Below are 461373 nucleotides of genomic sequence, written 5' to 3'. Positions count from 1 at the left end.
AAACCATCGAAAAGTGAACTTGGTTCTACAATGAGGGTTATGTCAGAAAGAGTCATACCCCTCATTGATGAGCGCCAAAGAAAAATCGACAGCCATGTTCCGGCCATCCCGGAACAACTGTTGACGCCGAATGGCCTTCTCGCCGACACCCGTGGGCGACGTCTTCATGATTTAAGAATTTCAGTCACCGATCGCTGTAACTTTCGGTGCACTTATTGCATGCCCAAAGAGGTCTTCGATAAAGATTACCCCTATTTATCTCATGGGGATCTTTTAAGCTTTGAAGAGATCGTTCGTTTGGCAAAAATCTACATTGAGCACGGTGTAGAAAAAATCCGCTTAACTGGTGGCGAACCCCTGCTTCGCAAACACGTTGAAAAACTGATTGAGATGTTGGCTTCACTGAAAACTTTGAGTGGTCAACCATTGGATTTAACGCTGACCACCAACGGCAGCTTGTTGCGAAAAAAAGCCCAGGCTTTGAAAGATGCAGGCTTGACCAGAATGACCATCAGTTTGGATGGTTTGGACGATGCAACTTTTCAGCAGATGAATGATGTTGGCTTTCCAGTGGGTGATGTCTTGGATGGCATCGAGGCAGCCAGAGAAGTTGGTTTTAAAAATATCAAAGTCAACATGGTTGTTAAAAAGGGAACCAATGATCACGAGATCATTCCAATGGCCAAATATTTCAAAGGCAGCGATGTGATTTTGCGCTTCATTGAATTCATGGATGTGGGCGCATCAAATGGTTGGAACATGACAGAAGTTCTACCTTCTGCTGCTGTGATTGCCAAAATTCATGAAACTTTCCCCTTAACAAATATTGACCCGAACTACCCTGGTGAAGTCGCTGAACGTTGGCGCTATGTTGATGGATCCGGCGAAGTTGGCGTGATTTCAAGTGTGACTCAGGCTTTTTGCAAAGATTGTTCAAGAGCTCGTTTATCCACTGAAGGAAAAATGTATTTGTGTTTGTTTGCCACCGAAGGTCATGATTTAAAAGCCTTGCTGCGTGCCGGCAAATCAGACTTAGAGATCAGCAATGCCATTGCGCAAGTTTGGTCTCACCGCACCGATCGATATTCTGAACTGCGCGGCTCTCCAGAAATGGAAGGCAAGCGCAAAGTTGAAATGTCTTATATCGGTGGATAAACATTTTCATCAGCTAAAACAAGAGATGTCTAGATGAGTTCACTACCCACACTTAATTCAGTAGTCACTTGCATGTCTGACTATGATCCAGAATCATTGCGAGTTGAGATCGCAAGCAAAGTTGTTGATGAATTTGTTCGACCAGCATCATTAGCCCTTGAAACAGAAACAGTTTCGATCTACGACTCACTGGGACGTGTTCTAGCCAGCGACATCATCTCCCCCATCAATGTTCCCTCTGCAGATAACTCAGCCATGGATGGCTATGCCTTCAGTGGAGCATCAATTATTAAAGATGGCGTGACCTCTTTAACCATGATTGGCAAAGGTTTTGCTGGTAATGCTTTTGATGGCAAGGTAAGTCATGGTCAATGCGTTCGCATCATGACAGGTGCTGTGATGCCCGCTGGTTGTGACACCACCATCCCTCAAGAATTAGTCAAAGTTGATGGTGACCAGATTCAGTTTCAATCATCTGTGATCAAAGCAGGTGATAACCGTCGCTTGAAAGGTGAAGATCTCTCGATTGGTCAAGCAGCCCTATCTGCTGGCAAGATCATCAGACCATCTGATTTAGGTTTGATTGCATCTCTAGGCATGGGTTCTGTGACAGTCAAGCGCCGTCTCAAGGTTGGATTTTTCTCAACTGGCGATGAACTTCGTTCGATTGGACAGCCCCTAGATGATGGCTGTGTGTACGACAGCAATCGCTACACCTTATTTGGAATGTTGAGTCGTTTGAATGTTGAGCTTCACGATTTTGGTGTTGTGAAAGATGATCCAGATGCGATGCGTGCCACCTTCAGTCAAGCAGCAGCGACTTGTGATGCAGTCATCACTTCTGGCGGCGTCTCGGTTGGAGAGGCTGACTACACCAAGCAAATCATGCGCGAACTCGGGGATGTGAGCTTTTGGAAAATTGCCATGCGCCCTGGAAGACCAATGGCTTTCGGTTCAATTCAAGGCGATCAACATCGCGCAGTTTTATTTGGTTTACCAGGCAACCCTGTGGCTGTGATGGTGACTTTTTATCAATTTGTCAGAAATGCTCTCTTGGCCATGAGTGGCGCTACTCAAGTTGCTCCACCGATGATGCAAGCCAAGACTGTTGAAGCAATCCGTAAACGACCAGGTCGGACTGAATTCCAACGCGGCATCTTGTCCACTGATGCCACAGGCAACAGAACAGTGCGCATCACAGGCGCCCAGGGATCAGGCGTTCTGCGCTCCATGAGTGAAGCAGATTGCTTCATAGTTTTGGCGCATGATCAAGAAAACATCCAGGCGGGCGATACCGTTGGGGTGGTTTTATTCGAGGGTTTGGTTTAAAGAAGCCCTACAGCAAAGGCTTTAAAGGATAAAAGCCTTATTGCAATGCAACATTATTCTGGGATTTAGTATAGAATTGATGGCATATCAATCAACACTTACTTTTTCAACAAAGAATAAAAATGCCAAGCACCAAATACACCAAGAGAGAAATTGTGTATGTCGACCCTCTTCATACGGCCAAGACATTGGTATTGGTGTATCTGAGTTTTTCAGTGCCAATTGTTTTATTGGCTCTCTTCGTTGCTTTTGTAAGAGATGGTGAATTGCCTGGTTTCACAGTGATTTCAGCATTGATTCTGAATGCTTTGGTCGGCTTTGGTTTGCTCTGGTTAGCCTGCAAAGTTTATAACTGGGTTGCTGATAGATTTGGTGGCATCGAGGTGGCTGTTAAAGAAACCACCATCAATGACACCAAAACACCTGCTGCTCAAGATTAATTTCTAGCTTCAAGCTTTCAATAAATTTGGTGGCGTCTGACCATTCAAACCAGCCAAACAATTTTTGATCGCTAACTGAATCATCGCTCTTCTGGTTTTTTCTGTGGCACTTGCCATGTGCGGTGCTAACACCACATTCTTCAGCGCCAATAATTCTGGAATCACTTTTGGCTCACCCTCAAACACATCCAAACCTGCGCCAAAAATTTTGTTTTCTTTGAGCGCCTTAGCTAAAGCCAACTCATCAACAATGCCACCACGCGCAATATTCACAAGGGTTGCAGTCGGTTTCATTAGATTCAATTCTTTTTCACCAAAGAGATGGTGATTTTCTGGGGTGTAAGGCATGACCAAAATAATGTGATCAGATTGCTTGAGTAAAGTTTCACGGTCAACATATGTAGCACCGCATTCTTTCTCCAAATCTTCAGACAAGCGTGAACGATTGAAGTAAGTCACTTTCATATTAAAGCCGCGCGCACGCTTGGCAATTGCCTGACCAATACGACCCATGCCCATGATGCCCAAAGTAGAGTGATGAATATCCATGGATAGTGGGGCGTCACAAATTGAGAACTTACCCCAATGCCCCGCTCTTAACCAATGCTCGCTCTCGGTCAAGCGACGCGCTGTCGCCATCATCAAGGTGAATCCAAAATCAGCTGTGGTATCCGTCAACACATCAGGCGTGTTGGTGGCCATCACATTGGCAGCCTTAAAAGCTGGCATGTCTAAATTGTTGTAACCCACAGCAATATTTGAAACAATTTTTAACTGTGGGGAAGCTTTGAGCATATCGGCATCAATGCGCTCACTTCCAGTGATGATTGCTGCATCTTTATCAGCCAAAGCTGCTTTCAAATCAACCGCATTCCATAGATGATCATCTTGATTTGATTGAACAATGGCAACTTTTTCTAACTCAGCCAAAAGATCTGGGAAGACAGATCGTGCAAGCAAAATCTTCGGTTTTTGGGCAGTTTGCGACATATTTGTCTCCTATTTTTGTTTGTTTTATTGATTTTTCTTTATTGTATGTCATTGATTTAAATCACATAGAAATGCTGATGCCACGCCTAAGAATAAGGCTATCTGCAATTTAGAGGCCCGTCTAAGATAAAATATCTTTTTTTCATCCTCTTTGAGATTGATGCCATGACTTATGTTGTAACTGAAGCCTGTATTCGTTGTAAGTACACCGATTGCGTTGATGTTTGCCCAGTGGATTGTTTCCGCGAAGGTCCTAACTTTTTGGTCATTGACCCAGATGAGTGCATTGATTGCGCTGTTTGCGTTCCAGAATGTCCAGTCAATGCTATTTATGCTGAAGATGATGTGCCAGGTGATCAACAGGCTTACATCAAACTCAACGTTGAGCTTGCAGCCAAATGGCCTTCCATCACAAAATCAAAAGAAGGTTTGGCTGATGCAGACGACTGGAAAGATGTTAAAAATAAATTGGGCGAGTTAGTTCGCTAAAGTATCTTTCAGAAAGATCCTGTGGCAGAAAAACAAGCACCCATTGAAACAGATGCAATTGTTATCGGCGCAGGACCGGTAGGTCTCTATCAAGTTTTTCAACTCGGCTTATTGGGCATCAAAGCACATTTGATTGATGCCCTGCCTCAGGCTGGTGGTCAATGCGTTGAACTCTATGCAGATAAACCCATTTACGATATTCCCGGTATTCCTTTTTGCACCGGTCAAGAATTAATTGATCGCTTGCAAGCACAAATCAAAGTTTTACAAACGCCCTTCCATTTCAATCAAGAAGTGACGTTGATTCAAAAACGTGCTGATGGTCGCTTTGATGTGGAAACATCACAAGAAACATTCATCAGTAAAGTGATCGTTGTATCAGCGGGAGTTGGGGCGTTCAAGCCCCGAAAATTGTCATTGTCTGGCATTGACTCTTATGAAGGCAAACAAGTCTTTTATAAATTCAGCCAAGCCAAACAATACGCCAACCAAGATATCGTCATCAACGGTGGGGAAACTGCTGCCCTAGAGGCCGCGGTTGCATTGGCTGGCATTGCCAAAAGTATCACCTTGGTTCATAGACGCGACGTTTTTAAAGCCGAAGAGTCTTTGATTCAACGTTTTCAAGGCTTATGTGCCGAAAACGTGATCAAGGTTCAACTCGGACAAGTTACTAACTTCAAAGCAACTGCTGAAAAACTAAGCAGCCTAGAAGTCACAGACTTTGATGGGCAAACGCATGATCTGACCCCAGATACATTACTTCCATTACTTGGCATATCACCGAAGCTTGGGCCAATATCTGACTGGGGCATCGATTTAGAAAATAAGCAGGTGTTGGTAGACACCGAAAAATTTCAAAGTAGCACTGCTGGTATTTTTGCGGTGGGCGATATCAACACCTACCCTGGCAAAAAGAAATTAATCGTGTGTGGTTTTCATGAAGCGACGTTAGCAGCTTATGGATGCGCTACTCATATTTATCCAGGGCAAGCCATCCATCTGCAATACACAACTACTTCACCCAAACTTCATGAGATTCTTGGCGTCACGCCAAAAGCTTAGTCTTTAGACATTGCTCTTGATAGGATGATCACTGGCAGAAGACCTGCCAACACAATCGTCAATGCTGGCCAAGCTGCTTCAGCCAAACGCTCATCAGACGCCAGCTGATATGTCACAACTGCCAAGGTGTCAAAGTTAAACGGTCGAAGCACCAAGGTTGCCGGTAACTCTTTCATAACATCTACAAAGACAAGCAAGCCAGCCGTTAATAAACTGCGGCGCAAAAGTGGCAAATGAATTTTTCTCAATAGTTCCCAGCGACCAGATCCTAAACTCATGGCGCTCGCATCCATGCTTGGTGTGATCTTGCTCAAACCCGCTTCAACTGTTTGCAAACTAGAAGATAAAAAGCGAGTCAGATACGCATAAACCAAAACCACCACTGAACCAGAAATCAACCACGCAATATCAAGCTGGCCCAATAAGACCAAAATACCCACCGCTAAAACAGCTCCTGGCACGGCATAACCCAAGCTGACCATGCGATTCACTATTTGTTGCAATCCACCCTTGGCAAGTCTTGCGCTATAGGCCAACCAAACGGCAATGACAACTGCACAAATTGCAGTGAGCGTCGATAAGGTGATGGTGTTACCTAACCAACTCCAATAACGCTCATTCAAACTTTCACCGCTTGAAATGGCCAAATATGCCATGATGATGACGGGCAAGATAAAACCAAATAGCAAAGGCAATAAGCAAGCTAAGCTGGCCCAAAAGGCTTTTCTTCCCTGCAGTCGCCAAGGTTTGATTTGTCTGAAACGCTGACCTGAAGTAGCAAAACGCATTTTTCGACGACTGGCATGTTCTAAAAGTAGCAGTAAAAAAATCACGCCCAACAAGGCTGCAGATAATTGCACGGCCGCCATGCGATCACCCATGCTCAACCATGCTCTGTAAATACCAGTGGTCATGGTTTGCACCCCGAAATAAGACATTGCACCGTAATCTGCCACAGCTTCCATCAATGCCAAAGCAACGCCTGCCATCGTGGCTGGTCTTGCCATGGGTAAAGCGACTTGCCAAAAAGCTCCCCAAGGACCGGCTCCAAGTGTTCTTGCTGCTTCAATTAATCGAGGACTGCGCTCTAAAAAAGCTGTGCGGCACAAGAGATAAACATATGGGTACAAGGCCAGGCTCAATACACAAATAGCGCCCCACAGTGATCTTGGTTCAGGGAACCAAGGCAAACGATCAACGCCCAACAAGTCTCTTAAAAAAGTTTGGATAGGCCCTGAGAATTGAAAAAAATCGGTATAGGCATAAGCCATCACATAGGTTGGCATAGCCAAAGGTAGGATCAAAGCCCATTCGAACACCCGTTTACCAGGAAACTCGCAAGTGGCCACCAACCATGCGGTGATGATGCCCATGCTGGCAACCCCAATCGTCACTCCCAAAGCCAAGACCAAGGTGGTCCAGGCGTACCCTGGTAATACCGTGTTTATAAGGTGCAAAAGCACACCACCACTGCTGGATTGAGGGTTCAGGAGTGCGGCAAAAATCCCCAATATTGGCAAAGCCAATACCAAAGATAGGAGTATGGGTGTTATTCGTGGTCGCAAGATGGGATAATTATAAGAATGATTATCGATACGCAACCAATTCATTTAAATATTGAGGGCATTGATGTGGGTTATCCAGGCGAAAAGTCTGGTAGCTGGAACCATGTCGTTCAAGGCCTGAGCATGCATTTAGACCATGGCAAGATCGGCTGCTTGCTGGGGCCTTCGGGGTGCGGTAAATCAACTGTTTTGCGTGCAATTTGTGGTTTTGAGCCCATCCAAAATGGCACCATCACCCTTGATAAGCAAATTGTTAGTTCAAAAGACTTCTCAATTGCCCCAGAAAAAAGACGTGTTGGTGTGGTTTTCCAAGACTATGCTTTATTCCCCCATTTAACCAATGCTGAGAACGTGGCTTTTGGCCTAAGAGAGTTAAGCCAAAAAGAAGCTTTGCAAAAGGCTGAAGAATGGCTTGAACGTGTGGGCCTTAATAACGTTGGGGCTCGCTATCCGCACGAACTCTCAGGTGGCCAACAGCAACGTGTGGCCTTGGCCCGTGCCATGGCACCAGAACCAGAACTGCTGCTCTTAGATGAGCCATTCTCAAACTTGGATGTGGATTTGCGTGAGCGCTTGGCTGGCGAGGTCAGAGATATTTTGAAGGCCAATGGCACAACCGCCTTATTGGTCACACATGATCAATTTGAAGCATTTGCTATTGCTGATGATGTAGGTGTGATGGTGGATGGTCGCTTGGTTCAATGGGACAGCGCCTATAACCTCTACCACCGTCCTGCCACTCGCTTTGTGGCTGACTTTGTGGGTTACGGTGTGTTTGTGCCTGGAGTCACCAAACCAGGCCCATCAGTGGAAATTGAATTAGGCTCATTACCCCTGCCTCAATCAAGTTATGGCTTGCCCAATGAAGCAGTCGATGTTCTTTTGCGAGCCGACGATATTGTTCATGATGATGACAGCCCTCTTCAAGCAGAGGTCATCACCAAAGCCTTCCGTGGCGGGGACTTTTTATACACCGTTGAACTTGACTCTGGTCAACGCTTGCTGACCATGGTGCCTAGTCACCATAATCATGCGATCGGTGAAAAAATTGGCATCAAATTAGTGGCCGATCACGTGGTTACTTTTAGCAAGTAGTAGAATTCTGATATGCAGCAATATCTAGATCTCATGAGCCATGTTTTGGCCAAAGGAACCCACAAATCAGACCGCACTGGCACGGGCACTGTTTCAGTATTCGGCCATCAAATGCGCTTTGATTTACAAGAGGGCTTTCCGGTTGTCACCACCAAAAAATTACACCTCAAATCAATCATCATTGAATTGCTTTGGTTTTTGCAAGGCAGCACCAATAACAATTGGTTAAAAGAACGTGGTGTGAGCATTTGGGATGAGTGGGCCAAAGAAGACGGTGAGCTCGGTCCAATTTATGGTTACCAGTGGCGCTCATGGCCAGCCCCTAATGGCGAACACGTTGATCAAATTAGTCAGTTGATGGATCAGATTAAAAATAATCCTGATTCACGTCGTTTAATTGTTTCAGCTTGGAACGTTGCTGAAATTCCACGCATGGCTTTACCACCGTGCCACGCTTTCTTTCAGTTTTATGTTGCTGATGGCAAATTATCTTGCCAACTCTATCAACGCAGTGCTGATATTTTCTTAGGTGTGCCTTTTAATATTGCGAGCTATGCGCTATTGACGCACATGATTGCTCAGCAAGCTGGCTTAACCCCTGGTGAATTTATTTGGACAGGCGGAGATTGCCACTTGTACTCTAATCACATGGAGCAAGTGAAACTTCAGTTATCACGTCAACCGTTGCCTTTGCCAAAATTAAACATTCGTCGCAAACCAGCATCTATTTTTGACTACGCATACGAAGACTTTGAGCTCATTGGTTATCAGCATCACGACCCAATCAAAGCTCCTGTAGCCATTTAATCAAAGGATTGCTGTGGAATTAGCCATCATTGTTGCGCGTGCTAAAAATGGCGTGATCGGTGTGAACAACACACTGCCTTGGCATTTACCAGAAGATCTCAAACACTTTAAAAATACCACCTTGGGTTGTCCTATCATCATGGGTCGCAACACTTGGGTATCTTTGGGTCGCCCACTGCCTGGTAGACGTAACATCGTGGTGAGCCGCAATCCAGAATTCAAAGCTGAAGGTGCAGAGACCTTCACATCTCTAGAGGATGCGATTGATGCTTGCTCAGGTGTTGAAAAAGCTTTCATCATCGGTGGTGCCCAAATCTATGATGAGGCTTTGATGTATGTCGATAAACTCATCATCACTGAAGTGGATATCGAAATCGATGGCGATGCATTTTTCCCTGATGTCGACGACATGCTCTGGGAAGAAGTTTCAAGAGAAGAGCATCACAATGGCACCTTGGCTTACGCTTTTGTGACCTACACCAGCAAACTTTAATCAGTTAGCGTAATTAATTAAATGCAGCGACTAGTTGTTGCTGCATTAACGCCCACCCACCGTCATATTCTCAATCAGTATTGAGCCAGTCTCTTTCGTGCCACGCATCAAAGTGTCTGCCCCGATGGCCACAATTTGCTTGAACATCTCTTTTAAGTTACCTGCAATGGTGATTTCTTCAACGGGATGAACGATCACTCCATTCTCAACCCAATATCCAAAAGCGCCGCGTGAATAATCACCGTTCACATAGTTAACACCTTGACCCATGAGATCAGTGACCAATAAACCTGTACCCATTTTTCTCAACATGGCCGGCAAATCATCAGATGGTTTTGTTAAGCGGCTTTTGAATTGCAGTTGATGAGAGCCACCTGCGTTGCCAGTGGATTGCATGCCCAACTTTCTGGCAGAGTAAGTAGATAAGAAGTATCCCTGCACAACACCTGCATCGATCACTTTGCGCGAACGTGTTTTCACACCTTCTTCATCAAATGGTGCGCTGCCAGTTAAGCGAGGTATGTGCGGCTCTTCCAATAAATCAATGTGCTTAGGGAAAATGGTTTTACCCAAACTGTCTTGCAAGAAGCTGGACTTTCTGTACAAAGCTCCACCTGAGGTTGCTTGCACATAAGCGCCCACCAAGCCTACTGCCAATGGGGCTTCGAATAAAACCGGGCAATGTCTGGTGGAAATAGATCGCGCACCCAATCTTGCCAAAGCTCTTTTAGCTGCATAAGCACCAACGTCCCCTGGCCTGGCCAAGTCCTCTGGTGCGCGAGCAGTTGTGTGCCAATCATCACGCTGCATGGCAGCGCCTTTTTTACTTGTTGCACTTGCGATAGGAGTGCAGGCAATGTAGTGGCGAGAGATCGCATAACCGCCCATGAAACCATTGCTCGTACCCAACATGAAATGTGATTGCTGTGCAGATACGGTTGCACCATCACTGTTGGTGATATTTTTACTCACAGCAAAAGCACCCCGCTCAGCATCTCTGGCAATTTCTACAGCTTCGGCAGTATTGATGTTCCAAGGATGGTACAGATCTAAATCTTTGGGATTTTTTTCTAGTAGATCGGCTTCAGCCAATCCAGCACAATCATCTTCAGCGGTGTGCTGCGCGATGTGAAAAGCTGCTCGAACACTGGCCTTGAGAGATTCTTTTGAAAAATCACTGGTTCCCGCATTGCCACGTCTCTGGCCGATGAACACCGTCACGCCAGCTTGCTTGTCAAGATTTTGCTCGATGGTTTCGATATTGCCTTTGCGAACCGAGACCGATAAGCCACTGCCCTCCGAAAGCTCAGCGGCGGCATCTGTAGCCCCCAAAGCCTTGGCTTCAGCCAATAAATAAGAGACTAATTCTTGTAATTGTGTGGGTGAATGTGAAAACATTCCGCAATCATAGCTAGAATTGACGTATGAGTGCAAAAAATACCAATACTAAAAACACAAAACGCCAACATCCAGATGAAATTTGGATTGGCTTGATTTCAATTTCAGACCGTGCCAGCAGCGGGGTTTATCAAGATGAAGGCATTCCGGCTCTCGAATCTTGGTTTGCCAAAGCCTTGACCTCCCCTTGGCACATGGAATCTCGCTTGATTCCTGATGAAAAAGAATTGATTTCTAAGACCATTCAGGAACTGGTGGATGAGGTTGGTTGCGACTTGGTTTTAACCACCGGAGGCACAGGGCCCTCTAGAAGAGATGTGACGCCCGAGGCAACGTTGGCTGTTGCCAGTAGAGAGATGCCAGGCTTTGCTGAGCAAATGCGCCAAATCAGCCTTAAATTCGTTCCTACGGCCATTTTGTCTAGACAGGTTGCTGCTCTTCGAGAAATCGATAACCATGCAGCCTTGATCATCAATCTACCAGGGCAACCCAAAGCCATTCAAGAAACCTTGGAAGGTTTGAAGGATGCTGATGGCAAATCAATAGTTCCGGGTATTTTTGCAGCTGTGCCCTACTGCATTGATTTGATTGGCGGCCCTTATGTAGAGACCAATGAAACTGTGATCAAAGCATTCCGCCCTAAATCAGCGATCAGAGCCAAATAACTTGAGGCTTGAGGCTGAAGACTTCAGATTTTTAAAACTTAAGAATTTGAGCTGCTTATCTCAAGCCAAGGTACAAGCCGATAGGCACGAAGATCATCGCAGATAAGTTGCCAAGTAGAACAATCGAGGCAACCAGTTCAGGATCTTGTTTGTTGCGATCGGCCACCAGGAAGTTTAAAACTGCTGGTGGCAAACTAGCAAATACAAATAAAAGACCTTTTTGAAGATCGGTCATCTCAACAAATGGTGCGATGATCATAGCAACCGTCAAGCCCACAATTGGGCAAATCGCAGCGCCTAAAAATCCTTCACGCCAATGTTTCAAATTGGCATCTTTCATGCGGACACCCAAAGAGAACAACATCAAAGGCACTGTCGCATCGCCTAATAATTTGATTGATTGATACAAAGGCTCAGGCAAGGTGTAAAGATGTTTGGTGCTTGATAGGAAGATGCCCAATATGGTCGCAATCACCATCGGATTCGCAAAGACCCCTTTGACTGATGCTCTGGGGTTCACCAACTTGACTCCTAAAGTGAAGTGCATCAAATTAGAAATCGCAAACAATGCCACAGCAGGAGCAAGGCCAGCAGTACCAAAAGCAAACACTGCCAAGGGCAAACCCATGTTGCCGCAGTTATTGAACATCATGGGGGGCACAAATGTTTTGGGATCCATGCCAGATATCTTGGCAATCGGCCAAGCCAAAATACCCGAGCCCAAAACCACAGCAACGCCACAGAGCAATAAGCTCCACTGGTCAAGCAATTCAAAATCTTTACTCACAAACGCAGAAACAACCAACAATGGCGCAATCACATCCAGCGTTGCACGATTGATGCCCGACATATCGGGGTGAGCTTTACGACCATATAACCAACCCACCAAAATGATCAACACCACTGGCGTGATGATGGCGGCGATTCTTAAAAACATATTGGCGTCTTGAGAAAGCATATTTATCTTTTGATTAAATTATTTCTTGATTGCTTATCAATGAATTTATTTAGTTACCTTCAACGATGGGCTCATCGCCAATGGTTGGAATGAATAGTTTTTCTCTGTAATAACGCAACTCATCTACTGATTCAATGATGTCAGCCAAAGCAGTATGTGCCTGCTGCTTTGAGAAGCCTTTAGCGATTTCAGGTTGCCAGCGTTTGCATAATTCTTTGATGGTTGAGACATCAATATTTCGATAATGGAAATAAGCTTCTAATTTCGGCATATAGCGATTCATGAATCGGCGATCCTGATGAATGGTATTACCGCACATCGGAGAAATACTTGATTTCACATGTTGCTTTAAAAATGCCAAGCACTCTGCCTCAACCTCTGCTTCAGTCAAAGTAGATGCCTTCACTTTGTCTATCAAACCAGATTTACCGTGAGTGCCTTTATTCCAAGCATCCATGCGATCCAGCACAGCATCTTCTTGGTGCACCACCAAAACAGGTCCTTCAGCAACGATGTTCAAATCTCCATCTGTCACGATCATGGCAATTTCTAAAATACGGTCTGTTTCTGGCTGAAGACCCGACATCTCCATATCTACCCACACCAAGCGATCGTTTTTTCTGGTTGTGCTCATTTGTCTTAACTGATTCCTGTTATTTGTACTGCTAATCATTGTTGTCAATCATTTGATTTTATTGAGTTTCGTGAGATTCCATGCAAAACAAGTGTTTCCCTCAATAAAACAGCATTTTGGTGATTATTACACCTGCGGTGTAATTGTCCTATTTTAAAAATCTATAGATTCACAGAGTCAAAAATACGGGTCATTCACCACTGAGCTAATGGTGAATTTCATTCGCTATGCTTTAATTTGCCCAATCAAATCACAATTAATTTCATGAAAATAACTTACTTCAAAGCTGTATGTCTTTTTATAGTCGCCAGTGTTTCAGGGGTCATTCATGCTCAAACTCAAATCAGCACCAACCCAATTGCCCCGATCGCCAATGAGTGGAAATTTTCTCTAACACCTTATTTATGGTTGCCTGGAATAAGTACTGAAGCTCCACTTCCAGAGACAAACTCATCATCTGATGTGACAGCCGGAGACGTTCTCAAGCATCTTTCTGGAGTTGCGATGCTCTCTGGACAGGCTCGTTATGGAAAGTGGGGCTTGCTTGCAGATGCCGCGCACGCTGAGTTCACTGATGAACATGTTCGAGGTGGCAATGTAATTTCAACTTCATCAACAGCCACCATTAAGCTGACAACCTTCACGGGCGGGGTTTCTTATAACGTTTTCCATGAGCCCCAATTATCTATAGATACATTGGTTAGCCTTAGAACAGTGAATGTCAAAGCGAATTGGCGCATTGATTTCAATCATTTTGATGACTTATCACTCTCCAAAAGAGCCAGAGCAACAGATCCTGTCATCGGCATAAAAGGTCGTTCAAGAATTTCATCAACGGATTGGTTCATGCCCTTCTATTTCGATATGGGAGGTCAAGGGAGTAAGACTGATATGACATGGCAAGCAATGGTTGGTATTGGCAAAGCCTACCGATGGGGAGATATGATGCTGGGTTATCGCACCCTCTATTACGATATGAAAGCAGGCGAACCTTTACAAAAAACAAAACTCGGCGGCCTCAGCTTTGGCATGGGCTTTAATTTCTAAACAACAGTGAGCGAGTTGTTCGAAGTTAAAATACCTCAATAAAAGTATCACTGATAGTTCTTAAAATAATGACCTTGCGCCTTCACAGCACAATCCTCGCTAGCTTAAAAGCCCTCATCATTTATGGGGCAACTCACACCTGCTTAGCGAGCGCACAAACAGCTCTGAGTTTCACAGAGGACCTGCAGAAAAAAGCCAACTCAATGATGTTGATCATGGGCTACTCTTTGACGCCTGACGTCACCACGGGCTCTCTGTCCATCACCGATAAATCCACCAACAATCCTGCTTTAAAAATGATTTCTTTTGGAGGCGGTGACAGAATCAGTGAACAAGTACCGCTTTACCTCGAAGGGACTGTGGCAATTAATCGATACGACCCATCTTTTAACGCAGGAACGGCTGATTCATCAACCCTCCTACCCGTTCGCTGGAACAGTATTTCTGGAACTGGTGGCATTGGCTGGGACTTTAATGTCACCAAAGAATTTCGTTTTCGCCCCATATTCAACGTCACACTCGGCCACCTTGAAAGTGATGCCTCCATCTTTAATCGAGCACTTGAAGATCGCACGGGTAAAAATCTTGATTTTTTGAATCGAGGTCGCTTAAATGTGTACGGTGCTGGCGGCTCACTGATGCTGGATTATGAAAACTACAAACCTGAGCGAGAAATTGATTTTGAAGCTCGCTTCACCTATATTCCATTGAACAGCTTTGACAGCTCAGCCGCGGTCAGAGGACATTCAGATTCTCAAAGCTTCAGTTTATGGTCTCGCAGTCGAACGCCGACATCCATGAGATTTTTTGATATCCCGATTCGCCATGTACTTGAATTGGCTCATACCCAATTTTTAGGTGATATGCGGGGATCTCTTGGCTTTAATTCTCTGACATCCGTTGGCACAGGGATTGAATTGGACCGCAGAGAATCAGACCCGATTCTGACCAGAATTCGCTTGATGTTCAGGTTTCAATTTGGTCAAAATGTCCAAGGTACTTCAATTGGTATAGCTGCGAGTTTCTAATGCCTGCTATGCAGGCAGGCCCTTTATTACCCGATGTCATAGTTGTGTAAAAATAGCTTCATTATTTAGAATCTTCCATCAGGTTCTCAACATTTTTAGCGAACTCATGACATTCACTTTGATCTTTCTTTTGGGCTTAGCCCTCAGCGTTGCCACCCGTTACTACTTGGCCTCTCGACATATGCGGCACATTGCATTGCATCGCGATCAGGTTCCAGCAGAATTTGCCAGCAAAGTAACCATCACCGATCACCACAAAGCAGCCGACTACACCATGACCAAATTACGTCTTGGTTTATTTGAGATCGCATTATCAGTCGCTATTTTGATTGGCTTTACCCTGCTGGGCGGACTACAACTGATGCATGACTTCACCTTGGATTTAATGGGGCCAGGCATTCCTCAGCAAATAGCATTGTTGGTTTCCATCAGCTTGATCACGGGCATCATTGATTTGCCATTTTCATGGCACCGTCAGTTCGGCATCGAAGAAAAATTTGGCTTCAATCGAATGACACCAACCTTGTTTTTTGTTGATATGTTCAAAGGTATTTTGTTGGGTCTTGCCATCGGCCTCCCACTCTTGTGGGTTGTTCTGACGCTGATGACTGAAGCTGGTCAGTATTGGTGGGTCTGGACGTGGTTTGTGTGGGTGGCATTCAATGCATTGTTACTGTGGTTATTTCCGACCTTCATTGCCCCCTTGTTCAATAAATTTAAACCGCTCGAAGATGGCCCATTGAAAGATCGCATTGAAGACTTACTCAAGCGTTGTGACTTCACCAGTCAAGGTCTTTTCATCATGGATGGCAGCAAGCGCAGCGCTCATGGCAATGCTTATTTCACGGGCATGGGCAAAGCAAAACGAATTGTGTTTTTTGATACTTTGATTGAGCGTTTGAATCCACAAGAAATTGAAGCGGTCTTGGCTCATGAATTAGGCCACTTCAAGCGCCAACATATCCGTAAACGTTTGATTCAGTCATTTGCTTTGAGCTTTTTGGTGCTGGCTTTATTGGGATGGATTTCAACCAAAGCATGGTTCTACTTGAGCCTTGGAATCACTCCAGACATGAACGGTTATAACGCTGGTTTGGCCTTGGCATTGTTCAGCTTGGTCTTGCCTGTATTCGGTTTCTTTTTGACTCCAATCAACAGTATGGGCTCTCGCAAACATGAATATGAGGCAGATGCTTTTGCTGCAGAAAAATCTTCAGCCAGTGATCTGATCACTGCTTTGGTTAAGTTGTATCAAGACAATGCAGCAACGCTCACACCTGATCCGCTTTATTCAAAGTTTTACGATTCCCACCCACCGGCTCCTCTGCGCATTGCTCATTTACAAAGTATGGCAGTAAGATAGTTTGATGAAATCATTCAAAGCCCTCCTAGTTGCATCCTATGGCCGACATTATTTGGCCAGAGCAATTGAGGGCCAAGCAGATATCAGCCCACAAGCTCTGTATCAAGTCACCTCCCGCGGAAAACAACATTTGGGTGCAGTTGGAGACATCTTGGAAGTTCAAGAGACTGGACCTGAGCAAGCGGTCATTGAAAAAATTGTTGAACGTAAAAATCTTTTGTACCGCTCAGATGCTTATAAAAGCAAATCAATTGCTAGTAATGTTGATCAGATCTTGATCGTACTTGCCACTGAGCCAGGCTTTTCTCCAGACCTTTTAGGTCGCGCAGTGATCGCCGCTGAGACTGCCGGCATCATCCCTAGAATCATTCTCAATAAATGCGATCTTCCTAATAAATTGCCGGCTGCACGCAAGATGCTCGAGCCATATATTGCGATGGGATATCCTGTTCACGAAATGTCTGTGAAACATGATCCTGCATCAGTAGAAGCTCTACTACCGCATGTTCAGGGTCGTGTATCAGTATTGGTTGGCCAATCAGGCATGGGTAAATCTACCCTCTTGAATGCTTTAATACCTGATGCCGCAGCGCAAACTCAAGAACATTCCAAGAAGTTAGACAGCGGCAAACACACCACCACTGCTTGTCGTTATTACGATTTACCACCCGCTAAAGAAAGTACTTCTGCCGAAACCACCTCCACCAACTCTTTTGCTGGCGCACTGATTGATTCACCAGGGTTTCAAGAATTTGGTTTAGCTCACCTCTCAGAGAGCGAGCTACAACATGCTTTTATTGAGTTCAGGCCCTTGCTGGGCAAATGCAAGTTTCATAACTGCAGCCATGGTGATGAACCTGGCTGCGTTGTTAGATCAGCTGTAGATGCAGGGACGATCTCAGCACAGCGTGTGGAATTATTTCGTCAGTTGCGACACGAATCCCACAACGCAGATACTATCCAAGCCAAACTGAAATAGTCATCAAAGCAATCAGCGTTAACCAAAGAATCACTGCGCGCCAAACCAGGCCAACCGCAGAGCGCAAACTGCGCAAAGAAGCTTCAATACCTAAATCGTAAATCGGTGGCTCTCCTGATTCAGCCATACGCAAGGCCTCATCGCTGTCTGGTTCAGGCAATGGCGCACCTAAGCGAACACCCAATGCACCGGCGCCCGCAGCCAAAATGATGGCCTCAAGTTCATTGCTCCATTTACGCAAATGAAAGCGCCAGCCGTAAATCGCATCTTCAAAATTACCCACGATGGCAAAACCAATCGCAGTTAATCTCACAGGTATCCAATCAATCACCTGGAACAAACTTCGGGCCGCACTGGCCAAAGAACTGCTTGCCTGAGAAGGCCAACGTTGCGCAGCTGTTTCACTCAAGCGATATAAAACCACCCCAGCAGGACCAAACGGCAACATGAACCAAAAGATTGGTCCAAATACATGTCGGTGAGCGCCAATGATGGCTTGCTCAAGAGTTAAACGAATCACCTCAGATTCACTCATGGTTTCAGTGTTAATACCTGCGCCCTGCCACTCAGCAAGTAGCTTTCGCGCTGTATCTAGATCACGCTCAAGCAAGGCTTCATGAATGGCCGTGAATGGATGACTGAATTGTCTGAATCCTAAAAATAAATAAACAATCAGCACGTTCCAAATGAACGCCAACATCGGTTGAGTGGCAAGCAAAACAATGTGGATGGCCAAGACCAGAACGACTGGAGGAATCAAGGCAGCCAAACAAGCTAATCGACCACTGCGCTCTGCGCCAGTGTCGATATTTTTGACAATGAAATCTAACCAGCCATGGGTGATGCGATGAATCCAGTGATTTTTTTCAACTGGCTTGTATTGCTCAGCAATCAGAGCGAAGAGAATTGAGAAAAATGTCATGCTTTTAAAAAATGATAAAGATTCCGTAGCATACCCGCAGTTGCTCCCCAAATGAACTTATTTTCATAAGGCATGGCATAAAAACGACGATAACCCTGTGGGCTTTGCCACATTCTTTGTTCATGATGATGGGGGTTCATCAAATAAGCCATCGGCACTTCAAAGATATCGGCCACCTCAAATTCATCGGGATGATAAGAATGTCCTGCATTCACCAGACTCACCACAGGGGTCACTTGATATCCCGTGATAGTCAAGTAATGGGGCAATGAACCGAGCACTTCAACTCTGTTAGCTGGCAGTCCAATCTCCTCTTCTGCTTCGCGCAATGCCGTATCGATGGCTGAAGTGTCTTCTGGGTCGGAGCGACCTCCAGGAAAACTGATTTGGCCTGGATGATCATGCAAATGAGCTGTTCTTTGTGTGAGGAGGATTTTTAATTCATTCTGATACATGATCAAAGGAATCAATACCGCAGCAGGCGTCAGCTCATTACCGCGACCCGCTTTGACCGACCCTTCTCTGGCCAAAGCCGCCCGGTTTTCATCAGTGACTTCGGCCTGCCACTGCTTCTCCTGAGTGAATCTGAGACGCAATCCATCAGGCGTCAACAAACTCTGTTCAACAGCAGGCATATGACTATCGCGCGACACGATCGGCACTTCTCTTGGGTCAAAAATAGACTGAGAAGCACTCGAAGCTTTAAGCAAATGATCGGTTGAACGTGACATGATTTCTAGTTTATCTGAAGCTTGGTATTTCTTGAGAGCCTAAAAAGCACAAAGGCAGCCAAGGCTGCCTTTGTATAAAGAATTGCAACTGATTACTCAGCCACAACTTCTTTTGTACGAGCTTGTAGCTTCTCTTTGATACGTGCTGATTTACCAGAACGATCACGCAAGTAGTACAACTTAGCACGACGTACATCACCGCGACGCTTAACTTCTACGCTAGCGATCAATGGTGAGTAAGTTTGGAATGTACGCTCAATACCTTCGCCAGATGAAATCTTACGAACGATGAAGCTTGAGTTCAAACCACGATTGCGTTTAGCAATCACAACACCTTCGTAAGCCTGCACACGTTTACGAGTACCTTCAACCACGTTAACGTTTACAACAACTGTATCGCCAGGTGCAAACGCAGGTAGCGTTTTATTGGCTGTTAGGCGAGCAATCTCTTCTTGCTCAATTGATTCAATAATGTTCATTACAACTCCTATAGCATCGTACCAACGTTGTATTCCGAATAAACGGACTTGGTAGAGGATGCGGTTTAAAACCCTGTTTTATTTTTGCAAAGAGGCTAAAAAAGCTTCATCTGCAGAACTCAACAAGCCTTGCTGACGTGCCTGAATAATTAAATCAGGTCGTCGCTTTAACGTCAGCTCCAAAGATTGTTTCCGACGGTAATCCGCTATTTTAGCGTGATGTCCGCCTAAAAGCACGTCCGGAACCAATAAATTTTCATAATTTTCGGGCCTGGTGTAGTGAAAACAGTCCAAAAGCCCCTCCATAAAGCTATCTTGGGCCACAGAATCAGCATCTCCAAGGGCTCCAGGGATCAAACGGATCACGGCATCCATCACCGCCATGGCGGGTATTTCACCCCCAGAAACCACAAAATCGCCCAAACTCAGCTCTTCATCCACGCGGCGCTCAACCAAACGCTGATCAATGGCCTCATAACGCCCGCACAAGAGGGTCACAACTCCTAAATCCTTAATATATTGAGCTTTTTTTTGATTGAATCGTTCACCCTGAGGAGATAACAAAATCACTGGACCTTTTTTGGCCGATTTTTCTTGATCTTTTGCTACAGCATCCAGGGTGTCCTCCAGGGGCTTTGCCATCATGACCATGCCAGGGCCACCACCATAGGCGCGGTCATCAACAGTTCGTCTAGCGTCTTGCGTGAAGTCTCTTGGGTTCCATGTGTGGATGCTGGCCAAACCCTGCTCAAAAGCTCTGCCCGTGATCCCCCAAGAGGTCAATGCAGAGAACATTTCAGGGAAGATGGTTACAAGGTCAAAACGCATGGCTTCATCATAAAGAAATCACCAGTCCAACTGCCAATCCACAACGATTTGACGTTCTGGATCATTGGCATCTTTGTTGACTGATTTGATGACAGATTCAATGAATGGGATCAATCGATCTTCTTTTTGTCCTTCAAGCCGCACACACAAAATAGATTGTGCGCCGTTGTCCATCAGATCAACAACCAAGCCCAATGTTTGGCCTTGCTCATTGATCACAGACAAACCAATCAGGTCTACCCAATAGAAACTATCGTCTTCCTCTTCAGGAAAGTCGGCACGACTCACGTAAACCGCCATGCCTTTGATAGCAAGGGCTTGATCGCGATCATTGATGTCTTCTAAACCGAGAAGGATTTGCCCACTGTGTTCTTTGGCAGTTTTAACAACCATAGGTCGAGCCAAGTCCGCCAAGGCTGGGGGCTTAGATAACCAAACAAGCGGCGCTGAGAATAAAGCTAAGGGCTCTTTTGAATAAGGCTTGATTTTCACCAAACCTCTGATCCCTTGAGCGTCGAGCACATGCCCGACAAGAACTAGGTCAGATGGAGAACTCGTTGCAGTACTTTTCATTGCAGTACTCATGAGAGCCTCCATCAACCAAGACTTACTTAGGCCTTAGGAGCACCCTTGAGTAAACGTGCTACTGTTGGTGACAACTGAGCACCAACGCCTTGCCAATAAGTCAAACGGTCCTGAGCAACGCGGAAACCTTGTTCAGTTTCTACTGCGCCAGGATTGTAATAGCCGATGCGCTCGATAAAGTTCGAGTCACGGCGATTGCGTTTGTCTGTAGCTACGATGCTAAAGAATGGACGGTTTTTAGAACCGCCACGTGCGAGTCGAATGACGACCATGTGATTTCCTTACAATGCTGAAATAAACCACGTATTCTATCGCAGAATTGCTCAGAAGACTAAAATTTAAAGGTAAGCATGACTAATTTAAGACCATCGACCCTATTTTTGATACTTCTGGCCAGTTCCAGCCTATTTCTGGGTGCCTGTACCCAAGTCATGCCGCCCTGTAATGCCGTAAATGCCCCAGCCATCCTAGATGTACAAGCCAGCCAATGGACCTTGATCAGGTGGCATTACACGAGCCCCAATGATGGAAAAACCCGCCAAAGATCAATTCCATATGGTGAAAATAAGACTTCTTTGAGCTTAAACTTTTCACCTGATGGCAAATCTGTCAGTGGCTACTCAGGCTGCAATCTTTACACCGCTCAAGTTCAAGTTGGGGATAAAGGCTTTGTCATAGAAAAAATAGCCAGCACCCGCAAAGCTTGCGATCCTGCCGCAAGCGACCTGGAATATAAATTTTTGAGTCATTTAGGTAACTATCGAAGCATGGTGCGCGATGGTGATCGACTTTTGATCATGACCCGTGACAATGAAGTATTGAGTTTTTCACTCAAAAACTGAAGGCTTTAATAAAGTGGTTTTAACGCTGTCTCATTAAATCAATACAATCAGTCCATGCATAAAAATAAATTTCTCTTTTGCGCTTTGGGTCTTTTTTTTCCGGGCACTGGTTTCAATGTCTTTTACCTAAAAGGTCTAGGTAGTCCATGGGCTTGGTTGCAAATGGTCAGTTTATTTGCAGGTATTTTGGGATGGAAGTTATTGGCTGCCAGTGATATGTCCTCTGCCCTCGGTTGGATTTTGGCAGCTGCTGGATTCATTGCCCTTGAAGCTAGCTGGTTAACCACGATTGTGTTTGGTTTGAGACCTGATGAGAAATGGGATGCTCAATTCAACGCTAACAGCGGACAGAAAAGTGCCTCAGGCTGGTTAGTGATTTTGTGCGTCATCGCTTCTTTGATGATTGGTGCGGCAATCTTAATGATTGGATTAGCGATTGCGTTCGAGCAACACTTCCTCAGTCAATTTGAAGCCGCCAAAAAAATATCTCAGTGATAATTAAAACTGATCAGCCCTTAATTGGTTGACTGAACGCCCGCCATTAATGACAGCAGAAGCCATACCTGGAACTTGGCTTAAAAGATGTTCAGCATAAAAATAAGCAGTGCCAATTTTTGCAGAGTAGAAATCAGGATCCTCAGACAATCTATCCTCAGAAACCAATAAAGCCCTTGCCATTTGCCAGCCTGACAATAAAGTTCCAGCCAATTTTAAATAGGTTGTTGCTCCAGCGAAAACATCTTTTATCTCAGATTTAAAATTAGCCACAATATGAGCAACAACAGATTCATATGAAATTCTGGCAGCATTTAAATGCTTCAGCATTGCTGCTGCCTCTATAGATCCGCTAGCTTTCAGTTGATTTTCAGTTTCCTGAATCAATGATGCAATTGATTGAGCAACCTGCCCACCATCTCGGTAAGTTTTACGGCCAATCAAATCATTCGCTTGAATGGCTGTAGTACCCTCATAAATCGGTAAGATACGCGCATCTCGATAATGTTGAGCAGCGCCGGTCTCTTCAATGAAACCCATACCGCCATGCACTTGAATACCTAGACTGGTTACCTCAACAGACATTTCAGTTGAAAACCCCTTAATGATCGGCACCAAGTATTCATAAAAGGCTGCATTTTTTTGTCGGATATTTTGATCAGTGGAATGATGAGCTTGATCACTGGCTGCTGCAGCCACATAAGCTATCGCTCGAGCACCTTCAGTATAGGCACGCATAGTCATCAACATGCGCTTAACGTCAGGGTGATGAATGATCGTGACTGGCTCTGCTGACCCAGTTAAGTCTTTTGACTGAGCTCGATCATTGGCATACCAAACTGCCTGCTGATATGCCCGATCTGCAATAGCAACTCCTTGCATACCAACCGCAAAACGTGCCGCATTCATCATGATGAACATGTACTCTAGACCGCGGTTTTCCTCACCAACAAGATAACCAACTGCACCGCCATGATCTCCAAATTGAAGAACAGCTGTAGGACTGGCCTTAATTCCTAATTTATGTTCAATAGATACACATTGAACATCATTACGCTCTCCTAATGATCCATCTTCATGAACCATGAACTTTGGCACCACAAACAATGAAATTCCTTTAACACCCTCAGGAGCTCCTGGGCAACGAGCTAGCACTAAATGGATGATGTTCTCAGCCATATCATGTTCACCGTATGTGATGTAAATTTTTGTCCCAAAAATTTTATAACTTCCATCACCTTGTAACTCAGCCTTGGTCCTAACGGCGGCCAAATCAGAACCGGCTTGGGGCTCTGTTAGATTCATGGTACCAGTCCACTCTCCAAGAATCATTTTAGGAATATAACGTTCCTTCAATTCTGAGCTGGCTGCAGTTAATAAAGCTTCTATCGCACCATCCGTCAACATAGGGCAAAGTGCAAACGACATATTTGCAGCATGTAACATTTCTGCGCATGGTGTTGCAATTGCTTTAGGAAATCCTTGACCGCCAAATTCAACGGGGTGGATGACCCCTTGCCAACCAGCTTCACCAAATTGCTGAAAAGCTTCTTTAAAACCTGGCGTTGTTATAACCTCACCATTCAGTAAGTGACTCGGGTTTTGATCACCAGTCCAATTCAATGGTGCCAAAACTTCACCACAAAACTTTCCAGACTCCTCAAGAACTGCAGAGGCAGTTTCTAAATCATAATCTTCAAAACCAGGTAGCTGGTTAATCTTATCAATCTCAGAAATATTCTCAAGAACAAACAGCATGTCTTTTACTGGTGCTTTATAACTCATTATCTGCCTCTAAAAATCAACTAGCCTAATTCGGAAATAAGTTCAGGAATAGCAGTGAATAAATCGGCCACCAACCCATAATCTGCAACACCAAATATAGGCGCGTCAGCATCTTTGTTAATAGCAACTATGATCTTTGAATCCTTCATGCCAGCCAAATGCTGAATTGCCCCTGAAATGCCAACAGCAATATAAAGTTGAGGAGCCACAATTTTTCCGGTTTGACCTACTTGATAATCATTTGGTACATAACCAGCGTCAACCGCTGCCCTGGATGCGCCCAAAGCAGCACCCAACTTATCAGCCAAAGGCTCCAGTAATTCATGATACTTTTCTGCAGAGCCCAAACCTCGACCACCAGATACCACCACTTTGGCAGCAGACAATTCTGGACGATCAGATTGATTAATTTCTTTGGAAATAAATGCAGAAATTGCTGAATCAGCGACCGCAGAGATTTTTTCAATCACAGCATTACCGCCCGCATTAGCCACCGGATCAAATCCAGTTGTGCGCACAGTGATTACCTTAATAGGATCACCAGATTGAACAGTGGCTATTGCGTTACCTGCATAGATAGGTCTCTCAAAAGTATCAGCACTGAGCACCTTCATGATGTCGGACACTTGAGCCACGTCTAATTTCGCGGCCACTCTTGGCAGGGTATTTTTACCAATCGCTGTGGCTGGCGCCAACACATGAGAATAAGCAGAACCTGCAGTCAAAGCCAAGATTTGCTCCGCCAAGTTTTCACCTAATTGATATTGCAAATGTGGTGCATCTGCATGAATGACTTTGGAAACCCCGGGAATTTGAGATGCAGCTTGAGCGACAGCATCTGCTTGATATCCAGCAATCAAAATATGCACATCACCACCACACAAAAGAGCTGCTGCAACAGTATTAAGAGTAGCGGCCTTCAAAGAAAGATTGTCGTGTTCTGCTATTACTAAAATAGTCATTTAGATTACCTTTGCTTCATTTTTAAGTTTATCAACCAGCGCTTTAACATCTGCAACCATCACCCCAGCACTGCGTGTCGGAGGCTCGGCGACTTTAATGGTTGTGATGCGCGGCGCAACATCAACCGACAAATCCTCTGGTTTTAAAATATCCAATGGTTTCTTTTTGGCTTTCATGATGTTAGGCAACGTGACGTAGCGTGGCTCATTCAAGCGCAAATCAGTGGTAATAACAGCAGGTAAATTAATTGAAATAGTCTCTAGGCCGCCATCAACTTCACGCGTAACAATCGCTTTACCATCAGCAAGTTGAACCTTTGAGGCAAAAGTTGCTTGAGAGACATTCAATAAAGCCGCCAACATTTGGCCAGTTTGATTGCTGTCATCATCAATTGCTTGCTTACCCAAGATAATTAAATCAGGCTGCTCCTTACCAACAATTGCTTTTAATAATTTAGCAACAGCCAAAGGCTGTAACTCAGCCTCTGTCTCAACCAGAATACCTCTATCAGCACCAATCGCCATGGCTGTACGAATTGTTTCTTGAGATTGAGTCGACCCACAAGAAACTGCAATGATTTCAGAAACAAGGCCTGCCTCTTTGAGACGCACAGCTTCTTCAACTGCAATTTCATCAAAGGGATTCATGCTCATTTTTACGTTTGCAATATCAACGCCTGATTGATCAGATTTGACACGCACTTTTACGTTGTAATCCACAACACGCTTAACAGCTACTAAAATTTTCATAACGACTCTTGTTCTTTATTGTTAAAAGATTTAATCAGACCAATGAATTCAAATGACTTTGAAGTTGCCAAGTCGATTTGCGTAATAGCATTTCTAACCTTGCAATTTTAATACACCTAAAAAAATTCTGACATCACAAAGTGCGACTTCTGATAAAAAAATAATTGCTGATAAAGTCCTACTGCATAAGCGTTTTCAAGCTCAAACGTCCATCTTAGGTTAAGTATGAAAATCTATCAGGAAAGTACTGCTTGATTAGAGTCATCAAATGCTGTTTAAATGACAATCATGACGTCAAACACAATAATGCAATACAAATTTCATTCACCCCTTCACAATGTTTTAAATTTGATTAACACCACGCCCCTCGTAAACAGATTATTCAAAATGATGGCCGGCAGTCTTTTTGCCATCCTCTTATCATCCTGTGCGAATTTAAATCATAGTGACCCCATTTCATCAAATGGATCAAACCAAAATGTCATTTCAGCGAAAGTCATGACGGATTCAGAATCAATCAACTCAGATTCATTGCAAAGTTTTTTAGAAAAAGTATCAAAAAATCATCAAATTCCTTTGAATGATCTAAAGCTAGCTTTTGAAGATACGAAAGCGATCCCATCTATTAAAAAATTGGTCATGCCTCCACCCCCAGGCTTTCAAAAGAATTGGAATGTCTATCGCAGCAGATTTGTTGAACCCAGGCGTCTAGCTGCAGGTCAGAAGTTTTGGGTGACCCATCGCTCCTTCATCGAAAAAACTGAAAAAGAAACTGGTGTTCCAGCAGAAATCATCGTATCAATCATTGGCGTCGAAACTATCTATGGTCGCCACATGGGGGGATTCTCTGTTCGCGATACCCTCAGCACCCTTGGATTTGACTATCCCAACACTCCTAACAAGATAGCCAGAGAAACTCTTTTCAAGAATCAGTTAGAAGATTTAATCTTACTTTGTTGGGCAGAGAACCGCCAAGCAAAGCCATTCAAAACTTGTTTGAACCAAACTGGATCCTATGCAGGAGCCATCGGCTTACCTCAGTTCATGCCTGGCAGCATCAGGCGCTTTGCCGTAGATGGCAATAAAGATGGCAAGATTGATTTAAGAAATTCACCAGAAGATGCGATTGCCAGCGTGGCCAACTTCTTAAAAGTACATGGTTGGGTTCAGGATGAATCCATTTACCTTGATATTGAAAGTGGCCAGTCCGCTCAAGACAATGCCGCACGTTTGGCGGATGGAGAACCAAAGGCAAAGCTTCAATTGGGTGAACTGATCAACCAAGGTCTATTGAAACAAAGCTCATTACCCGCCAATACACCAAGCTTGATTGTTGACCTACCAAGTCCTGGTAATAACGGTGGCACAGATGTTCGTTATGTGATTGGCCTACGCAACTTCTTAGCCATTTGTGATTACAACCGCAGCTTTTTTTACGCCCAATCAGTCGCGGAGTTTGCCGAAGCTTTAAATGATGTGAGACCGACTGGGGATGTGGCTAAAAAAGCGACGAAAAAGCCTAAAAACAACAAAAAGGCTGCCAAAAAAAAGTAACTCTTCTGGTTCATCAAGCAGTAAAGCAACAGCCAACAAGTCAGCCAGCCAATAAGCTCAATATTCTTAAAATAAATACGCTTAGTTAAGCTGGGAAAACACCGGTTGATAGATAGCGGTCGCCGCGATCACAGACAATGAACACGATCGTGGCATTTTCAATTCTTTCGGCCACTCTCAAAGCCACAACCAAAGCACCCGCTGCTGAGATGCCGCAAAAAATACCCTCTTCCCTTGCTAATCGACGAGCCATGTCTTCTGCCGCAGCCTGACTAACGTATTCGATACGATCTACCTTAGCATCTGCATAGATTTTAGGAATGTATTCAGGAGACCATTTACGAATACCCGGTATTTGCGAACCATCCTCTGGCTGCGCTCCGATAATTTGAATGTTTGCGTTCTTTTCTTTTAAGTAGACCGATACACCCGTGATTGTTCCAGTTGTACCCATCGCAGAAATAAAGTGCGTCACCTGACCTTGAGTGTCTTCCCAAATCTCAGGGCCTGTTGATTCAATATGAGCCTTGGGATTATCTTTATTGCCAAACTGATCGAGGATTTTCCCTTTGCCATCCTTTTGTAATTGCTCTGCATAATCTCTTGCGTACTCCATACCACCCGTGGCCGGAGTCAAGATTAACTCAGCGCCATAGGCTGACATACTTTGGCGACGCTCAATACTCTGATTCTCAGGCATCACCAAAATCATTTTATAACCCAAGATGGCTGCAACCATGGCCAAAGCTATTCCAGTGTTGCCACTGGTTGCTTCAATCAGGGTATCGCCAGGACTGATATCGCCTCGCTCTTCGGCGCGCATGAACATCGATAAAGCTGGTCGATCCTTGACCGAGCCAGCTGGATTATTACCTTCTAACTTGCCCAAAATAACGTTATTACGCTCTACATTGCCAGCTCCAGGTATGCGCTGTAAACGCACCAATGGGGTATGGCCAACAGTTTGGGCAATGGTCGGGTAGTTTGGACGTGAAGTAGACATATGACCCCTATCTTAATGTATTTTGAACAAGGTCATATGCCAATTATTTATAAGCTTATAGGCTTAGGAAGCTTCTCTACCTTTCTGATTATTTTGCCCACCTTCTTTTGTGTCTTCCTTAGCTTTTCTACTTTGCTTGGCTGTTTTTTCTGAACTGGCTTTTTCTGACTTCTCTTTTTGGGCAGCTTCTTTTTCTTTATCTGCGGTTCTTTTAGATGAAGTTTCTTTGGTCTTGGTTGTCGACTTGTCCTTGACTGGCCCTGCAACAGTTTTATTATTAATGGTTAAACCATTTTGCATCAAGCGTTCCACAGTTTTTTCTCCAATACCTTTGACTCTGGTATGAAGGTCAGTCGAATCTTTGAATGGTCCATTCTTTTTTCGTTCAAGCAAAATAGCTTTTGCTTTAGATGGCCCCAGGCCGCGCACGGACTCTAATGCCGCCTGATCAGCAGAGTTGATTTCTACTTTAGCGAAGGCGTGACCGCTCAATAAAAAAAGTCCCACAAACGCTGCCATGATGAAATTGATGATTGGTTGAAATACTTTTAAAAACATTCAGACTCCTTTAATGAAAAAGCTCCATCGATTGATGGAGCCTCTTCTTAACGAGTCGCCCACTGGGTGGTTGACGTTTTTTTACTGCTTACATGGGCTGTGCAAGAAAATCAGAATTTTCTGACAACCACGTCATGTATTTGCTGACACCCTGCTCAACCGTGAGGAAGTCTTCTTGATACCCTGCAGATCTCAAATTTGTTAAATCAGCTTGAGTGAATGACTGGTACTTACCTTTCAGGGCCTCCGGGAATGGCACGTACTCAAGCAATCTCTCATCCACCAAATCAGATAAGGACATTTCAGCATGGCCATGTATTTTTCTCAAAGAGTTGATCACTGATTTGGCTACATCATTGAATGGTTGTGCGCGCCCAGTACCCAAATTAAATATGCCACTTTTTTTGGGGTGATCGTGGAAAAATAAATTCACCTTGACCACATCTTCGACAGAAACAAAATCTCTCTTTTGCTCACCTTCTTTGTAGCCATCATATTCACCAAACAATTTAACCAAATTGGCTTCCATGAATTGATGGTAATGATGGAAAGCAACTGAAGCCATCCGACCTTTGTGTGATTCTCTAGGCCCATAAACGTTAAAGTACCTGAATCCAACCACTTGAGCAGTGTTGGCTTCATCTTGCAATCGCTGGCGCACCACTTGATCAAATAAGAATTTTGAGTAGCCATAAACGTTCAATGGCTTCTCAAACTGGCGATCTTCCTTGAACACATCAGAACCACCATATGTGGCCGCAGATGAGGCATACAAAAAAGGTACGTGATGTTCTGTGCAAATATTTAATAAATCAATCGAATAACGGTAGTTATTCGCCATCATGTACTGGCCATCTGTTTCCATGGTGTCTGAACAGGCGCCTTCATGAAAAACTGCCGTGGCTTTACCGAAGTGCCCTTTAGAAAAAGCTGTCAAGAATTCAGACTTATCCAAATAATCAGCAATCTCTAAATCCGCTAAATTACGATATTTATCAGCTGGGTTTAATTCATCGACTGCGATGATATTTTTGATGCCTCGGGCATTCAAACCCTGAATAATATTTGCGCCAATGAATCCTGCTGCGCCAGTCACAATGTAAGTCATTGCAATTCCTCTAATGAAACAGTTGCTGTGCCCAATTTACCCACCACGATACCACCCGCCTTATTGGCCAAATTCATCGCCTTACCAGGCGCCCAACCAGCAGCCAAGGCAACAGCCATGGCGGCAATCACTGTGTCACCTGCACCTGAGACATCAAACACTTCTCTGGCTTGAGCCTTGACGTGCTCCACACCCTTGGCCGTGAATAAACTCATGCCCTCTTCGGACCGGGTCAAAAGCAAGGCATCCAGTTTCAATGTTTCTCTTAATGCTTGTGCTTTTTTTGTCAAATCTGCTTCATCCTTCCAACGCCCAACGACCTCACGAAGTTCTGCCCGATTAGGCGTGATCATGGAAGCTGATTGGTACTTACTGTAATCATCTCCCTTGGGGTCTACCAGAACAAACTTGCCAGCTGCTTTTGCAGCCGCAATCATTTGTGTGACATGAGTCAAACCGCCCTTGCCATAGTCAGAGAAAACAACTGCATCAACGTCGTTTAATAAAGATTGGAATTGCTCCAATTTATTCAATAGAGCTTCATGTGTTGGAGCTTTTTCAAAATCCAAACGAATCAGTTGTTGTTGACGGGCAACAACCCTTAATTTAACTGTGGTTTTTAGATTTGGGTCGCGTTGCAAATAACTTTTAACGCCTTGCTCTTGCAACAAGCGCTCAATTATTTTTCCAGACTCATCATCACCTACCACGCCCAAAATTGAAATTTGCGCGCCCACACTGGCAGCATTTCTGGCAACGTTTGCAGCACCACCCAAGCGCTCATCTTCCTTGCTCACCAAAACAACTGGTACCGGAGCTTCTGGAGAAATTCTTTCGGTATCACCAAACCAATAACGATCCAACATAACATCGCCCACAATCAATAAGCGAGCTTTTTTAAATGCTTGAATATCGGATGAAGAAAGTTGAATGTCCATGGCGATTAATTTTCTTTTAAATATTTTGGATGTTTTTTATGTTTTGGATCATTTAGCTATTTATATTGACTCAATATAGCAGGCTTACATGGATGGACCCGAAGGAGCAGATCCTTCACCGCGTCTTGGAGAATAAGCTTCCCAATGATTGCACCCTGGGCACTGCCAATAAAAACGCTTGGCTCTGAATCCGCAATTACCGCAAGTGTAGCGAGCCAGAGTATTGGTTCTTTGTTTCAATAAATCCAAGGATGCTTTGAATTCTTGAGCGGCTTTGGTGTCCTTAGCCACCTCAGCCATGGTCAAGCGAGCCTGAGCTCTCAGAGCCATGGCGCTTAAGCTAGGTGTATGGCGCATCACTTCGGTCATCAAAGATTCAGCCTGAGGCACTCCGCGCAGAGCCATCACATGTTTAAAAGTGATATCAAGAAGCTCTCCACCAGCTTGGGTTTCTAATGTATCTATAAGCACTTGCAGGCCTTCTTCAACCTTACCAAGAACTTGATGGACATTGATCCAACGATTGGCCAATAAATGTAGGTAAGCCGGGTGATTCTTGGCAATCAGCGACCAAACCTCAATAGCTTGAGTGAGTTGATTCTGCGCCACCAAACAATCACCTTGCAAAATGATTGCGCGCGGATGATTGGGTGAACTTTGCATAGCCAATTCAACATGCTTTGTGGCAGCAGCAAGATCCTTGCGGCGCAAAGCTTCATCAGCCAACTCACAATGAAAATGAGCGATTTCCTTTTCACGCCCCTTATTTTGCAATGCCTCTAGCTCTTGAGATGCCACAATGGCTTTGGCCCAGTCTTTTTCAACTTGGTACATCTCAAGAAGACTTTCTTTAGCAGGAATACCAAATTTGCTCTGAGGGCTGACGCGATTCAAAGAAGTCTCTGCGCGATCCAATAAACCAGCTCTTAAAAAGTCGCGGCCTAATTCGTAAGCAGCATGATCACGATGTCTTGATGGCAAATCATCTCTGTTTGCTAAGTGTTGATGAACACGAATGGCGCGCTCAGTTTCACCGCGCCTTCTAAACAGACTACCCAACGCAAAATGTAATTCAGTGGTTTCGGGGTCTAGTTGAGCAATTTGAACAAGCGCATCAATGGCTTTATCTGGCTCCTCGTTGAGCAAAAGATTCAAACCTTTGAAAGTTGACTTCTGCTGAGCCAAACGCTCAATTTCATTTTCACGCTTCTCTAAACGCATGTCCCAGCGAGCACCCACCCAACCCAAAGCAAAAATAATTGGGAGGGCAAATAACCACCAGGTTTCTATCTGCAACACGATTTATCTACGATCTTGTTGTGAACGGCGAATCGTCAAACCACTGAGCAAAGTCAGCAAGATGCCCGCTATGAATGCGATGAATAAGACAAGAATCAATGGAATGTCCCAATTGATGCCTGGAATAAGATGAAAATTAACTTGATGTGTATTGCCAAGTGCCAGCAATACTAAAAATATGAAAATAAGGATTCTTCCAATGATCCGCAATGCTCTGAATGCGGCATTCAGAAAAGCGGTCATTCTTTAGAGTCGTCTTTCTTTGGGAAATCAACCCTCTCACGCAACTCTTTGCCCGGTTTGAAGTGCGGTACATGCTTAGCAGGAACCATCACGGCTTCACCAGATTTAGGGTTTCGTCCTTGACGTGGTGGACGGTGGTGCATCACAAAACTGCCAAAGCCACGTAACTCGATCCGTTTGCCTTCGGCCAATGCTTGTGACATGGTGTCGAGCAATGTTTTAACGGCCAACTCTACATCCCGCGGCAATAGCTGTGGGAATGCCTGAGCCAATCGCTCTACCAATTCTGATCGGGTGATTGTGGATGAATCACTGCGTTCTAAATCGTCCATAACTCAACAATATTCTTTTTAATTGGTTTTGAGAATCCCCACCCTTAAAAAGAGCGGGGATTTTCCATTACATTACACCAAAGTAGTTATTAGCTACCCTGATTGTCCATCTTAGCTTTTAGCAATGCACCAAGATTAGTGGTACCTGCACTAGCTTCGTTCTGCAACTTACTCATGGTCTGTTGCTGATCGGCGCTGTCTTTAGCTTTAATAGACAAATTGATACTGCGTGACTTGCGGTCAATATTGATGATCATTGCATTCACAGCGTCACCTTCTTTTAGCAAGTTACGGGCATCTTCAACGCGATCTGTTGAGATTTCAGAAGCGCGCAAATAGCCTTCAACTTCGTCCGCCAACAAAATCACAGCACCCTTAGCATCAACACTCTTCACAGTACCGTCAACGATGCTGCCTTTGTCGCTGGTTGATGTGTAGTTATTGAATGGGTCGCCAGACATCTGTTTGATGCCCAATGAGATACGCTCTTTTTCAACGTCGATAGCCAAAACAACTGTCTCAACTTCGTCACCTTTTTTGTACTTGCGAACAGCTTCTTCGCCAGTCTCTTGCCATGACAAATCTGATAAGTGAACTAGACCATCGATACCGCCTGGCAAGCCAATGAACACGCCAAAGTCAGTGATTGACTTGATCGCGCCAGTTAACTTCTCACCTTTTTGGTGTGCACGAGCAAATTCATCCCATGGATTTGGTTTGCATTGCTTCATACCCAAGCTGATACGACGCTTGTCTTCATCAATATCAAGAACCATTACTTCAACTTCAACGCCCAACTGAACAACTTTGCTTGGCGCAACATTCTTGTTTGTCCAATCCATTTCAGAAACGTGTACCAAACCTTCGATACCAGTTTCAATCTCAACGAATGAACCGTAGTCAGTCAAGTTAGTGACCTTACCGAACAAACGTGTGTTTGGTGGGTAACGACGTGCGATACCTACCCATGGATCATCGCCCAATTGCTTGATACCCAATGACACACGGTTTTTATCTTGATCGTACTTAAGAATTTTTGCTGTTACTTCTTGACCAACAGTCAACATCTCGCTCGGGTGACGAACACGACGCCATGCCAAGTCAGTGATGTGTAACAAGCCGTCAACACCACCAAGATCCACGAACGCGCCGTAGTCAGTGATGTTCTTAACGATACCTTGAACCACAGTACCTTCTTTAAGATTTTGAAGCAATTTAGCGCGCTCTTCACCTTGGCTAGCTTCAACCACTGCGCGACGAGACAACACCACGTTATTACGCTTGCGATCAAGCTTAATAACTTTGAATTCCATTGTTTTGCCTTCGTATGGAGATGTGTCCTTGATAGGACGTGTATCCAACAAAGAACCTGGCAAGAAGGCACGAATACCATTCACCATCACAGTCAAACCACCTTTTACCTTGCCTGTTACAGCACCAGTAACGAGTTCGCCTTGTTCCAAGGCCTTCTCTAGGTTCAACCAAGAAGCTAAACGCTTCGCTTTGTCACGTGACAACACTGTGTCGCCGTAACCGTTTTCTAGAGCGTCAATCGCTACAGAAACGAAATCGCCTGGTTGAACTTCAACTTCACCTTGATCGTTAAGGAATTCCTCAACAGAGATAAAAGCTTCAGATTTCAAACCGGCATTTACCACCACGAAGTTATGATCAATACGCACAACTTCAGCGGAAATAACTTGACCAGCCTTCATATTAGAGCGGGCTAGGGATTCTTCAAATAGAGCTGCAAAAGATTCAGACATGAGTTTTCACTATAAAGCCGTCAAAAGACTCGACGGGTTAGATTGCACATACCAGCACTCGCGTGGCAAGGACTGGCTCCTTGTTTTCCTCAGTGACCTCGAGCTTTTTTAAGAAGCTTGATGCCACTTCAGAACTTGATTCACTGCCTCTTCGATCGTCATTGACGTGGTGTCGAGGTGATGAGCCCCTTCAACAGCCTTTAGTGGCGAATTGCTGCGATTTGCATCGCGTGCATCCCGTTCACGTAAATCCTGCAAAAGGACCTGAATATTAGCAGAAAAGCCCTTAGCTATCAATTGTTTATAGCGTCTATCAGCCCTTGCCTCAGCACTGGCGGTTAAAAAGACTTTGGTGGCAGCATCGGTAAAAATCACGCTCGCCATGTCTCTACCATCTGCCACCAAACCAGGTTTTTGCCTAAAAGCTCGCTGTCTTGAAACCAAAGCATTTCTGACGCCGGTATGAACAGCGACCTCTGAAGCGCGCTTCCCCATCTCTTCTTGGCGTATTTGATCCGTGACATCCTCACCCGCAAGAAATACTCTATCCCCTTGAAAATTAACATTTAAATTTTCAGCAATGGGGATTAAATCAGGCTCAGAGGCTGTTGAAACACCCACCTTGGAGCTGGCCAAACCAACCAGTCGATAAAGAGCACCACTGTCTAAATAGTGATATCCCAAGCGCTCAGCCACTAACTGAGCAACTGTTCCCTTACCAGAGGCAGTGGGTCCATCAATGGCTATCACGGGGATCAAAGTGTTGGAATTTTGGGTCATTTTTGATGATTTTTAGGTTTTTAAGCCTGGATGAAGGCTTTTTTAAAGTATAAATATTTCTTAATGTGAAATGATCAATGCTGTAATTTAGCCACAAAATCAGCCATTGATAGACAAGAAGTGAGCCCCGGAGATTCCATACCAAGCAAATTAATCAATCCAGGCACCCCATGATCATTCTCGGTTTGAATCAAAAAGTCAGCCGATGGATCTTGAGGGCCGCTGATTTTTGGACGAATTCCGGTATACGAAGGGTTCACTTCCTTGTTTAGCACGGCTGGGTAATAGCGAGCGACTGCATCAATGAAACGTTGGCGACGAGAATCATCAAAGGCGTAGTCAACAGAATCGATCCATTCAATGTCAGGTCCGAATCTAACTTGACCACCCATATCCAAAGTGACATGAACACCCAGGTAACCATGACCCGCCACTGGATAAATCAAATGCTTGAATGGACTCTTGCCACTCATCGTGAAGTAATGGCCAATGGCATAGTACGGTTTAGGAATCGCCGATTCCCGAATCCCTTCAATGGATCGCGCAACATCACAAGCATATAAACCTGCGGCATTGATCACCGTTTTTGCCAGTATCAAACTTTGATCGGCATCGCCCAATTGAATTTGAATGCCATTCGACACAGAACGCCCAGAAACCACGGGTGAATTAACAATGAAATTTCCGCCAGCGTTTTCAAAATCACCCAACAGTGAGAGCATCAAAGCATGACTGTCGATGATCCCTGAGCTTGGCGAGAAAACAGCGCCAAACGCTTGCACTTCGGGTTCCAATTCTTTCAACTCTGCCTGACTGATTCTTCTTAAATCATCAACACCATTGGCTCGAGCAGATTCAATGTATGCATCTAATTTATTTAACTCGTCTTCTTGACTGGCCACAATGAGCTTGCCAATTTGTTGATGAGGAATTGATCTTTCTTTTGCGTAGGCATACAACATCTGCTTGCCTTGGACGCAATGAAACGCTTTAAGAGAACCTGCCGGATAGTAGATACCTGCGTGGATTACCTCAGAGTTTCTAGAACTCGTTTCCATACCAAAGGCATCATTTCTCTCTAAAAGAATGACTTCACGACCTTCGAGTTGAAGTTTTCTGGCCACAGCCAGACCGATCACTCCCGCACCAATAACGATGACATCGCATTCAAAGTCATGTGCGGTTTTCATGATCGAGTCAATTAGATTGATTTTGCAATTTGAGAAAACTCTTTGAAATACTCTGGGAATGTTTTTGCCACACAAGCAGGATCATTGATCCTGATCCGCAAAGGTCCAAGAGCGGCCAAAGAAAAACACATCGCCATGCGATGATCATCATACGTATCAATGCCTTGGACTGGAGACTGCCAATGTTTTGGCGGTGTGATCTGAATGTAGTCATCACCTGAATCAACCATCGCACCAACTTTTCTTAACTCATTGGCCATCGCAGCAATTCGATCTGTCTCTTTGACTTTCCAACTTGCAATACCTGTTAGCTTGGTAGATCCTTCAGCAAACAAAGCTGCCACAGCCAAGGTCATTGCCGCATCAGGTATTGCCAAACAATTGAGCTCAATGCCTTGCAACTTCCCGCTGGGCGTATCGACACCTCTGACCTCAATCCAATCATCGCCCGCCATCACATTGGCGCCCATTTGATTGAGCGCCTCGGCAAAAGCTACATCGCCTTGAATACTGTTTCTACCAACGCCAGTGACTCTCACAGGGCCTTGAGAAATAGCGCCGGCCGCCAAAAAATAAGAAGCAGATGAAGCATCACCTTCAACATAGAGTGTGCCTGGACTGCTGTACGGTTGACCACCATTGGCTGGAATATAGAATTTCTGCCAGTTGTCATTGCGCACATCAACACCAAATCGTTTCATTAACTTCAAGGTGATAGCAATGTACGGTTTTGAGATCAGCTCACCAATCACCTCGATACAAATTTCATTTTTAGCAACGAGAGGTAATGACATCAACAAAGCTGTTAAGAACTGGCTAGAGACATCCCCGCGCACTTTGATCAATTCATTGGTGCGAATTTGCCCTTGAGAGATTTTCAGTGGCGGATAACCCTCTTGTTGCTCATAAGCCACTTGAGCGCCCACCATTCGCAAGCCATCGACCAAATCACCAATGGGTCTTTCATGCATCCGTGGCACGCCATGCAAACGATAGTCACCGCCTAAAATAGCTAAAGCAGCTGTCAAAGGACGTATGGCTGTGCCTGCATTCCCCATGAATAAATCTGCTTGTTGATTGGGCAGGCGGCCAGCGCAACCCTGAACCACGCAATCCCCATCAGTCTCATCAATCTTGATACCCAAGGTTTTGAGTGCGGCACGCATCACTTGCGTGTCATCGGCATCCAACAATCCTTTTAAGCGAGTTGCTCCTGAAGCCAGGGCTGACAGAAGTAAGACTCGATTAGAAATACTTTTTGAACCGGGTAAAGCAACTGTTCCTTCAGCTTTGATGCATGGCCCTAATTCAATAAACTCAATCACACCAGAACTCATCAACGACCTTCCCACTTTTGGCGTTCAGCACTGGCGCGCGTAAAAGCTTTCAATAAAGCATCGCCATCTTCCTTGGCAATCATGTCTCTCAGTTGCTTGGTTAAGTTGAGGTATTGATCCATCTCTTTTAATAGCGCTGTTTTATTGGCCAAACTGATGTCGCGCCACATCTCAGGACTTGAAGCTGCAATCCTTGTGAAATCTCTGAAGCCAGCCCCTGCATGACCCAATTTGACATTGGCGTCCTCTGCATTTGCCACCTGCAACATCAAGGCAAAAGATAAAACATGAGGTAAATGCGAAATCGCAGCGAACACAGCGTCATGCTGTAAAGCAGACATGCGATGAGTGTTGGCGCCCATGCCCAACCAAAATTTATTGATGGCCTCTACAGCCGCTGGTGCATTTTCTTGCAAAGGACAAATGATCACTTCTTTACCTTGGTACAAATCTGCTTTGGCAGCACTCGCGCCATGTTGTGCCCCACCGGCGATTGGATGCGCCGGAATAAATTGCGCTACTTTGTCACCCAAAGCAGTTTTAGCCGCCATGATCACATCCGTCTTAGTACTACCTGCATCAGTGATCAAAGCATTTTGTTTTAGGTGTGGCTCAATCGCATGAAGGATGCTGAAAGTTTGCGCAACAGGCACGCACACCACGATCACATCTGATTCTTTAGCGCACTGCTCAAGACTCACCACTTGATCAATCGCCCCAAGCTTGATAGCCTCATTTAAATTCGCTTCTGAACGACCAACACCCAAAACCTTATCAAAGGTTTTGGCTTTTTTATGCGCCAAACCAATAGAAGCGCCAATCAAACCAACACCAACAATACCCAAAGTCAAAGGTTTTACTGCTGAAGTATTTTGGGTCATGGTCATCGCCCAAGTATTTTCTTAAGGGCATCGATGAAGATCTGATTCTCTTCAGGTAAACCAATAGAGATGCGTAACCATTGGGGTAAACCGTAATTGCCGACCGGACGAACAATCACACCCGCTTTTAAAAGTTCTAAATTAACTTTAGCGCCGGCATTGGGCTCTTCGCCCACTTTCACCAAAACAAAATTGCCTGATGATGGAATGTATGACAAACCCATCAAGTCAAAGGCTTTGGTCAACTGCGCATAGCCTGCACAATTGAGGTCATAGCATTTCTTTAAAAAAGCACTGTCAGCCAATGCGGCAATCGCAGCGGCCTGAGCCAAACTATTGACGTTGAACGGCTGACGAATTCGATTCAATAAATCAGTGATATTATTTTGCGCAATGCCATAGCCAATTCTCAAACCAGCCAAACCATAGGCCTTTGAAAAGCTTCTTGAAACAATCACATTCGGGTATCTTCTGACCCAAGCAATCGCGTCGTATTGCTGTTCTGGCGTTAAAAATTCGTTATAAGCCTCATCGATCACAACCACCACATGCTCTGGCACTTTTTGTAAAAAGGCTTCGATCTCTGATGCTTTTAAAAATGTTCCGGTGGGATTATTAGGATTAGCAACGAACACCAAACGTGTTTTAGCTGTGATGGCTTTTAACATCGCCGGCAAGTCATGGCCAAAATCAGCCGTTGCAGCAACTTCAATCGCTTTTGCACCAACCGCTTGAGTGGCTAATGGATAAACAGCAAAAGCATGCTTTGAGAAAACAACCTCATCACCTTCTTGCGCAACAGCTCTGGCAGTCAACTCCAAGATGTCATTACTGCCATTACCCAGAGTGATCCACTCAACAGGCACATTGAGTTTTGTTGCCAAGGCATTCTTTAATTCAAAACCATTGGAATCTGGGTAACGACCCAAATCTTCAGCTGCTTTTGCCATGGCTTTTTTAGCAGATTCAGGCATGCCCAATGGGTTTTCATTGGAGGCCAATTTAACAATCTTGCTTTCATCAAGGCCAAATTCGCGAGCAACTTCACTGATGGGTTTACCACCAACATAAGGAGCAATGTCTCTTACGTGCTTAAGTCCAATCAATTGCTCGGCGCTTTGTCTAACGTCCTTGGCCATGATCAATCCCTCTTAATTAATGACTGCGTGGGTATGACCCTAGGTTTTTGAAAAACGCTGCTTCAGCCTGTAACTCAGACAATGCTGCAGCAACCTTTGGGTCATTGGCATGACCATCCATATCAATATAGAAGAAGTACTCCCAAGTGCCGCGTCTTGCTGGACGTGACTCAAGGCGATTCATTGAAACACCATGCTTTGCCATAGGTGCCAATAACTGATGAACGGCGCCAGGTTTATTGTTAACGGAAAGAATCACAGAGGTTTGATCATTCCCCGAAGGCTGACATGAACCATGGCTCACGATCACAAAACGCGTACGGTTATGTGGATCATCCTGAATCTGACTTTGCACAGCTTGCAAGCCATACTGTTGTTGCGCTGAATCTCCAGCAATGGCAGCCACCGTTGCATCTTGAGATGCCAACTTTGCAGCCTCGCCATTACTGCTCATCGCTTGATGATCTAATTTAGGCACATTGCTTGATAACCAACGCTGACATTGAGCCAAAGCTTGGGGGTGAGCCATCACACGCGTCACACCATCTAATGTTCCTGATTTGGTCAACAAATGATGTTTGATGACCAAAGCCACTTCACCAGTGATCTTCAAATCAGTGTCTAGCAATAAATCCAATGTTCTTGAAATTGCACCCTCTGATGAATTTTCAACGGGCGCAACGCCGAAATCAGCTGCGCCAGCATCCACTGCACGAAACACCTCATCGATGCTTGAACAAGGGACTTTGCTGATCGACTGTCCAAATTGAGCAAACGCAGCTTGCTCTGAAAATGTGCCAGCTGGCCCTAGATAAGCCACCCTCACTGGTGCTTCTAAAGCACGGCAAGCAGACATGATTTCTCGCCAAATATAGGTGATGCCATCAGCCGCCAAAGGACTTTTGTTTTTTGCAATCAAACCGTCAATCACTTGACGCTCACGCTCTGGACGGAAAACTGGTGCATTCACATCATGCTTGATTTTGCCGACTGCTTGAGCAGCTTCGGCACGAGCTGCCAGTAACTCTAAAAGTTGCTGATCAATGGAGTCAATCCGAGCACGCAAAGGAGCTAAATCTTTATCATCAGCAGCCACGTTCAAACTCCTTCATGTACTCAACCAATGCTTGTACACCTGCCATTGGCATAGCGTTATAGATACTGGCGCGCATTCCGCCAACACTCTTGTGACCTTTGATATTCATCAAGCCTTGCTTAGCAGCACCTTCTACAAAAGCCTCATTCAACTTCTCATCCTTGAGATAAAAAGTCACGTTCATGCGTGAGCGACAGCTTTCATCAACCTTAGATGCAAATAAGCCACTTGAATCAATCGTACTGTAGAGCAAATTTGATTTTGCAATATTTTGCTTTTCCATGGCAGCAACACCGCCTTGGCGTTTTAACCATTTAAACACCAAACCTGCTAAATAAATACTGTAAGTGGGTGGCGTGTTGAGCATTGAATCACTCTCAGCCTGCTTCGCCCAATCCCACACCATTGGCGTGATAGGCATTGCATGACCCAATAAATCTTTGCGCACAATCACGATGCTCAATCCAGCTGGGCCAATATTTTTTTGTGCGCCACCAAACAAAACACCGAAATCATTGATATCAAAAACTCTGGACAAAATATTGCTAGAAACATCGGCGACCAAAGGCTTGCTCACCTTAGGAACTTGTTGAAACTCAACACCACCAACAGTTTCGTTAGAACAAATGTGCACATAGGCAGCATCATCCGACAGCTGCCAATTCTTTTGATCAGGAATGCTTGTAAAGCCGGTATTGGCACTTGAAGCCGCAACGTGAGCTTGACCATACTTGGCCGCTTCTTTGACAGATTTCTCTCCCCAGATACCAGTCACAACGAAATCTGCCTTAGGACCATTTTTAGCCAATGGCATCAAGTTCATTGGAATCGCTGCATTCTCACCGATAGCGCCACCTTGTAAAAACAAAACGGCATAGCTATCAGGGATGTTCATTAACTCGCGAAGATCGGACAAAGTCTCTTCGTAACAAGCCATGAAAGGCTTGCCACGATGACTGACTTCCATCACGCCCATGCCCAAACCATTCCAGTTGAGCATTTCATCAGCGGCCTGTTTTAAAACTTCTTCAGGAAGCGTTGCTGGCCCTGGTGCGAAGTTAAAAACGCGGCGATCAAACATTCTCCGGCTCCCCGCCCTCATCTTCTTGCGTCGCTACACCATCAACTGCATCATCCGCTGATTCATCATCACCTTCATCATCATCGCTTTCAGCAATGCGCTGTAAACCTGATAATTGAGTTCCCTCATCAACGTTAATCAAAGTCACGCCTTGAGTGGCACGGCCCATTTCACGAATCTCAGCAACACGCGTACGAACCAACACACCACCTGTTGTGATCAACATGATTTGATCTTGCTCTGATACCAAAACGGCAGCAACTACTTTACCGTTACGCTCACTTGTTTGGATCGCAATCATGCCTTTTGTGCCACGACCATGGCGAGTGTATTCAGCGATCGGTGTGCGCTTACCATATCCGTTAGCAGTGGCAGTTAGAACACTGCCTGCTAATGGCGCACCATTTTCATCAACAGCATTTGTTTGGCCTTCAACTTCAGCAGGCGCTACCAACATGGCAATCACTTCATGTGTTGTATCCAAGTTCATACCGCGAACACCGCGAGCTGTTCGACCCATTGGACGCACATCGTTTTCATCAAAACGAACTGCCTTACCAGCGTCGGAGAACAACATCACATCGTGACGACCGTCCGTAATGGCTGCACCCACCAAATGATCACCCTCATCCAAATCAACCGCGATGATGCCGGCTTTACGTGGATTAGAGAAATCTGATAAACGTGATTTCTTCACCACACCTTTGCGAGTTGACATGAACACATACTTGTCATCTTCGTAGGCTTTGATTGGAAGAATCACTGTGATTTTTTCACCCTCAACCAATGGGAAGATGTTCACAATTGGTTTGCCGCGCGATGCACGACCACCTTGTGGAACTTCCCATACCTTCAGCCAATACATGCGGCCGCGGTCTGAGAAACACAAAATCGTGTCATGGGTATTGGCAACGAACAAGGTATCAATCCAATCTTCGTCTTTTGTGGCTGCAGCTTGCTTGCCACGACCACCACGTTTTTGGGCACGGTACTCAGACAAAGGTTGGCTCTTCATATAGCCGCCATGTGACAAAGTCACAACCAAATCTTGTGGGGTGATCAAATCTTCTGTGAACAACTCAGTCGCGTTCATCTCAATGCGTGAACGACGACCTGAGTCATTACCCGCTTGACCAAATTCAGCCTGAACAGCTTGAAGCTCTTCTGTGATGATGACGGTGATGCGCTCCGGCTTGGCCAAGATGTCTAATAAATTAGCAATCTCAAGCATCACTTCTTTGTACTCACCAACAATCTTATCTTGCTCAAGACCTGTTAAGCGCTGTAAGCGCATTTGTAGAATCTCTTGAGCCTGACCTTCTGATAAACGATACAAACCATCTGCTTGCATACCAGCAGCAAGATCCAAATCTTCAGGACGGAATGAATTACGGCCACCAGGCGCATCTTTTTCTGCACGCGCCAACATCTCACGCACAACTTCAGAGTCCCAAGACTTCAATAGCAATTCACGCTTCGCCTCTGGAGGCGTTGGTGCCGCCTTGATGATTTTGATGAATTCATCAATATTGGCAAGAGCCACAGCCAAACCTTCAAGTACGTGACCACGTTCACGCGCTTTGCGAAGTTCGAAAACAGTTCGACGAGTGACCACTTCTCTGCGGTGCGACAAGAAGCAATCCAACATTTGCTTCAAGTTCAACAAACGTGGCTGGTTATCCACCAAGGCCACCATGTTCATACCGAATGTGTCTTGCAACTGTGTGTACTTATACAAGTTGTTCAGCACCACCTCAGGCACTTCGCCACGCTTTAGCTCAATCACAACGCGCATACCGGATTTATCAGATTCATCACGAATGTCTGAAATACCCTCGACTTTTTTCTCAGTGATGAGTTCGGCGATGCGCTCAAGCAAAGTCTTCTTATTGACTTGGTACGGTAATTCGTCAACGATGATCGCCTGACGTGAACCACGCTCCATATCTTCAAAGTGAGTCTTGGCACGCATGACCACGCGACCACGACCAGTTCGGTAACCATCTTTAACACCTTGGATGCCGTAGATGATTCCAGCTGTCGGGAAATCAGGGGCTGGAATGATCTCCATCAAATCATCAATCGTGCACTCTGGATGATTGAGTAAATGCAAACAAGCAGAAACAACCTCATCCAAGTTGTGCGGAGGAATATTGGTGGCCATACCCACAGCAATACCTGATGATCCGTTGATCAACAAATTAGGTATTTTTGCCGGAAGGATTAATGGTTCTTTTTCGCTACCGTCATAGTTCGGTCCGAAATCAACAGTTTCTTTATCTAAATCGTCTAATAGCTGATGGGCTATCTTCGCCAAACGAATTTCGGTGTAACGCATCGCCGCAGCGTTATCGCCGTCCACGGAACCGAAGTTACCTTGACCATCAACCAACATGTAACGCAAGGAGAAATCCTGCGCCATACGAACGATGGTGTCGTAAACGGCGGAGTCACCGTGCGGATGGTACTTACCGATCACGTCACCGACGATACGGGCAGACTTCTTGTACGCCCTGTTCCAGTCGTTATTGAGCTCATGCATCGCGAACAAAACACGACGGTGAACGGGCTTTAAACCATCCCTCACATCAGGCAAAGCTCGGCCCACAATGACGCTCATGGCATAGTCCAAATAGGACCGACGCATCTCGTCTTCTAGGGATATTGGGAGTGTCTCTTTAGCAGCGTTATTTTGTGTAATTTCCATCAGGCGATTTTATCACTCACAGGCTGTTATTTATATGATTTCTAGTGCTAAAATATGAGTTATCCAATTTGGATCAGCCTCCACACAGATAATTTGAGGAATAAAAATGAAAAAACTACTACAACTACTTGCTATCGCTGGTATCGCTATCAGCTCAAGCGCTTTTGCTCAAAAATCAGTTGATAACTGGGTAAACAGCACAGGCATCGTTTGGAAGAACGGTACAAATGAACTTTGCTGGCGCAATGCCAACTGGACTCCAGCGACTGCTGCTCCAGGCTGTGACGGCGCTATCGCTGCAGCCCCCGCTGCATCTCCAATCGCAGCCGCAAAAGTTACTTTGAACGCTGATGCATTGTTTGATTTTGATAAATCAGTACTGAAGCCTGCTGCTCAAGCAAGCTTGGACAGCTTGGCTGGCAAAGTAAAGAGCTTGACTCTTGAAGTGATCGTTGCTGTTGGTCACACAGATTCAATCGGTACAGATGCTTACAACCAAAAATTATCTATCCGTCGCGCTGAAGCAGTTAAGAAATACTTGGTAAGCCAAGGTATTGAAGCTAAGCGTATCTACGTTGAAGGCAAAGGCGAGTCACAGCCAGTTGCTGATAACAAGACAGCTGAAGGTCGTGCTAAGAACCGTCGCGTTCAGATCGAAGCCATCGGTACACGTAAGAACTAATTTAGTTTAGTTTTACTAAAAAAACCCGGTTCTGCCGGGTTTTTTTACGCCCACATTTTCTCGATAACCCCTCATTGGGTCTGCTACCCCGAGCTTTCAACAAACTTCTATTCACTTGATTAGAATAGAGCCATGAATGCAGATCAAACCGAATTAGATAAATTCAGCGCTTTAGCTCATCGCTGGTGGGATCCCACCAGCGAATTCAAGCCCTTACACGCCATCAACCCCCTCCGCTTGGATTGGATCAATCAGCACATCGGCCTAGAAGGTAAGCGAGTTCTTGATGTTGGTTGCGGCGGAGGAATTTTGGCTGAATCGATGGCCAAAATGGGTGCCAAGACCAAGGGTATTGATCTTTCTAAAAAAGCTTTGCAAGTGGCCGAGCTTCACAGCCTAGAAACCTCTGTTCCGGTTGACTATGAATTGATCAGCGCCGAAGATTTAGCCCAAAGAGAAGCTGGCCAATATGATGTTGTCACATGCATGGAAATGCTTGAGCACGTGCCAGACCCAATGAGCATCATTCAAGCTTGCTCAACCCTGGTGAAGCCCGGCGGGCACATTTTCTTCAGCACCTTGAATCGAAACCCCAAATCCTATTTATTCGCCATCATTGGTGCTGAATATGTACTTCGTTTGTTACCTAAAGGTACTCACGATTACAAAAAATTCATCAAACCTTCAGAACTCAGTCAATTTATTCGACAAGCTGGTTTACAAATGAATGAGCTGATGGGTATGACCTACAACCCATTCACTGAAGTTTATTCACTGGGTCGCGATACCGACGTTAACTACATGATCGCAACCTCTAAAAATACCTAATGTCGAATTCAGATTCAGGGTCTTCATCCAAAGCAAGAAAGACGCCTCTTTATGAGGGAGTCTTTTTTGACTTGGATGGCACCTTGGCTGACACAGCACCCGACTTGGTGGCCGCAGCCAATCTTCTGCGCATCAAAAGAAATCTCGACCCTTTGCCATACGAAGTCCTGCGTCCGCGCGCATCCACTGGAGCTCGGGGCTTAATTTTCGGTGCGTTCGGATATGACAAAGATCATCCAGAATTTGAAGAACTTCGTCTTGAGTTTTTAGCAAACTACGAAAAAGATATTTGCGTTCACACCAAGCTATTTGATGGCGTTTCAGACATATTGGATGATCTTGAAACTCACTCCATCACTTGGGGCATTGTGACCAATAAGTCTGAGCGCCTGACCCATCCACTATTGAACTTGATGAATTTGGCCAAACGCAGTCAAGCCATCATCGGTGGAGACACCACCCCATTTGCAAAACCACACCCTGCCCCAATCCTTAAAGCAGCAGAAATTTGTTCAGTGAACCCACTCAATTGCATCTATGTGGGCGATGACCTCAGAGACATTGAAGCTGGTAAAGCAGCTGGTATGAAAACAGTGGCTGCAGCTTATGGCTATTGTGGATGCGATGAGCACTTCAGTGAATGGGGTGCAGATCACATCATCCACCACCCATCAGAATTAAGCGCCCTTTTATTGGCCAATTGATTGAGTATGCATTCACCTGAATCAACTCAAGATCAGTCATCAAACAATCAAGCTGTTTCCGCTTCCACTTTAATTTCTACTCCCAGCCTAAAAGAGGCTTTTTGGTTTTGGCTCAAACTCGGCTTCATCAGTTTTGGTGGGCCGGCCGGTCAAGTGGCCACCATGCATCAAGAATTGGTCGAGAGAAAGAAATGGATTTCCGAAGATAACTTTCTTCATGCACTCAACTATTGCATGCTCTTGCCTGGACCCGAGGCCCAGCAATTGGCGACCTATTTAGGTTGGTTGATGCATCGCACCTGGGGCGGGATCATCGCTGGCGTTTTATTCATTTTGCCGTCTTTGCTTTTATTCATTGGCTTGTCTTGGGTCTATTTGATTTATGGTCAGCAAGCATGGCTTGTCACTGTATTTGACACAATCAAACCAGCCGTGATCGCCATCATCTTTTTTGCCGCCTACAAGATGGGTAAGAAAACACTCACCAACGTTTCATTAACAACAGTTTGTTTGATTACTTTTATAGCTTTGCTTGTATTCAACATTCCATTTCCACTGGTGATATTCGGCGCAATCTTAGCCGGATTATTTCATCACAAAGTAAAACAAAGTAAGGCGGTTGAAGCTGAAATTAAATTTACAGCAGCAAATCAAACCAAATTAAGCGCCCAACACTTTTTCAAAATTGGCTTGTCCGGCCTACTGCTTTGGTTAATACCCTTTGGATTGCTGATCAGCACATTTGGCTGGGTCAATACCTACAGTCAAATGTCATGGTTTTTCACTAAAGCAGCTTTCTTGACCTTTGGTGGCGCTTACGCCGTATTGCCCTATGTTCATCAAGCAAGTGTTGAACAGTTTCAATGGCTCACATCAACACAAATTCTGGATGGCTTGGCTTTGGGTGAAATCACACCTGGTCCATTGATCATGATTGTGGCATTCGTAGGATTCTTGGGCTCCTTCAAACAAGAGTTGCTCGGCATTGAAAATCTATTTTGGGCTGGCTCCCTGGGTGCGATTGTTGCCACATGGTTCACATTCTTACCATCGTTCATGTTCATCCTGCTCGGCGCACCTCTGGTAGAGATGAGCAAACAATACGGCAGGCTCAATCAAATCTTGAAATTCATCACGGCAGCAGTTGTTGGGATGATTCTTCATTTGGGCAGCTTTTTCATGATTCATGTTTATTGGCCCAAGGGCTTTACACAAAGTCCTGAATTACTTTCAATTGGCATCACACTGATCTCGCTTTACCTCTTATTGATGAGACGCTGGTCCATCATTCAAATCATCGGGATTTGCCTTTTATTTGCAAGCATCAGACTATTTGTTTTGTAAATAAATCAATAATTTAAGAATGTTGGTCAATACCATGGGAAAATTGAGCCCATTCAATTGTCTTAAGTACTTTGTAACCCCATGAAATCCTCTATAACCGCCGACATCCTTGAGCGCTCAAGCTTCGATGAAATCATCGATGTGCGCACACCCGCGGAATATGCAGAGGATCATATTCCCGGCGCCATCAACTGTCCCGTACTTTCAAATGAGGAACGCGTCATTGTTGGAACCATGTACAAACAAGCATCCCCATTTGACGCAAAAAAAGTTGGCGCAGCATTGATTGCAAAAAAAATTGCTTCTTACATTGAAACCGAATTCAAAGATAAATCCAAAAATTGGAATCCATTGATTTACTGTTGGCGTGGCGGCAAACGCAGCGGCTCAATGACGCACATTCTTCGACAAATAGGTTGGAATGCTCAAATCTTGGATGGCGGGTACAAGTCATACCGCAAAGAAGTTGTGACCAAACTCAACACCTTGCCTCAACAATTCAACTACATGGTGATCACTGGCCAAACTGGCAGTGCTAAGAGCCGCGTTCTAGAAAAACTAAATCAATTAGGCGCACAGGTTTTAGATTTAGAGCAACTGGCCATTCATAAAGGCTCGGTTCTTGGAAATATTCCAAATATCCCACAACCTAGTCAAAAAATGTTTGAGACAAAGCTCATTCAAGCTTTGGAAAAATTTGATGCAAACAAAATTGTTTTTGTCGAAGCTGAAAGCCGAAAAATTGGCAGCCTGCACGTGCCCGATGTTTTATTAGAAACCATGCGCAAAAGTCCTTGCATCAAGATTGAAGCCAGCATTGAAGCCAGGGTTGAATTCTTGATTTCAGACTACGATTACTTCATTCAAGATCCGCAGCATTTGATCAGCACCATCGATTACCTGAAAGATCTGCACAGCAAAGAAACCTTGGCTCGCTGGAAATCACTCGCTCAAGAGGGTCAGTGGCCAACACTGGTGAGTGAATTACTTGAACAGCACTATGATGCCCTTTACCGTCGCTCACAGAATTCCAATTATGTGAATTACGAAACCGCCACAAGCTTTAACACCGCAGACTTATCTGCCAAAGGAATTGATATCTTAGCCAAGCAAATATTGATGGGACCCCATCATGTATAAAAATCTTTCTCACGAAACCGCTCATCCACCCATCAGCTGGGATGAAGGTGAAACCACACACTCTTGTCGTTGGCGCTCCGAAAAAGGTTTGCCACCGCCTAAAAAATTGATCATTGCAGATGACACTCTCACAGCTGACGAAGCCTACCGTGTTGCCTGCGAAGGGACTGGCATCATCTGGCGAGGCGACTTTCAAAACGCCAAACAATTACTGCAAGCGATGTCACGACGTGCTGACAAACCTTCTAAGAAAAGCATTCGCAATAAAAAGTCTGCAAAGAATAAACAAGAAGGTGTTATTCCTCTTGCTGTGCCGATGTCAGAAATTTTTCACAAACACCGCCTCACCCAATCACAAAGAAGCCGAACGCTGGGCATGCTGTTGATACAAGTAGAACCAGATCACACCATTGCACTCAGAAGAGCGCCGGATGTGAGCCAAGCTTGCTTGGCAGTCTACGGAGCTGTTACTGAGCCCTACGTGATGTCTTTAAGAGATTTACTGGGATTCATTGGCTCATTGGAGTGGCGCAAAAATGGCATGGCGCTAGATGCCCTTAAAGACCTCGGTGATGGCCGCATTCATCCTCATTACGGGGTATTTGCGCCTGTTCGTTCTGAATACATTGGCTTATTAGAAAAAGCCCCTTTCCCAGCATCTATCAATAAGCAATCATTGGCTTTTGATATCGGTACCGGAACAGGCGTTCTAGCAGCCGTTTTGGCTAAACGTGGGATTCAAAAGATTGTCGCAACAGACCAAGATGAACGCGCTATTGAATGTGCGGCAGAGAACATTGAAGGTTTAGGTATTGGTAAGCAAGTCAAACTGTTGCAAACCAATCTTTTCCCTGAAGGCCAGGCTCCCTTGATTATTTGTAACCCACCTTGGGTTCCAGCAAGACCAAGCTCACCGATTGAATATGCGGTTTACGATCCAGACAGTCAAATGCTCAAAGGATTTTTAGCTGGCTTAAAAGATCACCTCACTACTGATGGTGAAGGATGGTTAATTTTGTCAGATTTTGCAGAACACTTAGGTTTGAGAACCCGCGCAGAATTGTTGTCATGGATTGAAGCTGCGGGACTAAAAGTATTGGGTCGCAATGATGTCAGACCAACTCATATCAAAGCGCTAGATACTCAAGACCCTTTGTATCGTGCAAGAGCCGCTGAAGTGACTTCTCTATGGAGATTGGGCGCTTAGGTGCTTAGTTGCTTAACTTTAGTCAATCACTAAAAAGGTTCAAATCCAAAGAAGTAGGGGATGGCGCGGTTCTTGACTAAGAAACCGCCCTCCTCTGGACTCAATCCAAACTGATGAAGCTGCTCTGCTGAAAGTATTTGCATGCGCTGAAAGTGACGCGAACGACTGAAAACGCCATTGCGCCAGTTATAGATATTCTGGATTTTTTCGTTGTAAAGATAATGATGCTCGTTGTCATTATAAAAATCATCGAACGAGGCTCTGCCCATATAAATAGAATTAGATCCTTCATAGCCGTCTTTTTCTGAAGAGTCTTTATCTGTATTCACAAAGTAAACCCAATCACCCGGGATGAAATTCATGGGGGCAACCTGGGTTTGAATTTTTAACAGCTTGCCTAAACGCTTTTGCTCATCTAGATTGATTGGCTTTTGAAAAGACCACATGGCACCAGGCTCAATGCCCACCAACACATCATCGTCTGATTTAAGCCTTTTAATGATCGCATCGGCCATCGCATCATCTTTTTTTACTCTTCGAAAATAATCCAAGATTCCCTGAATAATCACAATCTTCGTGGCGGTATAGCATCCCAAAGAACATTTATCAGGATTAATAAAAAAATCTCTCATGGCCTCATCCAGTGAAGCTTTTGGTTTTAAATTACCCTGATCCCAATAGCGTTGATTCCATTGAGCAGACTCACCATCAGGAAAACTCCAATGAAGATGCTCAGACCAAGCCACAATCATTTGTCTAATTTGTATATGTTCTTTAAGGGCATCAATATGACAAGCGTCTCCCTTGAAAATAGTCTCTCGACCCTCATGCATCAGAGCCAGCAGGATTTCTCTTTGGGACACCGTTTCAACCTCAAGCAATCCTTCTTTACCTGGTAAAGAAATACTTTCTTCAGTGATGCCGTATTGAGGATTCCAACGTAAGTACAAAGTTCCATAAACTGATGGGTCTTTTAGACTCACACGCAGACGACTCTCACCCTGATAGACCTTATAAACCGACGCATCAATACCCAACTCTTGTTGATAGGTATTCAATTGACCGTTCAAATGAGTAAGTTTGTCTGGGCCACACTCAAAAATCACACCACCATTGGCCTCAGCAGCCAAAGAATGGGCTTGGGTCAAAATAAATAAAGAGAAGATGAATGATCTTAAATTCATAAAAAATGGGTTCGTAATGAATTGATTGTGACACCAATGGCAGTTAATTTAAAGATGCCAACTGTGGCGTTAAATAGAAAAAAGCCCCATCCGAAGATGAGGCTTTTAATTGGTGGAGCCGGCGGGGATCGAACCCGCGTCCGCAAATCCTCCACATAGAGTTCTACATACTTAGTTGTGTCATTTAATTTAACCAGTCTGGCACGGACCAACACGTTTCAAACTAGCGATTCACTAAATTTTCGAGTTACACATCGTGACATTATGTAACCTTATCTCTTGTAAATGACCCTGATCTAACTTGCGTTAGCTGACCCAAGAGAGAATCAGTTCAGGGGCAACCGCAATTAAGCGGCTAGTGCGAAACGTTCGTCGTTTGCAGTTGTTGCATTCCCATTGTTTTACGAGATGACGGGTCCTCGGTATGCCCTCAATGCTTTGCAATCCACGTCGAAACCATGTCGGCCCCGATATACGCATATCAGTATGTCTATTTTATTCCTTTTACCTAAAAACTGCTCGTTTATTCCAAAAGACTTAACTCCCTTCCCTTGACCCCCTCCAGCAGCTCTTCCCAGGCCCCTGTATCTGCAGGCGCGGCTTTTGCAGACAAAGCAATTGATGCTAAGAGAAAGCCTTCTTTATCAAACATCTCAATTAGAAACGGGCTTTCTTGATGATTGATACAAATTTTAGGCATTAGGGTCAATTGCAAATGACAATTGAATTGTTGATTAATGAGATGCAACCAATGATTGTGATCCCGAACTTCATCCAACACCCCATCGTGAGATTGACTTACCCCATTACTTTGAACAGTGATGACCAAGGGCAATTTGAGATCTACAGTTGAGCGCAATAAAAATTGAATCACATCGGCGTCAATGATCTCTTTTTGACCAACGTGTCGCTCATCGATGATTGATGCATTCGCACCCCTCTTTATTTGTTCATCAGACTCTAATTTTTCTTGAACAAGGATTCCTGGCTCCTGATTTGAATCAGCCCACCTTTTAGCAAGGTCATCAAAGTACCAGTGATGGCTGTGTGGCAAGAGAAAGATCTTATGAACTGGCATCCCAAATTCATCAAAGAATTGAATACTGCGTTGTAAAGCATGGGCTTTGCATTCTTCAAAGAGATATCCAAACTCCCATTTCTCATACATCAAACGTATCGCCAATTCCTCAGATAGCACCATCCCAACATCATCCAGTGATGATGCATGTTTATAAAAAGATAAGTTTTCATGAACAGCATGAGTATTTCTTGTCAGACTCATGACCTCACCAAAACCTTGAATGTCTTGGATGATGCTTGGCCATGATGGCTTTAATCTGATGGCTCTCGCCAGATTGGGAAACGACTTGATTGATTCTAATTTTGTGACGCCCACATGTGAGTCTATTAATTCAACTTCTGTGACGTTTAGAAACGATGCAATCTCTCGATGTCGTTGTTTATTTTCAACTCTTAACGAAGCAAAGCTTTTACGAATATCTTGAAACGTACTGCACATAAGCCCTCCTATAAAAATAGGCACTGGCTTGCTAAAGGGAGAGAACCGCTGGCTTGTGCGAAATGAGTGAACTACAAGCACCATCTTACATGAGAATCATTCTCAACAATGAGAATGGGGTAAATGATCAATCAACCCAATGTGGATCTTTCATGTGTATGGCCATCAAAGTCTTGATGAAAAGACCAACAATCAAAATTGTTGTAAAAATCAGAGCGATATAAGCAACATACATGGCGGCTGGCACAAATAAAGCATAGTTAAATGCCGCAACAGTGAATGATGCTGATGGGAATGAATAAGCCCACCAAGACATGAAGAATGGTAATTGAGTAAACTTTTTAAATTGTGTGATCAAAAACAGGACGAAGAAGAATCCAATCGCAATCAAGATGTGCGCAAAAGGATCAAGGCCCTGCTCTACCGTTCTTTGAGTTAACAAGAGCCATGATGAAAAAGCCACTGTTGGTGGCGCTAAAAATATCGCCATCGTGGGCTTGAGGCGATCAGGCAAAGGTGGTTGAACAAACATCAAACGATGCATCACCAAAGATAAGAGCACAACCCAAAAGATCAGCCCAACGCCAAAGAAGAACCATGAGATTTCAAAATAACCTAATTTCACACCAGCTAAAGGAATGACCACATTACCCACCGCTGGGATGAACCAAACTGGACAAGCATGAGCCGCTTGCAAACTTTCACGATGAACCCATGCATTAACAACTGCCAACAAGGCAATCAGATGTAAGCCAGCGCCAAAGATCCAAACAATTTCGGCCAGTTGAGCTGAATAAGGAACAATCACTGCAGCCAATAAACAAACGCCCACTGAAATAGCCCCGAAGAATGAGGACTTCACCGGATGGTTCCATTCTTCTATTAATTTTTCAGGGGTCTGTAATTGCTTACGAACCAAGCCGGCAGTAAGCACTAAAAATACAACGGTGGCCAATAATCCAAATACCAAAGAAATATCTTGGGCTAACTGAAATTGAGACACATGAGAAAACTTTGACCAAGTCAAAGATAAGCCAGACAAACCCATCACCATGGCAAAGGCTGAAACAGGAGGAGCGGCTAAAAATGTTCTCATGGCTACCAGTTATATTGATTAATCAATGGATTGATATTCTTATTACATACAAATTTATCATTTCTGCTAGAAATAACTTGCGTACGCAATCATAATGGGAATATGACCATAAATGTGTTGAGCTACATCAGCTTATTGATTTACCTAAGCCTTGTTTTGCTCCCCCTCGGTATTTCCATGGGGATCAACCTTCCCAATAGACCATGGCTTGACGAACTTTCCTCAAGCTTGGCCATGATTGGCTTCAACATTGTTCTCATTGAGTTTTGGTTATCCGGCCGAGTGAAATTGTTATCCAAGGTCTTGGGCATTGATTGGGTTTTACAGGTGCATCAGCTATTTGCCAGAACCGCTTTGGTTTTTTTATTGGTTCACCCTTTCATTTACACCTTACCAAGTCAACCGGTCTGGATGATGGGCGCATCCCATCAAAACTTTCTTGGCTTGACCCTCACGTCTGGTTTAACTGGCATGTTGAGTTTGTTTGCCTTGATTTTTCTGATCGGCTTAGCACTCACTCGAAAAAGTTCTGAAATCAGCTACGAAGCCTGGAGATTGAGTCACATGTTTTTGGCGCTCATCATCGCGATAGTTGGCTTTTTTCACACCATTGATGCCGGCAGGTATGCCCAAGAAGGTTGGATGAGATCTTATTGGATGTTAATGTTAGGACTTGCCCTGTTAAGCCTTGCCTGGACTTACATCATCAAACCCCTCATACAAAATAAAAACGCATGTGAAGTGATATCGATCAAACAAGCGTCCATGGGCATTTGGGAGCTTGTCCTAAAGCAACCCATAGCAAAGAACATGGGCTTTCTAGCGGGTCAATTTGCATGGTTAAAAATTGGTCGCAGCTCTCCTCTACCGGAGAACCCATTTTCAATTGCCTCTTGCTCTAATAAAAACTCTTCTGACATCAGCTTCCTGATCAAAGATGTGGGGGACTTCACCCATCAAATCAGTCAACTGCAAGTTGGCCAAAAGGTATTCATAGATGGCCCCTATGGCAATTTTGGTGTTGAAGCATTTTCAGCAAAGAATGATCAATTGATCATGATTGCAGGTGGGGTTGGTATAGCGCCCATGATCAGTATCTTAAGTCAAATGGAACGCGATCAAGATGCAAACTTGATGAACAAAAAGATCTTATTGATTTACGGTAATCGAGTGGCAGAGCAAGCAGTGAATTTCAAAGACATGGTAAAGCTTGAGTCATTCAAGCATTTAGAGGTGATTCAACTGGTTTCTGAGCCAACAAGCGATTGGCAAGGTCTAACAGGGGTACTAGACACCACAATACTTGAAAAAATATTGCGCTCTCACCAAATCAATGTGAAGACTGCGCAATTTTTGATTTGTGGCCCCGCAGAGATGATCGATTCTGTAGAAACAAGCCTTGATCAATTCGGCGCCCCTTTAGCCAACGTTGCATCAGAAAAGTTTCAATACGATTTTGGAAAAAGAAATCCTAAAAACAAGCGCAGTGTGATCAGTGCAATTTTAGGAAGCGCCACACTTCTTGCAGCAGCAATTTATGCAGCACTTCACTGACACGTTAATCGCCAAGAACTTAAACGCCTTAAGAACTTGAGCGCTCCAAAAGATTTTCCCAGCGCGTCATCAATGTACTTAACTTTGCCTCAATGATTTTCAGATTTTCTTGCAAAGTAATCACATCGGCTGGTCTGTTTTTATAAATCTCCGGATCGCCCAAGCTCTCACTGATACTCGCCTGCTCTTTTTCAAGATCATCGATTTGCAATGGAATGGCCTCAAGCTCTGCACGTTCCTTGCCATTTAACTTTTGCACCGCTGACTTTTGGGGCTTCGATATTTCTTGACCTGATATGGCTTTAACCGGCTCTGATACCGGAGACTTTGACTTAGTAGGTTCAGCGCTTCCAGATTGATTGCTTCGATATTCTTCTGATCTCTTTTTCTGAATCTTCCAATCTTCGTAGCCACCCTCGTATTCACGCCAGAAGCCATCACCCTCGTAAGCGATGATTGAGGTGACCACATTGTCCAAAAACGCTCTGTCGTGGCTGACCAAGAAAACAGTGCCTTTGTAATCTTGCAGCAGCTGCTCTAACAATTCCAAGGTATCTATATCCAAATCGTTGGTCGGCTCATCAAGAACCAAGACGTTGGCAGGTCTGGCAAATAATCGGGCCAGCAAGAGTCGATTGCGCTCGCCACCCGATAAAGTACTCACGGGTGAATTTGCCCTCTCTGGAGAGAATAAGAAATCATTCAGATAACTTTTAACGTGCTTGCGCGCGCCATTGATTTCAATCCATTCACTGCCAGGGCTGATGTAATCCTCAAGCGTTGCATTCAGATCAAGGCCTTCGCGCATTTGGTCAAAATAAGCCACATCTATTTGAGAGCCCATCATGGCAGTACCACTGTCAGGCTGAATCGATCCAAGGATCAATTTAAGCAATGTTGTTTTGCCAGCTCCGTTAGGACCCAACAAGCCAACCTTATCGCCCCGCAAGATGGTGGCAGTGAAGTCTTTGACAATCGGTCGATCATAAGATTTGCTGACATTTTCTAAATCAGCGACGATCTTTCCACTGCGATTGCCAGAAGCAACCGATAACTTGATCTGACCCATCGCATCTCTTCGTGCAGCTCGTATTTCTCTGAGTTTTTCAAGACGTGCAATGCGACCAACACTTCGGGTTCTGCGAGCCTCAACCCCTTTACGGATCCAAACCTCTTCTTGTGCCAATAGTTTGTCAGCACGGGCATTGGCCAATGCTTCAGAAGCGATCTCCTGCTCTTTTAAAGTCTCATACGCTGTGAAGTTACCTGGATAGCTTCTCAAGATACCGCGATCGAGTTCAACAATCTGAGTGCTCACAGTATCTAAGAAAGCACGATCATGGGTGATCAAAACCACAGAACCCTTGAATGCTTTTAGTAACTCTTCCAACCAAGTGATTGAATCCAGATCCAAGTGGTTGGTCGGCTCATCTAAGAAGAGAACACCGGGAACTGCCACCAATGCTTGCGCCAAAGCCACTCGCTTGCGATTACCTCCCGACAAAGCACCGATCGCAATATCTGGATCCAAATGCAAACGATCGAGGGTTTCATGAACCCGCTGCTCCCAATTCCAACCACTCATCGACTCTAATTGAGATTGAATTTCATCCAAACGATGATGAGAGTCATCGTTCCATTCAGCCACACTGAGCTCTTCATATTCTTCCCTGAGCGCTTTGACCTCAGCAACTCCTTGAGAAACGGCATGAAACACTGTCTCAACAGGATCAAAGATCGGCTCTTGAGCAACATAGGCCATCCGCAAGCCCTGCTGATATTGCAGACTGCCATCATCCAGTTTTTCTAAACCCGCTAAAATCTTGAGCAAGGATGACTTGCCGGTGCCGTTTCGGCCAATTAAGCCAATGCGCTCACCGGATTCAAGTGAAAATTGGGTACCAGCCAGCAGGTCAACGTGGCCAAAAGCCAGTTTTGCATCATTTAAAACAATTAAAGCCATAATCACATTATCGCGGTTAAATTCAAAAAGAGACTAAACATATGCATGGAGTAGATTTCATCAAGGACTTGGCGGTCATCATGCTGACTGCCGGCGTAGTCACGGTGATCTTCCATTACCTAAAACAACCAGTTGTCTTGGGTTACATCATTGCGGGCCTCATTATCGGGCCATATACCACCGCTGTTCCATTTATTTCTGACGAAAAGACCATTAAAACCCTTGGAGAACTCGGGGTTGTCTTCTTGATGTTTGGCTTAGGCCTTGAATTTAGCTTAAGAAAGCTCGCTAAAGTGGGTGCAACAGCATTTGTCGCAGCCATCACCCAAATTGTTTTATTGATTTGGGTTGGCTATGAAATTGGCCGCTTCTTTAGCTGGTCGCCAATGGATTCCATTTTCTTGGGCGCGATGATGGCCATCTCCTCAACCACCATCACCGTCAAAGCTCTCGAAGAGCTTGGCTTAAAAAAAGAAAAATTTGCCCACCTCATTTATGGCATTTTGATTGTGGAAGATATTCTTGCCATCAGTTTGATTGTGATGCTCACGGGTATCGCCACAACCGGTCAATTAGCCGCCGTTGATGCAGCCATGACCATTGGCGAGTTGATTTTATTCATGACCATTTCTTTAGCCGCCGGCATCTTATTGATCCCACGACTTTTGAATGTGGTGGCAAAGTTTCATCGCAAAGAAATGCTGTTGGTCACGGTCTTAGGTCTTTGCTTTGGTTTTTGCCTCTTAGTGATCAAGATGGAGTACAGCGTTGCTTTGGGTGCGTTTTTAATTGGCGCCATCATGGCTGAGTCTCGTCACATCCACTCGATTGAGAAATTAATTGAACCTGTCAAAGACATGTTCATTGCCATCTTCTTTGTGACCATTGGTCTTCTACTAGATCCTGGCGTCATCTGGAAATATGCTATTCCGATTGCACTCATCAGCTTCACCGTGATAGCCATCAAAGTTGTTTCTTGCAGTATGGGTACATTTATCACTGGCCATGATGGCAGAACGTCGATGCGCGTTGGCATGGGTAAAGCGCAAATCGGTGAGTTCTCATTCATCATTGCATCGCTTGGTTTAACACTGAACGTGACCAGCGACTTCTTGTATCCAATCGTGGTGGCTGTTTCCACCATCACCACCCTTTTCACACCCTACTTGATCAAGGGGTCTGATCCAATGAGTGATTGGATGGGCAAGCGCATTCCAAATCCAATTAAAAATGTATTCGTCCAATATTCAGAATGGCTTGGCCAAATTCGCTCGGATGATCAAATGCGTTCAGATATCAGGCCTTTTGTTAGAAGAATCACATTCCACGTTTTTGTGAATGCCTGTGTGGTCATCACCCTTTTCCTATCTGCAACCAAAGTATTCACCTTCATCAATGGCTATGTCGACACAGGTCACTTAGTTTGGTTCACCGAGATTTATCAGCAAGCCTTCATGTGGGCAACAAGCTTGCTGCTGTCAGCGCCATTTTTGTTTGCGATTTATAAAAAACTAGAAGCGCTTGGCATGCTATTGGCTGATGCAAGACTTCACTCAAATCACCATTCGTCTGAAGACACCATCGCCACTCAAATGCTCTTCACCCAATTGATGCCAGTTTTGGCGATTGTTTCTTTGATGATTTTGGTGTCAGCCTTAAGCTCCAGCATCTTCCCTCCGGTGGGTATGCTCTTCATCCTAGCTATATTGATGGGCACAGTCATTTATTTACTGCGCAAGCAACTCATGAAGATTCATACCAAACTTCAAGTGGCGTTAACCGAATCATTCAAAGAGAATAGTCAAACTCCGCAGCCTTAATGGTCAGCCTGACATCAACCATTTTGGCTAGTACACAGTAAGTAAGCGATAATCACGTCTGTGGAAAAAGTACGCATTTCAAAACTAATGTCTGAGCAAGGAATTTGCTCAAGGCGCGAAGCTGACAACTATATCGAGCAGGGCTTGGTATTGGTTGATGGCGAAGTTGTCAGTGAATTAGGCGCAAGAGCTTTTCCCAATCAAAAAATTGAATTAAAGAAAGCGGCGATTGCACAACAAGCTCGTCGCTACACCATCATCCTCAATAAACCAGTTGGCTATATTTCTCACTTTGATGAAGATCGAGAGTACAAACCTGCTGCCTCTCTGATCACGCCAGAAAATCAATTTGTGCACCAGTTGTCAGCAAATCTACCTGGTAAATTCAATACCCGAGGTCTAGCACCTGCTGGTCGCTTGGATATCGACTCAAGCGGCTTACTGGTGTTAACTCAAGATGGTCGTATTGCGAAACTCTTGATTGGTGAAAACAGTCCGATTGAAAAAGAGTACTTGGTGCGTGTTGAAGGCACTTTGACTGCAGAAGGTTTGCGACTTCTCAATCATGGCTTAAAGCTCGATGATGAAGCTTTGAAGCCAGCCAAAGTGAGTTGGCAAAATACCGATCAATTGCGCTTTGTTTTGCGAGAAGGTAAAAAACGTCAAATCCGCCGCATGTGCGAATTGGTTGGCTTAAAAGTGATTGGTTTAAAACGTATTCGTATTGGGCAAATCCCTCTGGGTAATCTCCCTGTTGGTCAATGGCGCCATCTGGGGCCGAATGAGCGTTTCTAGAGCGCTTCTAGACAGCGCACAAAGCAATCAATTTCATTTGCGCCCTTCTGTTCTAGGGACATTTCTCTCAATTAAGAGCTTTTTTGCTCACAATCTGAAATACCCCTAGGTAAAAGATAGGCTTAACGGGCAAAAAGCCCTGAAAACGCCTAAAATACGGGCTATGAAAACACCTGAACTTTTAGCCCCTGCTGGTAGCCTGACCATGCTCAACACCGCCTTCGACTTTGGTGCGACGGCCGTTTATGCTGGACAGCCAAGATACTCATTGCGTGTTCGCAATAATGACTTTGGCAATATTGAAGTTTTGCGCGAAGGCATTGAGACGGCCCATGCTCAAGGTAAGAACTTTTACCTGGTATCAAACATCTTCCCTCATGGCGCAAAAACTCGCACCTACGTCAAAGACATGGAGCCTGTGATTGCGCTTAAACCAGATGCATTGATCATGTCAGACCCTGGTTTGATCATGTTGGTCAGAGAAAATTGGCCAGACATGCCGATTCATTTATCAGTACAAGCCAACACAGTGAATGGCCATGCTGCGAAGTTTTGGCGTTCAGTAGGCGTTAGCCGAGTGATTCTTTCAAGAGAACTATCTCTTGATGAAATCGAAGCAGTTCGTCAAGACTGTCCAGAAATGGAAGTCGAAGTATTCATTCACGGTGCCTTGTGCATTGCTTACTCTGGCCGCTGCTTGTTGTCTGGTTACTTCAACCATCGCGACCCTAATCAAGGCACATGCACCAATTCATGCCGCTGGGACTACAAAGTGGCTAAAGCTGATGAAGACGCCACTGGTGACATCTACCTTCTAGAAGAAGGTAATCGACCTGGCGAATGGATGCCGATCGAAGAAGACATGCACGGCACATACATCTTGAACTCAAAAGATTTGCGCGCGATTGAACACGTTCAGCGCCTCACCGAAATGGGCATTGATTCCTTCAAGATTGAAGGCAGAACTAAATCCCCTTACTACGTGGCAAGAACAGCACAAGCCTACCGCTCTGCGATTGACGATGCAGTGGCTGGTCGTCCATTCAACCCAGTGTTGATGGGTCATCTAGAAGGTTTGGCTAATCGCGGCTACACCGATGGTTTCTATGTTCGTCACCCAGACAAAGATCAGCAAAATTACTTGCGTGGTTTCTCCCTCTCGGGTCGCAGTCTTTATGTTGGCAATGTGATTGATGTTGATAACGAAAAACAATTGGTCAAGATTGAAGTGAAGAACCGCTTTTCTGTTGGCGATAAATTAGAAATTATTCAGCCAAGTGGCAATACTGATTTCGTCATTGAAGAAATTTTCAGTCAAAAAGGTGAGCCGATGCGCGTTGTGCCTGGTGCAGGTTATACAGTTTGGGCAAAACTTCCAATGAACAGCAATGGTGCATTCATTGCACGTTATGTTGAGCAAGAAAATGCCTCCAAGATTGAGCAAATTCCAATCATGGAAGCTTGATCATCCATTCACTGGTATTCTGATAGGGCTTAAAAGGGCTTAACTCTTTTAAGCCCTTTTTTATTAATTTCACTGACCTTGGCACAAGACTTGCATTGATAATTGAATGAACATGAAAGTATCTCTAAAGCACGTCACCCACTATCAATACAGCCAAGCAGTTCAATTGGGACCTCAATTGATCAAACTGAGGCCTGCCCCTCATTGCAGGACACCGATCAGCTCTTATCAATTGAATATCAAGCCATCGACTTATTTCATTAATTGGCAACAAGATCCTTTTTCCAATCACGTGGCCAGATTGGTCTTTACTGAAAAAACCAATTTCTTTGAAATCAATGTCGAGTTAACAGCAGAACTAAAAACCATCAACCCTTTTGACTTTTTTGTTGAGCCATCAGCTGAGCACCACCCATTCACATATGAGCCCAATCTGATTGCTGGATTGTCGCCATACTTAGAAACTGAAATATGTGGGCCATTGTTTCAAGCATTCATCAAAACAGTTCCTCAAGAGAAAAGACACACGATTGAGTACATTGTTTACCTCAATCAACTCGTTTTCAATAAAGTGCGCTACATGGTCAGACACGAACCTGGAGTTCAATCGACCGAAGAGACACTTCAATTAAATTCCGGATCTTGCAGAGACTCAAGCTGGTTATTGGTGCAATTGTGTCGCCACATGGGCATTGCTGCACGTTTTGTTTCAGGCTATTTGATCGAAGCGAACACAGATTGGCACAATTTAAATAGCCCCGCTGAAAGCCAAGAGAATGTGGCTGAGCTTCATGCTTGGTGCGAGGTCTTTATTCCGGGGGCTGGCTGGGTGGGCATCGATCCAACTTCAGGCTTGCTAGCCACGGAAGGACACATCCCTTTAGCAGCTGCCCCGGACCCGAGCAATGCCATGCCTATTTATGGAGAGTTGGATGTGTGCGAGGTAGAAATGTCGCACAAGATCACAACCCTCATGCACAAAGCTTAAATCTAAAACCTCAGAACTTAAGACTTGTGTGCCAATGTGAAATGCTCAACGTTGGGCAGACTCAAGAAGAATGGGCCCACATGACTTCTCCAACGAGCAAATGCTTCTGACTCTCTGAAATCAACTGTGTGATTTTCAAGCGTGGTCCAGTAAATCATCAAAATATAACGGCCTGGCTTTTCTACACCTGCATTTAGTTTGTAGCCACAAAAGCCTTTTGCTGGAGCGATCGCATCAGCAATACCGGCTGCCACTGCTTTTTCAAAATCAGCTTTTTTAGCTGGGTCAATACTGATATCAACAATTTCTAAAATCATTCTTTTGTCCTTAGAGTTTTATAAAAATAATTATTTACTTCAGCCATTGGTAGCTAGCAATGCCCAAAATGGTCAAAGCCAAGGAGCCCAAAAGATGAAGAGCAACGGTTGCAAATGCACGAACATAGGCTCCTGATTGCAAAATAGCCACAACTTCAGCACTGAAGGTTGAAAAGGTGGTCAAGCCACCCAAAAAACCTGTGATCAAAAACAATTTCCATTCGGCCGACATTCCTGCATGAGCCTCCAAGAGACTCATCAAGAATCCAACAAGATAGGCACCTATTAAGTTAGCCGCTAAAGTGCCCAAGGGCATGGTTGCCCAAACAGCGTTCAAGCCCAAACTCAATAGCCAGCGCAAGACCGCTCCCAATGAAGCTCCTGCGCTAATGGCCAATATGGATGAAAGCATCTATTACCTTTGAATATGTGCGGACTGAGTCCTTTAATACCTAAATCTTACTCTGAGACACCCCTATATTCAAAATGGTGTTCGAAGTGGATTATGCTTGAGGCATGAAGAAAAACATTTGTGTATTTTGTGGCTCACGCGACGGTAATAATTTAGACATGATTGCTAAATCTGCAGAAATCGGCAGAGAACTCAGTTATGCAGGATTTGGCATAGTCTTTGGTGGTGGTCGTTTGGGCCTGATGGGTGCGGTGGCCAAAGCGGCCATTGAAGCGAATGGCTCAGTGATTGGAATCATCCCTAAAGGTCTAACCTCACGAGAGCCGATTCAACAGCAATTGACTGAACTCTTTGTGGTGGATGACATCATCGAAAGAAAACGTTTGATGATAGAGAAATCAGATGCTTTTTTAATTTTGCCCGGCGGCTTTGGAACTCTTGATGAATTATTCGAAGTTTGGACAGGCATTCAGGTTGGAGCCCACAAGAAACCAATCATCATCGCCAACTGGGGTAATTATTACGACCAACTACTGTCTTTCTTAAGGCAGGCAGATGAACATGGATTTTTAAATGGTGATCACCTAAAAGGCGCTGCTGTGATCAATGATGTTGATGCAATCGTAACAACTCTCAAGAAATCATTGAGCCATTAAATTAAAAGATCTTAGGAAAATAATGCACATCAAGTTTTTTGGAGCAGCAGGAGAAGTCACTGGATCTCGTCATTACCTTGAAGGTGAAATCAAAGGTAAGAAGTTTTGCTTCATGATTGATTACGGTATGTTTCAAGGTGGCAGAGATGCAGATGAAAAGAACCTAGAGGAGCTTCCATTTAACCCTGCAGATCTAGACTTTGTGATTTTGACTCACGCCCACATTGATCACAGCGGCCTACTGCCTCGCCTATGTGCACAAGGATTCAAAGGTACGATTTATTGCACCAAAGCCACCAAAGCCTTATTAAATATTCTTTTACTCGATAGTGCTCATATTCAAGAAAGTGATTTTTCACGAGCTGAAAGAAAACAAAAATTAGGTAAATGGCACGGAGATTTGCCTCAGGTTTTATACAGCGTGAAACAAGCCAATGAGTGCCTTTCTCAACTAAAAGCTTATGACTATGGGCAAGTCTTTGAACCAATCGATGGCATTCAAGCTCACTTCAGAAATGCAGGTCACATTTTGGGATCAGCCATCGCAGTGATTGATGTTGAACAAGAGGATAAAAAGAAACGTGTTGTGGCTTCAGGTGATTTGGGCATGTTTGGCCAACCGTTGATGCCCGATCCTGATTTGATTGAGTCGGCCGATATCTTATTGGTTGAATCAACCTATGGCGATCGACTGCACCGCACCCTCGATGACACCAAAGATGAATTGGTGACAGTCATCTCAGAAACAATGAAGCATGGTGGCAATATTGTGATGCCTGCTTTTGCTGTGGGTCGCGCCCAAGAAATACTCTTGATGTTAATTGAGCTGGTTCGCCAAAAACGCTTACCTCACCTCAATATATGGCTTGACTCCCCAATGGCCACAGCAGCTACCCATCTCACGGAAAATTATTTTGATGAATTAGACGAACAAGCTCAAGACACCTTGGAGTGGTTTTCAAAAAATCATCAAGCCGTTGATCTTAAATTTGTGGCCGACGTGGAAGAGTCAAAAGCCTTGAACCGAATCAAAGGTGGCGCCATCATTATTTCCGCAAGCGGTATGTGTGAGGCAGGCAGAGTGGTCCACCATTTGAATTGGAATTTGCCGCACAGTCAAAATGCCATCATCATCACGGGCTTTCAGGCGATGGGCACCTTGGGTAGACGTTTGGTCGATAAAGTAAATCCTGTGAAAGTGCTTGGCAAAGAAGTGTTTGTTAAAGCCTCCGTGCACACCATCGGTGGCTTATCAGCTCACGCCGATCAGGCAGGCTTGTTGAGATGGCTCAAAGGATTTAAATCTGCCCCATCTAAAGTGTTTGTGATTCATGGTGAATCTCATGCAAGCTCAAATTTTGCAGCAGTGATCAAGCAAGAATTACATTGGGAAAATGTGATCATTCCCCAAAAAGGCGATCTATTTCCTTGCTAGTGAATGCGCGCACACAAAGCCACTGGCCCAAGCCCATTGAAAATTGTGTCCACCCAAATGACCGGTCACATCCACACATTCGCCAATGAAGTACAAACCAGGATTGTCTTTGGACATCATGGTTTGACCATCTAGGGCTTTTGTATCAACACCCCCCAACATCACTTCGGCTTTCTTCCAACCCAAAGTGCCAGCAGGCTTAACTGCCCAGTTAGTCAAAAAATCTTTCAAAGCTTGGCGATCTTTCTTGCCAACTTCAGCCCACTTGCGCCCCATTAAATTCTTTTGCTCGGCAAATGCTTTGGCCAAGCGTTGTGGCAAAACAGCTCCCAAAATATTTTCAGTGAGTTTCAAACGGTTGGCATCATCGTCAAACAGTTCATCAATATCAACATCATTGAACCAGTTGATGTGAATCGCTTCTCCCTCATGCCAATAACTACTGCCCTGAAGAATCGCAGGGCCAGAGAGTCCCTTGTGCGTGAGTAATAAATCCTCATCAAACTGACATGTTCCATAACGCTGAGACTTTGTTCCAGACTTTACTTTCACAGGAACACTCAAGCCCGATAATTCACTTAAGTTGGCAAACTCATCAGAAGTGAAAGACAAAGGAACCAAAGCAGGTCTGACATTGACCACAGGCATGTTGAATTGCTTGGCCACATCAAGGGCATAGTCAGTGGCCCCAATGGCCGGCACAGGCAGCCCACCGGTGGCCATCACAATAGCCTTGGCTTTCTCAATCCCAGTTGATGTCTCGACTGACCATGGATAGCTTGCTTGATTTGCATCTTCTTGGTTGATCTTTTTAATGCCAGTCACCGTCACTGGGTTTTTAATGACCACACCACCCTTTTTACATTCTTCAAATAAAAGATCGATGATTTGCTTGGCAGAGACGTCACAAAATAATTGCCCTTTGTGCTTTTCATGAAAGGGAATGTTGTAGCTTTTGACCAGCTCTATGAAGTCACTTGCCTTGTATCGAGATAAAGCACTTTTGACAAAATTAGGGTTCATTGAAAGAAAGTTGGCTGGCGTGCTATTCATGTTCGTGAAATTACATCTGCCACCACCACTGATCCTGATTTTTTCACCCAACACTTCAGCATGATCCAAGACCAGGATTTTTTGACCCAATTGACCAGCCACGCCTGCACAAAATAAACCAGCCGCACCACCACCAATAACAATAGCATCCCAATTATTCGCTTGCTCGACTGACATTCATTTCTTTCTGTTTTATATGGCTAATCTTGATTAATACACTCAACTTTACCCTGTATTTTGAAGGCTTTATCCCTTTAACGTGAGTTCGGTCTGGAAAAAAGGCAAAATAGCGGTTTACACACAAAATTGCTAAAAATTAGCCCTTGGAGATACTGTATGTCAGAGCAAAAAAAGCCTAAGCGCATGAATGAGCGCTCAAGAATGATCACTGAAGGTGTTGCACGTGCGCCTAACCGTTCTATGTATTACGCGATGGGCTACAAAGATTCTGATTTTGATAACAAGCCTATGATTGGCGTGGCCAATGGTCACTCAACCATTACTCCATGTAACAGTGGTTTACAACGCATCGCTGATGCTGCTGTAGCAGCCATTGAAGCTGGTGGCGGTAACTCTCAGATTTTCGGTACGCCTACGATTTCTGACGGTATGGGTATGGGTACCGAAGGTATGAAGTACTCATTGGTGTCTCGTGAAGTGATTGCGGATTCAATCGAAACTTGCGTGAACGGCCTTTGGCAAGATGGCGTTGTTGTGGTCGGTGGTTGCGACAAGAATATGCCAGGCGGCATGATGGCCATGGCCCGCACCAATGTCCCAAGTATTTATGTGTATGGCGGCACAATCAAAGCCGGCCACTACAAAGGTAAAGAATTGAACATCGTTTCAGCATTTGAAGCTGTGGGCGAATTCACAGCAGGCCGTTTAAATGAAGAAGATTTCAAAGGCGTTGAGCAAAACGCTTGCCCAGGTAGCGGCTCATGCGGCGGTATGTACACAGCCAACACCATGAGCTCTTCTTTTGAAGCTTTGGGTATGAGCTTGCCATATTCATCAACCATGTCAAACGTGGACCAAGAAAAAGTTGATAGCGCAGCCGAATCTGCACGCGTGCTGATTGAAGCTATTAGAAATGATTTAAAACCACGTGACATCATCACGAAGAAATCGATTGAAAACGCTGTGAGCGTGATCATGGCGGTTGGTGGCTCAACCAATGCGGTGTTGCACTTCTTAGCGATTGCCAGTGCAGCTGAAGTGGACTGGACCATTGATGACTTTGAGCGTGTGCGTCGCCGCGTTCCAGTGATTGCTGATATGAAACCATCTGGCAAGTATTTGGCCACTGATTTGCACCAAGCTGGCGGCATTCCACAAATCATGAAGATCTTGTTAGACGGCGGTTTATTGCACGGTGACTGCATGACCATTACTGGCAAAACAATTGCTGGGACATTGAAAGATATTCCTTCAGTACCTCGCGCTGATCAAGACGTGATCAAGACTCTAGCCAATCCGATTTACGCTCAAGGTCACCTTGCCATCCTAAAAGGTAATATTTCTCCTGAAGGTTGCGTGGCTAAGATCACTGGTCTTAAAAACCCAAGCATCACAGGCCCAGCCAAAGTATTTGATTCTGAAGATGATGCCATGGCAGCCATCATGGCCAATAAGATCAAAGCTGGAGATGTGATGGTGATTCGTTACGAGGGCCCTAAAGGCGGTCCTGGTATGCGCGAAATGCTAGCTCCCACCTCAGCCCTAGTGGGTCAAGGTTTAGGTGAATCAGTTGGTCTTATCACGGATGGTCGCTTCTCAGGTGGCACTTGGGGCATGGTGGTTGGTCACGTCGCTCCTGAAGCTTACGTGGGCGGCACAATTGCTCTAATCCAAGAAGGTGACTCAATCACGATTGATGCACACACACAATTGATTCAATTGAATGTGAGCGAGGAAGAGATTGCTAAACGTCGCGCTGCTTGGAAGCAACCTAAGCCACGCTACACACGCGGTGTTTTAGCCAAGTATGCACGCCTTGCCAGTTCTGCAAGCAAAGGTGCTGTCACTGATCGAAACTTAGATTAAGCACTGATCAATCATTCTCTCAAGAACTGAGGGTAAGAAAAAGGCCGCACTGTGTGCGGCCTTTTTACTGGGCACAAAATCAATCAATGATGTTTTGAGTGATCATGTCCTGGTTCGCCATGTGCTGGGAAACCACCCACTTTAAACTTAACCTCAACCTCACCTGCTTTTTCAAACTTAAGTTTGACCGGTACAGATAGACCAGGCTTCAACTGACTCTTTAGATCAATGAACATCAAGTGCAAACCACCCGGTTTTAATTCAACTGTGCCATTTGCAGGAATATCAATCGCTTTGACTTCGCGCATTTTCATGACATTGCCATCCATTGTCATGGTGTGAAGTTCCATGGTTTTAGACGCAGGGGAGGATGCAGACAATAACTTGTCAGCACCACCCTTGTTTTCAATCTTCAGAAAACCACCGCTCATTTTTTGAGCAGGCACAGTCGCTCTTGCTTGAGGGTTCTCAATCTTCAAGTTACCCACCTTCACTTCGTTACCACTTGCGAACACAGTTGTTGCAATAAAAGCTGATGCAAGCAATACAGATCCAATTACTTTTTTCATGCATATCTCCTAAATTAATTCAAATTCTTTAATCAAGTGCAATCGTTGCTTTTAACCAAGCAGTTCGGCCAGGTTCGTTAACGCGAGTGGTTTGAGTATAACCAGCCACGTTAGCTCCTGCTCGACTAATAAACTCAGCATAAGTTTTATCAAAAACGTTATCCACGCCAGCTGCAATCAAGGTCTTTTTATTGGGCTTATATCCGGCATTTAGAGAGAAAATTCCAAACCCACCAGATTTAGCAACGTCCTGCCCGGAGATATTGCCTTGACCTACAGCCACCTCATCCTTCGGAGCAACCAATCTTAGCAATGCACCATATGAATATTTCTTATCATCATAGGCAAGCGCCAACCTACCTTCTAAGGGTGCCAATTGAGCCAATGGCAGACCATCAGTTTCATTTTTACCTTCTACATAAGCAATGCTTGAATTAAATTTAACAACATTGGTTAAAGCATAGCTTGAAGTAATTTCAGCGCCATATGTGTGAGCATCCACATTTCTAGAAGACGGTGTTCCATACATACCGTATGCGTAACCGCTTCTAGCATCCACCAAAACAAAATCATTGATTTTGTTATAGAAGGCTGATGCGCTCAAATCAAATGGGCCTGATTTGTGCAATAAACCCAAATCCAATTGATTGGTTTTTTCAGTTTTAGTGCTCATCAAAGCGCTGGCTCCTGATGAATTCTGCTTATTAGAAATCAATTCCCAATAGTCAGGCATGCGCTCAGATCTTCCGAAACCGACAAATGCTGTTGAGTTTGGCATTGAATCTAACGCTTTTTCAACTCGAGCAAAAGCACTGTTTGTGAATTCTTTACGAGTTTGACCAGAAGTGGTTGATGCCATACCAGATCGCTTATCGGCAACTTCCCAAGACTCTCCTCTATATCCCGCAATTAACTTATTGTTTTTACTTAATTGCTCTGTGACTTCTGCAAAAAGAGCAGCATTTTTAAATTCAGAATCATCAGAAATAGTAAGAGCACCCATTCCTGGCATATTGCCTCCATGGGTTGATTGAGAGAAATCAAGCCCAACCTTGGCTTTTGTTGTGGCCCTTAAATTTAAATCTGAAGTTAGCCGCGCCGCATTCGTATCATGCGTTACATCCATATAGCTGGATGGATTACCCCTCATAGACTCAGACATAGTATGAAAAATAGTATTTCTTGAAATCTGAAATTCAACTTTTTCAACCAAGTCAGAAACATTCTTAATTTGACCTTTGGCAGCAACGTTTTCTCTTAAGAATTTAGTGCCATCCATCGTTCTATCAGCGTAAGCCGCATAACCATTGCTTCTGCCTGCAGATAACTCAAAACGCTTATTGTTGTCAGGTGTTACACCGACCGAAGATGAGGCACTATAGCGATGGTATTTGGAATGCACTTCAGTTCCATTACCGTCTTTGTAGTTATCTGATTTTGAATTTGAACCTGTAAATGTGGCGAAGTAATCTTTGTTACCAAGATTAGCATCGACCACTTCGTCATGACGACCAAAGCTACCCACTAAACCTGATGCGTGAACATCGTAACCTGGCTTGTCATAGGTCTTTTGCTCTTTTTCAAAACGAACAGTGGCGGCTGAACCATGCCCTGGATAAAGAACTGTTTGAGGACCTTTCACAATTGTTACTTTGTCGTAAATCTCAGGAAAAATATAGGCTGTTGGCGCATCCATGCGCTGACCACATCCACCAAAGATATTTTGATCATCAGCCAAGATATTCACGCGTGAACCACCCATACCGCGGAAGTTTGGCTCACCATCTGTACCAGCTTTACGCATGATGCTAAATCCCGGGGCTGATTTCAAAAAGTCAGCGCCATCATGTGCTGGCAAAGGTTGACGAGGAACCTTTGGATCTAATTCAATGGTGGTAGGTGTTGTCATTTGAGCTGCCGTCACAACAACATCTTCAAGAATTGTTACATTTTGATTTGCATAAGCGCAATTGCCTGCAATCATCATCGCAACTGCTAAAGCGATTGGTTTTGGTGATAAATAATTTCTTTTCATTTTTTACTCGCATGGAATCTGTTTTGAATGCGCGTGCGCATTCCAATACGGAGCAACTAAAGATAGTTGCCGACCTTAAGAATCAAACGAGTGAGGGAGGTGCTCTGGAGGGCAGCGCAACCCAAGCAAATAAAGGCTTAGATGACTGGTAGAAAAGCTGAGGATATATATTACTGTTCACAGGCTTTGCAAATGAAAGCTCGTGATTTAATGGAAGTACGAAGTTGCCATGAACCACACACAAAGGGCAATGGCCATTTGCCCGAGCTGGCTCATCAGCATCGCTGGCATCAATGACCTGGGTCATTTGGATGCCTGTGGTGGTACATACTTCAATGGATATGCCCTGACCATTCTGAGCCAATGACACCGCTTGGGAAACTGTAGGCGCAACAGAACTCATTAAAACCGCAAGTATTGCGATCCAATGTGAAAAGTGGCGTTTAAACGAATTTCTCATAAGGAGTGATTTTATACGAATTCAATTCTTTTTGATAAATTGCAACTAAAACCTTAATTTATGGCTGAAAATGTAGGTGTTTAATACTCGCCAATCAAAATGTCTAATAACCACAAGATTGCTCTTTTTGCAGATATTCATAGCAACCTAGAAGCTTTTGAAGCATGTCTAGAGCATGCCAATGAATGTGGCGTAGATGAATATATATTTTTAGGTGACTTGGTTGGGTACAACGCTGACCCAGTTGCAATCATTGAAAAAATTGCCGAATTAATTGATAAAGGAAAAGCAAAAGCCGTATTAGGTAATCACGATCAGGCAATTTTTATGGATCATTCAAAGTTCATGAATTCTGATGCTTGGCAAGCCATTCAATGGACCAGAGAACAACTCAACGATGATCATGTCAATTTTTTAAAAAACTTACCTCTGATGCATCAAACTGATGATGTTTCATACGTTCATGCATCAGCAGCAAACCCTCAGAGCTGGAGCTATATACAAGATAGTTTGGCAGCATGGCGTTGCAGCGAAGCCTCTGGCACTAACTACACATTTGTTGGCCATGTTCATGAACCCGCCCTTTACTATCAAAGCTCTTCAGGAAAGTTACTTCACTTTAAACCCTTGCCGGGTAATCCAATTCCAATTTCTAAACATAGAAAATGGGTGAGTATCACAGGGTCTTTAGGGCAACCAAGAGATGGTAATCCTGCGGCCAATTACGCCCTATTTGAACTAGATCAAGAAATAATTACTTTTAATCGCATAGACTATGACCATCACAAAGCCGCCACCAAAGTCGAACAGGCTGGTCTCCCACTAAAACTGGCCCTGCGCCTTCTCAATGCAAAGTAATAGATAGAAATGGTGTTATACAAAAATCTAGACTCCATCAAAGATATTTTTCAAGAGGGCAACGATATTGATGGTTTTTTGATTGGCGAGCCAATTCACAAAGGCGGCATGGCAGTCTTATACCAAGCCACTAAAGTTGGGATTGACCATCCAATTCTGATAAAAGTCCCTCGTATTGGACGAGATCAACCTGTTGAAAGCCTAATCGGTTTTGAAACCGAGTTAAATATCATGAGTGCCATTAACAGTCCTTTTGTCCCAAGAGTCTTTGGAACAGGTGACATGGCCACCAAACCATATATAGCTATGGAGCATTTAAATGGCACGCCACTAGATAAAATTATTGAGGCAGAGGGTGGCAGGCTAAATGACATAGAAAAAGTTATTGAAATTGTTTCAAATATTGCTGCAGCCATAGGGTCACTCCACGCACAAGATGTCATTCACCTAGACATCAAACCAGAAAATATCTTGGTTCAACCTAATAGCAAAATAGCTTTGATTGATTTTGGGTTAGCACACCACGCGCGTTTCCCTGATTTACTTCTTGAGGCGATGATCAAAGGTATTGGGTCTGCCCCTTATATTTCGCCAGAGCAAATCATGGGCATCAGAAATGATTGGCGCAGTGATATTTTCTCTATTGGCGTCCTGCTTTATGAAATGCTAACTGGAGAACATCCATTTGGCGCTCCCAGCTCTATTAATGGCCTCAGAAAAAGAATGTGGAGTGAACCACTACCTCCAAGAGCTCTCAGAAAAGAAATACCTCCTTGGCTCCAAGAAGTTGTTCTTCGTTGTTTGGAGCCTCTAGCCGATCAACGGTATCAAAGCGCAAAACGGTTGGGTCATCTTCTTAAAAATCCCCAAAGCATTCAACTAACCGAACGCTCAGAAAAGATTTTTCCGAATAGTCCATGGGCAAATTTCAAACGATGGATCAAAGCGGCCGGCTATCAGCCCTCTGAATGCCCTAGACCAAGTAATGCAATAGATACTGCGCCAGTACTGATCGTAGCTATTGATACCAGGCAACATGACGAGGTATTGCGCTCCAAAATGCAAAATGCGGCGCAACATTTATTGCAAGGCTATCCAGAGAGTCGGATTATTTGCTTGAGTACTATATTTAGCACACCAACATTTGAGGGTAATGAAGAAACACAAACTGCCTCAGGCATTGTTCGCAATCACTTGGCACAGTTAATGGAGTGGGCACAGCCCTTGAACATGCCAACTGAAAGAGTTTCTTTTCATGTACTTGAGGCGATTGACCCTGCTACCCGCATCATTGAGTTTGCGAACGATAACCACGCTTCGATGATCATGATTGGCGCCTCACACAAGATTCCAAATAAGGTGGCGCCTTGGCGAAGCTCAATGACTAAAATTGTTGAGGAAGCATCTTGCAGCGTTCATATCGTAAGAAGTTAATTAAATTTATAACGAAGAAAATGTTAAGTTATTTGTTAACTTGCTTTTTTCTAAGCTTCACTTCTTCGTATCCAGCGCGTGAATGAGCGTGACCTCTGATTTTTCTAATCAGCTCACTCACCGCACTGCGCTTAATCAAGCTGGGTGACATGGCCAAGAAATAAGTCTCATCGCCCAAGGGGATAAAGTTCAGCCCATACTCAATAGCAACGCTTTTAAGCCCTACCCCCACATCCGCAGTGCCAGCCAAAATAGCTGTTGCAATGGCGCTGTGAGTGAACTCTTCTCGCTGATACCCTTTGATTTTTTGTGCAGCAAGGCCATGGGCATCCAAGAGCTTATCTAGCATTAATCGGGTGCCTGCACCTCGTTGACGATTGATAAAGCGAATCTCAGGTCGTGCCAGATCCTTTAATTGTTTGATACCCAGAGGATTACCTTTAGCAACGATCAATCCTTGGCTGCGCCTCATCACTGGATATGCCTGAATGCCTTCAGCAGATAAGCGCTTACGAACTGCAGAAATACTGTCATCGTCTGGCACATGGAAACCGGCCAAATCAGCATCACCTGATAACAATCGCTCAAGAGCTTGGCCTGAACCCATGGTTCGCAGTTCAAAAGCATTAATTCCTTGGGCGGAGTCTTCAAGGATGGGATCATTACTTGCACAAAGTAACCATTTCTTATGGTCATCATTGTTTAAGTTCTCCAGGTGAAGCTGCAATCTTTTTTCTTGCTCCTTACTCACCTCAGAAAACTCTTTTTCCACCTCATCAACAATGGCCAATAGGGTTTTGGCAGCTTCGGTCAAAGTTGAGCCATGCCCCTTCACACTCATCAAAAGACGGCAATCCAACTCCTTTTCTGCTGCTTTTAAACGATTCCAAAGGGTTCTATAAGACATCTCCATGATTTCAGCAGCTGACTGCAAAGATCGGCCATCTTGAACACCTCTCAGCAGTCCAGCTACCCAGCTCAAATCGACTGGTTCAGTATGAACTTTATGTTTTTTATGAATAAAAACACTGGGCTTAATCTTAATTTGCATATGAAATCAATTACATATTGATATTGTTTAAATGATTGTTGATGATATAGCCATATTTATAAAGGAGACAAGATGAATCGACGTAATATTTTAAAAATCAGCGCTTTAGCTGTATTGGCTTTTTCTACTATTGGGATGAGCCACGCTCAAAAGAGCATTGTGGTGTCATCAACAACTTCAACTGAGCAATCAGGACTTTTTAAGCACCTGCTCCCTGTCTTTGAGAAAAAAACAGGCATTCAGGTCAAGGTAGTTGCTGTTGGCACTGGTCAAGCCCTGGACATTGGTCGTCGTGGTGATGCAGACGTGGTTTTTGTGCACGATAAAGTTGCTGAAGAGAAGTTTGTGGCTGAAGGTTTTGCTGAAAAACGCATTGAAGTCATGTACAACGATTTCGTTTTGATTGGCCCTAAAGCTGACCCAGCAAAGACCAAGGGCAATGATATCCAAGCTGCTCTTCAAAAAATTTCAAATGCTAAATCCACCTTTATTTCTCGTGGCGATAAAAGCGGCACCCATGCTGCAGAACTTCGCTATTGGAAAGGTGCTGGCGTAGAAGTTTCAGCCACGCAGCCTTGGTACAAAGAAACAGGTTCAGGCATGGGCCCAGCTTTGAATACAGCATCAGGCATGAATGGTTACATTCTTTCAGATCGTGCCACTTGGCTCACATTTAAAAATAGAGGCGACTTGGCCATTGTTGTTGAAGGCGACCCAAAGCTTTTCAATCAATATGGTGTGATGTTGGTTAACCCAAGCAAGCATCCTCACGTTAAAAAGGCTGAGGGCCAGGCATTCATTGACTGGATCATCTCTAGCGAAGGACAACAAACCATCGCCAGCTATAAGGTCGAAGGCCAACAAAGCTTTTTCCCTAACGCTAAAAAATAAGGTTTATTAGCAGCTCTGAATAAACTTCATCTGACATAGTCATATCTTTCGGCCTCGTTTCAACACGAGGTCGAAAAAACCATTAAGCTATCGCCATGTTATCGGCCTTCCATGATGCTTTTTCCCTCTTAGAAACACTCGATTCCAATTTATTGGAAATTGTGATTGTTTCTTTGCATGTCAGCATCTCAGCCCTTGTCATTGGTTGCGTCTTAGGCATGCCTCTTGGCGCCCTCGTTGCAATTCAAAATTTTCCAGGTCGGCAGATTGTCATCGTTATCTTAAATAGCCTCATGGGCGTGCCCACTGTCATTGTGGGTGTCGCTATTTACTTACTTCTTTCTAGAACTGGCCCATTAGGGGAATTAAATTGGCTGTTCACTCCCAAAGGCATGATCTTGGCCCAGTCCGTTTTGACCACCCCACTGATTGCTGCTCTCACCCGCCAAATCATTGAGGATGGCTGGCGTATTCATGGTGAAACCATGTCTGCCTTGCGACTCCCCATCGCTGCAAAGCTTAAATGGTTGGTCTGGGACTGTCGCTTCTCTTTATCTATTGCTCTGCTTGCTGGTTTTGCTAGAGCCATCTCTGAGGTAGGCGCTGTGATGATTGTTGGTGGAAATATTGACCGAGTAACACGCACCATGACCACCGCAATCGCATTAGAAACCAGCAAAGGTGACTTACCCCTTGCTCTTGCCTTAGGCATGGTTCTATTGGGAATAGTGTTATTGGCGAATTTATTGACCTCCGTCATCAAATCTTTTGCTGAGCGCCGCTATGGATAAAGACTTGATGATTGACTTAAAAGATATTGTGATTCATCGTGATGAACGCAAGATTCTCTCTATTTCAACCCAAATACCAAGACAAGGCATCACTGCCGTGATTGGTCCTAATGGTTCGGGTAAAACAACCCTGCTAAAACTTTTACATGGCGCAATCGAGGCAGATTCAGGTATTTATCAACCTGGCTGGGTAGAGCTTCAATCAGCTTTGGTACTTCATCACACACCCCTTATCAAGGCCAGCGTTAGAACCAACATGGCCATTGTTAAAGACAGTATTGGCAAACACAAAATCACCGAAAGTGATATTGATGAAGCATTGGCTTTGGTAGGACTCACGCATCTTCAAAATCAATCAGCTTTAAAGCTTTCTGCTGGCGAGAGACAACGCTTGAGTTTGGCCAGAGCCAAGTGTCAACGCCCCAAGATGATTCTTTTGGATGAACCAACCGCCAATCTAGACCCGAGCACCACAGAACAAGTAGAGACCATTATTCAACAGATGGCAGATGATGGCTGTGGCGTCATTTTTACTTCGCATCACCTAGGTCAAGTACAAGCACTGGCAGATCAAGTTGTTTTCTTAAATGAAGGTGTATGCCTTGAAGCCTGCGGTACAGAAGATTTTTTTGTGCGCCCGCAAACAGAGCAAGCCAAAAAATTCATTGCCAGAGAATTGGGTTGGAAGTAGGTTGGAAGTAAGCTGGAAATGATCAAACTAAATTAAGTAGATGTAAAAAATGCCGCATCAGCGGCATTTTTTACATCTAACTGTATATCTGGCTTTTGTAGCCAAATATCATTCCTTAGACCAAATCTTCAATCAATGAAGCCAAAGTTTCAGGAGGCAAAGATTCAACGTGAGATGGGTACTCTTTATGATCACAACCCACCTTCAATTGAGCCCCAGCTTTCAAAGATTTGATCATGTCTTGAGTTAATTCAAATCTCAAGAAATGAACAGATGAAGTTTTTTCAGCAGTTGTGCGGTCCAAATCTTCATTAGCAATCGCGTAAACACGAGGCTGACCTTCAACTTCAACAAAAACACGGTGCTCAATACCAATCAACTTGGCCAAAGCAACCTTACGATCCGCCTCATTCACATACTCTAGCTTCATGGTCACTTTGAAGTTGGTGCCATCAGGAACTAACGCATTGTATGTTTCCATCTCATCTTGAATACCTTCATCTTCGAAGATTTTCTCAACGCGAAGCATTTCTTGAATTTGGTATTGCATCAAATACTTGTTCTCAAAAATCATATTGAGATGCTCGCCCAAAATCACCGTTCTCTTTTTACGCTCGGCAATTGCCTTAAGACGCATTTCAGGGCGTGCTTTGTAATATGCCTCTAAGGACAATAAATCTTCACGCTTGATCTTACCCATGGTCATCTCCATCTAACTACTCCTAACGATTCAATTAAAGGCCGTATGCCTTAGCTAAAAGAGAAATTGGATGAGCCATTTGTGACTTCTTCATCCCGCCCTCTTCCATGCCTTGTTCAATGTGGTGTCCAGCTAGCTGGCAGTCTGAGCTGATGAAATCAGGTTCAGTGCTGGCCATATTTTTAAATACTGGCTTACCAATCTTCATAGCAGTCTTGTGGAACTCTTTCTTCACACCCCAAGTACCAGCATGACCTGAGCAACGCTCAACCACATTCACTTCTGTACCAGGAATCATTTGTAGAGTTTCTAGTGTTTTCTTACCAACGTTTTGTACACGCAAGTGACAAGGTACGTGGTAACTCACTTTACCCAACTCAACTTTGAAATCATTCTTCAACAAACTATCTTTGTTACGCGCCACGAGGTACTCAAACGGATCCCACATGGCTTCCTTGACCAACTGAACATCAGCTTCATCAGGGAACATCAACGGTAACTCTTGCTTGAACATCAATGTGCATGATGGGATTGGAGTCACAATCGCATAACCCTCTTTGGCCAATTTAGCCAATTGAGGAATATTGATGTCTTTGTTCTTGGCAACAGACTCTAAGTCACCCATCTCTAACTTTGGCATACCGCAACAAGCATCTTTTTCAACTAATTTGTAAGGGATCTCGTTGTGAGCCAATATCTTTAATAAATCTTGGCCAATGCCTGGTTCGTTGTAATTGATAAAGCATGTTGAATACACCGCAACCTTACCTGGGGTCTTCTCGCCAGCTTTAACAGGCCATGCTGCAGATTCTTTAGCCACTTGCTTGAATGTTTGCGGAGCATATTCAGGAATCCATGCATCTTTATCAACACCCAACGTTGTTTCCATCACAGAGCGCATCACTTTTGTACTATTCACTGCATTAACAGCTTTTGTCACAATTGGAATACCAGCAAAGCTACCCATCTTGTCAGTTGATGACAACAGGTTGTCACGGAAGCTTGTTTCACCATTCTTGTGTTTGATCGCTTTTGCACGCAACATCAAGTGAGGGAAATCAAGGTTCCAAACGTGTGGTGGCGTGTATGGGCACTTGGTCATGTAGCAAAGATCACACAAGTAGCACTGATCAACGACTTTGTCGTAATCTTTCTTGTCCACGCCATGAACTTCACCATCTTCAGTGGCATCGACCAAATCAAATAATGTTGGGAATGAACCGCACAAACTCACGCAGCGGCGGCAGCCATGGCAAATATCAAATACACGCTCTAACTCGGTATTAAGAGACTCTTCATTGTAGAAATCAGGATTTTTCCAATCAAGAGCGTGTCTTGTTGGCGCTTCTAAGTTACCTTCTCTCTGACTCATGACCATTCACCTTCTGTATTTTTAAATTTGTATGTTTTGCTATTTATTTAACTTACTTAGCTTAAGACTCTTTATGAGATTCCCGAGATTTACATCCCAGGAATCCTAAAAAAGCCTTCAGTACATCAGCGAATTACGCGCCTAATGTATCCAAAGCCTTCTGGTAACGGTTAGCGTGTGAACGCTCAGCCTTTGCCAAAGTTTCGAACCAATCAGCGATCTCGTCGAATCCTTCGTCACGGGCTGTCTTAGCCATACCAGGGTACATATCTGTGTACTCGTGTGTTTCACCATGAACAGCAGCTTCTAGAGCTTCTTTTGGTGTGCGGCCTGGAAGACCTGTACCTGGCTCGCCTGCACCGCCTTCGATCAAGAACTCCATATGACCGTGGGCGTGACCAGTTTCACCTTCAGCTGTTGAACGGAACAATGCTGCTGTGTCGTTCTCACCAGCGATATCGCACATGTTCGCGAAATACAAGTAACGGCGGTTGGCCATTGACTCACCAGCAAAAGCTTCTTTCAAGCTCTGTTCTGTTTTGCTACCTTTTAATGTTGGCATTTTTTTACTCCTATCGATAGATTTAACTTCCAAGTCGGTTACGATAGCTATATGGCTTTGGTCATCCAAATACACACAGCAATCTAACTAGACAGACGTAGTTTATGTCTAAAACAACTCGATAGTTAAATTGTATTTATTAATTTTTCTAATAGCTTTTAACTAAAATAGAATTAATCGACTAACCTATTGTTTTTAAATGGATTTAAATTACTTTTTCCTGGCAACCAGCATTGTTGCCCTCGCTGAAATTGGCGATAAAACACAGCTTTTATCCCTCATGCTGTCTGCAAGATACAAAGATCATCATTGGGCCATCATTGGAGGAATTTTCATTGCCACCCTCCTCAATCATGCTTTAGCAGCTTTCTTAGGGAGCGCCATTTCTACATGGATCAGCCCAGAAGTCATGAAATGGATCTTAGGTGGTGGTTTTATAGCCCTAGGTTTATGGCTTTTAATACCCGACAAACTCGATGGCGATGAAGAAGCCCCTCCAACAAGCAGTTCTTGGAAAGTCTTCACGATCACTACTTCATTATTTTTTATTGCTGAAATGGGCGATAAAACCCAAGTTGCCACTGTGGCTTTAGGTGCACGCTATGATGATTTATTGGCTGTGGTGATGGGCACAACCGTTGGCATGATGCTCGCGAATGCTCCTGCAGTTTGGCTTGGGAAAAAATTCACGAAAGCTCTACCGATCAAATGGGTGCATGGCATTGCCGCAATCATCTTCATTGGTATTGGTGTAGCAACATTATTTGTGAAGTTTTAAACAACATAAATAATAATTAAATTGCTTTAACTATTTAATCAAAGATCATCTAAGAGACATTGAATGGCACGCACAGAAAATTCCATCACCTTCCTAAGAAGTGAATACAAGGCACCGGCTTTTACTATTCAAACAGTCGACTTAGATATTGCCCTAAACCCATCCAAGACAATGGTCGTGAATCGAATGATGATTCAACGAGCAGCAGGTCAAATAGGTCAATCTCTGGTTCTGCATGGTGAAGAGCAAGAACTCATCAGCGTGAGGGTCAATGGTGAAATTGTGCGTGGCTATGAATTAACACCACACTCACTGACCATCCATAATTTGCCTGATCAATTTGAATTAAGCATCACCAGCGCCAATATCCCTGAAAAAAATACATCCCTGATGGGGCTGTATGTTTCTAACGGTAACTTCTTCACTCAATGTGAGGCTGAAGGCTTCAGAAAAATCACTTACTTCTTGGATAGACCAGATGTCATGGCCACTTACCAAGTGACCTTGCGTGCCATCAAAAAAGATTTTCCTGTTCTGTTATCCAATGGCAATCTGATCAAAGAAGAAGAATTACCCAATGGTTGGCACAGCGCAGTTTGGCAAGACCCATTTCCAAAACCATCTTATTTATTTGCATTGGTGGCTGGCAAATTACAGTCCATTGAACGCACCATCAAAAGCCAATCTGGCAAAGACAAGCTTTTACAAGTCTGGGTGGAAGCCAAGGATCTTGATAAAACAGAACATGCGATGGATTCATTGATTGCATCCATCAAATGGGATGAACAGCGCTTTGGACTTGAACTGGATCTTGATCGATTCATGATTGTGGCCGTTGGCGACTTCAATATGGGTGCCATGGAAAACAAGGGTTTGAATATTTTCAACACAAAATTTGTTTTAGCCAATCCAGAAACTGCCAGTGATGTTGACTACAGCAACATTGAAAGCGTTGTGGCGCACGAGTACTTCCATAATTGGACTGGCAACCGAGTTACTTGCAGAGATTGGTTTCAGCTTTCACTCAAAGAGGGTTTGACTGTGTTCAGAGATCAAGAATTCTCAGCTGACCAAATGGGCAGCGCTTCTGGCAAAGCAGTTAAGCGAATTGAAGATGTGCGCCTACTTCGTCAAGTGCAATTCCCAGAAGATGCTGGCCCAATGGCTCACCCCATCAGACCAGATAGCTATCAAGAAATCAACAACTTCTACACCGTCACTGTGTATGAAAAAGGTGCAGAAATCATCCGCATGCAACAAACCCTTTTGGGACGCGAAGGTTTTCGCAAAGGCATGGACTTGTATTTCAAACGTCATGATGGCCAAGCGGTTACTTGTGATGATTTTGTTTCCGCAATGTCCGATGCCAATCAAAAAGATTTAACCGAATTCAAGCGCTGGTACAGTCAAGCAGGAACACCTCGGGTAAAAGTTGAAGAAAGCTTTGCCGGTAATACTTACCAAGTCAAACTCACACAATCTTGTCCGGCCACGCCAGGACAAGATACAAAAGAGCCGTTTCACATTCCATTGCTCTACAAAATACTTGGGACAGAGTCATCTTCAGATTCAAGCAAAGCATCCAACGAACAATTGTTTGAGCTCACTCAAACATCACAGACCATCACGGTTGAAGGATTGAAGCAAAAGCCCACCCTGTCAATCAACAGAAATTTTTCAGCCCCGATTGTGTTGGACTTTGAGCAGTCAGAATCTGATCTCTTGACCCTTCTTCGTCAAGATGAAGATGCGTTCAACCGTTGGGAGGCTGCGCAAAAGCTATTCATGAGAAGCATTCTGAATGGTGCGACTCTCACATCAGACCTGCTCAACACCCTGAAAGAAATTCTCTTAGATGGTCAGTTGGATCCTGCTTTCAAAGATCTGATATTCACACTGCCAGCTGAGAGTTACCTGTATGAACAAGTCAAGGTCATTGATCCACAGGCCATTCATCAATCACGCCGCAAATTACGCCATCAACTAGCCCATCATTTACAAGAAGCTTGGCTATGGGCTTACGAGCACCATCAAACACCTGGCAAATTCAACCCAGATGCCATGAGCGCAGGCAAACGATCACTCAAAAACTTAGCGCTTCACATGCTGTCAGAATCTGGCCATGCTGGTGCGGGTGATTTCGCTCTCAAGCAATATGAAAATGCTAACAACATGACTGAAAGATATGGTGCATTGGCAGTAATGGTTAACTTTGCATCAGCTCATGCCGCCAAGTGCCTGCAACATTTCCACCAAACATTCCAATCAGATGCCTTGGTGATTGATAAATGGTTTGCCTTACAGGCAACAAGACAATCAGATTTAAGCAATCCTCGGTCAGTATTGAAGGATGTGCTGGCTTTGCGTCAACATCCAGATTTCAGCCTTAAAAACCCAAATAGAGCTAGAAGTTTGATTCATGCCTTTTGCATGAATAATCCGGGAGCTTTTCATCAGCCTGAGGCAGCAAGCTATGAATTTTGGGCCAAGCACGTGATTGAACTTAACCAAATCAACCCTCAAGTGGCCGCAAGATTGGCCAGAGGACTTGATCGTTGGAAACAATTTGCCCCGAATTATCAAGTTCACATGAAATCAGCACTAGAATTGATAGCTAAGCAAGATAACTTGTCCTCAGACGTGGCTGAAGTCATTGAAAAGGCGCTTAATAGTTAATCAGGAAAAACATATGTCGCAAGGCACCACATTTACCAAATACATCACGGAGCTTGGCTCTAAGAACCCCCAGATTCCAGCATCACTGTTGATATCTGTTGCCAATGCTTGTAAATTAATTGCCAAACAAGTCGAGCAAGGTGCACTAGCTGGCATCATTGGCTCTGCTGGCAGTGGCAACGTTCAAGGTGAAACCCAGCAAAAACTAGACATCATTTCTAACGACATATTGTTAGAGGCTTGTGGATTAGATCAAACATTGGCGGGCATGGCTTCCGAAGAAATGGAAAACATTTTCCCAGCCAATAAAAATGGTAATTTTCTACTATTGTTTGACCCACTGGATGGCTCATCCAATATTGATGTGAACGTTTCGATTGGTACCATTTTCTCCATCCTTAAAAAACAATCCACTGGAGAATTAACTGAAAAAGATTTTCTTCAAGCTGGGTGCGATCAGGTTGCTTCAGGTTATGTGGTCTACGGCCCACAAACCACTTTGGTCTACACCACCGGTCAAGGTGTTCACATGTTCACGCTCGATCATGAAACAAATGAGTTTTTACTCATCAAAGAAAATATCACCATTTCACCTGACACCAAAGAATTTGCCATCAATATGTCGAACATGCGTCACTGGGATCAACCCGTGAAACGCTATGTTGATGAGTGTCTTGCAGGCACTGAAGGCGCTCGTAAAAAAGACTTCAATATGCGTTGGATTGCCTCAATGGTGGCCGATGTGCATCGCATCCTGTGCCGAGGTGGTGTGTTCATGTACCCATGGGATAAACGCGACCCAAGCAAGCCAGGCAAGTTACGCTTGATGTATGAAGCAAACCCCATGAGCTTTTTGATTGAGCAAGCGGGTGGTGCCTCAGTCAACGGCAAAGACCGCATCATGACTTTGCCTGCTGAAAAATTACACCAACGCGTGTCTGTTGTGCTTGGCTCAAAAAACGAAGTGGATTTAATACAGAAATATCATCAAGGATCCTAGTTAGTTCCAAAAACTCTTATCCAGTAAAAAAGCCTCTGATCCATCTCGATCAGAGGCTTTTTTCTTAGGGCACTATGATCAATGCATCATCGTTGTAGGATCCATGTAATCAAGCCCATGGGCACAGGCAACAGCTTTGCATGTGATGTGACCTTGATAAACATTCAAGCCATTCATCAAATGAGGATTTTCAATCAATGCCTGCTGAGCCCCCTTGTTTGCAATCTGCATCACAAATGGTGCCGTTGCATTGGTCAAAGCCATTGTTGAAGTTCTAGCAACCGCCCCAGGCATGTTGGCAACACAATAATGAATCACATCATCGATTTGATAAGTGGGTTCTTGGTGCGTGGTTGCATGTGATGTCTCAAAACAACCGCCCTGATCAATCGCCACATCCACAATCACCGATCCAGACTTCATGGCAGACACCATTTTTCTAGTCACCAACTTTGGAGCAGCGCCACCTGGCACCAGCACACTACCAATCACCACATCGGCACTTAATACCGATCTCTCAATATTGGCTGTGCTTGAATACAAGGTGTGAATACTGTTGCCGTATAAAGCATCCAATTCTCTTAAGCGATCAAGATTTTTATCAATGATGGTCACACGAGATCCCATGCCAACCGCCATTTGCAAAGCAGCACTGCCCACAACGCCAGCACCCAAAATCACCACATCAGCTGCCGGAACACCTGGCACACCCGCCAATAGCAATGCTCGACCACCATTGGCCTTTTCTAAATGATGCGCCGCTGCTTGGATCGACATTCTGCCGGCCACCTCACTCATGGGAGCCAACAAAGGTAACCGACCGTTAGCACTGGTCACCGTCTCATAAGCAATACAAATTGCATTTGATTGAACTAAGGCTTGGGTTTGGTGTAAATCCGGAGCCAAATGCAAGTATGTGAACAGTACCTGCCCTGAGCGAAGCATCTTGCACTCTTCAGGCTGTGGCTCTTTGACCTTAACAATCATCTCAGCTTCGGCAAATATGTCACTTGGGCAATCCACCATCTGGGCCCCAGCCATGACATAGTGCTCATCCATAAACCCAATGGCTTCACCCGCATTTTTTTGAACCAGTACCTGATGACCCCAGAGTCTTAATTCTGTCACTTGATCGGGCGTTAAGCCAACTCGATACTCGTGATTTTTAACTTCCTTAGGTACGCCAACAATCATGATGCACTCCTTTCTTTCTTATGTAGACCAAAAATAAAATACAACAATGTCAATCCAATCAAAATTGGAGGACCAACATAAAACGCCATACGTGTTGATTCTGAATAAGCCATTAAGCCAATCACAAACATCACAAAGAAGATCGCAAACCATGAGCCGTATGGCCACAGAATTGCACGGTATGGCAACTCATCTCTTTGAGCTTGAGTTAATGATTTCCTGAATTGAATTTGCGTGAATAAGATGGCGATCCAAACCAATAAGCCAATCAAAGTCACTGCTGCTGTGATCCACTGAAATGCCTTCTCTGGAACAAAATAGTTCAAGGCAACTCCCAAAGTTGGCAACAGAATCGTCATCAAAATGGCTTTCATAGGCACACCAGATTTAGATACTTCGCCCAATGCTTGAGGAGCATTACCTATTTTGGATAAACCCAAGAGCAATCGACCACCACTGAATATGCCTGCATTACAAGAAGAAAGTGCCGCAGTGATCACCACAAAATTGATGATGCCGGCTGCTTCTCTCAAGCCAATGCTCTCAAACATGGCGACGAATGGACTGCCTTGCTGACCAACTTGATGCCAAGGGAAGATCGCCAAAATAACAAACAAGGCTCCGACGTAAAAAATCAATATGCGCCAGGCCAATGAATCAATGGCCATAGGAATGGTCTTTGTTGGATTTTCAGCTTCACCTGCCGATAAGCCAATCATTTCAATACCAACGTAGGCAAATAAAACCATTTGAAGTGATAACAAGAAACCACTCACCCCATTAGGAAAAAATCCACCATGCTGCCAAAGGTTGGCGATACCAATTGGCTCACCACCAACACCAAGGCCAAAGAAAATCATTCCGCAGCCCATCGCAATCATTGTCACAATCGCGACCACTTTGATGAGGGAGAACCAAAACTCAAATTCGCCAAAAACCTTCACAGCAACAAAGTTGATACCACCCATGGCCAGCAATGAGGACAATGCCCACACCCATTGAGGGACGTCCGGGAACCACATCATCATGTAGATACCAACAGCCGTCACCTCAGCCAAGCCCACCACAATCCAGTAAGTCCAATACCCCCAACCAACAAGATAGCCCGCTAGAGGACCAATGTATTTGCCGGCGTAATGAGCAAAGGATCCTGCCACCGGCTCATGCACAGCCATCTCACCCAAAGCTCTAAGAACAATGAATGCCACCAAACCAGCCAAGACATACCCCAACATGATGGATGGCCCTGCCAGTTGAATAGCTGTGGCTGATCCTAAAAATAAACCAACACCAATTGTTGATCCCAAAGCCATAAGACGAATATGTCGTGGCTGAAGACTTCTTTTTAATCCATGATTGTCATGAACCATTTCTCACCTCTACTGTGTCATTCAAAAATTTGAACAGGCAGAATAGGAGGCAATCAATCGCTTGTATATGGTCTAGAAATGCATGAAATATTTAATTTAAGAAAAGTGACAATGCAAAATTTCTTACACCCAATAAACATGGGATCGCGAGATTAATCTCAGAATTTTTCTTACAAGAAAATAAGAAGTTTCCTACAAAGGAATCAGAAGATTCCTACAAGGAAGTAATCCAAATATTTGAGGAATTTAAGTGTAACTTGAGAGAAATTTTTAAAATTTAACTAATTAGAAAAATTTAAATCTGATGTGGATGGACGAACATAGCGCGGAGACTCTCTCGATGCATCGATACAACCGCCGTCTTTATAAACGCCTTGAGGATCTCTGTAACACATCATTCGATCAATGATCATCTGGTACTTTGATGGATTTGCCAATGATTGCTTGACGCAAGATTCAACAATCTCTTCATCCATATGTAATTCACCATCATCGCCAACAAACGCGCCGTCTCGCCAGTGGTATACCTCTACACATTTTGTTTCCAAACTGAATGGCTGATCTCTTTTCCAAAAATTGGTGAATAAGTTATGCCCCAAATAGATGACCCAAGAACCCTCATACCCCGAAATATCTGAAGAGCGATCATCAGGATTGCGAAACCAGACACGATCCCCGGGCACGTAATACTTCATGGGGAATGGATGATCTAAAGTGCCATACTCTTTGAGAAAAATCTCATGAAACTCGCCCGAACGAATAGCGCTTCGCTCAGAACGTAATTCCAACTTTTTTAATAAATCAGGATTCACATTTTTCAGCTCTTGAGCAATGCTGAGCAGGATCACATATTCTGTTGCTCGATAACAAGAAAAGGAATAAGCATCCTTAGAGCTGGTAGGTTGAGTGGCCTTGATCAAACCATCAATGATTGACTGGCCCTTGTTCAACAAAAACCCTTCTTCTTCGTCATAATGCCAATAGTCAGCTGGCCTCTCAATGGCCCTTGTATCAAAATTCAACGCTGCCTTATAACCAGCTTTAACAACATAATGTCGAATTCTGATCGCTGACACTAACTCATCAAAATTAGGAAAAGTGAATGGGATTGTTGCGATTAACATCGCGACCAAGATTTCTTTCTCTAAATCTTCGGTATTTTTTTGACCATCAATACCCATGGTGGCGTATAAACGAGTGGTATCCCAAGCTGGCGCCCACTGCTCTCGGGCACTCTCCTTGAGCCTGTAAATGCAATGATGAGCGCCATTGTGATTGGATAAAACTGAATCAACATGCGGCCACAATTGCAAGCCCTCAAAGTACTTGCGCATACTGGCCCGCAGGGCACTTAAGTCTTCTGCGGTCTTAACAACAAACTCAATCCCACGAGACTCAAAGTGAATATTGGTTTGATTTGCTGTCATTGTTTTTTATAAGAATCTGTCCAACAATCTTCGACTGTGTTTATCCAATAACTGAATATTCTCTATCAAGTATTGAACACCATGATTATCAGAAATCAAATAAGTATCTTTACTTATACGGCGAATATCTTCCTCGCCCTTTAAAACGAACTGGGTCGCACCCCTACTGGTCTCAACCGTCCATGTGCTGGGGGTTGCAAATGAAGAAACCTCAGATATCTTCATCAAAACTGGCATGAACTCCCTATTGGCGAGTTCTTCTTTGATGATGATCAGATTATCAGCACTGACTTGATTTAAGTCGTCTAACCAAACTAATTCTTGACCATCTCGGTCAACAATCGCAATACATTCGCCTGGAAGACTGATAGGGAAAGCTCTGACTGGAAGAACTTGTTCATAGAATTGTCCGGCTTCAGTCTTTAGGCACAACTGACCAAAAGCATTTCTTGATAAAGTGAAATTCTTCATAGGATTACTCATGCTTCACCACCAACTCAACATCAACTGCATCCATGGCTTGTCTAGCTTGAGTGTCATACATCCGGCGGTAAACACCCCCCAAAGCCATCAATTGATCGTGCCCACCCTGTTCAATGATTTGCCCTCTATCTAATACTATTAAACGATCTGCTTTGCGCAGCGTTGATAAACGGTGCGCAATAGCGATCGTGGTTCGACCTTTGACCAAATTATCCAAAGCTTTTTGAATCTCTTTTTCGGTCGTACTATCCACTGATGAGGTTGCCTCATCGAGTATCAAGATCTGCGGATCAATTAACAAAGCTCTTGCAATCGAAATACGCTGTCTTTCGCCACCAGACAAAGACTGGCCTCTCTCACCGACCAATGAGTCATATCCATGCGGTAGTCTTAAGATAAATTCATGGGCATGAGCTGCTCTTGCGGCCGAAATGATTTCTGCCCGAGTGGCATTTGGTTTGCCATAGGCAATGTTTTCAGCAATCGTACCGAAGAATAAAAATGGCTCTTGAAGAACTAGGCCAATGTGCCTGCGATAGTCAGCCACAGCGATCGAACGGATATCAACGCCATCCAAGCGAATCGTGCCTTCGGCTGCATCATAAAAACGACAAATCAAATTCACCAAAGTACTTTTACCTGATCCACTGTGACCAACCAAACCGATCATTTCACCGGGAGCAATCTTTAGATTAATTCCTCGTGTCACAGAACGATTACCGTACCTGAAGCCCACATTATTTAACTCTATGAGACCTTCTACTTTTGTTAGCTTGATTGGCTGACTTGGTTCTGGAACGCTCGACACATGATCCAAAATATCAAAGATACGTTTAGATGCCGTGGCCGCCTGCTGAGTGAAAGCAACAATGCGGCTCATAGAGTCTAGACGTGTGTAGAAACGTCCAATGTATGCCAAGCAAGCCGTCAACATACCAACGGTGATGGCATCGTGTGAAATTTGCCAAATACCAAAAGCCCACACCACCAATAATCCAATCTCTGTTAACAAAGTAATGGTGGGCGAGAACAAGGCCCAGACTCTATTGACTCGATCGTTCACAGCCAAATTATGTTCATTGGCCAACCTAAAACGGTCAGACTCACGCTCTTCTTGTGCGAAGGCTTTCACCACACGCACACCAGGGATCGTGTCAGCCAATACGCTGGTGACCTCTGACCAAATGCGGTCTATTTTCTCAAAGCCATAACGCAATTTATCTCGCACCACATGAATGGCCCATCCAATAAATGGCAAAGGTATCAATGTCACCAAAGCCAACCATGGATCGATTGAGATCAAGATGGCAGCTGTCATCAAAATCATCAAGACATCAGTTGCAAAGTCTAAAAGATGTAATGACAAGAACAAGCAAATACGATCTGACTCTGAGCCAATGCGGGCCATCAAATCACCCGTTCTTTTGCCTCCAAAATATTCCAATGACAACTTCATCAAATGTTGGTAAGTGGTGGTTCGAAGATCAGCACCAATCCGCTCACTCACCAAAGCCAAAATATATGTTTTAGCCCAACCCAACGCCCATGCCAATAATGCTGCAGCAAGCAAGGCGCCCAAATAAAACAACGTTAAATTGATATCAATGGCTTGACCATTTTGATAAGGCAATAAAATATCATCCATCAACGGCATGGTCAGATAAGGTGGCACTAAGGTTGCCGCAGTAGAGGCAAGTGTTAAGGCAAAGCCTGCAAATAATTGGCCTTTATAAGGTTTAGCAAAACGCCATAACCTCAACAACGTCCAAGTTGATGGTGGCGTTAAGTTTTCTGAACTACAAGCTGGGCACTCGTCTTGATCAGGTGGTAGTGGGACCCAACAAGTTGGACAAAGTGGCTGCGTGGCTTCAGCAAGCTCAGCATTAAATTTTCCTAAGGACTTGGCCAACTCAACCTGAAAATGTTGGACCAGACGATTGGCCACAGGATTTTGCGCCAGCGTGAATCGCCATCTGGCCAATCTGCCTGTTTGGTTGAGCAATTCTAAATTTGCCACTCCAGCATGATCGTGTAATTGCAATTTCAAGTCTTCAGAAAAAGACCATCTCGACCATGACAACAAGTCTTCTTTGCTCGCAATCAAACCTTGATTGGTTAAGCAAACCAAGCCTTTTGCAAAATGCAACTGCTCATTGAGATCTAGCTCCAAAACAGCAATCACTGACTCGTTGTCATTCAAGGTCCGAGCAACAGATCGTCGCCACTCATTTGGCAAACGTTCTAAAGGATCCGTGGGGCTATGGATAGCGATGGGGGTGGTATTGATAGTAGAGGTCAAGGATGTCTTTATATCTTTATTTGTCGGCAATTATCGCAAATTTGCCATTCAAAATATTTACCTTTTTATGTCAACCAAAGATTGCCCAAATCGTTAAACGACAACGTACAATTAGGTATTTTTGGCACTTTAGCCCCACATGACTAAAAAAACTATAGAAATCATAGATATAAAGGTTCTTAAAGGACCCAGCATGTGGACCTATCGCCCGGTTTTAGAAGCCTGGGTCGATATACATGATCTAGAAGATTGCCCCTCAAACACCTTGCCAGGCTTTACTGATAGGTTGGTGGCTTGGCTTCCCAGCTTAATTGAGCATCGTTGCTCCTACGAAGAGCGAGGCGGCTTTATCAAGAGACTCGAAGAAGGCACCTGGCCAGCCCACATCCTTGAGCACGTTACCCTCGAACTACAGAATCTTGCAGGTATGCCAGGAGGCTTTGGCAAGGCTCGCGAGACCAATAAGCGCGGTGTTTATAAAGTGGTGGTTCGCGCTTGGCATGAAAAGATCACTGAAAAAGCCCTCTATCACGCACGTGACTTGGTGATGGCCGCCATTGAAGATCGCCCATTTGATGTGCCAGCCGCCATCAAAGAAATTGAAGACATGGTGGATAGCCTTTATTTGGGCCCCAGCACCGCTTGCATCGTTGATGCGGCCAGAGAAAAGAAGATTCCAGCCACCAGATTATCTGAAGGCAATTTGGTGCAATTGGGCTATGGCAATAAACAACGCAGAATTTGGACAGCAGAAACCGATTTGACCAGCGCGATTGCTGAAGGCATTTCAAAAGACAAAGACTTAACCAAATCCCTCTTGGCTTCTTGTGGCGTTCAAGTTCCTGAGGGTCGCATGGTTGATAGTGCTGAAGATGCCTGGGCTGCTGCTCAAGACATCGATGGCTCTGTGGTGGTTAAACCTTATGACGGCAATCATGCCAGAGGTGTATTCACCAACTTATCAGATCAGGCACAGATTAAAAAAGCTTATGACGATGCCTTAAAAGAAGGTAGTGGCGTGATTGTTGAGCGCTACATTCCAGGCAACGAACATCGCTTATTGGTGGTTGGCAAAAAAGTGGTTGCTGCTGCCAAAGGCGAATCAGCGTGGGCCAAGGGTGATGGCAAAAGAAGTATTCGCGAACTGATTGAACAAGAGATCAACACCGACCCTCGCAGAGGCGATGCAGAGATACTACCTTTGAGCCCTGTTGTATTTGATACAAAATTAGAACTAGAGCTAGCGCGTCAAAACTTCACCTTGGACTCAATCCCTACAATGGGTCACGATGTTTTAGTTCAAGCTTCAGGCAACATGGCTTTTGAAGTCACTCATTTAGTTCACCCTTCAGTTGCTGAACAAGCTGCTTTGGCCGCACGAGTGATTGGTCTTGATATTGCTGGTGTTGATATCGTGGCTGAAGATATTTCGAAGCCACTTGAAGATCAAGGTGGCGCCATTGTTGAAGTTAATGCCGGCCCAGGTTTGATCATGCATCTCAAGCCTGCTGTTGGGGAACCTCAACCAGTCGGGGCCGCAATCGTTGATCACCTCTTCCCGAATAATGCGGATGGACGCATTCCAATTGTTGGCATCACAGGATCTCGCGGTAAGACCATGGTGGCACAACTCACCACCCACCTCATGCAATTAACCGGCAAGAAAGTCGGCCTAGCATGTAGCAAGGGAGCCTTCTTCAATCATCGACTTCAAACTCAAGGCAATTGCGCTAACTGGATCAGCGCAAACCGAATCTTATTGAACCGTCAGGTTGAGGCTGCAGTATTTGAAAATGACAGCCGCACAATTTTGAATGAAGGTTTGGCATACGATCGCTGCACTGTTGGTGTGGTGACCAATCTTGATCCTCTAGACACAGTACCCGAGTGCTCAATCACTGAACCAGAGCATATTTACAATGTCTTACGAACCCAAGTGGATGTTGTGTTGCCTAATGGGTGCTCAGTTCTAAACGCGGATGATGAAGCTGTTGTAAAAATGGCAGAGCTATCAGATGGCGAAGTTATTTTCTTCAGCAAATATGGCCCTAATGAGCACACCAAAAAGCATCTTCAAAAAGGTGGTCGTGCCTTATTCACCGAAAACAACATGATCATCTTGGCCACAGGCAATGATCAATACCCTCTCATCAGCACCGCTAACATTCCCCTCTTACAAGCCAGCAGCAAAACAAATACCCTAGAAAGTATTCTGGCTGCCGTCGCTGCAGCGTGGTCTTTGAATACACCCAAAGACATCATTGCTGCAGGCCTCCAAACTTACCAATAGCCAATCATGGAATTAATTCGCATACGCGCTCTCAGAGGTCCTAATTTTTGGGGCAAACACACTTCTCTAGAGGCATTAGTCAAGTGCGAAGAAAATGAAAAAATCATCACCAATATTTCTGGTTTTGAAACTCGCTTGCGTGAACGCTTCCCACAGCTTGGCCCATTGCGCCCACACACACAAAATGAAACCGTCTCTTTGGCTCATGCATTAGAGGTGTGCTCAAGAGATTTACAAGCTCAAGCAGGATGCCCGATCACTTTCAGTAGAACCATGTCAACACCAGATGAAGGTGTGTACATTGTTGTGGTTGAATACACCGAAGAAAAAGTCGGCCGCCTGGCACTTGATTTGGCCATGCAGTTATGTCGTTCAGCTCTAATTGATAACGGCTCACACCTCGATGAGTACCTCAAGCAACTAAGAGATTTGGATGAAGATATTCGTCTGGGGCCAAGTACAGGATCAATCGTTGAAGCTGCCATTGCGCGTGGCATCCCCTATCGTCGTTTAACTGAAGGCAGCATGGTTCAGTTAGGCTGGGGCAGTAAACAACGCCGCATCCAAGCTGCTGAAACAAGCTCTACGAGTGCGATTGCTGAATCAATTGCCCAAGATAAGCAGCTAACCAAAGACTTACTCCATGCTGCTGGCGTGCCAGTACCCATGGGAAAAATCGTGACCACTGCCGAAGAAGCATGGGAAGCTTATTTAGAAATCAAGTCTCCTGTAGCAGTTAAGCCACGTGACGGTAATCAAGGCAAAGGTGTGGCTGTCAATATTGATAACCGCGAACAAATAGAGATTGCCTTTAAAGCAGCTTCAGCCATTTCTTCTGAAGTGATTGTTGAACGTTACATGCCAGGACATGATCATCGTCTTTTAATCATCGGCGGTCAGTTAGTAGCAGCCGCTCGTCGTGAACCACCCTACGTGATTGGTAATAATAAAAATACCGTTCGCGAATTGGTTGAAGAAGTGAACAAAGACCCTTTGAGAGGTGATGGTCACGCCACTTCACTGAGCAAGATCCGAATTGATGAAATCGCCATTGCTACTCTTAAGAATCAGCAACTCACTCCAGACTCGATTCCTCCTAAAGGGTTGCGCGTCACCTTGCGCAACAATGCGAACTTAAGCACTGGTGGTACTGCCACTGATGTGACTGATGACGTGCATCCTGATCTTGCTGTTTCAGCCATTGCGGCAGCACAAATGGTTGGCCTGGATATTTGTGGCGTAGACGTGGTTTGTGACAACGTTTACAGACCACTGGAAGAACAAGGCGGTGGCATTGTTGAAGTCAACGCTGCTCCAGGATTGCGCATGCACTTGCACCCTTCTTACGGCAAAGGTCGACCAGTTGGTGAAGCCATCATTTCAACGATGTTTGGCAAAGAAGATGATGGCCGAATTCCAGTGGTGGCAGTCACTGGCACGAATGGCAAAACAACCACCGTCAAGTTGATGAGTCACCTGTTTGAGCAACAGGGTTTGCGTGTTGGACACACAGGCACTGATGGCGTCTATGTGAATGGCAAAAGAATCGACACAGGGGACTGCAGCGGCCCTAAGAGCGCACGCAACGTCTTGATGCACCCAGACGTTGATGCGGCTGTTTTAGAGACGGCACGGGGCGGCATTTTGCGTGAAGGCCTGGGCTTTGATCGTTGCCAAGTGGCGATTGTGACTAATTTGGGCGAAGGCGATCACCTTGGCATGAATTACATCAACACGACCTCAGAGTTAGCCACTGTTAAACGTGTGATTGTTCAAAATGTGGCCAGCAATGGCATGGCTGTTCTTAATGCAGCAGATCCAATGGTTGCCAAGATGGCCAAGTCATGTCCTGGCCAAGTCACCTTCTTTGCAAGAGATATACAGCACCCAGTGATGGCAAAACATCGCGCACAAGGTCAGCGCGTGGTTTTTGTTGATAACAACAAGATCGTTGCAAGCGAAGGTAAAAAAGAATTCCACATTGATTTGAACCAAGTGCCTGTCACGGTCAATGGCAGCATCAGCTTTCAGGTTGAAAATGTCCTAGCAGCAGTTGGTGCCGCATGGGCCTTGAATATTCCTTGGGAAACGATTGCTGAAGCATTGGCCACCTTTGTGAGTGACTCAGAAACAGTACCTGGTCGCTTTAATATATTCAAGCATCAGAGTGCCACTGTGATTGCTGACTATGGTCATAATCCTGATGCAATCAAGGCCCTATCAGAAACCATCATCAACATGCCTGCCAAGAAACGCATGGTTGTGATCAGTGGAGCCGGTGATCGTCGTGATGAAGACTTGCGACGCCAAACAGAAATCCTTGGTCAATACTTTGACCATGTCATTCTCTATGAGGACCAATGCCAACGTGGCCGCGCAGACGGCGAAGTGATTGGCATCATGAGAGAAGGTCTGATGTCCTCAAAACAAGTGAAGAAAATTCAAGAATTCCATGGCGAGTTTTTAGCCATAGATCAAGCTTTGTCTCAAATTGAAGCAGGCGACGTTTGCCTTATTTTGGTTGATCAGGTTGAAGAGTCTTTGGCTCACATCGCCAAAAACGTTCGCTGACCAAAGCTCTAGGGGTCATGGCTTTTGCAGAAGTTTTAATACTTCAGCAGCCGCAACAAATCCAAAGGTGGCCGTGACAGTCACAGCAGAGCCATAACCTGCGCAAGACAACCCTCCACTGGCCACACCTTGCCTTGGCTCATCCGAGTAAATCGCAGTAACACCTAACTTCTTTTTAGGATCATTGCTAAAGCCATACTCTTTGCGCAATGAGTATCTAATTTTTGACAACACTGGATCCTGGGTTGTTTTAGCTAAATCGGCTGCCTTGATACGACTTGGATCTAGCTTGCCACCAGCACCACCGCAAATGATCAACGGAATTGTTAAAGACTTTTTATTGCTCTGCTTTGTTCTTTCTTGTTCTTTTTGCTCAGACAGCCTGGCTCTACCAAGCTCATCCCTGCCCTCACAATAGGCCGCTAAGACAATCTTCATCTTGACATCATCTGTGGCATCAAGCACTGCAAAATACGGGTTCTCAGCGTTCTTATGCAAATGAGCATCCAAATTGTCTGGCGTTAAAAACTCGTCGATGATATTGAGCTTGATCAGTGGGTTGATCTGCCTGACTCGCTCGGCCATGGCTTCTGATTTTGATTTCCCGAAGTTATCTTCAATCGCATGTAACTGCCGATTCACATTGCTGACAGCAATGTGATCAAAATCCATCAATGTCAGCTCACCAATGCCACTCCTGGCCAGAGCTTCGACTGCCCAAGAGCCTACGCCACCCAATCCAGCAACGAGCACGTGCGCTTTCTCAAAGGTCTGTAAACCACTCTCGCCATATAAACGAGCGACCCCCGCAAAGCGTCTAATTTGATTTGTATCCTGATTTGCATCCATAGCCATGACTATATAAGAAAAAACCCGCCTGGAGAGGCGGGTTTTAATGTGAGCCCCGAAGGGCTTCACCAATGTTTCATCAATTAAGAATCAACTGATTACTTCAAAGTTGGGTAACGTACGTGGTCAATCAAGTCTTGAACTTCTTTATTTGGAGCTGGAGTAATCAAGCTAACCAAGATAACCAAGGCAAAACCAACTGGCACACCGAACACACCTGCTGAAATTGGTGCAATACCGTACCAAAGTTCAATTGGTGATGTCACGCCGAATACACCGCGCATCCATGGCTGAGTTGTAACCATGTAGTAAATGGTTATACCAAGACCACCGATCATACCGGCAACTGCGCCCCACTTAGAAGCACGCTTCCAGAAGATACCCAATACTAAAACTGGGAAGAAAGCAGCAGCAGCGAATGAGAACGCAGCACCAACCAAGAACAAGATGTCAGCTGGTTTCTGAGCAGCTACATAAGCAGCAGCTAGAGCAACCACCAACAACAATGCCTTAGAAATTGCCACACGACGACCTGTTGAAGCATTTGGATCGATCATCTTGTAGTACAAGTCATGAGACAAAGCGTTAGCAATCGTCAACAACAAGCCGTCAGCTGTAGACAACGCAGCAGCCAAACCACCCGCAGCAACCATGCCTGAAATAACGTATGGCAAGCCACCGATTTCTGGAGTTGCTAACACGATGATGTCGCCACCGATTCTCATCTCACCCAATTGGAAGATACCGTCTTTGTTAACGTCAGCTACTGTCAACAAAGTTGGATCAACCGCTGCCCAGCTTGAAATCCATGCTGGTAGCTTATCGAATGGCGTGCCAACGAGAACGTTGAACACTTCATACTTAACAAGCACTGCTAACGCAGGAGCTGTGAAGTACAACAAGAAGATGAAGAACAATGACCATGACACAGATTCACGAGCTTCTTTCACAGATGGTGTTGTGTAGAAACGCATCAAAATGTGTGGCAATGCAGCTGTACCAACCATCAAACAGAAAATCAAAGCCAAGAAATTACGACGTGATGTGTCATAAGCAGTCTTTGCTTTTTCATCGCCATTTGGATCACCAGCGTACTGTGCCGCGTGACGAGGCATGCCAGCCAAAGGCTTAGCTCTTGCTTCGTTTGCAGCCTTACCTTTAGTCCAAGCGTCTTTAGCAGCAGCTGCGTCTTTTGGAACAGCAGCCAATGCTTTCTCAGCAGCAGCTAATTCAGCAGCAGGAGCGTTAGCAGCTTTTAGATCAGCCACTTTCTTCTCAGCAGCAGCTTTATCAGCAGCTAGAGCTGTTGGGATATCTTTAAGTTTTTCACCTAAAGCATCTGCACGCTCTTTGAAAATTGCAATAACTTCTAGCTCTTTTGGATCCTTGATCAACTCTGCTTCACGAGCTGTCACTTTTTCAAGCTGGTAGCCGTAAACGATTTGTGGGATTGGGAAACCAGTTTGTTTCACTGACAACCACACCACAGGAATCAAGTAAGCAATGATCAAGATGATGTACTGAGCCACTTGAGTCCAAGTAACGGCTTTCATACCACCCAAGAATGAGCAAACCAAAATACCGCCCAAGCCCAAGAAAATGCCCATCTCAAATGAAACGCCTGTCAAACGTGTTGTGATCAAACCTACACCGTAGATCTGGGCAACAACGTAAACAAACGAACACAAGATCGCAGCAACTACACCTAGGAAACGCGGCAAGTTACCATCATAACGAGCACCCAAGAAGTCAGGAATTGTGAACTGACCAAACTTACGTAGATATGGTGCAAGGAACAAGGCCACCAAACAGTAACCGCCTGTCCAACCCATGATGAAGGCAAGACCGCTGTAACCTGTCAAGTAAAGAGTACCAGCCATACCGATAAAGGAAGCTGCAGACATCCAGTCAGCACCTGTCGCCATACCGTTATACATAGCAGGAACACGTCGACCAGCCACATAGTACTCAGCAGCATCGTTTGTACGACTCATAAAACCGATACCAGCATAGAGGAATACTGTTGCTGCTAGGAAGGCGTAACCAATGTAGTTACGTGTTAATCCCATTTGCTCGGCGATTCCAAGAATCGCTACAAATAGAATAAATCCACCAACGTACCAGGCATAAACCTTATTAAGTTGTTTTTTAAAAGCAGCGTTCGAACCGCCACCAGTAAACGCGCTACCACCGCTATCAGGAGACATTCCAGCCATGATTATTCCTCCCCTTCTTCAGCACAACCGTGCTCTTTGTCTAAATTGTTCATGTAATGAGCATAGTAGACAATGATTAATACGTAAGCGATCAATGATCCTTGCGCTCCCATCCAGAAGCTGAAAGGCCAGCCAAAGAATGTAAAGCTTAGGTCACGAGCCATGTAAGCGACCACGTAAGTGACAACAAACCAAAGACCCAACAAAATGGCCGTGATTCTTAGGTTTTTTGCCCAATACTGGCGATGCGATTCCGTTAATTGCATAACAGTTTCTCCTCGTTATTACTCTAAAACCAGGTTTCCCCGGAACCTTTTGCGATTCTCCAGAATTTCACTTCTGGCTTGCAACCGAATCGCGATTTGTCAAGAAGCTTTCACTTCAAGCCCAGTTTCCCGCTCTAATTGAGCGGCAAATTTAGGCTCAAACCCTTTGAGATGGCGAATGATCTTCACCGCCTCTTCAGGTTCCTGACGATCCACATGAACCCGCGCTAATTGATACCAAGCGTAAGGGCTCATAGGCTGCAATTGGGTGTTGCGCTTAAGGGCTTTAATTGCCTCTTCAAAGCGCTGCTGTTGAATCAAAGTCAGACCCAAGCCGTACCAGGCCTGATCTAATTTCTCGTTTAATTCAAGAGCACGACGGAAACTGAACTCAGCATCAGCAATCTGCTTTGTTTCTTCCTGAAGGTAACCGAGGTTGTACCAAGCAAATGCAGGAGCATCTGGCTTGGCCACTAATTTTTTATACATATTGATGGAGGCCTGCTTGTCATCCGCTTCTGCATAAAGATGAGCCAAGCTACCCAATGCATAAGCATCGTTCGGATAGTCAGCCAACATATCTTCCAATGTTTCAATCGCCCAAGCCCTGCGACCAAGCACAATGAATGTGATTGCTCGCCACTTGTGCAAATGCCATTTAAGATCAATTTTCATCATCTGCAACCAACCATCCCTATCGATACGCAGTGCTCAATTTTTGCCAGAGTCACTGCGATATACAAAACTGAAACAACACAAAAAGCCACCACCGGAATATGTCGCTCTGCAACCATTTTTGGAGAAATTAACTTGGCAATCGATGTCCAAGGTTTATTCAAGACCACAAACAATTGATAAAACATATTGGTTTCTCTCTTGTTACCAACGATTGCATAAAGAATTGCTTGACCCACTAAAGCCAAACCACCGATATACAAAACCAACTGCAACACATTTAAAAACTGAATCAAATTCTTACCTCTAGGTTTAAACCCCAAACTTGGAGATTTCTTACAACACCCGAACTATGAATTTTTTTGGGTAATTCGAGAATAAGTACTTACCCTATTTATTTATCTATATAAATCATATAGTTATCGAAATATTTCCCCCAAACAAAATAAGGAATATATTCTCAATTTCGAGGTAACCAACGCGACTCTCGGGCCAATTTTTCCAGCAAATCTACCCTTGGTGCTAATGGCTTTAGTCTTGGCCAAATTTGTAAAATTAATTCAGCCGTAGCAAAGGTATCTGCAGCTGCTTGATGACGCACTGCACACTCAATCCCTAAATGTCCCATCCATTGATCCAAGGATCTGGCCTTGACTTCAGGATAAGAAGCTGACACCAGTGGCTCAACGTCAATCCAAACATTTTTAAGCTTATATCCAAGTTGGTATTGATAGGCTCTTTGAATCATGGATTCATCAAAAGCTGCATGAAAAGCCAATAAAGGAGCATCCCCCACCCATTGCTCGAAATTTCGCAATACCTGTTGAGGGTCCTCCCCCATCATCTGCGCCTGAGCACCAATGCCATGCAACAAAATATTGTCTTTATCTGAAGCTAAATCTTGTTTCAGGACAGCCTCAAAACTATCAAAAATATCTATTTTTAAGCTTTGATCCTTGTTCACATGAATGCACACAGCGGCAATCGCCAATAAGCGATCTTGCCTTGGGTCTAAACCGCTGGTTTCAACGTCTAAAACAACCCAGCGATTTTGATTAATGACAGGAGCCTGCCCAAATAAGCGTTTTAACCAAAACATCTTAACGGCCGTAATCTAATTCAATGCGCTGCTGCAAATCTCTGGTAGCTCTCAGAGACTCCTTGAGAATTCTGCGATCAATGTTGTTCAAGCTGCTCAACTCAAGTGCATTGAAATTTCCACCAATCGCATGCGAATCAATTTGCACCGATAAACGCAACATTTGCAAAAACTCAAAAGCAGATACCCAAGCCAAATATTCACGCTCTGGAATGTCAAGGGCAAGACCCACTGCAATCAATCGATCTCTGGTGTTGGTATCTCCAATGCCATGGGCTAAGGAGTAGATGCGTGCAGCATCAACCAAAATAGCAGTGCCATGAAGCTTTAAATCAATGCACTCCTTGTCTTCGAGCTTGATGGTGTCAATGCCGCCATGCCAACTGATGGGCACTCTCATGTTCAATGAGTTTTCAGCCAGCAACTTGATGAATCTCGGAATGGCTTTGGCTTTTTGCATCACGGTGTTTTTCATTGCCACCAGCAAATCAGGATTGCCGGCTACCAAGCGGAAATCAAAATAGATACTTGCATTTAACAGATCTTCAGGTGTGCCGTGCTCAATCCATTGTGAGAATCGCTCCAACCATTCAGTCTCACTCAAGCAAATCTTTGGATTGCTTGCCATCACATTGCCTTTACACAAAGGATAGCCACAAGCATCCAGGGCTTGATTCACATCCAAGGCGAATTTCAAATACTTATCTCTGACTGCATCGCTGGCTTGCCCAGAAAACACCAAAGCATTGTCTTGATCAGTGGCAATGGTTTGCTCAGAGCGTCCCTCGGACCCTAAAGCAATCCAGGCAAACTCTTTCAAATCCAAGCCATGCTTTTTGGCATTGAGCTCAACCAATCTTTCACAAACAACATCATTCAAATAACTGATCAAGGTCGTCAGCTGTCTTGCTTGAACACCTTGGCCAATCAAATTTTTCGCAAACTTTCTGATGTCTTTAGCACATACAATCATGTCCGATAAATCTGAGGCTGATCGTATAGAGGTACTGATATTTTTCAAGGACAGACGTTGGGTAGCAAACAGATCTCGCTCAGAGATGATGTTCACAATCTCCTTACCATCGACAACAGGCACATGACGAATACCGAACTTGGACATCATCAAGGCAGCGTCTTGCGCTGTATGAGTGATGGTCAGAGCTTTAACGCCCATGGTCATGACATCTTTGATCGGCGTATCAAGACTCATTTGAGGGATGGTCACACGTCCCAAAATATCGTAGCGCGTCAAAATACCCAATAAGCCATCCTGTTGATTACTCACCAAAATTGAACCAACGCGACGTTCATGCATTTGAGTCAAAGCATCTTTAATCGAAGTCTCCGGCGAAACAAACAAAGGCTTCTTCCTTGGTAATTGCCCAAGAGGGGTCTCCAAGGATTGTTCGGAAAAAATTTGTGAGGCATACGTTCTTTGAAGAACTTGTCGAGACTGCTCAAGGAATTTCAAGATACGCAGACTCAGATAATCTGCAAACGGACTCGATAAATTAGCTAACTCCTTCATGGTCTCGACTGAAATTCTCAGACAAAAACAATCGCCCGAAGCTGCATAGGTGGCAGTCACAGATCGGCCAGCAACCGCCGCACTGACGGGGAATAATTCACCCGCCTCAATCTCATGCGCTCCACCCGCCTCATTCGCCATACCTCGTCTTGAAATAACGCTGCCCTGACGAATAAAAAATAACTGTTTCACTTCTCCATGAGCAGGCTCAAGAATGACTTCCTCTGGAGCAAAATAATGTTCTTTGGCTGACTTGATGAAAAAATCAACGTGCTCAGGCTTCATCTCAGAAAAGGGGATCACTTGCATCAACTGCTGACGCAAATTCATGACCAAGCTTCTTGATGGGGTCACCTCTTTTGGCACTTCAATCGTCATCAATCGATTCCTTTTTATTCAAAGCTAATCAAGCAGAGCCACTCAAGACTATATATACTTCTGTTATGACAAAGCTAGCTGATCTCAGAAAATCCTACATGAAAGGCAGCCTCTCTGAAGAGGATGTTCAAGCCAACCCCGTTGATCAATTCAAGATTTGGTTTGATCAAGCTCAACATGCAGAATTACCTGAACCCAATGCTATGACAGTAGCATCGGTTGATGAAAATGGCAAACCCAGTGCGCGCGTGGTTTTAATCAAAGAAGTGACTCAAGAAGGCTTTGTTTTTTTCACCAATTATGAGAGTCGCAAAGGCCAAGCTTTATTGGCTAATCCTCACGCAGCCCTTTTGTTCTTTTGGCCAGAGCTAGAAAGACAGATTCGAATTGAAGGCAGCGTTGAAAAGATTTCTGAAAAAGAAAGTGATGAGTACTTTCACTCAAGACCATTGGACTCAAGAATTGGCGCCTGGGCTTCACCACAAAGCAAAGTGATTTCTGGAAGAGGTGAATTGGTTGCCAAAGCGGCAGAGTACGCTCTTAAGTTTGCTCTTAATCCACCTCGCCCACCACACTGGGGAGGCTTTCGGGTCAAGCCTGAGGCTGCAGAGTTTTGGCAAGGCAGACCTTCACGCTTACATGACAGAATTCGTTACACACTTGAGCAAAACGTCTGGAAAATTGATCGTCTTGCTCCGTAATCACTTCAGTTGATTTACATCAAAAGATCTTTGAATTGATCTCTGAATTTAGACACTTTAGGGCTGACCACAAAAGCGCAATAACCCTGATCAGGATGTAAGTTGAAATAATTCTGGTGATACTCTTCCGCCGGATAGTAGTTTGGCAAATCTGAAATTTCAGTGACAATCTTATTGCCAAAAATTCCAGATTCATCTAATTGCTTGACCAATTCCATAGCAGCGGTCTTTTGACTCTCATCATGAGTAAAAATCACTGAGCGATATTGTGAGCCCACATCATTACCCTGGCGATTAAGCGTCGTTGGATCATGAATAGCATAAAAAATCTCCAGCAATTGCTTGAAACTGATCACAGAAGAATCAAATTCCAAACGAACCACTTCTGCATGATCGGTTCTTCCACTGCAGACAGCATCGTAGTTGGCATCAGAAGCCTTACCACCGGCATAACCAGACTCAACACGATGTACCCCCTTCACATGTTGATAAACGGCTTCCAGACACCAAAAACACCCACCACCCAATGTCGCTTGTTGATTCATGATGCTCATCCCCTATATCAATGATGTCATCTTAATCCTCTGAGCATTAATCTGCTTAGAGCAAGGGCATTCAGCTAGCCCGTATTAGTCAAATCCCTGATTCTTTGTTCCAGCAATTCCCCATATACTTCTGCTATTCACTTTTCTCCACTACCAAATGAACGCCCTCCAATTACAACTTGAAGATTTGCAGCAAGCCTTTGCGCATGAACCATCACCCAGCTTTGCTGAACGCAAAGAAAGAATTGAGCGCGTGGTGGCAATGATTGATAAATATGAAGACAACTTGTGCAAAGTGGTTCATGCTGACTTTGGCAATCGCCACTCAGTTGAAACGCGCTTAACTGAATTGGCCATGGTGCGTCAGGCAGCGAAATACGCGATCAAACATCTCAAGTCTTGGATGAAAATGCGCGACATTTCTATGCCAATGCACCTAAAACCATCAAAAGCCTGGATTCAAGCCCAGCCCAAAGGAGTGGTTGGCATCATCAGCCCTTGGAATTACCCGATTCAACTGGCTTTGATTCCTGCCATCTCAGCCATAGCAGCTGGTAACAGAGTTTGGCTAAAGCTTTCAGAGCGCTCCCCTAGGACATCCGGCTATCTCGCCACCATCATCGGAGAATTCTTTCACCCCCTAGAACTTTGCGTCACAACAGGTGGAGAAGATGTTGCTCGTGACTTTTCAGAATTAGCCTTTGATCATTTGTTTTTCACAGGCTCAACTGCCACTGGTAAGCGAGTGATGAGAGCAGCAGCAGACAACCTCACACCGCTGACTCTGGAACTGGGTGGCAAATCACCAGTGGTCATCAATGATGATGCCAACTTAGAAGATGCCGCCACAAGAATCATTTTTGGTAAATTGATCAATGGCGGACAAACCTGTGTTGCTCCCGATTACATTTTGATCAAGCATGAGTTAATTCCAGAACTAAAGGATGCCTTAGTTCAAGCTGCTGGGAGCTTATTCAAAGATCCATCCGAGCTGACTCATTCAATCGATCAAGAACAACTATCGCGTTGGCAACAACTGGTTTCTGATGCCAGAAGTAAAGGCGCCCGAGTCACCCCTCTTCTTCCTGAGTCAGAAAATCATCCTTTCACCCCATTGATACTGACTCAAGTTACACCTCACAGCCTGGTGATGCAAGAAGAAATTTTTGGTCCTATCTTGCCAATCATCGGCGTGTCATCCCAAGAAGACGCGATTGAATTCATCAATTCAAAAGATCGCCCATTGAGCATCTATTGGTTTGGTAAAGATAAAAAAGCATTGAGGCATTTAATCTCAAAAACTCATTCAGGCAGCGTGACTGCCAATGACACACTCATACAAGCTGGAATTGAACAAATACCTTTTGGTGGTATTGGTGCTAGTGGAATGGGTGCTTATCACGGTCAAGCTGGCTTTGATACGTTCAGCCACCTCAAACCAATCCTTCAGGTTCGTGGCTTGCTCGGCATTAAAGCTTGGATGGGTAGCAAATTAGCCCACCCCCCTTACAATAAAACCACTGAACGATTATTGCGCTGGCTTAGATAATTAATCTAGCCAGACTACTCAGCTAGATTGCCTTAGTTAACTGAATATATCTGAGCAGCTAGCTGATAGTGAGTCGCAGCTTCAAGAGGCTCTTCCAAAGCTTCATGCAATTTGGCCATATTCATGTGCGCACTGGCCTTTATCAAAGGTTTTGTTTTTGGATCTTTGATCACGCCTTGCAAACTTGATTTAGCTTTGCCCCATAACTTTTGAGCCAAACAAACTTTGGCCAAGGCCAAAGAAAGAGATGGTTCACTGGGGTATTTCATCATCCAAGCTTCAATCTTCTGAACCAAGCTCAAAGTGGTCGATCCTGATGGCAAGCAATCTGGATAAATGGCAATCAATGACTCATCCCATTGCTCATCCAAAGATTCTTCAATGAACCCACGAGCAATATCTTGCTGACCAACCGCCAACAAACCTTTGGCCATCACCAAAGCAACCCTAGAGACCTTTCGATCAGCCTTTGGCAAATTCTTCCAAATAGCTAAAAGTGCTTGATGGTCGGTTGATTTTTCTTGAACTAGCTTAGCAACAGCCTCTTGCACTGTTTTTTGAGCCAGTACCGGATGAATGGCATCACGCTTACTCAAGCTATGACTTAATTTTAAGACCTCATCCCAACGCTTGAGTTGCTGATTGGCTTTGAGTGCAATGCGCTGAACAAACAACTGTCTCGCGCCACCCTTTTGTAATTGCTCAATGGTGTCAAGCGCACCAGCTGGATCATTTGAATCCATCTGCATATCAGCCGTGGCCACGAGGCGAGCTTGCTGCTTATTGGCCGACTGTATTTTTGATAACCATTGATCTCTCAAATCATAGCGGTTCAATCGGTGCGCTGCCCTGGCTGCTAACAAAGCAGCCGTTTCTGATAATGCTTGATTAACGCTGGCTGCTTCTGCTGCTTTTAAAGCTTTTGAAAAGCGCCCCGCAAAAATATCTTCAACTGCCTCAGACAGCAAAACAATCGCACGAGCCTCACGCTGCTTACGTCGATACAAGGCGGCTTGCTTTGGCAAATCCAACACCGCGGCAAAAGTTCGCCAAGCTAAAAATCCGACAATCAAGACTCCTAAAATCACCACAATGAAAAGATTAAGACTGGTATCCAAGCGATAGGGTGGGAAGTAAATGGTGATATGACCAGCGTTACCACTGGCAAACAAAGCCAGCAAGACTGCTGCTGCAAATAAGAAAGCCAACCACAATGCGCCGCGCATCATCACTGACCCTTGTTCACTGGAATTGATTTAGATACTTCAGCACGAAGCTCGCTGATGTTTTTTTGAATCTGCACGACTGAGCTTGCTTGTGCTTGAAAATGTTTTGCAATCAACTGCTCTGCTTGCATCAAATCATCTCTACTGGCCTGCGGCAATTGAGATAACCAGGCAAGCCTTGCGCTTAAAAAATGCAACCTTAATTGCTGACGAATCAAATCTTGGGCCGCTGGGGTCATCGCCACATCCTTGACATCACCCACGACCTGAATGCGCATCAACTGATCACCCAAACTCTGAATTGCCGCCATTACTTTTTGAATAACCGTTTGGGCACCTGCATGACTTGCAACCGTTGGAGCCCCTGTCACTGGAAGAGCGTTCATAGGCAACTGTGCTACCTGAGTTAATAATTGATTCAGTCGATTGGCAACAGGCGCAAGATTTTTTTGATTTTCCAAAGAGCTTTTTAAGGCCAAATTGATTTCAGCTTCGTGAGTCAATACTTTGCTCAATTGAGTTTCTAATTCGACAACTCTGGCATCAAGTTGAGCTGGGCGATGGTAAAGACGAAAACCCCCTTCGATCACCAACCAAAGAAGGCAAACAGCAATGGCAATCCATAAAGCTCTCCACAAGCCCTTACCTAAAGCTTCTGACTGCACTTGTTTAGCAGTTTTGGTGTTTACTTGATCAAGATCTGTAGCCATTTCAATTCCTAATTTTATTGACGTACCACTGATCAATTTTGACAAGCAATTGATCATCGCCTGGAGCGCACTGATCGATATTTTTAAATCCAAGTTCAGTACATACCTGAGTGATTCGCTCATGCGTACACAACATCATAGCTTCATTTAACCAAGACATTGCCCATGATGAATTTTCTTTTAAAAATTGAGCAAAGTGTCTTGCCGCCTCAGAAGAAGTCATCAGGCAAATAGAATCACTCGGGATAGATTTTTTCAAACCAAGCCATGCTGGAGAATCATCAACCAAGGGAACTCTTTTATAAGTCAACACTGAGTGTATTTCAGCCCCTTGCAATAAAAATTGCTCACCAAGCCAAGCTCTTCCACCCATGCCTTTTAAAAAGAGAATTTTCTTACCCGCCCAAGACGCTTGGGATTGATTCAAAATCTTCCACAACCCCTCTGAATCCCATTCGCTTGGATTACTGGGTGAGTAGATGGTGTAGTCATGCTGAGCAGTGATGCCATGATGACTCAATGTCTCTAAGCTACCGCCCCCCACCACTGCTACTGGAATATTTTTTGGCCACTCCTCCTGTAACAAACGCATTGAACACTCAATGGCATTAGGGCTCACAAAAACTGCCAAATCAGTTGTCAGCAACAGTTCTTTTAAACGCTTGGCATCTACAGGGTTTTCATTGGGCACAATCGATAACAAAGGCAATTGAATTTGTTCGAGCATCGGAAACTTCCGATGTAATAACTCTCCCAATCTTAGAGACTGTCCTAGTGGGCGAGTCAGAACAATGGTGGGCATGAGTTTTAACCTGGATTATCTTGGAGGTAATAAATCTTTAGCGCCCTGAGCAATCAACTCATCAGCGACTTGTAAACCCATCCTGTCTGCATGGTCCATGCTGGCAACCGATAACTTCTTTTCAGATCGGCAAATACTTTGCCCATCCGTGCTGGCCACAAAGGAACGAAGATACAAAGAATCTGAACCTTCCCAAATGGCATAAGCCGCCAAGGGAACATCGCAAGAACCACCAAGCGCTCTAGAAACAGCTCTTTCTGCTGTCACCGCCATCGCTGAAGGAGCATGATTCAAAGGAGCTAGCCAATCCTTCAGATCAGGTCTTCCCGCTCTGATTTCAATACCCAAAGCACCTTGGCCAGCAGCTGGCAAACTGTCTTCGGGAGCCAATAAGCTGCGGATACGTTGAGCCATCCCCAAACGCTTAAGACCAGCAGCTGCCAAAATAATGGCGGCGTACTCGCCTTTGTCTAATTTACCCAAACGAGTGTCCAAATTGCCTCGTAGAGGCTGGATATTCAGATGGGGATAGCGTGAGCGCAATGAAGCCTCACGACGCAAACTAGCAGTTCCTACAACGGCCCCAGCGGGTAAATCCGCCAAAGTTGCATAGTCATTCGAAACAAAAGCATCCCTGGCATCTTCACGCTCCATGATGCAAGACAATTCAAAACCAACCGGTAGCTGCATCGGTACATCCTTGAGGGAATGAACCGCCAAATCTGCCCGCCCTTCCTCCAAAGCCACTTCTAATTCTTTGACAAAAAGCCCTTTACCACCAACCTTGGAGAGGGTTCTGTCCAAAATTTGATCACCCCGGGTGGTCATGCCCAAAATACTGACATCACAGCCTGGATAGAGCTTTTTCAAGCAATCACGAACATATTCAGCCTGCCACATGGCCAAACGGCTCTCTCGGGAGGCAATTACCAGCTTTTTAGGATAAGAAATTTGTGTCATAACCATAAGGATAAGGCCTTTGAGGCAATATACTTATATTTATGGCAGATTTAGATAAAAACAAGAATTCCTTGGACAACAAAGACCAAGCATGGTCGGCTCGCTTTGCAGAGCCTGTGGCGGAACTCGTGCAGCGATACACCGCTTCTGTTGATTTTGATAAACGCATGGCCTTGGTTGATATCCAGGGCTCATTGGCTCACGCCGAAATGTTGACCGCACAGAAGATCATCAGTGCGGAAGATTTCGCCGCGATCCAAAAAGGCATGGCAGAGATACGCTCTGAAATCGAAGCAGGTTCATTTGTTTGGGAACTCGCTCTTGAAGACGTTCATCTGAACATCGAAGCACGCCTGACCAAACTCATTGGTGATGCTGGTAAACGTCTTCACACGGGTCGCTCAAGAAACGATCAAGTGGCAACAGATATTCGCTTATGGTTGCGTGGTGCCATTGATGAGATTCAGGCAGAGCTCACTGCCCTGCGTTCAGGTTTACTTGGTCTAGCTGAGAAGCATGCTGAAACGATCATGCCTGGCTTCACTCATTTACAAGTAGCCCAACCGATCACCTTTGGTCACCATGTGATGGCCTACGCGGAAATGTTTGCGCGTGATGCTGAGCGTTTGGCTGATTGCCGCAAGCGCGTCAATCGTTTACCTCTTGGTGCTGCAGCTCTTGCCGGCACGAGCTATCCGATTGATCGTGAACGTGTTGCTAAGACCTTGGGTTTTGATGGTGTTTGCCAGAACTCCTTAGATGCAGTTTCAGATAGAGACTTTGCGATTGAGTTTTGTGCCACAGCATCATTGGTGATGACGCACATCTCACGTTTATCAGAAGAGCTGATCATTTGGATGAGCCCAAGAGTTGGCTTTGTAGATCTGCCAGATCGTTTTTGCACAGGCAGCTCGATCATGCCGCAAAAGAAAAATCCGGATGTACCAGAATTGGCAAGAGGCAAAACCGGTCGTGTGAACGGCAACCTCATTTCTTTGTTGACGTTGATGAAAGGCCAACCTTTGGCCTACAACAAAGACAATCAAGAAGACAAAGAGCCATTATTCGATTCAGCAGATACATTGCGCGACACTTTGCGTATTTTTGCTGACATGGTGCCTCATATCCAAGTTAAAGCAGATGTGATGAGAGCCGCAGCACTGCAAGGTTTTGCAACTGCCACTGATTTAGCCGATTACTTGGTTAAAAAAGGTTTGGCTTTCCGTGATGCGCATGAAGCTGTTGCGCATGCTGTGAAGGCATGCTCTAACAAAGGCTGCGACTTAGCAGACTTATCTTTGGCCGACTTAAGAGCGGCGTGTGACCTTGGAGATAAAGCTGATCTTATCGGTGAAGATGCGTTCAAAGTATTGACTCTTGAAGGATCCATCAACAGTCGCAATCACGTGGGCGGCACTGCTCCAGAGCAGGTAAAGAAAGCCATTGCAGCTTATCGCAAAAATATGAAGTAAGCAGTAATAGAGTTTCTGCAAACCAAATAAAAATGGCTCACTAAAAAGTGAGCCATTTTTTTGACTAAGAAGAATTAGTTTTTAAATCAATCCAAAATCAATCTTTCACGCAGTCAACGTAATACTCTTTGCGACCATTCAAATCACCTTTGACCAAACCGTGAACATCGGTTTCAAAGCCAGGGAACTGTTCGTTAAAGTCTCGAGTGAAGCGCAAGTAATCAACGATGCGCTTATTGAAACGCTCACCTGGAATCAAAAGCGGAATACCTGGTGGGTAAGGCGTTACCAACATCGCTGTGACACGGCCCTCTAAGTCATCAATGACCACACGCTCAATGTCACGGTGCGCCATTTTTGCCCATGCATCAGATGGCTTCATCGCAGGAATCATGTCTGACAAATACATCTCTGTGGTCATGCGAGCCACATCGTGCTTTTTGTAAACTTGATGGATTTGCTGGCACAGATCTTTCAAACCAATGCGCTCGTAGCGCGGATACTTAGCAACAAACTCTGGAAGAACCCGCCACAAAGGCTGATTCTTATCGAAGTCATCCTTGAATTGTTGCAAGGTTGTGACCATGGTATTCCAACGGCCCTTCGTGATACCGATGGTGAACATGATGAAGAAAGAATAAAGGCCTGTCTTCTCAACAATCACACCGTGCTCAGATAAATACTTGGTCACAATGCTGGCTGGAATACCGGTATCTGCAAAGCTACCATCCATCTCCAAGCCTGGGGTGATGATGGTTGCCTTGATTGGATCGAGCATATTGAAGCCCGCAGCCAACTTGCCAAAATCATGCCAACGCTCATCGGCCTGAAGTACCCAATCATCTCTTTCACCTATGCCCTCTTCGGCAAGGTACTCTGGGCCCCAAACTTTGAACCACCAGTCAGCGCCCCACTCCTCATCCACCTTGCGCATGGCGCGACGGAAGTCCAAAGACTCGGCGATTGATTCATGAACCAAAGCTGTACCACCCGGAGGCTCCATCATCGCCGCTGCTACGTCAAGTGATGCAATGATGGCGTACTGCGGACTAGTGGATGTGTGCATCAAATAGGCTTCATTAAAGCAATCGTTATCCAACTTATTGGACTCTGAGTCTTGTACCAAAATTTGCGATGCCTGCGATAGACCCGCTAACAACTTGTGCGTTGATTGCGTAGAGAAAACCATGCTCTCTTTTGAGCGTGGACGATCTTTACCAATCGCGTGCATGTCTTTGTAGAAGTCATGGAAAGTCGCGTGCGGCAACCATGCCTCATCAAAATGCAAAGTATCGACTTTGCCATCCAACATCTCTTTGATTGTTTCTACGTTATACAAAACACCATCGTAGGTACTTTGTGTAATTGTTAAAACGCGGGGTTTAGCCTTTTTATCCAAAATGAAAGGATTGTTATCAATCTTCTTCTGAATGGTCTTCCAGTCAAATTCTTCTTTAGGAATCGGACCAATGATGCCGTAGTGATTACGCGTTGGCATCAAGAAAACAGGCACAGCACCTGTCATCATGATGGCGTGCAAAATTGATTTATGGCAATTGCGATCCACAATCACGATGTCGCCTGGAGCCACTGTTGAGTGCCAAACGATTTTGTTTGATGTTGAAGTACCGTTGGTCACAAAGAACAAATGGTCTGCATTAAAAATACGCGCAGCATTGCGCTCACTAGCGGCCACAGGGCCCGTGTGATCCAGCAACTGACCTAATTCATCAACAGCATTACAAACGTCTGCACGCAGCATGTTCTCACCAAAGAATTGATGGAACATTTGACCTACTGGACTCTTCAAGAACGCCACGCCACCTGAGTGACCTGGGCAATGCCATGAATAAGAGCCATCAGAAGCATAGTGCGTCAATGCTTTAAAGAATGGTGGCGCTAAGGCGTCCAAATAAACTTTTGATTCACGAATAATCGTGCGTGCTACGAATTCTGGCGTATCTTCATTCATATGAATAAAGCCATGTAATTCGCGCAACACATCATTAGGAATATGTCTTGAAGTTCTCGTTTCACCGTACAAGAAAATTGGGATTTCTTCGTTACGTTTACGGACCTCTGCAACAAAAGCTCTTAAACCTTGAAGTGCCGTATCGATTTCAGCAGGTGATCCAGCGCCGAACTCTTCGTCGTCAATCGATAAAATGAAGCATGAAGCTCTAGCCGCCTGTTGAGCAAAAGAAGTTAGATCTCCGTAACTGGTCAAGCCCAGAACTTCCATGCCTTCTTTTTCAATCGCTTCAGCCAGGGCGCGCGCACCCGAACCTGAAATATTTTCAGTACGGAAATCCTCATCAATGATGACCACAGGAAAACGAAATTTCATAGCAACTCCCTACCTAGCAACCCCTCAAAAACAATGGGGTTTTTTCTTAAAAACGTGACTATATCGATAAAACGAATATTTCGCTGAATTTATTTCAACAAAAATAAGCCCCAGAGGGTTAGTGTAGTCATTCAACCCTTGAATGGACAGAAAAATCAATTAAAAAAGCACCTATTTAGGTGCTTTGAGTACTGCTCATACTAAATAAGCCTCTGCAGGCTTTTAGGCGCTTTATGTGGCTTGTTTAGGTTTTTGGTAAGGTAACGCCGACTTGACCTTGGTATTTGCCACCACGGTCTTTGTAAGACACTTCACAAATCTCATCGCTCTCAAAGAACAAGACCTGAGCACATCCTTCGCCTGCGTAAATCTTTGCTGGCAATGGTGTTGTATTTGAGAACTCCAATGTCACATAACCTTCCCACTCTGGCTCAAAAGGAGTGACGTTCACAATGATGCCGCAACGAGCGTAGGTGCTCTTGCCCAAACAAACAGTTAAGACACTTCTTGGAATCTTGAAATACTCAACCGTGCGCGCCAAGGCGAATGAGTTGGGAGGAATGATGCAAACATCGCCCTTAAAATCAACAAAGGATTTATCGTCAAAATTCTTTGGATCAACGATGGTGCTATTGATATTGGTGAAAATCTTAAATTCGTTTGCACAACGAATGTCATAGCCATAACTTGATGTGCCATAACTCACGATTTTTTGACCCTCAGGAGACTGGCGGACTTGGCCTGGCTCAAATGGGGAAATCATATCGTGCTCTTCGCACATACGGCGGATCCAGCGGTCAGATTTAATAGTCATAAACTCTATTTTGACATATCTGGGTAGGATTGCATGTTTTCAGGTGCCCCGCCCAGTTCTTTATGAGACACCGCCTCTAACGCTTCGCTTAATAGGTAAAAACGGTGGTATTTGAATTAGTAGCAAGGTCAATCATGGTCACCATCCCAATCACCTCAGTCACTCCTTCAACCAAGTCACCAAGCTCTAATTGTCTATCTCTTAAAGCAGTGCTGCAAACCTTGATCTTTACACCTGTTCGAATAGCATCCTCAACAAAAGCAGATAAAGGACGATTGGATGGCGTAACGATTTGCTGATTCTTGGGGTTGGCTTTGATGAATAAGTCGACACTCGCGCCAATCGCATGGATTTCAACGTCGAAGTTGATTGCAGCTGCAGTGGAAGCCATTAAAAATGGTGTTACTGCAAGATTTGGCTGATCAGCGCTGGTGCGCCAAAGCTGCAAAATTAATCGCTTCAATGCTTAACCTTGCAGTGCCCGTAGCTCTTCCACGGTATTCACATTGGCAAAAGCAGCAACATCATCGAATACCACGTAGTTTGTTTTCATACTTTCAAACCACTTATCAATCTTGCGTCCGCCCCCAGATAAAAATGGCAGCAGAGAATCAGTGACAGAAGACTTCATTAAAGCAAATACTGGGTGAGTTCTTAACTCACCATTTTCCATGGTGGCAGCATAGGCCAAATCTAAATCCTGAATGATTAATGCTTCTGATAGTTTCTCAACCAAATCCATCGGGAATCTTGGAGAATCACAAGGCACTGTCACCAAGTATGGATGCTCGCAGTTTTCCAAGCCAGCCTGGAAACCTGCTAGAGGGCCTGCAAAATCACCAATCACATCCGGCAAAACAGAAACTCCAAGTGATTCGTAAGCTGCCAAATTGCGATTAGCATTTATTTTCACAACATCTACTTGAGGCTCTAAACGCATGATGGTGTGCATCGCCATGGGTGCACCCTTGAACGGCTGCAAGCCCTTATCAGTGCCGCCCATACGACGACCTTGACCGCCAGACAGCACCAGACCAGAAATCACATCACGCGGTATGAACATTTACTTCCTTTGTATTTACTCGATTAACGCCACTGTATATTAAATAATGCTGACCACTACAACGCCCGAACAATGTCATGTTGACCTTGTTTGCCATCTCTAAACCCATCGCTGTTACGCCTGAGCGTGACAATAAAAATGGGATGCCCATTTGCGCACCCTTGATCACCATCTCGGAAGTTAATCTGCCAGTTGTGTAAAAAATTAAATCTTCACCAGATTGTTCATCAAGCCACATCAACCCAGCGATTGAATCAACGGCATTATGACGACCCACGTCTTCAATGAAATGCAATAACTCAACGCTTTGCCCATTATTTTTAAACACGGCGCAAGCATGAACAGAGCCTGCTTGCTTGTATATCGATGACCTGGTTCTAATATGGTCAATGATTTCATAAATTGCCGGCTTTGTTATTTCTGCTTTAATTGGTAACTGAATAGAATCAATGTCATCCATGATTCCGCCAAAGATAGTTCCCTGACCGCAACCGGTTGTCACAACTCTGCGACTGGTTTTTTCTTCAATATCAACTGTGTTTCCCTTGGTGGTCACGGCAGCTGACTCTGTGTCCCAATCCACCTGAATACTCTCGATGTAATCAATGGAGGGTACTAAGCGTTGATTGCGCAAGTAACCCAAAATCAACGCCTCTGGCGCTCCCCCAAGTGTCATGAGGGTGACCAATTCTTTTTTATCTAAATAAATAGTGAGCGGTCGCTCACCAGGGACATGAATAAGTTTCTCACGACCCTGCTCATCCACTACTTTGACTTCATGAATCAAGGGCGCGACGGCTTTGGATAATTTAACCACTTTATGCTCTTTAAAATAAAAAATCAGTAACTAAGATAACTTAGTTACTGATTAGGTTTTTAAAGCTAATTACTTTTTAGCCGCTGGTGCAGCAGCTGGAGCTGGAGCCGGAGCTGGTGCTGGTGCAGGAGCTGCTGTAGGAGCAACAAATGGGCCAGGGTTCACACAAGCAGCAGGTGCAGGAGCACCAGCTTTTTTGTACTTGTTAGCCACTTCATTTTGTGACTTGCAAAGTTGATATGCGCCAACTTTGTCACCGTGTGCAGTTCTTGCTTTGGCCAAGTCAGCAGCAGCGGCAGCTTCCGGTGTTGGAGCTGGTAACTTAGCAAAAACGAAACCAGAGCTTAATAATGTGACTAATAGTAGTGAAAGTTTTTTCATAATTGTCTCTTTTCTTGGATCTATGATTTTATTTTTCCAGATTTCATATCGTCATACCAAAGTTCATGGTGCTCTTTGCCCCAAGCTTCGTCAACGTAACCAGTCTTCATGCCTTGCAATGCACCTTCCATGCCGATTGAACCGACATAGATGTGACCCATGGCCATGACAGTCATGATGATTGCGGCAACAGCATGAACAATGTGAGCTAACTGCATAGTGCCACGCCAGTATTCAATACCAGGGATTGGCACAATCATGTCTAACACCCAGCCTGAAGCTGAAACAATTAAACCAAGAACTGTTACACCACCCCAGAACCAAATCTTTTCACCAGCATTGAAGCGGTGAGATGGGATGTGCTTACCTGACAATAATCCGCCAAATGAAGCGATCCAAGTTAAGTCGCCTTTATTCGGAATATTGTCTTTAACGTACAAGACGAAGAATAAAAGGATACTTGCTGTGAACAAAGGACCAGTGAAGTTATGGATATTCTTCATCACCAACAAGAATGCGCCGTAAGCAGCACCACCCATGATTGGTAACAAGAAGAACTTGCCCCATAGAATAAAGATACCTGTAAATGCAAGCGCCAAGAAGCTGAACGCCATTAACCAGTGTGAAAATCTTTCTAGACTTGTAAAGCGCTTTAACAACCTTCCAGTCTTTGGCTCATGCAACTTAATCTGACCTTTGATCACAAACACTGTTGTAATCAAACCAGCCATGAGCACCAATAACCAACCGCCCCATACAGTGATCACACCGTTACGGATAAGGCGCCATTGCTGACCAGACTTCTGAATAAGTACACCCATTTCCTTGTTAGGAAAGTTAACTGTGTGAGCTACATCAGAGTTAGCATTTTTCCAGATTGGTTGATTGCTACCAGGTTTGTTTTCGCCGGCCTCTCGTTGGGCTTGAACATCTTTACTTACTTCCAAAATATTCACAGACTCAACTTGTGGCTTTGCGGCAGGAGCTGCCCCCTGCGCAAATGCCACTGAAGCTGTTACAGAAAGTACAACGCTGGCGAGTAAGTTTCTTATTGTAATTCTCATACTATCTCCTAAATTACTCGAGTAACTTACTTAGCTTTAACGTAATCGTCTTGACCTTGACTGCGAGTCTTAAGTTGCTTTTCCCAAGTAACCTGATCGCCCGAAGTCCAACCTTTTTCAACATACTTGTTGTCAGCAGCTACATAGGCTTTTTCATCACCTTTTTTAGCTGCAACAACAGTCTGAGGGACTTCAGAACATGCCCCAAGCGTGAATGTTGTTGCGATCAAAGCTGCAGTTAAAGAAATTCTTTTAATCATGATTTTTTTCCTGGAGCTTGTTGTGGTTTACCGTAAGCAGTACCCCAACCAAATACGTTGGCGCCAGCTGCTTTACCATTTGATTGACGCTTAACAACACGATTGCGGAAAATATCTGCAACCACATCGCCATCACCACCAATCAAAGCTTTGGTAGAACACATCTCAGCACAGGCTGGTAACTTACCTTCTGATAGGCGGTTACGTCCGTACTTCTCAAACTCTGCTTGAGTACCGTTCTTCTCAGGACCACCAGCACAGAATGTGCACTTGTCCATTTTTCCACGTAGGCCAAATGTGCCAGCGCTTGGGAACTGTGGCGCGCCGAATGGGCATGCATATGAACAGTAGCCGCAACCGATACAGATATCTTTATCGTGAAGCACTACACCTTCATCAGTTCTGTAGAAGCAATCTACTGGACATACAGCCATACATGGTGCATCTGAACAATGCATACATGCTACTGAGATTGATTTTTCTGCGCCAATCACACCATCGTTAATTGTTACAACACGACGGCGATTAACGCCCCAAGGTACCTCATGCTCATTCTTACACGCTGTTACACAACCATTACACTCAATGCAGCGCTCTGAATCGCAGATAAATTTCATTCTTGCCATTATCGTCTCCTAAATTCCGCCGCTATTAAGCGAACTTCTCAATCTGACAAATTGTTGTCTTGGTTTCCTGCATCATGGTCACAATGTCGTAACCATATGTTGTTGCAGTGTTAACAGCTTCACCACGTACGATCGGTGCAGCACCTTTTGGATAAGCATCCAATATATCTTTACCTTGCCACCATCCAGAGAAGTGGAACGGTATGAATGCCGTATCTGCAGCAACACGCTCTGTCACCAAAGCTTTCACCTTGATCTTCGCGCCGGTTGGAGATTTAACCCAAACATACTCACCGTTACGAATACCGCGCTTGTTAGCAGCTGCCGGATTGATCTCTACAAAGTTATCTTGTTGCAATTCAGCCAACCATGGGTTTGCACGAGTCTCTTCACCACCACCCTCGTACTCCACCAAACGACCAGAGGTAAGGATGATTGGGAACTTCTCATGCATCTTGTCAGCAATATTCTTCTCTTGAACAGACTTGTAAAGAATTGGAAGACGCCATGCAGTCTTTCTATCATCATGCGTTGGGTACTTCGCCATCAAGTCAGGACGTGTGCCATACAAAGGCTCACGGTGCTGTGGAATTGGATCAGGGAAGTTCCAAACAACTGCACGAGCCTTCGCGTTACCAAATGGATGGCAACCGTGGTTCTTCATGATCACACGTATCAAACCACCAGAAACGTCAGTCTTCCAGTTCTTACCTTCAGCAGCTTTTTTCTCTGCATCAGTCAACTCATCCCACCAGCCAAGTTTCTTCACAAGTGCATGATCAAACTCTGGGTAACCAGTTTTGATGTCAGCGCCCTTGGAGTGAGAACCGTTTTCAGCCAATAGTGTCTTACCGTCTCTTTCAACACCAAAGTTTGCACGGAAGTTACCGCCACCATCCATCACGTGCTTGCTGGTGTCATAAAGATTTGGACTACCTGGGTGCTTCATCTCAGGTGTACCGTAGCAAGGCCATGGCAAACCGAAATAATCACCAGTTGTATCGTAACCAGTCACTGGATCTTTACCACCCTTAGACTTCAATGTCTTCACATCAAACACGTGCATCATGCGCATGTGAGCTTTTAGACGCTCTGGTGAGTGCCCTGTGTAACCAATTGTCCATACTGCCTTGTTGATTTCACGCAAGATGGATTCAACTTCTGGTTCTTTCCACTCTTTACCAGCGTACTTGCTCTTCAACATCTTGTAGTTCTTAGACAACTCATTGCCAAATCCAAGCTTGTCAGCCATCGCTTGCATGATCACGTGGTCAGGCACTGACTCCCATAACGGATCAATCACTTTTTCACGCCATTGGACTGAACGGTTAGACGCAGTTGCTGAACCAACAGTTTCAAACTGTGTGCAAGCAGGTAACAAATAAACTGCACGGTCTTTGTTAACCTGAGCACCGTCTACTTGCATTGCAGCCATCGCAGCAGTTGCACTTGGATATGGATCAACCACAACCAACAACTCTAACTTGTCCATGGCTTTCTTCATGTCAAGACCGCGAGTTTGTGAGTTCGGAGCATGGCCCCAGAAGAACACACCCTTCACGTTATTGTCTTGATCGATGAGTTCATTCTTCTCAAGCACAGCATCCACCCAACGTGAAACTGTTGTACCTGATTTCTCCATCATGTTTGGAGAAAACTGAGATTTGATCCACTCGTAGTCAACATCCCAAACGCCAGCGTAATGTTTCCATGAACCTGCTGCTAAACCATAGTAGCCTGGCAATGAATCTGGGTTAGGACCTACGTCAGTAGCACCTTGAACGTTATCGTGACCGCGGAAAATGTTTGTACCGCCGCCCGTCTTACCTACGTTACCTAATGCCAATTGCAAGATACATGAGGCACGAACCATCGCGTTACCGATGGTGTGCTGAGTTTGACCCATACACCAAACGATTGTTCCTGGACGGTTCTCATGTAGCGTCTTAGCAACTTGGAATACTTGAGCTTCAGTTGCACCGCAAGCTTCTTCAACTTTTGCTGGTGTCCACTTTTCAAGCACATCCTTCTTAACATCTTCCATGCCGTAAACACGGTCGTTAAGATATTTCTTATCTTCCCAACCATTTTTGAAGATGTGATGAAGCACACCAAACAAGAATGGAATGTCTGAACCAGAACGAATGCGCACGTATTGATCAGCTTTAGCAGCAGTACGTGTGTAACGTGGATCAACCACAATCATTTTGCAACCAGCTTCCTTAGCGTGCAACATGTGCAACATAGAAACTGGGTGAGCTTCAGCAGCATTTGAACCAATGTAGATAGCAGCTTTAGAGTTCTGCATATCGTTATAGCTGTTGGTCATCGCGCCATAACCCCAAGTATTCGCTACACCAGCCACTGTTGTTGAGTGACAGATACGCGCTTGGTGGTCAGTGTTGTTTGTACCAAAGAAAGAAACAAACTTACGTAGCAAGTAGGCTTGCTCGTTGTTGTACTTTGATGAACCGATGAAGAACAATGAATCTGGACCTGAAGTCTTCTTCAAACTCTTCATTTTTGCTGTGATTTCGTCAAGCGCTTGATCCCAGCTGATTTTCTCGTACTTGCCATTCACAAGCTTCATTGGGTACTTCAAGCGGAACTCACCGTGACCGTGTTCACGAATCGCCGCACCCTTGGCGCAGTGTGCGCCCAAGTTGATCGGTGAATCAAACACTGGCTCTTGACGAGTCCAAACGCCGTTTTCAACTACTGCATCAATGGCACAGCCAACTGAACAGTGTGTACACACAGTACGTTTAACTTCAATCTTGCCCTTGCCGTCTAGCTTTGCTGCTGCAGAAGCTTTGGCTTTTTGCACCAAGGTTAGTTGTGATGCGGCTAGACCCACACCTACACCAACGCCTGAGCGCTTAAGGAATGTACGACGATCCATCATTGGGATCGCGGATTGCAAACTGCGCGCTAAGCTACCGACCATTTGGGCGGAGTGACGTGAAGCAGCAACTGCTTGTTGTGATGTTTTACGAATCAGACTCATGGATAGACCCTCAAAGATTCAAGAGAAATAAAAAAACACTCGTTTAAAAATTAAACGAGTGTAGTTTTGTAATATTTACGGACATGATCAGAAAGCTTGTAACCCTTGCTATCTTCAATCATGGTAGAGGCTTGTTCAGCGATGGCTGTTCCCAATGGTGTTTGAGACACAACAGCTACTGCGCCTGCAGTAACACCTGCTGTAACAAAGAATTTTCTGCGCGAATCTTTGTGTTTGTTTTCACTCATAACTATCTCCTATTAATTCTTAACAATCTGCCACTAAATTACAAAAGTAACACTTGCATTTATGGTCTAACTATAAACGTTTATTATTTTTTTTGCACACGACAAACCAAATACTTGACTAGGGGTTTCCCTAACTCAAAAGGCTTGCTGATTCTTAATCGGCAAGCCTTTTTCCAATAATGCTTAGGTAAAAAGTAGATTGATTTTTTATAGCGTTATTCGACCATGTCCATGGCATAAGCCTCGACCTCAAAAAAGGCTTTAGCCAACATGGCAACTGACTTGTAATGATTGGCCATGGGGTGTACTTCTGTTGCATCGCACAATTCCTGCACCCAAGAACGCAAATGTTCATCAAAAAACTTTTTCTGTTGCGTCAAGTTAGCAATTGCCAAATCATCACCGGCGATCAAATAGCGCATCACCTCACACAAGGAGGCAATGTGATCTTCACTCTCCGTGATATTTTCAGCAGCTTCCAAGCCTAACTCTTTAAGAGAGTCACGCAAGCGTACCAATGGTTTTTCATTCAAAAAGCCTGATTGGTAATAAGAACCGTATAAAAAGACTTCAGGTTTACCGATACCAATAAAGAGCTCTTGATATTCATCTGCCCATTCTTGAGCAGTCGAGGATGAAGCAACTCTGACCAATTCATCCCAGGCTTGAGTCAAGGCTGCGCTGTCAGGCGCCTCGGATCCAGTGCCATAGGCAGCAGATGCGGCAATACGGTGCAATAAGTCATCGTCTGGTGCTTGATAAAAAAGTGTTGCCAACAGGCCATAAAGGTCTGCGCGAGCAACGTCTTCCTCTAATCCATCTGCACTTAAAGCAGTGACTTCTTCATCTAATTTTTTTTCCATATCACTCATCAGACCACATCGTTATCGTTAGGTTTATTCATCATGTCAACCACTCGGCAGTCACTGCACATCTTGAGACGCTCAGTGGCAGCGCCCGAGAAGGCTGCGTGCAAAGACAACTTACCAACCATCAATTCAACCATCTTCAAAGTACCAAATGCTTTGCCACAACTGACGCAGTGGAAAGGTTTTGTTTCATTGAGAACCACTGTTTTTTTTCTGATCTCAGTGGTTTGCAAACGCGGCGCTAATGTCAAAGCATTTTCTGGACACGTTTGAACACACAAACCGCATTGCACGCAGTTGCGCTCAATCATCGATAACTGAGGCGCATCTGGGTTATCTCGCAAAGCACTTTCAGGGCAGGCGCCCACACAAGACATGCACAAAGTACAAGCATCTTTATTGACAAGCACACCACCAATTGGAGAGCCTGTTGCTAGAGTCAGAGGCTTCTCAGCAGTGACCTTGATAGAACCGTGCAACATCAAATGCTCTAAAGCAGCTTCTAATGTTTCACGCTTCTCATTGGCAAAAGCAAAAGTTGCTGCTGGACATAACGCTGCTTTTGCTGGCAAGGCCACAAATTGTTTTTCCAATGCTTGAGCACTGTCAGCTTGCAAGAGAACAATGCTGTCTTTGGCGTAACCCAAACCTTCAAGCATGGATTGCGCAACAGTCACCTGTGTTGTTAATGCTTGCTGATATTCAGGCGCTTCTTCACCGCTCAATAAAATAGCCACTTGAGCAAAACCATGAGCCAAACTACCCAACCACAAGTCCATACCAGTTGATGCACTGTGATGCAAACCAAATGGAATTAAATGCGCGGGCATGCCCTTGAAATTAGCTTTATCAGTGGCTGCAAGTCGACCCAAAGACTGAATCAACTCTTGACCCTTACCATTGCTGTGCAATAACAAGCTAGGCGCAAGTTTTGCACCAGCAGCTTGATAAGCCTTGGCCATCACTTTGACCTGCTGACCTTGATAAGGAACGCTTGGATAGTTATAACGCATCGCACCAGATGGGCACACCGTCGCACAAGCTCCGCAACCCATACAAAGATTTGGATTGACCTTGACCGTGCCCTTACCATCTCTAAATTGAGATTCAATAGCCTTGGTCGAGCAAACATCCACGCAAGCAGAACAACCAACCTTACCGTTGCGACCATGAGCACATACTTTGTCGTTGTAGGCAAAAAACTTCGGCTTTTCAAATTCACCCACCATGCCCATCAATTCAGATGCAGCAATGGCTTGATCCAATGGATCTGATTTTGGAGCGTAATAACCTTGTGGTGGTTGACTCATCTTCAAGATTGGATCTTTTGATAAATCAAAAATCAAATCCCAAGAGTCCGTGCGACTTGTGTCAACACGATCAAAATTGATTGCACCAATTGCAGAGCATGCTTTCACGCAAGAGCGATGGCTCTTACATTTGTTCAAGTCAATTTGATAGCTAAGATCAATTGCATCTTCTGGGCAAGCATCCACACAAGCGCCGCACCGAGTACATAACTCTAGATCGATCGGGTTCTCTTGAGTCCACTCAACCGAAAATGCGCCAAGATAACCCTTGAGGTTTTTGATCTTGCCGCTGTAAACAGGAAAGTCACGAAGCTGCGGCAAAGAACCTTTTTCTGTGCACAGCACGCCAACGCTCATGTTTTTTGATAAACGTTCTGCCCATTGAATCGCTGCATCTCCTGGGCCAATCAGCAATACACGACCACCACTTTGATAGCTGACTGTATTCACTGAATCTGGCTCAGGCAAAGATGCCATTGCTAACAAGGCCGCGATCTTTGGCATGGCATTTTTCGCATCGGCAGACCAACCACCAGTCTCACGGATATTCACAAACTTGATTGGGGCAATCAGTGGCTTTTCTTGCTCACTGGCGACTTCATCAAACAAGCGCTTTTCTTGAGTACAAGCGAGCACAATCTCGTCCGACCCCTGAGAGGCAGCAATAAAAGTACCCACCTCTTGGCGGCACAAAGCGTTATTGAGTGAAATGTTTTTGCTGTCGACCCCCATCCCCTTAGCTATCTGAACGATATCTATGGGCATGGTTTGATTACAGCTACAAACGAGCGTCTTCTTTGTCATCCTCTGCCTTCAGCCATTTAATCAATACACCTGGCTTTTTATATTCAACAACCAGGCCTAGGCCTGGTTCGATTAACTAATTATGTTTTTGTTTGAGTCTTTACTTCTGCTTTAACCACTGGAACTTCTGTTGATTCTTGAGAATCAGTCAATTCTGGTGATTTTGCCGAATTTTCAGCATTTATAGCACTAGGGCTTACATCAGTCTCTGAATTTGCATCAGCAAGAGCTTTCTCATCTGCAGCCTCTTTGTCCTCCAAAACTTTCAAACGCTCGTAATAATCGGCTCTTTCAATTCGCTCAGCCTCTTCATCCGCCAGTTTTTCTTCATCTGTTTTAAATAAACCAAGCATTTTTGATTGATTCATTCTCTTGAGCATCTCTAGAGGAATTGGGTCAGGCTTTGAATAATCATCAATGTAAATATCTAAGCCATCCATGATGTTGTAGCGCGGATCTGAAAAGAGCTTTTGCATGGCCGCCTTTTGTACTTCAGGATCAATGCCTGGCTTGACGTATGCAGAGAAATCAGAATCTTTGGTGAGTTTAAGAACATCTTCAAGCGTTGGCGCAGCTTCCTGCGCTTGAGCCGCGGCGGCCACTGGCTCTATATTTTTTTCGGATGACTGCTCGCCCGATACTGAGTCTTTTGCATCTTTGGCAGACGTATCAGCTGATTTTTTTAATTGGGCAGGTAATTGCTTCTCAGCCAATTCTGAAGGCGATAACTCAGGCTCTGCACCTAATTTCTTTTTGGACCAACGATTTAAAAAACCAGCCATTAGCTTGCCTCATCTTTTGGTCTATGCGCACCCTTGAATGAAACGGGGCGAGCACGTTTCTTAGGCTCAGGCTTGTAGTTTTCTGTAACAAAATCAGCCAACCAAGCAGAAGTATCAGGATCCAAAGGAACATTCTCAACCGTTTCACCACCATCAAGCAAACGTCCCGCTTCGTAGTAACTGATGCTCAAGAAATGAGGGACAGCGATTGGATCGCCACCATCTGGATGATCCTCAAGACGCCACATCACAAACCATGCTGGCTTTGTCGATGTTGAATTTAAGTAATAACCTTCTGCCTCATCCTTGTATAACTGAATTTCAAAACCTGTGTAAAGCCATCGTTCGGTTTTCTCATCGCTTCGCATGCACATCGCAGGACGATCAGAAAGAATGTGATCAGGTGTTTTGTGTGCGAACTGGCCGACGTCATAAACAACTTCATCCAAAACCCAACGATAAGACTGCCATGGGTTATCCAAGAAGTCTTTGCGCATCACGACGGCAAGTTTTAGCTTCATGATTTAGGTGTTCTGCACAACAATGCTAGGGAACTTACTACTCATATCCTTAGACATCTCAGCCACTTGAATCGCGATCTTGCGCGCGATTCCTTTGTAGATGGCGCTGATGGCGCCATCAGGATCAGCCACCACCGTTGGACGACCAGAATCAGCTTGTTCACGGATCGACAAGTTCAAAGGCAAACTGCCTAAGAAATCAACGCCGTAGTCCGTACACATTTTTTGACCACCGCCTTGACCAAAAATATGTTCTTGATGATCACAGTTAGGGCAGACATAAATGCTCATGTTTTCAACGATGCCAATGATCGGAATGCCGACCTTCTCAAACATCTTGAGACCCTTGCGCGCATCCAACAAAGCGATATCTTGAGGCGTTGTCACAATCACAGCCCCAGTGACTGGCACTTTTTGAGACAAGGTCAATTGAATGTCGCCTGTGCCTGGTGGCATGTCAACAATCAAATAATCCACATCACGCCAATTGGTTTGACGAAGTAACTGCTCAAGCGCCGATGTGACCATCGGACCACGCCAAACCATCGGACTATCTGGATCAATCAAAAAGCCAATCGAACTTGCTTGTAAGCCATGGCCTTCCATCGGTTCAATGGTGTTCTCAGCAATTGATTCAGGGCGGCCAGTGATACCTAACATCATTGGCTGACTTGGGCCATAGATGTCAGCGTCCAAAATACCCACTGTGGCGCCCTCTGCAGCCAAGGCCAGCGCTAAGTTAACAGCCGTGGTGGATTTACCCACACCACCCTTACCGCTTGATACTGCGATGATATTTTTTACATTCGGAAGCAACTTAACGCCGCGCTGAACGGTGTGAGCCACAATGCTCATGGTCACATTGGTGCTGACGTTTTTAACCCCAGGAACCTCGCGCAAGGCGGTAATAACCAACTTTCTTATAAGGTCAATCTGACTCTTGGCTGGATAGGCCAAAACCACATCCAAACTCACATCTGAGCCATCAACCTTGATATTTTTAGCAGATTTAGAAGAAATCAAATCTTTGCCAGTATTAGGATCTATAACGCTTTTAAGCGCATTTTGTATGTTTTCTACCGTTACCGTCACTCTTATCTCCTAGTGCTTTTTTTGTTTTTTCAACTCTCAACTATATCCGCAGACTAAAATCCATGCCTATGCGCCAAATTTTAGTCACTTCAGCCCTCCCTTATGCCAATGGTCAAATTCATATTGGTCACTTGGTGGAATACATTCAAACCGATATTTGGGTGCGCTTCCAAAGAATGCGTGGACACGAAGTTCACTACGTAGGCGCAGATGATACGCATGGTACTCCGATCATGTTGCGCGCCGAGAAAGAAGGCATCACGCCCAAAGAGCTGATTGCCAATGTTTGGAAAGAACATAAAAGAGATTTTGATAATTTCTTGGTCTCTTTTGATAACTACTACTCAACAGACAGCGCCGAAAACAAAATACTTTCAGAAGAAATCTATATCAAGCTGCGTGATGCTGGTTTGATTGAGAAGCGCGCCATTGAGCAAGCCTATGATCCCGTCAAAGAAATGTTCTTGCCAGATCGCTTCATCAAAGGTGAGTGCCCCAAGTGTGGCGCCAAAGATCAATATGGTGATTCTTGCGAAAAGTGTGGCGCGACTTACGCCCCTACAGATTTAAAGAACCCATTCTCAGTTGTGAGCGGTGCAACACCGATTCGCAAAGTATCCGATCACTATTTCTTCAAGTTATCTGACCCGCGTTGCGAAAAGTTTTTAAGAGATTGGACTCAAGTAAAAACCCCTTTGCAAGCTGAAGCTCGCAACAAAATGAAAGAATGGGTAGGTGAGCCAGGTGAGAGCCAATTAGGTGATTGGGATATTTCTAGAGATGCCCCCTACTTTGGCTTTGAGATTCCAGATGCCCCAGGCAAGTATTTCTATGTGTGGCTAGATGCACCGATTGGCTACTACGCGAGCTTTTTGAATCTCTGCCAACAAAAAGGTCTGGACTTTAACGAATGGACCAAACCAGACACGACCACTGAACAGTATCACTTCATTGGTAAAGATATTTTGTACTTCCATACTTTGTTCTGGCCAGCGACTTTGCATTTCTCTGGCTACCGCACACCTACCAATGTTTTTGCTCATGGCTTCTTAACGGTTGATGGCGAAAAGATGAGCAAGTCACGCGGCACTTTCATCACCGCCCACAGCGTGATTGAATGTGGCTTAAATCCTGAGTGGTTGCGCTATTACTTTGCAGCTAAGTTGAATGCCAGCATGGAAGATTTGGACTTGAATTTACAAGACTTCACTGCGCGCGTGAACAGTGACTTATTAGGCAAATACATCAACATCGCCAGTCGCAGCGCAGGCTTCTTGGTCAAACGCTTTGGTGGCATCGTTGATGATGCAGCCATGAGCCATCCATTACTGGGTCAGTTGGCCGATGCCAAAGATGAAATCGCAGATTTGTACGAAACTCGTGAATACGCAAAAGCTTTGCGTCGCGTGATGGAATTGGCTGACTTAGTCAACGGATTTGTTGACAGTAACAAGCCATGGGAAATCGCTAAAGATCCTAGCAAAGAACAAGAACTACAAACCATCTGCAGCATCACATTGGAAGCGTTCAGACGCTTGACCTTGTACCTCAAACCCGTGGTTCCCAATGTGGCTGCGGGTGTTGAGAAATTCTTCAACATATCACCAATGTCTTGGGAAGATGTGAACAAATCTCTATCCTCTAAGCAAGCGATCAATCCTTATCAGCACTTGATGACTCGCATTGATCCCGTGATGATAGAAAAACTCATAGAAGCCAATCAACAATAATGAACTTAGCGCGTTTTCGACCCAAAATCGTCAACGCCGCTAAAGGCTACAACAGCCAAATATTTATCAGCGATTTAAGCAGTGGCATCACGGTTGGTGTCATTGCCCTCCCCTTAGCGATTGCATTTGCGATTGCATCCGGACTCAAACCTGAGGCCGGCTTGATCTCTGCGGTCATTGGTGGCTTTTTAATTTCAGTCTTTGGTGGCAGCAAAGTTCAAATTGGTGGCCCTGCAGGCGCCTTTGTTGTGATTGTTTACGCGATCGTTGAACGCTATGGCGTAGCCAACTTGATAGTTTCGACATTCTTTGCCGGAGTTTTGTTGTTCACCATGGGCTTGTTTCGGGTGGGTAATTTAATTCGCTTCATACCTGTGGCGATCATCATTGGCTTCACCAGCGGGATTGCAGTATTAATCGGTCTATCTCAAATCAAAGATGCGCTTGGTTTACAAATTGAGAAATTACCTGCTGATTTTTTCTCTCAAATTCATGCGTTTTATCAATACGCCAACACCGCCAACCTGTTCGCGTTTCTGATTGCTTTGAGCACTCTGGCTTTGATCATTCTGTGGCCCAAAGTCAGCGGCTTAGTGGCCCGCGTTTGGCAACCTATCAGCTTTGTTCCGGGCATCATCGTCGCTCTGCTGCTGATCACCATCATGGTTTACCTATTGGATATACCTGTGGAAACCATTGGTAGTCGCTTTGGTGAATTGCCCAATCAAATACCCAGCCCCAAGATGCCAGCCTTGAATTGGGAAACAGCCAAACAACTTTTTGCACCTACGCTCACCATTGCCATTCTTGGCGCAATTGAATCTTTACTCTGTGCACGAGTTGGAGATACCTTGAGTGATGATAAGCATGACCCCAATCAAGAATTGATGGGGCAAGGCATTGCGAACATGGTGGTGCCATTCTTTGGCGGACTTCCGGTCACAGGAACCATTGCCAGAACTGCGACAAACGCCAAGGCAGGTGCAAAAACACCGGTGTCTGGCGTGATTCATGCGGTGGTGATTTTATTGATCATGATCATTGCGGCACCCTTTGCAAGCCATATTCCTATGCCCTGCTTGGCAAGCATCTTGATTTACATTGCCTGGAACATGTTTGATCGCACTGAGTTCAAGCGCTTAAAACAATTTCAGATCACCTACCAATTGATTTTGTTAGGTACATTTTTCCTAACGATTATTTTTGATCTGACTGTGGCTGTGCAAGCTGGCCTGGTTTTAGCGTGCATTTTCTTCATCTACAGAATTTCATCACTGACTCGCATTGAAAAACTAGAACTCCCAGAATCATTCACTCATAAAGATGATTTGCCAGTGAATGACTCAGTTGATTTAAAAAACACTGTTGAGGCTTATGGCATTTATGGCTCATTGTTTTTTGGGGCCATCGATAAAGTTGAAGATTTATTCAATCCTCAAGATCCAAATCGATTAAAACCAAAAGTGATCATTTTGGAAATGCATCAATTGATCAATATCGATACCAGCGGGATTGATGCATTAAAAGCACTGAATAAGTCCCTCAACAAGCATGGCGGTCAACTATTGGTCTGCTGTGCCAATAGCCAACCATCATCATTGATGATGCGCAGTGGCTTCATTGATGAGATTGGTCCAGAGAACAGTCTAGAAACCCTGGAATTGGCCTTTGAGCGAGCCAAAAAGCTGAGTGCTGAGGCCTGTAAGGTAAATGTAGGCAGTTGATTCAGCTAAATCGCTACAATTGACAAACTATGGCCCAATACAAATCAAATATCACTCATTTTTTGGAAGAGCTAAAAGCTCAAAACCCTCAGCTAGAGCAGGCTCAGCAAGAGGGGCGCGCTCTTTTATGGGATAAATCCCCCATCAGTCCTGAAGAGCAAGAACGCCAAAAAGCCGCTCGTGTGAAGCAAAAAGCGTACGTTTACCAATGAGCGATTTAATTACTGCCATTCCTGATGTCACTGATGGCATGTCAGAGTCTTTCGCCAGACTCTATGGGGAGCCTTTATTTCAGCTACCCTCTGATTTATATATTCCGCCCGATGCCTTAGAGGTTTTCTTAGAGGCTTTTGAGGGTCCGCTGGATCTTTTGCTTTATTTGATCCGCAAACAGAATTTCAACGTTTTAGACATTCCAATGGCCGAGGTAACCAAGCAGTACCTTGGCTATATTGAACAAATTCGTCATACCAACTTAGAACTTGCTGCAGAGTATTTGTTGATGGCTGCCATGTTGATTGAAATCAAATCACGCATGCTCTTGCCAATGAAAAAAGCAGACAGTGATGAAGAGGTAGAAGATCCTCGCGCAGAATTGGTCAGACGCTTACTCGAATACGAGCGCATGAAATTAGCAGCTCAAGAACTCGACAAGATGCCAGTGCTGGGTCGTGATTTTTATAAAGCCAGCGGCCACGTTGATACTACTGTGGCGGTCACCTGGCCTGACATCAACCCAAATGACATCCAAGCAGCCTGGAAGGATGTTCTATATCGCGCCAAACTCAATCAACATCACACCATCACCCGCGAACAATTATCCGTGCGTGATTTTATGACGCGTATTTTGCGACGATTGCAAGGTGAGCGCTTTATTGAATTCACCGACCTATTTGAAGATGCGATCGCCACCGGTCAAGGTGCGCCAATGGTAGTGGTTAATTTCATTGCGATGCTAGAGCTCTCTCGAGAGGCTTTGATTGAAATCACTCAAGCAGAACCATATGCTCCAATTTATGTACGTTTGGCATATTCGCCTAACTAACATCGCCCTCTAAAGAAAAAATACCCCATGAAGATCATCAGCGACATTCAAGACTTGCGTGATCAATTGCGCGGACAAAATCGAGCGGTATTTGTTCCAACCATGGGCAATCTCCATGAAGGCCATCTTTCTTTGATGCGCTTAGCCAGACAGCACGGCGACCCAGTGATTGCGAGTATTTTTGTGAATCGTCTGCAATTTGGGCCAAATGAGGATTTTGATAAATACCCACGCACCTTTGAAGCAGACGTTGAGAAGTTAGAAAAAGAAGGTGTGTATGTACTGTTCGCGCCCACCGAAAAAGATTTGTACCCAGAGCCTCAAGAGTATCGCGTTGAACCCCCTCAGAATCTAGGCAAGATCCTTGAAGGAGAATTCCGTCCAGGCTTTTTCCAAGGGGTGTGCACGGTTGTTTTAAAACTATTCTCTTGCGTTCAACCGAAGGTTGCAGTGTTTGGTAAGAAAGACTATCAGCAGTTGATGGTGATTCGTCAAATGTGTCGCCAATTAGCACTCCCAGTGGACATTGTTCCGGCAGAGACAGTTCGTGCCGATGATGGTTTGGCTCTTTCTTCAAGAAATGGTTACCTATCGACCGAAGAACGTCAAGAAGCTGTGCAATTGATTCAGACGCTCAAAGAAATCCAAGAAAAAGTATTGCAAGGCAAATTGACTTCCGCAGATGTCTTAAAGATCGAACAAGATGCTTGCGCCAAGTTAAGTACTAGAGGATGGGTTCCTGATTACATCTCTGTGCGCAAACGCAATGACTTGTTAAGCGCTAGTGATGCCGACCTTTCTAGCAATCAACCATTGGTTGTTTTGGCTGCAGCCAAATTAGGTAAAACTCGCCTCATCGACAATCTAGAAATCTGATCAAGATGCGCTCACCAGGGTTTTCAATAGCATTGATTGCCTCTCAAATACTATTTGGCATCTCACTCAGTTTTAGCACTAACGAGATTTTTGCCAAACAAGATAGACACACCCAACCTTACCCCCAGCGCATCATCACTCTCGCCCCACACTTGAGTGAGCTTGTAGATTCAGCCGGAGGCTCTGACCGCCTCGTGGGCGTGAGCGCTTTTAGCAACTTCCCAACTTCAGTCAAACAATTACCCATCACCAGTGATGCGAGATCGATTGATCTTGAAAAAATGAAATCTCTTGGCCCAGATTTGATCATTTATTGGCGCGGCGGAACATCTGAATCTCAGATTCAGTCGATCAAAAAGACATTCACTAAAGATGTGCAATTCATTGCTGTGGAGCCTAAAAAGCTATTGGATATTGCTACTGATATTGAAACAATTGGCAAAGCCTTAGGCACTGACCTGGTTGCCAAAAAAAATGCTGATGTTCTGAGACTCAAAATAACAGAGCTAAGGAATAAGGAAAATAATCAAAACAAGCAAAAAAATATCAGTCAAAGAAAAGTCAGGGTGTTTTATCAAGTCTGGGCACAACCCCTGATGACACTCAATCAAGATCACATCATCAGTGACATCATTCAACTGTGTGGCGGCGAACAATTATTTGCGAATGAAAAGGTTCTGGTCCCAACGGTCAGCAGAGAGGCTGTCATCAAAGCCAACCCAGAAATTATTTTTACCGCAGTGGACAATCAAAAAATGACCAGTGATTGGTCAATGTGGACTTCCTTCTCACAGCTTGCTGCGACGAAAAACAAAGCATTTGTTGATCTTGATGGTGACATCATCAGCAGACCATCACCTCGGATCATGCAAGGCGCCCAAAAGATCTGCACTGAAATCAATCAACTTCGCTAAGCTAGCAAGAAGATAAAAGACTAAATCGTTAAGCTGGCACGTAAATAACTTGACCCTCAACTGTTTGAGCGGTTGCAATTGGGTGGCCCAATGATTTTTCCAAATTAACCGGATTAATCACTTCAGATAAAGACCCAGCCAAATAAGAGCCATCATTCATGAGCAAGAGTGCATGAGTGAAGCCTCGATGAATCAAGCCAATCTCATGCAAGCTTGCGATGATGGTTTGGTGGCATGACTGACTTCTTTCGGTCAATGTTTTTAATAGACTCACTTGATGACCAATATCCAAATGAGATGTAGGCTCATCCAAAAGAATGGCCTGGGTATTTTGCGCAAAACACGCTGCCAAAGAAACTCTTTGACGCTCACCTCCTGAAAGTGTTTGCCATTGAGCATGCTCTAGATGAGCAACATCACAGGCACGCAATGCAGCTTGGGCTTGATCATTCTCTTTTGCATAATCAAGGTGCCACGGCCATTGGGCCGCTAAGACCATATCAATGGCTCTTAAGCCCACACCCCCTAGCGGAAACTGTTCTGCATAGGCCCGAATCTTTGCAAACTCTTCTGGCTTGTAACTGAGCAAGGCTTGACCCAACCAATTGATTTCACCAGCAGAAGTATTGGCTTGAACACCAGCAATGATTCTCAGTAAGGTTGATTTACCCGCGCCATTGCGACCAATCAAACACCAACGCTCCCCTTTTTTCACTTGCCAATTCAAATCTTTGATCAAGCTTCGCCCTGGAACATCAACATTCAACTGTTTTGTTTCTAGAACGATGTTGGCATCTTCAACAGAATGAGTAGTCATCATGTATTCCAATGCCTAAAACGCGACAAGATCCACAAGAAACTTGGCACCCCGATCAATGCAGTGATGATGCCCACCGGTAATTGAGAAGGCGCAATGATGGTTCTGGCAAACATATCAGCCAACACCAAAAAAGTACCACCCAATAAAGCAGATGCGGGTAATAAGAACTTTTGGTCAGGGCCATGTTTTTTAATGATGCATGCTCGCAGAAGATGTGGCACTAGTAATCCAACAAATCCGATGGATCCGGCGATCGACACAGCTGCAGCCGCAGATAAAGCAGATAACAAAACCATCATCCATTGGACATAAGACACATCAACACCCAATGTCAAAGCCTTATCAGTGCCCAATTGAAGCAAATGAATTTTTGGCGAAAGCCTCCACACCAAAATCAACACAGATAGCCAAACGCCTAATATGCCACCCACTGCTTCAAGACTAATCACAGAGTCTAGATCACCCATCAGCCAATGAATCATGCCGGGCATGGCCACATTGGAAGCGAATGTGATCATGAGAGTACTGATAGCGCCACAAGCAGTGGCAATCATGACCCCAGCCAACAACATCCGTGATGGATGCGCGGAGTAACCACCAACCAGCAACCACAATAGGAGCATCACAACAATCGCTCCTACCCAAGCACCACCAGCAACCCAAATAGTTCCAGCACCACCCATCATCAAGACAGCCAATGCACCCACCGACGCTCCACCAGAAACGCCTAAGACAGAAGGTTCAGCCAAAGGATTGCGAGTCAAGATTTGCAAAAGGCTGCCTGACATGGCCAATAAACCACCCACAGCAAATGCTGCCAACACTCTGGGTAAGCGCAATTGGTAAATGATGGCGGCATCTGCATTCGAGACGCTGCCAATAGAAAGAGCCAAAGCCACCGATGCCAGTGATGCAATCACGAGCAAAATAAAAAGAGTGGTTTTGGATGAGGTCATTTAATTACTTTGGTTGGTAACGAAGACCTAAGAAGAACATTTGTGGCGCAGCGTTATATCCATGAATTTGATAGTACTCTTTGTCGGTTAAATTCTCCGCGGAGAACCTTACTGTCCATTCCTTGTCATAACGATAAGCCATATAGGCACTATAAGTACTATAACCACCTGTTTTCGTCGTTGCTCCACTGTATGCATCAGGTGTATATCTGTAACCAGAGGCAACTAACTTTCCGCCAACTTCTAAAGCACCTATAGGATACGAGTACTCTACAGCACCAAATTCTTTGGCGCGATTCAATAACATAGTCCCAGTAATATCATCTTGTGGGTTCTGGCGAGTGTAAGAAAGCCTCAATGTACCAAGCGGTAAATTAGATCTCCAGGACAATTCCAAACCATCATTGCTGGCATTAGATGTATTAACCAAATATCTTCCACAATCAGAAAATGGACAAGGTGAAACTCGAACGTTGCCCGGAGTAATTAAATCCTGATAGTCGACTTTGAAATAAACCAGCTTAGCTAGATTATTAATATTTTGATACTGCAAGCCGGATTCAAATGACTTACTTTTCTCTGGCCTTAAATTTACATTACCGCCCTGAGATATATCTGCTAATTGCCCTCCCGTTGGAGCATTGAAAGCGGTAGAGTAGGTGGAAGTTATTTTCCAGTTCCGATCTAAGGCATAACCCAAACCAGCTAACCAGGTGGTCTTTGACTCACCATCTTGAATATCGTCATAACGCAAATTCACTTGAGTAGTGAGAGCGCCATAGGAGCCCGTGTGTCCAGCATACATACTAGATATATCTCTAACCGTGTTAACTGAACCAGCCCAAGATACACGACTTTGCCCTAGCAATCTCTGCTGATCATAACCAAATAGTAATTTATTGTTGGAATTAACGTCATAGTTATTTAACCAAGAAATTTTTTTGTGAGAGTCCTTACTGTCACTATTCGAAAAACTTGGTCTAAGAGTCCCAACATAATTCCAGTTAGTATCGTATGGGGTGTACTGGTTATAGAAAGTCTGCCCCTTGTTATCAGACTCAGAATAAATAAACTGACTTAACCAGCGATCATTGACTGCATATTTCACATAAGCTGAATTAGCTTTTAACTGCCTATTTGAATAGTCTGCATCTATTGACGATGAGGTTCCATCAAGCGACGTCCATGAATCATTGGCCAAAGAACTAATCCCAAACGTCAGCCCCTCCCCCAAGTTTTGAATAACTGATAATCTGTATGATTGGCTTCTAAAGCCATTGGGCGACTGATTAACATCTTGGAAAGACTTGGGATTGATGCTATTAAAACCATCCGTTAACTGAGTATTTCCCGAGATTGAAAATTTGGTATTACCTACCTCGCCCGCATAACCTAAATAAGCATTTCTAGAATTATTTGATCCGTACGAAATCGAAGCCTCTGGTCTAGGCTTTCCACCGCCTTGTTTAGTCACAATATTTATCACACCACCCACCGCACCAGAACCATAAACAGCCGATGCATTACCGCGCAGTATTTCAATTCTTTCAATTTGTGAAACCGGAATCATCTCAATTGATGAAATGGCTCCTGATGCCGCCTCCCCTGAAAATGGCACCCCATCTAAAAGCATGAGTGTTTGATTACTGTTACCGCCACGCAAATAGATCGATGTGGCACTACCCACGGCACCAGTTCTATTAATTTCCAAGCCTGGTTGGCTATTGAGGATATTGACTACATCTTGAGATTGCGTTTTCTCAATATCCGCTCTGGTAATGACTGAAACTGATGACAAAACTTCACTCATATTCTGAGCGGAACGAGTGGCCGATATAACTACAGGATTCAATTCTGAATCTATTTGCGCTTGCGCTGTTGAGATGGTTGCAAAAATACCTGCGCAGGCAAGCGCAACCTTGGTTGGTCTAAAAAACATAGGATTAACTTTCAAAAAAACAATGGTTGCTGGCTTGTTCCCCCGCAAGCACGGAACCTTCATAACCGAGCAACGTCCCCGTAGCTCAATTAACCATTCCAGGCCGGTATCCGGGCTCATGAAACTAACTCAATGACCTTCCCAGCCTGAGCCAGTGGTATATCGATTGAGCAAGCACTTGCGTGCGTTCACTTACCGTTGCGGGGGCAGCACAGGTTATCCTTTAGTTTTAGACTAATGAGACCCCTGTTTCCCGTTTAACTTTGGTAGATTGTTATCTTCCAAGAGCACCTAAGAACGAGAGTAGTATATACAATATGCCTATGTCAGAACTTACAAACAATTCATATAGCCGTTTGCAAGACAGTCTAGAGCGCCTAGAGGGTAAAACCAAGGCTTTACTAGAAGCTGTGGAGCAATCCCATAAAGAACGCTTGGCCCTTGAGAATAAGATTGAAGATGCTCAAGGACGAATTCAGCAGATCTTGGAAAAATTACCGAGCCAAGCTGATACTGGCCAACTAGACTTACTTTCTGTCCACCCTAAGGATATGCAATGAGCCAACACCGCATTGAACTTACTTTGGCAGGTCAGAAATTTGCGTTTTCCACAACGCCAGAACATGAAACCAGCCTCAGAGCTGCTGCTGCCCTCGTTGACGAACAACTAGAAGCAGCGTTATCTGCTGGTAATCGCAGCATTGAACGTGCCGCCATCATGACCGCTATTAAATTAGCAGGCGACCTTCAAGCAGCCAAAATGAATCTCAGCAACACAGAAAATCCTGGTGCCAGCCTTGATCAAATGACTGCCTTACAGGGCAAAGTTGATCAAATTGAAGCATCCGTTGATTCTGCGCTGAAAATGCTTTCCCTACCTGGTGCGCCAAGGCCAATAGTTCCTTGAACCGATGCGCAAGCATCAGGCGTGGGCCATATAGTGTGGGCGCGAGCGTCTCGTTACTCATAGACTTTGACTTCGGGTCAGACTCTCCCTGAAAGACTTGATGCACCCAAAACATTATTGCCATGCCAACTTGAACCTACTGGGTTCAGGATGACGGCCTAGCGGCCAAGGTGGGGAATCTTTTAAAAAGCCTTTAGAAGGGAATTGGGATGTTTAAGAAATCTATCTTCGCAGCAAGTCTTTTAATTGCATCAACCACCATTGCATCACCAGCATTCTCAGCGGATGTGAACAATGGCAAAACTCTTCATCAAGCCAAGTGCTATCAATGCCATGCACAAAAATCTGGTCTTGGTAACGGTGACATCATCTACACCAGGGCTGACCGTAAAGTTAAAGATCCTGCACGCCTCAAGTTCATGGTGAGCATGTGCAACACAGAAATGCGTTTGGACTTATTTCCAGAAGACGAAGCCGATTTAGTCGCTTACCTCAATCAACAATTCTATAAATTCAAATAAAGAGTAATCAATGACCCTTATTCAAATCGGTGCACTGGCAGTTCTTGGAAGTTTCACAGGCTTTGCAGCTGGTTTATTAGGGATTGGTGGGGGCATGATCATGGTGCCCTTCCTGACCTTCTTATTCACACTGTATGGCTTTCCTCTTGAAGTGGTGGTTCACATAGCCATTGCTACATCGATGGCCACCATCATCTTCACGTCGTTGTCCTCTGTGAGAGCTCATCACAAACGTGGCGCCGTGCGCTGGGACATCGTCATTCTTCTAGTGCCCGGCATCTTGATTGGCGCTCTGTTAGGCGGCGGTAAATTATTTGCCCTACTTAAAACATCTTGGCTATCTCTAATTTTTGCTTTATTTGTTGGTTTTTCTGGCTACCAAATGTTGGCCAACAAAAAACCTAAACCAAGTCGCACGCTGCCTGGCAAAGTTGGCATGTTTGGTGCCGGTAGTTTCATTGGATTTTTATCAAGCCTGGTCGGGGCTGGTGGTGGCTTCATATCAGTTCCCTTCATGACCTGGTGCAACGTCACGATGCACCATGCCGTTGCTACCTCTGCAGCTCTGGGATTCCCAATTGCTCTAGCCAGCGCGATAGCTTATATCTTCAGTGGCTACGGCAACCCCAACCTCCCCAGCGGCTCTGTTGGTTACATCTATGTGCCAGCCCTTGTTTGTATTGCACTGGCCAGTGTGGTCACCGCTCCACTTGGGGCCAAAGTTGCCCACCAACTCAATGTGGCACAACTGAAAAAAGTCTTTGCCTTGGTGCTGTTCGTACTGTCAGCCTACATGCTCAACAAAGGTCTGATCACCTTAGGTCTTTATTAAAAGATTTTAGAAAATCGTTCATAAAAGTAAAAGGCCTTCTCACGAAGGCCTTTTACTTAGTACCTAACCTTATGACCATTAATTCCTGGTCATAGCCCTAAAGCTCATGCATAGGTTTGGCGCAGAACATTTTTCTGCACTTTACCCATCGCGTTTCTCGGTAACTCAGAAACAATGATGACTTTCTTTGGAACCTTGAAGTTAGCAATCTTGCCTTTGAGATCAGCAATCATTGCATCTGAATTGAGTTTAGCCCCTGGCTTAGCAACCACAACCGCCACCACCGCCTCACCAAAGTCAGGATGAGGTACACCAATCACAGCACTCTCATCAACTCCATTCATGTCATCAATAAAACTCTCAATCTCTTTTGGATACACGTTGTAACCACCAGAAATGATCAAATCTTTACTTCTGCCAACGATGCAAAGATAGTTATCAGGCACCTTGCCAGCACTGGTCTCACCGCCCCAACGCCCAACATCACCTGTTTTGAACCAACCGTCTTTGGTGAACTCTTCTTTGGTTTTTTCAGGCATGCGCCAGTAACCTTTGAATACGTTCGGACCCTTGACTTCAACACTGCCAATTTGATTAACGCCACAAAGCTTGCCGTCGTCCGTCGTGATGCGAACCTGGGTCTTAGGCAAAGGCACGCCCACAGAGCCGCCTACACGAGCACCCTCATAGGGATTAGAAACCAACATCACTGTTTCACTCATGCCATAACGCTCAAGAATTGTGTGACCTGTTCTTTCTTTGAAAAGATTGAAGGTCTCAGTCAACAACGGAGCAGAACCAGAAACAAATAAACGCATGTTTTTAACAGTTTGCTTACTGAATTCTTTATCTAGCAATAGGCGCACATAAAAAGTTGGCACACCCATCATCACTGTTGATCTTGGCATGTGCTTGATCAACTCTTTGGTATCCAAACGTGGCAACCAAATCATCTTGCTACCATTGAGCAAAGCTCCATGGGAAGCAACGAATAAGCCATGCACGTGGAAAATTGGCAAAGCATGTAATAAAACATCGCCTTTTTTCCAAGCCCAGAACTTCTTCAGCACTTCAGCATTGCTACCCAAGTTACCGTGGGTCAACATCGCACCCTTGCTTCTACCGGTTGTGCCTGAGGTGTAAAGAATGGCCGCCAAATCGTCATCATCACGCTTGACCGTTTTGAACTTATCAGATTGCGTCGCCGCACGATCCAAAAGTGTGCCCGTGCGATCTTCACCCAAGGTGAAGACATGCTTCGTGCCAGCCTTGAAAGCAACTTTAGACACCCATGAGAAATTCTTAGGACTGCAAACCATCACCGCTGGTTCAGCGTTGCCAATAAAGTACTCAATCTCAGCAGCTTGATAAGCCGTATTCAATGGCAAATACACCAAACCTGCTTTGAGTGTTGCCAAATATAAAAAGAGTGCTTCAGGTGATTTCTCAACCTGAACTGCAACTCTGGATCCCTGAGGTAAGCGCAAGCTTGCCAACAGGTTGGCCATTTTTGATGTGGCCTTTTCTAAATCATCCCAGCTATAAAACAAACCATCATGCGTTTCAATCGCGCATGATGGTTTATCTTTTGGAAAGCCGGATTCTAGTAACTGATATAAATTCATCTGAATCTCAACTTAAATTGTTAAACGCTAATTACATCTTGGCGCCAGAGGCTTTCACAACTTGGTTCCAACGCTTGATTTCAGCATTAACGAACTTACCAAATGCATCACCAGTCAAAGTAGGAGTTTCTGAACCATTGTTAAGCCAAATTGTTTTTAGCTCAGGTGTGTTCATCGCTCTTGTTACTTCAGCTGTCATCTTGTCGATGATTGGTTGTGGTGTGCCTTTTGGTGCCCACAAGGCGTACCAGCTACTGACTTCATAACCAGGCAAACCTGCTTCTGTTGCAGTTGGAATATTTGGGAATGCAGGATTGCGTTTGTTTGAAGCAACTGCAATCGCCTTGATCTTGCCGCTTCTGATGTGCTGAGCAGATGAACCTAGACCATCAAACATGATGTCTACTTGACCAGCCATCAAATCAACCAATGCTGGACCAGCGCCACGGTAAGGAATGTGCGTGATAAATGTCTTGCTCATATCTTTGAACTGCTCACCAGCCAAATGGTGTGATGTGCCATTACCAGCGCTGCTGAAATTCAACTTACCAGGATTCTTTTTGGCGTAATCAATCAAACCTTTTAAATCATTCACTGGCAATTTTGGGCTTGCCACGATGATTTGTGGAGGAGCAGCCACCAAAGCCACTGGCACGAAGCTCTTCTCAATATCATAGTCTAGCTTTGGGTACATAGATGGAGCAATCGCATGGTGAACCGCACCCATGAAGAATGTGTAACCATCAGGAGCTGCTTTAGCGGCAACGCCGGCACCCAAAGTACCACCTGCACCACCCTTGTAATCCAAAATGAATTGTTTGTTCATCAATTTATTCATCATGGTTGATAAAGGACGTGCGAAGGCATCAGTACCGCCACCTGCTGGGAATGGCACGATGATCGTGACTGGCTTATTAGGCCAATTAGGATCAGCCATCACCGCTGTTGATCCCATTGATAAGCTCACAGCAGCAACGGCTGCTATTGCACCTGCTACGGAGGTCAATCGACCCACTACATTTACTGATTTTTTCATTTTTATCTCCTCGTACTTTAATTAGAGTATTTCAAACAACCATTGCTTTCAAAATCAAATTGAAACTCATACCAACTGCGAAACTGCTCTTGAATAAATCACTTCACCATTCACAAAACGCTCATGATTATCTTCAACCTTATCAAGGTCATAAAGGTAATTCACCATCAAACCTGCGGACTGCTTGATAGCTTTTTTAGATAAGTCTCCAGACCAATTGATTCGATGTAATTTTGCGCCATTTCCAAGATGAAACTTGGCCACAGAATTACCACCTCTTCGTGGTGAGTAATATAGCAAGTAAATGGCGCACAAAGCCATCAAGGCCTCCTTTTCCTTCAAGGATGAAAGGTCTGGATGCCATCCATTTTGCAAGCGGTCATGCCAAGATTTGTCTTTTAAATTAAAGACTTTAATGGCCTCCTGGTACTTCTCAAGAGCCGCAGGTTTTAAATGATCTAGGGGTAAGTCCGCATGCGAGCTCAACCACTCCATCAAGCCTGGGATCGGCGATAAAGTACAAAAAGTCTTGAGCGCTGGAAACTCTTTCTTCAAACTCTCAGCCACTCGCTTGATTAAGAAGTTCCCCATAGAAACTCCGCGCAAACCAGGTTGACAGTTACTGATTGAATAAAAAATAGCGCACTTGTATTGATTACTCTCCAACGCTGGAGATTTCTTATCCACCAATGGCGCAATGGACTCAGGAATATCTGGCAAGAGTGCCACTTCCACAAAGATCAATGGCTCATCCGGTAACTGAGGATGAAAGAAAGAAAAACAACGACGATCTGGCTGCAAGCGTCGACGCAAATCATCCCAACCATCAATCTCATGAACAGCCTCATGCTGAATGATCTTTTCTAAAATATGGGCTGGCGACTTCCAATCCACTTGATGCATTTTCAAGAACCCTGGATTAAACCAAGAATTCAACAAATGTTGCATGTCTGCATCAACGGCTTTCAACTCCGGCTTCTTTGGCAGTAACTTGAGTACCTGATGGCGCATATTGATGATCGTGTGCGTACCACCTGGAGCGCGATTTAAGCGACGCAAGAGTTCTTGTCTTGGTGACTCAGATACTTTCATGAGCCAAACAAAATTATCTGCAGTGGGTTCTTGAGAGTACAACTCGGCCGCACTCAACACATCAGCCGGACTTGGATTAAATTTTTCTGCCAAATGCACAAAATACTCAGACTTTTGTTCATCATCCAGCGTTTTGAAGTTTTCAATCAAATCACTGGCCATGCTGGCAGCATTTGACTCTCCGCGTTCAGATAGCAATTTTTTTGTGGCACTGATGGTTTTAGTCATGTGCCTGGCTCTGAGCATATTATCCAAAATCATGCTGTTAACCTCTGCTCAAACTTCAAGTGTCTCAATGCTTCGCGTTGATTTTGGATGTGATCTTTCATCAAGGTTTCAGCCTTCTTAGCATCTCTTGCTTTCAGCGCTTCAAATACCGCTAAATGCTCTTTGCAAGACTCTTCAATTCTGCCGCGCTGATGCAAACTGCGATGACGCGATAGATTCAAGATTCTTCTCAAATCATGAACCATTTGAGTTAACCACTCATTGCCAGCCAGATGTTGAATCGCTAGATGTATTTCTCTGTTGGTTGCATAGTAGCGATCGATGTCTTTATCTTCGGCACATGCTTTGAGTTTTTTATGCAAGATCTCTAAAGCATCTAAATCTTGCTTATTTGCTTTGGATGCTGCTTCAAATACACAACGTCCTTCCAGCATCGCCATCAAAGGAAAGATTTCATCTAAATCTTTTTCCGTCAATTCCGTGACATAGCAACCACGGCGCGGTTCTATTCTTAGCAAACCTTCTGATGCCAGAATCCTGATGGCCTCTCTGAAGGGGGTTCTAGAGACCCCTAATTGCTCCGCTAATTTTTGCTCGTCAATCCAAGTTCCCGGAGATAAAACACCACCAGCAATCATCGAGCGCAATTGCTCAGTGACTTCTATATAAAGGGCTGTTTTAACTACTTTTAATGACATGCATTCAATATATTTTGTATACATTATTGAATACATTGGTAAATACCCTTGCAAAGGGAAATTACCTAGGATGACACGAGATACCTGTTGAGTTTATTGAGTCTTGCGACTGAGCAAGTAAATGCCAAAAGCAATCATTGGTAAAGACAGCCATTGCCCCATCGAGAGCCCTAGGCTCAAAAGTCCCAAGAAGCTATCTGGTTCACGGGCAAACTCTGCTAAAAATCTAAAGGTGCCATAGCCCAAAAGGAATAAGCCAGATACTTGACCAATCCCCCGAGCTTTACTGGCATACCACCAAAGCACCACTCCCAAAATCATGCCTTCGCCCATGAATTGATATAGCTGTGATGGGTGCCTTGCCAACATATCGCCAGCTTGCGGAAAAATCATGCCCCACGACACATCTGTGGGTCTTCCCCACAACTCACCATTGATGAAATTACCCAAACGTCCAAATGCAAGTCCAAACGGAATCAAAGGGGCAATCAAATCTGTTACTTCAAAGAATCTCTGCTTGTTTCTTTTAGCAGCCCAAAGCATGGCAACAAGCACACCCAAGAAGCCACCATGAAATGACATGCCACCCTCCCAAACTTTGAGAGCATCTAATGGGTGACTCAAATAGTGAGCCGGCATGTAAAAAATCACATAACCCAGACGTCCACCCAAAATCACACCGATCACACCTGCAAATAAAAGGTCTTCAATGTATTTGTAACTGAGGTGCTGATAGTGAGCTTGCTGGGTGCGTAACTTACCCAAGAGTAAAAATTGAGCGAACGCCAATAAGTACATCAAGCCATACCAATGAACCGCAATAGGCCCTAGGCTGATAGCAATTGGATCAAATTGAGGGTGCATCAAAGCCATGTGAATGTTCTTAAAGTGTCAGGTGTTGAATGATTGAAGATATACAGCTAAATAAGTTATTGACCTGTTTGATCAAAGTTATGCAGTTCATGACCTTGATCGCGATAAGCTTTATAACGCTCACGACCAGCCTGACGATCAGCTTCATCGGTAGAAACAATTTCAACAATGCGTGGAAATCTTTGTGCAAGCGCTTCTACTGAAACAGGTAAATTCTGGCCCACATGAATCAAAACATCCCCATGCGGCAAATGATCTAATTCTGGTGATTCAAAACTTTCAACAAAGACAATTGGCGTTTCATTGGCAACATCATCTTTACCCCATGCATGCGGCAAAAATTCTGTTGAACTGAAAGACCAAAGTTGCTGATCAAGCTCTTTTAAAAAACTTGAAGAACCAACCACCACGATATTTCTCATGGGCAATTCTTCATGCTTGCTTAACATGATCTTTCTGATCAAGCGACAACTGTACAGAGGCTTGTTGTTAACTTGACTGTGGAAATCGATTCTGGCCATGACTTATTTTGTCAAAAGATAGTTCACCAACAAAGGCACCGGTCGACCTGTAGAACCTTTGGCCGCACCACTCTTCCAGGCTGTACCTGCAATATCCAAATGCGCCCATGAGTATTTCTCGGTGTATCTGGCCAAGAAGCAAGCTGCTGTCACGCTGCCTGCAGGACGCCCACCAATGTTGGCCATATCAGCAAAGTTAGATTTGAGTTGTTCTTGATACGCGCTATCAAGAGGCATTCTCCAAACAGTGTCTTGTGATGTGCGACCAGCACTGAGCAAACTCTCAGCCAAGGCATCATCATCTGAGAACAAGCCAGAGTGAACTGCACCCAATGCAATCACACAAGCACCCGTCAAGGTTGCGATATCAATCACCGCTGCAGGTTTAAATCTCTCCACATAGGTCAAGGCATCACACAAAATGAGGCGACCTTCTGCATCGGTATTCAAGATCTCAATCGTTTGACCAGACATGCTGGTGACAATGTCACCAGGACGAGTGGCTTGACCTGAAGGCATGTTTTCGCATGTTGGAATAACACCGATCACATTCTTCTTTAACTTAAGTTCGGCGACTGCTCGCATCGTGCCTATCACTGATGCAGCGCCACACATGTCGTACTTCATTTCATCCATGCCTTCACCAGGCTTTAATGAAATACCACCTGTATCAAACGTGATGCCCTTGCCCACCAACACAACTGGTGCATCAGTGGCGCGACCACCTTGATGACGGATCACAATGAACTGAGGAGGAGTCACAGCGCCTTGAGTGACAGCTAAAAAAGCACCCATCTTCAAAGCTTCAATTTCTTTACGGCCAAAAACCTCAACCTTCAAGCCAAGTTCTTTGCCCAATTTTTTAGCACTTGTGGACAAATATGTTGGATTACAAATATTAGGAGGTAAGTTACCAAGGTCTTTGGCATGATCCATACCGTTGGCAATCGCACGACCTTCTGCAACCGCCTCAGCCACGGCTTTGTTATTTTTCGCAATGCTGGCAATGACTAGCTTCTTGAGGGATGGAGATTTTTCAACAGGCTTGGTTTTAAATTGAGGATGACGCGCACCAAATTTATACACTTGCTCACGGGCCAATTGAACCAAGAGGCGCACTTGAGTCAGACCATCTTTGGCTGAAAAATCATCGAACACCCAAACAGCATCCTTGGCTGTGGTGGCCAGTAAAGACTTTAAGCCGGCAGAAATCCACTTAGAACAAGTGTTACCACCCTGCTTTGGCTTGGTCTTTAGCTCTTCACCGCAACAAACCAATAACAATCTATCAGCTTTAAGACCTAATTTAGTCCATGCATCTGTAGCATTCAGCAAAAGAGTACTTCCAGCCGTTGTATCAAGATCTTTACTCTCAAGCGCTCTTGCAATCGCCCCATGGGTGGCTGTATTCAAGGCTGCCAAGCCACCAGATAACTTCTTGGCATTCTTGATATGGCTGCCAGGAAAGGCCCATACCAAGCAACCAGTGACAGTAGACATTTGAGCCTTTATTCCTAAAGAGCCCTCTCCAAATACTTTCGTGCTACATTCCATGTGGATTTCCTTTGCTTTCACTTAGCTCACGGGAAGTTTCTAATAACAATCATTATCGCCCAGCTTCGCTTTTTATGATCTTTAAAAGAGCCCTTCGACAAGAACTCAATTTCACCACAGGTGTGGTGTTCATGGTTTTGGTCACGCTCGTTTTAACCAATTTAATGATCAGGGTTTTAGGAAACGCTGCCAGCGGCACCGCCAACCCAAAAGATGCCCTGGTTTTAATTGGTCTTGGCATGATCAATTACCTGCCAATCTTATTAACCGCTTCGGTTTTTGTGGCGATCTTGATGGTCTTGACCCGTTGGTACAAAGACTCGGAAATGGTCATTTGGCAATCTGCAGGCATTAGCTTATTGAAAATTCTGCGCCCCATCTTAAATTTCACAGCACCCATTGCAGTGGCGATTGCTGTGCTTTCTATTTTTGCCTCTCCTTGGGCCAGCGAAAAATCAGCCACCATCAAACAGCGCTTTCAGCAACGTGATGATATTTCAATGTTAGCCCCTGGCCAATTTCGAGAATCCTCTGGCAATAATCGTGTGTTTTTTATTGAGAGCATGAATCCAGAAACAGATGTGATCAAAAATGTTTTTGTGACTGACTTTGGTAAAGAACGTCAATTAGTGGCTGTGGCCAAAGAGGGTTTTATTCAAAATCTGACCAGTGGCGAAAAGCAACTGGTCCTCGAAACTGGCAGACGCTATGAAGGAACTCCTGGCAACACTGATTTTAGAATCACCGAATTTGATAAATACACTGTCAAGCTCGAAGACAAAGTGGTCGACCCCATCATCAATGGCCCAAGAACTTTGCCTGCATGGGTTTTGATTCAGGATCTTAATAAAGCACACCTTGGTGAAATTCTTTGGCGCATTGGCTTACCGTTGATGGTCTTTGTATTTGCAATCATTGCCATTCCGCTGTCATACATGGATCCCCGCAGAGGCCGATACACAGCCCTGATCATGGCTGTTTTGTTGTATTTCACTTATTCCAATTTACTCAAATTAATGCAGGCATGGGTCAGCACAGGCAAGCTTTCATTCTCTATCGGATGGTGGCTCCTTCATGTGGTGATCGCATTGATTGGCCTCACTCTGATTATCTATCGCCAAAATAGATCGATCACATTATTTGGTCGCTATAAAAAATGGACTCTTAGTAAAAGCTCCCCTAAACAAAATGGGGGGCAATAAATATGTGGCATAAGCTCTTTCCACTCGTTTACGAACGTTATTTAGCAAAACAAATTTATTTGGCGTTTGTTTTTATTTTGTTTGCTTTGATTTCATTGTTCATATTTTTTGATTTCATTGCTGAGATGGGTGACACCACCAATACCTACACAGTGTTGCTCGCATTCATCACAGTTCTTCTCAGAGTGCCAAGTCGCCTGGTTGAAATCATGCCAATTGCAGGATTGATAGCTGGCATCTATGTCATGGCTAATATGGCCGCACAATCTGAATACACCATCTTGCGCATTGCGGGTCTTGACACCAAAAAAGCTTTGGTCACTTTGATGAAAATTGCAATACCAATTGCTTTCTTGATCTTATTGATGAGCGAAGTTCTAGGACCCATGAGTGAAGGCTTTTCAAAGAATGTGCGCTTAAGCGCTCTTAATCAGGGCAAAGAAGTTTTGGAGTTTCGTTCAGGGGCTTGGATCAAAGACAAGCTCAGGGGCGACGATGGTAGAGGCCAAGTTCAAAAAGGAATTCGTTACATCAATGTGGGCTCTTTAGAAACCAATGAAATCATTCGTGGCTTTCGAATGTATGAGTTTGACGGCGAATACCGCCTACTATTGAGTCGTACTGCTGAAACAGTTCAGTTTGTTGGCAGCGGTGTCTGGCGTTTAAACAAAGTTACTGAAACACGTTTCACTGAAATCAATTCATCCAATCGCTTAGATCCAAGCTTCTCAACCACCATCAAGCGTGCTGATTCTTTGGACATTGAAACAGAAGTCAGCCCAGCATTATTGGGCGCTTTATTGATCAAGCCTGATCGCCTATCCATCATCAATTTATTCAGCTACATCAACCACCTTCAAGAGAATAAGCAAGACTATCAACGCTATGCGATTTCTTTCTGGAAAAAAGTCATTTATCCATTCACAATTTTGGTGATGCTGGCATTGGCTTTGCCATTTGCCTACCTACAAACCCGATCTGGTGGTATTGGCTATAAAGTCTTCGGCGGCATCATGCTGGGTATCAGTTTCCAGTTGTTTAATAGCTTGTTCTCACACGCCGGCTTACTGGGAGCCTGGCCACCATTCTTGAGCGCTGTCATTCCCGCTCTGATTTACTTCATCTTGGCGATTGCCGGCATTCGATGGGTATCTAAGGTTTAAAAAGTCCCGCCAGTACAAATAAAGTACCTTCAACAGAAGAAGTAGCTCACATACCCCTTAATTTCTAAAAAGCATATAGAATGTATTTAATATACGATTAAATACATATAAGGGCATCCGGCCATGAATCTACATCAATTCAAATTTGTCAGAGAAGCTGTCCGTCAGAATTTCAACCTGACTGAAGCGGCCAAAACCTTGTTCACATCTCAACCCGGCGTATCCAAAGCGATTTTGGAGCTTGAGGACGAGTTAGGCGTTGATATTTTTCGCCGCCACGGCAAAAGGATTAGAAATCTTACCGAGCCAGGTAAGCGGATACTAACTTCAATTGAAAGAATCCTGGTTGAAGTTGAGAGCTTGAAGAGAGTCGGCAAAGATTTTGCTGCTCAAGACCAGGGCAACTTTGTGATTGCAACGACGCATACCCAAGCAAGGTATGCCTTACCCAAGGTGTTAACGGAATTCACCAAGCGCTTCCCCAAAGTCAGGGTCAGCATCCAACAAGGAAGTCCTCAACAAATTGCAGACATGTTGCTCCATGATCAAGCCGACATCGCGATCGCTACAGAAGGTGTATCCGATGTTGAGGGATTGCTCACGCTGCCTGGTTATCAATGGCAACACGTGATCGCCGTTCAATCCGAACATCCCCTGCTCTCAAAAAAGAACATCTCACTCGAAGACTTGGCGGAATACCCCATCATCACCTATGACAAAGCATTCGCTGGTCGCTCAAAAATAGACAAAGCTTTTGACAGCAAACACTTAAAACCAGATGTGGTTTTAGAAGCGATTGACGCTGATGTGATCAAAACTTATGTTGAAACAGGTATGGGCATTGGCATTGTGGCGGGCGTTGCCTACGATGCAGAACGCGATAAAAATTTAAGAGCTATTCCAGCAGGACACTTGTTTGGTAACAATGTGACAAAAATTGCACTAAAGCAAAATGCTTATTTGCGCTCGTTTGTTTACACATTCATTGAATTATTTTCGCCAAGCCTGACACGTAAATTAGTGGATCAGGCCATGTTAGGTGAAAGCGTCGATTACCAGATCTAAAGCTGCACAAACATTTAGCTATGAAAGCTCGTAATGAGCGCCATCGAATTGTGCCAAAGCATCTACCAAATAAGGTAGGATGTTTTCAAGTTTTTCTTTTAACACCCACGGTGGATTGATCACACACAAACCACTGCCCAACATGCCAAAGCCTCTTTCATCAGGCTCTTGCACAGTGATTGAAACATTCAAGGTTTTTTCTGAAAGCGCTCTCATCGACTCTACCAGTGGAATGTGATCTCCTCTGGTCAGTATCGGATACCAAACCACATAAACCCCTTCAGCAAAGCGACTTAAGCCATCTTCAAGCGCGGTGATCACCTTGGCATAATCGCTCTTAATCTCATAAGGCGGGTCCATAAAAATAAGTCCGCGCTTGGTTGGTGGTGGCAATAAAGCCTTGAGCGCGGCAAAGCCATCGCTCTTGAATATTTTTGCTTGGCGATCACGATCAAAGTGTTCAGCAAGTAAATCATGATCGGTTGGATGTAGCTCAAATAAGCGCATCCGATCTTCTGCTCTGATGGTGCGACGAATGATTTCAGGAGAACCGGGATATAAAGTCCACTCACCCTTGTTGTTGCATACCTTCACCAAATCCAAATAATCTTGCAATATCGGCGGCAAATCATCGCGACCCTGCAAACGAGCCACACCGTTGTGATATTCACCTTTGGTATTGGCGTACTCTGATTCAAGTGAATACATGCCCGCTCCTGCATGAGTATCGATGACCCAATAAGGTTTATCTTTTTGATTCATGTAGAGCAAAATTTGCTGAAGCACGCAGTGCTTTAAAACATCAGCATGGTTACCAGCATGGAAGGCGTGACGGTATGCAAGCATTAAATATTTTTACTTAAGACAAATAAATCGATTGCTTATTTAGAAGCAGCGAAAATATCAGAGAGTTCAGAGTATCTCTTCCAGCCCAACTTAGTCAAATCAAGATATTTTGTGCGGGAATCTGTTGCAGGAATTTGCACAATCAAATTTTTAACAATCAAACGTTTCATGGCAGCATGCAAAGTGGCAGGAGAAGCTATTTGCTTAAGGGCTAGTAAACCTGAGACTGTCAAACTACTCTCTGCCAAAAGAGCACCTGCAATCTCGTTTAATAATTTAATCTCGATATTATCAAGATTGTATTTAGCGTCTAAATCATCGCACTGCTTTAAATAAAGCAAATATTGGCGAATTTTCTGATTGACATTCATGGCTAATCATTCTATACCTCCAAGAAGGTAATTCAAAGAAAATATCCAACTCATAACAGACAAACTTGGTGTTAGTATTTGTTTTTCAATTTATATAAAATATAAATCAGTGGGCGAGATGGAAGATTTTTATACAAAAGCTGAGCGTCTTCTGGACTTGATTAGTCGGGTATCAGACCAATTGCCTGACAATGGCGAAGAATTACCTCTTAAATTTCGCGATGATGGTGAAATTGAATTTCATGATCAATTGCACGCCGAATTATCAAAGCCCGAAAATGTCGACTTAAAAGATTGGGCAGTGGCGAACGCCAAAAAACTATTTGAGTAAATTAAGACTTGAGTGATTTGACTGACTTGAGATTACCAACCTAAGTAACTTAAGTTTGGTGCCGCGGGACGGACTCGAACCGTCACACCTTTTGGGCGGGAGATTTTGAGTCTCCTGTGTCTACCAATTTCACCACCGCGGCATGTGTGTTGCTGCTCATCATTTTTCAATGAATTGCAAACAAGACCGCTATTATGCCTCAAGAACCTTCAGAAGTGAAGAAGTGTCATCGTAACCCCACCCAGACGCCATCAGTTTCTCTAACTGCACAGCCACTGTTTGTAAGGCTGGCATGTCTAAATGGCTTTTTGTAGAAGCATCTTTTACCAAGAAAAAATCCTTGGCATGAAGCCTTGCCTCAATGCCCGCTTTAAAGTCTCTGGACACCATCTTAGGCCCCATCAAATCAAGCATTCGACTACCGGCCATACCACCAGAAATCGCCTCAAATACTTTTTGTAAGTCAGCGCCATTAGCTTGGGCAAAACGTAAAGATTCGGCAACCCCCTGGATATTGATCACCTGAGCAATCTGATTGCATAACTTTGCTACCTGCCCATGACCCACGCCACCAATGTGCGTGATGGTCTTGGCATAGTTCTTCACAATTTCTTTTACTTTGGCCACATCCTGATCAGAGCCACCCATCATCATCACCAAAGTGCCCTCTGTGGCCGCTTTAACCCCACCACTCACCGGCGCATCAACATAAGCCACACCTTTGCTGGCCATCACTGCAGCGATGTCTTTGGCGCCCTGAGGATCGATGGTGCTGTGATCAATACAAATGGCTCCAGACTTTGCTGTTTTAATGGCAGCCTCACTACCCGCATGCAAGACCTCAGCCACATCCTGCGTGCCCATCACATTGGTGATGATGAAATCAGCACCTTGCGCCGCTTCTGCAGGAGATGAACAAGCAATAGCACCGGCTTCGATCAAATGTTTTGCTTCATTTTGAAAAACCTCAGGACGTCTGGCGTAAATACGCAGTTGATGACCCGCTTTTAATAAAAAGCCAGCCATAGGACGTCCCATATTTCCTAATCCAATAAATGCAATCGTGCTCATTTGATTTAAAACCTTTGTTGATGGATGAAGTTATTTTTATCGAGGCAAAAAGATCGTTGATCCTGTGGTTTTACGATCTTCCAAATCACGATGAGCTTGAGCTGCATCTTGCAATTGATAGCGCTGATTGATTTCAATTTTGATTTTGCCGCTCATCACCTTATCGAACAACTCAGCAGACATCGGCTCTAACAAACTTCGATCGTGGGCATAAGTCATCACGGTTGGACGCGTTAATTTCAATGAACCTTTAACACCCAAAATGCCCACATCAATCGGTGGCACAGGACCAGAGGCATTGCCGTAGGTCACCATCATGCCGCGTGGCTTGATGCAGTCCAAAGATTGCATGAATGTGTCTTTACCAATGGAGTCATACACAACATTCACGCCTTTGCCGTTGGTCAACTCTTTGGTACGCGCCACAAAATCTTCTTTGGTGTACAAAATTGTGTGATCACAACCATATGATTTTGCTAAGGCTGCTTTTTCTTCTGAGCCCACTGTACCAATCACTGTGGCACCCAATAATTTCAACCACTGCATCGCAATCAAGCCAACGCCACCAGCAGCAGCGTGGAATAAAACTGTATCGCCTGCTTGCACTTTGTAGCTATCAGTCAACAAGTAATTAACCGTCAAACCCTGCAACATCATGGCAGCGCCCATTTCAAAAGAAATGGCATCCGGTAACTTCACCACGATTTCGGCTGGCATCACACGCACTTGAGAATAGGCACCCGCTGGTTTACCTGCGTAGGCCACACGATCACCAGCTTTGACATGTTTCACATTGGAGCCAACCGATTCAATCACGCCAGAAGCTTCCATGCCTAGCCAACCAGGCAATGGTTGTGGGTAAACGCCTTTGCGGAAATACACATCAATGAAGTTCAGGCCAATGGCTTCATGCACCACCCTGACTTCATCCGGGCCTGGGGCGGCAACCTCGATATCAACCCACTGCAAAACCTCTGGACCACCCACTTGCATCATTTTGATGGCCTTTGACTGAATCACACTCATGACTGTCTCCTATTTTTATTTGGTAGTTTTTTGTTTAATTTTTGAGTTTTTTGGCTAATCAGGCGCTAATTTGCCTAAAATTACAATCTTAGCTAAATATATAGCAATTCTTCAATAAAAGTTATTCAGGGAGTCTTTATGGCCGGTCATTCCAAATGGGCCAATATTCAGCATCGCAAAGGACGCCAAGACGAGAAGCGCGGCAAAATTTGGACTAAATTGATCCGTGAAATCACTGTGGCTGCAAAAATGGGTGGCGGTGACATTGCAACCAACCCTCGCTTGCGCTTGGCGATTGACAAAGCCAAAGACTCCAATATGCCCAACGATAACGTGCAGCGCGCTGTTCAACGCGGCACAGGATCATTAGAAGGTGTTAACTACGAGGAAATTCGTTACGAAGGCTATGGCCTCAATGGTGCTGCCGTGATCGTGGATGCCTTGACTGATAACCGAACCAGAACAGTGGCTGAAGTTCGTCACGCTTTCACCAAACATGGCGGTAATTTAGGCAGTGATGGCTCAGTTGCTTTTTTATTCAAGCATTGCGGTCGCATGTTCTTTGCACCAGGTACATCTGAAGATGCTTTGATGGAAGCTGCTCTAGAAGCGGGCGCAGACGATGTGATTCCTCAAGAAGATGGCTCGATTGAAGTTGTGACGCCTCCTTATGAATTCGCACAAATCAAGGATGCTTTGATTGCCAAAGGTTTTTCTCCAGAACTTGGCGAAGTGACCATGCGACCTGATGCCGAAAGTGATTTATCCGGAGATGATGCAATCAAAATGCAAAAACTGTTGGATGCTCTTGAGTCACTGGATGATGTGCAAGAAGTTTTCACCAACGCATCCATGGAATAGCAATAACAAACAACAATTCTTCAGCTTGATCGAGTAAATAATTAAATAGGTTTTGAAAGTTTTTTATGAAAATTTTAGTGATTGGTTCTGGTGGTCGTGAACATGCTCTTGCATGGAAGTTGGCTCAGTCTCCAAAAGTACAAAAAGTATTTGTGGCTCCTGGCAATGGTGGAACAGCAACAGCCACTGCCAAGAATATGGGTATTGAGAACCTCAACATCACTGATCTAAATGCTTTGGCAGCTTTTGCCAAGGATGAGCAAATACATTTGACCGTGGTTGGTCCAGAGGCCCCATTGGCTGGCGGCATTGTGGATATTTTCAGAGGTCAAAGTTTGCGTATTTTTGGACCCACTCAAAAAGCTGCCCAACTGGAGTCTTCAAAAGATTTTGCAAAAGCGTTCATGAAACGCCATCAAATCCCAACGGCGGAGTATCAAACTTTTTCAAACATCCAAGAAGCCCATGCTTACATTGATGCCAAAGGTGCGCCCATTGTGATTAAGGCAGATGGCTTGGCTGCAGGTAAAGGCGTGGTCGTTGCCATGAGCCTTGAAGAAGCTCATGGTGCGATTGACATGATGTTGTCTGATAACAAATTGGGTGATGCTGGCGCGAGAGTGGTGATTGAAGAATTTTTACAAGGTGAAGAAGCCAGCTTCATCGTGATGGTCGACGGTAAAAATGTTTTGACCTTGGCAACCAGCCAAGACCACAAGCGTTTACTGGATGCCGATCAAGGCCCCAACACTGGTGGCATGGGTGCATATTCACCAGCACCGGTGGTGACTCCAGAAATACATGCCCGCGCCTTAAGAGAAATCATCATGCCAACCGTTAAAGGTATGGCAGCTGATGGCATTCCATTCACAGGCTTCTTGTATGCTGGATTGATGATTGATGGCAAAGGCCAAGTTAAAACATTGGAATTTAATTGCCGCATGGGTGACCCTGAAACACAACCGATCATGGCTCGCCTCAAGAGCGACTTCTTGATTGCTTTGGATGCCGCAGTAGACGGCAAACTCGATCAAGTGGAATTAGATTGGGATGCCAGAATCGCTTTAGGCGTGGTGATGGCTGCTTATAACTATCCAGAGACTCCGCGCAAAGGTGATGTCATCACAGGTATTCCTGCAGACGATATAGATCATGTGACATTCCATGCTGGCACCACCATGGATAACGGCGTGCTCAAAACATCGGGTGGTCGAGTTTTGTGCGTGGTGGGTTTAGACCACACCACAAAAGGTGCTCAACAAAAAGCTTATGCGCACTTAGATCACATTCAATTTGATGGCGCGCAGTTCCGTCGCGACATCGGTTATCGCGCACTTTAATTAATTAATTCTATGTCAAACACAAGCATCAACGTCGATCAAATTCGTCAATACTTTTTAGGTTTACAAGAACGCATCACCGCAGGCATGAGTGAGGTTGATGGCAAAACTTTTGCCACAGACTCCTGGACAAAACCAGCCGATGCCAAACTCAAGGGCGATGGTCGCTCGATGATTCTTGAAGAAGGCAATATCTTGGAGCGTGGTGGTGTTGGTTTTTCTCACGTGCGTGGTGATTCAATGCCACCATCAGCAACAGCTCACCGACCAGAGCTTGCCGGTAGAGCCTTTGAAGCGATGGGTGTATCACTGGTATTTCATCCTCGCAATCCGCACATTCCAACCGTTCACTTGAACGTTCGCTGCTTTATTGCTCAAGCAGAAGGCAAGGATCCTGTTTGGTGGTTTGGTGGCGGCATGGACTTAACTCCTTACTATGGAGATGAAGCTGATTGCAAACATTTTCATCAAACTTGTAAAAACGCATTAGATTCATACGATCCAGAACTACACCCGCGCTTTAAAAAGTGGTGTGACGAATACTTTTACCTCAAGCACCGTGATGAACCACGCGGCATTGGCGGTATTTTTTATGACGATTTCAGCGAATTAGGCTTTGAGCAAAGTTTCGCCATGACTCGCTCAGTCGGAGACGCTTTCTTAGAAGCCTACTTACCAATCGTTAAGAAACATCAACACGACCCATACACAGAAAGCCAAAGAGAATTCCAAGCCTTCCGTCGAGGCCGCTACGTTGAATTCAATTTGGTCTTTGATAGAGGCACTTTGTTTGGCCTTCAATCGGGTGGACGCACAGAATCAATCTTGATGTCTATGCCGCCGATTGTTCGCTGGGGCTATGACTGGAAACCAGCTCCCAACAGTCCAGAGGCTCTGCTCTACACCAACTTCTTAAAACCGATTGATTGGATTGCTCGTTGATGGATAACATGGCCAGCAAGAAACGTTTATCCGTCGGCATCTTGGGTGGCACCTTTGATCCGCCTCACTGGGGTCACTTGCGTCTGGCTGAGCATTTTTCAAGAGTGCTACAACTCGATCACATCATCTGGATGCCTGCTGGCCAACCTTGGCAAAAAGGCAATGACATCACTTCCGCCAAGCATCGCTTGGCCATGAGCGAATATGCGATTGAGACCTTGCATGATTTATTTGTGGATCACCACATATATACAAAAATTGACATCAGTACCTTAGAAATGGCCAGAGAAGGCCCAAGTTACGCAATTGATACCGCCAAAGAGCTGCGCGCTCTTTATGGCGAACAGACATCAATCACCTGGATCATGGGTGCCGATAGCTGGGAAAACATCAAAACTTGGCATCAGTGGCCAGAATTGCCGAACTACGTGCACATCGCGGTTGCCAGCCGTCCTAAGACCGCTAATCTGGTAGATCAAAGCCCAATTGGCAGCGTTTTTTCAGATAAACAGACGCAAGACCCTCAGTTGTTACAATTGAGCCCACAGGGACATGTTTTGTTTGATCAAAGCCTGCAGATTAATCTTGCCTCCAATGAACTTCGTGATGGGTTTTACAACCAGGCATCATGGGATGAATTGGCTGATGCAATACCACCCTTGGTACTCGAATACATCGAAGCCAAAGGTCTTTATAGAAATAAATAATGGATATTCCAAAATTACAACGCGTGATCATTGATGCTCTTGAAGATGTCAAGGCAGAAGACATTCGTGTTTTTGATACAACTAAAATCAGCGATCTATTTGATCGAGTGATCATCGCAACTGGTAACAGCAACCGTCAAACAAAATCTTTAGCGATGTCCGTCAAGGAATCTGTCAAAGAAAAAGGTGGTGATGTTATTTCTGTTGAAGGCATGGAAACTGGTGAATGGGTCTTGGTCGATTGTGGCGACATCATCGTTCACATCTTGCAACCGATGCTGCGCTCTTACTACCAACTCGAAGGCATTTGGGGTGATAAACCTGTGCGCGTCAAATTGGGTAGCAAGGCTAACAAGTCAAAACGTTTCGCCAGCGAACCTGAGGATGATGAGGACGACTAAACCTCAGGTTTAAGACTCCTTTTTCAATCATGAAACTTTGGGTCATTGCAGTGGGTCACAAGATGCCTGCATGGGCTGAAACTGCAACCCAAGATTATCTGAAACGCATGCCAGCAGATTGCGCGATTCAGATCAAAGAACTCAAGCCAGACATTAGCCCCGCCAAAGAAGCGATCAAAATACGTGAAGCCCTGCCTAAGGGTGTTCACATCATTGCTTTGGATGAGCGCGGCAAAGACCTTTCCACTCAAGACCTAGCAAATCAACTCAGTGCCTGGCGCCAAGATGGTAAAGATATTGCGTTATTGATTGGTGGTGCAGACGGTTTAGATGCGGAGCTTAAAAAAGAAGCCGCATCAATGATTCGCCTATCCAGCATGACCCTTCCACATGCCATGGCCAGAGTTTTATTGGTCGAACAACTTTACCGCGCCTGGACCATCTTGCAAGGCCACCCCTATCATCGCGTTTAAGAGCGCCTCATTAAAAAGTAAGTGTGATGCACTCATTGATTTACCTGGCCTCTCAAAGCCCTCGCCGTCAAGAACTTCTCACGCAAATAGGCGTTAAGTTTGAATTGCTCCTGGCAGACCCAAGCGAAGATGCCGAATCATTAGAGACTCAATTGCCCAATGAACTAGCATTGGTTTATGTGAAGCGCGTTACATTAGCAAAGCTAGCAGCTGCCAAACAACGACTTCATGCCAGAGGATTAGATTTGGCACCCATCTTGTGCGCTGACACGACGGTAGCGCTCTTGTTGGAAGATGTTAATCAAGGTCATCAAAATAACTCTAGCAAAGAAGTCATTTTAGGTAAGCCCACCGACCACCAAGATGCCAAAAGAATCTTGCAACTTTTGAGCGGCAAAACTCATCAAGTCCACACAGCAGTGGCTGTGTTGAGCAACCCTCACATCAATGACGATCAACCGAAGATTCTTGTTTCAAGCTCACAAGTGACATTTAAGTCACTCACTGATGAAGAGATCAACGCTTACATATTGACCAATGAGCCCATGGGCAAAGCGGGTGCTTATGGCATACAAGGGATTGGTGGTTGCTTGATCAGCAACATCTCAGGCAGTTATAGCGGCATCATGGGCTTGCCTCTTTTTGAGACCTCCCTACTTTTAAATGAAACTGGTGTACAGTTTTCTCTCAAGCCTTAAAACTGTCTCAAATATTGATAAATTCGAATCATGACTGAAGAAATCCTCGTTAACATCACCCCACAAGAAACCCGAGTAGCCATCATCGCTCAGGGAGTGGTGCAAGAGCTTCATATTGAAAGAAGCCAAAGTCGAGGCATTGTTGGTAACGTCTACTTGGGCAAAGTAACACGCGTGCTTCCAGGCATGCAATCTGCATTTGTGGATATTGGTTTAGATAAGGCGGCATTTCTTCACGTAGCTGACTTATGGATGCCAAAAAACTCCAAGCCGGATAACACCCCTATTGAAAAACTGGTGTTCGATGGGCAAACCATTTTGGTTCAAGTTCTAAAAGATCCACTGGGCACCAAAGGGGCTCGCTTGAGCACGCACATCAGCATTGCTGGTCGCAATTTGGTTTTCTTGCCACAAGAAGACAATGGCCAACAAGTGGCCATCTCTCAAAAAATTGAAAACCTTGAAGACCGTGATGCTTTAAAGAAAAGATTTCAAGGTTTACTGCCTGGATACCAAAACGAGTCCGGCAGTTATATCCTGAGAACCAGCGCCGAAGATGCAGATGATCAAGAGTTATCCAATGATTTGAGGTACCTGAGCGCCACTTGGAAAAAAATTCAGGATGGCAGCAAGCAAATACCGGCCCCATGCTTGCTTCATCAAGACTTAAGTCTTGCAGAACGAGTATTAAGAGATTTAGCGTCGGATGCTATTGGACAAATACGCATTGATTCTGCCGAGAACTTTGAAAAGCTCAAGACCTTTGCCAAAGACTTCATGCCCAATCAAGAATCCAAGTTGATTCTTTATCGTGGCGAACGCCCTCTATTTGATCTGTACGATACAGAATCAGAAATCAATCGCGCCTTGGGTCGTCGTGTTGACCTTAAATCAGGCGGCTACTTGATGATTGATCAAACAGAATCAATGACCACCATTGATGTCAACACTGGCAGTTATGTGGGTGCCAGAACATTTGATGACACCATTTACAAAACAAATTTAGAGGCCGCTCAAACCATTGCGCGCCAATTGCGCTTACGCAATCTTGGTGGAATCATCATCATTGATTTTATCGACATGCACAGCAAAGAACATCAAGATGCAGTGCTAGAAGAACTCAATAAAAATTTAGCCAGAGACAAAATCAGAACTTCCGCCAATCCCTTTTCTTCATTGGGCTTGGTAGAAATGACTCGCAAGAGAACTCGAGAGTCATTGGCACACCTTTTATGCGAACCTTGTGAAGTTTGTCAGGGCAAAGGTCAAGTTAAAACTGCCCAAAGTATTTGCTATGAGATTTTGCGCGAAGTATTGCGTGAGCATCGCCAGTTCAATCCGAAGGAATTCAGAATCATTGCCAGCGCGGATGTGATTGATCGCTTCCTAGAAGAAGAAAGCACGCACCTTGCACAGCTAATTGAATTCATCGGCAAACCGATTCGCCTTCAGGCTGAATCAAGCTTTAACCAAGAGCAATACGATATCGTCTTAAGTTAACGACACTGTCTTAAGTAAATCCTTAAGCGTGCGAGAACTGTAAGCGGTGCAAACTGGCATACAGGCCATTTTGAGCAATCAGCTCAGCGTGCGATCCATTTTCAACGATTCTTCCATGATCCAACACCACAATGCGATCAGCATTTTCTATGGTCGATAGACGGTGGGCAATGACCAAGGTGGTTTTACCTTCCATGAGTTTCTCAAGGGCCTCTTGAACCTGGCGCTCTGACTCAGAATCCAAAGCAGAAGTGGCTTCATCCAAAATCAAAATGGGTGCATCTTTATAAATCGCTCTGGCAATTGCCAAACGCTGTCTCTGACCACCAGATAATCGATTACCGTTATCACCAACTTGAGCGTCAATGCCTTCAGGCAACTCTTTGATCAACTCAGTCAAGTTGGCGGCTTGAAGCGCTTCATGAACCCTGCCACGATCAATTTCTTCAGAACTTGCGGCACCATAAGCCACGTTCGCAGCAATGGTGTCATTGAATAAAACCACGTCCTGGCTCACAAAAGCCATTTGACGGCGCAGATCTTTCAAATCAATGTCCTGAATATTTAATCCGTCCAAATGAATCGCACCACTGGTTGGATTAAAAAAGCGTGGCAATAAATTCACCAAAGTGGATTTACCGCTGCCAGATGGTCCTACAAAAGCAACCACCTCGCCAGCTGGAATCTTTAAATCAATCTCTTTTAAAACTTCTTTGACGCCATGCTCATTTTCAGAGCCCAAAGCCATTACTCCAGAGTAGCCAAAGCCTACTTTTTTGAACTCAAGCTCACCACGGGCTTTGGCTAACTTAACTGCATCATCTCTGCGCACTGAATCTTCTTCAATCGGCTGATCCATTAATTTAAAAATCATGTCTGCCGCAGCAATGCCTCGCTGCAAAGGTTGATTGATATCAGCCAAATGCTTCAAAGGAGAAATGATCAAAATCAAAGCTGTGACAAAAGCCACAAAACCACCCACAGTCACTTCTGCCATGGATGATTGGAACAAGGCCACCAACAACACTCCTGACAAAGCAATCGAGGCCACAAATTGAGTCATGGGCTGATTCAGACCACCTGCTACAGCAATCTTCATCGAATAACGTCTGAGCTTATTAGCAATCAAAGCGAAGCGCTGTTTTTCATAGGCCTGGCCGCCGTGCAACTTCACAACCTTATAGCCGCCAACGCTCTCCTCAACAACATAGGAGAGTTCATTGGTCATATCTTGACTGACCTTGTGCAATTTACGCAGACGCGTATTGATCAACTTCACCATAAAACCAATGATTGGGAAGATGATCAAAATTAAAAGTGTTAGACGCCAGTTGAGATAGAACAAATAAGCCATCAGACCAATAACCGTCAAACTGTCTCTGACCAAGTTCATCGCAATGCTGGTGATCACTTGAAGAACTGCATTGACCTCGAACACCACGGCATTGATCAGAGATGCTGATGAGCGATTTTGGAATAAATCAGCGGGAGCTTGTAACAAGCGATTGAACATTTGTTCACGTAATTTGAACAAAACAGAATTGGTGATGTGGCTCAAGGCGTAATTGGAGCCAAATTGAGCAAAACCTCGGATAAATGCCAAACCAACTAAAAAGGCTGGCACATGCCACAACTTATCATCCAACTTACCGCTGAAGCCACGATCCAATAAAGGCTTTAGAAGCGCTGGAATGGCCGTTTCAGTGGCAGCAACAATCGCCAAACCCAGCAATGCCAAAACAACAGCCACCTTATGAGGCAAGGCATACTTTAAAATGCGGGTTAGCGCAGTTTGCGTCTTAATTTCAATGCTATTTGAATCCATAACCTCAATCGTAACCTACACCGGTGCTAACATCGCTCTATGAGCCTATCAGTCATCTTAATTACTAAAAATGAAGAAGCCAACCTCAAGGACTGCCTTGAGAGTGTTTCTTTTGCAGATGAGATTATCGTTGTAGACAGTCAAAGTAGCGATAAAACTCAAGAAATTGCTCGATCTTTCGGTGCAAAGCTTGAAATCACCTCAGATTGGCCTGGATTTGGTCCACAAAAGAATCGTGCCCTCAATTTGGCCACGCAAGATTGGGTTTTATCGATCGATGCTGATGAAAGGGTCACACCTGAACTAAAACAAGAAATTTTGACCGCTATAGCATCACCCAATGCCGCAGATTGTTATGCCATTCCCCGCTCTTCTTGGTACTGTGGCCGCTTCATGAAGCACTCAGGATGGTACCCAGATTACGTTGATCGCTTATTCAAACGAGGCAGTGCAAAATTTTCTGATCACTTGGTGCATGAACGTTTGCTTCCCACTGGATCGAGTGGAAAACTAAATAATCACTTTTTACATTACAGCTATAGAGACTTTTCTCAAGTGTTAAAGAAAGTTGATGTCTATTCAAGTGCAGCAGCACAACAAGCATTCAAGCAAGGTAAAAAAGGTGGGCTTGGAGAGGCTTTGATCCATGGATTTTGGGCTTTTTTCAGAACCTATGTTTTAAGACGTGGTTTTTTAGACGGAAAACATGGCTTGGCACTGGCAATCTCAAACGCAGCAACGTCTTATTACAAGTATCTTAAATTGTGGCAACTACAGAATAAAAAAGATATCTATTAAAAGGTTGACGTGTCAGACAAAGCATTACAAATTATTCAAATTGTCAGAAACTGGGGCCCTGTTGGTGGCATGGAATCATATGTCTGGCAACTCAGCCATGAACTAGCCAAAAAGAATTGTCTCGTCACCGTTATTTGCGAACAATCTTGTTATGCGCCAGATCACTCAAACATCAAGATCATTGAAATAGGTCAGCTCAAACAAAAACCAAGATGGCTGATGTACAGACGATTTGCCAAAAAAGTAGATGACGTTATTCAAGAACTGGGTGTGCAAAACTTTGTGATTCACAGTCACGAAAGAAGTATCTCTCACGACATCACCACTTTTCACTCCATGCCATTTGCAACAGTCAAAGACAAGGGCTGGTGGAAAAGATTATCGATCAGGGCTTGGTCTTACTTAAGAATGGAAGCACAAGAATTAGGCATTGATGTAACCACTGGGCGAACAAAAGATTTAAAAATCATTCCCGTATCAAGCGTCATTGCAACAGCGATTAAAAAATACTACCCCCAAGCTCAATCGAACATTCAAACACCCATTACCCCAGGCGTTTCACAAACCCCAAAGAGGCTGAGCAAGCAAGTTTCCCATGATGGAGGAACGATTGGTTTCATTGGTAAAGAATGGGCCAGAAAAGGCTTTGAGCAATTCATGAGGATTGCTCAGCAATTAAAGGCTTCACGTCCAAATCTCAAACTCTTGGTACTTGGTCCTGAAAAAGAGCAGGTGATGCATTTGTGCGCCAACTATCCTGGAGAGATTTCATTTTTAGGTTGGCAAGCCAGCGCTAATTACTACCAAGAGTTAGATCTGCTGATTCATCCAGCGTCCAGTGAAGCGTATGGCATGGTGATCAGCGAAGCGATGGCGTCAAGCGTACCAGTATTGGTTTCAAGTGCCTGCGGAGCGGCCAGTGATGTCAGCCCTCAACATGGCAGCGTATTAGACTTACAGGATTCTCTAAATAATTGGGTGGGTCAAGGAAACCATTGGCTTGCTCATGCCAGTGAAGTACCAGGATATGAACGCCCTTGGTCTCAAGTGGCCAATGAGTATTTAACTCAATATGAATTAATTGCTAAAAACAAATAGGTCTGCTTGATCAAGCGTACTTGACTTCAACCATTCCTTGACCGCCTGACTTATTCAAAGCCACGCTCAAGTTTCTGATACTTTCATCATCAGGATAAATCTTCCAAGTATCAGGGAACTGAACCAAGCAGGCAGTTCCATTTGAAATAACATCCGCCGTCATCATCAAACCTTGTTGATTTTTACCTGCAAAGGTACTGACCTGCTGCTTGAATCCAGAAAGATCAATGCCCTGCTGAAGCTGTACATGCAAACTTCTCGCAAACTTTAAACGTGCCGTAGTCACATCCATGATTGACTCGGCAACAACCCTCATGCCTCCTGAAAATTTATCAGGCGTGACACTGACCTTGGCGATGATCAATTCATCTTCTTTCAACCAATGTCTATTGGGTTCAAATAGTTCGCTATATATAGTCATCTCTATTTGAGCTGAACCATCATCAATCGTTGCAATCATCAACTTGCCGCGTGGACCCATCATGCTTCTGGTAGAAGTCATGATGCCTGCAATCAAGCGATCCTTGCCTTCGGTCAATTGATTTAACTTGGTTCTCACAAAATGACTGACTTCATCACGATAAGCATCAAACAAATGGCCAGTTAAATATAAACCTAAGGCGGCTTTTTCTTCTTGCAAGCGACGCTTCTCGAACCAAGCATCTTCATTGATCAACTCTGGCTTATGCTCATCTGAAGAGCCCGCCATATCAAACAAGCTCACCTGCTGCGCAGAAGCATCTGCTTGATCAGCTGCTTCCATCGCTCTTGGTAAAGATGCTAAAAGTGTTGCTCGAGAATCAAAACCGCCATACAAAGAATCAAAAGCTCCCGCACGAATCAAGGCTTCCATCGTGCGACGGTTGACCACGCGACGATCTAATCTAGAGCAGAAATCAAACAGGTCTTTGAAGGGACCATCAGCTCTTGCCTGAATAATTTGCTCAATCGCACCCTCTCCTGAACCTCTGATAGCACCCAAGCCATAACGGATCATGGTGGCTGCCTGCTCTTTATCTTGAGGATCTTCACGCAATGGCATGAAGCGGTAAACACTGGTGTTCACATCTGGAGGAAGAATCTTGATCTTATTGGCCAATGCATCTTCGTAAAGTATTTTTACTTTATCGGTGTCATCCATGGCCAATGACATGTTGGCTGCAATAAATTCAGCTGGGTAGTGCGCCTTCAACCAAGCCGTGTGATAAGCCAACAAAGCATAGGCTGCGGCATGTGATTTATTAAAACCGTAGCCCGCAAACTTTTCCATCAAGTCAAAAGTTTCATCAGCCTTATCAGCCTTCAGTCCACTTTTGCCAGCACCATCTCTGAACAATTGACGATGCTCAGCCATCTCTTCAGGCTTTTTCTTACCCATGGCACGACGCAATAAGTCAGCGCCACCCAGTGAGTAACCACCAATGATCTGCGCCATCTGCATCACCTGCTCTTGATAAACCATGATGCCGTAGGTTTCTCTTAGAACCGGTTCAACACGTGGATCTGGGTAATGCACTTGTTCTTTGCCGTGTTTACGCGCAATAAATGACGGGATCAAATCCATCGGACCCGGACGATACAAAGCCACCAAGGCAATGATGTCCTCAAAGCGGTCAGGCTTTGCCTCACGCAACATGCCTTGCATGCCACGACTTTCTAATTGGAACACCGCGACTGTATTAGCATTTTTTAAAATTTCAAATGCAGCAGGATCATCGAGTGGCACTTGACCAACGCGCCAATCTTTCTTCTCTGGGTATAGCTGATGAATATATCTTTCAGCCCAATCTAAGATCGTGAGAGTTGTGAGTCCCAAGAAGTCAAACTTGACCAAGCCGACCGCTTCAACATCATCCTTGTCAAACTGGCTGACCACCCCAGAATCTGAACCTTCTTTGCCATCTTTACTACCTTGGGTATACAAAGGACAAAAATCTGTGAGCTTGCCTGGAGCAATCAATACGCCACCAGCATGCATGCCAACGTTTCGGGTCATGCCCTCTAACTGTTGAGCCAAACCCAACAATTGTTTAACTTCTTCCTCGCGAGACTCGCGCTCAGCCAAAAGCTTTTCTTCTTTCTTGGCTTGCTCAATCGTGACTTGCTGACCGGGCTTATTAGGAATCAGTTTAGAAATGCCATCCACAAATCCGTATGGCTGCTCAAGCACACGTCCCACATCTCGAATCGCCGCACGCGCTGCCATCGTGCCAAATGTGGCAATTTGACTGACCGCATCTTTGCCGTATTTTTCTTTTACATAGGCAATCACGCGGTCGCGACCGTGCTGACAGAAATCAATATCAAAGTCAGGCATGGAGACGCGCTCAGGATTTAAGAATCGCTCAAAGAGCAAGTTATATCTCAATGGATCTAGATCCGTAATGCCCAAAGAGTAAGCAACCAATGAACCAGCTCCAGAACCTCGACCAGGACCGACTGGCACACCATTAGTTTTTGCCCAGTTAATAAAATCAGCAACGATCAAAAAGTAACCCGGGAAACCCATTTGAGAAATGGTTCTTGCCTCAAACTTTAAACGCACCTCATAACTGGGTCGCTGCTTTTCTCTTTCAGCCTCATCAGGATACAAATGCAATAAATGTTTGGATAAGCCTTCCATGGCTTTTTCCATCAAATAATCATCCAATGTCATACCTTTAGGCACTGGAAAATCTGGCAACTGAGGCTTACCCAAAGTCAACGATAAATTACAACGCTTGGCAATTTCCACGCTGTTCGTGATGGCTGCTGGCAAATCTGCAAAAAGCGTTTGCATCTCTGTTTGAGTTTTAAAGTACTGCTCAGGCGTGAATTTTTTTGCACGCTTAGGATTACCGAGCACTTCTCCTTCAGCAATACACACTCGCGCCTCATGTGCTCTGAAGTCAGAGGGCTTCATGAACTGAATTGAATGCGTTGCCACCACCGGTAATTGAAGTTCATTGGCCAAATGAACGGCTTCATGAAGGTGCGCTTCATCTTGAGGATGACCGGCACGCTGAACCTCAATATAAAAAGAATCTTTAAAGTAATTTGCCCACTTTTTGGCACAGACCAAAGCTTCAGCATGCTGACCTGCCAACAAATGCTGTCCAACATCACCCAATCTTGCACCGGATAATGCAATCAAACCTTCGGCATGCTGCTTGAACCAAGTTTCATCAATTTCAGATCTGCCTTTGAATTGATTGGTCAGCGATGCCTTGGTTAATAGCTCGCATAAATTCAAATAACCCTGATGATTTTTTACCAACAACTGCAATCTGAATGGTTTATCTCTATCTTCAGCATTGGTGATCCAAACATCACTACCAATAATAGGTTTAATACCTTCTTTGCGTGCAGCTTGATAGAATTTAACCAAACCAAACACATTGCTCAAATCGGTCAGAGCCAATGCCCCCATTTGATCTTTAACCACGGCAGTAATGGCATCATCTATGCGCACAGCCCCATCCACAATCGAATATTCGGAGTGAAGACGCAAATGAACAAAGTTGGTATTTAAAGACATGAGATGATTTTAGCTATGTTCAAGACTGAATACCGCGGTCGCTTCGCACCCTCACCCACAGGAGCTCTCCACGCCGGGTCGCTCGCAACTGCCCTAGGCAGTTGGCTCAACGCCCGAGCACATCAAGGAAAGTGGCTTTTACGGATCGAGGACCTTGATTTACCAAGGTGCGTTCCAGGCGCCGACAAAATCATCATTCAACAACTGCACAATTGCGGTTTACATTGGGATGAAGAGATTGAATACCAATCAAAACGAAGCCATTTCTACGAATCAGCATTGAATCAATTGTTGCAAGAAAAAAAGACTTACGGTTGTCGATGCACGCGCAAACAAATCGAAGATCAATTACTGCGTTTGGGCAAAAAGAAAGATCGGCATGGTGAATTAGTCTACCCAAGAAGCTGCCGAAATTTAAAAGATGTCACTGAACCGTGCGCTTGGCGTTTATTGGTCACAGACCCTGAGATTGAATCATCCGTGGGTGATTTTGTCTTAAGGCGCTCAGACAGAGTGTTCACCTATCAGCTGGCTGTTGTCGTGGATGACTACTTACAAGGAATCACACACATCGTCAGAGGTGAGGATTTATTGGACAACACCGCAAGACAAATTTATTTACAAAAACAACTGAACTACCCTCAACCTCATTATCTTCACCTGCCTTTGGTGCGAGATGGCAACAATGAAAAGCTCAGCAAACAAACCAATGCAACTGCGATTGCTTGCAATACCCCTGGTGAAGCATTAGAAGCTCTTCAGGCCGCCGCAAAGCATTTGGGATTAGATGAGCCTGAACTTTTTAAAAATAGGGCTAACAGCACTCAAGCCAGTGAATCAACAATCAATGAATCAACGATCACACAGTGGTTAGAAACCGCTGTTGAGCATTACCGAAAAACCCGTTTGTCAATTTAAATGTGGCTTTAACTGCAGCTTTAACCACAGCTTTAACTGCAGCTTATTTTTTAAAGCCGCCCAATAGAGCAGCTCTTGGCTTGCCGCCAGGCTGAATAGATGGCTTACTAGCTACCTGAGCAGAAGCTTGAGCTCCTGCCTGAGCACTTGGTTCAGCTTGACCAAGTGTTGATTGTTTTTCTTCTTTTGCAGCGGATGCTTGATAAGGCATATAGAAGAATGGATCTCCAGCCGGACCACTAGCAGGATCCGGCACTGGTAAACGCAAAAGCTTGCGGTTCATTAACTTCTCAATATCAGCCAACAGTCTTTCTTCAGAAGCATCGACCAATGCAATCGCATCACCCTGCGCACCTGCACGACCAGTACGACCGATGCGATGCACATAATCCTCAGCATTGAATGGCAACTCATGATTGATCACGCAAGGCATGTCTGCAATATCAAGGCCTCGTGCTGCCACATCAGTGGCCACCAAAACATCCATCGTGCCTTTTTTGAAAGACTCTAAGATTTGCATGCGTTCAATCTGACTCTTGTCTCCATGAATCGCACCAGCTTTGATACCGCTGCGCTCTAAGGCACTGGCCAATTTACCGCAACCAATGCGGCTATTAGTAAACACGATGGCTTGACGAGTCAAACCTTGCTGAATACGCGCTTTTAAAACTTTGATGACCGCATCTTTCTTTTGCTCAGATGGCACCATGTGTATCACTTGGCGAACCGTATCTGCAGCAGCATTTTGTCTTGCGACCTCAATGGTCACTGGATCACGCAAATAGCTTTGCGCTAATTTTTTAATCTCTGGTGAAAAAGTGGCCGAGAACAAAAGTGTCTGACGTTTTGCAGGGATCAAGCCAATGATGCGTTGAAGGTCTGGCAAGAAGCCCATATCCAACATGCGATCCGCTTCATCCAAAATCAAAAATTGCACTTGAGATAAATTCGCAGTTTTTTGACCAATGTGATCCAGCAAGCGACCTGGTGTTGCAATCAATAGCTCAACACCCGAGCGCAATAAACTTATTTGAGCAGACATATCAACACCACCAAACACCACAGCCGTTCTGATATCGGTGTACTTGGCGTACTTGAATGCGTTATCAGCCACCTGATCTGCCAACTCACGGGTTGGAGTTAAAACCAAAGCACGTATCGGATGTCTGGCAGGAGATGCACTACTGCTCGCTAAAGGCAAAATGTTTTGCAAAATCGGCAAAACAAATGCGGCAGTTTTGCCGGTACCAGTTTGCGCAGCACCCATCACATCTTGACCCTTCAAGACATGCGGCATCGCTTGCGCTTGAATCGGTGTGGGCGTTGTGTAGCCCTGCTCTAAAACAGCGCGCAGGATGGGTTCGGAAAATCCGAAATCTGTAAAACTTGGGGGGGTATTGGTTTGTTCTGTACTCACAGGGCTCTATTATGAGGCCTGTGAGTATTTAGCATTGATTTATTGCTTAAAGAGCTGCGATACCAGCTTTGGCAATTTCAGCGTCTTCATTTGATTTAACACCTGAAACACCAATAGCACCAATCGTTTGGCCGTCGACCACGATATTCACACCACCCTCAAGAGTTCCCTGAAGAACAGCTGTGGCATTTAAAAATGAGTAACGTCCGCCATTGATCACGTCTTCATAGATTTTGCTTTCACGGCGCCCTAAGGCTGATGCACGGCCTTTTTCTTGAGCAATATAGGTCGACACAGGCGGGCAATTATCACGACGTGTAAAGCCCAATAAATGGCCGCCATCATCAACCACTGCAATCGATACTGCCCAGTTGTTTTTCTCAGCATGAGCATTGGCTGCGGCCAATATTTTTTGCACATCTAATTGATTTAAATAAGCTTTTTGACCTGGCATGCTGTTCTCCTATGAAGATTTATGTTTTTTAAGACTTTGTACGATACCTTAAATTGGTCTTTTCGTCCGCCAATAGCGGTCGCATTTAGCCAAGAAGCCAATAAGAACATGATCAAACCAAGCTCAATTGATCTCAATCAATAGTTAATATTAATATATAATGTAAATAATTAATTAATCAATTGGTGAACTTGATGGATGCAAAAGAAAAACTGTCAATAAATGAGAGCATGCAATTTGACATTGCTGCCATGAGAGATAACGCAGATAAAGCCTGTCGCATGATGAAAACATTGGCCAATCGTGACCGCTTGATGTTGTTATGCCAATTAAGCCAAGGCGAAAAGCGCGTTGGAGAGTTAGAAGAGGTCACCAATATTCAACAACCCACTTTGTCGCAACAATTGGCCGTGCTTCGTGACGAAGGCGTTGTATCAACTCGCCGTGATGGCAAACATATTTATTACAAGATTTCGAGCCCCATCGCTATATCTGTGATGGAATTGTTGTACGCCAGCTACTGTGGCAAATAAGGAGAAGTCTATGCAATGCAATGTCGCCGGAATTGACCGCACTTTACGTATCGCAATTGGCGCACTCTTGGTTGTTTTGGCAATCATTGGTGTGATTGGTAACTGGGGATGGATTGGTTTATTGCCGATCGCAACGGGTGTGTTTCGTTTTTGCCCAGCCTACCCATTATTGGGCATCAAAACTTGTAAGAATGATTGATTCTTATTTGTTGATTTAAAGTTCTGTGCGGTTGGTGATCAACCCAAAAAGTTCATCACCAATCCGTACAACACCAAACCAAATGTTCCCACCAGCAATGCTGGAATCATGCGCTCACCTGGCTTTGAATACATGATGATGAGCGCCACAATGCTCACCCCCAAACGAACAGAAATCGGCACCGTGGCAAGCAAGCCCACCGGCAACAAAATGATGCGAACTGTTAAAGCTGCCACCATCGCATAAGTGACTGCTGACAACCATTTAAATAATTCGCTGTCTTGGTTTATTTTTCCAGAAAAATAAACGCCGAAGCCCCGCCAAAAATAAGTTCCCACACAAGCAGCAATCAAAGCAGCCCACATACCGGCATCATTGAACATGGTGCTTAGTTCTGATGACTCAAGCATGTTGTCTATTCCTAAAATATTTATCAACCATGTAAGCAATCGTGCCGCCAAACAGTCCTGCGATCAATAAAGAGTAATCAGGGAACCAAAGATAAGAGAGCAAACCAAGCGGTGCGCCCAATAAGATCGCAATTCGATTCCCTCTTGGCTTAACTTCAGTGAAAGTTAATAAGAAAAAGAGTGGGTTGATAAACACCAAACCCAAATTGATATAACTTGGCACTTGTCCCGCCACCATGTAACCCAAGACTGTCGCTGGCGTTGATACAGCCCAACATACAAAAGCAAATCCCGTGAAATAAGAAAGACGATCCTCAGGTTTCATTTTTGGAAAATCTCTCATGGACACAGCCCATGCTGTCATCGCCACAAAATGAACCACCAAATAATAGAAAGAACTGCGTTGCTTTTCCGGGAACTGTGGAAAGAGTGTTAAACACATCGTGAAGAATCGTGTGGCCGTGAGCGTGACAGCGATCGCAATCGTGACACCCGAGGCACTCAAGACGAGCATCTCAACAAGCACCACCTGACCAGGCAATGCGAACATGAAGAAACTCGTGGCACTGGTTAGCCAAATATCTAAACCATTGGCCTGCCCCATCGCCCCAAAACCTAACATGCCTGCAAACAAAATAGCCGCAGGAGCACCAAATGCGTCTTTGACGCCCTTTAAAACAATGTCTCTATTCAAACTCATGGGATGCAGTTTATTGGTTTTTTTATTTTTAGTTATTTGATCTATTTAGATACTTTACTTGTCTGCATCAAAGCCCACTCAATGTGCTCTTTCAGCATGTCACTGGCATTGGGTAAGACTTGCTTTAAACCACCAATGATTTTTTCTCTGACACCGTCATCAAGAGTCTCTGATCTGAGGGCATTGCCCATGCCCACGGCAAGATTACGCCGCCAAGCTTCATACCCAATTCTGCGGATTGGACTGCCTTCGTGCTTAGACAAAAAGTCCTCTTCTGACCATGACCATAAATTCAATAAGTCAGCATGCTCCAAACCATGCCTTGGTAAAAAATCAGGCACTGAACTTAGTTGAGCAAATTTGTTCCAAGGACAAACCAACTGACAATCATCGCAACCATAGACTCGGTTGCCCATCAAGGGCCTGAGTTCTTCAGGAATAGATCCTTGATGCTCAATCGTTAAATATGAAATGCAACGACGTGCATCTAATTGGTAAGGCGCTGTGATGGCTTGAGTTGGACAAATATTGATACAAGCAGAACATTCGCCACAATGACTGGTGATTGGTTCATCAACCGGGAACGGCACATCCACCAGGATTTCACCCAAGAAAAACATCGACCCTGCTTCACGATTGAGTAATAAGGTGTGCTTGCCTCGCCAACCCAAACCCGACTTATTCGCCATCTCAACTTCCATGACTGGGCCAGAGTCAACAAATACCCGATAACCAAAAGGACCTATTTTTTTCTCAATCACATCAGCCAAAGATTGCAAGCGCTGGCGCAACACCTTGTGATAGTCACGACCTCGGGCATACATGGCCACCACCGCCTGAGAAGGCTCATCCCATCGGGCGATCTCTTTATTTCGCCAATCAACTGCTTGGCGCATTTCAGAGGTATCCGGCAAGTAATCCATCCGAACCGTCAAAACCCGAACCGTGCCCGGCTGCAATTCTTGAGGATTGAGTCGCAAATGAGCGCGCTCCCTCATATAATTCATGTCACCGTGACGCCCAGCATCCAACCACTCTTTCAATCTTGGTCCTGCCACACTCAAATCTGTGTCAGAAACTCTGATATCGCCAAATCCCAAATCGATAGCCTCGCGCCTCAACCAAGAAATATCTTGGATGAAATGATCTTTGGTTGTTTGGGTTTGAGTCACGATTTTTGCTCCATGATGAGATTGTAGGTCCCAATGACAAAAGATACTCATCTGATGATCACATCCAGAACTCTTTCTTCTGAGCAAGACACAGAGGCATTTGCTTTAAAGCTTGCTCAACAGATTAAAAAGCTTTTTCAAGAAAAAAATAATCACTTAGATAAAGCCCTGCACTTTTCTTTGGTGGGCGATCTGGGTGTTGGCAAAACCACCCTGACAAGGTACATCCTTCGCTCATTAGGACACATGGGCAAAGTCAAAAGCCCTACCTACGGTTTGTGCGAACCCTACCAAGTGAATCTCAATCTAAAAAACAACACAAATGAAATAGCCGAAACAAACCTGCCCTTTCATCACTTTGATTTGTACCGCATGAGTTATGCCAAAGAATGGATGGATGCCGGATTCAGAGATGTGTTCAGCGAACCAGGCATTTGTATGGTTGAGTGGCCAGAAAAAGCAGAAGGTACATTGCCTCAAGCCGATTGGATCATCTCCTTAACCACCAATGATGATGACACTCGATCACTCACGATCACCAGTCAAACAGATATTGGCGATGAGCTGATCAAAGGGTTTTAAGAAACATGAAATTCATTGGCGGCAATCGAGCAAATAGATTGAAACGACGCGAGCTTCTCAAAAGAATTGCTCAAGCCAGCGCGCTCATTTTTTTAGGTCCCAGTCAAATTGCTTGGGGCGCAAAACTGATGGCGGTTCGTATCTGGCCTGCAGAAGACTACACACGTGTGACCTTGGAGTCCGACCAAGTGCTCAAGGTAAGCCATCAACTCTTGACCAACCCCCATCGTTTGGTTGTAGACGTTGAAGGACTCGAACTCAACAACACCATCAAAGAATTGGTGGCAAAAGTTAATAGCAATGATCCATACATTGCTCAAGTTCGTGTTGGTCAATTTCAGCCAAAAGTTGTGCGCTTGGTGTTCGATCTCAAAGAAAGTATTCAGCCCCAATTATTTACTTTGGACCCAGTGGGCAGCTATCAAAATCGCTTGGTGTTTGATTTATACCCAACGGTTGCGAATGATCCCTTGATGGAATTGGTGCGCCAAAGTGCAAAAAAAGAAGCGGCTTTGGATGCTGATGATCCGATTGCTGCAATTGCTCGAAGAGAGGCGCAAAAAGCAGAAGCTAATAAATCTATTAAACCCAATGAAATCGCCAAATCGGATAAAAAGTCAGATAGCAAATCAGGAAAATCAAGTCATCGCAGACTTTTGACCATTGCAATTGACCCTGGGCATGGTGGCGAAGATCCTGGCGCCATTGGTAAGAGAGGCTCCCGAGAAAAAGACATTGTTCTGTCCATTTCACACAGACTGAAGCAAAAAATTGAAGCTGAGCCTGATATGCGTTCCTACTTGACCCGCGATGGTGATTACTTCGTACCACTGCATGTACGGGTCAATAAAGCGCGACGTGTTCAGGCTGATCTATTTGTATCGATTCATGCAGACGCTTTTGTCAAACCTCATGCACGAGGCGCATCAGTGTTTGCTCTTTCACAACAAGGAGCAACCAGTACTGCGGCCAGATGGTTGGCCAACAAGGAAAACAGTGCTGACTTGATTGGTGGCTTGAATATCAAAACTCAAGACAAGCAAGTTGCACAATTACTGCTTGATATGTCAACAACTGCTCAAATCAAAGACAGTCTAAAGTTAGGCGATGCTGTTCTAAAACAAATTGGTGGCTTTGCAAAACTACATAAACCACAAGTTGAGCAAGCCAGCTTTGCGGTTCTCAAGGCACCTGATGTCCCATCGATTTTGATTGAGACTGCATTCATCAGCAACCCTGAAGAAGAGGCTCGCTTAAATGATCATGAGTACCAAGAACAGATTGCCCAAGCCATTCTGAGAGGCATTCGCAGCTACTTTGCTAAGAACCCACCCGTGGCCAAAAGTAGGCAAATCTAGCTCTAATTTAAAAAGTCCGCTATAATCTTTTTTTTGCAAGATTGGGTCGGTAGCTCAGTCGGTAGAGCAGCGGACTTTTAATCCGTTGGTCGCGAGTTCGAATCTCGCCCGACCCACCAAAGATAGTAGTGGCGAGTGATTAGCGTCGACAAATGAAATCCAACAGTCCGTTGGTAACTTATTTGGAGAACTAATCATGTCAACACAAAGTAACACAGCAACACCCCCAGTGACTCGGGGAGAAATGTTCACCTTATCAGCTCTCGCTGATACCTTCATGGCCTGCTATCAAGGTCGCGATCCTTCCTTCACTAGTCGTTTAAGTTTCTTTACCCAACACTTGGGAGAGAAAGTTGCGTCCGAAATTGATGCGGACGATATTGATGATGTTCTAGAGGCATTAAAACAGCGTGGACGCCTTTTTAATGTTGGAGGTAATAAACGAGGTGGCTCTGTCATTTCAACGCATAAAACGCTTGCGGACGCGACTATCAATCGCTATCGATGCACCCTCCAATCCGTTCTCACATGGGCAAGAAAACGTCGATTAATGCCCAAGACTTGGGTTAATCCTGTTGTAGAAACTCAACGCCTTCCAGAAGACAACGCAAGGACTCGCTACTTGTCAGAGCCTGAGTACGAAAAATTAATTAAAGTATCTAGATTGGCTAGCTGGAACAAACTTACCCTTCTCATTATGTTAGCGGTAACTACTGGCGCTAGACGAGGTACTCTTTTAGGGCTTAGATGGAAAGATGTTGACCTAAATTCAGGACGAGCCTTCTGTGAAAGAACCAAAAATGGCGATCCTTTCGTTCTAGTGCTTATGCCAGATGTTATTCAAGAATTCCAAAGAATTTCCACAAAAACAAATCCAGAAGATTTAGTATTTTGTGGAAGGTATCCAACAAAACCCATGAATTTCAACAAACCTTGGGAGCAAGCTTTGAAAGATGCACAAATTGAAGGGGTCGTATTCCACAGCCTGCGACATACCCATGCCTCGTGGCTTGCTAAGCGTGGTGCTCCACTACTCGCCATTGCCGATAGCCTTGGTCACAAATCATTAGCCATGACCAAGAGATATGCACACCTATGTGTAGATACACGCGCTGAGATGTTGAGTCGCGTTTTCAATAACCAAGGAGCTTGAAATGAGTGCGAAAGTGGATGTGATTGAAAAATACCTTGTGGAAGAAACACTAACTGAAGAACAAAAGAATGAGCTTAAGGAAGTGTTCTCGGAACTTCAAGAATTTTTCCCTAATTACGAAAGCGCTCTATACGCATTAGCCAAGTTAGCAACGCTTACCACTTTCCGCCCCGACGCTCCCAAAGATGCCATTGACATTGAAACTAGATTTTTCGAAGTCTTATTCCAAGCTAACAACTGGAGTAAAAGTACCAAATTGGGGTTAAGTAAATTTATGAGACCCAATAGCCGAATAGCAAAAATTGTTGAGTACTCGATTTCTATGCAAGCAAGTGCTGCAAAAGAAAGAGGGATACCAAATAGAACAGCCAATGACCAAAGAAAATATGAAGAAGCGAAAAAACTATACACAAAAAATTTAAAAGACTTTGCTCGCTACACGAATGAAGTTGCTGCTGACTCCCTAAAAGAAAACTACCCTGAAAAGAAGTTCTCAAAACGACGTCTTCAAACACTAATCCGAATCTGGAAGAGTGAATTTGAAAAGGAAAATTTGTAGTTTTACAGTAAAATTACAAATAAAATCAATAACTTAGCTTCAAACTCAATACAACTCCTGTCAAAATGTCTGTGTCGCGCTTGTCACGCGTCACTACTATTTTTTATAAGGAGTTGTATGGAATACACAGTAGAAAAACTAAAGAATCTTGAGTCCTTCAAAGACTTCCTAGATTCCCCAGAAGGTCACAGATTATTTAAGAATAAATACTCTGGCGACTGGTTCATACGCACACACGCACAAGAATTAATCGCTGCAGGTGTGCTCGTCAAGCTAATGGGCAGATTCCACATTGTCCAACCTGACTTCGTCCCCACCTTAATTGAATTGCTTCAAGAAAAAACCAAACGGTCTTTTTCTGTAAAGCATTAATCAATATCCAATTAACCGCAAAGGAATAATCATGTCTACTAAAGAAACAAATAACGATGAACTACGAACTCCGTCTTGGCTTAAAGATGCCATGCTCCCTTCCAACTTTTCAAACACTATTGGTGGAATAAAACTACCAACCAAGCCATCGTTTGGGAAATTAAATAAACACCGCTTCTCTAGAGTTCATCCAAGTACGGATTACAAATTCCCCGCATTAATTGTTGAGGATAAAGATGCCGGCGAGGAATATATCGCTACGTACAGTATGGCTAGTCATTTAGGCAACAATGCAACCCCCAAACTGCTACGACTTGCTGTTGACAATTATGGTGTCCCCAAAATTATTGCTGAGCCAATTCCTGATTTAGGTGGGCGTCCCAATTTATGGAATGCCTCAATGATTCAAGCAATAGCGCTAGCAGAAGAAAGCTGGATCCGGATTGAGTCAGATATGGCTGCCCAGCAGTACAGAATCATTATTGCTGCAAACGAACTAGGTGAACCAGAGTGGCCGAAACAATCCATGGCCGAATTGATTGCTGACGTATTCAATAACAAGGTAATTTCAAGTGAGGAACACCCTTACATCAAGCAATTGGCAGGGAGAATTTGAGATGAGCAGATTAACAACCTCACAGGAATTCATCTTAATCGACTTTGAATTTAAGCCCAAAGATGGGGTTGAGGGTAACCCCTTAGAAGTGATTTGCATGGTTTCAAAAAATCTAACAACTGGCGAATACCTAAGACTATGGGCTGATGATTTATATGCTATGGAAACTCACCCTTTTTCAAACATCCGAAATCAAACGCTTGTCGCTTATTACGCAAGTGCTGAATTAAATTGTTTCAACGCGCTTGGCTGGGAATGGGAAGGTGAAATTCTCGACTTGTATACGGAATTTAGAAACTTTTCAAATGGCGTAACTCATCCATTTGGCAGGTCGATTATTGGGGCCTTGAAATATTTTGGACTTCCCAGCATTGAAAGTGCACACAAAGATGAAATGCGGGCATTAGCCATGCGCGGTGGGCCCTTTACAGATAACGAAAAGAAATCCCTGCTCGAGTACTGCCAGAGCGACGTTGACTCCCTAGAGCCTCTATTAGCGGCTCTGTTTCCATCACTTGAGATGCCTAGAGCCCTGATGAGGGGCAAGTACAACATCCCTATTTCGATAATGGAGACTAGAGGCACACCCATTGACTACGAACTTTACCAAGACCTTTGCAATTATTGGGACAAAATTAAAGACCAATTAATTAAACAAGTCGATAAAGATTTTGGTGTTTATATCAATAGCACATTCAAAGAAGAGTTATTTGGAGCGTATCTCAGTAAAAATAATATTAGATGGGAAAGGCTTCCCTCGGGACGTTTAAAGCTGGATGAAGAAACATTCAAAGCAATGTCAAAGATTTACCCAGAGATTATTCCGCTACGCCACCTGAGGGACAGCTTGGCTAAATTACGATTAAATGCATTACAGGTCGGTAGTGATGGCCGTAATAGATGCCTACTATCGCCGTTTAGTTCAATCACAGGTAGAAACCAACCTTCTACGACAAAGTTTATATTTGGACTTTCTAAATGGGCAAGGGGTTTGATTCAACCAAAACCCGGGATGGCCCTCGCCTACATTGATTGGTCTCAACAAGAATTTGGTATTGCAGCAGCCCTATCCGGCGATCAAAACATGAAAGATGCCTATACCAGCGGTGACCCATACCTAGCTTTTGCAAAACAAGCTCATGCAGTCCCACAGGACGCAACTAAACAAAGTCACACAAGTGAAAGAGACCAATACAAACAATGTGTACTTGCTACGCAATACGGGATGGGCGCTGACGCTTTAGCTGTTAGATTGAAACAACCCGTTATAAGGGCCAGACAGCTTTTGACAATGCACAGGAAGGTATACAGAAAATTCTGGGACTGGTCAGATAATACTTTCAACGTCACAGTCCAAGCCAACAAAATTAGTACCCTATGTGGCTGGAATCTAAACGTCGAGGCTGACCTCAACCCGAGAAGTCTCAGAAATTTTCCTATGCAAGCGAATGCAGCAGAACTATTAAGAGTTGCATGCATATTGATGGCTGATAGAAAAATTCAACTATGTGCCCCTATACATGATGCCGTTCTAATCGAAGCCCCCGAGGACAAAATCGAAGAGAAAGTGAAAGAAGCGCAAGCCTGCATGGAAGAAGCTAGTCAGTTCATATTGTCAGGCTTCAAATTATCAAGTGAAGCTGAGATTTTTCGCTACCCGGACAGATTTTTAGACGATAGCGCTAAAAAATTCTGGGAACAAGTAATGGCGATACTAAAACAAGTTAAGCAATAGAACTTAACACCTACCTGTTAAGCAGCATAACACCCGTCCATTCTTATCTTTTATCTAATTCAATAATTAAATATGATCAAAACTGACAAGCTATTTATCAAAGGACCCATTCCCTTCGATTGGTTAATGATGGCAAATAATATTGGTGGTAAAGCAGGAGTGGTCGGGAATGCTTTATGGCTATATGTTGGCCTTAAGAAGTCATTAACCTTCAAGATTGATGGGAAGCTAGACTTGCTGTGTGGCATTAGCCGCCAAGCACGTCAATTAAACCTTAAAAAACTAGAGGCCTACGGTCTAATTAAATTTACAACACCAAAGGGTAGCTTTCCTCAAGTTGAAATCCTAAAACCTCCACCCTCAATAGAAACTTAATTATTAATGGCCTTTAATAAAAGCAAGCTCGGGGTGAATTTTTCACACAACCTATTTCCAAAAAGAGGGGTATTCCCATGAACCAATCAAGAAGCAAATCAGTTGCAGTAACTCCAAGTTGCAATTTATCAATAGAAATTAAACCAATTCCGCTGGCTCATTGGGTAAGCGACCCCAACACATGGGATAAATACCAATTTATTCAGGAAGCTTCTGATTTCATATGGAATGCCTATGGCCACAGCACTGACCAAGATAAGCACTCATTAGCGATGCTAGCTGAGATGTTAGAAACCTTTGTGATTTGCTGCAAAGATATTTCCAAAAATGGTTTAGTTGTGACTCACCATAATGGGGTGACAGGTAAAAATCATCATGTAGATATTAGGGACAAAGCGGTTACTAAAGCAGTTCTGCTAATGAATGAACTTGGCTTAACACCTAAGGGTAGATTTCCCTTTAAACCCAAACCTGACCCTGAGTTCGAAAAATTCATGAAAGGCCCACAATGGAATGGCATCCCAAAAGAACCAATTAGCGTTGAAGATATATTAAAAAATATAAAATAATTTATAAATTTGGTAATGCAATATTGAGCAACGCCTTGATCTTATGATGAAACTATAAAATAAGGCGGACGCTATCTCCGAACATAATTAACAATCATGCCCTTAGGCACAAACTTGCTGTAAAAGTTTTAAGCTCATACAGCAAGTTTATTTGCAAATATAAACTCAATCGAATGCATATCTAACTGAAAATACCTTTTCCTTAATTCTCACCACAACTATTGCTTTTGTGCCAGCAACCACTCCAAGATCACCTGAATATTGAAAATAATCTGATGCATTTTTCAACTCATACTCTTTGCTAGCTCCGCTTTTTAATAAGGTAACCTTAGCAGTCCCACCTTTTATATCTAACGGCTTGCCATGATCCCGCAAAAAGACCTTCATATCTTCTTTTTTTAAGACAAATTCGATGTCTATATCTTTTGTAGTAGTTACTTTGCCGCCTTGCATAGGATTGACATCGTGATTCTTAGACGCAAAGGCTGCAGATGACACGCACAAAAACAAACCCATTAACAATTTAATTAATTTCATGATTAGTAAACCTCTCCTTTATTTAAATTTAACTTCAACTTATCCACTTCACTTCTTCCGTACAACCAAAATATCGCAGGGGTCAAAAAAGTATCCAACAATGTTGAACTTATTAATCCCGAGAAAATAACAACCGCAACGGGATGTAAAACCTCTGTGCCTGGACGCTCTGCCTCAAATAACAATGGCGCAAGAGCAAAAGCCGTTACAAGAGCTGTCATTAAAACTGGAGATAAGCGCTCGAGGGAACCTCTTACTATCATTTCTTTTGTGAAGCCCTCGCCTTCAGATCTCATTAAATTCAAATAGTGGCTAATTTTTAGAATTCCATTTCTTACCGAAACGCCTGCAAGGGTAATAAACCCGATTAAAGCCGCAATCGACAAGGGTTGTCCTGATAACCATAATCCAACCACCCCACCAATCAAAGCCAGAGGGATATTAAACATGATCATTAGCGATAGCTTTGTAGATTGGTATTTACTAAAAAGAACTACAAACATCATCAATAGCGAGCCAATAGATAACAGTGCAATCAAACGTGATGCTTTCTCTTGAGCAATAAACTGGCCCCCAATCGTAACAAAGTATCCCGTTGGCAAATTCATATCGTTTATAGAAGATCTAATATCTTCAACAACAGATGAAAGAGGTCTTCCAGAGGCATTGGCAGAGATAACGATACGGCGCTTTCCATCATCACGGCTTATTTGATTAGGCCCGTCACTATCCTCAATTGTGGCTACTCTTGATAAAGGAATTTTTCCGTTCGGTGTATCAATCAATATACCTGCTAAACCATCAACGCTTCGTGAAGATTCTGGCAACTTCATGACCAGGGCAAATCTTCTATTACCCTCAACAACTTGTGAAATATTTTCACCCTCGATCAAGGACTGTAATGATTTCATTAATTGAGCTGTTGAAACCCCGTACTGCGAAGCCAAATTGTAATTAATGTTAACTTTGAATTGAGGTGCTAGAACTTGCTTTTCAATTTCTAAATCAGCAAGACCTTCTACTCCAGCAATCTTGTCCCTCAACGTGTTTGCTTGGCTCCTTAAAACATCCAAGTCATCCCCAAAGATCTTTATAGCTATTTGAGAGCGAACACCAGACAACATGTGATCAATTCGGTGTGAAATTGGTTGCCCTATCGCAATAGCTGCCGGAATATTGACTAACCGACTTCTGATATCGTTTTGAATGTCAACCATTGATCTGGTTAACTCTTTTGAAGGCTTTATTCCAACATCAAGCTCACTGACATGAACTCCCTCTGCATGCTCATCAAGCTCAGCGCGCCCACTTCTACGTCCAACATATGTAACTTCAGGAACCTGGCTAACTAAAAGTTCGGATTGTTGAGCAATCAATGATGATTCAGTCAAAGATGCACCAGGGTTTAATCTCATACCTATTAATAAGGTACCTTCATTAAACGGAGGAAGAAACGAAGTTGGCATTAATCCAATCCCGACAATTGAAAGAAAGACAGCTACTAGCGATAATCTAATTGCTTTTTTAGGAGCATCTAAAAACCTATTTAGGTGAAACTCGTATTTGGTCTTTAGCCACTGAAGAACTTTTGTGTCACCATGACCTAAATTTTTCATTGCTGGCAACAAGTAATAACTCATCACAGGTGTTACGGACACGGAAACGATCAATGAGGCTAAAGTTGAAACAATGAATGCAATTCCCAAGGGAGTAAAGAGCTTCCCCTCAATACCAGATAATGCAAATAATGGAATAAAGACTAAAATAATGATTCCCGTTGCATAAATGATTCCTGTCCGTACCTCAAGAGATGCCAGTCGAACCACATCTATCAGTTTCAACCTTTCAGATTCAGGCTTTTCAGAGTTCAACCTTAAACGTCGAATAATGTTTTCAACGTCAACTACCGCATCATCTACAAGCCCACCAATAGCAATGGCTAAACCACCCAATGTCATAGTATTAATTGACAATCCAAAATACTTAAAGACCAAAGCAGTTATTAATATTGAGATCGGTATTGCTGTTAACGATATAAGAACGGGTCTAAAAGTTCCAAGAAAGAAATAAAGAATTACCGCAACAAAAAATGAAGCTCCAATTAATTTGACCTCTAGGGTATTAATTGATGACTCAATAAATGTCGCTTGGCGAAAAGTGATTCGAGGCTCATCCATCCCAGTAGGTAGGCTAGCTTTTAGCTCAAATAATGCAGATTCAATATTTTTAGTTAAGGAGACTGTATCTGCAGATGGCTGCTTTTGAATACCCAAGATAACAGCAGGTTTACCCTTGTATCCAGCATCGCCCCTTTTTACTGCAGGAGCAAAAGTTACATCCGCTATCTGCCTAAGCAAGATTGATTGATTATTTTTTACAGCAACAGATAAATTCTTTAGGTCTTCTAAGCTTGTTGTTCTACCCAAATTTCGAATCAAGTATTCTTTATTATTTGATTCAATAAATCCACCTGAAGTATTAGATGAATGTCCATTTAGTGCATTTTCTAGCTGTTCCAATGAAATCCCCAGCTCAGCCATTGAACGAGTATTGGGCTGAACTTGAAATTGTCGAACTTGGCCGCCAATTGGAATAACCTGAGCTACACCAGGAATAGCCATAATTCTTGGCCTTAAAACCCAATCGGCATATTCCCTTACCTGCATTGAAGAAATTTTTTCTTCCTCGACAGGTATAGCTATCTGCATAATTTCACCCATGATTGAGCTAATTGGCCCCATACGCGGGACCAGCCCAGTAGGTAAAGCACTTTCCATCGATCCAAGACGCTCCCCGACAAGCTGCCTCGCCAAATATATATTGGTTGACCAGTCGAAAGTGATATAGATGAAAGATAATCCAGCACTTGAAACAGACCTAACTGATTCAACCCCCGGCAATCCATTCATCACCGTTTCTAATGGGTAAGTGATTAATTGCTCCACCTCCTCAGAGGCCATACCGCCAGCCTCAGTCATTACTGTGACCGTTGGCTTATTGAGGTCTGGAAAGACATCAACAGATGACTGTTTTAGGGTAAATGCGCCATAAACAACCATTATCAAACTAACTAGTAGAACAATAATTCTGTTTTTAAGGCTGAAATTTAATAACCAGGTAAACATGAGCAGCCTCTAGCGAATTTGATTAAGTAAAGTGGTTGATTTAGTCACTACTCGATCTTTATCCGAAACTCCAGAGATAACAACGAAGTGCTTTCCATCTAAAGGCTCATAAAAGACAGGCTTTGGCTCAAATAATTCTGGTGATTTTTTTATCCAAATAATATTTTGATTTGAAGAATTTTTTACCAGAGCAGAAGCAGAAATTTTCCAGCCTTTTACTTGATTTTTTGTATTGACCAATACCCTTAGAGATTGCCCCACTGGCACCCCTGAAATTTCCTCGCTGCTAACCGAGAACATAATCGGCAATGCTTGCTCACGAAGAGCTTGACCACCACCAAGATATTCAAGTTGAATAGTCTTGTCATTAACAGTAACTGTTCCACCAGCTATGTCATTAACTAGTCCAGCGTCATAAGCAAGTGCTTCAATTAAAAGTTTCTTTGGATTAACAACTTCAAAAATTAATTGGCGAGCATCTACAACTTGACCAGAAACAATACCCATTGTGGAGATTATTCCACTGACTGGGGCTCTTAATTCTTCATTCGCAATAGCAGCTTCAGCCTCCTCAATCATTTTCTTAGGCACAGTATCGGAAAGCTCACGAAGTCTTTTTAAACGACTCTCCGCTAAAGATCTTGAACCATTTGGTCCTGACTCTGGCGTTACATATGCAAGAATCTCGCCTTTCTTCACTTTTTGACCTGGTAAAGGAAATCCTTTAGGTCCGGGAGTTACTCGCCCAGCAACTATGGCTTGAACCTTGCCGCCATAATTGGGATCCATGATCACCTTACCTGCCAAGTCATAAGTTTTAGAAAAGCTTCCTGATTCTATTTGCTCAGTTTCAATAAAAAGCTGACGCTGGGCCTGTTTTGGCAAAAATACATCACCATTTACTTGCCTCTTAGGACCATCAAAATGCTCAACAGCTGCTGGTGAATCACCATGGTCATGTCCTGGACCAGCATAGGATGGAAAAGAAATTGAAATAAAAAACGATAAAAATCCGATGCGCGCGACTTGTGCTCCCTTTTTCATTTCCGCTCCTTAATGAAGTTAATTAGCTTTTTATAAGCAGTGATCAATCTTTGCTTTTCTCTAAAGCCGATAAAAAGCATTGCGATAAGAGTCATCGAGGATATTAGCCAAAGAGACCAATACCACCATCTAAAAATCTTTAAAACATCGTGATCTGTCGGGTCATATGTGGTGATCAAAATGTCATCAACATCCTTATCTTTTACAGATAAAGTTATAGATAGAGATTTTTTTCCTACCGGACTGGAAAGATTTCCTTGATATGTGTCATTCACAGCTTTAACCAATTTAATGGCTTGATCATCGACGTTAAGTGTTAATTCGGCTTCTGAAACTTTTCTGTTTGTCAGATAGTCGTCAATAAAAATGACAATATTCTTTCCATCAATGGTGCCGACAACCTCATATAACTCAGATTCCATATAAAATTTTGGTTTCTTAATGGTTGAGTGAACTGCGGTTTTTTCCTCCCCATGATCATGCCCTGGACCCGCATAAGCTAGTGATCCAACAGTAAAAAAGAGCAGTGATGAACAGAGTCGTATTAAGTTTTTAGTAATGATATTCATGATCGAGCCTTTACTCTGGTAGCAGGCCAAGCGCCTGCCTTAAATTTGAAACAGAAATGGCGTAATTGATTTTGGCAATCACCGCTTGTTTGTTAGCATCAACAGCTTCCAATTCAATTCTCAATCTAGTTGGCAAATCAGTCTCCCCATATCGAAATGATTTATCAAAAAATTGACGTGTTTCATTTGCAAGAGTTGATCTTTTATTGGCCGCATCAAGCTTTATCTGTGCTGATTTAACCAAGGTTACGTTTGACTCCACATTACTTAATGCAGACTCCCTTTCGTATGCAAGCTTAATTTCTGAGTCAACCATTTCAGCAGTTGCAGATGCCAATCGATCTGCATTTACAGCAGAAGATCCAAACGGGATTTTTATTCCGACAGTGATTGATTGTTGATATGGAGAACCATAAACCTCTCGACCTTTTGAGCTCAAAATTTGCAACTCAGGAGATGTGCGTGTTTTTGATTGAACCAATTCGACCGCTCTTTTCGCCACATCCAATTGATCAATAAGGGCTATAACAATTGGCAAACTAGCATCTAAACTGGAAAAGTTTTCCGGAACCTTGGGGAGTGGCTCCGTATTTTTTAAAACAATATCCAATTTAATTTTTTGAAACTTTTCGGTACCAAGTAGTGTTTTTATCCTTTGTTCAGCATTAATTAAATTAGCCGTTGCTTCCTCTAAATTTAACTCTGCAGTTGCCAATGCCCCATTTGCCTGATGCAAGTCTGCCCTGGCTAAATCCCCAGCTTTAAATCTTTTTTCCACATCAATTGCTAAAGTTTTTGTGTTTTCAAATCTACTATGAGCCAAATCATTCTCTAATTTGGTTTTTTGATAACTCCAATACGCATCTCTTACTTCAGCAGCAACTTTTAATTGACTTAAATAATATTGAGACATCAATTTTTTATATTCAGCGTTTGCCAAATTAACTGAGCTTGATCTCTCATTCCACAACCAAAGGGGAAATCCTAGGCCAATAACAGTTTCACTCATGCCTAAATTATTATTTGCTTTGTCGGTTTTTTGAGAAAATTCAATTGAAGCTGGACTTGCCAAAAAACTACTGGCAACTTTCTGCTTCGCGATTGCTGAATCAATCTTGTATTGAAAAGTTTTGAATTCTGGCTGGCGCTCCCAGGCAGAATTGTAGAATGCTTTTAGGTCAAAACGATTTAATCCACCCACATCTGCATAAGCAAACGCTGAGATTTGTGAAAAAAATAGACCGGCTATTAAATACGCGCAACTTCTAAATACGCTTGAGTACTCTCGCAACATAAAAACTCCATTTGATTATTCAAAATAGAGTTAGCGAGGCCTTAAAAGATAAGATTTACCCTCGCTAACTTAGGCGAGGGTTAACCAATTTGGTTTTTCAGGAGGGTCGAGTGAAATAGCTCTTAAGTAGCTAGAGCGATATTCTGGATAGATAAACTCAGGCACATTAATTACATAATCAGCTGTGTGCGGTATTAAAAATGAATGCGCAAGATGGCAAACATTGCAGTCTGAGTCAGTTGATTTACTTAAGTTTGAAGTTTCCTTACTCTTGCTGTCATGATCATAGTGCGCAAGTTGAGTGCCAGTTACTGGTTCTTGATGACAGTAACTGGTAATTGCTGCAAACGATGTCTGAGTTGACAACGCTAGCACGACTAGCGATATCGCAATGTTTCTCATAACGTAATTAAAACATATTTCTAGTTTTTTTGTTCGAAGCATTCCCACATATCTAAAATGGCTTTAATTTCAGAAATCTTCACCTTTAAAGGCTCGGGTCTAAAAGCCTTATTAATCTCTGTTAAGAAATGTGTAACAGATTAGCACTTCTTTAAAGAGTTCAAATCTTTAAAAATCGGCTGAAAGTGGTTTTGATATTTTGATGGCCTGGGGCGGCATCGAACCACCGACACAAGGATTTTCAAATATCCTCCGATAGACCGCTTTCGCTTTGATTTCAAGGGCTTGAGTCACCAGTCTCGACTTGTCTAAAAATTGTGCGTCCTTGTGCCGGTCAAATTTAGCAATGAAATCAGAATCTTGCGAGGGGCAATTTTTCTGTGTGTATAGATTGTGTTGCCACACCCCTCCAGTCAACCACCATAGTGTCTTGTAATGTCGTTTTAAACGACGTTTCAGTAAGCGTCTATTTAATCGATACTAAGCCAGAGTCTTGGATATCAATCTACCTGTAGGACTGATAGACAGAATGCTCGCCATTCAGCCCAATTAATAGAACATCGTATGGATCCTTCTTGCCTTTGTACTCTGGACCATCCATGCCAGGAGATCCCAAAGGCATTGCTGGAACCGCTAAACCCAATACCTTTGGCTTTTCTGCTAGCAGGCGCTTAATTTCTCGGACAGGAACATGTCCTTCAATGACATAACCATTGATTTGGGCAGTATGGCATGAGCCAAACTGAACTGGCATCCCCAGCTTTTGGCGCATTTCAGTATTGCCGATATCAATTGCCTTTACATGAAAGCCATTTTTTTCTAAGTACGCCGCCCAATCTTTACAGCATCCACAAGTTGGGCTTTTCCACATTGTAATTAAGGGCTTCTCTATCACGGCAAAACTCAATGTAGGTAATAAAACTAAGCCAAATGAAATAAGTCTTCTTTGCTGATTTACTAATCTAACAGTATTCATCACTTCATCTTTAATTAAATTCAATTAGGCCTCCTACGGAATTTTTCTAAGCTGCTTTGCGAATAGTTTTGTTCCCTTTTGCTCAGCTACAAATTCAACTTGATCTCCAGGGTTAACTCCCTTTAAAACTTCTGTAGTCTCAACATTAAAAACCATGGACATCGGCGCCATATCAAGACTTTTAATTTCCTCATGCTTGATGGTGACTTTCTTATTTTCAGCATCAACACGACGAATTTCGCCCTTAGTCCACTCGGTAGCTCCAACAGCAAAACTTACTAAACACATCATTAAGGTTATTATTTTTTTCATTGCTGTACCTCAATCTTTCCAACCATTCCAGCCTGATAGTGCCCGGTAATCAAGCAAGCAAAATCAAAACTTCCAGCACGATTAAATTTCCAAATAATTTCACCTTTTTTACCAGGTGAGATATGTGCCATGTAGGGTTCATCATGCTCCATATTGGGATGCTTTACCATCATCTCGGCATGCTTATCAAGCACTTGCTTTGTGCCAATTACCATTTCGTGTAACAGCTTTCCGTTATTTTTAATTTCAAAGCGTATAGTTTCACCAGCCTTGATATTGATTTTTTCTGGCTTAAATTTCATATCATCGCCCATTGATATAGCAATAGTTCGATTCACTTCATTCTTTGTGCCGCCAATACCCCACTCCTCTTGTTGAAAGGATGCCTGTTGATTCATTTTTTTATGCTGATCCCCATGAGCAAAGCTAAGCTGAGATATTGCTAAACCAATCATTAAATAAATTATTTTCATTTTTTGCTCCTAGTGTTTGTGATTATTAGTACCTGGCTTTTTAACCTGTACTTCTACCTCGGGTTTGGGTTGAACGCGATTCATCGCTGATTCGCCAGCATTATTACTGCGCTTGGCTGCGGGCATGGCGCCCTTCCACTCATACGCCCTAGTGCCTGCTGGCTGTTTAAACCAACCAGAATTTTTATAGTCGTTAGGCGCTTGATCTTTCCGAACCTTTAATACAGTAAACATGCCACCCATTTCAAGCGAGCCATAAGGGCCATCACCCGTCATCATTGGAATGGTATTAACAGGTAATGGCATCTCCATCTCAGTCATGTCAGCCATACCTCGCTCACCCATAGCCATGTAGTCTGGAATAATTTTTTTTATCTTTCCAGCTAATCCGCGGTGATCAACCCCAATTAAATTTGCCATATCGTGACCCATCGCATTCATAGTGTGATGGCTTTTATGGCAATGAAATGCCCAATCTCCCTCTTCATCTGCTAAGAATTCAATTTGGCGCATCTGCCCTACAGCAACATCAGCCGTAACTTCATACCAACGACTTGCTTTTGGAGTCGGCCCACCATCTGTGCCCGTAATTTGAAATTCATGGCCATGAAGATGTATTGGATGGTTTGTCATTGTCAAATTACCAACACGAATCCGAACCTTGTCATTTAATCGAACATTCAATGTATCTATTCCAGGAAAGACTCTGCTATTCCATGACCAGATATTAAAGTCGAGCATGGTTGCTGGTTTTGGGGTGAAGCTTCCTGGATCGATATCGTAAGCGCTTAACAGAAAACAAAAATCACGATTAACTTCATCAATGTCGGGATTCTTGACTTTTGGATGCGTTACCCAAAAACCCATCATGCCCATCGCCATTTGAGTCATCTCATCGGCATGCGGGTGGTACATAAACGTCCCAGGACGCCGAGCGGTAAATTCATAAACGAAAGTTTTGCCTGATGGAATGGCTGGCTGATTTAAACCAGCTACACCATCCATGCCATTTGGCAAACGCTGGCCGTGCCAATGAACTGATGTGTGCTCTGGTAGCTTATTAGTAACAAATATTCTTACCTTATCGCCTTCAACAACCTCAATTGTTGGGCCAGGCGACTGTCCGTTATATCCCCATAAATGTGCTTTAAACCCTGGCGCCATTTCTCGCACTACAGGCTCAGCAACAAGATGGAATTCTTTAACGCCATTCTTCATTCTCCATGGCAAGGTCCATCCATTTAAAGTCACAACTGGGTTGTAGTCTCGGCCACTATTAGGTATCAATGGTTTCTGTGTATTTGGGCTATTTTGGATTACTGGCTCAGGCAAACCCGCTAAAGCATGACGACTTACACCAGCCGCAGCCATTGTCACTGCCGCCCCAGTTAAAAATTTTCTACGTGTGTTCATTGATTACCTCACATTAATATTTGAGAAATCCATCTGGACATCCATTAGATCTTTGTCTAATCGAGCAGACTGAATTAAAAAAGCTGTATTCACATCGATATAGTCCATCACAGTTTTACTTTGAGTTTCTACATCTTCTAGCAAATGAAACACATCAATGAGCATGCCGTTGTATCTCAGTAAATTCTCTTCAGAAATTTTCTTCTGAGTTGGTAAGATTTCTTCTTTATATGATTTAACGCCCTGATATTTTTCTAAATAGCCTTCGTAAGAGAGGCGCGCTGTTGAGCGAGTTTTTACTGACTCTGGATTATTGATGTCCCCTAGTCCAATGGCTTTTAACTCTTTAGCGCTTAACTTTCTTTGCTCTTTGGGCGGTTCTGGTAAGCGAGCATCAACATCCACTCTGACATCGCGACTATCAAAGTTCATGCGCTGAATTAAACGCTCCTTTGCTTCTAGATATTTGCCCTGTAATGCTTTGTATTCAAGCCTTTTTTTGTATAAAGCCTTGTTCTGCTTTAAAAGCGCCAGCTCATTAATATTCCCAACCTTGTACATACGAGCACTGAGCTCAGACGCCGCCTCTACAGCATCAAGAACATCTTCCATATGTATCAGCTTTTCTTTGAGCGCTACCAGCTCATAATATGACTTGGTCGTCTCGTAAATAATTGACGAACGCTTTTGTAACGCTGAGCGTTGCGCAGGCGTTAAGAGATAGTAGTCAGATGTTGACTCGGAGCCACGAAGATAATTAGTCCAATCAAGCTGTTGATTTAATGCTCTCTCAATTGCCTGGTTCAAAGTAAATACATTTTGATTGGCAGGGCTCTCGCGTGAGACCTGATCCTTTGAGTAAACCCTCCAACCTCCTATCTCACCAACAAGTTTGTTTTGCTCAATCCATGAAGATGGATTAGCAAATGCCTGAGATATAGCAAGACTCAGTACAGCAATAACAATTTTTTTCAATTTAACTCTCCAATAAGAATCAAGCCCAAATTTTGGGCGGACTTATGCTAGAAGAGTTAAAGGATGGGTGGTTTGATTAGAGCGGAGACATCACGACTAGCAAAACTAGTCTTACCGGAATTAAAAAACGCAGTAAATGTGATTTGATTGAAGCTGGAATGAGTGGGGATGAAGCCAAATCCAACACAAAGTGCGCAGGAGTTACAACCATTACCCTCGGACTGAGCGCTTAGTTTGACACCCTCCTCATTTGAAGCTGAGGCTTGATGGCAATTATGAGAAATTTCTTGTGCCGCCACACCAGTCATATTAGTTTGATGTTTAAATGACATGTCTAATCCCGCCCATGCCTGGACTGGCAAAAGCGATACCATCAAAATTAAAAATATCTTTCTCAACATATTTATCACTGTAGCACCATTTTTAACTTAATGCTTAGGCAATACATATTGCTTATTAAATATTAATTTTCGCCATTATTTACTCTAAATCATTAAGGGGCCATTATGGCTTGGATCATCACCAAATACTTACTAACAGCAGGAATGGTTGTGCTCATCTCTGAGGTTGCCAAACGCAGTGATAAGTTGGGCGGGTTTATTGCCGCACTTCCTTTGATAACATTACTCACGCTGACTTGGCTCTACATTGAAAATCAGCCAGAAGAAAAGATAGCTAATCACGCTTATTACACCTTCTGGTATGTGATTTCCACCCTACCAATGTTTTTACTATTTCCACACTTGCTTCCAAAGTTAGGCTTTTGGATGACCATGAGTTCTTGCGTAGTGGCAACAGTTATCTGCTTTGGACTGTTTGCCCAATTCATGAAAAACTTCGGAGTTCAATTGTTGTAATGTTTTGTCGTTTAAAACGACAGCGGTAGGCAAAGTCCGAAAGCCTCTAATGCCGTGAATGAAGAGTGAAAACAAAAACAGCCGCCGAAAGGCGACTGTTTGAATTCTTGGTGGCCCGGGGCGGAATCGACCAGGGCCGAGGATGTCTTGCTCTATTTCAACCTTAGTATCCGAATTGCCCCACTTAATACTAGGAAACCAATAGCTAAACCAATAATCCAATCGGGAATCGGACTGTTAAGCCAAGCTACTAATACGCCAGCAATAATTACACCTAAATTAGCTAGAACATCATTAGCGGAGAAGATATAGCTTGCCCGCATATGAACGCCATCATTTTTGCGTTTAGATATTAGATATAGACAGGTGACATTAACCGCCAAAGCAAGTAACGAAATCCAAATCATGGCATTTGCCTGAGGCATTGCCCCAATGTAAATTTGATAACCTGTACGCCAAAAAGCAAGAGTGGCCAAAAGTAATTCAACAACACCAGCCAACTTAGCGGCTTTGAGCTTGTGCTGTGCGGCTTTACCAACGGCATATAAAGCTACCATATAGACTGCGGCATCAGCAAACATATCTAAAGCATCAGCGATAAGTCCTGCTGATTGAGCAATCCAGCCCACAATGATCTCAACGAAGAACATTAATCCGTTTAATGCTAAGAGCCAAATTAGGACTTTTCGCTCTTGAGCATCTTTGGCGGCATCTAATTGAGCTAGCTTAATTTCAAAGTCTTCTAACGCTTGGCTGCTTTCAATCTTTGCCCCAAAACCCAAGGGAACTAATTTATCGAGAACTACATTAGGCTCTTCGCTATGACAAATGATTAATTTGCGATTGGGAATATCAAAATCCATGGCGTGTATCGCCAAAGAACCCAATGCCATACGAATCATCTGCTCTTCCGATGGACAATCCATAGCAGGCACGATGAATATGGTTTTAGTTACAGAAGATTTTTGATGGGTTTCCATGTATTTACAAATGTAACTGAAAGTGGGCTTGTCGCTTAAAACAATTTACCAGCAAAACAGCACAAATGAAAAAACCACCCGAAGGTGGTTTATAGAATCTTGGTGGCCCGGGGCGGAATCGAACCACCGACACAAGGATTTTCAATCCTGGCAGCTTTTTTGTCGCGCCAGGAGTCCAAAAGCCATTCGCCCAGAAGTTTTGGTAACGATTTTGGTAAAAAGGGCCAGAGATCACCTCTAGCCCTTTTAATACCTATTGACTTGGCGGAAGCTGTGAGATGTATATAACTGTGTTAAATTGGGTTTGTCGGCGTTAAAAATGCTCTTTTAATCCGTTGGTCGCGAGTTCGAATCTCGCCCGACCCACCAGAATACAAAAAGCCTCATCATTTTGATGGGGCTTTTTCATTACTGATACTAGGCAGAAGGATAGCGTTTTTTAACGAATCTCAAAAGGCATGGACCCAATAAAGAAGAAATGCCATGCCGATACTTAGCAAAGAACCAGTAGCTAGGCTTTAGGATGGGCATCATCCAAGATCTTGTAAAAATCCAAGCCAATATTTTCAAATCAGCCCTTCGATATGCTTCACCAAAAACAGCCACGCCATTGATCGGCGCTTCTCCTTCTACTTGGCCATACATCTTGGCCAAAGCTTCTTTGCAAGACACACCCACCGTTTGGGGATCATAGTTTGCAGAATTGATATCCACAAAACTCAACAAACCAGCTTGATTGCGCGACTTTAGAAAAGTGATTTCTGCCAAACACAAAGGGCAAACACCATCATAAAAAAGCGTGAATGGCTTCAGTGAATCAATGGGTGAATTGGTCGATGAGTGGGATGATGAGCTCATATCAATCAGTGTAATCTTTATTAAGTGGTTTTGCTTTTAGGGACTTTAGTGAGCAATCACACAAACAAAAGAAAACCAATACACTGGTGTCATTGTTAATACATTGATTGAATTTCATGACACTAAAGCAAGCTCATAATCACGCATCCCAAGAGGTCACCCTCAATGTGTTTGGTGAACCCATCGTTCCCTGCTCATTTGATCCACTCACAGGATTTTTTAGGGATGGCTGCTGCAAAACAGATGCTCAAGATAAAGGCAGTCATTTGGTTTGCGCGGTTGTTTCAAATGAGTTTTTGCAATTCAGCCTTCAAAGAGGCAATGACTTGATCACCCCTCGACCAGAATGGGCATTTCCAGGCCTCGTGGCTGGTGATCAATGGTGCTTGTGTTTGAATCGATGGAGAGAAGCTCTTGAAGCCAACTGTGCACCGCTGATACAACTAGAAAGCACGCACATCAATGCCCTTGAATTCGTTGACCTTGAAACTCTCAAGCAATATGCAGCCAAAGATGCACTGATTTAATCAAGTTTTTCACCACAAGAAGCTTCCAAAAGAATCAGTCAAATCAAAATCAAATCTTTTGATTAGATTGAATAAATATGGCTTAATATTAAATATTAGAAATGTTAATAAAATAACTAAAGGAGATTCAATGAAAGTTCTTGTATCGATTGACGGCTCAAAACACAGCATCAAAGCAATTGATTATTTGATTCAAAATGCATCAATGTTTTCAGGCAAAGGATCTGGCTTGATCGTTTTGCATGTTGAACCAAATGTCATTCCACCTGAAGTTACGCAATATATTTCTAAAAAATCAATCGCTGACTGGTACGCCGATCAGAGCAAAGCTGCGATCAAAGCAGCCACCGCTAAATTAGACAAGGCAAAAGTGCCTTACAAATTAGTTCAAAAAATTGGTCACGTTGCTGACACTATCCTCGCTGAAACCAAAACAGCCAAAGCAGAAATGATCGTGATGGGCTCTCATGGTCGCAGCTCTTTGATGAGTCTTGTGATGGGCTCAGTGACATCACAAGTATTGGCTCAATCTAAGCAACCAGTTTTGATCATTAAATAATTAAAATCAAAACAGCTGAACCAAAGCTAGTTAACAAAAAGCCACTTAGTCAACTAAGTGGCTTTTTTAATGCATTGTTAATTGTTACTACTTCTTCTTACCCAAACGACCCTCAGTGCCATTCAGTAAATTTTTAATGTTTGAGCGATGACGCCAAATCAATAAAGCACTCATCAACAAAATAGCCATGGCCATTGGCTGAATGCCAAATAAGAAAACAAAATAAACTGGAGCAAACAAAGCAGAGATCAAAGCTGCCAAAGATGAGTATCTTAAGAAAACTGCCACGATCAACCAAGTTGATAGAGTTGTGAGTCCCAATACCCAATTAATGGCCAGAAGAATACCCAAGGCTGTGGCAACACCCTTGCCACCTTTGAATCCATGAAACACTGGAAATAGATGGCCTATAAATGCTGCCACGGCGACCGCTGGCAACACCCAAGAATCAATATCCACACCCACCAAAGCTCTTGCAAGAATTACTGCAAGATATCCTTTGGCAGCATCCCCCAAAAGAGTTAGAACGGCAGCAGCCTTGCTACCTGTTCTCAATACATTGGTGGCTCCCGGATTACCTGAGCCATAACTGTGCGGATCAGGCAAACCCATGAGCTTGCTAACGACCACTGCAAAAGAAATAGAACCAATCAAATACGCCATTAAAATCACTAAACCACTGAACATGAATTGGTTCATATGCTTGCCCTTGGATGATGCTGTTGATGAATACTTTTTAAACGTTCACGTGCCACGTGAGTGTATATCTGTGTCGTTGAAATATCTGCATGACCTAATAATAATTGCACCACCCTCAAATCAGCGCCATGATTCAATAAATGAGTGGCAAAGGCATGGCGCAGCGTGTGGGGTGACAAGGGCACATTGATATTAGCAATCGTGGCATAGCGCTTGATGATGTGCCAAAAAGCTTGGCGAGTCATGCCATCGCCCGTATGACGTGCCAGAAACAAATACTGACTTGAAGAGTTTTGTTTGGATGCGCTGAGAAGCTGAGGTCTTGATTCATCAAGGTAACTCTTTAACCATGTGGCAGCTTCCATGCCAAAAGGCACTAACCTTTCCTTGCCGCCTTTGCCGCTGACCACGCGCACGACACCTTCATTCAAACCAACTTCAATGGTTTTCAAAGAAACGATTTCTGAAACACGCAAACCACTGGCATACATCAACTCGAGCATGGTTCTGTCACGAACCCCCAGGGCTGTATTTAAATCAGGTGCGGCCAGTAAAGATTCCACCTGAGACTCACTGAGTGTTTTCGGAAAACGTGGCGCTTGTTTTGCTGCTCTTAAATTAAGACAGGGATCCGCCTTGATTAAATTTTTACGAATACCCAAACGATAAAAACGTCTTAAGACAGTCAAACGACGATTAGCGGTGGTTGCTTTGTCTGATCGCCTATGTGCGATGTAGGCCATCACATCAGCAGCATTGGCATCGTAAATAAACTTTTGGCGATCAGCATCCAACCACTTGGAAAAAATATTCAAATCTTGTCGGTAAGCGCTCAATGTATTTTTAGATAAGCCATCTTCAAGCCAACAAGCATCACAGAAGATATCAACAGCCTCCATGCTTCTGATCAAGACTTTACTCAAAGGAGCGTCCTCCTGATATTGCTCTCCAATATCAGTTTTTCTGCCAGAAGTTGTTTTTTTGACTACCATTGAGCTTTTATTCTAAAAGAGACACTGTGAATCCTGCATTTTTACTGCTCCCAGACTTCATGCTCATTTTGCTGGGTTTCTTGCTGGTGCGCTACACAGTTTTAGACAAAACAGTCTGGGAGAGTGTTGAAAAGCTCGTTTATTACGTGCTCTTCCCCGCCCTTTTGTTCCACTCCATCAATCAAACCTATTTTGATTGGGGTGGCACCAGCAATATGTTGTTGGTTGCTGCTGTGGCTTTCTTCAGCGCCATGGGCCTTAGCTTTGCCGCCAAATGGATTTTCAAACCATCTTCTGTGAGTTGGTCATCAGGTTTTCAAACAGCGTTTCGTTTTAACTCTTACATCGCCTTTGCTGCCGCTGGTCGCTTAGCGGGTGAGGAAGGTGTGGCATTGATGGCGATCACCACTGGATGTTTTGTTCCAGTGGCAAATGGTTTTGCCGTTTGGGCCTTGGCGAAAAATTCTGAATCCCATATTTTCAAAGAACTTTTAAAAAATCCCTTGATTATCGCAACCACCTTAGGATTGATCAGTAACGTTCTCGGCTTAAAACTACCTGAACCCATCGCTCTTGGCATGTCACGCTTAGGGGCCGCATCGATTGGCTTAGGACTACTCACGGTTGGATCTGGCTTGATGTGGATCCAGAGTAAAAAAGATGGCGCTCTGATTGCCTATTGGAGTGCGATTAAATTATTGGCCATGCCAGCTGTGGCACTTATTTTGGGTCGCTACATGGGCCTATCTCAAGCGCAGTTCAATAGTGTGGTGCTGTTTGCCGCTATGCCAACTGCCACAACAGCTTATGTTTTAGCCAATCGCATGGGTGGTGATGGAGCTTTGGTGGCTGTGTGCATTTCAATCATGACGATTGCCGCTGCAGTCACCCTACCGCTGTGGCTACTACTGCTTTAATCATCAAAAGCTTTTTCTGATTAATAGATTTCTTAATCTAGCACTTAGTAATAAGATCTTAGATCATTGATAAATGATCGGCTCAATCGTTAAAGAAACACCAAATGTTTCTTTGACTTTTTGTTTGATTGCATCAGCCAAGCCGAGCAATTCAAGACCTGTGCCAGCGCCATGATTGACCAAGACCAAAGCTTGTTTTTCATAAACACCCACGTGGCCCTGACGCTGACCTTTGAAGCCACACTGATCAATCAGCCAACCTGCAGCTAACTTCCAGTCGCCTTCAAGATTACTTGCATCAGTTGGATAGCTCACCAACAATGGGAATTGCTTCTTCAATTCAAGATGCTGCTGATAACCCACAACCGGGTTATGAAAAAAACTACCTGCGTTACCAATCACTTGAGGATCTGGCAACTTCGCTTGACGAATCGAGCAAACTTTTTCAAAGATGTCTTTGGCTGAAACTTTTTCTTGCCCTTGAAAAGCCTTATTCAACTCCGCATAAGAAAGATTGGCTTTCCATTCTTTGGAGAGCGCAAAACAAACTGAAACAACCACATAACGTCCTGGCTGCTTTTTAAAAACACTGTTTCTGTATGAAAAATCACATTGCTCTTTAGATAGCTTGATGAACTTATTGCTCAAAGTATCAAAAGCGCAAAGACTGTCAAACACTTGAGCCAACTCCAAACCATAAGCGCCAATATTTTGAATAGGTGCTGCGCCCACCGTCCCTGGAATCAGGGCTAAATTCTCAAGCCCGTCGTAGTTATTTTCCAAAGACCAACGCACCAGCTCATGCCACGATTCACCAGCCATCGCTTCAATATAAAAATGCGTGGCAGATTCTTTTAACAGTTGGCGCCCTTTGATTTCCATCAAACCGGTATAGCCAGCCAAGTCTTTGGCGAGCACCAAATTACTGCCGCCCCCAAAGATTTGCCAAGGGACATTGTCTTTTTGGGCTTTTTGAATCAATTCAGGCACATCCACAACTTCGGTCAAATGAACCAAATATTGGGCAGACACATCAAAACCAAAGGTGTTGTGTTCGCGTAATGTGGCATTTAATTCAATCTTCATGCCACAATCTTAACTGTGATTAACTTTTCAATTGATTTTTAGGTGACCCATGCCCTCATTTGACGTTGTATGTGAACCAGACATGATTGAAGTAAAAAATGCTCTGGAACAAGCCAATAAAGAAATTTCTACGCGTTTTGACTTCAAAGGCTCTGATGCCAGAATTGAGCACAAAGGTGAAGAACTCACTCTATTTGGTGATGATGACTTTAAGTTACGACAAGTGCGTGATGTACTGTTGGCCAAATTAGCCAAGCGCAATGTGGATGTGCGCTTTCTAAAAGACGGCAAGCTTGAAAAGATTTCAGGCGATAAGCTCAAACAAATTGTTGAAATCCAAAAAGGCATCAGCACTGAACTTGCTAAGAAGATTGTTCGCATCATCAAAGACAGCAAGATCAAAGTGCAAGCAAGCATTCAAGGTGATGCTGTGCGCGTCACAGGCGCTAAGAGAGATGATCTTCAAACAACCATGGCGATGCTTCGCAAGGATGTAGAGGAAGCTCCGCTGAACTTTAACAACTTCAGAGACTAATTTAGAAAAAAATCAGAAATAAAAAAACCTCTTGGTCTATTCAACCAAGAGGTTTTTTGTTTGAAGCTAACTCGAATTAAGAGTTCGGAACTAAAGACTTAAACCTTAAGCAAAGTTCTTTGCTACGAAGTCCCAGTTAACCAAGTTCCAGAATGCCTCAACGTATTTTGGACGGGCATTGCGGTAGTCAACGTAGTAAGCGTGCTCCCAAACATCACATGTCAACAAAGGCTTGGCATCTGTTGTCAAAGGTGTTGCAGCGTTGCTGGTTGAAACCAAATCAAGAGTACCGTCTGACTTCTTCACCAACCAAGCCCAACCTGAACCAAATGTACCAACAGCACACTTTGTGAACTCTTCTTTGAATTTGTCAAAAGAACCAAACTTTGCATTGATGGCATCAGCCAATGCACCTGTTGGTGCACCGCCACCGTTTGGCTTCAAACCCATCCAGTAAAAAGTGTGGTTCCAAACCTGAGCAGAATTATTGAACACGCCACCTGAAGATTTTTTCACGATATCTTCTAAGCTCATTGATTCAAATTCTGTGCCCTTGATCAAGTTATTCAAGTTGGTAGCATAGGTTTGATGATGCTTACCGTAATGGAATTCCAAAGTTTCTTTAGAAATGTGTGGTGCCAATGCATCTAGTGCATAAGGTAACTGCGGCAATGTGTGTTCCATAAAATCTCCTATTGATTCTTGAGTGGTGTGACTGAACTAAAACGCTATTCTATTCTTTTGAAATTATCTTTGCCGAAAGGCTCACTTTTGATATTTCAATCTGAGCACTGCCCAAGGCCAAATGAACGTCCACTTGATCACCTTGATTAATGCTGTTTGGATCCCGCAAAGCTTGGCCCTTCTGATTCAAAAGAACGGCATACCCTCTGTCCAAGGTTCTTTGAGGGCTCAAAAGCTCAAGATGACTAGCCCAACTGCGGTGTTTTTCTGAATAAGCATTGATCCTCACCTGCCAGGATTGATCCAAGCGCATCGTTAATTGCTCAATCTTTTCTTTCATGCGATCAGCATTGGGCAAGGCATGAGAAAGTCTCAATGACAGTTGATCTAAACGTTGTGCTTCCTTTTCAATTCTTTGACTGACCCGCGTCGACATTTTTTGACCAAGCGAACTCAAGTCTTGCAACAATGCTTGTCGATCAGGGGTGACTAACTCTGCCGCACCAGTTGGTGTCGGGGCACGTAAATCAGCCACAAAATCTGCGATGGTGAAATCTGTCTCATGCCCGACCCCAGAAACCAAAGGAACAGGCGATTGGGCAATCACTCGGGCCAAGCCCTCATCATTGAAGGCCCATAAATCTTCAATACTGCCACCACCTCTGACCAAAAGAATGACATCAATTTCATCCGCTTTAGCGACCGCATAAGCAGCCTCCAAGGCTTTGATCAGGGCTGGGGGTGCATCAACCCCTTGGACCAAACTTGGAAAGATTGTGACGGGTATATGAGGGGCTCTCCTGGCCAAGGTACTGAGAACATCTTTCAAGGCGGCTGCTTGCGGTGATGTGATCACTGCAATGCGTCTAGGGTGCTTGGGCAGTGAACGCTTGGCATCCTCATCAAACAGACCCTCTTTACTCAACTTCTCTTTGAGCTTCAAGAAAGCCTCATACAAACCGCCCTGACCGGCCCTGCGCATCATGCCAACGTTTAACTGAATGTCCCCGCGTGGAACATACATAGAAATGTTAGCGGCCACTTCAACCAAATCGCCCTCTTTTGGCAAAAAGCCTACTTGGCTATTCCTACCGCGGAACATCACGCAGCGAATTTGACCCTCGGCATCCTTCAATGAGAAATACCAATGCCCGCTGTCATAAGCCTTGAAGTTAGAAACCTCCCCTCGAACCCAGACGTTACCAATGCCCTCTTCCAAAACACTGGCAATAGCGCGGTTTAGATCTCCAACACCGATAATTTCTTTTGATATTTCCGTCATTTGTCCAAGTCAAATAAGTAACTACATGGCTTCGCGGTTAATAACTATCCACAGGGCCAATTAAAAACTGGGGTGTTTTGCTTAAACTCCGATCAGAATCAATCACCATCATGCAAGTTATTGATTTTAATATAAATATTCAATTTATAATTTTTGAAAATTTGAGCTTACAACCAAGAATCAAGGGCTTAGCACGCATCTTAAAGAAAGTTTTTCACATAGTTATCCACAAGCTTGATGCTTTTTCCCACAGACCTTTGAGCCACACACAACTCCATCGTTTAAAGTATAGGGTATGTACACAATTCTTATTGCCGCCGGCTGGCCAGTTTGGCCCTTATTAATCACATCCATCCTCGCCTTGGCGATTCTTTTAGAAAGAATCTGGTTTTTACAGGCCAAGCGGATCACACCACCCCAGTTATTGGAAGGTGCCATCCAATTAGCCAGTTCTGGAGCTCTAAAACAGCCTAAAACCGGTCAGGATGCAACAAAAGCATTGGCAGATGCCGCTCCCCTTGGGCAGATTTTGGCAGCAGCCTTGGTAGAAAAAGCAAACGGTGGTTCAGAAGAAAAAATCATTGCAGCAATGCAAGATGCCGCCGAGTCAATCACTGTTTTGTTGGAACGCTATCTAGGTGCCTTGGCAACGATTGCAACCATTGCGCCTCTTTTAGGTTTATTTGGAACAGTTGTTGGCATGATTGAAATTTTTGGCAGCCAACAAGGTGTTGGTGCCAATCCTCAACAATTGGCTAACGGTATTTCAATTGCTTTGTATAACACCGCCTTTGGCTTGTTAATTGCCATTCCTGCGTATGCAGGTTGGAGAGGTCTCAAAGCAATGGCTGAAAAGCGCCAGCGTGAGTGTGATGTGGCAGCAAAAAAATTACTCGCTCACTTGAACAGCAATTAATTGAGCCGCCATGCTTTTTCGCCAAAATAATCGCAGCTTTTTCTCCTCAGAGAAATCAAGCGCCTCCAGCAGTCAGCAGCAAGCTCCAGAAATTAACTTAATTGCCTTCATCGATGTTCTGTTGGTGATTTTGATTTTCTTGATGATTTCCACAACCTTCACACGCTATCAAGAACTGTCCATCACCTTGCCAGCTGCTGAAGGTGCAGCATCAAAAAGTAAACCAAAAGATATCTCTGTCGCAATTTCTTCAGATGGTCGAGTGGCCGTTGACGGTAAACGCGTAGCAATTGAACAACTGACACAAAGCTTGAGTCAATCAGCAAAAAACACTGGTGGCGACAATGGCCCAGTGGTGATCATTGCCGCCGATGGCAAGGCACCTCATCAAGCCGTGATGCAAGTGATGGAAGCTGCACGCAATGCCAATTTACCGAACATCGTCTTTGCCACTCAATCAAAGTCAAAGTAGCATTGGCAACATGAGCCAACAAAAAATTACTCAAAACACACAGCATCTACAAGCACCAGCCTTTTGGGAAAAAAGAGGCTTAAAAGCGCTTTTACTGTGGCCTGCTTCTCTTATTTTTTCTTGGCTCACAGGTCTCAGAAAAGCTCTGTATGCCATGGGCATACTAAGAAGCGAGTCAATCTCTGTGCCCCTGGTGATCGTTGGAAACATTCGCGTTGGCGGTACTGGAAAAACACCGACCGTTTTAGCCATTGCCAAAGCTTTGCATCTGCATGGTTTTAAGCCAGGCATCATTTCTCGTGGCTATCAAAGCAATTCATCAAATGCTCAGTCAGACCCACAAGAAGTCACTCCAGAATCTTCACCAATCGAACACGGTGATGAGCCTTGCTATATGGCCCAAGAATTAGCCGATCAAAAAACTCCAGTGATGGTTCACAGCCATCGCGTGACAGCTGCGAAAGCATTGATGATCAAACATCCCGATGTGAATGTGATCATCAGCGATGACGGCCTTCAGCATTACACACTCAAACGTTGGCCTGCTCGAGAAGGTGGCAGAGACATTGAACTGGTCGTTCGTGATGCCAGAGAAGAAGGTAACCAATGGTTAATGCCTGCCGGACCACTTCGAGAAAAACCTGATCGTGCGCGTGACTTCACTTTGAATATTGTTGGTACTGAAGCCACAACAATCAAAGCTTTGCCACCCTACTTTCAGGATGCGCCTAATTTTTCACTGCCCGTTAAGATTGATCATCTGTATCAACTCGCAACACCCAGTCGTCGGATGGCCCTGAATGCAATCACTCAACTGCTCGATCCAAACGAAGATTCTGAGAAACAATTATTGGCTGCTGCAGGCTTGGGCAATCCCAAGAAATTCTTTGATTTATTAAGATCAACCGGTTTGAAGTTTCAAGAAATGGCGCTTCCAGATCATTTTGACTTTGCCACCAATCCATTCAAAGAAAATACTGCAAAAGTGATACTCATCACCGAGAAGGATGCCGTAAAATGCAAACAATTCAACGACTATAAGGATGATGAGCGTATCTGGGTTTTGCCTATCACGGTGGATTTGCCAAAAGACTTTGTTTCACAAATGGTTGAGATATTAAAAAGACCTCAACCTTGACACAAACACTTAAAGCATTAGATTCATTCACCGCTTACTAAGCTGATCCAGTAACTCTTTAGCTGACACATCATGGATAAACGTTTACTTGATATTTTGGTCTGCCCAATTTGCAAATCTCCTTTACATCACGATGGCCAGACCAATGAATTGATTTGCAAAGCAGATCAACTGGCCTTCCCAATTCGCGACGACATCCCGGTCATGCTGGTGAATGAAGCGCGCGAACTGAATGCTTCTAAATAAAACCAAATAAGCAAAAACTCAATGAAGCCCAACACCCCATTCTTGGTTGTGATTCCGGCGCGTTTAGCCTCGACTCGCTTACCCAACAAACCATTGGCTGACATTGCTGGCAAGCCCATGGTGGTCAGAGTAGCAGAGCGCGCACTGATGTCTGGGGCCTCACGCGTGGTGATTGCGGTGGACGATCAAAGTATTTTTGATGCCTGTAAAGCACATGGCTTGGATGTGATGCTCACCAGCAAAGATCATCCAACAGGCACTGATCGCTTGAGCGAAGTGGTCAGCAAACTCAATTTGCAAGATGATGAAATCATTGTCAACGTGCAAGGTGATGAACCATTAATACCCCCTGACTTGATCACTGATGTTGCACAAACACTCTCGCAACATCCTCAAGCATCGATTGCGACCACAGCCTTAGCGATTCATGATCTTGCCGAAGTGAACAATCCTAATGTGGTGAAAGTGGTCATGAACCAGTCTCATCAGGCACTTTATTTTTCCCGCTCCGCCATTCCATTTAGTCGCAATCCTGAGCAACACCAAGCGCAGTGCTATCGGCATATTGGGATGTACGCTTATCGAGCCAGCTTTTTAAAGAAATTCTCTCAGCTTCCTCCAGCCCCCATTGAGGAAGCTGAAGCTTTAGAACAGCTCAGAGCCCTCTGGCATGGTCACGCTATACAAGTTTTACTAACTGATGAGGCTCCGCCCCCCGGCGTTGATACAACTGAGGATTTAGAGCGGGTTCGCCAAGTTTTTAATGCCCTGGGTAAATCCTAGGCTTAAAAATTAGCCATCAAAGGCAAATAATGGGAAAATCTCCCAGATATTAGAAAGAGTCAGCAAGCTGTCAAACAATCAGCCTACTCTTATACTTTTTTAAATTTTGCATTACCTGATTCAATAATAAAAGGGAGTTAACCATGCGATTGATCCTATTGGGCGCACCAGGCGCTGGAAAAGGCACGCAGGCTAAATTTATATGTGAGAAGTTTGGCATTCCCCAAATTTCTACTGGTGACATGCTCCGTGCAGCCGTCAAAGCAGGTACACCGCTGGGCATTGAAGCTAAAAAAGTCATGGATTCTGGTGGTTTGGTTTCTGATGAAATCATCATTGGTCTTGTTAAAGACCGCCTAACTCAAGCCGATTGTGCCAAAGGCTATCTCTTTGATGGTTTCCCACGCACCATTCCTCAAGCTCAAGCGATGAAAGATGCGGGCGTGCCAATTGATTACGTTCTTGAAATTGACGTGCCTTTTAGCGCCATCATTGATCGCATGAGTGGTCGTCGCGTGCACGTTGCTTCAGGCCGCACTTACCATGTCACATTCAACCCGCCAAAAGTGGCTGGCAAGGATGATGAAACAGGTGAAGACTTGATTCAGCGCGAAGATGACAAAGAAGAAACTGTTAAAAAGCGTTTAGATGTTTATGACGCTCAAACCCGACCATTGGTTGAGTACTACTCTGGCTGGTCTAAGAATGGTGATCCGGCAGCCAAAGTTTCAGCTCCTGCCTATCGCAAAATTGAAGGTACTGGTTCAGTCGATGCCATCACAGCGAGCGTTTTTGCTGCATTGAAGTAAATTAAAAAGCCTTAATAAAAAAGCCGGTGAAGCATTAGCTTGACCGGCTTTTTCTTTTTACTTTTTACATTCTGTTTTATTTCTATATTTCGCTCTACTGTCCCAATCTTCACAAGTAGTGAGTAGGGTCCGGAATGCCCGCCGATTGAAAACCTTCTTTGCGAAGGCGACATGATTCACATTGACCGCAAGCCAAGCCCTCAGCATTCGCCTGATAACAAGACACCGTTTGCGAAAAATCCACACCCAATGACATGCCCGCTTGAATGATTTGCGCCTTGCTCATCTGAATGATGGGGGCGTGAACTCTGAAGCGCGTGGACTCTTGATGAGACTCAACACCCACCTTGGTGGCCAAATTGGCCGTTGCTTCAAAAGACTTCACGTAATCAGGGCGACAATCTGGGTAGCCAGAGTAATCAACCGCATTAGCGCCAAAGAAAATATCTAAACCACCCAAAGCTTCAGCCCAACCCAAGGCCACTGAGAGCATGATGGTGTTGCGCGCAGGAACATAGGTGATAGGTATTTCATTGTTGGCTCCCGGACTGGTTGGAACATCGTAGGCATCATCTGTCAAAGCAGAACCACCCACAAAGCGGCGCAGATCTAAATCGATGATTTGATGCTCAACTGCGCCCAAAGACTTTGCCACTCTTGTCGCAGCATCCAACTCAGAAGAATGTCTCTGACCGTAACGAAATGACAGGGCGTGAACAGCGTAACCAAGTTTTTTTGCAATCGCTAAAACCGTTGCCGAATCCAATCCACCTGATAACAAAACAACGGCGGGAGCATTCGGCTTCCTGGCATGCATCATCTCAAAATTAACGGGCATACGATCTTCGATTACTTCAAGCGCTTGAGTGCCTGCTTCGCCAAATCAGCAGCCTCAGCATCTGGATGCTTGGCAATTAAGTTTTCTAAGGTCTTTTTGCCGGCAGGTTTCTGACCAGCCTCAATCTGACTATTGGCCAAAGTTAACAATGCATCAGGCACACGTCCATGCAAAGGATAGCGCTTCACCATTGATTGGAGCGTTGCAATCGCTGACTTATAGTCTTTTTGTGCGTACTCAGAATTACCCAACCAGAATTGAGCCAATGGCCAATAGGGGCTGTTTGGGTATTTTTTAACAAAAGCCTGAAAACCTGTATCAGCTTTCTTCAAATTACCATCCTGAAAAGCCTTCAAAGCGGCGTCATAGGCTTCTTTTTCACCAGGCTGAACTTTGCCCTGAACACCCTCAATCTCGATCTCTTGAGGCTCAAATTTTCGCATCCGCTCATTCAGATCTTGATAAAAAGTTTTTTGTTGCGCAGTTAACTCTTCAACTTGCTTTTCCAAGACCTCTGAACGACCACGTAACTTAGCAGTCTCTTGATTCAGCTCATCAAGAAGACCCTGAAGCTCCACCTGGGCTTTCTGACTGGCCGAAAGTTGTGTTCTTAAATCTAAAATTGCTCGTCTCGCTTCACCATCCTCTAAGAAAGCAAAGCTAGATGGAGAAACAAAAGATAAGCTAACAAAAACAACAGCGGCCAAAGCCGCTGTTGAATTGTGCAGAAAACTAAAGCACTTTGATTGCTGCATGAGTATTCTTTTCTTAAATCAATTTAAATCGATTAATAAGCGATGTCAGCACGGCGATTTTCTTGCCAAGCTGCCTCATTGCTACCCTGTGCCTTTGGCTTTTCTTTACCAAAGCTCACCGCTTCCATCTGTGAATCAGGCACACCTAGCAATGACAATGATTTACGCACAGCCTCTGAACGACGTTGACCCAAAGCCAAGTTGTACTCAGTTGTACCGCGCTCATCAGTATTACCTTCAATTTTGATCTTGCGATCTTTGTTGGCTTTCAAATAATTAGCGTGCGCTTGCAAGGTTGCTTGATATTCAGCTTTAACAGCGTAGCTATCAAAGTCAAAATAAACGCTGCGCTTGAATAATGGGCTCTTAGGATCGTTCCATGGTTGTGAGCTGTAATCTGTGCCGCCCTTACCATCAACGTCATCTAACTTCACGCCAGATGCGCAAGCTGTTAACAAAGCTACTGACAACAACAATGTTGCACGACGAGCCATTGAAAATTGTTTCATGATTTTCTCCAAAATAAATGTTGATTAATCTGTGTGTCTTTTTGTTTTATGTATTTAAATTTTGTTTATTCATTTTCATCAAAAAAGGCTTAATTCAATGAATTAAGCTCCTATCGTACCAAATTAAGATGAATTCAGTGCTTTTTGGAGCATTAATCCATGAATGGGCCCCAAGCAGGCTCTCGAATATCAGCGCCCGGCAAACTCAAGGTTTGCTTGTTTTTACCGTCAATAGATACGGCCATCAACACTGGCTTACCTGCTGCGCGAGTGGCAAACAGAATGTAACGTCCATTGGCAGCAAATGTGGGAGTTTCATCTCTGGTGCCATCACTCAAAGGTGTGACCTCTCCAGTAGCCAAATCTTGAAGATGCAACCGATAAGCACCAGACACACGAGCGACATAAGCTAAATATTTACCATCTGGCGATAAACGCGGGCTTGTCACAAAAGAATGTTTAAAAGTCACTCTTTGCGCAGTGCCAGATGATTCGCCAGCAGTCGACATTCTATAAATCTGAGGGCTACCACCACGATCACTCGTGAAATAAATAGACTTACCATCTGGTGACCACTGTGGCTCGGTGTCAATGGATGAACCTCTGGTCAAACGTTGCAAGCCAGTGCCATTGGCATTGATTTTATAAACCTGGGTATTGCCATCTTTTGATAGGGCCATCGCTAATTGACTGCCATCCACTGACCAAGAAGGCGCACTGTTATTGCCCTTCTGATTAGAAAGAATCGTACGGCGCCCGGTTGCTAACTCATGCACGTAAATCACTGGCTTGCGCGCTTCAAAAGAAACGTAGGCCACTTTTTTGCCATCGGGTGACCAGTTAGGCGAAATGATGGGCTCATTACTTGCTAATGCCGGCTTGGCGTTTTCACCATCAGAGTCAGAGATCACCAGGCGATGACTCTTACCAGAGCGAATCACATACGATAAGCGTGTTGAAAAAATACCGCGCTCACCCAAAATCTTCTGAATGATGTCATCCGCAATCTTGTGACCTGCCAAACGCAAATCTTCAACGCCCACTGTGACAACCAGACCACCCAAGCTTTCGCCTTTGCGAATATCAAATAAACGGTAACGAATCTCAAATCGACCATCTGATAACTTTGTGACATTACCAACCGCTAAGGCATCAGCACCACGCGCAGACCATGATTTATAGTCAGGGTTGATGTCCCAACCCAACTCAGCAGAACCACTCTCGACATTTCGAATCGCTCCACTGCGAGTCAAATTAGAACGAACCACATCTGTTACTTTGACTGGCAATTGATTTTCACCAACAAAGCGCATCACAGCAACTGGAAATAGTGACTGACCCACACCCGTGATTTCAATATTCATTTGCGCTTTGACACCAACTGAAAATGCCATCAAAGCAAATATCATCAAAAAGTTCTTGGTCAGAGTTGTCTTCATCATTGCTTCACCAATCTCATCAATCTATTTAATCTTTAGGTTTAAAGGTCAATCGTATTTGTTTAGGCACTTTGCCATCATCATCTTTAGGCAAGGTTTGAGCATCATCAACAGCTCTTAAAACAGCGCGATCCCAAGCAGCATCACCGCTGCTTTTTAAAACTTTTCTATTCATGATTGTGCCATCAGGCGCCAACTCTACGCCAACCTCTACCGCTGGATTGCCCGCCACCAAAGATGGATTGAACACAATCAAAGGCAAGATCTTTTTACGTACTTTATCTGCATAGCCAGGCTTGGCATTACCGCCACCACCCACACCATCACCAACCACACCGCCTCGACCACCCGCAGCGCCTTCTTTGCCAGCAGCAGATCTCAAGCGAGCCAATTGATCAGAGCGCGCTTTTTCTTGTGCCAAAGCCTCTTTGCGCTCAGCATCAGCTTTGGCCTTTGCTTTGGCTTGCTCTTGTTTTTGTTTGGCTAATTTTTCTTGTTCAGCTTTTTGTTTTTGTAGCTCTTTTGGATCAACTTTTTTAGCCGCCTTGACCTCTTCTTTAGGCTCAGGCTTTCTCACTGCTTCTTTTTTCTTTTTTAAAGCAATGTCGGCTTTTTCATCAGCATCGATCTTTGGATCAATATTTGCTGGAGCACTTTTGATGACTGGAACATTGTCCCAAATCTCTGCCTCAAGACCAGCCGGCGTTTGACTTTTCCAACTCAAACCAAAGGTTAAAAATCCAAACAATAAAAGATGCATCCCCAAAGCCCAGACAAAAGCTTTGCCGGTTCCAGGTTCTGCCTGAATTCGGTTTCTAAATTGATTCATTGGAAATGCTGCTGCGCTCAATTCATCTCTCAGTGATGTCTCAGTTGCTCTTAACTGCCAACCCTACGCGCTTGATACCGTTCTCTTTTAAGCGCGCCATCACGTCCATCACAATCTCATATTTAATGGATTTATCGGCAGCAATCACCATTGGTTGATCAGGTGTTAATTCAGCGCGCTCACGAGCAAACGCACCAAGCTCAGCTCTTGTGACGGTTTTATCTGTCTTGCCTTCACTCTTGATCAAAATAACTTCTTCAGCAGAAATATTGATCAAGACCGGTGGCATTGGTTGCACTTGTGCACCACCCACTGTTGGCAAACTGACAATGCCTGGATTGACCATTGGAGTTGTGACCATGAAGATCACCAATAACACCAACATCACATCAATGTATGGCACCACGTTGATGTCAGCCATTGCGCGCCGACGTCTACCAGAATTTCTAGAGATACTAGCCATGAATGAGCAATCTCCGTTTAACGAACTTGCTGTTGACGCTGCAAAATATTTGAAAACTCTTCAATGAAAGTTTCAAAACGAATCGATAAGCGATCAATATCAGCAGCGTTGCGGTTGTAGGCGACCACCGCAGGAATCGCCGCAAATAAACCAATTGCAGTGGCAACCAGTGCTTCAGCAATACCAGGAGCAACGCTGGCCAAAGTGGCTTGTTGCACATTGGCCAAACCCCGGAATGAGTTCATGATGCCCCACACAGTTCCGAACAAACCAATGTAGGGTGATACAGAACCAACCGAGGCTAAGAAAGGCAAGTTAGCCTCCAAGGTATCCATCTCACGCTGGTAAGCAGCTTTCATGGCGCGTCGCGCTCCATCAATCTCTTTACACTTTAAAAACTCTTGCATACCGCTTTCAAAGATGCGCTCAAGACTGGCTGATTGGTCTTTATTGCGCATAGCACCTTGAAGCAAAGTATTCAAATCACCACCCGACCAAAAGTCTCTTTCGAAACGTTCCGTTTCTTGACGAACCGCTTTAAGAGCCATACCTTTTCTAAAAATAATTGTCCATGAGGCCACTGACAGACCGACCAATAACAACATGACCAATTGCACCAAAATACTGGCGTTCAGAATCAAGGACAGAATTGATAAATCTTGAGTGGCTTGCATGAGCGTTAATTTCCGTAGGGTTGAGCTTAGGGTTAAATGTAGTGATCCGTTTAATTACTTGCGATGAACAGCCAAAGGACCAGAGGCTTGACACGCTGGCATCATTTCAATGACGTTGATGTTCACATGCGCTGGCAATGTTGATGCCCAATAAACTGATTCAGCGATATCAGTCGCGGTCAAAGCTTGGACGCCGTCATAGACTTTTGATGCTTTTTCATCATCGCCTTTGAAACGCACGTTTGAAAACTCTGTGCCGGAACATAATCCTGGTGATACATCCGTCACGCGCACAGGTGTACCCAATAAATCAGACTTGAGATTCAAGCTAAATTGGCGCACAAATGCTTTTGTGCCACCGTAAACGTTGCCACCTGGATAAGGGTAACGACCAGCAATCGAGCCCAAATTGAACACATGGCCAGCACCACGCTCGACCATGCCTGGCAAAAATGCGCGTGTCATGTACATCAAACCTTTGATATTGGTATCAACCATCTGCTCCCAGTCATCTAAATCAACTCGTTGAGCCGGCTCTAAACCAAGAGCTAAACCAGCGTTATTCACCAAAACATTCACCCCTGCAAAGTCTTTTGGTAGTTTTGCGGGCAATGCAAAAACCATGTCTTTATTGGTCACATCCAAAATTTCAGTGTGTAAACGGGCTTGCTGATCGGCTGGCAAAGATTTTTTTAAGGCTTCTAGGCGGTCTGCGCGACGCCCTGCCGCCACTACTTTATGGCCTTCAGCCAAATAACGCTTGGCGATCGCTTGGCCAAAGCCTGCGGTGGCACCTGTCACTAATACTGTCAACTTAGTCATTTTTGGTCTCCTTACTGGTTTTTTTGTATCATTTAGGTCTGCAGAGTTTAGCGTATGCTAGCTACAAATTACTTGATCCTCATAGAAAGCCCTCATCATGTTCCAACGCAGTCAAACATTGGCCAAAACTGATCCCGCATTGTGGGATGCCATCCAAGCGGAAAACAAGCGTCAAGAAGACCATATCGAACTGATTGCCTCAGAAAATTACACCTCTCCAGCGGTTTTAGAGGCTCAAGGCTCTCAATTAACCAATAAGTATGCTGAAGGCTACCCTGGCAAGCGTTATTACGGTGGCTGCGAGTATGTAGACGTTGCCGAACAATTGGCGATTGATCGTTTGAAACAGATTTATGGCGCTGAAGCAGCCAACGTTCAACCTCACTGTGGCGCATCTGCCAACGAAGCGGTGTTTTTGGCATTTTTGAAGCCTGGTGACACGATTCTAGGTATGAGCTTGGCCGAAGGTGGTCACTTAACTCACGGCATGGCTCTTAATATGAGTGGCAAGTGGTTCAATGCCATTTCTTATGGCTTGAATGCCCGTGAAGAAATCGACTACGACGCAATGGAGCGTTTGGCGCGTGAGCACAAACCAAAATTAATCATTGCTGGTGCATCTGCCTACTCACTGCATATCGACTTTGAGCGTTTTGCCAAAGTTGCTAAAGAAGTGGGCGCGATTTTCTTGGTGGATATGGCGCACTACTCTGGATTGATTGCTGCGGGCGTTTATCCAAACCCAGTGCCTCACGCAGACATCGTGACATCTACAACGCACAAGAGTTTGCGCGGTCCTCGTGGCGGCATCATTTTGATGAAAGCCGAGCACGAGAAAGCCATTAACTCAGCCATCTTCCCTGGCTTACAAGGTGGTCCATTGATGCACGTGATTGCTGCTAAAGCAGTCGCTTTCAAAGAAGCTTTAGAGCCAAGCTTTAAAGAGTACCAAAAGCAAGTATTAGTGAACGCCAATGCAATGGCACAAACATTGATCAAGCGCGGCTTGCGCATCGTTTCTTCAGGAACACAATCACACGTGATGTTGGTGGATCTTCGTGCTAAGAAAATCACTGGCAAAGAAGCTGAACGTGTTTTAGGCGAAGCGCACATCACATGTAACAAAAATGCGATCCCTAACGATCCTGAAAAACCATTTGTGACAAGCGGTATTCGTTTGGGCTCACCAGCAATGACAACCCGTGGCTTCAAAGAAGCTGAAGCGATGCAAGTGGCGAACTGGATTGCCGATGTTCTAGATAATCCTAACGACGCTGCCAACATTGCCAAAGTTCGTGAGCAGGTATCAGCTCTCACCAAACGCTTCCCTGTTTACAGCAACTGATCCAGGGAATAAAAGAAGCTCATGCATTGTCCTTTTTGCAAACACTCAGATACACAAGTTCTAGACACTCGCGTATCAGAGGAAGGCGACGTCATTAAACGACGTCGTCGTTGCGAAAAGTGCGATAAACGTTTTACAACGTATGAGCGTCCTGAATTGGCACTCCCAGCCATTGTTAAAAAGAATGCCAGTCGCGTTGAATACAATCGCAGCAAGATTGTTGACTCGATGGGCATTGCACTGCGTAAGCGCCCTGTTTCCGCAGAAGCCGTTGAAGAAGCGATCAGAAATATCGAAGAGCGCTTACTAGCTACCGGCGAAAAAGAAATTGCCAGCGATCGAGTTGGTGAACTGGTGATGCGCGAACTCAAGCGCCTTGATAAAGTCGCCTACATCCGCTTTGCCTCTGTCTACAAGAGCTTTGCAGACATCGAATCTTTTGAAAGCGCGCTCAAAGAGCTTAAATAATTAAGCCCACTTAAGATTTAATTTTCGATTAGACGTAGCACAATCTCTGAGGTACAAATTAATCAAGCTCTGATAAGGTATTCCAACTTCTTCAGAGATTCCCTTGAAGTATGAAATTGAGTCCTCATCAAGTCGAATAGTTATTTGTTTTTTAAGCGCAGCTGCATAACTATTTTTCTTAGCCCCAGAGAAGTCGTAGTTCTTACGCATATATTCACCTTTATGGATAAAAGTTTGCTTCCGAAGTTGTTGCCTTTCTAGCGGAAATGATCCTAATCACACTATCGTACGATCTATAGCAGTGGCACACGATAATTAATCTGGCAATTTTGCTCAATCCCAACAAAATATATCTTCGCTCTCGTTCAGAGTGATCAGGATCACTCATCAGCCTGGCCCAGTCATCATAAAAAGCAGACTTAGCCTCTTCAAACGAAACCTTATGTTTTTTAAGATTCAACAAAGCTTTCTTCTCATCCCACTCAAAGGTTATGTTTTTCATAACTATATTGTAGTTATTTTTTAATTATATACAAGAAAAAAACATGTGGCGACACAAAAAATATTTTCAGAAATTTCTTACAAGCCAATCATCCGTAGCTGATTTTCAAGAAGATTCTGCCTTGGCATCATTGATTGATGTCATCCACCACATCTTTCAATCCACTCGGATTCACCTTTATTGAAATTTTGATTGCGCTCAGCCTATTGAGTGGCTCTTACTTTGTCATTTTTTCCACACAACAATTTCTTGCCAGTCACTCTCTTAAATTGGAGACCCAATTTCTAGAAATTCTGCGAGCGAGTGATGATCACGAATTAGAAATCGCTCTGATGGATGAGGACCATCAATGAATCTCCTAGAGATATTGATCAGCAGCCTCGCGGGCAGCTTGATCCTGATGAACTTGACTCAATCAGGACATCAAATCTATGCATCACTGGATCAGCAAGCAGCTAAAGTAACACTTCAAAGTGAAGCTCTGCAAGCCCTACAAATGATGGGGGAAGCCATTCAGATGGCCAGCACTCCGAAAGGATCGAAGATCCCAAGATTGATGATCAAAGACAGTGCCTCGATGAGCAATGCTCAAGCAGGTCAATTTCAGATCAGGAAAGGCTCAGCCAGCATGGACAGCTCTGATGCGTTCTTCACCACCAACAAAGAAGAAGAGATGAACTACAGAGCTTTTTTTGTGCAAATGCAAGGGCACCATCAGCAACGCGATGGCGTGCTGTATTTACAAACCAAAAATAAAAAATCTCAACTACAGAACGATGCCCTGATTGGTCATGTTCAATCAATGCAAATACAAGCAGGCTTCAAACAGAATGGTTCGATTCAGTGGTACGAGCCCTATCAAATCAGCGAGCGCGCAAGCAAAAACAATCCTCACTGGAAAGCAGTCAAAGCAATAAAAATTCATTTAAAACTTCAGAAAGGACGTCACTCACTTGAACTTGAAAAGATCTACGCCTTGCGTCACCCATCCACCAATCCATAAGTACATCGATAACTCTAGCGGCTTCATATTGATCAGCGTGCTGAGCTTTGTTCTGCTGACCACCCTATCCATAGCAGCCATCCTCAATATGACTGTCACTCAGATCAGAATACTGGGTAGTGAAAAATCATATTTAGCAAATTTCAGACTAACGGAGCAAAAGTTAATCAGTGCCGAAAAATTGATGGCTCAAGGGCTGGATGTCAATCACCTGGTTGAAACAGAGACCTTCCGACCAAAGAACTTCAGAAGCAAAGCTGGGATCAATAGTCAACATTTCAAATTAACAGCCACCACCCAAGATCAGCACAGTCGGACTGATAGTAAAACAACAATCCAAAGCATCATCAGAGTGGATGTTCCAAAAGAAACTTCTTCAAGTTCCAAGAAAGCATCTGCAACACCCAGAAAAAATGAGAGAACTGTGCAACGCCTTGAATGGAAAAAGCCTTGACTGCCTTAGCTGTTTTTACTCGATTCGCGAATCTTTCAACTAAAGGCTTTACATTGATCGAGGTATTGATCTGTCTAGGAATGATGGCAGCCATGTCAGCGATTGCTGCACATTTATTCAGCGAACAAATTGCGCTCTTACAACTGGACGAAGTCAGTTATGCATTCATGCAAGATGCGCAATTAGCCAGGCAACTATCAAGACAAACTAATCAAACTGTGACACTCAAACCACTGGGTAATGCTGAATTCAGAGACTGGTCCTATGGTTGGGAAATCACCCAAGATGTATTTTCTTCAGAAGAAGCATTTAAAACTCTCAAGCAATATTCTTTGCATGGTGGCCATTTAAAAGGTCGGATTCAGGTGGCTCAAAATTCATTGAAAGACAGTCAGCAATTCACCGACATGAGCGCACCGCATAAAGCTCGGCACATCAGCTTTCAATCAGGAAATGTAGCACTGCTTCGTAATGGCGGTTTTGTGGCCAACCGCATCATTTGGCAGCACCGACAGTATCCCCATCTACAAATGCATGTCATCTTGGGTCCTGGTGGACGTTGGCGAAGCTGCAATCCCAATAGGGATAATCAAAAATGTCTGTAAAGTATTTGAATCACCTCTAAAATAAAGCATCCCATAAGCTTTCAATGAAAATTATTTATGTACACCCCCAGTGATCATGACTTCATGACCATGGCCTTGGCAGAGGCCAAGAAATCCATGTTCGTGAGTAACCCAAATCCTCGGGTTGGGTGTGTCATTGTTAAAAATAACGAAATACTGGGAGTAGGTCATACACAAGTGGTTGGCTCAGACCATGCAGAAATCAATGCGCTCAAAGATGCCAAAGCCAAAGGTAAAGATGTCACAGGTGCAACGGTGTACGTCACCTTAGAGCCTTGCTGTCATCATGGGCGCACACCTCCTTGCACTGATAGCTTGATCGCTGCCAAAGTGTCGACTGTGATTGCCGCCATGACAGATCCCAATCCTTTGGTAGCAGGACAAGGATTAGAAACACTCAGAGCCTCAGGCATTGAAGTGCGTTACGGTCTTCTTGAAAAAGAAGCCATGGAACTTAATCTCGGCTTTATCAAACGCATGACGCGAAAGAAGCCCTGGGTGCGCATGAAAATTGCTGCGAGTCTCGATGGTAAAACCGCTCTTCACAATGGCGTGAGCCAATGGATCACCAGTGCAGAGGCCAGACATGATGGTCATTTGTGGCGTGCCAGAGCTTGCTGCATTCTCACAGGCATCGGCACCGTCAAAGAAGATGACCCTCAATTGAATGTCAGAGACGTTCATCCAAAAGATATTTCCGTAAGACAACCAATGCGAATCTTGATTGATTCATTTTTGGAAGTTCCGCTCAATGCAAAAATTTTGGATGAGACCATCGGCGGTCACACGATGGTTGTTTGCGGACAAGTGGATGACGCTCACTTTAGCAAAATGGAAACTGCTTTAAAAGCCAAGAATGTCACTTTGATAAAAATGGCTGACACATCCAATTCAAAAGGCAAAGTTGATTTATCTGCTTTATTCACTTACTTGGCAGAAAAGTGTCACGTCAATGAAGTACACGTTGAAGCAGGCTTCAAACTCAACGGCTCACTGCTTCGCGAAAATTGTGTCGATGAGCTATTGATCTACATGGCACCAAAACTTTTAGGCGATGCTCAAGGCATGGCCAATCTACCTGCCCTCACAAGCCTTGATGGCGTTGATGCTTGGGATATGATCGATCATCAAACCATTGGCCATGATTTGCGCTTGCGTCTCATAAAAAAGTAACTTATAAAGAAAACCTATGTTCACTGGAATCATTCAAGCAATCGGACACATCGACACCGTTGAAAAACTCGGTGATGGCTTTCGTTTACACATCAACGCCGGAAAATTAGACATGGGTGATGTTCAATTGGGCGACAGCATTGCGCTTCAAGGTGCATGCATGACTGTGGTCTCGATGACTGACTCACATTTTGCGATTGATATCTCAGCAGAGTCTTTGGATAAAACCACGGGCTTGGATAAACCTGGTCACATCAATCTTGAAAAAGCATTGCGCTTCAATGATCGCTTGGGCGGTCACTTGGTCAGCGGACACGTCGATGGCATGGGCACGGTGACACTTTTTGAACAAGTCGAACAAATTAAAACGAATGAATCTCAAAACAATGAAGGTTCATGGCATTTGGTCATCAAAGCGCCTCTGTCTTTAGCCAAGTATTTGGCCTACAAAGGTTCAATCGTTGTTAATGGCACATCATTGACCGTCAACAAAGTTGAGGACCTGAAAGATGGCTGCCTGATGCACATCAACCTCATCCCTCACACACTTCAAAATACCACCCTTCAGTACCTCAAGGCTGGTTCTTTGGTGAATCTAGAGGTTGATTTGATTGCGCGCTATGTCGAGCGCATGTTGGCGCCCAATTAATTAACGTCCAATTGACATCTTGATGGGCCCTTTTGCTGGCCCTTTCCTCAAGGATGTAAGGAACTTTAGGGTGCGAAAAGGCTGATACATCCGTAAAAACTCGGCCTTAGCTCAAAAAAGCTTTAAAATCACGGGTCTATGCCAAGCACAACCTATTCCCTAGCCTCCACTGAAGAAATCATCGCTGACATGCGTGCCGGCAAGATGGTCGTTTTAGTCGATGAAGAAGATCGTGAAAACGAAGGTGACTTGGTGCTGGCTGCTGATCATGTCACGCCTGAAGCGATTAACTTCATGGCCAAGCATGGTCGAGGCTTGATTTGCTTGACCCTGACTCGCGAACGGTGCGAGCAACTGAATTTGCCTTTGATGGTGCGTGATAACACCGCAGCTCTTGGCACTAATTTCACGGTATCGATTGAAGCAGCTGAAGGTGTTACCACCGGTATTTCTGCTGCTGATCGCTCCCACACAGTCAAAGTGGCGGTTGCTCCAACAGCCAAACCCCGCGACATCGTGATGCCTGGTCATATTTTTCCACTCATGGCGCAAGCGGGTGGCGTTTTGGTTCGCTCTGGTCACACTGAAGCAGGTTGTGACTTAGCTGAGCTTGCAGGGTGCAGTCCAGCCGCTGTGATTTGTGAAATCATGAAAGACGATGGCGAGATGGCTCGCTTGCCTGACTTGGTTGAATTTGCCAAAGCGCATCAATTAAAAATTGGCACCATCGTTGATTTGATTCATTACCGCAGTCGCAATGAAAGCATCATCAGCCGTCAAGGCACTCGCGTATTCAATACCCCATGGGGACCTTTACAAGGCATTGCTTATAAAGACAGTCCAACGGGTTGTGCGCACTTGGCCTTGATCAAAGGTCAACCAAATCCAAACCAAGAAACCTTGGTGCGTGTACATGAACCCGCCACCATTCTTGATTTACTTGAAACAGAATCTGCCAGTCATTCATGGCCTGTGACTCAAGCGATTAAAACCATTGCTGAAAGTGAAACTGGTGCGATCGTCTTATTGAATTGCGCTGGCACAGCTGCCGTGAACACAGATGCTTGGTTCAACCAATTGGGTAAATTGGATGGCATTGCCCCAATGAACCCTCAAAGAAAAACTGATTTCCGCACCTACGGTATCGGAGCGCAAATTTTGAAGGATTTGGGCATCCGTAAAATGAAGTTATTGGCCAAGCCAGGTAAGTTACCAACGATGGCCGGCTACGACTTAGAGGTCACCGGACATTTGCCATATCAAGCAACATAATTAGTTTTAGCGATTTTTAGTTTTATCACCGCCACACACAAAGGTTCACATGCCACTAACTAACATTGATCGAATTGAAGCAGACTTAAACGGTCAAGACCTTTGCATCGGTATTGTCCAAGCGCGTTTTAATGCCCCTATCTGTGAGGCTTTAACAGAGGCTTGCGTGAAAGAATTATTGGCTCTTGGTGTTGCTGAGCCTGATATTGTGATCACAACTGTTCCAGGCGCTTTAGAAATTCCTCTAGCACTTCAAAAACTCACTGAGAGTGGCGAGTTTGATGCGCTGATTGCTTTGGGTGCCGTGATTCGTGGTGAAACTTATCACTTTGAACTTGTTTCAAATGAATCAGGTGCTGGCATCTCACGCGTTGGTCTTGATTACGGTATTCCGATTGCTAACGGTGTTCTTACTTGTGAAACAGATGAACAAGCTCAAGCACGTGTTCTTGAAAAAGGTCGTGATTGTGCTCGCACTGCTGTTGAAATGGCCAACCTATCCATTGGCTTAACACCTGATGATGAAGTTGAAGAAGACTAGTCAATACTCAATAAAAAAATATTTAGCAGCTTATGAACTTTGATCCCCAACAACTCAATAAACCGATTTCATCTGTCACGGTGAAACGGTCTTTGACGCCACGTCGTCGCGCACGCGAATACGCATTGCAAGGTGTCTATCAATGGTTGGTGATCAAAGCAGCTGGTGGTTTTTCAGACTACGCCACGATTGCCAAGCAACTCGGTGAAGACCCTGGTTTTAAAAAAGCTCAAAAAGAATTATTTGATCATTTATTTTCTGGGGTGGTGAACCACTATGACACCCTTGAAAACCACATCAAGCAGCACATCGATCGCCCAATGGAAGAGTTGTCACCCGTTGAATATGGTGCCTTACTCATTGCTGCATTTGAATTAGCTCAAGATATCAGCGTACCGTTCAAGGTGGCCATTAATGAGGCTGTGGAACTTGCTAAGGTATTTGGTGGCACGGATGGCCACAAGTATGTGAATGGTGTTCTGGATAAGTTGGCCCAACAACTTAGACCACATGAGATGCCGCGCTGAGCTACAGCTCTGAACTGAACTTCAATTGTTGTAAATTAATAAAGACTCTGGCCCAAACTAGCTACTCTCAAAGCAGCAGCCTGTCTTAAACGATCTCTTTCAGCCAAAACCTTTTCGCCGTAACCACCATCACTGATGAAGATGGATGAGGCACCAACATACAAACGCAATCCTGCGTTCAAAGAACCACCTTTGGCGATGTATTCACGAAGAATCAAAGAACCCACACGCATATTGGCATCTGGATCTAAGGCTGCTTCATGTCCGCCAAATAGCTGGAATTTTTCGACGTGAACCCGAGTCATGACCTGCATCAGACCCTGCGCACCCTTTTTGCTCTCAGCCAAAGGGTTAAAACTTGACTCAACAGCGGTAACAGCCAAAATCAAGGTTGGGTCCAGACCCACCTCTCGACTCACTGTCATGGCTTTATCAACAAAGTCTAGGCTGGCTGAGTGAGCAATCTTGTATTTACTGGATATGTATGAAGCAACCGCTTGACGCTCTGCTCCAGACTTAAGAATTTTAGGATCTACTGCATTTGTGTCTACCAAGCTGGTTGGAATCTTGGCAGCCTGAGGAGCCACAGAAGGAACAGTCTCAAAACCGTTCTGGAATATTTGGTATGCCCCAGTTGGAATCAGCCAAGAGGCTAATTCAACGCGCAAAGGCTGGTTCATCCACATGGCCAGCACCATGAACGAAGCTAGAACGCCCAGGGAGCTCATCACGCCCTTGAACTTTGCTTTGGCAATAGAAAGCAAGTCAACGGGCGCAGAGCTAGCTCTGTCCTGTATGCCTGTGATAACCATCTTCAAAGTGTTTGTATTCATTTCTACCTTCTTAAAAAGTGTTTCGTTCACTGATTCAAAGTAAAGCATCCAACTGAAGCATTGAAATTTGTGCACTGCAACATCTCTTTGAGTTGATGCATATTAGGAAAGGTTATATACACTGTCAAGCATATAGAAAATTATTTACACTATTTTTAGTTATTAAAAGACTGTATAAAGAATCATACCCCCTGTGGATAAGGTGGGTGACTCATTGACGTATAAGGGTAAATTTTATGTTAGTGACCACTAATTTTATATTCTGAAAAAACTATATTTAGTGATTTTTTTTGATTAAAAACCATAGATTGATTCAGCATTCTGCAAATATTAGGGTTTTAACTTATCCTCTCCAACGGCAGTCAACAAGAAAACTCATTGCCGAATCAAAGCTTCAGAATCAAACAAAGATTAAGCAAATAAGGAGGCACTTGATAAATTAGGGCAAAATCAAACCCTATGACAAAACAATTCTTCGATGTAAACAATCCAGCCAATCAACAAATCATTGCTCAAGTCCCTAATATGACCGCAGCAGATGCTTTGCGTGCAGTTGATCAGGCGCACGCAGCACTGCCCGCCTGGAAAGCAAGAACTGGTAAAGACAGAGCACAGCTATTAAGACGCTGGTTTGACCTCATGAACCGCGATGCTGATCGCCTGGCCCGCTTAATGACTGAAGAACAAGGCAAAGCATTGATGGAAGCCAAAGGTGAGGTCAACTACGCAGCCTCTTTCATTGAGTGGTTTGCCGAGGAAGCCAAGCGCGTGATGGGCGCCATTCCTGCCAGCCCTTGGTCGGATAAACGCATGATGGTCCTCAAGCAAGCAATTGGGGTGTGTGTCTCTATCACCCCATGGAACTTCCCTTTGGCCATGATCACCCGCAAAGTTGCTCCAGCCATTGCTGCTGGTTGTACGATCGTGATCAAACCTGCTGAACAAACACCCCTGTCAGCTCTGGCACTGGTAGAACTAGCTAAAGAAGCCGGCATCCCGGATGGCGTGATCAATCTCGTAACAGCCGATGGGAAGAACTCCATCGAGATTGGTAAAGCACTTTGCGACTCTCCATTGGTTCGCCACCTTTCTTTCACCGGCTCAACCCCGGTGGGCAGAATTCTGATGGAGCAATGCGCCCCAACCATTAAAAAGGTGGCGCTTGAACTGGGTGGCCATGCCCCCTTCATTGTGTTTGAAGACGCTGACTTAGATGCAGCCGTCAGTGGCGCTATGCAGTCCAAATACCGCAATGCCGGCCAAACCTGCGTTTGCACCAACCGTTTTTACGTTCACGAAAGCTTGCATGATGCATTCGTCGAAAAACTCACTCAAGCCAGCAAGGGCTTGGTCATTGGCCCAGGATTAGATAAAGGCGTTCAATTAGGGCCTTTGATTGATCAGCAAGCCATTGATAAAGTTGAACAACACGTTCAAGATGCGGTTGCCAAAGGCGCCCGACTGATGACTGGTGGCAAGCGCCATGCTTTGGGTAGCACTTTTTATGAACCGACTGTTTTAGCGGGTGTTAAAAAAGGCATGTTGATCACAGAAGAGGAAACCTTTGGCCCAGTGGCCGCAGTGATTCCCTTCACTTTAGAGTCTGAAGTGATTCAAATGGCCAATGACAGCGAATTCGGCTTGGCCTCTTATTTCTATAGCAAAGACATCAGTCGCATTTGGAGAGTTGCTGAAGCTTTAGAATTTGGCATGGTCGGCGTGAACACCGGCACAATCTCAAGTGAAGTGGGGCCTTTTGGAGGTGTCAAACAATCAGGCCTTGGCAGAGAAGGCAGTGTCTGGGGAATGGATGAGTACTTAGAAATGAAATACGTTTGCTTGGGGCTCTAGATCAAGCGCAAGCTCAGCAAACAATTAGAAAGAATATTTTTATACTCTCTTGAACACCAAATCCCAAACCCCGTGCCCAAGACGAATCCCTCGATTCTCAAACTTGGTCACTGGGCGGTAAGTCGGACGTTCCGCATACCCACCTGCTAAGACACCCGTATTTACCAAAGTAGGCTCTGCAGATAACACTTCCATCATCTGCTCAGCATATTCTTGCCAATCGGTGGCCAAGTGCCAATAGCCACCTGGTTTAATTCGACTACTTAATAGTGATACAAATTCTGCTTGGATCAAACGGCGCTTGTTGTGGCGTTTTTTATGCCACGGGTCCGGAAAGTAAACATGAACACCATCTAAAAAAGATGCTGGGATCATATTTTCAACAACCTCTACGGCATCATGGCGCATCAACCTTAAATTAGTTAGCCCTTGCTCACCTATTAACTTAAGTAATGCCCCCACTCCTGGCTCATGAACCTCAATGGCTAAAAAATCATCGGCTGGCCTGGCTGCAGCAATCTTGGCGGTGGTCTCCCCCATGCCAAAACCTATTTCAAGAATTTTTGGTCTTGGCGTCTCATTTGAATCAGCAGGATTAGATTTAAAACTTTTACCCCAATCAATTGCTTGAGCTGTGAAGGGTAGTAAAAATTCAGGGCCCAGGATTTCAATGGCACGAGCTTGGCCAGGGGTCAAACGTCCTGTGCGCAAAACAAAAGACTTGATGCGATGCAAGTAATGCTCAGAGTCCTTAGACTCTTTAGCAAAAGCTTCTTTGGCTTGATCAAAAGATTGATGTAAACGCGGAGATTCTGAATTCTTTTCTGACATGCGCTTATTTTAATCTCCTGAGCCACATCGCCTTTCATCCTCACTCTAAGACCGATCTCATTCCCCATAGAGCTAATGATTTATACTTATGACAATTATTAGAGATTTGTCATATTTTGTTTAAAAAGAAAAAACCGCGCGCTGAAGGAATGGAGAGCTTTGATACCTTGGTGGGTAAAAGCTCAGTGATCCATGGTCGTATGACTGTGCACGACAGCCTGCGCATCGACGGCAAAGTATTCGGCAACCTAGAGCCAGCAGACAAATACCCTTGCTCCATTGCTGTTGGTCCAAGCGGAGTTGTCACTGGCAACATTCACTGCAACAAAGCTTATATCGCTGGCAAAGTGATTGGTAATATTTTTGCCAAAGAATTAATCTTCTTATCTGATTGTGCCGTGGTTCACGGAGATATCAGCGCTGAAGCATTCACCATCGCCACTGGTGCAGTGATTGAAGGCACGATGCTTCAAGCCAATCGTAAAGTTAGAAACCCACAATCAAATCAGCTTCGCTCTAGTACTAGCGCAAGCAGCATGACCTCGGTTTAAAACTAATGTGACCACTGGACGACGCCCGTCCAAGCAGTTAACAAAACTAAAACTCCAAAAATAATTCGGTACCAAGCAAAGATCCTGAAGTCATGGGTGGCCACATAACGGATCAACCAACGGATACACACAAAGGCAGACACGAAAGAGACTGCGAAGCCAATGCCCAAGGTTGGACCAAAAGTACTCCATGAAGCATCGCCTAAAACATGACGCAGCTTGATTAATTCATAGAGTGTTGCGCCTGCAATGACTGGGATGGCCAAGAAGAAAGAAAACTCTGTGGCAACTTTTCTTGGCAAACCAAACAACATGCCACCAATGATGGTTGCACCAGAACGAGAAGTTCCAGGAATCAAAGCAGCGCATTGCGCTAAACCAATCTTCAATGCATCACGCCAATTGAGATCATCCACACCGTTAATGTCTCGAGAAATCAACACACCATCACCCGCATCAGACTCTAACTTCTTTTGACGAGCCTCCGCCCAAAAAATAATGAAGCCGCCCACAATGAATGCTGTGGCCACAGGAATCGGAGAAAACAAAGCACTTTTAATGTATTTGCCAAATAACAAGGCCAAGACAATCGCTGGAATCGTGGCGATGATGACATTCACGGCAAAACGTTGTGATGCTCTTCTTGAAGCAATCCCAGTGACCACGCTGATGAGTTTTTGTCGGTACTCCCAACAAACTGCCAAGATCGCACCAAACTGAATGATGACCTCAAAAGCTTTGCCTTTGTCGTCATTGAAATCCAATAGGTCACCCACCAAAATCAAATGACCCGTTGATGAAATCGGCAAAAACTCAGTAAAACCCTCTACCAAGCCCAAGATGACTGCTTTAAGAATTAAATAGATATCCATGGCGTGATAATAAACAATTAATTTGTCACAAAGATCTTTGATTAGCCGACTTTTTTAAAGCACTTTTTAAAATAGTCGCGACTATTTTAAAAAGTGCTTTACTTTAGTCGGATCGCCGCCCATCACGATCGATGATATTTCAAAGACTTACTCATACCTCAAGGCTTGTATTGGCTGCATCGATGAAGCTTTACGAGCCGGGTAGTAGCCAAAGAAAATACCAATCACCGCAGAAAAGCCCACTGCCAAAACAATCGACAAAACAGAAAGTTGCACTGGCCATTCAGCCAACTCAGCAACGAGCCAAGTTCCCAGACCTCCTAATAGGATCCCAAGCACACCACCAATGGTTGACAGTGTGATGGCCTCCACCAAGAATTGCGACAAAATATCTTTGCCTCTGGCACCAACAGCTAAACGCAAACCGATTTCTCGAGTTCTTTCTGTGACCGAAACCAGCATGATGTTCATGATGCCAATACCACCCACCAGCAAACTAACAGATGCAACCGCTGCCAATAGGATGGCCATGACTTTACTAGCAGCTTCTTGAGCTTGAAGTATTTCTGTCAAATTACGCAAAGAAAAATCGTCGGGTGTATTACCGGTTAATCGATGGCGTTGGCGCAAAAGTTCTCTGACTTTCTCTTCAGCCTCTTTCATATCAGCACCATCTTTGGATTTGATAAAAATAGAACTGACTCGTCCAATGCGGCCCTGTAAAGCGCCAAAAATTTTATTGCGTGCGGTTGTTAAAGGAATGATGACGATGTCATCTTGATCCTGCCCCATCATGCTTTGACCTTTGCGCTCCAGTAAACCAATCACCGTGAAAGGCACACCGCGCACGCGGATGATTTGATCCACTGGGTCACTGTCACCAAATAATTCTCTGGCCACTGTTTGGCCAATGATGGCCACCTTACCTGCACCAGACATTTCACCAGCTTCAAATAAACGACCGCTGATAAGCGCCCAATCACGCGCCTCAAAATACTCTGGCGTGGCTCCAACAATGGCAGCCAACCAGTTGGAGTTGCCCCACACAATTTGTCCACTGCCACGTTGCGTAGGCGCTGCCACTTGTATTTCTGATATTTCTCGCATGACAGCCCAAGCATCTTCTTCAACCAAAGTTTGTGCTGTACCCGTGCCACCACGCACCCCGGCAGTTGTCACTGAGCCTGCCCAAAGAATCATCAAGTTAGAACCCAAACCTGCAATTTGTTCTTTCACTCGTGCTTGCGCACCACTTCCTACTGCAATCATCACAATCACTGCAGCCACACCGATGATGATGCCCAGCATCGTGAGACCCGAGCGTAGCTTATTGACCTTGAGGGCTTGAAGAGCGATGGATAAATTCAAGAGAGTCCTCCAAGAGAACTAACTTTTTTGTTAGGACTGTCATCAATGACCTTGCCATCCTTGAATGTAATCGTGCGCGATGCATAAGCGGCCACATCAGACTCATGAGTGACCACCACAACGGTCATTCCTTGTTGATTGAGTTGCGTCAAGAGCGCCATCACCTCAGCACTGGTTTTAGAATCCAATGCCCCGGTAGGCTCGTCCGCCAAAATTAAATCAGGATCATTGACCAAAGCTCTGGCAATGGCCACACGCTGCTGTTGACCACCAGAAAGTTGTGCAGGTGTATTGAGTAAACGTTCACCCAAACCCACCTGCTCTAAGCGTTGCTTGGCATGTTCGTAACGTTGCTCTTTACTCAATTCTGCAAGAGGACCGACTCTGGCATACAACAAAGGCAAGGCAACGTTTTCAATGGCTGAAGTTCTGGCCAAGAGGTTGAATTGCTGAAAAATAAAACCAATGCGCCGATTGCGTAAATCTGCCAACTCATCGCTGGACATATTAGCGACATCTTCACCGCCCAAATCATAAGAACCACTGCTTGGCTGATCCAAACACCCAATCATGTTCATAAAAGTTGATTTACCCGATCCAGATGCACCAACAATTGCAACAAATTCGCCTTGCTCAATGGTGAGCGACACATCATCCAAAGCGTGAACTATTTGCTCACCCACGCCATAGGTTTTCACCAAATGATGGGTTTTGATCAATGTCATGCTCTTGGTCTTTGTCAGTCTTTAGAAAAGTCGCGGACCCGATGGGCGACTTGCACCTGCTTTGCCTGCACCACCAGAAACGCCGATGATGACCAAATCACCAATCTGCAGGGTTGCTGCTGCATCTTCGCCTGGCAATACCTCGCTGGCATTACCATCACTCAAACCCACACGAATGGTTTTTTGAACAGGCTTGTCTTTTAAGCCTGATTTTTCTAACACCCAAACTTTACGCGTGGTCACTTTGACATCTCTGATGGCCGAAGGCTTACCCATCATTGGCGCAGATGCTGGTGAAGATCCTGTCGCACCTGAACCTCTAGATGGATTGGCTGATTCATTCTTTGCCACGCCACTGGTATTGGGCATCTTGAATCGCAAAGCAGCATTCGAGATACGTAGAACTTTTTCTTTTTGCTCTGTGATGATCGAAGTATTGGCGGTCATTCCTGGCAACAATTTCAGATCAGTATTTTGAGCACTGAGTAAAACGGTATAAGTAATCACGTTTTGCACATTGATGGGTGCCTTACGCACTTGCTTGACCTGACTTTGAAACACCTTGCTAGGAAATGCATCGACTGTGAATGTGGCGGCCATACCTTCCACAATGCGACCCACATCTGATTCATCAATGGCGGTTTCAACTTGCATATCCGCCAAGTTTTGAGCAATGATGAACAACTCTGGCGCCTGCAAACTGGCCGCTACTGTTTGACCTCGCTCGACACTGCGCTTAACAACCACACCATCCACTGGCGAACGAATCACTGTGTCATCCAACGCTTTCTTGGCCATGGTCAAAGATGCTTTGGCACTTTTATAAGCACTGAGGGTTTGATCAAAAGCTGACGGAGAAATGAATTTTTTCTCAATCAGCTTGATATTATTATCGTGATTGCGTTTAGCCAAAATGTAATTGGCTTCAGCTTGCTCAAATCGAGCTTGCCACTCACGTGGGTCAATCCGCGCAATGACTTGGTCTTTTTTCACCACATCATTGAAGTCGACATAAATCTCTTGAACCATGCCAGATACTTGCGTACCCACTTGCACTGATTTCACAGGATTCAATGTGCCACTGGCACTGATCGTTACAGCCAAAGGACCCTCTTCAATGCGAGCAGTTTTGTATTCTGGATCACTCCAACCAAAGACTGAACTCAATATCTTCCAAAGTACCCAAAATACCAAAACGACTAGAGTGAAATAAACCCCTCGGCGAAACCATGCATGGGTTTGCAAAAAGGCTTTGAATTGTTCTAGCCTTGCTTTCAATTGACTGCCAAGGCGACTCAGTAGAATCTTCATATTAGCAAGTATAGGGTTTTATAAGAAAATCCATGTGACAAAGGTCAAATTTGGCACAAGGATGGGGTTTTTCAACTGCAAATAGCTCATTTTTGATGCAAAATGATAGGATGAAATCAAATACTCTTTGCCTTCCTCAGCACTTTGCACAGAAAAAGTTGGCAATGATGCTTGCATTAGCTTTCGCAGGATCAGTGGCCAGTCTTTCAGTCTTGGCTCAAGGCTCAGTTTCTACTGTGCCACCAAGCACGGTAACCACAAGCAATCCAGCCACCCAAGTCAAACAAAATAACCCCAACACTGAAGTGTTGGATTTGCTCAGCTTGTATCGTGAAGCTGCTTTCAATGATCCTACGTTCAATGCCGCTAAATATGGCTTTATAGCTGGTAAAGAAAAACGTTGGCAAGGTCTATCAGTGCTATTGCCGCAAGTTGTTGGAACTGGTAATGAAACTAAAAATGATATTTACAACCAACGAACTGGCAATCGTCGCAATGACTTGATGTCTCGAGGTTGGAACGTCAAGCTCACTCAACCTCTATTTAATTGGGACAAGTTTGAGCAAGCTCGTCAAGGTGATCTCAATGCAACCATTGCAGAAGCCCAATACGCTGCTGCTGAACAAGATTTGGTGATACGCGTCACCGAAGCTTATTTCAATGTGTTAAATGCTGAAGATTCTTTAAATCTGTTCAGAAATAAAAAAGCATTGATTGCTGAACAATTAGAACAGGCTAAGCGTAATTTTGAAGTAGGTACATCGACCATTACTGATACCCATGAAGCACAATCTCGTTATGACTTAGTGGTAGCCCAAGAATTGGCTGCAGAAGCTGATTTAACAATCAAACGTGGCGCACTAGAACAAATCACTGGCAAACAAATCACCCAAGTCAAATCATTGAGTAATACTGCCAAAATTGATGTGGTGGCTAAAGATAGAAAAGTCAAACTTAAAAAAGGTGAAAAACCAAGCAAGGTCAATGTTGAAAGCGCCCTAACTGTAACTCCTGGCCAAACAATGCAAGACTGGGTCAACCAGGCCAGCGACGTGAGCTACAACATCATCGCAAGCAAACTTTCTTATGATGTCGCAACCAAAGATACCAAGCGAGCGTACGCTGGCCATGCGCCATCGGTCGACTTAGTGGTGCAACGAGGTTACGCTGATAGTGAAAGTACTCTTCCACAGGATGGAACTGCGTTCTCATCTAAAAGCTATTCGAACCAAGCCATCATTCAATTGACGGTCCCAATTTTCTCAGGTGGATACAACCAATCAGTGGTGCGAGAAAAATCAGCATTAGCCAATAAAGCATTGGCTGACTTAGAAAACACCCGCCGCTCTGTGGCTCAAACCACACGTCAAGCCTACTTAGGATTTAACAATGGTTTGGCTCAAGTAAAAGCTTACGAGGCCGCTGAGATTTCAGCATTGAGCGCTTTGGAATCCAATAAGCTTGGTTACGAAGTGGGTGTGCGCATCAACATCGACGTACTAAATGCCCAAGATACCTTGTTCACGACTCGCAGAGATCTGGCTAAGGCCCGTTATGACACCATCTTGAATGGTCTCAAGCTCAAAGCTCAAGCAGCAGTACTCAGCGATGAGGACCTACAAGCAGTGAATGCTTTGTTGAAATAAGTTATCTTGCATTATGGTGCAATTTTTTCATTCTGAAATTGCACCATAGTACAAAATCACCTATCTAAATCTGAATAATCCCTGCGAGTTCTACTAGAAAATATTCAAGCTATTCTTTTCATTAATTTACGGCTGTTACTCATAACGTAAATCTGTAGCTTATCTATAAAACTTTGGCTCTTAGGGTCCTTGGCATTGCAACTTAAAATGGCCTTTTCTAATGAATCTGGCAATTTTTCAAATAAATCCTCAGCAATCTTGATCACATAACCTCGCTGAAGATTCAGATCTTCACAAAAACCCGAGATCTCTTTAGCGCCAATCTGACCAGCTTCATATTGACCATTAACTGACATGGCCAAATTTGAAGAAATTCCTTTGTAGACCTGAGTTGACATTAAGTCATAGAAGGGTGACAAATAAAACTTACCATCAATCTTATTAATGGATAGGTTCTTGGCGTGACCATCATGATTGCCCACCATCAAATTAAAAAACAACCACTGCACCAATGACTTCATGTCATTAGCAGCATCAAAGCTATGTTTCTTAATTAGGCTTGCACAATCCACAAGACCGGGGCCCCCATCTTGCTGATACTTTCTATCAGATGTCTTGCCAAATAATTGACAAAAATCGTACTGAACCACTCTTTTAAGATTTTCTTTTTTCACTTCACCATCAAAAAATCTATCAAATCTTTTAACAACACATGATTCAGTGAATGGCTCATAAAACGTCTCTGCAACTATTAAGCCACACAAAGATGCAGTCTTCATGATGATGGCTTCATTCAAAGCTGAACGCCAAATATTTTCAAACTTAATGATTTCTGGTTTAACAATATGTGTTGATGGTGACACTCCCAATGGAAGCATCACTTGATTGTCATTGAATATTGCAATTGAAAATTTGCGCTGAGCTCCTGCAATTGAGATGCGACTTGCTTCAAGCAATCCACCGGCATTATGAATGCCGTCTTTTTGAATTTTTTTAGCTAGCTTTTCCCAAGTGGTTTTCTCGTAAGCCAGTGGTTCAACAACAGTTCCGGACGGAGTCATAACGAAACCACCCACTGTGTCACCAGCAAATTTCCACAGCAAACCAAACAAACTTCCCACCTTGTGCTGTGAAGTTAAATACTCTCTTAACTCTGCCTCAGGTAATAAGTTTTCAAAAAATGAAGTGATCATTGGACCACTTTGTACTCCAACCATTTTGGGAATACCCAATAGAGCAAAGTGATCTTTCTTTGATAACCACTCTGAGTCATACTCAAAAGACAGCGGCGATCCATCGACTATATGGCCAATCAAATCACCCTCCCAGTAAATATCTAAGGAATCCTGAGGCATCAAAGATCACCCGATGTTTTTTCTCTGATCACCATTTCCAAACCCAAAAGGTTGAGTGTGTCCAAAGTTTTTTGGAACTGAACCGTTGGTTTACCAGCCTCCAATTCAACAATGAATCGGTTACCACTATTCCCAACGCCAGCCATGTCTAATTGAGTCAGGCCCAAAGCCTTTCTTTGGGCACGCAGCAATTCACCCAAGGTTTTGGTATCAGTGATCTTAAGGCTAACTATATTACTTAACGGTAATTTTTTATGATATTTTCGCATAATCTAATATTTAGTTACTTAAAGGTAATTAAATATTATTATATACCTTGATTCTAAATATTGTTACCGAAAAGTAATAATATTTAGAATCAGTCATAAGGCCTTCTTCTTGGAATGCTTTTTAGCTGAGGCTCAGAACCACCTAAAGCCACTAAACGTCTAGCGCTTACTTTTTGTTTCAATTTAACTATCAGTGCCTTTGATAACAATAGGTAAGTCTTTAACTTATTCAATATCGATGCCATCACAAACTCTATTTCACTCACTTCAATTACCGTGGAAGAATAGAACCACACTCAAACAAAGACCGACTTGAATAAACAACAAGCCCGCCATCCACTTGATCAAATCATTTTTCATTTCATCTTGAGATTGCAGAACCCTTATCTCAAAAAGATGTAAATCTGCTTTTGTAGCTAAATGCTCAAAAGAATCTATTGCAGCTACTGTCATGGAAAAATGATGAGAAGTTATTGAGTGCAAATCTTACAACACTCAATAACCTTCTTATAAAAACTAGTATTAGTTTTTTGCCTTCAACTTAGCAAACGCCTCAGCAAAAGCAGTATTCCCTACTGGTGCAGACGAAGTCTGCTGTCTTTGACTCGAGGGTTTTAAGGAAGTCTTCGCTCCATTGTTATTGACTCTTTCGCCAGCTTGTGAACGAACCGCAGTATTCGACGGCGCAGAATCATTCAACTTCATCGTTAAGCCAATGCGTCGACGCTTCACATCCACTTCAAGCACCTTTACTTTGACCACTTGACCAGCTTTAACCACCTCATGAGGATCTTTAACAAACTTATCTGCCAACGCAGAGACGTGCACCAAACCATCTTGATGAACACCAATGTCTATGAAAGCACCAAAGGCTGCCACGTTGGTCACAACACCTTCCAAAATCATGCCCGGAATCAATTGATTGATATCTTCAACGCCATCTTCGAAGGTCGCTGTTTTAAATTCTGGTCGTGGATCACGACCAGGCTTTTCTAATTCAATCAAAATATCTTTGATGGTGACAACACCAAATTTGTCATCCACCAGTTTTTGAATCACATCATTGGCGGCAACCTTTTTGAGTAATTCTTTATTACCAATCACTTCAGTCACTGGTTGACCCAATTGTTTCAACATCTTCTCAACCAGCGGATAAGACTCGGGATGAACAGAAGATTGATCCAGTGGATTATCACCACCGCTGATGCGCAAAAATCCTGCGGCTTGCTCAAAGGCTTTATCACCTAAACGCGGCACTTCCTTCAAAGCCTCACGATTATTGAAGCGTCCCTTGCTATCCCTAAAAGCAACAATGTTTCTGGCTAAGCCAGCATTTAGACCAGATACTTTGGATAGCAATGGCACTGATGCTGTATTCAGATCAACACCCACGGCATTCACGCAATCCTCTACAACAGCATCCAAAGTTCTAGAAAGCTGGAATTGATTCACATCATGCTGATACTGACCCACACCAATGGCCTTGGGCTCAATCTTCACCAATTCCGCCAATGGATCTTGCAAACGACGTGCAATCGATACAGCACCACGAAGTGATACATCTAGTTCCGGAAACTCCAGAGCGGCTAATTCAGAAGCTGAATAAACCGAGGCGCCAGCCTCAGACACCACAATCTTCTGTAAAGTATTTTGATCACTTTTCTTTGCCGATAAAAGTTTCATCAAGTCTTTCACCAAGCGATCAGTCTCACGACTGGCAGTGCCATTACCAATGGCTACCAAAGACACCTGGTGTTTCACACACAAAGCTCCTAAGACTGCCAAAGAACCATCCCAGTCTTTGCGTGGCTCATGTGGATAAATCGTGGAAGTTTCTAGTAACTTACCTGTGGCATCAACGACCGCGACTTTACAACCCGTTCTAATTCCTGGGTCAACCCCCATCACCACTTTCGGACCAGCGGGAGCGGCTAATAAAAGTTCGTGGAGGTTGCGTGCAAAAACTTTGATCGCCTCTGTCTCAGCAGCTTCGCGCAATTGTGTGAACAATGCCATTTCTAGCGACAAAGACGTTTTTACACGCCATGTCCAACGGCACACCTCTGCTAACCACTTATCTGCTGAACGGCCCAATGACTCAATGCCTACATGCTTGGCGATCATTACTTCGCAAGGGTGAGGCACCAAAGCTTCTTGAGATTCTTCCAAACTCAACTTCAACTGCAATACCCCTAACTGACGTCCTCTAAAAAGAGCCAAGGCACGGTGTGAAGGTACCAAACGAACCGGTTCAGAGTAAGCATAGTAATCACGGAATTTTTCCTCTTCTGCCATCTCTTTGCCATCAGCAACTTTGGATGTCATTAAACCTTGTGACCACAAGAAGTCACGAAGCTTGGCTAGCAAAGGCGCCATCTCAGAAAACTCTTCAGCCAAGATATCCCTGGCACCATCCAAAGCTGTTTTAACATCAGGCACCAATGGCACACCGCCATTCACACTTTCATCACCAGCTTGAGACTTCTTAATATCTTCAGCACTGAGAGCTACATAGGCAGCTGGATCAATATTGATATATTTAACAGCTTCAACTTGAGGGTCGAGAGTAGGGTCAGCCATCAAGGCTCGAGCCAAAGGCTCTAATCCTGCTTCACGAGCGATCATAGCTTTGGTACGGCGACGAGGCTTATAAGGCAAATAAAGATCTTCCAAAGCCTGCTTGGTATCGGCAGCCCCAATAGATGCCATCAAAGCATCAGTCAACTTGCCTTGCTCATGAATTGATTTCAGAATCGCCACGCGACGCTCTTCAAGCTCACGCAAATACAGCAAGCGTTCTTCTATATTGCGCAGCTGTGTGTCATCCAAGCCACCCGTGACTTCTTTGCGATAACGCGCAATGAAGGGAACTGTGGACCCCTCATCCATCAAACCAACAGCCACCCCAATTTGCTGAGGCCGCACTTTCATTTCTGTGGCGATTTGGTTATTAATGCGCAAAGCAATCTGCTCTGCCGAAGGCAAATTTAAATCCATGGGCTTACTCAAATGATTGGGATTAATTAAAAGATGATTTAAGAGAAGTGCGACTGAATGATATTGATCACTTCTTGGGTAGTCGGTGGCTCACCCTTATCACCCAAGTTATGAATATTTGAAGACCAATAGCCTTCAGTCTTCCAGCGAGGAGAATCACAATACAACTCAATTGTTGGCATACCTAAAATGGCAGATAAATGGGTCAAGCCTGTATCAACACCAATGGTCATCTTGGCACCTGCCACTAAGCCAAAGGCATCAGCAATTGAAAACGCATTTGGCACAATTGCTTTAGAACCCACCAAACCAGACAATGTGTACTGACCCGCCATTTTCTTCGCCAATTGCTGACTGACTTCTTTTTCTTTGTCATTGCCCCACGGCAAAACCACTTGTATACCGCGCCCGATCAGCTCTTTACCAACGGCCACCCAGGCATCGTCTGACCAACGCTTAGATTTACCAGCCGTCGCATGAAAACACATCACATAGGGTTTAGAAACATCAAAACCTAAATCGACTCGGGTGGATGCAAAACCCAACTTAGCAGCATCGACCAAAGACTGAACATAAGCTTGAGGATAAAACTGTGGAGGTGACGCCACACGATCAGGCACAGATACATCAAGTGCTGAGGCAGTCACCCAACGCGAGCGATCAACTGCATGACAATGAAACGGCACTTGTACCGCGTCAGTATAAAAACGACGAGCCCAAGGCTCGTAACCAGAAAACTCGGTCTGATTGGCCAAACCAAAGACTGAAGCAGTCTTATTGGGATTGACCAAGTGCGTCACCCAAGCAGACTTGAGCAAACCTTGGGTTTCAATGATCAGATCATAGTCAGCAAATACCCCAGACTTAAATTGCTCTTTAAAGACAATGTATTCCTGAATGCTGCGGATGAACTCACCGCGCTTCAATGCCTTTTTCCAACGACGAAACGCTAAAGGAATGATGTTGTTGATACCAGCAATAGAATCACCCGCTGGTGAAGTCAGACTCTTCAGAGGCTCCAAAAGCCCCACATAGCCCTCTTCAACGACCCAATCAATTTGGGCCTCTGGATACTTGGCACGCAGATCCCAAACGATGGGCAAATTGTGCAAAACATCACCCAAAGAGGACAATTTAACAATCAAAATCTTCATGGGCTCTATTTTCGCTTAAATACCAAAGGACTTAGGTTTTTCAGTGCGGAGACTTTAAAAGATCCATGTCGGCTTATGAGTGTAATGAAGCTTACCTTATGAGAAAGAGTAGAGAGCTTTGCTCATTTTTAAGCTCAATAAGGGAATTTAATCTTTTACTCAAACCCATTTGGATTTTGAGATTGCCAGCGCCAGCTGTCCTCGCACATTCGATTTAGATCGTACTCAACGCTCCAATCAAGCTTGTCTTTTGCCAAAGTGGGGTCAGCATAAAAAGCAGCGATGTCTCCAGCTCGACGATCAACAATCTTATAAGGTATCTTCTTATTTGAAGCTTTCTCAAAAGCCTTCACAAGATCAAGCACACTGTACCCCTTACCAGCACCTAGATTAGCGGTTATTGAACCTTTACCCGATAGCAAATAGTTTAGGGCCTTAACATGTCCTCGCGCCAAATCTACCACGTGAATATAGTCACGAACCCCAGTGCCATCTGCAGTCGGCCAGTCTCCACCGTAAACTGATAAATGGTCACGTTGACCAACTGCGACCTGGGTGACGTAAGGCATCAAATTATTAGGTACGCCACGGGGATCTTCACCAATTAATCCACTGGCATGAGCGCCCACTGGATTGAAATACCTTAAATAAGCGACTGAAAAATCATGATTAGCAATTTCAATATCACGCAATATTTGTTCACTCATATACTTACTCCATCCATAAGGGCTGGTCGACCCCAAAGGCATATTTTCTTGATATGGTATTGGATTATTAGGGTGATAAACAGTTGCAGAAGAACTAAAGACAAAATGAGTACATTTGTGCTCTTGCATCACTTCAGCCAACATCAGCAAGCCAGATAAGTTATTTTGATAATACTGAAGAGGTTTTTGTACAGACTCTCCCACTGCTTTTAATGCAGCAAAATGAATAACCGCCTTAACATTGTGAGTCTGAAATATTTTGTTTAGCGGCGCACGATCTCTGACATCACCAGAGTAAAAAACTGGCTCTTGACCACTAATTTGCTTAATTCGATTCAATACTTTGGGATTTGAATTCGAGAAATTGTCAATTCCTACCACTTGATGACCAGCTAAAAGTAACTCTACCCAGGTATGGGAGCCTATGTACCCGGTTGCGCCAGTTAAGAGAATCATTTATTTAAAAAAGAGTGCTTAATATGATTAACAAATATTTCTGGCTCTGAAATTAAGTGTTTTCTATAACCAGATAATTCGTCATTAATTTGATCAAATGAATTAAAAATTTCAATAACGAGTGCTTCAAAAACCCGATGAAAACTATCCGATAGTGTATCCAACTTAAACTTCTCTGGCAGAGGTACATCGGTTGAGTAAGCTGCAGAACCCTTTCTACTAACTATAACGCATGCACCAAGCATAGCAGCCTCTCTCGGCATCCTATCTCTCCCGGGGTGATTACCAAAATCTATATAAATCTTGGCTGACTTCATTTTTTCAACCAATTGCTCTCTTGTAAAACCTTTCAAAGGTAAAAACTTAAAGTTTGGAAATGAAGCTATTAGCTTATTTGTGATTTTTAAGCCTTTGGCTGGGTTATAAAGAATGATATTTTCCCTAGGCGAATCAATACTCTCATCAGGAGGAGTTAAGAACTTTGAATTAATGGGCTCAAATAGTAAATTTGATTTGATACCTCTTTTTGAAAGGTATGAGGCTACGTACTGACTTTGAGAAAAATGAATAGCTTTTTTAAGACCGCGGACCCCCAAGAAAGGCCTTGACCCTTTGAATGACAGCCTTAGATACCTTAATTTTTCCCGAAAGAAATTATCATTCTTACGCTGATTTTTTACCAAAAAATTATCTAACGATAGCCACCATATTGCTACTTTTGAAAACCTTACCCTGCTTAATTGCTCAGTATAAGTTTCAGGAAAAATAATTAAGTTATCCGAATCATCAATATATTGAGTTTGATCAACTTGATAGCCTTTATAAGGCTCAGGAATTTCATGGCGCTCGTTAAAAGGGTAATAGCATATGTAAGCAGGTAAGCCAAGAATTCTCATCTCATGCACGAGGTGATGGAGAGCTTCAGGGCCTCCCGTAATTAAATTTGAAGGACTTACCACTAATATTTTTTTAAACAATCCAACCCCTAATTACTTATCTAAAATTTTATTAACTAAAGCTAGAGAAGAACCCACCACTTGATCCATATTGTAATAACGATACTGAGCCAGTCTACCAACAAAGTAAACATTCTTTTCAAGCTCAGCCTTGGCTAAATATTTCTGATAAAGACTTTCATTAATGGGGTTGGGCACAGGATAGTATGGATCGCCAGAACTTTGAGAATATTCTTTTACTATTGATGTCCCAGAAACTACTTGACCCGTAATGTGTTTAAACTCGGTGATCCTAGTGAAGTCTTGCTCATTAGGATAATTCACTGTACCAACAGACTGGAATTGATCAACAGCAAAATGCTCATGCTCAAATCTCAGACTTCTATAAGGAAGTTTTCCAAAACAATTTTCATAATATGCGTCAATAGGTCCAGTAAAGATTAATTTATCAAAATTAATCTCTTTTCTATTTAAAAGATAATCAAAACTCAGTCTCACTTCGATATTTTTAGAATCAAGGATTCTTTCAAACATCGCTGTATACCCATGAGAGGGCATCATTTGGAATGTATCCGAAAAATATCGATCATCATCATTTGTTCTTGTTGGAATTCTTGCAGCGACACCAGCAGCCAGCTCTGATAAATCTAAATCCCACTGTTTTCTTGTATATCCCCTAAAAAACATTTCGCATAACTCATGACCAACGCTATTTAAAACAACATCTTCACTGGTCTTGATTTCAGTTTTTTTGACTCTCTTGGTATCGAGAAAACCTTCGACCTCTTCTTCAGATAAATTTAAATTAAAAACCTTGTTTATTGTTATACGATTAATGGGGATTGGATAGTAAGCATCTTTTTCTTTAGCAAGCACTCTATGCTCATAAAATCTCCATTCCGTAAAGCGCGAAAGGTACTCAAATATTTTTCTAGAGTTGGTGTGAAAGATATGAGGTCCATAAGGATGTATCAAAACCCCGTTTTCGTCTAAGGTATCAAAGGCATTACCTCCAATATGATTTCTTTTATCAACTACCAAGACCTTATGGCCAGCATCTGCTAGCTCACGTGCGGCTACAGCACCAGCATAACCAGCTCCAACAATCAAAAAATCGTATTTCATATTATTTCCCTTAGAATTACATAATTCTCTCACGTTAGGCCTCTATTATGACCATTACATTTGAAACAAAAGTCTGGGAAAACGACTGGGAACTTGTCCTAAAAACATCACGATTAGAGGATTTGGTGAGGCGTTGCAATCATCAATTTAACAACCGTATTTTATATATTAATAATGTAAAAAATCCTTTGGAAGTCGAAGGTTATGCCCAGCGATTGATTGACAAAGGTGTTATTGATCAATTTGTGCATGTTCACGAATATGCAGATGCAGCTTTAGCCTTTTTTAACTTGAGCAAAGAAAAACTCGGTAAAGGTTATTACTACTCAATTGCTGAACTAGTATCTATATACCTAACTGAGACAACATATCTACTTCACTTCTCAAGTGACACCATACCCGAAAAGAACATCTCATCTAATTGGCTAGATCAAGGCATTCAGGTTCTTGAAGAAAACACTCAAGTGAAAGTTTTCAATCTCACATGGGATAAAAAGTATAAAGAGGCCCAGTCAGAATCCTTTGATCAAAATCCCAATTCTTACCTAGGTTATGGATTTTCGGATCAAATGTACCTGGTTCGAACATCAGACTTTAGAGGAGCCATATATGAAGAAATCAATGCTGCATCAGAAAGATATCCTTCTTATGGCGGGGAGTTGTTTGAAAAAAGAGTTGATTCGTGGATGCGTAATCATCAATTCCTTAGGGCTACCTATAAACATGGCAGCTATCTTCATCAAAATTTCACTAAAAATCCGCTAGCAAAGAGAATTGCAATAGCTATTAACTATCCAACTTTCCTAAGTAAATAACTCTCAAATTTTTCCTGATTTTTAACTAAGTATTCAGGAAATTGCTGATCTAAACATTGAACTTTATAGGCTCTATCAGGAAACAGGACATCTCTTCCTGAATGAATGAGTTCTTTAATTTTTTCTGGTTTCTTAAATTCAGGCCTATTAAATTCTTGGTGAGCAAAGCTCTCAAGCTTCTGAATAATCTTTTCTACACCAGCCATCCATGTAAAGTGCCAACCACCATTGTTTATTTTCTGTATGAGAAATTTCTTGAAAAAGGCTCTGCGGATACCTCTGAGGACACCAGGAATCTTATAACCCCTCAAATACTCCATGCTTCCGTTAAAAAATCCTAATAGATTTTTATAAGTTGTGATCTTGGAACCTACCCAAATGACAGGCTCACCAGCAGTCTCCCATCGGTTATTTAAATAGTAGGCATACATGTATTGTTGAAAATCACCGCGGCGACCAATAGCAGGGTTGTAATTTTTAATTGTTTCTGGCCGTGGAATCTCATCGACATCAGACAAAAGAATCCAATCATCTGGATTTGCATCAAAAAGGCCGTTAATTAAGTAATCTCGCTGCCATCGCTCATTGCGCCATGCATCACAGGTATCAAATGGATAGTCTCTAACAACCAAGTGTCGGATTTTACTTTTGTATTTTTGAAACTTTTCCAGGTCAAAATAAAGAGGCTTCGGTAAGCCTGAAATAGTTAAAACTGATTCGCAAACAACAAAATAATCAACCTTATCCCACAAGGTCTCTAAACGAAGTTCTAACAAAAGATCTTCATTAAAGTAACAAAAGCAATCGTAGACTTTGGGGGGCAGTGTAATTACTTGATTATTCATATATAAATTATAATCTTCAAATGATTAAGAATATTACCCAATTCTCGTCTCTGGAGATTTTTGACCTTCTTATAAAAGCAATACTGCTTGCATCCCCTGTATTTTTAATGACGACCAAGGGGTGGACTAATGGCTTGTTGTTTTTGCTGTTCACTCTTACATCGATTGGCTTAATAAGGTCCAAATCTCTAATTCCAAAAGTCTTTGATCAAAGCCAAAAAAAATCTGTCAAATTAATCATTGCATCTTTAGCTGCTGGTTTTTTAGCAATTCTTATCACTCAAGGATTGCGTGGCGAACTCCTCCTGAAAGCATTTGATGCGCCCCTGAGAATGCTTCTTTGCATTCCCATCTTTCTTTATTTGTGCCATAAACCACTCAATTTAGTAAAAGCTTCACCATATGTATTGTCATTATCATTCTTAGCAACTTTTATTTATTTACTCCAACACCCTGAAGTTCCAGCTTTTTGGGGCGGCCGATTTGCTACCAAGCCTGTTGACCCAAATGCTTTTGGTGTCTACTCCACACTAACATTATCCTTACTGCTCTTCTCTATAAGCTTGAATAATCCTCTGAATCAAAAATTAAGATTATGTATTGCCACTCTTGGATTAGCGCTTGGAACATACCTAGTTATTGGCTCTGGAACTAGAGGGGCTTGGCTTGCCATACCTTTTTTGTTAATAGCCTGGGGAGCAATAAATGTTAAAAATAATCTGAAGTTAACTCTCTTACTAAGCGGATTATTGTTGGTAACTACCTGGATTGGTTACTCAGCTTTCACCAACTTTCAGGCACGAATTGACTCAGGATTTCATGAAATTCATTCTTGGCTTTTCACAACAGCTAAAGATACCAGCGCAGGCATTAGACTTAGCATGTGGCAAGTCACTTGGGAGCTTCTCCAAAAAAACCCCTTTCTAGGTTACGGAGATTCAGGTTATCAACATTTGTTAAATGATCAAAATCTCACTGGAAACTACAGTCCGATTGTTCTTGAAACAATTGCAAAAGCAGGTCCACATAACGAGTATATTGCCAATGCACTCAGATCTGGCGTCTTTGGTGGCTTAGCAATTGTTGTCACTCTTTTTGTTCCTTTTTATGTTTACTTAAAATCCCTCTCTCGATCACCAGGAACTAGTATTAAAACCTTTAATAGCAATCACCTTGGTCTAGCACTATTTGTATGCTTAACAATTTCATCTATGAGTGTTGAAATTTTCAATTTGAAGTACACAAGTAGTTTTTATGGTTTACTCATCGCTATGATTTACTCACAAACTATTGCGGAGAAGTCTTCTAATTCATGAATAAAAATAAATACTCTCTGACCTTTGCTTGCTACAACTCGGTTGAATACACCAAGCTATGTGTTGATAGCATGATTGCTCATGGCACCCCTTTGGATCGCTTGGTCGTTGTTGACAACGGCTCTAAAGATGAAACCCGTGACTACCTCAGCACCCTCCCCTTGGGCGGAAGAATATTCAATAACCAAAATTTAGGATGTGGCGTAGCCTGGAACCAAGGCGCCTTGCATTTACAGTCCGAGTGGACCATTGTGATGAACAACGATGTATTGGTCTCACCCAACTGGATTGAAAACCTCATCGGCGCTGCAGAAAGTCAAAACCTAAAAATTGTCTCTCCAGCACTTATCGAAGGTAAGCTGGATTATGACTTTACTTCTTTCGAAAAAGAAGCTCAAGCCAAAATGAAAAACGAGCACCGCATCGGTGCTCGTCATGCTGTATGTTTGGCCATTCATGAATCAGTCTGGATGGATATTGGATACTTTCAACCTGTGCCGAAGCTACTGGGTTATGAAGATACCATGTTCTTCCATGAAGCCAAGAAGGCTAACCTAAAAATGGCGATGACAGGAGCCTCATGGTTACACCACTATGGCTCAATCACTCAAACCGCTATGAAACTAGAGCGTGGTTTAAAAGAAAATCAGAACCTGCCTTACAGATATAACTACCGTCTTCTCAACCAATCTTGGTTAGAGCGCAAGATGACAAAAATCAGACGAAAACGTCAAGAAAGAACTTGGCGCGATGAAGAGGTCGCCAAGTACGGCATTTCGATGCATGGCATTCGAGAAAATACCAACTTTAGGTGGCTGTAAAGATTAGCAGATGTTTAACCATCTGCATTATCAAAGCGCCACTAGATATCCTAACGACGTTGATTGATAATTAGCCAGGCCGGAACCTTAAACAGAACTAAACGTCTATAAAGCAATATGTATGAGACTAAAAATAATAGCGTAAAAGCACGTAAAGCCCAAACATTATCCCAAAATAAAACTGCTGGAATTACCGCTAAGGAAGTTAAAACCCAGAGATATGGCGCAGTCAAAGAATTCCTAATAACAATATCTCTGGAATCATTTGATGAAACCTCCCATCTCACAATCCGTTTATAAATCATCTGATGTAAATGAGCAGCATCTGGCATTCCTGGATGGGTTCGTTGAATGATAATTCTGCGATAAATTGTAAATAAAGTTTCAACAATTGGATATGCGCACAACAACAATGGAAACCATTTAGAAACTTCGGAATGACGAGCAGTTAATAAAATTGACAGCTCTGCAATCCAAAATCCAATTAAGTAAGCACCACCATCTCCCAGAAAAATCAACCCTCTGGGATAGTTGAAAATCAAAAAACCAAGAATTGCACCCATCAACGCAAGGGCTGCGATCATTATTGAAAAATCACCCAGCTGAAATGCAACATAAAAAATTCCACCAAGAATAATAAATCCAACCATACTGGATAGACCGTTATAACCATCTATGATGTTAAAAGCATTTGAAACACCTGCCACTGCAAAGCACGTAATTAAAATTGAAACCATTGGGTACGCGAGAATTAGGTTATCAATTCCAAAAATTTGTAAGCTTAATAACCAAGATTCCAAAAAATATCCAGCCATCAAGGCTGAAAAAATAACTGCTAACAATCTAATTTTTATACCAATACGTTTAGTCAAATCCTCAAGCAATCCAAATAAAAATGCTGGCATTGCAGACATCAGCAATAAAAAGCAGAAGTTTGCAACATCCGGATCTTTTAAATAACGCACAAAAAAGGCCCCAGTAAGGCCAAAAACTAATGCAACGCCTCCTATACGGGGCACTGGATTAGCATGAAATTTTTGCACTCCATTCAAGTCATAATCTGCACTGAATGAATTATGCAAAAAGCTATATCTCACCAGAAAGAGAGTAAATAGAAGGCTTAAAAGGAAGGCGAACGCTAGCGCTGACATTCTTTGATTATCTCAGATTGCTTAAACAAGAACGTGAACGTAAACACTGTCTGACATAATGAATAATTAATCATGAAATTCACTTCTTGGGCAATGAAAATGAGTGTTTATAAAAATAACGAAAAAGACTAAAGAGATGCCAATATAAATGATTGGGCTTATATCGACTAGCTCTTTGCGCTTCATGGACCACGTAAGCCGATGGTTTTCCAATTACTTTAGAACCAATTTTCCATATTCTTGTACAAATATCTGCATCTTCACAGTACATAAAATATCGCTCATCAAACCCCTTCACCAAGTCATAAGTCTCAGAATTAAATAACATGAACATTCCCGCAACCCAGTCAGGTTTTATATCAGAGTCTTGATGAGAAATTGAATATGTAGCACGGTTTAATCCAATCACTCTTTTGATCAATCCTAATGGAGTTAAGAAAAAACGCATACTATCTTCAGGGGAAGAATTTGGTTGCACCACCAGCGGAGCAACAAGCCCAATATCTTTATCCTCGAGTACTTTAAGTAAGTCAGGGAAAGGATTATTATGAAACGTAATATCTGGGTTTAAAACGCAAAATTTAGTAGATTTAAGTTTATTAAATGCTTGATTATGATTAGCTCCAAACCCCATAGGCCTGTCATTTTTAATCAATACAACACGTGAATCTGCAAATTTTGGAGTACTTTCTGGAATATTCAGGGTTAATATAAGCCTATCAACCTCAGGAAAAGTCAGAATTTGCCTAATCAAGCCTATAACCATGTCGCCATGACCGTGACTGACAATTGATACAACTAACATTAAAGCTTACCCAATTTTCCAGCCCAGCCATCCAAGATAGCCATAACGAATAGATTTCTATTTTTTTCACTAAAACGCTTATCTGTTCTTAACCATATAGCAACTCCAACACAGCTTGCCCATATCAATGCCAATAATGGCCATGAGCAATAGTTTCGCATTGTGATGAGACGATTTCTTACATTATAAAAATGCTTTTGAGAAAACTCTCCGTGTCGCAATCTTGAACCCTGAGGTCGCAAATGATCAATCTTACTACCTGGAACCAGCTTTAAACGCCAACCATTTCTTTGGATACGGAGTGAATATTCGGTATCGTCATACGCCAAGAAATAATCTGTATTTGGCAAGCCAATTGTTTTAGGAACAATAGACCTCACGAAAAATCCCACAAACGAACCTGTTTGAATCTCAACATCAGCCTTATATGCGGATACTGGCAAACTCGACTCAAATCCAAAAAGAAAATTTATATTTCTACGATGAGCTGTTGCAATTGCATCATATTCATAAACGCAGCCACATAATGCTCCAATATTTTCTTCTGAAGTTTTTGTAGCATCAATTAATTTTTCTAAAGCATCAACTCTTGGAATGGCATCATCATCCATCAGCCATATCCAATCGGTATCGAGTTTTAATGCCTCATAGATACCTTGTGAAAACCCACCTGCCCCCCCAGTGTTTTCACTTAAACGAATAATTTTTAGATTTGGATGAGGGGCTAGCACATCTATAGCCGGTAAGGGACCAGCATTATCAATCACTATGATCGTGTTGGGCTTCACTGTTTGATCTAACAAGGCCTGAACAACCAACTTTAACTCTTTGGGACGATTGAATGTCACAACAACTGCAGCTACTTTATTCATGGATATTCCTATTTGGCTTGCTTACATCAAGGGCATTGAAAGGAAGTACCATTAAACTGCCCTAAATTAAAAAATATTCTTAAAAAAGAGTGGTTGACGAAGATACAAAAACCAACACATTGCAACTGTAATCACTAATTCTGTCAACAAAACACTGATGGCAGTACCTTGTGCACCCATTAAAAACGACATCGGTATAGCCAGCCCTATATTCAACACCCCCGAAATCAGTAGAATTTTCTTGAATGCTTGATTGTACCCAAGAGACACCATTCCCTGAATTCCAAAAATATTAGATAGCCCGGTTAAAAAAATTAAAGGGGACAGCCAAAGAATAACTGAAGTAGCAGTTTCTGAATCTTCACCAATTAGCAACAGCATAATTTGAGGGCCAAAAATAAATAAGCTAACGGAAGCAACTAATGTTAATGATCCCTGCCAGAGTAGTAGAAATCGAAATATGGCAATTCCATCATCCAAATCTTTACTAAATGCATGACTTATCTTTGGGAAAAAGACTTGTGAAACCGGTTGATAAATTCCCTGCAAGGCCCTGATGATCAACATTGCGCTAGAAAATATCCCAACAGTCGTTGGATTCACCATAAGCCCAAGAATTACAATATTACTATTTGTATAAAGACTAACTGAGGCCGTTGAAATAAATAAAGGCCAGCTATCTTTTAATGTATAAAAAATATTAATTTTTTCAAGAACTGGAAAATCTATTCGATTCAGCCTTAAAAGATAAACAAAAATAGATAGTGAAGCTAAAAAATTAAATATTCCATAAATTGATATGGCTAGAGTTAAATGATCAGGGTCATTTACAGTTAGCCACACTACAGGAACTGTCAAAAACTTAATAAGTGTATTTATTAAGGCAACCCTGCCTAATTGCTCCTGACCTTGGAAAAAAAATATCGGGGAAATTGCTGATGCGCAAACTGCTAAAAATGCCCATCGATATACATTTGGCGATATATCAAAAAGCAAACATCCCAACTCTAAAATGATGTAAGAAATTCCACATAAAAACGACCGGGTAAAAATTGTTGTCCAAAATACTTGCGAAACAATCTCGCGATCATGGCGATGCAAAGACACTTGTCTGGTGGCATAGAGAATAAACCCCCAATCAGTCAAAAGAATAAAATACTGAATTACTGCATAGATAAAGGAAAAAGTTCCATATCCAGAAATGCCAAGCGAACTAATAAGTATTGGTAGCAGAGCAATGGGGACCAAGAAGTTGCCCGCCTGCAAAAAAAATGCACCCGATAAATTACTCAGATTAACGTACCTTTTACTCATAACGTCTCCAAGCAAATTTATAGTAATTCTTTCTAAAAAATTAATAGGATATTGAATATTTGCTATATGGTTTAATCGTCACACGTTGAAAGGAATTAAAACTTTGGCGCATCATTCCAGGTTAAACCAGCCGCATCCTTTGGATTAAGTACTGGCCGCATTCCAAGATTAGGCCATTGGATATTCAAAGTTTCATCATTCCAAACAATACACTTTTCGCTCCCTGCATGCCAGTAATCAGTTGTTTTGTACAAAAACTCAGCGGTCTCAGACAGCACCAAAAATCCATGAGCAAACCCCGGAGGCACCCATAATTGTTTTTTGTTCTCTGCTGATAGCTCGACACCCATCCATTTACCAAACGTTAGAGATGACCTTCTAAGATCAACAGCTATATCGAACACAGCACCATGACATACCCGAACTAACTTACCCTGCGTTTGTTCCATTTGGTAATGAAGACCACGCAACACACCCTTTTTAGAGGATGAATGATTATCTTGAACAAAACTAACTGATTTACCTACTGCAGCAGAAAAGTCTTTTTCGTTAAATGATTCAAAAAACCAACCGCGATCATCGCCAAAAACTGTTGGCTCAATCACTAAAACATCAGGTATTGAAGTAGGGGTCGCAGTTATAGGCATTAGTTGTTCTTCACTTTAATTTACTTTAATTTTTACTGAATGGATGAAACTCTTGGCTATTCTAAACACAAGCTTGAATACAAAAAGTTAAGACAATCGCTCAGTCAACATTTTCTCTAAATACTGACCATAAGCATTTTTCTTCAGTGGCGCAGCCAATTTAAGCACATGCTCAGCGCTGATCCAGCCTTGGCGATATGCAATCTCTTCTGGGCAAGCCACCATCAAACCTTGACGCTTCTGAAGTGTTGCAATAAAGCCTGCTGCATCTAATAAAGAATCATGTGTGCCCGTGTCCAACCAGGCAAAACCACGACCCATGATCTCAACTTGAAGTTGATTCATTTTTAAGTATGCCTCATTCACAGCTGTGATTTCTAATTCACCACGAGCACTTGGCTTGATAGATTTAGCAATGTCGCACACTTGCTGATCATAGAAATACAAACCAGTGACAGCATAGTTACTCTTTGGCTTCACAGGCTTTTCTTCAATCGATAAAGCCTTAAAAGAATCATCAAATTCAACAACCCCATAACGCTCAGGATCGTTCACGTGATAGGCAAATACTGTGGCACCTGAAGTTCGTTGATTGGCAGAATGTAATTGATTGACTAATTCATGGCCATAAAAAATGTTGTCACCCAACACTAAAGCTGAAGGGTTATTACCCACAAATTCTTTACCGATGATGAATGCTTGCGCCAAACCATCAGGAGAAGGCTGTACAGCGTACCGAATATTCAAACCCCATTGAGAACCGTCACCCAATAACTCAGTAAAACGAGGCGTATCTTGCGGTGTTGAAATTAATAAAATATCTTTGATACCAGCCAACATCAATGTTGTAAGTGGGTAATACACCATCGGCTTGTCATACACCGGCATCAACTGCTTAGAAACGGCTTGAGTCACTGGATACAAACGTGTACCAGAGCCACCAGCAAGGATGATGCCTTTACGATTATTCAATGAATGTTTGCTCATTGTTGTACTTTCTCAATATTTTTTATATTTTCTTATATTAATAGTGAACTAGCTTTTTAAAGAGTTTGACACATATTCTTTAACATATGCTTCTACTTGTTTTTGCCAATGTGGATATTGACCAGTAAAAGCCATCTCAGAGAGAGCCTTCTTTAACTTAGCACTACTTAATCGGGAGTTATAAGGTCTTTTTGCAGGCACAGGATAATCACTCGCGGGTATTGGCAAGATATTCTCAGACCTCACTTCAATGCCTTCACCACAACTGGCTGCAGTTTCTATCGCAAATACAGCTAGACCGTGCCATGAAGCTTCACCATCAGGTACTGCATGATAGATTCCTGATTCAACTCGAGACCCAGCCATTTGAACACCTATCTCGGCCAACCATTGGGCTGATGTCGGAGCACCTACTTGATCAGCCACCACTTTCAATTGATCTCGCTCAGCAGCCAAACGCAATATCGTGCGAATAAAGTTACCACCATCGCCATACACCCACGATGTTCTCAAAATGAAATATCTTGCAAACTTATCAGCGTAACTTGTGTGACCAGAGTTATGGGCTAAGTTGAATACCTCTTCAATCGCCCGTTCGCCTGCCAACTTACTCTGGCCGTAGATATTTAAATTCTCAACGGGCCCAACTGGATCAGTTTCAAAGTAAGCATCTTTTTTGGTATCTGCAAAGACGTAATCGGTTGAATAATGAACCAAAATGCCATGAGCTACATTGGCAATGTAACTAGCCATCACAGCGGGTGCCCTGGCATTGATAGCAAAAGCATGGTCTCGTTCACCTAAATTCTCAGCCTTATCAACAGCTGTATAAGCAGCCGCATTGATGATTACTTGGGGCTGATAACGATTTAATACCTTAACAATAGAAGACTCACTCGTTAAATCACAATCAGCACGACCCAAGAAAACAGCGGGTACCTTCAGATCTTTTAAACAAACTTGCAAAGCTCTACCTACCTGTCCATTTCGTCCAAATACCAAAACAGGTCGGCTGTGATCTAGAAGTTCAAAGGATGAGTAAGACATATAAGGGTCAGCAATTAGCTATTAATTATTAGTCATTAGAATGAACAACCAGCAATCAATCATCATTGATCAGTTGGATTGCTGTATTGTTTTTGCACCCAATCACGATAAGAGCCACTGAGAACTCCATTAGTCCACCCTTGGTTATCAAGATACCACTGCACTGTTTTACGTATACCCGTCTCGAACGTTTCAGCGGGTTTCCAGCCTAATTCACGCTCAAGTTTAGTGGCATCAATCGCATAGCGACGATCATGGCCCGGGCGATCTTTGACATAAGTAATTTGTGATGCGTAAGAAGTCCCATCAGCCTTTGGACGTAAGCTATCCAAAATCGAGCAAATTGTATGAACAACGTCTAGGTTTGGTTTTTCATTCCAACTACCCACGTTATAGGTCTCACCTAACTTACCTGCTTCTAATACACGACGAATAGCTGAGCAATGATCCTTCACATAGAGCCAATCACGGATTTGCTGACCGTCGCCATAAATAGGCAAAGGTTTACCAGCGAGGGCATTCAGAATCACTAGAGGAATCAATTTCTCTGGAAAGTGATAAGGGCCGTAATTATTAGAGCAATTGGTAGTTAAGACTGGCAAGCCATAGGTATGGTGCCAAGCACGCACCAAATGATCAGATGCTGCCTTAGATGCAGAGTATGGACTGTTCGGTTCATACGGATTAGTTTCTGAGAAAGCAGGGTCCGCTGGAGACAAAGATCCATAAACTTCATCAGTCGACACGTGTAAGAAACGAAAGGATTTTTTTTCTGATTCTGGCAAATCTGACCAATAAGCACGAACTGCTTCCAACAAATTAAATGTACCCACCACATTGGTCTGAATAAAGTCACCAGGGCCATGAATCGAGCGATCCACATGGGACTCAGCAGCAAAGTTCACAACTGCGCGAATGGAATGCTTTTTAAGTAAAGACAGAACTAACTCGTAATTACTAATATCACCATGCGCAAACACGTGACGAGTATCAGAAGACAAAGACTGTAGAGTGGTCAAATTACCTGCATAGGTTAATTTATCAAGATTAACCACACCTTCAGCTGAAGGATTGCCCAACCAATCCAACACAAAATTGCCGCCGATAAACCCTGCACCGCCTGTGACTAGGATCATAATTTACTTACTTAAATGAATAATCATGATTTTCTCACAGGAAGGTACTATTTGAATATTTTTCAAAGCTTGAAATGAAGAGATCGTTGACAACAGTAAATCACCTAGTTCAGCGATATATAAATGCTTCTTCTGTTTACGACACACATGTTTTTAACAAATAAGTCGCCGAATTAAATCATGCCAAACCATTGATTCTTATTTAGAAAATAGTTATTTCATTTCACTAATTTCCTGGATTCTTTTGAGGCGCGCGCAACTACCTTCATAACTTGATGTACCTGATTTTTACTGAACTCGATAAAACCATCTTAGAGAGATCGGTAGCTATTCAACTCTTAGCTTACCGTGCCATCCTGATAATCGTTATCTTTTCTACTAATGCTATCGAAATAAATACCGAATTGTTTTCCAAAGCCTAATACGAGGACGCAACTCATCATAGTTAATTATGTATATATTTGTCTAAAAATTGATTAATCCGTATTTTTTGGCGCTCATAGACCCCAAGATTTTGCAGCTAATCGGATTTCTCTGGGACTTTTTGTAACACATCCATGGCAACTAAATCCTCACTTTAGATCACTTTAGCTTTGATGAGTCGATAGTAAAGAATCGGGTCTGGAGCAGTTTGACGGCCACTAGCGATATAGATGCAATTGAAAAAATGCTTCACTTGCGCCCACCAGAAAATAGCTGTCTGCCAAGTAAAGCATTCCACTGCCTGGCCATGGGATATCTATAAAAGTGACAGGAAGTCAATTGAGATAGTTTTCTTGAGAAACATAGAAATCAACCTCTTGAAATAAAAGAAGTCCGATGGCAACGACTCTCTAAGCTCTAGCTCTAGGATACCCATCATTTTTATTATTAGGGCTTCCCAGTCTAAAACAAGCGCTGTAATGGAATATTTAGAAGGAACTCATGAAATTGAATCTGATGATAAAGACAACTTTATCTCCCAATGATTAGGATATTGAAAATCTTCACAAGACACAAAATTAAGATATAAACTCGAGCGGAATTGACATTGGAAGTAAAGTATTTGCATCGACATACGCATAAGTCATTAAGGCACGAAGAATTAATCTATTACCGTCTCCAACTGAAAATACTTCATGTGAGATTGTAATTTTTGCGTTTTTAATCTTGAGAATTGCAGTTTTAACCATTAACTCAGAGCGCAAACGGGCTGGCCCAATAAAATTTACATCCATAGTATGCACCACAAGCATGGCTCCATATCTATTATTCAAGCTCTGAAGGTCCATCCCAAGACGCTCCGCCAAGTCTTCTCGTGCCGCAGTCAATATTTCAAGATATTTGGGATGAAAAACTAAACCTGTTGCATCTGTATCCCTCATTGAAACTGTATACAAGAATTCATGCCAAGTATTTAACTTCAATAATTGCATTTACTTAACGAAGAATCCTAACAAAATCACCTATATCTGAATCAAGAATCATTCCAGTCTTTACTAATTCCCTAATCACGACGTAAGAATCATTAATGACGACATCACGCTCTATTTTTACCTCTTTAGTAATTCTGCAATTTCCATGAATATAGACATTGTTTCCAATAACAACCCCTTGCTCTAAAATTACATTGGGGCCGATAAAACAGTGATTGCCAATTTTTACCTCATGTTCAATCATGACATTAGGAGCAACAATACTATTAAAACCTATCGATACATTACTATCAATTAATACGTTTGAATATATAACTGAGGCCATTCCAATCTTCACGCCAGGCGAACAAAGAGCCTTCGAACAGATCAAAGGTTTCAATCTAACTCCACACTCCATCAGTTTGGCGAATAGCGTTAATCGAGCTTGATTACTAAAATTTCCATTAGAAATCAAATAATTATCATCCTCCCCTGAAAATGCAATTTGAGACAAATCAAAATTAAAGCCATCATCAGACTTTAACTCAATAATTTTTCCATTAGATTGCTCAATGTCATCAAGGAAAGCTGGCAATAAATAGGGATTTGAAATTAAATAATTCTTCATTTTTTTTGACCAAGTTTTTTTAAGCCGTAAAAGCTTTTTTCATGAGCACCATAATAATAATTTTTTGGCTTTTGTTTTACCTCAGATATTGATTCAACTGCATCCCAATCTTCATTTAATACCTTTGACGCCCCCTTAAGCGTTTCAGTCAAAAAACTAATTCGGTTAGATGCGGGAAGTAAAGATGAGGAAACCCAAAATGTATAAATTATTACTTCAGTTTTACTTACAGGAATATAAGATTCATACGAAAAGGTATTGCCGCTATTCGGAGTTAAAAAATGCAGGAAAGGAAAAATATGCCCATTTACGTATCCCGACAGAGGAAAATTTCCACCTTCAGCGTTGTTCATATCCTGATTTTTTTGACTACCTATTTGTTCAATGTTTGCCTTAACAAAATCTTCTACCCCATCCACAGAAAAATCTTTAGGGTAATCTTTAAAATTAATGTCAAAATTTTTGTTTAGTGAATTTTTATGTAAAAAAGTTGGATGAACACGGTCATAAAGATTTTCAAAAATTAGCTTCCAGTTAAATTTTTTTTTATTTACTGTTAATGAGAAGGGTGGGCTTGAATACTGATTGAATAATTTCAATTGCTCAGAAACCTCAGAGGCGGGATAAAGTGCATTTTGAGAATCGTTCTTACCAAAATAACCCCAAACACATCCATCCTGCACCCTAATTTCACAAAATTTTTCTAAAGATACCTCATCCTTATTTAGGTGATAGCATTTATCATTCCAAGGAATGTTTTTTAAGGCAAGATCTCCGCCATAAAGCCATCCATGATATTGACATCTTGTTTCGGAGTTACCTATTGGATCTAAAAAAAGTTTATGCCCACGATGCATACAAACGTTATTAAAACTAACGATTTGATTATCTGAGACCCTTTTTAAAACAATCTCTTTTTCAAAGCCTTTGAATACGAAATAATCATTCTCTTTTTTTAAAATGCTCTCAGGGCACAAAAAAATCCAATACTTATTTAAAATATTACTTAGCTCTTCATTAAAATAATCTTCATCAAAATAGTCATTTGGATTTACTTGATAGCCAACCTGATTATTCAAAATAAACCTCATCTCGCATATAAATTTGCTGCTCCATGATGTAATTCTCGTAATCGCCGTGAGCGAAATGCTCTTCAGACATTTTCGCCTCCATACTTTTTTGCAACCTATCAAGAACTATCTCATCCTCTCTAATTACATTGCGCTCAATCTCCAAAAGATTACAAAGCAAATCTTTTGATTCAAATTTTTCCAAGATTTCTGGAAAAGAGACATTTAGTCGATACAGGAACTTATTTGGAGACATAGGTAGATACTGCTGAACCACATAATGAGTACCGCTTACGGAGTACATATTTACATTTGGAAATAAAAATATATTTTGGAAACAGTTATCAGGTTGAGTAATTTTTATAAATTTAGTCCACCATCTTTGAGATGCCGATACTGAGAATTCACCTCTTTGGATAAATGACAACTCTTTCAAAGTGGTTTTTTTATAAAATTCTCCCGGCACTTTATCGGACTTCTTCATTAAGATGGTTGCCGCCTGCTCAAAACCCAATAGAGGCTTAAAACTTTGCTCGTGAACATAGTAAGGGTGAAGAAAATCCTTCACATTTTCCATATTCAATTTCCAGTTGAAATTTGCTTCAAATTCTGAAGTTATTGATGCACTTAACTCCTCGTAACTACTTAAAGTTTCAATAACCTCCTTAGAAAATTGCAAATCAATAGGTATTGGGTTGCAACCAATGAATATAAATATGAATGGTCCAATTGTTGTTAAAGGGTAAGTCTTTAAAGATTTTCCACATGAATCTTTTTCGCCGCCATTATTAAACCATTCAATATTTGATACCCCCGTTAAATCGCCACCATCGCGAAACGACCAACCGTGGTACTTACATACAGGCGCACCATTTCCAAATTTCTCAACAACTAGAGGACCTCCTCGGTGAGGACATACGTTTAAGTAAGCCCTTAGTTTTCCAGCGATATTATGGACAACTATTTCCTGATTAAAAATTTGTAGAGTAAAGAAGTCACCCGGGCTTTTAACTGAATTAGTAAAACCACTGAGATTCCAAACCCTGTTAAAAAGATTTTCTTTTTCCTTATAAAAATATGATGCTTCCGTATACCATTCCGGCCTGAATATTGCTGACTTCATTTTGGTTGCCTATTAGCTATCATTTAATTATGCGGGCAGGATTTCCTAAAACTGTTGCACCATCCGGAACATTTCTAAGAACCACAGAGCCAAGCCCTATGGTGACGTTATTTCCAATTTTTATATCGCTAGCTATAAGTGCGCCAGCATGAATAATAACTTCGGAGCCAATAATTGCTCTACCACCAACAAATACTCCACGCCCTATGTGCGAATAATCACCTACTGTAACATGGTGACCAATAGCACAATTTGTATCTAGATATACATGGTCACCAATTTTTACAAAAGCAGAAATAGATGCGTTAAGCTGAATAACGGTCGACCCAAAAATAGACCCTTCACCAATGTTACATTTAGTTACTATTGGAATAAATCTACATCCCCTGGCAATAAGAGCAGAAACCAACTGCTTCTTAAGAACCATATCGCCAATAGCACTACAATAAATTGCTTTGCCATGGATAGGAGCATCCTCTACCCCCCCAATTACTGGGACCCCCCCAATTAACATGCCTTTTTTTTCAACTCTTGAATCTATAAAACCAGCAATTGACCACTCTTTTTGATAGGCTGAATCTTTTTTTAGGAGATCCAACACTTCCACACCAAGGCCGCCTGCTCCAACAATATATAAGTAATCCATGTCAACTATGCCAGGGGCATCCACCCGTCATTAAAAGATCAGTGCCGGTAATATACTTTGACTGATCCGACATAAAGAAGGCGCAGGCTGCCGCCACATCATCCACCTCACCTAAGCCAAGTGGATAACCTTTTTCAACTTCGTTCAGCCACTCTTGTTCGGAATCCAAAAAAATAGGTGTTCTAACCATCGCAGGAGAAATTGCATTAATCCTAATTTGACGCTTAGATAGTTCTCTTCCTAAAACCCTGACGCTTGATGATATTGCTGCTTTGGAGGCTGAATACGGGACCAACCCCTCGATCCCAATATGCGCCGAAACCGAGGATATAGCCACTATTGAAGATCCTGTGTCGATTTTTTTATTTCTAATCATCTCTTTAATGAAATTCAAAAAACCCATTAAATTTGTATCAAAGACTTCATTAACTTGCTTGTTAGTTATGGTATTGATTGGGCTTTTCCCACGCATGCCTGCAGAATAGATAAAGCCCGAATAGGGTATCTCGACACCTTTGATAAAATTTCCTATAGCAGTGGGGTCTGTTGCATCCAAGCTCACCTGCATTACTGAAGGTAGATTAGAAAGTTCATCAGCAGAACCCCTTCGCGATAAAGCGTGAACATTTGCACCCAACTCAGCCAAACCCTGCACAATCCCCTTGCCAATTCCAGAAGAGGCGCCAACAACTAAAAAATATTTGCCGCTCAAATCAATAAAGCTCTTCATAGTAAAGCCGTCTTCTTTAAATTGAGTCCTGAATCAGAAAGCAGTGTAGTTCCTGACATCCACTTAGATGCAGCACTTAATAAGTAAAGGACACCCCCAGAAACATCTTCTGGATAGGGGACACCCAGAGGGGCAAGAGCCTTGATGGTATCGGGCACGTTGTTAGTTTTTAGTAGCTCAGTTTCAACATACCCAAAGGCTATAAAATTTACTCGGATATTTCTACGAGCCACATCGGCACCTACACTTCTAAAAGCAGCTTGCATTGCCCCCTTTGAACCACAATATGAACTAGATGCAGCAGTGTCATAAAATACACCACTGGCGGTATTCACTACAACTGAAGCTCCAGCCTTTACTTTTCTTTGCTTATAAAGATCTTGGAAAAGAAAAAATGGGGAGAAAAAATTAAGCTCAAATAATTGCTTCATTTCATCTTCGTTAACTAAGTTAAATGGCTTAATTTTTCCAGATGCTCCCGCATTTAAAAAGATGCCGTCAAAAGAATCTGGTGAATTTTCTAGGATCAGCCCCCTAGACTCTGACGAAGATAAGTCAGCAATAATTGGATGGAAGTTTGCATTCAAGCAAAGGGATTCATCAAAACTCGTCCTAGCAACACCCCAAACTTCAGCACCATGGCTTAGTAAGGCTTTAACAACAGCCTCCCCAATACCGCGGGAGCTTCCAGTTACCAAATACTTCTTGGCATTGAAATCAAACAGCTCTTTCATTTTTTATTTAATCTCAATAGGAGGAGGACAGAAAATCTTATCAGTTTCGAAGTAGAGAGTTCCCCAACTGAGTCCGATTCCAAAACCACATGTTAGCCACTTTACCTTACCTTCAGAGGTTTCTTTTGAAAGATTTCCAGTGATTGTCATGGGGATAGATGTGGAGCTAGTATTGCCATAATTTTCAAGCGAAAGTGGCCATTGTTCTGGTACACCACCCACCTTAAATTTAATAGTGTCATTGATCATTTTATTTGCTTGATGCATAACAAAATAATCAATATCTGCCACATTTTTTCCTAATGAAGCCAGTACGCGGTTGATTGATTCGGGGGCCTTGTTAACAGAAAAGTTCATAATGGCTGGGCCGTCCAATTTGACATCCATGGGGGAGCGTGTAATACCATCCTCTCCTGTTATGGGCTGTAAGCTGTCAGCTCCAAAAGGATGACGACGACCACCATGGGGAATAATAATCTTGTCATAGCCGGAACCATCAGTATTGCCCTCAAAGTACATATCTGAGGCACCTTCTTCAAACTCTAATGCTGTAGCCGAGCAAGAATCGCCAAACAAAACTTCCCAACCATTATCTGCAGAGCCATCAGAGCCGGATTGATCTCCAATAATGGCAATGACTCGCTTAAAGCGTTTTTTGCCAATCATTGATGCGCAAGTAAAGAGCCCATAGGTATACCCAGAGCAACCTAAGTTAATATCAAATGCCGAGACTGAAGTTGGCAATCCAAGTCTATCCTGCAAAATACAGGATGTTGCGGGTATTGTGTACTCTGGCGACTGGGTTACTAAAATTAAAGCATCAATCGAGTCACCTTCCCAACCAAGGCCATCCAACAAATACTCAACACTTTTTTGAGCTAGATCAGAAAAAATCATTCCATTACGACATATATGTCTGTAGCGAATTCCAATGTGCTTAATTAAACGTTGACGTTGTCTTAATTGATCCTCGGGCACATCTAAATTATCAATATACGCCTCTGGCACAACCGTGACGATGCCTCTGACTGCTACATTTTCGATTATGGATATAGTCATTATTGCTTGGTTGCAAATTTATGCAATCCACCCATAGTGCTCAAACGCATTACATCATCACCAGATGCCGTAATGCCAAACTGCGTCTCCAGCATAACAATCACACCCAACATTGCTAGTGAATCAAAATCTGGGATTTTATCCAATTCGGTATCTTCGGCCAAAACAGGCTCTTCAATAAAGTCACATGCTATTAAAAACTCTTGTTTAAATTCTTCGAAATCCAATGCCGTTTCTCCCTAAAAATACAAAAAACCTAAAAATTTATCTGTTTTGATTATAACAACTATAAACTTACAAACAAGATACAAGTAAGATCAATCTAGCTAGACCTAATAAGTGAGGGCCTATTTTCACACCCAAGTCTTATGGAAATCTTATAATAATCTTACGGCAGCAGAATAAAGCTGTATAAATCCCAAGACCAAACAGTCTTTTCCAATTCATCCGCAAGTCAATTTGCAACTCAAGTTTGGACTTATAACTACTCAAAAGTACTTTGTTTAGAGGATCAACCTCCTGCTTGATCAGCTGGGAGAGCACCTCTATTGTTTTTTCCGCCTGAATCTTCGAGGGCTGACCAGACCAAACGCCAGCAGAGTGAATTCTATAAGCCATAGCATCATGCGGCAAATAAACACCGGCACCCTTAGACAAAAGAGAGAGGATCAGTGGGTAGTCACCAAGCGAGAGTCCAAAATAGGGCTCTGGAATTTTTGGGTAGTAAATTCGATGATAAACAATAGTTCCCATTTGAATAAAGTTACCCAATGCCAAATGCCAGTAACGAAGTACTTTATTAGACTTTGTGTTTAATTTTTGCAAACGATTTAACCCGGCTTCACTTAAATGTAAATAATTTGCTGCCGTAAAAATGCAGTCAGGATGACTCTCTAAATACTGCACACTTTTTGCCAAGTGCTCCAGATTCAGCCAATAATCATCCCCCTCCAATATGGCAATATATTTACCAGATGCGCGAGTCAATAATTTATTTATATTTTTAAGCCCGCCCTCATTAGAGGCCCATTTATATAAATGAATACGAGGATCAATCTGAGCTAACTTCTGTACTATTTCAGAAGTTCGATCCATTGAACAATCATCACCCACCAAAATTTCGATATCAAAGTCAAATTTTTGATTGGAGACACTATCTACACATGCCTGTATAAATTCTTCCTGCTGAAATGTAGGAATAAGGATACTTACCAATAATTGGCTAGACATCATTGAGTATTTGAAAAATCTTATCAACCGAACAAAAATCTATACCCCGATAAAAAGGGATACCTAAAGTTACCGAAGCAAGTTTAAGAGTGTTGCTTAAAGAGCCCATAGATTTGTAACTCTTAAAAGCGGGCTGCAAATGACAGCCACTCTCCCACCAATCTCTTGTGGAAATATTTTGGGTCAAAAGTTGACTCTTCTTATGTCTTTTTAAATTTTCATCAGAAAATCTAATAACGCAGCTAGATGAAATCCAATTTGAACCCCACCCATTTTGGAATTGGAAGGTATCGCTATCTGTTTTATTATTTAAGTACTGCGTGGCCTGCACAAAATATCCGCTTCTAGTCTCCGCCCACAAATCTAGCGCGGCAAGTCCTATTGCGGCATGAAACTCAGACAATTTCCCATTAACACCTAACGTCCTAGACTCTCGACCACCCATAAAGCCAAAATTACTATAAGCCCTAGCATTAGCAATTAACTCTTCATCCAAACCAAGAAGTGCTCCCCCCTCACCAATGCCAAAACTTTTAGTTGCATGCATTGATATCACCGTTGGAAACTGAATCTGCTGAACCGCATCAAATCCCGCAGCACAATCACAAAGAACCTTCATGCCAAAATGTTCTGAGAGTTCTTTAAAGCCACTTAAATTGAGTGGCGCACCAAATGGAGAAACAATTAATACTACAGATGTTTTTTTAAGTATTTCTTCAGAAACCGAATGTAAGATTTCTGCGTTTAATTGCATTGTAGTTTCATCAACATCAACAAAGATTGGTATCAATCCCGCAGCAACTACTGCCTGAGCAGAGGCAGAAAAAGTCCAAGATGGTAAAAGACAATAAGGGCGCTGAGCAATTTTTAAGCTATGCAATGCAGCAACCAGGGCCATAGTGCCATTTGAGAATAACTCTATTTGACTTGGCTGAAGAAGAAAATAGTCAGACAGCCTTTTCGAAAAAAGATCATGGAGGGGTCCAAAATTGGAATACATCTGATTGGACTCTACCATCTCCAGATATGGCAAATAGGCAGACAGTGGAGGCACAGAAGGGCGGAAAAGACTTATAGACATAAATAATTCTAAACTTCGTAAAGCCTACAGAAAAACCAGAATCTTTTTTCGCAAATTCATTAATAATAAATAAAGTGCAGCCAAAAAAGTTAGGGATGAACCCAAGCCCCACCAAAAGAGATGGTGGTCAAAGGATTGGGGTGAAAAAATCAGAGAAATGAGCTCAAAGAAAATATAAAAGGGATTGGCCATAAAGATATAAACTAGGTCTGACTTGATCATGTGGACCGAATACAGGATGGGCGAGATCCAAAAAAGCATTTGGAAAATGATGCCCAGAATTCGGCCAAAATCTTCTAGGATCGAAGAAACCACCAAAAGACAGTTGGTTACAGCTAAGGTATACAAAGCTAATAATAAGGATAAAAGAATGAGCAGCGCGCTCTTTTCAAAAGAAATATTAAAAGCGAGCGCTAAAACCAAAAAAGAAACAATAAAGGATGCGTATTGCAGCAAGCTCTCACTAATCATTACCGTTGCTGGGTGTAAATACGAGCTCTTAATAATCGTACCGTAATTTTTTAAGGCTTCGGTTGATTGCAAAATAGCATTACTAAAGAAAATAAAAAAGATCGCATTTATGCCCTTCATGCCATCAGCATGGACTTCACCACCAATAATCTTGCCAATAAAAAGCTCAATTGAAAAAGCTGTCACCAACATCGGCACTAAGCTAATTGCAAAACCGAGTATGGTGTTTTTCTTCTGAAGCGACAAAAGTAAAAGCGTAAAACTCTTAATTTGCTTGGAATTAAATTCTTGTGCCATATTTAAAAAATATATATATATTTTCATTCATGAAATCAATCAACATATCTCAATTGTCCTCGCATCTTTAATTCGAATAATTTTCGAGCAGTTATCTTCCAACACCTTACGATCATGAGAAACGATGACTGCACATCCTAGTGTCTTGAGTTTTTCCTTGATCTTAGAGGTAGATTGCTCGCGAAATTGAGCATCTCCAACAGAAAATACCTCATCCAATAACAAAATATCAGCCTTGTCTCTCATTGCCAATTCAAATGCAAGACGTGACTTCATGCCGGAAGATAAAGCGCGCAGCAAGGTGGTCTTGCCAATACTTAAGCCAGCCTTTTCAATTACATCCTCGACAAACTTAGAGCTCAGATCAAATTGAGAATTAAAACTAGTATCCCAGAGCTGCACATTTTTTTCTATATCTAAATCACCGTGAAAAACGTGCCCTAAACCCAATAAGGGCAGGCATTTACCGCGTACCTCACGGATTCCTGAAGAAATCGGGAGAATACCTGCAATCGCTGAAAGTAAAGTAGTTTTTCCAACCCCATTGGACCCCTCTATACCCAAAATATCGCCTTCATAAATATCTAAGGAGATGTCGCTTAAAATAGAAACCGTCTCCGGTAAAAATTGTTGCGTCATTAATAATTTTTTAAAAGAAAAATTATCAGATGAATTCTTGTACAGAGTAACTGCAATATTTGAAAGGTGGACTAAGGGTTGTTTCACTAGGGATGCAATCGATGAGTTTTAGAAATAAGTTAAATTTTACCAAATGACACAGCAAGATAAAAAGCCATATTCTCACTTGTGCACTGACGATGAATTCCCAATTTCTTCAAACCCCACAATCGCACGATGAACGGAGCCCGTCTTAGCTGACAAAACTGTTTAAACGTGAACTGATTTTCGGGTGTTAATAGATTTGCAATTGAGTCAAGCGCTACATTTCTACCCTCAATCCATTTTTGTAGATTACCTGATAAAAGGGAGTTGAAGCGTGAAAAATTTCTTAAAAAACCTTTTTTTTCGCCAATGATATTGGCTTTGTGTTGACGATATAAAGTTGTTGGAACTGGGTCATAAATAAACTTACCGCCCATCCCGGTGACGACCAAATAGGCCCACCAATCATGACTGACTATTTCGTATCGCGAATCTATCGAAATCACTTTCTTAGCTGCACCGTTAAAGACCATTGTGTTACCTCCTGCAATACTTTGCACTAAGGCATTTTTAAAGGAGGGGGTTAAAGGAAAAATTGGGGAATAACCCAGTAATGCATTCTCCTCATCAATTAACACAGTCCTTGCTCCGTAAACAGCAGGTATATTAGTGGAAATACCCCTCAAAACATCAATCGCCCTTGTCAACTTTTCTGGCAACCACACATCATCTTGATCGCAAAATGCAAAAAAATCAGCTGATATGCTTTCATCTGATGTTAAATATTGAAAATTTCTACAAAAGCCCTTTTGCGGACCATTTCTGATGGTCAATTTTCCAGCAGGCCAATTGGCTTGATATTTTTGTAGTATTTCTAAAGTTTGATCAGTAGAACCATCATCACTTGCAATAACTACCCAGTTTCGATGAGTTTGATAACTTATGGAGTCTAATTGCTCAGCTAAAAAACGCGCCCCGTTATAAGTACACAAAAAAATCGCTACTAAGGGGTCATTTTCAGTGGCAGTGGCAGTGGCAGTGGCAGTGGCATTAGCATAAATAGATACTGCACCACTATTATTTTCAATAGAATCATTCACTTATTATAACTTTCACCTAATTTTCAACCGATTTACACACAGCAAAAGCAACTCGAAACAATTTTTAGGTTTAGATTGAATAACTCTCTACTACACCTGCATGTTTATGTATTCGTTGTTCAATTATACTTATAGAAATTATATGTCTGGATAATATTTCACAAAGAAAGTCCAAAAGCTTAAATCATTTAGAACTATCAACATATCCACCTAAGGCTAAATGAAATCACAATGATTTGTCTTGAATGATTTTAGGTATCTGATTCACCACCCAAAGAAGCTTTTCCTTTGGGAATGGGCTCAAGTCCTCCGTATCGAATCATCGAGTTACCATCATAAACCAGACTCAGTCACAAAACATTTATTAGGTCATGGTTGTGCTGCACTTAAACGCCATCAGTAGCTTGATGATGCACCCTTGGCTTTTGATGACGTTTGAAGATCTAAGTTAACCACATCAACTGATGAGCGCTTTGCAGCAATTTTAAAAATGGTAGGGAAAAGATAGAGCACTCAAAGAAATAGTTTAAAAACATTCTTACCGCACTGCGATGGAACTTTTTTAATTTCCTGTAAGAAATTTCCTACAACAAAATCCGAAGTAGCCGACATACAAACCCTCAATAACTTGTTACGCTCTTTCTTCTAATTAACCAACAGAAAGAGGAGTCATTATGGGTATTCGTATGAAGTATTTCCCAAGAGATACAGGTGTTAATCATGAGCAAATAGCTGCGATGAATGCAGCCTTGGTTTCTGAATTAGAGCATGATGAAAAACCTGCTTCAATGATTGCCGCAAAGAACCGCACCTACGAGTTCTTCATTCAAAAAGCCAAACTGAAGAATCTTAATGCCATAACTTGCATGGGTAGCCTAGGCCTGAACTCTCAAAAATCAATGCAGTTTTTTAATGGCGATCACAAGCATGTTGAATTTTTAAGATTACTGCATGCCATCACCAAGATTGGGTATGAAGTAAAAATATCATTTCAACCATCAGACTTTCCGTTTGGCACGATCAAAATTGATCCTTGCTAATTGCCTCGCTGATTTCATTGTCTTAATAACCTCATTAACGAAAAAGCCAGTTCAAAAATTTGAACTGGCTTTTTTAATCTCAGCTTAATTGTTTCTATCGATGTTTTTATCGATATTTTCATTAACGTTCTTATTAAGGAATCTAATTCCCCGCCACAATCGACATCACAGCCATGCGCACTGCAATACCAAACGTCACTTGCTTGAGGATCACCGCTTGCGGGCCATCGGCCACTTCACTGGCAATCTCTACCTCACGGTTCATTGGGCCTGGGTGCATCACAATCGCATCAGGCTTTGCTAACTGAAGTCTTTCTTTAGTTAGACCCCACTGCTTGAAGAAGGCATCACCCTCAGGCACTTGGCCTGCTTCCATGCGCTCTTTTTGAATTCGGAGGGTCATCACTACATCAACATCTTTTAAACCTTCTTCGATGTTATTGAAGATTTTGACGCCCATCATGTTCAGGTCTTTAGGTAATAAACTTTCAGGACCAATCGCTCTGATCTCTGGGCAACCCAAAGTTGTCAGTGCATGAATATTTGATTTGGCCACACGACTATGAACAATGTCACCAATGATGGCTACTTTGATCTTTGTGAAGTCTTGCTTGTAATGCCGCATGGTGTACATATCAAGTAGACCTTGCGTAGGGTGCTGATTGGTACCATCACCTGCATTGATCACATGCACATGCGGTGGTAAATGTTGAGCAACCTCCACAGCAGCACCCGTGGTCTTGTGACGCACCACAAAAATGTCAGCCTGCATCGCCACCAAGTTATCAATGGTATCGAGCAGAGTCTCACCTTTGGCTGTTGAGGATGTTTGAATATCCAAGTTAACCACATCAGCTGATAAGCGCTTGGCAGCGATTTCAAAAGTGGTTCTGGTACGGGTAGAGTTTTCAAAGAAGAGATTGAAAACATTCTTACCGCGCAGCAAGGGAACTTTTTTAACTTCTCGATCTGAGTCGCTCACAGCCACAAATTGTTGTGCTGTATCGAGGATATGAAGAATATGTTCTTTAGATAAACCTTCTAAGGTCAACAAATGAGTGAGCTCGCCTTGATTATTGAGCTGTAGTTGGCTGGCAGTCTTAGAGGTTTTTGGCATCTTAGGTCAGTATTTTAATCTTTTATGTTGGTTCTTATGTTGGCTTTTTTTGTTTATTTACTGAATTTTTATTGATTCTGCTTAACTATTGTTTAACTCTTTATTGAGCCTCAGCGCTAAAGCTAAAGCGCCCATCATCCAATTGCTCTAAAACCAAAATCTGCTCATCAGCCACTTTGACCTTAGCCCCCTTGAAAGTGGCATCAACTGGTAACTGTCTTCTATGACGATCTGCAAGAACAGCCAAATCAACCTTGGCTGGACGCCCATAGTCAAATAACTCATTGAGAGCTGCTCGAACGGTTCTGCCAGTATCTAAAACATCATCGACCAAGATGATGTGAGCACCCTCTACCTCGAAAGGTAATTTGGTAGACATACCTTCAGAGCTATTGAGAGCCTTGATGCCTTTTTCAGCATAGTCATCACGATGGAATGACACATTGATCACGCCATGAGCAGATAAACCCAAATCTTTCGCCAAGCGCTCCGCCACCCAAGCGCCACCACTGGCCAAACCAGCCAATTGAAAATCAGGACTGATCTTCTTTTGTTCTTTTAATTGATTTAAAAGAGTTTGATAAAGGTCTTCTGCGTTAGGAATGGATGACATGACTATCTCACTGTGTGCGTATTGTTTTGATATTACTCTTTTGTTGCTTGATGTGACTGAAACAAATCTTGCCAAGACTGAAAGTGAATACCTGAACGAGTCAATGATTCATCACCACCATAAATCAAAACAGGCGCCATGGCGTCTAGACCTGCAAATTGATTTGATTTTTTACCTTGCTTCACAAAGTCAGTAGTAATCGTTGAACCTGATTTAATTTCAATGGTTTGTAACTTTTGTACTATTTGACCATCTTCCTGTACCGGGACTTCGTATACCAAATCAGCTTCCACGCCATTACTGTCTCGCCAAAAATAAATATCAGCAGGCAATCCTTGGTTGTATCGATGTTTGACATGTTCCATCACCACATACGTCTCAAATAAAGCACCACGCATAGGATGCAGATTTAGCATCGCCTCATCCCGAATACCCAATAACCAGGCCGCCAAACCTGTATCAACAAAATACAACTTGGGAGACTTCACTAAACGCTTGCCGAAGTTACGGTGATAAGGTCTCAGTAAATACACCAGATCACTGCTTTCCAATACAGATAGCCATGACCTTGTAGTTGTCTCATTGACACCGGCTTCATTGGCCAGTGATGCCACATTCAGCAGCTGTCCTGTTCTTGCTGCACACAACTGAATAAAACGTTGAAATACTCCCAAGTCCTGAACATTGATGAGTTGTCTTACATCTCTCTCAATGTATGTAAGCACATAACTGGCAAACCAATCTTGTGATGCATGAGGTAATTCAGGAGAGTTTTGGTGCGTGGTATGAATAGCTGGATATGAGCCAACATAAAGACGTTGATCTAATTTGCTTTGATGATCTCGAGCCAACTCTAATCCTTGCAATGGTAATAAACGAGTCATGCCAATACGTCCAGCCAAGGATTGAGTAATACCAGCAAGCAAACTGAACTGCTGAGATCCCGTGACAATGAACCGACCAGGTACACGGTCTTGATCCACCATGCCTTGTAAGTGAGAAAACAAATCTGGCCATCTTTGAGCCTCATCAAAGATGGCACCTTTTTCAAATCTCTTTAAAAATCCTTTAGGGTCTTCTTCTGCAAATGCTCTCTCTTGAGGATCTTCAAGAGACACATAAGGCTTATCTTTAAACAACTCTCTGACGAGTGTGGTCTTGCCAGATTGACGCGGACCAGTGACTCCTAAAACTGGAAAAGTTTTAGATAGTCTTAATAATGTAGAGGCCATTAAACGAGGAATCATGGCTTATTATAAGCTTATTTTTATGTAAATACACTTTTTAAAAGAGGATTTACATAAAATAGATGAAAAATATCTATATAAATCAATAAAACTGAAAACTATAACCCCAATTTATAGTGGAAATTCAGCTTATGTCTGATCCAGATACTGCTGCAAGATCAATTGGGCTGCCAAGGCATCATTACCATCTTGAACAGAAACAGAGGTATAGCGCTCATCCACCCAAACCACTTCTTTTTGGAAACGTCCATGCAGTTGATTGCCAAAGCGTTTAGCTTTTAGAGTCATCTCATGTTCTGCACCATCCGGATGGGTGGGTAAACCCACCACCAGTAACTGTGGCTGCCATTCTTGGATAAGTGCCTCTATTGCTTTAAATTTTTCGTCTTGATTTTTCTCTTGAATGATCTTCAAGTCTTCAGCAGTTTTGGTGATGGTGTTACCAACAGCCACACCAATTCGCTTTTCTCCAAAATCAAAGGCCAAGATAATCTTTGTCATCAGGCATGACCCGCATCACTTGAAAGAAAACCAATATCAATGCCCAATAGGCCTAAAACATTTTGATACTTGTATTCATCAGGCGTATCAAAAATGATGTGGGCCATTTCTTCTGTCGGCGCTGGAACATTCAGCCAACCATTGCGAGCGATTTCATCTTCGAGCTGGCCCGCACTCCAACCCGCATAACCCAAGGTCATTAAAAAACGTGAGGGTCCATGACCAGCAGCCACTTCTTCTAAAACATCTTTAGAAGTGGTCATGGCTAAGCCACCTGGAATTCTCAATGAAGAGTTGTAATGCGTGGTGTGCTCACCCTGCTTTTGTTCATGCAATACAAAGCCACGATCGGTTTGCACAGGACCACCAAAATAAACAGGCTCAGTGGCTTTGGTTTGAATTTCTAACTTGAGATCGACCTTGTCAAAAACAGTGGCCAAATCAACATCAGTAGGCTTATTAATGACCAAGCCCATGGCACCAGTAGAGGAGTGATCACAGAGGTAAATAACAGATCCAGCAAAGTTCTCATCCACCATGCCAGGCATAGCAATTAAGAACTGATTGGCGAGATGCTGAACATCCCCTGTTTTTTGGGTCATAGGTAAATTTTATATGAATAGTCCAAAACAAACTAAGGCAATAATTGGCTTAAATTTATTTATGAGGAAACAATAAAAGAGATTGATTCTCAATGATTTTTCTAAAATCATCCGATATCTCTGACCAAAGCACCAAATCAACTTTATATGGTAAATCTGAGCTTGAAAATTCTTCAGATAACAAAGCAAGTTTTTCTAAATTAAAACTATTGCTATCTTTAATCATCAAATCCAAATCTGAAAACTTTTTGGGCTGACCCTTGACTCGAGAACCAAAAGCAAAAACTTCATCAATATCAAAATTTCTATTGAGAATATCGCTAATAATTTCCCACTGCTCAGGAGTTACTAAAAGATCATTTGGCTTCAATTATTCTCTCGCTAATAGCGCTATTGAGGAATTGGGCTTCTTTTAAGAACTGCGGAATGATAGTCAAAACTTTTTCAGCCACCTCTTGATCATACGTGTGACTAGTTCTAGCCCTCTGATCCCTGTATGTTCTCCAAATAGGCCAGTCACTTAAAAGCAAGCCTTGTTCATTAGCAGTTCTGATTAAATTCTGAAAATCCATTTGATCAATTTCATCAGGATTGGGGCTACTCATCTCAAGATATCTTTTTAACATCTTGTGTGATAGCTCATAGGTAAACTCAAACCGCTGGATTAAACCATCTCTTAATTGATCATCGCCAATATTGAGGTTGTATCTAGCAAGGCCTTCATCAAGCTTTGAGATGGCTTTTTTTAGTGAGCTTAGGTCAAGAATGGTCATGATTCACAGATCAGTGAGTTAATGCTTGATTGTGACATATTTTAAATAGTGTCATGCGCCTTTTTCTAAAGATGGCTATCATTCAAAGATGAATCAAACATTGACCATTTCAAACCAATCTTATGCCATCTAATACAGGCCTGGTCTGGCTTCGCCGTGACTTAAGACTTCATGACCACCATGCCATGCGCATGGCTTTGAAAGCTTGCAAGCAAGTTTGGGTGGTGTTTGTATTTGATACGGACATTTTGTCTCACCTCTTAGATCGAGGCCTTAAAAAAGATCGTCGCATTGATTTCATTTGGCAATCATTACAAGAAATCAACACTGAACTACAAAGCAAAGGTGGCGGACTTATCGTGCGTCATGGCAAAGCAGTCGACATCATTCCACAGCTTGCCACCGAATTAGGTGTTCAAGCGGTTTACACCAATAAAGATTACGAGCCTGCAGCCATAGAGCGAGATCGTTTAATTTCACTCGCACTTGAAGTAAAAGATATTGCTTTTCATGGCTACAAAGATCAAGTGATCTTTGAGCATCAACAAGTACTCACAGGACAAGGCGGAGTGTTCTCTGTATTCACACCATTTAAAAATGCCTGGCTTAAAAAACTTCAAGCCTCTGATCTTGATGCGTATGCTGTTGATTTAGATAGTGGCCAATTTGCAGCAATACCAAAAGCATTAAATCTTCCTTTCCCATCACTAGAATCGATGGGCTTTGAACCTACCGGGATTGAATCATATTTACCCACTGGTATGTCGGGTGCATCCGAACTGTTTGAGCAGTTCTTAGATCGCATGGATCAATACCACGCCACCCGTGACTTTCCAGCGGTCAAAGGACCCAGCTATTTATCAGTTCACTCTCGCTTTGGCACAATTTCTATTCGAGCACTGGTGCGCGAAGCGCACCATAGAATGTTGGCTGGCAGCATGGGTGCGACGATCTGGTTATCAGAGCTGATTTGGCGTGACTTCTATTTCATGATTCTGAGCAATCACCCAAGGCTCGCTCCAGCCTTGGGCAAGAAATCACTGATTCACGGTACAGCTGGTCACCAATCATTCAAACCTGATTACGACAAGATTGTTTGGGAAAGCGGCGCTAAAGCTCAAAAGTTATTCAAAGCGTGGTGTGAAGGTAAAACTGGTTACCCTTTGGTTGATGCAGCCATGCATCAACTCAATCAAAGTGGCTACATGCACAATCGTTTGCGCATGGTCGTGGCTTGCTTCTTGATCAAAGATTTAGGTATTGATTGGCGCTGGGGTGAACAATACTTCGCAGACCACCTCAATGACTTTGACTTTGCCGCCAACAATGGTGGTTGGCAGTGGGCCTCTTCTAGCGGTTGTGATGCACAACCCTACTTCCGCATCTTTAATCCCATCACCCAATCTGAAAAATTTGATGCAGAAGGTAAATTCATTAAAAAGTATTTACCGCAGTTATCTAAACTATCCAAGAAAGCGATTCATGCCCCTTGGTTAGCGGGTGATATTGAATTGGATCTCGCAGGCGTTCGTTTGGGCCGAGATTATCCGCCACCAATCGTGCAGCATGACGAGGCTAGAAAAAATACCTTGATCAGGTATGCGGTGGTTAAGAAAGAAACCGCATAAGGTAAAAAAACCAAATTTTCGGTAAATAAAGCGCTTTTATCCGCAATAAATGCGGTGAATAGCTGACTTATTGCCAATATGAGTTATAATCACCGCATGAATAGCGGAGATAAAAAATACATTTGGCAAGATTCTCGATGGCCTCATTGGGAATACGACATCAAGCAACTCAACAGTTTGCTGACCCAAGTCTATAAAGCCCAAGGTCAACTATTGGGGCGATTACATCATGTAGGTATTCCTTTACGAGATCATGAATCTTTGAGGGTATTTACAGAAGATGTTCTAAAAACCAGCGAGATTGAGGGGGAAAAACTAGACCCAAACTCAGTGCGCTCATCGATTGCTCAACGTTTAGGTATTGATATCGGAGCTGTAACTCCCACAGATCGTCACATTGATGGTGTGGTTGATATGGTTTTAGATGCCACCCAAAATCATCAGAATCATTTGACGCAAGAAAGACTTTTTGCTTGGCATGCAGCTCTCTTTCCAACCGGTTATAGCGGCTTATCTAAAATATTGGTTGGTACATGGCGTGACGATGCCAAAGGATCGATGCAAGTTGTTTCAGGTCCAGTCAATCGGCAAAAAATCCACTTTGAAGCACCACCCGCATCAAGCTTGCAAATAGAAATGCTGGATTTTTTACTTTGGTTCAATGTCGATCAACAACACGACCCGATCATCAAGGCAGGTTTGGCTCATCTTTGGTTTGTGACACTGCATCCCTTTGACGATGGTAACGGTCGAATCGCAAGAGCTATTGGAGATATGGCATTAGCTCGAGCTGATGGATCCACGCAGCGCTTTTATAGTCTATCTGCACAAATTGGACGCGATCGTAAAAATTACTATGACCTTTTAGAGAATACTCAAAAAGGTGAAATGGATGTGACTCAGTGGCTCAGTTGGTTTTTGAGCAGTTTGCTATCAGCCATTCAAGTTGCAGAAGCAGATCTTTCTGTCACTTTGTTTAAAGCTAATTTTTGGCAGCGTTGTTCTGGAATACCGATGAACGAACGACAAATAAAACTACTGAATAAATTACTTGATGGTTTTGATGGAAAACTCACCAGTAGCAAGTGGGCCATCATTGCAAAATGTTCCTCAGACACCGCACTGCGAGACATCGCCAATTTATTAGAGCGAGGCGTTTTAGTGAAATCAGATTCTGGTGGAAGAAGTACCAGTTATGAATTAAATAAACCGTGATTCAAATGAACTTTGATAGTCATTTAGTTTGACTTATCTAAGATAAGTGCATTTCTATACTCGAATCTTTTTCGAATCTATCAGAGCCCAACGGGTCTTTTTAATCCAGGCAACTGAATAAACTGAGGCCTCTTACCCAAGGACATGGCAGTCAGCTGACCACCCCAAACACAGCCAGTATCTAAGCCGACCACATTTTTTTTCTTGAGTAGTCCCAAAGTAGACCAATGACCAAAAACAATTTTGGCATCTTGAGTTTTTCTGTTCGGAACCTCAAACCAAGGCATATAACCTTTGGGTGCATCACCAGCACCTTCTTTACTCTCAAACTCCATCACACCTCTGGCAGTACAAAAGCGCAAGCGTGTGAATGAATTAATGATGACTCTTAAGCGCTCTGCACCTTTGAGTTTGTCATTCCATTGATTAGGTGTATTGCCATACATTTCAATCAAGGACTTGGCATAATTTTTATGTCGCAAGACTTTTTCTAATTCATGGGCCAACTCAAGAGTTTTAGTGACACTCCACTGCGGCAAAATCCCTGCGTGCACAAAAAGAGTATTTAAGTTTTCTTTGCCGCTGTACAAAGCCATCGGGCGATGTCTTAACCAATCAATCAATTCTTTTCGATCGGGTGCTTTAAGGATGTCATCCAAGGTATCCAATGATTTGGGGCCGCGTATTCCTGCATCTCTGGCCAGCAAATGTAAGTCATGATTACCCAAGATGCATTCTGCTTGTCCCACCTCCTGCAATGCCTTAAGAGTTCGCAAAGCACCTAAAGAGTCTGGGCCACGATTCACCAAATCACCCACACAAATGATTTTTGAGTCTTTGGGTAATTTTTTGATGAGTTGCTTCAGCTGCTGATTGCAGCCTTGAACATCTCCTATGGCAAATATATCGTTCATATACCCCTTAGTTTAATGGGTGATGATTTTGTTGATTTGTTTTTCTATTATAAAAAGCATAAGATGCTATTCCGATAACCAAGCAAATCTTCAATGAAATTCAATTCTTTACTCTTTGCAGACTCCCTTGAACAAAAAGGTTTTTCTGTAGAACAAGCAAAAGGTATCGCTCCGGGTACTTATTTTTCTTGTGGCGCCTTTGAGTGCTTTGATATAGAAAAACTAGCAACAAAAGATGAAATAAAGCATCTAACTACAAAAGAAGATCTCGCAAGATCTATCCACACTTTGTTCATGCAACTATTGGGTGTCATCATTGGAGTGCAAACAGTGATGATTGGCCTGATGTTTTTCTTACATCGATAAAAAATATCATGAGATTTAACTCTCACCAAGACCTAGCCACAACGAAAGACATGACTCAAATAGAAGACAACATTGATTTAATGCTCATTAAACTGAATCAAAAAATTGATTCAGTCGGAATTCGTCTTGAAAAATCAATCGCCGATCTTGGCACTAAATTATCCATCCTTATTTGTGCGAGCTCATTCTCTATGATGACAATCTTGCTCGCTTTTATGATGTTCTTACATAGCGGCAAATGATTTTTCTGCTGCTTTGAACATTTCATCTAGAACTGCATCATCGTGCGCAATTGATAAGAAACCCGCCTCATAAGCAGATGGTGCTAAATACACACCATTGTCTAGCATCAAGTGGAAGAATTTCTTGAAAGCTTCAATATCACTAGCAGTCACTGCAGCATACGAAGTTGGCACCTCTTTAGAGAAATACAAACCAAACATACCGCCCACGCTATCGACTGAGAATGGAACTCCTGCCTGATTGGCCCTTTCTTGCATACCGTTCACAAACTTTTTAGTTTGAGTGGTCAGGCAATCAAAAAAACCAGATCTAGTGATAATGTCTAAATTGGCCAACCCAGCAGCTACTGCCAATGGATTGCCAGACAAAGTACCGGCTTGATAAACATTGCCTAAGGGGGCTAATTTATTCATGATGTCAGTACGACCACCAAAGGCAGCCATTGGCATACCACCGCCCATGACTTTACCTAAGCAAGTTAAATCTGGTTTAACGCCATGCAAACTTTGTGCGCCACCCAAAGCCACTCTAAAGCCCGTCATCACTTCGTCATAAATCAGCACAGCACCTTCTTTGGTAGTGAGATCACGCATTGCTTTAACAAAGGCAGAGCTTGGCTGAATCAAATTCATATTGCCCGCGATTGGTTCAACAATCAACGCTGCAATCTTGCCAGCATTTTGTTTGAATGCAACCCCAAGCGCTTCTACATCATTGAATGGCAGCACCAATGTATGCTTCACTAGATCTTGTGGGACCCCACCTGATGATGGTGCATTTTGCGTGCTATCAGCGAAGGTCAACATGCCTGACCCAGCTTTGACCAATAAGCTATCAGCATGACCGTGATAGCAACCCTCAAATTTAATGATCAGATCACGGCCAGTAAAACCCCGCGCCAAACGCAAAGCGCTCATCGTGGCTTCTGTACCGCTGGAAACCAAACGTACTTGCTCAATACTAGGAACCAATTGACAGATACGCTCTGCCATCACAATTTCACCTTCAGTTGGAGCGCCATAACTAAAACTATGAACCGCAGCCTCTTGCAGAGCCTTTACAACTTCAGGATGAGCATGACCGACAATCATCGGACCCCATGAGCCAATACAGTCGATATATCTCTTATCGTCTGCATCCCAGAAATAAGCGCCTTGCGCACGCTTGATAAAGCGTGGCACACCACCCACCTGACGAAATGCTCTGACTGGAGAGTTAACGCCACCAGGTGTGGTTTTTTGGGCTCGGAGGAATAGTTCTTCGTTTTTGCTCATGATTCAATCTTTAATTATTTTTAACTTCCAACACTATAACGAATTTGGCCATTTTCTTGATTCATATGTGCTTTTGAGTAATAGCATCTCTAGTCATACTGAATTATTTAATGTTTTTAAATACTTTCTTTACAGATTCCTCGTCTGCATAGTCCTCATTTCAAGATTCAGCAATACCCTCTAGGATTTGTTTCTGACGCCACAATTCTAAATCTGAAGATTGGACTGAGGAATTGATATCAATTTTTACACCCGACTCATGATTGGACATATAAACCTTTGAATAAGATCGTCAAAATAATTAAAAAGCCACTTTTAAAAAGTGGCTCTGTGATGCTATATCTAGAACAATGTAGCTTGATTACTTAAATCACTGTCATCTCGAAATCTTCTTTGCGTGCACCACACTCTGGACACGTCCAGTTCATTGGAACGTCTTTCCACAATGTACCAGGAGCAATACCCTCATCAGGTAAGCCAGCCTCTTCATCGTAGACCCAGCCACAAATCAAACACATATAAGTTTTAAATTCCATAATCTCTTTCCTATTTTGTTTATTTTACTAGTGCTTTGTACCAACGTGTTTTCTTAACCAAGGCTCAATATGATCGTAATCAAACATTTGATGATCAAACATCTTCATCATTTCTTTATAAATTTTGTTATTTTCAGCGACTAATTGACAATTATTTATTCGAAGAAACACATCGACAACTGCAAACGCCACCCTTTTATTACCATCTAAGAATGGATGATTGATTGCTAAACTCTCCATGAGAGCTGCTGCTTGAGCAATGATGTCAGGGTAATATCCAGTTTGAGGTCTGAATAATGCAGACTCCAAGGCACCGAGATCCCTTATTCCTGATGCCCCACCATATTTTTTAATCATGATGGCATGAATTGCCATCACCTCAATGGTGCTTAAATAATCAATTTTTGCCATGCGTTACTTGGCTAACTTTTCGTACAGACTGTCGAACTCTTGAATACTTAATCCAAGTTGCTCCATGACGTGTTGACGAGGCTTATTGGCGCTTCTGCGCTCCAAAAACTCTCTCATTGCCTCATCCAATAAAGCTTGAAATTGCTTACCCTCCTCCTCAGCCATTTGTCTCATGGCTGCCAAAAGCTCGGGAGAAGCTTGGGACGCAAACTTTTCTTTTAATGGTTTTGATTTCATAAAGACAATTTTATCATGATATTTCTTGACGTATCAAGAAATTTTACCCATGCCGAAATTCATGAATTTCCTAATGAAGCATCCGGCTTTTTCATATCAAACCTGAACAAGCGACACTCTAATGGACCATTGAATAAGGGCGTGCGCTTAGACTCTTTCATGCGCACTTGACCTGGTAAACCCATATCGGCTGTTAAAACATCCACTTGCCAACCTTGAAAGTTATCTTTGAGATGCTTACCGAACTGATTTAAAAACTCCATGAACTCTGGTGAGTTATTGTTCTTTGGCAAAGCATCACGCGCGCCACGACCTTTGACACGCTCACTGCCATCACGACCACCCTTGATCTCTAAACGCTCGCCATATGGAGGATTAAAGAGCATCACGCCTGGCTCTGCAAACGGTGACTTAGCCACCAAAGCATCAATTTGGCGAACATTCGACAAAACACCTGATTGCGCAGGCAAGCCAGCACGCTTCCAATTGTTTTTAACAATTGCGATCATGTTCTCATTAATGTCACAAGCAGCCATCTTGAGCTTATTAGCATTGGCCAAACCTTGCTCAATATTTTTCTTGGCAACGATACACAAACCATCCCACTGCTTTTTTAAATCAGGCGTATTGAATGGCTTTAATCTCTGAAACCCAAACCCTTGATCAGCACCCACCAAATCAACACGCGTTGGGCGATAACGGGTAAATTTAGAAGGCTCAGATTTATCTACAGACTTCACAGCTTGGTTATGATCCTGCGCCGATTGTGATGCATCTTGTTGAGGGTTCATCAACCCAGCACGTATCGAGCCCGATGGAATACCTAAACCTCTATAAGCGGCTTCAATTAAAAAAGTACCACTACCGCACATAGGATCAAACAAAGGTTGCTCCGGCTTCCATCCTGTCAAAGCCAAAATACCAGCGGCTAAATTTTCTTTGAGAGGGGCTGCACCTTTGTCATCACGCCAACCGCGCTTAAATAAAGACTGACCGCTGGTATCCAAATAAACCGTGGCATGAGTCGCAGTTAAATGGGCCTGCACTCGAACGTCGGGCAATTCAGTATCGATATTGGGACGCGCACCTTTGACTTCTCTTAAACGATCGCACACCGCATCTTTGATTCTGAGAGTGACAAAGTTCAAGCTTGTGAGTGGTGAGCGATGCGCGGTTAAATCAACCCGCATGGTTTGATCAGGAGTGATCCAATCTTCCCAAGACAAAGAGCGAGCTGCTTTGTAAATATCATCTTCTTTGCGATATGCCACATGCGTCATTTGTAACAAACAACGGCTGGCGATTCGAGAATGCAAATTAATCGCCAAAGCCACTGACATTGGACCCGCAACACCTAAACCACCGGTGTTATTTAATGGCGGAGGATCAATGACCCATGCGCCTAGAGCTTTGACTTCAGAGCGCTCAGAAATTTCCTTTAGCTCTTCTGCCAAAGGAATCTCAAGCCCACGTGGACACACAATAAAAAACTTCATTGATTAACCTTGAATATTTTGATGATTGATTTTGAAAACGGTGGATTCACTCTTTTTAGCCAGTCGCTTAAAAAGGTTTCACCACCACCAAAATACTCACGATCAAGAAAATAATCACAGGCACCTCGTTGAACCAACGGTACCAAACGTGAGAGCGTTTGTTAATGCCTGCTTTGAATTTTTTATAAATGGAACCACAAGCGTGGTGATAACCCAACAAGATAAATACCAAGAATAGCTTGGCATGCATCCAACCAGAGCCAGGGCCTTTACCCACGCCGTAATACAACCAAAGTATCAAACCTAGAATAACTGCAGGGACCATCAAGATGGTCATAAAGCGATACAAGCGATAAGACATGCCTAAAAGGCGCTCTAAAACTTGAGGATTGGTTTCTTGGGCCATGTTCACATAAATGCGCGGCAAATAAAACAAGCCCGCAAACCAAGCAGCCACAAACAATATGTGAAATGCTTTCACATACAAATACGCACTGCCCATCACCACATTCACTGAATCACTCATCTCAACCATCCCTTTAGGTTTACATTTCTGATATTAATTTTTACTACCGTTACTACTTTGACTATCTAGCTCTAACTCAGGTTCTGATTTCACCCTGTCCAAACACGATGTATTTCATTGAGGTCAAACCCTCTAGACCAACTGGTCCTCTGGCGTGTAACTTGTCATTTGAAATACCAATCTCAGCACCCAAGCCATACTCAAAGCCATCTGCAAAACGAGAGCTGGCATTGATCATCACACTGGCACTATCCACTTCTCTTAAAAAACGCATACCCGCTGAATAGTCTTCAGTGATGATGCAATCAGTGTGGTGGCTACCATATTGATTGATGTGCTCCATCGCCTCATCCATATTGCTGACAGTTTTAATAGATAGGATTGGTGCCAAATACTCTGTAGACCAATCTTCTTCAGTGGCATCGATTAAATTTTTCACACCAGCGGCTTCAAGAGCTTGTTTGGTCTTTTTACAAACACGCAACTCAACACCTTTGTCTTGATAAATCTTGCACAAAGGTAATAAAGAATCTTTGATCGCAGCCTCATGCACCAACAATGTTTCCATGGTGTTGCATGGTGCATAGCGTTGGGTTTTAGCGTTATCACACACCTTGATGGCTTTGGCAGGATCAGCCAAGACATCGATATAGGTATGACAAATACCATCCAAGTGCTTGATCATCGGCACTCTGGCATCAGCCATTAAACGCTCGATCAAACTCTTGCCACCACGTGGCACGATCACATCAATGTATTCATTCATGGTGATCATGGCGCCCACGGCAGCACGATCGGTTGTTTCAACCACTTGCACTGCGTCTGATGGTAAACCTGCCAAAGACAAACTCTCTTGAATCAACTTGGCCAATGCCGTGTTTGAATCAATCGCTTCTGAGCCACCACGCAAAATAGTTGCATTACCTGACTTCAAGCACAGGGCTGCAGCATCAATCGTCACATTAGGACGAGACTCATAAATGATGCCAATCACGCCCAAAGGTACACGCATTTGCCCCACCTGAATACCTGATGGCATTTTTCGAATATTGCTCATCTCACCAATTGGGTCTGACAACTTGGCAATTTGCTCCAAACCTTCAGCCATGGTGGCGATAGTTTTATCCGTGAGTGTCAAACGATCAATGAAAGCAGCATCTTGGCCATTGGCTTTTGCACGCTCAACATCTTTGGCATTCACCACTTTCAAAGCTTCTGCATTTTTTCTAACCAAAGCTGCCAATTGAATCAAAGCTTCATTTTTTGAAGCTGTGCTGGCGCGAGCCATCGCACGCGAAGCTGCACGGGCTTTTTGACCAATGCCCTTCATCAGGGTCACTGCGTCTGAATGTGTGTTGTTTTGAGTGCTCATAGCCATTACTTTAACTGAAATCAGGGGTTTGAACGAATTCTTGAGGATTTTCAAGGAGATAGATTAATCTTGAACACCATATAAAATGTGTAGTATACTACACATAATTGGAGGGGTTATGAACATCGCTGAAATCGGACAAAAGGTTGCACAACAAAGAGTTGCTCTTGGCATAAGCCAAGAGAGGTTGGCTAAATTGAGTGACTTATCCAGATCAACCATTCATCATTTAGAACATGGCACCCTTCATGAAATTGGAGCCGCAAAGCTTTTTAAACTATTAAGTCTTTTAGATATTCAGTTGAAAACTGAAAGTGAGGTTACCAAGCCTCACGCTCTGGAAATGGCTAGTCGATCTGCAAGTGTCAGCTACAAAACAACAATTTCACCCCAGGAATTAGAGGAATCACTCATCACTGGAAAAATTGAGCCAAGAACAATATCGCATTTAGCAACCTTAATTGACGAGCTACCTTTATCGCTGATCGTATTGGTTGTAAAAGAAATTTCTCAGCGCCACAAGATTCCACCTAAAAAAATTTGGTCTCATATTTATTCATGGGCAAATCAATTTAAATCACCAAGATTGGCATGGCAATGAATTCGTTAAATAAAAAAGCATTGCCAAGTGGGGTCTGGGAAGAGCTACTACCACATGCACTAAAAGTCATCGAAGATATAAAAACTCATGGCATTAAAAATCCATTCTGGACGTTTGGTGGCGGCACAGTATTGATGTTGAGGTATCAACACAGAATCAGTAAAGACATAGATATTTTTGTGCCAGATCCACAGTACCTTGGATTTGCCACGCCACGACTAAGCGATGTAGCTGCAGAAATCAGTGATGACTATATTGAGGAATCAAGCTCCTATGTCAAATTAATCAGACCAGAGGGTGAAATAGATTTTGTTGCATCCCCCAACTTAACAAGTCCAGGATTTGAAGAATGGCATTTAAAAAATAATTTAATTAAAGTTGAAACAGGCACTGAAATAGTGGCCAAAAAACTTTGGCACAGAGGCGACCGAGCTACAGCAAGAGATTTATTTGATTTAGCCTTAGTGATAGAAAAAGAGGGGGATGCACTAAGACAAGCCCACCATTTCCTTCTAAAAAATGCAGATCAATTTATTGAACAACTAAATAGTCGAAGAGAAATCCTTACTGTTCAATTTAACAATATTGAGACTCTTAACTACAACCCAACCTATGATGAAGCATTAGGAATCGCCACTAAATTCTTAAACACTCTTAAATCGAAGAAATAAATGGGTGTAATTGGGTGTAAAAATGGGTGAAAGTCGATTAAATGGGTGGAAATGGGTGTCTCAATAAGAACATTTTTTCAATTTAGTCAATTTGTCTAAATTGATTTATGAACCACTAAACAAACAAGCGCCCCAACATCCTCAAACCATCCCATGGATCACTTGGGAGTTTTTCTAAAATCGGGCCTGCCCCTTTGCGGATTTGCAAACCCTTGGATTGTTGATCGAGACCACTCGCCACCATCAAGGCTTTTTGTAAACGATCAGTGCTGAGCCTTTGCAAAGCCTGAGGAATCAAACGCTCTTTATTACCCCAAACACGATTCATCTTCATCAGCATTTGCAAATTATCACCACGATCAACGGCTTGACGCAGTCGATTGAGTAGGCGCACTTCTTCAGTGACTGTCCAAAGAATCAAGACCAAAGGTTCACCCTCACCTTCTAAGCCATCAACCATGCGATTAAAGCGTGCCAAATCTCCAGCCAACAATGATTCTGTCAATTGAAAAACATCATATCTGGCAACATTCAAAACAGCGTCACGGATATTCTCTTCTGTGAGCGTTCCTTCTGGATACAACAAACCCAACTTCTGAACTTCTTGGTGAGCTGCAATCAAATTGCCTTCGATCTGATTGGCCATGAACTGCAAAGCACGCTGTCCAGCTTCACCAGCCTCAACTTGTTGCTTCTGCTGCTTCAAACGACCAGCAATCCAGTTAGGTAAGTGAGTTCTATCGATAGGATCTATACGCACAGCAATTGCAGATTCATCCAAGGCAGTGAACCAAGCGGATTTCTGTGTCTGAAAATCCACCCTTGGTAAAAAGATACAGGTCACTGTATCAACCGGACTTTTCTCTTTTACTTGGGCATCTATTTGGGCACAAAACTGCTTGATGGCATCAGAGCCGTCACGACCAGGCTTGCCTGTGGGTATGCGTAACTCAACATAACGCTTGTCCCCGAACAAAGACATGGTTTGACCTGCGTTCATGAGCGCAGACCAATCAAAACCTTTTTCATGCATCAACACTTCACGCTCAGTATGACCATGAGCGATCACCATGGCACGCAATTGGTCTTGTAACTCCATCACAAGCAAAGGCTCATCACCACACAACACATACAGAGGATGTGGCCCTGTTTTTTTAGCTTGAGCTAAATGTGCGCCAAAAGCATCTGCCTTTTGCATGCTTAGCGACTCTTTGGCTGTGACTCCGAGGGAGTTTGCTGTGTAGGTAGTTTCTTAATTGATGCAAAGCGACGCATCAACTGACTCACAATATCCATGCGCATCGTTTTTACAAAATCAGCCACCTGTTGATCAAACGCTTGAATATTGGACTGATTGAAATCTATATCACGAGTGAGATAAATATCAGCCTCGGGGATTAACTCAATGCCATTAGGATCAAAGGCTCTAAAAACAACCCTGGAAATAATCCTGTAAGCAGTGATTTGACCAGCACCGTTATAAGACAGAACTTGACGAGCATTTTGTTCAGAAATAATCTCAAGCACTAATTCTGCCTTTTGAACATTTTGAACAATCTGAATGTCATTGACACGGAACATCATGTCCAAATCATCACGCAACTCTTGAGTCAAATTACCGCTGATCAGAATATTTTTATAAGGCAAATCAATTTTGCCGCGCAAGCGCCATCCACAAGCACTAAGTGCACTGATAGCTAAAATTGATAAACCACCGCCTAAGAGCTGACGTCGCCCGATTGAATAAATGGTGGTGGTTTTTTTCATGATGTGCTTATTGTGCTCTATTTCAAGATCAAGGTCTGGCAATCTTCTTTAAATAACAATATTGACCAATCGGCCAGGCACGATGATGACCTTTTTAGCAGGTGCACCATCCATCGCCTTGATGGCCGCTTCACTGGCCAAAGCCATTGCTTCAATACTTGCCTTATCAGCATCAGTTGGCACCAAGACTTGGCCTCTTAACTTACCATTGACCTGAATCATCAAAGTGATTTCATTTTGCACCAAGGCTGATTCATCAACCTCTGGCCATGGGGCATCCAATAAATCACCCCACTGCTGAGGATACCCAGCGGCATTCCAAAGTGTGAATGTGATGTGCGGCACCACAGGGTATAAAACTCTCAACAAAATACCCAGTGTTTCACGACGCACTTCAGGGCTGATCGTCTTAGCTTGCTCCAAAGCATTGAGCATTTTCATGGTGGCAGACACCACCGTGTTGTACTGCTTGCGCTGATAGTCAAAATTCGCTTGCTTGAGAACACTGTGGATTTCAAGACGCAAAGCTTGATCTGCCTCAGTCAAGTTTGCAGGTAATTTATCACTGGTCTGATGAACAGTTGCTGCATGAGCAGCACCATAAGACCATAAACGACGCAAGAAGCGAGAAGCTCCCTCAACGCCAGAACTTGACCACTCCAATTGCTGCTCAGGAGGAGCGGCAAACATCGTGAACAAGCGAGCAGTATCTGCACCGTATTGATCAATCAATGACTGAGGATCAATACCGTTATTTTTACTCTTGGCCATCTTCTCAACGCCGCCAATGTTCACGGCTTTGCCAGATGTTTTATGTTTGGCTGATACCGGACGACCTTTGTCATCTGTTTCAACCAACGCATCATCCGGATTGACCCAAGTTTTACGACCATTCGGCTCATCGATGTAATACGTGTCATTCAAGACCATGCCTTGGGTGAGCAAATTGCTGAATGGCTCATCGAACTTCACCAAACCTAAATCACGCATCACTTTGGTCCAGAAGCGCGCATAGAGCAAATGAAGAATCGCATGCTCAATACCACCAATGTATTGATCCATCGGCATCCAGTAATCATTGCGCTCATCCACCATGGCATTCGCGCCTGGTGATGTATAGCGCATGAAATACCAGCTTGAATCAACAAACGTATCCATGGTATCGGTTTCACGACGCGCCGGCTTGCCGCACTTAGGACAAGTGCACTTTAAAAAGTCTTCACGCTTATTGAGCGGATTACCTGATCCATCAGGAACACAATCCTCAGGCAAAACCACAGGCAAATCTTTTTCTGGCACAGGCACTTCACCGCATGATTCACAATGAATGATTGGAATCGGTGTGCCCCAATAGCGTTGACGAGAAATACCCCAATCGCGCAAGCGATACGTGGTTTTCAATTCCCCCAAATTCAAGGCAGCCAAATCTTTGGCCACGGCGTGCACTGCATCGGAGTGACTCAAGCCATCATATTTGCCACTGTTAACAGCCTTAACAGTTTCTTTATCGGCATACCAATCTTGCCAAGCACTGGCATTGAATGTTTGACCATCGATGGCCATGACTGGTTTGATGGCAATCTTGTACTTTAAAGCGAATGCAAAGTCACGTTCATCATGAGCTGGTACACCCATCACGGCGCCATCACCATAGCTCATCAAAACATAATTACCCACCCAAACATCAACCTCTTCACCAGTTAAAGGATGAGTGACTTTCAAACCAGTGGGCATACCCTCTTTTTCTTGAGTCGCCAAATCCGCTTCAATCACACTGCCTTGTTTACACTTCTCAATGAAGGCGGCTAATGCAGGATTACTTTTTGAAGCGTGCAAAGCCAAAGGATGCTCAGCAGCCACTGCACAGAAAGTCACACCCATCACCGTATCAGCACGGGTAGTGAAAACAAACATTTTTCCATCTTGAATCAATTGACCAGCGTCATCTTTGATTTGATGGTTGAAGGCAAAACGCACACCAAAACTCTTACCAATCCAGTTTTGCTGCATCAACTTCACGCGCTCAGGCCAACCCAAGCCTTCCAAGCCAGTCAACAACTCTTCAGCATAAGCTGTGATGTTCAAGTAGTAGCCAGGGATTTCTCGTTTTTCAACCAAAGCACCTGAACGCCAACCACGACCATCAATCACTTGTTCGTTGGCCAAGACTGTTTGATCAATCGGGTCCCAGTTCACAACCTGAGTCTTGCGATACGCAACACCCTTTTCCAACATCTTCAAAAAGAGCCATTGATTCCAGCGATAGTAATCAGGTTTGCAAGTGGTGATTTCTCTGGACCAATCAATCGCCAAACCCATCGCATCCATCTGCTTTTTCATATAAGCGATGTTGTCGTAGGTCCAAGCAGCGGGTGGCACATTGTTATTGAGTGCGGCATTTTCAGCTGGCATACCAAAGGCATCCCAACCCATCGGCATCAACACGTTATAGCCTTGCATGCGCAACTGACGAGTCATCACATCATTGATGGTGTAGTTACGCACATGGCCCATGTGCAACTTACCAGATGGATAAGGCAACATTGAGCAAGCGTAGTATTTTTTCTTGGGCTGGCCTTTTTTATCTTTGGCCTGCTCATCCACACGATAAACATCGCCAGATTTCCATTGCGCGTTGGCCGCAGCTTCAATGGCACGGTGATCGTAATCTTTACTCACTGCTGTTACATCTGAACTCAAAACAAGACCTTTGTATTTTTTAAGAATGATGATTGTCTAAACTACCAATGCCTGCAAAAGACTGCTAAAAATAGATTGAATGAAAAATTAAATCTATTTCTCGAGCAATCCATTAAATTTTGATTTGCTTAAGCCCCAAGACATCTTGCATGTCAAAAAGACCCTTAGATTGATTGGCTAAAAAACGTCCTGCTCGCACAGAACCTTGTGCGTAAGACATTCTGGTGGAAGATTTGTGTGTGACTTCAATGCGCTCACCATCACCACAAAACATGACCGTGTGATCACCCACAATATCACCGCCACGAATGGTGGCAAAACCAATCGTGCCTTCTTCACGCTCACCCGTGTGACCTTCTCTGGCGTAAACAGCACAATCTTTCAGATCTTTACCCAAAGCCTTCGCGATCACCTCACCCATTCCAATCGCCGTGCCTGATGGGGCATCCACTTTATGTTTGTGATGAGCTTCCACGATCTCTATGTCGTAACCTGAGTTCAGAATCTTGGCTGCCACCTCTAACAATTTAAATGTGGCATTAACGCCCACACTCATGTTTGGAGCGAAAACGATGGCAATTTTTTCACTGGCTTTTTTAAGCGTTGCTTTTTGCACATCATTAAAACCAGTGGTGCCGATGATCATCTTCACGCCCATTGTTTGAGCCACCTCAAGATGAGCCAAGGTGCCTTCAGGTCTTGTGAAATCAATTAAAAAATCAGCGTCTTTCAAACCTTCTTTGATATCTGAAGTGATTTTTATTCCTGAAGTTTTTCCTAAAAAAGCCACAGGATCTTGGCTTAAATGCGGACTTCCCGGAATATCTAAAGCCCCCACCAATTGAGCATCAGGTGTGTTCAAAACTGTTTCAATCAACATGCGCCCCATACGCCCAGAAGCACCTGCAATGGCAAATTTCAAAGTTGTCATTTTTTATCTCTATTTGTTCTTTTTAGCTTTTGGTATGAGTTAATTACTCTCTAATTCTGATTAATTTCGTGTGTCGCCACGAGGTACACCAATACCTTGCGTTGGGTTTGGTATGGTTTCAACTGTGGGCGCAGGATGGTGACTTTCCAATTCCTGGGCCACAGCTTTGCGCTGCGGTCTGCGTGAGGATTTAATACCATCAATCTCAGCAATTAATTCATATTCCGTCGGCAAATCATCAGCATTTACTTTTATCAATAACTCTTTTTCAAAAATCAAAGTCACTTGACGCTGCTCCACCAACTGAGTGTCGCCTCGTTTAAACGCAAAAACGTAATCCCAACGGTTAGGATGCATCACACTGGTGATCAATGGCGTACCCAAAACAACTTTGACTTCTTCTCGGTCCATGCCAAGTTTGACCTTTTCCAATTGCTCTTTAGAAATAAAGTTACCTTGAACCATGTCAGGACGATAAGGTTTCAAAACTTTCCCTAATTTGCTTTTGGAGTCCTCAGACAAATTAGTCAAATTTTGACATGCGGTCAAACCCACTAAGGCGCAAGCCATTAAGACCCACTTTCCTAGAGTAAAAGTAACGCTTGGTGTAGTTCTGTTGTTTGATTGCATTTGCATAGTAAGCCGTGTCTTGTAGAAAGTTGATTTTACCGCTTTGAGGAGTACATTACCCTAAATAATTTAAGAGTTTGTGCTTAGCTTAAAAGCTTTGGAACCTTTGCGCTTGATTTTTGGATTTAATACCTTTTTTGGCCATCTAGAGCCCTATTGACACAAAGATTTTCTCTTACACCAAGCACCTTTTTTAAAAGGATCTCCACTCTTCTAGGGGCAAGCCCTTACTTTTCGTTATTTCATTGCATTTTGTTACATATTCTTGATACAAGACATGCCAAGAAATTTGATTTGGTTTTCCCTCAGATTTTTTGATATCGCTCGTAACTTCTGAACATTCTTTCAATTTAAGCCTCCAATTAACTTGATTGATTACTTTGTTCCATCTTGATAAATTATTATACTTTTCATAAGCAAACTGATCACTTTTACCCAAACTTCATTGATTTAGCAAAGTATTTATAAGCTAAGTCCATGATTTATATATTTTATTAATTCACTTTAACAACACCACATCTTATTAAAGTATACTTTAATAAGAAATTATTTATTAAAGAAAGCTTTAATATGGCTAGAGTTAGCGGTCACTTTGTAGAAACAACCACCTTAGGTGAATCAGTTCAATCATTTGTTCCTGAATCTCTACCTCCACAAAATCCACCGGTGGATCAGAGTTGCTATGTAAAACAAAACTTGATGGCCGAACACTCTCTTGCTCAACTATCAGGGGTAACCGCACTTGCTCCATCAATTGATTGGTTACTTTACGGTGCAATCAGAAAAGAAGCCCTATTGACGTCTTTGATTGAAGGTACTCAAGCCACTCTTACTGATTTATTCAATGAAGAAGCTGGCTTAGACATCACCAACAACGAAGACATTGAAGAAGTTACAAATTACATGAAAGCGTTCAAATATGTTCGAGAGAACTTAAAAAGCGTTAGTGGCTTACCGATTAGCATTCGCTTGCTTTGTGATTCACATCAATTGTTACTGAATGGAGTTAGAGGGGCTGGTAAACAGCCTGGTGAATTAAGAAAATCACAAAACTGGATTGGCGGCACCAAGCCAAAAAATGCAGTCTTCGTTCCACCTCCCCCAGAAAAAATTACTGAATTACTAGGACAGTTAGAAAAGTTTATTCACAGTAACGATAGTCAATTACCGCCTTTGGTAAAAATCGCACTGATACATGCTCAATTCGAAACTATTCATCCATTCTTAGACGGCAATGGACGTATTGGTCGTTTGCTAATTGCAGCGCTCATGGAACACTACGAGTTGTTACCAGAACCACTACTTTATCTGAGCGCTCACTTAAAAGAACATCAATCAGAATATTACAGATTACTCAACGGAGTTCGAGCTGAAGGTAACTGGGAAGCGTGGATTAGTTTCTTTTTAGAAGGGGTTGTCGATGCCGCAAATAAAGCAAAACAAAACATCATCGATATAGCTGAACAAATTGCTAAAGATAAAAAAATATTACTTCATTACGAAGGAGTAAATTCGAGCTGTATTCGATTATTTGAGATACTTCCAATTATGCCGAGATTCACAATTGAACGAGTAAAAACAGAATTAGGTGTTTCATTTCCAACGGCGAACGCTGCCGTAAAGTCATTGAATGAATTAGGCATCATCAAAGAGATGAGCGGTCGAACTAGAAATAGAAGCTTTAGTTACGAAGCTTATATTCAACTGATTTCACAATAAAAAAGCCCTTTAAAAAGGGCTTTTTTACTCATTGAAATTAAATGATTAACATCAATTACTTCGCAGCCATCAATGCCTTGGTGGCATTCAACATCTGGCAGCTATAACCCCATTCGTTGTCATACCAAGAAAGGATTTTGACGAGCTTGCCATCTTTGGACACACGCGTTTGCGTGCTATCGAAGATACTTGGGCGTGGATCATGATTGAAATCAATAGAAACTAAAGGCAAGGTGTTGTAACCCAAGATGCCTTTCAATGGACCGCTTTCGCTGGCCTTTTTGATGAGCTCATTCACTTCTTCCACTGTTGTGGCTTTGCTTGGTGTGAATGTCAAATCAACCACTGAAACGTTGATTGTTGGTACACGCATCGCGAAACCATCAAACTTACCTTGTAACTCTGGCAACACCAAACCAACTGCTTTTGCAGCGCCTGTCTTTGTTGGAATCATGCTCATCGTGGCTGAACGGGCGCGACGCATGTCCTTGTGATACACATCTGTTAACACTTGGTCATTGGTATAGGCATGAATCGTGGTCATCAAACCTGATTCAATACCGATTGAGTCCAACAATGGTTTTACTACTGGCGCCAAACAATTGGTTGTACAACTAGCATTTGAAACCACTTGATCGCTGGCTTTAAGCACTTGATGGTTCACGCCATAAACAATCGTGGCATCCACGTCTTTTTCACCAGGAGCAGAAATAAGAACCTTCTTAGCACCTTGCTGAATGTGCACCATGGCTTTTTCTTTTGAAGTAAAAGCACCTGAACACTCTAAAACAACATCAACACCCAAATCACCCCAAGTGGTTTCTAAAGGATTGCGCGTTGAAAAAATCTTGATGCGGTCACCATTGATCACCATGTGATCACCATCCACTGTCACAGTGCCCGGAAAACGACCATGGGCTGAGTCATATTGGGTCAAGTGAGCATTGATATCAATACCACCCAAACCATTGATCGCCACGACCTTGATGTCATCGCGCTTCTCTTCATAAATCGCGCGCACTACCATGCGACCAATACGACCATAACCATTGATTGCGACTTTAATCGTCATAACAACTCCCTTTATCTAAATTCTTTTAAATACATTGACGCACTGTTTTAGCCACAGACTCAGCCGTCAAACCAAAATGCTTGTAAAGCACGCCTGCTGGAGCTGATTCACCAAATGTATCAACACCATGCACTGCAGCGCAGGCATACTTCCACCAGTAGTCAGTCACACCCGCTTCAATCGCAATGCGTGGCAAACCTGCTGGTAATACTGAATCTTTATAAGCTTTGCTTTGACGATCAAACACGGTGGTTGATGGCATTGACACAATGCGCACCACAATACCTTCTTGTTTTAAGAGTTCCGCTGTTTCTAAGGCAATTGCAATTTCAGAGCCTGTTGCCATCAAGACTGCTTGAGCATTCTTGGCATCACGCATCACATAAGCACCCTTCTGGATTGCTTCAGTTTGCTTCGCATCACGCTTCACAAACGGACAGTTTTGACGACTGAAAATTAAACTGGATGGACCATTCTTACGCTTGACTGCAAACGCCCAAGCCACAGCACTTTCAGTGGTGTCACAAGGACGCCACACATCCATGTTCGGGATCAAACGCAAACTGGCCACATGCTCAACTGATTGATGCGTTGGACCGTCTTCACCCAAACCAATCGAGTCGTGTGTGAACACAAAAATACTGCGTAACTTCATCAAAGCTGCCATGCGCAAAGCATTGCGGCTGTAATCTGAGAAGGTCAAGAAAGTTGCGCCGAATGGAATGTAACCACCATGCAATGCAATACCGTTCATGATCGCGCTCATACCGAATTCACGAACACCGTAATTGATGTGATTGCCCCACTGGTCTGCACGAACAGCTTTGCAAGTTGACCAGTTGGTTAAATTTGAACCTGTTAAGTCAGCCGAGCCACCCATGAATTCTGGTAAGACTGGAGCCAAAGCTTCAATTGCATTTTGACTGGCTTTGCGCGTGGCAATCGTTTCAGCTTTTTGCGCACAAGTCTCTAAATAAGCGCTGACAGTTTTATCAAAGTCACCAGGCAACTCACCTGACATGCGGCGCACAAACTCTTGCGCCTCTGTTGGGTATTTGGCGCGATAAGCACCAAACTTGCTGTTCCATTCTGTTTCTAAATTGGCGCCTTTGATTTTTGCATCCCATGCTGCATAAACATCAGCAGGTATTTCAAAGGGACCGTGATTCCAACCAATTGCAGCACGTGTTGCAGCGATCTCTGCGGCGCCCAATGGTGCACCGTGAACTTTGTCAGTGCCTGCCAAATTCGGAGAACCTTGACCAATCGAAGTTTTGCAACAAATGAAGGTTGGCTTGTCACTATTTTTAGCTTTGGCAATCGCAGCAGCCACTGCATCAGCATCGTGACCATTGATGTTGCGAATCACATTCCAGCCATAAGCTTCAAAACGCTTAGGTGTGTCTTCAGCAAACCAATTAACGACCTTGCCATCAATCGAAATACCGTTGTCATCCCACAAAGCAATCAATTTATTGAGTTTTAAAGTGCCCGCCAATGAACATGCTTCATGACTGATACCTTCCATCAAGCAACCATCACCTAAAAACACATAGGTGTGATGATCAACAATATCCAAACCAGGACGATTGAATTCTTCTGCCAATAGCTTTTCAGCAAGAGCCATACCAACGGCATTTGTAATACCTTGGCCTAAAGGACCTGTCGTTGTTTCTACACCTGGTGTGATGCCGTACTCAGGATGACCCGCTGTTTTGCTATGCAATTGACGGAAGTTTTTTAACTCCTGCATAGGCAAGTCATAACCAGTTAAATGCAACAAGGCGTACAACAACATCGAGCCGTGACCATTGGATAAAACAAAACGGTCGCGATTCATCCACAGTGGGTTTTTAGGGTTGTGCTTGAGATGCTGCCCCCACAGACCTACCGCAATTTCTGCCATGCCCATCGGCATACCTGGGTGTCCAGAATTGGCTTGTTGAACTGCATCCATTGCTAATGCACGGATTGCATTGGCCATATTTTTTTGCTGTGACGACATGTTTTTCCCTGCGGCTTGTTTTAGATGAAAGCCATTTTTCTGCCAAAAACACAGAAAAAGTCTCTATCCCTCAAAACTCAGCATTTTATCATTGGCGCCTCATCGCTTATGATTGTTTTATGTCTCATTTTTATCTTCCTGGCCCTTGGCCAAAACCTGGCGTCGACATCAGCGATGAAATGATCCTAGATGTCAAATTAGCCCATCATTTGCGGGTCCGCAGAATTGACTCAGGCGAAACATTCCAAGTCTTTGATGGCAAAGGTTTAACCGCCAATGCTTGCTTAGTGGCCATGGATAAAAAGACCGCGGTTGTGCGTCTTTCTGAGATTTCAGAAAATCTCCGCACCGAGACAAAATCCCCCATCACCCTGGCCCAAGGCATGGCCAGTAGCGACAAAATGGACTGGTTGATTGAAAAGTCAGTCGAACTGGGGATTTCTTCTGTGATCCCTTTGCACACCGAACGCTCAGTGGTGAGACTCGATGGCGAACGTGCTGCCAAAAAAGGCATCCACTGGGAAGGCATTCTGGTGGCCGCCTCTGAGCAATCGGGCAGAACGGTGATTCCCCAACTGGCACCAGTAAAAAATTTACCCCTTTGGTTGGCCAGCCTTAATCCACACGACCAAGCTTTGCGGATCATGCTGTCACCTCGTGCTGATCAAGCGATGCTCAGTGTTTTAAAGCGTTGCACCCCTCAAGCTTTAACCTTATTGATTGGCCCTGAAGGCGGTTTGAGTGAATCAGAAGAAGAGCAAGCCAAGCGTGCAGGATTTATTCCAGTATCAATGGGGCAACGCATTCTGAGAACTGAGACTGCAGGCATTGTGGCCTTGGCAGCAATACACACCATTTGGAATCAGTTTTAAAAAATACAGATACAAAAAAAGCCGCTAAGCTATTAGCGGCTTTTTTATTTGATTTAATTGGTTAATTTGTTCTGATTTAGCTCTAAATTGAGATCACGCAAACGAGTAAAAAACTCTGCAAGATACGCGACGATCCGCCCAGAACTCAACAGCGTCTCTGAAAACATCTAAAAGAGTTTCACGCGCTTCTTTGTCAAACTTGTGTGTGCATGGCAAACCTTCAAGAACGATCACGAAACCAGGTTGTGGTCCAGAACGATCAATTAAAGTTGTCAATGAATCCAATAAGTTGTCAAAATTTTTCGCCTGCTGTCTTGGGAAATAAAAACCCTTAGCGATTCGGTCCAAAACTTCTGACTTGGTGATGGCCTCAGTTGCATTGGCATAAACAAAATGATTGCCCAATTCTTCCGCTGCTTCCATCAAGTCAGCCGTTCTAAATGCACGAATCGATTGAACAATATTGGTGCGTACGGCGCGTAAAGCGGCTGTAGGGCCTGCTTCGCGTGCGGCAAGGGCAGTGCGCCAAGTAGGCGCAGTTTTTGGCCCTATGGCCTGTGTATTCGCAACAGACGAGCTCAGATTGGCCAAAGCAGGCTGACCGTAAAGATTGTTTTCTGAAATATTCATCGTCATGATGGGGAGTAGAGTACCCTTTTTAACCCCCGAAAACAAGTGACGCAATGGCTTATTTTTAATAAGTCATTGTTTTTTATACTAAAATAAATATGTGAGCATTCGCTCACATATAGGATTTAAGAGTTATTTCTGCTGCGCCGCCTCTACAACTGCCAAGGTTGTCATGTTCACAATTCGGCGTGGCGTGGCAGATGGCGTCAAAATATGCACCGGTTTTGCCGCACCTAGCAAAATTGGGCCAATCGCAATACCGTTACCTGCCGCAGTTTTTAACAAGTTATAAGAAATATTGGCAGCATCGATGTTTGGCAAGACCAATAAATTGGCATCGCCCATCAACGTTGAATCAGGCATGATTGATTTGCGGAGTGATTCATCCAATGCACAATCACCGTGCATTTCACCATCTACTTTTAGTTCAGGTGCTTTTTCACGCAAAATCGCCAAGGTCTCGCGCATCTTGATGGCCGATGGCGCATCACTCGAACCAAAATTAGAGTGTGACAACAAAGCTACTTTGGGTTCAATACCTAAAGCACGCAATTCTTTAGCCGCCAAAATAGTCAACTCTGCCAATTGTTCAGCACTTGGATCAATGTTGATGTGCGTATCGACCAAGAAAACTTGGCGGCCTGGCAATACTAAGGCATTCATGGCACCGTAAGTCTTGGCACCTGCCTCATGACCAATCACTTGATCGATGTAATGCAAGTGCGCACCTGTTTGTCCAATCGTGCCGCAGATCAATCCATCTGCCTCACCTTTTTGAACCATCAAAGAACCAATTAATGTATTGCGACGACGCACTTCTAAACGAGCGTATGACTCTGTCACACCTTTGCGCTCAGTCATGCGGTGATAGCTTTGCCAGTAATCGCGATAACGATCATCATCTTCAGGATTACAAATCTCAATATCAACCCCAGGCGTCATCCTCAAACCAAAACGCTCAATGCGACGCTCAATCACTCCTGGACGACCAATCAAAATTGGATTGGCAATCTTTTCGTCGACCAAAACTTGAACAGCTCTCAATACGCGCTCATCTTCACCTTCACAGAAAACAATGCGCTTGTTACCCATTGGAACTTTTTTGGCAACAGAGAACAAAGGCTTCATGATCGTGCCAGAGTGGTACACGAACTGCTGTAACTGATCTTTGTAGGCTGCGAAATCTTTGATTGGGCGAGTGGCCACACCAGAATCCATCGCAGCTTTTGCTACCGCTGGAGCAATGATGGCAATCAAACGAGGATCAAATGGTTTTGGAATCAAATACTCAGGGCCAAACGATAAATTGCTTGCGCCATAAGCAGAAGCAACCACATCGCTTTGCTCTACTTGAGCCAACTCAGCAACAGCAGTCACTGCAGCAATTTCCATTTCACGGGTGATGGTTGTTGCACCAACATCTAAAGCGCCACGGAAAATAAACGGGAAGCACAAAACGTTATTCACTTGATTCGGATAGTCCGTACGACCAGTTGCGATGATTGCATCATCACGCACAGCCTTCACTTCTTCCGGCAAAATTTCAGGCGTTGGATTGGCCAAAGCAAAAACCAAAGGCTTTGCTGCCATCTTTGCCACCATCTCAGGCTTTAGAACACCGCCTGCAGACAAACCTAAAAACACGTCGGCTTTTTCAATCACTTCAGACAAAGTGCGCTGATTGGTTTCTTTCGCAAATGGGTCTTTATCTGGGTCCATCAACTCTTTGCGGCCTTTGTAAACCACACCCGCCAAGTCAGTCACCCAAATATTTTCGATGGGCATACCCAAGTCAACCAACAAATCCAAACATGCCAAGGCCGCAGCTCCAGCACCTGAAGTCACCAACTTCACTTTTTTAATGTCTTTACCAACGACTTTTAAGCCGTTCATGATCGCAGCACCCACAACGATCGCTGTACCGTGTTGGTCATCATGGAAGACTGGAATCTTCATGCGCTCGCGCAACTTGCGCTCAATGTAGAAACAATCTGGAGCTTTGATGTCCTCTAGATTGATACCACCAAAAGTTGGCTCCATCGAGGCAATGATTTCAATCAACTTGTCAGGATCTTTTTCATTGATTTCAATATCAAACACATCAATGCCGGCGAACTTCTTAAAGAGCACGCCCTTACCTTCCATCACAGGCTTACTGGCCAAAGGACCAATATCACCCAAACCTAAAACAGCTGTACCGTTGGTCACTACACCCACGAGATTGCCACGGGATGTGTAGCGAAAAGCATTGCTAGGATCTTTGACGATTTCTTCACAAGCCGCAGCAACACCTGGTGAGTAGGCCAAAGCCAAGTCACGTTGATTGGTCAACTGTTTGGTGGGGGTGACGGCAATCTTGCCTGGCGTTGGAAACTCGTGGTACTCGAGAGCGGCTTTGCGAAGCGCTTCTTTTTGTTGATCACTAGAACTTTTTTTATTGTCAGCGGTTGTCATTGAATAATTCTTTCAATCCCAAACAAAGTGGGTATGTTGAGTTTTATTTTGAATGTTTGTCTCTTACTTTTATCTCTTGCTCTTTTTATTTATTACTTTTATGTGTTGCTATTTTTGCTACTTTTTTAGTTATTAACTAGATTCTAGTCCTGTTCTAGAAAAACCGTCCAATCCATTCGATTCTCACCCTTATTTAATTGGGGAAAGATCTCTTTTAAGCAATGGTCATACAATGAATACATGGTCCATGAACACACTTCCCCATCTGGCAGGCCCGGAGAGTTTGATTTGATCGAACGCTTTTTTAAACAGCGCGCTGTCAAACATCCAAACTCAGGGATTGCATTGGGCATTGGCGATGATTGTGCATTGATCAACCCCAGCAACCATCAACAAATCGCGATCAGTACGGATATGTTGGTTGAGGGCCGTCATTTCTTAGTAGGCGCTGACCCCTATTTGCTTGGGCGCAAATGTTTGGCAGTTAACTTATCCGATCTTGCAGCCATGGGTGCAAGCCCCCTTGGATTTACCCTGGCGATTGCCATGCCAGAAGTCAAAGTTGACTGGCTAGAGACTTTTTCTAATGGCCTGTGGGATATGGCCAATGAACATAATTGCCAATTGATTGGTGGTGACACCACCGCAGGACCACTCACCATCAGCATCACGATTTTTGGTCAAGTGTCGCAAGACAAAGCTCTGGGCCGAAATAAGGCTCAAGTCGGCGACGATATATGGGTCTCCCATGAAGTGGGTGATGCTAGATTAAGTCTTGGCGCTTTGCGCCAAGAGTGGGCTTTATCTATTGAAGAGTTTGCAAAAGTCAGCCAGCGCATGCACAACCCAACCCCAAGAACAGAGCTGGGGCAGCACCTGATTGGTCTTGCTCATGCAGCGATTGATATTTCTGATGGATTACTGGGTGATTTAAGTCACATCTTGCGTCAATCATCGGTCAGCGCAGATATTTTGATTGACCAGGTACCAGGCTCAAAGATCCTCAACAGCAAATCCATTGAACTACAACGTTTATGTAAATTGACGGGTGGCGATGACTATGAATTGTGTTTCACGGCAGCCAAAGAAAAGTCTTCACAGATAGAAGAATTAGCTTCACGCCTAGGTCTTGCATTGACCAAGATTGGATCGATCACCGAGCGAACTGAAAAATTGATTCGACTGATCGATGGTAATAATCAAGAACTCTCGAGTTCGCTGAGCGAGCAATACTTAAAGTCTTTTGATCACTTTAAGTAATTGCTGCACTCAACTTAATTTAGTTCAAACTAAGAACAGAATCAGAACTTACTTCATCCAACCTTTTTTGCGGAAGTAAATCAAAGGAATGGCTGATGAAATCAACATCACGATGATGGCCATTGGATAACCAATGGTCGAACGCAATTCAGGCATGTGTTCGAAGTTCATGCCCCAAATGCTGGCCAACAGGGTTGGCGGCATCAAAGCAACAGATACCACGGAGAAGATCTTGATGATCTTATTCTGATTGATGTTAATAAAACCAACTGTGGCATCCATCAAGAAGTTGATCTTGTCGAACAAGAAAGCCGTGTGGTTTTCTAATGAGTCGATGTCTCGCAAAATCTGACGAGCTTCTTCTTGTTGTTCATCAGATAACAACTTACTGCGCATCAAGAAAGACAAGGCGCGACGCGTGTCCATCACATTGCGACGAATACGACCATTCAAATCTTCTTCTTTGGCAATGGTTTCCAAAACACCAGCAGCATCACTGTCGGTCACGTCATGAGTCAAGACGCGCTTACCTGCCTCTTCAAGGTTTTCATAAACCTCTTCCAAAGCATCCGCAGAATATTCAGCATCCGTTGAATACAAATCCAATAAAACATCCTTAGCGTTTCTCACTGAGCCCGGGCGCAAACGAGCGCGCAAGCGAACCAAGCGGAACACAGGTAAATCTTGTTCATGAATTGAGAACAAAATATTGTCAGTGAGAACGAAAGCAACTCGCACGTTGCGTGGATTTTCATCATCATCCAAAATGAAATCCGTGCGAATGTGCAAATGGCCATCTTCCGCCTCGAAATAACGAGCGGATGCTTCTAAATCGCCTAGATCTTCTAGTTCGGGCAGGGAGACGCCAAAGGCTTCTTTGATCCACTGAAGTTCTTCCTCTTCAGGGTCAACAACATCAATCCAAATAGGGTTATGGTGCTTTAGCAGTTCTTGACGGTCATCCACCTGCTCCTGGGCTAGGCGACCTTTTTGTAATACGAATAGGTTGATCATGCCGGGGCTCCGATCTTGTTTTTCAACTATTTATGTGAGGAGTTAGCCACAGGGGTTCGCGGAGTTTATCCTATAGTCTGAGAAAACTAAAGCATCACATTCAATTCTTTAGAGATTTTCATGAGATATTAATGTGATTAGATGAAAGATTGATGAAATAGCCATGAAAAACCGCCCTTTATTCACCGAACAACTGGCCCGTGCTTGGTCTGACCAAGACAGCATGCTGTGCGTTGGACTCGACCCAGATCCAAAACAGTTCCCTGCTTCAATCAAGGGCAAAGGCGGTGCTATTTTGGCTTTCTGTCGAGAAATCGTTGATGCCACTGCCGATTTGGTTTGCGCATTCAAGCCCCAAATCGCTTACTTTGCAGCCCATGGAGCGGAAGATCAACTAGAACAACTGATCGATCACATTCATCGTCAACACCCACAAGTGCCCGTGATTCTTGATTCCAAGCGCGGCGACATTGGTAGCACGGCTCAGCAATATGCCATCGAAGCATTCGATCGCTATCAAGCAGATGCTGTGACAGTGAACCCTTATATGGGCTTTGATTCAGTAGAGCCCTATTTGAAATACGCCAACAAGGGTGTGATTGTTTTGTGTCGCACCTCTAATCCAGGTGGCTCAGATTTGCAGTTTTTAGAAGTGAATGAAAAAGGTCAAACTGATAAAGAGTTGCTCTACCAACGGGTGGCTCGCTTGGCCAGCAGTCAGTGGAATAAAACAGGTCAATTGGGTTTGGTCGTCGGAGCCACCTTCCCCGAAGAAATTGCCAAGGTACGTGAGATTGTTGGTGAGATGCCGCTTCTTATTCCAGGCATCGGTGCTCAAGGTGGCGATATCCCTGCAACGGTTCAAGCAGGCACGGTCGCGAACGCTCCGGGCACAGGGATGATCATCAACTCATCGAGAGCCATTCTGTATGCGAGTCAAGATGGAAATTTTGCAGATGCTGCAAGACAGGCTGCGATGGCCACGCGAAATGCATTGCGTGCAGCTAAGAAATGAAGATTCAACCGCAACGCACTTGGATATGGTCTAGGCCAGAGCGTGCCCTGGCTTTTGGATTTGGCTCGGGTCTCTCGTTCAGAGCCCCGGGAACAGTCGGCACTCTCTACGCCTGGGCCTTCTACCTCTTATTTGAAATTCTTTTTTCCACTCACACGATTGCTTGGATCATTGCTGTTGGTGCGATTGCCGGCATCTGGATTTGCGGCAAGGTCGGCGAAGAATTAGGTGTGCCTGATCACGGCGGCATTGTTTGGGATGAGTTCATTGCCTTTTGGTTGATTCTGTTCATGATCATGCCAACAGATATCTGGGGTCAAGTAGGCGCATTTTTATTATTTCGATTTTTTGATGCGGTCAAACCAGGCCCGATCAAAACGATTGATCGTTATTTCAAAACCTGGCAACCCAAGGTTGAACGCTTAGATCAACCTAAAAAAATACCATCTTGGGTAGTGCGTGGTTTTGGCGTGATGATTGATGACATCGCGGCAGCCATCGCCACACTGTTGGTGATTGCCATTTGGGTCAGAGTATTTTGAATACCCCACAGAACATTGATCTTCATGAGATCACTCATGATTTAGCAAGGGTGCTCATAAAAAATAACTGGCATCTCAGCACTGCTGAATCTTGTACAGGCGGGATGGTGGCTGCCAGCATCACTGAGCTCGCAGGATCCAGTGAGTGGTTTGAGCGTGGCTATGTCACTTATAGCAATCAATCCAAATCTGAAGACATTGATGTGTCACAAAACTTGATCGAGCAGCATGGCGCAGTCAGTGATCAAGTAGCGCGCGCCATGGCTCTTGGTGCCAAACAAAACAGTGGCTCCGATCTCTCTCTTTCCATCACAGGGATTGCAGGCCCCACCGGTGGCAGTCCAGAAAAACCAATCGGCACCGTTTGTTTTGCATGGGCTTTGGCCAATGATCAAATAGTCAGCGAAACAAAACACTTTGAAGGTAATCGTCAGCAGATACGTCAGCAAGCGTGCGATTTTTCCTTGAGAAAGTTACTCGACTTGTTACGAATTTAACAATCTGTCAGCAAGCTCAAGATCATGCTCTTTAAATATTTTTTTAAAAAAATGATAAATCTGATCAACGCCAACCTGCACATCAACAGCCAGCAAACCCTCATCGTCACGATCCAAAGGTATCTTGCCTGTTAAAACAGCACGGTAGTACTCAAGGTCATTACTCACTAAATATTTATTTAGATGATTCAACAATGACTCCAAGGCATAGCCCTGGGTATCCATTAAAGCCATCAAATCGTACAAATCTCTTGAACGTACTCTATTTTTCAACACAAGACTTTTAGCAAGCTCCAAACCTTCGACACCCATTAATGGGAAAGCCCAGAGATCCATTAACTTTGGCGTGCTCTTATAAAACTGTCTTTGCTCTTCGTTTTCGCCCAATGTAAAAAATGTCACCTTTACATCATTAATACTGAAATCTCTTACATAGTCCAATAAATTAAGACCCGTTTGAATCTTAAATTTTGATATTTGCGCAACAGCATTGAGCTCTTTAACATCATGCTTGATTTTTAATGCAGATAAAAATTGATCGATGGCATGATTGGGTAGCTTCTTATCAAAGCACGCTAAATCAAGATCATTGCTTCTTCGATGATTGATTTGTAATGCCAAAGCTGTCCCACCAACCAAACAAAGATTTTGATCTAACTTTAAATCTTTGATTAATTTTGCATGATCATTGAGACTCTCAAATAGCTTGAGAGTCTCAATAGGCAGAGTGCTCAGATAAAGCTTATTTTTCTTTGCTAGATTCTTCTTTTGCTTCATATCAAGCTATTTTTCTAGCATAAGCTTCATGAATGGTTTCCATGATTTCCTCCAAATCTTCACGCACATCTTCATAGAAGTCTGACTTGATTTCTTCATCAATTCGCTCAACACCAAATCGTTTACATAAACGAACAATATCTGCAAATCTCAGTCTTTTTAAAACTTTCATGATCAGAACATCATCTGGCAAATGACCCGGATTTGACCAGTCATATGGATAATCAAATTTATCTGAGACCTCATAAATTTGCGCCTCTTCTCTGATTGATTGAGGATAGGAAGTAACTGCTTTTTGATTACTGTTAGAGGTCAACAAATCAAAACCAACCTCTAAGTGCTCCATCACCTTGATCAGTAAATGGCTACCAACGTTTTTGCCCACCTCTAAATCAGCCAATGTTTGCCGGCGCACCTCAACCTGCTGAGCAAGCTCATCTTGGGTTAAACCCATTGATTTGCGTTTTTCACGCAATAGACTGCCTATTTGTTCGGCTTTTTGTAGACTTTGACTCATAATGTTCTATTTATAGAACATTTATGGAGATATTTCAAGGTAATATTTTAAATATCCGGCATTTATGTTAGATATAATTAACATTAATGACCAATTTTTACTTATTCATTCTTTCCAAAATGAAATCGATCCTTGCTGGAAAATTCACTCTGGCTTTGCTGCAATATTTCACCTTGTCATAACACTTAGGCGCTGGCAAGGCTGATGCCAATGATGCCGCCTCCTCAATACTGAGTTGATGAGGCTTTACCGCAAAATAATGTTGTGAGGCGGATGCGACACCAAACACTCCCTCACCCCACTCAACACTGTTGAGATAAATCTCAAAAATACGATCTTTGGATAAAACCAATTCCAACATGCCCGTGATGATGAACTCTTGCCCTTTGCGGACATAACTTTTCTCACCAGACAAGAACAAGTTTTTTGCCAGCTGCTGCGTGATGGTTGAACCACCTCTTAAATGTTTGTTATTTTTTTGATTTCTATCCCAAGCGTCTTTCATTGCTTGCGGCTCAAAACCAGGATGACGATAAAAATCACTGTCTTCACTGATGGTGATCGCACGTTTCAAATGCTTCGGTATTTTTTCAAACTCAATCCATTCGCGCTTAATTCCACATGGATGGATATAAGGAATACTCCAACCACACAAACGATGACGTTCGGCCAATTGGAATGCAGTGACACTGGGATTGAACCATTGCCAAGCAACTATCTGTAAAAAGAAAAAGGCTTGTAAAGCAAGGATGCTAGCAATGAAAACAATGATGAAATAACGCAAATATTTCATTGAATTAATAACTGGCTCTCACAGTGGTAATTGCGCCATTGATATCCAAGGGAGTCTTCTCTAGATCTAATTGACGCCAAGTTTCAAAAGCAAGCGCCGCTTGCTCAACCAACATGCCCAAGCCATCGACTGCCTGAATGCCCAGAGCTTTGGCATCTAGCATGAAACAGGTTTCTTTACCGTAGACCATGTCATAAGCCAAAGTATCAGGATGAATGATGGCTCGCAAAATATCTTTGGCAATTGGTGACTCATTGCTCAAGCCAGTAGCAGTTGCATTGATGATCAAATCATATGAGCCATTCTTAAGCTCAGACAAAGGTAGCGCCTTCAAATGAACTTTGGCTTTAGTTGCCAACCCTGTGAATTGCTTGACCAGCGCTTCCGCTTTTTCATGGGTGCGATTAAACACGGTGATGCTGGCAACACCAGCCCCCATCAAAGGTTCTATCACCCCTTGAGCCGCACCACCAGCACCTAAAATTAAAACATTGATGCCACTCAAGGCAGCTCCAGAGCGCTGCTTTAACAAGCGACGCAAGTCTCGCGTCAAGCCTTCGCCATCAGAGTTATCGCACCACAGTTGTCCATTGTCTACCCACAACATGTTCGCCGCTTGTGCAGACTGGGCACGGGGCGTTTTATGTTGAGCTAGCTCATAGGCTTGTAACTTGAATGGGATGGTGACATTCAAACCCTTACCACCGCGCTCAAAAAATTCTTGAGTCGTTTTTTTGAAATCATCAAGCTCTGAATAAATTCGACCGTAATGGATGGCTTGCTGAGTTTGCTTTGCAAAAATCTCATGGATCAAAGGTGACTTACTGTGAGCAATAGGATTCCCAATCACCGCGTAGGCATCTTTGCCTGGGTAGTCTTGGGGGTTCACTTGATCAGTCATTGCTTGGCTCATGGCGTTCATCTGTTTAAGTCAGTGTATCAATTTTTTACATCTAGTTTTAGTTCACCGCCATCTCTGGTGAAGTCAAAGGTTGATACCCAATCTAAAACATCAATTTGCTGCCTCATGGCATCTGTGAATCGCCCAAAAGGGGCTGCCGAACGAATGATGGCAATCGCTTGGCGATCCAACTCCTGATTACCAGAGGACTTCATCACTGTGACGCCCTCTTTACTGAGTCTGCCACGTTGATCAACACTGACCATCAAGACCAAACTACCGTACAAAGCTTTGCCGCCAACTCTTGGAAAGTGAATCGTGCCGTGGGCCTCAATTTGACGACGCATGGCATCGTGATATTGTGCAAACACCACTGATTTGGCGCTGGTAGCAGTCACCGTGGCACGTCTTGGTTGCTGACCTTGTTTTTGTAAACGCTTGGCTAACTCTGCTTCAAGTGGGTTTGCCTCTGATGTTGCTAAATTACTTTTACCTTGCAAAGTGCTGGCTTGGTTTTCTCGTCCGGCCTGAACCTGTGAAAGCAATCTCTTTTGATCAGCCTGTATTTTTTCTAATTGTTCCGCTAATTTAGGATCAGCCCGACGCAGGGCACTTGCTTGCCCTTCTGTTAACTCACCACCACCATTCAAATTAACTTGAGCCAATCGCTTTGGATTGACGGGTGCCGTTGGACTGCTGGCATTGACCAACACAACACTCAGTGGTGTTTTTAAGCGTCGCTCTTGCTCCGATTCAGCGTGCCACTTGAACGCCAATAGGATTGCATGCAATACAAATGAAGCAAGCAGTGCATAAACAATTGGCTTTTTCCAATTTTGCCAATCGATGTTAAAAAACTTATTCAGTGGTACTTGGCTTGACATCATTTTCAGGAACCACTTTTAAAGAATCAGCATCTTGAAGATTCTTTTCATCCTCTAACTCATCAAATTCATCTAACTCATTATTTTCAATTGCATCAGATTGAATTAAACCCAAATAACGCACGCTCGCGACAAGAGCCAAGAAATCAATGTCCACCACTTCAATTTCAGCCCTGGCTCCCCTGGCTTGCTCAGCCAATTCTGGAACACTCAAACGCAACGGAATTTCTTCGACTCGAGCCTGCCCTTCCTTGAGATGTCTCACAACACCTCTCCACGGCAAACCCTTTTGTTTTAAATACTGCAAACACCAATAGTTTTCCATTTGATTTTGATGATCACCATAAGCAGCATAGGTACCATCAAAATCTGCTGCAATGGCCATCAAATCAGCATCCTTGGGCTTAAAAGGTGCCACTAACTTAGCGGTCACACCATGCTGCGCCATGGCAATCAATTGCCATTGATTGACTAAATCAACATAACGTCTCAATGGTGAAGTGCACCAAGCGTAGTTCTCAACTCCCAAACCTTCATGCGGCCCAGGCATTGTTTGCATGCGCGTGCGATGTGGGCCCCAGCCTTTTTGCGCACGATAAATTCCGGGAACACTGTGGCTCGCCAATTGATTGCCCCACGTGCTATTGCAGTAGATCATCCATTCAGCAACGATTGAGTCGAGCACCGAACCTCGCCCACGAGGTGTGATTTCAACCACGCCCTCTGTCACCTTGAAATTAAAGTCGCGTGGCAATGCAGTCGGATCTGGTAAGCCCAAGGCTTCTTCTCTCAATCCATTGGCGACACGTTGCTCTTGCCGCTTGGCATGCAATTGTTTTGCGGATTGCCACAAAATATTCAGCTCGCCTTGATAAGGAATCGCTGATGCATTTTTTGCATCTATCAAAGATTCTTCTGTGACCAAGTGCTCTAAATCATCCAAACGCAGATTCGATGCCATCGGCACTCTTTCAACCTTGGTCACAGGGGCATGCTCACCCTCTAAGATTGGAAGACCCTCAGGATTCAAGGTCACATACAAAGACACCGCGGGTCTTAAAGGTAAATCACTTGCGGCAGATTGCCCTGCGTGTAAAGAAAACACATCAATCACTTCGTCTGGCAGCATGGTGATCTTGCCACTCGGGAAATAGACCGTTGATAATCTTTTTCTACCAACTTCATCCAAAGCACCACCTCGATGAATGGCCAAAGCGGGTGCCGCAATATGAACACCCACACGGTGAGACTGGCCCACACCTGCAACATCAAGAGTGCTCACAGAAAAAGCATCATCAATTTCAGTGGTGCTGGCGTCATCAATTGAAAAAGCTTTGACATCAGCCACAGGTAGCTTCTGAAGTGCTTCTTCCCAAGCTGATTGCTCATTGGCTTGGAGCTGAACCTGAAAACCAATCCCTTTGGGGAAATGTTCCTTTAAAAATTTACCTTCGTGATAAGCCAAGGCAGAACTCAAAACTCCACAAGTTAAAAATAACTCAGGTATCCCACCCTTTAAAGTCTGCGCTGCATTTGCAACAGCTTTATACGCTGTTGAATTTTTATCAGGATTGAATAAAAGAGTATTGACCAGCGGCGCAATCTCTTCCGGTAACTGACCCAGCTTTAGTTGAGCTTCCCATGACTCTTGTTTGATCAACTCCGCTTTTTTTCTTTCAACTGCTAAGAGTGCCGCTTTGAGCTGATCTTCTGGGGCACGCATGAACTGACCGCGACCCTTGCGTCGGAAATAAATAGGGGCGCTGTGCAAGGCCACTGCCAAACTGATTTTTTGAATGGCACTGGATGTTTCACCAAAATACTCTTTGGCCAAATCAGTAAAAATGAATTCTTCAGGTCCAGCGCATTCCCACAAAAAATCCAAATCAATGTCTTCGGCTTGCTTTTTAGCTGATGCCAATAACTCTTCTGGCTTTGAATCTTCAAAACGCAACCAAACATCTTTGGCTTTTAGCTTGCCCCGTTTACCGCCCAAACTTTCAACGGCCAATGCTTCACCCTCTGAGGCTTGCGCCATCAGGGTGGCAATTTTTATATCGCCGCCATCTTCATACAACAAATGCATTAAAGAGATATCCCGCCGCTGGCCTCTAGGGCGATGCCATTGATGTAACTGGATTCATCACTGGCCAAAAATGCGTACACATTGGCCAACTCTTCGGGCTTACCTAGACGGCGTAACCATGAACGATCTTTCATGCCTTTCAAAACATCTTCAGGCATAGACGCCAAAATATTTGTTTCCACAAATCCAGGACAAACAGCATTCACACGGATGCCTTTAGGGCCTAACTCTCTGGCCCAAGTGGTTGTAAAACCAATCACACCATATTTGGTGGCCGCATAGTTTGTTTGACCAAAGTTGCCATACAAACCAACCACACTTGAGGCACTCACAATCGAACCACACCCTGCTTGCAACATGTACGGCACAACCGCCTGCGTACAATTGAACACACCCTTGAGATTCACATCAATCACTGCATCAAATTGCTCTTCAGTCATATTGACCAAACGAGCATCTTTGGTGATACCAGCGTTATTGATGAGAACATCAATGCGGCCGTAACGCTCGATCACTGCTGCCACAACCTCATCAATATTTTTACGATTCGTGACATTCATGACAAAGCCATCAGCCTGGCCACCTGCTGATTTGAGTTGATCAACCGCCGCTTGAACTTGTGCATCATTCATGTCACAAATGATTGAAATACCACCTTCATCACAAAACTTTTGTGCGGTGGCAAAACCAATGCCATTGGCACTGCCAGTGATGATGCAAACTTTATTCTCTAAACGCTTGGCCATATTTTTTGTCATTTTTTACCTTCTTAAGTTCAGTCATCAAAGAATGAATCTCTACCAAAGAATTAATTTCTATCAAAGAATAATTTTTTATTTCAACAACTCTAAAAGCTTGCGGTGCACACCACCAAAACCACCATTGCTCATCACCAAAATATGATCGCCAGGCTTTGCTGCTTGCTTCACCGCTGCCATGAGAAGATTTAAATCATCAAACGCTTGAGCTTTTGAACCGAGCGGCGCCAAAGACTCTTTCAAGTCCCAGCCCAATGCATCTTTGCCAGTGGCTGAACCGTAACCAAACACCAAATCAGCGTCTTGCAAACTATCAGGTAACTGGCTTTTCATCACGCCCAACTTCATCGTGTTTGAACGTGGCTCTAGTACGGCCAAGATACGTGTATTGGCATCACGCCCCACTCGACGTCTTAAGCCATCTACTGTGGTGGTGATTGCTGTTGGATGGTGCGCAAAATCATCATAGATGGTGATGCCATTGACTCGCCCAATCACTTCCATGCGACGCTTCACATTCTTGAATGTGCCTAAAGCTTTAGCCGCATTTTTTACAGAAATACCCACATGATGCGCAGCCGCGATGGCCGCTAAAGCATTCAATTGATTGTGTCGACCCGTGACAGACGCATCCTCATCCCAACAAACCTCTGCCACTTCTTGGCCCTGATAAATGACTTTGAAGCCATCTTTTGCTGTATCAATCAAAGACCACTCTTGAGTCTTGATTGATTGCTCAGGCAAAGCGAATCGCTCAAGACTTGACCAACATCCGCGTTGTACCACTCGCTCCAAACTTTGTTCAGCGCCATTCACAATCAAACGACCCGCACTTGGAACAGTTCTGACCAAATGATGAAATTGAGTTTCGATGGCAGTGATATCAGCAAAGATATCCGCGTGATCAAACTCTAAGTTATTCAAAATAGCCGTTCGTGGTCTGTAATGAACGAATTTGCTGCGCTTATCAAAAAACGCCGTGTCATATTCATCAGCCTCAATCACAAAGTAATGAGGAGCATCCGCTTGATCACCTGTTTTTTTACCCAAGCGCGCCGATACGTCGAAATTATTTGGTACACCGCCAATCAAATACCCAGGCTCCAAGCCATTCGCTTGCAAAATCCAGGTGAGCATCGCAGTTGTGGTGGTTTTTCCATGAGTGCCAGCAACAGCCAAAACATGTTTTCCTTGCAAGACCTGTTCGCCCAACCATTGAGGTCCAGATTGGTAAGGAAGACCTTGATCCAAAATAGCTTCCATCAATGGATTGCCACGAGAAACCACATTACCAATGATGAATAAGTCAGGTTTTAAAGAGATTTGTTCTGGAGAAAATCCCTCGATCAGTTCAATACCCTGAGCCTCGAGTTGAGTGCTCATTGGTGGGTAAACATTGGCGTCACAACCAGTCACTCGATGACCTGCCTGACGTGCGATGGCGGCAATACCGCCCATAAAAGTACCGCAAATACCTAGAATATGAAGATGCATGCCAAGATTTTATCCAAACATCCGTGCAAAATAAGGTAATTCATTGAAAAACGGAAAGAAAAACATGAATAAACGCCAATGGGGTTTGATCTTGATCGCTGGAGCACTGGCTGCAGTTTTAGGCATGGGCTTGTCGAGCTACAAATACAGAACTGAAAAAGCCAGCGATACCGCTATCGAAGAATTACTCACCAGAGAATTGCGCTCCCCAGACGGAAAAATTCATCAAACATCCGATTGGCGTGGAAAAATCCTGATCATCAATTACTGGGCCTCTTGGTGCCCACCATGCGTTGAAGAAATGCCTGAATTGGTGCGATCACAGACCAAATATGCAGCTAAAAATGTACTATTTGTCGGCATCGGTGTTGATTCACCATCTAACATACGCGAATTTCTAGAAAAAACACCAGTGAACTATCCCATTGTTTTAGGTGGCTTGGATGGGGCTACTTGGGCTAAAAATATGGGAAATCCCAGCTCAGGCCTGCCTTTTACAGTGATGGTTGACCGCAAAGGAGCCATTGTTAAGACGAAACTAGGCAAAATAAGCGAAGATGAGCTCAGTTCATGGATAGATAACGCTATAATCACTTCTCAGTAAAAATTTACAGGAAGGGCATCATGGATTTACGAAAACTCAAAACTTTGATCGATTTAGTAGCCGAATCTGGCGTTTCAGAATTAGAAGTAACAGAAGGTGAAGACAAAGTCCGAATCGTTAAAAATCCAGCCCCTATCGCAGCACCTCTTCAGCAAGTTTATGCCGCAGCTCCAGCAGCGGCTCCAGCAGCACCGGCCGCCGCAGCTGCACCAGCAGCAGAAGCAGCACCAGCAGAACCAACTGGTCATGCCGTGAAATCTCCAATGGTCGGCACTTTCTATCGCTCTCCAACACCAGGCGCTGATTCTTTTGTGAAAATTGGCGACACTGTCAAAGAAGGTCAAACACTTTGCATCATTGAAGCGATGAAGTTATTGAACGAGATTGAATCTGATAAATCAGGTGTTGTTAAAGAAATTTTGTGTGAGAACGGCCAAGGCGTTGAATTCGGTCAGGCTCTTTTCATTATTGGCTAATTCAAGCTAAAGCTCACAAAGGTTAACCAATGTTTGAAAAGATTCTTATCGCCAATCGCGGCGAAATCGCACTTCGTATTCAAAGAGCCTGTCGCGAGATGGGCATCAAAACTGTGGTCGTGTTCTCAGAGGCTGACCGTGACGCCAAGTATGTCAAATTAGCTGATGAAGCTGTTTGTATCGGTCCAGCACCATCAGCTCTGAGCTATCTCAACATGCCAGCGATCATTTCTGCTGCAGAAGTAACAGATGCTCAAGCGATTCACCCGGGTTACGGCTTCTTGTCAGAAAACGCTGACTTTGCTGAGCGCGTTGAACAGTCTGGTTTTGTGTTCATCGGCCCAACAGCAGAATCGATTCGCTTGATGGGCGACAAAGTATCTGCCAAGCAGGCCATGATTCGCTCAGGCGTGCCGTGTGTTCCAGGTTCTGAAGGCGCTTTGCCTGACAACCCAAAAGAAATTTTGGCCACAGCTAAAAAAGTTGGTTACCCAGTCATCATCAAAGCTGCCGGTGGTGGTGGTGGTCGAGGTATGCGTGTAGTTCACACCGAGGCGCACTTGATCAATGCAGTCAATATGACTCGTGAAGAAGCTGGTCGTGCTTTCGGTAATCCAGAAGTCTATATGGAGAAGTTCTTAGAGAACCCTCGCCACGTAGAAATTCAAATTCTGGCTGATACCCATAAAAATGCCGTGTACTTGGGTGAGCGTGATTGCTCCATGCAACGTCGTCACCAAAAAGTGATTGAAGAAGCTCCAGCACCTGGCATTGACCGACGTCTAATCGCCAAAATTGGTGAGCGTTGCGCCGAAGCCTGTAGAAAAATTGGTTATCGCGGTGCAGGTACTTTTGAGTTTTTATATGAAAACGACGAGTTCTACTTCATCGAGATGAACACCCGTATTCAGGTTGAGCATCCAGTGACTGAATTGATCACTGGCATTGACTTGGTTCAACAACAAATTCACATTGCGGCTGGCGAAAAGTTACCTTTCCGTCAAAAAGACATTGAATTCAGAGGTCACGCCATTGAATGCCGTATCAATGCTGAAGATCCTGTGAAATTCATGCCAAGTCCAGGTCGTATTCAATCTTGGCACATGCCAGGTGGCCCCGGCATTCGCGTTGACTCACATGCTTACGCTGGTTACTTTGTGCCACCGACCTACGACTCAATGATTGGCAAATTGATTGCCTACGGCGCAACCCGTGAACAAGCGATTCGCCGCATGCGCATCGCTTTGTCTGAAGTTGCGATCGACGGCATTTTGACCAACATTCCATTGCATCGTGAATTGATGTTAGATCCAAAGTTTGAACAAGGTGGTACAAGCATTCACTACCTAGAGCACAAGCTTGAGGAGCAAGCAGCATCAAAACGTGGCAACACCAAGTAATTCAGCCATCAGCTACTTAGTCCTCCATGGCCTTTCGTGAACTTGTATTTACCGTCTCCGAAGATCTTGCAGAAGATCTCGGAGATGCTCTCATGGAATTGGGTGCCCTATCGATTTCGGTCAGTGATGCAGCTGCTGACACTGATTCTGAAAAACCCTTGTATGGAGAACCGGGCCTAACGCCTGATCGACAAGCTTGGGAACAATCTCAAGTCATCGCCCTTTTTGATGAACAAGGTTTGAGTGCTGCAGAAATTTCTTTGGCTTTGTCTGAAGCAGGTTTTCAAATCAATGCTCCACAAGAAAGAAGTGTTGAAGAACAAGACTGGGTGCGTCTCACACAATCACAATTTGAACCCATTCAAGTAGGTCAACGTTTGTGGGTGGTGCCATCTTGGCATGATGCCCCCAACGATCCCAACGCGGTTTGCTTGGCGGTTGATCCTGGACTGGCTTTTGGTACAGGCAGTCATCCAACCACGAAGTTGTGCATGCAGTGGTTAGAAGAGCATCCTGATTTAGCCAGTAAAACACTCTTAGATTACGGTTGTGGCTCAGGGATTTTAGCAATTGCTGCCAAACGTTTGGGTTGCGGTGATGCGTTCGGCGTTGACATTGATCCACAAGCCGTCATTTCTGCCAAAGATAATGCAGAGCGCAATGAAGTAGCGGTTGACTTTAGATTGCCAGAAGAAGATATCACTCATAGCCAGCACGATGTGGTGGTTGCGAATATCTTGGCCAATCCACTCCAAGTTCTTGCCCCAGCACTTTGCCAACGCATTGCGCCAAATGGCCACATTGTTTTATCAGGCATTCTTGAGCGCCAAGCTGAAGAAGTTATCGCAACTTATCAACCATGGATTCAACTGCACGTTTGGCGTGAGTGTGATGGTTGGGTGTGCTTAACTGGTCAATTAGCTTCAGTTGAAACAAACCAAGCTACTGACAATCAAAAAAAAACAGTAAAAACTAGCGAAAATTTAAGCAAGTCGGCTAACTCGTCAAAAAAGAATCAGTTTCTTACTTCATTTGGCTGGATCAGCTTAGCTGTATTAATGGTGGTGATTGTTTTACAGCTTTTGCACCTTGGCAGACATGCGATTGCATTACAAATCTCCAAAGCGCCTGCTGGCATTCAAGAACCCTTATTTAAAGCATTCAAATCTATCGATGCTTCACTTTGCAAACAGTTTGCTTGCCAAGACATCCCCTTAAGAGACTTTTCTGCTTGGGCCATTGAGTTAGCTAATCTAAAAATCAATCCTGGCAATAATCAAACTGCCACCGGAATACTCGAACTACAAATCCGCAACAAATTACCTTTGGTCATCACTTGGCCACATGTCTTACTCTCCATCACCGATGCCAATGATGCGGTGATCTCAGAGAAACTTCTCAGTCCTCAAGATTGGTTGCCAGAAGATGATGCTAAAGTTACTCCAAACGGCTCACAAGGGCTTCAGGAAGTCTCTAGCAATATTTTCTTGAGCCTACCCCAACAAGCTGCCGGATTCAGAGTGCGCCTGCTCTATGTTGATGACAGGCCAACAGAGACACCATCCCAATAATCCGAACATTTCATTCATTTAAACCAATTCACCCACCCAAGGAACTTTATGTCTAGCTTAATTTGTGGCTCTATCGCCTACGACACCATCATGAATTTTGAAGGTCGCTTTCAAGATCAAATCTTGGCAGACCAAATTCATATCTTGAACGTTGCTTTTTTAGTTCCAAGCATGCGTCGAGAATTTGGTGGATGTGCCGGCAATATTGCTTACAACCACAAACTATTGGGTGGAGAGCCCATCATCATGGCGACTGTTGGCGGCGATGCTGGCTCTTACTTTGATCAATTGGCCAAATACAACATCAGCGCTGATCATATTCGTGAATTACCGGAAGCTTTCACCGCTCAAGCCATGATCACAACAGACCGTGATAACAATCAAATCACCGCTTTTCATCCTGGTGCCATGGGTGAATCACACCTCAACACAGTGGCAGAGGTGATCAATCATCGCGAAAAGAAACAGCTCGAGTTACCAAAAATTGCGATTGTCGCTCCAGATGGCAGACAAGGCATGGTTGAACATTGCCAGCAATTGGCAGATGCAAAGATTCCATTCATTTTTGATCCAGGCCAGGGTTTACCTATGTTTGACGGTCAAGAACTCTTGGCTTTTATTGAGCAAGCAACCTATGTGGCCGTGAATGACTATGAAGGAGAAATGCTGGCTCAAAGAACTGGCTTATCTTTAGAAAAAATCGCAGAACGGGTCGCAGCTTTGATTGTCACCAAAGGTGCGCAAGGCGCAGAAATACATGCCCAAGGTAAAAAAATTGAAATTCCGGTGGTACCTGTCGGAAAAGCCATTGATCCAACTGGTTGCGGGGATGCTTTCAGGGGTGGATTGCTCTACGGTATCGAACAAGGATTTGATTGGGAAGTGACCGGTCGCTTAGCAAGCTTGATGGGTTCCATCAAAATTGCCAGCCAAGGCCCTCAAAATCATTGCCCACCTCAGGAATCCATTCAAATGCAGTTCAAGCAAGCATTTGGCTACAGCTATTAATTCCTAAACTACCAACTCATTCAGTCTTACCAAAGAAAAAACCCGCTAAGGCGTTAAGCTATAGCGGGTTTGATTCCCTCTGGGAACCAGTCCCTAATAAATTAAGGACGAGAACCCGTTGGAAAAGGCCAAGCAGCAGCCGGATTTAAAACTGTCTTTGCTGTTGAAGCAGGAGCAGCTTTAGCAGCCGGCTTTTTTGCAGCAGGCTTACTTACTTTTTTTTTACTACTTTTTTAGCAGCTTTTTTTGCAGCAGGCTTCTTAGCAGCAGCTTTTTTAGCAGCAGGCTTCTTAGCAGCTACTTTTTTCTTAGCAGCAGGCTTTTTAGCAGCAGCTTTTTTAGCAGCAGGCTTCTTAGCAGCTACTTTTTTCTTAGCAGCAGGCTTCTTAGCAGCAGCTTTTTTAGCAGCAGGCTTCTTAGCAGCTACTTTTTTAGCAGCTGGTTTCTTTGCAGCTACTTTTTTAGCAGCTGGTTTCTTTGCAGCAGGTTTTTTCTTGGCAGTTGCCATATTAAACTCCTTCACGTGAGAGTGATTTACAAATACTACTGATTAAAGAAACCCGACCACACCAACTTCGTGTGAGCGAGCCATTCATCGGCGCGCCACTCACTACACGTCGCACGCTAATGAATCTTGGAAAAAAAGCCGTGACCTCTGCAGGTGACGGCTTTTTAAATAAGTTAGAAGAACGTTTAGAACTATCAAAAGAAATAGATGACAACGCACTCTGATGGTTCAGAGTTTTCGGTTTTAACCCGTGTTGTTGGCGACTACCTATCAACAGTTTTTTCTCCTAGAGTTTTGCAACTTTCGTGATAGTACAACTTAAGAGATGCGTTGTCATTAATTATTTTAAAAAAAATTTACTCCCAGTTCAACGCACCACCAGTTTGATATTCAATAACGCGAGTTTCAAAGAAGTTTCTTTCCTTCTTCAAGTCGATCATTTCACTCATCCATGGGAATGGATTTTCTTCGTTCGGGAACATTGCCTCAAGTCCAATTTGCATGCAACGGCGATTGCAAATGTAGCGCAAGTAACCTTTGAACATTGGCGCGTTCAAGCCCAGAACCCCTCTAGGCATGGTGTCTTCGGCGTAACGGTACTCCAACTCAACCGCTTTTTCAAACAAACCGCGCAACTCTTCTTTGAACTCTGACGTCCACAAATGTGGGTTTTCTAACTTGATCTGGTTGATCATGTCGATGCCAAAGTTGCAATGCAATGACTCATCACGCAAGATGTACTGATACTGCTCTGCAGCACCGGTCATCTTATTTTGACGACCCATCGCTAAAATTTGCGTAAAACCAACATAGAAGAACAAACCTTCCATGATGCAAGCGAACACAATTAAAGAGCGCAATAGCTTCTGATCGTTCTCTGGAGTACCTGTTTCGAATGATGGATCAGTCAAAACGTCGATGAATGGGATCAAAAACTCATCTTTGTCACGAATTGACTTCACTTCATGATACGCATTGAAGATTTCAGCCTGGTCTAAGCCCAAAGATTCGACAATGTATTGGTAGGCATGGGTGTGAATCGCCTCTTCAAAAGCCTGACGCAATAAATATTGACGACATTCTGGGGCAGTGATCTGGCGATAAGTGCCCAAAACAATGTTATTGGCCGCCAATGAGTCAGCCGTCACAAAGAATCCTAGATTACGCATGATGATGCGGCGCTCATCTTCAGTCAGACCATTAGGATCTTTCCAAAGAGCGATGTCACGAGTCATATTGATCTCTTGAGGCATCCAGTGGTTTGCGCAACCAGCCAAATACTTCTCCCAAGCCCATTTGTATTTAAATGGCACCAATTGGTTCACATCTGTTGAACCATTGATGATGCGCTTATCAGCCACGTTCACACGACGAGCAGCAGCATCTTCTGGGTCAACTGTTGCTGAAGGAGCTGATGCAGATGACATTGGCATCGGCATTGGACGGTTTGGCAAGGGGCTGTTTTCCGCAGTAACAGATGGGTTCATTACTGGCGCTGCTTTCGCAACCGGTGTTGCGGCCGTCTCTTCTTCCCAATTCAACATAATATGTTCTCCAAATTCTTTTTAAATTGCATTTTTATAATCATCAACTATACGACTTATTGGCAAGCTTCGCATTCGTCAAAGCCAGCATCGCCTGGGCGCATCGTACAAACAGGACCGTCTGCTTCAGCAGCTGCAGCAGCAGCCGCTGCCAAAGTTGGGTCGCCATTTGATACTGAGTTCAAAGCGCCACCTTTGACCGTTGATTTCTCAACGTGAGTAGCTGAAATCGTGCGCAAGTAATATGTTGTTTTTAAACCACGCAACCAAGCAAGCTTGTAGGTGTCATCCAACTTCTTACCAGATGCGCCAGCCATATAAATATTCAATGACTGAGCTTGATCGATCCATTTTTGACGACGGGATGCAGCTTCAACCAACCACAGAGGCTCAACTTCAAAAGCTGTTGCGTACAAATCACGCAAATCTTGAGGAATGCGATCGATTTTTGACAATGAGCCATCAAAGTACTTCAAGTCAGCAATCATGACTTCGTCCCACAAACCGCGGGCCTTTAGATCACGAACCAAATAATCGTTCACCACGGTGAATTCACCTGAAAGGTTAGATTTCACAAAAAGGTTCTGATAAGTTGGCTCGATACAGGCTGAAACACCAATGATGTTAGAAATTGTGGCTGTTGGTGCAATCGCCACACAGTTTGAATTGCGCATACCGAACTGCTTGATACGGTTACGCACTGGTGTCCAATCCATCTTAGAAGACATATCAACTTCAACATAGCCACCGCGCTGTTCAGCCAATAATTTCACTGAATCCTGTGGCAAGATGCCACGATCCCACAAAGAACCCTTGTAAGTCTCGTAAGTGCCACGCTCTTCGGCCAACTCTGTTGAGGCCAAGTAAGCGTAGTAGCAAACAGCTTCCATGGATTCATCAGCAAATTGAACGGCTGCATCACTGGCGTAAGGAATACGCAACATGTGCAAGCAATCCTGGAAGCCCATGATGCCCATACCAACTGGACGATGCTTCATGTTTGAGTTGCGGGCTTTAGCCACCGCGTAATAGTTGATATCAATCACGTTATCCAACATGCGCATCGCTGTGCGGATGGTTTTTTGGAGTTTTTCGTGATCAAGCACCAACTTGCCGCTGGCATCTGCCTTCAAATGAACAGCCAAGTTCACTGAACCCAAGTTACAAACAGCGATTTCTGTTTCATTGGTGTTCAAAGTGATTTCTGTACACAAGTTTGATGAGTGAACCACACCAACGTGCTGCTGAGGGCTGCGAACGTTACATGGGTCTTTGAAAGTGATCCATGGGTGGCCTGTTTCAAACAACATACCCAACATCTTGCGCCACATATCTAAGGCATTGACCTTCTTGAATGGCTTGATTTCACCATTGGCAGCTTTTTGCTCATAAGCCAAATAAGCTTTTTCGAACTCCAAACCAAACTTGTCATGCAAATCTGGGCAAGTTGATGGTGTGAACAATGTCCAATCACCTTTTTCCATCACACGCTTCATGAACAAGTCTGGAATCCAGTTAGCCGTGTTCATGTCATGCGTACGGCGGCGATCATCACCCGTGTTCTTACGCAACTCTAAGAATTCTTCTACGTCTAAGTGCCAAGTCTCTAAGTATGCGCAAACTGCGCCCTTGCGCTTACCGCCTTGGTTCACTGCAACTGCTGTGTCATTCACTACCTTCAAGAACGGCACAACACCTTGAGATTTACCATTAGTACCTTTGATATGACTGCCCAAAGAACGTACATTCGTCCAGTCATTACCCAAACCACCTGCAAACTTAGATAACAAAGCGTTTTCTTTCAAACCTTCGTAAATACCATCCAAGTCATCTGGAATCGTTGTGAGGTAGCAGCTAGACAACTGTGAGCGCAATGTGGCTGAGTTGAACAGTGTTGGTGTGCTGGACATGAAATCAAATGTTGACAAGATTTCATAGAATTCAATCGCACGATCTTCACGATTCACTTCATTCAATGCCAAGCCCATCGCCACGCGCATGAAGAATGCCTGAGGCATTTCGATGCGGTGATCTTCAATGTGTAAGAAATAACGGTCATACAAAGTCTGCAAGCCCAAATAATTGAACTGCAAATCACGATCGGCTTTCAAAGCGGCGCCCAACTTGACCAAGTCATAAGTCAACAAACGCTTGTCTAGTAACTCTGCATCCACACCTTGCTTGATGAATTGTGGGAAGTAGCTGATGTATTCAGCAGCCATGGCACCTTGTGGTACTTCACGGCCTAAGATTTCTTTACGGATGGTGTGCATCAAAATACGTGCAGTCACCTGGCTGTAGGCTGGATCGTTTTCAATCCATGTGCGTGACGCCAAAATAGCTGAGTCATACACCTGAGCCATTGGAACGCCCTCATACAAACCTTTGATGGTTTCTTTGATGATTGGCTCTGCATTCACTGCATTACCTAAACCTTCACAAGCAGCCTGAATCACCATTTGTAATGCAACCATATCCAATGGCTTGATCACACCATTGTCACTCACGTTAATTCCTGGGTGATCTACGATTGGAGCTACAGGATGAGCTGCCACCTGTGCTGCGCGCTCTTGATTGCGTTTCTCACGATAAAGCACATAAGCACGGGCCACATTGTGCTCACCACTGCGCATCAAGGCCAATTCAACTTGATCTTGAATATCTTCAATGTGGAAAGTTCCGCCATTTGGACGGCTGCGCAATAAAGCGCGTACAACCACTTGTGTCAATTGCTCTACTTGCTCACGCACTCGTGCAGATGCTGCACCTTGACCACCATTAACCGCTAAAAATGCTTTTGTAACAGCGATGGCAATTTTTGATGGCTCGAACGCTACAACTGAACCATTGCGACGAATGATTTTGTAATCAGTTAATTGTGTTGCTTGAGCACCACCGACACCACCGGCCACAAATCCCTCTGAAGGGCTTTGACTAACTTGACCAGTTGATTGGCCAGAAAATGGATTGGATGTTTGGCCAGAAACTTGTGGGTCTGCGTAGGTCATTCGAACTCCTGTATCTATATATATGTATTAATTGGGTAAAAAGTCTATTTTTTTGATTTTTTTCAACGGCTATTCGCTATAAAGAACACTACATTTAGTGTTTTTTCTGCGACAACGGTACTAAGTATAGGGTATTTATGATTATTTTGATAAGGATTTTTTGTCAAAAATACCTATCGAAATCCCTAATCTGAACCTCTTTTTATTGATTTTTTGGCACCGTTGTAGGGCTTTTTTGAATAACCATTTAGATGGTTAGTTCTTACTAACCCAACGAGTCAAGACTTATTTGAAAAGACTAACTTCTATTTTCAAGACCGTAGGGAAGTTGTCTGGTCGGGATATTGGCGTCTTGAGCAAATCTCTGCCATTCAAAGTGAATCCCTGGATCAGTTTTTCGACCAGGAGCCACATCACTGTGACCAGCATAGGCAGAAATTGGATGAAATTTTTGTAAAGCGGCGACCAATTCTTTGAGTGCCGTGTACTGAGCTGGACCAAAAGGCACATCATCGCTACCTTCCAATTCAATACCAATTGAAAAGTCATTGCAGCGCTGGCGCCCAAAGTAATCAGAAACCCCTGCATGCCAAGCACGATTCAAAGTTGATACAAACTGCTGAACATGACCATCACGCCGAATTAAAAAATGACTCGACACTTGTCGATCGGCAATTTCCGCGAAATAAGGATGAACTTTGGGATCTAATTGATTTTGAAAGAAATCAGCAATGTGATTTCCACCAAATTGCCCTGGCGGCAAACTGATGTGATGCATCAACACCAACTCAACAGGCAAGCCTTCAGGTCTTGCATCATAGTTTGGTGATTTGATCCACTCTGCTTCACCCCACCAACCTTTTGGATCAATGCTGGAACGATGCTCACGTGAGCAATATGCGCCGACTCCCTCGCCTTGCGGAAATCTCAAACCACAATGAGGACACTGCGCCATGCTTTTAGGCTCAACTGGTTTGGCTGATGTGGCTTTGGATGCGGCCTTTGGTGATGGCTTGGCACTTGATCGATTGTTTTGAGAGATTTGCGCATAACGCCACCAAATAATCAAACCCGTCAGAATCAGGGTGAACAGTAACCACTTCATCGTTGGATCAACACCTCTAAAACAAAGCGACTACCCACATAGGCCATCAACAAAACTGCAAAAGATCCTAGCACCCAACGAACTGCCGTCAAGCCTCGCAAGCCAACACGCCAACGCGCGATCAACAATCCAGCAAACATCACCCAGGATAAGAAGCCAAAGATTGTTTTGTGATCCCAAAATAAAGCACGACCAAACAGTGCTTGGCTAAAAAACAATCCGGAGAACACAGTCAAAGTTAACAAAGCAAACCCAACCGTGATGATTCTGAAAAGAATACTTTCCATGCTCATCAATGGTGGTAGACGATTACCCCACTTGGCAAAAAAACTATTGGCCTTGTCATGTGTTGGCATGTGCAAGTGACGATCTTGCCAATGCATCAAAATGGCATGTAACGCTGCCAAACTCAGAAGGCCATAAGCCGCATTCGCGACGATGAAGTGAGCTCGGAACCATGGGTCATCAATGGAGCGAGCTGACAGTACTGATCCAGAAAAAATAATCGGCAAAATCGCTGTGACACATGCCGCTAACAAAATGATGGCTCTCAAGCCTTTGATGGGCAGATACCAACTTTCAAACCAAAAAAATGTGACTCCTATCCATGCCATGGTTGATAAGGCTTGGGCAAAACCAAAAATGAAGCCTTGCTGAGTAAAGATAGACTCATGCAAAGAGACTCCGTGCAGAACCAAAATCGGCAATAAAAGCCATTGAGAAAGACTCGACACGATTGGAGAGTCTTGATTCTTTTCAGAATTTTGCGAGTAAACCCTGATTTCTCGTAAAAAAAACAAGAAATATAAAGCGCTGGGTATCCATGCGAAGCTGGGGTGACCTAAAATGTTCATATCTACAGTTTAATGCTCATATGTTTCAAAATCTAACAGATCGTTTAAGTCGTGTGGTTAAAACCATGCGAGGTCAAGCCAGACTGACCGAAGAAAATACCGCCGAAATGCTTCGCGAGGTACGTTTAGCCCTATTAGAGGCTGACGTTGCACTTCCTGTTGTCAAAGAGCTCATCAATAATATTAAACAAAAAGCTCTTGGTGTTGAGGTTCTCGACAGTTTAAGCCCCGGCCAAGCTTTGGTAGGAGTTGTTCAAAAAGAACTCACCGCCATCATGGGGAACCCAAGCGCTGGTAGCCTCAACTTGGCAGCTCAACCACCGGCCATTATTTTGATGGCAGGTCTTCAAGGTGCCGGTAAAACAACTTCTGCTGGCAAATTAGCCAAATGGCTAAAAGACACACAAAAGAAAAAAGTATTGACCGTGTCTTGCGACGTTTACCGTCCAGCCGCTATCAAACAATTGCAAATGGTCAGCGAACAAGCTGGCGCAGATTTCTTTCCTAGCGATGAAAACCAAAAACCCAAAGACATTGCGCGCGACGCTTTGGACTGGGCCAAACGCCACTATCACGATGTCTTGATTGTTGATACTGCCGGTCGCTTAGGTATTGATGAAATGATGATGCAGGAGATCAGTGCCTTGCATCAAATCTTGAACCCGATCGAAACACTCTTTGTGGTCGACGCGATGTTGGGTCAAGATGCTGTGAACACCGCCAAAGCATTCAATGAAGCACTGCCATTAACGGGCGTGATTCTGACCAAGCTAGATGGTGATGCACGCGGTGGTGCGGCACTCTCAGTTCAACACATCACCGGCGTTCCAATCAAGTTTGCGGGTGTGGCTGAAAAACTGGATGGTCTTGAACCATTTGATGCTGACCGAATGGCTAGCCGCATTTTGGGCATGGGCGACATCCTCGCATTGGTTGAACAAGCACAAAAGAATGTTGACTTTGACCAAGCTCAAAAATTAGCTGACAAAGTTAAAAAGGGTGGCTTTGATTTAAATGATTTCCGCATGCAAATCACTCAAATGCGCCAAATGGGTGGTTTAGGCAGCATGATTGATAAATTACCTGCAAAGTTTGCGCAAGCAGCCGCCAAGCAAGACATGAGTGTTGCTGATAAACAAGTTGCACGCACACAAGGCATCATCGACAGCATGACGCCAGCAGAAAGAAGGAAGCCTGAACTTCTTAAAGCCAGCAGAAAACGTCGCATTGCTGCTGGTGCAGGAGTGCAAGTACAAGAAGTGAATCGTGTCTTGGCTCAATTTGAACAAATGCAATCCATGATGAAACAATTCAAAGGCGGCAAGATGGCCAAGATGCTGGGTGGCATGGCAGCCAAGGGCATGGGGAATATGTTCAAGCGTTAATTCATAACAATATTCTTTGATTAAAACTCTTGAGACAAATAAAAAGCCAGATCATTGATCTGGCTTTTTTATGGGTCTTACTTTTGATTTGAACGAATCATCAAGATGCCAATTGAGCTTTCACTAAATCAGTCACTTTTTTAGCCACATCACCCACTGGTATCACTGATGCTTCAGCATCGGTGCGAGCTTGAAACTCCAACTGACCTTCCTTCAAACCACGCTCACCAATCACCACACGGTATGGCACGCCGATCAATTCCCAATCCGCGAACATCGCTCCAGGACGCTCACCGCGATCATCCAAAATCACTTCGATGCCTGCAGACATTAAGTCTTGGTAAAGTTTGTCAGAGGCTTCTCGAACCATGTCAGAACGGTCATAACCCATTGGGCATAACACCACTTGGAACGGTGCAATCGTTACTGGCCACATGATGCCGCGATCATCAAAACGTTGTTCAATCGCAGCGCCCAATAAGCGAGTCACGCCAATGCCATAACAACCCATCACCATTGGTTGAGACTGACCTTTTTCATCCAAGTAAACGGCATTCATCGACTCTGAATAACGGGTACCTAACTGAAACACATGACCCACTTCAATACCACGGCAAATTTCTAGAACACCCTTACCGTCTGGTGATGCATCACCAGCAATCACGTTGCGCAAATCAGCGACGATTGGTTCAGGCAAATCACGCGCCCAATTCACACCAGTTAAATGATGGCCTTCTTGATTGGCACCGCAAATGAAATCATTCATATTGGCAACCGTTCTATCGGCCACAATCGTCAAAGGCTTGTTTGTTTTCACTGGGCCTAAATAGCCAGGAGGAGTACCAAAATACTCAATGATTTCTGCTTCAGTTGCAAAACGGAAATCTGTCAAACCTGGTACTTTGCTTGCTTTGATTTCGTTTAATTCATGATCACCACGGATCAACAATAAAAATAGCTTTGCGCCCCCTTCTTGATCAACCGCCAAGACAATTGACTTGACTGTTTTTTCAATCGAACACTTCAAGAATTGCGCCACCTCTTCACACTTCACCTGCCCAGGCGTCGGAGTTAAGGCCATCGCTTCAGAAGCAGCACCTCTGCTTGCAATCAATGAAAGTGCTTCCGCAGTTTCAATATTTGCTGCATAGTCAGAACTTGGGCAGTATGCAATGGCATCCTCTCCCGTATCTGCGATCACGTGGAACTCTTGACTACCCGTTCCCCCAATGGCACCGTTATCTGCATTAACGGCTCTGAAGTTAAGACCTAAGCGCTGGAAAATACGGGTGTAGGCATCAAACATTTTGGCGTAAGACACTTTCATGCCTTCGACATCTCGGTCAAAAGAATAAGCGTCTTTCATGCTGAACTCACGACCGCGCATGATGCCAAAGCGTGGGCGACGCTCATCTCGGAATTTCGTTTGAATTTGATAAAAATTGACGGGTAATTGCTTGTAACTCTTGATTTCATGACGGGCAATGTCAGTCACCACTTCTTCAGACGTTGGCTGGATCAAAAAGTCGCGGTCATGGCGATCTTTGATTCTCAATAACTCTGGGCCCATCTTGTCCCAACGACCTGTTTCTTGCCATAGTTCGGCTGGCTGAACGACTGGCATTAAAAGCTCAACGGCTCCAGCCTTATCCATCTCTTCACGGATGATGCCTTCGACCTTGCGAATAACCTTAAGACCCATGGGCATATAGTTGTAGATGCCGGCGCCCAGCTTTCGAATCAAGCCAGCACGCATCATGAGCTTGTGGGAAACGATTTCCGCATCGGCTGGGGCTTCTTTTAAGGTACGGATAAAAAATTGGCTGGCTTTCATGGTTCACTTTATAAAATAATGGTTTGGCTATATAGCTATAATCAATTTATTGATTTTAAAGGATTAAAGGATTAAGGCACGAATATGCTCGACAGAGAAGGGTACAGACCCAACGTCGGCATCGTTCTACTCAATCAACGCAACGAGGTATTTTGGGGGAAACGTGTTGGCCAGCACTCTTGGCAATTCCCGCAAGGTGGTATCCAACACGGTGAAAACCCAGAACAAGCAATGTATCGCGAGTTGCATGAGGAGATCGGTCTAGAGCCGCAACATGTCCAGATCATTGGACGAACCCGTGAATGGCTACGTTATGACGTGCCACAGGAGTTCTTGCGCCGCCCATCTGCAGCAAATGCAGCTCGTCGTTCAACTCGTCAAGCTTATCGCGGCCAAAAGCAAATTTGGTTCTTATTGCGCATGGTGGGCCGTGATAGCGATGTGTGTTTGCGCGCCACAGACCACCCAGAATTTGATGCTTGGCGTTGGAGCCCCTATTGGATTCCATTGGATGTGGTGATTGATTTCAAACGCGAAGTATATGAATTAGCTTTATCGGAGTTGGCCAGATATATCTCGCGAGGACCTCGCATGATGATGATGCCTTGGGGTTCACCACTGGATCTTTACAAGTCAACATTGCACGACCCCAAACAAGATTCGGAGCCCTCTTGATTCAACATTCAATCTTTAAGCATATTTTTAAAATTCTTTTGAGCTTATTAGCAACGATGAGCATCACCGCTCATGCTCAATATAAAACCCTCGACCCAAACGATCAAAATGATCCAGACGCTCCTCGCTTTTGGGAGGAAGCCGAAGTCAAGATTCCGACAGCACCTCCATCCAAAGATCTCAAACCTTTTTATGTTTCAGCCATCACTCAACTGAAGTTTGCTTTAGATGCGCCTTCGATTACCTTTGGCAAAGATGAAGTGATTCGCTATGTACTTGTGATCACTACCCCCAGCGGTGGACAACAAGTCAGCTATGAAGGCATTCGTTGTGAAAAATATGAATGGCGCCTATATGCCACTATGCAAAAAGATGGTGAATGGCATAAATCTGTTAACAGCCGCTGGCAATTAATTCGAGGCGCAGGTCACAACTCATATCACGCAGCTTTGGTCAAAGATGCATTTTGTGACAACTCAATCCCGCGCAGAAGCGCCAAGGAAATTATTCCTTTGCTGAAACCTTAAGTCTTAAATTTATTGAGACGTGCTCACTTCTTTGCTGTGAGTTGAGAGCCAATGGATTCGCCTTGAGCCAAACGAACCAAGACATTTTCTTCAAGACCAGAGGCGATCACAGTATCAGCGCCTGACTGAGCAGCGACTTTTGCTGCCAATACCTTGGTGAGCATGCCACCTTTGCCAATATCACTGCCAGCACCACCCGCCATTTTTTCTAAAGCAGGGTCCCCTGCTTGCGCTTCTTGAATCAAATGCGCATTTGCATCGCTGCGTGGATCAGCGCTGAACAAGCCACCTTGATCAGTCAAAATAATCAAGGCATCAGCCTCAATCAGATTGGTGACTAAAGCACCCAAAGTATCGTTGTCTCCAAATTTGATCTCATCTGTGACCACTGTGTCGTTTTCATTGATGATAGGCACCACACCATGCTTTAGAAGAGTCAGTAAAGTCATGCGTGCATTCTGATTTCTTTGCTCATCTGCCAAGTCAGCATTGGTGAGCAAGACTTGTGCCGTTCTAATTCCGTATTGAGCAAAACAAGTTTCATAAACTTGTACCAAGCCCATTTGACCAACAGCCGCTGCAGCTTGTAATTCATGAATATCAGTAGGACGCTTGGTCCAATTCAAACGCTGCATACCTTCAGCAATCGCTCCCGAACTGACCATCACCACTTGCTTACCCATCTTGCGCAACTCAGCCATTTGAGCAGCCCAACGACCAATTGCTGCATGATCAAGTCCCTGACCACGATTGGTCACCAGTGTTGAACCCACTTTGATCACGATGCATTCGGCATCTTGTATTGCTTTGCTCACCAAGCACTCCTTGAATACATGTATTTTTTAGTCGTTAACTTTTAATCATTAACTTTTTAGTCATTAACTTCGTCGTCGTCCAAGTCTTTGTTCTGAAAACGTGGATCAGCATCATGCTCTTCAGCTTCATCGCGCTGCGCTTTTTTCGCATCAAGATCCGTCTGAATCGCATAACAAAGTTGCTGGCAACCTTCTCCAGTCAAAGCTGAAATTTCAAACACAGGACCTTTCCAACCATAAGCTTTGACGAAAGCCTTGATTTTGGCGGCACGTTCCTCAGCAGGAATCATGTCGACCTTGTTCAATACCAACCAACGAGGTTTGTCATACAAAGACTCATCGTATTTCTTCAGCTCATTCACAATCGCTTTGGCTTCTCCAACAATATCTACATTGTCATCAAATGGCGCCATATCGACCAAATGCAATAACAAATTGGTGCGCTGTAAATGTCGTAAGAAACGATGTCCAAGGCCAGCACCTTCTGCTGCACCTTCAATCAATCCTGGAATATCTGCAATCACAAAGCTTCGCTCAGCGCCCACTCTCACCACACCTAAATTAGGGTGCAAAGTTGTGAAGGGATAGTCTGCAATCTTAGGTCGTGCGTTAGAGACTGCTGTGATCAATGTTGACTTACCAGCGTTAGGCATGCCCAACAAACCAACATCGGCCAACACCTTGAGTTCTAATCTGAGTTTATATTCTTCACCAGGCAAACCACTGGTCTTTTGTCTTGGCGCACGATTGGTACTGCTCTTGAAATGTAAATTTCCCCAACCACCAGCACCACCTTTGGCCAAACACAATCTTTGACCGTGATAGGTCAAATCGGCGATGATTTCATTGGTATCCATGTCATGAATGATGGTGCCCACTGGCATGCGCAATTCAATATCTTCACCTGCGCGACCATAACAATCAGCACCTCTGCCTGGCTCACCATTTTGCGCTAAATGTTTTTTTGCAAAACGATAATCCACCAAGGTATTGATGTTTCTATCAGCGATGGCGTATACGCTACCGCCTCGACCGCCATCACCACCATCTGGTCCGCCAAATTCAATAAATTTTTCGCGACGCATCGAAGCGCTTCCAGAGCCGCCATGGCCTGCCACTACTTCAATACGAGCTTCGTCGATAAATTTCATAAGATCCAATAAAAAAGGCCTCGCTATTTGGCGAGGCCTTATGCTGAGTTCTGAATGTTCTTCGTTATCTCAGTTAAGGCTAATTAAGCTGTCGGAAGTACAGAAACGAATGATTTCTTATCTGTACCTTTAACGCCAAATTGAACATGACCATCTACCAATGCGAACAATGTGTGATCTTTGCCACAACCAACGTTCACACCAGGGTGAACGCGTGTACCGCGTTGACGAATAATGATGCCGCCTGCGTTGATGGCTTGACCGCCATAAACTTTAACGCCTAATCGTTTTGACTCTGAGTCACGGCCGTTACGTGTGGAACCGCCGCCTTTTTTCTGTGCCATTTTCTACTCCGCCTCTGCCTATTAGGCCTTGATCGTGTTAATCAAAATCTCAGTAAAGTTCTGACGATGTCCTTGACGCTTTTGATAGTGCTTGCGTCGACGCATCTTAAAAATCTTCACTTTGTCATGACGACCCTGAGAAATAACAGTGGCTTTAACAGTTGCACCACTCACCAATGGCTCACCAAACTTCAATGATTCGCCTTCGCCTACGGCGAGAACTTGGTCAATAGTGATTTCACTGCCTACATCCGCTGGTATCTGTTCTATTTTCAATTTTTCACCAGCAGCAACCTTGTATTGTTTGCCACCGGTTTTTATGACCGCGTACATATTGAAATCTTTCTATAAATATCCACACGACCCCGTGCCGTGTAGAGCCCTAAATTATAGCTCTAGCTATATTTCTAGTCAAAAAGTAAAATTCAGGTAAATGTAAGAGACATTCTCATGTTTTTTATAATAAAACTTAACTAATTCAATGAGTTAAACTAATAAGAGTTAAAAACAGGGAAGTATAAATAGTTAATGAGCACTAACTTACAGACAATTTTAAGTCCTATTTCAGCCGATATGCAGTCGTTGAATGAAGTTATTCGCTCACGCTTAGGCTCTGAAGTTGCCCTGATCAATCAAATTTCCGCCTATATCATTGAAGCTGGCGGCAAAAGAATACGTCCGGCACTCCTACTTTTAACCAGTCAGGCCATCTCAAATGGCACTCCTTTGAAGCATCATCTGGACATGGCAGCCGTGGTTGAATTCATCCACACCGCTACTTTGTTGCATGACGATGTGGTGGATGAGTCTCATTTGCGTCGCGGCAGAGCAACAGCCAATGCTGCATTCGGAAATGCTGCCAGTGTTTTGGTGGGTGATTTTTTATATTCACGAGCATTTCAAATGATGGTGGCGCCCAACGACATCAGAATCATGGAAATACTCGCTGATGCCACGAATACGATTGCTGAAGGCGAAGTGTTGCAGTTGATGAACATGCACGATCCGGATGTCAATGAAGCACGCTACATGCAAGTGATTCACTTTAAAACCGGCAAGTTGTTTGAAGCTTCTTCTGCTCTTGGCGCCCTTTTGGCAAAAGCCACTCCAGAACAATATGCTGCCGCGCAGGCTTACGGCAAGCACATTGGCGCCACATTCCAATTGGTTGATGACATTCTTGATTACACCGCCAGCGCGGAACAGATGGGTAAAAATGCAGGCGATGATTTGCGGGAGGGAAAGCCAACCTTGCCATTGATTTATCTTCTCGATCACGGTACTTCAGAACAAAAATCTTTGATCAGATCAGCCATTGAACAAGCGGAAGAATTACCTGAAGATCTCTTTCAGCAGGTTTATCAGGCGATCATGAATTCTGATGCGATTCAATACACAGAAGCTGCCGCTTTGCGTGAAGCTCAGTTAGCCAGAGATTCTTTGAAATGCTTTCCGCAAAATGCCGCAACCCAAAGCTTGATGGATCTTTGCGACTATTCACTAAAGCGCTCAAGCTAAAGAATCAGTGAGTTTTTCCCTGTCAGAAAGTTCTGACAACAGAATCGGAATGTCACACCTCTATTTGTAAGGCTTTAACAATACAAATCAAGCTTAGTTTGCTATAGTCACCCTCATGTTCTTTGCTTAAGAAAGCATTCATGGATTCGTGGCTCAATGATTGGCCTTGGTGGGCGCAAGTTGGTTTAGTGGTTTTACTATTAGCTATTTCTGCTTTTTTCTCAATCACTGAGACCAGCATGATGGCAGCCAACCGTCACAGAATTCGGCACTTAGCTAACCGCGGGAATCGCGGAGCAAAAAACACACAAACGCTTCTTTCAAAAACAGAGGAACTGTTATCAGTCATTTTGATTGGTAACAACATTGTTAATACAGTCGTGCCTGTTTTATTGACTGGCATTGCATTGCATGCGTTTGGAAATAATGCCTCCGTTCTTTCAATCAGCACTGGTGTTGCCGCTGTATTGATCATTATTTTTTGTGAGATCACCCCCAAGGTGATCGGCGCAACTTATCCAGAAAGATTCGCCATTATCACAAGCTGGGTGATCAGACCTTTGATTGTGATCCTAAAGCCCGTCATGTGGCTGATCAATGTGTTTGTTTCTCTCCTGCTTAAATTGCTCAGAGTGAATACAAAAGCAAATCAAAACACTCAAATGACGCCAGAAGAATTGCGCTCAGTGGTTCTTGAGTCAACTCATTTCATTCCAAATAAACACAGAAGCATCTTGGTCAATTTATTCAACCTTGAAAGCATCAAGGTGGATGATGTGATGACACCAAGATCACGCATGGAAGTTCTGGATTTATCAAAACCAATTGAAGATGTGATTCATCAACTAGAGACCTGTTATCACAACAAGTTACCGGTTTGCGATGAAGACTCTGATCGAGTGATTGGTATCCTGGCCGTCAGAAAAGCTCTGAGCTTATTGGGTGATGAAGATCTACAGCACGATAACTTCAAAGAATTATTGAGCGAGCCTTATTTCATTCCAAGCGGCACGCCCGTCTTGCAACAACTTCAATTCTTCCAAGAATACCAAGAACGCATTGGTCTTGTGGTCGATGAGTACGGGATTGTGCAAGGACTTGTGACGATTGAAGATATCTTGGAAGAGTTGATTGGCGAATTCACAACCTCTCTGCCAGACCTTGCCATCAAAACAAAATGGTCTGATGACGATACCTACATTGCAGATGGCACTGCCAGCTTGCGTGATTTGAATCGTCTTTTAAATCTCGATCTTCCTACCGATGGCCCCAAAACGCTGAATGGTTTATTGATCGAAACCTTAGAAGATATTCCAGACAATAACGTCAGCATCAAAATAGGCGGCGTGGTCATGGAAATCATCCAGGTGGATGAACAGATCATTAAGACGGTGCGCATTTATCAGCCGAATGATTGAAGAAGATGATGTCATCATTCATTTCTGGCAAGACATTGTTGATCAAGCACTCCTGGCAAAAGCCAGCGACATTCACATTGAGCCAGAAAACGGAGTAAGCCATGTGCGCTTGCGCGTTGATGGCTGCCTGAGTCACTTAAGCAGTTCCCCTGCGCATTGGCATGACCGAGTATCTAGTCGGGTCAAAATTTTGGCACGCTTGGATATTTCAGAAAAGCGCCTGCCCCAAGACGGTCAAATGTTATTGAGTAGTGGCGAGATCAACAACATTGATTGCCGTGTCTCAACCTTGCCCACCCTGCATGGTGAAAAAATTGTTTTAAGGGTTCTGAGCAAACAAGAGGATGATCTTGATATCAACAAGATCGGTCTTGATCAAACTCAAAAGCAAGATTTACTCTACTGCCTTGATCAGGCTCAAGGAATGATCTTGGTCACCGGACCAACGGGTAGTGGTAAAACTCAAACTCTATATAGTTGCTTAAAGTATTTGATGGATGGCAGTCGAAACATCACCAGCATTGAAGATCCAGTTGAGATTCAACTTCAAGGGATTAATCAAGTGCCGATCAATGAGAAAGCAGGCTTGCGCTTTGATGTGGCATTGAGAGCATTGATGAGACAAGATCCTGATGTCATCATGGTCGGTGAAATCAGAGATGCTGTCACAGCAAAAATTGCATTACAAGCTGCCGAAACAGGTCATTTGGTTTTAACCACTTTGCACGCCAACGATGCGCCCAGCGCAATCTTCAGATTAAAACAATTGGGGTGCTTACACGGTGATATTGCGAACAATGTCAGTTGCATCACAGCTCAAAGATTGGTGCGCATTTTCTGCACGGCTTGCTCAAGCAATCAGACACAAAAACCACCTGAATTTTGTACGTTCTGCAGCGGCAGTGGCTTTAATGGTCGAAGGGCCGTTCATCAGGTGATGCGCCTATCCGACCAACTCAGACAACTCATTGAAAGCGAAGCCCCCTTAAGCGCCATCCAAACTCAATGTCACACTGAAAAAATATCGACTCTGAAAGAGTCTGCGCAAACACTTATTGCATCAGGGCTGACCTCTGAAAATGAAATCAGGCGCCACATCGGATGAAAGAAGCTGCTCAACTTCACTTAATCAGACAACTACATTCGCTCTTAAAGTCTGGCTTGTCTTTGTTAGATACCGTTCAAATGATGGGGCTTACCAATATCCAAAAATCTTTGGCCAATGGCAACAGCCTTTCTTATTCTTTATCGAGAATGGGGTTTCATTCATTTTGTGTCAGCTTGATTCAAACAGGAGAAACCACTGGCAATCTTTTAGATAGCTTGTCGCAAGCATCCACATATCTTGCAAAACAAATCAAACTACAACAGAAAATTAAAAAAGCACTGAGTTACCCATGCATCGTTCTCTTTGTCTCAGGCTTTGTTTTGCTGGCCATGTTTCAATGGGTGATACCCAGCTTTGAAAGTATGTTTGCTAACTTTCAGGCGGAGCTTCCTTGGCCAACAAGATTTTTGATTCATAGCTCTCACTGGGTGCAAACTTATTCCCTGATGGTGGCCATTGGACTCGTTAGTCTCATGGGGCTATTTCATTTCATTTGGACACGCCACACTCAAACACAACAGGTGGTTGATCACCTGTTACTAAGACTTCCTATTGTTGGCTCGATTCGAAGAAGCTCTTTACTGATTCAGTGGAGTCGTAACATTTCATTATTAACTGCTAAAGGGGTGCCAATCCTGGAAGCCTTAAAACAAACAGCCCTTCATTCAAATGACTGGATCAGTTTTAATTTTTGCGCACAGATCAATGTTTCATTGGCACAAGGTTGGTCACTGTCAGAATCTATCAAACAAATATCCGGAAAATCTCTGTTAACTCAAAAAGAGCAACTTCAATTGATCAAAGTGGGTGAAGTTTCAGGGGATTTACCTCAAATGCTTGCCAATATCGCCAATCAAGAAGAAGATCACTTAGACCACATGATTGATCAATTGGCTCAAAGTATTGAGCCATGTCTGATGATTATCATGGGGCTTCTCATTGCTTGCTTGGTCATTTCTTTGTATTTACCAATTTTTGAAATGGGACAGATTCTTTGATTGAAATTTTCTCCGCGATCATCGTCATTGGTGCTCTATTGATATTGTCTTGGATAGACTTCAAGACTTTTATCTTGCCTGATTACCTGACCTATGGATTAATCGCTTACGGGCTTATCGCAAATATTTTCTTGGGACTTGACTGGGCCAGCACTGAATCATCCATGCTGGGAGCTCTATTTGGCTTTGTGAGCCTATACGCACTGAACCAGATGTATCTAAAAATCAGAGGACATCACGGCATTGGTATGGGTGATGCAAAGTTACTGGCTGGCCTTGGCGCCTGCTTAGGCATTCAAAGCTTGCCTTACATACTTTTGATTGCCTCAGCTTCTGGCCTGATCGGTGGTTATGTTTGGCTAAGAATTCATCAACAAGATCACAGCCACGCATTTCCTTTTGGACCTTTTATTGCATTTGGTGGCATCATTGTTTTGTTATGGCAGATTTAAAAAAGAAGTCTTCGAATAACCCCACTCATCCACCTCATCTTCTGAGGGTTGGATTGACCGGAGGTATTGGCAGCGGAAAAAGTGCCGTTGCAACAGAGCTAGAGAAATGTGGTGCGGCCATCATCGACACCGACCTCATTGCTCATGACATCACAAAAGCCAATGGTTTGGCCATGAGCGCCATTGAGCAAGCTTTTGGTCCTGAATTTTTACTCGAAGATGGCTCTTTAAACAGACAAAAGATGAGAGAGCTTGTTTTCGCTGACCCCAAAGCCAAGGAAAAGCTTGAAAAAATCACCCACCCATTGATTTATCAAGAGACTCAACGCTTAAGCAAACTTAGCCAAGCCAAGAACCCTGCTTACCTTGTTTATATGGTGCCCTTGTTGGCGGAATCCAGCTTTTGGATCAACCAATCACCCCAGGCCTTGGATTGTATTGTGGTGGTTGATTGCCCAGAAAACCTACAAATTGCTAGGGTTCAAGAGAGAAATGGTCTTGAAGTGGGCATGATTCAAAAGATCATTGCCAGTCAGGCCAGCCGTCATGACAGACTGGTGATTGCTGATTTTGTGATTGAAAATAATCAAGGTATTGAGGATCTTAAAATTGAGGCTCAACGACTACATCAGATACTTTTGAGGCATAAAAGTACTTAAAAAGGCTTCTTTTTTGCCAAAAATCACATATTTTCAGTCTAGAATATGTATCTGTGATTATTTACGAATACCCCTTCAACGAACTGGTACGCAGTCTTTTAAGACTGGAGTACCTCTTTGATCGTTTTGAATACTTCGTAGAAAAAGATGATGCGAGAGATCAACACCAAGCCATCTCAATATTATTTGATTTAGGTGAGATCACCGCGCGTGCAGATTTGAAATCAAGTCTTATGAAAGAACTTGATCGTCAAAAAAATAGTTTGTTATCTCTAAAAAACTCCAGCAACATTGATCAAGATGCTTTACTCAATACGCTTGAAGAAATGAACATCATTTGGAGCAAGATCAACCAAACAGGTAAGACCAACGTGCAAATCTTAGAAAACGAATGGTTGAATTTGATTCGTTCACGTTTGAGCATCCCAGGTGGAACAAGCCCAGTAGATCTACCAGCCTATTACGCATGGCAATTCACTGACGCAAATATTCGTCGTGCGAATTTAAAAAAATTCGTTGAGCCTTTGATGTCATGGAAATATGCCAGCCAATTGTTTTTAAAGTTACTAAGAGGCTCAGGTAAATCAGCTGAGATGCTTGCACCTAAAGGCTCATTTCAGCAAATGCTTTCTGGAAAAACCTACCAACTGATGCGCGTTGGCATTCATCAACCTCATTTGATTCCTGAAATCAGCGCCAACAAGTACATGCTTTGGACTCGCTTCATGACTTGTGATGGTGAAGCCAAGCCACGTGCTTTTGCAGAAGATGTTCCTTTCGAACTATCTCTATGCAACTTCTAAAAAACTTCTAAATTCTTTAGCTTTTCTAAAATAGGTAGTGTGGCTGGTAAGACAGGATCAAATCCTGCGATGCTAAGTCGATCAATATCTTTGATGTTCAACCACCCCAGCGCTTGATTTTCCAATCCACGGGGCTGACCCTGCCAAGACTTCACCAAACAAATATGCAAGCGCACATATGCATGAGGGTAGTCATGTTCTAAAACCATGAACTCCTCTGCTTGATCAATACACACATCAATTTCTTCTTGAAGCTCTCGAGAAAGCGCTGCGAAGAGAGTTTCACCAAACTCTACTTTTCCACCAGGAAACTCCCAGTAACCAGCATAAGGTTTGCCATCTGGGCGTTGGCCAAGCAATACTGCTCCAGCACCATTGATTAAAACGCCTACGGCAACCTCCACAACTGGCCTGGGTGATGTCGGCTCTTGATCAGCAGCCAATGCCATCAATCCTGTTGTCCAGCCCAATGGCGTGCGAACTGCCAAGCCACCCGTCCTGATCTTGAACCTCTTTCTAAAGCCCAAATTAAAGCTTCTGGTTTTGCTGCAGCAATTTTTTCTGTGCTCAAGCCAAAATGTTTGAGCCAGTGCGCCACAATATCAAGGTACTCATCTTGTTTTGGAGGGTAAAAAGAAATCCACAAACCAAATCTCTCAGATAAAGAGATTTTTTCTTCAACCACTTCACCAGGATGCAACTCTCCATCGGCATCATGTCGGTATGACTCATTGTCAGACATGTACTCAGGCAACAAATGACGACGATTAGAAGTGGCGTAAATCAAAATATTATCGACCTGCGCAGAAATAGAACCATCTAAGGCAGACTTCAAAGATTTATAGCCTGACTCTCCATCTTCAAACGATAGGTCATCACAAAAGATGATGAATTTTTCAGGTCGTCCAGCCAATAAATCAGTGATATCGCCAAGATCTGTTAAATGTTCTTTATCCACCTCGACCAAACGCAAGCCTTGAGCAGCAAATTCATTCAAAGAGGCTTTGATCAAAGATGACTTACCAGTTCCTCTAGCGCCCGTTAACAACACATTATTAGCAGGCTTACCTTCTACAAAGTGCTTGGTGTTCTTAAAAATAAGATCCGTTTGACGCTCAATGTGCTGCAGGTCCTTGAATGTGATTCCAGAGATATGATGGACTGGCTGAAGATATCCTAACTTACCCAAGAGCGTATCTTTACGGCGCCACCTAAAAGCAACCGCAGACGTCCAATCTTTTTCTGTCAAAGATTTTGGCATCCACTCATCGAGTCTTTGCAATAGATTATCTAAACGGTCAAACTTATCAGACATGACTTTCCTATGATCTTTGTGAATTCAGCGGGATCGCTTTAAGAACGATAGTCCGCATTGATAGAAACATATTCATGAGATAGATCGCAGGTCCAGACAGTCTGAGTAGCTTGACCTCGACCTAAATTAGCGCGAACCATGATTTCTGCTTGTTTCATCACGCGCTGTCCATCTGCTTCTTGATAATCAGGATGACGGCCACCATCTTTGGCAACCCAAACATCATCTAACCATAACTGCACGCGACCAACATCAAGATCTGTGATGCCCGCATAACCAATGGCTGCCAAGATACGACCTAAATTAGGATCACTGGCAAAAAAAGCAGTTTTCACCAAGGGTGAATGAGCAATGGCTTCAGCCACCAATTTACATTCAGCATCGGTCTTACCGCCTTCAATCTGAATCGTGATGAACTTGGTGGCACCCTCGCCATCTCGCACAATCATTTGAGCTAATTTTTGACAGACTTCAATCAATGCTTGGCGGAAGATGTCATGTGCTTGACCTGACGCTGGAATCTCAACTTGGCTTGCGCCACTGGCCATGACAATGAATGAATCATTGGTGGATGTATCACCATCAATCGTGATGGCATTGAAAGACAAATCGGCCGCCGCTGCGGTCAATTGCTGCAACAAAGCCGGTGATACTTTTGCATCGGTTGCCACATAACCCAACATGGTGGCCATGTTCGGATGAATCATGCCAGCACCCTTACTGATACCCGTCAAGGTGATGGTTTGACCATTGATTTCAACCTGCTTTGAATAAGCTTTTGCCTGAGTATCAGTGGTCATGATCGCATGAGCGGCATTGAACCAGTTATCAGTATTTAAATTACCAATCGCCTGAGGCATGCCAGCGATGACTTTTTCAACTGGTAAAGGCTCAAGAATCACTCCGGTTGAAAAAGGCAAGATTTGCTCTTTTTTCAAACCCATCAACTTTGCCAACTCTTCACACGTGCGCATCGCATTTTTATAACCAGGCTCACCTGTACCTGCATTGGCGTTACCTGTGTTGATGATCAAGGCCCGAATATTCGCACCACTGTTTGCCGATGCCTGCAAATGCTCTCTACAAATTTGTACTGGTGCCGCACAAAAGCGATTTTTTGTAAAAACACCAGCAACACTTGAAGCTTCATTGAGTTCAATGATCAAAACATCTTTGCGACCAGGTCTTTTAATGCCAGCTTCTGCATGCCCCAAACGGACACCATTCACAGGACTTAATTCACTGGCAATCGGTAATGGGGAATTCACTGGCATGGTGTTTTATCTCTAAAAAATGAATCAATGATTCAAATAAACATTTGATTAACCGAGCTGCCCATGGCAGTGCTTGTATTTTTTACCATTACCACAAGGACAAGGATCGTTACGACCTACCTTAGGACCAGCCTGAACTGGTTGAGAGGCAGCGGCACGTGGAGAAGGCTCATCATCTGATTGATCAGCGCTGGCATGTTGATACTGGACACCCTTCACATCCGCCAAATCTTCTTGAATAGACTCTGAAGCACGCTCTAACTCTTCAGCAGTTTCAATTCTGACCACCATGATCGTGCGAGTCACTTCTAACTTCACTGTGTCTAGCAAACGAGCAAATAATTCAAATGCTTCACGACGATATTCTTGCTTAGGATCTTTTTGAGCATAGCCACGCAAATGAATACCCTGACGCAAATGATCCAAAGCTGCTAAATGCTCTCTCCATGAAGTATCCAGAGCATACAAAATCACTGAACATTCAAATTTAGCAAAAGATTCTCTGCCAACTAATTCAACTTTTGCATCGTACAAACTCTTCGCAGCTTCTAAAACTTTAACAAGAAGATCTTCTGGTTCGATCGTATCGGTCGCATCGATGATGGCTTGCAAATCAACTGATAAACCCCAGTCGTTGGATAACACTTGCTGTAATCCAACAACATCCCACTGCTCAATCACTGATTCAGCAGGAATATGGTCATGGAACAAGTCTGTGAAATATGCCTCACGCAAGTTGGCAACTAAATCGCCAACATCTTTTGACTCAAGAACTTCATTACGCAAGCGATAAACTTCTTTGCGCTGGTCGTTGGCCACATCGTCGTATTGCAATAATTGCTTACGGATATCAAAGTTTCTAGCTTCTACTTTGCGCTGTGCAGACTCAATCGAGCGAGTCACCATACTAGCTTCAATTGGCTCACCCTCAGGCATGCGCAATCGGTCCATGATTGACTTTAAGCGCTCACCTGCAAAGATGCGCAACAAAGCATCGTCCAAAGACAAATAGAATCTTGATGAACCTGGGTCACCCTGACGCGCAGCACGACCTCTTAATTGGTTATCAACACGGCGGCTTTCATGACGCTCGGTACCAATGATGTGCAAACCACCCGCACTTACTACATGATCATGCAAACCTTGCCATTCATCGTGCAACTGTTTGATGCGCGCAGCTTTATCTTGTGCAGAAACCGCAGCATCTTGCTCAATCAAGCCAGCTTGCTTTTCAACATTACCACCCAAAACAATGTCTGTGCCTCGACCTGCCATGTTTGTTGCAATGGTGATCATTTTTGGACGACCCGCTTGCGCAATGATTTCAGCTTCTTTGGCGTGTTGTTTTGCGTTCAATACTTGATGAGGCAACTTTGCCTTATCCAATAATGATGAAATCAATTCGGAGTTTTCAATCGATGTGGTACCAACCAAAACTGGTTGACCGCGCTCGTAACAATCTTGGATATCTTTGATAACAGCGTTGTAACGCTCCATCGATGAGCGATAGATTTGATCTTGCCTATCAATTCTGGCATTGATGCGATTAGGCGGAACAATCACTGTCTCTAAGCCGTAGATCTCTTGGAACTCATAGGCTTCGGTATCAGCTGTACCCGTCATGCCGGCAAGCTTGCTGTACATACGGAAATAATTTTGGAAGGTGATTGTCGCCAATGTACGATTTTCGTGCTGAATCGCCACGCCCTCTTTTGCCTCAACCGCTTGATGCAAACCATCTGACCAGCGACGTCCTTGCATGAGTCGACCGGTGAATTCATCAACAATCACAACTTCACCGTTTTGCACAACATAATGCTGATCTTTGTTGAACAGAGTATGCGCTCTCAAAGCAGCATACACATGGTGCATCAATGTGATATTTTGAGGAGCATACAAAGACTCCCCTTCTTTGATCAAACCAATTTGAGCCAAAGCAATTTCAGCTTTTTCGTGACCCACTTCAGTCAAAAATACTTGGTGTGATTTTTCATCAACGATGTAATCACCCGGAGTAATAACACCTGAACCGTCTGCTTTTTCTTCGCCGTACTGACGAGTTAAATATTGTGGCAAGGCATTCATCGCCACATAAATTTCTGTGTGGTCTTCAGCTTGACCAGAGATGATCAAAGGCGTGCGTGCCTCGTCGATCAAAATTGAGTCAACTTCGTCAACGATGGCGTATGCCAAACCACGCTGCACACGCTGATCCAATTCTTGAATCATGTTGTCGCGCAAATAGTCAAAACCAAATTCGTTATTTGTTCCGTAAGTGATGTCTGAGCCGTAAGCCTTTTTCTTGGCTTCATGATCCATTTGTGACAAATTAATGCCCACACTCAGACCCAAGAAGTTATAAAGCTTTGCCATCCATTCAGCATCACGCTCTGCCAAGTAATCGTTGACAGTGACAACGTGAACGCCATTTCCTGTTAAGGCATTCAGATATACCGGTAGCGTAGCGGTCAAGGTTTTACCTTCACCAGTTCTCATTTCAGAGATTTTTCCTTGATGAAGAGCCAAGCCACCAATCATCTGAACATCAAAATGGCGCATGTTCATGACACGCTTGCTGGCCTCACGAACAACCGCAAAGGCCTCAGGCAAGATTTCATCGATTGTTTGGCCTGCGGCCAGTTTTGACTTGAATTCAGCCGTCTTTGCTTGCAATGCAGCATCATCAAGCGAGGCAATGCCCTGCTCCAGACTATTAATCTGAGCGACAATGCGCTTATATTGTTTTAAGAGTCGATCATTTCGACTGCCAAATATTTTCTTAAGAAGACCAGTAACCATGACTTTTGCGAGGAAATTTAAGCCTCAAAGTTTAGCACCCAGACGGACATCTGCGAATGCCCGTGATGCATTAGCTTGCATTGAAAAAAATACCCCTCTGGGAGACCTGCTACAAAGGGCAGAAAACAATCTTTTAATTCAGCAAGCGATTGACCTGAGCCTCAATCAAAATGGGCTTCAGAAGGCGGTTGGATTGGTCAAATCAGGTGGCTTTTCAGAAGAAACTGGGCAATTGACCCTGTTGGTATCAAATGCGGCGATTGCAACTCGCATCAGCCAAAAATTACCCTCAATCCTCTTAAAACTTCAGGAACAAGGTTATTCAGCGAGATCTTTAGCGATTAAACAGGCTCCCGGGGGCTTAGGAATACCAGCTCCAAACAAGGTTAAAAGCACTGAAAAACCACCCGTTTTTCCCTCAAGCGCAGAAAAATCCTGGTCTCAATTGATGAATCAGCTCGATGAAAGTTCTCCGCTGAGGGGCGCGGTTGAAAAACTCTTGAAAAATCGGAAAAAAGGCTGATTTGCCTATTTTTTAGGCAAATAAGGGCTTATTTTTTAATTGATAAGCTTTGGGAGCATCAGACTCATCAAAACTCTTTATTTCATAACTTGTTGGGTCTGCAAATAAAGCTCTGAGCAATGCATTGTTCAAGGCATGACCTGATTTCTCAGCAACATAAGCACCCACGATTGGGTGGCCTGCTAAATACAAATCACCAATAGCATCCAGAATCTTATGACGGACAAATTCATCGTCATAACGCAATTCTTCATTATTTAAAATGCGGTGCTCATCCAACACAATTGCGTTATCTAAACTTCCGCCGCGCGCCAAACCCATTTCTCGTAAGGCTTCTACTTCGTGAGCAAAACCAAACGTTCTGGCTCTTCCAATTTCTCTGGCATAAGTGCTGTCTGCAAAATCAATCACATGTCTTTGGCCAGTTTTGTCGACCGCAGGGTGTTTGAAATCAATCGTGAAATCTAACTTGAATCCGTCAAACGGTTCTAAGCGGGCTAATTTACCCACCTCTTTAATTTCAACAGGCTTTTTAATCACAATGAACTGACGTGGAGCATCTTGTTCTTGAAGACCCGCCGATTCAATTAAAAATAAAAATGAAGCTGCGCTACCATCCATGATGGGCACTTCTTCACAATCTAATTCAATGATCAAGTTATCGATGCCAAGACCTGCGCATCCAGATAACAAATGTTCTACAGTGGAAACTCGGGTGTCACCGTTTTGTAGCACCGTGGCCAAACGTGTATCAGTCACCAAGTGAGCGTCAGCCTTGATGCCAGGCGCATTGGGCAAATCTACACGATGAAAAATAATGCCTGTATTGATTGGTGCAGGTATTAATTTAAGCGTCACCTTGCGGCCCGTGTGTAACCCAATACCAACGGTTTTTACAGGGGCTGCAATGGTGCGCTGTTTCAACATAACTTCTTAAGAGTCAATCAAAGTGCTTTTAGTGCAGAAGCTGCATCACTCACTTCAAACTTACCAGCTGCTTCAACAGCCAAATGCTTGACCACACCATTATCAACAATCATCAAATAACGTTGTGAGCGAACACCCATGCCGCGAGCTGTTAAGTCAAATTCCAAACCAAGTTTTTTGGTCAACTCTGCAGCACCATCAGCCATCATGCGAACTTTGCCGTTCACTTTTTGGTCTTTACCCCAGGCACCCATCACAAATGCATCATTCACTGATAAGCACCAAATCTCATCAACACCCTTGGCTTTGATCGCATCGCACTGAGCAACATAACCTGGAACGTGCTGTGCTGAACATGTTGGTGTGAATGCACCTGGCAAGCCAAAAATAACAATCTTTTTACCTGCTGTTAATTTGCTCACTTCAAAAGCGTTTGGTCCTACAGAGCAACCCTCTGTAGCAACTTCTAAAAATTCATGAATTGTGGCGTTTGGTAATTGTTGTCCTACTGCAATCATTGTCTTCTCCGTTAAATAAGGATATTTAAATTTGCTGTTTCAAATAGTCATTTTTATTGATAACTATTGGCATTAATTTTTGCCAGAACACCGATGGTATCGCATGCGTCGTCATTTCGCAGGAGGCGCGTTACCACCGGCATCTGTATGCCATTGTTTTTTATAGCAATTTCTAATTACAACAAATTCTTAATCAGCTTGCTTGCGTAAAAAAGCTGGAATATCGTAGTAATCAGCACCCTTATCCATCATGGCTTGCGCTTCTGGTGAACTATTTGCGCCCAAACGCGGCTCATTTGATTCACGATTGCTGCGAAACACCTTTGGCACATCATATTTTGCGTAATCACTGGCTGATCCCACAGGCATCGCTGGCGCAGTCGCGTTCGAAGCACTGACATTGCTAGCTGTGTTTGCCATGGCAACAGTTGCGGTTGCACTTTGCGGAGCAAAAGAACTTAAATTGGCCATCATTGGAGCGCCATCATAAGTTCCAGTTGCTTGTGTATTACGCCAAATAACTTCAGGCTGCTTTTCTTTGCGCTTGCCACCATTTAAACCAGTAGCAACAACTGTGACACGCAAGGCATCACCCAAGCTTTCATCGTAAACCGTACCAAAGATCACTGTGGCATCTTCAGCAGCATAGCCACGAATAGCACCCATCACTTCACGAGTTTCTGACAACTTCAATGAACGGCTGGCTGTGATATTCACCAAGACGCCACGCGCTCCTGATAAATCAACACCTTCAAGCAATGGTGAGGCAACAGCAGCTTCAGCAGCTAAGCGAGCACGATCCATACCAGAAACAGTGGCTGTTCCCATCATGGCTTTGCCTTGCTCACTCATCACTGTTTTAACGTCTTCAAAGTCAACGTTGATCAAACCTTGCTCATTGATGATTTCAGCGATGCCAGCAACTGCGTTGTGCAACACATCATCTGCACAACCAAAGGCCTTGTCCATCTCAGCATCTTCACCCATGACTTCAAATAGTTTTTCATTAAGAACAACAATCAATGAATCTACGTAGCTTTCAATTTCATGAGCACCAGCTTCAGCCACTTTGCCACGCTTGGCACCTTCAAAATCAAATGGCTTGCTGATCACGCCAACAGTCAAGATGCCCATTTCTTTGGCAACTTGAGCAACCACTGGACCTGCACCTGTGCCGGTACCACCACCCATGCCCGCTGTGATAAAGACCATGTGCGCACCTTGCAATGCATCAGCAATGCGTGCCTTGGCTTCAATCGCAGAAGATGCGCCTACTTCAGGTTTGGCACCAGCACCTAAACCTGTTGCGCCTAACTGAATATTGACGCTTGCTTTAGAACGTTGAAGTGCACCTGCATCTGTGTTCATGCAAATGAACTCAACACCTTGTACACCGCGACGAATCATGTGCTGCACAGCGTTACCGCCTGCACCGCCCACACCGACCACTTTAATAATGGTCTTACCCGCCGGTTCTGCATCTAACATTTCAAATTCCATACTACCTCCTTATAACTACGGTTGACGACGACAAAAATAAAACTAAAAATCTTTTAATACTTCTAAATTCTTAAAAATTTCCCATGAACCATTCGCGCATGCGCGCCACAATGTTTTGCACTGTTCCTGATTGAGCAATTCGGCGACCACGCACCAATTGCACACGCCCCTCCATCAACAATCCCAAGCCTGTTGAATAACGTGGACTTCTTAAAATTTCACTCAAATGCCCTTTGTACTCAGGGAAACCAACGCGCGCTGGCTTAGCAAAAACTTCTTCTGCCAATTCAACGACACCCGGCATCAAGGCCGTACCGCCAGTTAAAACAACACCTGAGGAAACCAAATCTTCCATGCCTGATTCGCGCACCACTTGACGAACCAAACTCAATAACTCTTCAACACGTGGCTCAATCACAGCAGCCAAAGCTTGGCGTGACATCGAGCGGGCTTCGCGATCACCAACACCCGGAACCTCAATGGTTTCATTTGGATTAGCCATGCTCTGACGTGCAATACCAAAATGAATTTTGAGATCTTCTGCATCGATGGTTGGCGTGCGCAAAGCCATGGCAATGTCATTGGTGATTTGATCACCAGCAATTGGAATCACTGCGGTGTGACGAATCGCTCCTTGGCTGAAGATCGCAATATCTGTTGTGCCGCCTCCGATATCAACCAACACCACACCCAATTCTTTTTCATCTTCCGTCAAGACCGCAACACTTGAAGCCAAAGGCTGCAAAATCAGATCATTCACTTCTAGACCACAACGGCGCACACACTTCACAATGTTTTGCGCGGCACTGACAGCCCCCGTCACAATGTGTACTTTGACTTCGAGACGAATACCGCTCATACCAATTGGTTCACGCACATCCTCTTGTCCATCAATGATGAATTCTTGAGTCAGGATGTGAAGGATTTGTTGATCCGTTGGAATGTTGATGGCTTTAGCTGTTTCAATCACACGCTCAACATCACCTGCAGACACTTCTTTGTCACGGATTGCCACCATGCCAGTCGAATTAAAACTATGGATGTGGTTTCCAGCGATGCCAGTGAACACTTGCGCAATGCGACGATCAGCCATCACCTCAGCTTCTTCAAGTGCTTTTTGAATCGACTGAACCGTGGCCTCAATATTGACGACCACGCCTTTTTTCAACCCCTTAGAACTCACCTGGCCAAGACCCACGACATTGAATTGGCCATCTGGATTTAATTCGGCCACCAAAGCAACTACTTTGGATGTGCCGATATCCAAGCCAACGATTAAATCTTTCGTGTCTTTACTGATAACGCTCACAGTTTTTTTCCTATATTGATGGCATAGCCATTGGCATAACGAAGGTCAATTGAATCCACTCGTTGACCCCATTTCTCTTGAACCTGTGGCCAACTTTTAATCAAACGATCAACACTTAATTGAATTTGCTTTGAATCGCGCTCATCCAGCTCTCGGCCCAATTCAATGTTCAAGTTATTACTTAACTTCACTCTCCAGGCATAACGAGAAGAAAGCTCAATGCTTTTTACAGTGGCTTGCCATGGCTCAAACCAAAGGTTCAGTTGCTGGTATTTTCTAAAGACATCTTTGTTGCTGCCCTCAGGGCCACTGAATTTCAACAATGAAGCACTGTCCTCTGCTTCTGCCATGTTTGCGATAAATACTTCACCATAGGTATTGATCAATCTCGGTGTCTCACCAACCCACACCCCCAAAGCTTGATGCTCTTCGATCGCCACCACAATCCCGTTCGGCCATTCACGACGCACACTGGCTCGACGCACCCATGGCATGGTCTCAAAGGCTTGCCTAGCTTGATCTAAACGTATCGTGAAAAAATTGCCCTTCACTTGATCTAAAGCGCGGGTTTTAATCGTTGGCAAATTCACATGCTTGAGTTCACGGCCATCCAATGATTCAACCGTCAAATGATTCAAAGTGAACGCTGGTTTCTGCCCCAACCAAAATAGAAGCCATCCGCTTGAAACCAACAAAGCAATCAACAACAACAAATTAGCCATCGCACGCATCATCTTGGCGTGATTCCAGATCGGGCCAAACACCGTGGCACTCATAGAACCTAAAAAGCCGAAGAAGATGCGCAAGAATTTCATGAATGAATACCTGCCTTACTTAATAGCCACAACACCAAATCAGCGTACTCAACGCCGGCTGCTTTAGCGGCCATTGGCACCAATGAATGACCCGTCATACCAGGCGCGGTGTTCATTTCCAATAGATAAGGTTGATTGGTCTTTTGATCAATCATCACGTCCGCACGACCCCAACCTTTACAACCCAAAGCACGGTATGCACTCAAAGCAAGTTCTTGAACTTTTGCTTCAAGCGCCAAATCCAAACCGGTTGGACACAAGTACTTGGTGTCATCTGAAAAATATTTATTGTGATAATCGTAATTAGAGTCTGGGGCCACAATTCTGATGACAGGCAAGGCTCGCGCATTCTCGCCATCACCCACGATTGGACAAGTTAACTCTTCACCAATGATGCATTGCTCAGCCATCACATCACGATCAAGCTTGGCTGCCAATGCATACGCTGCCGGTAAATCTTCTGCTTTCGTAACTTTGCTCAAGCCAAGTGATGAACCCTCTCTGGCTGGCTTAACAATGATGGGCAAACCAAGATCTTGCGCAATTTTTTGCCAATCACTATTGGCATTCAACATAGCAAACCGAGGGGTGGCTAAATTAAAGCTAGACCATAAACGCTTGGTGGCTTGTTTATCAATTGCAAGAGCAGAAGCCAACACACCACTGCCCGTATAAGGTAGGTTCATTTGCTCCAGAAAACCTTGCATCGTGCCGTCTTCACCATAACGACCATGCAGCGCAATGAAGACTCGATCAAATTTCTGAACCGCTAACTCTGTGATGGCTTGCTGGCCTGGATCAAAGGCATGAGCATTCACACCCTTTGAAATCAAAGCATCTAAAACACCTTTACCTGACATCAAAGAAATATCTCTTTCGCCAGATTTACCACCAAGCAACACTCCAACCTTGCCCAAGGTAGCAACATTCACTTGTGACAAATCTTTTTGTACTTCTTCGTTCCAATTCATGAGATTAGGCATTTGCGCCTCCTGCTAACTTTCCTGGAACCGCAGAGATCGATCCTGCACCCATGGTAATGATCACATCACCATCGCGCGCCATGCTCATCACCAAATTCGGCAATTCATTCACATCTTTTATAAATTTGGTATTAGCAACATCTAATGAGCGACCTTCTTCTTTGGCCTTTGCCAAAGCTTTGATCAAAGCCTCTCCATCAGCACCGGAAATTCGAGCTTCACCCGCTGGATAAACTTCTGTCAAAGCCAAAGCATCCACACTTTGAAGAACTTTCACAAAATCACCAAAGCAATCACGTGTTCTGGTGAAACGATGTGGCTGGAATGCCAGCAATAATCGACGGCCCGGGAACGCCCCTCTGGTTGCAGAAAGTGTTGCTGCCATTTCCACAGGATGATGACCATAATCATCAATCACCGTGCATGTGCCACCCTGAGGTAACTTCACTTCTCCATAACGCTGGAAACGACGGCCAACGCCGTGGAACTCTTTCAAAGCTTTAGCAATGGCTGTATCACTCACACCCAACTCAGTGGCAATGGCAATGGCTGCGAGCGCGTTACGCACATTGTGTAAGCCCGGTAAATTCAATGTGACTTTCAATGGCCCTGGTGTGTCACCATGACGACGCACCGTGTGTCGCAAGGCTGTGAAATGCATCTGAGGACCATCTGCAACAACATCAATCGCCCGCACATCTGCATCCTCAGATAAGCCATACCCAAGAATAGGTTGTGACACAAACGGCAAAATATCGCGCACATTTTGATCATCAACACACAGCACAGCAACACCATAGAACGGCATGCGTTGCGTGAACTGCACGAAGGCTTGTTTTAACTTCGCCATGTCGTGCTGATAAGTGTCCATGTGATCAGCATCGATGTTGGTGATCACTTCAATCACTGGTAATAAGTTCAAAAATGATGCATCTGATTCATCAGCTTCAGCCACAATAAAATCACCCGTGCCTAAGCGTGCATTGGCACCAGCAGAAGTTAATTTGCCACCAATCACAAACGTTGGATCCAAACCACCCTCAGCCAAAACTGAAGCCAACAAACTGGTCGTGGTGGTTTTACCGTGAGTGCCTGCAATCGCAATCCCCTGCTTTAAGCGCATCAACTCACCCAACATCACAGCTCTTGGCACAATTGGAATGCGAGCTGCACGCGCAGCTAAAACTTCTGGGTTATCGCCAGTAACAGCTGTTGAAATAACAACTGCTTCTGCGCTACCCACATTCTTAGCATGATGACCAATGGTGATTTCAGCACCACACTCACGCAAACGTTTGGTGGTTGCACTTTCAGCCATGTCAGAGCCACTCACCTTGTAACCAAGATTGAGCAAGACTTCAGCAATGCCGCTCATGCCTGCACCACCAATGCCTACAAAATGAATTTGATGAAGAATGTGCTTCATGACTGAACCGCTCTCTTAGATAACATTTGACATATTTCTGCAACATCTTTGGTTGCATTTGGCTTGGCCTGACTCAATGCACGTTCAGCCATTTTTAATAACTCTGTGCGATCAACTGTTTGCAAATAAGCAGCCAATGAAGTTGCTGTCATATCAACTTGTTGCATCAACACGGCAGCACCAGTGTCGGATAGAAATTTTGCATTGAAAGTTTGATGATCATCAACGGCATATGGGAAAGGCACCAAATACGAAGCCACGCCCACTGCTGAAATTTCTGCCACAGTCATCGCACCTGCTCGGCAAATCACCAAATCTGCTTTGGCATAAGCTGTGACCATGTCATCAATGAATGGCACAACTTCTGCTTCGACATTCAAGCTCGCGTATTTTTGGCGCAATTGATCAAGGTGCTTCTCACCCGCTTGATGGATCACCGACGGTCTAGATTCAGCTGGAATTTTTGCAAGAGCTTCCGGGACCACTTCATTCAAAGCAGCAGCACCCAAACTACCGCCGACCACCAAAATCTGCAAACGACCAGATCTTGCGGAGTAACGAACTTGCGGAGATTCAATTTGACTCATGCCAGCACGCAATGGATTACCCAACCAAATTGCACCAGGCAATGCATTGGGAAATGCGCACAAGGTTTTGTCTGCAACTTTGGCCAATACTTTATTGGCTAAACCAGCGATTGAATTTTGCTCATGCAAAACCAATGGCTTACCCAATAAAACACTCATCATTCCAGCTGGGAATGTGACATAACCACCCATGCCCAACACCACATCAGGTTTTACTCGACGTAACACCTGAATGCTTTGCCAAAATGCTCGTAATAAATTAAATGGCAGCAACAACAATGTTTTGATTCCTTTGCCTCTTAAACCACCAAATTGAATGGATTCAAAAGCAAAACCTCGAGGTGGTACCAAGCGGTATTCCATGCCCTTGGCGTTACCCAACCAAGAAACATTCCAGCCATGTTCACGCAAATACTCGGCCACAGCCAAGCCTGGGAAAATATGCCCACCTGTGCCACCAGCCATGACCAATAGAGTTGGTGAGTGCGTCATAACTTGCCACCTCTCATCAACACTCTATTCTCTACGTCAATCTTCAATAAGATGGCAATGGCCACAGCATTCATCATCAAACCTGAACCGCCAAAACTAACAAACGGCAAGGTCAAGCCCTTGGTCGGCAAGATGCCCAAGTTAACGCCCATATTGATGAATGCCTGCCAACCAATCCAAATAGCAATGCCTTTAGCAACCAAACCAGCAAAACTTCGATCCAATTGCAAAGCGGTTCGACCAATTAAGAATGCGCGACGAATGATCCAATAGAAGATTCCAATGACAACAGCCACACCAAAGAATCCCAACTCTTCGCCAATCACTGCCAAAATAAAATCTGTATGAGCCTCCGGTAAGTAATGGAGTTTTTCAATACTGCCCCCCAAACCAACCCCAAACCATTCACCTCGACCAAATGCCATCAATGAATGCGTCAATTGATAGGCTTTACCAGCGGCAAACTCTTCATTCCAAGGATCAAGGTAAGCAAAAATACGTTGTCTTCTAAATTCAGAAAAGATGATGATGGATGCAAAACTGCCAATCGCTAAAGCAGTGAGCGCCCCAAATAATTTGGCATTGATACCGCCTAAAAATAATAGGCCCATCGCAATCACGGCAATCACCATGAAGGCACCCATGTCAGGTTGCAATAAAAGCAATACACCCACGGCAATCACCGCAGCTCCCATCGGTAACAAACCTTTGACCAAGGTGTGTAAATATTCTTGACGCTGGACGGTGTACCAAGCCGCAAACAAAACAACCGCTAGCTTCATCAATTCTGATGGCTGGAAATTTGTGATGCCCAATGGTATCCAGCGCTTAGCGCCATTCACACCCTTACCAACCCCTGGAATCAAAACAAAGATCAGCATGATGAATGCCAAAGCAAAAATGGCAGGGGCTAAACGATCCCAAACTTTGAGAGGTACCTTGAATGCAAAAACACCAATTGTGAAAGCAATTGCAATCGAGATGCCATGTCTGATCAAAAAGTGACTGCTGCTGTATTTGGCATATTTAGGACCATCTGGCAAAGCAATCGATGCCGAATAAACCATCACAAGACCCAATGTCACAAGAATCAAAACAGCCCATAACAAAGGTTGGTCGTACTCCATCATGCGTGAACGAGTTGGACGAACCACGGTTGTGGCGTCACGCAATCCCAAACGAAAATCTTCGAATCCTTCTTTGATGCCACCTTTGACACCACTGATGCCATTAGCACTGAAACGTTTGAAGAATTGAATCATGCGCTCACCTGACCTTTCAAGCTAGCCAACTCACTCACCGCATCAATAAAGACTTGAGCGCGGTGCGCGTAATCTTTGAACATGTCAAAACTTGCACAAGCGGGTGATAACAAGACCAAGTCGCCTGACTCCGCCATCTCAGCGGCGGACTCAACTGCTCGCTCCAAAGTATCAGCATCACGGATGGTGACACCTGATGATTCGATGGCACTTCTGATCAAAGGTGCATCTCTACCAATCAAAATAATGGCTTTTGCATGACGCGCAAGCACTTGGCTCAATGGAGAGAAATCTTGACCTTTACCCTCACCACCAGCGATCAAAATGATTTTTGCGCGAGCACTTGATACTGAGCCCGAGCCTGAATGACCTAAACCATTCAAGGCAGCCAAGGTAGCACCCACATTGGTGCCTTTACTATCATCGATGTATTCAACGCCTTCAACGATAGCAACCGTTTGCATGCGATGCGGCTCACCCTTGTACTCACGCAAGCCATGAAGCAATGGACCCATCGGAACATCAATCGCAGTACACAAAGCCAAAGCAGCTAAAGCATTACTGGCGTTATGTCTTCCTTTGATGCGCAAAGCATCTACCGGCATCAAGCGCTTCAACCTCAAAGGCTCATCATCCAAATCTGCTTTTTTACGGCGACGCTTTGCTTTTAGCTCGAGAGCTTCTGCATCAGGCTCAGCCCACACCAACCAATCGATACCACCCGCAGCTGTGTCATGGAAAACACCAAATGCATCTTCTTCAGTAGGCGCTTCAACTCCAAAGGTGATCGTACGAACCACATCCATATCGGACTGCATATCCATCACGATGTCGTCATCGCGATTCAATACAGCGATCGTATTGGTGCTGAAAATTCTGGCCTTGGCTGCCGCATATTGTTCAAAATCACCATGCCAATCCAAATGATCTTGGGTCACATTCAAAACAGTCGCCGCATCGGCATGAAGACTGTAAGTGTGCTGAAGCTGGAAGCTAGACAGCTCCAAAACCCAAACATCTGGCAATTCTTCGATATCCAATAACTTATCCAAAGCAGCTGGGCTGATATTGCCTGCGACTGCCACAGACTTACCCGCTCTTTCACAGAGTAAGCCTGTTAATGCAGTGGTCGTTGTTTTGCCATTCGTGCCAGTGATGGCAATCACTTTGACAGCGTAGTTTTGTTCGTCTTTTAATGCTTGAATCGCTTGCGCAAAAAATTCAATCTCACTCCACACTGGAATTTCTTTTTCTGCAGCAAGCGCTAAAAATGATTGAACCGGCTCTTGCAATGGCGATAGACCTGGACTGATTGCAATAACGTCTGTGTTATTCAACAACTCTGCAGACAATCCACCAAAATGAATATCTTTGATACCCAAATCTTTGACTGCTTGATGATATTTTTTTGCCCCATCAGATAACTCTTCAAGAGATCTGGTATCAGCCACAGAAACTTTAGCGCCCTGAGCAACACACCAACGCACCATGGCAGCACCTGACTCTCCCAAGCCAAGCACCAAGACCCTCATTGTCTGAGGGCGCTCTTGGCCAAATGGATGCTGTAATTGAATCACTCTTTTCCCTATCGCAACTTCAAGCTAGATAAACCAATCAACACCAACAAAATAGTGATGATCCAAAAGCGCACCACCACTTGCGTTTCTTTCCAACCGCTCAATTCAAAGTGGTGATGCAGTGGTGCCATCTTGAAAATTCGTCGACCTTCGCCGTACATCTTTTTGGTGAACTTGAACCAAACCACTTGCATGATCACTGACACTGTTTCAGCCACAAAAATTCCGCCCATCACGAACAAAACAATTTCTTGTCTCACGATCACGGCCACAGTACCCAAAGCACCCCCAAGTGCAAGAGCGCCAACATCACCCATGAAGACTTGCGCGGGATGCGTGTTAAACCATAAAAATGCCAAACCAGCACCACTCATCGCGCCACAGAAAATCATCAACTCACCAGCACCAGGGATGTATGGGAATAAAAGATATTTGGTGTAAATCGCATTACCCATCACATAAGCAAACACGCCCAATGCTGCTCCAACCAAAATCACCGGCATGATCACCAAACCATCTAACCCGTCCGTTAGGTTGACGGCATTGGAACTTCCAACAATCACCAAATACGTTAGAACGATGAACCCAAGCACACCGAGTGGATAGCTGATCTCTTTAAAGAAAGGCACATATAAATTTGATTTGGCTGGTAAATCAATGGAGAAACCGCTCTGCACCCAATTAATGAAAAGTTCTAATACTTTCAGGTTGTTCACTTCTGATACAGAGAAGGCCAAGTAAATAGCAGCAAATAATCCAATCAATGACTGCCAAAAATATTTCTCTTTCGAGGCCATGCCTTTGGGATCGCGATAAACAACTTTGCGATAGTCATCAACCCAACCAATGGCACCAAAACCCAAAGTCACGATCAACACAATCCAAATGAAACGATTGGATAGGTCAGCCCAAAGCAATGTTGAAATCGCAATACCAATCAAAATCAACACACCACCCATGGTAGGTGTGCCAGTCTTCACCAAATGAGTTTGCGGACCATCGGAGCGAACTGCTTGACCCACTTTCATCGCTGTTAAACGGCGAATGACCCAAGGGCCGAAAAATAATCCAATCAATCCGGCCGTCAAGGTCGCCATCACAGCTCTGAGTGTGATGTAGTTGATGACTCGTAAAAAACCAAAGTCATCTTGTAGTAGTTGTGCAAGCCATAACAACATCAGTGCATCTCCTCTGCGAGAGCTTTAACGACTCTTTCCATGCGCATAAAGCGCGATCCCTTAACCAAAAGCGTCACTTCTTCATGATTTTTTCTTGCGTGCAATGATTTATTCAACTCTGTGCAAAGCTCTGCAACATCAGCAAAGTGCTGCGCCATATTTCCCTGAGTGGCAGAGGCTTGATAAGCAAGAACAGCTTCTTTACTCAAGTCACCCAAAGCAAATAATTTTTGAATGCCTTTTTCGCCAGCGTAATGACCAACTTCGCGATGGAATTCTGGTCCTTGATTACCCACTTCACCCATATCACCTAAAACAAGCCAAGCGGCTGTTTTGATATTGGATAAAACATCAATGGCCGCTCGAACAGAATCAGGATTGGCGTTGTAACTATCATCAATGACAGTGATGTCATTGTTCAGTGAATGCTTTTGCATTCTTCCATTCACAGGCTGGAATGATTCCAATCCTGCTTGAATCATTACTGGAGATATCCCCGTCGCAATTGCCACGGCAGATGCAGCAACAGCATTGCAAGCGTTGTGATCTCCCATAATCTTTAACATCACTTTGATGTCACCTTGTGGCGTATGAATCGCCATCTGACCAGTGGCTTGATTAAGCCACTCACCCCAAACAGTGGCTGTTTGATTGAATGCAAAATCGATCACTGCTCGTTGCTTGGCGATTTTTTTCCAAAACGTACTGTATTCAGAATCAGCTGGATAAACAGCCACCCCATTTTCAGGTAAAGCCTCGATTGCCAAAGCATGCTCTTTCGCAACAGCATCGACGGTTTCCATGAACTCTTGATGTTCACGTTGAGCATTGTTAATGAGTGCAATTGTTGGTTTTGCAATATTTGCTAATAAGGCCGTTTCACCAGGATGGTTCATACCAAGCTCAATGACTGCCAACTCATGATTCAAATCAAGGCGCAAAAGCGTCAAAGGTAGGCCAATCTCATTATTGAAGTTACCCTGTGTTGCAAGCGCTTTATCAACACTAACGGCTGCCTCAAAAATACTTTGGATCATGCCCTTCACCGTTGTTTTGCCATTACTGCCTGTCACAATCACCACTTGCTTTAAGTTGTGCTGGCTGCAGTATTGCTTCCATCTGCTTGATAAGATTTGTAAAGCTTCTTGAGTGTCTTTGACCACAACCGCTGGAAAGTCTTGAGGTAATTTCTCAACTGAACTCACCAAGCAAGCCAGCGCTCCTTTGGTTTGCACGTCACTTAAAAAGTCGTGTGCATCGAATTTCTCACCGCGCAAAGCAATGAATACATCGCCAGCTACGACTTGACGACTATCACTGATGAATCGTTTGATAGCTTGATCAGACGATGGCATGTTCAACAACTGAGCATCTGGCAAAAACTCTGAAATCATCGATAAAGGCATATGTTGCATATTGAGGCTCATCAGGCAACACCTCCCATGGCCAATTGCACATGCACTCGATCAGAGAATGGATGTTTTTTACCGGCGATCTCTTGAGTTTCTTCGTGACCTTTGCCCGCAATTAAAATCACGTCTTCTGGCTTGGCTTGTCTGATTGTTTGCAAGATGGCCGTGGCACGATCAGCATTCACTTGCGCCTTCTCTGGCACCTCGAAACCACTCAAGATATCAGCCATGATTTTTTCTGGCACTTCGCTGCGAGGATTGTCACTCGTCACCATCACATGATCAGCGATGCTTTCTGCAATCCGACCCATGATTGGTCGCTTCAGTGGATCACGATCACCGCCACAACCAAACACACACCAAAGCTGACCAGCTCTTTGCTCTGCAATATCGCGCAATGTTTTAAGCACTTGCTCTAGAGCATCAGGGGTATGCGCAAAATCAATCACTGCCATGGGCTGCTGAGCAGTTGCTCGAGAAACTAATTCCATGCGCCCCTGGACAGCTTGCAATGCCTCGATAGAATTTTTAGCACTCTTGATAGTTTTTCCGCCAGCCAATAAACAGGCAAATACCGCCAAAGCATTGCTGACATTAAAAGCACCCACCATGCGAGTTTGCATCAAACCCGCATCCTCACCATCCACGATGAGCTGAAACTTCATGCCTTGATCATTCATCTGAAGATCAGTGGCAAGTAGTTTTCTAAATGATTGTTTTGCAAAACACGGCAAAGATAATAAATTTTCTGATTTTTTGGCATAAGCCCAAACGGTGATATCAGCATCACCCATCTTTTTTGCCAAATACTGCAAGCACTCTTGGCCAAAAGAATCATCAGCATTCACCACGACATGCTTAACTCCTGGCAAATCCAATATCCTCTTTTTAGCAGCCGCATACTCTTTCATATCACCGTGGTAATCCAGGTGATCTTGACTCAAGTTGGTGATCACAACAGTATCAAAGCAAGTGCCATTCACACGGCCTTGATCTAAAGCATGTGAAGACACTTCCACAGCCACGCTGTGCGCACCGCGCCCTTGAATTTCTTTTAGCAAACCTTGAATGCGTGCGGCATCAGGTGTTGTAAAACCAGTCATGGTCAAATCATTCACAAGCCCAGCACCCAGAGTACCAATCACACCAGATGGGTGATCAGCACTGTGCAATGCTTGTGATAACCACTGACTGACCGTTGTTTTGCCATTGGTGCCAGTAATACCAATCACTCTCATTGATTGACTAGCATGACCATACCAATTCGCTGCAATTTCTCCAGCCTGCTCAGCCAAATCATTCACGGCAACGCAACGTTTATCTTTGCATACTATTTTTAATTCTTCAGTCAGGTCACTGGGCTCATACAACACCAATGCAGCACCCAAACTCAATGCTTGCGCAATGTGAACACGGTTATCTGTTAACTGCCGACTATTCCCCACTGGATAAGCCAACATCACATCTCCAGCCTTCAATGCTCTTGTGTCTGATGTCATATGAGCACCAGGCTTTACATGCTCACTGAGCAATGATTCAAGAGGGATGGAGTTGATTGGTAACATGGCGTTCATCTGCTCAATGACACCTTTTGCGTTGAACCATTTGGTCCAAGCTGTAATTCTTTATCGACCATTTGCTTGACTGCTGCATCAGGTAAAACATTCATGGTACGCAAGGTACCTGCAACAATGTTTGCAAATGCAGGTGCTGCCACAACACCACCGTAATAACCACCGGCGCTTGGCTCATCAACCATCACAGCCACCACAATTCTTGGAGCGCTCATCGGAGCCATGCCCACAAAAAAGCCTCGGTATTTATTACTTGCGTAACCTTTACCTTCAACCTTGTGAGCAGTACCAGTTTTACCACCCACCCGGTAACCCATGGTTTGAGCATTGGTTGCGGTACCACCCGTCTGAGTGACAAGCTCTAACATCTCTCTCATTTGTATGGCTGTCTTAGCAGAGATCACTTGCGTGCCTTTTGGAACACCACTCGTCTTATAAATGGTGGCGGGTACAAGCTCACCATCTCGCGCAAAAATACTGTAGGCACGAGCCATTTGGAATAAGGAAGCAGATAAGCCATAGCCGTAGGACATTGTGGCTTGCTCAATGGGCACCCAATTTTTATATGGTCTTAATCTTCCAGCAACTGCCCCTGGGAAACCCAAATTAGGTGCTTGGCCTAAGCCAATCGCTTGGAACATTTCCCACATTTCTTGGGGCTGCAACTGCATGGCCATTTTCACGGTGCCAATGTTGCTCGACTTTTGCACAACTTCTGAAACAGTTAACACTGGATAAGGGTGCGTGTCAGTGATGGCTTTTTTACCAATCACCATCGATTTACCAATAGGCATAGAAGTATTTGGTTGAACCAAACCTTTTTCTAGGGCCAAGGAAATCGCAAAAGGCTTCATGGTTGAGCCAGGCTCAAATGTATCGGTGAGCACTCGATTTCTTAATTGCTCACCACTCAAATTAGTTCTTGAATTTGGGTTGTATGTTGGCCAGTTAGCCAATGCTAAAACTTCACCAGTCTGGACATCCAACACAACGGCACCAGCTGCTTTGGCACGGTGCTTTTCTGCAATGGCTTTCAATTCATTAAAAGCTAAAAACTGAACTTTACTGTCTATCGATAACTGCAAGTCAGCGCCATCTTTAGGTGGACTAATAATTCCCAAACCCTCAACGTAACGCCCTAATCGATCTTGAATCACACGACGACGACCAGGTTGGCCAGCCAACTCTTTTTCTTTTGCCAGCTCCATGCCCTCTTGACCACGATCTTCAACGTTCGTGAAACCAACGATGTGAGCCATGGCTTCACCCTCTGGATACAAGCGCTTGTATTCATTGTTTTGTGCAATACCAGGAATACCTAATTCTTTAATTTGCTTTGCCACATCTAAATCAACTTGGCGCTTTAAGAAAACTTGGTTTCTTTCAGAAGCAAATTTTTTACGCAACTCTGATTCACTGATTTCTAGCAATTTAGCCAGTTGTGAAATTTTCTCTTTAGACAAATCTTCAGGAATCGCATCAGGGAATGCAATGATGGCTTTGGCCAACAAGCTTGTTGCCAAAACCTCACCATGACGATCTAAAATTTTTCCGCGGCTTGCAGGCATTTCAATAGAACGCAAAGTTGCCTTATTACCTTTTTCTTCATAAAAGGAATTACCAAAGCCCTGCACCCAGACTGCACGCACCACCAATGCAATAAAACCAATGAAGATTAAAAACAAAATGAGTCTTGAGCGCCACATAGGCAAGCGCAAGACCAAATTAGGCGTGGAAGAAAAAGATACCTGCGCCATTAATCAACCACCACATATTGCGTGCGACCAGGATTGATCGCTTGCATCTTCAATTGCTTGCGAGCGATGTCTGTGATCCGAGAAGACTTGGATAAATTTCTTTGCTCATATTCCAAGCGAAGCCATTCTTGATTCAAACGTCGCTCTTCAGTTTGAGCTCTTTCAAGAGCCACATACAGTGACCTGGTTTTTTGTTGAGCGGCCACCAAAGACAATGAGCACAGCATCAAAATAATCAGAAGAATGATGGTGGAGCGATTCACGAAATAGCTCCCTCTGGAACACTCTTTATTTTTCGCATCACTCTCAAAATCGCTGATCGCGCGCGTGGATTTTCTTTAACCTCTTCCTCGCTTGGTTTGATGCGCCCTAATAATTCTGCCAATGGCTTTGGCATTTGTTTTTCAGTCAAAGGTAAACCTCTTGGCACTGACACCTTAGATAAACCTTGCATGAACTGCTTCACGATTCGATCTTCTAAAGAATGAAAGCTGATGACGGCCAATAGGCCGCCTGGCTTGAGACAGTGAAAAGCTGCTCTCAACCCACCCTCCAAGTCGGTGAGTTCTTGGTTGATATAAATCCGTATAGCTTGAAAGGTGCGCGTGGCCGGATCTTGGCCCGCTTCGCGGGTGCGGACGACACCAGCCACGAGCGACGCGAGCTCTCCTGTCCTAGTGAGGGAATCGCCTTGCTCTCTGCGAGCAACAATCGCCTTTGCAATCTGTAAAGCAAACCGTTCTTCCCCATACTCTTTAATGACCCTCGCTATGTCTTTTTGTTCTGCCACTGCTAACCATTCCGCAGCACTCTGTCCACGAGTGGTGTCCATCCGCATATCCAATGGACCATCGCCTCGAAATGAAAAACCACGACTCGGATCGTCGATTTGTGGAGAGCTGATTCCCAGATCCAAGAGCACGCCATCGATAGAGTCGCTTGGAACTTGCTCTGCCATTGATGCAAAGCTCTCGTGAATGATTTGAAAGCGTGGATCTTGAATTGTTTTTGCTTCTGCAATCGCTTGAAGATCTTTGTCGAATGCAATCAACTTTGAATGTTGATTGAGATGCTTGAGTATTTCTCGGCTGTGACCACCGCGACCAAATGTTCCATCGATGATGGTGATTGATTGTTGTTCCGATGATGTCGTTTCTCCCAATACCGAGGTGACTGCCTCGGCCAGTAATACTGGGCGATGGGTAAATGTCATGGTCGGCCAACATCAGAAGGAAAATTGCTTGAGAGCATCTGGCATGCCTTGTGCAATTGCAACTTGCTCTTTTTGTGCATACGTTGCGGCATCCCATAATTCGAAGTGACTGCCCATTCCTAAGAGCATCACATCTCGCTCAACATTTGCGGCTGCTCTTAATTCTGGTGTCACCAAAATTCGACCGGATCCATCCATCTCGATGTCAGAAGCATTACCTAAAAATATGCGGCGCCACCAATGTGCGTCCATTGGCAATTGTGCGATGCGCGCTCTGAATGCTTCCCACTCTGATCGAGGGAAAAGTAACAAGCAACCATCGGGGTGTTTTGTGAGTGTGACTCTGCCTTCGCCCTGTAATTGCAAGGCGTCACGATGCTTCGCAGGAATCGACATGCGACCCTTGGCATCGAGAGTTAATGCAGAAGCTCCTTGAAACACGAATATTTCCCCACTTTTTCACACTTTTCCCCACTTTAGAGGATGCGTAATTCATGGTCAAGTGTTTTGGGTACTTTTTTTGTAATTTCTTTATTTAGAACAAGCACTTAGACGCGCATGTTGATACTATTTTAAGAGTAAAAATTCAATAAAAACATGGGGGTGGAAAATACTCTTAAGAAGTTAGCTTAGGGTTAAATGCGATAAGCTGTGACGGTCATTACTTTGGCCATTGTTTTCATGACCTCTTGAACAGCGCTTGGTAATTCAACACCACCCTCTTGAATCGCCATTTGTCCATGTGCAATTTCATCAGCACGCATTTGAGCAACAATCGCGCGCGAGCGATGATCATTGCTTGGCAATTCTTTTAAGTGATCATCCAGATGATGCTCCACTTGTTTTTCTGTTTCAGCAACAAAACCTAAACTGATTTTGTCGCCAGCCAAACCAGCGATTGAACCAAGCACAAATGATCCCGCATACCACACAGGATTGAGTAAACTTGGATGAGAATCTAGTTCTTCCAATCGCCTCTCGCACCAAGCCAGGTGGTCTTCTTCCTCAATGGCTGCATGCTCTAATTTATTTTTTAAGTCATCACTTTTAGCGTGTAACTTTTGTGATTGATACAAGGCTTGCGCACAAACTTCACCAACATGATTCACGCGCATCAAACCCGCAGCATGTTTTTTTTCTTCAGCGCTTAATTCAGATTCATTCATCGTTGACGACTCTGGAACAGATCGTCGCATTGGAGTTGCACCAACGATTGATCTCAAAGCACGATCAAATTCGATGATGAAACCATCAATGGGATGTTGGGATGATTTTGCAAACTGACTCATGTGGACATCTTAAACGCTCAGACAATTATTGGTTTTGACAAAAATCAGGGCTTTTTGTTGCTTTATTACAACATTTAATCAATAAATAACCTTAATTTTAATGGTTAACTTGGTTTATTAATAACTTTATTGTTATCTTTGAAATAGGTTCTTATGTAGAACCTGTAAAAAAACACGTCGTTTGTTGTTTTTTTACATCATTACATTTACGGAGAAACAATGAAGAAATCGCTCATCAGCGTAGCGGTGATGTCCCTTATGGCTTCACCACTGGTCATCAAAAGTGTCCAGGCTCAATCCAATGTCACCATCTACGGCACAGTTGATGCTGGCATGAGAGTTCAAAATCATGCAGGCAAAGATCAGCTGGGCAACAGCAAAGACTATCAGTTGAGCGCCAATTCAGGAGGTTTATCAGCACCTCACCTTGGCTTTAAAGGAGAAGAAAATTTAGGTGGTGGTAATAAAACTTTTTTCAAACTAGAAACTGGCTTTGACATGAACACGGGTGATAACAATTCATCCAGCGACACATCAGTTCATGGAAAAAAATCAGACAACAAAAGTTTCTTTGGACGCCAAGCGCATCTAGGCATCAGCAACCAATCTTTAGGTCAACTAACCCTGGGTCGTCAGAACACTGTTGGATACGATGCAATCAAAGACTTTGATCCAACGAATAACTTGAATCAAAAAGGTTTGATTCATTATTTGAGTGGCTACAGAGATTTGAAAAATAATCACAATCGCTCTGATGGCACTATCAAGTATCAATATCAGCTTAACCGTGTGACGTTTTTAGCGAGCTATCAAAGTGGCAGTCAAGTTGGTTCAGTGAAGCATGGCAGCAGCACCGCAGTCGGCTTGAAATATCGTGACGCCAACTGGTCTGTGGGTGGATCGTTCACTGAAATTGATATTGCTAAATCAGCAGGTACTGCTGCTAAATCATCACAATCATTGGGCTCAACAAAGATCATCAACATTGGTGGTGAATATCGCTTTCATCGCTGGACATTAAAAACCGGCATGTCTCACTCAAAGCTACCTGCGATGCAACGCGGCAGCATCTCACAGAGCAGTCATCATGCATCTCCGGAACGAGATCAGTTGGCATCTGATGTGTTTGTGAGTGCTTGGGGCATGCAATATCAATTGAGCCCTAGGATGGATTTGGGCATTGCTCACTATACAAAATTACACCACGATCACAAGAGTCGTCATCTGGTCGACAAAGATAAAAGCTTGGTCTTAACCAGCGTTTATAAACTCTCAAAACAAACGGATGTCTATGGATTCTTGGATCAACACCGCAATTCAAATGGTGTTGCTAATGGCAATCGCCAAAGAAGTCAGTATGGTGTGACCGCTGGATTAAGACACAAGTTTTAATCCAGCGAATAGGTTGGGCTGGGCTGGGTTTAGCTTAGTTAAGCTTAAACAAGCACTTCAGTTTTACAAGCTGTTTTAGTTTTTAAACCTAGTTCGGCCAATAGCTCACGATCGGCGTCTGCCTCGGGATTGTCGGTTGTGAGCAATTTATCACCGTAGAAAATTGAGTTAGCACCCGCCATGAAACACATCGCTTGTACTGGTCGACCCAATTCTTGACGGCCTGCAGATAAACGCACTCTTGCTGTTGGCATGGTGATACGTGCAATCGCAATCGTTCTCACAAACTCCAAAGGATCAACACCTTTTTGATCTTCTAATGGAGTGCCAGGAACTGGCACCAAATGATTGATAGGCACTGATTCAGGATATGGATTTAAGTTCGCTAGCTTGGCAATCAATCCAGCACGTTGACGACGAGTTTCGCCCATACCAATGATGCCGCCACAACACACAGACATGCCTGCACTGCGCACACTTTGTAATGTATCTAAACGATCTTGATACTGACGCGTGTTAATCACAGAACCATAGAAATCTTCACTTGTATCAAGATTGTGGTTGTAATAGTCAAGACCAGCATCACCCAAAGCTTTTGCTTGTTCAGGAGCCAACATGCCCAAGGTGGCGCACGTTTCTAAACCAAGATCCTTAACACCCTTGATCATGGCAACAACTTTTTCGATGTCGCGATCTTTTGGTTCGCGCCAAGCAGCGCCCATACAAAAACGATTAGAACCTGCATCTTTGGCGGCTTTAGCGGCAGCCAAAACTTCTTCAACATCCATCAATTTAGTGGCTTTGACGTCCGTGTGATATCTGGCTGCCTGTGGACAATAGCCGCAATCCTCAGGACATCCGCCGGTTTTGATTGACAACAATGTTGCTAATTCAATATCACCCTCTGGAAAGTTTTTTTGATGGACTTGCGCTGCGCGAGCCATCAATTCATTCATGGGTAATTCGTAGAGCTCTAAGACTTGCTCAACGGAAATGGACGAGTAATTTTTAGGGTCATTCATAGTCATAATTGCCAATGATACAGGTCAAAGTGTTCAAATAGAGGTATGCGTTATTTCGTAACTTTTATTTCTTTAAGTATTCTGACCTTTACCTCTTATGCAGAAAAGCCTTGGCCAAACCGCATCTCAGAGCCAGTCAAAATCATTGTCACTTTTACACCAGGTGGAGCACCTGATATTTTGGCTAGAATTTTAGCTGAACATTGGCAAAAAGACCTTAATAATCAGGTAATTGTTGAAAACAAACCAGGAGCTGGAGGCAACATTGGCACGGAGTTGACGGCCAAAGCTCAGCCCAATGGTCATACGCTGGTGATTGGAACCGTTGGGACTCTGACCATCAATCCTTTTTTATATAAAAATCTTAACTATGATCCTCGCAAAGATTTGGAGTCGATCACTTTTTTAGCCAGCACCCCCAATGTCTTGGTATTGAATAAACAAGTTCCCGCAACAGATGCCAAAAGTTTGATTGCTTTGGCCAAATCAAAGCCTCATGATTTGAGCTATTCATCTTCCGGCATCGGAACATCGATTCATTTATCGGGCGAACTATTTCAACAATTGACGAACACAAAAATCAAACACATCCCATACAAAGGACGAGCTCAAGCGATGCCCGATTTATTGGGTGGGCGAGTTCACATGAGTTTTGATAATTTGGCTTCTGCATTGCCTTTGATTAGATCAGGCGACTTAAAAGCCATCGGGGTCACCAGCATGCAGCGCTCGATACACGCACCAGACATTCCAACTTTGAGTGAGTCTGGCGTACCTGGCTTGAAAAACTTTCAAGTCACCTCTTGGTTCTCTTTGATGGGGCCTGCAGGAATGAATAAAGCCGATGTGCAAAAAATTGCGCAAGAGACAAAACGCATTCTGAATCTTCCTGAAGTGAAAGAACGACTTTCAGCCATCGGCTTGGAAGCAAATCCTCAAGGGCCAGAAGCATTGAACCAATTGATTCAGCAAGACTCCAAACGTTGGTCCAAGTTGATCGAGGACACAGGTATCAAAGCCGAATGAATCCTAAAACCTCTTCACTCTCCCAAGATCTTGTAGAGCGCAGCTTGGCCTCTGTGTGGCACCCCTGCACTCAAATGAAACACCACGAGCAATTTCCTTTGGTGGCGATCTCTCATGGCAAAGGAGCTTGGTTGTATGACCATGATGGTCAGCGCTACTTGGACGCTATCAGCTCTTGGTGGGTCAATTTATTTGGTCATGCCAACCCATCGATCAATCAGGCACTAAAAGATCAACTCGATTCTTTAGAGCACGTGATGTTAGCGGGTTTCACACACAAACCTGTGGTGGAATTATCAGAGCGCCTAAGCAGACTGACGCAACATCAACTGGGTCATACCTTTTATGCATCTGATGGCGCATCTGCCATCGAGATGGCGTTGAAGATGAGCTTTCATTATTGGCAGAACAAAGGCTTGCTAGATAAAAAAGAATTCATCTGCCTTAAAAATAGTTATCACGGTGAAACGCTGGGTGCCTTGGCTGTGACGGACATTGCGATCTTTAAAGAAACGTATGGTCCATTGACTCATCCAGCTCACATTGTTGCAAACCCCGATGCTCGACTTGCAACAGGCAATCAATCTGCCAAAGACATCGCAACCAGCGCTTTAACGAATTTAGAAGCGCTCTTAAAAACTCAATCAAAAAAAATAGCAGCATTGATTGTTGAACCTTTGGTTCAATGCGCCTCAGGCATGGTCATGCATGACCCTTCTTATCTTCAAGGCATCAGAAAACTGTGTGATCAATATCAAATCCATTTGATCGCTGATGAAATCGCTGTGGGTTGTGGCAGAACAGGTACTTTCTTTGCTGTTGAACAAGCCGGCATCTGGCCTGACTTTTTAGCCTTGTCCAAAGGTATCAGCGGTGGCTATTTACCCCTCTCGCTGGTGATGACGACTGATGAGATTTATCAAGCGTTCTACCACCAAGACGCGCGCAAGGGATTTTTGCACTCCCACTCATACACAGGCAATCCTTTGGCTTGTAGAGCGGCCTTAGCGACATTGGATATTTTTGAAAAAGAAAATGTCTTAGAAAAAAATAAGGTTCTTGCCAAGAAGTTATCCGATGCATTCACTTGGGCAAAAGAAGATGCACGCATCATCCACTTTAGACAGACGGGCATGATTCTGGCTTTTGATATCAAACCAGAGCACCTCTGCGAGAATTTCTCAAAAGAATTTTTTGTTCACGCTTTAAATCAAGGCATCTTGGTTCGCCCCATAGGCTCAACGATTTACATCATGCCGCCATACATCATCGTTGATGATGAAATCACTCACTTATCAAAGGGCATTCAAGCAAGCTTGAACGCCACTTTGAGTGGCAATCATTAGAACCGCCACAGGTAAAGTATGACTCTCAGATACATCAACCACTTCAATCATTTACTTGATGACTTGGAGCAGCACTCACTCAAAAGAACCCTGAAAATTTGTGACAGTGCCAGCGCACCCATCATGACAATCGATGGTCAAGCCATGCTGACTTTTTGCAGCAATGATTATCTGGGCTTAGCGAATCACCCTGAGTTAGCAAAAGCAATTTCTGAAGGTCTGCTACTCTTTGGATCAGGCAGTGGCGCATCACACATGATCAGCGGCCACCACCGTCCGCACGATGATCTAGAAAAAGCTTTGGCAAAAACTCAAGCCTCGTTCATTCCAGAAGTTCGTGCATTGTTTTTTAGCACCGGCTACATGGCCAATCTTGCAGCTATCACCGCTATCACTAGCAGCCTTGGATCCAATCAAGTGATGAGCATCTACTCTGAAGAACTCAATCATGCATCACTGATTGATGGCGTTCGTTTGGCCAGCAAACAAAATCAAGCCAATGTTCAAGTATTTCCTCACCAAGACTTGCAAGCTCTTGAGCAATTATTAGCCAAAGACACCAATGAATTTAAATTGATTGTCACTGATGGCGTCTTCAGCATGGATGGTGATCTTGCACAAGTCACCGCATTACTCAAACTAGCTCATCAGTACGATGCTCTTATTTTGGTCGATGATGCTCATGGCTTTGGCGTTCTTGGTCAACACGGTTTTGGCATCCTTGAACATGCGGGTATTCAAAACACCAATGAAGCAGCTGCAAGAATCATTTATATCGGCACATTGGGTAAAGCAGCTGGCATCAGCGGCGCGTTTGTTGCAGGGCATAAAACATTGGTGGAGTGGATCTTGCAAAAAGGTCGCCCTTACATTTACACCACCGCATCTCCACCTGCGATTGCTCACGGCTTACTCAAAAGCTTAGAACTGATCTCTGATGATTCTTATCGAACATCGCTGAATCACAATATTCAGTATTGGAAAAAAACACTGCGCCTAAAAAAATGGGGGTTGATGCCATCCGATACAGCGATTCAACCAATCATGATTGGCAGAACCGAAGACGCCTTGCAAGTGGCTCAACAACTTTACAAAAAGAATATCTGGGTACCCGCGATCAGACCGCCAACTGTGCCAGCCAATACCGCTAGATTGCGCATCACATTCTCAGCAAATCACACGACAGAACAGATTGATCAATTAATTCATGCGCTGATGGAGATTGAAGATGGTCTTTAAATCTAATAATCCTGGCGAACTTAGCAAAGCTGGTTTTTTCGTGACCGGTACGGACACAGAAGTTGGTAAGACATTAATTTCTGGTGCTTTGATCACCCACTTAAAAAAACAACACGCTATGGTTGCCGCTTTTAAACCCGTGGTTGCTGGCATGGATTTGATTGCTGGAAAAATGTGCAATGAAGATATCTTGGCACTATCCAGAGTCATGACTTACAAAGCACGAGAAGATAATTTGGATATTTGCCCATATCAACTCGCAACCCCAGCAGCTCCTCATTTGGTTGCAAAAGCGTCTGGCATACATCTCGATTATTCAGTGATGCTCAATGCCTTCAACGCAATTCGAGATAAATCAGATGCGATCGTGGTTGAAGGGGTAGGTGGTTTCAAAGTGCCGTTTCATGATGACAAAACAAGCGCTGACTTTGCCCAAGATATTGGTCTACCCATCGTCCTCGTGGTTGGCATGAGATTGGGTTGTATCAATCATGCCTTGCTCACCGTAGAAGCGATTCAGGCAAGAGGTTTGCGCTTGGCTGGATGGGTGGCTAACACTGTAGGACCCATGACGCTGCTTCAAGAGAACATTGCGACACTCGAACACCTGATACCAGCGCCACTGATGGGAGTTATTCCAGAGCTATCCAAAGAGTTCGCCCAAGTGCCGTACAACATCAGCGCCATGGAAAAAGCTGCCAGCTATTTAAAGATATAAAGTAAAAAATACAAAAAACTTTTCTTACGCTTACGTATCCAGAAGAAATCTCTTAGTTGTCTCTTAGTTGTCTCTTAGTTCTCGGCGCAAAATCTTTCCAACAGTTGATTTTGGTAATTCAGTTCTAAATTCAACGAACTTTGGTCGCTTGTAATTGGTTAATTGTGTTTTGCAATACTCAAGCACCTGACTTTCAGTCAAACCAATATCTTTTTTGACGATGAACACTTTCACAGCTTCGCCAGCTGGACCATCTTTCACCCCGACGGCTGCGCACTCTAAGACTTCGGGCATCATCGTCAAGACTTCTTCAATCTCATTGGGGTAAACATTGAACCCTGACACCACGATGGTGTCTTTTTTGCGATCAATGATTTTGACGTAACCATCTGTGGTCATATAAGCAATATCGCCTGTTTTAAAAAAACCTTGCGCTGTCATTGATTGCTTTGTTTCAGCATCACGATTCCAGTAACCAGACATTAACTGCGGGCCTTTGATACAAATCTCTCCGGGCTCACCGAGCGCGACCGAGCGCTCCTCGTTATCCAGAATCAAAACATCAGTCCCTGGCAAAGGTAAACCAATCGTTCCTGTAAAACCATCAATCAATGGTGTATTACAACAAACCACCGGTGAAGTTTCAGAAAGCCCATAACCTTCAGCAATTGGTTTTCCGGTTAATTGTTGCCAACGATCTGCCACTGACTTTTGTACGGCCATGCCACCACCAATACTCACCAACAATGACGAAAAATCAATGCTTGAAAATTTTGGATGATTCATCAAGGCATTGAACAAGGTATTGACTGCAGGAAATACGTGGAATTCTTTTAAGCCTTTCAATAACTTCACAAAGCCCGCAATATCTCTTGGATTGGTCACCAAAATATTCAAGCCACCGGCCTTGATTCCGAACAAACAACACGCCGTCAAAGCAAAGATGTGATACATCGGCAACGCACACACAAACACCATTTGCTCGATGCGCAAGCCTCTGATACCCGGCTCAAGCCAAGCATCAATTTGCGCAATATTGGCCAAAATATTTCGGTGCAATAAAACAGCTCCTTTGGCAACACCCGTTGTGCCTCCGGTATATTGTAAGAAAGCAATGTCATCACTCTTCATAGACACTGGCACAAACAAAGACCTGGTATTTTTTCCTTTTTGCAGCGCTTCCTGAAAACTACTCACGCCATTCAATGACCAGCTTGGCACCGCTTTTTTGACATTCCTGATGATCCAGTTGATCAAATGTCCCTTAAGACCCATCAGTTCACCAACATTGGTGACCAGCACATGCTTGATCGACACCTGATCTTGAATGCCCTGGAAAACATGCGCAAAGTTTTCTAAAATCACCAAGGCATCTGCGCCGGAATCATTCAACTGATAAGCCAGTTCACGAGCGGTATACATTGGATTGACGTTCACGACCACGCAACCCGCCCTCAAAGATCCTAATAAAGCGATCGGATACTGCAGCAAATTGGGCATCATCAAAGCAATGCGATCGCCTTTTTTCAAGCCTTGCGACTGTAAATAAGCGGCAAATTGCCAAGACAATTCATCCAATTCTTTGTAAGTGATTTTTTTGCCCATGCAATCAAAGGCAAACCTTGAGCCATATTGAGCAAATGATTGAGCGAATAAATCATTCAATGACTCAAATTGGGCCCCATCTACTTGATGTGGCACCCCATCCGGATAACTGTTCAACCAAGGTTTGTCTTGATTCAAGGGATTTCCTTTAAAAAATCACGTGTGATTGACTGCGTCAGAAACACTGTACCAAACTTGGGTAATTCTGAGGTATTTAGCATCCCTGCTATATAAGAGCTATGATTAGGGTTAAGTCACTCATCAATGAAGATCATGAAATTATTACCAGAAATCCTAGAGTCTGCCCAAGTCATTCAAGCGATTCGCCGCGATATTCATGCACACCCTGAGTTGTGCTTTGAAGAAAAACGCACATCTGATGTGGTGGCTCAACAATTAGAATCTTGGGGCATCAAGATTCATCGTGGCTTAGGTAAAACTGGTGTTGTCGGAATCATCGAAGGATCCTTAGGCAAAGGTCGCAGCATTGGCTTGCGCGCCGACATGGATGCATTACCACTCCAAGAACACAATCATTTTGAACACGCTTCCCAGCACCCTGGAAAAATGCACGCTTGCGGTCATGATGGCCACGTGGCGATGTTATTGGGTGCTGCACACTATCTGGCGCAACACCGAGAATTCAAAGGCACGGTTTATTTCATTTTTCAACCGGCTGAAGAAGGCGGTGGCGGTGCCAGAGAAATGATTCGTGATGGCCTGTTTGATTTATTCCCTTGTGATGCCGTGTTTGGTATGCACAATTGGCCTGGTATTCCAGTGGGTGACTTTGGCGTGACCCCGGGTCCGATGATGGCTTCCAGCAATGAATTCCAGATCACTGTCAAAGGTAAAGGCGGTCACGCTGCATTGCCTCATAACAGCGCAGATCCAGTGTTTGCTGCCAGTCAAATGATTGGCTCACTTCAAGCCATCATCACACGCAACAAACGCCCGGTTGATGCGGCTGTTCTATCGATCACCCAATTTCATGCTGGAGATGCCAGCAACATCATTCCTGACAGCGCTTGGATTGGTGGCACGGTCAGAACGTTCACGCACGAAGTGCTTGATTTGATTGAATCAAGATTGCATCAAATTGCCAGCGCCACGGCGCAAGCATTTGACTGCTCAGCAGAAGTGACCTTCTCTAGAAATTACCCACCCACCATCAATCATGAAAAAGAAACTGCGTTTGCGGTAGATGTCATGAAAGAATTGGTTGGCGAACATCACGTTAACTCAAGAATTGATCCAACCATGGGCGCAGAAGATTTTGCCTTCATGCTTCAAGAAAAGCCGGGTTGCTACGTGTTCATCGGCAATGGTGATGGTGATCATCGCTCACAAGGTCATGGCCTTGGACCTTGCCAACTGCACAACCCTTGCTATGACTTCAATGATCAATTATTGCCACTGGGAAGCACGTACTGGGTTCGTTTGGTAGAGCGTTACTTAGAGTCAAACAAATAATCAAACTGAAGAGCTTCAAAGAAACAATGCAAAGACTCAAGGCCTAACGACCCTGGGTCTTTATTTTTTTGCTGCCACTTTCTTTAATTCAATATCACCGTAAATCGCATTGACTTTGCTCTTGGTGTTATCTGAATCAGTCAGCAAACCCAAACCAATCACTTTCCCAGGCATTTCATTGAAAGCCTTCTGATAGTCTTTTGATAAATCTCGCTGATGCTTTTGCCACTGACCCAAACGATCGCTGCCACTGTTGACAACAATCATCTTGATTCTGGATGTTCTGGGGCTTGGAATGACTGTTTCTAGTGGGCTCCCAGAGGACCACACATACATCAGGCTGGCATAAGGCATGTCGTGGCCACTGATGATTTTTGCCATTTCAAAAATCATCTGATCTTTCAGAGGTAATTTTGTTTTATCGCCATCAAATGCCACCACGATTCTCAAAGGTGCATCATCTTTGCTCGACTCCTGATTATCTGCATCAGCAATCAAGTTCATGGCCTTCCATTCCCACGATAAAACTTGTTGAGCAGCCGGCCGTGGTTTCAGCGGTAAAACTAAACCAGAAGCAGCCACGTCTGCACTGGCATGCAAAACCGTGCGGCCTTGATAATTTTTCAAGGTGTATTGGGTTTTATTTTTCTGAGGAGTGACTCGCCAAATTTGCCAAGCCTTAGGCAACTTACCGCCCTCATTCAAATTGGAAAACTTTTCAACATTTTCTGGTGGCGGCACATTCTTTTCAGCCACATCAATGGTGGCGCAGGAACTTAAGAAAAAAACTCCTAAGAAAATAAATCCGAGTTGCTTGAATGATTTCAAAAGAAGTCTTTTTAAAAAAATATTAAATTCTGAAAATTTATTGATGCTTGAATTTTGCAGGTCGCTTCTCTAGAAAAGCTTTCATGCCTTCTTTTTGATCTTCTGTGGCAAAGGCCGCATGAAACATTCGACGCTCAAAACGAATGCCTTCACTCAAAGAAGACTCGTAAGATGCGTTGATACTTTCTTTCACCATCATCACAATCGGCAAAGACATCTCTGCAATGGTTTTTGCTGCGCCCATGGCCTCTTCCATCAAGCGCTCTGCTGGCACAACTCTTGAAACCAAGCCAGCTCTTTCAGCTTCTTGCGCATCCATCATGCGGGCTGTTAAACACATGTCCATGGCTTTTGATTTTGAAACTGCCTTAGGCAAACGCTGTGTGCCACCAGCTCCAGGCAGGATGCCCAATTTGATTTCAGGCTGACCAAACTTGGCGTTATCGGCGGCAATAATAAAGTCGCACATCATCGCTAACTCACAACCACCGCCCAAAGCAAACCCAGACACAGCAGCAATCACAGGCTTGCGAATGCGACGAATAGTTTCCCAATTCTTGGTGATGTAATCGCCTTGATAAACATCATTGAAACTAAAGTTGGCCATGCCACCAATGTCTGCACCAGCAGCAAAGGCTTTTTCACTGCCAGTGATGACCATGCAAGAAATTTGATCATCTGCGTCAAACTTTAAAAGAGCGGCGCCCAATTCGTTCATCAATTGATCATTCAAAGCATTCAGCGCTTTAGGTCGATTAAGCGTGATCAAGGCCACTCGATCGGTTACCGACGTCAAAATCATTTCATCACTCATCACAACCTCTTTTTAAGTAAACGCCCTAATAGTAATGCTCAAATAGTAATACTTTAGCGCGGTAAAAATACCCACATCCGTCCCTGCTGCTTCATTCTGCCAGCATATTCGCCAGCTTGGTCACCAGTACCCCAATAAAAATCTGCTCGTACCGCGCCAATGATGGCGCTTCCCGTGTCCTGCGCCATCATCAAACGACGCAAAGGTTTTTCACTCAAAGGGTATGTGCTCGTCAAATAAACAGGCGCCCCCAGAGGCAGTGCCTTGGGATCAATCGCAATACTTCGCTCCGCTGTCAATGGCACGCCCAATGCTCCAATGGGACCCACATTGACATCAGCCACTGCCGGCATTTCTCTGAAAAACACATAACGAGGGTTGGCATTCAGCATTTCTTGAACTCGTCCTGGTGAATTTTTCTTTGACCATGCTTGAATCCCTTGCATGGTAGCTGTTGAGTGATTGATCTCTTTGCGATCGAGCAACCATTGGGCAAAAGATTTGAACTTGTGATCATTGGTGCCAGCGAAACCTAAACGAATCACCTTGCCATCACTCATCCTCACGCGACCAGATCCCTGAACTTGCATGAACGCTGCAGCCACTGGATCGTCCACCCAAAGAATTTCTTGTCCTTTTAACTGACCACTGGACAGTAATTCAGCACGACTTGGCAATTCAGCTGGTTTGCGTTTTTTCCAGGCATCGGGGTATTGATGAATCGGCGTCTGATAAACCCCACCTCTTTGACGAGAGCCATTCAAATACGGTTCGTAATAACCAGTGACCAAGCCTTGCGAACTTCCGGCTCTTGGTCCATCTTGATGCCTGACCTCCATCACTTTCATGTGAGTTTCAAAAAACTCACGAATCGATGGGTTGCTTGATGCATTGACGCGATTGGCAGAATGACAAACTGACTTCCAATCCAGTCCACTGGGATTTCGCCTGACCAAACCCTCACAGCTTCTTTTCCAGGCTGGCCATGCGGCGGTTAAATCATCGTCATACCAACCCGGTAAATCATTCCATGAAGCATTGATCAATTTAGCCACTGAGGATGAATACTCGCTTGAACTTGCAGAGCTGCTCTTGGCCACTGGTTTTGGTTTGTACTCAGGTGCACTGGCACAAGAAATCAATGCCAATGCAAGAGCCATCAAAAGTCCGTATGATAAAAACTTCTTCATACCGATGCCTGAACAACTAACATCAGACTCAAGCAAAAGGAGCTGTCCATTGAGTGATTTATTTGACCAATATCCCATGTTGTTATTTATGATTGAAGCAGGTGTTGCCCTGGTATTGTTTGTGATCATTGTGGTGTGGACCATGATGGGTCGTAAAGACAAATGATAACGCTCTAGAACTCGAATCAGTGGAGTGTGCGGGGCATGACCAAGGCAAATTCTGGAATCGGCGTTTGAAAAAACTGCGCATCTTCGCTGACACAGAAAAAATCCCCTCTCATGGTCCCCATCGGGGTCGGTAAAGTCGCCCAACTGGTGTATTCAAACTGTTCCCCTGGTCGCAACAATGGCTGCTGACCAACCACTCCCAAACCCTTGACCTCTTCAACCTCTTCATCACCATCGGTGATGATCCAGTGCCTAGCAATCAATTGGGCGGGGATTTGACCGGTATTTTTAATGGTGATGGTGTAAGCGAAGGCAAATTGCCGATTTTCGGCATCTGATTCGTCTGGTAAGTAGGTCACTTTGACCTGAACACTGAATTGATGTTGATCCATATTCATGATTCTCCGCTATAGAACACGCTACTGCAAGCCAGTCCACGATAGAATGACAGTATGGCTAATTTAAATACCCCAAATTCTTACTTAATTGCCCCCTCTATTCTGTCTGCGGACTTTGCTCGCCTGGGCGAAGAAGTTAGCAATGTCTTGGCTGCTGGGGCAGATTGGATCCACTTTGACGTGATGGACAACCATTACGTGCCTAATTTAACGATTGGCCCTTTGGTATGTGAGGCTATTCGCTCTCACGCTGTTAAAAACGGCCAGCCAGCCTGTATTGATGTGCACTTGATGGTGCAACCCGTTGACCGCATCGTTCCTGACTTTGCTAAGGCAGGCGCCAACATGATCAGTTTTCACCCAGAAGCCAGCTCTCATGTCGACAGAACCTTGGGCCTTATCAAAGACAGCGGCTGCCAAGCTGGCTTGGTGTTTAACCCAGCAACCCCTTTATTTCATTTAGATCATGTTCTAGATAAGATCGACTTGGTCTTATTGATGTCGGTTAATCCAGGATTTGGTGGTCAATCATTCATCCCTAGCACTTTGGATAAATTACGTGAAACCAAAGCCAAGCTGCAAGCTTATGAGGCCAAATCAGGTCGCAAGATTCGTTTGGAAGTTGATGGCGGTGTGAAAGTCGACAACATCCGTGAAATTGCCGCAGCTGGTGCCGATACTTTTGTTGCTGGCTCTGCCATTTTTGGCAAACCTGATTACAAAGCCATCATCGACAAGATGCGTGAGGAATTAGGGAAAGTCTGATGCAACGACAAGACTTTGATGCCCTGGCAAAACAGGGCTATAACCGTGTTGCCTTGGTTTCACAAGCTTTAGCAGACTTAGAGACTCCTCTCTCTTTATATTTAAAGCTCACACAAGAAAATGGCACCAAAAATACCTTCCTACTAGAGTCTGTCGTTGGTGGCGAGCGTTTTGGTCGCTACTCGATCATTGGCTTACCAAGCAAAACTCTCATCAAGGTCACTGGTGGCCCCAACAACACAATCACTCAAGTCATCACCGACGGCCAAGTGACTGAAACCGATCACGGTAACCCTTTAGACTTTATCGCTAGTTACCATGCCCGCTTCAAAGTATTCCTCCAAGATGGACTACCTAGATTTTGCGGCGGCTTGGCAGGTTACTTTGGTTACGACACCATTCGTTATATCGAACCTCGCTTAGCCAAAAATTCTCTACCGGATGAAATCAATACTCCTGACATTCAACTGATGCTGACAGAAGAGTTGGCTGTAATTGATAACTTGGCAGGAAAGTTGTATTTGATTGTGTATGCCAATCCTCAAGAGCCGGCATCTTATGACGCTGCTCAAAAGCGATTAAAAGAATTACTGGCCAGCCTTGATGCACCGATTAAAAAACCAAGCAACAGCGCTTCTTCAAAAACCGAAGCGATTCGTCGTTTTGGCAAAGCCGATTTCATGGATGCAGTGAAACGCACCAAAGAATATGTTTTGGCTGGAGACTGTATGCAAGTGGTGATTGGCCAAAGAATCAGCCAGCCCTACAATGACTCTCCTTTGTCTTTGTACCGCGCCTTGCGGTCCTTGAATCCATCGCCCTACATGTATTTGTATGATTTTGGAGATCACCAAATTGTTGGATCTTCTCCAGAAATCCTCGTGCGTCAAGAAAAGAGACAGATCGATGGCCAAGAAAAACGTTTTGTGATTGTGCGCCCGATTGCCGGAACAAGGCCTCGTGGTAGCAATCCAGAGCAAGATGCAGCTTTAGCTAAAGAACTTTTGGCAGATCCAAAAGAAATCGCTGAACACGTGATGCTGATTGATTTGGCTCGCAATGATGTCGGCAGAATTGCTAAAAATGGCACTGTTAAAGTCACAGATCGCATGGTGATTGAAAAGTATTCTCATGTTCAACACATCGTGAGCTCTGTAGAAGGTGAACTTTTGAATGACGCGAGCAACATGGATGTCTTGAAAGCCACCTTCCCTGCGGGAACATTATCAGGCGCACCAAAAATTCGTGCGATGGAAATCATCGATGAAATGGAAATCGTCAAACGTGGCGTTTATGGTGGTGCGGCTGGTTACTTATCCTTCTCAGGTGACATGGATGTGGCGATTGTGATTCGCACAGGAGTGATCAAGGATGGCATGGTGCATGCTCAAGCAGGCGCGGGCGTGGTGGCTGACTCTGATCCTGAATCAGAATGGAAAGAAACAGAAGCAAAAGCTCGAGCAGTCATGCGCGCGGTAGAAATGGTTCAAGGAGGTCTAGATGCTGGTAATGATTGATAACTACGACTCCTTCACCTACAACTTGGTTCAATACTTTGGTGAATTGGGTGCAGAAGTGAAAGTGTTTCGCAATGACGAAATCACCATTGCCAACATTGAAGCTCTGAAGCCTGATCACATTTGTATTTCTCCAGGCCCATGCAGCCCTAAAGAAGCTGGCATCTCAGTGGCCGCCTTGCAACACTTTGCTGGCAAGGTGCCACTCTTGGGTGTGTGCTTAGGGCACCAAGCGATTGGCGAAGCCTTTGGTGGCAAAGTGATTAGAGCCAAACGAGTGATGCACGGTAAAACAGACACGGTTCACACACACCAAACCGGTGTGTTCAAAGATTTACCAAAAGACTTCACCGTGACGCGTTACCACTCCTTGGCAATCGAAAAAGAAAGTTTGCCCGCTGATTTAGAAATCACCGCATGGACGGATGATGGCGAAATCATGGGCGTGCGTCATAAAAAATTTGCCGTTGAAGGTGTTCAATTCCACCCAGAATCTATTTTGTCTGAGTATGGTCATGAATTATTGAATAACTTTCTTAAAACCACAAAAGCAACAGTCTCGTAAAAAATCGCCTAAACAATCCAACTAGATTAAACCTATGGCCATTACCCCACAAGAAGTATTGCTCAGCTGCATTGAGCATCAAGAAATCAAGCACGATGACATGATGCACATCATGCGCTCGATCATGTCTGGTGAGTTATCACCAATGCTCACTGCTGCCATCTTGACGGGCTTACGCACCAAAAAAGAAACGATTGGTGAAATCACGGCTGCTGCCATGGTGATGCGCGAATTCGCGACCAAGGTATCTGTGGCGGACAACAGTCATTTTGTGGATATTGTGGGCACGGGTGGTGACGGTGCAAACACTTTCAATATCTCTACCACGGCCATGTTTGTTGCAGCTGGTGCTGGAGCAAAAGTAGCCAAGCACGGCAATCGCAGTGTGAGCAGCAAATCAGGCGCGGCCGATGTTCTTGAAGCACTGGGCGCACAAATCACATTGCAAGCTCCTCAGGTCGCTCAATCATTGAACAGCTGTGGCATTGGTTTTATGTTCGCACCAAACCATCACCCAGCCATGAAAAACGTGGCCCCTGTTCGCAAAGAAATGGGTGTTCGCACCATTTTTAATATTTTGGGGCCCCTCACCAACCCAGCCAATGCCGCGCACATGTTGATGGGTGTTTTCCATCCAGATTTGGTGGGCGTACAAATCAGAGTTCTTCAACAACTGGGCATGAAACATGCTTTGGTGGTGTATGGCAAAGACGGACTGGACGAAATATCTTTAGAAGCCCCCACCATGGTTGGAGAGCTCAAAGATGGTCAAATCAAAGAATATGAGATCAAACCTCAAGACTTTGGTTTAACGGTTTGCAAAACAAGTACCTTCCAAGTAAGCGATGCAGCAGAATCTAAAAAAATTCTATTGGGTGTGTTAGCCAATGAACCTGGACCTGCGCAAGACATCGTTTGTTTGAATGCCGGCGCTGCCCTCTACGCTGCAGACATTGCGAAAGACATTGGTCATGGCTTGGAGCTTGCCAGACAATCGATTGCTTCTGGCAAAGCAAAAGCCAAATTAGAAGAATTCATCAAAACCACGCAATCATTAGCGTGAGCTACCCTACTGAAATGTTAGTCACCCAACTGAAATGTTAATCACATTAGCGTAAGCTACACACTTAACCACCTATAAAGTATTTATGAGCGATATTCTGAAACGTATTCTGGCGACCAAATTTGACGAAGTGGCCAAAGCCTCTTCTCAAGTAGCCATGCATGTGCTAAGAGCCGATGCAGAAGCCAGTATTCAAGAGGTAGGCTTAAAGCCCAGAGGCTTTGCTGCCAGCATTGAAGAAAAAATTTCTCAAGGTCACGCTGGAGTCATCACAGAAATTAAAAAAGCCAGCCCCAGCAAGGGCGTGTTTCGAGAAGACTTTCATCCAGGTCAAATTGCTCAGTCCTACGAAAAAAATGGGGCTGCTTGTTTATCAGTTTTAACGGATAAAGAATATTTTCAAGGATCCGCTCAATACTTGCGTGAAGCTCGTCATGCTTGCAGCATCCCAGTATTGCGTAAAGACTTCTTGGTAGATCCTTATCAAGTCTATGAAGCCCGTGCCATGGGTGCCGATGCCATTCTATTGATTGCCGCCGCTTTAGATGATGCGCAAATGAAAGACTTTGAAACCATTGCTCATGAGCTACAAATGGATGTTCTGGTTGAAGTTCACGATGCCTACGAGCTAGAGCGCGCTTTGGTACTAAAGACACCATTGCTAGGAATCAATAATCGTAATTTACGCACATTTGAAGTCAGCTTAGAAACTACCCTGTCTTTACTGAAATACATTCCTAAAGAAAAGCGCGTTGTCACAGAAAGTGGCATCCTGACAAAAGCTGATGTTGCTTTGATGCGCGCAGCAAAAGTCGATGCATTTTTAGTGGGTGAAGCCTTCATGCGCCAAGATGACCCTGGGGCAGGTCTCAAAGAATTATTTTTTTAGCAAAACCAATATCTTTACTTTGATTCACCAGCCAATGCTCGCGCTTTAATTTCATTGGCACGCATCAAGCTGGCAGATTGGCCACCAATGGCCCAGTATTGAGCTGGAATCGGCCAACAACCACCGCGCACCCAAGATCTATCGACTTTCAAGAGCTCAACCACAAGATCAGTAAAGCCTTCCAACAGCTGATGGCATTGCTCGATAGGCCTTCCCTCTAGAACAAGAAAATGGAAATACGGTGCTTCCACCCCTCCATCGCTCAACAATTCACCAGCAACAGCCATGTGCTTCTTTTGATAAAAATTAACAAACACTCGAACACGATCCAAAGGGCAAGCTAAAACTTTGGCATATAAATGACTTGATGACACCAGCAACTCTTTTATCTGTGAATCTGAGTAGCAATTGTCGGCCAGATGATATTCTAGGATAGGCATGGTTTCACTTTCAAAAAAATATTTTTCATAATAGCCTTAAATTAGTGCAAACGCTCATGTAAAAAATGATACCGTTTGGTATCATTGTGGTCATATATAACTATTTCAATATTTAATGACCACTTGCCTCCCTTTAAAAGAAAGGGTCTTATCTTCTGCATCAGAACTTTTTTATAACCATGGTATTCGTGCTGTTGGTGTAGATGAAGTTGCTAAACATGCGTCAACGACTAAAGCAGGTATCTATAGAAATTTTGAATCAAAAGATCACCTTGTAGCAGAATGGCTTCAACAACAAAATGATCAACACCGTGATTGGTGGTTAAGTATTTATATCAAATACCCCAATGATCCACTGACACAACTCAAAGAAATTATTCGTGGTGTTGGTCAGGCACTACTCCATAGCACACGTGGGTGCCCTTTAACTAACTCATCTGTAGAGTTAACCGATGACGATCATATTGCTAGATCTGTTGTTCTTGAACATAAAGCTTGGATCAGGCATGAATTAAAGTCTTTATGTAAGCAAGCCAAACTTCCGTCGCCTGCTGCCTTATCAGAAATGCTTTTTCTTTTGATGGAAGGCGCAAAAATCAGCACCAACTCATTTGAATCAAAATGTCCTGCAAAGAATTTAGCCAGTTCAGCGAATGCGTTGATAGAAGCCTATCAACAATCTCAAAAATAAAACCACATCATCAGATTTTTATATAAGGAAATGCATGAAACATTCTCACTTCAAAAAATTAGCCCTTAGCCAACTGGCCATTTATTTATTGGCGGCCTCAAGCATTGCTACGGCTCAACCCAAGGTCGATGGCGCCACCAATACAGATGGCCCATTTCTTTTGGCAGATACCTCTGCAGGTAAAGCGATTAAAGAAGCTACTGGCGCTACAGTATTTGGCTTAATGCAAGCTGGCTACTCTATGAACGATGTCACGTCATCAGCTGATAAGAAAAAATCACGTTCCAATACGATTCCAGGTCCATCGGATGAAGGCCCTCAATTCAATGGCATGATTCTGGCCATTGAGAAATTGCCAGAAGCCAATTTCATCCCAAGAATTACACCCTTGCCAGGCCCTATGTCAGAAAAGTATTCATGGGGATTTAGAGCAGACTTGCATTACGGTCGTGATGGCCTGATGTCTGCCGCCAATGGCATTGAAAATACCTGGAACCGCAATCAAGGAGCTCCCGGACTTCCTCCTAATGCCAATCACATGAATTACTTATCATTCCCAATGGTTTATGTTCAAGCGTATGCACCCATTGGTCTTGGAACAGCGGTCACTGCTGGTCGCTTTGGGGTGAATTTGGGTTATGAAATCCCGCCTTCATGGCGTCAAGCCCCTAACTTCTTCTACTCAAGAACTTATGCCTTGGTTTCTCAAATTGACCAAATCATTGGTTCTCAAATTTCAACAAATTTAGTCCGTAATCAATACGGCATGTTGCTTGGTGAATTTGGTTTCGGCAAAGGCTATCAGATCGGACGTGATAACAACAACAGCAATAACGTTTTTGGTGTTTTGCGCTGGAGAAGCAACGACATGTCAAAGTTCATTTCGTATAGCTACATAGCGGGTGATGAACAAACCGATTCATCTCGTTCAAGCGAGGCGATGACTTGGTACCCTAATCACCCTATCGTGGCATCCACAGGTCAAAGAAGAGAGCAGCATTCACTTGTGGCTGGATTTTCACCGAATGCCCAATGGAAAGTGGCTGGTGAAATCATGCATGGCAAACAAGAAGGATCTGGTGATGCCTGCTATATCCTCAATCCGGATGCATGCGTACCATTTACTGGTGCCACTTATAAAGGTTTCAACGGTCACCTGACTTATAAAGCATCAGAAACAATTCGTTATGGCCTGCGCTATGAAATCTTTAAAGACCCTCAAGGCTTTGCTTTGACACCTTTGGGCACGCCTGGGGCCACTGTACAAGCAGTGACGCTTGGCGCCAATATTGATCTCAATAAAAATTTGGTTTTAAGACCAGAGCTCAGACATGATTGGGCAAAAACAACTCAAGGCGGTGTAAAATTCTTTGGCAATGTACCTCATGCAGGTCCACCTACTGCAACAGATAATCAACAAACAACTATCTCAGCAGATTTATTGTTTTACTTCTAATTTAGTTTTTATTTGAATTAAACCGGTTTTAGCAATAGCTAACACCGGTTTTTTATTTCTTCTCGATATCCAGTGGATAGCCACGGCCAGCATAATCGAAGCCCCCGATTTTATGCTCGACCACTCCCGGATGAGTGGGGCTTGCATAGTAAGCTCTGATCTCTTGAATCTTGCCATCAGGCGTGAATTGATACCACTCATCACCTCGCAACACTTGACCAATCTTTTTCTTGAAGTGGGTCCACTCAATCACAGCCTTACCAGTTTGCGGATCACCCACAAAATTATCAACTGTCCAAAAAGAACCAATCTCAGCCACACACTTGGCCCAACAATCGCCAATAGCAACAGACCCCTTCAAAACGCCAAAGGGACTGCCCTCTGGAAAGTAATGAGTGCCATCTTCAGTGAAGTAAGCTTGAACAGCTTCTGAGCTTCCTGTATTGCAAGCATCAAAATAGTCTCGAATGGTTTTTTCCATTAAATCTTTGGTGAGCATTTTGTTTTCTTTGTTGAATTTAAACCACGTTAAAAAGACTTTACTTCAACCACAATCACTTAAGAAAAATATGCTTTCACATATCCTAGACCACCAAATTCAGCCAAGAATGTTTGCTGGGATTTGGCTGGATGAGCTTTGGTTAAACCACCAGTCATGATGATTGATCCGGCTGGAATACTTAACTCTTGTTGAGCCAAGAAATTAGCCAACCATGCAATCGATGCCAAAGGATCACCCATCGAATTGGCGCCAATACCTGTATCTAAAGTGTGGCCTTCAGACCACAATAAAACACCGCTCAAACGAAGATCATCCACTTGCGCTAATTTCTTTGGAGCTCCTAAAACCACCCGGGCTCCAGAGCTATTATCAGAAATGTTATCAGCCAAAGAAAACTTATACTCTTTGTAGCGTGTATCAACGACTTCTAAAGCTGGCATCACCGCCTCAACATGACTCTCAATGGTGTGGCGAGTGTGCCCCGCCCCTGAGATCTCTTGATTAATCAGGATCGCTATTTCTGGCTCAACCAGAGGATGAATTAATTCACCAAAAGGAATATACCCATCTAAAGCACCTTCTTGATGATCTAGTAAATGATCTTTGGTAAGAACACCGTAATTGGGTTGGGCGATATTCATTTGCGCTCGCATAGCAGCGCTGGTGTAACCTAACTTAAAGCCGACCGCACTGCTCGAGCGACGACGCAAAGTCGCCGCCTGTATTGCATACGCATCTTCAATGGTGAGATGAGGGTGAACAGATGTCAAAGTCTCAATGGGCGTTTGAGTTTGCTCAGCCAGCCAAAGGCTGGCTGACAATGATTCAATTAAATCTGAAGATGCCATCACTGTTCTCTCATCATCAAGTTTTGGAAAAATAGCTTATGAAGCGGCTTTGGCTCTGGCCTCTATCTCAGCTTTACGCAAGATAGCTGCAGCAACACCACCAATACCCCAATTATCAGGCTTGCAATTAGCGATGTGAACACGGATACGATTTTTATCAGTTCCTAAGTGCTGAGCTAATGCATTGGTCACACCTTCAATCACCTGATGGTGTTGTTCAGGAGAGCGCCCCTCCATCAACACCATTTCCACATATGGCATTTCAACTTGGCCACGCGGTTTGACTTTCAAAACCTCACTGGCTGGCTGGCCCTCTATGCCCCAAAGATCAGGATCTATTTCAGTGACCCAAACCTCAAGCCGATCCTTGGGTGCAGATAAAACATCAACGATGACTTGAGAAACATCACGAATAACATTCTTCAATGTCTCTTTAGAATGCCCCTGCAAAATATTGATATGAGCTACTGGCATAATTATTCCTTATAGTGATTATCTAATTTTTAAAATTAAGGTAAACCTCGACGACGCCCTGAATCCAACATCAGTGATGATCCTGCCATGGCATCGGCCTCAGGAGCTAATAACAGGCAAATACCCCAAGCCACTTGCTGCGGAGTTGTGAAGGCATGAATCGCAGATTCTTCTTTCAATTCATCAAACACTTCTTCAACTGAAATGCCACGTTGGGCAGCACGGGTATTGGCCACATTGCGTAAACGTTCAGTATCTGCCGGTCCTGGGGCCACCAGATGGGCAGTGATGCCTCGAGCACCTAAAGCCCAACTGAACTGACGCATCAAATTAGTCAATCCCGCATTGGCCACACCTGCTGTAGCAGCATAGGCCGTGGGCTCAAAACCATAATGTCCACCCACTGCCACCAAACGTGAACCACGCACCAAATGTGAATCCACAGCACGCTGTAAACGCATCATGCCGCCAGCTTTGATATTGATTGCCTGTGACAGCGCCAAGGGATTCGCCTCAAGAACACCACCCGCCACTGGAACACCCGCCGCATGAACCACCATGCGCACCGTGCGGTTCATTTTAGTGACAACCGCTTTGATTTTTTCAATGGCAGAATCATCACCAATATCAGCAATGCAATAACTCATGTGCTCTGAGCTATTCACTAATTTTTTCAAATCATCTTCTGAGCGACCGACTGCTAACAAATGCAATCCAGATTCAACTAAGCGTCGAGCAACTGTTTCACCTAATGCACCGGTGGCGCCAACCATGACGACCAATTCACGCTCTTGATTGGATGTTGTCATTTAAAACCTTTAAAAAAAATGGTCACTCAGTAAAACACCAAGTGACCGATCTGACTATTAAATAAACAAGATTTAACTAACGATGGTCAAGAATGACTCATGCAATTTACCTGTTGTATGGTCTAAACCATAACCAAACTCATCAAACGTCCACTTGATTGGCTCCCAATCTGGGTATGGCTCATAGCTGCCACAGAATGTTTCAAAGCGGTTACCCGATGGATCCCAGGCATAGATTGTTGTGCCGCGAGTCACACCGTGACGTGTTGGACTGATGTCTACAGGCACCTTGTTCATGCCAATGATGTCAGCAGCACGCAGCACTCGCTCCCATGACTCTAAGCGATAAGAAATATGATGCAATTTACCTGGCTCTGGATGCTCTACAAAAGCAATATCATGAGCCTTATGAGAACAACTCATGAAGAAAGCCGCTGTGTGTTCGCCATCTGGTGCCATGACATACTCAACCACCCTAAAACCCAATACTTTTGTGAACAAGTCTTTATTAGCCTGAATATTAGGACCATAAAGTAAGCAGTGATCCATGCGAATCGGTGCAATGCCATGTTCAGCTGTCTTAGGATTCCATGGAGCAGGATTCACTAAACCAGAACCATTGCCAACGTGGGTTTTCTCTGCGTACAACTCAAAGAAGTGACCTGTAGGCGCTTGGAAACGCACACGCTCACCTGTTTCTAATAATTCACCCGCTGGAATACGCTCAGTTTTAACACCGTAAGCATTTAAATCTTTTTCTAATTGATTCAGTGTTGCTACATCCAAAACTCTAAAGCCAAAGAAATCAATACCGGCACGGTCCGCTTGACGAATGATCACACTGTGATGATCGCGCTCATCCCAACCTTTGAAGTAATGACGACCAGTAGCATCTTTACCTGTTTCCACCAAACCTAAAACATTTCTATAAAAATGTAATGCCTCTTCCAAATCCAATACGCGAATTTGTGCGTGACCTGGTCTTAATACGCCTGTCATTGCCATCTTAATTCTCCTCATTATTTTCTTAAAAAAAGATATTTTTAAGAACCAATTAACACATATGTTTAGCCTTCTGATTGTGATACTTATACACCCTTAAATCAATCAGAATTTCCCCTAAACACAGAGATATATATTGCCTGAAAACCCTGTACCCACAATGTCATCTGAGTGACTAACTAAATCAGATTTTCAACAAGTCAGCCCCTGAATTACCAAACCCAATAAAAAAGGGTCACCATGAAGTGACCCTTTTTTGAGAGCTGTAAAAAATCAGAGATTTGATGGTACTGAAGGTAATCCAGACAATGCCATTGCTAACTCTTTTTCATCGTATTGCTCATCGGTTAACTCGCCAGCAAAGTATTTCTGGTAAGCCACCATGTCAAAGTGACCATGACCACATAGATTGAAGACAATGGTTTCACTGCGACCTTCTCTCTTGCAGCGAAGTGCTTCTTCAATTGCTCCCTTAACAGCGTGATTGGCCTCTGGTGCAGGCACAATGCCTTCTGCACGAGCAAATAAAACGCCTGCAGCAAAACACTCACCTTGCGTGTATGAAGTTGCTTCGATCAAACCCAACTCCTTCACATGAGAAACCAATGGTGCCATGCCGTGATAACGCAAACCACCGGCATGGAAACCTGGTGGCGTAAAGGTTGAACCCAAGGTATGCATTTTTGTTAGTGGTGTCAAATGAGCTGTATCACCAAAGTCATAGGCATACTTACCACGCGTTAATGATGGACAAGCTGCTGGCTCAACAGCCACAATTCTTGGCATCTTGCCACCACGCAAACCTTGACCGATGAATGGGAAAGCAATACCCGCAAAGTTTGAGCCGCCGCCCGTACAACCCACCACCACATCCGCTTGAACATCGGCCATCTCTAACTGCTGAATCGTTTCAATACCTGTGACCGTCTGATGCAAAAGAACGTGATTCAAGACTGATCCGAGAGCGTATTTGGTGTCATCTCTTTGAGCTGCCAATTCAACCGCTTCAGAAATAGCAATCCCTAAACTGCCAGGATGATCAGGTCTTTCTGCCAGCACTTGACGTCCATAAACAGTTTCTTGAGATGGGGACGCCACGCAACGTGCGCCATAAGTTTCCATCACGGCACGACGATATGGCTTTTGATCGTAAGAAACACGCACTTGAAACACCAAAACTTCCAGACCAAAAATATTGCCGGCAAAAGAAATTGAAGTGCCCCATTGGCCCGCTCCAGTTTCAGTGGTTAACTTCTTAACCCCTTCTTGCGCATTGTAAAAAGCTTGTGGCACTGCCGTATTAGGTTTGTGGCTACCAGCAGGACTCACGCCCTCGTACTTATAGAAAATTTTTGCTGGTGTGCCCAAAGCTTTTTCTAAGCGATGTGCGCGGTACATCGGCGCTGGTCGCCACAGCTTATAAATATCTTGAACCGGTTGAGGAATTTCGATGTCTCTTTCGGTACTCACTTCTTGGAGAATTAACTCCATCGGAAATAAAGGCGCTAAATCATCCGGCCCTACGGGTTGCATGGTTCCAGGATGTAACACAGGAGGCAATGCCTTGGGTAAATCAGCCTGGATGTTGTACCAGGATTTAGGCATTTGGGATTCATCGAGTAAATATTTGGTTCTTTCAGACATCTCAGGCAATTCCTATGTTAATTTTCAGCAAAACTCCATTAAAACAGGATTTTAGCGCCTCTGAAATAGGCATTTCCCTGAGTCCTTTATGCCAATAATCAATTCATCGTGGTTAATAAAAAAGGCGCTTACAGCGCCTTTTTTATCTATTGCAATTCAAGTTCTTAGAAACAAATTCCAAATAAACCATCTAGTCCAGGTGTTTGAAAACGCAAACAATCTTTATGGCCAATACCATTTTCAGCCAATGATTTATCGTAGTCTGGTTGAAATGGCTTATTGCCATTTAACCAAGTCACTTTCGACCAATCGATCTTAGCGAAATCCGGATGTGCACCGTAGTACTGCGCTAAAGGGCCTGCGAATAAATCACTGAACTTCATTGCTGGTGGCAATGGAAAAGCAGCTGTGCCGTAAAACATCAAATGCTTATCCCAACCAACGTACAACAATTGATTGCCATGGAATTTATCCATCGAATCTCTTGAGGAGAATTTATATTCTGAAATTGCTGCTACTGCCATAAATCCTCCTATTAGTTTTTGGTTGTTTGATCACGCCACTGCGCGAAGTTCTTCTGATCTTCAGATCCAACGAATGGCCCGTTTTCACGTCCCCAATCGATGTCATAGTAGTCAGCCACCGCTTTGATTGGATTGAAACCTTCAACCGTTGGGTCGGTTCCCTCTAGGAAGTTATTACCTTGGAAAATCTGATGTACTGGCAACCAAGCTTGAACATACTTCTCTGGCTCATCATCAAAAATCTTATGGCAATGCTTTGAACAGAACTGGAACTTCTCACCCATGTAGGTACCTTCCTCATGAGCCAATTCTGTTGGATTATCTGGCTCTGTATAGAACACAGGAATCTGACAAACTTGGCAAAGAAGTGGTAAACCTGCTGTCAAGAATGGCTTACCTTCATCTTCCAACTTCTGGAAGTACTCAAAACGTGGGCGGTAGTATTTAGCAAAAGTATCAGGATACTTCGCCTCCAACCAATCCAACTCTTCCTTACTTGGAATCCAAGTGTGGAAGTTAGTCAAGAAGTTAGCGCTGTTGAATGTCAACCATGCTTGGTGAGTGATGTGTTCTTTTTCTTTACGAACTTGCTCTACATACTCTGGCACCTTGATACCGTAACGAGCCAAGTCGTTGAACAAGGCCATACCGTTACCTTCAAAATAAATCTCCCAAGCTTCTTTCCAGCTCATCACACGCTTAGGCAACATGTAATCTTGCATCATGCCAACAAGCGTTAAGAGACGCACACCTCTCCAGCACCACTTATCGATCCACTTCTGAACGATAGGCACGTTTTGTGGATCTTGCTCTAACATGAACTTGATCACTTCAAGACCTAAAGTCATGTGGCGTGATTCATCAGATTGAGCTGAGAAACCAAATGTCATCGCAGCCATGTCACCGTTGTATGCAGCACCTGATACAAACGGTACAAATAACAAGTTTGTTAATACATACTCAAATGAGAATGAAATCGCTGTGATGAACTCAAATGGACCTGCTGATAGTGCATCTTCAAAGAATGACTTTGGCACTGAGTAGTACCACATGCGGTCAGCTTTATGGTGCCAGTCATCTAAACCGTTATAGAAGCGGTTGTAGTTAGACATCGCGTGAATCTGTGTCTGAGCGTGACGTAGTTCATCAATTGATTGCATCTGGCAAGCAACTGATGCGCCAACACCTTTGAATTCACGACCCAAACGACAGTAACCTTTGTGTGCTTCATATTCCAATGGCGTAATACCGTTTAACCATAATTTCAACGCATTCACATAACGCGCATCTGTTACCGTTAAGTGGCCGTTATTTTGTGAGAATGCATCAATGATCGCGTAAAGCTTGCGCTCTTTTTCAGCTTGGTATTTCCAGTAAGCATCCACTGTCAAACGGAATGGATCTTCCCATTTATCCCAGTCATGAATCTTGATACCTTCATAAGCCAACTGTGGATAAATCTCTTCTTCTTTTTGGTAAGTTGCGTCCCAAGCTAGGTCGCGCGTCATCAAATGGTAGCGCTCTTTTAATCCTAACTTCTTTTTAACGTTCATATCCATGATTTATATCTCCGTCTCTAAATATTAGAAATTCAATTCAATACCAATTTTCTTGGCACGTTCTTGTAACGCAAAAGAAACGTCCGCCAAAGCAGCATCCGCCTCCACACCTAAAGCAATTTTCGAAACCGGTACCAAAGCAGCTTTGGCTTTCTTCGCCCAAGCACTTGCCCATTCACTTAATAAAGCTTTGTTCTCTGGTGATTCAGCAGCCGCGGCTTTAAGAACAGCATCCACCCATTTCGCTGTTTCAGCTTGCCAATCCGCCATGAACACAGTCATCATGCCAATGGTTGGACCTGATTTAACAGCCCAAACACCATCCACGGCTTCTTTGTATACCAATGGGTATAGCAAACCATCCAAAGCAAAGTTCTGGGCCACGAACAATTCCATCACATCACGGGTCACCAATGTCTCTTCAACGAATTGACGGAGTGGCTGCCACTCAGCATCTTTCTCCCATGAAGCTTTGCCAGCTTTGAGGGCATCTACATCACCCAAAGCCAAACCTAGACGTGTCAAATATTGAGCAATACCTAAATGGTCAAAACTGGCATAAGTACAAGCCTGGTTAAGTGCTGCACCATAAGCATAGGCAGCCATCATGTTGTTATTCATGTTTGCACCCCAAGCCACATGACGCAAAGGCATCAATGTCTTAAGTGCAATCGCCTTGACTTCAGCGTTCAAAGAGTTCTCTAAGCCACGCTCTTCAATAAAGTCAAAACTTTTTTCAATCGCATCTTGCTGACGAGCACGTGCTTGAGTGTAAGCACCGTAGTAAAACTGACGTGGATCTTTCAGTACGTACCAATCCTTTAAAACAATCTTCGTGCGACGCACGTCATGGATCTCGCGCTCAGGATCCCAAGTTGGTTTGTAATGAAAATTATCAGTTGGTTGAAGGTCATAAGTGGCCTCTTGGTAACGAGAAGCCACTTTGTCGCCAAAACGCTTTTCAATGTGCTTGAATGTGTTTCTAAGCGGTTTTAAGGCAATGGTCTGTAAATCAACTTGCATGTCTGTTGCTCCATAAAGGTGAAGTCTTGCACTAAAATATCATTCTTACGCAGGGATTAATGCAAACATCGTGCCAATATTGATGTATTTCAATATATATAAGGCTTACAGGCCACTCATTCAGGGAAAACCACTAAGACCACCGCCACCCCAAAAGTTACAAATTTGTAAGGCTTGTAACGCCTACGTTACAAATTTGTAATACGCATGTCATGTTTCTCATTGTGCGCTTATTTTTAGCACTTGCCGAGCACTACTTCTGATCTTCTTTTTCGAGGCGGTAGGCCACTTGTCGCCTTGTAACACCTAACAAATCAGCGGCCTTGGTAATGTTTCCTCCAGTTTTCTTGACGGCCGCTTCCATCAGCATTAACTCACAATTTTCTAAAGAAATGCCATCTCTGATCATGGCGTCTATCAGCACATCAATTGATTTTAAATTTTGAGAACCCACTCGCCCTTGAGGACTTAACTCTACTTCGTTAGAAAAGATATCTGCCACGCCAGCAAAAAGATGTTTTAACTCTATTGACTCATCAGAAGCAGTGAGCAAAACACCTCGCTCCATCATATTCTCTAGCTCACGAATATTTCCTGGCCAGTCGTAACTCATGAGCATGCGCATCGCTTTATCTGTAACTCCCACCACCCTCTTGTTATGAAGCAATGCATATTTCTTGATAAAGGCTTCAACCAACAAAGGGATGTCTGCTTTTCTATCGCGCAATGGCGGAATATTCACTGGGTAGGCATTCAAACGATAGTACAAGTCGGCTCTGAATTTGCCATCTTTAACCGCTTGCTGCAAATTCACATTGGTTGCAGCAACTAAACGAACATTCACTTTGCGCGTTTTAATATCACCCAAACGCTCTAACTCACCACTTTCAAGAACACGCAACAATTTCACTTGAGCGGCTGGGGTTAAATCGCCAACCTCATCTAAAAACAGCGTGCCGCCATCGGCTCTTTCAAAACGACCCGGCCTTGATTGTTGCGCACCTGTAAAAGCTCCTTTTTCAACACCAAATAATTCTGATTCCAATAAATCATTGGGGATTGCTGCGCAATTCAATGCCACAAATGGCTGTGCTGTTCGATCGCTGTTGTCATGGATCCAATGCGCAAACACTTCTTTACCAACCCCCGTCTCGCCTAACAATAAAACGGTGATAGGTTTCGCTGCGGCTGTTGATGCTAGATCCAGTGCAGATTTGAAAGATTCAGACTCACCGATGATGTTGTCTGGTAAAGCTTTTTTATTGAGCGACGCTCTTAAACTCACCACTTCTTCTTGCAAGTCAATCAAACGACCCGCGATATTCTCAGGCTTGTAATACTTTAAGTAATCCTCAGAATCATCCCAATGCTCTAGAAGACGTGCCTCAATATAGCAATGATGATCACCCTTACAAACGCATTTAGTTTCTTTAAAAATGACGGGGCGACCTACACAGGTTGATACATAACCAGACGCATAACCGACCTGCGTCCAGCATTCTGCATCTTGACCAATGCCAAACTGCTGAAGATGAGTTTGCGCTTCCCATGAATTTTCCCAAATGAACTCACCCGCAAATTTTCCATTGGGAATGTCCATTTCTAACTTACGCTTTTCAACACGAACCATGCCTTTAAAAGAATGCAGCATAGGGCCCAACATGATGCCTGCTTCAGGCGAATCATTGCTAGGCAGGTCTTTCGCTAACTCAGCATCACGCACACCTGAAGCGTAACCAAGACGCACTAATAGACCTCTGGCACGCTCCAATCCCAAAGACTGAATAATCTCATTACGAAATGCACCCATCGCAGCCACGTGCATGAGCATCATGCGATTTTCCCCCAACCAAATCTCACCAGTTTCAAATGAGAATTTTAGTTTTGAGCGTAAATCAACGAGTTCTGGTTCCAGAACTTTTTTCACGAATAGCTCCAGTTATTTAATTTTGTTAACTTAAGCTATTTTCTTCTATTTTTACAATTTTGTAACAAGAAAAAACCCTTAAGAACCGAAGCTCTTAAGGGTCTGAATATTAAGGTTGGTTACCCAACCAAAATTCACACAGAAACTAGATTAGTCACCGCCGCGCATATATTGAACTTGGAACATGCGTGGTGGGTTCAACTTAGGATCAATTTGACCTTTGAATTGACCTGTTGTGCAATGCTTGGCTTGCAAGTCAACCATTGAGAAAGAGTCGTCAATTGGAATACCTGAACCCTTATTGATAGGCAAATGTGAGTCAGGATGTGACTTACCAATTGTGAATGTCTTCCAGATTTCACCCTTCTTATCGTAGATCACGCTGCGGTTGATCGTATTAGCTTGAGTGTCAATGTAAATTAGACGCTTGCTGATTGGGCTTGGATCAACTGGTGAACCTTCCACAACGAACACCTTGCGTAACTGCCAAGTGATATTTTGGAAACACTTACCTTGACCACCAAAATCAACAAACTTATAACCGTCTTTTTCAGCAGGCATATCTTCTGCCAACTTCAATTGGTTATGGTAGTAGAAAGGCATCAACACGTTTCTTGTTTCTAAATACTTCCATTTATATGCTGACAAACGGTCGTTATAGCCCTCAAAGTCTTGAATCATCAAGTCTGCACCCAAGAATGAGTCAGTTACTTGACCAGTTGCCAAACGACGTACACGACGTTGGAAACCTAGATACAAATAAGCATCGTCTGCCTTTGTGTCATCTTCATAACGTTGAATCAATAACTGAGTACCCTTCAAATCTTGTGGCTCCAAAATATTCATGTAAATACCACGGAACAACTTAGATGGGTTTGGTGTTACCTCAGGCTTAGGCTCATGCTCAATACGATGAGTAAAGTTCAAGAAATGAAGGTTTAACTTCAAAGTCTTCTCAAGTTGACCAGTCGTCATGTTGCGATATTTCCAGTAGAAAGGATAAATCGCAGCATTGTCACCCCAGTTCACACCGTATTTGTAGTTCCACATGATTTTTTCACCGGCACGTGGATCTGCAGCTGATGGCTCCTCCAAAAATGGACGGCCCGCAACAAAGCCTTCGATTTCACCTGGTTTAGCACCAAGCTTGGTCTTGTTCATGTTGGCGCGAGAAGCTTCAACATAAGCCTTGTTCATATCGAAAGAAGTTGTTTTAGAAACAGGCACTTCTAACCAACCGCGTTTGATCATGTCAAACAAAGCTGGGTCGATCACATCCTTGAACTGATCAACGTTCTTGGCACTAATAACAGTACCTTCAGTTAAACCAGCAAAAGTTGGAACACCATTCTTATATGGGAAGAATGATTTTTCTAAGTCTGCTTCTGTTGCTGCTGTTGCCATACCAACCGCACCAGCGGTTAGTAGAGCAACAAAAAGTGCGGAAAATTTTGTTTTCATTATCAATTAACTCCTAAATTAAAACTTGTAACGCATTGTTGCGAAGATCTCGTTCTGGCCAAACGCTGTACCGATTGGACCAGCGCGGAAGCGACCTAGAGGCTCCATGCCACCTAAACCAGAATCCCATTGCTGCGCTGGATTAGATCCACCATGAACAGCTGTGCCAGTAAATGGTGCCAAAGCATTTGCTGCATGGGCTGAGCTCCACTGCCAGTTATTTTGCTCAGTACCAAACTTCACGTTTGCACCAAACTTGAACTTCAAGTTATCTGTTGCTGACCACTCAACAGCAGGAGCAATCACGTTTGCTTTTGCTTGGAAGTCACGAGCAAAGATTACTTCTGGGCTCAAACGGTCATTCATCAAGAAAGCCTTCATCAATAATGTACCGATGACGTTATTTTCCCAATCAGGCATACCACTCATACCCCATGGACGCGCTTCTTTTTCATGATTGAAGATGTGTTGATAGAACAACTGACCTGAGAACAACACGGTACGCTCTGTACTGATGAACGGTACAAATGTTGGACGGTCAAAACCAATCACAGAACGCCATACGTTGTTCTTAGAGTACAACTCTGGACGCAATGTATTTGCAAACTCTTCACCACTTGTGTATGCACCCTCTAAACGCATCGCTGCACCAAGAGATTCAACTTGGAAGTCCATAGAACCACCAACCAAGTTAACACGTGGGTAAACAAGCTCAAATAACGGAAGATAAGCACCATTCATAGTTGCACCAGTTAAAAACTGAGTGTTTTGGCCTGTAAATGGATTGTTTGATCCTTGAGTTTGCATGCCACGTAATGATGGTAACTGCGAACGATAAGTTAAAGCGTTGAGTGAGAAACTCAATCCTTCTTGAGTTACACCCTCAAATTTCACACCTAACTGAGTGTTATCGAGGCTCCAATTTGGCAAATCAACTCTATTAATACCAATTTGCCCTGGTCCAAAGTTTGTTGATAAACCACCGTTGGCACCAGCAACACCAAAGTTACCAACTGTACAACCGTTGTCCCAACAGTTAGACATAGCACGGAAGAAATTGCCCGCGTCCAAAATGCTGTTTGGTGTACCGCCTTGGCCTAAGTTATTAGGACGGAAACGGTCAAAGTTCCACACAACAGACAAGTTACGATCCTGCATTGTTTCGCTACCACCCATGCGGTACTCAGCTTGTGCGATCCACATTGGAATACGAATATCTTGCAACTCGTCATAGATGTTGTTGCGTGAGTAATCAACTGGGTTGATTACATCAAGAACACGGAACAAATCTGTACGACCCCAAACAACCTGTTGTTTACCAACTTTCAAGAAAGTACTCTTACCTTCATCCATACCAAATGTCTTAGTGACATAAGCTTCACGAATAAAATCAAGACGATCATTGAAGTCTGGCATCGCTAATTCTGAAGTCTTTTTATTGCCGTAACCACCAAAATCACGGCAACCACGCGAATCAACATCACATGGACGAACTGGAACTGCAAAAGTCAATCCAGTACCGGCCCCATTAGCATTATGCCAACCAGCACCAAGAACTTGTAAACCGGTGTTAGTGTTGTTTGCACGGTAAGCATTTACAGGAAATGTTTGACCAATTAGAGGGTGCGGAATTGTCTGCCCTACATTATTAGGGTCAGGAAGAGTTGCGCCAGCTGGCACAGTAAATGAAGTAGGTCCACCAGCTGTGTTGTAAAAAGTATTTGTTGGCGGCAAGCCCAACATAATCGCACTAATGGCGTTTACTGCACCTTCACCATATGGTGTTGTTGCAGGCATATCAAGTGCTGGTCCAAGTGAGCTACCCATATTTACCGCACCGCCGGCATTCTTACCGTACTCTTTGTCGTTCAGGTCATAAACACCATCGTATGTCGCACGCAAGATACCGCGGAATCTCCAACCATCATTAAGATTTTTTGACATCTCTGATTGAAGAGTATTACGGAACTTAGACAAGCCAGCTCCTTCGCGTCCTGCAGTGTGGTTCTCGTAGTACAAATCCGCCTGCCATGGATCACCACTTGTGACACCTAAATCAGGTAAATTTTGTGCAAATGCACTTGCGCTTGTAACAGACATAACAGCAGCAAGGGCTATCGCCTTTGGCTGTAAAGCTTTGCGCCATTTTTTGTTATTCATGAACTCTCTCCTTAACGAACTTGTTAAAACTTTTAATCAAAAGACCAACACTTATTACCGTTAAAATACTGCTTTCTCGAGATTTTTTATCTAGGGAGTTTTCCCACTAGGAAAAACCCTTAATTATCTCGAGATTTTTTATCTCTTTGTTTTTATTAACTTTTTATTGATCTTTCTCTAATAATTAGTAGTTGTTAGAAGGTGGTGTTGTTTTAACGCAACGACCACCTTATTAATACTTAACTATTTTGCAAGATTCCATCTTTATCGCGATGTGCACCTGTGATGAATTTCGGCTTAAATGCCATCACCCAAGCAGGTACTAAAAGTACTGCGGCAACAGCGTTCAAGGCCAACATCACAGTCAATAGAAGTGCAGCATCAGATTGGAAGCGCAAATCTGAGAAGATCACCCACATGATCACACCTGCAATCAAAGTAGCTGCTGTAAAGCCCACTGCTAAACCAGTTGTACTCAAGGCACGTAACACTGATTCTTGAAGATCATGTGTGGCTTCGTATTCTTCACGAATGCGATCCATGATGTACACCGCATAGTCAATACCGACCCCGACGCCAACAGCAATCACAGGAATCGTGTTCACACTGATGCCAATGTTCATCAAACCCATATAACCGTAAGTCAAGATTGTTGCAAACAACATTGGCAACACCATCAACCAACCAGCATGTAGTGACTCGTAATAAATCATCACAAAAATGAAGGCCAAAATCATGACAACAGGTGTGATGATCATCGTATCGACGAAGTTCTCTTCGTCAATCGCTGCGCTCACACCAATGATGCCGCCACCCAGTAAGAGTTGAAAGTTTTCAACAGTACCGTTGATTTCTTTCACCAACTGCTTGGAGTTCGTCACGATTCTCTCAAGCGTTGTTGCTTGGTGATCTTTGTAGAAGAACGTCAAAACAGCATCTGTACCTTCAGGGTTCATGAACTCTTTCATAGCACCTGGAATTGGACTAGAAAGTTCATACGCTGACATCAAACCCGCTACCTCAAGTTGTGTATCAGGAATTTGTGCCCAACGTGGATCACCGCTGTGCGTCAACATATTCACTTGACGAATCAAACCTGGGACAGCCTTATAGCCACCCAACTCAGGATCTTTCACCATCATCTTGTCGCCAAACTGCTCCATCGCATGAACCACTTCTGGACGTGAAATACCTTTCTCATCCTTGGTTCGTGCCACCACAAACAACTCCTCAGATCCTGGGAAATGTTCGTTGATAGACTTAGCAGAAATGTTGTAATCGTGAGTACGGTTCAAAATTGGAGAGCCTGGTTCAGATTCACCAAACTTCACTTGTGCCACGAAGAATGAAGCAACCACCACAGCAAACGCCGTGCTGATCAAACCAATCTTCACACTCAGAGGATTGACTAAATACTTAGAGAAGTTATACAGAACGGTGGTTGTGCCCGAACGGTTATTTTGAGTCTTCTTAGGAGCCGGCAAAATCGTCAAGAACAATGGCACCATGAAGTGAACTGTGAAAATCACTGAGAAACCCCAGAAACCTGCGTAGTAACCCAACTTGATGTTAATCGGTGCAGCACCCAATGCAATCACGAAAATACCAATCGCATCAATCGTGATCGCCAAAGAACCTGGTCTAAACAAAGCATCTAAAGAATTACGCGCAGCTTTTTTACCATCTTTGGTGATTTCCAATTCATAGTAATAACGCTCAACCAACTGAACACCGTGTGAGGTTGCACGAGCCGCAATCAAAAATGGGATCGTCATTGACAGTGGGTCCAACGTATAACCCAAAATTGTCATGAAACCTAAGCCCCAAGCAGACGATAAACAAATACCCAACAAAGGTAGTGCTACGCCATAAAAGCGACGGAAATAAACAACCAACAAAATAAAAATCAAAGCAGCTGTGTAAAGCAAAATCTGCAAAATCTGGTTGAGGTATGTGTACACCCAGCCTGTTAAAACCGGCAAACCAGTCGCATGAATCAAAGCATGGTCTGTGGCATATTTTTCACGTAACTCTGTTAGCTCTGCAAAGGTCTTTTGATAATCAATCTCACCACCTTCGTTCATCTGACCTCTGATCAAAGCTGATTTGAGATCTGGCGAAACCATCAATCCATACACTCTTGGATTGGCCATCACATCACGTCTCATCTGATCTAATTCAGCTTGAGTTAATTTGTCACCGGCTGGATCGAAATACAAGGTAGAACGAATATTGCCCGTTTCGTCCAGAGTCACTTTACGAGTTAGTCGATGCGTCAAACTGCTCACCAAATTGTGGTTAACACCTGACAAGCTATCAACACCCTGCGTTAAATTTTCAATTAACTGCAAAGTATCATTTGTAAAAATATCGCCTTCTTTGACTTCTACACTGACAACCACAGCACTTGCGCCACCGAAATCATCTTTGATTTCGTTGTGTAATTGAATAAAAGGATGACTCTGTGGCAAAAGATCTTCAAAGTCTGTGCCCATGCGCACGTTAGGCACCAAAGCGGCAAAACCTAAGCTGATGGCAAAAATAACTCCAAGAACAATCTTAGGATTGGCAAATAGCCACTCTTCACCAACGTGAAGGATATGAGTTAGTTTCTTTTTCACTGTTTATTCCTAGTTCTTTGCTGATACAACTTTCCATGCGCCGTTACCACCAGCTACAAGGAAACGACCTTGACCAATTGCCGCCACACCTTTGAGATAAGGCGCCCCAAAATTCTCAAGCTTGACCGGTGACCACTGTGTACCGTTAAAGCTCAATACAGTTCCACCCAGACCAACGCTGAAAATACGACCTTCAACATTCACCAAACCGAACTGTGATAACCCTGTTGCATTTTTAGTGGCTTCCCATGTAGCGCCACCGTCTTTGGTGCGCATGATGATGCCAGTAAGACTTGTCACAAAACCTTCTTGTGTTGATGTAAAGAGAGCGGTGTAAGGATAGAACTCAGGGCCGATTGAAGACTTTGCCCAAGTTTTACCGCCATCAGAACTCTTTTTGAACATGCCGTATTCGCCAGTCACGACTACAGTTTGATCATTGATAAACTGAATCGTATTGAACATTGAGTCTTCGTTGTTGGAGTTCACACTCCATGAACCACCGCGATTTGTACTGTGCACAATGCTTGAATTGCTACCTACAAACCAATAGCTATTTCCTGGGCCACAAGTGAGGCCAAGAGGTCTGATTGATTCAGGTGTTGGCTTGGATGCCCATGATTGACCGTTGTCTGAAGATGTCCAAACCTTCTTGTAGAAATCCAAAGCTACAAAGCTGCCATCAGAGCAAGTCGCAACGTCAATCAAAGAAACAATGCCCTTTAATTCAACTCTTGTTGGCTTACCACCATCATGAGGCATCACAGCAATAACATTCTTGCCAACTATGACAGCTGCCTTTTGATTGGAAGCCACACCCTGAAATTGATCAACACGAGTTGCCAATCCATCAGATGTTGTTGTCACAGCGTTTGACTCTGGCTTACTGCAAGCTGTTAGCATCACGCTGACAGCTAAAAGTAGACCTGCCGTCTTAAAATATTCAAAGTTCATAAAAATTCCGACTAAGTAAAGTAATCTCGAGATTATTTTTCTCTTGAATTGCCCCACGAGCAATAAGTACTTACCCTAAAGACAACTCTTTGATTAAAAAATAAACGTTGATTTATATGGGTTTTTTAATTAGATATTAAAAATGGGTGCAAAAAAGGGATTATTTCTAATCCCTCTGATACCAAGACTTCATATTCAAAAATAAGGTTTTACACAGACTCTTCAAACTGAATGCCGCGCTCTTTGGCCATGGTCATCGCCGTATCAAGAATCATGTCTTCCTGACCACCAATCATCTTCTTACGACCCAATTCGACCAAAATATCTCTGGCTGGCACACCAAAACGTTTACTTGCTCGCTCTGCATGCAATAAGAAAGTTGAATAGACACCAGCGAAACCCAATGTCAATGATGAGCGATCCACGCGCACCATGTGATCCATCATTGGCGTGATGAGTTCTTCAGCAATATCCATCAGCTTGAATAAATCACATCCTGTTTCAATACCCATGCGCTCGCAAACAGCCGCAAATACTTCGAGCGGTGTATTGCCAGCACCTGCTCCCAAGCCTGCAATCGAGCCGTCAATGCGTGTGGCACCCTCTTCAATCGCTGCGATTGAATTGGCAATGCCCATGCCCAAGTTGTGATGACCGTGGAAACCAATTTCTGTTTCTGGCTTTAATACTTGACGCAATGCATGCACGCGTGCCTTCACTTCATTGGGCAACATAAAACCAGCAGAATCGGTGATGTAAACAGTTTGCGCACCGTAAGACTCCATCAACTTACCTTGCTGAGCCAAACCTTCAACGCTGTTCAAATGAGCCATCATCAAAAAGCCAGTTGTATCCATGCCCAATTTACGAGCATAAGCAATGTGCTGTGGCGAGGTGTCCGCTTCAGTACAGTGGGTCGCAATGTGAACGCTGCGTGCGCCACAATCATAAGCAGACTGCAACTCTCTCATGGTGCCCAAACCAGGAATTAGCAAAACTGATATTTTTGCTTTCTTCATTTTCGATGCCACTGAAGAGATGTACTCTTCATTGGTATGCAAAGCAAAACCATGCTGCAAAGAGTTACCACCCAAACCAGCACCATGAGTCACTTGAATATATGGCACGCCCGCATCATCCATGGCTGTTGCGGCCTTAACCATTTCATCAACGGATATTTGCTCACGCTTAGCATGCATACCATCACGCAAACACATGTCGTGCAAAATAACTTTTTTACCTTTGAGGTGATTGTTATCAAACATGATTAAGCCTCCACTGCATTAGTTGATTTGATTGCTTTTAAAGTCACTTTGCCAGACATAATGTTCTGCGCAAATAACTCAGCCGTTCTTGTGGCAGCGGCTGTCATGATGTCTAAGTTGCCAGCATACTTTGGCAAGTAATCACCCAAACCAGCCACTTCCATGAATACGGATACTTTTTTTCCATCAAAAACTGGGCCATTGACCAATTTATAACCAGGCACATATTTTTGAACTTCTTCAATCATGCGCAAAATAGATGCTTTGATTTCATCTTTCTTAGGTTCATCTTCTGTTAAACAATAAATCGTATTGCGCATGATCATTGGAGGATCGGCTGGATTGATGATTGCCAGAGCTTTACCTTTAACGGAGCCACCGACTTTACAAACAGCATCTGATGTTGTGTAAGTGAATTCATCTAAATTGGCACGCGTACCAGGACCAATTGATTTCGATGCCAAGCTGGCCACAATCTCGGCATAAGGAACTGCCTGCACACGTGACACGGCATGAACAATAGGAATCGTCGCCTGGCCAGCGCATGAAATCATGTTCACGTTCATTTCACCGCTGGCAGCATGTTGTTCAATATTCACTGTTGGACAACACAAAGGACCAATCGCCGCAGGCGTTAAGTCAATCATCAAGACACCCAACTCATTTAACTTGCGTGAGTTCTCAGCATGCACATAAGCAGAAGTGGCATCAAAGGCGATCTGAATACCATCACTCAAAACGTGAGGTAACAAACCATCAACACCTTCCGCGGTTGTCTTGAGACCCATATCGCGTGCACGAGCCAAACCTTCGGATTCAGGATCAATGCCCACCATCCAAACAGGTTCTAAAAACTCACTGCGTTTTAGCTTGTAAATAAGATCTGTACCAATATTTCCAGAACCTATCAATGCGCATTTAATCTTTGCCATCTTCTTTATCCTTTACCCTTTATAGATTGAAACTCTAGCTTGTATTCCTGTTGTTATATGTCACTTAAGCGACAAATGTCATTGACACCTGTCCTAATATTTGAAATTCTGCCGTGATTGCATCCCCCGCTTGAACTGGGATTGCTTCAGTGATGCCACCGCTCATGACAAAACTACCTGCTGGCAACATTTCATCTTGCTCAGCCAAGATGTTGACCAACATCGCAATCGCTTCAGCTGGGTGACCTAAAACTGCTGAAGATTCACCAGAAGCAACTACTTCACCATTCTTCTTCATCACCACACCCACCTTCGTGAGATCAAGATCTCTCGGATTTAAACGCACTTTCCCAGTGACATACCTTGCAGAAGAACCGTTATCAGCCACCACGCTGGCTAAGTCAAACTTGAACCCAGAAAATCTAGAATCAATGATTTCAACGGCTGGTAAAACATAATCAGTGGCATCCAACACATCTTGTAATGTGCAATCAGGGCCCTGAAGATCTTTTTTTGTCACAAACGCCACTTCACATTCAACACGCGGATGAACCATCTCAGAAGTTTTAATGCCAATACTCTCTGTGCGGGCCATCTTATCGGTTAAAAAACCAATCGATGGAACGTGCACACCCATTTGTTCCATCTTGGCTCGAGAAGTTAAGCCAGCTTTCCAGCCTGCCAACTGATGACCTTTCGCCAAATAACGTTGTCTTAATTCAGCCTGAACTGCATAACCATCATCAATCGTCATGCTTGGATAATCATCCGTCAATTTGTGAATCGCATACGCGCCCTCTTGGGCAGCTTCAACACGATCACATAGCAACCGAATATCGTCTGGTTTGATTGTTAGTTCTAGAGCCATTTTGATTCTTTCTAAAGTGATTACTCGATCACCGAATAGTTCATCAAAGCTTGATACAAATATTGCGTGTTTCAGTGTAGAACTCAAGTGAGTGCACGCCACCTTCACGACCAATGCCTGATTGCTTAGATCCACCAAACGCAGTTCTTAAATCTCTCAAGAACCAACTATTGACCCACGTAATGCCCACATCAATTTTGGCAGCCACTGTGTGCGCTCTGGCTAAGTTGGTAGTCCAAATGGTGGTTGATAAACCATATTGAGTGTCATTGGCCAATTTGATGACTTCTTCATCTGTATCAAATGGACGAATATGACAGCATGGTCCAAAAATTTCTTCTTGCACCACTGATGCTGTTTCTGGAAGACCGGTCCAAATGGTTGGTTGAATCCAATGACCATCTTTTAAGTCATCTGGCATATCAGGCACACCACCACCCGTGACAACCGTGGCACCTTCATCAACAGCTTTCTTGTAATACGACATCACTTTTTGTTTGTGTTCAGCAGAAATCAATGGACCGTAATCTGAACCATGATCCTCTGGACGACCATACTTAACAGCTTCAGCTTTCGCTTTTAATGCTGCAACAAATTTGTCAAAAATCGGGCGCTCAACATAAACGCGCTCTGTACCCAAGCAAACTTGTCCAGAGTTCAAAAATACCGAACGGAAAATACCGTTCACAGCGTCATCAAAGTTTGCATCGGCAAAAACCACACCCGCATTCTTACCACCTAGCTCAAATGAAATGTCGCGCATACCTTCTGCGGCAGCTTTCATGATCGCTGTACCTGTGCGTGTTTCACCTGTGAAAGTAATCGCATCGACCATGGGGTGATGCGTTAAGAACTCACCAGCTGAATCAGGACCAAAACCATTCACCACGTTGAAGACCCCTTTAGGCATACCCACTGCATTCATCACCTCGCCCAACAGAGCAGAGGTCATTGGTGTTTCTTCAGAAGGTTTCACCACCACTGTATTACCGCAGGCCAATGCAGGGCCCACCTTCCAAGTCATCAACATGAATGGCGCATTCCATGGTGAAATCACACCCACCACCCCCTTAGGATTGCGCACAGCGTAATTGACAGCGCCGCGTCCATCAGGCGTGGCCATGGTGAAAGATTCAGCTGCGACGTTTTTGACAACATCAGCAAACACTTTAAAGTTGGCAGCGCCTCGTGGAATGAACACATGACGCATGACATGATTAGGCTGACCGGTGTCTGCCATTTCAGCTGCCACAAAATCTTCAAAACGACGTGTGATTTCATTTGCAACGGCATAAAGCATTTCAACGCGTTGATCAACGGTCATCTTGCCCCATTCGCCATTAAGCGCTGTGTGAGCAGCCTTTACAGCAGCATCCACATCTGCTTGACTGGCTTCAGCGATTTGTGCAATGACTTGGTTATTGACTGGTGAGCGCTTATCAAAAAACTTATTGGCACTGCCAATGACAAACTCACCATTAATAAAATTTTTAATTTGTTGCATAAATTCCTCTTAATAATTTATTTTTTTAAGCAATATTTAAGCTTGGGCCAAGGCTTCTTTGCCACTAAAGACGCTCTCAGGAAGATTTTCAAATAATTCATAAGTAATGCTGATGTGCTCAGCCAAAATCTCTGAACACAAAGGAATATTTCTTGCCAAGGCGGCATCCTTCAGAGCCTCATGTTCTGCATGTAAATCGCGCTTCAAATTGGTTCCATAGTGCACGCCTAAGGAGCGATATCTTTCTGATTGCTGGTACAGGATGCCGATAAATTGCAATAACCACTTAGATTGACAAGCTGATACCAAAGACGCATGGAATTCAGCATTACGCTCTTCCCATGAGAAAAATTGCGCGTTACGCTGCTCAATATCTTCGAGCGCCAATTTCTTCTCTGCAAGATTTAAACGGTGATAGGCCGCCATCACATCGGCCTCCCATTTATCGTTACCATTCTTGAGAGATTGCGTTAGGGCTTGTATCTCCAAAATGACGCGCAATTGGGTGATCTCTTTGAAGTCTTTAATTGACATAGGAGAAACAAAAAAGCCTTTTTGTCCTTCGGCATAGACCAAACTATCGGCTACCAAAAGAGCCAAAGCTTCACGCAAAGTTCCACCACTGACTTGATAAACATCTTTTAAATGATCGACCTTTAGCTTACTTGAGGGCGTGTAGATACCCTTGATGATGTCATTTCTCAACGCAAGATAAGCCCCCTCAACCAGTGTTTTAGGCTGAAACTTATCCTGCTCAAAAAATGCCGTTGAAATTAATCTCATTTGTGGCCTTTCACCAATAGATGGCACTTTCCAGATCTATAGAACTGGTTATTTTTTTGATAGATTTATTTCACCAAATTTTAATTATTTATATTAAGATTGTAAATAAATATCGAGATTTATAGCTAATATTGATAAAAAATACCCTTTTTCAACTATTACGTGCCCAATCTCCAAGAAAACGAAAGAAATTCAATTATTTAGAAAAGAGCGCAAGATGAAAAAAATCCGCAGCATACTGATCGCCAATCGATCCGAAATCGCCATTCGCGTGATGAGAGCCTCTAATGAGTTGGGCATCAGAACCGTTGGTATTTATGCCAATGAGGATCGTTTTGCCCTTCATCGCTTTAAAGCTGATGAAAGTTATTTGGTTGGCGAAGGAAAAAAGCCCATATCAGCATACTTGGATATTGAAGATATTTTGCGCATTGCTAAAAAAGCAAATGTGGATGCGATTCACCCAGGTTATGGTTTTCTATCTGAAAACCCTGACTTTGCAGAAGCTTGTAGAAAAAATGACATCATCTTTATCGGCCCAGATCCAAAGGTGATGCGCACCCTTGGCAATAAAGTCGATGCGCGCAATGCCGCGGTGGCTGCTGGCGTTGCTGTCATGCCAGCAACCAAGCCATTACCGCAAGACTTGAATGAAGCAAAAAAAATGGCCCTTGCTGTAGGTTATCCACTGATGCTAAAAGCCAGTTGGGGCGGTGGTGGTCGTGGCATGCGCGTCATTGAAGATGAAAAATCTTTAGAAGCAGAATTACCTGTTGCCAGAAGAGAAGCTTTAGCTGCATTTGGTAATGATGAAGTTTATTTGGAAAAATTGGTCAGAAATGCGCGACATGTAGAAGTTCAAATTATTGGCGATCAACATGGGCAAGTTGTTCATCTATTTGAGCGTGATTGTTCAGTGCAGCGTCGAAATCAAAAAGTAGTTGAGCGCGCTCCAGCACCTTACCTTGATGATGTGCAAAGAAAAATGCTTTGTGATTCTGCGATTCGCTTGATGCAGGCAGTTCATTACACACACGCAGGCACCGTTGAATTTTTAATGGATGGTGACACTGGTGAGTTTTACTTCATTGAAGTCAATCCACGCATTCAAGTTGAACACACAGTGACAGAACAAGTGACTGGCATTGACATTGTTAAAGCACAAATTCACATCAGTGAAGGGGCCAAAATTGGTACACCAGAATCAGGCATTCCTGCCCAAGAAAATATCAAGCTGAACGGGCATGCACTGCAATGTCGCGTCACAACAGAAGATCCAGAGAATGGCTTCTCACCAGATTACGGGAAAATCTCAACTTATCGAAGTGCTGCTGGTTTTGGTATTCGCCTAGACGCTGGCACTGCCTACGCAGGTGCGGTGATCACGCCTTACTATGATTCTTTATTGGTCAAAGTAACAGCGTCTGCACCAACATCCAAAGAAGCCATTGCTCGCATGGATCGAGCACTCCGAGAATTCAGGGTTCGCGGCCTTAACACCAATCTACAATTCCTAGAGAATGTGATCAATCATCCTTTGTTCATTTCCGGTGAATGCTCAACTCGTTTCATTGACAACACTCCTGAGCTTTATAAATTTCCTAAACGCCGTGATCGCGCCACACGTCTGCTGAACTTCATCAGTGGCGTGATTGTGAATGGCAATCCAGAGGTGAGTGGAAGAAAATTACCGACTTTACCTCTACCTCATCCTCAATTACCTCAAGAAGATTTAACAGGCTCTTTAGCAGTTGGCACCAAAGATCGATTAACTGCTCTAGGCCCAAAGAAATTCAGTGAGTGGATGAGAAATGAAAATCGCATCTTATTAACTGATACCACCATGCGCGATGCACATCAATCCTTGTTCGCCACTCGCATGCGTACCAACGACATGGTCAAGGTAGCACCTTATTATGCGCATCATCTTCCTCAACTTTTCTCATTGGAATGTTGGGGTGGAGCCACATTTGATGTTTCCATGCGCTTCCTGAATGAAGATCCCTGGGATCGTTTAAAGAAAATACGAGTAGCAGCGCCTAATATTTTGTTACAAATGTTATTGCGTTCATCCAACGCCGTTGGTTATACCAACTACCCTGATAACGTCGTTCGTTATTTCATTGAACAAGCTGCCCAAAATGGCATAGACCTATTCAGAGTTTTTGACTCATTGAACTGGGTTGAAAACATGCGTGTATCGATGGATGCTGTTTTAGAAAATAATGCTCTGTGCGAAGCCACTATTTGCTACACCGGTGACATCTTTAATCTCAAGCGGGCGAAATACAATCTCAAGTATTACGTCGATATGGCAAAACAACTTGAAAAAGCTGGCGCTCATATTATTGGCATTAAAGACATGGCTGGCGTTTGCAGACCTCTTGCCATTACCGCACTGGTCAAAGCCATCAAAGAAGAGGTTGGATTACCCGTTCACTTCCATACCCACGATACCAGCGGTGCTTCAATTGCTTCGGTGTTAGCTGCCATAGAAGCTGGTGTAGATGCTGTGGATGGTGCGATGGATTCAATGAGTGGTCTAACGTCACAACCAAGCTTAGGCGGCATCATTGCATCAACCGAAGGATCAGCTCGCGACTCAGGAATCACGCTCAGCCAAATTAGACCTGTATCTGCCTACTGGGAAGGAGTGCGCAAGTACTACTCTCCGTTTGAAGCCGATATTCGCTCAGGCACATCAGATGTCTATCTTCATGAAATGCCTGGCGGTCAATATACCAACCTAAGAGAACAGGCCCGCTCATTGGGCATTCAACATCGGTGGTCTGAAGTGGCTCAGGCCTATGCTGATGTCAATCAACTATTTGGTGATATTGTTAAAGTCACACCAAGCTCAAAAGTGGTTGGTGATATGGCTCTTTACATGGTCACCAATGATCTGAGCCCAGAGCAAGTATTGGATCCAGCCAAGGAAATTAACTTTCCAGAATCCGTCATTTCTCTTTTCCGTGGAGAAATGGGCTACCCAGCAGATGGCTTCCCTAAAGAATTAGGCAAAAAGATTCTGAGGGACAAGTTAGCGATAGAGGGGCGTGCTGGAGCACATCTAGAATCAACGAATCTTGAGGCAGCCAAAAAAGAAGCTGAAGAAAAAGTTAATCGCCACATCAACGACACAGAGTTGGCTTCTTATTTGATGTATCCAAAAGTTTTTACTACTTTTGCGGAACATTACAAACACAATGGTGATGTATCTTTATTGCCAACCCCTGTTTTCTTCTACGGCTTAAATACTGGCGAAGAAATGGCGATAGAAATTGATCCAGGGAAAACCTTGGTGATTCGACTCCAAGGCACAACACCTGTGGACGAGGAAGGCATTGTCAGAGTATTCTTTGAACTTAACGGCCAACCTCGTACAGTAAAGGTGAAGAAGTTAGGAGCAACGGCAACGAAAGTTGGACGAATCAAAGCTGAAATTACCAACCCAAAACATATCGCTGCACCACTACCAGGCATGATTGCAACTGTTGCAGTGAAAGAAGGTCAAGTGATACAAAAAGGAAATCCCTTGGTATCCATTGAAGCAATGAAAATGGAAACCATGATTACAGCCAATGAGGATGGTGTGATTAAAAAAATTCATATAGCATCGGGTGTTCAAGTGGATGCCAAAGATCTTTTAATTGAATTCGCCTAAACCCAACACAGATCATGGAAGCCAATAGTTTTATGGAAAACTGTCCTTGGTTCGAATGCTTAACACCTGATGAACTGGCCCGAGTTCATCAGGAATTGACGGTCAAACACATCGCAAAAAATGAGTATGTTTGTCGAAAAGGTGAAATGCCAGAATTTTGGTATGGGGTGACTTCAGGTCTCATCAAAGCCAACAATGTTTCACCTGGTGGCAAATCAATCACCTACATGGCCATCCCATCTGGCAGCTGGTTTGGTGAAAGCCCCCTCGTCAGAAAAGAGGTGGTCCGCTCTTATGATGCTATCGCTATGCGAGACTCAGTTTTAACTTGCCTTCCCAAAGAAACATTTCATTGGCTATTGAGTAAAAATATTGCATTCAATCATTACATCATTAATCAAATTAATGAACGACTTTTTCATTTCATTTCGATGATTGAATCCGAAAGGTTTTTAGACACCAACTCGAGAGTGGCCAAAATAATTGCTGGTTTATTTAATCAACACCTTTATCCTGGCCAAAGTACCGCGCTTAAACTTTCACAAGAAGAAGTGGGCTTTTTAACTGGATTATCTAGGCAAAGAACGAATATGGCGCTGAAGAAGCTTGAAAGCTTAGACTACATTAAGATTAATTATGGCGAAATTGAAGTGACCAACCTAGAGATGCTTAAAAAAATGGGAAATGACACTTATGAATAATCCGCGCTTCCGCATCAATCAGCCTTTTTAAAAGTCATCATGAAAATATTCATTGTTCACGCCCATCCGGAACCGCAATCTTTTTGTAGCGCCATGAAAGACACGGCCGCTGAAACATTTCAACACTTAGGCCATGAAGTACAAGTCTCTGATTTACATCAGATGAAGTGGAATCCCGTGGCCAGTGGCAATGATTTTGGAGTCAGAAGTCAGCCAGATTATTTGGTCTACGCCCTTGAACAAAGAGAATCTTATAAAAGTGGGCAGCTCTCACCAGACATTCAAGCTGAAATTGAAAAATTAAAATGGTGTGATCTTTTGATCTTCAACTTTCCGATGTATTGGTTTTCCGTACCGGCCATCTTAAAGGGATGGATTGATCGTGTTTTTGTTTCCGGATTTTGTTATGGCGGTAAACGTTTTTATGATCAAGGCGGTCTAAAAGGTAAAAAAGGATTGCTTGCTTTCACACTGGGCGGAAGAGAGCACATGTTTGGTGAAGACAAGATTCATGGTGAGATGCAAACCATGCTGCGCCCATTGCTCAGAGGCTCCATGGCCTATGTGGGCTTAACAGTACTCCCGCCTTTTATCGGCTGGCACGTTCCTTATATTTCAAATGAGGATCGCCAAACTCTTTTAAAAGAATATCGCGAATATCTCACCAACCTCGATCAATTAGACCCTTTGAGCTTTCCTAGCTTAGATGACTTTGATGAAAAAATGATGCCAAAAATTCAAAGGTGATCGTGTACTGAAGATTTAAAGTCTGCACATAAAACAAACCCCTCAAAATTGAGGGGTTTGTTTTATGTAGAACTTATTGAGATTACTCAGACATTAATCAAAATTCGGTACCGTCGTGATTAAAAACTCATCGGCTGTTTTCTTTTGACTATCGCTAAAACTCTCGTAAAGCTTTTTAGCGGAGTCATGGATTTGCTCCATGCCTGCATAGCGATTCTGAGTCACGCCTAAAACCTGACCAATTTGCTGAACTGCTGTGGCACCACCCAAACGCGCCTTAGCTCTTTTGATATCAGTAAAGAGAGCAATCAGACTTTTTTCATAATCAGCCCACAAGTCTTGTTGTTCTTTGGTAATTTTCAACTTTTTCTTGGTCGCATCTAAGCGCTCCATATAGTAATCAAATGAACCAATGGGGCTGCGATCAATTTCATAACGCTTACCACCAATGCCTCGATTTTTATAATCTTGGTTCATTTCTTCTCGTGGCGTTGGTTTAGCGTCTGCTAAAACAGTTAACGAGAAACATGTCCCCATCATCAAAACCAATAATGATTGAATAGTTTTTTTAGCGTCCAATTGAATCTCCGTTAATTGATGCCAAAACTTATTTGGCATTTGCCTCTAAAAAGAAATTCAATAATAGCTGATTAAACCTGGCTGAGTGCTCAATTTGAGTCCAATGGCCACATTGTCCGAAAACATGTAACTGAGATTTTGGAATCAAATCATGTAAACGCAAACTGGCTGATAAAGGAATGATGGCATCATCGCGCCCATGAATGATCATGGTTTCATGAGTCAATGTTTTGATTTTTCCTTCATCACTGGCCAATGAATCGACCCAGCGTTGACGAGGTGCCGGGAACATCGCTGAGAATGCCTCCTGAAAACCTGGGCGAATACTGGCTTCATAACGTAACTTCGCCAAATCATCGCTGACCAAATTCTTATTAAAAGCAAATAAGCCAACCAATTCCTTCATGTGCTCCAGGGTACCTTTGTATCCCCAAACAGCATCCAAGCCATCAGTTAATTGAAACTTTGTGCCTGCCGCCCCCATCAATACAAGGCGATTAACACGATCTGGGGCCTTTAACGCCAAGGCAAGGGCCAAGCCGCCACCAAAGGAATTGCCAACCAAATGAGCTTTTTCAATCTTTAACTCATCCATCAAACTTAAAGCATGAGACACCCACATGTCCATGGTGTAACTCACATTGGCAGGTCGCTCGGTAAAGCCGAAGCCCACCATGTCCGGAGCAATCACTCTGAACTTTTCTGCTAGGACCGGCATGGTTAAACGCCAGTTGGCATAAGCAGTTACGCCAGGGCCTGAACCATGAATCAAAAAGATTGGATCCCCTTGCCCGTGATCCTGATAATTTGTTTTGATACCACCAGCAATGATAGATTTGCCGATTTCAGGGTTGTTCACAGCTGTATTTGACATGATTCCCTTATCGACCCAGATCCTTAGCAGTGACTCCAGCAATGCCCCAGTTTTCTTTTGGCATATCATGAATCCAAACGCGCACATTTTCTTTTGGCGCACCAACAGCTTCATGAAGTGCTTGAGTTACTTTTTCAATCACAGCACGCTTTTGGTCTTCTGTACGACCTTCCATCAAATAAATCTGTGCAAATGGCATTTGAGTATCCTTTTTAAATTAGATGAAACGTAAGCTTGTGCTACCCATTCCTTGAATCTTCAAGGTAACGTTATCGCCAGCGGCTACCGCTACAGCTTCAGTAACACCGCCAGACAAAATCAAAGTACCTGCAGGGATTTCTTCACCGCGTGCGCCCAAGTGATTGGCCATCATGGCAATCGCAGCCGCAGGGTGTCCTAATACAGCTGCACCAGCACCAAAGGCCACTGGCTCACCATTTTTTTCAAGCACGATACCAACAGTTCTCAAATCAACATCACCCACATACACAGGGTTGCCGCCGATCACAAAACGAGCTGCAGAAGTGTTATCTGCAATCACGCTCTTTAAGTCAAATTTAAAGTCGCGATAACGTGAGTCAATCACTTCAATGCCTGGCAACACGAAATCAGTTGCAGCCAATACTGAACCAATGTGGCAGCCTGGACCTTTGAGTGCTTTTTTCAACACAAACGCAATTTCTGGCTCAACTTTTGGATGAATTAATTCTGACACCTTGCACTCACCACCATCTGGCAATGCATAGTAGTCCGCCATAAAACCAAAACACGGTGTCTCAACACCCATTTGTTTCATCTTGGCATGTGATGTCAAGCCAGCTTTGAGTCCAGCAATCTTGTGACCTCTGGCTATTTTGCGACGCTTGATTTCATCTTGAATCGCATATGCATCATCCCAATCCATCTCTGGATGATCATCCGTGATTTTTGTCGTATCTTTTGCATTCAATTCGCAGTTTTCAAGATGCTCTGCTAATTTTTTAATGGTTGCTTGATCTAACTTCATATTGTTTCCTTTAACCTGAATAAGGTTTCTATTAAATAAGGCCGCGCGCTTTTGCAAGCGTCATTGCCGTGTCTTCGATCATGTCCTCTTGACCACCAACCATGCCTTGACGACCTAACTCAACCAAAAGTTCGCGAGCAGAGATGCCGTATTTCTTTTCAGCACGTTTTGCAAACAATAAGAATGAAGAGTAAACACCCGCATAACCTAAAGTTAAAGAATCGCGATCAATACGAATCACGTGATCCATGATAGGCACAACAAGATCTTCAGCAACGTCTTGAATCTTGAATACATCAACGCCCGTTTCAATACCCATGCGATCACACACCGCAATGAATACTTCCATTGGCGTATTACCAGCACCAGCGCCTAAACCAGCAGCTGCAGCATCAATACGATTAGCGCCACACTCGATAGCAGCAAGTGAATTGGCAATACCCATCGCCATGTTGTGGTGGCCATGGAAACCTAGTTCTGTCTTTGAATCAAGAGCCTGGCGCACAGCAGTTAGACGCTCTTTCACATCATCAGGCAACATGTAACCAGCAGAGTCAGTCACATAAATGCAGTTGGCACCATAGGATTCCATCAATTTAGCCTGTTCAACCAATTTCTCTGGAGATGCCTTATGGGCCATCATCAAGAAACCAACGGTATCCATGCCTAATTTGCGGCCCATACCAATGTGCTGCTCAGATACGTCGGCTTCTGTACAGTGAGTTGCCACACGAATGCAATGAACGCCTAAGTCATGTGCCATCTTTAAATGATCCACAGTGCCCATACCTGGCAATAACAAAGCAGATACTTTGGCATTTTTCATTTTTGGAATCACAGCAGACAAATATTCTTCATCTGTGTGTGCTGGGAAACCATAGTTAACAGATGATCCTCCCAAACCGTCACCGTGCGTCACTTCAATCAAAGGAACGCCTGCATCATCCAAACCACATGCGATGGTTTCCATTTGCTCCAGCGTCATTAAATGACGCTTAGGATGCATACCATCACGCAAGGTCATGTCATGAACGGTGATCTTTTTACCTTTTAAGTTGCTCATATTTTTAATCCTTTATTTCTAAATTCTTTGACTTGGTTAATCAATAAACCAACTTGCCAGACAACATCTCTTCAGCAAACATCTCAGCTGTTCTTGCAGCAGCTGCTGTCATGATGTCTAAGTTGCCGGCGTATTTAGGCAAGTAATCACCCAAACCTTCAACTTCCATGAACACTGATACGCGATTACCGTCAAAAACAGGTCCGTTCACCAAGCGATAGCCTGGTACATACTTTTGTACTTCTTTGATCATGTCATGAATCGAAGCAGTGATCTTGGCTTGATCTGGTTCACCTTCAACCAAACAGTGAATCGTGTCACGCATCATCAATGGTGGCTCGGCTGGGTTAACGATGATGATCGCCTTACCCTTTTGTGCGCCACCAACTTTTTCAACAGCACCGGCTGTTGTGCGTGTGAACTCATCGATGTTCTTGCGTGTACCAGGACCAATTGAACGGCTAGAAACGGTTGCAACAATTTCACCGTAAATTACTTTTTGAACACGTGAAACAGCGGCCACCATTGGAATGGTTGCCTGACCGCCACATGTCACCATGTTCACGTTCATTTCTTTTTTACCCAAGTGCTCTTTCAAGTTCACTGGTGGAATGCAATAAGGTCCAATCGCTGCAGGGGTCAAGTCAATCATCAACACACCCAACTCATTCAACTTACGTGAGTTTTCAGCATGCACGTAAGCAGAAGTTGCATCAAATGCAATCTGGACACCGTCTGCCTTAACGTGTGGCAACAAACCATCAACGCCATCGGAAGTTGTTTTGATGCCCATTTCGCGAGCGCGCTTTAAGCCATCAGACTCGGGATCAATACCCACCATCCATACAGGCTCCAACACTGGGCTTCTTTGTAATTTAGCCAATAGATCAGTACCAATGTTGCCAGGACCAATCAATGCACATTTAATTTTTTTCATTTGAAAATACCTTCTTTATTAAATTTACTAATTTTTTAAACAATGCTTCGCACGACACCGCCATCAACGTGCAATGCCGCACCCGTTGTTCCAGCGGCTAACGGGCTACTGATATACGCCACCATCGAAGCGACTTCATCTGGAGAAATAAATCTTTTGATCAATGATGTGGGACGACCTTCGGCAAAGAACTTGCGTTCCATTTCTTCAACCGTAATACCTTGATCTTTTGCCATTGAGGCAAAGAAGTTGGCAGCACCTTCTGTTTTGGTAGGTCCTGGTAATACTGAGTTAACCGTCACGCCAGTCCCAACTGCTATTTCAGCCAAGCCACGAGAAACAGATAACTGAGCTGTTTTGGTCATGCCATAGTGAACCATGTCACCCGGAGGACAAATCCCTGATTCACTAGAAATGAAAATGATGCGGCCCCAATTTTTCTGGAGCATCAAAGGTAAATAGTGGCGCGACAATCGCACACCACTCATCACATTCACTTCAAAAAATCTCATCCATTCGGCATCACTGATTTCAGCAAATGGCACAACATCAAAAATACCTAAATTGTTGATCAAAATATCAACATCACCATGAGCATCTAAAAGCTTTTGCACCCCCGCAGCATTGGATAAATCTGCCGCGCAGCCCTGCAATAAATTAGAAGAAACACGCTCAGAGAGTTTGGCGATTGCCTGATCAACAGAGGCAGTCGTGCGCCCGTTCACAATCACTCGCGCGCCGTTCTCAGCGAGCGTTTTAGCAATTGCAAAACCAATGCCGGCTGTTGAGCCGGTCACCAGAGCTGTTTTACCTGCAATTCTTAAATCCATGGCAATTAGCTAAAACGAACTGAACAGCTACCCAAACCACCAATGGTTGCTCTAAAGTTATCGCCCTTGGCAATCGGCGCCATCGCTGCCAATGCGCCAGATAAAACCACCTCACCAGCTTTTAAACCAACACCTAAACTACCCAATGTATTGGCCAACCAAGTGATTGAGTTCACCGGAGAACCTAAAGCGGCTGCACCTGCGCCCGTTGCAAAAATATCGCCATTTTTTTCTAAGATCATGCCGCAAGTATTGAGGTCGATTTTCTTTGGATCAACTGCGTTGTCACCCAACACAAAAACGCCGCAAGAAGCATTGTCTGCAACGGTGTCCTGAATTTTTATTTTCCAATCACGGATTCTTGAATCAACAATCTCAAAGCAAGGCATCACACACTCAGTGGCCGCCAGGATGTCTGCGTTACTCAGACCAGGACCCATCAAATCTTTTTTCAAGATGAAGGCAATTTCGCCCTCAGCTTTTGGCTGGATCATGCTATCAAATTCAATTGATTCACCTTCGTTATAAATCATGCCATCCAATAAATAACCGAAGTCAGGGCGATAAACGCCCAACATATTCATGACCACCTTAGATGTCACACCAATTTTTTTACCAACAATGCGCTCACCCGCCTCAATACGGCGCGCAATCATGCGCTCCTGTACTTTATAGGCATCTTCAACTGTCATATCAGGATAACGACTACTCAAAGGATCAATCACTTGGCGATTTTTGAGAGCGTTATACAGTTCATCACCTAAGTCAGTGATAATTTTTTTATCCATAGTCATTTCTAATCTCTTTATTTCTTTAGCTTTTGCTAATCAAAGTTTGACGCAAACGTTGCGTAATTCTGTGTAGAACTCTAATGAATGAACGCCACCTTCACGACCGATACCTGAACCTTTGGCGCCGCCAAATGGTGTACGTAAGTCACGCAAGAACCAGCTGTTAATCCAGCAAAGACCTACTTCAATCGCTTCAGCCATACGGTGTGCACGACCGATATTTTCAGTCCATACTGAAGTGGCTAAACCATAAGTTGTGTTATTGGCCAATGCAATTGCTTCTTCTTCAGTATCAAACGGAGCAATGTGACAACATGGGCCAAAAATTTCTTCACGGATCACGGTGGCAGTTTCTGGTAATCCTGTCCAAATGGTTGGTTCAACCCAGTGACCATTCTTTAATTCATCGGCCATCTTTGGAGAACCACCACCAGTGACCACCGTTGCACCCTCAGCCACTGCTTTGGCGTAATAAGAGGTCACCTTTTCTTTGTGTTCAGCAGAAATCAATGGTCCCAAGCCAACTCCCGGCTCATTAGGCGGGCCCACTTTTAAGCCCTCAGCTTTTGCTTTAAGAGCTGCAACAAATTTATCAAAAATTGGTCTTTGAACATAAACACGCTCAGTGCCTAAACAAACTTGTCCGCAATTCTCAAACGCCGAACGCGTCACACCTGCAATGGCCTTATCAAAATCGCAGTCTTCAAAAACAATTGCTGCATTCTTGCCACCCAACTCAAATGACACTGGGCGAACACCTTTTGCTGCAGCTGCCATGATTGCTTCACCAGTTCTTGTCTCACCGGTAAAGGTAATACCATTCACACCTTGGTGTTTGGTTAAGAATTCACCAGCAGAATTAGGACCAAAACCGTGAACCACGTTGTAAACACCCTTAGGTACTCCAACTTTTTCAAATACTTCACCAAGCAAGGTTGCTGTTCCAGGTGTTTCCTCTGAAGGCTTGATCACAACCGTATTGCCACAGGCCAGTGCAGGACCAACTTTCCACGTCATCAACAACAATGGCAAATTCCAAGGACACACAACACCAATCACACCCAAAGGTTTGCGAATCGCATAATTGATGGCTTTGCCACCATCTGGGGTATCCATTTGGAATGTTTCATTGGGTACATTTTTGATAATGTCGGCAAACACTTTAAAGTTCGCTGCACCACGTGGAATATCAATATGAGAGGCCAAAGATCTTGGTTTACCAGTATCAGCAATTTCAGCCTCTAAAAAATCATCGAAACGACGGTTAATTTCATCAGCAACCGCATACAACATTTCAACGCGCTTGACCGTGGTTAATTTTCCCCAGTCACCTTTAAGCGCTTCACGAGCAGCAGTCACCGCTTGATCCACCTCAGCAAGACCTGCCTCATGCACCATGCCAATGATTTGATTACTGACTGGCGCACGCTTTTCAAAAGTTTTATCAGTTGCTACAAATTCGCCGTTAATGTAGTTTAGAAATTGTTTCATGTTGTTTTCTATTTGTTTTATTGATTATTTAATCTTTGAAATTCCTGCTAAGGCACAAATTTCATCCTGTTCTGCAGAACCACCCGACACACCAACCCCACCAATTAATTCACAATCTAATTGGATCGGTACGCCACCCCCAAATATGACCAATCGATCTCTTTGAACAATCCCCTCCCTTAAAGCTGGATCGTCCTTGATAATGCTCATCCACTGACTGGTTGGAAAGCCAAAACTCGCAGATGTATAAGCTTTATCAATAGAGATATCGATTGAATGAAGAAAGGCGCCCGGCATTCTCAAAAAAGCCATCAGGACTCCACTGGAGTCCGTGACGGCCACATTAATTTTGATGCCCAACTCATTTGCCTTATCAATAGCACCCTGAGCTACTTTTGCAGCAGCCTCACAACTAATGTTTTTTTGAGATACAAAATGGCTCATTAGGTCACCACAGCCAAGAAAGCTTCGTTCAATTTACGATCGTGATAGAAAATTGCGCGACCCACTTCTTCGACTGGCCAGGTGATTTCGTGCATATCTGGATACCATTCATAGCCACCGCAGAAAGTTTCTAAACGATTGCCTGATGGATCAAAGAAGTAAATGGTTGCACCACGTGTAATACCGTGACGTGTAGGACCGATATCAATTGAGACACGATTCATCGTCATGATGTCGGCTGCACGAAGAACTTGCTCCCAAGAATCTAGTCGGAACGAAACGTGATGTAACTTATCGTCTTCACCATGGCGAACCATAGCTAAATCATGAGCTTTGGTTGAACAAGTGATAAATGCTGCTAAATCAGTTGTCTTATCTTCCAACTTCACACGCTCAGTGACACGGAAACCGAATACTTCCTCAAATAGCTTTCTGGTGCCATCAATGTCTTTACCGTAGATCAAGGCATGGTCCATGCGTACTGGAGAAATACCCTTTTGGTCTGGGTTCCAAGCCTCTGGAGCAAAATCACCTAGACCGTTACCCACATGATTTTTTTCTGCATAGAGTTCAAATGTATGGCCAGTTGGCGCTTTAAATCTGACGCGCTCACCCGTTTCCATCATTTCACCGGCGGGCATGCGCTCGGTTGTAACGCCATAAGCTTTAAGCGCTTTGTCTAAGTTCTCAAGAACTTCTTTGCTCTCCACTTTGAAACCGAAGAAATCCATGCCAGCACGATCAGCTTGGCGCAAGATCACACTGTTGTGGTCACGTTCATCCCAAGCCTTGAAATACACACGGCCAGATTTATCACGACCTGTTTCTTTTAAACCCAACACATTTGTATAAAAATGTACTGACTCTTCCATGTCTAAAACACGAAGTTGAGCGTGTCCCGGACGTAAAACACCTGTCATTGGCATATTTTTCTCCTATCAAAATATTTAATAACTACTATTGATCAAACAACTTCTTTATTTCTGTGTTGCACCACGCACCACATTTTTTTTCATCTTTCCCACCACCCTCAAGGTGATATCTGATTGCGGTCTCACTCGACAAGCCAAGACACAACCTCTCGCCTCTTCTTCAACTGTGACGTGATCTCGACTCATCACACGCTTGGTATATTCACCGCTGACAATCTCTATCTTGCAAACACCACAACCACCACCGCGACAACCGACTGGTATTCCTTTGCGCCCAAGAGCCTCCATCCCAGCGAGTAAATGCTGATCTTCACGACAGGGATACTCTTCCTGAGTATCTTCAATGAACACTTTATGAGGCATCAACTTTCTCGATTGTACCTATTAATCTCGAGATTATTTTGAAATACCTAAAGATTTATGGCAATGAGTGTTTTCCCCTAAATACCTCTATTTTTTTACTCAAAGTTCGTAAGACACGGCAAAATATCGATAATTCTTAAAAAATCGGATATCTTTTAAAAATCATGCATTTAGTACCTCAATCATCATTTATTCCTCGTACTCCTGAACCAAAAACGCTAGTAGAAGGGGCATATTTAGCCTTAAGACGTGACATCATCAATGGCGTGCATCCACCTTCAACCAAGTTAAGAGTCGAACACTTAAAAGATAGGTATAACGTTGGCGCAGGCACCCTGCGCGAAGCTCTTGCCTTATTGGTGGCTGATAGCCTGGTGTTCACGCAAGGTCAGAAGGGCTTCACTGTCAGCCCTATGTCATTGGTTGATTTTCTGGACATCACTGAGAGACGAATCATGTTGGAGAATGAAGCTCTGTCTCAATCGATGACTCTGGGCAATGACAAGTGGGAGGCTGATGTTATAGCCGCTTATCACCGACTAACTTTGGCCGAGAAAAAGTTAGGTAAAACCAACGACGCACAGGAAGACAACTTTTTTCAAGAGTGGGAACAGAGAAATGAAGAGTTCCATTCGGCCTTGGTTTCAGCTTGCCCATCTAAATGGATCCTACAATTCATTGGTATTCTTTACCATCATTCAGAGCGTTATCGTCGCATTGCGATGCATTATCGAAAAGATATTGAAAGAGACGTTCATGCTGAGCATGAAGCACTCAAGTCAGCCGCTCTGAACAGAGACATCAAGCTTTGCACCAAGCTCTTAGGTCAACACATCAAACTAACCTATGACTTGGTGTCAAAACTGCCTGAAGAAATTTTTAGCCAACCAGTGGCTTAAATATTTTTAAAGAGTGGGCTGCGAACTGTATTGGTCGAGTCCACTGCTGAAATAAATTTCTCAGCATAAATATCTCGCTCATACAAACGACCCTGCATCAAGGTTGAAATCGCTGCCTCAATCATTGGAGGTGGACCACACAAATAAGCTTTGCGTCCACTGAAGTCATTATTGAAATGAGCTTTGGCAGCCTCATGGACAAAACCACGAGGACCTGTCCATCCAGAATCAGCGGGTTCATCAGACAATGCTGCTATGTAGGTAAAGTTTGGATGCTTCGCAGCCAAATCTTTGAATTCCTGATCGTAATAAAGTTCTGTTTGTGATCTGGCGCCATACATCAATGTGATTGGCAAATCACAGCCTTCATTGAGCAAATCTAAAATCATGCTTTTCGGACTAGACAAACCTGAACCACCTGCAATGAATAACATCGGCGTGTTGGTTGATTTCTTGACAAAGAAACGACCATAAGGACCGCTCAACTTCAGCTTGTCACCAACCTTTAGCTGCTCATGAATATAGGTTGTGACTACGCCACCAGGCACGATACGAATATTTAACTCAACCTCACCATCATGGGGCGGGTTCGCCAATGAAAAAGCACGGCTTTGATTCAGCGCTGGGATTTCTAAATTAACGTATTGTCCTGCTTGAAAATCAACAGTCTTACCGCCTTCAATCTTTAACCAAATACCTTTGATGGTGGGCGTTAGATTTTCAATTCTAGAAACAACTCCCTCATAGTCGACCACTGGAATCACCCGAGCATCAGGATCTTCATCAATGTCTGCTTCAATCGTGACATCACTTTGCAATGTGGCACAACAAGCCAAACATTTTTGCTCTTCACGCTCAAAATCCATCAAGGCAAAAGTAGATGCCTCGCCATGCTCCACTTCACCATCGACCACTTGAACTTTACAAGTGGCACATAGACCATGGCAACAAGCATGCGGCAAATAAATACCAGCTCTCAAAGCGGCATCCAGGATCGTCTGACCGTCTTCAACTTCGATTGTTTGGCCTAGTGGCTCAATGGTTAGTTCGTATGACATAAAAACTCACAAATAAAAACTTTTAACAAAAAATAGACCGCTCATCAGCTTGAGCGTTCTATTCAAGATCTCATTTAATAATAGATTAAGATTTCCACTCTAAAACAAACTGATCATCATCCTCATCAACGTTACCAGAAAGGGTGATCAGATGCATGTGCATTTCTTGTAGCTCAAACTCTCGACCCATTTTTTCTTCAACAGTTGCACGCTTGATCACCAAGCGATTGGGCACATCGATTTTCACCATAGCGGGTTGCTCATCTACAACCGCCAGAGGGTTGTCTTCCACAATTGCCTCAACAATGTAGCGACTATCTTGATTTGATTGAAATGCAATAAATACATTAGCCATTTTTTATATTCCTAATTTTAAAATTCACATCAGTTCTCTTAGTTTTTGATACTCGAGAGTACTATTTGTCGATTCTCTTTTGGGTTGCATCACGCAAGCGCCATTCAAAATCATTGCCTTCATCAATCGGATTGGAGTCTTCATCAATCATGACAACACCCTGCTCTTTACAGAAAATTACATAATCTTCTTCTTTTAAGATCATTTCCGCAAAAATTTCAGGCTCACCCACCGCGAATTCAAACAACACAAAACCATCCTCGCGCTTCTCAACAAATCTTACAAATCTTTTTTCAGGATTAAATTGCTCCACCATGTTCTCACCTATGCCTAAAAGGTCTTCATTAAGACTATTCTTAAATTTGAAGACTGAATCATATCTCGAATATTCCCGAAATATTATACTTTTCTCGAGATTTAAGGGTAAATCCTAGGAATGCAAGCTACCAATGGCGCTTAGCCACTCTCAGGAACTATCAAGGTTACTCTTAATAAAGGGATGTGGGTCAAAAACTTGTCATTTAATCGCCACCCCTCAAGTTTTGAACTTGAAAAAGTGAAGGCGGGTTGGCTTTAGGATCAACCTTTGTTTTAAATTGCCCGGTGGTGCAATGCTTGGTTTGAACGTCCACAGCAGAAAAAACGTCATCGACTGGACTGCCCAAATCTTTATTTTCTGGCAAATGTGCATCAGGATGAGTTTTGCCCAAGGTTCCAACTTTCCACAGTTGACCTTTTCGGTCATAAATCAATGTTCGAACAATGTGCATCGATTGAGCATCTAAATAAAACAATCGCTTACTGATCGGGTGTTTAGGATCCAGCGGTTCAACTTCCAAAATAAAAGTTTTACGCAATTGCCAAGTGATATCAGGGAAACATCCTCCTTGACCATTCACATCAATGAATTGGTAACCATCTTTTTCTACTGGCAAGTCAGTTGCCAACTTCATCTCACGATGATTGAACATCGGCAGCAAAAGATTTTGGGCTCCTTTGTAATGCCATTTCATATCAGAAATACGGCCATTGAAACCTTCAAAATCTTCAATCATGACATCAGAGCCTAAAAAAGCATCTGTGTATTGTCCTGGCGCCATGCGACGCACGCGCCTCTGGAAACCCAAATACATATAAGCATCTTGAGGTTTGTGATCGTTATCAGCATGCAAGATCAAGAGTTGGGTATTTTTAAGATCTTGTGGCTCGTAAACTTTGGCATAAATAGCCACAGCCAAATCAGCAGCGTTGGGCTTAATGTCTGGAGCCGGCTCTTCAATGCGATGCTTGAATTTCAAAATATTGAAAGAGAACTTCACCGTCTTCTCAATCTTGCCACTCATTAAGTCTCGATAACGCCAATAGAAAGGATAGATCACCCCGCTATCACCAACACCGGCACCAGCCCTGAAATTCCAAGCTAATTTTTCTCCAGCACGTGGATCTTTTACATCAGGTTCCTCAACAAAAGGACGCCCTGAAATGTACTGATCAATATCACCAACTCTTGGACCGAGCTGAGCTTTATTAAGATGCTGCTTGGTAGCAGCAATGAACTTCTGATTAATTTGAAACTGTGTGGTTGGTCCCACCTTGATTTGATGCCAATCGTTTTGAATCACGTATTGCAAACCGGGATCTAAAATTGCCTTGTATTGCTCAAGATTGGTTTTATCAATCACCAAACCAGGTTTAACCCCAGGAAACTGGGGAAACCCTTTCAAATACGGATCAAAGCTATTTTGAAGATCTTGCTCACTGGCTGCTTGCACACTGGTGCTAAAAAATAATGCGCTCAATAAAGCAGCGATAGGAACAATAGAAGCCATCGGAGCAAGTTGTATCTTCATTTAGTTTGATTCAAATCCTACTTGATTAAACCCTCAGCCTTCATGGCTGCTTGCACTGCTGGTCGAGCTGCCACTTTTGCTACCAACGCTTGAATATGAGGATAAGCGTCTGTTGGCATCGCCAAGAAACCCATCCATCCGATCACGGTGAATAAATAGGCATCAGCGATAGAGAATTGATCGCCGACCAAATAAGATTTACCTGATAACTCTTGATTCACATAAGTTAAGCGTTTAGCAATATTGGCTTTTGCCTGAGCTTTCACATCATCTGCACTAGGATGGAAAAGTGGTGTGAATGATTTATGTAGTTCAGTACCGATGAAAGTTAACCATGACTGCACACGCACTCGGTCCAATGTGCCATTGGCTGGCGCCAATTTTTTCTCTGGCACCAAATCTGCTAAATACTGATTAATGGCAGGACCTTCGGTGAGCAACTCACCGCTATCCAACTGAAGTGCTGGGATATAACCCTTGGCATTGATTGCTGAGAAATCTGCGCCACTGGCTGTTTTTTTAGTGGCTAAATCAACAGATTCTTTTTCAAATGACAAACCAGTTTCACACAGTGTGATGTGCACAGCTAATGAACAAGCACCTGGGGTGTAATAGAGCTTCATGAGTATCTCCGCATAGGTTAAAAGATGATCCTATACCAAGTATTCCCGAAATAAGTTAAATTTCTCGAGATTTAGCGTAAACCCCTAGGCAGGGGCTCATTTGAACAACGCTTAATTTAACCAGGCTCTGAAGACCTGGACCAAACGCGGCATCAATAAATAAGTCATGGTGATCACGACCAATCCCGTGACAATCGCGGTTCGCAACAAATACGGCAAAGATTCCATATATGGCGTTAAGAAATACAAGAAAATCGATGCGGTGGGCCAAATGCCCAACCAAGTGATCAAAGCCATCTTATTTCTGGGTGGTTTTTTACCAACTGGAATTTCTGGCAAAGAAAACCATGCTTCTAGACCAGTTAAAAGATGATATTCAGGGTCAGCCGCTAATAATGGACGAAAACGTGCGTGCCACATTTGTCTCTGAGAAGAAACATCCCAATCATCCAAATCTTTTTGTGAAGAAAATTTCACAATCACTTGGTATTCATCGGCGTTAGCTAAGGGCGGGAGTAATTCAGAACCCAAAAATCCTGGGAAATGTTTCATTGATTCAAACATCCCCAAGATCAAAGCTTCATAAGCCGCATGACAACCGTCCTTGGCACGGCTATGAACAACTCTGATGACTGGGCTGGTCATTTCATGGACCTGATCAAGGATTCAACATTTAAACGTTGAACAAGAAGTTCAGCACATCACCATCTTTGACCACATACTCCTTGCCCTCAGCCCTCATCTTGCCAGCTTCTTTGGCACCTGACTCCCCTTTGAATGAGATGAAGTCATCATAAGAAATGGTTTGAGCACGAATAAAGCCACGTTCAAAGTCAGTATGAATCACACCTGCTGCTTGCGGCGCTGTGTCACCCACATGAATGGTCCAAGCACGAACTTCCTTCACACCAGCGGTGAAGTAAGTTTGTAAACCAAGCAAACCAAATCCGGCCCGAATCACACGATCCAGACCAGGCTCTTCCATGCCCATGTCACTTAAGAATGCTTTTTTATCTTCATCTTCTAACTCTGCAATTTCAGCCTCAATCGCTGCGCAAACTGCCACAACAGGCGCATTTTCTTTGGCAGCATGAGCCTTAACAGTGTCTAAGTGAGGATTATTTTCAAAGCCATCATCTTTAACGTTGGCCACATACATCACAGGCTTGGCCGTGATCAAGCAAAATGGTTTTAACAAGGCCAAATCTTCTTCATTTAAACCCATCGCACGCACGGGGAGAGCTTGGTTTAACTGAGCTTGTACTTTTGCCAAAAGGGGTGCCAAAGCGTTGGCCTCTTTATCATTCCCTGACTTAGCTGCCTTTGAATATCTAGCAAAAGCTTTATCAACAGTTGCCAAGTCAGCAAGTGCTAACTCTGTATCAATCACACCAATATCTGACAGTGGATCGACTTTACCGGCCACGTGGATCACATTGCCATCTTCAAAACAGCGCACCACATGGGTAATGGCATCAGTTTCACGGATATTGGCCAAGAACTGATTACCCAAGCCCTCACCTTTCGATGCACCAGCTACCAAGCCAGCAATATCAACAAACTCAACAACCGCTGGCAACACCCTTTCAGGCTTCACAATCTCAGCCAGCTCGGCTAGGCGAGGATCCGGCACCTCCACAACCCCCACATTTGGCTCAATCGTGCAAAAAGGGTAATTCTCTGCTGCAATACCAGCTTTGGTAAGAGCATTGAACAAAGTTGATTTGCCAACGTTAGGAAGGCCGACGATACCGCATTTCAATGACATAGCGAGTTATTATTCCAATATGAACAGTTACGATCTTATTATTATTGGTGCTGGCATTGCCGGTAAAGCAACTGCGCTTCGACTAGCCCAGTTAGGCTTAAAGATATTGCACCTAGCACCCAATTTTGATCCAGACCCACATTGTAATGATGATTTGTCTTGGGATAGTCGAATTTATGCTCTGTCATCGAGTAGCCAACAATTATTGTCTGATATGAACGTTTGGGAAGCTCTGGATCACAGACGTATTCAGGTGGTGAGTGATATGCGTGTGTTTGGAGACAGCGGGCGGGCTACAGATGAACTTCACTTCTCAGCCTACAGCGCCACGGTTTCTCAGCTTGCTTGGATTGTAGAAGCCAGTCATATTGAAAAAACCTTAGACACCGCCTCCCAATTTCAAGGCAACATTCAACGTATCACTGATTCGGTTTCGGATTTCGTCTCAAGCAAAGAGGGGGTCACGGTTCACACCAAAGCAGGTCAAAGTTTTTTTGCCAAGCTTCTTTTAGCCGCTGATGGTGCCAACTCACCCATCAGAGAAAAACTACAAATTAAAACCCCTGTGAACGATTACGGACAAACTGCTGTGGTCGCTAATTTTCATTGCGAACTCGATCATCAGGGTACTGCCTGCCAATGGTTTTTAGATCATGGTGAAATACTGGCTCTTCTACCACTGCCAAATAAAAAATTATCGATGGTGTGGTCAGCACAAAGTGCACATGCTGAACAACTACAACAATTAACTCCTGAAGCTCTTTCCGCTCAGGTCATGTCTGCTGCAATGGGATCCGTTGCACAACGCTTTGGACCTCTCAAGATGATCACCAGCCCGAAAAGCTTTCCACTTCGCAAACTGAAGGCTGAACGCATCATTGCACCAGACCATCAGCCTAAGGTTGTTTTGATCGGTGATGCTGCACATGTGATGCACCCCCTGGCTGGTCAAGGACTCAATTTAGGTCTAAGAGATGTGGCCACCCTCGGTAAAGTGATTGAAGAAAAAGAATCATTTAGAGCTATTGACGACCCTGTTCTATTAAGACGTTATGAACGTTCACGCCACGGCGACACAGACGCCCTACTTTTCACCACCGATCAATTACAAAAATTATTTGCTCACCCCAGCAGCTTCATGAAAAATTTCAGAAATATGGGGATGAACATGGTTAACCGCAGCCCATTCTTTAAAAGACAACTGATTAAAAAAGCGCTTTCTTAATCGAAGCCACAACATTCACTCAACAAGGTATTCATGATGTCAATTTCTAAAAAATATGTTCAAGTTCTGACGATTGCATTCTTAACTGCCATCGGCGCTTCAACTGTCCATGCGCAAAGTGGCGTGGAGCAAAAAGTAAAAAACGAACTTCAAAAACAATTGGGGGAGCGCGCGCAAATCAGTGCGGTGCGCAGCACCCCGGTTTCTGGCTTGTATGAAGTAGCGATTGGTAATGATGTTGTCTATACCGATGCCACTGCACGTTATCTGGTTCAAGGGGAGATCATTGATCTAAAAACTGGCGCCAATCTCACTGAGCAACGCAGCAATGATTTGAATCGCATCAAATGGTCTGACTTACCTCTGAACGATGCCATCAAAGTTGTGCGCGGCAAGGGCTCACGCCAAATTGCTGTATTTGCAGACCCTAATTGCGGTTTCTGTAAAAAATTAGAGAAATCATTTCAGCAATTAGATAACGTCACCATTTATACATTTTTAGTCCCTTTGCTATCAGCCGACTCTGCCACCAAATCAAAACAGATTTGGTGTGCAGCGGATCGAAATAAAGCATGGAATGCATGGATGCTTGAGAACCAAACACCAACCGGTCCAGGCGACTGCGGAACACCACTGGATCGCAACACATCTTTGGCCAAGAAATTGGGTGTTGCTGGAACTCCAGCCATGTTCTTTGTAGATGGTTCTCGCATTGCTGGCGCTGTTCCTTTGGCGCAAATAGAGAAGAAATTAAAATAAGATGGAACGAATTCGTTACACGGTTGAACTAAAAGATCTTCATGGTCATCGCTTTGAGGTCAGACTCCTTATACCCGCTCGCATTCTCAAAGGGTGGGGGGCTCAAGTTCAACTTCCTGCATGGATACCAGGCAGCTACATGTTGCGTGATTTTTCTAAACATCTAGAAACAATCAGCGCTAAATCCATAGCCACCAAGAAAAGCATTTCATTAGAAAAAATTGACAGCAATACTTGGTTCGTACCACCTTCTAATCACGATGTCACATTAAGTTATCAAGTGTATGGCTTTGATACCTCTGTCAGAGCAGCGTACATCGATGCAACCCGTGCCTTTTTCAATCCAACCAGCCTTTGCTTACAAGTACTCGATCATGCCGATGAAGTGCATGAACTGGAAATATTGAAACCCACTCAACACATCTCAAGTACAAAAACTTGGCGGATTGAGACAACGCTGCCGGCCAAAAAAATAGATCAGTCAGGCTTTGGTATCTACCAATCTGAATCCTATGATTTTCTGATTGACCATCCACTGGCAATCGGAGAGTTTCAAACAATCACCTGGCAGTCTTGTGGCACACCACACCGGATGGTGATTCAAGGTGCGACCAAAGAAGTGGATGTCCAACAATTGGCGAAAGATTTAAAAGCCATCTGTGATGCACACATACAATTTTTTGAGCCAAGGTCTCATCGAGCTCCGTTCCAACAATACACATTCATTGTCAACGCAGTGGGTGAAGGCTATGGCGGCTTAGAACATTCCGACAGCACAGTTCTTTTATGCAACAGGGATGACCTTCCTTACCCCCATCAAAACTTAAATAAACATGATGCTTATCAAGATTTCTTAGGGCTGTGTAGCCATGAGTATTTCCATGCGTGGATGATCAAGCGCATCAAACCCAAAGCATTCATTCCTTATACGCTCGATCAAAAAAATCACACACGGCTACTTTGGTTATTTGAAGGCTTCACCAGCTACTATGACGACCTCCAACTCTTTAGAAGCAAAAGAATTGATTTGGCGGCTTACCTCAAACGGCTAGAGAAAACATGGAACATGGTTTTGCGCCAACCCGGTCGCCAGAAACAAAGTGTGGCAGACAGCTCCTTTGATGCTTGGACCAAGTACTATCAAATGGATGAAAACACGCCCAACGCGGTGGTCAGTTATTACACAAAAGGTTCATTGATTGCTTTGGCGCTGGATCTCGTGATCAGGCAGCACACACGTAACCAACAATCCCTTGATGATGTGATCAGACATCTTTGGCAAATGTATCAATTAACGCAAGAAGGCATGGCAGAAAATGATTTTGATAACGCTATTGCGTTCATCATTGGACCCTCGTTTGAAACAACTTGGCAATCATTCAAATCCGATTACATTGAAGGCACCAAAGATTTACCGTTGATGAAATTATTATCATCAGCAAAAATCAAAGTGACCTCAAAAATCAAGAAACCTTCTGACAGCGCTGAAAGCGCCAAACAATTATTAGGTATCAGAACAACGGTGAATAATGGCTGGGTAAAGTTAACCCATGTGCTCGATGGCGGTCTGGCTCAACTAGCAGGTTTGTCGGCTGGCGATTATTTAGCGAGCATTCAGCAAGAGCGTGTGACAGCCTCACGATTAGATCAGTTGTTAACACTGCTCATGCTTGAAATAGCCCATGGTAAAAACGTGAAGATCATCGCCTTCCGCCATGAAACAGCGTTCACCGTGAACCTATCAAGCTCTCCAAAAGAAATGCTAAGTCGCCAACCTCAACAATTTTCTTTGGCTGTGGCTTAGCGAATGTGGCTTTGATTTATTTTTTCAATTAATTGATTAATTCCTCTTTTTCCATCCGCGCACTGATGCCCGCCGATTGGGCGACTTTGATTTCTGAAGAATTGGATGCTGACCAATTTTTACAACTCGAAAAAAATATTTCTGCTGCTTACGAAAAATTTAACGAGTTGATCCAACCTGCCCCCGAAAATGTTTTTAGGGCACTAAGAGAAACATCGGTTGAACAAGTGAAAGTTGTTCTTTTGGGTCAAGATCCCTATCAAACACCAGGACTAGCGCAAGGTTTGGCTTTTTCCATCCCAGCGGCCATCAAACCAGGATGGCGCAGTTTTCCAAGTTCACTCCGAAATATCAGTAAAGCGATTGCTCTAGATGGTTACTCAGGGTTACAACATGGTGACCTCAGTCACTGGGCCAAACAAGGCGTGTTACTTCTTAATGCCAGTCTGACTGTTCAACTTGAGATTGCTGGGTCACATGCCCAGTTGGGTTGGCAAGAGCTAACGGATTGCTTGCTGTATCGCTTAGCGCTTAAAAAGCCTGGATTAATATGGCTGCTGTGGGGTTCTCATGCGCAGAAGAAAAAAGCTCTGATTGAGCAAGCAAGTTACTCCACCACTCCCACAAGAAACCCCAGCATTCTGACAGCTTCTCATCCATCAGGGCTGAGTGTGTATCGAACCACTGAACCATTTTTATTAAAGGGTGATAAGGGTAGCTGTCGTCACTTTCAACAGGTCAATGACCTTCTTGAAAAACAAGGTGAATCTGTCATCACATGGTCTTAATCAAAAGATCAAGACTTCGTAAGATTAATTGTTGGCCAAAGCCCTCAAAGAAGCGACCAGCAAGATAGTCACAAAAATAGCTCCTAACCACTCCAAAATTTGACCAGAACTAAAAAGCCCAAAGGTTTGACCAAAAAAAGAGGCTAAAAAGCTAATCACCACGCCAGCAAGCCAATAAAGCAGTAAATCTTTGAGTTTTAGTCGGTTTTTAGGGTAAAGATATGCAGTAATCAAGCCCACAGAACCGCCAAATATTAAAAATGCTAGAAAACTCATCCTAACTCCATGAAAAACTTATAATTTCATTATGCAAATTTTGACATTAGGCATTAATCATCACACCGCACCGATCCAGGTGCGTGAACAGGTGGCATTCACACCTGAGATGATTCAGCCTGCCTTGCATCACCTGAAAAATCATTTAGCAAGTGTATCTGAAACAGATTTGCCAGAAGCGACGATCTTATCAACTTGCAATCGCACAGAACTTTACTGTGCGGCCAATGATGAGCAAACACAAGAACAGTCCTCTTTACTCAAGAAAACCACCTTGGAGTGGCTAGCCAAATCACGAGGCATCGATAGCCAAGAATTAATGCCTCACGTTTATGTCTTGCCACAATCGCTGGCCGTGCGTCACGCGTTCAGAGTGGCCTGCGGTTTGGATTCGATGGTGGTTGGCGAAACTCAAATTCTGGGTCAGTTAAAAGATGCGGTGCGCTCTGCTGATGAAGCAGGCTCATTAGGAACTTACCTCAACCAACTTTTTCAAAAAACTTTTCAGGTGGCCAAAGAGGTTCGTGGCACCACTGAAATCGGAGCACACTCCATTTCAATGGCAGCTGCTGCGGTGCGCCTATCTGAAAGAATTTTTGAAAGTGTTTCAGAGCAAAAAGTTTTATTCATCGGTGCTGGTGAAATGATCAATTTGTGCGCCACGCATTTTGCGGCGCGCAAGCCAAAATTAATGGCTGTGGCCAATCGTACTTTGGAGCGCGGCCAAGAACTGGCTGATCAATTATCAGAACAAGGCTTGGCAACAGAATCCTTGCGTCTCTCTGATCTACCCACACGCCTGCATGATTTTGATATTGTGGTTTCATGCACTGCCAGCACCTTACCAATCATTGGCTTGGGCATGGTTGAAAGTGCAGTCAAGCAACGTCGTCATCGCCCCGTTGTGATGGTTGACTTGGCGGTGCCTCGCGACATTGAAACTGAGGTCGGCAAATTAAACGACGTGTACCTCTACACCGTCGATGACTTGAGTGACATTGTTCAAGCTGGCTCAGATTCTCGTCAAGCAGCTGTGGGCCAAGCGGAAGCAATCATTGAAACCCGCGTATCGCATTTCATGCACTGGTTAGAAACCAGAGGCACGGTGCCTTTGATCCAAGACTTGCGCCAACGCGGTGAAGACTTGCGCTCTATCGAGCTTGAGCGTGCCCGCAAGCTACTCGCTAAAGGTGAAGACCCACAAGTGGTATTGGATCTTTTGGCGCAAGGTCTTACCAATAAGTTTTTACATGGCTCTTTGCACGCTTTGCAACATGCGCAAGGCGAAGAGCGTGATGCCCTCATGAAAATCTTGCCGGGTTTATTCCGGTCAAACAACTCCAATCAATAGATGAAACCAAGTATGAAAGCGAAGCTTGAGCAATTAGATGCCAGGCTCGCAGAACTCAATTCATTGTTAGTCCAGGAAGAAATTACCAAGGACATGGATCAGTACCGCAAACTCAATCGTGAGCATGCGGAAATATCCCCTGTTGTCGAACAATTTCAATTATTCCTGCAAGCAGAAGCCGACGAGCAAGCAGCTTTAGCGATGCAGGCTGATCCTGAAATGAAAGACTTTGCAGAAGAAGAAATCAAATCTGCCAAAGAGCGCATGGAAAACATGCAAGCTGATTTACAGCGCCTACTATTACCAAAAGATCCCAATGATGATAAAAATATCTTTTTGGAAATTCGTGCGGGCACCGGCGGTGATGAAAGTGCTTTATTCGCTGCTGATTTATTCAGGATGTACACACGCTTTGCCGAAAGACAACGTTGGCAAGTAGAAGTGGTGAGTGCTTCAGAATCAGATTTGGGTGGTTACAAAGAAGTCATTTTGCGCATTGTTGGACAAAGTGCTTTCTCAAGACTCAAATTTGAATCAGGTGGCCATCGTGTGCAACGAGTCCCTCAAACAGAAACTCAAGGACGCATTCACACCTCAGCCTGTACAGTCGCTGTGATGCCTGAAGCTGATGAAATCAGTGATATTGAAATCAATCCTGCTGATTTGCGCATTGACACATTCAGAGCTTCTGGTGCGGGCGGTCAGCACATCAATAAAACAGACTCTGCAGTGCGCATCACGCACATCCCAACCGGCACGGTGGTGGAATGCCAAGATGATCGCAGTCAACACCGCAACAAAGATCAAGCCATGAAAGTGCTTGTTTCAAGAATCATGGATGCCAAACGTCGCGCTGCCCACGACAAAGAAGCTGAAACTCGCAAGAGCCTTGTGGGTTCTGGTGATCGCAGTGATCGCATCCGCACCTACAACTTCCCGCAAGGACGCATCACCGACCACCGCATCAATCTCACCCTGTATAAGATTGATGCCATGATGGACGGTGATATTCAAGATCTTTTGAACGCATTGTCTGCCGAGCACCAAGCTGAGTTATTGGCTAGCTTGGGTGACATTTAGTTTATTAAATATTCTGGAGTAGAATAATCTCAATGACTGGGGATACTCGGTCGACAAAGGGCTCCGGTTACTAAGGAGCCCTTTGTTTATCAAGCAACACAAAACAGAAGTTCTTCTATAAATATATGTTTATCCTCTCTCACTAAGACCTTATTAATAACAAAGTTAATGGCTATCAATATTCGAGAAATTCTTTTTCAATCTACTTTGGACAAAGTAGATGCCAAAGCCTTGCTCGCTCACCTCATTAACAAGCACTTGAATTGGCCAAAATCTGCAATGATTAGCCGTGATACAGAAGCATTGCCCAAGGCCTTGCTCGAAGAATGGGCGCTATTAGAAAAGCAACGCGCTGAAGGTCAACCAGTTGCGTATCTGATTGGTAAAAAAGGGTTTTTCAACATTGAACTCAAAGTAGCTCCTGGCGTTTTGATCCCAAGGCCTGAAACAGAACTCTTGGTTGAATTGACGATTGATCACATTCAATCATCAGGTAAAAAAACACCAAGGATTCTAGATTTGGGAACAGGCAGTGGCGCGATTGGTTTGGCATTGGCCAAGAACCTACCTAACGCCCAAGTCACTTGTGTTGATGTCAGCGCTGAAGCACTCCAGATCGCCCAAGAAAATGCCCGCCTTTTAAATCTGAACTCAGTGAAGTTCCTTCAATCGAATTGGTTTGATGGTCTGACCACAAACCTTCCAGCTGAAGATTGCGTGTTTGATGTGATCGTGAGCAATCCTCCTTACATCCCAGCGGGCGATCATCACTTATTGATGGGTGATTTGCGCTTTGAACCAAGCTTAGCACTGACCGATGATCATGATGGCTTGATGGCATACCGCGCCATTTTTAAAGAATCCCCTCCTTATTTAGCAGCGGATGGATTCATCTTGGTAGAACATGGATTCGATCAATCCAAACAAGTTTGTCAGTTATTGCAGGAACAAAATTACATCAATATCAAAGCCCACCAGGATCTTGCGGGTATTTGGCGCGTCGCATCGGCTAATCGAGCGGCGTCTGTTAAGCTTGGCTAAAATAAGACATCTACATAAGGAAGTACCATGGACACACAAGCACAAATCAAAGAAATCGTTGAAAGCAACCCAGTGGTTCTATTCATGAAGGGCAATGCTCAATTTCCGCAATGCGGCTTCTCAGGAAGAGCCATTCAAATTTTGCAAGCCTGTGGCGTAGACAAGCCACACACTGTCAATGTTTTAGAAGATCAAGACATCCGCGAAGGCGTGAAAGCTTATGCCAACTGGCCAACCATTCCTCAGCTTTATGTGAATGGTGAATTCATCGGCGGTTCAGACATCATGACTGAAATGTACCAAAGCGGTGAATTGCAGCAGTTGCTTAAAGCTTAAGCATTACCCGTCAAAGTCCCATCAATTATTACTAATTATTTAAGTGCTGGCTCTCATGAAGAGCCAGCATTGGTTTAGCATAGCGATATGGACACAACTATCGCTTTTCTACTACTGGCTCTTTTTTGCTTCATTGCTCTATTTAGTCTCTATTACGCTTGGCAACAAAGCCAAGCCAGGGTCAAAGCAGAAACCGAGTTGGCCGCTGAACGTCGTCAAAGCGCTGACAAACTAGCCGCTCTTCAACAAACAGCGCAAGAAGCAAAAACTGTTCTATCTGATCAGTTTAAAAATCTTGCCAATGAAATCCTCGAAGAAAAATCAAAACGCTTTGCTGAACAAAATCAGCAAAACCTCGATATTCTTTTAAAGCCACTGCAAGAAAAATTGACGGACTTTCGCAAACAGGTGGATGAGACGTATCAATCTGAAGCACGAGAGCGCTTTGCCTTAAAACAAGAAGTTGAAAAACTGGCAGGTCTTAACCTGCGCATGACCGATGAAACTCGTGCCCTGACCAACGCCCTCAAAGGTGAATCCAAAACCCAAGGTGATTGGGGTGAGTTGGTTCTTGAAACCATTCTAGAAAACTCAGGATTGCGCAAAGGTGAGGAATACCTTGTGCAAGATACTCAGACCATCAGTGATGGATCGAGACTACAACCAGACGTGGTGATTCGCTTACCCGAATCCAAGCACTTGGTGATAGATAGCAAAGTTTCTATCACCGCTTACACCCGTTACATACAAGCTGATGATGACGCCATCAAAACTGCTGAGCTCAACAGCCATGTGCTATCGATCAAGCAACATATTCAAGGCTTATCGGCCAAGAACTACCAAGACCTCTATGGTGTTGGTTCAATTGACTTTGTCTTGATGTTCATTCCAATTGAGCCTGCATTCTTGGCGGCGATGCGCCATGCGCCCGATATTTATCAAGATGCTCTTAAAAAGAACATCGTGATTGTTTGCCCCAGCACCTTACTAGCAACCGTCAGAACCGTCGCTCATTTGTGGCGCCAGGAACACCAGAACCGCAATGCCCAAGAAATTGCCCGTCAATGCGCTTCTCTTTATGACAAGTTTGTTGGATTTGTTGAAGATCTGGATAAAGTTGGGCAGCGCTTGGAACAAGCTCAAATCAGTTATACAGATGCGGTTGGCAAACTAAAAACTGGTCGTGGCAATTTGATTCGTACCGCCGAGAACGTCAAAAAGCTTGGTGTAAAACCGAATAAATCATTACCAAGCAAATTGACTGATGTTGCCGATGATGAGTAAGTCATAAACTTTGATAATAAAAAAACCCGCATTCATCATGCGGGTTTTTTATTGACTGCGCTCTTTTCGGAGCATTGAGTCAGTGCTTGCGCAACTGACTCTGTCGCGAATTACTTACGACCGCGGCGAGCAGCTGGCTTCTTAGCAGCTGATGCACGTGTTGCAGGCTTAGCAGCAGCAGATTTAGCTTGCTTAGCAAAACCTTGAATTGCTTCAACAGCTTGCTCTGCATTTGCTTCAGCAACAGCAGCAGCTTCTTTAGCAGCAACTTGGAATTGCTCGAAACCTTGCAATGCTGAACCAACAGAAGTTTTCAATGCATTAACGAATACATCTGAACCAGCTGGTGCATTAGCTGCAAAAGTGTTTACCCAGTTTTGCACGCCTTCTTGGAACTGCTCTAATTGAGCTTCAGCAACTTCTGCCAACTCAACTTGACCGTCGCGAACAATCTTCGCAACAGCGCGCTGATGAGCAGCTAGCTTGTTACCCAAAGGTGCCAATGCGTCGCTTTGAACGTATGAAACGAATGCTTGTGGATCTTTAACTGTCAAAGCTTGCTCTAAACCGTCTTGAGCTTCAACAATCACTGCTTTAGTTGCTGAGAAGTTCAAGTCAGCCAATTCTTGAGCGCGCTCGATTGCTTTTGTGCTCAATGCGAATGCTGTGTTCAAGCTCTCGCCTTGGATTTCTGCCATTTTTGCTGTGATTTGATCTTGATTCATATTTACTCCAAATAGGTTAGTTAATTATTTTGCAGCGCATATATTGCACTGCACAAACTCTATTTTAGGGAATAAATATGACAATTCAAGGTATTTTTGTTGCGTTGCCACAAAAATCAAAAATTTCTCATAATACGAGATTTTATCATTGAATTACTTGAGGATTTTTGGTGCCCCCTGACAGAATCGAACTGCCAATCCATGATTACAAGTCAAGTGTTATACCATTTAACTAAGGGGGCCTGCCGTGTTACTAGAGAATTCCTGCTAATTTCTTTGCTGCTAAGCCCGACATTCTAACTTATTTAACCAGCTTTAGGCTAGGTCTTCCTTTAGAAATCGGTGTATTTTTGTCTGCCGTTGGCTCTGGTGGAGTTGTTTTCTCAACCGGGAAAGACATGCCCTGGCCATTTTCTTTGGCGTAAATAGCCATCACATGAGTCATCGGAACATGAATATCACGAGGCACTCCAGCAAAGCGAGCCTTGAGTGAAATCCATTCATTGTCCAAAGACAATTGCTGGCAAGCATCAGGACTGATGTTTAAAACAATTTCATTGTCTTTCACATAATCCATCGGCACTTGCACCCCTTCAGTCACGAAGACAGCAATGTAAGGCGTAAAACCATGATCCACACACCACTGGTGCAGTGCGCGGATCAGATAGGGTTTATTGCTTGGAACGACGCTCATAAAATCCATTGAGCAGTGATGGCTAATTAGTCACCTAATTAGCGACGCATCACTTTCTCAGAAGGCGTCAACGCCTCGATGTATGCAGGACGACTGAAAATACGCTCAGCGTATTTCATCAACGGTGCAGCATTGCGAGACAAATCAATGCCGTAATGCTCTAAACGCCATAACAATGGCGCAATAGCCACGTCTAACATTGAGAAATCATCACCCAACATGTATTTGTTCTTGATGAAAATCGGTGCCAACTGTGTCAAACGATCACGAATCGCTAAACGCGCTTTCTCGTGATTCTTTTCTGCAGCCTTGCCTTTTTCATTTTCCAAGGTTGATACGTGAATGAATAATTCTTTTTCAAAATTGAATAAGAACAAACGTGCACGTGCGCGCGCCACTGGATCAGGCGGCATCAACTGTGGATGTGGGAAACGCTCATCAATGTATTCATTGATGATGTTTGATTCATAAAGAATCAAATCACGTTCAACCAAAATGGGCACTTGTCCATAAGGGTTCATCACAGAGATGTCTTCTGGTTTATTAAATAAATCAACGTCACGGATTTCAAAGTCCATGCCCTTTTCAAACAAAACCAAGCGACAACGCTGCGAGAACGGGCAGTTAGTGCCCGAATACAAAACCATCATGGGTCAATCTCCTAATTATTTTTTAGTGGATGTCTTTCCAGTAAGACTTGTTTAGTCCCCAAGCCAAAACTGTAAATATTGCTAAGAACATCAAAACCCAAACGCCTAAACGCTTACGATCCAACTGCGCCGGCTCACCCATCCACTGAAGATAAGCTACCAAATCACCCATCGCATTATCAAACTCTTGTGGCTTTAACTTACCAGGAGTGACTTGCTCAAAGCCCTTGAACACATGAATTGTTTTAGTGGCATCGTGCGGATCTTTTTCATCAACATACTTGGCTTTACGAATACCTTGTAATTCCCAAAATACGTTTGGCATGGCCACTGCTGGATATGCCATGTTGTTCCAACCCGTTATCTTTGTGTCATCTTGATAATAGGTACGCAAATAGGTGTACAAATAATCCACACCTTTGGCACGAGCAATCACTGACAAATCAGGAGGCATTGCGCCGAACCATGCCTTGGCATCTTTCGGTGAAATGGCCACATTCATCAAGTCACCCACTTTTTCACCACTGAACAACAAGTTTTGCTTGATCTGCTCATCAGTTAAACCAATGTCGCGCAAACGGTTGTAACGCATGCTCACAGCACCGTGGCAATTCAAACAATAGTTAACAAATAACTTCGCACCGTTTTGTAACGCTGCTTCATTGTTCACACGACTTGGTGCTTTATCTAGTGGGAAGTTACCGCCAGCAGCAAGAGCCACGTTCATGGCCAATAGAGCAGCAACACCGCCGAACATTTTCCAGATGATTTTTTTCATTTTCATTTTCCTTTTGGGTGCTCGCGATCAATGCGCAACAAAATTAACGCGACTTGGCACTGGCTTGAATTGACCCATCTTGCTCCACCATGGCATCGCCAAGAAGAAACCAAAATAAATCAATGTACCCAATTGAGACACCTTCTCACCGATTGGTGATGGTGGCTGAATACCCAAGTAACCCAACACAACAAACGTCACCACAAATAAGCCATAAATGTATTTTTGGCTTTGTGGACGATAACGAATTGATTTAACTGGTGAGTTGTCCAACCATGGCAAGAAGAAGAAAATCACCACTGAACCACCCATCACCATCACGCCCCAGAACTTGGCATCAAACAAGAAGAAGCCAGCAGCAAGAGCGACCAAAATACCAGCGCAAATGCCCTGTACTTTTTTGTCTTTTGTGCCACGGATCACAAGACCTAATAAGGCAGCAGCAAACAACCACATTGGGATCAAGAACTCACCGGTCACGGCACGCAACATTGAGTAGAACGGTGTGAAATACCAAACCGGTGCAATGTGCGGAGGCGTCTTCAATGGATCGGCAGGAATGAAGTTATTGAACTCCAAGAAGTAGCCGCCCATCTCAGGAGCAAAGAACACGATGAATGCAAAGATCATCAAGAACACACCAACACTGAACACATCGTGCACTGTGTAGTAAGGATGGAAAGGAACTCCATCCAATGGGATGCCGTTCGCGTCTAAGCTCTCCTTGATTTCAACACCATCAGGATTGTTTGAACCAACTTCGTGCAAAGCAACAATGTGTGCGGCTACCAAGCCAATCAAGACCAATGGCACAGCAATCACGTGGAATGAGAAGAAACGATTCAACGTCGCATCACCCACCACGTAGTCACCACGGATCCACAAAGAAAGATCAGGACCAACCAATGGAATTGCAGCAAACAAGTTAACGATCACTTGAGCGCCCCAATAGGACATCTGACCCCATGGCAACAAATAACCCATGAACGCTTCAGCCATCAAGCACAAGAAAATTGCGCAACCGAAAATCCACACCAATTCACGAGGCTTACGGTATGAACCGTAAATCATGCCGCGGAACATGTGCAAATAAACCACCACGAAGAACATCGAGGCGCCCGTTGAGTGCAAGTAACGCACCAACCAACCCCATGGCACTTCGCGCATGATGTATTCAACAGATTGGAAAGCTTTTTCAGCATCAGGCTTGTAATGCATCACCAAGAAAATGCCGGTGATGATTTGCAAGGCCAATACCAAAATTGCTAAAGCTCCAAAAACATAAAAGAAGTTTAAATTTTTAGGTGCGTAGTATTTGGTTAAGTGCGCTTCAACAGTTGAAGTCAATGGGAAACGAGAATCTACCCAAGCCAATAATTTTGTTCCGCGTGATGCATTCGCTGGAACTTCTTTTTCATGAAATGCCATGGTCTACCCCTTACGCTTTCTTGTCTTCACCAATGATCAACTTTGTGTCGCTCACATACATGTGTGGCGGCACTTCTAAGTTGTCTGGTGCAGGTTTGTTCTTGAACACGCGGCCTGCCAAGTCAAATGTTGAACCGTGGCATGGGCACAAGAAACCACCTGTCCAGTTATCTGGCAATGATGGCTGAGCGCCTGTTTCAAATTTTGTGATTGGTGAACAACCCAAGTGCGAACAAATACCAACCGCAACCAAATACTCTGGCTTGATTGAGCGGTGTTGATTTTGTGCATAAGCAGGCGTCAAATCTTTTGGATTGCGCTCTGATTTTGGATCAGCCAAATCACCCTCAAGCTTTGCTAGTGAAGCAAGCATCTCTGGCGTACGACGCACAACCCATACAGGCTTACCGCGCCACTCAACCGTGCGCATTTCCCCTGGTTGCATACCGCTGATATCCATTTCTACTGGAGCGCCTGCCGCTTTGGCTTTCTCTGAAGGAGCAAATGTGCTCACCAAAGGAAGTGCTACTGCCGCTGTACCAACTCCACCCGCAACTGATGTTGCAATAAGCCATTTACGACGGCTCTTGTCCATGCTTTGTTCACTCATTACTGAATTTCCTCTAGAAAGGCATATATTTGACGTCAACTTCAGATTATAGCGAATCCGCCCCTCTGATTTAAACCCCATCAGAGCAAAAAGACGGCAAAAACAGTGAAAAATTCATTAACTTACAAAGATGTAAGCCTGGAGTAACTCAAACCCTTGATTCAAACCAATCACTCAAACCGGGTTTGGAATGTCCACAAACTGATGCTTGAGCTTGTATTTCTGGGCCACAAACTCCCCAAGCGCCCCAATGCCATAGCGCTCAGTGGCATGGTGACCCGCAGCAATGTAAGCCACCCCTGACTCTTCTGCAGCATGGAAGGTCTGCTCAGAAACTTCACCACTGATGTAAGCGTCCACTTTCATTTCAATGGCCTGATTGATATACCCCTGAGCGCCACCAGTGCACCAGGCAATGCGTTTGATGGGCTTATTTAGATCGCCAATCACCAGAGGATCACGCCCCAAACGCCCAGAGATACTTCTTGCCAATTGCCCCAAAGTCTTTTGGGAAGCCTCAGGATGCCCCTCCCAAATCAGACCATCCATGGGTGAGGCAGAGCCCAAAGAAGCTCTCTTAGAGCCCATAAGAGGCTTCCAACCCATCACTTTGGCCAATTGGGCGTTGTTACCCAATACAGGGTGAACATCCAAAGGCAAGTGATAAGCAAACAAATTGATCTCATGGTCCATCAGCAACTTCAAGCGACTATGCAACTGCCCAATCACCCGAGCATCGTCGTTTTTCCAAAACCAGCCATGGTGAACCATGATGGCGTCCGCTTTCAATGCAATCGCCTCTTCAATCAAGGCTAAGCTAGCAGTCACCCCACTGACCAAAGTTTTGATGATGGGCTTACCCTGAACCTGCAAACCATTGGGACAGTAGTCTTTGATGCGAGCCACCTGTAAATGATCATCCAAATACAAAGACAAATCATCTCGATTCACAGAATGAGCAAGTTTGACTTTTTGAGTTTTCAAAGATTTCACAGATTTCTTGCTTGGCTGAATTTTTTTGGTCATAGTCTTTTTAATTCTCTTAATTATTTTCTCATCTTCAATGCAAATAGATTAACCTAACAACATGATGAAACATCTTTGGTTACTCTTTGCTCAAATAGTCACAGGTCTATTGGCTATTCTATTTATTTTGGGCACATTCAAACCCCAATGGTTAGATGGTAGTCCTTTTAAATACTTTGGCGATTCAATCTCAACGATCACACTCAAAGAATCAAGCATTGATCCCAGCATCCCTAACCCAGGCTCACATCATGAAGCCGTTAAAAGCTCTATGCCTGCAGTGGTCAACATTTTCATCAGCAAAAATAATTCTAATAAAAAATCCAAAGCAAAAGCACTGCCACCACAACACCCTCAAGTACCAAATCCTGAAGACTTCAATCCCAACTTAGGCTCAGGCGTCATCGTCAGTGCAGAAGGCTTGATCCTCACCAATGAACACGTCATCGAAGGTGCTGATGTGATTGAGGTCGCTTTGGCTGATGGCAGAAAAACCACAGCGACTCTGATTGGCAGTGATCCAGACACAGACCTTGCTGTTCTTCGAGTGCAAATACCCAACCTACCCAAACCCATCACCTTCGGAAAAATAGAATCCGTCAAAGTGGGTGATGTGGTTCTTGCGATTGGCAATCCTTTTGGCGTTGGTCAAACCGTTACATCCGGCATTGTTTCTGCATTGGGCAGAGATCATTTAGGCATCAACACCTTTGAAAACTTTATTCAAACAGATGCTGCGATCAACCCCGGTAATTCAGGTGGTGCTTTGGTCGACACCAGAGGACATCTGATTGGTATCAACACAGCCATCTATTCACGAAGTGGTGGATCGATGGGCATTGGCTTTGCCATCCCGGTGAACACGGCCAAAGATGTGATGGAATCGATCATCAAAAACGGCAGTGTTGTCAGAGGTTGGATTGGGGTTGAACCCATGAACATCTCAGCAGAGATGGCAGACACACTCAAAATCAGCACTGAGGGTGTGTTGATCAATGGCACCCTCAAAGGTGGGCCAGCTGATAAAGCAGGTATTCAGCCAGGGGATGTTTTAAAAACAATCAACAACAAACCAGTCAACAACATCACCCAGTTACTCAAACAGATTTCAGAAGTACCTCCAGGCGACAAAATCAAAGCAACGATCAATCGCAAAGATAAAAATTTAGATTTAGAAATACAGGTCGGCAAGAGACCGGGACCTAAAAGAAAATAAGTGAGCGCAAACACAACCTCAAAGAAAGGTTAACCACCACCTCGCTGGGTGTATTGCTTGAAACGACCCATGAATTGATCGATCAACTCTGTGGTCCATGTTTTCTCAAACTTAAAGACCACTTCTAAAACAGGAATCTCTAAAAGAGCCATCTTGCGACTTTCTTTAGACACAATCTCAATTAAAAAAGCATCTGAGGGAAAAAGAATGATGGTTTTAAATCCATCCACATCGATTTGAAAAGATCGAAAATGACAGGCCGCTGGCAACCAAGCAATGAATTGATCCCTGGTGCAACCCATCATCAAATGAATCACCACGAATTCTCTAAGGGAATTACCAGCAGAATTATTTTCAGACATTCCAAGCGTTGAGCAAATCAACCTCCAGCAACAGGAGGCCAAATAGCCAAAACATCATCTTCAATGAGAAGGTGAGTGTGGCGATCTTCTGGTTTGATGTATTTGCCATTCACCAACACAAGATGGACCAAATGAATCGGTAAATTGAACTGCTTCACCAAATCAGCAATCGTGCTGCCTTCAGGGACATCTAAATCAACAATATTGCCCTGCCTCTGAGGTGGTAAATAATCAGATAAGGTGGCAAAAAGCTTGAATGTGATTTTCATTCAAACAATTTAACCCATCCACTCAGCTCTTGCTTGAGCTTTAGCCAAATAAGCTTGCATGATTTTACTTGGGTCCTGCATCAACTGCTCTTTCCAAGAACCCAAATGAGCACGTGTTTGAATCAAACCCCTCAATGCACCCACGTGTTCAGTCAAACCACAACTGGTAGCACCAATTAAGACATCATCATGAAACTCCAAACGCATGTATTTGAAGTTTTTAGTATCTTTTAACTCCACATGGTCTTGACCTTCGATGCCCCACCATTGACCAAATGATGATGAAATCAAACCCAAGGTATCCAAGACGTTGATCTGTAACGCACCCTGACTTTCGGCCTTCGCTCCAGCCATGTTTGCACCAGCAACTTTGGCCTGTTCTGCAGCATTGGGCTGAATCGCATTCACAATTCGTTGCCCAGTTGAAAAGTCAACGCTCTCAGTCACATCTCCCGCAGCATAAATACCAGGAACAGATGTTTGCATCTGATGATCAACCAAGATACCTTTATTCATTTCAATACCAGAGTCTTTTAAAAACTCGATATTTGGTTTAACGCCTGTGGCAGAAATAACCAAATCAACTTCAATGACAGTTCCATTAGAGAGTGTGACCTTTAATGGCGATGCTTTAGGTGAAGAAGTAGAACCTTTGCTCAAAGCAATGGCTTCAACCCTTGTATCAGTGTACACAGCCACCCCTTTGAATTGAACCCACTCTTTGATCATGGCGCCCGCTCCTTCAGTCATCATTCGAGGCACCATGCGATTGCCCATTTCAACAACGGTCAAATTCACTCCACGACTGGCCAGCGCTTCCAAAATGATGCAACCGATAAATCCAGCGCCCATTTGTAAAACTCTGGCGCCTGGTTTTGCTAAATGCAAAATAGCACGAGCATCCTCTAGGGTCCAACAAGAGTGAACGCCCGGTAAATCCATACCCCTGATCGCTGGCTTCACTGGATGAGACCCCGTGGCAATTAATAGACGATCAAAGCTAATTTTTTTACCATCTGCCAAAGTCACTTCTTTTTTGACAGCGTTCACATGCTGAGCATAGCCATGCACTTCTTGAATATTCAAATTCTTAAAATAAGATTTGGTTTTTCTGAGATATGTGCCCTCTTCTTTGATATCGCCGACCAACAAATAAGGGATGGCCATTCTGGAGTAAGGTGGTTCTGGCTCAGCACCCAACAAAATAATTTCATCGTTCGGTTGATGTTGGCGAATAGTTTCTGCCGCAATCACACCCGCTGGGCCATTTCCTAAAATCACGTGCTTCATCAAAAACTCCATTTAAAAAGCGGCCACCCTCGGTAGCCGCTTTCTATTTTTTAAAGATTCAAAGACCTAAACGCTTGCGTGTCTCTGGCTTGATACGACCTTCCTCATCCCAACCGCGCACCTGGTAATAAATCGGCAACATCTTGTCTAGACCACTCACCACACCTTTGCCTGGTCCAGTTTTAGCGGCCTCTGTCATCAAACGCTTAGGCAAAGCATCATCTTTGCGAGTAAAGCCTGCGCGCAAATTGAAATCTTTTTCCATATTCCAAATACGCTCACCTATCAAAGTTAAATTCTCAACCGTGAACTCTTCGCCACAGGCTGCTTGCACTTGAGGTGCCACATCATTCAATGTCCAAGCAAAACTTGTGAAAATACAAATGCCAGCAGCATCAAAAGCAGCAGTGGCATCCTGAAACGCTTTTAACAATTCTGGCTTGCCATCTGTTTCCGAAGGTTCGGTCTTCACTGGAATACCCAAGACTTCTGAAGCAATCGTGTAACCACGCAAATGGCAAGCACCACGATTCGATGTGGCATAACCCAAACCAATGCCCTGAATCACGCGACCATCATAAGCAGGGAACTCTTGACCTTTCACAGACATTGATAAGTCTGGATGACCATACTTCTCAGTCAAACGTTTAGAACCCAAGCCCATGTCTTTACCAAAACCTTCGCCGCGAGCGGTGATCTCTACCAAATGACACAAAGCCTTGGCAGAACCAAATGGAGCTTCAATACCAATTTGCTCCTTGGTCAGTACACCCATCTCATACAACTCCATCACCGCACCCACCGTGGCACCAAAAGTGATGGGGTCTATGCCATCCTCATTGCAAATCAAATTAGCAAACTGCAAAGCTTCTAAATCATTCACACCGTTGGCAGCTCCGAGCGCCCATGCAGCTTCGTACTCTAGACCACCATTGGCACCCCAATACTGCGGACGATTTTGAACAGTAAAGTGGGTTTCATCAATTTTAGAAATTCGACCACATGCAATCGTGCAACCAAAACACGCTTGATTGGTCACCAAATGCGCTTTGCCATCAGTGGCTCTGGGTGTTGACATGGCTTCCGCAGAAATATCCTTGGCGCCCTCAAACTGTACATCACGGTGATTGCGAGTTGGCAATGCGCCGACCTCATTGATCACATTCATCAACACCTGAGTGCCATACGCTGGTAAACCTTGCCCCGTCACCGCGTTGCCAGCAAGGACTTTCTTGGCTTCTTTGGTAGCAGCCATAAAAGCTTTAGGATTTTTTACGGTACTCACACCCTGGGTACCACGCACAGCAATCGCTTTTAAATTCTTACTACCCATCACCGCACCGACACCCGACCTTCCAGCAGCACGGTGTAAATCATTCACAATTGCTGAATACAGCACACCATTCTCACCCGAGCGACCAATCGATGACACACGAATCAATGGATCTTGATGTTTGGTTTTGATCGCTGGCTCTGTTTCCCAAACAGTCTTACCCCAAATATCAGAGGCATCCAATAACTGTACACGTTCATTTTCGATCATCAGATACACAGGCTTTGGAGATTTACCTTCAAAAATTACCATGTCCCAACCAGCGAACTTCAACTCAGCGCCCCAATAACCGCCAGAATTTGAACAAGCAATTGCACCGGTCAATGGACCCTTGGTCACCACCGTGTAGCGACCACCTGTCGATGCCATGGTTCCCGTGAGAGGTCCTGTGGCCCAAATGATTTTGTTATCAACTGACAGTGGATCAACCTTGGCATCCACCTCTTCAGTAAAGTACTTGGTGGCCAAACCACGTGAGCCCAAATAATCTTTGGCCCAAGTCATGTTCAACGCTTCCGACTTGCACTCACCGGTACTTAAATTAACGCGCAATAGTTTTCCAGCCCAGGACATAATGATTCTCCAATGATGTTTGTTTTACGCGCCGGCTTGATTGCCAACTTTATTGGCCCACTCGCGCATTTTGTCTAAACCAGTCCAATTAGCATCCACATAAGTGATCGCACCGGTTGGGCATGCGTCTGCACAAGCAGGATCACCATCGCACAAATCGCACTTCTGAACTTTGCCAGTCTCTTGAACATAATTGATCGTACCGAATGGGCAAGAAATGGTGCATACCTTACAACCCACACACACATCGTCATTCACAACCTTGGCACCCGTAGTGGCATCCACCCGAATCGCATCCACTGGGCAAGCCTGTAAACACCAAGCCTCGGCACACTGTGTACAGGTATAAGGAACTTTTTTACCGGTCTCATGAAAATCAAACACCTTGATGCGTGACTGAGCCGTATTAAAAATGCCGTAGTTTTCAAAACTACAGGCCATCTCACACTGCAAACAACCAGTGCATTTATCTGCGTTGATATGCAAAGACTTTTGCATGCTGTTCTCCACTGAATTAACTTGTAAATAAACTTTTTACATTTATCAATGTATCTTCATTCAGTGAAGGATTTATGTCTATGGGGTTAACCCTAGTTAACTATTGATGCATGCCCAAAGAGGTCAAACCCAAACGAAAACACATGCCCACCCCTATGCCCATACTCACACCAATATCAATACCTAACATCACAAAAATTAAAAGGTCGCCAAAGCGACCTTTTTTATTTCTACCTAAACAATCAATCACATCAAAACTTGTATGTCACACCCACAGATGTAGCGATTGGGCTTAAATCTAAATTACCGACATGAGCACCGGCTAAATACACTTCGGTTTTGATGTTAATGTACTTCACGTCCAAGTTGATGCCCCAATTTTTGGTCAACATGTAATCAGCACCGATTTGGGCTGCAAGGCCAACACTGGATTTATCAATTGAAGTATCAACCCCTGGCTCATTTTTATATGAGCTGAATCGTGTGTAGTTAACTCCTGCACCAACATAAGGCTTTAGAGGTCCGAAGTCTGTGAAGTGATATTGCAAAAGCAATGTTGGCGGCAAAGCTTTCACTTCTGAAAGTTTTGCATTACCAAGAGTACCTGCACGAATATCAACTTTTTGCGGATAGGTCAAAACTAACTCTGCAGCAACATTCTTATTAAAAAAGTATGTGATGTCGAATTCTGGAATCGTCTTGTCTTTTGCATTCACATCCAGCGCTTGAACAGTTGAAGTTTGACCGTTATCCCAATTTAAATTCGTTGCACGGACACGAACCATCCACGGATTCTCTTGTGCGATTGCATTAAATGACAATGCCGCCAATAAACCTAAAACTAATTTACTCATCGTTTTCTTATTCATTTTTCTTTCCCTCATAAATAGTCACTATCTGACGTACTAATCTTAGGAGGAAGAGAAAAACAAAGATTTGACCTGAATCAAATCAAACTTAGCCAAAGTAGCTAAGTGCTGCTTACTTGATTTAGGTCAAATCAAGGTCTCATTCGTAGTCTTTGGAGATTTACGAATGAAAAAATTATTAATCGCAACAGCAGCACTAGCAATGGTAGCTGGTACAGTACAAGCTCAGTCATCAGTGACTGTTTATGGCAAAATTGATGCTGGTTATTCTGATCGTAAAGCAGAAGGTACCTCAGGAACAGAAGCCAAAGGTAAAAGTATTGCATTCAATGCTCACGAAACAAGCCGTTGGGGTGTACGTGGTACTGAAGACCTAGGTGGTGGCTTGAAGGCTAACTTTGTTATTGAAACTCAATTGGGTGATGACAACTCAAACTCTGCTGCAACATTGCAGGGTACTCTTCCAGTTAATGATGAAGCATTAGGTGGTCGTGCTTTATGGGCTGGTGTTTCAGGTGGTTTTGGTGAAGTTCGTGTTGGTTACCAAAACGCATTCTCTAAAGATTATGTTGCTGGATTCTCAGCATCAGGTGGCTCAAACGTAATTGGTGACCCAACTATGGCAGCTGGTCGTGCAGTTGAGAAAACAGCACGTCTTGGTCTTTTAGATTCACGTTATACAGCAGTTTCATATGCATCACCAGCGATGAGTGGTTTCACTGTTAAGGCAATGATTGTTTCTGATAAACAAGATTCAGATAACACCACAGCCGCAAAGAAAGATGCAAAAGGTCAAGAATTTGCTCTTCAGTATGCTCAAGGTCCTTTTGCAGCTGCTGTAGCATATGGTTCTTATGAAGTTAGCGGTGTGTTACCTACAGTAGGTAACATGTCAGTTACATTAGCTGACAGCGCATTGGTTCACGAGCAAGACTTGATGTCTATTTATGCTAGCTATGACTTAGGTGTTGCTAAATTATTTGCTAAGTACGGCAATGTTGAGTCTAAGCAAAAAGGTGGATCAGCAACAACGGATGGTGAAGCAACATCTACTGTAGTTGGTGTAAGAGTTCCAGTTGGTAACGCAACATTTATCGCTAACTATGCTACTGGCGACTATGAGTCACTTGCAGGTACAACTAAGTATGATGACTCTGGTTATCAATTAGGTCTAGAGTATGCATTGAGCAAACGTACTAAGCTATATGGAATATATGGTAAGACAGATACAGATATCACTGCAACAACAAAAGAGAAAGACAGTCAAGTTGCGTTTGGTTTGATTCACAACTTCTAATTTCTCGCTGGCCTAGCCAGTTAGAGTTAGAAATATTTCAAGGAGTCCTGTTTTTTAGGGCTTGATGAAATTAAGCAAAAAATTAGCCACCCCTCGGGGTGGCTTTTTTATATATTTTATAAGTAGCAATAAAAATCTGTTAGTGTTTTCCCCCTTAAATTACATAAGGTATTTGAGATGAGGCTTACTAACCCCAATTTTCTGGCGAGCAATGACGATGTTTATGCAGTCGAAAGACTGTCATATCAGTCACAATTGACGCCTGAAAATTTAAATAAATCAATGGGTTGCAGTCTTACATTTGCAGATGTTTGCGACAAACTTTTAATCAAAGAAACAATCCGAGTTCAGCGTCGAGAGTTTGCAAGTCGGTCTTTGGTGATGCTCAAAAGTCGACTAAGTCGACATGTTTTACCCTTCTTTGGCCCAAGATCAATAACTCAAATTACTTCTGCGGATCTAGAAGAATTTCTCACTTATTTGTATGAATTTGATCTATCAGACATCACGATTAATCAATATTTCAATGCTTTAAGAAAAGTTTTAACTCATACTTTTGAGTCGGATCTCATCAGTAAATTGCCGCGTTTTCCAAAGCTAAAAATGAACAGTATTCCAAGGGGTGGATTCACTGTGACTGAGTATTTAAAAATATTGCGCTATGCCAAAGCACATCGCACTGCTGATGAGGAAGTTCGTGTGAAGACGCATCGCGATACCAAGGATGGAATTTTCTCGCACAAGGAGGAGTTGCCTCACGAATTTGCTTGGCTCATTGGTTTTATGGTTAATAGCTTTATAAGGCCTGTGGATGTGAAATTAATTCAACATCAACACGTTGAAATCGTGAGGGGTAAGTACATTTATTTGCGACTCACTTTGCCAGAAACTAAAAAGCATCGAACCCAAATCGTGACTTTGTTTCCAGCTGTGCGCATATACGAAAAACTCTTGGCGTACATGGAAAAGAAGGGTTTAGCAAAACCAACAGATTACTTATTTTTGCCTGAAATATTGGATCGAGAAGCAGCAAGTTACTTGATCACCAGAGACTTTAGAAAAGTGTTGATCGGCACTGGTCTACGCAAAGGACATTTGAATCAGAATAAAACGCTTTACAGCTTAAGACATACAGCAATTACTTTTAGACTCTTGTATGGCAAGGGAATTGATTTATTGACCCTTGCAAGGAATGCCAGAACATCAGTAGAAATGATTGAGCGCTTTTACGCTAGCCAACTCACGCCTGAGATGAACATTGCTTTATTGCAGAGTAGGCGTTGATTAAAAACGTAATACAGCAATATTTATTTAGTGTGGAATTTAATGCGCCAAGATCTTAGATAAGAAATCTTTTGCCCTTGGTGATCTTTCTTCGGGTTTGTTAAAGAAATCATCCTTCGGACAATCTTCAACAATCTTGCCCTGATCCATGAAAATCACGCGATTGCTGACTTTTCTGGCAAAACCCATTTCGTGGGTCACGCACATCATGGTCATCCCTTCATGAGCAAGCTGAACCATCACATCCAATACCTCACCCACCATTTCAGGGTCTAGAGCGGATGTGGGCTCATCAAACAACATCACAATTGGATCCATGCTCAAAGCTCGTGCAATCGCCACGCGTTGCTGTTGACCGCCTGATAGCTGACCCGGGAATTTATCTTTTTGAGCCGATAAGCCTACGCGATCTAAGTATTTCAAGCCATGAGCAAGAGCATCGCTGGGGCTTCGACCGAGCACCTTGATTTGAGCCAAGGTCAAGTTTTCAGTGACAGATAAATGCGGGAATAATTCAAAGTGTTGGAACACCATGCCCACTCTTGAGCGCAATTTAGGTAAATTGGTTTTTGGGTCATGAACAGCAATACCATCAACGGTGATTTCACCTTTTTGAAATGGCTCTAATGCATTGATTGTTTTAATTAATGTGGATTTACCAGAACCCGATGGCCCACAAACAACAACGACCTCGCCTTTTTTAATGTCAGTGGTGCAATCAGTTAATACTTGGAAATTGCCATACCACTTGGAGACGTTTTTCATTTCAATCATGGTGATCTCTTATGTCTTTGTTGTTTGATATTTAATTTATTGAGTTACTTATTATGTTTTAACGAATAATCGCGACACGTTGCTGCAACACCCTGACAAGCCTTGATAAGCTAAAGCAGATCAAGAAATAAATCACGGCTGCAGCTAAATAAGTTTCAATTGGACGACCAAAGTTTTTGCCGGCCACTTCAAAACCTTTGAGCATGTCATAAGCACCGATGGCATAAACCAAGGATGTGTCCTGGAACAAAATGATGGTTTGCGTGAGTAGTACCGGAATCATGTTCCTAAAGGCTTGCGGCAAAATGATCAAACGCATGTTTTGCGAATAGGTCATGCCCATGGCTTGGCCAGCATGGATTTGCCCTCTAGGAATCGATTGAATGCCTGAGCGCATGATTTCGCAAAAGAAGGCAGCTTCAAAAGCAACAAAAGTGATGATGGCTGATAGTTCAGCGCCAATTGGTTTACCAAGAATGGCTGGCATCAATAAAAAGAACCAGAGAATCACCATCACCAATGGAATCGAGCGCATCGTGTTCACATAAGTCGCTGCAGGTATCTCTAACCACTTATTGCCTGATAGACGCATCAAAGCTAAAAGAGTGCCAAAGAAAATACCACCCACCGTGGCAATCACGGTTAACTGGATACTGAACACCAAGCCACTCAAGACATAACTTCGGATGAGCTCCCAGCTATAAAAAGAAAGATCAATATTCATTTATTTATCTTTCTTAATGACCACCGCTGCTTGCTGCAGCAATGAAACCAGGCACTCTGGTTCTAGATTCAATGAAAGCCATGACACGGTTCACACTCAAAGCAGAAACCACGTACAAGGCTGTCACGCCTAAATAAATTTCAATGCCTCTGGAGGTCTCTTCTTGTGCTTGCATAGCAAACAAAGTCAGCTCCGCAACTGAAACAGCAAAAGCCACAGAAGAGTTTTTAATGATGTTCATTGACTCTGATGTCAATGGTGGAATCACGATGCGTAAAGCCATGGGCAAAATCACATAGCGGTATGACTGAGTGGTGGTTAAACCAACTGCCAGTGCGGCGTATCGCTGCCCTCTAGGCAAAGAGCCAATACCGGCTCTGACTTGTTCTGCAATACGAGCAGAAGTGAAGAAGCCCAAGGCCAAACTCACCAATACAAATGAAGGGAAGCCCTTCATCACAGGAAATAAAGCGGGTATCACGTGATACCAAAGAAAAACCTGAACCAATACGGGGATATTTCTGAATAACTCGACCCAAACCGTGCCTAATAAAGCCAGCGCTCGGGTCATCAAATTATCGGGGGGCAAAGTTCTTAAAGTGCCCATCAAGACACCCAAAATCATGGCCACAAAAAGACCCAGGGCTGAAACTGATAAGGTCCAGCCCCAAGCAGATAACATCCAGTCTAAATAAGTAATTTCTCCACCGGTGCCAAAGCACACCGGTGAGAAATCTTCTTCTAAAGTACTTTTACAAAATACTTCCCAATTCCAAGACATCTAATGTGTTTACTTTCTACTACTTAATACTTGGTTAGGGAATTACTTCTTAGCGTAGTCTTCAGCAGGTTTGTCGTTTGGATTAGCCCAGGCGTCTTTTGTACTTGCAGACAAAGCTAAACCAACTTTATTGCCTTTTGGTGGAATTGGTTGCAAGAACCACTTGTCCCACAATTTAGCCAATGTGCCGTCTTTCATCATCTTCTTGATGCTGTCGTCCACAGACTTCTTGAACGCTGGGTCATCTTTACGGATCATGATCGCGATTGGCTCAACTGCAATAACTTCGCCAACGATTTTGAAATCAGCTGGGTTCTTAGCGTTGGCAATGTTACCGGCCAAGATTGAGCCGTCCATTACGAATGCATCAGCACGACCAGACTCTAACAACAAGAAGCTGTCAGCATGGTCTTTACCAAATACTTCATCAAAGTTCACGTTTGCAGCACGCTCGTGCTTACGCAACAACTGAACGGATGTTGTTCCTGTTGTTGTAGCCACTTTCTTGCCAGCCAACTGGTTCAAAGAAGTGATGCCAGAGTTTGCTTTAACAGCAATACGAACTTCTTCAACATATGTTGTTACAGCAAAAGCCACGTCTTTTTGACGTGTTGCATTGTTTGTTGTTGAACCACACTCAATATCAACTGTACCGTTAGCCACCAATGGCAAACGATTTTGTGAAGTCACAGCTTGATATTTGATATCTAGCTTGTTTAATTTCAATTGTTTTTGCACATCGCCCAAAACGCGTTGGCAAATTTCTACGTGGTAACCAGCAAACTTGCCGTCACCCACTGTGTATGACAATGCGCCTGAAGACTCACGCACACCCATTGTTACGGCGCTTGATGACTTGATTTTTGCCAAAGTGTCAGCTTGTGCTGTGGCGATCACGCCCAAACCTAATAATGCTGCAACCAATAGATTCTTTTTCATTACTGCTCCTTCATTGTTATTAAAACGAACCGAAAACAGACCTAATCAGGCAAAAAGCCGGATTTATACTTTTTAGCAGATTTACCCATGAAAAGGTAGAGCATTTGCCCTAGGATGGGACGAAAAGTCCATTAAATGCTTAAAAAGAAAAAACCCACTCCGAAGAGTGGGTTTCCATACAAGCTAAATCTAACTGGCTAGGCCAGCGAGAAATTAGAATGAGTGACGAATACCAATCATAGAAACGTCTGACTCACCTTTGTTTGTACCTTCAAACTCAGTTTTGCCGTATAGAGCGTAAGCAGTAGTGCGCTTGCTTAACTCGTAACGAACTTGAGCTTGCATACCTTTAACATCAGTAACTACACCAGCAGCAGTTTTGATTTCGCCATCACCAATAGATGCTAACAATGTTGTTTTACCCATTGTATATGTTGCACCAATATCGTAGCCTTTGTTTTGATCTTCTGCAGCTGTTGCTGAAGCTTTGTACTTAGCAGAGTTGTAAAGACCAAATGCCTTGATCGCGCCCATTGTGTATGTAGCACCAAACTGGTCAAGTGTGATTTCTGTTTTAGAAGCTGATACAGCTGCAGTACCGTTGTTACAACCAACCGGTGTAGCTACGCCTGTACAAGTTGCAGCAACAGCAGCAGCAGCCTCAACTTCTGTATCCAATTGTGAACGTGTGTAGGCAGCAGTAATACCGTTACCAGCATATGCTAACTGGAATGCTGTACCACTTGTTTCATCCTTACCTGTGTTTGCTGCTGCATCTTTATCAGATGACTTAGCGTATAGCTGAGCAGATACAGTTACACCGCTAAAGCTTGGTGAAACATAGGTAACTTGGTTTGAGTTACGGTCAACGATTGGCTTAATTTTTTTAGAAACTGCTTCGCCTTGCTCTTCACCACGTGTAATTTCTAGAGTAACAGAACCTTGCTCAAAGTCACCACCACCACCAAATGCTGTGAAACCATCATTTGTGTTTTTGCCCAATGTGTTACCACGGCCGAAACTCAATGTACCCAAATTTTTGTCGCTTAATGAAAGCAATGATTGACGAACTGAGTGAGCTGCTGTGCTCTCACCAACGTTCAAACCTAATTCATATGTGAAGCCAGCTGTCAAACCACCACCTAGGTCCTCAGTACCACGGAAACCTAAACGTGAACCAGACAAACCTTCTGAAGCACCAACTGCTTTAGCTTTTGTAGTTGTGCCTTGAGCTGCTGCTGCTGCAGTAGTAGCTGTCTTAGACTCTGAAGCATAGCCCATATCCAAAATACCGTAAACTTGAACTGATGACTGAGCTTGTGCTGCTGTTGCAAATGCTGACAAAGCAGCTAGTGCTAATAATGATTTTTTCATTCGTAAATCTCCAAAAATGTGAAATAAACGTACCTAGTTAATCTAGGGACCTGGCCATACTGCAACATGTCTATGACGCTTAATGTGTAGTTGCGGGGCTGCGGGGGTGTTTCTCTGTCGATTTTTAGAAGAAATTCACATAGTGTTGCATCTACGCAACAAATCATTTTTAATTCGCTGTATTTCAAGAGAAATTAGGTGTTAAATACATATTAACCCTAATAAAAAAGGTATTTTTGTCACATGGCAAGCAGAGAATTCCTGAAAATCATGAAATTAGCCCGTTCTGGTGATGCTTTGGCGCAACAGAAAATAGGCCATATTTATATGCTTGGGGACGATGGAGTGCCCAAAAACTCTCAAAATGCTTTGCTTTGGCTTGAGAAAGCAACCGTAAGTATCGGATTTAGTGAAGAAATATTTAATTTTGTGGCTGATCAGCTTGAACTCTCGATCAACCTCTCCTCAAGCCAAGCGCCCTTTGCATGGAAATGCCTTTTATTAGCTGCTAATGCAGGACACACCCGCGCCAGATGGCTGATGGCACAAGCCATCTCACAATTTTCACCTCAAACAAATCAAATCTCTGAAACACCCATCACTGCTTTGGCATTTGCACAAATGTCTGAGAAAAATTGGAGCGATGCTGGTGGCCTTGAATCATTTCTCACACTCGCTCATCGCTATTTAGAAGAGTTGGCCGACTTATCTTCTTTCAATGAGCAAGCTTCTGCTAAAAAATTACTCGCTCAATGCTTACAAGATGGTCGCTTAGGCACCTTGGATGTTGATCGCTCAAAAAAAATCATCGCCTCATTGGCGACTCAATCTAATGACATCGGTTTAAGCAGCTTACTTTCTTTAGGCTTCTCCTTTAATCAAGGTATTGATGCCAGCTTGGTGCCCGCATTGAAGATGCACCTACCGAGCTTACTCAGCAATAAAAAACACCAACAAGAACACCTCCCCATTTACTGGGCAGGATGGCAACAGCTACAAAATGCTGATGCATTAGAAATCGCTGCTGAGCTGGGTCATGTTCCAGCACAACTTGCCATGGGCTTGCGCCTTGCTAAATTAGACACAACAGTTGATGAAGTCATTGGTAACGATAAAAACGATTCGACAGCTGCCGAAGCAAAAACAAACTCTGGTAACGCGCGCTTAAAGCGCGCAGTCTATTGGCTCAAGCTTGCTGCCAATCACGGTGAACGAGAAGCTTGGTACGCACTGGGTCTGATTAATCGCATGCCTCAATACTCTGGCTACAGCGCTGAAGACAGCGATACTTATTTTGATAAAGCGGCCGATCTCGGACATCCTCAAGCTCAATATCGCAAAGGTGCGGCTCTCTGGCGCAAACGCGCACAACTATCAGAAGAAGTTGAAGGCTTACAAGCCTCTTATTGGGTGTGGCATGCCTCGCAACAAGGCGTGACCGAAGCACAAGAATTACTTTCTAAAATCATGGAAAGTCACTCCAATCCCAAGGCAAACGATTGGCATCAACTAGCCAGCGCTGTTGCTCAAGCCATGACTGAAAACTCTCATCGCTTCACTGGAGAAATACTTCTCATGTGTCATCGGGTGCTTGTGGCGAATCAGTTAAATTTATCGAAAGCAGAATTGCTGCTCGCTGACATTGCAGCCATCCAACATGAACATGGTGCCGTGGTAGACATCAGAGCAGAACTGCCGCGCTCAACACCACGACTGATTCTGATTGAAACGCTTGAACAACGCAAAGCATTGATGATGGCCAGCAAAGCATTTGCCAATGCAGAACTTAGTAACAGCTTGGATGAAGGTAATTTAAGACAGCGACGTTATCGCTTAGAAAAACTCATGGAAATGGTGCAAATTAAATAACTTAGTTTTAACTATTTACTTTTTATATTTCTAACTAATTTAATTCGTAAATTAATTCGCTGAAGCTGCTTCAGTCTCTTCTGCAGGATCCAACTTCTTCTCATAGAACCTGGCCACAAAAATACCCAACTCATACAAGATGCAAAGAGGCACAGCCAACAATAATTGTGACAACACATCTGGTGGCGTCACAACTGCAGCAATCACGAAAGCACCGACGATCACGTAAGGACGGATCTCTTTGAGCTTTGCAATTCTGACCATGCCCAATTTCACCAACACCACCACAACCACGGGTACCTCGAAAGTCAAACCAAATGCCAAGAACGTGGTCATGGCAAAACTCAAATACTTATCAATGTCGGTGGCCATATCAGCACCTAAGGGTGCGTTGTAATGCGCCATGAATTGAAACACGGTTGGAAATACCAAGAAGTAGGCAAATGCCATACCAGCGATGAACAACAAATAACTGCTGGTCACAATCGGTAGGATCAATTGACGCTCGTGGTTATACAAACCTGGCGCAATAAAAGCCCATAACTGATACATGATCACAGGCAAAGCACCCAAGAACGCCACCAACATGGTCACCTTCATTGGTACGAAGAATGAACCTGTGACATCAGTCACGATCATCTTGCCACCACTGGGTAAAGCATCAAGTAATGGCTTAGAGAACAAATGGAAAATATCCGGCGCCCAATACACCAAACACAAAAACACCAACAACAAAGCACCGACTGCTTTGATCAAGCGATCACGCAGCTCAAATAAATGAGACAGGAATGTTTCTTGGATTCCGTCTTCTTTATCTGCTTCAGGTGTTTGATTTTGTGACATGGTTTAAATACTTGCGCTCTTAGAAAAATGATTTTGGTGTTTTTTGCTGACTCACAGCACGACGAAAACGCTTCACTCTGGCAGCGCCTGATTGAATCTTGGTTTTCACGCCAGTATTGCGCTTGTACCACTGAGGCATCGCTGTTTTCTTCACACCCCAACTATCACGACCCTGGCGCACATTTGTTTTAGGTTCACGCACAGCATAGTTGTTATCAAAGTCATAACTGAACTCAGGGTCATTCAAACTCGAACTCGCCTCGCTCGTGACTTGATTGATGCTGGACTCAACATCTTTCACGGCAGAAGTTGCAGCTTGCTGCATCTTCTTCAGCTCATCCAACTCAACTTGACGATTGACTTCACTTTTCACTTCAGCCATGTAGCGCTGAGCACGACCTAACAAATTACCCGCCATGCGAGCAACCTTTGGTAAACGCTCAGGACCAATCACCACCAATGCGACTACCGCAATGAGGGCGAGCTTGGAAACTCCAAGATCGATCATGTCAAATGAACTTAAAAATAATGATGGTGTGTATCAAGCAGAGGTGTGTGTACCAGTAATGACAAACACACCCAATGCTTGGAGGTCTTAACCTCTGTTCACATCCTTGGCTTGAACATCCACTGTCTTGCCATCGTTCTGACCTTGGATTTGAGTAGCAGGGTTAGAAGTATCCGCTGGCTTTTCTTCGCCATTCTTCATGCCATCTTTGAAGCCTTTAACAGCTCCGCCCAAATCTGAACCAATGTTGCGCAATTTTTTAGTACCGAACACCAAAAGAACGATCACTAAAACAATAATCCAATGCCAAACGCTAAATGAACCCATTTTTAACTCCTAATTAGTTTTTATTCCACGGACGGGGGCCACCCATCACATGCATGTGCAAATGGTAAACCTCTTGACCACCATCTACACCGTTATTGATAACTACACGAAAGCCCCCGGAGTCGCCAGGGCGGCATCCTTGCTCTTGGGCAAGGCGCGGTGCAATTGTTAACATTCTACCCAGTAATTCACCATCTGCGCTAGTGGTGACCATTAAATTCGCAAAATGACGCTTAGGCACAACCAGAAAATGAACCGGCGCGGCTGGATTTATGTCATGAAAGGCAAATAACTCCTCGTCCTCAAAGACTTTTTTACTCGGTATTTGACCTGCAATGATTTTGCAAAAAATGCAATTTTCTGAGTGATCGTGACTAGCAGGTGCGCTCATAGGCTCAAATTTTGATGAATGGTGGTAATTAAAATAGTCAGGGCGATTGGGATGGTCAAGATTTTCTGGCCGCTTTTTCAGCAATGCCAGAAACCCCTTCGCGGCGTTCTAACTCAGCAATCACATCTTCAGGACGCAAATTGAACTGAGACAAAGCCACGAAACAGTGGAACCAAAGATCGGCAATCTCGCCCACCAACTTGCTTTGCATTTCTGGGGCCAAGTTCGCGAAGCGACTATCTTTGGCAGCCATCACAGTCTCAGCAGCCTCTTCGCCAATCTTTTTCAAGATTGCGTCATCGCCTTTACTGAACAGCTTGGCAATATATGAAACATCAGGATTGGCTTTGCCTGCTAAAAAATCAGCACGACGAGCATCCACCACATCGGCCAATCGTTTGATGGCATCCATATTGTTATTTGGTTTGGTTTGCTCTGTCATATTCAATGGTGCTTTGCACTTAAATTGTATTTATTGAGCCAATTGGCCGAATGGAATAACTCTAAACTATTTTTTCCAAACAGGGCCATTGGGTGTTTTTTCTAAATCCAAGAAAAAACAACTATGTTCACCCGTGTGGCAAGCAATGCGATCTTTTTGATCCACTTTGATCAAAATCGTATCGCCATCACAATCCAAGTGAATACTCTTCACTGTTTGCACATGACCAGATTCTTCACCCTTGTGCCAAATCTTTTTTCTAGAACGTGACCAATACACGGCCTCGCCTTTTTCTAAAGTGAGTTGCAATGATTCACGGTTCATCCACGCCATCATCAGCACATCACCAGTATCAAACTCTTGAGCGATCACAGCCACCAAGCCCTGCTCATTCCAAGTCACTTGGTCTAGCCAGTTATTTGATTGTGCGTTTTTATCACTCATGTCAATTCCAAATCGATTAGGTTAGATGCCTTAGATGCTTTAGATGCTAAAGGCGCACCGGTATACCTTGCTGTGCCATCAACTGTTTGGCTTGGCCCACCGTGTATTCACCAAAGTGAAAAATACTCGCTGCCAACACTGCATCAGCATGACCTTCTTTGATGCCATCTGCCAAATGCTGCAAATTACCAACGCCACCAGAGGCAATCACTGGCACTGGCACGGCATCACTCACCGCACGAGTCAGAGCCAAATCAAATCCATTTTTAGTGCCGTCGCGATCCATGCTGGTCAACAAGATTTCACCAGCACCGCGCTTGGCCACTTCTTGCGCCCAAGCAATCGCATTGATGCCTGAGTTCTTACGCCCACCATGCGTGAACACTTCCCACACACCCGGTGAAGTTTGTTTGGCATCAATGGCCACCACGATGCATTGCGAGCCATACTTGGCTGCGGAATCAGACACCAAATCTGGATTGGCCACAGCAGCGGAGTTCATGCCTACTTTATCCGCACCAGCATTCAGTAAACGACGCACATCGGCCACAGCACGAACACCACCACCAACTGTCAAAGGAATGAAGACTTGTGAAGCCACATCTTCAATGATGTGCAAAATCAAATCTCGCTCATCGGATGTGGCAGTGATATCTAAAAAAGTAATTTCATCGGCGCCCTGATCGTCATAGCGCTTGGCAATTTCAACAGGGTCACCAGCATCACGCAACTCAACAAAATTCACGCCCTTCACCACCCGACCTGCGGTGACGTCTAAACAAGGAATGATTCTTTTTGAAAGCATGAATGTTTGGTTACTTTTTTATTTATTTAACTATTTATTGATAATCAACAACTCAATCACTTCTTACCGTCGGCATACTTCTGAGCTTTGGCAAGATCAAGATCACCGGTGTAAATCGCACGACCTGCAATCACACCCATCACACCCTCTGGCTCAGCAGCACACAAGGCATCAACGTCTTTCATATTGGTCAAGCCACCACTGGCAATGATTGGAATATTCACCGCTTGAGCCAACTTCACAGTGGCATCCATATTGATACCTTGCAACATGCCATCGCGACCAATGTCGGTATAGACAATGGCTTCAACACCATAGTCTTCGTATTTTTGTGCCAAATCAATCACTTCGTGACCGGTTAATTTGCTCCAACCATCGGTGGCCACTTTGCCATCTTTGGCATCTAAACCAACAATGATGTGTCCTGGAAAAGCCACACATGCATCTTGTAAAAACCCTGGGTTCTTCACCGCAGCTGTACCAATGATCACGTAGCTGATGC

The 461373-nt window shown here is 43.8% G+C and carries 464 protein-coding genes, 3 tRNA genes, 2 other RNA genes, 5 pseudogenes and 1 riboswitch (2 of these 475 cut by a window edge); of the genes and pseudogenes, 169 read left to right on the top strand and 305 right to left on the bottom strand.

The window, feature by feature from the left end:
* The 4 genes from AOC33_RS05050 to AOC33_RS05035 all read left to right on the top strand — a co-directional run.
* A protein-coding gene (locus AOC33_RS05050) for an Rne/Rng family ribonuclease (protein ID WP_089515454.1) crosses the window boundary here: on the top strand, positions 1-17 show its final stretch. 2596 nt of this gene lie to the left of the window's left edge; the window shows 17 of its 2613 coding nt (coding positions 2597-2613); its start codon lies beyond the left edge, outside the window; its stop codon occupies positions 15-17.
* Positions 18-39: 22 nt separating this feature from the next.
* Entirely contained in the window at positions 40-1155 is a 1116-nt protein-coding gene (gene moaA, locus AOC33_RS05045; protein WP_089515453.1) for a GTP 3',8-cyclase MoaA, read from the top strand.
* A gap of 72 nt (positions 1156-1227) precedes the next feature.
* Positions 1228-2484, top strand: a complete 1257-nt coding sequence (gene moeA, locus AOC33_RS05040) for a molybdopterin molybdotransferase MoeA (RefSeq protein WP_245835597.1) — start codon at positions 1228-1230, stop codon at positions 2482-2484.
* Between the two features lie 122 nt (positions 2485-2606).
* Positions 2607-2924 carry a hypothetical protein gene (locus AOC33_RS05035; protein WP_089515451.1) on the top strand — a complete coding sequence of 106 codons (318 nt, stop codon included), beginning with the start codon at positions 2607-2609 and terminating at the stop codon, positions 2922-2924.
* Positions 2925-2933: 9 nt separating this feature from the next.
* On the opposite strand, the gene AOC33_RS05030 is transcribed toward AOC33_RS05035, so the two are convergent.
* Positions 2934-3914: a 2-hydroxyacid dehydrogenase gene (locus tag AOC33_RS05030; protein WP_089515450.1), complete on the bottom strand. Its 981-nt coding sequence runs from the start codon at positions 3912-3914 to the stop codon at positions 2934-2936.
* Between the two features lie 165 nt (positions 3915-4079).
* On the opposite strand from AOC33_RS05030, the gene fdxA reads away from it, so the two are divergent.
* Both fdxA and AOC33_RS05020 read left to right on the top strand, forming a co-directional pair.
* On the top strand, positions 4080-4403 hold the full coding sequence (fdxA, locus tag AOC33_RS05025) for a ferredoxin FdxA (RefSeq protein WP_089515449.1): 324 nt from the start codon (positions 4080-4082) through the stop codon (positions 4401-4403).
* Between the two features lie 21 nt (positions 4404-4424).
* Positions 4425-5468: an NAD(P)/FAD-dependent oxidoreductase gene (locus tag AOC33_RS05020; RefSeq protein ID WP_245835596.1), complete on the top strand. Its 1044-nt coding sequence runs from the start codon at positions 4425-4427 to the stop codon at positions 5466-5468.
* On the opposite strand, the gene AOC33_RS05015 is transcribed toward AOC33_RS05020, so the two are convergent.
* Positions 5465-7033: an ABC transporter permease gene (locus AOC33_RS05015; protein ID WP_245835595.1), complete on the bottom strand. Its 1569-nt coding sequence runs from the start codon at positions 7031-7033 to the stop codon at positions 5465-5467. The genes AOC33_RS05020 and AOC33_RS05015 overlap by 4 nt on opposite strands.
* 18 nt (positions 7034-7051) lie before the next feature.
* Here AOC33_RS05015 and AOC33_RS05010 point away from each other — a divergent pair, with 18 nt between their 5' ends.
* The 3 genes from AOC33_RS05010 to AOC33_RS05000 are packed head-to-tail and all read left to right on the top strand — an operon-like array spanning position 7052 to position 9428.
* Complete coding sequence (locus tag AOC33_RS05010) at positions 7052-8128, top strand: ABC transporter ATP-binding protein (protein ID WP_089515635.1); 1077 nt, start codon at positions 7052-7054, stop codon at positions 8126-8128.
* A 12-nt stretch (positions 8129-8140) separates the two neighbouring features.
* Positions 8141-8935: a thymidylate synthase gene (locus AOC33_RS05005; protein WP_089515446.1), complete on the top strand. Its 795-nt coding sequence runs from the start codon at positions 8141-8143 to the stop codon at positions 8933-8935.
* 13 nt (positions 8936-8948) lie between these two features.
* Positions 8949-9428: a dihydrofolate reductase gene (locus AOC33_RS05000; RefSeq protein ID WP_089515445.1), complete on the top strand. Its 480-nt coding sequence runs from the start codon at positions 8949-8951 to the stop codon at positions 9426-9428.
* Between the two features lie 45 nt (positions 9429-9473).
* Here AOC33_RS05000 and pmbA read toward each other — a convergent pair whose 3' ends face one another.
* Positions 9474-10826, bottom strand: a complete 1353-nt coding sequence (pmbA, locus tag AOC33_RS04995) for a metalloprotease PmbA (RefSeq protein ID WP_089515444.1) — start codon at positions 10824-10826, stop codon at positions 9474-9476.
* Positions 10827-10852: 26 nt separating this feature from the next.
* On the opposite strand from pmbA, the gene mog reads away from it, so the two are divergent.
* Entirely contained in the window at positions 10853-11491 is a 639-nt protein-coding gene (mog, locus tag AOC33_RS04990; RefSeq protein WP_089515443.1) for a molybdopterin adenylyltransferase, read from the top strand.
* A 55-nt stretch (positions 11492-11546) separates the two neighbouring features.
* On the opposite strand, the gene AOC33_RS04985 is transcribed toward mog, so the two are convergent.
* Both AOC33_RS04985 and orn read right to left on the bottom strand, forming a co-directional pair.
* Positions 11547-12428 (bottom strand): AEC family transporter, encoded by an 882-nt coding sequence (locus AOC33_RS04985; protein WP_089515633.1) that lies wholly within the window; start codon positions 12426-12428, stop codon positions 11547-11549.
* A gap of 70 nt (positions 12429-12498) precedes the next feature.
* The gene (gene orn, locus AOC33_RS04980; RefSeq protein WP_245835594.1) at positions 12499-13083 is read right to left on the bottom strand and encodes an oligoribonuclease; all 585 of its coding nucleotides are present in this window, start codon (positions 13081-13083) and stop codon (positions 12499-12501) included.
* A 264-nt stretch (positions 13084-13347) separates the two neighbouring features.
* On the opposite strand from orn, the gene AOC33_RS04975 reads away from it, so the two are divergent.
* The 4 genes from AOC33_RS04975 (at position 13348) to rsgA (ending at position 17500) form a co-directional block, all read left to right on the top strand.
* Positions 13348-14130 carry a hypothetical protein gene (locus AOC33_RS04975; RefSeq protein WP_089515441.1) on the top strand — a complete coding sequence of 261 codons (783 nt, stop codon included), beginning with the start codon at positions 13348-13350 and terminating at the stop codon, positions 14128-14130.
* Positions 14131-14198: 68 nt separating this feature from the next.
* Complete coding sequence (locus AOC33_RS04970; protein WP_245835593.1) at positions 14199-15158, top strand: hypothetical protein; 960 nt, start codon at positions 14199-14201, stop codon at positions 15156-15158.
* Positions 15159-15264: 106 nt separating this feature from the next.
* Complete coding sequence (locus AOC33_RS04965; RefSeq protein WP_089515440.1) at positions 15265-16521, top strand: M48 family metallopeptidase; 1257 nt, start codon at positions 15265-15267, stop codon at positions 16519-16521.
* Positions 16522-16525: 4 nt separating this feature from the next.
* Positions 16526-17500, top strand: coding sequence for a ribosome small subunit-dependent GTPase A (gene rsgA / locus AOC33_RS04960; RefSeq protein ID WP_089515439.1), 975 nt, complete (start codon positions 16526-16528; stop codon positions 17498-17500).
* Here rsgA and AOC33_RS04955 read toward each other — a convergent pair.
* From AOC33_RS04955 to rpsP, 6 genes are all read right to left on the bottom strand, one after another.
* Positions 17478-18422 (bottom strand): CobD/CbiB family protein, encoded by a 945-nt coding sequence (locus AOC33_RS04955; protein ID WP_089515438.1) that lies wholly within the window; start codon positions 18420-18422, stop codon positions 17478-17480. The two genes, rsgA and AOC33_RS04955, sit on opposite strands and share 23 nt — an antisense overlap.
* Positions 18419-19153, bottom strand: coding sequence for a CoA pyrophosphatase (locus AOC33_RS04950; RefSeq protein ID WP_089515437.1), 735 nt, complete (start codon positions 19151-19153; stop codon positions 18419-18421). The genes AOC33_RS04955 and AOC33_RS04950 overlap by 4 nt, the downstream gene beginning before the upstream one ends.
* A gap of 92 nt (positions 19154-19245) precedes the next feature.
* Positions 19246-19632, bottom strand: coding sequence for a 50S ribosomal protein L19 (rplS, locus tag AOC33_RS04945; RefSeq protein WP_089515436.1), 387 nt, complete (start codon positions 19630-19632; stop codon positions 19246-19248).
* 78 nt (positions 19633-19710) lie between these two features.
* Entirely contained in the window at positions 19711-20460 is a 750-nt protein-coding gene (trmD, locus tag AOC33_RS04940) for a tRNA (guanosine(37)-N1)-methyltransferase TrmD (RefSeq protein WP_089515435.1), read from the bottom strand.
* A gap of 18 nt (positions 20461-20478) precedes the next feature.
* The gene (gene rimM, locus AOC33_RS04935) at positions 20479-21045 is read right to left on the bottom strand and encodes a ribosome maturation factor RimM (protein WP_245835592.1); all 567 of its coding nucleotides are present in this window, start codon (positions 21043-21045) and stop codon (positions 20479-20481) included.
* 26 nt (positions 21046-21071) lie between these two features.
* Positions 21072-21317 carry a 30S ribosomal protein S16 gene (gene rpsP / locus AOC33_RS04930; RefSeq protein WP_089515434.1) on the bottom strand — a complete coding sequence of 82 codons (246 nt, stop codon included), beginning with the start codon at positions 21315-21317 and terminating at the stop codon, positions 21072-21074.
* A 78-nt stretch (positions 21318-21395) separates the two neighbouring features.
* Between rpsP and AOC33_RS04925 the strand changes: the two genes are divergently transcribed.
* Both AOC33_RS04925 and AOC33_RS04920 read left to right on the top strand, forming a co-directional pair.
* Positions 21396-21887: an META domain-containing protein gene (locus AOC33_RS04925; protein WP_089515433.1), complete on the top strand. Its 492-nt coding sequence runs from the start codon at positions 21396-21398 to the stop codon at positions 21885-21887.
* A gap of 54 nt (positions 21888-21941) precedes the next feature.
* A complete protein-coding gene (locus tag AOC33_RS04920) occupies positions 21942-22382 on the top strand; it encodes a hypothetical protein (RefSeq protein ID WP_089515432.1) in 441 nt (146 codons plus the stop codon).
* Between the two features lie 3 nt (positions 22383-22385).
* Here AOC33_RS04920 and AOC33_RS04915 read toward each other — a convergent pair whose 3' ends face one another.
* From AOC33_RS04915 to AOC33_RS04905, 3 genes are read right to left on the bottom strand one after another with little or no spacing between them, the layout of a single operon-like run.
* Positions 22386-24167: an acyl-CoA dehydrogenase gene (locus tag AOC33_RS04915; protein ID WP_089515431.1), complete on the bottom strand. Its 1782-nt coding sequence runs from the start codon at positions 24165-24167 to the stop codon at positions 22386-22388.
* A gap of 20 nt (positions 24168-24187) precedes the next feature.
* A complete protein-coding gene (locus AOC33_RS04910; protein WP_089515430.1) occupies positions 24188-25129 on the bottom strand; it encodes an electron transfer flavoprotein subunit alpha/FixB family protein in 942 nt (313 codons plus the stop codon).
* Positions 25130-25879 (bottom strand): electron transfer flavoprotein subunit beta/FixA family protein, encoded by a 750-nt coding sequence (locus AOC33_RS04905; protein ID WP_089515429.1) that lies wholly within the window; start codon positions 25877-25879, stop codon positions 25130-25132.
* 498 nt (positions 25880-26377) lie between these two features.
* Between AOC33_RS04905 and mltB the strand changes: the two genes are divergently transcribed.
* Complete coding sequence (gene mltB / locus AOC33_RS04900) at positions 26378-27433, top strand: lytic murein transglycosylase B (RefSeq protein ID WP_245835591.1); 1056 nt, start codon at positions 26378-26380, stop codon at positions 27431-27433.
* Between the two features lie 85 nt (positions 27434-27518).
* On the opposite strand, the gene cysM is transcribed toward mltB, so the two are convergent.
* The 16 genes and pseudogenes from cysM to gyrA form a co-directional block, all read right to left on the bottom strand.
* Positions 27519-28436, bottom strand: coding sequence for a cysteine synthase CysM (gene cysM / locus AOC33_RS04895; protein ID WP_089515428.1), 918 nt, complete (start codon positions 28434-28436; stop codon positions 27519-27521).
* Between the two features lie 63 nt (positions 28437-28499).
* Positions 28500-28994, bottom strand: coding sequence for a ComEA family DNA-binding protein (locus AOC33_RS04890; RefSeq protein ID WP_245835590.1), 495 nt, complete (start codon positions 28992-28994; stop codon positions 28500-28502).
* Between the two features lie 88 nt (positions 28995-29082).
* Positions 29083-30102 carry an ADP-glyceromanno-heptose 6-epimerase gene (rfaD, locus tag AOC33_RS04885; RefSeq protein ID WP_089515427.1) on the bottom strand — a complete coding sequence of 340 codons (1020 nt, stop codon included), beginning with the start codon at positions 30100-30102 and terminating at the stop codon, positions 29083-29085.
* Complete coding sequence (gene rfaE1 / locus AOC33_RS04880) at positions 30099-31040, bottom strand: D-glycero-beta-D-manno-heptose-7-phosphate kinase (RefSeq protein WP_089515426.1); 942 nt, start codon at positions 31038-31040, stop codon at positions 30099-30101. Before rfaE1 ends, rfaD begins: the two co-directional genes overlap by 4 nt.
* 84 nt (positions 31041-31124) lie before the next feature.
* On the bottom strand, positions 31125-32336 hold the full coding sequence (gene lapB / locus AOC33_RS04875) for a lipopolysaccharide assembly protein LapB (protein ID WP_180738107.1): 1212 nt from the start codon (positions 32334-32336) through the stop codon (positions 31125-31127).
* A gap of 6 nt (positions 32337-32342) precedes the next feature.
* Positions 32343-32582, bottom strand: coding sequence for a lipopolysaccharide assembly protein LapA domain-containing protein (locus tag AOC33_RS04870; RefSeq protein WP_089515424.1), 240 nt, complete (start codon positions 32580-32582; stop codon positions 32343-32345).
* A 26-nt stretch (positions 32583-32608) separates the two neighbouring features.
* Positions 32609-32914 (bottom strand): annotated as a pseudogene (locus tag AOC33_RS04865) (integration host factor subunit beta); the annotation flags it as partial.
* 89 nt (positions 32915-33003) lie between these two features.
* Positions 33004-34680 carry a 30S ribosomal protein S1 gene (rpsA, locus tag AOC33_RS04860; protein ID WP_089515422.1) on the bottom strand — a complete coding sequence of 559 codons (1677 nt, stop codon included), beginning with the start codon at positions 34678-34680 and terminating at the stop codon, positions 33004-33006.
* A gap of 108 nt (positions 34681-34788) precedes the next feature.
* Positions 34789-35460, bottom strand: a complete 672-nt coding sequence (gene cmk / locus AOC33_RS04855) for a (d)CMP kinase (RefSeq protein WP_089515421.1) — start codon at positions 35458-35460, stop codon at positions 34789-34791.
* Between the two features lie 74 nt (positions 35461-35534).
* Positions 35535-36650 carry an NAD(P)/FAD-dependent oxidoreductase gene (locus AOC33_RS04850; protein WP_089515420.1) on the bottom strand — a complete coding sequence of 372 codons (1116 nt, stop codon included), beginning with the start codon at positions 36648-36650 and terminating at the stop codon, positions 35535-35537.
* Positions 36651-36661: 11 nt separating this feature from the next.
* A complete protein-coding gene (aroA, locus tag AOC33_RS04845) occupies positions 36662-37972 on the bottom strand; it encodes a 3-phosphoshikimate 1-carboxyvinyltransferase (RefSeq protein ID WP_089515622.1) in 1311 nt (436 codons plus the stop codon).
* Between the two features lie 14 nt (positions 37973-37986).
* A complete protein-coding gene (locus tag AOC33_RS04840) occupies positions 37987-38868 on the bottom strand; it encodes a prephenate dehydrogenase (protein WP_089515620.1) in 882 nt (293 codons plus the stop codon).
* A gap of 2 nt (positions 38869-38870) precedes the next feature.
* Positions 38871-40007, bottom strand: coding sequence for a histidinol-phosphate transaminase (gene hisC / locus AOC33_RS04835; protein WP_089515419.1), 1137 nt, complete (start codon positions 40005-40007; stop codon positions 38871-38873).
* A gap of 16 nt (positions 40008-40023) precedes the next feature.
* Positions 40024-41103 carry a prephenate dehydratase gene (gene pheA, locus AOC33_RS04830; RefSeq protein WP_089515418.1) on the bottom strand — a complete coding sequence of 360 codons (1080 nt, stop codon included), beginning with the start codon at positions 41101-41103 and terminating at the stop codon, positions 40024-40026.
* The gene (gene serC / locus AOC33_RS04825) at positions 41093-42184 is read right to left on the bottom strand and encodes a 3-phosphoserine/phosphohydroxythreonine transaminase (RefSeq protein WP_089515417.1); all 1092 of its coding nucleotides are present in this window, start codon (positions 42182-42184) and stop codon (positions 41093-41095) included. The genes pheA and serC overlap by 11 nt, the downstream gene beginning before the upstream one ends.
* On the bottom strand, positions 42177-44891 hold the full coding sequence (gyrA, locus tag AOC33_RS04820; protein ID WP_089515416.1) for a DNA gyrase subunit A: 2715 nt from the start codon (positions 44889-44891) through the stop codon (positions 42177-42179). Before gyrA ends, serC begins: the two co-directional genes overlap by 8 nt.
* A gap of 106 nt (positions 44892-44997) precedes the next feature.
* Here gyrA and ompA point away from each other — a divergent pair, with 106 nt between their 5' ends.
* The 6 genes from ompA to AOC33_RS04790 all read left to right on the top strand — a co-directional run bounded on the left by ompA (position 44998) and on the right by AOC33_RS04790 (position 50796).
* Positions 44998-45573, top strand: a complete 576-nt coding sequence (ompA, locus tag AOC33_RS04815) for an outer membrane protein OmpA (RefSeq protein WP_089515415.1) — start codon at positions 44998-45000, stop codon at positions 45571-45573.
* Positions 45574-45705: 132 nt separating this feature from the next.
* Complete coding sequence (gene ubiG / locus AOC33_RS04810; protein ID WP_089515414.1) at positions 45706-46401, top strand: bifunctional 2-polyprenyl-6-hydroxyphenol methylase/3-demethylubiquinol 3-O-methyltransferase UbiG; 696 nt, start codon at positions 45706-45708, stop codon at positions 46399-46401.
* Entirely contained in the window at positions 46401-47105 is a 705-nt protein-coding gene (locus AOC33_RS04805) for an HAD family hydrolase (protein ID WP_089515413.1), read from the top strand. The genes ubiG and AOC33_RS04805 overlap by 1 nt, the downstream gene beginning before the upstream one ends.
* A 6-nt stretch (positions 47106-47111) precedes the next feature.
* The gene (chrA, locus tag AOC33_RS04800) at positions 47112-48449 is read left to right on the top strand and encodes a chromate efflux transporter (RefSeq protein WP_089515412.1); all 1338 of its coding nucleotides are present in this window, start codon (positions 47112-47114) and stop codon (positions 48447-48449) included.
* 81 nt (positions 48450-48530) lie between these two features.
* The gene (mnmH, locus tag AOC33_RS04795) at positions 48531-49589 is read left to right on the top strand and encodes a tRNA 2-selenouridine(34) synthase MnmH (RefSeq protein ID WP_089515411.1); all 1059 of its coding nucleotides are present in this window, start codon (positions 48531-48533) and stop codon (positions 49587-49589) included.
* Positions 49582-50796 carry a 50S ribosomal protein L11 methyltransferase gene (locus tag AOC33_RS04790; RefSeq protein WP_089515410.1) on the top strand — a complete coding sequence of 405 codons (1215 nt, stop codon included), beginning with the start codon at positions 49582-49584 and terminating at the stop codon, positions 50794-50796. Before mnmH ends, AOC33_RS04790 begins: the two co-directional genes overlap by 8 nt.
* Before the next feature lie 29 nt (positions 50797-50825).
* On the opposite strand, the gene AOC33_RS04785 is transcribed toward AOC33_RS04790, so the two are convergent.
* From AOC33_RS04785 to AOC33_RS04770, 4 genes are all read right to left on the bottom strand, one after another.
* Entirely contained in the window at positions 50826-51980 is a 1155-nt protein-coding gene (locus tag AOC33_RS04785) for a hypothetical protein (RefSeq protein ID WP_089515409.1), read from the bottom strand.
* A gap of 110 nt (positions 51981-52090) precedes the next feature.
* Positions 52091-52449: a transfer-messenger RNA gene (gene ssrA / locus AOC33_RS04780) on the bottom strand.
* A gap of 54 nt (positions 52450-52503) precedes the next feature.
* Positions 52504-53583, bottom strand: a complete 1080-nt coding sequence (locus AOC33_RS04775) for a ChuX/HutX family heme-like substrate-binding protein (RefSeq protein WP_089515408.1) — start codon at positions 53581-53583, stop codon at positions 52504-52506.
* Positions 53584-53626: 43 nt separating this feature from the next.
* A complete protein-coding gene (locus AOC33_RS04770) occupies positions 53627-54595 on the bottom strand; it encodes an SLAC1 anion channel family protein (RefSeq protein ID WP_089515407.1) in 969 nt (322 codons plus the stop codon).
* A gap of 102 nt (positions 54596-54697) precedes the next feature.
* On the opposite strand from AOC33_RS04770, the gene AOC33_RS04765 reads away from it, so the two are divergent.
* Positions 54698-56149 (top strand): ferredoxin reductase family protein, encoded by a 1452-nt coding sequence (locus AOC33_RS04765; RefSeq protein WP_089515406.1) that lies wholly within the window; start codon positions 54698-54700, stop codon positions 56147-56149.
* 28 nt (positions 56150-56177) lie between these two features.
* Here the strand turns inward: AOC33_RS04765 and AOC33_RS04760 are convergent, their stop codons facing one another.
* Positions 56178-58112 (bottom strand): ATP-binding cassette domain-containing protein, encoded by a 1935-nt coding sequence (locus AOC33_RS04760; protein ID WP_089515405.1) that lies wholly within the window; start codon positions 58110-58112, stop codon positions 56178-56180.
* 41 nt (positions 58113-58153) lie between these two features.
* Here AOC33_RS04760 and AOC33_RS04755 point away from each other — a divergent pair, with 41 nt between their 5' ends.
* The 4 genes from AOC33_RS04755 (at position 58154) to AOC33_RS04740 (ending at position 63180) form a co-directional block, all read left to right on the top strand.
* The gene (locus tag AOC33_RS04755; RefSeq protein ID WP_089515404.1) at positions 58154-59932 is read left to right on the top strand and encodes a cation:proton antiporter; all 1779 of its coding nucleotides are present in this window, start codon (positions 58154-58156) and stop codon (positions 59930-59932) included.
* A 60-nt stretch (positions 59933-59992) separates the two neighbouring features.
* On the top strand, positions 59993-60727 hold the full coding sequence (locus AOC33_RS04750) for a pseudouridine synthase (protein ID WP_089515403.1): 735 nt from the start codon (positions 59993-59995) through the stop codon (positions 60725-60727).
* 163 nt (positions 60728-60890) lie between these two features.
* A complete protein-coding gene (locus AOC33_RS04745; RefSeq protein ID WP_089515402.1) occupies positions 60891-62192 on the top strand; it encodes a peptidase U32 family protein in 1302 nt (433 codons plus the stop codon).
* 112 nt (positions 62193-62304) lie between these two features.
* Positions 62305-63180 (top strand): transglutaminase family protein, encoded by an 876-nt coding sequence (locus tag AOC33_RS04740; RefSeq protein WP_180738099.1) that lies wholly within the window; start codon positions 62305-62307, stop codon positions 63178-63180.
* A gap of 17 nt (positions 63181-63197) precedes the next feature.
* Here the strand turns inward: AOC33_RS04740 and AOC33_RS04735 are convergent, their stop codons facing one another.
* Together AOC33_RS04735 and crcB are read right to left on the bottom strand one after the other, a co-directional pair.
* The gene (locus AOC33_RS04735) at positions 63198-63497 is read right to left on the bottom strand and encodes an antibiotic biosynthesis monooxygenase family protein (RefSeq protein ID WP_089515400.1); all 300 of its coding nucleotides are present in this window, start codon (positions 63495-63497) and stop codon (positions 63198-63200) included.
* 34 nt (positions 63498-63531) lie between these two features.
* Positions 63532-63909, bottom strand: coding sequence for a fluoride efflux transporter CrcB (gene crcB, locus AOC33_RS04730; protein WP_089515399.1), 378 nt, complete (start codon positions 63907-63909; stop codon positions 63532-63534).
* A 104-nt stretch (positions 63910-64013) separates the two neighbouring features.
* On the opposite strand from crcB, the gene AOC33_RS04725 reads away from it, so the two are divergent.
* Together AOC33_RS04725 and AOC33_RS04720 are read left to right on the top strand one after the other, a co-directional pair.
* Complete coding sequence (locus tag AOC33_RS04725) at positions 64014-64565, top strand: LOG family protein (RefSeq protein WP_089515398.1); 552 nt, start codon at positions 64014-64016, stop codon at positions 64563-64565.
* Positions 64566-64587: 22 nt separating this feature from the next.
* Complete coding sequence (locus AOC33_RS04720) at positions 64588-66000, top strand: MBL fold metallo-hydrolase RNA specificity domain-containing protein (RefSeq protein WP_089515397.1); 1413 nt, start codon at positions 64588-64590, stop codon at positions 65998-66000.
* Here AOC33_RS04720 and AOC33_RS04715 read toward each other — a convergent pair.
* Positions 65986-67230 carry a BaiN/RdsA family NAD(P)/FAD-dependent oxidoreductase gene (locus AOC33_RS04715; protein ID WP_089515396.1) on the bottom strand — a complete coding sequence of 415 codons (1245 nt, stop codon included), beginning with the start codon at positions 67228-67230 and terminating at the stop codon, positions 65986-65988. The two genes, AOC33_RS04720 and AOC33_RS04715, sit on opposite strands and share 15 nt — an antisense overlap.
* A gap of 186 nt (positions 67231-67416) precedes the next feature.
* On the opposite strand from AOC33_RS04715, the gene ilvD reads away from it, so the two are divergent.
* On the top strand, positions 67417-69099 hold the full coding sequence (gene ilvD, locus AOC33_RS04710) for a dihydroxy-acid dehydratase (protein WP_089515618.1): 1683 nt from the start codon (positions 67417-67419) through the stop codon (positions 69097-69099).
* 83 nt (positions 69100-69182) lie between these two features.
* Here the strand turns inward: ilvD and AOC33_RS04705 are convergent, their stop codons facing one another.
* The 3 genes from AOC33_RS04705 to AOC33_RS09260 all read right to left on the bottom strand — a co-directional run bounded on the left by AOC33_RS04705 (position 69183) and on the right by AOC33_RS09260 (position 72106).
* The gene (locus tag AOC33_RS04705) at positions 69183-69668 is read right to left on the bottom strand and encodes a copper chaperone PCu(A)C (RefSeq protein WP_089515395.1); all 486 of its coding nucleotides are present in this window, start codon (positions 69666-69668) and stop codon (positions 69183-69185) included.
* 28 nt (positions 69669-69696) lie between these two features.
* Positions 69697-71703 carry a TonB-dependent copper receptor gene (locus tag AOC33_RS04700; protein ID WP_089515394.1) on the bottom strand — a complete coding sequence of 669 codons (2007 nt, stop codon included), beginning with the start codon at positions 71701-71703 and terminating at the stop codon, positions 69697-69699.
* An 82-nt stretch (positions 71704-71785) separates the two neighbouring features.
* A complete protein-coding gene (locus AOC33_RS09260; RefSeq protein WP_180738098.1) occupies positions 71786-72106 on the bottom strand; it encodes a DUF2946 family protein in 321 nt (106 codons plus the stop codon).
* 156 nt (positions 72107-72262) lie between these two features.
* Between AOC33_RS09260 and AOC33_RS04690 the strand changes: the two genes are divergently transcribed.
* A complete protein-coding gene (locus AOC33_RS04690; protein WP_089515392.1) occupies positions 72263-73021 on the top strand; it encodes a metallophosphoesterase family protein in 759 nt (252 codons plus the stop codon).
* A 9-nt stretch (positions 73022-73030) separates the two neighbouring features.
* Entirely contained in the window at positions 73031-74455 is a 1425-nt protein-coding gene (locus tag AOC33_RS04685) for a bifunctional serine/threonine-protein kinase/universal stress protein (RefSeq protein ID WP_089515391.1), read from the top strand.
* Between the two features lie 28 nt (positions 74456-74483).
* Here AOC33_RS04685 and AOC33_RS04680 read toward each other — a convergent pair whose 3' ends face one another.
* Positions 74484-75506 (bottom strand): substrate-binding domain-containing protein, encoded by a 1023-nt coding sequence (locus AOC33_RS04680; protein WP_089515390.1) that lies wholly within the window; start codon positions 75504-75506, stop codon positions 74484-74486.
* A 72-nt stretch (positions 75507-75578) separates the two neighbouring features.
* On the opposite strand from AOC33_RS04680, the gene AOC33_RS04675 reads away from it, so the two are divergent.
* The 3 genes from AOC33_RS04675 to AOC33_RS04665 all read left to right on the top strand — a co-directional run bounded on the left by AOC33_RS04675 (position 75579) and on the right by AOC33_RS04665 (position 77879).
* A complete protein-coding gene (locus AOC33_RS04675; protein WP_089515389.1) occupies positions 75579-76397 on the top strand; it encodes an ABC transporter substrate-binding protein in 819 nt (272 codons plus the stop codon).
* A 95-nt stretch (positions 76398-76492) separates the two neighbouring features.
* Complete coding sequence (locus AOC33_RS04670) at positions 76493-77188, top strand: ABC transporter permease (protein ID WP_180738097.1); 696 nt, start codon at positions 76493-76495, stop codon at positions 77186-77188.
* The gene (locus tag AOC33_RS04665) at positions 77181-77879 is read left to right on the top strand and encodes a metal ABC transporter ATP-binding protein (protein ID WP_219349896.1); all 699 of its coding nucleotides are present in this window, start codon (positions 77181-77183) and stop codon (positions 77877-77879) included. Before AOC33_RS04670 ends, AOC33_RS04665 begins: the two co-directional genes overlap by 8 nt.
* Before the next feature lie 115 nt (positions 77880-77994).
* Here AOC33_RS04665 and AOC33_RS04660 read toward each other — a convergent pair whose 3' ends face one another.
* The 3 genes from AOC33_RS04660 to AOC33_RS04650 all read right to left on the bottom strand — a co-directional run bounded on the left by AOC33_RS04660 (position 77995) and on the right by AOC33_RS04650 (position 80513).
* Complete coding sequence (locus tag AOC33_RS04660) at positions 77995-78591, bottom strand: DUF3501 family protein (protein WP_089515388.1); 597 nt, start codon at positions 78589-78591, stop codon at positions 77995-77997.
* A gap of 22 nt (positions 78592-78613) precedes the next feature.
* Complete coding sequence (locus AOC33_RS04655) at positions 78614-79951, bottom strand: heterodisulfide reductase-related iron-sulfur binding cluster (RefSeq protein ID WP_089515612.1); 1338 nt, start codon at positions 79949-79951, stop codon at positions 78614-78616.
* Positions 79952-80084: 133 nt separating this feature from the next.
* Positions 80085-80513, bottom strand: coding sequence for a rubrerythrin family protein (locus AOC33_RS04650; RefSeq protein WP_089515387.1), 429 nt, complete (start codon positions 80511-80513; stop codon positions 80085-80087).
* A 199-nt stretch (positions 80514-80712) separates the two neighbouring features.
* Here AOC33_RS04650 and AOC33_RS04645 point away from each other — a divergent pair, with 199 nt between their 5' ends.
* The 3 genes from AOC33_RS04645 to AOC33_RS04635 all read left to right on the top strand — a co-directional run bounded on the left by AOC33_RS04645 (position 80713) and on the right by AOC33_RS04635 (position 84967).
* Positions 80713-81291: a TMEM165/GDT1 family protein gene (locus tag AOC33_RS04645; protein ID WP_089515386.1), complete on the top strand. Its 579-nt coding sequence runs from the start codon at positions 80713-80715 to the stop codon at positions 81289-81291.
* 63 nt (positions 81292-81354) lie between these two features.
* Positions 81355-83967: an aminopeptidase N gene (pepN, locus tag AOC33_RS04640; protein WP_089515385.1), complete on the top strand. Its 2613-nt coding sequence runs from the start codon at positions 81355-81357 to the stop codon at positions 83965-83967.
* A gap of 13 nt (positions 83968-83980) precedes the next feature.
* On the top strand, positions 83981-84967 hold the full coding sequence (locus tag AOC33_RS04635; RefSeq protein WP_089515384.1) for a class 1 fructose-bisphosphatase: 987 nt from the start codon (positions 83981-83983) through the stop codon (positions 84965-84967).
* 78 nt (positions 84968-85045) lie between these two features.
* Here the strand turns inward: AOC33_RS04635 and ald are convergent, their stop codons facing one another.
* The 5 genes from ald to AOC33_RS04610 all read right to left on the bottom strand — a co-directional run bounded on the left by ald (position 85046) and on the right by AOC33_RS04610 (position 91728).
* Positions 85046-86161 (bottom strand): alanine dehydrogenase, encoded by a 1116-nt coding sequence (gene ald, locus AOC33_RS04630; protein WP_089515383.1) that lies wholly within the window; start codon positions 86159-86161, stop codon positions 85046-85048.
* Positions 86158-87531 carry an amino acid permease gene (locus tag AOC33_RS04625; RefSeq protein WP_089515382.1) on the bottom strand — a complete coding sequence of 458 codons (1374 nt, stop codon included), beginning with the start codon at positions 87529-87531 and terminating at the stop codon, positions 86158-86160. Before AOC33_RS04625 ends, ald begins: the two co-directional genes overlap by 4 nt.
* Positions 87532-87812: 281 nt before the next feature.
* Positions 87813-88958, bottom strand: coding sequence for a hypothetical protein (locus tag AOC33_RS04620; RefSeq protein ID WP_089515381.1), 1146 nt, complete (start codon positions 88956-88958; stop codon positions 87813-87815).
* 6 nt (positions 88959-88964) lie between these two features.
* Positions 88965-89441, bottom strand: coding sequence for a cyanophycin metabolism-associated DUF1854 family protein (locus tag AOC33_RS04615; RefSeq protein WP_089515380.1), 477 nt, complete (start codon positions 89439-89441; stop codon positions 88965-88967).
* Positions 89434-91728, bottom strand: a complete 2295-nt coding sequence (locus tag AOC33_RS04610; protein ID WP_483878477.1) for a cyanophycin metabolism-associated ABC transporter — start codon at positions 91726-91728, stop codon at positions 89434-89436. Before AOC33_RS04610 ends, AOC33_RS04615 begins: the two co-directional genes overlap by 8 nt.
* Before the next feature lie 151 nt (positions 91729-91879).
* Between AOC33_RS04610 and AOC33_RS04605 the strand changes: the two are divergent.
* Positions 91880-94024 (top strand): annotated as a pseudogene (locus AOC33_RS04605) (cyanophycin synthetase); the annotation flags it as partial.
* A gap of 12 nt (positions 94025-94036) precedes the next feature.
* Positions 94037-96601 (top strand): cyanophycin synthetase, encoded by a 2565-nt coding sequence (gene cphA / locus AOC33_RS04600; RefSeq protein ID WP_089515378.1) that lies wholly within the window; start codon positions 94037-94039, stop codon positions 96599-96601.
* Positions 96602-96616: 15 nt separating this feature from the next.
* Here the strand turns inward: cphA and AOC33_RS04595 are convergent, their stop codons facing one another.
* The 7 genes from AOC33_RS04595 to AOC33_RS04565 all read right to left on the bottom strand — a co-directional run bounded on the left by AOC33_RS04595 (position 96617) and on the right by AOC33_RS04565 (position 103612).
* On the bottom strand, positions 96617-97450 hold the full coding sequence (locus tag AOC33_RS04595) for a tRNA threonylcarbamoyladenosine dehydratase (protein ID WP_425439814.1): 834 nt from the start codon (positions 97448-97450) through the stop codon (positions 96617-96619).
* A gap of 98 nt (positions 97451-97548) precedes the next feature.
* Complete coding sequence (locus AOC33_RS04590) at positions 97549-99666, bottom strand: sodium:solute symporter family protein (protein WP_089515376.1); 2118 nt, start codon at positions 99664-99666, stop codon at positions 97549-97551.
* 2 nt (positions 99667-99668) lie between these two features.
* Entirely contained in the window at positions 99669-99932 is a 264-nt protein-coding gene (locus AOC33_RS04585; RefSeq protein ID WP_089515375.1) for a DUF4212 domain-containing protein, read from the bottom strand.
* 99 nt (positions 99933-100031) lie between these two features.
* The gene (locus AOC33_RS04580; protein ID WP_245835588.1) at positions 100032-100610 is read right to left on the bottom strand and encodes a tetratricopeptide repeat protein; all 579 of its coding nucleotides are present in this window, start codon (positions 100608-100610) and stop codon (positions 100032-100034) included.
* Positions 100607-100903: a hypothetical protein gene (locus tag AOC33_RS04575; RefSeq protein WP_089515374.1), complete on the bottom strand. Its 297-nt coding sequence runs from the start codon at positions 100901-100903 to the stop codon at positions 100607-100609. The genes AOC33_RS04580 and AOC33_RS04575 overlap by 4 nt, the downstream gene beginning before the upstream one ends.
* A gap of 164 nt (positions 100904-101067) precedes the next feature.
* Positions 101068-101706 carry a 3'-5' exonuclease gene (locus AOC33_RS04570; protein WP_089515373.1) on the bottom strand — a complete coding sequence of 213 codons (639 nt, stop codon included), beginning with the start codon at positions 101704-101706 and terminating at the stop codon, positions 101068-101070.
* Between the two features lies 1 nt (position 101707).
* Positions 101708-103612 (bottom strand): DUF294 nucleotidyltransferase-like domain-containing protein, encoded by a 1905-nt coding sequence (locus tag AOC33_RS04565; protein ID WP_089515372.1) that lies wholly within the window; start codon positions 103610-103612, stop codon positions 101708-101710.
* A 65-nt stretch (positions 103613-103677) separates the two neighbouring features.
* Here AOC33_RS04565 and pdxH point away from each other — a divergent pair, with 65 nt between their 5' ends.
* A complete protein-coding gene (pdxH, locus tag AOC33_RS04560; protein WP_089515371.1) occupies positions 103678-104313 on the top strand; it encodes a pyridoxamine 5'-phosphate oxidase in 636 nt (211 codons plus the stop codon).
* A gap of 14 nt (positions 104314-104327) precedes the next feature.
* Here the strand turns inward: pdxH and msrA are convergent, their stop codons facing one another.
* Positions 104328-104867, bottom strand: coding sequence for a peptide-methionine (S)-S-oxide reductase MsrA (gene msrA / locus AOC33_RS04555; protein ID WP_089515370.1), 540 nt, complete (start codon positions 104865-104867; stop codon positions 104328-104330).
* Positions 104868-105015: 148 nt separating this feature from the next.
* Here msrA and AOC33_RS04550 point away from each other — a divergent pair, with 148 nt between their 5' ends.
* Positions 105016-106407: a coniferyl aldehyde dehydrogenase gene (locus AOC33_RS04550; RefSeq protein ID WP_089515369.1), complete on the top strand. Its 1392-nt coding sequence runs from the start codon at positions 105016-105018 to the stop codon at positions 106405-106407.
* 32 nt (positions 106408-106439) lie between these two features.
* Here the strand turns inward: AOC33_RS04550 and AOC33_RS04545 are convergent, their stop codons facing one another.
* From AOC33_RS04545 to hemC, 4 genes are read right to left on the bottom strand one after another with little or no spacing between them, the layout of a single operon-like run.
* Positions 106440-107636, bottom strand: a complete 1197-nt coding sequence (locus AOC33_RS04545) for a heme biosynthesis HemY N-terminal domain-containing protein (protein WP_089515368.1) — start codon at positions 107634-107636, stop codon at positions 106440-106442.
* Positions 107636-108343 carry a uroporphyrinogen-III C-methyltransferase gene (locus AOC33_RS04540; RefSeq protein WP_089515367.1) on the bottom strand — a complete coding sequence of 236 codons (708 nt, stop codon included), beginning with the start codon at positions 108341-108343 and terminating at the stop codon, positions 107636-107638. The genes AOC33_RS04545 and AOC33_RS04540 overlap by 1 nt, the downstream gene beginning before the upstream one ends.
* Before the next feature lies 1 nt (position 108344).
* Positions 108345-109145, bottom strand: coding sequence for a uroporphyrinogen-III synthase (locus tag AOC33_RS04535; RefSeq protein WP_089515366.1), 801 nt, complete (start codon positions 109143-109145; stop codon positions 108345-108347).
* A 15-nt stretch (positions 109146-109160) separates the two neighbouring features.
* Complete coding sequence (hemC, locus tag AOC33_RS04530; RefSeq protein WP_089515365.1) at positions 109161-110111, bottom strand: hydroxymethylbilane synthase; 951 nt, start codon at positions 110109-110111, stop codon at positions 109161-109163.
* 35 nt (positions 110112-110146) lie between these two features.
* On the opposite strand from hemC, the gene argH reads away from it, so the two are divergent.
* Positions 110147-111577 carry an argininosuccinate lyase gene (gene argH / locus AOC33_RS04525; RefSeq protein ID WP_089515364.1) on the top strand — a complete coding sequence of 477 codons (1431 nt, stop codon included), beginning with the start codon at positions 110147-110149 and terminating at the stop codon, positions 111575-111577.
* 97 nt (positions 111578-111674) lie between these two features.
* Here argH and AOC33_RS04520 read toward each other — a convergent pair whose 3' ends face one another.
* The 16 genes from AOC33_RS04520 to apbC all read right to left on the bottom strand — a co-directional run bounded on the left by AOC33_RS04520 (position 111675) and on the right by apbC (position 127582).
* Complete coding sequence (locus tag AOC33_RS04520; protein ID WP_089515363.1) at positions 111675-113924, bottom strand: arginine/lysine/ornithine decarboxylase; 2250 nt, start codon at positions 113922-113924, stop codon at positions 111675-111677.
* 244 nt (positions 113925-114168) lie between these two features.
* The gene (dcd, locus tag AOC33_RS04515; RefSeq protein ID WP_089515362.1) at positions 114169-114738 is read right to left on the bottom strand and encodes a dCTP deaminase; all 570 of its coding nucleotides are present in this window, start codon (positions 114736-114738) and stop codon (positions 114169-114171) included.
* Positions 114739-114826: 88 nt separating this feature from the next.
* A complete protein-coding gene (locus AOC33_RS04510; protein ID WP_143744016.1) occupies positions 114827-115201 on the bottom strand; it encodes a DsrE family protein in 375 nt (124 codons plus the stop codon).
* 3 nt (positions 115202-115204) lie between these two features.
* A complete protein-coding gene (gene mobA, locus AOC33_RS04505) occupies positions 115205-115801 on the bottom strand; it encodes a molybdenum cofactor guanylyltransferase MobA (RefSeq protein ID WP_089515360.1) in 597 nt (198 codons plus the stop codon).
* Positions 115785-116618 carry a formate dehydrogenase accessory sulfurtransferase FdhD gene (locus tag AOC33_RS04500; RefSeq protein WP_089515359.1) on the bottom strand — a complete coding sequence of 278 codons (834 nt, stop codon included), beginning with the start codon at positions 116616-116618 and terminating at the stop codon, positions 115785-115787. Before AOC33_RS04500 ends, mobA begins: the two co-directional genes overlap by 17 nt.
* A 69-nt stretch (positions 116619-116687) precedes the next feature.
* Positions 116688-116999, bottom strand: coding sequence for a hypothetical protein (locus AOC33_RS04495; RefSeq protein ID WP_089515358.1), 312 nt, complete (start codon positions 116997-116999; stop codon positions 116688-116690).
* Positions 117000-117019: 20 nt separating this feature from the next.
* Positions 117020-118063 (bottom strand): formate dehydrogenase subunit gamma, encoded by a 1044-nt coding sequence (locus tag AOC33_RS04490; RefSeq protein WP_089515357.1) that lies wholly within the window; start codon positions 118061-118063, stop codon positions 117020-117022.
* Between the two features lie 26 nt (positions 118064-118089).
* Complete coding sequence (locus AOC33_RS04485) at positions 118090-118323, bottom strand: hypothetical protein (protein ID WP_089515356.1); 234 nt, start codon at positions 118321-118323, stop codon at positions 118090-118092.
* Positions 118320-118949: a formate dehydrogenase FDH3 subunit beta gene (gene fdh3B / locus AOC33_RS04480; protein ID WP_089515355.1), complete on the bottom strand. Its 630-nt coding sequence runs from the start codon at positions 118947-118949 to the stop codon at positions 118320-118322. Before fdh3B ends, AOC33_RS04485 begins: the two co-directional genes overlap by 4 nt.
* Before the next feature lie 25 nt (positions 118950-118974).
* Positions 118975-121896, bottom strand: coding sequence for a formate dehydrogenase subunit alpha (locus AOC33_RS04475; protein ID WP_245835616.1), 2922 nt, complete (start codon positions 121894-121896; stop codon positions 118975-118977).
* Between the two features lie 110 nt (positions 121897-122006).
* Entirely contained in the window at positions 122007-122204 is a 198-nt protein-coding gene (locus AOC33_RS09080; RefSeq protein ID WP_143744015.1) for a formate dehydrogenase, read from the bottom strand.
* Positions 122205-122419: 215 nt separating this feature from the next.
* Positions 122420-123076 carry a TorD/DmsD family molecular chaperone gene (locus AOC33_RS04465; protein ID WP_089515353.1) on the bottom strand — a complete coding sequence of 219 codons (657 nt, stop codon included), beginning with the start codon at positions 123074-123076 and terminating at the stop codon, positions 122420-122422.
* Entirely contained in the window at positions 123076-125148 is a 2073-nt protein-coding gene (locus AOC33_RS04460; RefSeq protein ID WP_245835587.1) for a 4Fe-4S dicluster domain-containing protein, read from the bottom strand. The genes AOC33_RS04465 and AOC33_RS04460 overlap by 1 nt, the downstream gene beginning before the upstream one ends.
* A gap of 119 nt (positions 125149-125267) precedes the next feature.
* On the bottom strand, positions 125268-125969 hold the full coding sequence (locus AOC33_RS04455) for a DUF3306 domain-containing protein (RefSeq protein ID WP_089515351.1): 702 nt from the start codon (positions 125967-125969) through the stop codon (positions 125268-125270).
* Positions 125969-126490 (bottom strand): DUF3305 domain-containing protein, encoded by a 522-nt coding sequence (locus tag AOC33_RS04450; protein WP_089515350.1) that lies wholly within the window; start codon positions 126488-126490, stop codon positions 125969-125971. Before AOC33_RS04450 ends, AOC33_RS04455 begins: the two co-directional genes overlap by 1 nt.
* A gap of 3 nt (positions 126491-126493) precedes the next feature.
* Positions 126494-127582, bottom strand: coding sequence for an iron-sulfur cluster carrier protein ApbC (apbC, locus tag AOC33_RS04445; protein ID WP_089515349.1), 1089 nt, complete (start codon positions 127580-127582; stop codon positions 126494-126496).
* Positions 127583-127644: 62 nt separating this feature from the next.
* Here apbC and metG point away from each other — a divergent pair, with 62 nt between their 5' ends.
* Genes metG through AOC33_RS04415 form a run of 6 tightly spaced genes read left to right on the top strand, consistent with a single transcriptional unit; the run spans position 127645 to position 133871 of the window.
* The gene (gene metG, locus AOC33_RS04440) at positions 127645-129312 is read left to right on the top strand and encodes a methionine--tRNA ligase (RefSeq protein ID WP_089515348.1); all 1668 of its coding nucleotides are present in this window, start codon (positions 127645-127647) and stop codon (positions 129310-129312) included.
* Positions 129312-131036 (top strand): SulP family inorganic anion transporter, encoded by a 1725-nt coding sequence (locus AOC33_RS04435; RefSeq protein ID WP_089515347.1) that lies wholly within the window; start codon positions 129312-129314, stop codon positions 131034-131036. The genes metG and AOC33_RS04435 overlap by 1 nt, the downstream gene beginning before the upstream one ends.
* A 29-nt stretch (positions 131037-131065) precedes the next feature.
* Positions 131066-131248: a DUF3460 family protein gene (locus AOC33_RS04430; protein WP_089515346.1), complete on the top strand. Its 183-nt coding sequence runs from the start codon at positions 131066-131068 to the stop codon at positions 131246-131248.
* The gene (locus AOC33_RS04425; RefSeq protein WP_089515345.1) at positions 131245-132081 is read left to right on the top strand and encodes a segregation and condensation protein A; all 837 of its coding nucleotides are present in this window, start codon (positions 131245-131247) and stop codon (positions 132079-132081) included. Before AOC33_RS04430 ends, AOC33_RS04425 begins: the two co-directional genes overlap by 4 nt.
* A 27-nt stretch (positions 132082-132108) precedes the next feature.
* Positions 132109-132957 (top strand): pantoate--beta-alanine ligase, encoded by an 849-nt coding sequence (gene panC / locus AOC33_RS04420; protein ID WP_089515344.1) that lies wholly within the window; start codon positions 132109-132111, stop codon positions 132955-132957.
* A gap of 5 nt (positions 132958-132962) precedes the next feature.
* Positions 132963-133871: a helical backbone metal receptor gene (locus tag AOC33_RS04415; protein WP_089515343.1), complete on the top strand. Its 909-nt coding sequence runs from the start codon at positions 132963-132965 to the stop codon at positions 133869-133871.
* A gap of 28 nt (positions 133872-133899) precedes the next feature.
* Here AOC33_RS04415 and AOC33_RS04410 read toward each other — a convergent pair whose 3' ends face one another.
* The 3 genes from AOC33_RS04410 to AOC33_RS04400 form a co-directional block, all read right to left on the bottom strand.
* The gene (locus tag AOC33_RS04410; RefSeq protein WP_180738096.1) at positions 133900-134688 is read right to left on the bottom strand and encodes an ABC transporter ATP-binding protein; all 789 of its coding nucleotides are present in this window, start codon (positions 134686-134688) and stop codon (positions 133900-133902) included.
* Positions 134688-135647, bottom strand: a complete 960-nt coding sequence (locus AOC33_RS04405; protein WP_089515341.1) for a FecCD family ABC transporter permease — start codon at positions 135645-135647, stop codon at positions 134688-134690. The genes AOC33_RS04410 and AOC33_RS04405 overlap by 1 nt, the downstream gene beginning before the upstream one ends.
* A 4-nt stretch (positions 135648-135651) precedes the next feature.
* Complete coding sequence (locus tag AOC33_RS04400; protein WP_180738095.1) at positions 135652-137706, bottom strand: TonB-dependent receptor domain-containing protein; 2055 nt, start codon at positions 137704-137706, stop codon at positions 135652-135654.
* A riboswitch (cobalamin riboswitch) is annotated at positions 137671-137897 on the bottom strand. It overlaps the preceding gene by 36 nt.
* 12 nt (positions 137898-137909) lie before the next feature.
* On the opposite strand from AOC33_RS04400, the gene AOC33_RS04395 reads away from it, so the two are divergent.
* The 5 genes and pseudogenes from AOC33_RS04395 to AOC33_RS04380 all read left to right on the top strand — a co-directional run bounded on the left by AOC33_RS04395 (position 137910) and on the right by AOC33_RS04380 (position 139846).
* Complete coding sequence (locus AOC33_RS04395) at positions 137910-138146, top strand: hypothetical protein (RefSeq protein WP_245835586.1); 237 nt, start codon at positions 137910-137912, stop codon at positions 138144-138146.
* Positions 138143-138388, top strand: a pseudogene (locus AOC33_RS04390) (cell division protein ZapA); the annotation flags it as partial. The gene AOC33_RS04395 and the pseudogene AOC33_RS04390, both read left to right, overlap by 4 nt.
* Positions 138389-138454: 66 nt before the next feature.
* Positions 138455-138674: non-coding RNA, 6S RNA (gene ssrS, locus AOC33_RS09255), on the top strand.
* Positions 138675-138702: 28 nt separating this feature from the next.
* A complete protein-coding gene (locus tag AOC33_RS04385) occupies positions 138703-139014 on the top strand; it encodes a hypothetical protein (RefSeq protein ID WP_245835585.1) in 312 nt (103 codons plus the stop codon).
* A 10-nt stretch (positions 139015-139024) separates the two neighbouring features.
* Entirely contained in the window at positions 139025-139846 is an 822-nt protein-coding gene (locus AOC33_RS04380) for a sulfite exporter TauE/SafE family protein (RefSeq protein ID WP_089515337.1), read from the top strand.
* 104 nt (positions 139847-139950) lie between these two features.
* Here the strand turns inward: AOC33_RS04380 and AOC33_RS04375 are convergent, their stop codons facing one another.
* The 7 genes from AOC33_RS04375 to AOC33_RS04345 all read right to left on the bottom strand — a co-directional run bounded on the left by AOC33_RS04375 (position 139951) and on the right by AOC33_RS04345 (position 147419).
* Entirely contained in the window at positions 139951-141471 is a 1521-nt protein-coding gene (locus tag AOC33_RS04375; RefSeq protein ID WP_425439813.1) for a malonate--CoA ligase, read from the bottom strand.
* A 31-nt stretch (positions 141472-141502) separates the two neighbouring features.
* On the bottom strand, positions 141503-142507 hold the full coding sequence (locus AOC33_RS04370; protein WP_089515335.1) for a Bug family tripartite tricarboxylate transporter substrate binding protein: 1005 nt from the start codon (positions 142505-142507) through the stop codon (positions 141503-141505).
* 66 nt (positions 142508-142573) lie between these two features.
* Positions 142574-143860, bottom strand: coding sequence for a malonyl-CoA decarboxylase (locus tag AOC33_RS04365; protein WP_245835584.1), 1287 nt, complete (start codon positions 143858-143860; stop codon positions 142574-142576).
* Positions 143857-144525, bottom strand: a complete 669-nt coding sequence (locus AOC33_RS04360) for a GntR family transcriptional regulator (protein WP_089515334.1) — start codon at positions 144523-144525, stop codon at positions 143857-143859. The genes AOC33_RS04365 and AOC33_RS04360 overlap by 4 nt, the downstream gene beginning before the upstream one ends.
* A gap of 93 nt (positions 144526-144618) precedes the next feature.
* Positions 144619-145398, bottom strand: a complete 780-nt coding sequence (lgt, locus tag AOC33_RS04355; RefSeq protein ID WP_089515333.1) for a prolipoprotein diacylglyceryl transferase — start codon at positions 145396-145398, stop codon at positions 144619-144621.
* 56 nt (positions 145399-145454) lie between these two features.
* The gene (locus tag AOC33_RS04350; protein ID WP_089515332.1) at positions 145455-145919 is read right to left on the bottom strand and encodes a DNA polymerase III subunit chi; all 465 of its coding nucleotides are present in this window, start codon (positions 145917-145919) and stop codon (positions 145455-145457) included.
* Between the two features lie 3 nt (positions 145920-145922).
* On the bottom strand, positions 145923-147419 hold the full coding sequence (locus tag AOC33_RS04345) for a leucyl aminopeptidase (RefSeq protein WP_089515331.1): 1497 nt from the start codon (positions 147417-147419) through the stop codon (positions 145923-145925).
* 128 nt (positions 147420-147547) lie between these two features.
* Here AOC33_RS04345 and lptF point away from each other — a divergent pair, with 128 nt between their 5' ends.
* The 3 genes from lptF (at position 147548) to AOC33_RS04330 (ending at position 150903) form a co-directional block, all read left to right on the top strand.
* A complete protein-coding gene (gene lptF, locus AOC33_RS04340) occupies positions 147548-148675 on the top strand; it encodes an LPS export ABC transporter permease LptF (RefSeq protein WP_089515330.1) in 1128 nt (375 codons plus the stop codon).
* 2 nt (positions 148676-148677) lie between these two features.
* Positions 148678-149838 carry an LPS export ABC transporter permease LptG gene (gene lptG, locus AOC33_RS04335; RefSeq protein WP_089515329.1) on the top strand — a complete coding sequence of 387 codons (1161 nt, stop codon included), beginning with the start codon at positions 148678-148680 and terminating at the stop codon, positions 149836-149838.
* Positions 149839-149961: 123 nt separating this feature from the next.
* Positions 149962-150903, top strand: a complete 942-nt coding sequence (locus AOC33_RS04330; RefSeq protein WP_089515328.1) for a CysB family HTH-type transcriptional regulator — start codon at positions 149962-149964, stop codon at positions 150901-150903.
* Between the two features lie 18 nt (positions 150904-150921).
* Here the strand turns inward: AOC33_RS04330 and AOC33_RS04325 are convergent, their stop codons facing one another.
* Both AOC33_RS04325 and AOC33_RS04320 read right to left on the bottom strand, forming a co-directional pair.
* A complete protein-coding gene (locus AOC33_RS04325) occupies positions 150922-151749 on the bottom strand; it encodes a 23S rRNA (adenine(2030)-N(6))-methyltransferase RlmJ (RefSeq protein WP_089515327.1) in 828 nt (275 codons plus the stop codon).
* A 35-nt stretch (positions 151750-151784) separates the two neighbouring features.
* Complete coding sequence (locus AOC33_RS04320; RefSeq protein WP_089515326.1) at positions 151785-152120, bottom strand: hypothetical protein; 336 nt, start codon at positions 152118-152120, stop codon at positions 151785-151787.
* Between the two features lie 118 nt (positions 152121-152238).
* Here AOC33_RS04320 and AOC33_RS04315 point away from each other — a divergent pair, with 118 nt between their 5' ends.
* Positions 152239-152451, top strand: coding sequence for a hypothetical protein (locus AOC33_RS04315; protein ID WP_089515325.1), 213 nt, complete (start codon positions 152239-152241; stop codon positions 152449-152451).
* A gap of 56 nt (positions 152452-152507) precedes the next feature.
* Here the strand turns inward: AOC33_RS04315 and AOC33_RS04310 are convergent.
* The 3 genes from AOC33_RS04310 to AOC33_RS04300 form a co-directional block, all read right to left on the bottom strand.
* Positions 152508-152593, bottom strand: a tRNA-Leu gene (locus AOC33_RS04310).
* A 50-nt stretch (positions 152594-152643) separates the two neighbouring features.
* On the bottom strand, positions 152644-153522 hold the full coding sequence (locus AOC33_RS04305; protein ID WP_089515324.1) for an NAD(P)-dependent oxidoreductase: 879 nt from the start codon (positions 153520-153522) through the stop codon (positions 152644-152646).
* A gap of 36 nt (positions 153523-153558) precedes the next feature.
* Entirely contained in the window at positions 153559-154548 is a 990-nt protein-coding gene (locus AOC33_RS04300) for a quinone oxidoreductase family protein (protein ID WP_089515323.1), read from the bottom strand.
* A gap of 138 nt (positions 154549-154686) precedes the next feature.
* Here AOC33_RS04300 and AOC33_RS04295 point away from each other — a divergent pair, with 138 nt between their 5' ends.
* From AOC33_RS04295 to rng, 8 genes are all read left to right on the top strand, one after another.
* Positions 154687-155409, top strand: coding sequence for a YebC/PmpR family DNA-binding transcriptional regulator (locus AOC33_RS04295; protein ID WP_089515322.1), 723 nt, complete (start codon positions 154687-154689; stop codon positions 155407-155409).
* 65 nt (positions 155410-155474) lie between these two features.
* A complete protein-coding gene (gene purD / locus AOC33_RS04290; RefSeq protein WP_089515321.1) occupies positions 155475-156749 on the top strand; it encodes a phosphoribosylamine--glycine ligase in 1275 nt (424 codons plus the stop codon).
* 12 nt (positions 156750-156761) lie between these two features.
* Entirely contained in the window at positions 156762-157691 is a 930-nt protein-coding gene (hemF, locus tag AOC33_RS04285; RefSeq protein ID WP_089515320.1) for an oxygen-dependent coproporphyrinogen oxidase, read from the top strand.
* On the top strand, positions 157691-158398 hold the full coding sequence (gene nadD, locus AOC33_RS04280; protein ID WP_089515319.1) for a nicotinate (nicotinamide) nucleotide adenylyltransferase: 708 nt from the start codon (positions 157691-157693) through the stop codon (positions 158396-158398). The genes hemF and nadD overlap by 1 nt, the downstream gene beginning before the upstream one ends.
* Positions 158398-158799 (top strand): ribosome silencing factor, encoded by a 402-nt coding sequence (rsfS, locus tag AOC33_RS04275; protein WP_089515318.1) that lies wholly within the window; start codon positions 158398-158400, stop codon positions 158797-158799. Before nadD ends, rsfS begins: the two co-directional genes overlap by 1 nt.
* A 29-nt stretch (positions 158800-158828) precedes the next feature.
* Positions 158829-159272 carry a 23S rRNA (pseudouridine(1915)-N(3))-methyltransferase RlmH gene (rlmH, locus tag AOC33_RS04270; RefSeq protein ID WP_089515317.1) on the top strand — a complete coding sequence of 148 codons (444 nt, stop codon included), beginning with the start codon at positions 158829-158831 and terminating at the stop codon, positions 159270-159272.
* Between the two features lie 26 nt (positions 159273-159298).
* Complete coding sequence (locus AOC33_RS04265) at positions 159299-159970, top strand: Maf family protein (RefSeq protein WP_089515316.1); 672 nt, start codon at positions 159299-159301, stop codon at positions 159968-159970.
* A 30-nt stretch (positions 159971-160000) separates the two neighbouring features.
* Positions 160001-161470: a ribonuclease G gene (gene rng / locus AOC33_RS04260; protein WP_089515315.1), complete on the top strand. Its 1470-nt coding sequence runs from the start codon at positions 160001-160003 to the stop codon at positions 161468-161470.
* A 22-nt stretch (positions 161471-161492) separates the two neighbouring features.
* Here rng and msbA read toward each other — a convergent pair whose 3' ends face one another.
* A complete protein-coding gene (gene msbA, locus AOC33_RS04255; RefSeq protein ID WP_180738094.1) occupies positions 161493-163295 on the bottom strand; it encodes a lipid A export permease/ATP-binding protein MsbA in 1803 nt (600 codons plus the stop codon).
* A gap of 39 nt (positions 163296-163334) precedes the next feature.
* Between msbA and AOC33_RS04250 the strand changes: the two genes are divergently transcribed.
* Entirely contained in the window at positions 163335-164093 is a 759-nt protein-coding gene (locus AOC33_RS04250) for a glycosyltransferase family 2 protein (RefSeq protein ID WP_089515314.1), read from the top strand.
* A gap of 9 nt (positions 164094-164102) precedes the next feature.
* Positions 164103-165191, top strand: coding sequence for a glycosyltransferase family 4 protein (locus AOC33_RS04245; RefSeq protein ID WP_089515313.1), 1089 nt, complete (start codon positions 164103-164105; stop codon positions 165189-165191).
* 10 nt (positions 165192-165201) lie between these two features.
* Here the strand turns inward: AOC33_RS04245 and dnaE are convergent, their stop codons facing one another.
* Positions 165202-168708 carry a DNA polymerase III subunit alpha gene (dnaE, locus tag AOC33_RS04240; protein ID WP_089515312.1) on the bottom strand — a complete coding sequence of 1169 codons (3507 nt, stop codon included), beginning with the start codon at positions 168706-168708 and terminating at the stop codon, positions 165202-165204.
* A gap of 3 nt (positions 168709-168711) precedes the next feature.
* Between dnaE and gluQRS the strand changes: the two genes are divergently transcribed.
* Positions 168712-169626, top strand: coding sequence for a tRNA glutamyl-Q(34) synthetase GluQRS (gene gluQRS / locus AOC33_RS04235; protein WP_089515311.1), 915 nt, complete (start codon positions 168712-168714; stop codon positions 169624-169626).
* 43 nt (positions 169627-169669) lie between these two features.
* On the opposite strand, the gene AOC33_RS04230 is transcribed toward gluQRS, so the two are convergent.
* Together AOC33_RS04230 and AOC33_RS04225 are read right to left on the bottom strand one after the other, a co-directional pair.
* Entirely contained in the window at positions 169670-171043 is a 1374-nt protein-coding gene (locus tag AOC33_RS04230) for a DEAD/DEAH box helicase (RefSeq protein WP_245835583.1), read from the bottom strand.
* 46 nt (positions 171044-171089) lie between these two features.
* Positions 171090-171497 (bottom strand): GlcG/HbpS family heme-binding protein, encoded by a 408-nt coding sequence (locus AOC33_RS04225; RefSeq protein ID WP_089515310.1) that lies wholly within the window; start codon positions 171495-171497, stop codon positions 171090-171092.
* A 230-nt stretch (positions 171498-171727) separates the two neighbouring features.
* Between AOC33_RS04225 and AOC33_RS04220 the strand changes: the two genes are divergently transcribed.
* Both AOC33_RS04220 and AOC33_RS04215 read left to right on the top strand, forming a co-directional pair.
* Positions 171728-172030, top strand: coding sequence for an ArsR/SmtB family transcription factor (locus tag AOC33_RS04220; protein ID WP_089515601.1), 303 nt, complete (start codon positions 171728-171730; stop codon positions 172028-172030).
* 10 nt (positions 172031-172040) lie between these two features.
* Positions 172041-172229, top strand: coding sequence for a YgaP family membrane protein (locus AOC33_RS04215; RefSeq protein WP_089515309.1), 189 nt, complete (start codon positions 172041-172043; stop codon positions 172227-172229).
* Positions 172230-172267: 38 nt separating this feature from the next.
* Here AOC33_RS04215 and AOC33_RS04210 read toward each other — a convergent pair whose 3' ends face one another.
* From AOC33_RS04210 to queG, 3 genes are read right to left on the bottom strand one after another with little or no spacing between them, the layout of a single operon-like run.
* Positions 172268-172639, bottom strand: a complete 372-nt coding sequence (locus tag AOC33_RS04210) for an AzlD domain-containing protein (protein WP_245835582.1) — start codon at positions 172637-172639, stop codon at positions 172268-172270.
* A complete protein-coding gene (locus AOC33_RS04205; protein WP_089515308.1) occupies positions 172632-173339 on the bottom strand; it encodes an AzlC family ABC transporter permease in 708 nt (235 codons plus the stop codon). Before AOC33_RS04205 ends, AOC33_RS04210 begins: the two co-directional genes overlap by 8 nt.
* Before the next feature lie 41 nt (positions 173340-173380).
* The gene (queG, locus tag AOC33_RS04200; RefSeq protein ID WP_425439812.1) at positions 173381-174511 is read right to left on the bottom strand and encodes a tRNA epoxyqueuosine(34) reductase QueG; all 1131 of its coding nucleotides are present in this window, start codon (positions 174509-174511) and stop codon (positions 173381-173383) included.
* A gap of 33 nt (positions 174512-174544) precedes the next feature.
* Here queG and tsaE point away from each other — a divergent pair, with 33 nt between their 5' ends.
* From tsaE to AOC33_RS04150, 10 genes are all read left to right on the top strand, one after another.
* The gene (gene tsaE, locus AOC33_RS04195) at positions 174545-175093 is read left to right on the top strand and encodes a tRNA (adenosine(37)-N6)-threonylcarbamoyltransferase complex ATPase subunit type 1 TsaE (RefSeq protein WP_245835581.1); all 549 of its coding nucleotides are present in this window, start codon (positions 174545-174547) and stop codon (positions 175091-175093) included.
* Between the two features lie 5 nt (positions 175094-175098).
* The gene (locus tag AOC33_RS04190; protein WP_089515306.1) at positions 175099-176451 is read left to right on the top strand and encodes an N-acetylmuramoyl-L-alanine amidase; all 1353 of its coding nucleotides are present in this window, start codon (positions 175099-175101) and stop codon (positions 176449-176451) included.
* 43 nt (positions 176452-176494) lie between these two features.
* Positions 176495-176570: transfer RNA gene (locus AOC33_RS04185), tRNA-Lys, on the top strand.
* Positions 176571-176647: 77 nt separating this feature from the next.
* Positions 176648-177604, top strand: a complete 957-nt coding sequence (locus AOC33_RS04180) for a tyrosine-type recombinase/integrase (protein ID WP_089515305.1) — start codon at positions 176648-176650, stop codon at positions 177602-177604.
* 1 nt (position 177605) lies between these two features.
* Positions 177606-178163, top strand: a complete 558-nt coding sequence (locus AOC33_RS04175; RefSeq protein ID WP_089515304.1) for a hypothetical protein — start codon at positions 177606-177608, stop codon at positions 178161-178163.
* Between the two features lie 117 nt (positions 178164-178280).
* On the top strand, positions 178281-178535 hold the full coding sequence (locus tag AOC33_RS04170; RefSeq protein ID WP_089515303.1) for a hypothetical protein: 255 nt from the start codon (positions 178281-178283) through the stop codon (positions 178533-178535).
* Between the two features lie 31 nt (positions 178536-178566).
* Positions 178567-179151 carry a hypothetical protein gene (locus tag AOC33_RS04165; RefSeq protein ID WP_089515302.1) on the top strand — a complete coding sequence of 195 codons (585 nt, stop codon included), beginning with the start codon at positions 178567-178569 and terminating at the stop codon, positions 179149-179151.
* Between the two features lies 1 nt (position 179152).
* The gene (locus AOC33_RS04160) at positions 179153-180886 is read left to right on the top strand and encodes a DNA polymerase (protein WP_089515301.1); all 1734 of its coding nucleotides are present in this window, start codon (positions 179153-179155) and stop codon (positions 180884-180886) included.
* A 129-nt stretch (positions 180887-181015) separates the two neighbouring features.
* Positions 181016-181261 carry a hypothetical protein gene (locus AOC33_RS04155; protein WP_143744014.1) on the top strand — a complete coding sequence of 82 codons (246 nt, stop codon included), beginning with the start codon at positions 181016-181018 and terminating at the stop codon, positions 181259-181261.
* 77 nt (positions 181262-181338) lie between these two features.
* Positions 181339-181830, top strand: coding sequence for a P27 family phage terminase small subunit (locus tag AOC33_RS04150; protein ID WP_089515299.1), 492 nt, complete (start codon positions 181339-181341; stop codon positions 181828-181830).
* A 165-nt stretch (positions 181831-181995) separates the two neighbouring features.
* Here the strand turns inward: AOC33_RS04150 and AOC33_RS04145 are convergent, their stop codons facing one another.
* The 12 genes from AOC33_RS04145 to AOC33_RS04090 all read right to left on the bottom strand — a co-directional run bounded on the left by AOC33_RS04145 (position 181996) and on the right by AOC33_RS04090 (position 193351).
* Positions 181996-182367: a hypothetical protein gene (locus AOC33_RS04145; protein ID WP_089515298.1), complete on the bottom strand. Its 372-nt coding sequence runs from the start codon at positions 182365-182367 to the stop codon at positions 181996-181998.
* A 2-nt stretch (positions 182368-182369) separates the two neighbouring features.
* Positions 182370-185492, bottom strand: coding sequence for an efflux RND transporter permease subunit (locus AOC33_RS04140; RefSeq protein ID WP_089515297.1), 3123 nt, complete (start codon positions 185490-185492; stop codon positions 182370-182372).
* A 9-nt stretch (positions 185493-185501) separates the two neighbouring features.
* Complete coding sequence (locus tag AOC33_RS04135) at positions 185502-186536, bottom strand: efflux RND transporter periplasmic adaptor subunit (protein ID WP_089515296.1); 1035 nt, start codon at positions 186534-186536, stop codon at positions 185502-185504.
* Positions 186533-187105 (bottom strand): hypothetical protein, encoded by a 573-nt coding sequence (locus tag AOC33_RS04130; protein WP_089515295.1) that lies wholly within the window; start codon positions 187103-187105, stop codon positions 186533-186535. Before AOC33_RS04130 ends, AOC33_RS04135 begins: the two co-directional genes overlap by 4 nt.
* 10 nt (positions 187106-187115) lie before the next feature.
* The gene (locus AOC33_RS04125; protein ID WP_089515294.1) at positions 187116-188399 is read right to left on the bottom strand and encodes a TolC family protein; all 1284 of its coding nucleotides are present in this window, start codon (positions 188397-188399) and stop codon (positions 187116-187118) included.
* Between the two features lie 69 nt (positions 188400-188468).
* Positions 188469-188774: a hypothetical protein gene (locus AOC33_RS09075; protein ID WP_143744013.1), complete on the bottom strand. Its 306-nt coding sequence runs from the start codon at positions 188772-188774 to the stop codon at positions 188469-188471.
* Positions 188775-189306: 532 nt separating this feature from the next.
* Complete coding sequence (locus AOC33_RS04115; protein WP_089515598.1) at positions 189307-189777, bottom strand: DUF411 domain-containing protein; 471 nt, start codon at positions 189775-189777, stop codon at positions 189307-189309.
* Between the two features lie 33 nt (positions 189778-189810).
* On the bottom strand, positions 189811-190089 hold the full coding sequence (locus AOC33_RS04110; protein ID WP_089515292.1) for a copper-binding protein: 279 nt from the start codon (positions 190087-190089) through the stop codon (positions 189811-189813).
* Positions 190086-190562 carry a cupredoxin domain-containing protein gene (locus AOC33_RS04105; protein WP_089515291.1) on the bottom strand — a complete coding sequence of 159 codons (477 nt, stop codon included), beginning with the start codon at positions 190560-190562 and terminating at the stop codon, positions 190086-190088. Before AOC33_RS04105 ends, AOC33_RS04110 begins: the two co-directional genes overlap by 4 nt.
* Before the next feature lie 9 nt (positions 190563-190571).
* Entirely contained in the window at positions 190572-191975 is a 1404-nt protein-coding gene (locus tag AOC33_RS04100) for a multicopper oxidase family protein (RefSeq protein WP_089515290.1), read from the bottom strand.
* A gap of 3 nt (positions 191976-191978) precedes the next feature.
* Positions 191979-192950 carry a TolC family protein gene (locus AOC33_RS04095; RefSeq protein ID WP_089515289.1) on the bottom strand — a complete coding sequence of 324 codons (972 nt, stop codon included), beginning with the start codon at positions 192948-192950 and terminating at the stop codon, positions 191979-191981.
* 56 nt (positions 192951-193006) lie between these two features.
* A complete protein-coding gene (locus AOC33_RS04090; protein WP_089515288.1) occupies positions 193007-193351 on the bottom strand; it encodes a hypothetical protein in 345 nt (114 codons plus the stop codon).
* A 105-nt stretch (positions 193352-193456) separates the two neighbouring features.
* On the opposite strand from AOC33_RS04090, the gene AOC33_RS04085 reads away from it, so the two are divergent.
* Positions 193457-193807, top strand: a complete 351-nt coding sequence (locus tag AOC33_RS04085) for a DUF3147 family protein (protein WP_089515287.1) — start codon at positions 193457-193459, stop codon at positions 193805-193807.
* Between the two features lie 152 nt (positions 193808-193959).
* Here the strand turns inward: AOC33_RS04085 and AOC33_RS04080 are convergent, their stop codons facing one another.
* Positions 193960-194787, bottom strand: a complete 828-nt coding sequence (locus tag AOC33_RS04080) for a cation efflux transmembrane domain-containing protein (protein WP_089515286.1) — start codon at positions 194785-194787, stop codon at positions 193960-193962.
* A gap of 417 nt (positions 194788-195204) precedes the next feature.
* Positions 195205-195645: a thiol-disulfide oxidoreductase DCC family protein gene (locus tag AOC33_RS04070; protein ID WP_089515284.1), complete on the bottom strand. Its 441-nt coding sequence runs from the start codon at positions 195643-195645 to the stop codon at positions 195205-195207.
* A gap of 116 nt (positions 195646-195761) precedes the next feature.
* On the opposite strand from AOC33_RS04070, the gene AOC33_RS04065 reads away from it, so the two are divergent.
* Complete coding sequence (locus AOC33_RS04065; RefSeq protein WP_089515283.1) at positions 195762-196172, top strand: DUF2237 family protein; 411 nt, start codon at positions 195762-195764, stop codon at positions 196170-196172.
* Positions 196173-196302: 130 nt separating this feature from the next.
* Positions 196303-196731 carry a universal stress protein gene (locus AOC33_RS04060; RefSeq protein WP_089515282.1) on the top strand — a complete coding sequence of 143 codons (429 nt, stop codon included), beginning with the start codon at positions 196303-196305 and terminating at the stop codon, positions 196729-196731.
* 87 nt (positions 196732-196818) lie between these two features.
* Here the strand turns inward: AOC33_RS04060 and plsY are convergent, their stop codons facing one another.
* Positions 196819-197430: a glycerol-3-phosphate 1-O-acyltransferase PlsY gene (gene plsY, locus AOC33_RS04055; RefSeq protein WP_245835580.1), complete on the bottom strand. Its 612-nt coding sequence runs from the start codon at positions 197428-197430 to the stop codon at positions 196819-196821.
* Positions 197427-198422 (bottom strand): site-specific tyrosine recombinase XerD, encoded by a 996-nt coding sequence (gene xerD / locus AOC33_RS04050; RefSeq protein ID WP_089515281.1) that lies wholly within the window; start codon positions 198420-198422, stop codon positions 197427-197429. The genes plsY and xerD overlap by 4 nt, the downstream gene beginning before the upstream one ends.
* A gap of 26 nt (positions 198423-198448) precedes the next feature.
* Between xerD and AOC33_RS04045 the strand changes: the two genes are divergently transcribed.
* Positions 198449-199339 (top strand): AEC family transporter, encoded by an 891-nt coding sequence (locus tag AOC33_RS04045; protein ID WP_089515280.1) that lies wholly within the window; start codon positions 198449-198451, stop codon positions 199337-199339.
* Positions 199340-199402: 63 nt separating this feature from the next.
* Here the strand turns inward: AOC33_RS04045 and murB are convergent, their stop codons facing one another.
* Positions 199403-200425, bottom strand: coding sequence for a UDP-N-acetylmuramate dehydrogenase (gene murB, locus AOC33_RS04040; protein WP_089515279.1), 1023 nt, complete (start codon positions 200423-200425; stop codon positions 199403-199405).
* A gap of 49 nt (positions 200426-200474) precedes the next feature.
* Between murB and AOC33_RS04035 the strand changes: the two genes are divergently transcribed.
* Positions 200475-200960, top strand: a complete 486-nt coding sequence (locus AOC33_RS04035) for a YajQ family cyclic di-GMP-binding protein (protein WP_089515278.1) — start codon at positions 200475-200477, stop codon at positions 200958-200960.
* A 105-nt stretch (positions 200961-201065) separates the two neighbouring features.
* On the opposite strand, the gene sodB is transcribed toward AOC33_RS04035, so the two are convergent.
* Together sodB and xseA are read right to left on the bottom strand one after the other, a co-directional pair.
* A complete protein-coding gene (gene sodB, locus AOC33_RS04030) occupies positions 201066-201644 on the bottom strand; it encodes a superoxide dismutase [Fe] (RefSeq protein ID WP_089515277.1) in 579 nt (192 codons plus the stop codon).
* 49 nt (positions 201645-201693) lie between these two features.
* A complete protein-coding gene (gene xseA, locus AOC33_RS04025; RefSeq protein WP_089515276.1) occupies positions 201694-202926 on the bottom strand; it encodes an exodeoxyribonuclease VII large subunit in 1233 nt (410 codons plus the stop codon).
* A gap of 295 nt (positions 202927-203221) precedes the next feature.
* On the opposite strand from xseA, the gene AOC33_RS04020 reads away from it, so the two are divergent.
* The 6 genes from AOC33_RS04020 to adk all read left to right on the top strand — a co-directional run bounded on the left by AOC33_RS04020 (position 203222) and on the right by adk (position 207290).
* Positions 203222-203842, top strand: a complete 621-nt coding sequence (locus tag AOC33_RS04020) for a MotA/TolQ/ExbB proton channel family protein (protein ID WP_089515275.1) — start codon at positions 203222-203224, stop codon at positions 203840-203842.
* A gap of 10 nt (positions 203843-203852) precedes the next feature.
* Positions 203853-204314 carry an ExbD/TolR family protein gene (locus AOC33_RS04015; protein ID WP_089515274.1) on the top strand — a complete coding sequence of 154 codons (462 nt, stop codon included), beginning with the start codon at positions 203853-203855 and terminating at the stop codon, positions 204312-204314.
* Positions 204315-204324: 10 nt separating this feature from the next.
* Positions 204325-205452, top strand: coding sequence for a tetraacyldisaccharide 4'-kinase (gene lpxK, locus AOC33_RS04010; RefSeq protein WP_089515596.1), 1128 nt, complete (start codon positions 204325-204327; stop codon positions 205450-205452).
* A gap of 72 nt (positions 205453-205524) precedes the next feature.
* The gene (locus AOC33_RS04005) at positions 205525-205698 is read left to right on the top strand and encodes a Trm112 family protein (RefSeq protein ID WP_089515273.1); all 174 of its coding nucleotides are present in this window, start codon (positions 205525-205527) and stop codon (positions 205696-205698) included.
* A gap of 21 nt (positions 205699-205719) precedes the next feature.
* Positions 205720-206481, top strand: coding sequence for a 3-deoxy-manno-octulosonate cytidylyltransferase (kdsB, locus tag AOC33_RS04000; RefSeq protein ID WP_089515272.1), 762 nt, complete (start codon positions 205720-205722; stop codon positions 206479-206481).
* A gap of 143 nt (positions 206482-206624) precedes the next feature.
* A complete protein-coding gene (gene adk, locus AOC33_RS03995; protein ID WP_089515271.1) occupies positions 206625-207290 on the top strand; it encodes an adenylate kinase in 666 nt (221 codons plus the stop codon).
* Positions 207291-207399: 109 nt separating this feature from the next.
* Here adk and queC read toward each other — a convergent pair whose 3' ends face one another.
* The 8 genes from queC to AOC33_RS03955 all read right to left on the bottom strand — a co-directional run bounded on the left by queC (position 207400) and on the right by AOC33_RS03955 (position 213610).
* Positions 207400-208128: a 7-cyano-7-deazaguanine synthase QueC gene (queC, locus tag AOC33_RS03990; protein WP_245835579.1), complete on the bottom strand. Its 729-nt coding sequence runs from the start codon at positions 208126-208128 to the stop codon at positions 207400-207402.
* An 11-nt stretch (positions 208129-208139) separates the two neighbouring features.
* Positions 208140-208883: a tol-pal system protein YbgF gene (gene ybgF, locus AOC33_RS03985; RefSeq protein ID WP_089515270.1), complete on the bottom strand. Its 744-nt coding sequence runs from the start codon at positions 208881-208883 to the stop codon at positions 208140-208142.
* 32 nt (positions 208884-208915) lie between these two features.
* Entirely contained in the window at positions 208916-209392 is a 477-nt protein-coding gene (pal, locus tag AOC33_RS03980) for a peptidoglycan-associated lipoprotein Pal (RefSeq protein WP_425439811.1), read from the bottom strand.
* A 152-nt stretch (positions 209393-209544) separates the two neighbouring features.
* On the bottom strand, positions 209545-210834 hold the full coding sequence (gene tolB / locus AOC33_RS03975) for a Tol-Pal system beta propeller repeat protein TolB (protein WP_089515269.1): 1290 nt from the start codon (positions 210832-210834) through the stop codon (positions 209545-209547).
* A 25-nt stretch (positions 210835-210859) separates the two neighbouring features.
* Positions 210860-211660, bottom strand: a complete 801-nt coding sequence (gene tolA / locus AOC33_RS03970; protein ID WP_089515268.1) for a cell envelope integrity protein TolA — start codon at positions 211658-211660, stop codon at positions 210860-210862.
* 40 nt (positions 211661-211700) lie between these two features.
* Entirely contained in the window at positions 211701-212123 is a 423-nt protein-coding gene (locus tag AOC33_RS03965; RefSeq protein WP_089515267.1) for an ExbD/TolR family protein, read from the bottom strand.
* 17 nt (positions 212124-212140) lie between these two features.
* Entirely contained in the window at positions 212141-212797 is a 657-nt protein-coding gene (gene tolQ, locus AOC33_RS03960) for a protein TolQ (protein ID WP_089515266.1), read from the bottom strand.
* 54 nt (positions 212798-212851) lie between these two features.
* The gene (locus AOC33_RS03955) at positions 212852-213610 is read right to left on the bottom strand and encodes an SDR family oxidoreductase (RefSeq protein WP_089515593.1); all 759 of its coding nucleotides are present in this window, start codon (positions 213608-213610) and stop codon (positions 212852-212854) included.
* Between the two features lie 106 nt (positions 213611-213716).
* Here AOC33_RS03955 and glyA point away from each other — a divergent pair, with 106 nt between their 5' ends.
* Positions 213717-214964, top strand: a complete 1248-nt coding sequence (gene glyA / locus AOC33_RS03950) for a serine hydroxymethyltransferase (RefSeq protein ID WP_089515265.1) — start codon at positions 213717-213719, stop codon at positions 214962-214964.
* A 21-nt stretch (positions 214965-214985) separates the two neighbouring features.
* Complete coding sequence (gene nrdR / locus AOC33_RS03945) at positions 214986-215432, top strand: transcriptional regulator NrdR (protein WP_089515264.1); 447 nt, start codon at positions 214986-214988, stop codon at positions 215430-215432.
* Here the strand turns inward: nrdR and AOC33_RS03940 are convergent, their stop codons facing one another.
* A complete protein-coding gene (locus tag AOC33_RS03940) occupies positions 215433-215642 on the bottom strand; it encodes a BrnA antitoxin family protein (protein WP_089515263.1) in 210 nt (69 codons plus the stop codon). It abuts the gene before it with no gap.
* A 10-nt stretch (positions 215643-215652) separates the two neighbouring features.
* Positions 215653-215934, bottom strand: coding sequence for a BrnT family toxin (locus AOC33_RS03935; protein ID WP_089515262.1), 282 nt, complete (start codon positions 215932-215934; stop codon positions 215653-215655).
* 137 nt (positions 215935-216071) lie between these two features.
* Here AOC33_RS03935 and AOC33_RS03930 point away from each other — a divergent pair, with 137 nt between their 5' ends.
* The 9 genes from AOC33_RS03930 (at position 216072) to nusB (ending at position 222179) form a co-directional block, all read left to right on the top strand.
* Positions 216072-216287 (top strand): prepilin-type N-terminal cleavage/methylation domain-containing protein, encoded by a 216-nt coding sequence (locus AOC33_RS03930; protein WP_089515261.1) that lies wholly within the window; start codon positions 216072-216074, stop codon positions 216285-216287.
* Positions 216284-216937, top strand: a complete 654-nt coding sequence (locus tag AOC33_RS03925; RefSeq protein WP_089515260.1) for a hypothetical protein — start codon at positions 216284-216286, stop codon at positions 216935-216937. Before AOC33_RS03930 ends, AOC33_RS03925 begins: the two co-directional genes overlap by 4 nt.
* A complete protein-coding gene (locus AOC33_RS03920; RefSeq protein ID WP_143744012.1) occupies positions 216888-217391 on the top strand; it encodes a hypothetical protein in 504 nt (167 codons plus the stop codon). The genes AOC33_RS03925 and AOC33_RS03920 overlap by 50 nt, the downstream gene beginning before the upstream one ends.
* The gene (locus AOC33_RS03915; protein WP_089515258.1) at positions 217376-217996 is read left to right on the top strand and encodes a pilus assembly FimT family protein; all 621 of its coding nucleotides are present in this window, start codon (positions 217376-217378) and stop codon (positions 217994-217996) included. Before AOC33_RS03920 ends, AOC33_RS03915 begins: the two co-directional genes overlap by 16 nt.
* Positions 217997-218053: 57 nt before the next feature.
* Positions 218054-219190: a bifunctional diaminohydroxyphosphoribosylaminopyrimidine deaminase/5-amino-6-(5-phosphoribosylamino)uracil reductase RibD gene (gene ribD, locus AOC33_RS03910; protein WP_089515257.1), complete on the top strand. Its 1137-nt coding sequence runs from the start codon at positions 218054-218056 to the stop codon at positions 219188-219190.
* A 16-nt stretch (positions 219191-219206) separates the two neighbouring features.
* Positions 219207-219839, top strand: coding sequence for a riboflavin synthase (locus AOC33_RS03905; protein ID WP_089515256.1), 633 nt, complete (start codon positions 219207-219209; stop codon positions 219837-219839).
* A 138-nt stretch (positions 219840-219977) separates the two neighbouring features.
* A complete protein-coding gene (gene ribBA, locus AOC33_RS03900) occupies positions 219978-221111 on the top strand; it encodes a bifunctional 3,4-dihydroxy-2-butanone-4-phosphate synthase/GTP cyclohydrolase II (protein WP_089515255.1) in 1134 nt (377 codons plus the stop codon).
* A gap of 49 nt (positions 221112-221160) precedes the next feature.
* Positions 221161-221652, top strand: a complete 492-nt coding sequence (gene ribH, locus AOC33_RS03895) for a 6,7-dimethyl-8-ribityllumazine synthase (protein WP_089515254.1) — start codon at positions 221161-221163, stop codon at positions 221650-221652.
* A gap of 32 nt (positions 221653-221684) precedes the next feature.
* Positions 221685-222179, top strand: a complete 495-nt coding sequence (gene nusB / locus AOC33_RS03890; protein WP_089515253.1) for a transcription antitermination factor NusB — start codon at positions 221685-221687, stop codon at positions 222177-222179.
* A gap of 35 nt (positions 222180-222214) precedes the next feature.
* Here the strand turns inward: nusB and AOC33_RS03885 are convergent, their stop codons facing one another.
* On the bottom strand, positions 222215-223012 hold the full coding sequence (locus tag AOC33_RS03885) for a lytic transglycosylase domain-containing protein (RefSeq protein WP_245835578.1): 798 nt from the start codon (positions 223010-223012) through the stop codon (positions 222215-222217).
* Between the two features lie 459 nt (positions 223013-223471).
* Here AOC33_RS03885 and AOC33_RS03880 point away from each other — a divergent pair, with 459 nt between their 5' ends.
* Positions 223472-224863 carry an NAD-dependent succinate-semialdehyde dehydrogenase gene (locus tag AOC33_RS03880; RefSeq protein ID WP_089515252.1) on the top strand — a complete coding sequence of 464 codons (1392 nt, stop codon included), beginning with the start codon at positions 223472-223474 and terminating at the stop codon, positions 224861-224863.
* A 39-nt stretch (positions 224864-224902) separates the two neighbouring features.
* On the opposite strand, the gene trmB is transcribed toward AOC33_RS03880, so the two are convergent.
* Entirely contained in the window at positions 224903-225694 is a 792-nt protein-coding gene (trmB, locus tag AOC33_RS03875) for a tRNA (guanosine(46)-N7)-methyltransferase TrmB (RefSeq protein ID WP_089515251.1), read from the bottom strand.
* 149 nt (positions 225695-225843) lie between these two features.
* Here trmB and AOC33_RS03870 point away from each other — a divergent pair, with 149 nt between their 5' ends.
* Entirely contained in the window at positions 225844-226245 is a 402-nt protein-coding gene (locus AOC33_RS03870; RefSeq protein WP_143744011.1) for a bactofilin family protein, read from the top strand.
* Between the two features lie 2 nt (positions 226246-226247).
* On the opposite strand, the gene AOC33_RS03865 is transcribed toward AOC33_RS03870, so the two are convergent.
* The 4 genes from AOC33_RS03865 to AOC33_RS03850 all read right to left on the bottom strand — a co-directional run bounded on the left by AOC33_RS03865 (position 226248) and on the right by AOC33_RS03850 (position 230521).
* Positions 226248-227117 carry an undecaprenyl-diphosphate phosphatase gene (locus AOC33_RS03865; protein WP_089515249.1) on the bottom strand — a complete coding sequence of 290 codons (870 nt, stop codon included), beginning with the start codon at positions 227115-227117 and terminating at the stop codon, positions 226248-226250.
* A 147-nt stretch (positions 227118-227264) separates the two neighbouring features.
* Positions 227265-228485, bottom strand: coding sequence for an ABC transporter permease (locus tag AOC33_RS03860; RefSeq protein WP_245835577.1), 1221 nt, complete (start codon positions 228483-228485; stop codon positions 227265-227267).
* Entirely contained in the window at positions 228482-229210 is a 729-nt protein-coding gene (locus AOC33_RS03855) for an ABC transporter ATP-binding protein (protein ID WP_089515248.1), read from the bottom strand. The genes AOC33_RS03860 and AOC33_RS03855 overlap by 4 nt, the downstream gene beginning before the upstream one ends.
* Before the next feature lie 21 nt (positions 229211-229231).
* Positions 229232-230521: an efflux RND transporter periplasmic adaptor subunit gene (locus tag AOC33_RS03850; RefSeq protein ID WP_089515247.1), complete on the bottom strand. Its 1290-nt coding sequence runs from the start codon at positions 230519-230521 to the stop codon at positions 229232-229234.
* Positions 230522-230631: 110 nt separating this feature from the next.
* Here AOC33_RS03850 and AOC33_RS03845 point away from each other — a divergent pair, with 110 nt between their 5' ends.
* Entirely contained in the window at positions 230632-232167 is a 1536-nt protein-coding gene (locus AOC33_RS03845; protein WP_180738093.1) for a TolC family protein, read from the top strand.
* Between the two features lie 104 nt (positions 232168-232271).
* On the opposite strand, the gene AOC33_RS03840 is transcribed toward AOC33_RS03845, so the two are convergent.
* From AOC33_RS03840 to glf, 8 genes are all read right to left on the bottom strand, one after another.
* A complete protein-coding gene (locus AOC33_RS03840) occupies positions 232272-233522 on the bottom strand; it encodes a HipA domain-containing protein (protein ID WP_089515245.1) in 1251 nt (416 codons plus the stop codon).
* Positions 233522-233791: a helix-turn-helix transcriptional regulator gene (locus AOC33_RS03835; protein WP_180738092.1), complete on the bottom strand. Its 270-nt coding sequence runs from the start codon at positions 233789-233791 to the stop codon at positions 233522-233524. The genes AOC33_RS03840 and AOC33_RS03835 overlap by 1 nt, the downstream gene beginning before the upstream one ends.
* Positions 233792-234058: 267 nt before the next feature.
* Positions 234059-234244: a hypothetical protein gene (locus tag AOC33_RS03830; protein WP_089515244.1), complete on the bottom strand. Its 186-nt coding sequence runs from the start codon at positions 234242-234244 to the stop codon at positions 234059-234061.
* A gap of 69 nt (positions 234245-234313) precedes the next feature.
* The gene (locus AOC33_RS03825) at positions 234314-236788 is read right to left on the bottom strand and encodes a Tex family protein (protein WP_089515243.1); all 2475 of its coding nucleotides are present in this window, start codon (positions 236786-236788) and stop codon (positions 234314-234316) included.
* A 38-nt stretch (positions 236789-236826) separates the two neighbouring features.
* Positions 236827-237942, bottom strand: a complete 1116-nt coding sequence (gene waaC / locus AOC33_RS03820; protein ID WP_089515242.1) for a lipopolysaccharide heptosyltransferase I — start codon at positions 237940-237942, stop codon at positions 236827-236829.
* 155 nt (positions 237943-238097) lie between these two features.
* Positions 238098-239105 carry a UDP-glucose 4-epimerase GalE gene (galE, locus tag AOC33_RS03815; RefSeq protein ID WP_089515241.1) on the bottom strand — a complete coding sequence of 336 codons (1008 nt, stop codon included), beginning with the start codon at positions 239103-239105 and terminating at the stop codon, positions 238098-238100.
* Positions 239102-240082, bottom strand: a complete 981-nt coding sequence (locus tag AOC33_RS03810) for a hypothetical protein (protein ID WP_089515240.1) — start codon at positions 240080-240082, stop codon at positions 239102-239104. Before AOC33_RS03810 ends, galE begins: the two co-directional genes overlap by 4 nt.
* Positions 240083-240094: 12 nt before the next feature.
* Complete coding sequence (glf, locus tag AOC33_RS03805; protein ID WP_089515239.1) at positions 240095-241186, bottom strand: UDP-galactopyranose mutase; 1092 nt, start codon at positions 241184-241186, stop codon at positions 240095-240097.
* 47 nt (positions 241187-241233) lie between these two features.
* Between glf and AOC33_RS03800 the strand changes: the two genes are divergently transcribed.
* Positions 241234-242001, top strand: a complete 768-nt coding sequence (locus tag AOC33_RS03800) for a hypothetical protein (protein ID WP_219349895.1) — start codon at positions 241234-241236, stop codon at positions 241999-242001.
* Here AOC33_RS03800 and AOC33_RS03795 read toward each other — a convergent pair.
* Positions 241977-242846 (bottom strand): glycosyltransferase family 17 protein, encoded by an 870-nt coding sequence (locus tag AOC33_RS03795; RefSeq protein WP_089515237.1) that lies wholly within the window; start codon positions 242844-242846, stop codon positions 241977-241979. The two genes, AOC33_RS03800 and AOC33_RS03795, sit on opposite strands and share 25 nt — an antisense overlap.
* A gap of 20 nt (positions 242847-242866) precedes the next feature.
* On the opposite strand from AOC33_RS03795, the gene AOC33_RS03790 reads away from it, so the two are divergent.
* The gene (locus AOC33_RS03790; protein ID WP_089515236.1) at positions 242867-244162 is read left to right on the top strand and encodes an O-antigen ligase family protein; all 1296 of its coding nucleotides are present in this window, start codon (positions 242867-242869) and stop codon (positions 244160-244162) included.
* Positions 244159-244983, top strand: a complete 825-nt coding sequence (locus AOC33_RS03785; protein ID WP_089515235.1) for a glycosyltransferase family 2 protein — start codon at positions 244159-244161, stop codon at positions 244981-244983. Before AOC33_RS03790 ends, AOC33_RS03785 begins: the two co-directional genes overlap by 4 nt.
* Positions 244984-245033: 50 nt before the next feature.
* Here the strand turns inward: AOC33_RS03785 and AOC33_RS03780 are convergent, their stop codons facing one another.
* The 22 genes from AOC33_RS03780 to AOC33_RS03675 form a co-directional block, all read right to left on the bottom strand.
* Positions 245034-246134: an MraY family glycosyltransferase gene (locus AOC33_RS03780; RefSeq protein ID WP_089515234.1), complete on the bottom strand. Its 1101-nt coding sequence runs from the start codon at positions 246132-246134 to the stop codon at positions 245034-245036.
* Positions 246135-246213: 79 nt separating this feature from the next.
* Positions 246214-246939: a glycosyltransferase family protein gene (locus AOC33_RS03775; RefSeq protein ID WP_089515233.1), complete on the bottom strand. Its 726-nt coding sequence runs from the start codon at positions 246937-246939 to the stop codon at positions 246214-246216.
* Positions 246939-247811, bottom strand: coding sequence for a glycosyltransferase (locus tag AOC33_RS03770; RefSeq protein WP_089515232.1), 873 nt, complete (start codon positions 247809-247811; stop codon positions 246939-246941). The genes AOC33_RS03775 and AOC33_RS03770 overlap by 1 nt, the downstream gene beginning before the upstream one ends.
* A gap of 66 nt (positions 247812-247877) precedes the next feature.
* On the bottom strand, positions 247878-249125 hold the full coding sequence (locus AOC33_RS03765) for a flippase (RefSeq protein ID WP_089515231.1): 1248 nt from the start codon (positions 249123-249125) through the stop codon (positions 247878-247880).
* Between the two features lie 95 nt (positions 249126-249220).
* The gene (gene rfbC / locus AOC33_RS03760; protein WP_219349894.1) at positions 249221-249772 is read right to left on the bottom strand and encodes a dTDP-4-dehydrorhamnose 3,5-epimerase; all 552 of its coding nucleotides are present in this window, start codon (positions 249770-249772) and stop codon (positions 249221-249223) included.
* Positions 249773-249859: 87 nt separating this feature from the next.
* Complete coding sequence (gene rfbA / locus AOC33_RS03755) at positions 249860-250759, bottom strand: glucose-1-phosphate thymidylyltransferase RfbA (RefSeq protein ID WP_089515230.1); 900 nt, start codon at positions 250757-250759, stop codon at positions 249860-249862.
* A 48-nt stretch (positions 250760-250807) separates the two neighbouring features.
* Positions 250808-251806 carry a dTDP-4-dehydrorhamnose reductase gene (gene rfbD / locus AOC33_RS03750; protein ID WP_089515229.1) on the bottom strand — a complete coding sequence of 333 codons (999 nt, stop codon included), beginning with the start codon at positions 251804-251806 and terminating at the stop codon, positions 250808-250810.
* Positions 251807-251868: 62 nt separating this feature from the next.
* On the bottom strand, positions 251869-252942 hold the full coding sequence (rfbB, locus tag AOC33_RS03745) for a dTDP-glucose 4,6-dehydratase (protein WP_089515228.1): 1074 nt from the start codon (positions 252940-252942) through the stop codon (positions 251869-251871).
* 1001 nt (positions 252943-253943) lie between these two features.
* Positions 253944-254357, bottom strand: a complete 414-nt coding sequence (locus AOC33_RS03740) for an acyl-CoA thioesterase (protein WP_089515227.1) — start codon at positions 254355-254357, stop codon at positions 253944-253946.
* 4 nt (positions 254358-254361) lie between these two features.
* A complete protein-coding gene (locus AOC33_RS03735) occupies positions 254362-254964 on the bottom strand; it encodes an LbetaH domain-containing protein (protein ID WP_089515226.1) in 603 nt (200 codons plus the stop codon).
* Positions 254961-256043 carry an aromatic ring-hydroxylating oxygenase subunit alpha gene (locus AOC33_RS03730; protein ID WP_180738091.1) on the bottom strand — a complete coding sequence of 361 codons (1083 nt, stop codon included), beginning with the start codon at positions 256041-256043 and terminating at the stop codon, positions 254961-254963. Before AOC33_RS03730 ends, AOC33_RS03735 begins: the two co-directional genes overlap by 4 nt.
* A complete protein-coding gene (locus AOC33_RS03725; RefSeq protein WP_089515224.1) occupies positions 256036-257157 on the bottom strand; it encodes an aromatic ring-hydroxylating oxygenase subunit alpha in 1122 nt (373 codons plus the stop codon). The genes AOC33_RS03730 and AOC33_RS03725 overlap by 8 nt, the downstream gene beginning before the upstream one ends.
* Positions 257158-257176: 19 nt before the next feature.
* A complete protein-coding gene (locus AOC33_RS03720) occupies positions 257177-257803 on the bottom strand; it encodes an acetyltransferase (protein WP_089515223.1) in 627 nt (208 codons plus the stop codon).
* Between the two features lies 1 nt (position 257804).
* On the bottom strand, positions 257805-258533 hold the full coding sequence (locus tag AOC33_RS03715; RefSeq protein WP_089515222.1) for an SDR family NAD(P)-dependent oxidoreductase: 729 nt from the start codon (positions 258531-258533) through the stop codon (positions 257805-257807).
* Positions 258530-259267 carry an SDR family NAD(P)-dependent oxidoreductase gene (locus AOC33_RS03710; protein ID WP_089515221.1) on the bottom strand — a complete coding sequence of 246 codons (738 nt, stop codon included), beginning with the start codon at positions 259265-259267 and terminating at the stop codon, positions 258530-258532. The genes AOC33_RS03715 and AOC33_RS03710 overlap by 4 nt, the downstream gene beginning before the upstream one ends.
* Before the next feature lie 3 nt (positions 259268-259270).
* Positions 259271-260326 (bottom strand): ketoacyl-ACP synthase III, encoded by a 1056-nt coding sequence (locus AOC33_RS03705; protein ID WP_089515220.1) that lies wholly within the window; start codon positions 260324-260326, stop codon positions 259271-259273.
* Entirely contained in the window at positions 260326-260553 is a 228-nt protein-coding gene (locus AOC33_RS03700; RefSeq protein WP_089515219.1) for a phosphopantetheine-binding protein, read from the bottom strand. Before AOC33_RS03700 ends, AOC33_RS03705 begins: the two co-directional genes overlap by 1 nt.
* A gap of 139 nt (positions 260554-260692) precedes the next feature.
* Positions 260693-261559 carry a glycosyltransferase family 2 protein gene (locus AOC33_RS03695; RefSeq protein ID WP_089515218.1) on the bottom strand — a complete coding sequence of 289 codons (867 nt, stop codon included), beginning with the start codon at positions 261557-261559 and terminating at the stop codon, positions 260693-260695.
* On the bottom strand, positions 261549-262574 hold the full coding sequence (locus AOC33_RS03690) for a DegT/DnrJ/EryC1/StrS family aminotransferase (RefSeq protein WP_281252754.1): 1026 nt from the start codon (positions 262572-262574) through the stop codon (positions 261549-261551). The genes AOC33_RS03695 and AOC33_RS03690 overlap by 11 nt, the downstream gene beginning before the upstream one ends.
* An 87-nt stretch (positions 262575-262661) precedes the next feature.
* The gene (locus tag AOC33_RS03685; protein ID WP_180738090.1) at positions 262662-263405 is read right to left on the bottom strand and encodes an ABC transporter permease; all 744 of its coding nucleotides are present in this window, start codon (positions 263403-263405) and stop codon (positions 262662-262664) included.
* 39 nt (positions 263406-263444) lie between these two features.
* Positions 263445-264044 (bottom strand): ATP-binding cassette domain-containing protein, encoded by a 600-nt coding sequence (locus AOC33_RS03680; protein WP_089515215.1) that lies wholly within the window; start codon positions 264042-264044, stop codon positions 263445-263447.
* A 119-nt stretch (positions 264045-264163) separates the two neighbouring features.
* A complete protein-coding gene (locus AOC33_RS03675) occupies positions 264164-265168 on the bottom strand; it encodes a glycosyltransferase family 2 protein (RefSeq protein WP_245835576.1) in 1005 nt (334 codons plus the stop codon).
* 674 nt (positions 265169-265842) lie between these two features.
* Between AOC33_RS03675 and AOC33_RS03670 the strand changes: the two genes are divergently transcribed.
* Positions 265843-266208, top strand: a complete 366-nt coding sequence (locus AOC33_RS03670) for a hypothetical protein (protein WP_089515214.1) — start codon at positions 265843-265845, stop codon at positions 266206-266208.
* A 142-nt stretch (positions 266209-266350) separates the two neighbouring features.
* Here AOC33_RS03670 and AOC33_RS03665 read toward each other — a convergent pair whose 3' ends face one another.
* The 7 genes from AOC33_RS03665 to AOC33_RS03635 form a co-directional block, all read right to left on the bottom strand.
* On the bottom strand, positions 266351-267325 hold the full coding sequence (locus AOC33_RS03665) for an aspartate carbamoyltransferase catalytic subunit (protein ID WP_089515213.1): 975 nt from the start codon (positions 267323-267325) through the stop codon (positions 266351-266353).
* Positions 267326-267425: 100 nt separating this feature from the next.
* Positions 267426-267938: a bifunctional pyr operon transcriptional regulator/uracil phosphoribosyltransferase PyrR gene (pyrR, locus tag AOC33_RS03660; RefSeq protein WP_089515212.1), complete on the bottom strand. Its 513-nt coding sequence runs from the start codon at positions 267936-267938 to the stop codon at positions 267426-267428.
* A 32-nt stretch (positions 267939-267970) separates the two neighbouring features.
* Entirely contained in the window at positions 267971-269185 is a 1215-nt protein-coding gene (locus AOC33_RS03655; protein WP_089515211.1) for an ATP-binding protein, read from the bottom strand.
* A gap of 129 nt (positions 269186-269314) precedes the next feature.
* Positions 269315-269686 carry a Holliday junction resolvase RuvX gene (gene ruvX / locus AOC33_RS03650; protein WP_089515210.1) on the bottom strand — a complete coding sequence of 124 codons (372 nt, stop codon included), beginning with the start codon at positions 269684-269686 and terminating at the stop codon, positions 269315-269317.
* Positions 269686-270288: a YqgE/AlgH family protein gene (locus tag AOC33_RS03645; protein WP_089515209.1), complete on the bottom strand. Its 603-nt coding sequence runs from the start codon at positions 270286-270288 to the stop codon at positions 269686-269688. The genes ruvX and AOC33_RS03645 overlap by 1 nt, the downstream gene beginning before the upstream one ends.
* Before the next feature lie 55 nt (positions 270289-270343).
* Complete coding sequence (locus AOC33_RS03640; RefSeq protein WP_089515208.1) at positions 270344-270658, bottom strand: nucleotidyltransferase family protein; 315 nt, start codon at positions 270656-270658, stop codon at positions 270344-270346.
* Positions 270645-271061 carry a nucleotidyltransferase substrate binding protein gene (locus AOC33_RS03635; protein WP_180738089.1) on the bottom strand — a complete coding sequence of 139 codons (417 nt, stop codon included), beginning with the start codon at positions 271059-271061 and terminating at the stop codon, positions 270645-270647. The genes AOC33_RS03640 and AOC33_RS03635 overlap by 14 nt, the downstream gene beginning before the upstream one ends.
* A 122-nt stretch (positions 271062-271183) precedes the next feature.
* Between AOC33_RS03635 and AOC33_RS03630 the strand changes: the two genes are divergently transcribed.
* Together AOC33_RS03630 and AOC33_RS03625 are read left to right on the top strand one after the other, a co-directional pair.
* On the top strand, positions 271184-272689 hold the full coding sequence (locus AOC33_RS03630; protein WP_089515206.1) for a cryptochrome/photolyase family protein: 1506 nt from the start codon (positions 271184-271186) through the stop codon (positions 272687-272689).
* 96 nt (positions 272690-272785) lie between these two features.
* Entirely contained in the window at positions 272786-273904 is a 1119-nt protein-coding gene (locus AOC33_RS03625) for a Fic family protein (RefSeq protein WP_089515205.1), read from the top strand.
* A gap of 80 nt (positions 273905-273984) precedes the next feature.
* Here the strand turns inward: AOC33_RS03625 and AOC33_RS03620 are convergent, their stop codons facing one another.
* Positions 273985-274818: a symmetrical bis(5'-nucleosyl)-tetraphosphatase gene (locus AOC33_RS03620; RefSeq protein ID WP_089515204.1), complete on the bottom strand. Its 834-nt coding sequence runs from the start codon at positions 274816-274818 to the stop codon at positions 273985-273987.
* A gap of 93 nt (positions 274819-274911) precedes the next feature.
* Here AOC33_RS03620 and AOC33_RS03615 point away from each other — a divergent pair, with 93 nt between their 5' ends.
* On the top strand, positions 274912-275184 hold the full coding sequence (locus AOC33_RS03615) for a hypothetical protein (RefSeq protein WP_089515203.1): 273 nt from the start codon (positions 274912-274914) through the stop codon (positions 275182-275184).
* A gap of 224 nt (positions 275185-275408) precedes the next feature.
* On the opposite strand, the gene hemL is transcribed toward AOC33_RS03615, so the two are convergent.
* The 7 genes from hemL to AOC33_RS03575 form a co-directional block, all read right to left on the bottom strand.
* Complete coding sequence (hemL, locus tag AOC33_RS03605; RefSeq protein WP_089515201.1) at positions 275409-276701, bottom strand: glutamate-1-semialdehyde 2,1-aminomutase; 1293 nt, start codon at positions 276699-276701, stop codon at positions 275409-275411.
* Positions 276702-277066: 365 nt separating this feature from the next.
* Positions 277067-277237: a rubredoxin gene (locus AOC33_RS03600; RefSeq protein WP_088812539.1), complete on the bottom strand. Its 171-nt coding sequence runs from the start codon at positions 277235-277237 to the stop codon at positions 277067-277069.
* A gap of 27 nt (positions 277238-277264) precedes the next feature.
* Positions 277265-277648: a type II toxin-antitoxin system death-on-curing family toxin gene (locus AOC33_RS03595; RefSeq protein ID WP_089515200.1), complete on the bottom strand. Its 384-nt coding sequence runs from the start codon at positions 277646-277648 to the stop codon at positions 277265-277267.
* A gap of 3 nt (positions 277649-277651) precedes the next feature.
* Positions 277652-277885 carry a hypothetical protein gene (locus AOC33_RS03590; protein WP_089515199.1) on the bottom strand — a complete coding sequence of 78 codons (234 nt, stop codon included), beginning with the start codon at positions 277883-277885 and terminating at the stop codon, positions 277652-277654.
* Between the two features lie 59 nt (positions 277886-277944).
* Positions 277945-279381 carry a THUMP domain-containing class I SAM-dependent RNA methyltransferase gene (locus tag AOC33_RS03585; protein ID WP_089515198.1) on the bottom strand — a complete coding sequence of 479 codons (1437 nt, stop codon included), beginning with the start codon at positions 279379-279381 and terminating at the stop codon, positions 277945-277947.
* 67 nt (positions 279382-279448) lie between these two features.
* Positions 279449-279907 (bottom strand): CopD family protein, encoded by a 459-nt coding sequence (locus AOC33_RS03580; protein WP_245835575.1) that lies wholly within the window; start codon positions 279905-279907, stop codon positions 279449-279451.
* A 76-nt stretch (positions 279908-279983) separates the two neighbouring features.
* Positions 279984-281279 (bottom strand): glutamate-5-semialdehyde dehydrogenase, encoded by a 1296-nt coding sequence (locus AOC33_RS03575; protein ID WP_425439810.1) that lies wholly within the window; start codon positions 281277-281279, stop codon positions 279984-279986.
* 118 nt (positions 281280-281397) lie between these two features.
* Between AOC33_RS03575 and AOC33_RS03570 the strand changes: the two genes are divergently transcribed.
* Complete coding sequence (locus AOC33_RS03570) at positions 281398-281880, top strand: helix-turn-helix domain-containing protein (RefSeq protein WP_180738088.1); 483 nt, start codon at positions 281398-281400, stop codon at positions 281878-281880.
* Positions 281871-282551 (top strand): nucleotidyl transferase AbiEii/AbiGii toxin family protein, encoded by a 681-nt coding sequence (locus tag AOC33_RS03565; RefSeq protein ID WP_342744451.1) that lies wholly within the window; start codon positions 281871-281873, stop codon positions 282549-282551. Before AOC33_RS03570 ends, AOC33_RS03565 begins: the two co-directional genes overlap by 10 nt.
* A gap of 115 nt (positions 282552-282666) precedes the next feature.
* Here AOC33_RS03565 and holA read toward each other — a convergent pair whose 3' ends face one another.
* The 5 genes from holA to AOC33_RS03540 form a co-directional block, all read right to left on the bottom strand.
* On the bottom strand, positions 282667-283749 hold the full coding sequence (gene holA / locus AOC33_RS03560) for a DNA polymerase III subunit delta (protein ID WP_089515196.1): 1083 nt from the start codon (positions 283747-283749) through the stop codon (positions 282667-282669).
* A 2-nt stretch (positions 283750-283751) separates the two neighbouring features.
* Positions 283752-284318, bottom strand: coding sequence for an LPS-assembly lipoprotein LptE (locus AOC33_RS03555; RefSeq protein WP_089515195.1), 567 nt, complete (start codon positions 284316-284318; stop codon positions 283752-283754).
* A 48-nt stretch (positions 284319-284366) separates the two neighbouring features.
* Complete coding sequence (gene leuS, locus AOC33_RS03550) at positions 284367-286997, bottom strand: leucine--tRNA ligase (protein WP_089515194.1); 2631 nt, start codon at positions 286995-286997, stop codon at positions 284367-284369.
* A gap of 133 nt (positions 286998-287130) precedes the next feature.
* A complete protein-coding gene (gene dapB / locus AOC33_RS03545) occupies positions 287131-287940 on the bottom strand; it encodes a 4-hydroxy-tetrahydrodipicolinate reductase (RefSeq protein WP_089515584.1) in 810 nt (269 codons plus the stop codon).
* A 69-nt stretch (positions 287941-288009) separates the two neighbouring features.
* Positions 288010-288435 (bottom strand): outer membrane protein assembly factor BamE, encoded by a 426-nt coding sequence (locus tag AOC33_RS03540; protein WP_180738087.1) that lies wholly within the window; start codon positions 288433-288435, stop codon positions 288010-288012.
* Between the two features lie 714 nt (positions 288436-289149).
* Here AOC33_RS03540 and AOC33_RS03530 point away from each other — a divergent pair.
* Positions 289150-290298 carry a Fic family protein gene (locus AOC33_RS03530; RefSeq protein ID WP_089515191.1) on the top strand — a complete coding sequence of 383 codons (1149 nt, stop codon included), beginning with the start codon at positions 289150-289152 and terminating at the stop codon, positions 290296-290298.
* Between the two features lie 55 nt (positions 290299-290353).
* On the opposite strand, the gene gap is transcribed toward AOC33_RS03530, so the two are convergent.
* On the bottom strand, positions 290354-291370 hold the full coding sequence (gene gap / locus AOC33_RS03525) for a type I glyceraldehyde-3-phosphate dehydrogenase (protein WP_089515190.1): 1017 nt from the start codon (positions 291368-291370) through the stop codon (positions 290354-290356).
* 25 nt (positions 291371-291395) lie between these two features.
* Positions 291396-293375, bottom strand: a complete 1980-nt coding sequence (gene tkt, locus AOC33_RS03520; RefSeq protein WP_089515189.1) for a transketolase — start codon at positions 293373-293375, stop codon at positions 291396-291398.
* A gap of 119 nt (positions 293376-293494) precedes the next feature.
* Here tkt and AOC33_RS03515 point away from each other — a divergent pair, with 119 nt between their 5' ends.
* The gene (locus tag AOC33_RS03515; protein ID WP_089515188.1) at positions 293495-294247 is read left to right on the top strand and encodes a 16S rRNA (uracil(1498)-N(3))-methyltransferase; all 753 of its coding nucleotides are present in this window, start codon (positions 293495-293497) and stop codon (positions 294245-294247) included.
* Positions 294248-294340: 93 nt separating this feature from the next.
* On the opposite strand, the gene AOC33_RS03510 is transcribed toward AOC33_RS03515, so the two are convergent.
* Positions 294341-294883, bottom strand: coding sequence for a barstar family protein (locus AOC33_RS03510; protein ID WP_089515187.1), 543 nt, complete (start codon positions 294881-294883; stop codon positions 294341-294343).
* 126 nt (positions 294884-295009) lie between these two features.
* Positions 295010-297331, bottom strand: coding sequence for an NADP-dependent malic enzyme (locus tag AOC33_RS03505; protein WP_089515186.1), 2322 nt, complete (start codon positions 297329-297331; stop codon positions 295010-295012).
* Between the two features lie 240 nt (positions 297332-297571).
* On the opposite strand from AOC33_RS03505, the gene thiL reads away from it, so the two are divergent.
* Positions 297572-298591: a thiamine-phosphate kinase gene (gene thiL, locus AOC33_RS03500; protein ID WP_089515185.1), complete on the top strand. Its 1020-nt coding sequence runs from the start codon at positions 297572-297574 to the stop codon at positions 298589-298591.
* A gap of 48 nt (positions 298592-298639) precedes the next feature.
* On the opposite strand, the gene corA is transcribed toward thiL, so the two are convergent.
* The gene (gene corA, locus AOC33_RS03495; RefSeq protein WP_089515184.1) at positions 298640-299605 is read right to left on the bottom strand and encodes a magnesium/cobalt transporter CorA; all 966 of its coding nucleotides are present in this window, start codon (positions 299603-299605) and stop codon (positions 298640-298642) included.
* Positions 299606-299768: 163 nt separating this feature from the next.
* On the opposite strand from corA, the gene pyrF reads away from it, so the two are divergent.
* From pyrF to AOC33_RS03480, 3 genes are read left to right on the top strand one after another with little or no spacing between them, the layout of a single operon-like run.
* Positions 299769-300620 (top strand): orotidine-5'-phosphate decarboxylase, encoded by an 852-nt coding sequence (gene pyrF, locus AOC33_RS03490; protein WP_089515183.1) that lies wholly within the window; start codon positions 299769-299771, stop codon positions 300618-300620.
* On the top strand, positions 300617-301162 hold the full coding sequence (locus AOC33_RS03485) for a phosphatidylglycerophosphatase A family protein (RefSeq protein WP_089515182.1): 546 nt from the start codon (positions 300617-300619) through the stop codon (positions 301160-301162). The genes pyrF and AOC33_RS03485 overlap by 4 nt, the downstream gene beginning before the upstream one ends.
* Before the next feature lie 14 nt (positions 301163-301176).
* Entirely contained in the window at positions 301177-301659 is a 483-nt protein-coding gene (locus AOC33_RS03480) for a CinA family protein (protein ID WP_089515583.1), read from the top strand.
* Here the strand turns inward: AOC33_RS03480 and AOC33_RS03475 are convergent.
* From AOC33_RS03475 to mpl, 8 genes are all read right to left on the bottom strand, one after another.
* Positions 301648-302436: a nucleotidyl transferase AbiEii/AbiGii toxin family protein gene (locus tag AOC33_RS03475; RefSeq protein WP_089515181.1), complete on the bottom strand. Its 789-nt coding sequence runs from the start codon at positions 302434-302436 to the stop codon at positions 301648-301650. The two genes, AOC33_RS03480 and AOC33_RS03475, sit on opposite strands and share 12 nt — an antisense overlap.
* Before the next feature lies 1 nt (position 302437).
* Positions 302438-302953, bottom strand: coding sequence for a helix-turn-helix domain-containing protein (locus AOC33_RS03470; protein ID WP_089515180.1), 516 nt, complete (start codon positions 302951-302953; stop codon positions 302438-302440).
* Positions 302954-303050: 97 nt separating this feature from the next.
* Complete coding sequence (gene mtgA, locus AOC33_RS03465; protein WP_089515179.1) at positions 303051-303746, bottom strand: monofunctional biosynthetic peptidoglycan transglycosylase; 696 nt, start codon at positions 303744-303746, stop codon at positions 303051-303053.
* 4 nt (positions 303747-303750) lie between these two features.
* Positions 303751-304659, bottom strand: coding sequence for a shikimate dehydrogenase (gene aroE, locus AOC33_RS03460; protein WP_089515582.1), 909 nt, complete (start codon positions 304657-304659; stop codon positions 303751-303753).
* 26 nt (positions 304660-304685) lie between these two features.
* Complete coding sequence (locus tag AOC33_RS03455; RefSeq protein ID WP_143744009.1) at positions 304686-305534, bottom strand: energy transducer TonB; 849 nt, start codon at positions 305532-305534, stop codon at positions 304686-304688.
* A complete protein-coding gene (locus tag AOC33_RS03450; protein ID WP_089515177.1) occupies positions 305506-307617 on the bottom strand; it encodes a ribonuclease catalytic domain-containing protein in 2112 nt (703 codons plus the stop codon). Before AOC33_RS03450 ends, AOC33_RS03455 begins: the two co-directional genes overlap by 29 nt.
* Positions 307617-308375 carry a 3-oxoacyl-ACP reductase FabG gene (gene fabG / locus AOC33_RS03445; RefSeq protein ID WP_245835574.1) on the bottom strand — a complete coding sequence of 253 codons (759 nt, stop codon included), beginning with the start codon at positions 308373-308375 and terminating at the stop codon, positions 307617-307619. Before fabG ends, AOC33_RS03450 begins: the two co-directional genes overlap by 1 nt.
* A 75-nt stretch (positions 308376-308450) precedes the next feature.
* Positions 308451-309869 (bottom strand): UDP-N-acetylmuramate:L-alanyl-gamma-D-glutamyl-meso-diaminopimelate ligase, encoded by a 1419-nt coding sequence (gene mpl / locus AOC33_RS03440; RefSeq protein WP_089515176.1) that lies wholly within the window; start codon positions 309867-309869, stop codon positions 308451-308453.
* Between the two features lie 64 nt (positions 309870-309933).
* Here mpl and AOC33_RS03435 point away from each other — a divergent pair, with 64 nt between their 5' ends.
* From AOC33_RS03435 to AOC33_RS03415, 5 genes are read left to right on the top strand one after another with little or no spacing between them, the layout of a single operon-like run.
* The gene (locus AOC33_RS03435) at positions 309934-310473 is read left to right on the top strand and encodes a TlpA disulfide reductase family protein (protein ID WP_089515175.1); all 540 of its coding nucleotides are present in this window, start codon (positions 309934-309936) and stop codon (positions 310471-310473) included.
* Between the two features lie 20 nt (positions 310474-310493).
* Positions 310494-310949 (top strand): acetyl-CoA carboxylase biotin carboxyl carrier protein, encoded by a 456-nt coding sequence (gene accB / locus AOC33_RS03430; RefSeq protein WP_089515174.1) that lies wholly within the window; start codon positions 310494-310496, stop codon positions 310947-310949.
* 29 nt (positions 310950-310978) lie between these two features.
* Positions 310979-312349, top strand: coding sequence for an acetyl-CoA carboxylase biotin carboxylase subunit (gene accC / locus AOC33_RS03425; RefSeq protein WP_089515173.1), 1371 nt, complete (start codon positions 310979-310981; stop codon positions 312347-312349).
* Positions 312350-312375: 26 nt separating this feature from the next.
* Entirely contained in the window at positions 312376-313920 is a 1545-nt protein-coding gene (prmA, locus tag AOC33_RS09245) for a 50S ribosomal protein L11 methyltransferase (protein WP_089515172.1), read from the top strand.
* Between the two features lie 48 nt (positions 313921-313968).
* Positions 313969-314928, top strand: coding sequence for a carbohydrate kinase family protein (locus AOC33_RS03415; RefSeq protein ID WP_089515171.1), 960 nt, complete (start codon positions 313969-313971; stop codon positions 314926-314928).
* Between the two features lie 211 nt (positions 314929-315139).
* Here AOC33_RS03415 and AOC33_RS03410 read toward each other — a convergent pair whose 3' ends face one another.
* Positions 315140-315436, bottom strand: a complete 297-nt coding sequence (locus tag AOC33_RS03410; RefSeq protein WP_143744008.1) for a histone H1-like repetitive region-containing protein — start codon at positions 315434-315436, stop codon at positions 315140-315142.
* A gap of 71 nt (positions 315437-315507) precedes the next feature.
* Between AOC33_RS03410 and AOC33_RS09110 the strand changes: the two genes are divergently transcribed.
* Positions 315508-315660, top strand: a complete 153-nt coding sequence (locus AOC33_RS09110) for a hypothetical protein (RefSeq protein ID WP_180738086.1) — start codon at positions 315508-315510, stop codon at positions 315658-315660.
* Positions 315661-315792: 132 nt separating this feature from the next.
* Here the strand turns inward: AOC33_RS09110 and AOC33_RS03405 are convergent, their stop codons facing one another.
* The 4 genes from AOC33_RS03405 to AOC33_RS03390 form a co-directional block, all read right to left on the bottom strand.
* On the bottom strand, positions 315793-316980 hold the full coding sequence (locus AOC33_RS03405; protein WP_089515170.1) for a ribonucleotide-diphosphate reductase subunit beta: 1188 nt from the start codon (positions 316978-316980) through the stop codon (positions 315793-315795).
* 56 nt (positions 316981-317036) lie between these two features.
* Complete coding sequence (locus tag AOC33_RS03400) at positions 317037-319988, bottom strand: ribonucleoside-diphosphate reductase subunit alpha (protein WP_089515169.1); 2952 nt, start codon at positions 319986-319988, stop codon at positions 317037-317039.
* Between the two features lie 298 nt (positions 319989-320286).
* Positions 320287-321093 carry a 1,6-anhydro-N-acetylmuramyl-L-alanine amidase AmpD gene (gene ampD / locus AOC33_RS03395; RefSeq protein ID WP_342744450.1) on the bottom strand — a complete coding sequence of 269 codons (807 nt, stop codon included), beginning with the start codon at positions 321091-321093 and terminating at the stop codon, positions 320287-320289.
* Positions 321090-321947, bottom strand: a complete 858-nt coding sequence (locus AOC33_RS03390) for a cytochrome C assembly family protein (protein ID WP_089515168.1) — start codon at positions 321945-321947, stop codon at positions 321090-321092. Before AOC33_RS03390 ends, ampD begins: the two co-directional genes overlap by 4 nt.
* Before the next feature lie 20 nt (positions 321948-321967).
* On the opposite strand from AOC33_RS03390, the gene ffh reads away from it, so the two are divergent.
* The gene (ffh, locus tag AOC33_RS03385) at positions 321968-323332 is read left to right on the top strand and encodes a signal recognition particle protein (protein WP_089515167.1); all 1365 of its coding nucleotides are present in this window, start codon (positions 321968-321970) and stop codon (positions 323330-323332) included.
* A gap of 100 nt (positions 323333-323432) precedes the next feature.
* On the opposite strand, the gene AOC33_RS03380 is transcribed toward ffh, so the two are convergent.
* Positions 323433-325166 carry a proline--tRNA ligase gene (locus AOC33_RS03380; RefSeq protein WP_089515166.1) on the bottom strand — a complete coding sequence of 578 codons (1734 nt, stop codon included), beginning with the start codon at positions 325164-325166 and terminating at the stop codon, positions 323433-323435.
* A gap of 84 nt (positions 325167-325250) precedes the next feature.
* On the opposite strand from AOC33_RS03380, the gene AOC33_RS03375 reads away from it, so the two are divergent.
* Together AOC33_RS03375 and AOC33_RS03370 are read left to right on the top strand one after the other, a co-directional pair.
* Positions 325251-325841 (top strand): RNA pyrophosphohydrolase, encoded by a 591-nt coding sequence (locus tag AOC33_RS03375; RefSeq protein WP_089515165.1) that lies wholly within the window; start codon positions 325251-325253, stop codon positions 325839-325841.
* A 56-nt stretch (positions 325842-325897) separates the two neighbouring features.
* The gene (locus AOC33_RS03370; protein WP_143744007.1) at positions 325898-326368 is read left to right on the top strand and encodes a CNP1-like family protein; all 471 of its coding nucleotides are present in this window, start codon (positions 325898-325900) and stop codon (positions 326366-326368) included.
* A 29-nt stretch (positions 326369-326397) separates the two neighbouring features.
* On the opposite strand, the pseudogene proB reads toward AOC33_RS03370, so the two are convergent.
* The 4 genes and pseudogenes from proB to rplU form a co-directional block, all read right to left on the bottom strand.
* Positions 326398-327183, bottom strand: a pseudogene (gene proB / locus AOC33_RS03365) (glutamate 5-kinase); the annotation flags it as partial.
* 56 nt (positions 327184-327239) lie between these two features.
* Positions 327240-328334, bottom strand: a complete 1095-nt coding sequence (gene obgE / locus AOC33_RS03360) for a GTPase ObgE (RefSeq protein WP_089515162.1) — start codon at positions 328332-328334, stop codon at positions 327240-327242.
* 83 nt (positions 328335-328417) lie between these two features.
* Complete coding sequence (rpmA, locus tag AOC33_RS03355; protein WP_089515161.1) at positions 328418-328678, bottom strand: 50S ribosomal protein L27; 261 nt, start codon at positions 328676-328678, stop codon at positions 328418-328420.
* Positions 328679-328699: 21 nt separating this feature from the next.
* Complete coding sequence (gene rplU, locus AOC33_RS03350) at positions 328700-329011, bottom strand: 50S ribosomal protein L21 (RefSeq protein ID WP_089515160.1); 312 nt, start codon at positions 329009-329011, stop codon at positions 328700-328702.
* Positions 329012-329206: 195 nt separating this feature from the next.
* Here rplU and AOC33_RS03345 point away from each other — a divergent pair, with 195 nt between their 5' ends.
* The 7 genes from AOC33_RS03345 to zapD all read left to right on the top strand — a co-directional run bounded on the left by AOC33_RS03345 (position 329207) and on the right by zapD (position 335634).
* Positions 329207-330196 (top strand): polyprenyl synthetase family protein, encoded by a 990-nt coding sequence (locus AOC33_RS03345; protein WP_089515159.1) that lies wholly within the window; start codon positions 329207-329209, stop codon positions 330194-330196.
* Positions 330197-330336: 140 nt separating this feature from the next.
* Entirely contained in the window at positions 330337-331614 is a 1278-nt protein-coding gene (locus tag AOC33_RS03340; protein ID WP_089515158.1) for an HlyC/CorC family transporter, read from the top strand.
* Positions 331607-332719, top strand: a complete 1113-nt coding sequence (locus tag AOC33_RS03335) for a GspE/PulE family protein (protein WP_180738085.1) — start codon at positions 331607-331609, stop codon at positions 332717-332719. Before AOC33_RS03340 ends, AOC33_RS03335 begins: the two co-directional genes overlap by 8 nt.
* A complete protein-coding gene (locus AOC33_RS03330) occupies positions 332716-333720 on the top strand; it encodes a type II secretion system F family protein (RefSeq protein ID WP_089515156.1) in 1005 nt (334 codons plus the stop codon). Before AOC33_RS03335 ends, AOC33_RS03330 begins: the two co-directional genes overlap by 4 nt.
* The gene (locus tag AOC33_RS03325) at positions 333717-334172 is read left to right on the top strand and encodes a prepilin peptidase (RefSeq protein ID WP_089515155.1); all 456 of its coding nucleotides are present in this window, start codon (positions 333717-333719) and stop codon (positions 334170-334172) included. The genes AOC33_RS03330 and AOC33_RS03325 overlap by 4 nt, the downstream gene beginning before the upstream one ends.
* Positions 334160-334831, top strand: coding sequence for a dephospho-CoA kinase (gene coaE, locus AOC33_RS03320; protein WP_245835573.1), 672 nt, complete (start codon positions 334160-334162; stop codon positions 334829-334831). Before AOC33_RS03325 ends, coaE begins: the two co-directional genes overlap by 13 nt.
* Positions 334832-334884: 53 nt before the next feature.
* Positions 334885-335634 carry a cell division protein ZapD gene (zapD, locus tag AOC33_RS03315; protein ID WP_089515154.1) on the top strand — a complete coding sequence of 250 codons (750 nt, stop codon included), beginning with the start codon at positions 334885-334887 and terminating at the stop codon, positions 335632-335634.
* Here zapD and mutT read toward each other — a convergent pair.
* Genes mutT through secA form a run of 4 tightly spaced genes read right to left on the bottom strand, consistent with a single transcriptional unit; the run spans position 335631 to position 341022 of the window.
* Positions 335631-336122, bottom strand: a complete 492-nt coding sequence (gene mutT, locus AOC33_RS03310) for an 8-oxo-dGTP diphosphatase MutT (protein WP_342744449.1) — start codon at positions 336120-336122, stop codon at positions 335631-335633. The genes zapD and mutT overlap by 4 nt on opposite strands.
* Positions 336083-336949 (bottom strand): ATP-binding protein, encoded by an 867-nt coding sequence (locus AOC33_RS03305; RefSeq protein ID WP_089515152.1) that lies wholly within the window; start codon positions 336947-336949, stop codon positions 336083-336085. The genes mutT and AOC33_RS03305 overlap by 40 nt, the downstream gene beginning before the upstream one ends.
* Positions 336950-336987: 38 nt before the next feature.
* On the bottom strand, positions 336988-338223 hold the full coding sequence (gene argJ, locus AOC33_RS03300) for a bifunctional glutamate N-acetyltransferase/amino-acid acetyltransferase ArgJ (RefSeq protein WP_089515151.1): 1236 nt from the start codon (positions 338221-338223) through the stop codon (positions 336988-336990).
* A 48-nt stretch (positions 338224-338271) separates the two neighbouring features.
* The gene (secA, locus tag AOC33_RS03295; protein ID WP_089515150.1) at positions 338272-341022 is read right to left on the bottom strand and encodes a preprotein translocase subunit SecA; all 2751 of its coding nucleotides are present in this window, start codon (positions 341020-341022) and stop codon (positions 338272-338274) included.
* Here secA and AOC33_RS03290 point away from each other — a divergent pair.
* Complete coding sequence (locus tag AOC33_RS03290) at positions 341021-341545, top strand: DciA family protein (protein WP_089515149.1); 525 nt, start codon at positions 341021-341023, stop codon at positions 341543-341545. The genes secA and AOC33_RS03290 overlap by 2 nt on opposite strands.
* Positions 341546-341557: 12 nt before the next feature.
* Here the strand turns inward: AOC33_RS03290 and lpxC are convergent, their stop codons facing one another.
* From lpxC to coq7, 18 genes are all read right to left on the bottom strand, one after another.
* Complete coding sequence (gene lpxC / locus AOC33_RS03285) at positions 341558-342472, bottom strand: UDP-3-O-acyl-N-acetylglucosamine deacetylase (protein WP_089515148.1); 915 nt, start codon at positions 342470-342472, stop codon at positions 341558-341560.
* Between the two features lie 17 nt (positions 342473-342489).
* Complete coding sequence (locus AOC33_RS03280; RefSeq protein WP_089515147.1) at positions 342490-342990, bottom strand: peroxiredoxin; 501 nt, start codon at positions 342988-342990, stop codon at positions 342490-342492.
* Between the two features lie 189 nt (positions 342991-343179).
* Positions 343180-344490 (bottom strand): cell division protein FtsZ, encoded by a 1311-nt coding sequence (ftsZ, locus tag AOC33_RS03275; RefSeq protein ID WP_089515146.1) that lies wholly within the window; start codon positions 344488-344490, stop codon positions 343180-343182.
* 70 nt (positions 344491-344560) lie between these two features.
* Entirely contained in the window at positions 344561-345790 is a 1230-nt protein-coding gene (gene ftsA / locus AOC33_RS03270) for a cell division protein FtsA (RefSeq protein WP_089515578.1), read from the bottom strand.
* 5 nt (positions 345791-345795) lie between these two features.
* On the bottom strand, positions 345796-346614 hold the full coding sequence (locus AOC33_RS03265; protein ID WP_089515145.1) for a cell division protein FtsQ/DivIB: 819 nt from the start codon (positions 346612-346614) through the stop codon (positions 345796-345798).
* Positions 346611-347585 (bottom strand): D-alanine--D-alanine ligase, encoded by a 975-nt coding sequence (locus AOC33_RS03260; RefSeq protein WP_089515577.1) that lies wholly within the window; start codon positions 347583-347585, stop codon positions 346611-346613. Before AOC33_RS03260 ends, AOC33_RS03265 begins: the two co-directional genes overlap by 4 nt.
* A gap of 4 nt (positions 347586-347589) precedes the next feature.
* A complete protein-coding gene (murC, locus tag AOC33_RS03255; protein WP_089515144.1) occupies positions 347590-349023 on the bottom strand; it encodes a UDP-N-acetylmuramate--L-alanine ligase in 1434 nt (477 codons plus the stop codon).
* The gene (gene murG / locus AOC33_RS03250) at positions 349020-350102 is read right to left on the bottom strand and encodes an undecaprenyldiphospho-muramoylpentapeptide beta-N-acetylglucosaminyltransferase (RefSeq protein WP_089515143.1); all 1083 of its coding nucleotides are present in this window, start codon (positions 350100-350102) and stop codon (positions 349020-349022) included. Before murG ends, murC begins: the two co-directional genes overlap by 4 nt.
* Entirely contained in the window at positions 350099-351364 is a 1266-nt protein-coding gene (gene ftsW, locus AOC33_RS03245; RefSeq protein ID WP_089515142.1) for a putative lipid II flippase FtsW, read from the bottom strand. The genes murG and ftsW overlap by 4 nt, the downstream gene beginning before the upstream one ends.
* Positions 351361-352896 (bottom strand): UDP-N-acetylmuramoyl-L-alanine--D-glutamate ligase, encoded by a 1536-nt coding sequence (murD, locus tag AOC33_RS03240; protein ID WP_089515576.1) that lies wholly within the window; start codon positions 352894-352896, stop codon positions 351361-351363. Before murD ends, ftsW begins: the two co-directional genes overlap by 4 nt.
* Before the next feature lie 53 nt (positions 352897-352949).
* On the bottom strand, positions 352950-354119 hold the full coding sequence (gene mraY / locus AOC33_RS03235) for a phospho-N-acetylmuramoyl-pentapeptide-transferase (protein WP_089515141.1): 1170 nt from the start codon (positions 354117-354119) through the stop codon (positions 352950-352952).
* Entirely contained in the window at positions 354119-355534 is a 1416-nt protein-coding gene (locus AOC33_RS03230) for a UDP-N-acetylmuramoyl-tripeptide--D-alanyl-D-alanine ligase (RefSeq protein ID WP_089515575.1), read from the bottom strand. The genes mraY and AOC33_RS03230 overlap by 1 nt, the downstream gene beginning before the upstream one ends.
* 11 nt (positions 355535-355545) lie before the next feature.
* The gene (locus AOC33_RS03225; protein ID WP_089515140.1) at positions 355546-357105 is read right to left on the bottom strand and encodes a UDP-N-acetylmuramoyl-L-alanyl-D-glutamate--2,6-diaminopimelate ligase; all 1560 of its coding nucleotides are present in this window, start codon (positions 357103-357105) and stop codon (positions 355546-355548) included.
* Positions 357102-358862: a peptidoglycan D,D-transpeptidase FtsI family protein gene (locus tag AOC33_RS03220; protein WP_089515139.1), complete on the bottom strand. Its 1761-nt coding sequence runs from the start codon at positions 358860-358862 to the stop codon at positions 357102-357104. Before AOC33_RS03220 ends, AOC33_RS03225 begins: the two co-directional genes overlap by 4 nt.
* The gene (gene ftsL, locus AOC33_RS03215) at positions 358862-359125 is read right to left on the bottom strand and encodes a cell division protein FtsL (RefSeq protein ID WP_089515138.1); all 264 of its coding nucleotides are present in this window, start codon (positions 359123-359125) and stop codon (positions 358862-358864) included. Before ftsL ends, AOC33_RS03220 begins: the two co-directional genes overlap by 1 nt.
* On the bottom strand, positions 359122-360075 hold the full coding sequence (gene rsmH / locus AOC33_RS03210) for a 16S rRNA (cytosine(1402)-N(4))-methyltransferase RsmH (protein ID WP_089515137.1): 954 nt from the start codon (positions 360073-360075) through the stop codon (positions 359122-359124). Before rsmH ends, ftsL begins: the two co-directional genes overlap by 4 nt.
* A gap of 12 nt (positions 360076-360087) precedes the next feature.
* Positions 360088-360516: a division/cell wall cluster transcriptional repressor MraZ gene (mraZ, locus tag AOC33_RS03205; protein WP_089515136.1), complete on the bottom strand. Its 429-nt coding sequence runs from the start codon at positions 360514-360516 to the stop codon at positions 360088-360090.
* A gap of 194 nt (positions 360517-360710) precedes the next feature.
* Positions 360711-361364, bottom strand: a complete 654-nt coding sequence (gene coq7 / locus AOC33_RS03200; RefSeq protein ID WP_089515135.1) for a 2-polyprenyl-3-methyl-6-methoxy-1,4-benzoquinone monooxygenase — start codon at positions 361362-361364, stop codon at positions 360711-360713.
* 219 nt (positions 361365-361583) lie between these two features.
* On the opposite strand from coq7, the gene AOC33_RS03195 reads away from it, so the two are divergent.
* Positions 361584-362756, top strand: a complete 1173-nt coding sequence (locus AOC33_RS03195) for a porin (RefSeq protein WP_089515134.1) — start codon at positions 361584-361586, stop codon at positions 362754-362756.
* Between the two features lie 44 nt (positions 362757-362800).
* On the opposite strand, the gene bioB is transcribed toward AOC33_RS03195, so the two are convergent.
* Positions 362801-363784 carry a biotin synthase BioB gene (bioB, locus tag AOC33_RS03190; protein ID WP_089515133.1) on the bottom strand — a complete coding sequence of 328 codons (984 nt, stop codon included), beginning with the start codon at positions 363782-363784 and terminating at the stop codon, positions 362801-362803.
* A gap of 39 nt (positions 363785-363823) precedes the next feature.
* Between bioB and AOC33_RS03185 the strand changes: the two genes are divergently transcribed.
* The 4 genes from AOC33_RS03185 to bioD are packed head-to-tail and all read left to right on the top strand — an operon-like array spanning position 363824 to position 368107.
* Positions 363824-364804, top strand: coding sequence for a Bug family tripartite tricarboxylate transporter substrate binding protein (locus AOC33_RS03185; protein ID WP_089515132.1), 981 nt, complete (start codon positions 363824-363826; stop codon positions 364802-364804).
* Entirely contained in the window at positions 364801-366150 is a 1350-nt protein-coding gene (gene bioA, locus AOC33_RS03180; protein WP_089515131.1) for an adenosylmethionine--8-amino-7-oxononanoate transaminase, read from the top strand. Before AOC33_RS03185 ends, bioA begins: the two co-directional genes overlap by 4 nt.
* A gap of 18 nt (positions 366151-366168) precedes the next feature.
* Positions 366169-367389: an aminotransferase class I/II-fold pyridoxal phosphate-dependent enzyme gene (locus AOC33_RS03175; protein WP_089515130.1), complete on the top strand. Its 1221-nt coding sequence runs from the start codon at positions 366169-366171 to the stop codon at positions 367387-367389.
* Positions 367379-368107, top strand: a complete 729-nt coding sequence (bioD, locus tag AOC33_RS03170; RefSeq protein ID WP_089515129.1) for a dethiobiotin synthase — start codon at positions 367379-367381, stop codon at positions 368105-368107. The genes AOC33_RS03175 and bioD overlap by 11 nt, the downstream gene beginning before the upstream one ends.
* A gap of 63 nt (positions 368108-368170) precedes the next feature.
* Here bioD and AOC33_RS03165 read toward each other — a convergent pair whose 3' ends face one another.
* Positions 368171-369850, bottom strand: a complete 1680-nt coding sequence (locus tag AOC33_RS03165; RefSeq protein ID WP_089515128.1) for a long-chain-fatty-acid--CoA ligase — start codon at positions 369848-369850, stop codon at positions 368171-368173.
* Positions 369851-369985: 135 nt separating this feature from the next.
* On the opposite strand from AOC33_RS03165, the gene AOC33_RS03160 reads away from it, so the two are divergent.
* Positions 369986-371185, top strand: a complete 1200-nt coding sequence (locus AOC33_RS03160) for a M20 aminoacylase family protein (RefSeq protein ID WP_089515574.1) — start codon at positions 369986-369988, stop codon at positions 371183-371185.
* Between the two features lie 60 nt (positions 371186-371245).
* Here the strand turns inward: AOC33_RS03160 and AOC33_RS03155 are convergent, their stop codons facing one another.
* The 4 genes from AOC33_RS03155 to apaG form a co-directional block, all read right to left on the bottom strand.
* A complete protein-coding gene (locus tag AOC33_RS03155; RefSeq protein ID WP_089515127.1) occupies positions 371246-372013 on the bottom strand; it encodes a DUF3047 domain-containing protein in 768 nt (255 codons plus the stop codon).
* A 37-nt stretch (positions 372014-372050) separates the two neighbouring features.
* Positions 372051-372827, bottom strand: coding sequence for an enoyl-CoA hydratase (locus AOC33_RS03150; RefSeq protein ID WP_089515126.1), 777 nt, complete (start codon positions 372825-372827; stop codon positions 372051-372053).
* A gap of 53 nt (positions 372828-372880) precedes the next feature.
* Entirely contained in the window at positions 372881-374017 is a 1137-nt protein-coding gene (gene mltA / locus AOC33_RS03145) for a murein transglycosylase A (protein WP_089515125.1), read from the bottom strand.
* Between the two features lie 185 nt (positions 374018-374202).
* Positions 374203-374577, bottom strand: coding sequence for a Co2+/Mg2+ efflux protein ApaG (apaG, locus tag AOC33_RS03140; protein WP_089515124.1), 375 nt, complete (start codon positions 374575-374577; stop codon positions 374203-374205).
* A gap of 60 nt (positions 374578-374637) precedes the next feature.
* Between apaG and rpe the strand changes: the two genes are divergently transcribed.
* The 5 genes from rpe to trpC all read left to right on the top strand — a co-directional run bounded on the left by rpe (position 374638) and on the right by trpC (position 379382).
* Positions 374638-375348, top strand: a complete 711-nt coding sequence (gene rpe, locus AOC33_RS03135) for a ribulose-phosphate 3-epimerase (protein ID WP_089515123.1) — start codon at positions 374638-374640, stop codon at positions 375346-375348.
* Positions 375348-376865 carry an anthranilate synthase component I gene (gene trpE, locus AOC33_RS03130; RefSeq protein ID WP_089515122.1) on the top strand — a complete coding sequence of 506 codons (1518 nt, stop codon included), beginning with the start codon at positions 375348-375350 and terminating at the stop codon, positions 376863-376865. Before rpe ends, trpE begins: the two co-directional genes overlap by 1 nt.
* Positions 376849-377430: an anthranilate synthase component II gene (locus AOC33_RS03125; protein ID WP_089515121.1), complete on the top strand. Its 582-nt coding sequence runs from the start codon at positions 376849-376851 to the stop codon at positions 377428-377430. Before trpE ends, AOC33_RS03125 begins: the two co-directional genes overlap by 17 nt.
* A 34-nt stretch (positions 377431-377464) precedes the next feature.
* Positions 377465-378493: an anthranilate phosphoribosyltransferase gene (gene trpD / locus AOC33_RS03120; RefSeq protein WP_089515120.1), complete on the top strand. Its 1029-nt coding sequence runs from the start codon at positions 377465-377467 to the stop codon at positions 378491-378493.
* 85 nt (positions 378494-378578) lie between these two features.
* The gene (gene trpC, locus AOC33_RS03115; RefSeq protein WP_089515119.1) at positions 378579-379382 is read left to right on the top strand and encodes an indole-3-glycerol phosphate synthase TrpC; all 804 of its coding nucleotides are present in this window, start codon (positions 378579-378581) and stop codon (positions 379380-379382) included.
* A gap of 14 nt (positions 379383-379396) precedes the next feature.
* Here the strand turns inward: trpC and AOC33_RS03110 are convergent, their stop codons facing one another.
* Complete coding sequence (locus AOC33_RS03110; protein ID WP_089515118.1) at positions 379397-379822, bottom strand: tautomerase family protein; 426 nt, start codon at positions 379820-379822, stop codon at positions 379397-379399.
* Between the two features lie 115 nt (positions 379823-379937).
* Here AOC33_RS03110 and AOC33_RS03105 point away from each other — a divergent pair, with 115 nt between their 5' ends.
* Both AOC33_RS03105 and AOC33_RS03100 read left to right on the top strand, forming a co-directional pair.
* Entirely contained in the window at positions 379938-380513 is a 576-nt protein-coding gene (locus tag AOC33_RS03105) for a TetR/AcrR family transcriptional regulator (protein WP_089515117.1), read from the top strand.
* Positions 380514-380547: 34 nt separating this feature from the next.
* Positions 380548-381969 (top strand): outer membrane beta-barrel protein, encoded by a 1422-nt coding sequence (locus AOC33_RS03100; protein ID WP_089515116.1) that lies wholly within the window; start codon positions 380548-380550, stop codon positions 381967-381969.
* Between the two features lie 52 nt (positions 381970-382021).
* Here AOC33_RS03100 and AOC33_RS03095 read toward each other — a convergent pair whose 3' ends face one another.
* The 19 genes from AOC33_RS03095 to AOC33_RS03005 form a co-directional block, all read right to left on the bottom strand.
* Positions 382022-382450 carry a nuclear transport factor 2 family protein gene (locus tag AOC33_RS03095; protein WP_089515573.1) on the bottom strand — a complete coding sequence of 143 codons (429 nt, stop codon included), beginning with the start codon at positions 382448-382450 and terminating at the stop codon, positions 382022-382024.
* Positions 382451-382527: 77 nt separating this feature from the next.
* Complete coding sequence (locus AOC33_RS03090; RefSeq protein ID WP_089515115.1) at positions 382528-383319, bottom strand: 2-keto-4-pentenoate hydratase; 792 nt, start codon at positions 383317-383319, stop codon at positions 382528-382530.
* Between the two features lie 36 nt (positions 383320-383355).
* Positions 383356-383793, bottom strand: a complete 438-nt coding sequence (locus AOC33_RS03085) for a tautomerase family protein (RefSeq protein WP_089515114.1) — start codon at positions 383791-383793, stop codon at positions 383356-383358.
* Positions 383794-383828: 35 nt separating this feature from the next.
* Complete coding sequence (locus AOC33_RS03080; RefSeq protein ID WP_089515113.1) at positions 383829-384602, bottom strand: SDR family oxidoreductase; 774 nt, start codon at positions 384600-384602, stop codon at positions 383829-383831.
* Positions 384603-384674: 72 nt separating this feature from the next.
* Positions 384675-385607 carry a catechol 2,3-dioxygenase gene (locus tag AOC33_RS03075; RefSeq protein WP_089515112.1) on the bottom strand — a complete coding sequence of 311 codons (933 nt, stop codon included), beginning with the start codon at positions 385605-385607 and terminating at the stop codon, positions 384675-384677.
* Positions 385608-385877: 270 nt separating this feature from the next.
* Positions 385878-387248: a TrpB-like pyridoxal phosphate-dependent enzyme gene (locus AOC33_RS03070; RefSeq protein WP_089515111.1), complete on the bottom strand. Its 1371-nt coding sequence runs from the start codon at positions 387246-387248 to the stop codon at positions 385878-385880.
* Positions 387249-387412: 164 nt separating this feature from the next.
* Positions 387413-387772: a phenol hydroxylase subunit P4 gene (locus AOC33_RS03065; protein WP_089515110.1), complete on the bottom strand. Its 360-nt coding sequence runs from the start codon at positions 387770-387772 to the stop codon at positions 387413-387415.
* Positions 387773-387783: 11 nt separating this feature from the next.
* On the bottom strand, positions 387784-389331 hold the full coding sequence (locus AOC33_RS03060; protein ID WP_089515109.1) for a YHS domain-containing protein: 1548 nt from the start codon (positions 389329-389331) through the stop codon (positions 387784-387786).
* Positions 389332-389355: 24 nt separating this feature from the next.
* Positions 389356-390354: a ferritin family protein gene (locus tag AOC33_RS03055; RefSeq protein ID WP_089515108.1), complete on the bottom strand. Its 999-nt coding sequence runs from the start codon at positions 390352-390354 to the stop codon at positions 389356-389358.
* 253 nt (positions 390355-390607) lie between these two features.
* Complete coding sequence (locus tag AOC33_RS03050; RefSeq protein ID WP_245835571.1) at positions 390608-392281, bottom strand: sigma-54-dependent Fis family transcriptional regulator; 1674 nt, start codon at positions 392279-392281, stop codon at positions 390608-390610.
* A 150-nt stretch (positions 392282-392431) separates the two neighbouring features.
* Positions 392432-393742 carry a DUF1329 domain-containing protein gene (locus AOC33_RS03045; protein WP_089515106.1) on the bottom strand — a complete coding sequence of 437 codons (1311 nt, stop codon included), beginning with the start codon at positions 393740-393742 and terminating at the stop codon, positions 392432-392434.
* Positions 393743-393760: 18 nt separating this feature from the next.
* Positions 393761-395902 carry a DUF1302 family protein gene (locus AOC33_RS03040; RefSeq protein WP_089515105.1) on the bottom strand — a complete coding sequence of 714 codons (2142 nt, stop codon included), beginning with the start codon at positions 395900-395902 and terminating at the stop codon, positions 393761-393763.
* Between the two features lie 239 nt (positions 395903-396141).
* Positions 396142-398523 carry an efflux RND transporter permease subunit gene (locus AOC33_RS03035; protein ID WP_089515104.1) on the bottom strand — a complete coding sequence of 794 codons (2382 nt, stop codon included), beginning with the start codon at positions 398521-398523 and terminating at the stop codon, positions 396142-396144.
* A 9-nt stretch (positions 398524-398532) separates the two neighbouring features.
* Positions 398533-399477: a WD40/YVTN/BNR-like repeat-containing protein gene (locus AOC33_RS03030; protein ID WP_089515103.1), complete on the bottom strand. Its 945-nt coding sequence runs from the start codon at positions 399475-399477 to the stop codon at positions 398533-398535.
* Positions 399478-399686: 209 nt separating this feature from the next.
* Positions 399687-400742 carry a 4-hydroxy-2-oxovalerate aldolase gene (dmpG, locus tag AOC33_RS03025; RefSeq protein WP_089515102.1) on the bottom strand — a complete coding sequence of 352 codons (1056 nt, stop codon included), beginning with the start codon at positions 400740-400742 and terminating at the stop codon, positions 399687-399689.
* Positions 400743-400744: 2 nt separating this feature from the next.
* A complete protein-coding gene (locus AOC33_RS03020) occupies positions 400745-401674 on the bottom strand; it encodes an acetaldehyde dehydrogenase (acetylating) (protein WP_089515101.1) in 930 nt (309 codons plus the stop codon).
* A gap of 64 nt (positions 401675-401738) precedes the next feature.
* Positions 401739-402542: a 2-oxo-3-hexenedioate decarboxylase gene (gene dmpH / locus AOC33_RS03015; RefSeq protein WP_089515100.1), complete on the bottom strand. Its 804-nt coding sequence runs from the start codon at positions 402540-402542 to the stop codon at positions 401739-401741.
* Between the two features lie 43 nt (positions 402543-402585).
* Entirely contained in the window at positions 402586-404046 is a 1461-nt protein-coding gene (locus tag AOC33_RS03010; protein ID WP_089515099.1) for a 2-hydroxymuconic semialdehyde dehydrogenase, read from the bottom strand.
* Between the two features lie 36 nt (positions 404047-404082).
* Positions 404083-404829, bottom strand: coding sequence for an FCD domain-containing protein (locus AOC33_RS03005; RefSeq protein WP_089515572.1), 747 nt, complete (start codon positions 404827-404829; stop codon positions 404083-404085).
* Between the two features lie 217 nt (positions 404830-405046).
* On the opposite strand from AOC33_RS03005, the gene AOC33_RS03000 reads away from it, so the two are divergent.
* The 3 genes from AOC33_RS03000 to AOC33_RS02990 are packed head-to-tail and all read left to right on the top strand — an operon-like array spanning position 405047 to position 409941.
* Positions 405047-408493: a pyruvate carboxylase gene (locus tag AOC33_RS03000; protein WP_089515098.1), complete on the top strand. Its 3447-nt coding sequence runs from the start codon at positions 405047-405049 to the stop codon at positions 408491-408493.
* 14 nt (positions 408494-408507) lie between these two features.
* Entirely contained in the window at positions 408508-409194 is a 687-nt protein-coding gene (locus AOC33_RS02995; protein ID WP_089515097.1) for a Crp/Fnr family transcriptional regulator, read from the top strand.
* Positions 409195-409233: 39 nt separating this feature from the next.
* A complete protein-coding gene (locus AOC33_RS02990; RefSeq protein WP_089515096.1) occupies positions 409234-409941 on the top strand; it encodes an NAD(P)H-dependent oxidoreductase in 708 nt (235 codons plus the stop codon).
* A gap of 93 nt (positions 409942-410034) precedes the next feature.
* Here AOC33_RS02990 and AOC33_RS02985 read toward each other — a convergent pair whose 3' ends face one another.
* From AOC33_RS02985 to AOC33_RS02930, 12 genes and pseudogenes are all read right to left on the bottom strand, one after another.
* A complete protein-coding gene (locus AOC33_RS02985; RefSeq protein WP_089515095.1) occupies positions 410035-410559 on the bottom strand; it encodes a Spy/CpxP family protein refolding chaperone in 525 nt (174 codons plus the stop codon).
* Complete coding sequence (locus tag AOC33_RS02980) at positions 410549-411394, bottom strand: alpha/beta fold hydrolase (RefSeq protein WP_089515094.1); 846 nt, start codon at positions 411392-411394, stop codon at positions 410549-410551. Before AOC33_RS02980 ends, AOC33_RS02985 begins: the two co-directional genes overlap by 11 nt.
* Positions 411395-411401: 7 nt before the next feature.
* A pseudogene (locus AOC33_RS02975) lies at positions 411402-411596 on the bottom strand (2-hydroxymuconate tautomerase); the annotation flags it as partial.
* A gap of 15 nt (positions 411597-411611) precedes the next feature.
* Positions 411612-412400, bottom strand: a complete 789-nt coding sequence (gene dmpH / locus AOC33_RS02970) for a 2-oxo-3-hexenedioate decarboxylase (protein ID WP_089515092.1) — start codon at positions 412398-412400, stop codon at positions 411612-411614.
* A 31-nt stretch (positions 412401-412431) separates the two neighbouring features.
* Positions 412432-413463: a 4-hydroxy-2-oxovalerate aldolase gene (gene dmpG, locus AOC33_RS02965; RefSeq protein ID WP_089515091.1), complete on the bottom strand. Its 1032-nt coding sequence runs from the start codon at positions 413461-413463 to the stop codon at positions 412432-412434.
* Positions 413464-413503: 40 nt separating this feature from the next.
* Positions 413504-414400: an acetaldehyde dehydrogenase (acetylating) gene (locus AOC33_RS02960; RefSeq protein WP_089515090.1), complete on the bottom strand. Its 897-nt coding sequence runs from the start codon at positions 414398-414400 to the stop codon at positions 413504-413506.
* 35 nt (positions 414401-414435) lie between these two features.
* Complete coding sequence (locus AOC33_RS02955; RefSeq protein ID WP_089515089.1) at positions 414436-415230, bottom strand: SDR family NAD(P)-dependent oxidoreductase; 795 nt, start codon at positions 415228-415230, stop codon at positions 414436-414438.
* A gap of 5 nt (positions 415231-415235) precedes the next feature.
* Complete coding sequence (dmpE, locus tag AOC33_RS02950) at positions 415236-416018, bottom strand: 2-oxopent-4-enoate hydratase (RefSeq protein WP_089515088.1); 783 nt, start codon at positions 416016-416018, stop codon at positions 415236-415238.
* A 39-nt stretch (positions 416019-416057) separates the two neighbouring features.
* Positions 416058-417512: a 2-hydroxymuconic semialdehyde dehydrogenase gene (locus AOC33_RS02945; protein ID WP_089515087.1), complete on the bottom strand. Its 1455-nt coding sequence runs from the start codon at positions 417510-417512 to the stop codon at positions 416058-416060.
* Positions 417513-417536: 24 nt separating this feature from the next.
* Positions 417537-417956: a GlcG/HbpS family heme-binding protein gene (locus AOC33_RS02940; RefSeq protein ID WP_089515086.1), complete on the bottom strand. Its 420-nt coding sequence runs from the start codon at positions 417954-417956 to the stop codon at positions 417537-417539.
* Complete coding sequence (locus AOC33_RS02935) at positions 417956-418882, bottom strand: catechol 2,3-dioxygenase (RefSeq protein ID WP_089515085.1); 927 nt, start codon at positions 418880-418882, stop codon at positions 417956-417958. Before AOC33_RS02935 ends, AOC33_RS02940 begins: the two co-directional genes overlap by 1 nt.
* A gap of 51 nt (positions 418883-418933) precedes the next feature.
* Positions 418934-419251 carry a 2Fe-2S iron-sulfur cluster-binding protein gene (locus AOC33_RS02930; RefSeq protein WP_089515084.1) on the bottom strand — a complete coding sequence of 106 codons (318 nt, stop codon included), beginning with the start codon at positions 419249-419251 and terminating at the stop codon, positions 418934-418936.
* 164 nt (positions 419252-419415) lie between these two features.
* Here AOC33_RS02930 and AOC33_RS02925 point away from each other — a divergent pair, with 164 nt between their 5' ends.
* A complete protein-coding gene (locus AOC33_RS02925) occupies positions 419416-420150 on the top strand; it encodes an FCD domain-containing protein (RefSeq protein ID WP_089515083.1) in 735 nt (244 codons plus the stop codon).
* On the opposite strand, the gene AOC33_RS02920 is transcribed toward AOC33_RS02925, so the two are convergent.
* The 7 genes from AOC33_RS02920 to ychF all read right to left on the bottom strand — a co-directional run bounded on the left by AOC33_RS02920 (position 420147) and on the right by ychF (position 425804).
* Positions 420147-421208, bottom strand: coding sequence for an NADH:ubiquinone reductase (Na(+)-transporting) subunit F (locus AOC33_RS02920; protein WP_089515082.1), 1062 nt, complete (start codon positions 421206-421208; stop codon positions 420147-420149). The two genes, AOC33_RS02925 and AOC33_RS02920, sit on opposite strands and share 4 nt — an antisense overlap.
* A gap of 85 nt (positions 421209-421293) precedes the next feature.
* Complete coding sequence (locus AOC33_RS02915) at positions 421294-421563, bottom strand: MmoB/DmpM family protein (protein ID WP_089515081.1); 270 nt, start codon at positions 421561-421563, stop codon at positions 421294-421296.
* A gap of 61 nt (positions 421564-421624) precedes the next feature.
* Positions 421625-421879 (bottom strand): phenol hydroxylase subunit, encoded by a 255-nt coding sequence (locus AOC33_RS02910; protein ID WP_089515080.1) that lies wholly within the window; start codon positions 421877-421879, stop codon positions 421625-421627.
* Between the two features lie 205 nt (positions 421880-422084).
* On the bottom strand, positions 422085-423413 hold the full coding sequence (locus tag AOC33_RS02905) for a DUF1329 domain-containing protein (protein ID WP_245835570.1): 1329 nt from the start codon (positions 423411-423413) through the stop codon (positions 422085-422087).
* Positions 423414-423430: 17 nt separating this feature from the next.
* Positions 423431-424036: a glutathione transferase GstA gene (gstA, locus tag AOC33_RS02900; RefSeq protein WP_089515078.1), complete on the bottom strand. Its 606-nt coding sequence runs from the start codon at positions 424034-424036 to the stop codon at positions 423431-423433.
* A gap of 111 nt (positions 424037-424147) precedes the next feature.
* Positions 424148-424681 (bottom strand): antibiotic biosynthesis monooxygenase, encoded by a 534-nt coding sequence (locus tag AOC33_RS02895; protein WP_089515077.1) that lies wholly within the window; start codon positions 424679-424681, stop codon positions 424148-424150.
* A 28-nt stretch (positions 424682-424709) separates the two neighbouring features.
* Complete coding sequence (gene ychF / locus AOC33_RS02890) at positions 424710-425804, bottom strand: redox-regulated ATPase YchF (RefSeq protein ID WP_089515076.1); 1095 nt, start codon at positions 425802-425804, stop codon at positions 424710-424712.
* 19 nt (positions 425805-425823) lie between these two features.
* Between ychF and AOC33_RS02885 the strand changes: the two genes are divergently transcribed.
* The 4 genes from AOC33_RS02885 to AOC33_RS02870 all read left to right on the top strand — a co-directional run bounded on the left by AOC33_RS02885 (position 425824) and on the right by AOC33_RS02870 (position 430380).
* Positions 425824-427029 (top strand): UbiH/UbiF family hydroxylase, encoded by a 1206-nt coding sequence (locus tag AOC33_RS02885; protein WP_089515075.1) that lies wholly within the window; start codon positions 425824-425826, stop codon positions 427027-427029.
* 33 nt (positions 427030-427062) lie between these two features.
* Positions 427063-427788 carry a DsbC family protein gene (locus AOC33_RS02880; RefSeq protein WP_245835569.1) on the top strand — a complete coding sequence of 242 codons (726 nt, stop codon included), beginning with the start codon at positions 427063-427065 and terminating at the stop codon, positions 427786-427788.
* Position 427789: 1 nt separating this feature from the next.
* The gene (locus AOC33_RS02875) at positions 427790-429592 is read left to right on the top strand and encodes a M61 family metallopeptidase (RefSeq protein WP_089515073.1); all 1803 of its coding nucleotides are present in this window, start codon (positions 427790-427792) and stop codon (positions 429590-429592) included.
* Positions 429593-429657: 65 nt separating this feature from the next.
* On the top strand, positions 429658-430380 hold the full coding sequence (locus tag AOC33_RS02870) for a uracil-DNA glycosylase (RefSeq protein ID WP_089515072.1): 723 nt from the start codon (positions 429658-429660) through the stop codon (positions 430378-430380).
* Between the two features lie 24 nt (positions 430381-430404).
* Here the strand turns inward: AOC33_RS02870 and AOC33_RS02865 are convergent, their stop codons facing one another.
* Positions 430405-430656: a hypothetical protein gene (locus tag AOC33_RS02865; protein WP_089515071.1), complete on the bottom strand. Its 252-nt coding sequence runs from the start codon at positions 430654-430656 to the stop codon at positions 430405-430407.
* 31 nt (positions 430657-430687) lie between these two features.
* Here AOC33_RS02865 and hemA point away from each other — a divergent pair, with 31 nt between their 5' ends.
* From hemA to rmuC, 5 genes are all read left to right on the top strand, one after another.
* Complete coding sequence (gene hemA, locus AOC33_RS02860) at positions 430688-432007, top strand: glutamyl-tRNA reductase (protein WP_089515070.1); 1320 nt, start codon at positions 430688-430690, stop codon at positions 432005-432007.
* Positions 432008-433087, top strand: a complete 1080-nt coding sequence (gene prfA / locus AOC33_RS02855) for a peptide chain release factor 1 (protein ID WP_089515069.1) — start codon at positions 432008-432010, stop codon at positions 433085-433087.
* 168 nt (positions 433088-433255) lie between these two features.
* On the top strand, positions 433256-434128 hold the full coding sequence (gene prmC / locus AOC33_RS02850; RefSeq protein ID WP_089515068.1) for a peptide chain release factor N(5)-glutamine methyltransferase: 873 nt from the start codon (positions 433256-433258) through the stop codon (positions 434126-434128).
* 27 nt (positions 434129-434155) lie between these two features.
* Positions 434156-434464 carry a Grx4 family monothiol glutaredoxin gene (grxD, locus tag AOC33_RS02845; protein WP_089515067.1) on the top strand — a complete coding sequence of 103 codons (309 nt, stop codon included), beginning with the start codon at positions 434156-434158 and terminating at the stop codon, positions 434462-434464.
* Between the two features lie 87 nt (positions 434465-434551).
* Positions 434552-435748: a DNA recombination protein RmuC gene (gene rmuC, locus AOC33_RS02840; protein ID WP_089515066.1), complete on the top strand. Its 1197-nt coding sequence runs from the start codon at positions 434552-434554 to the stop codon at positions 435746-435748.
* A gap of 110 nt (positions 435749-435858) precedes the next feature.
* Here the strand turns inward: rmuC and AOC33_RS02835 are convergent, their stop codons facing one another.
* The 8 genes from AOC33_RS02835 to AOC33_RS02800 form a co-directional block, all read right to left on the bottom strand.
* A complete protein-coding gene (locus AOC33_RS02835; RefSeq protein ID WP_089515065.1) occupies positions 435859-436473 on the bottom strand; it encodes a phasin family protein in 615 nt (204 codons plus the stop codon).
* 168 nt (positions 436474-436641) lie between these two features.
* Positions 436642-436715: transfer RNA gene (locus AOC33_RS02830), tRNA-Thr, on the bottom strand.
* 59 nt (positions 436716-436774) lie between these two features.
* Positions 436775-437167, bottom strand: a complete 393-nt coding sequence (locus AOC33_RS02825; protein WP_089515571.1) for a ClpXP protease specificity-enhancing factor — start codon at positions 437165-437167, stop codon at positions 436775-436777.
* 38 nt (positions 437168-437205) lie between these two features.
* Positions 437206-437817: a glutathione S-transferase N-terminal domain-containing protein gene (locus tag AOC33_RS02820; protein WP_089515064.1), complete on the bottom strand. Its 612-nt coding sequence runs from the start codon at positions 437815-437817 to the stop codon at positions 437206-437208.
* 22 nt (positions 437818-437839) lie between these two features.
* On the bottom strand, positions 437840-438595 hold the full coding sequence (locus tag AOC33_RS02815; protein WP_425439809.1) for a cytochrome c1: 756 nt from the start codon (positions 438593-438595) through the stop codon (positions 437840-437842).
* Between the two features lie 27 nt (positions 438596-438622).
* Positions 438623-440023 carry a cytochrome b gene (locus tag AOC33_RS02810; RefSeq protein WP_089515062.1) on the bottom strand — a complete coding sequence of 467 codons (1401 nt, stop codon included), beginning with the start codon at positions 440021-440023 and terminating at the stop codon, positions 438623-438625.
* 10 nt (positions 440024-440033) lie between these two features.
* Positions 440034-440633, bottom strand: coding sequence for a ubiquinol-cytochrome c reductase iron-sulfur subunit (gene petA / locus AOC33_RS02805; RefSeq protein ID WP_089515061.1), 600 nt, complete (start codon positions 440631-440633; stop codon positions 440034-440036).
* 174 nt (positions 440634-440807) lie between these two features.
* Complete coding sequence (locus AOC33_RS02800; protein WP_089515570.1) at positions 440808-441584, bottom strand: Nif3-like dinuclear metal center hexameric protein; 777 nt, start codon at positions 441582-441584, stop codon at positions 440808-440810.
* Positions 441585-441720: 136 nt separating this feature from the next.
* On the opposite strand from AOC33_RS02800, the gene AOC33_RS02795 reads away from it, so the two are divergent.
* Entirely contained in the window at positions 441721-442875 is a 1155-nt protein-coding gene (locus AOC33_RS02795) for a S1C family serine protease (protein WP_089515060.1), read from the top strand.
* A 29-nt stretch (positions 442876-442904) separates the two neighbouring features.
* Here the strand turns inward: AOC33_RS02795 and AOC33_RS02790 are convergent, their stop codons facing one another.
* From AOC33_RS02790 to AOC33_RS02765, 7 genes are all read right to left on the bottom strand, one after another.
* Complete coding sequence (locus tag AOC33_RS02790; RefSeq protein WP_089515059.1) at positions 442905-443237, bottom strand: hypothetical protein; 333 nt, start codon at positions 443235-443237, stop codon at positions 442905-442907.
* A gap of 17 nt (positions 443238-443254) precedes the next feature.
* Positions 443255-443506, bottom strand: coding sequence for a MoaD/ThiS family protein (locus AOC33_RS02785; RefSeq protein WP_089515058.1), 252 nt, complete (start codon positions 443504-443506; stop codon positions 443255-443257).
* A gap of 9 nt (positions 443507-443515) precedes the next feature.
* The gene (locus AOC33_RS02780) at positions 443516-444796 is read right to left on the bottom strand and encodes an NAD(P)/FAD-dependent oxidoreductase (protein WP_089515569.1); all 1281 of its coding nucleotides are present in this window, start codon (positions 444794-444796) and stop codon (positions 443516-443518) included.
* A 58-nt stretch (positions 444797-444854) separates the two neighbouring features.
* Positions 444855-446702 carry an aldehyde ferredoxin oxidoreductase family protein gene (locus tag AOC33_RS02775; protein ID WP_089515057.1) on the bottom strand — a complete coding sequence of 616 codons (1848 nt, stop codon included), beginning with the start codon at positions 446700-446702 and terminating at the stop codon, positions 444855-444857.
* Positions 446703-446726: 24 nt separating this feature from the next.
* Positions 446727-447200, bottom strand: a complete 474-nt coding sequence (locus tag AOC33_RS02770) for a 4Fe-4S dicluster domain-containing protein (protein WP_089515056.1) — start codon at positions 447198-447200, stop codon at positions 446727-446729.
* A gap of 100 nt (positions 447201-447300) precedes the next feature.
* Positions 447301-447450 (bottom strand): hypothetical protein, encoded by a 150-nt coding sequence (locus AOC33_RS09105; protein ID WP_180738084.1) that lies wholly within the window; start codon positions 447448-447450, stop codon positions 447301-447303.
* A gap of 1 nt (position 447451) precedes the next feature.
* On the bottom strand, positions 447452-448069 hold the full coding sequence (locus AOC33_RS02765; protein ID WP_245835568.1) for an OmpW/AlkL family protein: 618 nt from the start codon (positions 448067-448069) through the stop codon (positions 447452-447454).
* 166 nt (positions 448070-448235) lie between these two features.
* Between AOC33_RS02765 and AOC33_RS02760 the strand changes: the two genes are divergently transcribed.
* Positions 448236-449366 carry a porin gene (locus tag AOC33_RS02760; RefSeq protein ID WP_089515055.1) on the top strand — a complete coding sequence of 377 codons (1131 nt, stop codon included), beginning with the start codon at positions 448236-448238 and terminating at the stop codon, positions 449364-449366.
* Between the two features lie 177 nt (positions 449367-449543).
* Complete coding sequence (locus tag AOC33_RS02755; protein ID WP_089515054.1) at positions 449544-450650, top strand: phage integrase SAM-like domain-containing protein; 1107 nt, start codon at positions 449544-449546, stop codon at positions 450648-450650.
* Positions 450651-450689: 39 nt separating this feature from the next.
* Here the strand turns inward: AOC33_RS02755 and AOC33_RS02750 are convergent, their stop codons facing one another.
* From AOC33_RS02750 to AOC33_RS02730, 5 genes are all read right to left on the bottom strand, one after another.
* Entirely contained in the window at positions 450690-451424 is a 735-nt protein-coding gene (locus tag AOC33_RS02750; RefSeq protein ID WP_089515053.1) for an amino acid ABC transporter ATP-binding protein, read from the bottom strand.
* 58 nt (positions 451425-451482) lie between these two features.
* On the bottom strand, positions 451483-452148 hold the full coding sequence (locus AOC33_RS02745; protein WP_089515052.1) for an amino acid ABC transporter permease: 666 nt from the start codon (positions 452146-452148) through the stop codon (positions 451483-451485).
* Positions 452149-452161: 13 nt separating this feature from the next.
* The gene (locus AOC33_RS02740; RefSeq protein WP_089515051.1) at positions 452162-452929 is read right to left on the bottom strand and encodes an amino acid ABC transporter permease; all 768 of its coding nucleotides are present in this window, start codon (positions 452927-452929) and stop codon (positions 452162-452164) included.
* A gap of 42 nt (positions 452930-452971) precedes the next feature.
* Entirely contained in the window at positions 452972-453868 is an 897-nt protein-coding gene (locus tag AOC33_RS02735) for an amino acid ABC transporter substrate-binding protein (RefSeq protein ID WP_089515050.1), read from the bottom strand.
* A 213-nt stretch (positions 453869-454081) separates the two neighbouring features.
* Positions 454082-455242: a porin gene (locus AOC33_RS02730; protein WP_089515049.1), complete on the bottom strand. Its 1161-nt coding sequence runs from the start codon at positions 455240-455242 to the stop codon at positions 454082-454084.
* A 270-nt stretch (positions 455243-455512) separates the two neighbouring features.
* Between AOC33_RS02730 and AOC33_RS02725 the strand changes: the two genes are divergently transcribed.
* Positions 455513-457111, top strand: a complete 1599-nt coding sequence (locus tag AOC33_RS02725) for an SEL1-like repeat protein (protein ID WP_143744006.1) — start codon at positions 455513-455515, stop codon at positions 457109-457111.
* A 51-nt stretch (positions 457112-457162) separates the two neighbouring features.
* Here the strand turns inward: AOC33_RS02725 and tatC are convergent, their stop codons facing one another.
* The 8 genes from tatC to hisA all read right to left on the bottom strand — a co-directional run.
* Positions 457163-457954 (bottom strand): twin-arginine translocase subunit TatC, encoded by a 792-nt coding sequence (tatC, locus tag AOC33_RS02720; RefSeq protein WP_089515047.1) that lies wholly within the window; start codon positions 457952-457954, stop codon positions 457163-457165.
* Between the two features lie 19 nt (positions 457955-457973).
* Positions 457974-458462, bottom strand: a complete 489-nt coding sequence (gene tatB / locus AOC33_RS02715; RefSeq protein WP_089515046.1) for a Sec-independent protein translocase protein TatB — start codon at positions 458460-458462, stop codon at positions 457974-457976.
* 87 nt (positions 458463-458549) lie between these two features.
* Positions 458550-458789, bottom strand: coding sequence for a Sec-independent protein translocase subunit TatA (gene tatA / locus AOC33_RS02710; protein WP_089515045.1), 240 nt, complete (start codon positions 458787-458789; stop codon positions 458550-458552).
* Positions 458790-458802: 13 nt separating this feature from the next.
* Positions 458803-459180, bottom strand: coding sequence for a histidine triad nucleotide-binding protein (locus AOC33_RS02705; protein ID WP_089515044.1), 378 nt, complete (start codon positions 459178-459180; stop codon positions 458803-458805).
* 55 nt (positions 459181-459235) lie between these two features.
* Entirely contained in the window at positions 459236-459622 is a 387-nt protein-coding gene (locus AOC33_RS02700; RefSeq protein WP_089515043.1) for a phosphoribosyl-ATP diphosphatase, read from the bottom strand.
* Between the two features lie 66 nt (positions 459623-459688).
* Complete coding sequence (hisI, locus tag AOC33_RS02695) at positions 459689-460066, bottom strand: phosphoribosyl-AMP cyclohydrolase (protein ID WP_089515042.1); 378 nt, start codon at positions 460064-460066, stop codon at positions 459689-459691.
* A gap of 46 nt (positions 460067-460112) precedes the next feature.
* Positions 460113-460871: an imidazole glycerol phosphate synthase subunit HisF gene (gene hisF, locus AOC33_RS02690; RefSeq protein WP_089515041.1), complete on the bottom strand. Its 759-nt coding sequence runs from the start codon at positions 460869-460871 to the stop codon at positions 460113-460115.
* A gap of 56 nt (positions 460872-460927) precedes the next feature.
* A protein-coding gene (gene hisA / locus AOC33_RS02685) for a 1-(5-phosphoribosyl)-5-[(5-phosphoribosylamino)methylideneamino]imidazole-4-carboxamide isomerase (RefSeq protein WP_089515040.1) crosses the window boundary here: on the bottom strand, positions 460928-461373 show its 3' portion. The gene runs 292 nt beyond the window's last position; the window shows 446 of its 738 coding nt (coding positions 293-738); its start codon lies beyond the right edge, outside the window; the stop codon is at positions 460928-460930.

Source organism: Polynucleobacter cosmopolitanus (genome assembly GCF_002224225.1).
Classification (GTDB): Bacteria; Pseudomonadota; Gammaproteobacteria; order Burkholderiales; family Burkholderiaceae; genus Polynucleobacter; species Polynucleobacter cosmopolitanus.
The sequence above is the reverse complement of the archived record's forward strand: the minus strand, read 5'-3'. Positions and strand labels throughout refer to the sequence as shown.

Bases quoted from the DNA above. Each gene is read 5' to 3' on its own strand.
- moaA (WP_089515453.1), top strand. From the start codon at position 40: ATGTCAGAAAGAGTCATACCCCTCATTGATGAGCGCCAAAGAAAAATC.
- moeA (WP_245835597.1), top strand. From the start codon at position 1,228: ATGTCTGACTATGATCCAGAATCATTGCGAGTTGAGATCGCAAGCAAA.
- AOC33_RS05035 (WP_089515451.1), top strand. From the start codon at position 2,607: ATGCCAAGCACCAAATACACCAAGAGAGAAATTGTGTATGTCGACCCT.
- AOC33_RS05030 (WP_089515450.1), bottom strand. From the start codon at position 3,914: ATGTCGCAAACTGCCCAAAAACCGAAGATTTTGCTTGCACGATCTGTC.
- fdxA (WP_089515449.1), top strand. From the start codon at position 4,080: ATGACTTATGTTGTAACTGAAGCCTGTATTCGTTGTAAGTACACCGAT.
- AOC33_RS05010 (WP_089515635.1), top strand. From the start codon at position 7,052: ATGATTATCGATACGCAACCAATTCATTTAAATATTGAGGGCATTGAT.
- AOC33_RS05005 (WP_089515446.1), top strand. From the start codon at position 8,141: ATGCAGCAATATCTAGATCTCATGAGCCATGTTTTGGCCAAAGGAACC.
- pmbA (WP_089515444.1), bottom strand. From the start codon at position 10,826: ATGTTTTCACATTCACCCACACAATTACAAGAATTAGTCTCTTATTTA.
- mog (WP_089515443.1), top strand. From the start codon at position 10,853: ATGAGTGCAAAAAATACCAATACTAAAAACACAAAACGCCAACATCCA.
- AOC33_RS04985 (WP_089515633.1), bottom strand. From the start codon at position 12,428: ATGTTTTTAAGAATCGCCGCCATCATCACGCCAGTGGTGTTGATCATT.
- orn (WP_245835594.1), bottom strand. From the start codon at position 13,083: ATGAGCACAACCAGAAAAAACGATCGCTTGGTGTGGGTAGATATGGAG.
- AOC33_RS04975 (WP_089515441.1), top strand. From the start codon at position 13,348: ATGAAAATAACTTACTTCAAAGCTGTATGTCTTTTTATAGTCGCCAGT.
- AOC33_RS04970 (WP_245835593.1), top strand. From the start codon at position 14,199: ATGACCTTGCGCCTTCACAGCACAATCCTCGCTAGCTTAAAAGCCCTC.
- AOC33_RS04965 (WP_089515440.1), top strand. From the start codon at position 15,265: ATGACATTCACTTTGATCTTTCTTTTGGGCTTAGCCCTCAGCGTTGCC.
- rsgA (WP_089515439.1), top strand. From the start codon at position 16,526: ATGAAATCATTCAAAGCCCTCCTAGTTGCATCCTATGGCCGACATTAT.
- AOC33_RS04955 (WP_089515438.1), bottom strand. From the start codon at position 18,422: ATGACATTTTTCTCAATTCTCTTCGCTCTGATTGCTGAGCAATACAAG.
- AOC33_RS04950 (WP_089515437.1), bottom strand. From the start codon at position 19,153: ATGTCACGTTCAACCGATCATTTGCTTAAAGCTTCGAGTGCTTCTCAG.
- rplS (WP_089515436.1), bottom strand. From the start codon at position 19,632: ATGAACATTATTGAATCAATTGAGCAAGAAGAGATTGCTCGCCTAACA.
- trmD (WP_089515435.1), bottom strand. From the start codon at position 20,460: ATGCGTTTTGACCTTGTAACCATCTTCCCTGAAATGTTCTCTGCATTG.
- rimM (WP_245835592.1), bottom strand. From the start codon at position 21,045: ATGAGTACTGCAATGAAAAGTACTGCAACGAGTTCTCCATCTGACCTA.
- rpsP (WP_089515434.1), bottom strand. From the start codon at position 21,317: ATGGTCGTCATTCGACTCGCACGTGGCGGTTCTAAAAACCGTCCATTC.
- AOC33_RS04925 (WP_089515433.1), top strand. From the start codon at position 21,396: ATGACTAATTTAAGACCATCGACCCTATTTTTGATACTTCTGGCCAGT.
- AOC33_RS04920 (WP_089515432.1), top strand. From the start codon at position 21,942: ATGCATAAAAATAAATTTCTCTTTTGCGCTTTGGGTCTTTTTTTTCCG.
- AOC33_RS04915 (WP_089515431.1), bottom strand. From the start codon at position 24,167: ATGAGTTATAAAGCACCAGTAAAAGACATGCTGTTTGTTCTTGAGAAT.
- AOC33_RS04910 (WP_089515430.1), bottom strand. From the start codon at position 25,129: ATGACTATTTTAGTAATAGCAGAACACGACAATCTTTCTTTGAAGGCC.
- AOC33_RS04905 (WP_089515429.1), bottom strand. From the start codon at position 25,879: ATGAAAATTTTAGTAGCTGTTAAGCGTGTTGTGGATTACAACGTAAAA.
- mltB (WP_245835591.1), top strand. From the start codon at position 26,378: ATGACGGATTCAGAATCAATCAACTCAGATTCATTGCAAAGTTTTTTA.
- cysM (WP_089515428.1), bottom strand. From the start codon at position 28,436: ATGTCTACTTCACGTCCAAACTACCCGACCATTGCCCAAACTGTTGGC.
- AOC33_RS04890 (WP_245835590.1), bottom strand. From the start codon at position 28,994: ATGTTTTTAAAAGTATTTCAACCAATCATCAATTTCATCATGGCAGCG.
- rfaD (WP_089515427.1), bottom strand. From the start codon at position 30,102: ATGACTTACATTGTGACTGGCGCAGCAGGATTCATTGGCGCAAATATT.
- rfaE1 (WP_089515426.1), bottom strand. From the start codon at position 31,040: ATGGACATTCAACTTTCTTCATCCGATATTCAAGCATTTAAAAAAGCT.
- AOC33_RS04870 (WP_089515424.1), bottom strand. From the start codon at position 32,582: ATGACCGCTTTTCTGAATGCCGCATTCAGAGCATTGCGGATCATTGGA.
- rpsA (WP_089515422.1), bottom strand. From the start codon at position 34,680: ATGTCTGAATCTTTTGCAGCTCTATTTGAAGAATCCCTAGCCCGCTCT.
- cmk (WP_089515421.1), bottom strand. From the start codon at position 35,460: ATGACCCAAAATTCCAACACTTTGATCCCCGTGATAGCCATTGATGGA.
- AOC33_RS04850 (WP_089515420.1), bottom strand. From the start codon at position 36,650: ATGAAAACCGCACATGACTTTGAATGCGATGTCATCGTTATTGGTGCG.
- AOC33_RS04840 (WP_089515620.1), bottom strand. From the start codon at position 38,868: ATGACCCAAAATACTTCAGCAGTAAAACCTTTGACTTTGGGTATTGTT.
- hisC (WP_089515419.1), bottom strand. From the start codon at position 40,007: ATGGCCAAGGACGTTAGACAAAGCGCCGAGCAATTGATTGGACTTAAG.
- serC (WP_089515417.1), bottom strand. From the start codon at position 42,184: ATGTTTGATCGCCGCGTTTTTAACTTCGCACCAGGGCCAGCAACGCTT.
- gyrA (WP_089515416.1), bottom strand. From the start codon at position 44,891: ATGGAAATTACACAAAATAACGCTGCTAAAGAGACACTCCCAATATCC.
- ompA (WP_089515415.1), top strand. From the start codon at position 44,998: ATGAAAAAACTACTACAACTACTTGCTATCGCTGGTATCGCTATCAGC.
- ubiG (WP_089515414.1), top strand. From the start codon at position 45,706: ATGAATGCAGATCAAACCGAATTAGATAAATTCAGCGCTTTAGCTCAT.
- AOC33_RS04805 (WP_089515413.1), top strand. From the start codon at position 46,401: ATGTCGAATTCAGATTCAGGGTCTTCATCCAAAGCAAGAAAGACGCCT.
- chrA (WP_089515412.1), top strand. From the start codon at position 47,112: ATGCATTCACCTGAATCAACTCAAGATCAGTCATCAAACAATCAAGCT.
- mnmH (WP_089515411.1), top strand. From the start codon at position 48,531: ATGAAATCCTCTATAACCGCCGACATCCTTGAGCGCTCAAGCTTCGAT.
- AOC33_RS04790 (WP_089515410.1), top strand. From the start codon at position 49,582: ATGTATAAAAATCTTTCTCACGAAACCGCTCATCCACCCATCAGCTGG.
- AOC33_RS04785 (WP_089515409.1), bottom strand. From the start codon at position 51,980: ATGAATTTAAGATCATTCATCTTCTCTTTATTTATTTTGACCCAAGCC.
- AOC33_RS04775 (WP_089515408.1), bottom strand. From the start codon at position 53,583: ATGGTGCTTGTAGTTCACTCATTTCGCACAAGCCAGCGGTTCTCTCCC.
- AOC33_RS04770 (WP_089515407.1), bottom strand. From the start codon at position 54,595: ATGAGAACATTTTTAGCCGCTCCTCCTGTTTCAGCCTTTGCCATGGTG.
- AOC33_RS04765 (WP_089515406.1), top strand. From the start codon at position 54,698: ATGACCATAAATGTGTTGAGCTACATCAGCTTATTGATTTACCTAAGC.
- AOC33_RS04760 (WP_089515405.1), bottom strand. From the start codon at position 58,112: ATGGCTTTAATTGTTTTAAATGATGCAAAACTGGCTTTTGGCCACGTT.
- AOC33_RS04755 (WP_089515404.1), top strand. From the start codon at position 58,154: ATGCATGGAGTAGATTTCATCAAGGACTTGGCGGTCATCATGCTGACT.
- AOC33_RS04745 (WP_089515402.1), top strand. From the start codon at position 60,891: ATGAAAACACCTGAACTTTTAGCCCCTGCTGGTAGCCTGACCATGCTC.
- AOC33_RS04740 (WP_180738099.1), top strand. From the start codon at position 62,305: ATGAAAGTATCTCTAAAGCACGTCACCCACTATCAATACAGCCAAGCA.
- AOC33_RS04735 (WP_089515400.1), bottom strand. From the start codon at position 63,497: ATGATTTTAGAAATTGTTGATATCAGTATTGACCCAGCTAAAAAAGCT.
- crcB (WP_089515399.1), bottom strand. From the start codon at position 63,909: ATGCTTTCATCCATATTGGCCATTAGCGCAGGAGCTTCATTGGGAGCG.
- AOC33_RS04725 (WP_089515398.1), top strand. From the start codon at position 64,014: ATGAAGAAAAACATTTGTGTATTTTGTGGCTCACGCGACGGTAATAAT.
- AOC33_RS04720 (WP_089515397.1), top strand. From the start codon at position 64,588: ATGCACATCAAGTTTTTTGGAGCAGCAGGAGAAGTCACTGGATCTCGT.
- AOC33_RS04715 (WP_089515396.1), bottom strand. From the start codon at position 67,230: ATGTCAGTCGAGCAAGCGAATAATTGGGATGCTATTGTTATTGGTGGT.
- ilvD (WP_089515618.1), top strand. From the start codon at position 67,417: ATGAATGAGCGCTCAAGAATGATCACTGAAGGTGTTGCACGTGCGCCT.
- AOC33_RS04705 (WP_089515395.1), bottom strand. From the start codon at position 69,668: ATGAAAAAAGTAATTGGATCTGTATTGCTTGCATCAGCTTTTATTGCA.
- AOC33_RS04700 (WP_089515394.1), bottom strand. From the start codon at position 71,703: ATGAAAAGAAATTATTTATCACCAAAACCAATCGCTTTAGCAGTTGCG.
- AOC33_RS09260 (WP_180738098.1), bottom strand. From the start codon at position 72,106: ATGAGTTCTGTTGCGCCTACAGTTTCCCAAGCGGTGTCATTGGCTCAG.
- AOC33_RS04690 (WP_089515392.1), top strand. From the start codon at position 72,263: ATGTCTAATAACCACAAGATTGCTCTTTTTGCAGATATTCATAGCAAC.
- AOC33_RS04685 (WP_089515391.1), top strand. From the start codon at position 73,031: ATGGTGTTATACAAAAATCTAGACTCCATCAAAGATATTTTTCAAGAG.
- AOC33_RS04680 (WP_089515390.1), bottom strand. From the start codon at position 75,506: ATGCAAATTAAGATTAAGCCCAGTGTTTTTATTCATAAAAAACATAAA.
- AOC33_RS04675 (WP_089515389.1), top strand. From the start codon at position 75,579: ATGAATCGACGTAATATTTTAAAAATCAGCGCTTTAGCTGTATTGGCT.
- AOC33_RS04670 (WP_180738097.1), top strand. From the start codon at position 76,493: ATGTTATCGGCCTTCCATGATGCTTTTTCCCTCTTAGAAACACTCGAT.
- AOC33_RS04665 (WP_219349896.1), top strand. From the start codon at position 77,181: ATGGATAAAGACTTGATGATTGACTTAAAAGATATTGTGATTCATCGT.
- AOC33_RS04660 (WP_089515388.1), bottom strand. From the start codon at position 78,591: ATGGAGATGACCATGGGTAAGATCAAGCGTGAAGATTTATTGTCCTTA.
- AOC33_RS04655 (WP_089515612.1), bottom strand. From the start codon at position 79,951: ATGAGTCAGAGAGAAGGTAACTTAGAAGCGCCAACAAGACACGCTCTT.
- AOC33_RS04650 (WP_089515387.1), bottom strand. From the start codon at position 80,513: ATGCCAACATTAAAAGGTAGCAAAACAGAACAGAGCTTGAAAGAAGCT.
- AOC33_RS04645 (WP_089515386.1), top strand. From the start codon at position 80,713: ATGGATTTAAATTACTTTTTCCTGGCAACCAGCATTGTTGCCCTCGCT.
- pepN (WP_089515385.1), top strand. From the start codon at position 81,355: ATGGCACGCACAGAAAATTCCATCACCTTCCTAAGAAGTGAATACAAG.
- AOC33_RS04635 (WP_089515384.1), top strand. From the start codon at position 83,981: ATGTCGCAAGGCACCACATTTACCAAATACATCACGGAGCTTGGCTCT.
- ald (WP_089515383.1), bottom strand. From the start codon at position 86,161: ATGATTGTTGGCGTACCTAAGGAAGTTAAAAATCACGAGTATCGAGTT.
- AOC33_RS04625 (WP_089515382.1), bottom strand. From the start codon at position 87,531: ATGGTTCATGACAATCATGGATTAAAAAGAAGTCTTCAGCCACGACAT.
- AOC33_RS04620 (WP_089515381.1), bottom strand. From the start codon at position 88,958: ATGACAGCAAATCAAACCAATATTCACTTTGAGTCTCGTGGGATTGAG.
- AOC33_RS04615 (WP_089515380.1), bottom strand. From the start codon at position 89,441: ATGAGTAATCCTATGAAGAATTTCACTTTATCAAGAAATGCTTTTGGT.
- cphA (WP_089515378.1), top strand. From the start codon at position 94,037: ATGGAATTAATTCGCATACGCGCTCTCAGAGGTCCTAATTTTTGGGGC.
- AOC33_RS04595 (WP_425439814.1), bottom strand. From the start codon at position 97,450: ATGGATGCAAATCAGGATACAAATCAAATTAGACGCTTTGCGGGGGTC.
- AOC33_RS04590 (WP_089515376.1), bottom strand. From the start codon at position 99,666: ATGGCTGGAATGTCTCCTGATAGCGGTGGTAGCGCGTTTACTGGTGGC.
- AOC33_RS04585 (WP_089515375.1), bottom strand. From the start codon at position 99,932: ATGCAATTAACGGAATCGCATCGCCAGTATTGGGCAAAAAACCTAAGA.
- AOC33_RS04580 (WP_245835588.1), bottom strand. From the start codon at position 100,610: ATGATGAAAATTGATCTTAAATGGCATTTGCACAAGTGGCGAGCAATC.
- AOC33_RS04570 (WP_089515373.1), bottom strand. From the start codon at position 101,706: ATGTTTTGGTTAAAACGCTTATTTGGGCAGGCTCCTGTCATTAATCAA.
- AOC33_RS04565 (WP_089515372.1), bottom strand. From the start codon at position 103,612: ATGACGATTGAAGTGCCAAAAGAGGTGACCCCATCAAGAAGCTTGGTC.
- pdxH (WP_089515371.1), top strand. From the start codon at position 103,678: ATGACAAAGCTAGCTGATCTCAGAAAATCCTACATGAAAGGCAGCCTC.
- msrA (WP_089515370.1), bottom strand. From the start codon at position 104,867: ATGAGCATCATGAATCAACAAGCGACATTGGGTGGTGGGTGTTTTTGG.
- AOC33_RS04550 (WP_089515369.1), top strand. From the start codon at position 105,016: ATGAACGCCCTCCAATTACAACTTGAAGATTTGCAGCAAGCCTTTGCG.
- AOC33_RS04545 (WP_089515368.1), bottom strand. From the start codon at position 107,636: ATGATGCGCGGCGCATTGTGGTTGGCTTTCTTATTTGCAGCAGCAGTC.
- AOC33_RS04540 (WP_089515367.1), bottom strand. From the start codon at position 108,343: ATGGCTACAGATCTTGATCAAGTAAACACCAAAACTGCTAAACAAGTG.
- AOC33_RS04535 (WP_089515366.1), bottom strand. From the start codon at position 109,145: ATGCCCACCATTGTTCTGACTCGCCCACTAGGACAGTCTCTAAGATTG.
- hemC (WP_089515365.1), bottom strand. From the start codon at position 110,111: ATGGTTATGACACAAATTTCTTATCCTAAAAAGCTGGTAATTGCCTCC.
- argH (WP_089515364.1), top strand. From the start codon at position 110,147: ATGGCAGATTTAGATAAAAACAAGAATTCCTTGGACAACAAAGACCAA.
- AOC33_RS04520 (WP_089515363.1), bottom strand. From the start codon at position 113,924: ATGAAATTTCGTTTTCCTGTGGTCATCATTGATGAGGATTTCCGTACT.
- dcd (WP_089515362.1), bottom strand. From the start codon at position 114,738: ATGACTATTAAATCTGACCGCTGGATCCGCCGTATGTGCGAAGAGCAC.
- mobA (WP_089515360.1), bottom strand. From the start codon at position 115,801: ATGTTCATACCGCGTGATGTGATTTCTGGTCTGGTGCTGTCTGGCGGT.
- AOC33_RS04495 (WP_089515358.1), bottom strand. From the start codon at position 116,999: ATGAAAAAACTTTCACTACTATTAGTCACATTATTAAGCTCTGGTTTC.
- AOC33_RS04490 (WP_089515357.1), bottom strand. From the start codon at position 118,063: ATGAGAATTACAATAAGAAACTTACTCGCCAGCGTTGTACTTTCTGTA.
- AOC33_RS04485 (WP_089515356.1), bottom strand. From the start codon at position 118,323: ATGATTAAAAGAATTTCTTTAACTGCAGCTTTGATCGCAACAACATTC.
- fdh3B (WP_089515355.1), bottom strand. From the start codon at position 118,949: ATGGCAAGAATGAAATTTATCTGCGATTCAGAGCGCTGCATTGAGTGT.
- AOC33_RS04475 (WP_245835616.1), bottom strand. From the start codon at position 121,896: ATGGTCGGTAGCTTAGCGCGCAGTTTGCAATCCGCGATCCCAATGATG.
- AOC33_RS09080 (WP_143744015.1), bottom strand. From the start codon at position 122,204: ATGAGTGAAAACAAACACAAAGATTCGCGCAGAAAATTCTTTGTTACA.
- AOC33_RS04465 (WP_089515353.1), bottom strand. From the start codon at position 123,076: ATGAGTGATATGGAAAAAAAATTAGATGAAGAAGTCACTGCTTTAAGT.
- AOC33_RS04460 (WP_245835587.1), bottom strand. From the start codon at position 125,148: ATGCCCATAGATATCGTTCAGATAGCTAAGGGGATGGGGGTCGACAGC.
- AOC33_RS04455 (WP_089515351.1), bottom strand. From the start codon at position 125,969: ATGGCTGGTTTTTTAAATCGTTGGTCCAAAAAGAAATTAGGTGCAGAG.
- AOC33_RS04450 (WP_089515350.1), bottom strand. From the start codon at position 126,490: ATGAAGCTAAAACTTGCCGTCGTGATGCGCAAAGACTTCTTGGATAAC.
- metG (WP_089515348.1), top strand. From the start codon at position 127,645: ATGCCTATGCGCCAAATTTTAGTCACTTCAGCCCTCCCTTATGCCAAT.
- AOC33_RS04435 (WP_089515347.1), top strand. From the start codon at position 129,312: ATGAACTTAGCGCGTTTTCGACCCAAAATCGTCAACGCCGCTAAAGGC.
- AOC33_RS04430 (WP_089515346.1), top strand. From the start codon at position 131,066: ATGGCCCAATACAAATCAAATATCACTCATTTTTTGGAAGAGCTAAAA.
- AOC33_RS04425 (WP_089515345.1), top strand. From the start codon at position 131,245: ATGAGCGATTTAATTACTGCCATTCCTGATGTCACTGATGGCATGTCA.
- panC (WP_089515344.1), top strand. From the start codon at position 132,109: ATGAAGATCATCAGCGACATTCAAGACTTGCGTGATCAATTGCGCGGA.
- AOC33_RS04415 (WP_089515343.1), top strand. From the start codon at position 132,963: ATGCGCTCACCAGGGTTTTCAATAGCATTGATTGCCTCTCAAATACTA.
- AOC33_RS04410 (WP_180738096.1), bottom strand. From the start codon at position 134,688: ATGACTACTCATTCTGTTGAAGATGCCAACATCGTTCTAGAAACAAAA.
- AOC33_RS04405 (WP_089515341.1), bottom strand. From the start codon at position 135,647: ATGACCTCATCCAAAACCACTCTTTTTATTTTGCTCGTGATTGCATCA.
- AOC33_RS04400 (WP_180738095.1), bottom strand. From the start codon at position 137,706: ATGAGCCCGGATACCGGCCTGGAATGGTTAATTGAGCTACGGGGACGT.
- AOC33_RS04395 (WP_245835586.1), top strand. From the start codon at position 137,910: ATGTCAGAACTTACAAACAATTCATATAGCCGTTTGCAAGACAGTCTA.
- AOC33_RS04385 (WP_245835585.1), top strand. From the start codon at position 138,703: ATGTTTAAGAAATCTATCTTCGCAGCAAGTCTTTTAATTGCATCAACC.
- AOC33_RS04380 (WP_089515337.1), top strand. From the start codon at position 139,025: ATGACCCTTATTCAAATCGGTGCACTGGCAGTTCTTGGAAGTTTCACA.
- AOC33_RS04375 (WP_425439813.1), bottom strand. From the start codon at position 141,471: ATGAATTTATATCAGTTACTAGAATCCGGCTTTCCAAAAGATAAACCA.
- AOC33_RS04370 (WP_089515335.1), bottom strand. From the start codon at position 142,507: ATGAAAAAATCAGTAAATGTAGTGGGTCGATTGACCTCCGTAGCAGGT.
- AOC33_RS04365 (WP_245835584.1), bottom strand. From the start codon at position 143,860: ATGATTTTGGATAATATGCTCAGAGCCAGGCACATGACTAAAACCATC.
- AOC33_RS04360 (WP_089515334.1), bottom strand. From the start codon at position 144,525: ATGTCATTAAAAGTAGTTAAAACAGCCCTTTATATAGAAGTCACTGAG.
- lgt (WP_089515333.1), bottom strand. From the start codon at position 145,398: ATGGCTTTGATGCACCCTCAATTTGATCCAATTGCTATCAGCCTAGGG.
- AOC33_RS04350 (WP_089515332.1), bottom strand. From the start codon at position 145,919: ATGGCCAGAATCGATTTCCACAGTCAAGTTAACAACAAGCCTCTGTAC.
- AOC33_RS04345 (WP_089515331.1), bottom strand. From the start codon at position 147,419: ATGTCTACTGTCACTGGTTGCTTGGTATGGGCCTTTCCTGGCAGCCAT.
- lptF (WP_089515330.1), top strand. From the start codon at position 147,548: ATGATCTTTAAAAGAGCCCTTCGACAAGAACTCAATTTCACCACAGGT.
- lptG (WP_089515329.1), top strand. From the start codon at position 148,678: ATGTGGCATAAGCTCTTTCCACTCGTTTACGAACGTTATTTAGCAAAA.
- AOC33_RS04330 (WP_089515328.1), top strand. From the start codon at position 149,962: ATGAATCTACATCAATTCAAATTTGTCAGAGAAGCTGTCCGTCAGAAT.
- AOC33_RS04325 (WP_089515327.1), bottom strand. From the start codon at position 151,749: ATGCTTGCATACCGTCACGCCTTCCATGCTGGTAACCATGCTGATGTT.
- AOC33_RS04320 (WP_089515326.1), bottom strand. From the start codon at position 152,120: ATGAATGTCAATCAGAAAATTCGCCAATATTTGCTTTATTTAAAGCAG.
- AOC33_RS04315 (WP_089515325.1), top strand. From the start codon at position 152,239: ATGGAAGATTTTTATACAAAAGCTGAGCGTCTTCTGGACTTGATTAGT.
- AOC33_RS04305 (WP_089515324.1), bottom strand. From the start codon at position 153,522: ATGAGCACGATTGCATTTATTGGATTAGGAAATATGGGACGTCCTATG.
- AOC33_RS04300 (WP_089515323.1), bottom strand. From the start codon at position 154,548: ATGAGTGTGATTCAGTCAAAGGCCATCAAAATGATGCAAGTGGGTGGT.
- AOC33_RS04295 (WP_089515322.1), top strand. From the start codon at position 154,687: ATGGCCGGTCATTCCAAATGGGCCAATATTCAGCATCGCAAAGGACGC.
- purD (WP_089515321.1), top strand. From the start codon at position 155,475: ATGAAAATTTTAGTGATTGGTTCTGGTGGTCGTGAACATGCTCTTGCA.
- hemF (WP_089515320.1), top strand. From the start codon at position 156,762: ATGTCAAACACAAGCATCAACGTCGATCAAATTCGTCAATACTTTTTA.
- nadD (WP_089515319.1), top strand. From the start codon at position 157,691: ATGGATAACATGGCCAGCAAGAAACGTTTATCCGTCGGCATCTTGGGT.
- rsfS (WP_089515318.1), top strand. From the start codon at position 158,398: ATGGATATTCCAAAATTACAACGCGTGATCATTGATGCTCTTGAAGAT.
- rlmH (WP_089515317.1), top strand. From the start codon at position 158,829: ATGAAACTTTGGGTCATTGCAGTGGGTCACAAGATGCCTGCATGGGCT.
- AOC33_RS04265 (WP_089515316.1), top strand. From the start codon at position 159,299: ATGCACTCATTGATTTACCTGGCCTCTCAAAGCCCTCGCCGTCAAGAA.
- rng (WP_089515315.1), top strand. From the start codon at position 160,001: ATGACTGAAGAAATCCTCGTTAACATCACCCCACAAGAAACCCGAGTA.
- msbA (WP_180738094.1), bottom strand. From the start codon at position 163,295: ATGGATTCAAATAGCATTGAAATTAAGACGCAAACTGCGCTAACCCGC.
- AOC33_RS04250 (WP_089515314.1), top strand. From the start codon at position 163,335: ATGAGCCTATCAGTCATCTTAATTACTAAAAATGAAGAAGCCAACCTC.
- dnaE (WP_089515312.1), bottom strand. From the start codon at position 168,708: ATGTCTTTAAATACCAACTTTGTTCATTTGCGTCTTCACTCCGAATAT.
- gluQRS (WP_089515311.1), top strand. From the start codon at position 168,712: ATGATTTTAGCTATGTTCAAGACTGAATACCGCGGTCGCTTCGCACCC.
- AOC33_RS04225 (WP_089515310.1), bottom strand. From the start codon at position 171,497: ATGCCAGGTCAAAAAGCTTATTTAAATCAATTAGATGTGCAAAAAATA.
- AOC33_RS04220 (WP_089515601.1), top strand. From the start codon at position 171,728: ATGCAATTTGACATTGCTGCCATGAGAGATAACGCAGATAAAGCCTGT.
- AOC33_RS04215 (WP_089515309.1), top strand. From the start codon at position 172,041: ATGCAATGCAATGTCGCCGGAATTGACCGCACTTTACGTATCGCAATT.
- AOC33_RS04210 (WP_245835582.1), bottom strand. From the start codon at position 172,639: ATGCTTGAGTCATCAGAACTAAGCACCATGTTCAATGATGCCGGTATG.
- AOC33_RS04205 (WP_089515308.1), bottom strand. From the start codon at position 173,339: ATGAGTTTGAATAGAGACATTGTTTTAAAGGGCGTCAAAGACGCATTT.
- tsaE (WP_245835581.1), top strand. From the start codon at position 174,545: ATGACAAAAGATACTCATCTGATGATCACATCCAGAACTCTTTCTTCT.
- AOC33_RS04190 (WP_089515306.1), top strand. From the start codon at position 175,099: ATGAAATTCATTGGCGGCAATCGAGCAAATAGATTGAAACGACGCGAG.
- AOC33_RS04180 (WP_089515305.1), top strand. From the start codon at position 176,648: ATGTCAACACAAAGTAACACAGCAACACCCCCAGTGACTCGGGGAGAA.
- AOC33_RS04175 (WP_089515304.1), top strand. From the start codon at position 177,606: ATGAGTGCGAAAGTGGATGTGATTGAAAAATACCTTGTGGAAGAAACA.
- AOC33_RS04170 (WP_089515303.1), top strand. From the start codon at position 178,281: ATGGAATACACAGTAGAAAAACTAAAGAATCTTGAGTCCTTCAAAGAC.
- AOC33_RS04165 (WP_089515302.1), top strand. From the start codon at position 178,567: ATGTCTACTAAAGAAACAAATAACGATGAACTACGAACTCCGTCTTGG.
- AOC33_RS04160 (WP_089515301.1), top strand. From the start codon at position 179,153: ATGAGCAGATTAACAACCTCACAGGAATTCATCTTAATCGACTTTGAA.
- AOC33_RS04155 (WP_143744014.1), top strand. From the start codon at position 181,016: ATGGCAAATAATATTGGTGGTAAAGCAGGAGTGGTCGGGAATGCTTTA.
- AOC33_RS04150 (WP_089515299.1), top strand. From the start codon at position 181,339: ATGAACCAATCAAGAAGCAAATCAGTTGCAGTAACTCCAAGTTGCAAT.
- AOC33_RS04145 (WP_089515298.1), bottom strand. From the start codon at position 182,367: ATGAAATTAATTAAATTGTTAATGGGTTTGTTTTTGTGCGTGTCATCT.
- AOC33_RS04140 (WP_089515297.1), bottom strand. From the start codon at position 185,492: ATGTTTACCTGGTTATTAAATTTCAGCCTTAAAAACAGAATTATTGTT.
- AOC33_RS04135 (WP_089515296.1), bottom strand. From the start codon at position 186,536: ATGAAAAAGGGAGCACAAGTCGCGCGCATCGGATTTTTATCGTTTTTT.
- AOC33_RS04130 (WP_089515295.1), bottom strand. From the start codon at position 187,105: ATGAATATCATTACTAAAAACTTAATACGACTCTGTTCATCACTGCTC.
- AOC33_RS04125 (WP_089515294.1), bottom strand. From the start codon at position 188,399: ATGTTGCGAGAGTACTCAAGCGTATTTAGAAGTTGCGCGTATTTAATA.
- AOC33_RS04115 (WP_089515598.1), bottom strand. From the start codon at position 189,777: ATGAATACTGTTAGATTAGTAAATCAGCAAAGAAGACTTATTTCATTT.
- AOC33_RS04110 (WP_089515292.1), bottom strand. From the start codon at position 190,089: ATGAAAAAAATAATAACCTTAATGATGTGTTTAGTAAGTTTTGCTGTT.
- AOC33_RS04105 (WP_089515291.1), bottom strand. From the start codon at position 190,562: ATGAAAATAATTTATTTAATGATTGGTTTAGCAATATCTCAGCTTAGC.
- AOC33_RS04100 (WP_089515290.1), bottom strand. From the start codon at position 191,975: ATGAACACACGTAGAAAATTTTTAACTGGGGCGGCAGTGACAATGGCT.
- AOC33_RS04090 (WP_089515288.1), bottom strand. From the start codon at position 193,351: ATGTTGAGAAAGATATTTTTAATTTTGATGGTATCGCTTTTGCCAGTC.
- AOC33_RS04085 (WP_089515287.1), top strand. From the start codon at position 193,457: ATGGCTTGGATCATCACCAAATACTTACTAACAGCAGGAATGGTTGTG.
- AOC33_RS04080 (WP_089515286.1), bottom strand. From the start codon at position 194,787: ATGGAAACCCATCAAAAATCTTCTGTAACTAAAACCATATTCATCGTG.
- AOC33_RS04070 (WP_089515284.1), bottom strand. From the start codon at position 195,645: ATGAGCTCATCATCCCACTCATCGACCAATTCACCCATTGATTCACTG.
- AOC33_RS04065 (WP_089515283.1), top strand. From the start codon at position 195,762: ATGACACTAAAGCAAGCTCATAATCACGCATCCCAAGAGGTCACCCTC.
- AOC33_RS04060 (WP_089515282.1), top strand. From the start codon at position 196,303: ATGAAAGTTCTTGTATCGATTGACGGCTCAAAACACAGCATCAAAGCA.
- plsY (WP_245835580.1), bottom strand. From the start codon at position 197,430: ATGAACCAATTCATGTTCAGTGGTTTAGTGATTTTAATGGCGTATTTG.
- xerD (WP_089515281.1), bottom strand. From the start codon at position 198,422: ATGGTAGTCAAAAAAACAACTTCTGGCAGAAAAACTGATATTGGAGAG.
- murB (WP_089515279.1), bottom strand. From the start codon at position 200,425: ATGAAGATTGAATTAAATGCCACATTACGCGAACACAACACCTTTGGT.
- AOC33_RS04035 (WP_089515278.1), top strand. From the start codon at position 200,475: ATGCCCTCATTTGACGTTGTATGTGAACCAGACATGATTGAAGTAAAA.
- sodB (WP_089515277.1), bottom strand. From the start codon at position 201,644: ATGGAACACACATTGCCGCAGTTACCTTATGCACTAGATGCATTGGCA.
- xseA (WP_089515276.1), bottom strand. From the start codon at position 202,926: ATGACGGAAATATCAAAAGAAATTATCGGTGTTGGAGATCTAAACCGC.
- AOC33_RS04020 (WP_089515275.1), top strand. From the start codon at position 203,222: ATGTACACAATTCTTATTGCCGCCGGCTGGCCAGTTTGGCCCTTATTA.
- AOC33_RS04015 (WP_089515274.1), top strand. From the start codon at position 203,853: ATGCTTTTTCGCCAAAATAATCGCAGCTTTTTCTCCTCAGAGAAATCA.
- lpxK (WP_089515596.1), top strand. From the start codon at position 204,325: ATGAGCCAACAAAAAATTACTCAAAACACACAGCATCTACAAGCACCA.
- AOC33_RS04005 (WP_089515273.1), top strand. From the start codon at position 205,525: ATGGATAAACGTTTACTTGATATTTTGGTCTGCCCAATTTGCAAATCT.
- kdsB (WP_089515272.1), top strand. From the start codon at position 205,720: ATGAAGCCCAACACCCCATTCTTGGTTGTGATTCCGGCGCGTTTAGCC.
- adk (WP_089515271.1), top strand. From the start codon at position 206,625: ATGCGATTGATCCTATTGGGCGCACCAGGCGCTGGAAAAGGCACGCAG.
- queC (WP_245835579.1), bottom strand. From the start codon at position 208,128: ATGCCCGTTAATTTTGAGATGATGCATGCCAGGAAGCCGAATGCTCCC.
- ybgF (WP_089515270.1), bottom strand. From the start codon at position 208,883: ATGCAGCAATCAAAGTGCTTTAGTTTTCTGCACAATTCAACAGCGGCT.
- pal (WP_425439811.1), bottom strand. From the start codon at position 209,392: ATGAAACAATTTTCAATGGCTCGTCGTGCAACATTGTTGTTGTCAGTA.
- tolB (WP_089515269.1), bottom strand. From the start codon at position 210,834: ATGATGAAGACAACTCTGACCAAGAACTTTTTGATGATATTTGCTTTG.
- tolA (WP_089515268.1), bottom strand. From the start codon at position 211,660: ATGAATCAATTTAGAAACCGAATTCAGGCAGAACCTGGAACCGGCAAA.
- AOC33_RS03965 (WP_089515267.1), bottom strand. From the start codon at position 212,123: ATGGCTAGTATCTCTAGAAATTCTGGTAGACGTCGGCGCGCAATGGCT.
- tolQ (WP_089515266.1), bottom strand. From the start codon at position 212,797: ATGCAAGCCACTCAAGATTTATCAATTCTGTCCTTGATTCTGAACGCC.
- glyA (WP_089515265.1), top strand. From the start codon at position 213,717: ATGTTCCAACGCAGTCAAACATTGGCCAAAACTGATCCCGCATTGTGG.
- nrdR (WP_089515264.1), top strand. From the start codon at position 214,986: ATGCATTGTCCTTTTTGCAAACACTCAGATACACAAGTTCTAGACACT.
- AOC33_RS03940 (WP_089515263.1), bottom strand. From the start codon at position 215,642: ATGCGTAAGAACTACGACTTCTCTGGGGCTAAGAAAAATAGTTATGCA.
- AOC33_RS03935 (WP_089515262.1), bottom strand. From the start codon at position 215,934: ATGAAAAACATAACCTTTGAGTGGGATGAGAAGAAAGCTTTGTTGAAT.
- AOC33_RS03930 (WP_089515261.1), top strand. From the start codon at position 216,072: ATGTCATCCACCACATCTTTCAATCCACTCGGATTCACCTTTATTGAA.
- AOC33_RS03925 (WP_089515260.1), top strand. From the start codon at position 216,284: ATGAATCTCCTAGAGATATTGATCAGCAGCCTCGCGGGCAGCTTGATC.
- AOC33_RS03915 (WP_089515258.1), top strand. From the start codon at position 217,376: ATGGAAAAAGCCTTGACTGCCTTAGCTGTTTTTACTCGATTCGCGAAT.
- ribD (WP_089515257.1), top strand. From the start codon at position 218,054: ATGTACACCCCCAGTGATCATGACTTCATGACCATGGCCTTGGCAGAG.
- AOC33_RS03905 (WP_089515256.1), top strand. From the start codon at position 219,207: ATGTTCACTGGAATCATTCAAGCAATCGGACACATCGACACCGTTGAA.
- ribBA (WP_089515255.1), top strand. From the start codon at position 219,978: ATGCCAAGCACAACCTATTCCCTAGCCTCCACTGAAGAAATCATCGCT.
- ribH (WP_089515254.1), top strand. From the start codon at position 221,161: ATGCCACTAACTAACATTGATCGAATTGAAGCAGACTTAAACGGTCAA.
- nusB (WP_089515253.1), top strand. From the start codon at position 221,685: ATGAACTTTGATCCCCAACAACTCAATAAACCGATTTCATCTGTCACG.
- AOC33_RS03885 (WP_245835578.1), bottom strand. From the start codon at position 223,012: ATGAATACAAACACTTTGAAGATGGTTATCACAGGCATACAGGACAGA.
- AOC33_RS03880 (WP_089515252.1), top strand. From the start codon at position 223,472: ATGACAAAACAATTCTTCGATGTAAACAATCCAGCCAATCAACAAATC.
- trmB (WP_089515251.1), bottom strand. From the start codon at position 225,694: ATGTCAGAAAAGAATTCAGAATCTCCGCGTTTACATCAATCTTTTGAT.
- AOC33_RS03870 (WP_143744011.1), top strand. From the start codon at position 225,844: ATGGAGAGCTTTGATACCTTGGTGGGTAAAAGCTCAGTGATCCATGGT.
- AOC33_RS03865 (WP_089515249.1), bottom strand. From the start codon at position 227,117: ATGGATATCTATTTAATTCTTAAAGCAGTCATCTTGGGCTTGGTAGAG.
- AOC33_RS03855 (WP_089515248.1), bottom strand. From the start codon at position 229,210: ATGACATTGATCAAAACCCATCATTTGGTGAAAACCTATGGCGTGGGT.
- AOC33_RS03850 (WP_089515247.1), bottom strand. From the start codon at position 230,521: ATGAAGATTCTACTGAGTCGCCTTGGCAGTCAATTGAAAGCAAGGCTA.
- AOC33_RS03845 (WP_180738093.1), top strand. From the start codon at position 230,632: ATGAAATCAAATACTCTTTGCCTTCCTCAGCACTTTGCACAGAAAAAG.
- AOC33_RS03840 (WP_089515245.1), bottom strand. From the start codon at position 233,522: ATGCCTCAGGATTCCTTAGATATTTACTGGGAGGGTGATTTGATTGGC.
- AOC33_RS03835 (WP_180738092.1), bottom strand. From the start codon at position 233,791: ATGCGAAAATATCATAAAAAATTACCGTTAAGTAATATAGTTAGCCTT.
- AOC33_RS03830 (WP_089515244.1), bottom strand. From the start codon at position 234,244: ATGACAGTAGCTGCAATAGATTCTTTTGAGCATTTAGCTACAAAAGCA.
- AOC33_RS03825 (WP_089515243.1), bottom strand. From the start codon at position 236,788: ATGGATTTAAATTTGCCTTCGGCAGAGCAGATTGCTTTGCGCATTAAT.
- waaC (WP_089515242.1), bottom strand. From the start codon at position 237,942: ATGAAGATTTTGATTGTTAAATTGTCCTCTTTGGGTGATGTTTTGCAC.
- galE (WP_089515241.1), bottom strand. From the start codon at position 239,105: ATGATTCTCTTAACTGGCGCAACCGGGTACATAGGCTCCCATACCTGG.
- glf (WP_089515239.1), bottom strand. From the start codon at position 241,186: ATGAAATACGATTTTTTGATTGTTGGAGCTGGTTATGCTGGTGCTGTA.
- AOC33_RS03800 (WP_219349895.1), top strand. From the start codon at position 241,234: ATGACCATTACATTTGAAACAAAAGTCTGGGAAAACGACTGGGAACTT.
- AOC33_RS03795 (WP_089515237.1), bottom strand. From the start codon at position 242,846: ATGAATAATCAAGTAATTACACTGCCCCCCAAAGTCTACGATTGCTTT.
- AOC33_RS03790 (WP_089515236.1), top strand. From the start codon at position 242,867: ATGATTAAGAATATTACCCAATTCTCGTCTCTGGAGATTTTTGACCTT.
- AOC33_RS03785 (WP_089515235.1), top strand. From the start codon at position 244,159: ATGAATAAAAATAAATACTCTCTGACCTTTGCTTGCTACAACTCGGTT.
- AOC33_RS03780 (WP_089515234.1), bottom strand. From the start codon at position 246,134: ATGTCAGCGCTAGCGTTCGCCTTCCTTTTAAGCCTTCTATTTACTCTC.
- AOC33_RS03775 (WP_089515233.1), bottom strand. From the start codon at position 246,939: ATGTTAGTTGTATCAATTGTCAGTCACGGTCATGGCGACATGGTTATA.
- AOC33_RS03770 (WP_089515232.1), bottom strand. From the start codon at position 247,811: ATGAATAAAGTAGCTGCAGTTGTTGTGACATTCAATCGTCCCAAAGAG.
- AOC33_RS03765 (WP_089515231.1), bottom strand. From the start codon at position 249,125: ATGAGTAAAAGGTACGTTAATCTGAGTAATTTATCGGGTGCATTTTTT.
- rfbC (WP_219349894.1), bottom strand. From the start codon at position 249,772: ATGCCTATAACTGCGACCCCTACTTCAATACCTGATGTTTTAGTGATT.
- rfbA (WP_089515230.1), bottom strand. From the start codon at position 250,759: ATGAGCAAACATTCATTGAATAATCGTAAAGGCATCATCCTTGCTGGT.
- rfbD (WP_089515229.1), bottom strand. From the start codon at position 251,806: ATGTCTTACTCATCCTTTGAACTTCTAGATCACAGCCGACCTGTTTTG.
- rfbB (WP_089515228.1), bottom strand. From the start codon at position 252,942: ATGATCCTAGTCACAGGCGGTGCAGGGTTTATCGGCGGCAATTTTGTG.
- AOC33_RS03740 (WP_089515227.1), bottom strand. From the start codon at position 254,357: ATGCAATTATTGAAGTTAAATACTTGGCATGAATTCTTGTATACAGTT.
- AOC33_RS03735 (WP_089515226.1), bottom strand. From the start codon at position 254,964: ATGAAGAATTATTTAATTTCAAATCCCTATTTATTGCCAGCTTTCCTT.
- AOC33_RS03725 (WP_089515224.1), bottom strand. From the start codon at position 257,157: ATGAAGTCAGCAATATTCAGGCCGGAATGGTATACGGAAGCATCATAT.
- AOC33_RS03720 (WP_089515223.1), bottom strand. From the start codon at position 257,803: ATGGATTACTTATATATTGTTGGAGCAGGCGGCCTTGGTGTGGAAGTG.
- AOC33_RS03715 (WP_089515222.1), bottom strand. From the start codon at position 258,533: ATGAAGAGCTTTATTGATTTGAGCGGCAAATATTTTTTAGTTGTTGGC.
- AOC33_RS03710 (WP_089515221.1), bottom strand. From the start codon at position 259,267: ATGAAAGAGCTGTTTGATTTCAATGCCAAGAAGTATTTGGTAACTGGA.
- AOC33_RS03705 (WP_089515220.1), bottom strand. From the start codon at position 260,326: ATGACTATATCCATAATCGAAAATGTAGCAGTCAGAGGCATCGTCACG.
- AOC33_RS03695 (WP_089515218.1), bottom strand. From the start codon at position 261,559: ATGATGTCTAGCCAATTATTGGTAAGTATCCTTATTCCTACATTTCAG.
- AOC33_RS03690 (WP_281252754.1), bottom strand. From the start codon at position 262,574: ATGGTAGAGTCCAATCAGATGTATTCCAATTTTGGACCCCTCCATGAT.
- AOC33_RS03685 (WP_180738090.1), bottom strand. From the start codon at position 263,405: ATGGCACAAGAATTTAATTCCAAGCAAATTAAGAGTTTTACGCTTTTA.
- AOC33_RS03680 (WP_089515215.1), bottom strand. From the start codon at position 264,044: ATGACGCAACAATTTTTACCGGAGACGGTTTCTATTTTAAGCGACATC.
- AOC33_RS03670 (WP_089515214.1), top strand. From the start codon at position 265,843: ATGGGTATTCGTATGAAGTATTTCCCAAGAGATACAGGTGTTAATCAT.
- AOC33_RS03665 (WP_089515213.1), bottom strand. From the start codon at position 267,325: ATGCCAAAAACCTCTAAGACTGCCAGCCAACTACAGCTCAATAATCAA.
- pyrR (WP_089515212.1), bottom strand. From the start codon at position 267,938: ATGTCATCCATTCCTAACGCAGAAGACCTTTATCAAACTCTTTTAAAT.
- AOC33_RS03655 (WP_089515211.1), bottom strand. From the start codon at position 269,185: ATGATTCCTCGTTTAATGGCCTCTACATTATTAAGACTATCTAAAACT.
- ruvX (WP_089515210.1), bottom strand. From the start codon at position 269,686: ATGACAAAGATTATCTTGGCCTTTGATTTTGGAGAAAAGCGAATTGGT.
- AOC33_RS03645 (WP_089515209.1), bottom strand. From the start codon at position 270,288: ATGACCCAAAAAACAGGGGATGTTCAGCATCTCGCCAATCAGTTCTTA.
- AOC33_RS03635 (WP_180738089.1), bottom strand. From the start codon at position 271,061: ATGACCATTCTTGACCTAAGCTCACTAAAAAAAGCCATCTCAAAGCTT.
- AOC33_RS03630 (WP_089515206.1), top strand. From the start codon at position 271,184: ATGCCATCTAATACAGGCCTGGTCTGGCTTCGCCGTGACTTAAGACTT.
- AOC33_RS03625 (WP_089515205.1), top strand. From the start codon at position 272,786: ATGAATAGCGGAGATAAAAAATACATTTGGCAAGATTCTCGATGGCCT.
- AOC33_RS03620 (WP_089515204.1), bottom strand. From the start codon at position 274,818: ATGAACGATATATTTGCCATAGGAGATGTTCAAGGCTGCAATCAGCAG.
- AOC33_RS03615 (WP_089515203.1), top strand. From the start codon at position 274,912: ATGAAATTCAATTCTTTACTCTTTGCAGACTCCCTTGAACAAAAAGGT.
- hemL (WP_089515201.1), bottom strand. From the start codon at position 276,701: ATGAGCAAAAACGAAGAACTATTCCTCCGAGCCCAAAAAACCACACCT.
- AOC33_RS03600 (WP_088812539.1), bottom strand. From the start codon at position 277,237: ATGGAATTTAAAACTTATATGTGTTTGATTTGTGGCTGGGTCTACGAT.
- AOC33_RS03595 (WP_089515200.1), bottom strand. From the start codon at position 277,648: ATGGCAAAAATTGATTATTTAAGCACCATTGAGGTGATGGCAATTCAT.
- AOC33_RS03590 (WP_089515199.1), bottom strand. From the start codon at position 277,885: ATGAAATCAAAACCATTAAAAGAAAAGTTTGCGTCCCAAGCTTCTCCC.
- AOC33_RS03585 (WP_089515198.1), bottom strand. From the start codon at position 279,381: ATGAAGTTTTTTATTGTGTGTCCACGTGGGCTTGAGATTCCTTTGGCA.
- AOC33_RS03580 (WP_245835575.1), bottom strand. From the start codon at position 279,907: ATGAGTGATTCAGTGAATGTGGTGATGGGCAGTGCGTATTTGTATGTG.
- AOC33_RS03575 (WP_425439810.1), bottom strand. From the start codon at position 281,279: ATGAGCACTCAAAACAACACACATTCAGACGCAGTGACCCTGATGAAG.
- AOC33_RS03570 (WP_180738088.1), top strand. From the start codon at position 281,398: ATGAACATCGCTGAAATCGGACAAAAGGTTGCACAACAAAGAGTTGCT.
- AOC33_RS03565 (WP_342744451.1), top strand. From the start codon at position 281,871: ATGGCAATGAATTCGTTAAATAAAAAAGCATTGCCAAGTGGGGTCTGG.
- holA (WP_089515196.1), bottom strand. From the start codon at position 283,749: ATGCAAAAGGCAGATGCTTTTGGCGCACATTTAGCTCAAGCTAAAAAA.
- AOC33_RS03555 (WP_089515195.1), bottom strand. From the start codon at position 284,318: ATGAAAAAAACCACCACCATTTATTCAATCGGGCGACGTCAGCTCTTA.
- AOC33_RS03530 (WP_089515191.1), top strand. From the start codon at position 289,150: ATGGCTAGAGTTAGCGGTCACTTTGTAGAAACAACCACCTTAGGTGAA.
- gap (WP_089515190.1), bottom strand. From the start codon at position 291,370: ATGACGATTAAAGTCGCAATCAATGGTTATGGTCGTATTGGTCGCATG.
- tkt (WP_089515189.1), bottom strand. From the start codon at position 293,375: ATGTCGTCACAGCAAAAAAATATGGCCAATGCAATCCGTGCATTAGCA.
- AOC33_RS03515 (WP_089515188.1), top strand. From the start codon at position 293,495: ATGTCTCATTTTTATCTTCCTGGCCCTTGGCCAAAACCTGGCGTCGAC.
- AOC33_RS03510 (WP_089515187.1), bottom strand. From the start codon at position 294,883: ATGACGATGAATATTTCAGAAAACAATCTTTACGGTCAGCCTGCTTTG.
- AOC33_RS03505 (WP_089515186.1), bottom strand. From the start codon at position 297,331: ATGACAACCGCTGACAATAAAAAAAGTTCTAGTGATCAACAAAAAGAA.
- thiL (WP_089515185.1), top strand. From the start codon at position 297,572: ATGGTCCATGAACACACTTCCCCATCTGGCAGGCCCGGAGAGTTTGAT.
- corA (WP_089515184.1), bottom strand. From the start codon at position 299,605: ATGATCAACCTATTCGTATTACAAAAAGGTCGCCTAGCCCAGGAGCAG.
- pyrF (WP_089515183.1), top strand. From the start codon at position 299,769: ATGAAAAACCGCCCTTTATTCACCGAACAACTGGCCCGTGCTTGGTCT.
- AOC33_RS03485 (WP_089515182.1), top strand. From the start codon at position 300,617: ATGAAGATTCAACCGCAACGCACTTGGATATGGTCTAGGCCAGAGCGT.
- AOC33_RS03475 (WP_089515181.1), bottom strand. From the start codon at position 302,436: ATGAAGCAAAAGAAGAATCTAGCAAAGAAAAATAAGCTTTATCTGAGC.
- AOC33_RS03470 (WP_089515180.1), bottom strand. From the start codon at position 302,953: ATGAGTCAAAGTCTACAAAAAGCCGAACAAATAGGCAGTCTATTGCGT.
- mtgA (WP_089515179.1), bottom strand. From the start codon at position 303,746: ATGAAATATTTGCGTTATTTCATCATTGTTTTCATTGCTAGCATCCTT.
- aroE (WP_089515582.1), bottom strand. From the start codon at position 304,659: ATGAGCCAAGCAATGACTGATCAAGTGAACCCCCAAGACTACCCAGGC.
- AOC33_RS03455 (WP_143744009.1), bottom strand. From the start codon at position 305,534: ATGATGTCAAGCCAAGTACCACTGAATAAGTTTTTTAACATCGATTGG.
- AOC33_RS03450 (WP_089515177.1), bottom strand. From the start codon at position 307,617: ATGCATTTGTTGTATGAAGATGGCGGCGATATAAAAATTGCCACCCTG.
- fabG (WP_245835574.1), bottom strand. From the start codon at position 308,375: ATGACAAAAAATATGGCCAAGCGTTTAGAGAATAAAGTTTGCATCATC.
- mpl (WP_089515176.1), bottom strand. From the start codon at position 309,869: ATGCATCTTCATATTCTAGGTATTTGCGGTACTTTTATGGGCGGTATT.
- AOC33_RS03435 (WP_089515175.1), top strand. From the start codon at position 309,934: ATGAATAAACGCCAATGGGGTTTGATCTTGATCGCTGGAGCACTGGCT.
- accB (WP_089515174.1), top strand. From the start codon at position 310,494: ATGGATTTACGAAAACTCAAAACTTTGATCGATTTAGTAGCCGAATCT.
- accC (WP_089515173.1), top strand. From the start codon at position 310,979: ATGTTTGAAAAGATTCTTATCGCCAATCGCGGCGAAATCGCACTTCGT.
- prmA (WP_089515172.1), top strand. From the start codon at position 312,376: ATGGCCTTTCGTGAACTTGTATTTACCGTCTCCGAAGATCTTGCAGAA.
- AOC33_RS03415 (WP_089515171.1), top strand. From the start codon at position 313,969: ATGTCTAGCTTAATTTGTGGCTCTATCGCCTACGACACCATCATGAAT.
- AOC33_RS03410 (WP_143744008.1), bottom strand. From the start codon at position 315,436: ATGGCAACTGCCAAGAAAAAACCTGCTGCAAAGAAACCAGCTGCTAAA.
- AOC33_RS03405 (WP_089515170.1), bottom strand. From the start codon at position 316,980: ATGTTGAATTGGGAAGAAGAGACGGCCGCAACACCGGTTGCGAAAGCA.
- AOC33_RS03400 (WP_089515169.1), bottom strand. From the start codon at position 319,988: ATGACCTACGCAGACCCACAAGTTTCTGGCCAAACATCCAATCCATTT.
- ampD (WP_342744450.1), bottom strand. From the start codon at position 321,093: ATGAAGTGGTTACTGTTCACCCTGATTCTGACGGGTTTGATTATTTGG.
- AOC33_RS03390 (WP_089515168.1), bottom strand. From the start codon at position 321,947: ATGAACATTTTAGGTCACCCCAGCTTCGCATGGATACCCAGCGCTTTA.
- ffh (WP_089515167.1), top strand. From the start codon at position 321,968: ATGTTTCAAAATCTAACAGATCGTTTAAGTCGTGTGGTTAAAACCATG.
- AOC33_RS03380 (WP_089515166.1), bottom strand. From the start codon at position 325,166: ATGAAAGCCAGCCAATTTTTTATCCGTACCTTAAAAGAAGCCCCAGCC.
- AOC33_RS03375 (WP_089515165.1), top strand. From the start codon at position 325,251: ATGCTCGACAGAGAAGGGTACAGACCCAACGTCGGCATCGTTCTACTC.
- AOC33_RS03370 (WP_143744007.1), top strand. From the start codon at position 325,898: ATGAGCATCACCGCTCATGCTCAATATAAAACCCTCGACCCAAACGAT.
- obgE (WP_089515162.1), bottom strand. From the start codon at position 328,334: ATGAAATTTATCGACGAAGCTCGTATTGAAGTAGTGGCAGGCCATGGC.
- rpmA (WP_089515161.1), bottom strand. From the start codon at position 328,678: ATGGCACAGAAAAAAGGCGGCGGTTCCACACGTAACGGCCGTGACTCA.
- rplU (WP_089515160.1), bottom strand. From the start codon at position 329,011: ATGTACGCGGTCATAAAAACCGGTGGCAAACAATACAAGGTTGCTGCT.
- AOC33_RS03345 (WP_089515159.1), top strand. From the start codon at position 329,207: ATGAGCACTAACTTACAGACAATTTTAAGTCCTATTTCAGCCGATATG.
- AOC33_RS03340 (WP_089515158.1), top strand. From the start codon at position 330,337: ATGGATTCGTGGCTCAATGATTGGCCTTGGTGGGCGCAAGTTGGTTTA.
- AOC33_RS03335 (WP_180738085.1), top strand. From the start codon at position 331,607: ATGATTGAAGAAGATGATGTCATCATTCATTTCTGGCAAGACATTGTT.
- AOC33_RS03330 (WP_089515156.1), top strand. From the start codon at position 332,716: ATGAAAGAAGCTGCTCAACTTCACTTAATCAGACAACTACATTCGCTC.
- coaE (WP_245835573.1), top strand. From the start codon at position 334,160: ATGGCAGATTTAAAAAAGAAGTCTTCGAATAACCCCACTCATCCACCT.
- AOC33_RS03305 (WP_089515152.1), bottom strand. From the start codon at position 336,949: ATGTCTGATAAGTTTGACCGTTTAGATAATCTATTGCAAAGACTCGAT.
- argJ (WP_089515151.1), bottom strand. From the start codon at position 338,223: ATGCCAGTGAATTCCCCATTACCGATTGCCAGTGAATTAAGTCCTGTG.
- AOC33_RS03290 (WP_089515149.1), top strand. From the start codon at position 341,021: ATGACTTTTGCGAGGAAATTTAAGCCTCAAAGTTTAGCACCCAGACGG.
- secA (WP_089515150.1), bottom strand. From the start codon at position 341,022: ATGGTTACTGGTCTTCTTAAGAAAATATTTGGCAGTCGAAATGATCGA.
- lpxC (WP_089515148.1), bottom strand. From the start codon at position 342,472: ATGTTGAAACAGCGCACCATTGCAGCCCCTGTAAAAACCGTTGGTATT.
- AOC33_RS03280 (WP_089515147.1), bottom strand. From the start codon at position 342,990: ATGATTGCAGTAGGACAACAATTACCAAACGCCACAATTCATGAATTT.
- ftsZ (WP_089515146.1), bottom strand. From the start codon at position 344,490: ATGGAATTTGAAATGTTAGATGCAGAACCGGCGGGTAAGACCATTATT.
- AOC33_RS03265 (WP_089515145.1), bottom strand. From the start codon at position 346,614: ATGAAATTCTTGCGCATCTTCTTCGGCTTTTTAGGTTCTATGAGTGCC.
- AOC33_RS03260 (WP_089515577.1), bottom strand. From the start codon at position 347,585: ATGAATTGGAACGAAGAAGTACAAAAAGATTTGTCACAAGTGAATGTT.
- murC (WP_089515144.1), bottom strand. From the start codon at position 349,023: ATGAAGCACATTCTTCATCAAATTCATTTTGTAGGCATTGGTGGTGCA.
- murG (WP_089515143.1), bottom strand. From the start codon at position 350,102: ATGACGCACTCACCAACTCTATTGGTCATGGCTGGTGGCACAGGTGGG.
- ftsW (WP_089515142.1), bottom strand. From the start codon at position 351,364: ATGATTCAATTCTTCAAACGTTTCAGTGCTAATGGCATCAGTGGTGTC.
- murD (WP_089515576.1), bottom strand. From the start codon at position 352,896: ATGAGGGTCTTGGTGCTTGGCTTGGGAGAGTCAGGTGCTGCCATGGTG.
- mraY (WP_089515141.1), bottom strand. From the start codon at position 354,119: ATGTTGTTATGGCTTGCACAACTACTACAAGATGACTTTGGTTTTTTA.
- AOC33_RS03230 (WP_089515575.1), bottom strand. From the start codon at position 355,534: ATGCAACATATGCCTTTATCGATGATTTCAGAGTTTTTGCCAGATGCT.
- AOC33_RS03225 (WP_089515140.1), bottom strand. From the start codon at position 357,105: ATGAACGCCATGTTACCAATCAACTCCATCCCTCTTGAATCATTGCTC.
- AOC33_RS03220 (WP_089515139.1), bottom strand. From the start codon at position 358,862: ATGGCGCAGGTATCTTTTTCTTCCACGCCTAATTTGGTCTTGCGCTTG.
- rsmH (WP_089515137.1), bottom strand. From the start codon at position 360,075: ATGACATTTACCCATCGCCCAGTATTACTGGCCGAGGCAGTCACCTCG.
- coq7 (WP_089515135.1), bottom strand. From the start codon at position 361,364: ATGAGTCAGTTTGCAAAATCATCCCAACATCCCATTGATGGTTTCATC.
- AOC33_RS03195 (WP_089515134.1), top strand. From the start codon at position 361,584: ATGAAGAAATCGCTCATCAGCGTAGCGGTGATGTCCCTTATGGCTTCA.
- bioB (WP_089515133.1), bottom strand. From the start codon at position 363,784: ATGACTATGAATGACCCTAAAAATTACTCGTCCATTTCCGTTGAGCAA.
- AOC33_RS03185 (WP_089515132.1), top strand. From the start codon at position 363,824: ATGCGTTATTTCGTAACTTTTATTTCTTTAAGTATTCTGACCTTTACC.
- bioA (WP_089515131.1), top strand. From the start codon at position 364,801: ATGAATCCTAAAACCTCTTCACTCTCCCAAGATCTTGTAGAGCGCAGC.
- AOC33_RS03175 (WP_089515130.1), top strand. From the start codon at position 366,169: ATGACTCTCAGATACATCAACCACTTCAATCATTTACTTGATGACTTG.
- bioD (WP_089515129.1), top strand. From the start codon at position 367,379: ATGGTCTTTAAATCTAATAATCCTGGCGAACTTAGCAAAGCTGGTTTT.
- AOC33_RS03160 (WP_089515574.1), top strand. From the start codon at position 369,986: ATGAAATTATTACCAGAAATCCTAGAGTCTGCCCAAGTCATTCAAGCG.
- AOC33_RS03150 (WP_089515126.1), bottom strand. From the start codon at position 372,827: ATGAGTGATGAAATGATTTTGACGTCGGTAACCGATCGAGTGGCCTTG.
- mltA (WP_089515125.1), bottom strand. From the start codon at position 374,017: ATGAAGAAGTTTTTATCATACGGACTTTTGATGGCTCTTGCATTGGCA.
- apaG (WP_089515124.1), bottom strand. From the start codon at position 374,577: ATGGATCAACATCAATTCAGTGTTCAGGTCAAAGTGACCTACTTACCA.
- rpe (WP_089515123.1), top strand. From the start codon at position 374,638: ATGGCTAATTTAAATACCCCAAATTCTTACTTAATTGCCCCCTCTATT.
- trpE (WP_089515122.1), top strand. From the start codon at position 375,348: ATGCAACGACAAGACTTTGATGCCCTGGCAAAACAGGGCTATAACCGT.
- AOC33_RS03125 (WP_089515121.1), top strand. From the start codon at position 376,849: ATGCTGGTAATGATTGATAACTACGACTCCTTCACCTACAACTTGGTT.
- trpD (WP_089515120.1), top strand. From the start codon at position 377,465: ATGGCCATTACCCCACAAGAAGTATTGCTCAGCTGCATTGAGCATCAA.
- trpC (WP_089515119.1), top strand. From the start codon at position 378,579: ATGAGCGATATTCTGAAACGTATTCTGGCGACCAAATTTGACGAAGTG.
- AOC33_RS03110 (WP_089515118.1), bottom strand. From the start codon at position 379,822: ATGCCTATCCTAGAATATCATCTGGCCGACAATTGCTACTCAGATTCA.
- AOC33_RS03105 (WP_089515117.1), top strand. From the start codon at position 379,938: ATGACCACTTGCCTCCCTTTAAAAGAAAGGGTCTTATCTTCTGCATCA.
- AOC33_RS03100 (WP_089515116.1), top strand. From the start codon at position 380,548: ATGAAACATTCTCACTTCAAAAAATTAGCCCTTAGCCAACTGGCCATT.
- AOC33_RS03095 (WP_089515573.1), bottom strand. From the start codon at position 382,450: ATGGAAAAAACCATTCGAGACTATTTTGATGCTTGCAATACAGGAAGC.
- AOC33_RS03090 (WP_089515115.1), bottom strand. From the start codon at position 383,319: ATGGCATCTTCAGATTTAATTGAATCATTGTCAGCCAGCCTTTGGCTG.
- AOC33_RS03085 (WP_089515114.1), bottom strand. From the start codon at position 383,793: ATGCCAGTAGCTCATATCAATATTTTGCAGGGGCATTCTAAAGAGACA.
- AOC33_RS03080 (WP_089515113.1), bottom strand. From the start codon at position 384,602: ATGACAACATCCAATCAAGAGCGTGAATTGGTCGTCATGGTTGGCGCC.
- AOC33_RS03075 (WP_089515112.1), bottom strand. From the start codon at position 385,607: ATGGCAATGACAGGCGTATTAAGACCAGGTCACGCACAAATTCGCGTA.
- AOC33_RS03070 (WP_089515111.1), bottom strand. From the start codon at position 387,248: ATGTCTGAAAGAACCAAATATTTACTCGATGAATCCCAAATGCCTAAA.
- AOC33_RS03065 (WP_089515110.1), bottom strand. From the start codon at position 387,772: ATGGCAGTAGCAGCAATTTCAGAATATAAATTCTCCTCAAGAGATTCG.
- AOC33_RS03060 (WP_089515109.1), bottom strand. From the start codon at position 389,331: ATGGATATGAACGTTAAAAAGAAGTTAGGATTAAAAGAGCGCTACCAT.
- AOC33_RS03055 (WP_089515108.1), bottom strand. From the start codon at position 390,354: ATGCAAGTTGATTTACAGACCATTGCCTTAAAACCGCTTAGAAACACA.
- AOC33_RS03045 (WP_089515106.1), bottom strand. From the start codon at position 393,742: ATGAAAACAAAATTTTCCGCACTTTTTGTTGCTCTACTAACCGCTGGT.
- AOC33_RS03040 (WP_089515105.1), bottom strand. From the start codon at position 395,902: ATGAATAACAAAAAATGGCGCAAAGCTTTACAGCCAAAGGCGATAGCC.
- AOC33_RS03030 (WP_089515103.1), bottom strand. From the start codon at position 399,477: ATGAACTTTGAATATTTTAAGACGGCAGGTCTACTTTTAGCTGTCAGC.
- dmpG (WP_089515102.1), bottom strand. From the start codon at position 400,742: ATGTTTGATAACAATCACCTCAAAGGTAAAAAAGTTATTTTGCACGAC.
- AOC33_RS03020 (WP_089515101.1), bottom strand. From the start codon at position 401,674: ATGGCAAAGATTAAATGCGCATTGATAGGTTCTGGAAATATTGGTACA.
- dmpH (WP_089515100.1), bottom strand. From the start codon at position 402,542: ATGGCTCTAGAACTAACAATCAAACCAGACGATATTCGGTTGCTATGT.
- AOC33_RS03010 (WP_089515099.1), bottom strand. From the start codon at position 404,046: ATGCAACAAATTAAAAATTTTATTAATGGTGAGTTTGTCATTGGCAGT.
- AOC33_RS03005 (WP_089515572.1), bottom strand. From the start codon at position 404,829: ATGAGATTAATTTCAACGGCATTTTTTGAGCAGGATAAGTTTCAGCCT.
- AOC33_RS03000 (WP_089515098.1), top strand. From the start codon at position 405,047: ATGAAAAAAATCCGCAGCATACTGATCGCCAATCGATCCGAAATCGCC.
- AOC33_RS02995 (WP_089515097.1), top strand. From the start codon at position 408,508: ATGGAAGCCAATAGTTTTATGGAAAACTGTCCTTGGTTCGAATGCTTA.
- AOC33_RS02990 (WP_089515096.1), top strand. From the start codon at position 409,234: ATGAAAATATTCATTGTTCACGCCCATCCGGAACCGCAATCTTTTTGT.
- AOC33_RS02985 (WP_089515095.1), bottom strand. From the start codon at position 410,559: ATGCCAAATAAGTTTTGGCATCAATTAACGGAGATTCAATTGGACGCT.
- AOC33_RS02980 (WP_089515094.1), bottom strand. From the start codon at position 411,394: ATGTCAAATACAGCTGTGAACAACCCTGAAATCGGCAAATCTATCATT.
- dmpH (WP_089515092.1), bottom strand. From the start codon at position 412,400: ATGAAGTTAGATCAAGCAACCATTAAAAAATTAGCAGAGCATCTTGAA.
- dmpG (WP_089515091.1), bottom strand. From the start codon at position 413,463: ATGAGCAACTTAAAAGGTAAAAAGATCACCGTTCATGACATGACCTTG.
- AOC33_RS02960 (WP_089515090.1), bottom strand. From the start codon at position 414,400: ATGAAAAAAATTAAATGTGCATTGATTGGTCCTGGCAACATTGGTACT.
- AOC33_RS02955 (WP_089515089.1), bottom strand. From the start codon at position 415,230: ATGGATTTAAGAATTGCAGGTAAAACAGCTCTGGTGACCGGCTCAACA.
- dmpE (WP_089515088.1), bottom strand. From the start codon at position 416,018: ATGGATAAAAAAATTATCACTGACTTAGGTGATGAACTGTATAACGCT.
- AOC33_RS02945 (WP_089515087.1), bottom strand. From the start codon at position 417,512: ATGAAACAATTTCTAAACTACATTAACGGCGAATTTGTAGCAACTGAT.
- AOC33_RS02940 (WP_089515086.1), bottom strand. From the start codon at position 417,956: ATGAGCCATTTTGTATCTCAAAAAAACATTAGTTGTGAGGCTGCTGCA.
- AOC33_RS02935 (WP_089515085.1), bottom strand. From the start codon at position 418,882: ATGCCAATGACAGGTGTTTTACGTCCGGGACACGCTCAACTTCGTGTT.
- AOC33_RS02930 (WP_089515084.1), bottom strand. From the start codon at position 419,251: ATGCCTCATAAAGTGTTCATTGAAGATACTCAGGAAGAGTATCCCTGT.
- AOC33_RS02925 (WP_089515083.1), top strand. From the start codon at position 419,416: ATGCATTTAGTACCTCAATCATCATTTATTCCTCGTACTCCTGAACCA.
- AOC33_RS02920 (WP_089515082.1), bottom strand. From the start codon at position 421,208: ATGTCATACGAACTAACCATTGAGCCACTAGGCCAAACAATCGAAGTT.
- AOC33_RS02915 (WP_089515081.1), bottom strand. From the start codon at position 421,563: ATGGCTAATGTATTTATTGCATTTCAATCAAATCAAGATAGTCGCTAC.
- AOC33_RS02910 (WP_089515080.1), bottom strand. From the start codon at position 421,879: ATGGTGGAGCAATTTAATCCTGAAAAAAGATTTGTAAGATTTGTTGAG.
- AOC33_RS02905 (WP_245835570.1), bottom strand. From the start codon at position 423,413: ATGAAGATACAACTTGCTCCGATGGCTTCTATTGTTCCTATCGCTGCT.
- gstA (WP_089515078.1), bottom strand. From the start codon at position 424,036: ATGAAGCTCTATTACACCCCAGGTGCTTGTTCATTAGCTGTGCACATC.
- AOC33_RS02895 (WP_089515077.1), bottom strand. From the start codon at position 424,681: ATGACCAGCCCAGTCATCAGAGTTGTTCATAGCCGTGCCAAGGACGGT.
- ychF (WP_089515076.1), bottom strand. From the start codon at position 425,804: ATGTCATTGAAATGCGGTATCGTCGGCCTTCCTAACGTTGGCAAATCA.
- AOC33_RS02885 (WP_089515075.1), top strand. From the start codon at position 425,824: ATGAACAGTTACGATCTTATTATTATTGGTGCTGGCATTGCCGGTAAA.
- AOC33_RS02880 (WP_245835569.1), top strand. From the start codon at position 427,063: ATGATGTCAATTTCTAAAAAATATGTTCAAGTTCTGACGATTGCATTC.
- AOC33_RS02875 (WP_089515073.1), top strand. From the start codon at position 427,790: ATGGAACGAATTCGTTACACGGTTGAACTAAAAGATCTTCATGGTCAT.
- AOC33_RS02870 (WP_089515072.1), top strand. From the start codon at position 429,658: ATGCCCGCCGATTGGGCGACTTTGATTTCTGAAGAATTGGATGCTGAC.
- AOC33_RS02865 (WP_089515071.1), bottom strand. From the start codon at position 430,656: ATGAGTTTTCTAGCATTTTTAATATTTGGCGGTTCTGTGGGCTTGATT.
- hemA (WP_089515070.1), top strand. From the start codon at position 430,688: ATGCAAATTTTGACATTAGGCATTAATCATCACACCGCACCGATCCAG.
- prfA (WP_089515069.1), top strand. From the start codon at position 432,008: ATGAAACCAAGTATGAAAGCGAAGCTTGAGCAATTAGATGCCAGGCTC.
- prmC (WP_089515068.1), top strand. From the start codon at position 433,256: ATGGCTATCAATATTCGAGAAATTCTTTTTCAATCTACTTTGGACAAA.
- grxD (WP_089515067.1), top strand. From the start codon at position 434,156: ATGGACACACAAGCACAAATCAAAGAAATCGTTGAAAGCAACCCAGTG.
- rmuC (WP_089515066.1), top strand. From the start codon at position 434,552: ATGGACACAACTATCGCTTTTCTACTACTGGCTCTTTTTTGCTTCATT.
- AOC33_RS02835 (WP_089515065.1), bottom strand. From the start codon at position 436,473: ATGAATCAAGATCAAATCACAGCAAAAATGGCAGAAATCCAAGGCGAG.
- AOC33_RS02825 (WP_089515571.1), bottom strand. From the start codon at position 437,167: ATGAGCGTCGTTCCAAGCAATAAACCCTATCTGATCCGCGCACTGCAC.
- AOC33_RS02820 (WP_089515064.1), bottom strand. From the start codon at position 437,817: ATGATGGTTTTGTATTCGGGCACTAACTGCCCGTTCTCGCAGCGTTGT.
- AOC33_RS02815 (WP_425439809.1), bottom strand. From the start codon at position 438,595: ATGAAAAAAATCATCTGGAAAATGTTCGGCGGTGTTGCTGCTCTATTG.
- AOC33_RS02810 (WP_089515062.1), bottom strand. From the start codon at position 440,023: ATGGCATTTCATGAAAAAGAAGTTCCAGCGAATGCATCACGCGGAACA.
- petA (WP_089515061.1), bottom strand. From the start codon at position 440,633: ATGAGTGAACAAAGCATGGACAAGAGCCGTCGTAAATGGCTTATTGCA.
- AOC33_RS02795 (WP_089515060.1), top strand. From the start codon at position 441,721: ATGATGAAACATCTTTGGTTACTCTTTGCTCAAATAGTCACAGGTCTA.
- AOC33_RS02790 (WP_089515059.1), bottom strand. From the start codon at position 443,237: ATGTCTGAAAATAATTCTGCTGGTAATTCCCTTAGAGAATTCGTGGTG.
- AOC33_RS02785 (WP_089515058.1), bottom strand. From the start codon at position 443,506: ATGAAAATCACATTCAAGCTTTTTGCCACCTTATCTGATTATTTACCA.
- AOC33_RS02780 (WP_089515569.1), bottom strand. From the start codon at position 444,796: ATGAAGCACGTGATTTTAGGAAATGGCCCAGCGGGTGTGATTGCGGCA.
- AOC33_RS02775 (WP_089515057.1), bottom strand. From the start codon at position 446,702: ATGTCCTGGGCTGGAAAACTATTGCGCGTTAATTTAAGTACCGGTGAG.
- AOC33_RS02770 (WP_089515056.1), bottom strand. From the start codon at position 447,200: ATGCAAAAGTCTTTGCATATCAACGCAGATAAATGCACTGGTTGTTTG.
- AOC33_RS02765 (WP_245835568.1), bottom strand. From the start codon at position 448,069: ATGAATAAGAAAACGATGAGTAAATTAGTTTTAGGTTTATTGGCGGCA.
- AOC33_RS02760 (WP_089515055.1), top strand. From the start codon at position 448,236: ATGAAAAAATTATTAATCGCAACAGCAGCACTAGCAATGGTAGCTGGT.
- AOC33_RS02755 (WP_089515054.1), top strand. From the start codon at position 449,544: ATGAGGCTTACTAACCCCAATTTTCTGGCGAGCAATGACGATGTTTAT.
- AOC33_RS02750 (WP_089515053.1), bottom strand. From the start codon at position 451,424: ATGATTGAAATGAAAAACGTCTCCAAGTGGTATGGCAATTTCCAAGTA.
- AOC33_RS02745 (WP_089515052.1), bottom strand. From the start codon at position 452,148: ATGAATATTGATCTTTCTTTTTATAGCTGGGAGCTCATCCGAAGTTAT.
- AOC33_RS02740 (WP_089515051.1), bottom strand. From the start codon at position 452,929: ATGTCTTGGAATTGGGAAGTATTTTGTAAAAGTACTTTAGAAGAAGAT.
- AOC33_RS02735 (WP_089515050.1), bottom strand. From the start codon at position 453,868: ATGAAAAAGAATCTATTGGTTGCAGCATTATTAGGTTTGGGCGTGATC.
- AOC33_RS02730 (WP_089515049.1), bottom strand. From the start codon at position 455,242: ATGAAAAAATCATTATTAGCACTAGCTGCTTTGTCAGCATTTGCAACA.
- AOC33_RS02725 (WP_143744006.1), top strand. From the start codon at position 455,513: ATGAAATTAGCCCGTTCTGGTGATGCTTTGGCGCAACAGAAAATAGGC.
- tatC (WP_089515047.1), bottom strand. From the start codon at position 457,954: ATGTCACAAAATCAAACACCTGAAGCAGATAAAGAAGACGGAATCCAA.
- tatB (WP_089515046.1), bottom strand. From the start codon at position 458,462: ATGATCGATCTTGGAGTTTCCAAGCTCGCCCTCATTGCGGTAGTCGCA.
- tatA (WP_089515045.1), bottom strand. From the start codon at position 458,789: ATGGGTTCATTTAGCGTTTGGCATTGGATTATTGTTTTAGTGATCGTT.
- AOC33_RS02705 (WP_089515044.1), bottom strand. From the start codon at position 459,180: ATGAGCGCACCTGCTAGTCACGATCACTCAGAAAATTGCATTTTTTGC.
- AOC33_RS02700 (WP_089515043.1), bottom strand. From the start codon at position 459,622: ATGACAGAGCAAACCAAACCAAATAACAATATGGATGCCATCAAACGA.
- hisI (WP_089515042.1), bottom strand. From the start codon at position 460,066: ATGAGTGATAAAAACGCACAATCAAATAACTGGCTAGACCAAGTGACT.
- hisF (WP_089515041.1), bottom strand. From the start codon at position 460,871: ATGCTTTCAAAAAGAATCATTCCTTGTTTAGACGTCACCGCAGGTCGG.